We start from the raw sequence: 461,373 nt of genomic DNA, 5'->3' as shown, positions 1-461,373 counted from the left end.
GCGAGGGTGTCCCCGTACTGCATCAGGTCGAACCGGGTCGTCGGTTCGCCACCGAACCACTGGATGGCCACCTCGTCGTGGCCGGCGTTCGTCTCGAAGAGGTAGGTCAGGCCGTCGGAGATTTCTTGCTCGGTCATGTCCGGCTTGCCGGTGTTGGTTTCGACGAAGCAGTAGCTGCACTTCATGTTGCAGGCGTCGGTGAGGACGACGCGCAGGCCGCTGATCCGTACGGGGACGGGATCCAGGTCGAGTTGGTGGAGCCGGTTGCGGAGTGCTTCACGCTGATCAGCGCGAGGGCTGTCCTGCGTGAAGCCGAGCTCGGCGAGAGCTTTGTGGGTCGCGGTCGGGGGAACCGCGGAGAGGTCGGTGACCTCCCCGCGGTCGAGGTACACGCTGTCCAGCGTGACCGGGTCGAGGAGGGCGCCCTCGCCGTCCCGGACGTACTGGATGTACTTCCCCCACAGGAGCTGTGAGGTGACCACCTGTGTTACGCGGCTTCCTCTTCGAGGATGCCGCGCTCGGCCATCACCTTGCGGACGAGCTCCTCGCCGGCGGCCTGCAGCTGCGCTGAGGCCTCCGGTGAGCCGCCGTCGGCGAGGACGATCACGCCAGGGAGCGTCGGGTTCGGGGCGATGACCGTGATGCCGGCGGGGTCGGTGGTGACCACCATGATGGCGTTCTCGACCGGGACCCAGTCCGCCTGATCCTTCACCGCTTCCAGGATCTCGGCCTGCTTGGCCTGGAAGGCGTCACGCTCGCCCATCCAGACTCCGGCCTTCTGCTTGGAATCGACGACGTCGGCGTAGAGCAGGTGATCGTTCTTGTTTCGTCGTGGTGTCGGCATGGCACTCATCTCCTGTCGCTGGCGCGGCGCATTCGGATCTGACGTAGTGCTGTGCGGGCCTGGAGTTCGGGCCCTTGACGAGGGTGCTCCGGATTTGTGGGGCGAGCACATCTCAGGGGTGATATCACGGCGGTGATATTCGCGGGATCACGTGAGTACGCTAAGTTGCAATCCTTCGCCGCTGACACGCACTCCCCGCGCTCTATCCAGTCGTCCGGGGCGCCCGACCAGGTCCCTCACACGGGGTTTGCAAGGTACCGATGCCTGGCTCGGCGAGCCGTAAGACGGTGCCAACTGACAGACGGGCTTATCGACTATCTTCGCCGATCTCTTTTGAAACCTCGGGTACCGGGCGAAATAGTCAACTGCGCCACCTTCCGACGGGCGTGGCCACATAAGTGACCTAAAAGCCCTTCTTTCCTTCTGCGTGAACAGCATCATCTCGATGTTGCTGGGAGTGGTCTACCCGGCCGAGCGTCACGCTGGCCATTCCGCTTTCTTCCCTGTGAGTTATGGGCCGCACGGTCGGCCTTCCACTGCCGACGGTTGGAGCATGGGACCGGTGAGTTCCGCCGGAGTATTGAGTCCTGCAAGTAGTTCGACGATCTTGTCGATGTTGGTAAGTCTTCGTACCCCTGACTCCAGCATGGACAGGAAGGCTTGACTCAGACCCGTGAGCTCCGCCATGTCACTCTGGCGTAGTGAGCTGCCGATTCGCACAAGGTGACACACTCGGCCAAAATCACGGGCCCAGAGAGCTTCCCGGACGTCCACTCGCTTCCAAACCTCTGGTACCACCTGGGGCGGTGGCGAAGGGGTAGCTGATACGTGTCGCGAACAAGCGCCGCAGTACGGTTCGTTGTTGTATCGGCTCAGAGGTCGTCGACACCATCGACACAGGCGCCCATGCCGCTCAGCGGTGTCCGTGGCGGATGAAGGCGAAGGGCTGCTCTCCTGGCCCCTCGTCTCGACCGTCGTTGCGCCTGTGCGTATCGGGATCCTGTGGGTGTCCTCGTCAACTGCTAAGGCGAGCGGAAAACGATGGCCGGCATCATTCGACATCGGGGGCGCCAGTCTGTGACGGGAAGTCGAGCTCTGCCCACGCCGATATGCTGATACTGAAGGAGTCGTTCATCTTCCACCGGTCGGCCAGTGCGTCTATGAGCCTTAGCCGGGGATCTCTGTCTGGCTCCGAGGAACTTTCCGTCAACTGGCGGAATTCGTGGACTGTGTCCGACACCTCGATTCGCAGGCCACTTCGTACTCGCAGATACCGTGTCTCGATCTCTGCGCCCGGGTGCACATTACCGTGACGTATCGCGTCGGTTAAGATCTCCGAGAGAACGAGGACAGCTGAGTCCTCAATACTTGAGAGGCCCCAACCGCCAAGCACTTTACGGAGTTCGCGACGCGCAAGGCCGACGCAGCGCGGATGGCGACTCCAGCGGAGCACCACCGCACTGCTGCTCTTGGGACCGACGCCATCATCCGGCCGATAGATCACAGGCACTCCGATGCCTCCCCGTACAAGTGGCTTGGTCGCAACGACCGTAGGAGCCGATGGGGAGGCGGACCCGGAGGAATTTTCCGGGTCTGCCAACGAACCTCTTCTATAGCGCCGCTACCTGATGGCGCCGAGCCGCATGGCCAGGTCCTGGACATCCTGACGGCGGGATCGCTTGTGGAGCCGACGAGCTAGGTCCCGAGCGAACTCGTGTGCCTTGATCTGCTCGGGAGCGGTTCGGTAGGCGCGCTTGAGATGGTCTATCGCCTCATCTGTCCGCCCTGCCTCAGCATAGGCACGAGCAACATCCAGTCGCGCCCGCCCCCGTCGTTCTACCGGCAGTCCTGCCGCTCTGACTCTCGGCGCTACGTCCACGGCCAGTTGGACGTCCTCGAATTCCAGGGCGAGCGCCAGCCGGTGGATCTCTACGTTGCCGGGCCCGAAGGAGGTCCACATCGCGTTGGAGTCGCCGCCGAGCAGGTGCGCTGCTTCTTGGGCTTTACCCATCATGTGATCTGCCAGCGCCCGGTTCCGCATCCGGGCTGCTGCGACGGCTCCGTTGAGGAACAGGGTCCCGTACAGGGAGAGAGAAGCCGGTGTGGAGCGCCACCAACCGGGTTCGAGGTCGTCTGCCGCGTCGAGGGTGACGTTCACCGCCTCTGCCGGCATGCCGGCGCCGAGTTGAACATGCGCGACCCCTCGGCGCAGAGCGAGCATTGTGGCGGGGTCTTCGGACTCTGCGGCCGCCATGTCGCCTTGGTCTACAGCGGTCCAGGCCAGGTTGGTCTCACCCACCTTTCGTAGAAGAACCGCTGCCACGTGGCAGGTCAGTGCGAACAATCGGAGTGCTTCGACGTGTTCGGCGCCAGCCGTGCGCTCCTGTGTTGCCAGCCGGGCGTCCGCGAGTAGCCCGGGCAAGCACTCTCCAAGGCGCGCGAACTGGCAATCCTGAAAGAGCCGCCAGGCTTCGTCGACTGCGAACGAGAGACGTTCGAGGCGCACGGTTTCACGGCCGTCGTACAGCGAGCCCGCCAGCCGTCGCGACTGCATGAGCGCGGTGCGAATCGCCGGGATGCTGGCCGCGTGACGACCGCGGTCGTCCAAGAGCGTCGGCGTGCCCTGAAGGTCCTCAACGTGCACTCGCAGAGCGTGTGCCAGGTCCGCGAGCATCTTCACGTTATTCACCGGTATGCGTTCGGACTCGATCCGGTACACCCAGTCCTCAGAGCGTCCCAGAAGATCGCCGAGCTGCCTTTGGCTCAGACCTCGGCGTTTCCGGTAAAACCGGACTCGCTTGCCGAACGGAAGATGGTCGGTCATTCCCCGCATTGGCGTGCTCCCCTCAGCCTGCTCGATCGAGTTTCACACGGCGTGAGCGCGCGGGAACAGGAGAACCATCATCTGACGGCGCGTGTGATCTGGAACGTAGGCTGATCCCATCGGAGGGCAACGGCGGGGTGCAGGTCCTCGGCGAACATGGAGGGCGAGAGCAAGTGATCTCAACGCAGGCATGGGCGGATGCCCGGCGGCTGTGGGACTTCCAGCAGATGGGTCACGAGCTGCGACCTTGCTCCGTGGCGATCGGACTCGGCAGCCATGACCTCGGAGTGGCCGACACCACCGCAGACCTCTACCACCGTGGCATGGCGCCGCTCATCGTCTTCACCGGAGCGACCAGCCGTACGACGCGTGAGCGGATGCCCCGAGGTGAGGCCGAACACTATCGGGACCGTGCGGTGGCGCTCGGGGTGCCTGAGAGCGCCATCATCGTCGAGCCGAAGGCCCGGAACACGGGCCAGAACATCCGTTTCTCCCGCGCTCTGCTCGAAGCACAGCGTGTTCCCGTCTCGTCAGTCCTGCTGGTCAGCAAGCCGTACGAGGAGCGACGGGCCTACGCGACGGCGCGAAAGCTCTGGCCGGATGTCGAGTGGGTGAGCGCCTCCACGCCCATGGCGCTCTCCGAGTACGTCGATTCGATCCAGGATGCCCGTCTGGTCATCGACATGCTGGTGGGGGCCCAGCAGCGGCTCATGGTGTACCCGCAACAAGGGTTCATGATCGAGCAGGAGATTCCCGACGACGTGGCGGCGGCTTTCGAACGGTTGTGTAGCGACGGCTTCACGAGCCGACTCGTACCGGAAGAGGCGGAGCGGGCCTGAGTGTCGGTCCACCCCGCCTCAGATGGGTCCGCACCTGGCGGCAGGCTACGGTCGATCTATGTCTGTGGGCGCGAGAATTGCTGTTGTCGGTGGGGGCGCCTCTGGCCTGACCACAGGTGTTGCCCTCCTCGAAGCCGGGTTGTCCGTACGCCTGATGGCGGCGGAGGTCCCCGGCCCTACGTCCCTCGCTGCTGGGGCGATGTGGGGGCCGTACCTGGTCGAACCGTGGGCACGAGTACGCGAGTGGAGTCTCACCTCCCTCAGCGAATTCCGAAGCCTCGCAGGCGACCCCACGACCGGCGTGCGCATGGTCAGCGGGATCGAGGCGGCTCGCAATTCTACGCCGGCGCCTGAGTGGAGCACGATGCTGCCCGACTTCCGCATGTGCGAATCGGACGAGTTGCCCACCGGTTTCGCAAGCGGCTACCGGTTCACAGTGCCTCTCATCGATATGCCGGTTTACCTGGAGTACCTGCTCCGCCGCTTCAGGAGGGCAGGAGGGACGGTGCAGCACGCGACGGTCTGTTCACTGGACGAAGTCGAAGATGCTTCCGTGATCGTTAACTGTGCCGGTCTGCGAGGCGGGGATCTCGCTGGAGACCTCGATGTCCGACCGATCCGGGGTCAGCACGTGGTCGTGGAGAACCCCGGCATCACGGAGTTCTTCTCCGAAGACACGGGTCTGTCTTCCGATCTCCTCTGCATCTACCCGCACGGCGACATAGTGGTACTTGGCGGAACCGCGCTCGACGGTGAGGCGGGTCTTCAGGACGATCCCGAAGCTGCTCGAGCCATTGTGGACCGTTGTGCTTCGATCAGGCCGGAACTGGCGAAAGCACCCGTCATCGCCCACCGAGTGGGGGCCAGGCCGACTCGTCCTGCAGTGCGCGTCGAGGCAGAGAACCACGGAACAAGGATCACCGTGCTTCACAACTACGGACACGGCGGAAGCGGCGTCACGCTGTCGTGGGGCTGCGCACGCGAGATCGTCGGTATGGCGGCCACGATGAATGCGCCGTGAATTGGTGCCTGACCTTCGAGGGTTCTGTGCTCTTTCAGGCGGCACCCCATTGAGCTTGGGCATCCATGTTTCTGAGCGTCTCTATGCGATACGACAACTGCTGGGCAGCAGCAGTATCTCCTTGATCCGCACGTCGAATGAAGGACCCGAGTGTGTGAAGGTCTCGGATTTCACAGAGAACCGATAGACCCGACCAGTGCCGGATGTCGTAGCCGTACCGTTCGCTGAAATCATCCAGTTGTCCGACGCTTCGCCCGAAGCGGACTCCTTGGAACGTATTGGCCAAGTCGATCTCTCGCGGGCCGAATGCCGCCTCGTCCCAGTCTCCGAGCCTGACGTCCTCGCCATCCCAGAGCGTGTTGCCCGGATATGCGTCGCCGTGGATGTGCCCGTGCCCCAAGGGAAAATCCAGCTGTTCGTATGCGTGGAGGAGTTCCTGCCTGCGCTCCATGAGCCACGCCCGTTCGTTCGACGCCAGGTAGGTACTGGCTTCCACGGTGGTCTTGAGTGAGGCAAGCGGTTGGTGCCGCGGCAGTGACACCGGCGGTGACGGTAGGGAATGCAGCGTTCTCAGCAGATCGCCCAACCGCCCGGGCGGAGGTGCGCCGTGTTCAGGTTGCGGGTAGTGACACCAGAACGTGACGACATATGGGCCGTATGCCACAGGCTGGGGTACATCCACAGGCTCTGTCGCCGGGAAGTCGTTCGCGACGAGCCAGCGCGTCAGGGAGACAGCGGTCGCGAGGCGTTGCTGCTGTGAGGCGGGACTGACGCGCACCACAACGCCTTCCGTGGCAAGAAGGAACACGGAAGTGGCGTGGTGGTGAAGCGAGACGAGGGAGCGGTCTGTCAGACCTGACGCCTGGCAGGCCTTGCGGGCGGCGGACTCAGGAGAGACCGTCATTGTCATGAGGTGAGGGCCTTCGCTCTCGTGTCGATCACCTGATAGCCGCGAGTGGCGTCGGCGAGCTCGCGACCAACCCGGCTCCGGGCGAACCGTGGTTCTTCAAGAAGCCTAGCTACTCCCTGCACGGCGTCGCCGAGCTGTCGGATACGGCGGTCGACCGGCAGCTCCAGGATGGGCTGGAGTTGCTCGCCGGCTCCCTCGATCTCCCCGGCGGTGATGCGCGCTGTGACGATGTCGAGGCGTGCCAGTGCTTCGTCACCGTACGACCGCTGTTCCTTCGGGCCCGTCTCGTAAAGATCGATCGCGGCGGCAGCGTGCTGCTCGGCCCTCTCGTGTTCGCCGAGGAGAGCGTACGTTCCGCCGATGTAGTACTCCTGCTTGGCTTCCGGGAAAGTGAGCAACCCCCCGAATCTGGTGAGTCCGTTGGGGTCTGTCTGCTGCTCGCGGGCATGCTCAAGTTCCTTGAGCGCTGCCAGGGCCGTGTTCCGGTCTCCGACGCGTGCCGCGGCCCTGGCCCCGATCGCCGCGGTTCTGACCCGGGTCTCGCCGACGTGGGCGAACCGGATCGCCTGCTGTGTGTACTCGAGGGCGGTGTGCCGGTGTGTCGACCACTCTGCGATCAGCGCCGCTGTGCCCTTGACCCACGCCCGGAGATCGTCGTGGTCGGCATGCTCGGCGAGGGTCCCGGCCGTCTGGAGTTGGGCGACAGCGGAGTCCTGGTCGCCGAGATTCTGTGACGCGTGGGCGAGGAGCAGGCAACTCGTGCCGGCGAGGAGGTACAGCTCGCGGGTTTGGCGCGGGGGTTGGTGGCCGCTCAGCAGCGAGAAGAGTTGGTCTCTCGTCGTCAGCAGGTCGTGGAAGAGGGGGTACAGCGGAGCATGGACGTAGTCCGTCGCGATCCGGGTGATCCTGGATTCCAGCCCCTCAAGCTCGACGTCGCTCACGTTGCTCTTCGTGGTCACTTCCGCGAACTGCAGTGACTGGGCCGCAGCTTGTGTCGCGAGCTCGTGGAGGTCTGTTACCTGCTCGCCGGTTGCGAGCTGGAGATCGACGGCGGGTGTTCCCGCGTGCGGCAACGGCAGTGGCGTAAGGGCTGCGTGCTGCTCACGGAATGGTGGGGGGAGCAAGGCGTCGGGTGTCTCGATGCCGTTGAGGAACCTCGCGACCTTGTCGAGGTTCGTCAGCCGGCGGTCTCCTGCTTCGAGCATGGACAGGAAACCCTGGCTGAGCCCCGTCATGTGGGCCATGTCGCCCTGGCGGAGCTTTGCCCGCTCGCGGATGAGACGGCTTGCCCGCCCGAAGTCCCAGGCAGCGATGGCAGACTGGACTTCCGGATGCTGCCAGACGGCGTCTGGAACGCGGGGCTGAAGGCGGGTGTCGAGACGCCTGCCGCGTGCGCACGCGGAACACCGGTCCTCATCGTTGTACTGGCTTAAGCGGCATCCGCAGTCAGCGCATGCGCGAGCGTGCCTTGGCATCGCACCCCTGTTTCTCGTCTGCGCCCGACAGCGTAGGCGGGGTGCGCGCATGCCGGTATCACTCATGTAATAGGGGCAGTTGAGGCGCGCTGGCGGGCAGCCGCGATCAGGCGCGGCCGAGGGCCGTTCTGGCGATCGCGTCCAGGAGCCGTGGGACGTTTTCGAGACTGTCGAGGACCACGTCGGCTCCGGCTGTGGAGAGTTCGTCGGCGGTGGTCTTGCCGGACGCGACTCCAATCACAGGAGCGCCACCCTCAAGCCCAGTACGGACGTCTTCGAGGGAATCTCCGATGATGACCGTGTTGGAGTGGCTGAAGGCGGTGGTTCCGTACTTGGCCTGGGCTCGCTCCTGTGCGACGGAGACGAGAGCCGGGCGGTGGTCGTCGTCCGAGGAGTATCCGCCGATTTCCGTGTCAAGGAACTCGTCGAGGTGGAAGGCTTCGAGCTTCAGCAGCGCGTTGGGCTTGAGGTTTCCCGTGACGACGGTAGGAACGCAGCCCGGTAGTGCGTGCACGGCTTTGAGGGCGTCCACGGCGCCAGGCAGGAGGACGCCTTGCTCTCGCAGATCGTCGGTGTGTGCGGCGAGGCGCCGCGGCAGGAGTTCCACCATGCGCGGCACCAGGCCGGGGACGTCTGCCTCGGGGACGCCGTTGTCCAGGAGCAGGGATCGAATGGCTAGGGGCATGGTGACACCGGTGCCGCGGGCCGGAAGGCGTTCCGCGGGGCGGCCGACGATCTCGGCGAAGGTCTCCCGGTACACCTGCCGGTCGATGTCACCGACGTACAGCAGAGTGCGGTCGATGTCCCACAGAACGAGGATCTGCCTGGCGTCGGTCAAGTTCGGCTCCCTGCTGCCGTCACAGCGGCGCGTCGCTCCAGTACGTCCTGAGCGTACGGGCTGTGGGCGACGGGCTGGAGTTGTTGGATCATGCTCGTGACGTGGCTGTCGAACCGTGCCGACTGAAGCTTCTCGGCGAGGTCGAGGACCTCGTGTGCCGTGGCGCAGCCGGCCTCGATGTCGCCCTGCTCGACGTGGGCGGTTGCGGCGCGGGAGAGGAACAGGCCCCTGGTGCGGTGGTCCGCTGGGTTGAGTGCCTCCCGGGCCCTCGTGAAGCTGTCGACGGCATTGCGGGGGTCGCCGAGGTCGAGATAGCAGCTGCCTGCCTGTCCTTGGATCTCGCCCTCGTTGATCCAGTACAGCCACGGGGGATCGTGCTCTGAGCGTCCTTGAGCACAGAGCTCGGCGGCTCGTCCGAGTGCGGCGAGGGCCGCTTGCCGCTCGCCGAGTTTCGCGTGGCCGCGGGCCTGCCGGGTCAGCAGCATCGCTTCGAGGGCGGGTACGCCGAGATTCTTGACCTTCTCCCGGGCTCGTTGTGCTGCTGTGACGGCGTGATGCGGCGCTCCGGTGGAGTAGCCATGGATGGCGATGTAGGACAAGGCGCCGGCGCCGAGTCGGATGTCTCCCGAGGCCTTGGCTGCGCGGAGCGCGGCATACAGGTACCCGAGCGTCTGGTCATGTTGGCCGGAGTCGAAGACGAACCAACCCACCTGGGTGGCGGTGTCGGCGATGATCGCTGCGAGCTGCCGTCCACTCACCTCGTCGTACGAAGTTTGCTCCACGAGGTGCTGGAGGAACTGAAGGTGCTTATCGCCCAGCGCGGTGAGGGTGCCACTGCCATCGCTCGCGTCCATGGTCCGCAGGCTGTCCGTGGTCCGTTGGAGTCCGTTGAGCAGACTGGGAGAGAGACGGCTTCCCCCGGCCGCGCGGTAAAGAGGTTCGGCTTCGGCTGCGTCCCACTGATTCACGAAGGCCGTGAGCGCTATGCCGCTCGCGGTGAGGAATCGTCGACGGTCCATCGCGCTACCTCCTACCGCAGTCTCCAGTGCTGCCACCATACGGGCCGTGGTCCAGGGCAGGATCGGATCAGCGTCACCAGCGAACTGGGGCGGGGACGGTTGCGACGCTTGGGCTGTGGTCCGAGGAAGGGGGAGTGGGACGAGTTCAGGAGGCACGTCCAGGCCCGTCAGGAACTCGACGATTTTGTCGATGTTGGTGAGGCGGCGGCCGCCTGCCTCCAGCATGGACAGGAACGCCTGGCTCAGGCCGGTGAGTTGGGCCATGTCGTCTTGCCGGAGGCCGGCCTTCTCGCGGACGAGGCGGCTGGCTTGGCCGAAGTCCCATGCGGCGAGCGCGTTGCGGACGTCTGGGTCGAACCAAACGTATTCCGGCACAAGAGGGGTGTGTTGTTCTAGGACCCGATAGCGAGCGCATGCGAAGCAGAAGGTGTCGGTGTTGTAGCTGCTCAGCTGGCCGCCGCAACGGTCGCAGTTTCGCAGCGACTGCTGACGCACGTCATGCCTCCCCGTGGTGAGCGACTGCAGCCCCAATTACCCCTGGTAGAGCCGCGATCACGCAAGTGATATCACCCTGGGAATGTGTACGCGGGACGTTTTGCCGCCAGTGTGGGGGTCCCGCAGCGCGATGTAGAGACGAACCGACCAAGAGCGTGATCGTTTGGTCTACCTGATGCTCATCGCGCTACGGGGAACGTGAACCTGTCGTTGATCCCTCGGAGTCCACGTTGTCCTCCGCCACACGAACAGCGCTGTCCTCGAGCCCTCTGCTGTCCCCCCACGGTCGACCTCATGAGCCTTGCCTGGCAGGAACGCCCTGCCACTGGACGGTGTGCGGTGGCCATTAGCATCTCCGCCGTCGTGCTCCTGGGCATTCTCGTATTCATTTTCGTCAGGAAGAGTGGACTGAATGCAGCGCACGCCATCGTGTGCAGTCTGTTCGGATTCTTCCTGGCGAGTACGTCGATGGCCTCGAGTATCAGTCGTTTCGTCACTGGAATTGCCGAGATGATCAGCCAGATTAGATTTTGAGGTCGGCCCGTTCTGTGGTCGCGCATCGAATTTGCGTTGCGCTGAAGACTCAAACCCCTTCCATTGAGTGCCGTTCCTCCCTCATTCTCCCGAGGCTCTCTGATGACATTGACCCCTAACCGAAAACGCAGGTTGTATCGCGCTGCACGCGTCCTTGAGGCGAGTATTGGCGGCGGTTTCCGGTCTTCGAGGTGTGACCATTTGCGATTTGAGGGCTCTTGATGCCTCTTGTGTATCACCCGGCTGGTCACGACGATGCCCTGCGGGTGGCTCTGGAGGAACTTGAGGCGGGCCGCTGGCGAACGGCCAAGAAGCTGCTGCTGGACACGGGTACTCACTGGGCGCTGCGGACGTCGCGTACTCAAATGTTGGCCGTTGCTGCTGCTCGGTCGGACGTGGTCAGCGTGTGGTTGAGCGAAGAGCCCGGCAGCTACGACGCGCAACTGATGAGTGCCCGCGTGGCCGTGGAGCGCGCGTTGCGTGCACACCGCCAACAGCATTTGCATGCATGGGAGTTCGAGGCCAAGGCGAGACGTGAGTCACTGCTCGCCGCCAACCGTGCACCGTACGACCCCCTGCCTTGGGTGTGCCTCGTGACGTTGGCGCAGATCGACACCCGACAGGTCCGTTCCGAGCATCGCATCGTGCCGGCCGAGCCCATGCTGCCGCACGGTCCGTGGAGCTTGCTGTACGAGGTCAACCAGCGAGATCCGTACAACCGTGAGGCCTATCACCGGGTGCTGCAGTTTCTGCTCGACGTTGAAGGGCCCGGGGGTGCTTCCTTGGCCGCGGTTTTCGACTTCGCAAGATGGGTGGCGTCGCAGCGGCCAGTGGGATCGCCGCTGCTGCTTCTGCCCGCGTACGCGCAGATCGAGCAGCGACGTCGATCCCGGGCTGAACCGTTGTGGCGTCAGCAGTGGGCACAGGACTCGACGCTCGGCTACACAATGAGCGCCTTTTACGAGTGGTTCCGCAAGATTCCCGCTGAACTGTGTTCGGTCGCCGATCTGAGCTGTCTCGCATATGCGTTGTGGGCAGGGAGCCAGTATCTGGAGGCGGCCGAAGTGTTCGCAGCGATGGGCCCGTACGCGGCTCGGGAGCCGTGGGCCTCAGTACACGAGGGTGCCACCGGTCCGGACCCGGGAGAGGCTCTGCTGCTCCGAGCACGTGCCGAGTCCTTCTCTTACGCCCGCTCTCACGGGCAGCGTGCCGGGCCGCATCCCTGAGGGGTGCTCGTCCAACCCAGATTGGCATGAACCTGCCCTGCCTTGTTTTCACTGAATTTATGGAGGTGGTCCTGTGTCTCGTGTGGGCGCCAGTCATCGAGCGTCGTTTCGTAAGTCCGACGACGCGTACTTGCGGGAGCTTGGCTACGAGCCGGTACTGACCCGGCGGATGGGTCCGTTCGGGAATTTCGCGATCTCGTTCAGCGTGATCAGCGTTCTGTCCGGCTGCATGACCTTGTACGGCTTCGGCCTGAACACCGGCGGCCCGTCGGTGATGCTGTGGGGCTGGCTCGTCGTGGGGGCCATGGTGATGTTCATCGGTGCCGCCCTCGCCGAGGTGACCTCCGCCTATCCGACCTCCGGGGCCCTGTACTACCAGGCAGAGCAGCTCGGCGGGCGGAAATGGGGCTGGTACACGGGCTGGCTGAACCTGCTGGGCCTGCTCGGGGCGATCGCCGGCATCGACTACGGGGCCGCGCTGTTCACGGGCGCCCTGTTCAACCTGCAGTGGGGATTCGAGCCAACACCGGGCAAGATCATGGTGATCTTCCTGTGCATCCTCGTCCTGCACCTCGCCCTGAACCTGTTCGGGGTCCGGCTGGTCAGCATCCTCAACAGCATCAGCGTCTGGTGGCACCTCGGCGGCGTCACGGTGATCGTCGGCGCTCTGGCGATTGTCCCCTCCCACCACCAGTCCTCGGACTTCGTGTTCGGTGAGTTCGTCAACAACACCGGCTGGAGCCCCCTCTACGCGGCGGTGCTCGGTCTGCTGCTGGCCCAGTACACGTTCTGCGGTTACGACGCCTCCGCGCACCTGTCGGAGGAGACGACCGACGCCCAGGTGTCCGCATCCCGCGGGATCATCCACGCGATCGGCTGGTCGTGGCTGGCCGGGTTCGTCCTGCTGGCCGGGCTCACGTTCGCGATCCAGGACTACGCGGGCACCGTGGGCACGGCGACAGGAGTGCCGCCCGCGCAGATCTTCCTGGATGCCCTGGGTGTGGCGGGGGCGAAGGCACTGCTCCTGGTGGTGATCATCGCGCAGTTGTGCTGTGGCAATGCCGAGACCGCCGCGGCCAGCCGGATGGTGTTCGCGTTCTCGCGTGACGGGGCGTTGCCGGGCTCGCACCTGTGGCGGCAGGTCGACCGCCGTACCGGCACTCCGCGCATGGCCGTGGTGCTGGCGGTCGCGTGCGCCGCCGTGCTGGCCCTGCCGAGCCTGTACAGCCCGGTCGCGTACGCGGCGATCACCAGTATCAACGTGGTCGGCATCACCCCGGCGTACGCGATCCCGATCTACCTGCGCATCAAGAACCGGGACCGCTTCCGGCCCGGCCCCTGGAACCTCGGCAACTGGGGCGTGGCCGTCGGCACGATCGCCGTTGTCTGGGTGGTGTTCGTGACGGTGCTGTTCTGTCTACCGCAGACGCGCCCCGCCGGCGGCGGCCTGGTGTCCGTGGAGACCTTCAACTACGCGCCGATCGCTCTGCTCGTCGTCCTCGCGCTGGCATGGGCGTGGTGGCGGAAGCAGGGCAGCTCGTACGAAGTGCCGGCCCAGAACTTCGACCGCTCGGCGGCCACGTACGAAAACGAGGTCGTCTGATGACGAGAACCACGAGCGGCAACGGCACCGTGGCACGCCTGGCTGCCGCGTCCGTCCCCGAGCGGGGCGGGTGCTCCGAGAAGGCCTTCTCCCTGTCCGACCTGCGGAACCTCGTCAAGGCGGGCGCCATCGACACGGTGCTGCTCGCCGTCCCCGACCTGCAGGGGAGGCTGAAGGGGAAGCGTTACGACGCGAACCACTTCCTCAAGCGCGTCGCGCATCACGGCGCCGAGGTGTGCGCCTACGTCCTGGCCACCGACATCGACATGAGCCCGGCCGACGGTTTCGCCCTGACCTCGTGGGAGACCGGCTACCAGGACCTGTCCGTGCAACCGGCTCTGTCGACTCTGAGCGTCGTGCCGTGGCTGCCACGCACCGTTGTCGTACTCGGCGATGCCGTCCACCACGACGGAACGCCGATCGACATCGCACCCCGCCAAATCCTCCACCAGCAGCTGACCCGGCTGTCGCGGCACGGTCTGCACCCCAAGGCGGGGATCGAGACCGAGTTCGTCCTCTACAGGGGCACGTACGCGGACGCGGAACGGGCCAACTATCAGGGCCTGCGACCGTTGACGACGGAGAACCTGGACTACGCCCTCGATCACGACCCCGTATCCGACCGGTTCCTGCGCCGTCTTCAGCGGGCGCTCGCTGGCGCGGGGATGCCCATGGAAGCGATCAAGACCGAGGCCGGTCCTGGCCAGGTCGAGGTGACCTTCCCGTACGGGAGCGCGCTCAACGCCTGCGACCGGCACCCACTCTTCAAGCACGCCGTGCGCACCCTGGGTCTGCGCGCCGGTCTGGCACCCACGTTCATGGCAGCCCCGGAAACCGACCGAGCCAACGGCCTGCACCTGCACGTCTCGCTGTGGTCGAAGGCCATCAGCCAACTCAACGAGCCTGGCAGCGAGTACGGACTGTCCCAGATCGGTCAGCACGCCATCGCGGGTCTGCTCGCCGGCCTGCCCGAGTTGGGCCCGTTCTACGCACCCAACGTCAATTCCTACAAGCGGTTCACGCCCGGCTCGTTCGCGCCGACCACGTTCACCTGGGGCCGCGACAACCGCACCTGCGCGGTCCGCGTCGTCGGCCGCGGTGAAGGGCTGCACCTGGAGATCCGTGTGCCGGGCGCGGACGCCAACCCCTACCTGGCGCTGTCGGCGGTACTGGCGGCCATCGACCACGGTCTCGAGCGGAAGCTCACCCTTGGTCCCGAAGCGACCGGCAACGCCTATCGCGCAGGTGGGATCCCCGTGCCGCCCACCCTCGGACCGGCTCTGACCGCCTTCCAGAACAGTGCCCTCGCGCAGGAAGCCTTCGGCGCCGGGGTGGTCGAGCACTATGCCCGTCTCGCCCGCCTGGAACTCGCCCACGACGAGCGCCTCGTCACCGACACCGAGCGGCAGCGATGGCTGGCTCGCGCCTGACAAGCCCGCCTCACCGAAAGGACGCACAACCGTGAGTGCCCGCCCGACCCGCCCGCCCGCGACGCTTCCGCTGACACCCGCACAGCTTCGGATCGCCCAGAAGGTCGCGGAGGGCGAGAGCACCCACGCGATCGCCTCCGAGCTGTCCATCACCGTCGGCACGATCAACGTGCAGCTGAAGCACTGCGGACAGAAGCTCGGCGTGAGAGGCCGGGCCGCCGTCGTCCACGCCTGCTTCGTCACCGGGCAAATCCAGCGTCCCGAGACGGCCACCTCCCCGGAGGCCTTCTCGGAAACGGAGATCGAGACCTGGCGGATGGTCGCGACCGGTGCGACGTCACAGGAGTTCGCGGACCGGGCCCGCATCAGCCGTGACAGCGCGCTGGCGCGGGTCAGGGCCCTGCGGGAGCGCGTCAAGGCCGAGAACGACCCGCACCTCGTGACGCTCGGCTGGAGCTGTGAGGTGCTCGACGAGTCCCTGACCGAGATGGCCTCCGGGACCGTCCTCCGCGTTCCCACCCCCAGATGACCAGCTCAGGCCGCAATGTCAGTGCCCACTGGCAAGCTACCCACCCACAACAGGACACTGAGTGCATCCGACCCGTCACCCATCGTGGCGTGGTCGGATGGCTCGGCGAGCGGAAGGGCGCACCGTGACCGACATGCCCAGCGCACTCCACCACCTGGTGGAGTCGGTGACCGACACGTACACGGTGGTCGCCGAGCACCCCAGGCCCGGCGACATCCGGCCTTCCGTCTGGGAGGTCAACGGGCCTGACGGCGAGAGGTGGTTCGGGAAGCTCCACGCGGGCGCGAAGCTCCACCACCGCGAGGTGACCGCGTACCAGAAGTGGACCGTGGCCATGGGCGCGGACCGTGCACCCGAGCTGGTCGCCGCAGACACACAGACGCGCACCGTCCTGATCACCGCCGTGCCCGGAGGCGCTCTCGACACGCTACGCCTGCCGGCCGAGCAGGAACGGGCGGCCTACGAGCAGGCGGGCGAACTGCTCGCCCGGTTCCACACCGCGGCAGCCGACGAGCCGACCCCGGCAGCGACGGAGGAGGCGTGGGACGAGGCGGTCGCCCAACTGCTGGACCGTACGGCGGCGTACGTGCCGGAGTACGACCTCGCGATTGCGCGCACACTCGCCGGGCAAGTTCCTCCGAGCCTGCCCCAGGTATCCCAGCACGGCGACTACATGCCCAAGAACTGGATGTGGGACGAGACCGAGCAGCGGCTGCGGATCATCGACTTCGAACGGGCAGAGCTTCGGCCCGCCGCCTACCGGGACCTGAGCCGGCTGCGCTACCGGATCCTGCGCCACCGCCCCGACCTCAACGCCGCCTTCCACCACGGATACGGCCGGCCCCTCACCACGGAGGAACTCGTCGCATGCCGGGCGTACGGGGCACTGGATGCTCTGGACTCGCTGAACTGGGGGATCAAGCACCGCGACGGCGGCCTGGTCGACGAGGCGCACATCATGCTGGAGAACCTGCGCCTGGAGACCCGCAAGAGGGTGTGGGGCGGGTGGCGTACGTGAACGTCTTCGCTGGAACCGCTGCGGCTCCGCACCTGTTCGGCGTTCGGTGCTATGCCTCCGAACCGACCGCCGCCAACGCCCTCACCCCGTTCGTCGACAGGGGAGTGCTCACGGAGGACAACGCCTTCACCCTCCTCACGGCATGCCGTCCCTCCGCACGCGAAGGCCGGTGATCTGTATGGACGAAGCAGGCTGGGGCGAGACGTTGACCGCTGACGTGCTGGAAGACCGGTACGGGCTGGTCGCCGACATCGTCGAACCAGTGCACATGGGCACGGACACCATCAACCGGCGGGTCCTGACGGACGATGGGCTGCGGCTGTTCGTCAAGCAGTACCCCTCGATGGCCGACCTGGACAAGGCGCGCAACGCGTGGGACATGTCGGAATACTGCCGGGCCGCGAAGCTACCCGTTCCATGCGTGTGGCCCGACGCCAACGATAACCTGGTCACCATCGCGGGCGGCAGCGCATGGGCCGTGGTCGACGAGGCTCCCGGACGGGTGAACCCCTCGGCGATGACGGTCCCCCTCGCCGAGCACATCGGCGTCGTCATGGGACGCATGCACCGTGCGCTCGCCGCGTACCCGTTGCCCGGGCGCGTGCAGCAGACCCGCTGGCGGGCCGAGCCCGTCGAGGACGCTGTTGCGAAATGTGACACCGTGATGACCAGAGCCACGCGCCAAGGCCACGACGGTCTCGACCAACTGCGCGTCGACCTCGACCAGCGGCGTGAGGACCTGCGCGCCCACGTCCACCTGTTGCGGGAACACCTGCCCGCGACGCTGGTGGAACAGGCGCTGCATGCGGATCTCAGCCGCACCAACCTGATCACCCTCGCCGATGCCGTCACCGGCGTCATCGACTTCCGCTGCGCCAACGCTATGCCGGCCTGGGAGTTGGGGCGGGCGGCTTTCGACCCGCGCACCGTCGCCACCAGTACCGAGTGGGGGGCTTGCGCACTGGCGATGGCCAGGGCCTACCGCTCGGAGCACCCCAGTCTCCCGATGCGGGAGGTGCGGGCATGCGCCCGGATCGCGCTGCTGTACATGCTGTTCAGCTTGTACGGCGCCACCACCGCCGAGTACGACCTGCCGGGGGAGGCGGAGGCGGATCTGAAGCGGCACTGGCGCGAGCGTCAGATCGCCATCCGTCGCCTGCTCAGTGGTCTTGAGGACCTCGAAGACGAACTCACCGGCCTCGGGGCGAGCGGAGGCACGTCGTGACCATCCAGCACCTTCCGACTGCGCTGAACGAAACGGCTGGCGAGCGTCAGCCGCAACCACGAACGGCATATAGGGGGACGCCTTGGCGTATCAAACCGTGATCGGTCTGCACCTGGTACTCATCCGCGAACAGCGTGATCCGTTGGGATTCGGTACGACCTCCCTGGCCGGGCACCACGTGTCGGCGGAGGGCTGGAGCCGATGACGACCATCCCGAAGCCCACCGCGACAACCGCGCCGACCGGCGAGGCGGAGGTCTCGGATGAGGAACTGAAGTTCGTCATCCCCGGCGACCGCCGTATCGAGGCCGCCAACGCGATCACGACCCGTGCGATGGCCCGGCGTCTGCCCCAACTGATCCGCCGGTCCCTCGCACTGGGCTGGCAGGTCGACCGCGCCGCAGTCATCGCCCTGCTCGGCGTGCAGCTCCTCTCGGGGGTGCTGGAAGCGTTCGGGCTGATGGCCACCACCGGGGTGATCAAGCCGCTGATCACCTCGCAGCACATCAGCGGCGACCAGCTCCGCTCCGCCGTACCTTCCCTTGTCGTCCTGTCGGGGGCCATCGGTCTGCGTGCCCTGCTGGGTATCGCCTCCACCGCCCTGTCGTCACGGCTGGCCCCGCGTATCGCCCGGGAGGCCGAACTCGAGCTCCTCGACGCGGCGACCAAGGCGGAACTGGCCGCGTATGACAACCCCGGATACAACGACCGCTGGGACGCGGCCGACCGGGGAGTGGAAGTCTCCAGGGACCTCCTCACTCAAGCGCAGTACATCCTCGCCGCATCGGCATCGCTGATCGCCTCGGCGTTCGTCCTGACCGCCGTGCACCCGATCCTTCTGCCGCTGCTCCTCCTAGCGGCCTTGCCGAAGGGCGTGGCCAGCGTGCGTGCGGCGCGCATCAGCTACATCGCCTCGCTCGCCACGACCAAGGACCGGCGGCTGCTGGGCATGCTGCGCTGGTACCTGGTCGACAAGCAGATCGCCGACCAGGTCCGGTCCGGCACCATGGCGCCGTTCCTGCTCGACAAGTACCGCACGGCCGGGGCGCGGATCGACAGGACCACCGACCAGGCCACCTGGCGCTCGGCCAGGATCTCCCTTGTGGGCGGGGCAGCGGGAGGTCTCGCCCACGCGGTGGTGTGGGTGGCCCTGGCGCTGCTGGTGTCCGCCGGGCAGATCTCGGTCGCCGCCCTCGGCACCGCGTTCCTCGCATTGGGCCGCGTCAGCGCGGGACTGGACGGGGTCGTCGGCTACGGAGCCCAACTCTTCCGTACCGGAATGTACTTGGACGACTGGGCGGACTTCATCGACGAAGCCGGTGGGCATCGCATCGACCGTGGCTCTCAGGCGCCGGCCGCCCCCGCCGTCGTACGCGCCGAGAACATCACCTTTCAGTACCCGAGCGCCGACCGTCCCGCCCTCGAGGACGTCTCCTTGGAGGTCCGGCGCGGCGAAGTCGTCGCGCTGGTGGGCGAGAACGGCTCCGGTAAGACCACCCTCAGCAAGATCCTTTCGGCTCTGTACCTGCCCGATCAGGGAGCCGTCTCCTGGGACGGCATTGACACCAGGGGCCTGGACGCGCATGCCACCTGGGAGCGTGTCGCCGTCGTACCGCAGTCCTACGCGAACTGGCCCCTGTCAGCGATGGAGAACATCACCCTCGGCCAGGCCACCGAGGACGGAGACGCCGCAGTGCTCGCCGCGGCCCATGCCGCAGGCGCCGACGAGGTCATCGACGGGTTGCGCAGCGGGCTGAACACCCTGCTGGCCAAGGAATGGTGGGGTGGGCAGGAACTGTCCGGCGGACAGTGGCAGAGGATCGCGCTCGCCCGCGCATTCCATCGGCCGGCCGGACTGCTCGTCCTGGACGAGCCGACCGCCGCCCTCGACCCAAGGGCCGAGCACCGCATCTTCACCGGGCTGCGTCGGCTTGCCGCCGACCGCGCGGTCGTCCTGGTCACCCACAGACTCACCAACGTGACCATCGCCGACCGCATCGTCGTTCTGGACAAAGGCCGCGTCATCCAGCACGGCACCCCCGAGGAGCTGCTGGCCCAGAAGGAAGGCTTGTTCCGCGAACTGTGGGATCTGCAGAACGAGCGCACCGGGCGCGTACCCGCCCCGACCAACTCCGACCAGCACGTCGAGCCAAATCAGTCTGCCCTGTTCTGAGCAGGCGGTGCGGATAGGGAGTTCCGCGAGATCGGGTTGGCCGACGGCGGGCGCATACGTCTTCGAGCACACAGTGCCGCAGCGCCGTTGGCGGCCCGGACGAGAAGACAGTTGCAGTGAACTGTTCACTGAGATTTGCTAGGAGCATGGCGCAGTCAATCTCTCCCCAGGCCCTGGTACGCCAGCGACTGTTCAGGGACATGAGCGTGGAGGAGGTCGCTGCGGCCGTCGGTGTCACGTCACGTGCCGTGCGCCACTGGGAGACGGGAGCACGGGCCGTTGGCGATCGGGCTTTCGGACGGCTGCTGGAGGTGTTGCGCTGTGATGCTCGGGAGTTGACGGGCAACGAGCCAGGCACCGAGACCCTCGCGGACCTGCGCCGCGGCGCGGGCATCAGCACGGAAGAGGCCGCCTCAGTTCTGCGGCGCAAGCGGGGCGCACAGGGTCTGCATCTCAGCGCGGAGAAGATCCGGGACCTGGAACGCGGCCGGCACGTACGCGGCTGGATGTGGCGCTCTCCCGAAACCCTGGGGCAGGTGGCGCGCATGTTGGCCCAGGTCTACGGGGTTCCCGTCCGGGTGGTGATGGATGCCTGGCACCGCAGCCGCCCGGACGACCCCCTCCCGGTACTTCCCGCGCGGCAGGCACGAAGGCCGTCCGAGGAATCGATGACCGCCTGGCAGGGTCTCAACGACCGGCAGCGCACCTACCTGACCTGCATCTTCCATCAGGACCAAGAGGCCGAGGAGGAGCAGCGGCAGAACCGCTACGTGGGAGCACGGCGCCAGCCGGCAGTCGAGTGGCGGCGTATGACGCTTGCCCTCTCCGTCCCGTCCGACGTTGTCGGCTACACCCGCATTCAGGAGCGGCTGCGCGAGGCCGGGGTGCATGATCCGGGAGCCGGGTCTTCCGTGGCTGCTCTGGAGCGACGCGGCCTGATCCGCGTGTACCGGGACCGGGTGCATCTCGACGGACTAGGGGACGTGCCACGCACCAGGGTTGAGATGACCCGGCGTGGCAGGGCGGTGACCCGCGTGGCGCTCGGTGTCTCCCGCGAAGCGGGACCGCCCGCGCCGCTCCTGTCGCTGTGGTTGTGGAAGATCATGGTCCGTGTCGCACGCGCCGGGGTGCAGGGAGTGGACGGCAGTCTCGCCGGACGTGGACCGCACTACCTCGCGGTGGGGCAGAGCCCCGACGGGCGTACCCCGAGCAGGGGCTTCATCGTCCTTCGGCACCCGGACGGGGTGGCCCACGGGCCGTACCGGTGGCTTCTCACCGACTCCGGTCGGCGCCACATCACCGACCACCTCGACGCCTACCGTGCCCTGTATCCCGGTATCGACACCCAGGGGCTCGAAGATGTTTTCGATTAAGGTCTTCGGGGGAAGGGCCACTGTCAGTGCCCTGTCGTAGGGTTCCGGCTCGTGAAGCAAGCTGATGACACGACAGGCATTCAGCAGACACATGCCCTGCTGGAAATCGTCAAGGCGTTCGCCGTGTGTGAGCACGCGATGGCCAGCGAGGAGCTGGACGGCCCGAAGCGTCTGGACCGGCTCATCGAGGCCCACGGGATCCTGATGGCGGCGTGCGGCCCCGGGCATCTGATCCGCTTCGAGGAACTGCTGGGGAGGCTCACCGGTGACCGGGCAGGCTCCCTGGAGGGGCTGCTGCCTGACTGGATCGACACTCAGGCTCTCGCCGGCGTGCGGTTGATGGACAGTGAGGGGGTCGCCACCGAGGACGGGTTCGACTTCCGGCACGAAGCCCAGCGCGTCATGCGGGCCGCGCAGAAGGTCGGCAAGTTCAGCGGCCAGGTGACGAAACCCAAGCTGGATGACGAGTACAGCCAGGAAGCCGTCTTCAGCGCGATCAAAGGCCCCTTCTACGAGAGGCACCGCACCACGCTGGTGGAGAACCCGACGGTCCTGAAGGGCGGTCTCCCCGACCTCAAGCTGCCGTCCCGGGCGAACGACTTCTACAAGCCGATCTCCCAGTACGCGCAGTACAACGGTTGGTGGTGGCCTTGTCCCGCCTGCCAGTGGCCGATGAAGGTGGCAGCCACTCGTTCTGGTGCACGCATCCAGGGCAGGGTGCGGTGCCTGTATCCCTGGCACGAGGAGACCGGTGCGTCCTACGAGTTCGTCGTGACCGCTCGGAAGAAGTCGGCACCCACCCTGAGCCCGACGTTTGGGTGCAGAGTCCCGTCCGGACGCTTCGCGGCACTGTGGACCGGGGCCCTACCGCAGGTGCCGGAGGCCAAGCCCGTCGAGGAGTACGTGGCGTTGGTGCGGCCGGTGTGGCGCTACACCGTGGTCCCCGGCCTCCCCGAACTGGCTCTTCACCGGGCTGTCTCAGCGGACCTTGAGGGCACGGCTTGGACGTCACACCTGTGGCCCAACGGAGACCAGTGCGATCACTGGATCACCCACCCGAACAGCGGGAAGCCGGCGTTCCCCGCCGACTTCAAGGACTACACGTGGGTGAACCATCTGGTCAGCAAACTCCACATGGACGGTGGCGACCGAGGAGGAGCGGATTACCTGGTCGTGCCTGACCACCGCCAGGAGCAGGTGGCCCAACTCGACATGGTGTGCCGCACGTACGGGATGAAGGCGGCGATGACCGCCACCGACTACGTCGAGATGGTTATCACGGGAGTCAAGGAGGGCCGGGTGTGAGCGGGGAGATGACAGGGCGGGAAGCCGGTCTGGCGGGGGCACTCGCACTGGCGGCGCACTACTTTCCGCGTAAGGACGACGAGGGCCGGGTGCTGGCCGGTTTCGAAGAGGCTTCCTTCTTCGCCCACCGCAAGCCGCGGGCGTGGTCGGAATGGGCGGGCCTGCCGGTGGCCGAGAGGAACGTCATCCGTCAGGTGATGGTCCTGATGTCGCCGGAGTGGACGGACCCGAAGAAGCTCAAGTCGGCGGCCCTCGCGTTGCTCGGAGCCTTCGCTCCCGATCCCGACATGGCCGACAGGACAGGTGGTTCGCTGCGACTGCCGGCCAGAGAACCCGAAACGGCCGACGCCGTGATTCCCCGGGTGGGAGGGGACTGTCTCGGCTACGCCCAGCGCATCACCGGCCTTTTCTTCACCTTCGGCAAGCGCCCCAAGGCGCAGGCGTTCGCCGGGCCGGGAACGCACAGGACAAGAACCGCCTACCTGGGCAAGGAGCACGGCACGACCAGCCGTGACATCCATATCCAGGAAACCCCCGGCTTCCGGGAGGCGCCTGGCCACGAAGCTCTGCCACAGGTGAGGACCCGTCCACAGCGCGACCGTGTGGCGCCGACGGTGAAGGAGCTTCTGAAGGTCGCCAAGATCCTCAGCGGCCAGGACAAGAGCGTCGCCTACCTCCACAGGACCCTGAAGCGCTTCTTCAAGGGCATGAAGACCACCGACGGCGAGCTGACAGAACTCGATCTGACCTCGGGGGACCTCCAGGTCCTCAACGCCCCCACGGGAAGCGGCAAGACGGTCCTGGTGCGGGTCATGGCGTCCTGGGCGGCGCTCAACGACGTCCGTATCGCCTTGGCGGTCACCGACGTCCGCGCAACCCTCGACATGGCCTGGGACATCAACAACGACCTGGCCTACCTGCACAGGGAGAGACATCTCCCCGAGCCTGCTCACTGCACTCCTCTGATGTCGCCGACGAGCATGCACCGACGGGCCACGGACTACGCGGCCCTCAGCCCCTCCACCCAGATCGACCAGTGGGATCGTCGTGCCAGGACCGACATCGGGCTCCTGTCGGCCGGCTGCGCGCAGCGGGCCCTCATGGACCCACCGAGCCTGTACCCGTACGGCGAGGAGAACTGCACGTCGCTGACCTCCGCCGTCACCGGGTCCACCCGGCACACCTGCTCCTTCGCCCCGGTGTGCGGCAAGTTCCAGCAGTTCTACCGTGCCGCTGACGCGGCCGTGATCGTCACCAACCACGCGAACCTGCTGGAAGGCCGGACCCGCATCGGCGTCGTGCTGGACGGGCAGGAGTTCCGTGGCAAGGCGCGCGGTACGAGGGGCATGAGCGTGCTGGAGATGGCGCTGCGGGCCTGCGACGTGATGCTGATCGACGAGATCGACGCCTTCCAGACGGCAGCCGTCAGCCGCTGCACCTCGGAGATCACCCTGGCGTCCCGGAAGCGGACGACCGCGCTTCGGGAGATCGATCAGGACGCCAAGAACCTTCCCATCGTCCACGAGATGGACCTGGTGTCTCCGGTCAGCCACGCTCGGCTCATGGCCGAGATGCTGCTGTTGTGGCTCTGTTCCGGCAGCGGATTGAAGCTGAACCCGGGCAACGAGACGGACAGCCCCGACGGAGCCAGCCGTGACAACACCGGCTGGCGCCTGGCCCGTTCCCGGGACCGCGAAATCCTCCAGCTCCTCTTCCCCGACCAGACGGCCGGCGAGGACATCCCCCCGGACCTCTTCGCCCTTCTCGAAGAGGTCATGCCCGCCCACCGGCATGAGTCCGAGTTTTATGAGGAGAACGAACTCCCCGAGGGAGCCGACTGGGAGGCCGTCCAGACAGCCCTGACAGTGCTTACCGCCCAGCGGGGCCAAGACCATCTCACCGACACGCGCGAGGAGATGCGTAAGCTCCTGGCAGGCATCGTGCCGGATGCGTACAAGCGGTCAGCGGTGGTGAACCTACTGGTCACTCGTACTGTGCTCCGGGAACTCGACGCTGCGCTGGACAGTCTGCGCGAGCGGGCACAGACCCTGCGTTACCTGGACCTCGGGTCAGTCCGCAAGATCCTCGAAACCATGCGCAGCAGTACGGTCGCCACCCTCTACCCTCTGGCGATGCTGGGCCGGTCCATCCACGGCTACCAGGTGAAGGGAATGGACAACAAGGAGAAGGAGGCGGAACTCCTCTCCCGTTCCTTCGGTGGCGACCCGCACACCTTCGTCTCCGAACTCGGCGGCCTCACCGCCCTGCTGACCGCCGGAGTGCAGCGACCGGTCATGGGCCTGTCCGCCACCGCCTACCTCCCCCAGGCCGTGCAGGAGCACATCCACGCCCCCGTGCGCTGGTGGCTGCCCGACACCCGCCCCGAGTCCATCGTCACCGTCCCCACCCCGGTTCGAGGCCGCAACGGCGACGCCATGAGGATCGGAGGACTCCCGCCCGAGCTGAAACCCAACGCTCTCCGCGACCTCGGCAGGGGCCTGTACGAGCAGCAACTCGCCAAGCGCCTAGCCCGACTGGAGAAGCAGGAACCGGAACGGGCCCGCGTCATCCTCGCCGTCAACTCCTATGAGCAGGCCGCCTACCTCGCCTCGGGGGTGGCGCAGGCCGACGGCCTGAACCACCGGGTCTGCCTGCTGGTGAAGAAACCGGAGAAGCAGAACTACGAGGAGCATCTCCCCGCCCACGTGGAAAGGATGGTCCGGGAGGAGCTGAAGGAGTTCCCCCACCGCGGCGAGATCCTGATCGCCCCTCTCGCCGTCATCGGGCGAGGCCTGAACATCGTGGTCGGTACCCGTTCGGCGGTCCGCGACATCTACCTGTGCGTCCGCCCCGTCCTAAGCATCGAGGACACCGACTGGATGCATGCGAGCGTCAACGCCGCCGGAGTCAACACCCTTCCCGTAGACGGTAGCGATGAGCCCCTTCCAGTCCTGCGGAAGGCCAGCGAAGCCTCGTGGAAGCAGCTCTCCAAGATCCTTCGTTCGCCGGCCCGGTTCTCCAACATGGACCACGACCTCCGCAAGGAACTCGTGGCAGGCATGCTCGTGCTGCTCATCCAACTCGCCGGCCGAGCCCGCCGCGGCGAGACCGACATGACCCTCCACATCGTGGACCACTCCATCCATGACAAGAAGTTCAGTTCGGACCTGGCCACGATCATCAAACAGATCTACGCCGACTGGAATCCGGAGCAGCGCGAGATCATGAACGAGCTTTACGGTCAAGCGCTTCAGGCATTCCTGACCTATGCGGGACTCGACCGCGACATGATTTGAACCACCCACTGCCAGTCTCCGCCTTTTCGAGACGGAGTTGCGACCGCTTCCCTCTGCCCGGGGAGAAAGACCAGAAAGACGAGGTAACGCCCAATGGGGCGAAGCAACAACCAGCGGGATCTCACCGCGCGCACCACCTCGATCAGGTGCACCAGGGAACTCCTGGACGGCATGACTGCCATGGTCTGGGACTTCGGGGACTACCACTCGCCTACACGCAAGGCATGGAGGGAACTGAGGGGTACAGCCGCGCAGAACAGCAAATGGATCAAGAACGAACAGGAATCCGACCCGTTTCTCGTTCCGTACTCCATCGCCGTCACCGTTCTCCAGCAGATCACTGACGGCTACGTCTACCTGGACAAGAACCTGGCGTTCATGGTGACGCTCAACCCCGTGAAGCCCGAGATCCTCAGGGATGTCTTCGCCTACCTGGAAGGAGTCGTCCGCAAGGTTCCTGTGGACGAGATCCCTTTGAGGGATGTCCCCGACCTGGCCAAGCGCATCGCGGAGACCGCTCCCCAACGCCTGAGTCTCGCCGACAACATCCTGCCCAAGGACGACGGCAAGCCCGCCAGCCCCGACAGCTGGGCCTACGAGGCGGTGAGGTGGCACATCGCCAAGAAGCTGGCTTCCGTGTCGTTCCAGGACCGGGAGATGGAGCCGGTCCTTGAGGAGTACGAGGGGAAGAACGGTGAGACCAAGCACAGGACCGTCGACTGGCAGCCCTCAGGGAACGTCGCATCGTTGGACTACCGACCTGTCAGCAACGGTGACCTGATCGCCTGGGACAACCCCATCGGTCCGGTCTTCGCCGGTCTTGCCCACCCGGTGGACCTCGGTGATGCGGTCAAGGCCCGGCCTGAGAACCCCACCCGGGCACAGGTCCAGTACGCGCTCTCCCGCCTGTCGGTCAAGATGGCCACCTACACGGCCGAACCCAACCCCGTCCTGAACCTGAACGCGCACATCCGCCGTGTCAACAACACCGTGATCCACTCCAGCACCGTCCTGGTGGACCAGGGGAAGGACCGGCCGCTGCTCTCCCTGTCGTTGGACGGACGTGGCCTGCGTCAGACGAACAGGCACGCGTTGGAGATCCTGGCGAAGATGGACGCCGACAGGACCTCGCTCAACGCCATCGAGGAACGCGTCACCCACGAGCGAAGCCTGCTCAACGCCAGGGACGAGAACGGCAAAAGGATCGACATCCTGACGCCACCGCCCGGAACGATCCGGCCCACGATGCCGAAGACGGACTCCTTCGCCGTCGGCACCGGCGCAGGCACCCACCACCTGGCGCTGCTCCAGGAGCACATCGGTCGTGCTCTTGGTGACAAGGTGTCCGCCCTTGAGCTGAAGTCGAAGGGGAACATCTTCGGCAAGCGAGCCCATGAGCCGGCCACCTCCGCCGAGGGCAGGGACAAGACGCGGAAGAAGGAGAGCGGCGAGTACGTCGATCTCGTCGGCAAGCCCTCGCCCGAGAGCATCCGTCGCTCAATCGAGACGGCCGGGTACAAGACCCTGCGCATCCTGTGCTTGTGGTACCGGGACGAGACCCGGATGCGGATGATCCACGGCCTGGCCCACCCCTACGGCCTCGACCCGGACGAACTCGACCCCATCGAGGGTGAATCCGTCCCCCTCGCGCCTGGCATCGAGGCCGTCTTCTGCAACGCCGAGGAGCTTCTGGCACACGGTCCCGCTACCCAGCGGGCCTCGGACACAGAAAAGATCACCAGCCGGTTCGCGGAGCCCGGCGTTCTTCTCGCCGCCTGGTGCGAGACTGAGATCCCCGTGCGAGGCGAAGAGCACGAGGGAATGAAGCCTGCCGACGTGAAGAAGGCCCTTGAGGAAAGCGACGCCAAGCACCAGGTCGTGCGCGAACTGGCCAAGGTCACGGTGCCGTCCCAGTTCCTCGTCGGCCGCGTGTACGACCCCTTCACCAAGACCTTCAGCATCGTCAAGAGGCCCAAGAAGGCCTTTGAGGACCACCGCGTCTACATGGGCCTGCTGGATCTCTACCGGTCGTGCGGAGTCGTGGACGACCGCTTCGAGCGAGCCCTTTACCCTGACGACGACCCCTACCCGCTGCCCCGCATGGCGTTCGTCGGTATCCACATCCGCAAGCAGGCCACCGATCGCAGGTTCAAGGGAGAGCCAAAGAGGATCATCTGCGCCAGTGCGATCATCCCCTCCCGGGAACCCGGCGGCCCCTGGCGCATGCTCGGCTGGAGCAACATCCACCCGGAGTGGGAGCAGTACGCCTTGGCGCAGAGCAACTTCCACGCCGCCAACTACCCCCTTCACACGGAGGACGGGGACAGCGATTTCCAGCGCTGGGCACAGGCTGGCGAAGACGTCCAAGAGGCTCTCAAAAACCTTCACGACGAACTCGACGGACTCCCGTATGCCCTGATGATCGACGGCCACGCATGCCGCCGCGTATGGCCTGGCCTCCAGAACAAGAAGCAGGGCCTCAGTAAGGACACCGACGACCCTCGCCTGTGGCTTCCCGGAACCGGGCTTCCTCTTTCCTGGAACCCCGTCAGCATCCTTCGGATGAACTGCATGCAGGCAGAGATGCCGCGACTGGTCTCCGTCACCGAGAAACAGAAGAACGGCAAGACCGTCACCCTCAAGACCTCAAGCGACCTGTATTACCCGGAAGACCGGCCCGAAGGCCACCCCTGGTTCCTGTTCACCGTGCCCCGCAACTACGGCAAGAAGCGCCACGGACAGTGGAAGACCCGCTGGCGTGCCGACCCGGGCAAGGCGTCGAAGAACGCCGATGAGCGCAGGGAGAACGAGCTGAACTCGCCGTGGTACAGCATGACCACGCGCGAGATCACCCCCATGTACACGCGGAAAGGCTACGACCGGGAATTCCTGGCCGTCGCCGCGGCCCGGCTCAGCCACCAGGCCATCTCCTGGTCAGACCGGACCCGATACCCCGCTCCGCTCCACGCGGCGCTCCAGATGGACCTCGGCCACCCCCAGTACCGACGCTCGGCGCCGAAGGACCCCGAGAGCGTCGAGATTCTGAACGCAGCCAACGGCATCGACGCGTAGACGCCAGGCACGGCAGCCCGTGTCCCGCATCGGGGCACGGGCGCGCTCGTGCATGGTCGTGAAGGGACTCCGACCTGCAGGTGAGGAGATGGGTTGGAGCATGCGGCAGAACTAGGCGGCAGCTCTGGCGTTCCCCGGTTGGGAGGAGCTCACCTGCCCCATGGCCCGGTCGATCGTGATCTCGATGACCACGCGCTCCGGATCCGGAGAAGGCGTCCGCCCGTACCGCTTCCCGTAGCGCGCCACAGCATCCTCTACTGCGGCTGGGTGCGTGCGGACTTCGGCCGTGCCCTCCAGCGTTGCCCAGCGTCCTCCGTCCACTTGGCAGACGGCGACGCGTGCCTTGCCGGGGAGCGCTGCCTGAACGTTGGCGACTTTCCTGCTTGATTTGCGGGTGATAACCCGAGCGATACCGGCGTCGACGTCCACGGTGACTCCAACCGGCACGACGTGGGGGCGGCCATCAGGCCGGAGCGTCGTCATGGTGCACAGATGGTACTCGCTCCAGAACTCCACGTAGCCATTTTCCTGGCTCTGCATCTCGGTGCGCATGGCTGGAAGCGTAATCGCGAATCACGTCCCGACTGGCCGAAAGTGGCCATGGCCACAGCTCGTCGTCTGCTGCGTGGACTGGGGCTTTCACTGTCTTCCATTGCTAAATGGCCGATTTGTAAGCAGTAATAATATCTCGGATTGGTAACGAATCTGAGGCCTCCCGGTGCACTTGGCGTGGGCGCGTCATCCCTGAGAACTGCCAGTTCAAAAGCATGATCTACAGTCACGTGCGTTATTTTGGTGCGATTTGTTGGGTCGCAGTTGAGGGGTGCTTTTCAGTCAGGTCTTGGTGTGGGCTTCGCGTAGTCTCCGATGCTGTTCCCAAAGCCTGCTGCGGACGCTTTGCGATGTGTCATCGACTGTTCACGCTAGCGACGTTCGGCACCAGGTGAATCTTGGGCGCGCACTCGTGTGGTCCACGGATCGGGGTGTTCGCGGCAAGGGCCGCGTACTGCTCTCGCTCCCCGGAGCACCTCGGCTGCGTGGTGCAGCGGGGACTGGACATGGTCGAAACGGCGCGGCCGTCGCCCGGCTCCGTCTCGGAGTCATCCACGGCTGGTACGGAGGGATCACCGATGTGGCCTGGAAGAAGTGACCGCGACGCAGCTCAGCCCGAGACTCCTGCGGAGGACGGGGTGAGCCGCAGGCGGTTGGGACGGTGGCGTACCGCTCCGAAGCGAACGGTGGAGCGAGACCTGCACCGCCGACTACGGCGAGAGCTTCAGAGTCTCGGCATACAGCCGCCGCTGGACGTGAAGGAGTTGTGCCGGGCGCTCGGCGAGAGGCGTGGGCGCCCGATTGTCCTGCGCCCCTTCCCGCTGGAGAAGCCCGGGCCATCGGGTCTGTGGGTCGACATGCCGCAAATGGACGTGGTCCTCTACCAGCAGGAAACGACCCCCCTGCATCAGGACCACATCATCCTGCACGAGGCGTTCCACATCATCGTGGCCGAGGATGAGCCGGTCGAGGAGGGCCAGGAAGCTCCGGACGACTTCGTCGAAGGCTGGGCCACGATGATCCCGGTGCTTGACCCCGCCCTGATCCGGCGCGTGGCCCGCCGGTGTTCGTACGACGACGGGGAAGAGTGCGCTGTCGAGCTCGCGGCCACGATCATCCTGGAGTGGTCGTCGGTGCTTGATCACGTCACCCCGCTCTCCGAGGATCCCTCGGTTCGACGGGTTCAGGCGGCGCTGGGTGACCGGCGAGGGTGGCTGTGAACCGTGACCGAAGTGATCCTCCTGGGCCTCGCGGTCGCCGTTGTCTGGAAGTTGTACCAGTGGTCGCGAGCGCCTCATGACGCGCCGCTTCGTTCCGTCACGTTGTGCCTGCTGAGCGCGGCGCTGTCATATCCCCTGGCCATGCCTGGCGGTGCCTCGGGCGTCGACACCGTGGCCGGGCACGGCACCGCGAAGCTGGTGCAGAACGTGCTGCTTCTGCTGACGGTCTACTTCCTGATGTGCTTCTACCTGTACTCGGCTGACGGGCAGGCCGGTCGGCTCCGCGCCAGGCGGGAAGCCCTCCTCGTGGCAGCCGTGGCAGTGGCGATCACGGTCGCCGCGCTGTCGGTCCCGCACAACGTGTTCGCCGGCTCCTTCAGCACGGCGGACATGACGATCCCGCAGATCGCCTTCTTCTACGGCGGCGCTGGCCTGTACCTCATGTACGCCCTCGGCGCCGCCGGCCGCTGGACCCGACGCTATGCCCGCATGTCACGGCGACCGCACGCCACGGGTCTGTGGATGGTCGCAGTCGGCCTCAGCACGATGGCGGTGGCCTGCGCTGTCCGAGCGGTCTTCGTCGCCATCCGGTGGAGCGGCGGGACCGTGCCACAGTCGCTCATGGCAGGTGTCGCGTTCCTGCTCGTGGTGTCCATCCTGCTCTTCTTCGTGGGCGTCACCTATCCGGGGGCCCGCTCGAGGGTGACGTCGGCGCGGCTCTGGATGCGGCGCCGCCGTGACCACCGTCGGCTGGCTCCGCTGTGGCAGCTGCTCGCCGAGGCATATCCCGAGAACGTGCTGCGGCCCGCTTCGTCCGGGCTGTGGGACCGGTGGCGGGCGCGCGGCGTGCACCGCCGCTACCACCGACGGATAGTGGAGTGCCGTGACGGGCTGGTCGATGTCAGCCCGCACCTGGCCGACGCGTCGGAGGACATCGAAGTGCTCGATCTGCCCCCATCCGTGCTGGCGGACCACCTTCGGCACGCTGTGGACACGATCGGAAAGGGAGCCCTTGTGCCTCGTCCGGCGGTACCGCTGGCGGTGCCCAAGGAGGCCAACCGGGAAGCAGACGTCCGCCAACTGATCGCCGTGTCGGACGCACTGCGCCTGTCCGCCTGACCAACGAAGATCAAGGAGAGACCAGATGCTCATCACCGCAGGCCGAGTCCTCGTCGGCTCCGGGACGTACCTGGACGACGGTGCCATTCTCGTCGAGGGTGATTCGATCACGGCGGTGGGGCCTCGCGCGCAGGTCACTGAGCAGGCAGGTCAGGACGTGGTGCGCCTCGCGTTCCCCGAGGGCACGATCGTGCCCGGTCTTATCGACGCGCATGTCCACCTCGCGTTCGACGGAGGCGCGGACCCCGTGGCCACGCTCCACGAGTCCAGCGACGAGACCCTGCTGACGGACATGCGGCGCCGTGCGGAGCAGCTCCTGCACAGTGGGGTGACGACGGCCCGGGACCTCGGCGATCGCAACGGCCTCGCCCTCCGCCTGGACGAGGAGATCGCCCGCGGCATTACTCCGGGCCCGCGGATCGTCTCGGCGGGCACGCCCGCGACCCCACCCGGCGGGCACTGCCACTTCCTCGGGGGCGAGGTCTCCGGCGTCGCCGAGGTCCGCGACCTCGTACGGCGCAACGTCACGGCGGGTGCCGGAGTGATCAAGGCAATGGTCACAGGAGGTGGTCTGACCAAGGGCGGGCCGAAGAGCTGGCAGAGCCAGTTCACCCAGGAGGAACTCCAGGCCCTGGTGGACGAGGCCCACCAGGCCGGCCTGCCGGTTGCCGCACACGCGCACGGCACGGACGGCATCACCGCGGCCGTGGAAGCGGGCGTCGACACGATCGAGCACTGCACGTGGATGACGAACGACGGCTTCGACCTCCGTCAGGACGTCCTGAAGCAGATCATCGAGCGGGACATCGCAGTCTGCCCGGCTGTCAGCCCTCACTGGCAGATGCTCCCCCGCTTCTTCGGCGAGGAGCGGGCGGCTTCCATGTTCGACCTCGTACGGCAGATGGCGGAGGCCGGCGCCAAGCTCATCGCCGGAACCGACGCCGGAGTCCAGCGCGCAGGGTTCGACGGACTGGTGCCTGCCCTGTCGTTCTACGCGCACCTGGGTCTGCCGAACAGCAAGATCCTCGATATGGCGACCGCCGACGCAGCTGGCGCGCTGGGGCTGGGCGATACGACGGGGCGAATCGCTCCCGGGTTCCGGGCGGACCTGCTGGTGGTCAACGGAGATCCCCTTGAGGATCTCACCGCGTTGAAGGCGGTCCGGACGGTGGTGGCCGCAGGGCAGCGGCACGAGCCGCGCGAGGAGCAATAGTCAAAAGTTGTGGATGGGGCCTTCCGGCGCGGTGATCCCGGCGGCCGGCCGCGAGCCGGGCGTTTTCGCGCGCCTTCGAGGCGGTATTGGCGGACAACGGCAGGGCTGTAGCCCCCGGTGTGACAACATCAACGCATGGGCATCTTCGACTCCATCGCGCGTGGCCTCGGTAGCCTCCGCCCGCTGTCCGACGCGGAACTCGAAGACGAGCGCGAGGCGCTGCGACAGCGTTACGTATCAAGCGGGGATGACAACGAGTCGTCGAAGCTCTACGACGAGCTGCACCGCTACGACGAAGAGATGACGCGCCGTGCAAACGAGGCCTGTGCCCGCGAGAACCCGAACCCACCAGAGCCCAGGCATCGCGAGCACGGGTGGTACCTGCCGAACGACGACTAGGCGGGCGTCTTCAGGCGGCGAGTAGGCGCTTCTGCACCTTCGAGACTGTGTTCTCCGACCGGCGTGCGCCGGTAGACGACCGCACAGGCGTAGGTGACAGCACGTCCGGGGCTCATCGGAGTCCCGGACAAGGCGCTACTCGTTCGCCTCCGGTTCTCTCTGCTCCAGCTCCGTGACCAGGTCGTTGACGAATTCCATGACGTTCGCCGGCAATCCCTGGGAGCCCGTCCCCCGACCCCTGAACCGGCCCACGGCCCCGCTCCTCGACGCTGACAGGAGCCGGAGGCCCTCGTAGACCTGACGGGCCACGGCATCGTCCGGCTGGAAGTACATCGGGGACACACCGAAGAAGGCGGCCAGGCCCTCAAGAACGACGGGCGAAGCCGATTCCGCGACACCGGTCCGGAGATCCCGGACGCCCTCCCCGGTGATGACCTTCGACCCGGCATGAGCATTGACGGCGTCGGCGATCTCCGAGTCCGTCGGCGGCTCCTGCTGCCCGGGGTACGAGCGCTCCAGGATCAGAGTGATCTTCTCGCCCAGCGTGCCGGGTGGCCCCGAGGAGGCTGGGACGGTGCCGCCATCCTCGGCGGACTGGCCGGCTTGTGTCTCCTGGGCCTTGGCGATCGACCGGTCCTCTGCCCGCCGCAGCTCCTCCTCGCTCACCCGGTACGCCGACGCCAGGGCCGGGACGTACTTGTCCTTGAGTCGCCGCTCCCCGCGTTCGGCTCCCGCCACCGGACCGGCGCTCTTGGTTCCGATCAAAGATGCCGTTTCGTACTGGTAGTAGCCGGCATCGCACCGCAGGTCCGTCAGATCAGGCAGTCCGGTACGCGGAAAGAGGCCATCCAGCCCCCGGTTGAGGACACGGGCCAGCGCGGGCAACTTCTCCGCATCGGGGACCGCATCCCCGGATTCCCAGCCGGCGACCGTCGAGTCGGCCACGCCGAGGGCCGCAGCCACCTCGGCCTGCGAGATCTCGGCAGCTCGCCGCACCGTGCGCACACGGTGTCGGTCGAAGTGACGAGCAGACATCTCATCCTCGTTTTTCGTCAAATCGAAGGAACATCGGCGCGTTGACTTTTTTGTTGAGTCGGAATAGCTTCAGCCTAGCGAAAAACGGGGGGCTTCGCACGCTTACTCGATCTTCGCCTTCGGTCTCTCCGTGACGCCTCCGGATAAGGCTGGATCTTGGCGCGACCTGCGCATATGTTCGTCGTCGCTCGCCGGGCAGCCCGCCTGGCGGGCGACGGTAAGAAGGAGACACGTATACGAGACGGGCAGACCGACCGGGCCGGATAAGCCCGGAACTACACCGGCGGCCGGGAGCTACCAACTCCTGGACGCCGGGCGGGCACCCCGAGGGGCGCCGATTCACATCTCGCGGGCAGCGGGGCTTTTGCACGAGAACCGCCACACCGCGCTCCTACGAACAACGGAGTATCGCATGCTCGCCACGCCGAGCGACACCCTGGCGTGCCCGGACACGGCCCGCCAGCACCGCCTCGCGGCCCAGCTCGCCGACATGATCCCCGGGGCGGCCACCATCCGCGTCAGCCTCACCGCCCCCGCGCAGAAGTGGCCTCACCCGCACACCGTCGCCAAGGACGCGGGCGGGGCAACGGTCGAGCTGAGCCGGACGACCGCCAGGGTCGCGGCACGCTGGATCATGCGGGTCTGGTCGGACGTGAACTGGACCCGCCCTCACACCTTCGACCTCACCACCGCGACCCTCACCCGCAGCGATCTCGTCGGTCGAGGCCGCTGACATGGCACGGATCCGGACCATCAAGCCGGAGGCGTTCTTCTCCGAGTCGCTCGCCGAGGTGAGCGTCGAGGCGGAGAGGACGTTCTTCGGCCTCCTCACCCAGGCCGACGACCACGGCCGCCATCGCGACAACGCCGCGATCATCGCGGGGCTGCTCTGGCCCCTGCGGGCCGAGCACACGTCGGTCCACGTCGAGGACGACCTCCAGCAGCTTGCCAACGCGGGCCTGCTCTGCCGGTACACCGGCTGCGACGGCCGCCACTACGTCCATGTCGTGACCTGGTCCGAGCATCAGAAGATCGACAAGCCCAGCCAATCCCGACTGCCCTCCTGCCCGCAGCACCACGCGGCAGCCCGGTGCGGTCCTTGCAAGGGAACCTGCACTCGGCACCCCGAAGCGTCGCCCACCCCTGCCCGAGAGCTCGCCGAGACTTCGCCGAACGCTCCCCGAACCCTCGATCCGCCCGCGCAGCCCGCTCCGACGCCTCCCATTCCCCGAAGCGAGGCCCCGGCCGCCCGGCAGGACCCCTTGGTCGGCCTCACCGGCGCCCCTGATCGCAGTGACAAGAAAACTGCAGGTCGGGAGGCACTCGCCGAGGGCTCCCCGAAGCCTCCCCGAAGCCTCGAAGAGAGCTCGGCGCCTGGATCAAGGATCTTGGATCCTGGATCTTCATTCCCTACGGGGCGCACAGCGCCCGCCACCACCGTCTCTGCCAACGACCTGATCGGCGAGTACGTCGCCGCGTGCGACGAGCGTCCACCCAGCGACGTGATCGGACACCTCGGCCTCATCGCCAAGAAGCTCCTCGGCGAGGGGATCGCCCCGGAGCACGTCCGTGCCGGACTGAAGCGCTTCGCGGAGATCCAGGGCCACCCCAGCCGCCTGCCGAGCCTGGTCAACGACGCCATGAACGCACGAGCGGCCGGTTTGGCGCGGCCGGGAATCCGACCTAACGTGCCCGCTCACCAGGCGTGGACCAACCCGGTCGACGCTGCCGCCTACGCCGAGGAGCTGTGATGCGCACCCGTACCCGCGACCCGCAGACTCTCGGCGGTGCAGGCACCCTGGACCGGATGGCCCGGATCCTGGCCGCCCGCAACATCGACCCGGCAGCAGTCGCCGCTCTGGTCGACGAGCCCGAGTCCTTCTCCCCGCTGGATGCCCTGCTGGCCGCGATGCCCCCGCGCTACCAGGGTGCGGTCGCCGACCATCCGCAGGTCCTGGACTGGGTCCGGGACGTCGCCCGGCAGGCCGTCGCGCCCAGCCCGGGAGCCCGGCGGCAGGTCACCACCGGCCCGAGTCTGCTGATGGCCGGGGTGGTCGGCGCGGGCAAGACCCACCAGGCGTACGGGGCGGTCCGACAGCTGGTGCGGACCGGGGTGGGCGTGCGGTGGCGCGCGACCACGGCTGCCGACCTGTACGCCGACCTGCGCCCTCGGCCCGGGGCGGACAGCGAGCGGGAGCTGGCGGCCGTCAGCCGGTGCCCGCTGCTGATCATCGACGACCTCGGCGCGGCGAAGGCGTCCGAGTGGGTCGAGGAAGTGACGTACCGGCTGATCAACCGCCGGTATAACCACATGCTCCCGACGCTGATCACCACCAACCTGGCGATCAAGGACCTCCGGGCCTACCTGGGCGACCGCGTCACCTCCCGACTCGCGCAGATGACCACCCGGGTCGAGTTCGAGCCGGTCGACCGCAGACGCCACCGCCCCGCCGCCTGACCCACCGCCAGCCCGGCCGCCAGGCCGCGCCTCCAGCGCGCCGCCCCACGCACCTCCCGACCCAGCGCACTCCTCCGCCGACGCCCCTGCGCGCGGAGAGCGATCGGAGCAACCCGCATGACCACCACGACGATCAGCCCTGCCCGCCACCGCTCGCTCGGTGACCACACCTGGCAGGACCAGGCCGTCTGCCAAAGCGCCGAATACAACCCGGTGGACCCCGACATGTTCTTCCCCGAGCCCGACGAGACGATCAAAATCGCCGCCGCGAAGTCGCTGTGCGGCCAGTGCCCGGTCCGCCGCACCTGCCTGGACGCCGCCCTGGAAGGCGGCGACACCCACGGCATACGGGGTGGGATGACCGAGGAGGAGCGTGAGCCGCTGCACGAGAACATCGCCGGCCGCCTCGACTACAGCCGGGTTAACGCCACCGTCGCCGGGCGCGACGTCCACCTCACCAAGGCCGAGCGCCGCGCGGTCGTCCGTGCCGCCTACCGCCACGGCCTCACCGAACAGCGCCTGGCCTGGCTCCTGAAGATCAGCGAGGAGCACGCCCAGAAGCTGTACCGCGAAACCCGCCGAGCCCTGCGCAACCGAGACCTGGAGCAGACCACGCAGAACACCCCACCCCCTGAGACCGACAGCAAGCAGCTGGGCCGCGACGACTTCGGGACGGCGGCGTGAGTGTCGCGAGCGCGCCGAGCACGGCGCATGTCACCGGGTGGGACCGCGCGGTCGTCATCGCCCTTGGTGGGGCGGGATGCGCCCTGTCGTACGACGCCCTGCAGCAGATGGCCGTCGCCATCCACGTCCGGGGGCTGCTGACCTACCTCTTCCCCTTGGTGATCGACGGGTTCATCGCGTACGGCATCCGCGCGCTGCTGGTCCTGCGCGACGCACCGCTGCGCGCCCGGCTCTACGTCTGGACGCTCTTCGGCACGGCCACCGCCGCCAGCATCTGGGCCAACGCGTTGCACGCGGTCAGGCTCAACGAAGAGAACACCTCGGCCGCCGGGCTGCGGCTCGGGGACACGGTGGTCGCGGTGCTGTCCACCATCGCCCCGCTGGCCCTGGCCGGAGCGGTGCACCTGTACATCCTCATCGCCCGGGGGCCGGTCAAGGGCAGTGACCGAAGTGACCGCGATGGCCTCGGTCAGGCCGGTCACCCCGGTCAGCCCGGGCGCATCGCGGTCACTCGGACTGACCGGGCCGGCCGCCAGCAGCCGCCGGTCGGTCAGTTCAGTGCCGGACAGCCGGCCACCGCCCTGACCGACCGGCCCCGCCCGTCCCTGGACAAGCAGACCCCGGATGCCCGGACACTGGCCGGGGACAGCGCCCCGGCGGACAGCGGCAGCCCGGTCAGCAGCCAGCGTGACAGGGAGCCCAAGGCTGCTGACCTGGGCGGACAGCCGGACACCACCCCGGCGGTCCGTGACCGACAGACCGTCACCGAGCCGGTCAACGGCCACCCGGACGACCTCCCGCCGGTCAGTGACCGCGCCCCTCGGACCACCGGTGACCGGCGGCCTGACCCGGACACCGAGGAGCTGCTGGAGATCGCCCGGTCAGCGGTCAGGGCCGAGGACAAACTGACCCGCAAGGTGGTCGCCCAGGCGATCCGCGGTCAGCAGATCCCGCTCTCCAGCGACACGCTGACCGCCCTGATGGTCCAGCTGCGCCAGCAGCACGGCCAGTCGGTCACCACCTCCCGGAACTGACCGCACACCCCATGGGGCGGTGACCGAGCCGGATACCTCGGCCGGTCACCCGCCCCGGACGGCCCGCCCCACGACGTCCTCCCGTGAACCGGAGAGCACCGCCATGCGCACGAAGCCCGCGACACCCGCCGAGGTGGAGACCTGGCTGACCGTCCTGCACCAGCGCGGCCACATCCACCGCGCCGAGTCCGGTCCCGACAACACCTGGACCGTGCAACGGTGCCGACACAGCCGCCCCTGGACTTTGCACCACCCGGTCCTGGCCATGGACTGGATCGAGGACATCGTCCGCGACATCCGTCAGCAGGACGCGGAGGCGGGCCGGTGACCGCCAACGACCCGGCGGCCACCACGTCCGGACCGCACCGTGACCCCAACTCGGCTCCAGGCGGAGCAAGTTGTCGCATACGACGGTCCTACGGCCCGTCGTATGCACTTGCCCCCGCCCAGGGGAGCGGGGGAAGTCCGGCTGGTCCCCGAGCGAGGGCGCACGGGGACCAGCCGGACTCCCGGCACCAGGGGGCGCCGGTCGTGGGAGGAGAAGCAGACGACCGCGTCCCGCGCGCGCAGCAGAGCCCGAGCCAACCTGCGTTCCCCGACCGCAAGCCGCGCCGACGCACCCGCAACCCGAGCCAGCGCACCCACAAAACGACCACCCGCCTGTCCGACACCGAGAAGACCGAGATCACCGCCGCCGCCAAGCAGCGCGCCGTCACCGTCGCCCGTTTCCTTGCCGCCGCTGGCCTCGCTGTCGCCCGCGGATCGACCATCGTGCACACCAACGAACAGCTCGACGCCGCCATCGACGAGCTGGCCGCTCTGCGCACCGCCATCTCCCGTGTCGGCAACAACATCAACCAGATCGCCTTCGTCTACAACGCCGGAGGACAGCCCTTCCCCGGCGAACTCGACCGCGCCCTGACGACCGTGAACCGCGTCCTGACCCGCGTGGACGACGCGGCCGACACCCTGGTGAAGAAGCGCCTCTGATGGTCCCCAAGATCCGACGCGGCTCGCGCACCCACGGCCTGCTCGTCTACCTGTACGGCCCCGGCAAGCGCGACGAGCACACCGACCCCCACCTCGTCGGCAGTTGGGACGGCTTCGCCCCCGACCCCGGCCGCGACACCAGCGCCAACCCCGACCCCAAGGTCACCCTCGCCCGGCTCGCCGCCGCCCTGGACCTGCGGGTCAAACAGGCCAGCGACAAGGCCCCGGCCCAGCACGTCTGGCACTGCTCGGTCCGCACCGACCCCGGCGACCGGACCCTGACCGACGACGAGTGGAACACCGTCGCCCGCCGCCTGGTCCACGCCGTCAACCTCGCCCCCGAGGACGATCCCGACGGCTGCCGCTGGGTCGCGGTGCGCCACGCCGACGACCACATCCACATCCTCGCCACCATGGTCCGAGGCGACCTGCGCCGCCCGAGGATGAACTACGACTTCAAGAAGGCCCAGGCCGAATGCCGCCGCATCGAACAGGAGATGGGCCTGCGCCGGCTCAAGCCCGGCGACGGAACCGGAGCCAAGACGCCCACCAGCGCCGAACGCTTCAAAGCGGAGCGGATCGGTCGACCCGAGACACCACGCGAAACGCTTCGCGAAGCCGTCCGCCAGGCCGTCGCCGGAGCCGCCAGCGAAGCCGAGTTCTTCACCCGCCTTCGCGAGGCCGGCCTGCGCGTCAAGCTCCGGCACGCCCCCTCCGGCGACGTCCTCGGCTACACGGTCGCACTGCCCGGGGACCGCAACCGTGACCGCGAGCCGGTCTGGTTCGCGGGCTCGACCCTGGCCCCCGACCTTTCCTATCCGAAGATCCAGCGCCGTCTTGCCGACGGAACCGCCGACGCGATCACGGTGCCGGAAGCCGACACCACCGGCCGGTCGGACTGGTCGCCGTCGGCACGGGGACGACGCACCGCGGCCGGGATCGCCGAGCGCACCGCGATCTGCCTGGACAGCGACGACGACGATGCCGCAGCCCAACTCGTCGGAGTCGGCGAACTCCTGGACGCGGTCGCCCAGACCTCTCCCGCCGCCACCCGCGCCGAACTTGGTGCCGCCGCTCGCTCCTTCGAACGCGCCACCCGCAGCCACGTCCGAGCCGCCCGCGCCGACACCCGCGCGATCCGCTCAGCGGCCCGAGGCATCATCCAGGCCGGCAGCGCGCTCGGCCGAGGAGAAGACGGCGGCACCACCGCCATGCTCGTCTCCACCCTGGTCCTGGTGGCGCTGGCCGCAGCACGCTGGCACTCCGCACGCGGTCACGCCCAACAGGCCGAAGCCTCGCGTCAGACCGCCGAGCACCTTCGCGCCGCCTACCACCAGGCCGCCGCCGCACCCATGCAGGCCCTACGCGACCAAGGCCGTGCCCTGCCCGAAGCCCAGCGCCGCACCTACGAGACCACCGTCCGCGCAGCCCTGCCAGAGAACAGCACCCGAGCCGACTCGAACACGAAGATCGACGCCCTGGCAGCCACCCTGGCTCAGGCCGAGCAAGCAGGCCACGCCCCGAAGGCGCTTCTTCAGGAGGCCATCGCCATGCGCGAACTCGACACGGCCGAGGACATCAACGACGTCTTGGTCTGGCGACTGCGCCGCCTCGCCCAGCTCCCCGCGCACCCGGGCCAAGCCGCTCGACGCCCGCAGGCCGGCACCGGCCGCGCCGAGTCTGCGGTCAACCGGACCGGCGTTCGGACCGGACCTCCGGCAGCGACTCGGCTCGCCGTACCGGACCCGCGCAGCCGCCCGCCACGCCGCTGACCAGCAGTCCGGCACGCCCGCCACCGGCCTGCCGGACTACCGGACTGCTTGAAACCCCTGGACAACCGGCTCCACCGGCTGTTACGGATGAACAGAGAAGGCCCTCGACCGGGAGATGACGCTCGTGCTCAGAACGACCGACCACCACGTAGAGCCGCTCCCCGTCCTGCCCGCCGCCCCCGCCGGAAGCGATCCGCTGCTGCAACTCCAGTACGAGACGCGGCCGCCCAGCGGACCCGGAGCGACGCGCTGCCTCAGCCACCCGCCGGAGTTGTCCCTGCGCGGGATCCCCGTGGTGTGCTCGAGCTGCCGGGCTCGGCGCGACTGGCTGCTCATCAACCACGGCCGCAACGTCTGGGTCCGCTGCCGCTGCAGCAACCAGTGGCTCGAGCCCGAGATCAGCCGCACCGACTTCGACGCCATGATCGCCCTCCCGGACGGGACGACCTACCCCAGCGTCGAACAGGGCCTGATCGCACTCGGCTTCGACGGCGCCTTCGCCGGCACCTACCTGGAGTAGAGCAGCGTGATTCCGCTCCGTGCACCAGCAGCGAACACCGCTCGCGTAGCATGCTGTCGGCCCCCGGACGCATCTGGCGAGGCCGACAGGACGCGGTGAAAGGGCAGCAGTGCAGCGGATCGGCCTTTACTACCCGTACGTGCACTTCCGCAAGGAGCAGTGGATCAAGGCAGCAGCCCTCTACTGGCCGGGCCTTGCCCGAGTCGTCCCACGCGGATTTCCTGTCAGAGACCCGGAGCTGGTCAAGGCCCTGCGCGACGGGCTGGACAACTTCCTTACCGACGTGGACCCGAGGGAAGCAGCAGCCGCTGTCGCCCCCTCCTTCCTGAAAGCCGTCGAGGACCACGGCACCGAACTGAGGCAGCGCTTTCTGGCCACTGCCGACACCCGACCCTTCCACTCGCAACAGGGGAACCAGCCAGAGCCGTTGATGATGGGACAGCGCATCATCAATGCCGAGCCGACCTCGCCTAATGACCTGCGAACGCTTCCGCGTGACGAACGCCCCCTCGCCGGCCTCTACCCGCACGAGGTAGACCCTGGGCTTGCCGACGCCCTACGCGGTGCCGGACTCGCCGTGCCGGCCGTGCGGTCGCTCATCGCCAGATCCGCAGACGTGACGTGGCTGGCCATGGACCCTGGCCTGGCCTGGATCTACAAGTGTGTTCTCACCGAGGAGCTGGCCCGCCGTACGCGCTACGCGCCGATCACCGACCAGGTCGCGGCCCACAGTGCCGCGGACGGCTGGGACAGCGACCGAATCGCTGCCGCCATGTTGGGCGAGCGGCCCCGACCGGCAAGCTCCGACGAGACAACACGACTCGGGCTGATGGCCGTGCAGTGCATCCTCCCGGACGGCCTGCGCTCGGTGCCGGTGGCGAAGATCATCCAACTGCGGAACGACTACCGGGCAGAATTCAGTGCCTTCACCCAAGCAGTCGACAAGGCTGCGGCAGACCTGCGAGAGCAGGTGGGCGGCATCGAAGACCGCGCAGCCTTCGAACTCCACCTTCGGATGACATTCGACGAGAGCATCGCCCAGCCTCTTGAGGACCTGCGCAAGGCTATGAGCGGCCTCAACCTCAAAACCTTCTACAGCGCGCTGAACTACAAGTTCGAAGTGCCCGCCCTCGCCGCGGCGGCGAGCGGCTGGGCAGGCAATGTGCCGATCGCCGGAGGAAGTCTCGCGATCGCCGTCGCGACCCTGCGCCAGGCCACGGCGGAGGCACGCGACGCTCAGCTCGCTGGCTCTCCAGTCAGCTACCTGCTCAGGGTGGAACGGAACTTGAAGCCGACCACACTGGTGCGGCGTGTGGCGCGAACGCTTGGCCGAGCTGCTGGCTCTGGAATCTAACTCCGTACTTCCCGGGTCACTCTTTTGCACTCTCCGAGCTTGATCACGGTCCTCAGGTCATCGTGCTTCGGCGGGTTCTGCAGCTCGGACCGCTGCGCTGATCAGTGGCTGACCCGCTGCGATCAATTGATCTTCGAATGGGTGACCTGCGGAGAACGGGCTAGCGCCGGGCTGGGCACCGGCGCCCCGCTCGACCTTCCAACGGCATTGAGCACCGGGGCACCTGTCCACCAGTGGCACTACCCGCAGTAAGCCCTCACTCAGCAGTCGTATCGTAGCTCTTGAGCGTCTTCGAGGCACCGGTGGCCGACTTCAGGTAGTCGTTCTCCGACTTCAGGCTCTCGTTCTCCGCCGTCGACTCCGCCAACTGCACGACCAGTCCGGCAGCCATGGACTGGAGCCCCTTGTACTTCCAGGCCAGGACCCCGAGGGCGGCGGTGGCAGTAGTGGCCAGAACGCCAGCGCCGACCGTAACCACGACCCCGGCTTTGCCGAACTTACCTCCGGCCGGCCCGGCACCCTCCTTGCCGATGCAGACGTGGCCCGTCTGCTGCGAGTGCTGTTGAGCCCTCGCCGAGATGGTCGCTCTGAAACGAGCATGATCCGCATTGGTAATGGGTCATCAGTCGTTCCTCTCCCCCCAGGGAGATTAGCCTGCCACAGGTCACGTGCCTCCGGCGCCCACTTGGTCATCCGCGTACGCCCACCGACGCTGAGGGAACGACGCGCACCTACACGGGCGTGCGCGCCTCCAGGCTATGGGCTAGGCCGTCAACGCTCCCAGGATGGCCCATGGTCGCCGCGGGTAGCTCGCTCAGGTCTCTGACCAGCGAGGATGCTTCTGCTCCAGGCGACCGAGGAGGTCGAGGAGATGGACGCCGCCGCTGATAACGATGATGGGCGGGTCGGTGACGCCGACGACGCGCAGCCGCAGGCCGGAGAGATGATAGGGGATCATCCGGCCGGTGGGCCGGACCTGCTGGTTGCCGGGATAGAGCCCGGGCATCTTCTGGCCGCCTCCGAGGGCCCGGCGGACCTGGCGCTCGATCAGGCAGAACACGAACAGGGCCAGGGCAGATCACCGTCACCAGTGCGGCGACCCTCTTGTTGCCCTGCACGAAGACGTGAGTGAAGATCTAGCCGCGCTCATCCGCGGCTGGCGTGCCTGGGCAGCTCGCCCCGGAAGTCGCAGCCAGGGCACTCGTCCTCGCCCTGGACATGACCCTCGTACCAGCCGTGGACGGCTGCGTGGAGGATTGCCTCCTCCACCGAGGCTTCGCCGCTGCGGACCGACGCGACGGCGTTGCCGACAATCAGCCGGAGCACCGCGCTGTCGGGCGAGGGAAACGGCGGGGACGGCATCGGTGAGCCGGTCGTCATGGCCGCAGCCTAGGGGCGGGACTGACTGCCGTTCAGGCGGATGCGGTGCCGTCGTGACGGGCGGTGCCGTGCAGGTCGCTGCGGAACCCCTCGGCCGACCGGGCTGCCAGCCCTGCAAGGTGGCGGGCCTTCATCGCGGCCGGTCCGGCACCCTGGTGTCGTCGGGCTCCGGCAGAGTGCCCCGGCTCTTGCGGCTGCGGGCGGCCCGGACGCTGATGCCGACGTGGGCGGCGACCTCCGGAGACCCCAGAGCCGCTGGCCGTAGGCATCGTGTCCTCCTCGTTCGTCGGTAATGGTGAGTCAAATTCGAAAAGCCCCATCATCGATCAACTGGACGGCAGTCCCAATTTGTCGAAGAACGCTCGGTTCCGCTCGGTGGCCGTGTTAACGAGACGGTCGAAGCTCATCACTTCGATGTATACCTTGTACGCCTCGTTGAAGCCGAAGTAGCCCATACCGTCATGGGTGGGACGCAAGCCCGCGTACTTGCACCTGTTCTCCATCGTTGGCGTGAGATCGGCGACGACGTAGCAGAAAGCGGGCGGCTCCGGCGTCGCAGGGATTGGCCGCCCCGATGCGGTCTTCACGCCGCCAGCGCGCACGCGATTCACATACTCAAGGCACTGCTGAATCGGGTCCTTGCCCTCCGACGCGTCGTTACGCATCGGCCGTTTGATCTCGATCACGACGATGGACGGCAGCGGGAGCTTCTCGCCCTCCGCGGCCAGCACCGGGGTGTCGACGAGCCGCGTCGCGAACACGTCGGGCTCCGTCGTCGATTCGGATCCGGTAATGGGCATGCTCTTCAGAGTCTTGTCGGAGGCGAGGTAGTCGTGGAACGCAAGCCGCTCGTCGATGATCCAGAGGTTCGAAGCGTCGGTGCCGATCTCGTTCGAGTCGGTCCGCATCGGCATAAGCAGCGAGTGGATGGCATCCTCCCTGCTGTACTTGCCATGGCCGTCGGACCTGATCAGTTTGGTGAGGACGTCGAGCATCACTCGCCGGCGCGAGACGTAAGCGGCCAGATCGGACTGGTTGATGTCCTTCACCATGTCGAGATACTGGGCGAGCCGTTCGGCGTAGTCCTCCGGCGGTGCTGAGCCGACTTCGGCGAAGACGGCCTGGCCCTCGGCAACAGCGGTGGCTTCGAGCTTCTGGAGGTTGCCGTGCAACAACAACTCAAGCTCTTGGTCCTTAATGGACGGATCCACGGTCACACCGAGCGACTCGATCCGGGACAGAACAGGCCGGTACCTTGGGGCACGGTTGCTCACGAACTCGTTGACGCGCGCCTTTCCCTCCTCGCGTGCCGCGCTGAGCGGGACGGCAAGGATCGTCTCCACTTCCTTCAGTACTCTCTCGCGGATGTCGTTCAGCGACACGTCTTGGGTCAGCGTCGCGCCAGGTGCCTGCTCAGGGATGTCGAAGGCCGTGCGGTCGGCGCGGACGTGCTCGTCGAGGAAGCTGGAAGACAGGTAGCAAACGTATGTGAACTGGGCCGACGCCTCGTCTTTGAGCTTTCCGTAGAGTCCTGGCACCTTGCTCGTGAGGTTCTCCTCCACGACCACGCGGCTTGCGGCGCACCAGTACAGCCGTGGCGTGGAAATGCGTGTCGAGGACTTGAGGCAGAGGTTGACCATGTCGAACTGCTCGCCCTTGACGTCGATGCTGGACGTCGGCATCTCGGAGTACACAAAGTCGTTCATGAGGTCGTTGAGCGGGACAGTTTCGTCACCGTCGGTCACCGTAATGTCAGGAGCACCGCCTGGGCGGAGGAAGTACCAAATGCAGTGCTCGAACACTTCGCGAGCGATCGCCTCGACGCTCTTCACCGCGCTCTGCTGGAAGGGTTCCTTGAACCCGTCGAGACTCACGATCGTGCCGGCTTCGTCGAGACCGTCCTCTTCCATGCCCGGCTCGACCTCCCTCTCGATGGAGAAGCGGAACTGCCGTCCGCGGAAGCCTCCAGCTCCGTCGTCATAGGCGCTGCGGATTGAGACTCTGTCGAACGCCTTGAGCCAGAGCAGGCGTCCTACACCCCGGCAGCCGATGTCGGTCTTGTGGTCGCTGTCCAGCGTCTCGAACGAGGTCATGTTCTCCGGAGTGAAGCCCACCCCGTTGTCCTCAACGTTGAAGCCCACGATGGGCTTCAGCGCCACGCGCCCAGGGCCAGCGGGACCAAGGTCGAGTTCCTCCTGCGGGCTGCGCTGGATCCTGACGGTCAGACGGCCACGCTCGACGGCGTCGCTGAATCGGGCATCGATCGCCTGAATGCCATTAACGACAGCCTCAAGGAGCGGCAAGAGGGCATGGCTCTTCGGCAGGCTCGTGTTCCGGACCCGGCCAGCCAGCGACGTGGTCAGCGCCATGGTTTTCCTCCTCGCTCCGACGCCGCAAACCCTATCGGTGGGCGCGGCGGGGAGCGTGCTCGACGACGGAGATGCTCACGGAGTGGTCTCCACGTCGTCTTCGCCTTGTAGCCAGCAGCCAGCAGGGCTACCCCGGTATGCGCCAGGCGCGGCTGGGACGCATCAAGACAGTTCTCCGAGGGGGATGCCCTTGTGAATCGGCCAGTGCGCGGGCGGTGGCACGGCGAGGGGTACGGTGCGCTGCTCGGGCTGGGCGGCGCCTTCCTCGATGACGGTGCGGCGGGACGGTCGCCGAGCTCGACGCGATCGACCGCAGTCAGCCCGCCAGCCCGGTGCTGGAACGGCGGTAGCGCGCGGACAGCCCCGTACCCGCTCGACGAGGTCGTGCGGGAGCAGCTCCTGCGGTCGCAGAAGTACCGGCTCACCCGCAGCCGGATGATGACCCCACCGCGAGCCGAAGCGCCTTTCGTTCAGGGTGCGTTGAAATGGCCTGTGCGCACGGAGGGCCTGCTCGCAGCAGTTCGGGCACCGGCCTGGGCGGGCCATCGACACCGCCTCCACCACCAGAGTGCCGGAGGAGTCGTTCACCCCCTCCCACCCGCACATCGATCCCGGAAGCAGCACATCCTCAACCGTCCTGGGGATTCACGGAACTGCGGACAGCGCCCGTTCTCAACGAGCGTACGCAACTTCCGGATGGGCGGGCATACGGCAAGGCCGCCCCTGCCGGTCGGCGCGGGGCGGCCCTCTGCGGTTGCGGTCAGACTTCGGCGAGGCGGTTGGAGAGGTCCAGGGCGCTGGTCGCGACGGCGAGGGCGGCGCACAGGCCGGTCACCTCGTGGATGGTGGGGCGGACCAGGCGCGGCCAGCCGTCGGGGGCGGAGGGCCAGGAGGCGAGGAGGACCTCGGTGGTGGCCAGGCCGAGGTGGGCGGTGACGTCCCAGCCCGCGCGGGAGGCGGGCTCCCAGTGCAGGCGGATACGGCCGAGCGGGAGTTCAGGGGTGCACGCCGGGAGCCAGGAGACGTCGAGCGGTCCCTCCGGGAGGGCGGAGACGCGCTGGACCAGTGCGCCGCGCACTCCCGACGGCATGTGCCGCACGGCGAGGGCGTGCAGCGGGTGGGCGGTGGAAGGGTGGGGTCGCGGTGAGATCGGGGCCTCCTGGACAGGTTCGTACGGTGGGTCAGGCCCAGGCGAGGGCGTTGCGGACCGATGCCGGGAGGTAGCCCTCTTGGCCGTTTTCGGCGATGAACGCCATGCCGTCGCCCATGACGACGTCGGTGCCGAGGTAGTGGGCGAAGGGCCAGTCGGGGTTGACGGCCAGGCGGATCGGCAGGTCGGGGTCGAGGTTCTGAAGTTGGCGGAGCAGGTGGCCGACGGTCAGGCAGTGGGGCACGGGAGATCTCCGAGAGCGAGATAGAGGTGAAGCGGTGCGGCTGGTGGATGGTCACCAGGCGTCGGCGGAGCAGGTCGCCGTGCACATGCGCAACGGGTCTCCGCTGGTGGGGGGCTTGCTTGACGAGGTCAGAAGGTACGGAGTCGTCGCTTCTCTGCGTGCCGTTGTGCGCGGCGGCGCAGGACCTTCGCCTTCGATCCGGTGGTGGAGGGGTAGAGGTAGCAAGTGCAGCCTTTCCGTGCGTATCGGCAGGTCCGGCGGTAGTTGGGGCGTGTAGCGTCGAGCATGCGGGCCACGATGACTCCTTCGCGAAGTCGGGCCGGACGACAGTGCGGCGGTCTGGCCGTCGTTACTGAGAGGTCCGGGGAAGTGCGGCGATGAGCGCGGCGAGGAATCCGGCCACGGCCTCGGAGGGGGTGTCGGGGCCGAACTCCTGGATCCAGGGCTCGGCGTCGGAGGGGTGGACCCGGACCTGCCAGACGATGCCGCGCTTCCAGGCGGGGGTGTCCTCGGGGAGCCAGCCGACGTAGACGCGGCCGTCCGGGCTGGTGCAGTGCACGTTGGCCTCCGGGGTGTCGACGATCGCCCAGCCGAGCCCGCCGAGCAGTTCGAGTACCGGGCTCGCGCAGTGGTCGCTGGAGAGCCAGGCGCGTTCCTTCACGGCGGGGCGGACGATGGCTGGCAGGAGGGTGCTGGAGGCGTTCACGAGTGGGCTGTCCCTTCGTTGACCTGCGGGTTTTCCCGACGTCCGTACGTTGACATGCGGTGTGCCGAAGTACGTAGTCGTTTCCGGGAAGGTGAGGTCTGCCGTGGGCGAACTGGCCGGCGAGGTGGGAGGAGGCCAGCGGGCCGGGGAATGGATCCGCGCGACCGGTTGTCGTAACCCGGTTGCGGCGCAGGGCCGTACAGAGCAGAAGGGACAGGCCGTGGCGGAGTCGAGCAGACACTGGGACGGTGCCGGGCTGGAGCGCAAGATCCGCGGCGCCGGGCGGCCGTGGACGGTGGGCGACATAGCGATGGTGGCCGACGGGCAGTGGGTCGTGGGCATCCAGGCCCGGAGGCAGCGTGGCGGGGAAGCCGTGGTGGAGCGTCGGATCGCAGACGGGCGGCGCGTCGAGCTGACGTTGGTGGAGCTGGCCCGCGCGATGGACTCCCGGTTCGGTGCGGCCCATCGCGACGAAGGCTCCCGCTGACCAGTTACCGTCCGGGCCCGGTCGTGGCCACCGTGGGGCGGACAGCGGCCGACGGGGCGGGCTGGTCCGGTGGTTGGCCCAGGGCACGCGGCGCGTGCGCGGAGCGGGCGACAGCGGCCTGGGCCAGGCTGAGCGACGGTGCCCGGTCCGCGGTCACGGCGGCTTCGCGGGCCTCGATCACGTGGCTGATCGCCTGCAGGGCTATGCGGCTCTCGGCCTGCGCGACACGCAGGTCCACCGCCGAGCTTGTGATCCGCTCCAGGTCGTAGAAGGCTGGCACATGACCGGCCCTAGTGAGGGCATGCAGACGGTCCTGGAGGACGGCGACCGCGTTGTTCGAGACGACGAGGCTCGAACGGATATGCATCGCCGAGCGCAGGAGCGGATCCTCGACGGGGCGGCGCACCGCGAGGGTTTCCAGCTCGTCGATGGGGCGGCCCCAGGCTTTCTCGATCATCGCGTCGGCCTGGTCGAGGGTAGTGGCGTCGGACAAGGGTGGCTCCGGAGGGTGAGAAAGGGAACGGTGGTCAGCGGCTCTGCCCCGGGTGCGGGACCTGCGGAGCCGACGGCGGGCACGGTGCCGGGATGAACGGCCGCGCGCCGACAGGCGAGGGGGCCACGGTGGAGCGGGCGTTGGCAGCGTGGGCGCGGCGCACGTCCAGTGGCGTCGGTACCGGGGGCCTCACCGGGGTCGCGGTGGCTTGCGGGGGAAGGCGGCGTAGGTCGTCGCCGTAACGGATGACCGGTGCCGGATCAGTGAGGGCGGTGTTCATTGCGGCGACCAGGCCCTTTGGGGTGAAGGACGAGGCGGTGGCGTACCACTGGTTGCTGGGCGGTCCGGCCAGCATGAGCCAGCGCTCTTGATGGCCTGTCATCTCGGCGGCGTGGTCGAGCCGGTTGCGGCGTAGGTGGACCTTGGCCAGGCCGTCCGGGGATTCGAAGGAGACGTCGGTCGCGCCGTAGCGGTGGCTCCAGCCTGCTGCCGCAAGAGGTGTGGCGACGTCCAAGGCCGCCAGCTCGCTGTTGCCGTAGTAGAGGTAGGAGTCGGGGCCCTCAACGTAGGCGGCGGCGAGCGTGGTGGTGAAGTCCTGGACGATCTCGGTGGGGGTGCTGTCCTGGAAGGTGACGAGCCAGCGGGGCATCGCGAAAGGATCGGAGTACGCCGTGATCTTCCACAGCGCGTCGTTGTCGCCTTCGGGCAGGTAGCCCAGGCGGACCGTCTGGTCGGGTGCGTTGATGTAGGCGTTACCCATCTCGTCGTGATTCAGTTTCCAGCCCGCGTCGAGGAGGGGCTGGAGGGCGGGATCGCCGGTGAAGGTCGATCCCGCCAGGTATCGCGGGGTGACGTGGTACTCGCGCCACTGCTCGTTCGGGTCGTACGGCACGGCTCCTCCAAGGGCGTGGTCAGCGGCGGCGGGAGGAGCCAGGAGCGGGCACGCCGGCGGTGGCCGAGGCAACGGGCGGAGTCACTCCGGCCGGTTGTGGCTGCGGGGCGTGGCTGAACAGGGAGTTCGGCGCGGCGGTGCTGCGACGCAGGGCGGCTGCGGTCCGGATGCCGTCCGACCTCGGCGGGATACCCGTGCGGGTGCGCGTGGCCGCCGCGACCCGGACAGGGGCGGGAAGCGGTGCGGCGACGGGGTTGCTCCAGTGCTCGACGGCTGCGTAGACCGGGCCCAGCGCCCGTCCGGCAGCGGTCAGGACGTACGGATCGCCGTGGCGCGGTCCGGTGCGGGTGACCAGGCCGTCGAGCTGAAGCCGGATCAGGCGCTGTCGGGTGAAGCTGTTGTCCAGTCCTGTCTGTTCGGCGATGTGGACGAACCGCATGGGCCCTCCCGCGTCGAGGGCCTGGATCATGGCGGTCGAGTGGCGAAGGTGCAGCCGGCGCACGGCGTCCTCGACGCGCTCGGCACCGGCCACTTTGCCGAGCGACAGGTGCGCGTGGGACCAGTCGGACAGCGCCCGGTGTACCGGGGAGAGTGCGATGCCGAACCCACTGAGCTGGTACGGGGCACCGTGGCGATGACTGGCTCGGGTTACCAGCCCGTCATCGTGCATCTGGGCCAGCCGCTTGCCGACGAACTGTTCGCTGACGAAGGGGAGGTGGGCGGCGACGCCACGCACACGCATGGGGCCGCCCTGCTGGGCCAGGGTCTGTGCCGACCAGGTGGTCCACTTCGGCGCAATCAGGGACAGTGCCTCCTCGACGCGCCGGGCGTCGACGAAGCCGATCTGGGAGGTTGCGGGTTGTGCGGGGGCGGACATGGCGGTAACTCCGTTATGACGATGGGTGAATCGAACGGTGGGGTGCGGATCAGTGGAGGTCGTGCTCGGCGCGGAGACGCTGGAGCACCGTGCCGAGGCGGCGGTTGCTGACGTGGATGCCGCGAGCGCGCAGGCCCTGGCGCAGAGCTTCGCGGTTGAGCCGGGGCAGAAGGGCCGCGACCTCTCGGGCTACGCCTATGAGGTCCTCATCACCCGGCGCGGGGCCGGTTCGCCGGACGGTCGAAGGCCGACGGGCGGCAGGCTGGTCCAGGAGGAGGCGGACGTCCAGCAGGTCCCAGACTGCCTCGGCTTCCGACTGCTCGCGGCGTTCGAGGTCCACGACTTCGGCCGCGTACCGCAGCACGAGGTCGTCGAGGGCGTGTTGGCCGGAGCGGCAGCGTTGCCAGGCCGCGTCGAGATTGCGGCGGGCGGCACGGGCATGGGCGTTCGTCGTGGCCAGGCCGTCGAGCCGCCGCAGCACGATGGGCAGAACGGGATCTCCCGAACCGCCATGCGCGCTGTGGCGCTGGAGGTCCTCCAGCGGTCGGCCGTACCGGTGCTCGACCAGGTGGCGGGTGTAGATCACGGTGGACATGGGGGTCTTCCTCCTGAGGATTTCAGCGGGAGCGGGAGGGCTTGGCGGTCGGGCCGGCGGGGGAACGCGGGTCGCGGGGTGGATGGTCGTCGCTCAGCGCCAAGGGGCCTCGACGCAGAACTTCTCGGCGACCGGGTGCGCGCCGGGCCGCTTCGCCCTGTCGTGGGGGTTCATTCGGCAGCGTCCATCCGGGCGAGCAGGGAGCGCACCAGAGTGGGCAGGCTGTCGGGGCCCTCGCCGGTTCGGACGTGATCGGTTGCCTCGCCGAGGACGTACGCGGCGTCTTCGAGCAGGCCGCTGGAGATCTCCATGCAGGCGTCGGTGATCCGGGAGGCGGCGAGCAGGGACCGCGAGAGCACCTCGACGTAGTCGCCGGGGCTGAGGTCGGCAGCCTTGGCGGCTGTGCGGATGGCGGCCAACTCCAGCGTGCTGAACGCGAAGTCGAACTCGTCGTCCTGGTCCGTTGGCGAGGGCGCGACGAAGGCAGGGTCCGGCGGCTCGGCCGGGATGCCGACGCGCGTGCAGATCTGGTCCACGGCGGCGGTCAGCTCGGCGAGGGACTCGGTGAGCCAGCCGAGCGCGGAAGCGTAGGACGCCAGGGTGAACAGACCGGCGGGGGTGGAAGGCAGCGGCTCCTCGACGACGAACTCTTCGAGCCGGTCGTTCAGTTCGCGGACCACCTGGGGACCGGCGGACAGCGCGCCGAGGACGGGATGCAGGTAGGAGCGGCCGGCGGAGGTGGGGTACTCGGTTGTCAGGACCTCCGAGACGCTCCGCGCGGCGTCGGTGAGCAGCCCGGCCAGTTCGGTGCGGTCGAGGGATGCACGGTCGGCGGTCATCGCATGGAGGCCTTTCGGGCGGTGGCCGGGGCGGTGGGGCTGGCTGCCGCCGGTGCGGTGGCCGGGAGGGACGCGGTCGGGTCGATCGCGTGGGGGGATCGGGACCGGGCCGCCTGGACTCGGGTCTCGGCCGCCGCGTCGGTGTCGGCGGGCCGGTTGAGGCCGGTGCGGTTGGTGCGGAGTTGGGCCGTGCGGTAGACCGCGTAGTCCTCCCGGGCACCGGCCGCGACGAGGTAGATCTCGAGTTTGTGGGTCGAGGTGGGCGGGGCCGGGCGGAACTGGATGACCATCCGGTAGGAGACGGCCGGGTCGACGTAGACCTTGTGGAAGCCCGCGAGGCGGCCGGTCAGCGGCAGGCAGTCGTCGCTGCCGTGGACCAGGTTCTGCAGTTCCAGCAGTGCCAGGTCGCGGATGTCGTCGGGGAGTTGGCGCAGGTCCGTGATGGCGTCCGGGTGGGCGGCGAAGGCGAAGCGGGCGCGGCTCACATCGGCCTCCGGGGAGTCGGGCGCTGACCCGTTCCTGGCGACGGCGCGTTGCCCGTGTCGAGGCCGGCTTTCGGGATCGCGGAGGCACCCGCTGAACGGGTGAGGGCGGCGCGGGTCAGCCGGGCGGCGGCCTCACCTCGGTAGTCCGGAGGTTGCGGCAGCGGACTGCCGCGGTCTTCCAGCCAGTGGCGGGCGGCGGCCTCGTCGGCGAAGGCGCCCTCGCGCATCGTGTACGTGTGGGCGTCGGGGTTCCCCTCTTCGAGGAAGACGCGAATCGGTGCCTGAGCGGCGCTGGAGTCACGGGTCAACGTCCAGGTCTCGGACGGGGCGTAGTCCGAGGTCCAGCTGTCGAGGACCTTGTATCGAGAGCCTGACTCCCGGATCTGCCGCTCGACCCAGAGGGTGAGATCGTCGGCGGGCTTCAGGGAGTCCCCCTTGGCCTGGGCGATCCGCTCGGGCGGGCAGCCACGCTCGATCAGCCAGTTCTGGGCGAACGCCAGGCTGGCGTGGTTCGCGGTCTCGAAGGTGAACGTGCGCTCGCGCAGGTCCCGCGTGATCTTGATGGCAACGAGCGCCGGATCACCGGGGACGCCCCAGGTCATCGACCTGTCGTGGGCGACGAGGTAGCTGTGCGTCCCCTCCGGAGTGGTGTGGTGCTCGGCCAGCACGGTCAGGTCTCCGGCCCAGACGCTGCTCTCGGCGAGTTCGGAGGCGGCGTCGGCAGGCTCGAAGTCGGCGAGGCGGAAGTCGGGTTCGGCGATCACTGGGCGGCTCCCGTCAGCTCGGGCGCCGGGGTCGCCAGCACCCGGTGGTTGGGCCGGGTCGGGCTCGTCGTGCATGCGGCGAAGGGGCCGTCGGGGGCACGGAGATGAACCAGGGCCTGGTCGAGGTGGTCGCGGTGCCACGTCGAGGGACCGGACAGGCCGGCCTCGGCGTCGGTGAGCTGCTGCCACGCGAGCCAGAGCGCGTGCAGCCGGGCAACGGCCTCGGGGTGCTCGTGCCACTGGTCGCACCACGGTCGGGTAGTGCTGATCTCCCGTCCGTAGACGGGCAGGAACAGGTGGTTCACCCAGTCGCTGAGAGCGGCCAGTTCGACGGCGTACGCCTCGCCGCCCAGGGCGAGGATGAACACCGAGGCCGGGGCGGCGGCCTTGTCGGCGCCGGCAGCGCCTGCGGTGGAGGTGCCCGCGGTGGGCTGAGGGGTGGAGACGGGCTCGGAGCCGAGGCGGTCCAGGATGACGCCGTGCTGGCGTACCTCCGCCATGGTCTTGGCGAGGGTGCTGGCGAGATCGTCGAGGTCGCCGTCGGGAACGCGGAACGGCTCGGGCGCGGGGGTGGCCTTGCTGGGGTCGGACATGGCGGATCCAAGGGAGTGAGCGAGCAGGGCGGGGGCGAAGTGCGGCGCGCTCTTCTGGAGGTCACGGCGGTGCTCCCTTCGCAGGTCGGCATGGGTAGGAGGATGCGGAGATTCCGCGATTTGGCGCGGCCGGGGAAACCGGGTAATGGGGCGCTACGGCGCGGTGCAGCGGGGGCAGCCTGGGAAGAGCGGTGCCAGCAACTGCACGGCTCGGGCGGCCTGTTGGGGGACCACACCGTTGCCGAGTGCGGTGAGCTGAGCCGGTCGGCCGAGTCCCGGAGTGGCGGTCACCCAGCCGGGGGCCAGGCCCTGCATCCACTCCACGAAGTCGGCGCGCAGGCGTCCTGCGGCGTCGGTGGGTGGCGGCGCGGGACGGGTGAGGTTCTCCCATCGGGCGATGGCGGAGGCGTACGCTCCCCATCGCCCGTCGATCCCTCCGCTTCCGGGGCCGCCTCCGCCCACAGCGGCAGGACCACCGCCGACAGGGGCGGACGCCAGCCCTTGCCCGGACGGCGGCCCGGGGTGCCGGTGTCGCTCGCCCTCGGGGTGGGCAGCAGCGACGCTGCCGCGCTCGGCAGCGTCATGTCCCCGTTGCCGTGCCGCTGGTTCGGCGAGCCCTTGATCCCGTCCGACGCCTTCGGCGTGGGCAGCAGCCACTCCACCTCGTCGGCCAGGTTCGGGCCGTGGCCGCCGCTCTTCCTCTTCGACGGATGCTGGGAGCCGCCGTTCTTGCCGATGTTGCTCGTCGGGGTCTTGAGCAGCGTGCTCGGCGGGCCAGGCGGTGAGGAATGTCCGCTCGCGACGATGGGGGGCTCCGACGTCGGAGGCACGAAGTACGAGCCACCGCGCGTCGTACCGGAGATCGGCCAGGGATCCGAGAACGGCACCAAGTGCCCGCACAGGAGGCTGGGTTGGGTCGTCTCCCAGACACCACGGGCAGAATTCCACGTCGCCAGGGGAACCGGCGGGCGAGGTGAGGAGACCTCGGACATTCTCGATCACCACCAAGCAGGGGCGGAGGGCTTCGACCGCACGGGCGACGTGCAGCCACAGTCCAGAGCGGGTGTGGGGGTTGAGTCCGGCCCGGCGGCCGGCCACGGAGACGTCTTTGACAGGGGAAGCCGGCCGTCAGGACGCACACCTGAGGAACGTCGGCCCAGTTGACGGCGGCGATGTCCTGCAGATTGGGCACGCCGGGCCAGTGCCGGGCCAGGATGCGTGCGGCGTCGGGGTTGATCTCGGCGTGCCAGGCCACGGTGCCGCCGAGCGCGGTCTGGACCCCGAGGTCCAGACCGCCGTAACCCGAGCAGAGCGAGCCGATCAACGGCATTCGCGCGGTGGTGGTCTCCATGTCACCGGCCACGTGCGATTCGGTCCGAGGGGGCCGCCACTGCCGTGGTGACGTTGGGCGGCGGACGCCCCGGAGAATGCGCGGTGGTCGCGGACCGGCTGCGGGCGGCCTGGAGCCGTGCGGATGGGGGAGAGACCGTTGCCGATGCGGCGTGCAGGGAGTTGGCCCCGTCGTGCAGGGCCGCGTCGGCGGTGGCGAGTGCTTCCTCCATCACCCGTACTGCTGCCTCCCGGGCATCCCTGGCGTCGGGCTGGTCGCGCAGACTCTCGGTCTGGTTCAGGAAGGCGAGCTGGTGGGCCACCGCTCCCAGGGCGGAAGCCGCTTCGCCCGCGGGCTCGACGGCGGCGGCGAAGTTGGCGATCACGCGAGCGGTGTGGGGCGCCTGGTTCTGGTCGGCGGCACGGAAGAGGACCTCGTCGCCCAGTTCGGTGACCAGCTTTCCGAGCTCGGAGATCTGGCGTGCGACGGCGACGACGTCGGGTGAGCGGTGGGGGTCTCCCGGCACCGGCAGCTTGCCGCGCTGGGCGTCGAAGGCGAAGGCCGTGGCGCGCAGGGCCAGGGCGTCGGAGAGTGGGGTGTTGTCCACAGGGCGTTCCAAGGTGAGGACGGTCGGATGGGCTGGGTTGGTGGAGGGGTGAGGACGGCTCAGCCGGGGGTGCGCGAGGGCGGTCGTGCGGCTGATGATGTGGAGGCAGGACCTGGGCATTCCGAGGGCCGTGCGGCCGGTCGCGCCGTGCTGCGGGCGAGCGCGGCGTGGACCTGCGCCGTCGGGGGCCCGTCGGTCGGCGGCGTGGGGGACGGCGCCGGAGCTTGGTGGCCGTTCGCGGTCTGCCAGCGGGCGCGCACGTTGTCGAGCGGCCCGAGCGCGTGCAGGGCGTGGCTGATGAGCCGTCCGGGGGCCAGGGTCTCGTTCTCGGCCAGGGCGCGGATGGCGCGGGCGGAGGCGGCGGCCGTACGGGCGACGGAGGAGCGCATGATCTGTTCGCCGAGCCACTCGGCGCTGCTGGCGCCGGCGCCATCGCAGATGGCGGTGAGCTGTTCGGTGGTCAGAGTGCCGTCGGCGAGCAGACCGCGCCGCTGGGCTTCCCACAGCATGGTGATCCGGTCGATGGGTTCGCCGCGGTGGTGCAGCGCTCCCAGGCAGCGGTAGAGCTGGCCGTGGGCGGGGTCGGCGAAGTCGTCGGGTCGCAGCCAGCCGACGACTTCGTCCATCGCTTTCGGCTGCTCGACCAGGACCGCCAGCAGGAACTGCTCGTCCTCGGCGACCTGATCCGCTCGTACCGGCGGCGGCGCGACGGGAGCTGTGGGCGGCGGTGTGGCCGGGGCGACCGGGCGCGGTTCGGACCCCCAGCGGCGCGCGAGGTCTTCGAGCACCCCGGCCAGGACGTCCGCATGGTGCAGCGCTCCTTCCACCTCACCTTGGAGGGCTGCGGCGCGGGCTGCCTGGTGGAGGCGGATCGCGTGCGCGGTCACGCTGCGGTGGATCGCTCCCTCCAGCACCATCCGGCCGTACACCGGGGCGTGCTCAGGCCGTGGGCAGGCCGAGATCAGGATGTGGGGATACACGGCGGTCAGCCCTCGGACGTGGTGACTGGCCTCGGCGACGGCGTCCGTCACCCAGGACAGCGGCACGCGTTCTCCGGCCGCCACGGCGGGATGGCTCTCGGCCCGGAGCTTGCGCAAGGCGGCGAACAGCGCCTGGTGGATGGGCCGGTAGAAGTGATCGGGCGCGAGCCAGTCCAGGTGCGCGAGCTGGCCGGGGTCGAGCAGCACCGAGCCGAGCACCGCCTGCTCGGCACTCAAAAGCGGGTTCATCGCTGCCGCCCGGGGCGGGGAGACGGCGGGTCGTCCTGCCGCGAGCGGAGATCGGCGACGGCCTGGTCGGCGGCGGTCATCACGTCGGCGAAGCGGTCCAGCTCGCCGGTGAACGCCGGATCGGTGGCGAGGATCGATCCGGAACCGGTGACCAGCCACCACTGGCCACCGCGTCGGACGACCGGTGACCGGGCGAGGCGTTCGGAACGCGCCAGGGGAGGGGACGGAGTGCGCGAGGACACTAGGGGACTCCTGAGCAGGTAGAGGGGAGGGGCAGGCCGTGACGTCGACGTCGGCCTGGACGGGGGTGCCGGAGCGGCAGGACTAGGGCGAGCGACCGTCCGGCTCGCCGTTCTCCAGTTCGGCGTCCGCGAGCGCGTCGAAGATGTCGCCCTGACGTCCGGACCACTCGTGGGCGGTGACCCAGTCGATTGGCGCCTGGTCCAGAGGCCGGCGACTGCGACGCGGATACGCCTGGCCGAGCAGCGGCGTGCCCTCCTTCAGCGGCGACGGCCGCGGTCGAGAGCCGTCTGCGCGGACGCCGGGAGGGACGGCGTGGTGGGCGGTGGGGCCTGCGGTGTGGGGCGGTGGGGTGTCGTGGTGCGTGTGGTGGCGGCTCGGACTCGTGGGGAGGTGTCGTCGGTATGCTGGCAGGCGTTGGCGGTGTCGGTGAAGCGGCGCCAGGCGTAGTCGGAGCGGTCCGCGGTCCAGGCCGGGGCTCAGGCGACGAGGGCTTCGGCGAGGGCGGCGACGTCGTTCTCGGGTGCGGTGCCGCGGGCGAGGAGGGGGCCGGCGGGGGACCACAGGTCGATGCGCCATTCGTCGCCGAGCCGGACGGCGGTGACGTAGCCGTCGTCGGGTGCCGGTTGGTAGGTCCACATGTGGGCGTGGACTATCCAGCCGGGTCCGGCGAAGGGGGGTTGGACTGGCTCGGGCAGCGGTTCGGGTGTGCCAACCTCGAGCAGGTCGAGTAGCGGTCCGTCATTGAGAGCCGCGTCCATGAGCCGTAGCGCGTCGTCCGTGGAGACCTCCTGGCGCCCCTTGAGCGCGGCGAGGACGGTGCGCAGGGTGCTGAGGTGTTCCCGGGCGTCGCCGGGGTCGAGCCGGTCCTCGGCGGGCCTGTCCTGGCGTAGCCAGTACCGCACCGATGCCGCCTGGGACCGCAGCGATTCGATGTCCCTGGTGGAGAGCCGTTCCGGCAGGTGTTCGACGCGGTGGACCAACTGCCAGTAGGGCTTGAGGTGTTCGTTGACGACGTGGCGGGCGATGCGGTCGATCTGGGGGCGGAAGCCGGCCACGGCCCCGGCGCGGACCTGGTCGTCGTGGTGGCGTAGATCGGTGAGCAGGCGCATGTAGGCGTCGTGGGTGTCGATCCGGTCGCGGACGACGGACTCGTAGGCCCGGTTGAGGAGTTCCAGGTCCGACAGTTCCCGCGCTCCGGACTCGGGGTGGTGGGCTGCTTCGCGCCGGAGGGCGGCGACGCGTTCGGCGGCGGGGACGTCCCAGACCCCGCTCATGCCGCACGCCTGAAGCCGGAGTTGTTCGCCTTCGCGAGTGCGCGGTCGGTGATGGTGGCCGTGGCGGCGGCGGAGGCAGGCGCGATGGTCTTCGCCGACGACTCCTTGTACCAGGGCTTGAGGTCGAGCAGCGCGATGCGTAGGCCGGTGGTCAGGAGGAGTGCCTTGCCCTTGGGCAGCGCACGGATCGCGTCGGGGGCGAGGATCCGCTCGGTGCGCATGGACACGGAGGTCGACTTGCCGCTGTCGGAGTGGGAGACGGAGACGGTCCGTACCTCGTGCTCCCCGATCGCGCGGCTCAGCTTGTCGGCGAAGTCGATGTCGTCGATGCCGGAGCCGACGATCTTGACCGTGGCGGCGCTCCAGAGTGCGTCCATGCCGGCCTCGCCCCAGCACCGCTGGCCCTGCCGGTAGGACTGCAGGATCGTCATCGGGATCACGCCCCGTGAGCCCAGGTGGCTGTACAGGTCGGGGAGATCGGAGATCTTGCACACGTTGGCGGCCTCGTCGAGGACGCACAGGGCAGGTGGGTCGAGCCGCCCGCCGGAGCGCTCCGCGACGTCCACGGCCGCGCGCATCACCGCGTCGGCCGCCGCCGCGATGATCGCCGATGCCGAGCCGCCGCCGTCCTTGCTGAGCAGGTACAACGTGTCGCGGGAGGTGGCGAACGCGGAGGGCTTGAACTCGGGAAGGTGCTTGTCGGGTGTGACCCAGGCGGCGATGTCCGGGTCGAGCAGGCAGCTCGCGTACTGCCGCGCGGTCTCGTAGATGCCGTCCCGCGTTTCCGTGGCCCCGCTGACGGTGCCCTGGAGCTGGGCGGCGACCGCCTCGTGGCCGGCATCGGTGAGCAGGTCCACCGGAGTGCGGTCGGCGGGGGAGGCGAGCCAGGCCAGGACATCGGTGATCGGGCACCGATGGCTGGCGGCGGCCAGGAACAGCGCGCCCAGCGTGTTGCTCGCGGCGGTGGACCAGAAGTCGGCACCGCTGGACTCGTCCACGCTGGCGGCGACGAAGTGCCCGGCAAGACGTTTCGCCCCGGCCAGGTCGCGGGCGTCGGCCAGGATGTCCCACCACATCTCGCGCGGGTGATGGGCGATCTGCTGCGGGTCGAGCGTCCAGATCGTGCCGACCTCGGCGCGGGCGTCCACTGTCGCGGTGAAGGCGTCGTTCGCCGCCTTGTTCGAGGTCAGCAGTACCGGGCCTGGAGCGGCGAGGATCGCGGGGATCGCCAGCCCGGACGTCTTGCCGGAGCGCGGGGCCATGATCGCGACGATCACGTCCTCCCAGGAGGCGCGGACCTCGGCCCGGCCCGGGGAGTGCGTGCCGACGAGGATCCCGCGGTCGGCGGGAGCGACCTCCTTCGGTTTGAGGCCGGACAGGCTCGGCCGCAGGCTCTTCGCCTTGGCGGTGATCTCCTTGTTCATCAGAGGGGCGAGATCCCGCCTGCGGGCGAGCCCGTTCATCGCACCGCCGCGCAGCCGCAGCCACACAACCAGGCCGGTGACGGTGAGGCAGACGGAGAACAGCCCGGGGACGAGCCGCGCGCCCACCAGCAGAGCGGTGGGGCTCAGGTGCGGCCACAGCACGTCGGGGTGCAACAGCGAGTTGGTGGCCTCGAACGGCGCCCAGGGGCCGGTGCCGACGAGAGCGTTGGTGAGGTTGCCGGTCAGCCAGGCGAGGGAGCCGAAGGCGATGGCGGCGCCGAGGACGCCGAACAGGAGGTAGAGAAGCGCGTCGGAGCCGGTGGTGGCCGAGGGCGCGCTGGTACGCGGTGCGGGCATGGCGGGTCCAAGGAGGGAGAGTGGACAAGGCGAGGCGGGATGCGCGGCGCTCTTCTGGTGGTCATCGGGGCAGCTCCTGTCGGGGCAAGGGACGGCAGTTGGGGGTCAAGCCGAGGTCATTGGGTGCGTGGCGACCGGGGCGGGGAGGCGCTGGTGGGTGGTTCGGACGTCGCGCCGACGGAGGGCGCGGTCCGCTGAGTGCCAGCGTGTGGGGAAGAGGCGCGGGCGGCTCGGCGTCGGTCCGCTTCCGGGTTCCAGGTGGCGGGCGGCTCGCTGTTCGCGACCGCGTCGTTGCCGAGGACATCGCTGAGCGGCTCCCCGGTCCGCAGGGCAGGCACCTCGTCGCGGTACTTGGGGTCGCTGAGTTGCACAGGGCACGCGGCGATCATGTCCTCGACGACCTCCAGCTCCTCTTGGACGTCCCGCAGCATGCGGCTGGCGGCGGCCAGCCGTGTCCACGTCTCGAAGGTCGGGTTGTGGTGCGGGTTCTCGAAAGTCAGCCGGGCTCGGGTCCAGTCGGCCGCTGCGGCCACGAGTTCGGTCAGCTGGGGGAGGGCCCCGAGCGCTCCGTTGAACTCCTCGATAATTCCAGCGATCTCATGGGGAGTTGCTGTCTCCGTGATCCGGGCGATCATCCCCGGGACGGAGTACGGGTCGACCGACGGGTGCGGCAGGCGTCGGGCCTGCAGGGACGCGTCGGGGCCGGACGCCTTGCCGCCGTAGGCAAGCCGGATGTTGTGCTGCATCGCGGCGCCTACGGCCTCGCCGATGCTCGGGTAGAACTCGGGCACTGTTCCTCCTTGGGCGGGTGTTGGGTCGGTGCCGGGTGGGTTGGACAGATCCCTCGGACCTTGGCCGGTCTAACGGGTCCGAGGGCTTGTGACCTGCGGCGCACCTACGGCTGTACCGACCTCCGGAGACGGAGTTCCGAGCGCCGAAGACGCCTTGGCCCTGTCCGCCGCGGGTGACGTGGCGAGAGCCGCGTTTCGTGCGTCGGGCGGGGCTGGGGACTGCGTCTGTGCCCCGGTGTGGTCCTGGCGCGAGCCGCTGACACGGTGCAGTTCGCGTCCCGCTCCGACGAGTTCCGATTGCGCCGCGCTGACGAACTCCGCGGCGAAGCCGAACCGGTCGGCGAGCGCGTACAACTCGTCGTCGAGGTCGGTGATCTGTTCGCCTGCCGTCTCCAGAGCTTCCCGGAGGCGTTCCAGGACGCCGTGTTCGGGATGAAGGAGGTGACCGACCGCCTGGGCAAGGTCGGCACCGTTCTCGGCGGCCCTGATCTGGTCGGTCAGCTGGAGGACTTCGGCTCCGGCGGTGTAGAGCCCGAGAGGGTTGGCCGGGCTGGTCAACCGGCTCGTGTCGAGGTCGGGGTCCAGATCGACGCTGTACCGGGCGGCGCGGAGCATCTCGGCTGCGTGGGAGGCGATGGCGACGAGCTCAGCCTGCGGGGTGGTGGTCGTCAGGCGGTGGCGGCGGCCGTACCAGTCCTCGATCTGCTGGAAACCGGCGTGCTTGAGAAGCGTGGCGGACAGGTCGTCGCTGGCGCCCTTCGCGGAGACGCTGCCACTGGGCTCTGCGCTGATGGTGATGTTGTGGGCAGGCACGTGGGTCTCCTGGGCGCGGGGTGTTGGGTGTGGGGCTGGGGGCAGGTGGCCGAGTTCGGTGGCGATGCGGTGGCACTCGGTCTGGAGACGGAAGGCGTCGCGGTAGGTGTTGTGGAAGCTGCCGTCCTCGCGGGCGAGGGTGGCCACGACGTGCACCTGCCGTACGCGGTCAGGTCGGGGTGCCGGGGATCGGAGCGGACCGAGCAGAGCCACACCGGCCGCTCGGGCGCTCGGGTCCCGAGGCGCTCGACGGGTGCGTCGAGGGTGCGGGCCAGATATGCCAGCGCGTCGGGCTGGGCGAGCATCTCGATCGGGGCGCCATGGCCGTCCCCGGCGATCAGGCGGGGGCTGGTGTGGTTGCCGCGCTCGCCCGGCCCGTACAGATAAGTGAGCAGACCGGCGGTGTGGCTGGCGCGCTGCAGGTGGGCGATCACGGCGTCTACCTCGAAGGGGGAGTGGCGAACGGGAGCCCGGGTGGCCGGGCCGTCAGTGAGAGAGGATCCGAGGAATCCGCGATTTGGCCCGGCCGACGATGGGTGATAGACGCCCCAGGTCACCGCAGCTCGTCGAGGCCCTGGTCGTAGGCGAAGTCCGCGCAGGCGGAGCGCGCGAAGTACGCGTCGTTGTGCAGCTGGGCCCAGCAGCCGTCCTGGTGGATGACGGTGGTGACGATGACGAGATCGTCCGCGCCCAGCAGCATGGCCTTCTCCTGGTTGAAGTCCTTGGCTGCCTCGCGCAACAGGTCGCGGGTGAAACTGGCTTCCAGGTCTGAGTGGGCGGCGAAGTGACAGTCCAGGTCAGAGCGGTCGAGCATGGAGACCTTCACCGCCTTGCCATCGGCGAGCTTGTTGACGAAGGCCCGCTCGGACGTCGTCAGCGTGCACGGCACCACCAGCGTCCATTCCACCGGCTTGTGGGCCATGGCCCGGTTGAACGACTTCTTGATCGAAGTGCGGCGACCCTTAAGCGAACCGGGGAAGCCATCCGGGTGGTACTTCAGCTGGAAGATTCGCAAACCAACGTCAGTGGTGACCTAGACGTCGATGCCATCGTCGCCACCACGCCCATTGACCACGATCACCTTCCCGGTGTCATCGAACATCCGGTGCAGCAGCGCCTCGACATGCCGGTCAAAGGCCGACTGCCCGATACGGTCCCACTCGATTGCCACGTCACTCGCCTCCCTCAGCATCGTCACACGCCGGTACGACAATGTGGCGGAACGCGCTATGCGCGAGCTCCTGCTGGTGGATCCGCTTAATCCTGTGACAGACAGGGGCGGTTCGGGCAGCATCTGGCGTCATGGTTGCTCTTCGCTCCCGCCGTCTGGAGGGGCTCTTCGGGGTCCTGCTGGACGCGGTCTCGCACGCTCAGATCGCCGCTCTGAAGATGAACGCGGTCTCCGAGTCCTACGACCTGGAGTTCAAGGGGGAGCTCTACGGCGGCAACGACAAGGCCAAGCGGGACCTGGCCGGTGACGTGGCGGCCCTGGCCAACACCGCCGGCGGAGTCCTCCTGCTCGGAGTTGCCGAAGACGACCAGGCCCGGGCGACGGAACTCCCCGGGGTCGCGCTCAGCGACGCTGAGGTGCTGCGGATCCGCAACATCGTGGCCGACCAGGTCCACCCCCTGCCCACCTTCGACGTCAAGCAGATCGAGGACCCGGACAAACCCGGTCACGGGATTCTGATGATCGCGGTGCCCCGCAGCCCCTCCGCTCCGCACGGAGTCCTGGTCAACGAGGGCCTGCGCTACCCCCGCCGCAACGGCGCCAGCATCATCTACCTGACGGAGGCTGAAGTGGCCGCCGCCTACCAGGACCGCTTCGCACGTCGCCAGTCCCGCCACGACGAACTGCTCCGCTACGAACGCGACCTGATCGGCCGCCTGGACGTGAGCGACCAGACGTACGTCGTTGTCACCCTGGTCCCAGACCTCAGCGGGGACTTCACCCTCGACACCAAGGCCCTGCGCGCCTTCCAGCAAGAGACTCGGGACAAGGACCTGCTCGTCATCCCACGCGGGGCATACGTCCGCCACGTCACGGTAGGCAGCCGCCGTCTGCTGGCGCACGGTGGCTCCGAGCCCGCGATGGCCAAATGGATCGCGTGCGAGCTCCACCAGAGCGGCGCCGGCACCTTCGCCGCCCTCGCCGCCAACCGCACCGACCTCGCCCAGCCCGGCCAGGTGGACGAGAACACCACTGTCAGCCGGATCGAAGACGAGGACCTGGTCCTCGACATCTGGTCCGGACTCCGGCTCTTGGCTCGCCACGCACGGGACCGAGCTGCCGCAGGAGGCACCGCCACAGTCCGCGTGACCATCGTGCCCGTCAACACTGACCTTCCTGCCGAGCTGCGCCACCCGCGCGGACATGCCAACTTCGGCGGCAGCCTTGGCACCCACCAGGTGACCGAGTCACCCCAAGCGACGTCCGTCTTCGACATCGACGACCTCGCCGAAGACGGACCTGGCTTGATCGCGGCCGCCTCTATTCTCGCAGCTGGCCTGATCCAGCACTTCGGCTACCCGGAAACCCTCCAGATCACCACTGACGGCGTCATCCGGACCAAATACTGGAGTTCACAGCGCTACGGCCCTGGCGTGCAGCAGTGGGCCACCCAGGCCAACGTCGACATGACGGACGACACCGTCGATTGAACACCTCTGTCGCGAATCTTGAGGATGGCAGTTAATGATCGTGAAAGGTGATCGCCGTTTTCCTCCATGGTCAAAGCGCCGCAGCGATTCGGGAACGGTAGCGCCTGAAGCCTGACACACATCATTTGCCAGTGGCGCCTTTTGGATATTCTCTGAGAAAACTTCCTCGAAGGCGATCGGAAAATTTTAGTATTACTTCGTCACGGATGGGCGGGGGCCGGTGTCCAGTGCGTAGATAGACGCGTCATAATCTCTGCCGGAGTTGTAGTCTCTGGCGAAAACTACTCCATCAGCAATCATCACTGAGAAGATCCCGGTGTCGGTCTTGAATGCCCATAGCTTTTTTCCGCTAGCTGCATCCAGTGCGTACACATGCTTGTCCGTACTGCCAGCGTAAACGATTCCATCCGTCACCGCTGGGGTCCCCATCACGTCGCCTCCGGTAGCGAACATCCACCGTTTCTTCCCGGTCGAAGCGTCTATCGCATGTACATTGTGGTCGTCGCTCCCGAGATAAACTACTCCATTAACGATCGCGAGCCCACCGCTGATGTATTCGTTCGTGGGGATCCTGTACGTCCATCTTTTCGCGCCTGTTTCAGCGTCCAGCGCGAACACCGTCTCCTCCTGATTGACTACGTACATCTTCCCGTCGGCCACGACGAACGGCGGACTGTCGACTCTTGGGATCGGGAAGACCCACTTTTGGGCCCCGGTGTTGACATCCAGGGCGTACAGGCCCTGACCTCCTTTGCTGGCGACGTACAACAATCGGCCCGCCACTTGGGGCGAAGAGCGGATCTGGTCGCCTTTGCGCGTGCTCCACTTCTGCTTTCCGGTCGCGGCATCCACCGCGTATACGTTGCCCTTGGCGTCGCCGCAGTACAGAACACCGTTCACCACCGCAGGCGACGCGTCGATTGCCGACTCAACGGCAAGAGCCCACTTTCTCCTGCCGGTGGTGGCGTTCACTGCGTACACGTGAGGGCTCCCCGAAGATGTCCCGACGTACACCACTCCATCGACTACGACCGGCGCCGTAGAGACGGTTCCGACGTCCAGGGTCCATTTCTGCGTTCCCGTCGTGGCGTCTACTGCGTACAGCTGGGAGTATTTCCCGCCGAAGTACACCTTTCCGTTCGCCGCCGTGGGGGGTGAAATGGCGTAATCGTTATGTTTATAGACCCACTTCTGTGTGCCGGTGGCAACAGTGACCGCATACAGGTTGTAGTCGTCGTTACTGGTGTACAACACTCCGCCGACCACTGACGGTTCTGCAGTGGGGCCTCCTCCGGCGGTGAAACGCCAGCGCAGGCGCCACTGGTCGGGTCCAGGTTCATCGTCGCGGCTGAGGATGACGGCAGTGGTGATCCCTCCTGCGGCGGCTATCGCAGTCCCCACTTGCAGTACGCGTCGGCGGGTCATATTGGGAGCGTCACGTCGTCCGGTGTGGGACGAAATACGTGAGCGGCGTGCCTCGGCCCGGGCTGAAGGAATGGTGGGGGGAGGACCAATTTGCGCACGTGCAGGCAGAGGCGTCTCTGGCGTTTGGGGGGCTTCGGGCTGTGAAGGTGCGGTGGCGCGTGAGTTCAAGGGTGCATGCATCCGTGGTGGCTGGTGGGCACGGTTGTACACCCAGTCGTGTAGGACGACGCTGTTGTGTCCGAACTGTTGGGGTTCGGGACTGTTTTTCGTCCGCAGCCGACGGCGCACGAGGCGCCACATCCGGTCTGGACTCAGGGTCGGCCCGGCACCCTCGATCCCGTGATCCAGAATATCGATCATCTCGCCGGTGAACTCGGGATACCGGGCCCCCGGCGGTGCGAATGATCGCCCTGTCTTGGGTGCAGAGGTCAAGACGCAGCTACCGTAGCCGTCGGTCTCGTCATCTATGTCGTCGGAGTGATCCTGATCAAGCAGTTGTGCCAGATCCGGGCGGGCCAGGGTGCCGGCGCCCATGCCGCCAGCCAGGCCGCTGTAACAGCAGTCCAGCAAGGTGATCCGGCGCCGCGCTTTGTATCCGGCCCGGCCCACGACGAGGCGCAGTGATGAATAGCTGAGACTACCGATCTCTGGGTGGTCATCATCGGCGTCGGCCAACGCCAAGTAGAGCTGCTCACCACTGCGGTCGCGCAACCCGTGTCCGGCGAAGTACACCAACAGCGTGTCGGTGCATTCGCTTGCCGCGTCCCGAATGGCCCCGAGGATGGCGTCCCCGGATGCGTCTGACCCAAGCACGGTGACGTGCGTCGCTGGCAGCCCCCACACCGAGGGGTCACGCAGCAGCTGGGCCAGCCGCGTCACTCCTGCGGCGACTGGGGGGAGAGGCTCCAGCCGGGTGTACGCATGAACGCCGACTAGTACTGCCCGGCTCGCCTTCGGGTCAGGAACTGCCATGGTTGGCCCTATACCAGCGGGGTGGAGTCGCCCGTTTGCAGGGCCCGGGCGAGTTGGGCGACGGCCTCTGGTGATTCGCCTTCGATGGTCGCGCGCACCCCATTACGCTCGACAATCAGTCGCGTTGTGCCGCGGAGTCTGCTCGGCAGCGAGGCGCGGAAGGCCAGGTGCGCGTAGACCAGAGTGGCTACGGAGAAACCCGACGACGTCGCTAGCGCGATCCAGGCCACGGCGTCTCCGGACATCCCACCGTCACTCGACGGTGGACGGATCTTCCGAATGTCAGCATGCGCACCAACCGAACGGTCCTCGACCAACCAGTCCGCGAACTCCCTGGTCAACTCGGCCGCCGTTGCATCTTCGACATCGGCGCACTCCACCTTGATGCGAAATTCCATGCCCCCCACTTCCCAAAAAGGCAGCTCAAGTTGGTGTTCAGCCGCTCACTGTAGGACGGTACCCAGCGTCCTCGCAGCGTTTCCCCGGATGAGATCCCTGTGTGATCGTCGGACGCGATCGCCGTTCGCTGGGGATGGCGTCGGACCTCTTGGAAGCTGGCATCGGGGAGAGCCTCGCGCTCCTCTGTCCCAGGTTCGCGACCGAGCCGCGGACGTAGTAGCCCGCCAGCCTCTGACCGCGTCCTGGACGGGTGCACGGCCCTCGCGGTCCCCTTCTCTGAGTGCGGTCGCGGAATGGGCCGCCGACCGGCCGGACGCAGGGCTCGCCAGAGCCGAGATGCCCCGAGCCGCATCCCTGTCTCCCCTGCCAGCTACCGTCCCAGGCTACTTTCTGCCGAGCTCCTCAACGGCTGGGGCGCCCCCCTCGACACGGCCATCCGCGCTCATCTGCGCGACCGTGCCTGCCCGAAAGAAGAGGGTGGCCGTGGAACGAGCTGGCCGCCCCGTTGATGGAGATGGTGGCTGGCAAACCCTCTGCAGTGCGGTCTGCACCGACGACAGCTCCATTCCGCAAGGTGCGATAGCCGGGATTACCGGCAAACCATGAGGGATCATCCCAATTCCGCCTGCCAGCTTGGGCGGCTTGTGCGCTGGCGATGCCTGGCCCCCGTAGCCCCTTGCGTGCACCATCGGTCATTCCAGGAAGGCGGCGCTTCCCCAGTCGAAGATGGTGGGCTGCCTGAAGCCGTCCAAGGGCTCGGCTACCAGGGACCCGATACCACGGTCACCAAGCTGACCGGCCAACGTGGCCCAATCCTGTTGCAGATCGCGCAGAGCGTTGGCGAATGCCTCCGCGTAATCGCTTCCGTCAGCGAGTTCGATTGCGAGGAGCGCACCGAAAACGGTGGCGGCATCTCCGTCGACTGGCCACAAGTGGCCAATGACCGCTTGGTCGGGTCCGACTACGGAACGGGCGATTCCCCGGTCGTCATAAGGGCCTTGTGTGTCAGCGGCCGCGCTGTCACAGGTATTGAACACAACGAGTCGCCGGGTTGACGCTGGCGGCCGCGTCGCGCGGGCGAGGTCGTCGAGGAAGACGTATTCGCTGTCGCTGAGCACGACAGCAGATTGGTCGGGCGCGTAGGGAGGGTGCGACCCGTGCGCGACGACCCAGATGACGTCGTAGTCATCGCGCTGGAACTCGGCAAGGAATCGGTCGCGGGACAGGTCATCGCCAGTGATTGCGTCGACAGTTTTACCAGCGTAGGAAAAAACTCTCTCCACGATGGCGGCTTCCGTACGAGCTGACGGTGCATCACCACACCACAACTGCACTCGTTCCACAGGACGGTCCGGCAGCGGTGCTCGCAAACTGACGGCCAGCGGAAGGGCCGGTCCTTGCGCGCGGGCCAGCAGCGCTTGCACCGGGGTTAGGCTCGGCAGCAGTGAGATAAAGGCGGCGGCGTCCTCGCTAAAGGCGAATTCCACGAGATCCGCTACGTCGAGATGGGCGTGCAGGGCGTCGTGCAACTCCTCTGCCTGGGTCAGATCTTTGCGCCCGGTGGCAGGATGAGTTAGTGCGGTGTCGCCTTGGCCGCGGGTAACCAAGGCTTTCCCCAATGCCTTATTGAAGGCCGTGGTGAGACGGTTACCCGAGTCCGGGAGGTCAGGTGATGGGGCCGAACCTGGCCGGAACCAGACCTTACTTCCGGCGTTCGCCAGCGTAAGGCACCGGTCGTTGCGAGCCTGATCCGCTGGTACACCCCGCCAGATGCTCAGCAGTTGGGTCAGGTGCAGCGCGTCACCTGACTGGAGAAGCCGGTACTGAAGCTGGCCCAAAATGGAGAAAATGATGCCTCGATCGCGTGACACCTGCGCCGGATCGCTCTCGCTCTCCACTATGGCGATGACCTCCTCCACCTGCTGCAACAATTCAGGCAGGACGGCGTCACCCTCGTTCTTGGGCATCCCCAAGAATCGACTCACCTGAAGATTCAGGGCGGCGAAGGGATTCATGGAGACATGTTGTGCCGCCCACGCCGCGATTACAGTGGGGTCGCGATGGGTCACCGGGGGCCGTTCCCCGGCCAGAAAGGCAGCCATGGCCCCCGCGAGAGGGTGAGTAGGATTGGCCAGCAGGAGAAGCTCCAAGGCGTGTCCTAGGAGGCACGCCGGCCGGCGCAAGTCCTGCCAGACCAAATGTTTTGCCAGGTGAAGGGCAGCCTCCACCACATGCTTGTCCCCGGTCGGCAAGGCGCGGGCGCAGATGGAGAATACAGGTGCACGGAAGCCCTGAGCCAGGTGCTCGCCGGTACTGTGGTTATTGGCCAGATAGAACACCATCGGCGCCAGCAAGATGACGATTCGCTCCACGGACTTGGCCCAGTGCGGGTCTTTGAGGGCCCGGTCGACCGGCCCCAAGTCAATGTCGATCGATCCGCCCTCGTTGTCTGATGTAGCCACCGCCCGATGCAGCCACTCCCACATGGCTAAGGGTTGCGCACACTCGAACGCCAGCCGCGCGGGGGCCCAGCAGACGCCCAGTGCTAGAACAACACGCGCCCCTTCAGGAACCTGGGGAACGACAGCTGGAACACCTCGAATGTCGCTCAGGAGCGCTTTGGTGAACTGCTCCCACACGTGGGGAGTGTCCTGAAGGTGATCCTGTTGAAGTCGGATATGGGCAAGTAACTGCGCCACACTGGTCGGATCCGTGGGATCCACGTCCAAATTGGAAGGCACGTCGAGGTATCCGGCAGCGGAAGGAAACAACTCATCGGGTCGCACCTGCGTCAGACTCGCTCTCTGCCCTGCAGGGCGTTGCACTCCCACACCTGACTCGGCAGTTGGGCCGAGTGGGCTGGCGAAACGTCGGTCAGCCCGACACGTCCTACCCTATCGGCGTCTGTGGCTGCTGTTGTGGGCGTCTGCGCCCGCTCTAGCAGGCTGCGCTGGGGTGTTGACCAGCCGGTGACATGCGCCCATCGCTGGACGGCCAGCGCACGAAGACTGATCTGTGACGAACGCGGCACTGTATTCGAGATCGTCACCATTGCACTGAAAGCAACGACGTTGCCGAGGCCGTGGCCGAGCTTAGATTCACGAGCTGCGACCGTGATAGCACCGCGTGATCAGATGACCCAGGCACGCCCATCGTCCCAGGGCATTCCGCAACTTTTGATAGTGGAGCTTACCGGCAACTCCCAAAGGGGTGCTCCTTCTATTAGGGGCGTTACGGGATGAGGTGTATGGCCAAGCCGTAGGGTTTCGTCGGGGGTTAAGGATTTGCATGGACGGAATGGTCAGGTTGACTCGAGTAGATCTGGCGGTGTGTCAGTTGCTTGGGCTGCAGCCCGGCGAGATGCTGGATTTCCCAGGTCGGAGCGGCTTTGACCACCTATCGTCAGTCCGGTGAGCGACTTCAGCCCTGGTGCCCGCCTCTGCAAGATCCTGTTCGGTCGCGCGACGGGTTGCGCGTACCCCGACTGCTCAGAGCCTCTGATCGAGGAGCACCGTGGCCACCAGAGCCCGAACGTAGAGGTGGCGCACATCCGGGCCGAGAAGCCCGGCGGGGCTCGGTACGACCCGAACTTCACCAAGGCCAACGGCAAGCTCAACGGCGAGGAGAACCTGCTGCTTCTGTGCCTCAAGCACCACAGGTGGGTGGATGCCCATGAGGAGTCCTACCCGACCGAGGAGCTGATTGCGTGGAAGGCGCGGCAGGTTACGGAGAGCCACGGTGCCGGCCTGAGTGCAAAACAGTTGGATCAGGTCGTCAAGGCGTTCACCACACCGAAGGCCGAAGCGGAAGCGGTCGGTGCCAGCAGTGTTGGCATCGTCACCAAGATCGAGAATCTCAAGGACGTTAAGCCGGTCAACGTCGACTCCGTTGAGTTCTTACCCGGGGTGCGGATCTCGAACGTGGGGGCCATCGACTTCACTGTCGATGGCGTGGGCTTTGATCTCGACCTCGACGGACAACTTTCGGCCTACCTGTTCCCTCCGGCGCATCGCTTGCATCAGCCGGTGAGGCGACTGCAACCACAGTCGAACAGTGTTTGGATCGCAGACGCCGACGACCTCCGGAGACTAGCCAAAGAGATGATCAAGATGGCGCGGGTGCCCACTCGGTTCCGTGCCTTCGGGGATCTCGGATCAGGCAGTCGAGTCCACGGCCCGTGGGTGTCGTCCCTGCACCTACCGGTTTGGGAGGGCCACGTGACTCAGGAGTGGCTGGACGGGTTCGTCGACCTCGCCAAGCAGACGCGGGCGCAGTTGGGGCGGGACACCTGAAAATAGAACATGCATGCGCAGCAAACCGCTTCGAGCGGAGGCCCCTGAGATGCGGCCCCAGCCGCCCTCTCAGAGGCTGGGGCATGGAGCGACGTGTAGTCGTCTACCCGCCCGACGAGCGCGGGTGGCGCAAGGTTCGATATGACGGGCAGATCCTCGGGACCGCCTACCAGGCGGGTGACGTGGTCGAGTTCCTGCGGGAGGCCGGCCACCCGGACCCGGACGCCGTGGACCTCACGGACAAATACCGCCCATTCCGCCGGGAGTTGGGGACGGCGATTCACTCTCTTTCCCCTCTGTCTAGCTGCTAGAACGGCGGACCAGCGGCCCCGAAGTCCTCGCGGGTCTTGAGCCGATGGCACGGGCGGAAAAGCGGTTGAACGTTCCTGTCTGTGTCCGTCTCGCAGAGCTCCCCTCGGCGGTCGCTCGGGCTGGCATTCCGCAAGTTCTGATAGCCGGGATTACCAGCAACGGCTATGGGAACTGCTCCTTACGGGAGTTGGGTCAGCGGTTACGGGAGAACGCGATGCGCGGGTCCACCGGGCGGGCCGCCGGGCCGGAGGCGGCGGGCACGGCCACCGGCGCCTTACCCGGCAGGCCGGCGCGGGCGGGACTGGCGGCGAGCGCGGCGGCGCTCATGGGGAACTTGTGAGTGGTGAAGCCCTGATCGCGCTGGGGGCGCGCTGCCGTCGTAGGCGCGGGTGAGCGGCGCGCGGCTACGTCCTGGGCGAGGAGGGGCTCCACGGCCACCTGGAGGTTGGCACGATGCATCGCCAGCGTGGCAGTGGCGACCTTGTCGAGCGCCTCGCTGCGGTGCGTGGTGATGGGCAGCGTGTAGATGAGGCTCGGTTTGTGTCGCCAGCCGTGCTCTTCCAGGATGAGCGGGCCGTCGAGAGCGGAGGAACCGTCGGCGGTGGCGGCGACCACGCCGAGCTGCGGGTGTTCGGCGAACGCGACGTCCGGCTCGACGCGCGGGGGCCGGTCGGGGGCGGGCGCTGGTCCGGAGGTCGGCGAGGGGTCGAACGCGGTGTCCACGTCGACCCGGTAGCCGGCCTTGCGCAGTAGCGCGACGGCCCGGGTGGTGCGGCCCTGCCCGTCACGCTGCTGGTTGGCCAGTGCGTACAGGTTGGGGTGGTCGGGGACGGGGTGGAAGTCGAATCCCTTCAACATCCAGGTGCTTGCCGCCAGTTGCTTGGGGTTGGCGGCGACGATGCCGAGGTCGGGGTGGCGGCCGACCGCGATGTCGGGAAGCGGGTCGTGCTCGGGGGTGGGCATGGCGTGTCCATCCGATGGGCGCAGGGGGAGCGGGGCGGTCGAGGGCGGGGACGGTTCTGCTGGTGCGGGACATGGCGGGCTCCAAGCTGGGCAGCGGTCAGCGACCGGGCGCGGACGAGGGCCGGGCGGGTGGCAGGGAGGCAGGTGCGGCTGAAGCGGACGGCGGCGCGGCCGGGGTTGTGGGTGCGGTCGGCGAGACCGCGAGAGCGGCGGCGACCCGGGACGCCGCCGGTTCCTCCGGGGCGACTTGGTCCACCCGGGCCTGGAGCCTGCCGGGGTGGTCGGTGTGCCGGTCGGCCAGGACGCCGCGCATGGACCGAATGTCCAAGGCGTAGGAGTCGAGCTTCTGGGCGATGTAACGCAGCCGGTTCGCGTAGTGGGGATCGGCGGGTTCGCCCAGGCCTTCCCACCAGTCGGCCGTCGTGTTGAGGGACTCCACGACGCGTTGGAGAACGCCGTCACCGGGAGCGGTCAGCTCGCTCAGTGCGGCGACGACTTCGCCCGTGTGCGCCGCCGACTGGATGGACTGGGTCAGGTGGCCGAGCCGGTCGCCGAGGATGAGCCCCTGATGGTCAGGGGGCGGCAGGCTGGGGTCGAGGAGGCCGGGATCGCACGAGACGTCGAAGCCCTCGGCCTGAAGCATGTCGACGGCCCGGGTCACCATCTGTCGCTGCTCGACCGGGTCGGTCATGGCGGAGGGCAGCCGGTGGAAGCGCTCGCGGAACAGCACGACGGGGACGAAGCCCGCACGGTGGAGCACCGCGTCGGCGCCGCTCTCGTGGGCAGGTCGCCGTGGTTGCGGTCGGGGCGGCAGGCCGAGCTGGTCCAGGCGAGTGTCGATGGCGGCGAGTAGGCGGGGGATGCTGCCGCCGTGTCGGGCGTGGGGACCGTCGGGCTCCGAGTCGTAGATCACTTCGTGGTGCGTGGAGTCGTCGGGATGCCCGCGCGTTACCAACCAGCTCCCTGGATACCCGGGTGGGTGGTCGGTGGGCGGTTCCTGGGGTGGAGAGATGATCAGGGCGCTGCCGTCGGGAAGTTCGGCGTGGACGATGTGGTCGCTGAGGCCGTACTCGACGGTGCAGGACAGTCCGCGTTGCCGAAGCGGCGTGATCAGGTGGCTGTACGGGTGGTCATGCTCCGACGTGCCAGCGGCGGCTTCCTGGATGAAGGGTTCGCTGGTGCGCGCCGTGATGCGTGTGCCCTCCCGCTGGAGGGTGACCAGGGTCTGATCGGGGCGCATGTGGGCTTCTCCGTAGCCGGCCGTCCCCAGGGGTCGACGGCGGTGGGAAGCCGCAGCCGGGCGGGGGCCGGTAGGGGGTAGTGGCGTTCGTTGAGGATCCGGCGATCGTGCGGTTTGGCCTCGCCGGAAGTCGGTGCTAGAGGCGTCAGCGCGAGCGCCGCACGGCAGGGGGCTCTGACGCTGCCGAGGCGGACGGCGAAGCGGCAGAGGCATCGTGCCGACCGGAGGTGGATCGGGCCAGGGCCGCCTGGACGCGCCCCGTGTGCGCGGACTGGTTGACCCCGATCCGGTCGGTCAGGTGATCGGCAGCCCTGGCCAACGCCGCTCCGCTGTAGCTGAGTTCGTCGGCGTAGTGCCAGCCTTCGGAGTTGCGGATCTCGCGGGCTCGTTCCTCGTAGAGCTCCCGCGACCCGGGCATGGACCCCTCCATGAGCGCGATGACCTGATCCCACTCGCGGCGGATCTCGCCCGCTCGCTCCAGTACGGAGTCGATCCCGCGCAGGCGCAGCAGGTCGGCGCTGATCGGGCCGTCCATGTAGTCGGCCGGTTGCGTGGCGGCCCGAACACCGGCGAGGACTTCGGGGCCGTGGGCCAGGAAGGTCTCGACGTGCTCCCAGGCGGTAGCGTCCCGGGCCACCTTGCCGTCGGCGTAGCCGGTCTCATCGACGGGCCACCCGTCCTCGTCGCAGTACGAGTCGGAGACCGCGTCCCACTGGTCCGAAGCCTGCCTGATGCCGTCAGCGGCGGAGGCCAGGGCCTGGACACGCGCCCGCCATGCCGCCCGTTCGTCGGCATCTTGCGGCTGGCGATCGGGGGTGGCGGAGGAGCCGGGAGAGGTTGGCATGGTCGTTACTCGTTTCTGTACGGGTGCCTCACCGCGAACGCGGCAGCGAGCGCGTGACGGAAGGTGGGACAGGAGATGGAGCGTCGTTCCGCTGGCCGGGGGAAGTTCCCCGGGCCGACGCCGCTGGCGAGAGACGGGCTGCTACTGCCGCTTGGTGCGACCGGGAGCGGATCTCGTGGTCGACGTTCTCCGCGACGAGATGCAGCTCCTCGCCGAGGTCGGTCAACCGGGAGGCGATGGCGTCCAACTCGGACGCGCTGCTTCGGGCACCGTGGACGCGACACCACTCGGAGGCGGTCTCGAGCATCTGGTGCAGGCGGGCCACCGCGCCGAAGTCCTCCGTGACGGCCTCGCGGAACTGGTCGGTGAACTCCTCGGTCCGGGCAGCGGCGAGGCGGTCGTTCCCGTCAGTTGCTGGTGAGCCACCGTCCGGACTCGTGGCCGGGCCGGTCGTCGGGTGGCGCTGGAGCGGTGCAGCGTTCTCGACCGCACCGAGCCGGAGACCGGGGGCGGGCCCGGACCGGGAACCCGAGACCTCACGGGGGCTCACTGCCGCGCCTCCCTGATCGATCCAGGAACTGAGGACGCGTCAGGCGCGGTGAACTCTCGGGGGTCTGCATGCATCCGGGCGTCCGTGTCGAACAGTTCGCGCTCGGCCGGATGCAGGATGTGCTGGGTGATGAAGCTCCGACCTGCGACTTTCCACAGGCCCCGTCCCTTGGTCAGGGCGGACACGGCCTGGGTTTCGATACCGGTCAGGCCGAGCAGCGACGCGGCTGCGGCGAGCTGGTCGGGCTCCTGGCGGTAGATGATGCGGGTGGAACAGTCGGCGAGGAGGCCCTCGGCCAGCACCCGACCGCGCGAGCCGGCGTCGCCCGCGCTCAGCAGATCGCTGAGGCGGTGGATGACCATCAGGTTGGCGATACCGAGCCCTCGGCTGAGCTTCCACTGGCTCTGCATGCGCTCCAGCAGGCCGACGTGCCTCATCACGCGCCACGCCTCGTCGTAGATCACCCAGCGTCGGCCGCCGTCCGGGTCGGCGAGCGCGGACTCCATCCAGGCGCTCGCGCAGGTCATCGCGAGGACCAGCGCTGTGTCGTCGCCCGAGCCGCCCAGGCGGGAGAGGTCGATGGACAGCATCGGGGTTGTCGGGTCGAAGGCCACGGTCGAGGGCGCGTCGAACATGCCGCTCAAGTCGCCGTGAACCAGACGGCGCAGTGCATGCGCGAGGTCCTGCGCCGCGGCCCCCATGCGCCCGGCCTGGTCGCCGAGAGCCCGGTCAAGGTGCTCGGGTGAGCCGAGGGTGTGCGCGATCTTGCCGAGCAGGGGCACGGTGCCGCCTGCCTCGGCTTCCGTGACGACCAAGTCCAGCGCGAGATCGAGGGCCGTGTGTTCCATCGGCTGGAGATCGCGCTTCAGCACGGTGCGCGCGAGGCCAGCCAGGAGCAGGAGACGGCGCTTGCGGACCTCGGTCGACCAGTCGTCCTCGCTCACCGAGGCGGGCCGGGCCGGGGCATCCAGGGGGTTCAGCCTGCCCGGGAGCCCCGGCCCCAGCGCGATGCTGTAGCCGCCGAGAGCCTGCGCGATGGCCGTCCACTCGCCCTTGGGGTCGCAGGGCACGTAGACCCGGTAACCGTGGGCGATCGCCCGGGTGGCGATGGACTTGGCCAGCGCGGACTTGCCCATGCCGATGATCCCGGCCAGGACCGCGTTGGGGTTGGTGAAGCCCTCGACCCGGCCGCTGCTGTACAGCGAGAACGGGTCGTAGCAGAACGCGGTTTCCGCGTGGACGTCGCGGCCAATGAAGATGCCCTCCGCGCCCAGGCCGCCCTCGGCGAGGAAGGGATAGGCCCCGGACACGGTGGCGGTGGTCATCCGGTGGGCGGGCAGGCGGAGCTTGCCGCCGCGTGCCGAGGCCGGGCCGGGGCGTCCGGACGGCGGATAGGTCGGCCGCAGCTCCGGGTCGAAGGTCTCCTCGTCGCGGCGCCGGGGCGGGGCTCCGGCGAGGCGGGCCTGGCGCCGGGCCTCGGCGAAACCGGCGCGGGCGGCGCGCTGCTCTGCCCGCGACGCCTTGCGGGGGACGAACACGGGGGAGGCGCTGGCGCGGGTACGGGGCATGAACGATTCTCCAGACGAAAGGCAGGGTCAGTGGCGGACGAGACCGGTGAACGGAGCGTGGAGGTCGGCCGGGGTGGTACGGCGTCGGACCAGGTGCGCGGTGCGCTGGTGGCGCTGGCAGATGGTCAGCTCCGGTGCGCATTCCGGCAGGCCGGCCTGGCACGCCTCGCGGTCGGGGACCTCACCGGAGCCGGGCCGGGGGGCCGCGTGATAGGCGGCGTGGACGTGGTCGGCGGCCTGCCAGACCCGGGTGCGGGCGGCGCTGAGCTGGTCGCCCTCGATCGGCGTGAGCCGGCCCGTGCGGGCGGCGTGGGCATCGAGCAGGCCATGCAACGAGACGAGATGAGCGTGCAGGGCGTCCAGTTCCTCGCGGGTGGTGACGAGAGGACCGCCTGGCACGTTGAGCGCGCGGTGGAAGTCGAGCGCGGCGGTGGCGAAGGGCACGAAGTCCTGCGCGGTCGGGCTGGCGGTGCGGGACATGGCGGTGCTCTTTCGGAAGGGAGGAGGGCCGGCATCAGACGGCGAGGGCGAGCGGCACGGCGGCGGCGGTGAACGCTTCGGCCTGCTGCCAGGTGAGAGGCCGGAGGTCGAGCTGGGCGCCGACCGCCGCGGTCTCCACGACGGCACAGGCGGAACGAAGCTCTTCCTCGGAGTCGGCCGAGACGGTCAGCAGGCCGGTCAGGGCGACATCCGCGTGGCCCGCGATGAGCTGGCGCTCACGGGACTTGATGTCCTGGTACTCGATCGAGTCCGCTTCGGAGTCGACCTGACCACGCCGCGCCCGCTCGGCTGCGTCCGCGATCACACTGGCCTTCCTGCGCTGGACATCACGCAGGGCGGCGTCCAGCCCCTTCGGCTCGTACGACAGCGACAGGGTCCGCCGCACCCCGGCGGTGAACAGCAGCTGGTGCAGGAAGCCCGCCGACGTCTCGGTGCGGGGCCAGTTCTCCACCCAGTACGTGCAGTGGACGGCGGAGTCGGTCGCGATGTGGTCCGACTTCTCGACGACCACGACTGGGCCGGCAGCTGCGGGGTCGGCCTCGGGACGCCCGGAGGAGGACCAACGGTCCAGTGCGGCAAGGGCCTTGGGGTCGTACGCCGTTCGCACGACGGCCGCGATCTCGCGGGCGGTGAGCCAGCCGGTGGGGTTGAGCCCGGCGGTACGCGCGGCCTGGTCGAAGGTCGAGGTCAGCTGCGCCAGGACGCTGAAGGACCCGGTCAGACCGCCTCCGGCCTGGTTGATCAGGCGTCGCGCGGCCTTGGCGTCCAGCGAGATAGCGACGTACGCCTCGTGCGGCGCCGCGGCCGGGCCCGCGCTCTGGATCAGCTCGCTGTAGACCTGGCCGGCCACCGGGGCGTCGGGCTGGCCGTGTTCCTCCCAGTACCGGCGAAGAGCGTCGCCGGAGTCCGGGACGGTGCGCTCGATCACCTGGATGCGGGCGACCTGGCCGGTGCGGGCGAGCGCGGCGAGTGTGCGTCCCCAGCCGTTGACGTTGGCGTTCTGGGTGCCCGGGTCGAGCAGCGCGTAGGCGTGGGAGGACACCTTGACGACGGCGGTCAGAGTGTCGGTGTGGGGGTTGTGGATCGCGCCGTACCGGCGGTCGGGTGCAGTGACCACGCGCAGGCTGGCGGCGGTACCGGGCAGGTGGAGGAGTCCTTCGCGGACCGGCCGGCGGGAGGGGCGGACGAGCCAGATCAGCTGGCCCCGCATCCGGCGAAGCGCGTACCGGGTGACGATCGGAGCCCAGTCGGCCAGGGCCCGGCCTCGGTAGCGGACGAAGACGAGCAGGGCGATGGCGGCCCACAGCGGGATGAGTTCGAGAGCGCTGACCACGCCACGGGCGAGGATCACGGCGAGCAGGAGCAGGCCGGTGAGGCTCACGACGATCAGCTGCGGGGCGGTCAGGCCGAGCAGGATGCCGCGCCTGCTGCGATGCGGGAACTTCACGGTGGCCGTGGTGACTTCGGCTTGGCGGTTGTCAGACATGGCGGTTCCAGACAGTGGGAGCGGGCGGGACGAGGCGGAGGCGTGGCGCGCTTCTGGAGGTCATCGCAGGACTCCACCCGTGCGGTTGGGGCAGGGGGCGGGCTGGAGGGAAGCAGCCCGCCCCCGGTGGTGGTGGGTCAGGACCCCGACGGCGGCTGGTCGGGGTAGACCCAGCTCGTCGGAGTCGGGGAGCCGGTCGTCGACGGACCGGTGGAGGGCGGCGGTGGTGCGGCGGGACCGCCAGGCGGCGCGGCACCTACGCGAGTCAAGCTGCCGCCCGGAATCGACGCGCCAGCGGGCTGAGGAGCGGAGGGAGCCCCCTCGAAGCCTCCTGCTTCGCTGTCGGCAGGCCGTGTGATCAGCGCGGGGATGCCGGGGCGCTGGATCAGGGCGCGGCCCTTGTCACCGGAGGCGTTCGAGTCCTCGCCGTACCGGAAGCGGGTCTGCGGCTTCGGAGGTCCGGCGTCGATACCCTCCTTGCTCAGGTTTCCACCGGTGGGGTTGATGCCGGAAGCGACACCGTCGCTGCCCGCGCCGGGGACCTTGCTCGGCCCCTGCGGAGCGGGAGTGCCGGTGCTCGCCTGCATCGCGAGGCTGCCCGCGGTCTTCGCCGCACCTGCGGCGACCGCCATGCCGGCGACGCCGGTACGGTGCAGGTCGTCGTGTCCGCCGCCGTCACTCGCCCAGTGGACGAACTTGTAGGTGGCGTACGGGCAGAGCAGGACCAGGACCATCACGACGATGCCGGCCATCGCGTCGGAGAGGGCGGCCATGCCGTCCGTGGCATCGGACTTGCCCATGGCCGAGACGCCGATCAGGAAGACCACGGTCATCAGCAGTTTCGACACGACCAGGGTGGCAGTGGCCTCGATCCACCCCCTCCGCCAGCGCTTGGCGACCTCCCAGCCGCCACCGGCTCCGGCGAAGACGGCGAGGGCGACCATGATCAGGACTCCGACCTTGCGGGCGACCATCACGCCCCAGTACATGAACGCGCCGATCGCGCAGCCGAAGGCGACCAGGGCTGGGATGGCCCAGCCGAGGCCGTACATCGGCCCCAACTGGTTGACCTTGATGACGCGGCGGATCGCGTCGTCGACTGAGCTGTTGGCTGCTTGGAACAGGCCGTCGGACAGGGCGTCGACCACCGTGATGGCGACGGACGTGAAGGCGACGGCGCAGAAGGAGAAGAGAACGCCGGTCATCGTGCCGATCGCCGCTTGGGCGAGTGCGCGTTCGTCCCGCCGCCAGGCCGCGAGCATCAACTGGATGCAGAACGTGCCGACGGTCAGGGCGAGACCAATGGGCAACAGCAGCTCGTAGTTGTCCCGGAACCAACCGGCGTTGAGATCGATGGCGGTGGTCTCGTTGACGGCCGTGGCGGCGAGATCGGCCGCGCTGGCGGCCAGCTCACCCGCTGACTTCGCGATCCACGCCCCGATGCCGTCGGTGACGGTCCCGGAGGGGTTGGTGGCGAAGTCGACGGCACCGCAGACAGTGTCCATCAGCGGAAAGTCGCAGACTCCCATATCGATACCTCCCTTCAGAGGCGGGGGTCAGGGAGCGACGGCCGACAGGACACCGGCCAGGGCGCAGGGACGGGAGGGACGGCACTGAACCGCGAGGGTGGTGACTCGGTTCTCGGCGCCGCCGTGCGACGAGCCTTTCCAGGCGATCGACTGTTTGCCGGAGACCGTCACGGCGTAGACGTACGCAGTGGTGATCGCCCCGGGGTCCGCCTGCAGGGCCTGGGTGAACGAGTCGGGGAAGTGCGCCTCATTCACCTTGGCGGTGGCGAACTGGCCGTTGGCGGCCATCTCCTTCCACAGCACACGTGAGGGGACGAGCGCGTCGACCGAGGCGGTGTCGGCGTACTTCCTCTCGCTGGTCAGCCACCCGCGCAGGGCGGCCACTAGCTCGCGCTGGGAGTAGGCGCGGGCGTCGTACGACCACAGCGCCGCGGCTGCCGCCTTGCCGAAGGCGATCGGGTCGTGCGTGGACGGGGGAACGGGGAGTTCGCCGCGGCTGCCGTGCGGTCGTGACGAGGCGGAAGCAGAAGCGGTCGGGGAGGAGGGGGAAGTCGAACTCACCTGCGGTGCGGGAGCTTTGGAGGAGATCCTGCCGTCGCGGGTGACGTAGGCGGCCAGGCCGGCGAGGGCGACGAGCACCACCAGGACAGCGGTGCCGAGCAGCGCCCGGCGGCGCACGCGAGAAGCGCCGCCGGGGTTCGTGGAGCGGGAAGACATCAGCGGACCTGGCTCCCCAGCGTGCTGAAGAACGCCACCACGCCGTTTGCGGCGCCCAGCAGGAGGGCCGCGCCGGCGCTGACCAGCACGCCCTTCTTGCCGTTGGCCTCGGCCTGGTGGCCGCCGGAGTGGTGGCCCCAGGCCCACACGCCCGCACTGACGGCGAGCGCCCCGACCACGGCGATGATCCCGAAGAGGTTGATCGAGCCCATCACCTGCTTGAGGACCGACAGACCCGGCAGCCCGCCCTCGTTCGGCTTGATCCCGGGGTCGTAGGCGAGCTGGACGACCTTGTCGACTAGGTACATAGTTGTGAACTCCAGTTCGATTTAGTGCAGGCCAAAGCCCGAGGGGGCGAAGCGCCAGTGCAGGAGAGGGAGGGAGAGAAGCGCCGGTCAGACGACTCGGCGGGCCGCGAGAATCTGCGGCTTCCAGGACGCGAGGGTCGCGAGGCGGACCACGTCCCCGGTGCGCGGGGCGTGCACGATCAGGCCTTGGCCGACGACCATCCCGACGTGTTCCGGGACTTTGACAGTCCCTTCGGTGAAGACGAGGTCACCGGGCCGGAGAGCGTCCACCGATACCGGCTTGCCCTCCTTGACCTGCGTGTACGTCGTCCGCGTGAGGGTGACCCCGGCGGCCCTGTACGCCTGCTGCATCAACGAGGAGCAGTCGCAGCGGCCCATGGGGTCGCTCCCGTGGGAGTCGGTGCAGCTCCCGCCCCACTGGTACGGGGTGCCGAGCTGGCCGAGCGCCCAGCGGATCGCCGTCTGGACCTTGGGCGGAGCGTCTGCCGGGATCTTGTATCCGGTCGGCACCGCGCCGGGCGGGATGGTTCCGAAGTCGGTGCCGTCCCCGTCGGCCGTACAGCCGCCCGCGGTACTCGACGCAGCACTGGCCGTGCTGTCCGAGCCGGACGGCGAAGGGCTCGGCGACGTGCCGCCGGCCTTCGACAGCAGCGGCTCGATCGCCTGCTGCAAGGCGGTGGCAAGGGGCTCCCACTTCGCGTAAGCCTCGGGGAAGCCGGACCTCTGCACCGCCTGGGCGGCCTGGGTGACGGACAGGGACTGCCAGCCCGAGACCTTTTCCAACGCCTCGTAGAACTTCGTCGAGGCGTGCACCGGGTCGAGGATCTCGTTCGCGGTGCCCCACCCCTGCGACGGCCGCTGCTGGAACAAGCCCAGCGAGTCGCGGTCGCCGTAGGTCAGGTTCCGCAGGCCACTCTCCTGCAGGGCTGTCGCCAGAGCCACGATCTGGCCCCGGGCCGGGATGTTCATCGCGACGCCGGTGGCCTGGATGGTCTTGGCATTGGGAATCTGCTCGGCCGGGTCTCCTAGGCCCGGTACGGAGACCGTGCCCTTGCCGCCGTCCAGGATCGCCTTCACCTGAGCGGCAACGGCCGAGGTATCCACAGCCCGTGGACCACCGGTCGAGCAAGAGGCCGTAGCAGTCTCGGCCCCGACGGCGAGGACCGGAACGGCCAGCAGGAGCGGACCGGAGGCGAAGAGGCCGACGACCGCTCCGGTGGTTTTCTTCATCGCCGCCGCCGTTCGCCGGGGCGGACAGTCCGGCCGGGAAGCGGAGCTGGGTCAGAGCGTGGGCGTATCAGGGCGTGCTGCATCGCAGCGGCTCCTCGCGGTTCGTAGGAGGCGCGGTGTCGACTTCTCGTGCAAAGCCGTCGACACCGCGCCGATGTGAATCCCGCTTCTCAGGGCGGGCCCGGGGCAGGGGAGTTGGTAGCTCCCGGACGCCGGTTTCAGGTCATGCGCGGCAGCCAGCCGCGCTCGTAATCTCAGGCGGTGCACCGGGTCTCCTCACGGCTTCGAGAACAGGGAGTCAACGTGCCTTCCGGCCCGCATTCTTGGACGCGGAAACGCGGATCAACACAGGTCAGCAGGGGTGGAGCCAAACTCCGCCTCGGTGACGTGGCGAGACAGTAGACCGGGATTCCGGCCGCACCAAACGACTGGCGAACCGGGCCCGAACCACGGCACAGGCTCGTTAGGTGCGGCCGGAAATCGTGGCTAACCTCCGGCGCAACCCCGCTCCGACCGCATGCTGTTGACCGCATTCCGGAGCTGGTCCCAGTCCCGTCGTGCCCTGAAAGAGGCCCCGCACATGAGCTACACGCTGCACCGAGGCGACGCCCTCACCGTGCTGAAGACCCTCCCGGACGAGAGCGTCAACGCCGTCATCACCGATCCCCCGTACAACTCCGGCGGACGCACCAGCTCGGACCGCACCGGCCGCACCGCCCGCGCCAAGTACGTCACGGCCGGATCGGCGCACGACCTGCAGAACTTCCCCGGCGAGAACCGCGACCAGCGGAGCTATCGAAGCTGGCTGACCGCACTGCTCACCGAGGCGTACCGGGCCGCGACCGAGCACTCCGTCGCCATGGTCTTCTCCGACTGGCGCCAGGAACCCACCACGTCCGACGCCCTGCAGATGGCGGGCTGGACCTGGAGCGGAACGATCCCCTGGATCAAGCCCGCCAGCCGGCCCCGCAAGGGCGGGTTCAAGCAGTCGGCCGAGTTCATCGTCTGGGGCGTCAAGGGCAGCCTCGAAAAGGACCGGGACCTCTACCTGCCCGGCCACTTCATCGCCTCCCAGCCCCGCAAGGACCGTGTCCACATCACCCAGAAGCCGGTCGAGATCATGCAGCAGCTCGTGCAGATCTGCCCCGAAGGCGGCACCGTCCTCGATCCCTTCACCGGCAGCGGCTCAACGGGCGTTGCCGCCCTCCGCGAGGGCCGGCAGTTCGTCGGGGTCGAGCTCTCCTCGCACTACGCCGACGTCGCCAATGAGCGACTGCTGCAGGCAGCGCAACAGCACCTCACTCGTGAGGACTTCGTCTTGGCGGGGCCAGAGGAATAAAGACTAGGAACGGAGAACGGCTGGCCCGCAGATACAGAGCGAGTGGCTGGTGGCACGTGAAACCCGCGTCACCGGGGCTTTGAGAGAACCCCATCGCCGCAGGTGACCGAGGGTTCGTGGACCTGATCTGAAACGCTTGGCCCCGATCTGGAAGCGCTCAGCAGATCGCTGCAGGTCAGCAAGGGGTCCTTCCCGTCGCTTGAGCATCCGCTCTGACACTCAGCGCACCGCCCGCACAGCTGCCTCCACGGTGCCGGGGCTGGCCCCGCGGGCAACGGTGAACGCATGAGCATCGCTCTCACGGGAGTAGGTCGGACGTTGCTGATCGTTCTGCTGTCGCACGTCAGCAGAACGATCCTCCTTGAGCAGCTGCCCGATGGGACCGCCTGGCGCCCGCTGAGCGTTGACGTACCGTCACACCGCTCGTACGCGCGTTGTTCATCGCTGGCGGCAGCCCGGCATGCGCCACAGAGCCCGCCAACCGAAGTACTTGCCCGCTCCCGCTCCACGTCCCGGCGGTAATTGGCAGACCGACATCGCCTGTCTCCGGCGCCGTCAGCGGCCTCGGACCTGTTTGGCCACCCCAGTGGTGTTGTACCGGTACCGGGCCATCTCCTCGGTCACTCCGTAGTGCTCGGCGATCTGCGCCGGCCCCCACTGGCGGCGGACTGCGCCGAGCAGCAGGGGGCGGGGAAGCATGAGTGTTCCGCCAAAAGCAGTGGCTTGTTCTTCCTCGTCGGGGCGGCAGGTCCTGAAGGGCATGCCATTGACTTCGCGGATCTCGGTGAGGTCATGCTTCAGGACGAGGTGGGAGAGCTCGTGGGCCACGTCGCTGGCCCTGCGACCCGGGGTTCGGAGCGGGTTGGTGACGACGATGTTCCTGCCGGAGACCTGGAAGGTCGCGGCGGAGAACGCGTACGCCTGAACCCGTTCGAGTTCTTCGAGCCGGGTGTGGCTGACGAGCTTCTCGGCGCTGACGATCTTGACCTTGAGGTGGTCGGCGAGGTCGTCGACGTTCAGAGCATCGGTGTCGCTGAGATCGAGTTCGCGGCGCAGTCGGAGGGCTTCTCGTTCGGCGTTGGCCTTGAAGCCTCGGGGGAGGGTCACAGTTCGCCTGCTTCGACGAGTCGTTCGAGTTCGGTGTTCATGTCGGTGAGCAGGTCGGCGAGCCGCTGGGGGACGCCAGGACGCAGCACCGAGGCAGCCCGGAGGTGGCAGGCAAGGGCGGGTACGGCGGGGACCGCCTCCTTCGCGAGGGCGTCGTAGAGGTCGCGCAGAACAGAGCTGATCTTGTTCGCCGCGTCGTCGGTGAGCCGAGGGTCTGCGTGGAGGTGGGTGATGGCCTGGTCGAGGGGCGACACCTGGCGGGTGGCGGTCGGGGTGAAGAAGCGGCTCGGGGAGACGCCGAGCCAGGCGCAGAGGCGGGTGAATGTGGCGAGGTCGGGCTGGGCGCCGGCTTCGACCCGGGTGAGGGTGCTGAAGCTGACACCCGCTTCGGCGGCGGCCTGCCGGAGGGAGAGGGGGCCGCGGTGTTCCTTCAGGAGGCGTCCGAGTTCGGCGATGTCGAACTGTTCGACAGCGTCCGGTCCGGTCGTTTCGGGGTCCGGGAGGGGGAGCTGGCTCCGGTCGGGGCTCATACGGGCAGCGTAGCGCGCAGCAATACGGCGATGAAGCTTGACTGCATCGATCCTAGGTGATCACACTGGACTCACTGACACTTTGCTGAATCAGTAGGGTGCTCCTGTACCACCCCCGAACGCCTTAGGAGATCGGTATGCCCCAGCCCCACGAGATCAAGATCACGGTGACCTCCGCCCTCGCCGGGCACCCGTACCAGCGCGACTACGCCCCGCAGGTGACCGCCATGAGCGTCCTGTCCGACGCCCTCACCGCCTTCGGCTTCGCCAGCGACGGCACCACCCGCTACTACCTGTTCTTCGACGGGCACGAGGTCCCGCCCGAGGCGACGGTGGGCGAGCTGGCCGGGCACGCCAAGGCCCTGCACCTGAAGCTGCGCACCGAGACCACCAACGGCTAGAGCCGGGGAGTCAGTCGTGGATCTCGAGAGCCGTCTGCGGCTGGCGGGCGACGTCCCGGCGGTCGAGGAGTTCCTCTCCTCGACCGCCGGCCGCCTCCACCACCGCGACCAGGACCCCGACGGCTTGTACTGGGCCGAGGTGCAACCGAACAACGGTGAGCGCGCAGCGTTCATCGCCCGGATCGAGTGGACGGTCTACCCGGACCGGCCGCCCTCCCTTGTCTTCGTCGAGTCGATCGGCGTCTCCGGAGTCGGAGCGCCCAGTGCCTGGCCGGGAGCGGATGGCTACCGCTACGGCTCCAACGACGTGTGTAAGCCGTTCACCGCCGAAGGCCAGAGGCTCCACGCCGAGTGGAGCAGCGGGCCGCACTCCTGGCGGAGCACCGGCAATCCCTTCCTGTACGTGGTGGAGAACGTGCAGGACGACATCGATCGCGTTGACGGGAGGCGTGCCGGATGACCGCCGACATGAGAAAGCTGGTGCTGCCGGCCGGCGCGGTCGACCCGGTGCTCCAGGAGATTCGGTGCCACGGGCTGGCCGACCAGGAAACCGGCGCGCTGCTGCTGACCGGGCGGTCGGACATGCAGGTGCTGGTCGTGGCGGTGGCCGGGACGACGGGGATCGTGCGGGGTCCGGGGCTGTTCACGGTGAGCGCGGTCGCGTACGACCGGCTGTTCACCTTCGCCGAGGAACGGTCCTACCGGGTGCGGGCGATGATCCACTCGCACCCCGAGAGGGCTTTCCTGTCGCGGACCGACCGCGCGTACTCGTTGCGGGTGCCGGGGTTCGTCAGTGCTGTCGTCCCGACCTACGCGGCGCCGCCCGCCGACCCGGCGTCGTGGGGGTGGTGGCGTTTCGAGCAGGACTGGGTGCCCTGCACCGCTCCGGTTGTCGACCCGGCGCTGTCCCTGGTGCGCACGGTGGTGTTCGACGAGGAGGGTGTCCGTGAGTACTGACTACAGCCGCAGCGTACGCCTGGGCGGCCTGGCCGCCGGCGTGGAAGAGGCCACCCTGCGGGAGCGGATGGAGGGCATCCTCATCCACCTGACCGGGGACGCGCACCTGCCCGCGGCCGCCGAGACTCTAGAAGTACTGGTGGCGGACCTGCGCCGGTGGCCGGTCCGGCTGAGTCTGGACCCCGGCCGCGGACCGGGACGGCTCGACGACGAACTCATCCGCAGGCTGGTGGAAACGGCGACCGGGATCGATCCGGACCGGCCGCTTCGCATCGGCGAGACCCAGAGCAGGGCGCCGCTGCATCTGCATGTAGGAACCGCACCACCGCTGGGTACTGCGGTGGCCGGTGCGCCGGACGGGCACGGGGTCCGTCTGCGGCACACCGGTCATCCTTTCCCTCGGCTCAACGCGCCCGGCACCGGGCTGGGCGCGGTCCTCACTGCGGCGATGCTGGCCGGCGAGGCGTTCAAGGTCGTTGCCGGGCTGCAGGAGGGGAAGTTCCAGGTGACCCCGGTGGTGGACTTCTGCCCCGTCCTCCCCGGTGAGCAGCCCGGGATCGTCGTCGCCCCGCTGCCCGCGCTGGAGCAGGTGCTGCTGGGCGGGGGTGGTGCGATCGGCACCGGCATCGCCCTGGTCCTGGACCTGCTGCAGGTCTCCGGCGAGTTGACGGTGGTGGACAGGGAGGTCTTCGAGAAACCGAACGTCACCTCGTACAGCATCGGTACCCTGGCCGACGCGGCTGCGGGCCTGCCGAAGGTGCGGTTGATCGACGCACGCCTACGGCGGATCGAGGTGACCCCGTTCCACGGGACGATCCAGGCTTCCATCGAGGCCGTCGATACGGGCACCCTGCCGTGGCCCCGAATCGTCCTCGGCGGACTGGACAGCGTCGAGGCCCGGCACGACCTGCAGCGGCTGCAGGTCGATCTCACCCTGGACGGCAGCACCGGCGGCCCGGTCGGCACCACTGTCGCCCTGCACGAGGCACTGCCCACCGGCCCCTGCCTACGCTGCTACTTCAAGGCCAACCACACCGGGAAGAGCGCGGAGCAACGACTGCATGAACTGACCGGGCTCCCGCTATCCCGAATCGCCCGCGGGCAGGAGCCGCTGACCGAACAGGACCTGGAATGCCTGGACAATCAACAGCGAGCGCTTGTTGGCCAGTTCCTCGGACGGCCGGTGTGCGGACTGATCAACTCGGCTGAGCTGACCGGTAGAACGGACGACGGGTTCCGTCCTTCGGCCGCGTTCGTAGCCCAGCAGGCCGCCTGCCTAGTCGTCGGCGCCTGGATCGCACGCAGCACGGGCCTGGTCAGCGGACCTCCACGACGCATCGAGTACGACACCCGCTTCGGCCCCCGGCCCGACCAGATGATCGACCACCGGCTCCCCACCCCCGGGTGCGGGTGCCAGAAGGACGCTGCTCTCATCAACCGCATCCGAGAAGCCCGACGCACCCGCCGTTGACGCCCGGCTGGAGGTGGCGGCAGGGAGCGGAGTGCAGGGTGGTGCGGAACAGTTAAAACGGCCACTGCCGGAGCGCCGTCCCTTACGCGTTCCGCAAGGGCTGACCTAAAGAATCCTCAGGTCAGCAGGCTATCTGCCTGGCGCCGCCACTCAGCACCAACTATCCAAGACCTCACACGGACACCCATCCCGCGTCACCAGCCGTCGACGCTCGGTGAAGGAATGCCAGGAACCCGGCGCACTGGGACGCGTCGCCGTGTTGGGGCGGTTGTCGGTGCGGCTCCGTAAGCTGCCGACATGAACACCGTGCGCGCCAGGGTCTGGCAGTTCGAGATCGTTCCGGGGGCGGGCGGTGATCCCAGCGTTCACGCGAGGAAGCTTGGGGGGATGGCCCTACCTGTCCATCTCGCTCGTCTGGTTCACATCAACGCGTTGGCCTGCGACTTCCGGCGAGTCGTCGACTACCGCATCCGTGTGCACGAGGCCCGGTTGCTGACCAGCTATCTCGCCGCCCCAAGCGGTCTGGCTCTTCAGGTCGACTACTCGTCTCTGCTGGCTACATCGCTGCACGTCCGACGGTTCATCAGCGAGTGCGCTGGGCTCGGGGTGATGACAGCCGGGAGTGAGAAGTTGTTCTCCTGGAAGCCTGGGCGTGACACTCTCCATAGCTTCGATGTCCTCCCGCCCGGCCCGTTGCAGACCAAGTACGGGACATTCGGCGTCAGGCCGGACCTTCTGTTCCACCTGCCGAACGGGCCCGTCGCCGGAGAGGCGCGTGGACGTCATCGCGAGGCGAAAACGCTGTTCCCAAAGAGCCCAGATTCGAACCAAAAGGAGCGGCTCCTTCAACTCGCCGCCTGGTCGGCAGACTTGAAGGATCACCCGTACTTCATGAGCTGGGTATGGATCGGCGCGACCGGCGTGGGAGTTGACATCTTCATCCCCAAAGCCGGTTGGTGGGGCGGTGACGGCCTGCAACTCGGAGCGATCCAGGAGGAGTACGAGCCAGATTGGTGGATTGAGCCGCCGCGTCGGGTGCGGAGATCCGAGCTGGATGACGGTATGGACGGGCGACTCTCGGTCCCACGGCGCGGAAGGACGCGTACCAACGTGGTAGCCATCAGGGACCGCACGGACGAGAGAGTGGAAGGCGTCCTCGATACGCTCTACCGGACGGCCGGCCCGACTGTCGGAAGTTTCGCAGGCGTACCTGTACGAGGTTCCTGGGCACCAGCCGACGAACTGGGCACCGCCCGTCACGACGTCCTGATCGGCATCCTGGCCGAGTACCCATCAGGGCAGCGCCGTGCCCGCCGACGTCCCGAGGGCATCGAGTTGGCGGGGAAACGGGCGGATGTCCACTTGGAGGGCCGACTCCTCACCGTCGTCCGCGAGACCGGTGGCACATGGCCGAGTTGGGCGCAGCTTGAGGAAGAGCTCCTTGAGGTGTGAAATAGCAACGTCCCGCCGCAGCGGCCATCACGGTTCCCACCTCGAAGGTCAGGCTGCCTCGAACGCCCGCTGGATCAGCGGTCCCGCCTTCTCCAGGTCGGCTGCCGAAGCGATACGGACCTCCAGGTCGCCGGTCCCGAGGTGGCCGATACCGCGCATGTCACGCGAGAAGCCCTCCTCGAGCTTGACCGTGTCCGGGTCGACCTTGAGGTAGACCAGGATCGCCTCGTGCTTCGGACGGAAGATGACGGAGGCGACGTTCACCATCCGGCGGTAGGCGATGTAGTGCCGAAGCTGAGCCACCTCGACCTCGCCCCAGGCGGTGAGGGCCTCGTCCAGCTCGGCGTACAGGTCCTGCAGGCAGCCAGGAACCGCACCTGCGGTGGCAGTTGCCTGAGCGGATGTCCTCCCGCCTCCGCTGGCGGCACCAGCCGTGACCTCCCGCTCGCGGCTCTGGCGACGATCCGAGACCGGTCTCGTGGATCCGGGAGTGGACTCGATCAGCAGCAGGCTCAGCAGCCCACCCTCGAAGACGCGGTAGCGCACCAGGTCGACCCGCTCGCGCAGACGGTGCACCGCGACTCGGTCGTGGTGCGAGAAGCCAGCGGCGATACAGACCATCCGAGGGTTCCGCCAGTCGATCGACTCGGCGGCCTCGGAGCCTAGCTTCTCCTTGACCAGTGCCTCGAATTCGTGACGCGCGGAATCCAACCACGACAGGTAGGAGACCGCCTGCGACAGGACACCGCTGTCAGCGCCTTTCTTGTACTCGATCAGCGCAGGTGTGCCGTTCTCGTCCAAGCCGAGCGAGTCGATCCGGCCCCGGTGCCAAGGCCCCGTCGGGTACTCCGACGCCAGGAAGCGGATGCCGAGCATGGCCTCCATGCCTGCCTCGACCCGCCGCTGCAGCTCCACCTCCAGCGTCACCGTGGAGCCACGCAGCTCGACGTCCTGGCCGTCGGCATCCAGCCGGAACAGCTTCAGGTCGGTCACCGGCGTCCCCCTCTGCGAGATCTCTACAGGAGAAGCAATGGAAATCGGGCACGTGACTATTCCGGGCGGGTATTGAGCTGCTTCGTCCGCCGGACCTGTTCTCAGGACAGACACCCGCCGTCTGTTGGCGCTGCGACGCAACATGGACGGAGCGGGGCGACATTTTCTGCAGCCGTGGCCAGCTTTCGGACTAGATCCTGGGAGCTGGTCCCAGTCCGATGTGATCACTTTCTCCTGCGGGATGCAGATCAGTAGGCTGTAGCGGTCTTCGTCGGTGTCCATGCCCCTGGTGCTTCGCTTCTTCTACGGCGGAGCGGGGGCATGCCCCGAGCGAGGGTGTGCTTTCGCTGCGGGAGTCAGGGGGTGTGCGGTGAGCGGCGCGTCTATACCGTCGCGTATCGGGTCGTACCTCGTCGAGCGGCGGCTCGGCGCGGGCGGGATGGGGGAGGTATACCTCGCCTACTCGGTCGCGGGTGAACCGGTCGCCGTGAAGGTGATCCGGCCCGACCGCACGGATCCGCATACGCGCGCCCGATTCGAACGCGAGGCGGCGATGGCGCGCACGATCTCTGGTACGGGTCGTGTGGCCCGTTTCATTGAGGCAGACCCGTTCGCTGAGCAGCCCTGGCTGGCCATGGACTACGTTCCCGGCCGCCCGCTCTCCGATGTTGTGAAGGATCAAGGCCTGCTGTCCACGCCACTCGTGGCGAGTCTTGGCGCGCTGTTGGCCGAGGGGCTTGCCGCTGTGCACGCCGCGGGGCTGGTGCACCGTGACCTGAAGGCGCAGAACGTCGTCCTCGGTGACTTCGGTCCGGTGATCATCGACTTCGGTCTGGGCGCTTTCGTCGGGGCGTCCAAGGGGTCGCTCACGCAGGCCGGCGTGGTCATCGGCACCGTGCGTTGCATGCCGCCTGAGCAGGCTCTGGGTGAGCTGGAGGTGACTCAGGCGGCTGATGTGTACGGGCTGGGCACGGTGCTTCTGTACGCGGCGACTGGGCACTATCCGTACGACGGTGCCCGGTGGGAGGCGGTGGCCGCGCAGGTGGTCAACGCCGAGATCGGCCCTGACCTGTCCGGGCTGCCCGCCGAAGTGACGCCCGTCGTGTCGGCCATGCTGGCGCACAAGGCGGAGGACCGCCCCTCCCTGGAGGAGGTGACCCGGCAGTGTGCCGATCTGATGCGTCTGCTGGGCACGAGTCCGGCCCGGGCACGGCGCGCTCTGATCCAGGAGACGACGTCAAGGAACCATCCCACGATGATGCTGCCTCAGCCTGATACGCCCATGCTGGACCGGCTCGACTCGCTGGAGAGGCAGCTGCGCGAGGAGTCGGCGGCCCCGGCGGATAGCGTCCCCGCCTTGCCGTCCGATGGTGAATCCAGCCCAGACGCTCCGGCCCAGGGCGATGTCCAGAGCGACGTCGAAAGCTCGCTCGTGTCCGTGCAGGAATCCCCCAGCGGACGCCCGGCCGAACCCGCGCCGAAGAAGGGCCGTCCGCCCGCTTCCCGGCGGGTCGCCGACGAGCTGCGGAAGCGCTACGCGATGGGCCCGGCGCTCGCCTGGTCGAAGCGCTGAACCGCTCTTCCCTACCTTTCGCCGACGGGGCCCGTTCGGGGCGATACAAAGGGTGGGCAGCAGCACACCGCACATCACGAGTACACAGTCCAAGAGGAGCACCACGTGACTACGGCGATGCAGCCCGAGGTTCCTGAGGCGCGCGACGCCGATGCGGCGCGGTCGGCGTACCCGGCCGGTGCGAAGCCGACCTTCGCTCCCGGCGCCCAGGTGCGCATCCGCCACGAGCAGTGGCTCGTGAAGTCCGTCGACGAGTCCCGCGACGGACTGATGGTCGAGGTCAGCGGGGTGTCCTCGTTCGTCCGGGGCACGGACGCGGTGTTCTACTCCGGCCTTGACCAGATCGACGTACTCGATCCTCGCAAGACCAGGCTCGTGCCCGACGAGACCTCCAGGCACGCCAAGGCCCGCCTGTACCTGGAGGCGGTGATCCGCAAGACCGCGCTGCCCCAGATCGAGCACGGCATCGCGCTCGCCGACTCCTTCCTCATGGACCGGCAGGAGCACCAGCTGCGCCCCGCCGAGCTGGCGCTGTCCATGCGTAACCCGCAGCCCCGGCTGCTGATCGCTGACGTGGTTGGGCTGGGCAAGACGCTGGAGATCGGCATCACGCTTTCGGAGCTGATCCGGCGCGGGCGCGGCGAGCGCATTCTCGTAGTCACGCCTGCCCATGTGCTGGAGCAGTTCCAGCGCGAGCTGTGGACCCGCTTCGCTCTGCCGCTGGTGCGCCTGGACTCCACCGGCATCCAGCGCATTCAGCAGGAGATCCCCGCGGGCCGGAACCCGTTCGCCCACTTCAAGCGCGTCATTGTCTCCGTCGACACCCTCAAGTCGGCAACGTACGCCCATCACCTGGAGAACATCACCTGGGACGCGGTGGTCATCGACGAGTCGCACAACCTCGTGAACAAGGGCACCCGCAACAACCTCCTCGCCCGCCGTCTCGCCGAGCAGACCGATGCGCTGATCCTGGCCTCCGCCACTCCGCACAACGGCGACGCCGAATCCTTCGCCGAGCTGATCCGGATGCTCGACCCGGCGGCGATCGCCGACCCCAAGAACTACAAGGTCGCCGACCTCGACCACCTCTACATCAGGCGTACCAAGTCCGACCGCGAGGTACGCGACGGCCTCAAGGACAAGCCCTGGGCCGAACGCGGCGACTCCCTGCCGGTGCCGGCTCCGGCGACTCGGAGGGAGGTCGCCGTCCTGGAGAAGCTCGCGAACGAATGGACGCCGGGCGACCCGAACCGTTCGTCGGTCTGCGCCGATTCCCTGGTTGGCTACAACTTCCTGAAGGCGTTCCTCTCCTCCCACGTCGCCCTGCGTGAATCCCTGGCCAACCGGCGTGCCTACCTGGACAACCCGAAGAGCGTCACGGCGAAGGGCAAGGCCAAGACCGCGCCGGACACCCCCGAGCGGCGCGCCGCTCTCGCCGCCGAGAGCAAAGCCCTCGCGGAGCTGGAGGCGCTGGTCGCGGACTTTACCGACCAGGACTCCGCCAAGCTCGACGCACTCGTCCGCACGCTGAAGGACGACCTCGGTGTCGGCCCGCACTCCGAGCGCCGCGTCGTGATTTTCTCCGAGCGGGTCCACACCCTGGACTGGCTGGCCCAGGAGGTCCCTGCCCGGCTTGGCTTCAAGAAGAAGAACTTGGCCAAGCCCGACAAGATGCGTCCCTGGAAGGCGTACGACGGCGCCGTCGAGGTCATGCACGGCGACACCACGAACGACCAGCAACAGCGGGAGATCGTCGACCGCTTCGGCCGGCGCGAGGAGCCGGTGCGGCTGCTGTTCACCGGTGACATCGCCTCCGAGGGCGTCAACCTGCACCACCAGTGCCACGACCTCATCCACTACGACCTGCCCTGGTCCCTCATCCGTATCGAACAGCGCAACGGACGTATCGACCGTTACGGGCAGGCGGTCAGCCCCGAGTTCCGTGCGCTCACCCTCACCGCCGACGTGCCCTGGCGGCGCGACGAGGAGAGCGGCGAGATGCTCACGCTCGACGACCGGCTGGTCGGCACCCGTCTGCTGCGCCGCGAGGCCCAGGCGCACGAGATCGAGACCGGCGAGGGCAGCGCCGAGGCCGTCACCGGTCTCTACAACGACAAGAAGGAAGAGGACCGCCTCACCCGCGACCTCATCAAGGGCGGCACCGTCGAGCGTTCCATCAAGCAGTCCCAGCAGGAGTCCGGCGGGGTCCTCGCGGGGCTCCTCGCCGGCGCCAACGCCCGGCTCGCCGACCCGACGGCCGCTCCGGCCACTCTCGGCACGGCCGCGGTGCCCGAGGCCGACGTACCCCACGTCTTCGCCGACACCAAGGCGTACTTCCACACCGCCGTGGACCTCATCTACCCGCAGGCCGAGCGCGAGGCCCTCGACTGGAAGCCCGAGACGGCAGGCGGCCGCATCGAGTTCACCCCGCCCGACGACCTGCAGTACCGCTTCCGGGAGCTGCCGAAGTCGTACCTGGAGCAGGAGAAGATCCTCACGACACCCAAGTACGACGGCACGCTGCGCATCACCTTCGACAAGCAGTATGCCGCCGACCGGCTGGAGGCCGCCCGCAACGCCAAGCAGGGCAAGACCGACGAGCCCACGTCCCAGTGGCCCAATGTCTCCTACGTTTCCGACATCCACCCGGTGCTCGATTGGGTGACGGACAAGGCCCTCGCCAAGCTCAAGTACGACGAGGCGTTCGTCCTCGCCTACCAGCCGGACGCCGCCAAGGCCGAACGGATCGACGCCGCTCTGCCTTCGGCCCTGACCGGCCCGGTTTATCTCCTCCAGGGCGTCTACTCCAACGAGGCGGGCAAGCCGACGGTCGTGGAGTGGATGGCCGTCACCGGCCTCGCCGAGGCCACTCCTCGCGTGTGGCGCATGGACTCGGCGTTCCTCGCCGCTTGCGGCGTGGGCCCTGACATGCCCGGCCGCGCCCAGCCCGTCGACCGCGACCTCCTCCAGGAACTCGTCCCCGCGGCCGTCGATGCGGCCGAGACCCACCTGCGCGAGCGCCGCGCCGACTACGACAAGCAGGTCGACTCCTACCTGGCGCCGTACGAGGACCGGGTGCAGGTCTGGGAGCAAGGTGCCCTGATCGCCGTCGGCAACCAGGAGCGTCGCCGCAAGCAGGTGTACGACACAGCCAAGCGCCGCCGCGCCCTCGTACGCCGTCTGCGGACCGACGGCGACCCGATGCTGCGGGTCCTCGCCGTCCTCGAACCCCTCCACCCCACCACTGTCTCTACCGCACACGCCGAGGAGTCCGCACGATGAGCTACACCTACGACTCCTTCGCCAACCGCGGCGAGTATCTCTCCGCCCACTACTTCAGCGAGGAGCTGGAGAACACACTCAAGAAGAGCAAGGCGGGCGACGAGGGCCTATTCACCCTGTGGACCAGCCGCGAGACCGACCCTCACGACCCGCAGCCCACCCCGCGCGAACTCCTCCCTCGGCTCCGCGGTGAGTACCTGGCCACCGTGCGCCCCTTCCTGGCCTCCCGCGCCCAGCAGGAAGAACTCGGCAGCACCTACGACGACCCCACGGGCGAGTGGGCCGAGCACCTCACCACCTGGCACACCGCCGTCCTCAAGGCCCTCGGTTACTACGGTGACCGGCCCGAGCCGATCACTGTGCACAACGCGGGCAAGGAGTACGAACTCCAGGTCGCCTGGCACGGAGACGGCATCCTCGCGGTCGACTGCGGCTGGACCGCCAAGCTCGACGACGCCCTCGACCCCGACGAGGCCGGACAGCTCCTCCACCCCCTCAAGACCGCCGACGGCCTCCTCGAAGTCGGTGAGAAGCTGGCGGGCTGGCTCTTTCAGAGCGAACTGCACGAGCTGGGCGGCGATGCGCCCCGCTTTATCCTGCTGCTCTGCGGCGGCGTGCTCATCCTCGCCGACCGGGGAGCCTGGGCTGAAGGCCGCTATTTCACCGCCAGCCTGGACGCGGCCCTCGCCCGTAACGACACGGCGAAGGCCGGCGAACTCGCCCTCCTCGCTGCCCTCTTCTCCCATGACATGCTCGCGCCCCGCCCCGACGGCAAGGGCCGACGCCTCGACGACTTGCTCAAGGCCTCCCGTGACAACGCCGTCGGTGTCAACTCCGAGCTGCGCAAGGGACTCCAGCACTCGGTCGAGATCATCGCGAACGAGGTGCTCGCCCGCCTGCGCGAGGCGGAGGTCGAGCCGCGGGAGATTGAGGACCTCAAGAAGGGCCCGTTCGCCAAGCAACTCACCCGCGAATCGCTGCGCTATCTCTACCGCATCCTCTTCCTCCTCTACGCGGAGGCCCGCCCCGAGCTGGGCATCCTCCCTGCCGACGACTCGACGTACCAGACCGGGTACTCGATCGCCCGGCTGCGTGAACTGGTCGCACGGGAGCGGAAGCTGGTCGATGAGGACAGCCGCACCGGCCTCCACCTCTACTCCTCACTCGACGTCCTCTTCAACAAGGTCAACTACGGTCACCGCCCGCACGGCACCGAAGCCGACGACCACAAGCCGGTCGACGAACGCAGCGAGGGCCGCGGCCTGCGCTTCGAGGCGCTGCGCAGCGAGCTGTTCGACCCGAAGGCGATCAATCTCATCGGCCGGCGCATCCTCCACCCCCACTGGGACGAGGACGGCGACGAGCAGCCGCGCTGGCTGGACCTGCGGCTGCGCAACGAGGCCCTGCACCAGGTGCTGCGTCTGCTGACCATGAAAGAGGCCGGTCAGAAGGGCCGACAGGGCGGCTTCATCTCCTACCGCAACCTTGGTATCAACCAGCTCGGCGCCGTCTACGAGGGGCTGATGTCCTACACCGGCATCATCGCCGATGAGGAACTCGCCGAGGTCGCCAAGCCCGGCGCGAAGAAGGGCGACAAGCAGTACGGCGACCCCGAGAAGGGGTCTTGGCTCATCCCCGCCGACCGGCTGCGGGATTACCCGGAGAACACGCACGTCGTGTACTCGTCTCAGGACGCCGAACAGTACGGCCTGCGCGGCCCGAAGAAATACTCTGAGGGTACGTTCGTGTACCGCCTGGCGGGGCGGGACAGGGAGACGTCGGCGTCCTACTACACGCCGGAGTCGCTCACCAAGGTGACGGTCGAGCTGGCGCTCAAGCACCGCATCACCGACGAGACGCGGGCGAGCGAGCTGCTGCGCTACACGATCTGCGAACCAGCTCTGGGGTCGGGCGCGTTCCTCAACGAAGCGATCAACCAGGTCGCGGAGGAGTACCTCAAGCGCCGCCAGGCAGAACTCGGCGTCTCTCTGGACACGTCGAAGACGCTCGACGCCAAGCAGAAGGTGAAGGCGTACATCGCGCTCCACAACGCGTACGGGATCGACCTCAACGCGACGGGCGTGGAGCTGGCGGAGGTGTCACTGTGGCTCAACACCATGCACCCCGGCATGCGGGCACCGTGGTTCGGGCTGCATCTGCGACGCGGCAACTCCCTGATCGGAGCGCGCCGTTGGGTATACGACGCCGAGCGCATCAAGAAAGAGCGGACCATCGGCGCACAGACGCCAGCGAAGTTGCCGTTCCGGGACAAGGGCAGCGGCGTGGAGCAGCCGCTGCCGGACGGCGCCGTGCACCAGTTCCTGCTGCCGACACCCGGCTGGGGTGCAGTCGCGGGGGCGAGCGGTGACGCCAAGAAGCTTGCCGAGCAGCTTGCAGGGCCGCAGGTCGAGCAGCTGAAGGCGTGGAAGAACAGCATCAAGGCCAAACCCAGGACGACGGGCGGCAAGAGCAGCCAGCTGGCCCGACTTCAGGCTGCGGCCAGAAGAGTCGAGTTCCTGTGGCAGCTCGTCGCCAAGCGTATGGAACTGAGCGAGCGCGAGATCGCCCGCACCATCGACGTGTGGGGCACGGGCCGGGATGAGGACGCGGAGGAGTACGCGTTCCTGCGCCGTGACAAGGAGAGCGCAGGGGACAACGACCTGCCGCTGACCAAGGAACAGGTCTTCAAGGACCTGTTCGAGGCGGAGGGGTCGCCGTACTGGCGCCTCAAGCAGATCATGGACGCGTGGTGCGCGCTGTGGTTCTGGCCGCTGGACAAGGTCGGGCTGCTGGATGGCACGGACGCGGAGTACGAGACCGCGCCGATCGTGTCGATGGACGCTCTGCTGTCGGCGGGAGTCGTCGGCGAGGTCGGGACGTCACAGGAGGATCCCGAACCCGGACCGCGTTTCGTCGAGAACGGGCTGCTGTTCGCCCTCGAAGGTGACCAGCTGTCCTTCGGTGACGATTCAGGCGACGGCGACCTTGTCGAGAAGAGGGAGATCACGAAGAAGCGAGTGACCGAGGCCGGGGCGAAGAAGCGCGGGGGGCCGACCCGGCGCCGCGACATCGTGCCGCTGGCTGCCCTCGATGACTGGCTCGATTTTCTCGAGTCCATGCTCGGCACCAAGGACGTGAAGCAGGGTCACGTCCGCCGGAGTGGTGTATTGACGGCCACTCGGTGATCTCGTTTTGAGGCTATGCGGTCAGTTCGGTGGGCAGGACGGTGTCGTCGTTTTCTGACTCGATCGGGTGGAGGCGGGCCTTGGCGAGGAGTTCGATGCCCATGTAGCGGCGGGCCTCGGTCCATTCGTCGTTCTGCTCGGCCAGGACCGCGCCGACGAGCCGGATCACGGCGGTGCGGTCGGGGAAGATGCCGACCACGTCGGTGCGGCGGCGGATCTCCTTGTTCAGCCGTTCTTGCGGATTGTTCGACCAGATCTGCCGCCAGATCTCACGCGGGAAGGCAGTGAAGGCCAGCAGGTCGTGCTGGGCGGCGTCCAAGTGGGCTGCTGCTTTGGGGAACTTGGCTTCCAGAGCGTCCAGGACGTGCCGCATCTGGGCCTTCACGGCGTCGGTGTCGGGCTGTTCGAAGACCGTCCGCAGCAGGGTGGCCACCCACGGCTGGGCCGACTTGGGGACCTGGCTCAGCAAATTTCGGGCGTAATGGGTGCGGCATCGCTGCCAGGACGCGCCCGGCAGGACCGCGCCGATGGCGTTCACCAGGCCGGTGTGGGCGTCGGAGACGACCAGCTTGACACCGGACAGGCCGCGGGCGGTCAGCGAGCGCAGGAAGGCGAGCCAGCCGGCGCCGTCCTCGGCGGTGGCGACGTCGATGCCGAGGATCTCGCGGTGTCCGTCGGCGTTGACGCCGACCGCGATCAGCGCGTGGACGTTGATGATGCGGCCGCCTTCGCGGACCTTCTGGGTCAGGGCGTCGACCCAGACGAACGCATACGGGCCGGCGTCCAGGGGCCGGTTGCGGAACGCGGCGACCTGCTCGTCCAGGTGCTTGGCCATCGCGCTGACCTGGGACTTCGACAGCTGGGTGACGCCGAGGGACTCGGCGAGTTTCTCGACCCTGCGGGTGGAGACGCCGAGCAGGTAGGCGGTGGCGACGACCGAGATGAGGGCCTGTTCGGCCCGCCGGCGCCGTTCGAGGAGCCAGTGCGGGAAGTAGCTGCCCTGCCTCAGCTTGGGGACGGCGAGTTCGACGGTCCCTGCGCGGGTGTCCCACTCGCGTGGGCGGTAGCCGTTGCGGTGGTTGACGCGTTCGTCGCTGACCTGCCCGTATTCGGCGTTGCAGAGGGCATCGGCCTCCGCGGACATGAGGGCGTCGGCGAATGTCTTGACCATCGCGCGCAGCAGATCGGGACTCGCCGCGGCGAGGTTGTCTTCCGCGAGGGCGTGCAGGGGGAGACTGTCTGGTGCGGTCATCGTGCTGATCTCCTTCGAGGCTTCGACACTTCGAAGATCAGCCGGTGGCCGTTCATCTATGCGGGCACCATCCCGATGCCGGAGCAAACCCCCGGATCAGGTCGAACCCGTACACCACTTCCTTGGACGCAACCTGAAGCAGGGCACCATCGTGTCGTCCGTCGAGTCCCTTGAGAAGCTGAAGCAGCTTGAGGACCTGATCCAGACCCAGCCCGAGATGGACATGGACGATGCCCGAAAGGCGGTCGAGAGCCGCTATCCGTGGATGCGTGTCGTGCGTGACATCGCGAAGGAACAGGGTTTCCTGCACTGGGAGTTGGATTTCGCTGGAGTGTTCGCCGGTGAGGCGGGAGGCTTTGACCTTCAGGTGGGGAACCCGCCGTGGGTGCGGCCGCGCTGGAACGAGTCCCTGGTGCTGGCGGAACGCGAGCCATGGTTCGAGCTGGAAGAGCGGGTCTCCACGTCGGTGAAGGCGAAGCGCCGGGACGACCTGCTGAAGGCGCCAGCCGCGGCCACCTATGTGATGGGCGAGATCACGGACAACGCCGGACAGGTCGCGTTCTACGGGGCGCCGCAGGTGTATCCGTTGTTGGGAGGAACTCAGCCCGATCTCTACCGGGCCTTCATGTGCCAGGTGTGGGACCACGCGTCTGTGCGGGGCACTACCGGGTTCCTGCACTCGGACACACACTTCACCGGGGACAAGGAGCGTGCGCTGCGGGGTGCGGCGTATCGGCGGTTGCGGATCCACGGGGATTTTGTGAACGCCGGGCAACGGTTCTTCCCTCCCCCTGTGGGCCACCCCACACATTTCGGTGTGCATGTCTACGGTCACCCTCAGGAGATCGACTTCGACCACCTCTCCTGGCTGGTCTCCGCCGATGCCCTGCGCTTGTCGGCGAACCATGACGGTTCGGGAGAGGCCCCGGGAATCCGCTATCAGAACGGGGAGTTCGACGAGCGCCCACACCGGACGCGCGTGGTGCGCGTCAACAGGGAACTGCTCACGGTCTGGAAGCGGCTGTTCGGTGACACGGGTCCGGTGGAGGAGGCACGCCTGCTGTTTCCCGTGAGCACGGCCGAGGCGTCCGCTATTGAGGCCCTGGCGAATTATCCACTGCGTCTTTCAGCTTTCAAGCCGCAGATCACGCCCGGCTACCACGAGAGCGGGGCCAAGAAGGATCGCCTGATCGACTACAACCGGCCGGACCCGAAGACGGGCGAGCCGTACGAACCCGACCGGTGGCGCCACGTGATCCTCAAGGGCACGCAAATCAGTGTCGCCACACCAGTGTTCAAGCGGCATGACGCCAACTCCAACGCGCCCTTCGGCGCCGACCTGGTCTCGCTGCCTTCGGACTTCGTACCGGACACGGAGTACGTGAGGGTGCCGGGCCGTGCGCAGGAGTACCTCAAGGCTCAGGACCGCTGGATCGACCACCAGGCGCTCGAACGCCTTCGCGGGAATGACAAGGCTGTGGCCCGTGCGCGAGCTCAGGTGGCCGAGGCGATGGGAAACGCTCCCCAGGATGCCGATCCGGAAAGCGTTGACGTGCTACTCGTTGGACGGGCGCGGAGACGGTATACCGCGTTCTATAGGGTGGCTTGGCGGGAAATGATCGCTCCTGACACTGAGCGGAGCCTCTACCCCGTCGTGGTCCCCCCGGGGACCGCTCACACCAACGTGGTTCGCAGCGCAGCCTTGCGCAACAACCACCTGTCTGTGCTCACTTCGGGACTGTGGTCCTCCGTGCCGATCGACTACCTCCTACGCATCACGGGCACGGGCCATCTCGACGTCGGTCGTGCGGGTGCCCTTCCTGCACCCGCACCGGCTCACCCCCTCGCCCCCGCTCTCCTCCTCCGTACCCTCCGCCTCAACTGCCTCACCTCCGCTTACGCCGATCTCTGGCAGGACCTCTACGACCCCACCTGGTCGGCGTACGCACCCTGGGCCATCAACTGGCCAGGCATGAACACGGAACTTCACTCCGTGACCCCGACCTGGCAGTGGGATACCCCCCTCCGTACCGAGTACGCCCGTCGCGCCGCACTCGTCGAGATCGACGCCTTGGTCGCCGTCTGGCTCGGTATGGATGCGGACGCCCTGATCGCCGCGTACAAGGGGCGATTCCCCGTGCTCCAGAAGTACGAGGCGGCAAGTTGGTTCGACGCCGAGGGGTGGAAGCTGGCGAGCAATGCCCGAACCATCGGCCAACGTCAGACCAAGGAGACCTGGACCCAGTTCGAGGCCTACCGCGAGGCGGTCGGTGAGCCTTCTCCCGAAGGTGTGCTCCCGGCCGACCCCGAAGCCACACTCCCTGACGCCGCACTTCCCGACGGCTACACCGCCCCCTTCTACAAGGCGAACCGCGAACGCGAAATGCGCCGGGCCCACGCCTACTTCAAGCAGCGCCTCGACGAAGCCGTAGCCAAGGGTCTGTGGGACCCGGAGAAGATGGAGGTCCCGACCCCGTGAGGCCGACCCTCGAAGCACAGGGACTCAAGGAGAGCCTGCTCCAGTACCTGTCCACGACGTACGGCCTCGCGGACGAGGGCGCTCGAAAGGCCCTGAACGCCTTCCTCGGGGACGAGACGACGGGCATGTTCCGCGGACCGTACCTCCGTCTGCGTACGCCCTTCACCCCGGCGAACGACGGCTGGCAGCAGCACCTGGATTGGGTCCGTACTGACGGCTGGACGCCGTACGCCCACCAGGCCCGCGCCTTCGCCCGGCTCACCTCCAAGGACGGCCACACACCTCAGCCCACGCTCGTCACCACGGGCACGGGCTCCGGTAAGACCGAGTCGTTCCTGTACCCCGTCCTCGATCACTGCGCCCGCGAACGCGCGGCCGGGAACAACGGGGTCAAGGCGGTCTTCCTCTACCCGATGAACGCCCTGGCCACCGACCAGGCGGCCCGGATCAACGATCTGCTCACCGATTACGACGAGTTGAGCGGTGTCCGCGCCGGCCTATACATCGGGGAGAAGGCGGCGACGCACTACGACCGGGTCTACACCCGCCGCCAGGACATGCAGCTGTCCCCGCCGGACATCCTGATCACCAACTACAAGATGCTCGACCTGCTGCTCCAGCGGGCTGCCGACGCACCGCTGTGGGACGGCAGCGACATCCGTTACGTGGTCGTCGACGAGTTCCACACCTACGACGGCGCGCAGGGCACCGACGTCGCCATGCTGCTGCGCCGTCTCGCCATCGCCGTCGATGCCAACCGGCCTGGCATGCCGCTGGGCTCGATCACCCCCGTCGCCACGTCCGCAACCCTCGCCTCCGGCACTGATGAGGACGGGGTACGCCAACTCCTCTCCGTGGCCACCAACGTCTTCGGCGCGGAGTTCACCGAGGACGCGATCGTCGGTGAGGACCGGCTGACGGTCGACGAGTTCATCCTGGGCGAGGACGAGTCGATCCCGGACGCGCGATTCCTCCCCGGCCAGGCCACGCCCCCTGAGGCCCTCACCGCCCTGCCGGATCCGGCGTCCGGCCCCGAGGAACTCGCGGACCTCGCCGAGGCCGTCACCGGAAGCCGGATCATCGACCCGGTCGCCCTTGGCGCCGCGCTCAAGCGCAACCGGCTCACCTACGCTGTCCTGAACGCCTTCGACGGCACGGTGCGCACCTACGATGAGGTGCTTGACGTGATGCGCCGCAGTGGGGCGAAGAGCTGGGACGAGGCGATCACGACGCGGCCCCAGATCGCTGCGCTGGCACTCGCCCGCTTCGTCGCGCTGCTGTCCGTGGCGCGTGACCCTGACGCGCCGGCCGCGATCAGCCGCCCCTTCGTCCAGGTCGAGGTGCACCAGTGGGCGCGGTCCGTCACCCGCATGCTGCGGGGCGTACTGCCGTGGCCGAAGGCCGAGTTCGCGTGGGACACGGCCGGGGCGCAGAGCCAGTCGCGTACGACGCCGGAAACCACCACATCCCGCGACACCAAGATCTTTCTGCCCGCGGTGTACTGCCGCGAGTGCGGGCGTTCCGGCTGGTCGGTCCTCGCCCCCGAGTCGGACTTTGAGGAGCTGAACTTCGAGGCTCACAAGATCCGCCGGGCCACCGTCACCGCCGAGAAGGCCAAGGTGCGCACCCTGGTGGCGGCTACCGACAACGAGGCCCGAGAGGGCAACGGCCGTACCGCCATGGACCCGGCGGCGCAGAGGTCGCTGACCACCGGCGGCGCGGGCGTGCTCATGGTGCTCGACGGCCTGTCCCAGCGCCTGCGGCTGCCCGACCCCCAGGGCGACTACGACGACGAGGGCAACCCGGCGCCCGCCGGCCCCGACTCCGCCTTCGTCCTGGTCCAGCTCGGCGACACCGCGGAGCGCGCCGCCAAGGACGACTGGTGCCCCGCCTGCGGCACGCACAACGCGATCCGCTTCGTCGGTACGGGCGCTGCCGCTCTCGCCGCCGCCTCCGTCACCCAGCTGTTCACCGGCGGGGAGATGGACAAGAAGCAGCGTGAGACGAAGACGCTGATGTTCAACGACTCGGTGCAGGACGCCGCGCACCGGGCCGGTTTCGTCGCCTCCCGCTCGTACACCTTCTCCTTGCGGGCCTTGTTCACCAAGCACCTGAGCGAGCAGCGGCCGAGCGCGCTCAACGACCTTGTCGCCGACGTCGTAGCGGCTACCACCGACCGTGAGACACTCGCCGCCGTCGTCCCGCCGGACCTTCACGACGACACGGGCGTAGCGCGCCTGCTGTCCGGCCAAGGGCGCGGCGGGGACAAGAAAACCTGGGACCTGATCGGTGAACGATTCGCGTTCGAAGCCGTCATGGAGTTCGGCCACCGCTCCCGCAACGGCCGTACCCTCGAACTGACCCGTACCTCAGCCGCCTGGGTGGACATCCCCGATGAGCAGGCGGCCGTAGCGCTCGTGCGAGCCGCTCATGAGGAGGCAGCCCACCGTGGGTTGACACTTACCGAACACGACGATGCCCGCTATCTGGCCTTTCTGCGTGGCCTGTTGGAGCGACTGCGTACGCGTGGGGCGGTCGGGCACCGGTGGCTGGAGAAGTTCCTCGACGAGGCGGGCACCAGCCGCTACTTCATCTGGGGAGGGCGCCCGCGCGGTATGAAGGCCTTCCCCAAGGGGGTGTCCGCGCCGAGATTCCTGCTCGCGCGGCCCAAGCCGAGCAGCGAGTTCGACTTCGCCGCCGGACGTCTGTCCTGGTACCAGACCTGGGCCCAGCGCTGCCTCGACATGACCCGCGAACAGGCCGACGAGTTCTGGGTACGACTGCTGCCCCGGCTCACCGACGCCGGGCTGCTTGCAGCACGTACCCCGAGCGATACGGCCGCCCGTCTGTACGGCCTCCAGCCAGGGGCCATCCGGTTGCAGTTGCTGACCGACGCCCAGGTCAACGAGGCCTATGTGCGCTGCCCGAAGTGCTTCTGGGAGCAGACCGTCCACCCCTCGCTGCTGGACCAGTACCACGGGCAGCCCTGCCAGGCGTATCGCTGCACGACGGGGCGGCTGGTCGCCGGCGACCGGTGGCTGGAGACCGTGGACCGGCACGACCGGGACCGCGACTACCGTGACGACTACTACCGCAGCCTGTACCGGCGAGCGGGTACTTACCAGGTCATCACCGCCGAGCACACCGGTCTGCTTTCCCGAGGCAAGCGCGAACGTCTCGAGGACGCCTTCCGTAACGGCGAAGGATTCAACGACCCCAACGTGCTGTCCTGCACACCCACCCTGGAGATGGGCATCGACATCGGTGACCTGTCCGCCGTCGTCCTCGGAGCCCTGCCGCGCCGTCCGGCCAACTATGCCCAGCAGGCGGGTCGGGCGGGACGCCGTACTGGCAACGCCTTCCTGCTGACCATTCCCGACCGCAAGCGCCGCGACCTGTACTTCCTCGACCGGCCGCGGGACATGATCGACGGACGGATCGTGCCGCCGGGCTCGTATTTGTCGGCTATCGAGATCCTGCGCCGTCAGTACACCGCCCACCTCCTCGATCTCGCGGCGCGCGGCCGGCTGCTGCGCGAGGACGGCAGGCCGCTGGCCGCGCTGTCGCGCCGAGTCGACGAGCTCTTCGGCCCCTCCGGCTATCTCGCCGATTGCACCGACGCCGCCCTCGCCAACGGCGAGGAACTCGTTGCTGGCTTCCTCGCCCTGTTCCCGACCGGCGTGAGCGACACCGCCAAGGCGGAGCTGGAGAAGTACGCGGTCCGCGGCATCCGCAGCGCGATCGAGAAGGCCGAACGGGAGTGGGAGCGCGAGAACCAGAAGCTGCGCACCCGCATCCGTACGATCCGCTCCGCGATCGACGAGCTCAAAGACGGCGACGACGAACAGGCGAGCACAAAGGCGGAGTTGGAGGCCGAGCTCGGAGCCATCTCCAAGCAGGGCGCCACACGGCAGCGTCAGCCCGCCCAGACCGTGCTGTGCGACCTTGGCCTGCTGCCCAACTACGCCCTCATCGACGCCACGACCACCCTCGACGCCACCGTCTTCTGGCCCGAGGGCACCACACCCGAGGGCCGTCCCCGCTACAAGTCGAAGTCGTTCTCCTACGGGCGTCCGCGTGGCTTCGCCCTGTCCGAACTCGCCCCCGGGAACACGTTCTACGCAGAGGGCTACAAGCACCGGATCACCGGTATCGACATCGTCACCGGCCGGGACCAGGACTGGCGCCACTGGCGCTTCTGCCCCTCGTGCGGCTACGTCCGCACCGAGAACGCCGAAAACGACATCACGCCCTGCCCGCGCTGCGGGGAGGCGGGCATCGCCGACTCCGGCAGCTTGTGGCAGATCGTTCAGCCCAGCGTCGTGACGGCCCGCGACAAGCGGGAGGACGCCAGGATCGGCGACGAGAGCGACGACCGCGACCGCCGCTTCTACACCCTCGTCGACATGGTCGACATCGCCCCCAAGGACTTCGCGGTGGGCAAGTCCTGGCGGCACACCAAAGAGGTCTTCGGCGTCGACTACACCCGCCGTGCCGTCATCCGCCGTATCAACGCCGGACCGCTAAGCATCGGTGCCCAGGAGAACGAGCAGCTCGCCGGGAAGCCGGTGCGCATTGCCCCCTTCCATGTGTGCACTGCCTGCGGAGCCGCGAGCGCCGACGGCCGACCGGTCTTCGACGACGACCGGGACGCCGTCGACAACTCCGCCAACCGCCAGCGTGAACTCAAGCACCACACTCCCTGGTGCCCGCTGCGGCGCGGCAAGAAGGGCGTACCCCAGGAACCGGTCCTGCTCGCCCACGAGCTGGAGACCGAGGCCCTGCGCATCCTGCTGCCGGCCGCGACGGTCCTCGTCGAGGAGAAGGTCCACTCCTTCCAGGCGGCCCTGCGCCTGGGCGTGGACGGCGCCTTCGGCGGCGACCCGCAGCACCTCGCCACCACGCTCGCTACCATGCCGGACCGCGACACCGCGGAGACACGGCACTTCCTGGTCCTGTACGACCGTCTCCCGCACGGCACCGGCTACCTTGATCGGCTCACCGATCCCGCCGCCTTCCGTCAGGTGCTGGAGGGCGCCCGCCGGTTGCTCGTGGAGTGCCCCTGCAACGAGGAGGGCGGGCCGGCCTGCCACCGCTGTTTGTACCTCTACGCCGACGAGCAGTACATCGAGCGCGTCTCCCGTCAGGCTGCCTTGGAGATCCTCGACGAACTCCTGGGCACGGACACCGACGCCTGGGACACCAAGAAGGTCGGGAACACCGATCAGATCGGTCTGGACGGGCAGGTCGAGTCCGATCTGGAGGCACGCTTCCTCAAGGCCCTGCGTGGGTGGGCCGGACAGCGCGGCGACGCCGTGCTGGAGGAGAGCGGCGACAACAGCGCCTATCTGCGTCTGGACGAGATCGGCACCGTGCACGGCTGGCGTCTGACAGCGCAACGAAACGAGGGTTACACCCGTACCGACTTCACCTTCGAACGCGTCGACGGCCCCAAGCAGAAGATCACCGTCTACCTCGACGGACACCGCTTTCACGCCTCTCGCCGGAACAACCGGCTTGCTCGTGACGCCGACAAACGCAACCGGCTCCGGGCCGAGGGGAGAATCGTCTTCCAGCTCACTTGGCACGACCTCGACGCCTTCGAGCGGCAGACGAACACTGCGGAGTCCGGCGCGGGGCGCGAAGCGGCTGAGCCGGTATGGCCGCCGTACCCGCGCAGTGCCCAGGACCTCGCCAAGCAGCTCTACGCCGACCGTGGCGGCGACGACCTCGCGGCCACCGCCTTCACCGACCCGATGACCATGCTCCTCGCCTACCTGCGCAGCCCGGACCACGCGGCCTGGGGCAAGCGGGCATCAGCCATGGTCGGCGGGCTCCTCGGGACCGGCCAGGAGATCCTCGTCGGCAACGGCACGCCCGACCAGACGCGTCAGACGCTCAGCGGTCTCCTCGACGCCTGGGGCCGCACCGACGGCATCGACCCGGCGCCCGTGCAGGGCACTGGCACGCTCAACCTGTTCCAGACCAGCGACCAGTCGGGTCTCCCCGTCGCCTTCCTCGTCGATGCAGCCACCGGCCACTGGTCAGCACTGGCCTGCCTTGACGACACCGCACACGACCAGCTCGGCACGCCCGAACACAAGGCGCGCTGGCGCTCCTGGCTCCAGTGGTCCAACATCTTGCAGTTCCTCGCCCACGACGGCGGCGACGGCATTCAACTCACCACAGCCACCGCAGCCAGCTTCGACATCTCGGTCCTCAAGGCCTTCGGCGGCGTCGGTGAACTTGAATCCCTCGTTGTGCGCTACGGCACGGGAACACCCGCACCGCAGCCCGTACCCGCGGAAGCCTCCAACGAGACTCCTCTCGAAGCAGCGGTGCGGGATCTGCTGTGGGACCGGGAGATCCTCGAATACCTCGACGAGGACGATCCCGACTCCCCCCTCACCCGCCTAGCCCACGTGTTGGCCGACGGCGGCAAGAAGGCCCCCGCTTACGGCTACGAGCTCGGCGAACGAGGCTGGCTCGCCGACTTCGTCTGGGACCACGGCACTCCGCGGATCGCCGTCATGGCTGAGCCGTACGACCAGGAGGACAAGGAGAGCGACAAGACCTGGAGCGCCTACCGTGACGCCGGGTTCACCATCCGCTCGGCCGACGACTGGCTAGCCGATCTTGATGCTCTGCTCGGCATGCTCCCCGACGCCACTGCCCGTCCCGACTCCGAAGAACAGAGTGCCGCACGATGACCGCACGCCTGAGCCTCTACCAGAAGGCCGAGAACGAGCTCTACAAGATGGACTCGTCGGTCAAGACGAAGTTCTACGACTTCTGCCACCAGTTCCGTATCGACCCCGATCACCCCAGCCTCGACCTCAAGCCTCTCAAGGGCGACGGCCGGATCTTCCGCGCCAAGATCGACCGTTCGTACCGGGCGTTGCTGGCCCGGGCCGGGGTCGGCGCCGATGGCGTCCCACAGTGGCTGATCGTCGCCGTCCGCCACCGCAAGGACGTCTACGAAGAACTCACTGTCGCCATCAACCGGATCACCGGCGAGATCGAGTTCGTCGACCTTGGCGTCGTCGGTCAGAGCGTCCTCCAGCGCGCGGGACTTCAACTCACGCCGGCCCAGGACGAGCACACTGCACCGGCCGAGCCCACGCCCGCCCCCGTCGTGACACCACAACCGGCCGCCCCCGCCGAACCGCTCCTCATCGGCTGCGCCCCCGAGGACCTGCGCCGGCTCGGTGTCGCCGACGCCCTCATCGGCCCGGCCCTCGCCGTCACGACCGACGAGGAATTCGACCAACTCATCGCCGGCGCCCCGCGCCTGACCGCTGAGGTCCTCACGGGCCTCGGCTCCGGCATGTCCGTCGACGAAGTCGAACGCGAGATCACCCAGCCCGCCTCCACTGAGCTCGAACCGGGCTTCGAGAACGACATGGCGGCGGCCCTCACCCGTACTGCGGTCACCACGGTCGACGACGACATCCGCAACGTCCTGGCCGAGGGCGACTTCCGAGCCTGGAAGGTCTACCTCCACCCAACCCAACGCAAGATCGTCGAACGGAACTACAGCGGCCCCGGCCGGGTCAGCGGCGGCCCCGGCACCGGCAAGACCATCGTCGCCCTGCACCGGGTCGCCCGCCTTGCCGCAGCCCTGCCGCCCGGCCACGGCAAGCCGATCCTGCTGACCACGTACACCAAGAACCTTACCGCCGACCTGCGCTCCCGCCTCACCTCGCTCATGGACCCGGCGCTGCTCGGCCGCGTCGACATCAAGCACATCGACCAGCTCGCCCAGAGCGTCCTCAACGAGAACACCGCGCCCGGCGCACAGCGCAGCCTGATCACCGACGACCGGGCCCTGGACGTGCTGCGCGAGGTCCTCTTCGAACACGACGAGCAGCGCTGGGACGCCGAATTCCTCTTCGACGAATGGGAGCAGATCGTCCTGGGCCAGTCCCTCGGCACCCGCCAGGACTACTTCAAGGCCCGTCGCGCCGGCATGGGCCGCGCCCTCAACCGCCCCGAACGCGCAGTCGTCTGGAAACTGCTCGAACAGTTCGCCCTGCGCCTCAACGGCATGGGCCGGGAGACCTGGGCCCAGGCCGCCGAGCGCGCGGCGCGGTACGAGATGGAACGCGCCCGCAAGATCCAGACGCGGGCCGAGCGCAAGGCCGACATCGGCGGCGGCGACCTGGCCCACCTCGACGACAACAGCTCCGCGATGCGCTACCTGCGTCACCGCTACCGTCACATCGTCGTCGACGAGGCCCAGGACCTCAGCCCCGCCCACTGGAAAATGCTGCGCGCCATGGTCGCCTCCGGCCCTGGCGACCTGTTCATCGCCAGCGACACCCACCAGCGGATCTACGACCGGCAAGTCACCCTTTCCACCGTCGGCATCAACATCCGCGGTGGCCGCTCCTCGAAACTGACGCTGAGCTACCGCACCACCCAGGAGATCCTCGACCAGGCCGCCAAGGTCGTCCGCGGGGGCACCTACGACGACCTCGATGACGGCACGGACACCCTCGACGGCTACCATTCCCTGCTGCACGGCCCTGCCCCCGAGTACGTCGCCTGCGCAGACTGGACCGACGAGATCACTCAGCTAGCCGCAGCCCTCAAGCAGTGGCGCGCGGACATCACCCAGCCCACCGAGGACGGCACCGTACGCGACCCCAGCGGCACCATGGCCGTCTGCGTCGCCGACGGCGATATGGCCGGCCGCGTCGCAGCCGATTTGGAGACGAAGCATGGCATCACCACTGCGACCCTCACCAAGGAGGGGCCGCAAGGTGGCGGCGAGGTCCACATCGGAACGATGCACCGATTCAAGGGACTTGAGTACCAGAAGCTCGCGGTGATCGGCGCGAGCGACGGCATCCTCCCGCGCACTGCTGTCGTCGAGAAATACGAGGCGACTGACCCCAAACGGTACGAACGCGAACTCAAGAAGAGCCGCAACCAACTCTTCGTCGCCACCACCCGAGCCCGCGATGCGCTGCGCATCTCCTGGCACGGCAGGCCTAGTCCGTTCCTGCCGTTGTAGGCCGAGTCGGACTCTGTGCCGCTGCGACCACCGCCATGGGGCAGCGCCACTGTGACTGATCCGTGCACAACCCGGACAGGACACGGAGGGGAGTTCCAAATGCAGGCGAAGCCCGTGATAGCGCAGGCTGACGATGTAGTGGAGGACGGCGCCATGGTGACGGTGGGCGTTGATCTGGCCGGGCGCACCGGAACCACAGGCGTGTGCCGCATGACGTGGGGTCGGCGACCTACGGCTGAACTGCTTCCCGCGAAGCACGACGACGACCTGTTGGCAGCGATGCGGTCTGCGGACATGACGGGGCTGGACTCGCCCCTGGGCTGGCCGGTTGCCTTCACAGCCCTGCTCACTGCGCACCGGACCGGTGTCGAGCTACCTGCGCTCGCTAACCACGCAGCGTGCGCCGACGGTCGCCCCGGACTCGGCAATACCTTCACTCACCGGCTGACCGATGACGTGGCGTGGAAGCGCACTGGGGCGGGCAAGCAGCGTCCGCTGTCGGTGTCGGCCGACAAGCTCGGCATCGTCGCCATGCGCGCGGTCGGCCTGCTGGCTCGGCTGGCCGAGGGCGGTCCGGCGATACCGCGCGGCGGCTCGGGTCCAGTTGTCGAGGTCTACCCGGCGTTCGCGCTGATCCAGTGGGGACTCGCCCCGGAGGGGACCTATAAGGGCAAGGACGCCACGGCTGCGCGGTCCCGGATTCTTGCCGGTCTCGAGGCCGGCCTAGACCTGGACCTGTCCGACCGGGTTCGTGTCCGGTGTGTGGCCAGCGACCACGACCTGGACGCCCTGATCTCGGCGGTCGTCGCACGGGCCGCAGCGTGTGGGATGACCCATTCGCCGACCACTGAGGAGGAGCATGCCATGGCCGCGGTCGAGGGCTGGATGCATCTCCCTCGACGAGACCTTCCGCTCACCGTTGTGCGGGACGGAGTAGGTCTCTGACCCTCCTCGCCAATCCGGCGGGGGAATCTCACATCGTTGGGAAGCGGTGGCTCGACCTGGAAGCCAAGTCGGCTGCCCTGTCATGAAATTCCAGGTTTGATCTGCACAACCATGCGATGTCAGTGATAGTCCTTAACGGGCAGTTATGGCAGCGAGTACCGTGCTGTCACGCGGCTCCAGTGACGTGTGCCACTGGACTGGATCAGACGCAGGAGCCTGGATACCACGTGGACTTCGCAGCATATGAGGCCTGGCAGGAGGCCCTTGAGGAGGCATTTTTCAGTCCGGAATGGGATGGCCACCCGGTCGTGATGTACGTCGATGACGCGGAAGTCGCCTCCCTGCAGAAGCGGTTTGCCCTGGACGTCTCGCTCGTTGATGCGGTGAGTCGGGGAGTGGACCCAGGCGAGTCCCATCCCTATGCCGCTATCGAGAAGTACGAAGAGTCGAAGAGGTCCGCTGACGGCGCCCCCGCTGTTCTCCCCCTGCTTGCCTGCTCAGTGATCGCTGCGACCCGCATGGCGAACGACGGCCAGCGGCGTGCCAACAACTACCACGACCACCTTTCCCAGCTCCTGACTGGCCGGGATGGGGTGCTGACCTCGGCAAAGTACCTGCCGATCGCGTGGATGTGGCAGCGGCTCGCTTCCTGGCAGCTTCAGTGGGGTGCGTACCGAGGGCTGTGCACCATCCCTTCGCCTGAAGACCTCCCCCAGCATCAGGCACGCATCGGCTACGCCCTCTCGCAGGCCGTACTGCGCGGCACAGACCGCATGCTCCTCCCTAAGTTCTTCCACGTCATGAGCCAGCGGAACAGCACGGCCTGGCCCCTGCCCGGCGCTGTCCTCGTTCGGGGGGCCAAGCTCTGGGACCAGGGCGACAAGTTCTCTACCGGATTCCGGCGAGCAATCGACGACCCCGAGATCTGTCCCATCGCCGAGCGGCTCCTTGGGAACCTTGCGAACGTCTGGGACGGGTCGGAGGAATATGTCCAGCCCGGAACGCCCAGGGCGGAGTTGCTCGTGCGCTTCGAAAACCGGCGGCTCGGGTGGCTGGCACGGCTACCGCGGTTCGGCGAACGGGATTACCAGCTCTCTGGCGGAGTGCAGCTGCAGCAGTTGGGCGACACGAGCTATTACTCGGTCGGCGGGCTGAAGCTGCCCGAGGACCGCTCTCTTCGTGCAGGTTTCCAACTCATAGGCGAGGGGATCGTCGTCAGCCGTCCGGCGTCGTCGCTGGTCGTATTCCGACAGGACGACTCCCTCGACTGCCGGACGAGTGTCGACCGGTTCGTCCCCGGCGAGGAGCACATGATCATTGCGGCTCCGGAGGCGGCAGCCGATGTCGAGGCCGTACTCGACCGTGCTGCCTCCCCGGGACGGCGGAAGGAGGCTGGGCGGCTCTCGTGGATGCCGGAGGGATGGACCTTGTACAACGGGGTCGTCTTCGACGACCCCGTGACCCTCAAGCAAACCATCCGCAGCGTGCAAGGCGCCGTGCTCGCAGTGCAGCCGGCCCCGCAGTACAAGATGTACCTGCAGGGCGGGCTCCGGATCGCCCCCGACCTCGACCAGCGCCTGTACCTCGTCGGGGGCGAGCCGAACCTTGTCCTCCCGGACGGCGCTTCCGGAGAGGCCAAACTCGACGGTCAGGCGCAGGACCCACCCTTCAAGGCCCGAGGAGTCCCGATCCCTCTCTGGATCCGGGAGATGCCCGAGGGAAAGCACCGGATCGAGGCCGAGGAGTCGGTGGTCGAGTTCACCACCGCAGAGGACGCCCCGAGCCTCGCCACGCCGGACACCGTCGTCGGATTCCCCCTCGCCCGAGGTAAGGGCGCGGCCTACCCTGCTGCGCAGCGAGCGGGCGCGCCGGTAGTCACTGGTGCGCATTTTGGTGAGGCTGGAACGGGCGCCACACCGCGCGTCGTGCTGTGTCGACGCGGCGCGGAGACGACAATCTTCGTTTCCTCGGACGGCCGGGCCTGGGAGGTGGCCGTACCGGACTCGCCGTCCTGGTGGTCCCGCCTTCCTGTGAAACCGTCGGACTACCGCTTCGAGGTGGAGCTGCGCGGAATTGATGGCTGGATCTTGCAGAAGCGGCGCGGCAAGTGGACCGCGGAGGCCGCTTACCCCTCTGAACTGTCCTTCCACCCGACTGCCCGGCACAAGCCGTGGGCCCGCGCTGTCTTGGACGCCGCCGATGCCTGTGCTGACCCGCTCTGGCACTCCTACGTGAGCCTCGCCCAGGAGGTGGGACCGTGACCGGAATCGGGGACCTCCTCCTCCGTTGGACCAGCGAGGTCGGCGGAGGCAAAGTCGCGGACCTGCGCGCCGGGATCCTGAGCACCGCCCGCGGCCGCGGCCTCGCGCTGCGAGGAGGCGCAGAAGGCCGATGGGTACGAGATGTCTCAGCCCTCGGCCACCTCGATGTGGACTGGCGGCGCGGGCAGTGGTCCGCCGCTACCCCCGTACTCACCAGACTGCCCTTTTCCGACGGCCTGGCCCTGATCGCTGGACGCAGAACCGCTGCGTTCGACAGGGCCGTTGATGCGGCGGCCGGGGAATGGGCCGAAATCATCCGGGTCGAGAACGAGACCGCCGACGGGGACATCCCGGTGCCTGACTCGCTGCTCTTCCAGTACGACACCTTCGAAGACCTCCCGGAAGCTGCCGCCATGCTGGAGTGCGCTTTCACCCCGTGCGCCGCCCTCCAAGCATTCTCGCTCCTGCCCGAGCTCTTCGAGGGCCCCCTAGCGGCGCCGCCAGCCCCGGGCAACGCCCACACCGTCGAACGGTACAACCCCGCGCAAAGGCAGTATGAGCCCGCGGAGTCCTACAATCAGGATGGGCTGTACCGCTGGCGCGGGGCCGACTGGTCCCGTCTCGTTCAGGTGCGGCGCGGCGCCGAGTGGCGCAGTACAGAGCATGAGACCGGGGTCTACTTGGAGCTCGCCCGTCTCGGTGCAGGGGCGACGTGGTGGCAGCCGGAACCCGGGAGCGGGCGCAGTAGCGTTGGCCACCTCGCTGTCGCCTGGGGGGCGCCGCTGCCCCCACTCCATGCCCGGGCTGCCGTCCTGTGCACGGGCCTCCAGCCACGCTTTGATCAGCTGGCCGAGACCGTCCAGTACGACAACGTGCCGTACGCGGCGGCTGAGCAATTGGCCCGCTCTCTCCAGCAGACCCTCGAAATCGAACAGCCGAACCTGGCGTCCGAGAAGGTGAAGTGATGACGGACCCGAGCGGGTTGGCGCCGACCCAGATGAGCGCCGATATCCCCGGCATCTTCGATGAGCTGCGGCGTGCCCTGATGCGCTACTACGACACCCCGTTCGGCGTCGACGACGTCTCCATTATGAAGGAGCGTCGCTCGCTCCTGGACACGGACGGCGGCGCCTGGCGCCAGCCGCTGCTGGAGCTCCGGCCGCAATACGCCACGAGCGGTGTCTCCGTTGAGGAATCTTTCCGTGCGGCCTCAGCCCATCCCCAGGCTGCAGCGTTCGCCAAGTTCGCCCTTCCGGACGGGGTGGATAGCCTCTACTGGCACCAGCACGAGGCGCTGCTGGCTGCCTGCGGCGAAGGCCGCGACTTCGTTGTCACGGCGGGAACCGGTGCCGGCAAGACCGAGGCGTTCATACTCCCGGTCATCGCCGATCTCGTTGCCGAGTCCGCGCGCTGGACCGGGGGTGGGAGACCTGCTCCGACCTGGTGGCGGGGGAACGGCGAGTACATGCCGAGTCGAGAGTCTGAAATAGGGCACCGATCTGCGGTGCGCGCGCTCGTTCTCTACCCCACGAACGCACTCGCGGACGACCAGCTGGTCCGCCTGCGCCGGGCCCTCGACAGCGATCCCGCCCGTGCGTGGCTGGACCGGAACCGCGCGGGACACCGCTTCTACTTCGGCCGGTACACCGGGGCCACCCCCGTGCCAGGGAACAGGGACTCTTATCCCGCCCGGAGCCGGCTGCGCACATACATGCAGGCCCTCGACGCGCGTCAGCGGCGGGCCGGGGCAGACGCGCACGAATTCATCCCTCGCATCGGTGGCGCCGAGATGCACGCACGCTGGGACATGCAGGCCGCCGCGCCAGACATCCTGGTCACGAACTACTCGATGCTCAACATCATGCTCCTCCGCCCGCAGGAAGCACCGATCTTCGAGTCCACCAGGCGCTGGCTGCACAGCACTCCCGGTGCCCGTTTCACCCTGGTCCTCGACGAGCTCCACATGTACCGAGGAACTGCGGGCACCGAGGTCGCCTACCTGTTGCGGAACCTGCGCCATCGCCTGGGGCTTGACGACGCGCCGGAGAAGTTCCGCGTCCTAGCTGCGTCCGCGTCGCTGGTGGGAGGGCGCGACGACGACTTCCTCGAGTCGTTCTTCGCACTGCCTCGGGGGCGTCACAAGGTCATCCCCGGCAGCCTTGTCCTGCCCGCTGTCCGGCCTACGGACCTGACCACTCAGGCCCCAGCCCTCGCCCGTGCGGCTGAGTCGGCCCTGTCCGCTGGTGAGGCGGGCGCACTCCTTTCTGAGACTGGAGCTGCCGACGCGCTGGCTCTGGCGCTCGCACCCGACGGCAAGCCACGTGCCGTCGCCATGCCTGAGCTCGCCGCAGCGTTGTTTCCAAGGCTCACTGACGCAGATGCACAAGGGAAGGCCCTCCGCGGGGTCCTCCGGGCACTGGGCATGGCGGACAACCCTGCCCTGCCCAAGCTCAGGGCCCACATGTTCTTCCGCAACATCGATGGCATCTGGGCGTGCTCTGACCCGGAATGCCAGGATGTCCCCGGCGGCAGGGATCCCCGGCGGCGAGTCGGCCGACTGTTCCGTGAACCGGCTTCCCGGTGCACCTGCGGAGCACGAGTGCTTGAGCTCCTGCACTGCCAGAACTGCGGTGACTTGATGCTCGGCGGCTTCACCACCCCCTCGGCCACCGAGAAGAAGAGATTTCGCGGAGCCCTGCACACGGACTTCCCCGACTTCGACCTCCTGCCTGAAGAGATCAGCGGAACTGCGAATGCGGGTAACTACGTGGTCTATTGGCCCCGACAATCCGCACTTGGACTGAACAGCCGTGACTGGACCGCCTCGGAGTCCAACAATGGCCCGGGCGTCACTTTCGAGTTCCGGGAGAGCCGTTACCAACCGGGCACCGGCCGCCTCGCCAACGACAAGGCACACTACACCGGTTGGTCTTTCCACGTGGTCCCCAATATGAAGGACGGGAAGCCTGCTGTCGATCTCAGAGGCCTGAGACCGTTCCCGACCCGGTGTCCGGCCTGCGGTGACGACTGGGAGCTCAAAAGGACGCGGGACGGTAAGTGGATCGGCCTGGAGGACCCAGCCCGGCTCCGCATGGCCCCGGTGCGCCGCATGCGCACCGGTTTCTACAAGATCAACCAGGTGCTCACCACCGAGGTTCTCGGGCACATGCCAGACGGCGGACGAAAGATCATTGCGTTCTCGGATAGCCGCGACGACGCCTCCGAGCTCGCGAGTGGCCTCGCCCTGCGCCACTATCAGGACCTCCTGCGCCTCTTGACAGCTCAGGCGGTGACGGAGCAGGGAGACCCGTACGCCGACCTTCAGCTGGTCAAGGCGTTCTATGCCAGGGACGCGGTGGACCGTGACGAAGTCAAGGAGGCTGTGCGGCGGCTCCGGGGCCGTCACCCCCGGGAGTTCGCCGCACTCAAGGATATCCTGACCGACGACATCGCAGCAGAACCGGAGAAGCAGCCGGAACTCGAAGCAGTCATCGGCAACCTGCCGTCCCTGAAGGATCTTCAGTACGACATGCGAGGGCTCCTCCTCGATCACGGCACTAACCCGGGCGGTCCTGCAGCCTCGCTTCAGGAGCGAGGCGGTATCGCGTGGACGTCGCTGTTCAACTGGGCTGGCGATCGGACGATAAAGGCGGGTCTGACCCCGGAGCAGGATGAATTCCTCGCCCGTATCGAAGAGAACCTGGGTTGGGAGTTCCTCAACGGGCTCTTCTCCAGCGCGGGCCGTGACTTCGAGTCTCTCGGGCTCGGCTGGCTCAGCCTAGTCGGTGATCGTGGGCTGCTTGATCTGCCGACGGGATCCGACGAGGCGCGAGCGCGCTGTAGCCTGCGGATTCTCGGACACATGCGCCGTTTCTCCGGGGTTCGCGCCGCATCGGAGAAGCCGCCGGCCCCATTGTTTCGGTACTGGAAGCACATCGCCGACCGCGACGGTCTGGACGTCGATGTGATCGCAGACCGCGTACTGGCAGCTTGGGGCCCGGCCGTGGTCCAGTACACCATCGACCCGGCCAAGGTCGCGCTTCGTCCCGGCGATGGCCGGGTCTGGTCCTGCCGAAACTGCCGTCGGCCCCACCTCCACCCCGGCACGGGAATCTGCACGAAGTGCCGCACCGAACTCCCTGCGGAACCCGAGCGCTTTACCGGGGTGCTCAACGAGGACTACTACGCGTGGAAGGCCAGGAACCGAACCGGGAACTTCCCCCTGCGTACGGCTGAGCTGACCGGCCAGACCGACCGCCTCGACGCACAGTCGCGGCAGAGCCGCTTCCAGAACGTATTTCTCGGAGAGGATGACATCCGGGAAGCCGACGGCATCGAAGTGCTCTCGGTGACGACAACGATGGAGGCCGGAGTCGACGTCGGCTCCCTCAACACGGTGCTCCTCGCCGATATGCCGCCCACCCGCTTCAACTACCAACAGCGGGTCGGGCGGGCGGGCCGCCGCGACAGCCCGGCAGCCACCGCCCTCACTGTCTGCCGAGGGCGGAGCCACGACGAGCACTACTTCGCCCGCCCCGAGGAGATCACGAACGCTCCTACACCGCCCCCCTATCTTGCCCTGGGCATGCCTTCCATCTTCAAACGCGTGTTCCTCGGCGAAGTCTTGCGCCAGGCATTCGCCGCCCTGACCGCAGGGAGTACCGACGAGGAAGTCGACATGACGCGGAACATCCACGGCCAGTTCGGGCTGTCCGAGGACTGGTCCGCCCACCGTGCAGCGGTCTGCCAGTGGGTCGACACCCACCAGCAGAAAATAGAATCTGCAGCTCTGGCCCTGCAGGCTTCCACTCCCGAACCGGTCGCTTCGATCGACCCCATGACCTGTATCAAGGAGCTCCTGGACCAGGTAGACAAGGCCGCAGAAGGCAAAACCGGTCACCCGGACCTTAGCCAGCGCCTGGCGGAGTCTGGCCTTCTGCCCATGTTCGGCTTCCCCACCCGCGCCCGGCTCCTGTACACCGAGCTTCCCCAGCAGAACTTCCCCTGGCCGCCGCCCGGAGCCATCAACCGCGACCTGGCCGTGGCACTCTCCAGGTTCGCGCCCGGCGCCGAGACGCCGCGGGACGGCCGACTGCAGCAGTCGATTGGAGTCGTCTCCTTCACACCAGGCGGACGCAGTCCGAAGCCCGCTGAGGAGCCCTTCGGCCCGGAGCGCATGGTCGCTATGTGCCGCCGTTGTGCTCACATTGAGCCCCTGAACGAGGACGACGTGCCCACGGTGTGTCCTGCCTGCGGCGCCTCAGGCCGGAGCTACACCGCTTTTCCGTTCCGCGAGCCAGCCGGATTCAGGGCAGGCAAGGCCCGGGACTACGACGGCGTACGAGAGTGGGGCGGAGGCGGCTTGAGCACGCGCACAGCTGCCGACCTCGAGAAAGGCGCACCGCGAGTTGACCGTGACGCCGACGACTGGCTGGTGGTGCATTGCGGAAGCGGTGACCGCTACACGATCAACAACAACGGCGGTCGCATGTTCCGCTTCAAGAAGGCGGGCTCCCCGTGGAAGGGGTACTACGCTGTCGAGAATCCTCGGGCCGTGCCGGACCTCGAGACCGCTCTTGGTGCGACCGAGCACACCGACATGCTCTTCCTTGGTGCACGTGCTCCGCTCGACCCTGCACGCGGCCTGCGTTTCGACATGGCCAAATCAGACCAGCTGTACGGTTTCCCCGACGCCTACCACGGCCGCCGCGCAGCCTGGTACTCCTTGGCTGCCTTGCTCAGGCGGGCCGCCGCCCCCATGCTCGACGTCCAACCAGAGGAATTGCTCAGCGGTATCCACGGCTCGGCATCCTCCGCGGTCTCTCCGGTCCTGGCCTACCTCGCGGACAGCCTGGAGAATGGCGCTGGCTTCAGCACACACCTTGGATCAGCCGACCGGATTGGCGAGTTCCTCGGCGCCGTCGACGCATACCTGCATAGGCTCAGTGGCCAACACGCAGCGAACTGCAGCGGCTCGTGCTACCGCTGCCTCCGCGACTACTCCAACATGCGGCTCCATCCCCTGCTCGACTGGCGGCTCGCCCGCGACCTCGTCGGCACACTCCGAGGCAGAGAGCTGTCCGTCGACATCGCCCATCACGAGCTCCTGCTGCGGCGGTGGACCGAAGACCGGACAGAGATCCTTGTTGAAATCCGGCATACACCCGTAGGGCCCATGGCTCTTCTGGCCGAGTCCGAGGTCTCCGAAGAGCCTGTCGCGATCGTCGTCAAGCACCCGCTCGAGGCTGCCGCCCCTGACTGCATAGCACCTCGCCTGCAGAAATACGCGGACTTCGTTGAAGAGAACGGGTTGGCTGAGACTGTGGCCTTCGTGGATGCCTATTGCCTCGACCGCACCCCGGCCGCCGTTACGAGCGAGCTTGTTGAGTACTCGGAGGACTTGTGACAGGGGCGATGTTCTCCCATCCCACTGGAGCAGATCCAGACCCAGATCCAGATCCGGCCGCTCCGCCGACTCTGGAAGAGCTGCGCGAGCGTGAACGCCGACGCCGCGCTGCGCTGGCGGCGGCGCGCGAGCGGGGCGAGCTCGCCCCGCTGCGCCGTCCGGTGCAGGTAGGCGTTCCTGTCGGCGGAATGCCGGTGACCTCAGCGGACCGCCCGTCGAGCAGTGAACCCCGTGAGGCAGTGGCACCCCCGGCGGAGCTGCCAACGGGTTTCACTTCCACGGAGAGCTGGCGCGCCGCACTGGCGGCTGTTGAAGCCGTCGCGGCCTACTGCCGTGCTGAGGGGTACCCTGCCTCGGCGCTGGAAGGTGAGAGGGAAGGCATGTCCGCCGACGTGTTGGCCCGCGCCGTAGCCAGCACCATGCGCACGCTGCCTCCAGTCAGGGCGGTCGGCCTGCTCCGGCAGGTGCACGGCTCCGGGCTCTGCCTGCTCACGCCCCGGCTCACCGTGCGCGCGCAGGCGCTCTTGGACAAGAAGCCGAATCGGATTTCTGACATGGACGACTCCGACGCCGCACCGTCCGTGCTCGCTGCCGAAGAGGCGTGGTGGCTCTACCGGGACGCAGAGCGGGTCGAGTACAGCAAGATACCTGCCGAGCGGGAGCATGCCCTTGCGGTAGCGCTGCCCCTGCCCGTCGTCGACGATCTGATCGACCGCCGGCGTCTCGTCCACAGGCCGCTCCCAGGCTCTGGCCAGCGCGCGCTGTACATCCGGGCTCGCCTCGCACCGACGGATCTGGACCAGGAAGACCTCGAGGAACTCGGCTGGGAGGGCGAACTGGCCCGGCGACAGTTCCGCAGCCGATTGGCAGTCGGCGACAGCTCCGTACTCCAGGAGGACCTTCACAGCCTTCCTCCGACGGATCGCGAGCTGGCCGCAGCCCTTACGAAGGCCCGTCAGTCGGGACAGATACCGCCTGCCCTCCAGGACCAGAAGTGGCTGTGGGGTGCGCTTGAGAAACTCGTGCCCCAAGCCGCAGTCAACGTCCGACGCGACCGCACCTTCGGCCCCTGGCTCCTGGTGAGACGGCTGCAGCGCGCCGTTCGCATGGCACACCGGGCATCGCTGTACGGGGACAGCAAGAAGCACCAGGCATTGATGAGGACCGCTCTGAACGAAGCCTCGGTGCTCGCGACGGCATGGTCGGATGCCGGCTGGGAGGCGCTTAACATCCTTGCCTACGTGCAGGCTGTCGGTGGGCCGGACGGCCCCCGGTACACCGACGCCTTGGACACGCTCATGCCGCAGCCGGGCAAGGGGCCAAGGGAAGACCGCCTTGCTGGCGGCGCTCGCCGCCGACTCGACGAGAATCGGAATATCCTGCGGGCGTTGATCAGGCGCCCGGACAGTTCGCATCTGCTCAATCCGTACCTCGTCCTGGGCATCCCCGACGACGCCGAGGACTGGAAGGACCACTGGCGTCAGCTCCGCCGTTCCCTCAACGACGACGGAGAGGCACAGGTCAACGAGGCGAAAGACGCGATCGAGCGCTTCCAGCGCGGGCGCAGTGAGATCCCGCCTTTCTCAGTCCCCCTCGCCCCAGAGAAGTGGGCCTTGCCCGGAGCCGACGAGTCTGTCATCCGCCGCGGTGGGGCTCCTATGCCGAGGCAGACGCCTCAGCCGGACGCAGACGAGCAGGAATTCGCCAGGGCAGAGGCAGCCCGGGGCATCGTCTGCAACGCCTGCCACAATGTCGGTTTGCCTGCCGAGCCCGAAGACCCCGAACACTTTGTGCCAGAGAGCAGCCCCAGTGACCAGTAAGCCCAACGGCTCCCACGACCCGTCAGGAAAGAAGAGCAAGGCTTCCCCTCCGGGGAAGCACAACTTGCCCAAGAGAAAGAAGCCGAAGCCGACGGGTGCTACCGCCTCGAACAAGCGCTCTGGGGACGAGCCGTCGGTGGAGAAGCGTACGAAGCAGGACCACAGGGCTCTGTCCAAGGGCCCCTGGACTGCCGGGAGCGCCCACCCCCGCGTGGAGCCCGGCACCTTCGATGCCGCTGCCCTGCTGAAGTCCGTCCTGGCGGTGGTCGAGCCGACAATGCAGGAAGGCCTTCGTACGATCACGGAGTCGGCCCTCAGGCCGGGTGAAGACGGAGACAACAATAAGGACGGCCGCACGCAGGCGATCCGCGCCGCAAGCCGCCAGGTCGCTGAAGCCCTGCGGACCGCTGTTGTCGAGGGCATGCGGACCAGGCAGCTCCACCTTGCTCAGCTCGCTGTCATCGACCGAGCGGCCAGCCAGGCCGGGAGCCTCTCGGAGCTGAGGAACCGAATCGATACGGAGATCTCTAAGGCAGGGCTGCGGCGCATCTCGGATACCGACGACCTTGCGGCCTTCAACCTGGCTGACGACGGCGGTTCTGACACGGCCGTCGCCGGTTCCAGACCCCAGTACGAACTCCTTTCTCCGGCGTACAGCGATAGTGAGTCCGGTCGCATCGTCGAGCGAGGATGGGTCCGCACGCTCCCTGTGCAGGGGCTCTCATGGAACGGCGTCAATGTCCATGACCGCCGACGCCATGCCCATTCGGCTCTACCGCACGGCGTCAGTGCTGAGCCCGCCGAAGCGGACGATGGCACGGAGACCGATGCCATCGGAGGTACTGCCGCGTCGGATCCCTCCGTGCGGGATGTGTCCAGTCCCGGTTCGGACGCTCCGGCAGCGCCCGAAGTGCCGACGGTTACCAATGCCAGCCACGTGACCGTGGCCGTCCAAGCGGAGGAGGAACTGTCCGCGTCGCAGGAGAACGTGGACGAGCCGCAGGAGATCTCTCCGCAGGTTGCCGAAGAACCGTCAGCCGCGGGTACGCAGTCGCACGGTGGCTTCACCAAGATGATGCTCGCCAAAGTCGCGTACCGCGGCTACAAGCCGGTCGGGAGGAAGCAATGACCTACGGAATCGACTTCGGTACCAGCAACTCGGTCGTTGCCCGGTGGACCGGTGAGGAGACAGAGGTCCTGCCGATCGACGGCGAAAACCTCCCCGCCCAGTGGCGGGAGCCTGAATTCGAGGAGTTGTTCCCCTCCGTAATGTCGGTGCGTGACCTCCAGCGGACGCTCTGCTTTGGGTGGGCCGCCAAGACCACCACAGGGGAGCCCGTCGATGCTGTGAAGCGCATGCTCGGCACGCGCTCGGCGGGCGCTGAGCAGACCGAGTCCGGCACGCCTCACCTCGAAGAGCACCATGCCTGGATCGGTGGCGAGCCATTCCGCAGCACTACGGCCGCTGCTGCCCTCTTCTCACGGATGAAGAGCGCAGCGGACAACCACCTTCTGGACCTGTCCGAGGCTGTAGTGACAGTGCCGGCCAACGCCACCGGAGGCGCGCGCTACCGCACCCGTGCTGCGGCTCTGCTCGCAGGCATCAAGGTCAAGGCGCTCCTCAACGAGCCCACCGCTGCAGCGATCTCGTACGCCAATGGCAACGAGGGGGCGGGCCGTTTCCTCATATTCGACTGGGGCGGCGGCACGATCGATGTCACGGTCCTCGAACACGACGGTCGCAACTTCGACGAGCTGAGCTCCCGGGGTATCGCGGCCCTGGGCGGACTCGAGTTCGACGAGGCGCTTGCTCGTATCTTCCTTGCGAAGCTGGGAGAGGTCCCGGAGAAGCTAACGGTGAGGGAGCGCAACCGCTGGCGTCGGGACGTCGAGTTGACGAAGATTGCGCTATCGCGCCGCGATGTACGCGAAGTGCCCTTCGACCTGCCGGCACTCGGTAAGACTCTCACCGTGTCGCGTGAGGAGTACGCCGCAGCCGTCGCTCCGCTGATCAAACGCGCCATGCAGCCCATCGAGGAGTGCCTGAGCGACCTTGGGTTTGACGCGCAGGACATCGAAGCTGTCTTGATGATCGGCGGTACTTCGCAGATTCCGGAGGCTCGCGAGGCGGTCGGGACCATCCTCGGCGCAGACCGCATCGTTGACCCGAGACTCTGTCACCCGATGACGGCCGTGGCCCGCGGGGCGGCGATCTACTCCGCTGCCCTCGACAACCACCTTGAGCGCGACCGCTTCAGTCTCGTCACGAACTACGACCTCGGCACGGCCTTCGACGCCGGGCCTCGGAAGGGCTTTTTCCCCATCATTGAGCGAAACCGAACTCTCATCGCTCGGGGAGAGAAGACGTTTCCCCCGGCAGCGCCCGGTGCCACCAGTGTCACGGTCGAGGTCATCGAGGGCGAGAAGGGCTTCCCGGCAGATAGCGACCGGGCTTTCCCGCTGGCCCAACTGGAGGTGAAGCTCCCCAAGCCCGAGCAGGATCCGCAGCTTAACGCGATCACCATCCAGTTCCAGTACGACCACAGCGGCATCCTCAAGGTGAAGGCGGTGCATGAGCGCACGCAGAAGCTGCTGAGCGAGAAAGAGATCGATTCGTTCGGACCGGATGGGACTCCGCTCCAGAGCGGACTGGACGGCGAACTGCAGCGGCTTCTCGGGCACGTGGACACCCCCTTCATCGGGGGCGACCACGCTGTTGCTGAAGAAGGTTCTGCCCCCGGAATTCCGACGGCCGATGCCCCGCCACCGGCCCCAGGGCCCGATGCGGGCTTGTCGGTGAACGGGACTCCCCAGCATAGGTTGTAGGAGTGAGCCGCCCCACTGTACTTGGTCCGCAACTCAGATGAGAAGCACCACCAGTAGGTCAACGACGGGGAGGATGAGCAGCGCGATAACCCGATCGCCGCAGCGTTGAGCAGGCTGCTCGATGGTGTCTGGATGCGCGCGACCGAAATGGGGTGATCTGCTGTCGGCGTCGGATGAGTTCGGCTGCCGGATGGCAGGGGATAGATGTAATTCTGAGTCCAGAGCGACATGCTTGACCTGCAGCTTCGAACGTCGGCAGACGATGGCCGCCTGCCGTCCTCTATCACGAAGAGGCAGCTGCACCAAATCACTGATTCTCCGGAATCTGATCCTGCTCGCCAGTAGTTATCCGTGCGGCTTCGCCGCGCGGTGGGCGAGAGGACGGAAAGTCCGCTGCTTCGGCAGCGCTTACCCCGGAGACACGCTATGCGTAACCAGTCCAATCCTGCCGTTGAGGCTGCCTTCCTGAATGTTCAGGACGCTGCGAAATACATGGGCATCTCGGTGAACACCCTCTACGTCTGGCGGCACGGCCGGCAAGGGCCGCCCAGCTTCCGGATGGGGCCCGGCGGGAGGGTCATGTACCGCCGGGACTTGCTCGATGCGTGGCTCAGCGAACAACAGCAGGCGGACTCGCGGTCGAACCAGGCTCTCAACCCGCTGAACAAGGCCCCGCGGCAGCGCGAACGACGCCGGGCTGCCTGACCTGTGGAAACGGTTCTGAAGAAGTCAGCAGCACTCGGAATTTCATGCATACGGACATTGTCTGTGTGTCTGATCGCGACGGAGATCGCGCCGAGATAACCATGGCGAGGCTGAGGGCAAGACGAGTATGGCGGGTTACATCGAAGACCGGTGGCTCAAGAAGCGGTCGAACAAGGAGACGGGCAAGCACGAACGCACTGCGCGCTGTGGGGCAAGTGCACGCGCTATCGCGTCAAGGGGATACCGGGGGTCCGCGACCGGTCATTCGACACGGTTGCGGACGCCAAGGCGTGGCTGGCCGAGACGCAGACCGACACTCGGCGAGGAGATTTCGTCGACGCGCGCGATGGTGCGATCAGCCTTCGTGAGTACGTCGAGAAGCACTGGCGGCCCTCCCAGTTGCATCCCGCTCAGACGTTGGAAAGCATGAAATACCGAATCTGGGGGCAAGTGCTGCCGCAGCTCGGGGAGTTGGCGCTCAAGGACATCGGCGTCGCGGAGCTGCGCAAGTGGTCGGCCGATGTGCAGCGCGCGGTGGCATCGAGCACGGCCTACGTCGCATGGGTGTACCTGAAAGCGATCATGCAGGCCGCGATGGAGGACAAGCGGCTGTACCGCAACCCGTGCAAGGGCAGCAGCTCGATCAAGCCACCGAAGGAGCCGGAACGCAAGGCTCGCGCCTGGCAGCAGGATCGCGTCGACGCCGTACGGGAGACGCTGGCCGACCGGTACCAGATCACGGTCGACCTCGGGGTTGGGTGCGGACTCCGGCAGGGTGAGGTGTTCGGCTTCAGCCCAGACGATGTCCACGACGGCTTCGTGCACGTGGAGCGGCAGATCCTCATGTACAAGTCGCAGCTGTACTTCGGTCCGCCCAAAGGCGGCAAGGAACGCGACGCGCCTCTGCCCCAGGCGCTCGCGAAGCGTATCCTCACGCATCAGGAGCATTTCGAACCGATCGAAGTGACCCTGCCATGGCTGGATCCCGAGGAGCCCGACCTTGCACGCGAGGACCGGCGCAAGGTGACGGTCCGGCTACTCGTCTACACAGGGCGGCGTGGCGCGATCAACCGCACCACCTGGAACACCAAGGCATGGAAGCCCGCGCTCGCCGAGGCGGGAGTCATCCCGCCGCTGCCCAAGCGGCAGCCGGGCGAGAAGCCGTCGCGCGTCTGGGAGCCCAGCCGCAAGCACGGTTTCCACGTCTTGCGTCATACGTACGCCTCGGTGATGCTCGAAGCCGGTGAGTCGATCGTCTCGCTCGCGAAGTGGCTGGGGCACTCCGACCCGGCGTTCACGCTTCGGACGTACACGCACTTCATGCCGCAGGCCGGCGCGCGTGGGCTGTCAGCCATCGAGGCGTGGTTCACGGACTCGGCCGAAAGTCCCTGAGAAGTCCCAGAGGGCGAAACAGGCCGCCGGATCCCCGTAAACATGCAGGTCAGAGCGTGATGGCTCCCTGAGTGGGACTCTACCCGGCGTACAGCCTGATTCGTCTTCCGCTCTCTATTTTCGCAGGTCAGTGCCACGCTTACTCGCCGAACAAACTTCCCGGGGCGAATCCGGGGCGAATCGGGGCTGCAAGTACTGCCGTCCCTGCGCGCGACCTGCGGTACATATTCGGGCATTCCGTGTCAGATGTAGTCAGGCGTCGGTCTGCGGCGGATCTCGGCGGCTTGGATGAACCGAAAGTATTTGTCCGGCGTGCCTACACGTCGACCCGCTTTGGTATTGGTCGGGGTGGGTCTGTTTTAGAACGGCAAGGCCTATGCGACGTACCGGCGGCGGAGTTGCACCTGCGACCTCGGTGAGACGCGAGCTTGATCCGAAGCCGTCCGGTGGGCCGTCGTGGACCAATCGGATCACTCGCTACGGGAGAAGAGCGACGTCAGTCAGCATGACAGCCCAGGAGCTCCGCCGTGGTACCCGGGGACATCGTGCGCAGCGTGACGACCTTGTCGATACGCCTGGCCGGCCCGCCGAACCGGAAGTCCGCGCGACCTACCTCGGTGTGGTCCGCCGACTGAGAGCGCAGCGTGCAGTAGCCGGTGGCGCCCGCGTCCTTGCGTACCTCCAGATGGACCTTGACCGCGTCGTGCGTGGACTTGAAGGTGATGACCTCGCCGCTGATCTTGTCCTGTGCGACGTGATGGTATGCGAACCAGCCGACCGAGACGAGCAGCACCGTGCCCAGCACACTGCCGACGACCTTGAGCGTGCGGTCGGCGCTTTCGTCCGTGGAGCGGCCGAAGCGGCGCTCGGGCGGCCGCGTGCTCGTCGTACTCATGATCGTCCTCTCGGCAGGGGCCACATGGGCGAGACGGATGTCCCAAAAGGAGCATCCGGGGACCAGGCCGGGCATTTTTCTCCCCCGGTTCTTTCACTATAGAAGCCGCCCCATGCGCCCGAAGCGCATGGGACCGACTTGTCGGCTCTACTGAGGACCGAGTCGCAGCTGACCAACTGCGACTGATCGCCGCCCACGCCCACCCCGACGACGAGTCCAGCAACAGCCCGGTGTGCGATCAGCTGATGCAATGGTGGCGCTGCTCGCAGGCGGGGAACAGTTGGCGCGACATGCCCAGGCGTAGTTCGGTAAGAATGCCGATGCCCCGTGCGTGCAGGCGGAGGGTCTTCGGATCGACCTGTGTTGGCTCGGCTCGGACGCGTGCCCGTAGAGCAGGCGTGTCGGGGTGCCTTTCCAGGGGTGTTGTCAGCCCGTCGCGGCTGAGTCGACGGGCTGGAGCGGTCCGTGAACAGTGGCCGTGGAGAAGCCTGATGCAGGGAAGAGCGCTCTGGCTGCGGTTGACGATCTCAGGACTGGACTGTTGGCGTCTGGAGCCGAGTCGTCCTCTTGTTCGGATGGCGTCCCGCGTACCGTGGAGGATCCCGACAACTCCATCGGTCCCTGCGGGCCGCCCGTCCCGAGTTCCGCACGACACCACGCCTGTGGACTGCCTCATCGTCCGGGCACCCACCCGAGGCTCTGATCGTCGGTCTCGGGCGCGGGAGATGGCCCGCTGGGTCATGGAATCTGGGTGGTTCGCCGGATCGGCCGGAGCGGGGGAGAACGTCGGCTGCATGCGTGCGCGTACGGAGAGGGGCCGCGTGGACCGGGCAGCGCGTGAAAAGCAGTGTCAGGTGAGGCATGTCCAGCACTTGAACCTCGTAGCCAGCCAGTTGACATCGACATGCGGCTGACGGTTTCTCAAACAAGTCAGCCATGGGGGCCAGAGCTTGGGTATCGCTCGGTCTGGCTGTGCATCGGCCGAATGGCCGAGACGGCGATGAGGTGGGGTCCTGTCGGTGTGAGGCGCGTCTCGCCGGGGAGGCGGATGGCAGTCCCCGTGGCAGCCCCATTTCCAGGCGGTTTCTACCGGGCGTCATCCTCGGAGCTGACGCAACGGCATACCTGAGGCTGACGGAGCTGGCCCTGGCATCAGACCCAGGTGGTCAGTGTTTCGGCTGATCCGCAGGGCCTGTACGAACCGGACGATGGAGAAGTCCTCAGCGGGGTTGGGCCTCGACTTCCGCGTCCACGTGCCGTCTCTGGCTGTCTCTGGTCGTCTGTGCGGCCTGCGCCCCGTGCTGCCTCTGCCGTCGATCGGAGTAGTCCCCGTGACCACCGCCTCGCCCACCGCCCCCCGCACCGCCGTCCCCACCGTGGCCGCCCGCGCCACGGAGCTTTCCAAGGTCTATGGACAGGGTGAGACTCAGGTGGTGGCCCTCGATCAGGTCAGTGTCGGCTTCGGGCAGTCCCAGCTCACCGCGATCATGGGGCCCTCCGGGTCCGGCAAGTCCACGCTGATGCACTGCGTGGCAGGACTGGACAGCTTCACCTCCGGATCGGTCCGGATCGGTGACATCGAGCTGGGGTCCCTGACGGACCGGCAGCTCACCGCACTCCGCCGTGACAAGGTCGGCTTCATCTTCCAGGCGTTCAATCTGCTGCCGACGCTCACCGCGCTGGAGAACATCACGCTTCCCATGGACATCGCGGGCCGGACGCCGGACGAGCAGTGGCTGGAGACCATGATCCGGATGGTGGGCCTGTCCGGCCGGCTCAGCCACCGTCCCGCCCAGCTCTCCGGTGGTCAGCAGCAGCGTGTCGCCGTGGCCCGGGCCCTCGCGTCCAAGCCGGACATCGTCTTCGGGGACGAGCCGACGGGGAACCTGGACTCGCGTGCTGGTGCTGAGGTTCTCGGGTTTCTGCGTGACTCCGTAAGGGAGTTGGGACAGACCGTCGTCATGGTCACTCATGATCCGGTCGCCGCCTCCTACGCGGACCGGGTGATCTTCCTCGCCGACGGCCGGATCGTCGACGAGATGTACGAACCCACGGCGGACAGGGTCCTCGACCTCATGAAGGCCTTCGACACCAAGTTCCGAACGAGCTGAGCCGAACTGATCCGTACGAGCCGAGGTGCTCCCGAAGTCGCCACCGTCCCACGGCAGCCTCTGGGTCAGACCGAGAGTCACTGACGCAGACCGACTCCGGCCAGCTCGCCCCGCCCCCGCACTCACCTCACCAGGACGACACCACCATGTTCCGCACAGCGCTGCGCAACGTCCTTGCGCACAAGGCCAGACTGCTGATGACCGTGCTCGCCGTCATGCTCGGCGTCGCGTTTGTCTCCGGCACCCTGGTTTTCACCGACTCATACGCCAACGCCTACCGCAACCAGGATAGCAAGAGCTACGCCCATGTGGACGTCGAGGTCGCGGTGAACACCGACTACTCCGGCGAGTTCCCGGGCATCAATGGGAAGACGCTCGACGAGGTCTCCCGGCTCGACGGGGTCGCCGAGGCCGTCGGGCGGGTCTCCGGGACCGCCTTCGTCGCCGACAAGGACGGGGGGCTCATCGGCAGCGCCTCGTTCAGCGGGGGCGCCAACTTCGCGCCGGGGAAGGACGGCAAGGACGGGCTCTACGAGTTCACCGACGGCAGCGGGCCCAACGAGGCCGGCCAGGTCGCGCTGGACAAGGACTCGGCCGAGAAGGGCGGCTACCAGGTCGGCGACAGCGTTCCCGTCGCCCTCAAGGGCCCGGCGAAGACGTACGAGCTCTCCGGCATCTTCACCACCGAGAACACGTCGGTGGCCGCGGGCGGCAGCCTGGTGCTCTTCGACACGCCGGTCGCTCAGGGGCTCTTCCTCCGGTCGGGCGTCTATGAGTCCGTCACCGTCACCGCAGCCCCCGGCGTTTCGAACACCGAGCTTGCCATCGCCGTCGGCAAGGTGCTTCCGGATTACGCGGTGGCCCAGACCGGCCACGAACTGGCTGGCGAGGTGTCGGGAGACGCGTCGTTCGTCGCTGGGATCCTGCTCGCCTTCGCCGGTGTCGCGCTCTTCGTCAGCGTGTTCCTGATCGCCAACACCTTCACCATGCTGGCCGCCCAGCGCACCCGCGAACTCGCCCTGCTGCGCGCGGTCGGCGCCTCCCGCCGGCAGGTCACCCGGTCCGTACTGATCGAGGCGATGGTTGTCGGCGCGGTCGCCTCCGCCGCCGGGCTCGGGCTCGGCGCCGCCATGGCCGCCGTAGCGACTTCCACGATCGATCTCGGCGGTGGGAAGATCCCGGACGGGCCGCTGGTCGTCACGTCGACGACCGTCCTGGTCGCGGTCGTCATCGGGGTCCTGGTCACCATGGTGGCCGCCTGGCTGCCGGCCCGCCGCGCCGCGAAGATTCCACCCGTTGCGGCGATCGGCAGCGCACACCTGCCTGCCACCACCAGGTCCCTGCTGATACGGAACGTGCTTGGCGGCATCGTCACGCTCCTCGGCGCGGTGGTCGTCGTCGTGGGCGCCGGGACCGGTGGCTCCCATGGCGCGATGCTCGTCGGGTTCGGTGCTCTCCTCGCGGTGACCGGTGTCATCGTGCTGATCCCCTTGCTGTCCCGGCCTGCGATCGCGCTCGTCCGGCCACTGCTGCTACGCGGCTTCGGAGTCTCCGGCAAACTCGCGGGCCAGAACGCCGTACGCAGCCCGCGCCGCACCGGCGCCACCGCCTCTGGACTGGCCATCGGGCTCACGCTTGTCAGCGCTCTGACCGTGCTCCTTGTCACCCTCGGCCAGGCTGTCGACACGATGACCACTGACATCGTCAAGGCGGACTACATGGTCACCGACAGCGGCGGCGGACTGGACGCCTCGACGGTCGCCGCGCTGCGCAAGGCTCAGGGCGTTACGTCGGTGTCCCAGGAGCAGCAAGGGTGGGTGGAGATCGACGGCATTCAGGAGGATGTCTCCGCTGTCACCCCGGCGGACTTCGACAAGGCCTTCCACCTTCCGGTGGTTTCGGGCTCGCAGGACGCGCTTGCGAAGGGGCAGATCGCCGTCGCCGAGGACCTCGCGCGGTCGCAGGGCTGGAGGGTGGGGGACACCTTGCCCGTGGAGTACGAAGACTCCAAGAGCGGTAAGTTGACCGTCGGGGCCATTTTCGAGAGCAACATCGTGGTCCTGCCGGTCGTCGTCTCCACAGCCGTGACAGAACCGCACGCAGACAAGACGTTCATCTCGAAGATTTTCGTCAAGACGGACGGCAGCACGAACGAGAAGACACTCACCGCTGTCTTCGCCGGGAACCCAACGATCAAGATCGGCGACCGGCAGGACATCCGCGACGAGTTCAGCGGGTACCTCAACACCGGACTGAACATCATGTACGGGCTGCTCGCGATCTCCCTGGTCATCGCGGTGCTGGGAGTGGTGAACACCCTCGCGATGTCGGTCTTCGAACGGCAGCGCGAGGTCGGCATGCTGCGAGCCGTCGGACTCGACCGGCGGGGCGTGACCCGGATGATCCAGCTGGAGGCCGTGGTCATCTCCCTCTTCGGTGCGGTGATCGGCATCGGGCTCGGTGCCTTCCTGGGCTGGGCCGTCGGCGAGACCACGAAGGCGGACATCCCCGGATACGCGCTGGTGCTGCCGTGGGGCCGGCTCGCGCTCTTCCTGCTGCTGGCAGCGCTGGTCGGCCTGCTGGCCGCCCTGTGGCCTGCCCGCAGCGCGGCCCGGCTGAACATGCTCACCGCCATCAAGACAGAGTAGGGAGAGCAGGCTGCCGTACGCCGACAGGCAGACCGTGCCTGTCGGCGTACGACCGCGAGCAGGGGCTCAGCGGCCGATGGCGCTCGTGTCCAGCGTGTCCAGCACGCCGGTCTTGCCGGGCCGCACGGCGAGGTGGCTCCGGCGCGGCACGGACCAGCGTGCAGGTCGAACCACCGTAGCTGGGCTTCCTGGGCGAACAGATCGGCTTGCGCGCCGCGATGCTGGTGGTCCTCGCGTTTGCCGTCTTCGGAGCCTTCCTGGCGCCGGTGCTCGAACCCTGGCCGTTCTTCGTGGGGCAGCGCCCCGGCGTGATGGTGCGGCCGAGCGCACCCCTCAGCGGCGCCCCCTCCCTCGGGGAACGGCCCGTCCGAAGCGGCGTGCTCGGGCAGCCGGCAGTCACACACCGTCGCCATAGCTCACCTGCCGAGGCTCCCATTGCTGCTGGTCGGGCGTGAAGCGCTCTTTCCGAACGGTGCGGTCCGCGGATCCGCTGGGGCAGGACGGTACGTCGGCAGAGAAGGGCACACGCACATGCACTCGGTCTCCGATTCAGCCCCGCCGGACAGGACGAGGAACCGGTCCTCGGTGAGCCGCGTGATCGTCACGTCCGACTCGATCCCGCCGTGCTCGTTGAGCCACTGGGTGTATGTGATGCGGCCGGGTTCGGTGTACAGGTCGTTGACCGACACCCGCTGAAGCACCCGCACCGCGTCGTGGCCTTGGACCAGGAGCTTGCCGAACGATGAGGTGTCGATGACCCCGACGCCCTCCCGGACGGCACGATGCTCCGCTGCCGACTGCTCGAACCAGTTCGGCCGGTCGAAGGAGTACTCGTAGCGGCGCTCCATGGCGGAGGAGGGACAGTGCTCGTAGTCGCGGGCCAGGCGCCGGTGCGGTATCAGGATCCCGTAGGTCTGCTCGACCCTCCACCGCTTCGGCTGCGGCACGAACCTCTTGACCTGCGGGTCGCGTTCGACGATCTCAACGTCGATTCCCAGGCCGGCGCCGTGCGCGACGACCTGGCTCCTGAAGCCCTGGTCGACCAGGGCTTTGCGGACGCTTCCGCCGGAGTGCTCGGCGACCTGGTCCAGCAGGACGATGCCCGCGGCCTTGTCGTGGGTGTTCGCGGCGAGGACGACGACCGCGATGACCAGGCCGAGGACATCTGCGGCAGGACCCCGCTTGCGGCCGGGCACCCGCTTGGCCGATCATGACCGCTCGTGGAGGCGGGGACCCCGGCGGCCACGTGGACACTCTGGGTGTCCAGCACCACCAGGGTCGGGTCCTCTAATCGCCGGGCGCGCTTTCTGACCTGGCAGCGCAGGAGCTCATGGATGACTTGGTCCGTCCCATCGTCGCGCCACGCGGCGAAGTAGTAGTATGTCGCGCTCTTCTGCGGCAGATCGTGCGGGAGATAGACCCACTGGCAGCCGGCCCGCCCCTGATAGAGGATCGCTTTCACGATCTCCCGCATGTCATAGGCACCCTGATGGCCGCTGACCGAACGGTGCCGACCTTTCCACGCGGTGATCACCGGATCGATCAACGACCACTGCTCGTCCGATAAGTCACTCGGATACGGTTCATGTAGACTCACCCGGTCACATCACCAGATCACCAACTGCGGACCGGTAGATTCCGCCCCGTCGCCACACCATCAGGCGACAACAGATCCACTCAAATAATCACGAACCGCCCTCTCGGTGCGTTGTGCAAAGGGAGCCCCTGTCCTGGAACGGACCGCAGGCATGGCTCCTGAGAAGCCACGAAGGCCTGCGGTCGACGAGGTGCACGTGCCTCGTGCGCAAGGCGGGCGCCCTGGCCCCATGGAGACGACCAGGCGACGGCTGCCCGGTCGGCCGAGGTGGTAACGCTGGGCCGGACGAACTCGACGCGGGCGGTAAGTCCTGGCCGTCGCCGTGTGGGCCAGGGGCCGACGGTTACAGCCGGCGCGGTGCTGTGGCTCACCAGAGGTTGGTGGAGGACACAAGGGCGGGGCCGGGACGGTCGTGAAGTCCCGGCCCCGGCCATGGTTCACCTCGGTGGAGTCACCACCCGTGCGTGATCGGGTCCCATCCGTCGCTGCCGGCCAGGTACTTCTGGCTGGTGTACTCGGCGGCTTCGACGGCTGTCAGCTGCGGTGAGTTCGAGCCGAAGCCGGCTCCGGGGCCGAAGTTCTGGTACTCCGCGAAGCGGCCCCACAACCGCCAGGGCTGGTCGGGGAGCATGTCAGTCCAGGGTTGCGCGTCCTTGATGCCTGCCTGGATGTCGCAGCTACGCACGATCGCCTGGGGCCATGCTTCCTCCGTGTTGTTCCACGGCCGACCGAGGTGCATCGTGTCGTTCGGTACTCCGTTGGTGGTGATCGTGCAGCTGCTGATCAGGATCCCGTACTTCTTACTGTTGTCGGTGCTCGGCGCCAGTATCGTGCCGTTGGGCCACGAGAGACACTGGATCGTGGACAGGGCGATCACTGCGGTGGCGTTACCGAATATGAAGTCCACGTCACCCCGGATGTGACAGCCGACGAAGAACTGCCGGGCCTGGGTCGTGGGCGTCACCCCCTTGACGTACAGGGTGTCCTGATGGCTCCAGATCTCGACGTTGTCGTACACCTGTCGGTCGCCCATGGCGACGACCGCCACGGCCTGGGTCTCGTACGGGCTGATCTCCGGGTGCGCGTTGCGGTCGAAGGTGTTGACGATCCTGAGGTCTTTGACGACCAGGTTGGGCGGCCTGAAGGTGGCCACGGCGCTGCCCTGGGTGCCCCACTTCTGGCCGGTCGCAGGGTTGATCATCCCGTTGCACCGGGTGTTGTGGATGACCACATCCGATGCCTTGCCCGTGACACCCTGGATCCTCAGCCAGTTCTTGCTGCTCGGGACGCTGATGACCTCGTGATAGGTGCCCTTGCCGATGAAGATGGTTGTCTCGCCCGAGCCAGCGGCGTTGATCGCCTCCTGCACGGTCCAGTGGTCGCCCGTGCCGTCGGGCACCACGAGCATCGTGACACCGTCACCAAGGGTCCGCCTGCCCTTGGTGTGCTGGTCCGAGTGGTGAGCCAGCATGACCGCCTCCGCGAGGGCTGCCACGGTGGCGTAGACCATTCCGCCGATCTCGAGTTCGGGCGAGAGGGCGACGCCGACCGCGACGATCCCGGCCAGGAGGGCGACACTGATCACACCCCAGTTGTTGTGGTGGGCTATGTGCGTCGGATTGATCACGACTTCTTGACCGTAGCGGAAGGCGGCGACGGTATCAGCGGCTTGCCGCCGGAACCGGGAGCCTTCGGCGAATGCCACGATGATCTGAAGGAGCGACTGAGCCACGGGCCTGGTGTTGGTGCCGGTGATGTTGCCGGCGGCATCTCTGGTAACGGCGTTACGGAGCTGCAGTACGGCGTTGCTGAGGCTGCTGGTGCCGATGTGCAAGTTGTCGCGGGTGGCCCCCTGGCGCGCCAGGTCGTTGTAATTCGAGAGCCCCTCGAACCGGGTCTCCACGGTCCCGCCCTCACCCCGGATGCCTGTCGGCAGGTTCACGCCGGGCTCGAGGGTGAACCAGTTCCGGTCCCAGGTCACACTGCCGCTGTTGTCGGTGCCGGTCCTGAATGCCATGACGTAGGCGTCCGACCGGCGCATGAACACGCGGACGAAGTCGTTCCTGCCCTCGGCGTACAGGTCGATGGCGATGTACCCGGCCGTCCCGTCCTCATCGGTGACGCTGACGGGGAGGCCACCGTCCGGCCTCTCCCGGTGCGAGCTGACCGCGGCCCTGATCGCGTTGAGCGTTGCGGCGTAGGTCTTCATGGCACTGGTGTTTCCGGTACCGGTCTCATGGGTGATGTGCCAGGTGACGTGCGCGCCGGTCGCGGCGGCGGCGCGGGGTGCGGCGGCGACCACCGCGCCGCCGGCCAGCATGGTGCCGGCCGCCACAGTGATGGCACTGGTGAGAAATGACCTGCGGCCGAGGCGACCCTGTTGTTCGGTCGTCACTTGAGCTCCTTGATGCTCTGAGCACCCCATGGCATGGACTGCGATGTCGGGCGGTTGTCGATCGTGACGCCCGACCGCCATGTCGGTTCGGCGCTCGCGCACCGTTGGCGAGCCTTGGCCGACGGGCGCTGTCCGCATGCCGTGCGCGACGGCGCACGGAACCGACGACTGTCCTCGGTTCGGCGTGCTCCGTTGTGGTTGCGGTCGCCGACTGCCGTCGGCTTGGGGCAGGGGTGCACTCCTGAGCGCGGTTCTGAGGTCCGCGGCACAGGAGGGCGCGCCCTGTCGTGCGTCATGGAGAAAGGCTCGGCGCAGGGAATGCCCCGTGGCCATGGGTACTTCTACGGGGGTGGGCCCCGCCCCGGGTCCGGGTATTTCTACGGGGTTGTCCTAGGCTGTGGGTGCCTGGTTCCCTGTCCACCAGGACGCGATCCGGGCACGGGAGCCGAAGCCGAGCTTGGCCAGGATGTTCTCGACGTGGCCGTCGACCGTGCGTGGAGAGCGCCCGAGGGCCGAGGCGATCTGCCGGTTGCTCATGCCCTTGGCCACCAGCGCGGCCACGTCCCGCTCGCGGGGGGTCAGCGGGCTCGGGGCGGGGGACGTGGCGGCCGCGAGGGCAGGGGCGACCCGCTCGGGCCGGGGGCGCAGGGCGTAGGCGATGGCCTGGTCGGGGCCGCGGTGGCGCCCGCCCTCCGCGAGAACCTTCTCGTACGCCGCCGGCCCCAGGGCCCGTACGACGTCCTCCTCACACCAGGCGTGCTGCTCGACCATGTGCGGGCCGAACGTCGAGACGGGGGTGTCGATGTCCTGCCACAGGGCGCGCGCGGCACCCAGCAGTCGCCCCGCCTCCTCCCGGTCACCCTGTGCGGCGGTTGTCCAGGCGAGTTGCTCCAGCATCAGCCCCACCCTGACGTAGTCGTTGAAGCCCTGCTCCTTCTCCAGCGCGGTGCGCAGCAGATCCATGGCCTCCGTGAGGTCGCCGCGTATCCAGGCGTCGTATCCGAGCGTCCACAGCGCGTGCGCGTGGGCCAGACGCTCACCGTGCGCTTCGGCCAGGACCAGTGCCTGCCTGCAGGTCTGAGTGGTGCGCGGATCCCCGAGGTGGGACTGGGCGGTGGCCATCTGAATCAGCGCGTAGACCGCCCCGATGCCCTCGCCTGTCTCGGTGTGAGCGGCCGCCGCTTCCTCCAACAAGGACACGGCCTCCTGCAGCCTGCCGCTGAACAACGCCAACGTGCCACGCAGGCTCTGGATATGGGCGCACACCACGCGGTCGTCCAGCCGCTCGCCCAGTTCCGCCGCCTCGTCCACCCACCGGTACGCCGTGGCGTGATCGCGCTGCAGCGTCGCGACCCAGGCGGCGACCCACAACGCCCTGGCCCGGGCCGGACCGGGTTCGGGTGCGGCGGCGAGTGCTTGGTCGAGCCAGCGGCGACCCTCACCGAGGAATCCGCCCTCGCCCCAGAGGTAACGCAGCGCCGAAGCCAGCGCCAGGGCGGCCTGCGGGTCTCCACCCTGGTTCAGCGCCGCGCGCAGGTTGGCGTGCTCGGCACGCAGCCGGGCCAGGCTCTTCAGTTGGCCGGGGCCGTGCCAGCCGTCGGCAATGCGCTCGGCGAGGGCCAGGTAGAACGTGTGGTGCCGTTGCCGTATCAGCTTTTCCTCGCCGGACTCGGCGAGCCGCTCCCGCCCGTACTGGCGGATGGTTGACAGCAGCCGGTACCGCGGCAGCCCCTCACGCTCGCAGGCCAGGACGATGGACTGCACGACCAGCCGGTCGAGGAGATCCAGTACCTCGTCCCGGTCGATGCCGTCGCCCGCGCACACATCTTCGGCCGCGTCCAGGCCGAAGTCGTCGGCGAAGACCGACAGTCGGTGCCACAGCAGCTGCTCGGCAGGGGTGCACAGCTCGTGGCTCCAGTCGATCAGCGCGCGTAGCGTCCGCTGGTGCGGCCGGGCGACCCGGCTTCCGCTCGCGAGCAGCCCGAAGCGGTCCTCCAACCGGATGATCGTCTCCTCCACGGTCAGGGTCCGCAGCCGGGCCGCGGCCAGCTCGATGGCCAGCGGCAGCCCGTCCAGGTCATCGCACAGCCGCAGGACCTGGGCACGGTTGCCGTCGGTGACCTCGAACTCCGGGCGTACGGCGGTGGCCCGGTCCCGCAGCAGTTCCACCGCGTCGTTCGGCGCCAAGGGAGGCACGGCGAAGACGTGCTCGCCGTAGATTCCGAGCGCTGTGCGGCTCGTCGTCAGAATGCGCAGGCCGGAGGAGGCCGACAGCAGGGCATGCGCCAGCTCGGCACAGGCGTCGGCGAGGTGCTCGCAGTTGTCCAGCACGATCAGCGGAGCGCGGTAGGCCAGGAACGCGGCGAGCTGGTCGATAACCGGCCTGGTGCCCAGGTCCGGCACGCCCAGCGCGGACGCCACCGCGTTCGCCGCCAGCGACGGGTCCCGTACCGGCGCCAGATCCACCAGCCACACCCCGTCAGCGAAATCCGTCGCCGACGCCGCGGCCACCTCCAGCGCCAGCCGTGTCTTGCCCACCCCGCCCACACCGGTGAGCGTCAGCAGCCGCGCGGTTCCCAGACGGCTGCGGACTTCGGCCAGGTTCCGGCCCCTGCCCACGAACGTGGTCAGGGCGGCAGGCATATTTCCCACCTCTGCTATCTGGACGGTCAAGTTCCTTCTCGCCTTCAACGGCTCGCACGCGTCCTGGAACCTCAAGGACGACTGTCGGCGGTGGCAGCACGCTTCGTCGCGGGCATTCGGGGTGCAGTCCTGCCGCTGTGCCCAAACCCGGAGAGCCGAACGGGAACAGTCGCATTTATGCCACCGAAAAGTATCAAGTGGGCATAGGCTCCAGGGGCAGGCTGTGGCCGAGGTCTCACGACTATCCGACAGAGGCCAGCCTCTGTCGGACGACGGGCCTGTCGGCGCTTGGGCCAGGTGCTCCAGGCACTGCTCGTTCGTGGGCGAGCAGGTAACAGGGCGGAGATCGGGTGGCCTCGGTGTCAGTCGTCCCGGCAAGGCGCACGACGGTGACGTCACAGGGTTCCGGGCTTCAAGGCCGACGCCGAGGTGGCCCCGCACCCTCGGCGTGCTGGCGTTCCTCGCCTCCCTCGGCGGACTGACCTCGACCCTCGGTGTGCTGATCACCGGCATCAACTCCCAGGCCCGCCTGGTGTTCAACGCCGGACGCGAGGGGCTCCTCCCCTCCTCCTTCGGCTGTGTGCACCCCATCCGTCGCACATCCAACAAGGCGATCATCACCGTCACCGACATCGCTCCTCTGACAATAGGCGGCCGAGGCCTGGGCTACCTGCTGGGGTCCGCCGACGGCTCATTGAGGGACTCTGTCGGGAATCTTGAGGACGGCAGTTAACGATCGTGACGTTGCGTCAGGCTCGTTGGGATGTCCCGCGCTCGTTCCCCAGGAGCCCGATGGCTCCCTCCAACCTCACTCTGGAGCCGAGATCCCGTCGCTGACCGCCAGGGTTGCCCGCGCGGCCAATCCCAAGGGCACCACCGCGATGTGGATCCGCGACCGCCTCGACGGCCTCTGGAGTGACGAGGACTTCACCGCCTGGTACCCGCGTGACGGCCGCCCTGGGCTCTCACCCGCCCAGCTGCCACCGTCTGCGTGCTGCAGTACGCGATGAACCTCTCCGACCGCCAGGCCGCCTAGGCGGTGCGCTGCCGAATCGACTTCAAGTACGCCCTCGGACTGGACCTGGAGGATCCCGGCTTCCACCACAGCGTCCTGTCCGACTTCCGCGACCGGCTCGCCGAAGGCGACCGCGCCGACCGGCTACTGGGCCTCGCACTCACCCGGATCCGACGGGCCGGCCTGCTCAAGGGGCGCGTCACGCAGCGCACCGACTCCACCCACGTCCTGTCAGCAGCACGGGAGCTGACCCGCCTGGAGCTGGCGTGCGAGGCGGTCCGCGCCGTGCTGGAAGAGGTGGCCCGCGACGCGCCAGAGGTGCTGGATGAGCTGGTCACCGCCGAATGGGCCCAACGCTACGGCCGGCCGGTTCGCCTGTGCTCCCAGCCCAGCCACCCCGTCGCCCGACTGGAGCAGGTGGGCAACGACGCCCGCGAACTGCTTGGGCGTCTTGACGCCCGGTTCCCCGGCGGCGCTCCGGCGCAGGCGAAGGGGCTCCGAACGATCCTGCTGCAGCACTTCCTGGTGGATGCCAAGGGGCGGTTCAGGCCGCGCACGAAGCGCGACGGCCGGCCGCCCTCCCGGATTCAGATCGAGTCGCCGTATGAGACCGAGGCGCGCTGGACGCGCCGCGGCGACACCCGCTGGACCGGCTACCTCGTGCACGTGACCGAGACCTGCGACGAAAAGCGGATCAACGTCATCACCGACGTGGCCACCGTAGTCTCCAGCGCGGACAGCCAGGCGCTGCCCGGCATCCACGCCAGCCTCAGGCGGCTGCGCCTGCTGCCGGACCGGCACCTGGTCGACGGCGGCTACACCTCCGTGGCCGGCATGGACGCCGCCGCCTGCCTGCACCGCGTCGCTCTGATCGGGCCGCTTCCGCCCAGCACCACCCCGCAGCACCGGGCAGGCGACGGATTCGGCCGGGAGAACTTCATCATCGACTTCGACCAGCGCGAGGTAACCTGCCCCAACGGGCAGGCCAGCCGCAACTGGCAGGACCTGCCGGTGGCCGAGCCGACCAAGGTCACAGTCCGGTTCGACGCCCGCCAGTGCGGCCGCTGCCCCGAGCGGGCCATGTGCACTCCAGGCCCGTTTCGCAGCCTGTACTTTCCCACCCGCCGCCTGCACGAACTCCAGACCAAGAACCGCGCCGACCAGCAGGATGCGGACTGGCGCCGACTCTACGGGCGACGCTCGGGGGCCGAGGGCACCATCGAGGAGTTCACCAACGGCCACCGCGGACGCCGGTGCCGCTACCGCGGCCTGGCCAAGACGCACGTCCAGCACGTCCTGACCGCACTCGCGATCAACGTCGAGCGGCTGAGCCTTCAAGAACCCGCCGACGGCTCGTACCGGCCCCGCCCTCCCACAGCATTCCAGCAGTACCTCGACGCACGTGACTTACCCCGGCCGCTGTGGTGGCGCCAAGGGAAGTGACGCCCGTCCTCAAGATTCCCGACAGAGTCGCTCAATGAACGAATCACCCTGCGTGCCCCTGACGTGCTCGGGCAGCAGCGCCAAAAGATGAGGAAGGCTAGGGCGTTGACGAAGCCGACCATGACGCTGCGCGAACCGCCTTAACTCGGCCACGCTGAGCGCGCCGAGGATCATCTGGAAGGCGGGGCGAGGATGGCGGCGGTGATCAGCCCGTGCTCCCGGTCGAATGGGGCGGTGACCAGGACGATCGCGCCGGTCGCGGCGGAGATCATGACCTTGCGGCCGCTGATGACCGAGATGACGACGCCATGGTGAACGAGGCGGACAGGGCCGACCGCCGGGTCGACTGCCCGCGGTGATCGAGAAGGAGATCGCCTCTGAGGTCAGAGCCAGGGTGACGACCAGACTGGCCAGCACCTCGGTGCGCGGGACCTGCGGGGAGCCGAGCCAGTCGGGCTCGGGCAGGCGGAACTTGGGCTGCGGGCAGCAGCGAGGACATGCAACCGTTCTCGTTCAGGCGCACGGTCATCGGAAGGCACGCTTGCACGTGTCGTACATGACTCCACGCACACAAGAGGTGGGATAGCGGGCGGAGTGTGCATGTAGTCGACGAGTGCCACTCGCACGAGACGCCGACCGCTCGGCCGTCGTGGGCCACGCCCCGACGTTAGGACGCGGTTCTAGTACCAAACTCTCCTCGGCATCACCGGTGAAGGGCTCACCCCGATACAGGAGGCGCACCGGCGGCGAGGGGCCGTGCGCGCGTCCATCGGTCTTTCGGTTGAGGTCCCCGGCGATCGCCATCGTTTCCTGGCCGTTTGGCCGAGGCGGGGCGGTCGGGTGGGGAAGCAGAGTTCCTGTCATGCCTACCGCACACAAGGCCGCCCTCGTCGCGGCCGGACTGATCGTCAGCCTGTGCATTCCCACCGCCCAGGCGACAGCGGCCGAACCCGACCGTTCCCCGGCCCTCGACCGCTACTACGACCAGCGCCCCGCCTGGCACCGCTGCGGCTCCAAGGAGCAGTACCCCGCAGCCCTGCGGTGCGCGACCGTCGAGGTGCCGCTCGACTACATGCGGCCCGCCGGACCCACGCTGCGCATGGAGATCTCCCGGCTGCGCACGAGCGTGCCCGGCAAGCGCCGTGGTGTGCTGCTGTCCAACCCGGGAGGGCCGGGGGGTGAGAGTCTGGAGAATCCCGTGTCGTTGAAACAGGTCGTGCCCAAGAGCGTCCGGGACCGGTACGACCTCGTGGGCTTTGATCCGCGCGGTATGGGCGCCAGCAGTCCCCTGAGCTGTGGCCTCACCGAGAACGAGCTGAACTGGCCGCGTGCGTACACCACCAAGTCCTTCCGCAAGAACACCGCTCTTGCCCGCAGCTTCGCCTCGAAGTGTGTCGCCCGGGACCGCGCCCGGCTGCCGTACATCACCACCCGTAACACCGCACGGGACATGGACGTCATCCGCGCCGTCCTGGCTGAGAAGCGGATCTCGTACCTGGGCACGTCCTACGGCACCTACCTCGGTGCCGTCTACACCCAACTCTTCCCGGCCCGCAGCGACCGCATCGTCCTCGACAGCTCGACGGACCCGAACCGATTCGGCCGGGGCACTTACCAAGCCATGGCCGAGAGCGTCGAGCCCGCGTTCCGCGACTGGACCCGTCTGGTCGCCCGCCGGGACAGCACCTACCACCTCGGTGACACTCCCGCGAAGGTCCGCGCCGCGTTCTTCCGGCTGATCGCCCGCGCCGACCGCACACCGCTCAAGTACAACGGCAGCGACCTCGATTACGCAGACCGGGCCGTTACCGGTGCCGACGTTCGCGACTCCCTGCGGCTGATGTTCTTCTACGAGCCCTACCAGGCCGCACGCGACGTCGTCAGTCTCCGCAAGGCCCGCGCGACCCGCCCGGATCCGCAGCCGTCCGACGGCCCTGCGGACTCCTTCGAGGCCAACTTCGTGGCGCAACACTGGGCGATCATCTGCGCCGACAACTCCGCCTCATGGCCCCGCGACCCATCCCGCTACCGGCGCGACGCCATCCGCGACGGCCGGCGCCTCCCCCTCTACGGGGACTTCACCTCCAACATCACCCCCTGCGCCTTCTGGCCGCGCGGCGCCGAACCGGCCACGCGCGTCGACAACACGGTGGGCGCGCTCGTCCTGCAGAACCAGTGGGACTCCCAGACACCCGCGGCCAGCGGCCGGGCCATGCACCGCGCCCTGCGCGGCTCACGCCTCGTCATGGTCCAGGGCGGACGGGATCACGGCGTGTACGGAGTCCCCGGCACCCCCGCCTGCGCCACCAAGGCGGTCAACACCTACCTGGTCACGGGCCGCCTGCCCAGCAAGGACATCACCTGCCGTGCCTAGCGCGGTGTCGAACGGCGCGGACCGGTGGTGTTCCCCCATGTGTCGCCAAGGCCGTGAAGCGGGCCGGAGTCACCTCCGGCCCGCGTGGATCTGTCGCATCATGGTTGGCGTTGGGATGGAGCACGGTCCGGCTGGCCGGGAAGTGGCCAGCGGATGACGCCCCCAACCGGCAGTGGCTGTTCGCTGATCCTCCGAATCGGAGCAGTCTCCGGCCACGATCTCTCCCCCGCTCGGGGTGCGACAGCGGCGGAGACCGCCAGGGGTGCCAGCCATGGCTGGCACCCCTCAACGCGTTCCCGCAGCACTGGAGCTCGGATAACGAGGAGCTTGTCCACTGGCATAGCCCCAAGAGCACGCCCTGCTCAAGCCTTCGCTGCACGAGTGAAGTTCCCCCGAGATTCGGTGTGTGTTGACAGACAGTCAGATGGCTGTCACGAGAGGAAATTGACCATGGCCGCCCCTAGAAAGTACGGCGAAGACTGCGTACTTTCCGGCCTACGACCACGCTCTGATCTGCCCGGACTGCGCGGGCTTCATGATGTCGTCCTACCGCTGCTCGCGCTGCGCCCAAGAGGACAAGCGGCACGGCCGTCGGGCTCTGCACTCGCTGCACCCCTCGCCGACAAACTCGACGAACTCCTCGGGGTTGTGCCCCTTCTCGTGGTGTAGCCGATCAAGGTGGCGGATTCCCCAGGTCGCAGTCTGAGTTGCCTTCGCCGGAGGCACTGTCGGGGCTCACCGGGCCGGGACCGGCGGCGATCGCCAGACGGCCCGCGGCCGCATGCACCGGACGGCTCCGAAGCGGAGTCGGCAGACCGTGATCGGCTACACCACGACGAGGGACACGACCCTCCTCGGCGACGGCACCGGCCGCATCCGCTCCGGCGTTGTCCCGCTGGCAGCTGACGCGCGAGGCATTCCACACCCTCCAGCCCTGGCGTGCGGCCGCCCACCTTGTCGCCATCGCGGACCCCGAACACACCCAGACCGTTCGCCGGTTCGCGACCTGGGATGTCTTGCCCACACCGCGAGGCCGCTCAGACTGTGGCTACGCTGGCCGGCCGGGTGCGGGAGGGCCGACGGGCAGGCGCACCCGCACCTTGGACGGCGATGAACTGGCGGTCTCGGCGGCCTGCCCGGCGGTCAGAAAAAGCGTCATCAGCCGGCAGCGCCGGTCGGCGGCCAGGTGGATCTTGCTAGTCAGCTCGCCGCGGGACCGGCCGAGCAGAGCGACCTTCAGCCGAGCCTGCCGTCTCAGGCGGATCAGTCGGCGTTCGGCGCGGGCCGGATCGCTTTCGCCGTCCTGTCCGCCCGCCGTAGTCCCCGAGAGAACCGGGAGTTGCCGACTCAGTAGCTGTATCCGACCCATTCGATCAGGTAGGAGCGCTTCGCGGTGGGCCGTGACATGCCGCACCGCACCAGTGAGGAGCCGGGTGGCCGTGCGGCAGGTACGGGTCAGGATCGGCGCCCTGCCCCAGCCACCGTGGCCCTCCCGACTCGTCGTCGACCTGTCGTGCAGTGCGGTGATGAGGGCTTCGAGGACGTTCGTCAGACATTGACGAACGGGGCCCTCACGCTTGCGTTCGACGTGACTTCGGTCTTGCTCGTCAGTTCCGTCGGCCGTCGCTGACGCTGCACTGAGACCGCCCGTACCCACATTGGGAGCGGTGGGTGAGTACGGGCGGTGGTCACGGGGCTCAGCGGTGCGTGTTGTTGCTGACGTGGTCGCCCGCGAGCCAGGATTTGAGGTCGGCGTGTGCTGTCCGCCTGCGCTCCGCGTCGGACCTCTCGATGCCGGGGGCGTCCAGAGTGAACTCGAGCAGGAGGCCGTTCGGGTCGCTGGTGTAGAGGGAGCGACAGTATCCGTGCTCCAGGACGTAGGTCTCGTCGGGCTTCCAGCCGGCGTCGTCGAGGCGGAGGGCTATGTCGTTCTGGACTTCTTCACTGACCTTGAGCGCGATGTGCTGGAAGGGCGAGTGCGGCATGCGGGGGCCGAACTGTTCCTGGTCTGCGGGGTCGGCGAACTGGAAGAAGGCCAGGGCGCTGCCGTCCGCGAGGCCATAGAACGTGTGGCAGTACGTCCGTACGGATCCGAAGAGTTCGTCGGACTCCTTCCACGTCGCGATCAGCGGCAGACCGATGATGTCCTCGTAGAACGCCCGCGTCGCCTCCTGGTCCTGCGTCACGTATGCGTTGTGGTGGAGGCGCGTCGGCAGAGACGTGACGTCCGCGCTGTGGACGGCGGCTTCGGGCAGTGACTGGGTCATCGTTGACTCTCCTTCGTGATCTCCCGCTCACCGGCGCGACAGTATGGCTCCGGACACCTGTCCGTTAGGCGAGCAATGCCTCGACGATCGCGCGAGATGCACCCTTGGTCAAGGGGCGAGGAAGCAGCGGGATCAGCGCCTTGCGGAAAGTGGATGAAGCAGGCGGACACCGGACTCGCCGGGGCCGGACAGCGGCCTCGCTCATTCGCCTTGGCCGGCACCTCATGTCCGAGGTGCCCGCGCCGCGTGTGCCGCCTGCTCGACCAGGAGCGCCGTAAGACGGTCCGGCGCGGAGAAGAAGGGAGAGTGGTCGCAATCGATCTCGAAGCTCTCGGTCGCGCGTGCTGCGCACTCGCGCTGGGCCTCGACCCGCACGGTGCGGTCCCTGCGGCAGACGACGTACGTGCACGGCGCGGACATCCATGCCGGCTCGCTGACGGGTTCCTCGGGCACGCGGCTCCACATCGGTCGCCACCGCTCGCTCGCCAGGTGCGCCATATTGAGCGGCGAATCCGAGTAAAGCACCTCGCGGGCCTCGCCACGCAGGACCACGGCGCCGTCGGCGTCCGTGTCCCAGGCGGCACGGAACTCCGGATGACCCCAGCGTGGGGTGTGTGCCGAGGGCGACTGCCCGGGCAGCGGCATGCGTGCGGCCACGAAGACGAACCGGTCCGCCCCCTTTCCTCCGGCGGACACGGGAAGGCCGCCGTAGCTGTGGGCGACCAGAACGACGGGCCGTACGCGCGCTGCTTCGCGGACCGCCTCGCGGACGGTGGCGGTGTCGTCTTCGAAGGACGTCAGCGGCAGGTCGACCGCTCGGCCGGCGACGCCGGCGTGGTCCAGCCGTTCCAGGACCGGAGACCAGCACCATCCGTCGTGGTTGGCTCCGTGCACGAAGAGGATCAGAGGGTCCACTGCTTGCTTTCTCCTTGAGCGGACCGCCTCAGGCTCTCAGCGGCGCATCGTCGCGGAAGGAGACTCTCCGAAGCGGGCCCGGTATGCGGCCGCGAACCGGCCGGTGTGGGTGAAGCCGTGGCGTAGCGCCACATCGGTGACCTTCGTGCCTTCGGCAGGGTCGGAGCGCAACAATTCCTCGCGTGCTTGTTCGAGGCGGTGGCGGCGTACGTAGGACATTGGTGACGTGCCCAGCTGTCGGCGGAAGGCCGAGTGCAGGGAGCGTTCGCTCACCCCGGCGAACTCGGCCAGGTCGGCGACGGTGAAGGCGGCGTCGGGGGAGGAGTGGATGAGTTCCAGCACCCGCCGGACGACGCGAGGCGTCGGCAGCGGTTGCGGGGAGAAGATGCGGTCGGTGTAGTTGTGCCGCTGTCCGAGCAGTAGAGCGGTCAGGATGCCTTGCTCGATCTCCTTGGCGAGCACCGGTGGCGGGCCGGCTCTGCCGCATCGGGCGAGGGCCCGTCGGAGGGTTGCCGTCGCGGCCGTGATTCCCTCACCGCCGCGCTTGAGGTCCACGAGGGGCTCGAACCGCAGGGGGGCATTCAGCGGCTCGTTCAACAGGTTCCGCAGATGGCGGTCCAACAGGGGCTTGTCGATGGTCAGCATGAGTTGGCGCAGGCCGGGGGCCCACCGCATGCGGACATTCTCGGGGAAGCAGAAGACGCCGGCGTGATGTGGATCGGCGACGGCGGTGGGTTCGTCGGCCCTGCCGTCGTCGATGAGCATGGTGCCGCCGAAGACGAAGTTCACGGTCACGATGCTGATTGGGGGAGCGCAGGAGATCTCCACGCCGGGCCCGTAGCCCGAAGACATGAGGCCGATCCCGTTCAGCCTCTGGTATGCGACACGCGCCTCGAACGGAGCCCCGCGGTCGAGCACTCGCATGCTGTGCACGTTGCTGAGGAGCTCCTGGGTCCGGGCTTTCGCCTCGGAGGGGTCCCGCGTGCTGATCACTCGGCCGTGAGGAACGCCGGTGCCTTCGGGTATCTGCTCGTCGCCCATCGACACTGACGGAACGTGCATGACTGCCTCCACCATCGGACATCTGTCCGCATGACGTCCGACTCGCAGAATCCAGGGTTCCGGCCGGTAAGTCAACCGTCGTGCGGAAAGCGGCCCAAGTGTGCGGCATCCGGCTCGGCATCCGGCTCCTCGACTCCTACCTTCGGACGTCATCAGCACTGAAGCTGGAGGTAGTGCAGTGACGCAAATGACGACCTCTGAGGCCGGGCAGGGCGTGAGCGGCCCGCCGACCGAGGGTTTCCTCGAAGTTCCCGGAGGACGGGTCCATATGTTCCGCGGCGGAGCGGGCGCGCCGGTTCTCTTTCTCCATGCGGCCGGCGGCGCCGGACGGTGGCACGAGTTCCATGAACTGCTCTCGCGCCGATTCGAGGTCTTCGCTCCCGACCACCCGGGGTTCGGCGGGTCGGACGGCTTCCCCGAGCTGGAGGGCGTGGACGATCTGGTCTTCCACTACCTCGACGTCATCGAAGCGCTCGGGCTGGAGCGTCCGCACGTCGTGGGGGCGTCCTTCGGCGGTTGGGTCGCGGCGGAGCTCGCTGTGGCCCGTCCGGACGCGATCGGTTCCCTGACCCTGCTCGGCCCGGCCGGCCTGCGACTGCCGGAACATCCGGTCGCCGATCTGTTCCTGATGACGCCTGAGCAGGTGGTCGGAGCGCTGTTCAAGGACCCCGCCAGGGCCACGGCGCTCTTTCCGGGCGAGCCGGGCATCGACGATGTGCTCGCGGCCTACCGGGACATGACCGCTCTCGCCCGTTTCTCCTGGCACCCGTTCCTCAGCAACCCGAAGCTGGAACGCAGGCTGCACCGCATCACCGCCCGCACGCTCGTCGCATGTCCTGCCGATGACAGGGTCATTCCGGTGCGGCACGGCGCGCGGTACGCGGAACTCATCCCTCAGGCACGGTTCTCGCAGGTCGACGACTGCGGCCACGCGATGTACTTCGAGCGACCTGGGGATTTCGCCGCGGTCGTCACGGAATTCCTGGCCAAAGTCGAAGCCGGCACCCAGCAGAGCGGAGCGAGCCGATGAAGTTCGTGTTCTTCCACCTGATGCCCTACCCGTTCCTCCCGGACGACTTCGACGAGAGTTATCCGAGTCCTTCCCTGACCTTCCCGAGCAAGTACTTCGACCGTGAACTGGGCAACCGGCTCTACCACCGGTACCTCGACGAGTTGGAGAACGCCGAGAAGCTCGGCTTCGACGGCATCGCCGTCAACGAGCACCACCAGAGTGCCTACGGTCTGATGCCGTCGCCGAACATCATGGCCGCCGCCCTCGCTCGGCGCACGGAGCGGGCACAGATCATGGTCCTCGGAAACGCCATCGGCATCCGCGGCAACCCGCTGCGCGTGGCCGAGGAGATAGCCATGCTCGATCACCTCAGCAACGGGCGGGTGGTCTCCGGGTTCGTCCGCGGGATCGGCTGGGAGTACTTCGCGAGCGGTGTCAACCCGACTCGTTCGCGTGACCGCTTCAACGAGGCACACGACCTGATCATCAAGGCATGGACGGCCGACGAACCGTTCCAGTGGATCAGTTCCAACTACGAGTACCGGTACGTCAACCTCTGGCCACGCCCGGTACAGGAGCCGCATCCGCCCATCTACATCCCGGGCGCGGGCAGCACCGAGACGATGAAGTTCGTCGCCGAGCACGGCCACACCTATATGTCGGTCTACGCCCCCACGCCCTTGGTCCGCCGCTGGTTCGACGGACACCGCCAGGCGGTGGAGGAACTGGGCATCGACCACGACCCGGTCAAGTCGGCCTTCTCGGTGCCGATCTATGTCGCGGAGACCGACGAGAAGGCCCACAGGGAGGGGCGGCAGCACATCGAGTGGCTGTTCCATCGCGGTCTCAAGCAGAGCTTCCCGCAGGTCTATCCGCCGGGCTACATGTCGCCCGGCTCGATGCGCGGCATGCTGATGTCCGGTATGAAGCCGTACACCGAGACGTCGTACGAGGAACTCCTGGCGGGTGGATACGCCGTCGTCGGCAGTCCCGAGACGGTGACGGCCCGGCTGACCGAGCTCCAGGCGCAGCTCGGCTTCGGTCAGCTCATCGGTCTGTTCTCGATCGGTGACATCACCTCCGACGAGATGAACCGGAGCATGGAACTGTTCGCGAACCAGGTGATGCCGGCCCTGCGCCCGCTGGGAGTCGCGAACAGGGTGACGGCCGCCTCCTGATCCTGTCCTGCCCCGACAGCAGGAGAGCCGACACCCGAATGTCGCCCCCCAGGCCGGTTCAGCCGGCCCGGGGGGCGATCGTGGCGAGGGGACGGGCCTCCCACGCGGCCCAGTCGGCGCTGATGTCCCCGGCGGCGCGCAGCAGGGGAGGCAGATAGTCCTCGAGGAGATCGGTGACCGAGGTCTCAGCTGCGTGGGCGTTCACATTGACCGCTGCGACGGTCCGGCCCTGCCCGTTGCGGATGGGCGCGGCGACGGAACGGATGCCTAGGGCGAGTTCCTCGTCGGCCATGGCCCATCCCTTGGCCCGCACGTCACGCAGCATTCCGTCGAGTTCGTCGCGCTGAGGATGATGCCGAGGGCTGATCCCGGATCTGCCGGGCAGCGCGAGCACACGGTCCAGCTCGGGTCCGTCCAGGGCCGCCAGCAGGACTTTCCCGAGGGAAGTCTGCACAGCGGGGAAGCGGGTGCCGATCGTCACCGAGAACGTCACCAGTTTGGGCACGGCGACGCGGGAGACGTAGACGATGTCGGAGCCGTCCAACTGCGCGATCGAACACGACTCCTCGGTACGGGCGCTCAAGTTCCGTAGATGGGGCTCGGCCAGCTCCCAGATGTTCTGCGAGCCGATGTAGGCCATCCCGAGCTCCAGCACGCGGGGCGTGAGGGAGAAACCGGCCGCGTCACTGCGTACGTACCCCAGTGTCTGGAGCGTGATCAGGATGCGGCGCGTCGTGGGCCTGGCCAATTGCGCTTCGGCGGCGATCTCACTCAGCGTCATGTGCGGCCTGGCAGGCTGGAAGCTGCGCAGGACGTCGAGTCCCCTGGCGAGAGCCTCGATGAAATCCGGACCGGCGTCCCGACGCATCTTCGTCCCCTCCACGCCTGTGAGATGGGCGGACGTGCTGTCGGCCGCCCACCGGATGGTTGTCCGACACTGTAACGTCGCTTCCCGTGGCGGCCGCAAACCCGACCATGGCGTGAGGGTGGAGCAGCGTCTTCAGCTGCCCCACTTTCACGCCATCAGCCCTTCATGCATGGGTCGCGTCCAGCTCCCGCACCGTTTCCATCCGGGCGGTGGCGAAGTCGACGATCTGACGGCCGACGGTCTCCAGCTGGAACCGGGCCGACTCGTCCGCGCAAGCGCCCGTGGTCCTGTCGAAGAGTCCCGGCATCGAGGCATTGAGCGCCGCGCCCATCGGGGTCGGCCATCCCCGCAGAGCGTGTGCGCAGGTGCGGAGGGTCTGCAGGGTGGACACGCTCGCCTGCCAGCCGTAGGCGACGGCGATGCATCCGACGGGCAGGCCGGAAAGGTAGGAGCGGTCGTCGTTCCGCAGGTCCTCGACGTAGTCGAGGGCGTTCTTCACCATGCCGGAGACCGTGCCGTGATAGCCCGGGGACGAGATCAGCAGCGCGTCCGCCTCGCGCAGCGCGGCCACCAGCGCGACCGCCCGATCCGACCGATCCGGCTTCTCGGGGTCGTAGAGCGGAAGGACCAGATCCGCCGAAGTGATCAGCTCGACGGAAGCGCCGGCCTCGGTCGCCGCCGCGGCGGCGACCCGCAGGGCGCGCTCCGAGCTGGAGTTCTGCCGCGTCGTCCCACCGATGCCCAAGACCCGTATCCCCTGCGTGCCCATTACGTCCTCCACTGTGAATCTCCGTGCCTGCAACAACCGTTCCCCGCGTTGTTCTCACCAATGACGGTAGGAGGGGGTGTCCGGAGGGACGAGCCGCTTCCGGCAGGCTCAGGCCGTTTCCGGCAAGATGACCGGCCCTTGGTGGAGTCTCCAGTGGACAGACGTCCGCTCTACGGTCAGATTTGTTTCCTGGGGACCAGGGAGCGGAGATTCGATTGACCAGGACCCCGCATTTATTAATGTTTGTGCACGACCCGCAGAACGGGCGATCGTCCGATCGGTGGGCAAGTATGAAGGGGTGGTGTCGCTCGATGACCGACTCAAAAGGGGCCCTCGACGGGCTGCTGATCGCCGATTTCTCCCGCATCCTGGCCGGACCGTACGCCACCATGTTGCTCGGGGACATGGGTGCCGAGGTGATCAAGGTGGAGTCGCCGGCCGGTGACGACACGCGTACCTGGATGCCGCCTGTCCGGGAAGGGGTGTCCACCTATTACCTCGGCATCAACCGCAACAAGCGCTCCATCGCTTTGGACCTCAGGAAGCCCGAGGACCTGCGGCTGGCCAAGGAACTGGTGACGCGCGCCGACGTCATGATCGAGAATTTCAAGCCGGGCGGCCTGACCAGGTTCGGTCTTGACTACGAGACGACCAGCGCGGACAACCCGGGGCTCATCTACGCGTCGATCAGCGGGTTCGGCACGGCGGGCGGGGCGTCCCTGCCCGGCTACGACCTGCTGGTCCAGGCGGCCTCCGGACTCATGAGCCTGACCGGAGACGCCGACGGTCCGCCCTACCGGGCGGGCATCTCCGTGTTCGACGTCATGACCGGAACGCACGCCGCCCTCGGCATCCTCGCCGCTCTCAACCACCGCAACAGGACAGGGGCCGGGCAACATGTGGAGGTCAACCTGCTGTCCTCGGCGCTCTCCGGACTGGTGAACCACACCTCCGGCTATGTGGCCGGCGGTACCGTCCCGCACCGGATGGGCAACGCCCACCCCAGCCTCTTCCCCTACGAACCGCTGCCGACGGCGGACAAGGACCTCATCGTCATCGCGGGGAACAACCGCCAGTTCCGCAGGCTCTGTGCGGAACTCGGCCTCGACGACCTGCCGGACGACCCCCGGTTCGCGGGAAACGAGGCCCGTACCCGCAACCGCGAGCAGCTGCGTCCGCTCCTGGTCGCGAAGCTCAAGGAACGCCCGGCGGACGAGTGGTTCAAGAAGCTCTCCGCGGCGATGATCCCCTGCGGACCGATCAACCACGTCGACGGAGGCGTCGCCCTCGCGACGGAGCTGGGTCTCGACCCCGTGGTGACCGTCGGGACCGAGGCACATGCGGTGCCGATGATCCGCAACCCGATCACCCTCAGCGCCACCGAAACCCGGTATGTCCTGCCCCCACCCGACCACGATCAGCACGGCGCAGAGCTGCGGGCCTGGCTCGCGGCAGGAAAGGATGCAGATCAGTGACCAATGGACAGCCGCAGTACCCGACGGGGCTCGGCACCTCGGACGCCACCACCATCCGTCTGCTGGGACACGACCTGGCGGAAGAGCTCATGGGGCAGGTGGGATTCGGTGAACTCGCCTTCTGGCTCGCCGCCCAGCGGCGCCCCAACGCGGGCGAGGTGCGGCTCTTCGAGACCGTGCTGGTCGCACTCGCCGACCACGGATTCACTCCCACCGCCATCGCCGCCCGGCTGACTCTCCTGTCGGCACCGGAGTCCGTACAAGGGGCCATGGCCGCAGGGCTGCTCGGCGGAGGATCCCGCTTCCTCGGCGTCACTGAGGACACCGGCCGGTTCCTCGCGGAGGTGATCGCGGAAGCGGGTGACGCCGCCCGCGCTGCCACGGACGCCGAATGGGACGCGCTGGCTCGCAAAGCCCTGGCGGAGCGTAAGGCGGCCAAACGGCTGGTGCCCGGCCTCGGTCACCCGGTCCACAAGGAGCGCGACCCCCGGACCGCAGTGATCGTCCGGATCGCTCGCGAAGAGGGGGCGTACGGGCCTCACTTGGCCCTTTTCGAAGCGATGGGGCGGATGGCCCCCGAGGTCCTCGGCCGGGCACTGCCACTGAACGGGGCCGGAGTGTGCGGAGCGGCGCTCGCCGATCTCCGGCTGCCCCCTGAACTGCTGCGAGGCTTCGCGCTGCTCGCCCGCGCTGCGGGACTCCTCGGCCACCTCGCAGAGGAACTCCGCCGCCCCATAGCGGCCGACATCTATCACGCGGTTGACCGTAACGCCCAGTACGTCCCAGAAGACACTCTGTAGGTGTCATCGGCCGGAGGAGTCGCGCTGCTGCGGGATGCAGCCCTCGGCCGGTGGGCTGTGCAGAGCCGATGACAGCACAGCTCCGGACAGCAGGATGGGACGGTCAGTGCGGACCGTGTCGCCGGGGGCGAACTCGCAGTGTCGTCGACGGCGACCGTGACCGTGCAGTCAAGTGGTGCGGCGACACCTGACCGACCTGCAGACGGCCGTGCACAGGATGGAATACGACGCGGCCGACTCCACCCTCGCGATCACTGGAGGAACCGGGAAGTGGAGCCAGGCGCGGGGGAAATACGCCTGCACGCCCGTGACGCGAAGGGCAACGCGTACGACTGCACGTTCCGGGTGGACAATTGACCCACCGGGTCGCGCACACGGGGCCGCCGACCGCACCACGTCCGGCGGCCCTGCCGTCGTGTTCCGAATGGGTTTTTACCTCTACTCCTGGATGTCATGAAGGTGGGTGCGTAATGGGCGTAGCACTTGCCTGGCTTGTACGGCGTCAGGATCTGCGTCTGAAGGTGCTGGCGGGCCGCAGCAGTCTGGACCGGGAAGTGGTCTGGGCGCACAGCATCGAGCTCACCGACCCCGCACCGTGGTTGAACGGTGGGGAGCTGGTGCTCACTACCGGGCTCCGCCTGGTGCCCGACTCGGGTGCCTGCGAGGACTACGTCGGCCGTCTCGCGAAAGCCGGGGTGGCCGCGGTGGGCTTCGGGGTCGGTCTGACGCATGAGACAGTGCCCGAGGCGCTGGTCGACGCGGCCGACGGGGTCGGTCTGCCGCTGCTTGAGGTCCCGCTGCCCACGCCGTTCCTGGCCGTCACCAAGGCGGTGATGGAGCGTCTGGCCGAGCAGCAGTACGAGGGGGTCGTCCAGGCGTCGCGGATCCAGCCGAGGATGACGCGGGCCGCGTTGCGCGGTGGGGCCCAGGCGGTGGTGCGGGAGCTCGCCGTCTCCACCGGCACGTCGGTCGTCCTCCTGGACCCGGAGAGCAAGGTCCGTGCGGCCCATCCGCCGGTGCCGGAGCCCCCGAGGCCGCCCTGGTCGCCGACCTTGGTCCCCCCGAGCGGGCGGCGGCCGCGGTGAGCAGCGGCCAGGACGGTGGGCTGGCCGTGCAGCAGGTCCGCGTGGGGCCGCGGGTCCACGGCCGTCTGGGCCTGGTCGCTGATCGGGCCCTCACGCCGGTCGACCACCTCCTGGTCGGGCACGCCGCATCGCTGGTCGCCCTGGAAGCGGAGAAGCCCGTGCGGCTGCGCGACGAGCAGAACCGCGTCAACGGCCTGTTTCTGCGGATGCTGCTGGACGGCAGCATCGCGGCGTCGGCGGCTGATGGCCACCTGACCGAGGCGGGGTTCCCCGTCCGCGACGGTATCCGTGTCCTCGCCCTGCGCGGCGGCAGCCCGCGCCAAGCCCTTCAGGCCGTGGGGAAGGAGCTCGCCGAGCGGGGCCTGCCCCTGTTCGGCCGGGCTCACGGCGGCGGCGCGATGGCGGTGTTGCTGCCAGCCGGTCACGGGGGCACGGCGCAGACGGTGACGGACGCGGCGCGGGCCCGGCTGAACTCGCAGGTGTGGGCGGGCCTGAGTGCCGCCCACCAGCTGGCCGACGGGCCCGTGGCCCTGACCGAGGCGCTGAACGCCGCCTCGGTTGCCCGGACGCGGGGCAGCCGCGACGTGGTGGCCTTCGAATCGCTGGCCGGCCGGCTGCTCGCCGCCACCCCGGAGACGAGAACGATCCTCGCGGCGCTGGCCCAGGCGCAACTGGCTCCGCTCGCCCTGCACGACACCGAACACGGCACCGACCTGCTCGTCTCGCTGCGGGCCTTTCTGGAGCACAACGGGCAGTGGGAGGCGGCCTCGGCGGCGCTCGGCGTGCACCGGCACACCTTGCGCAGCCGGATGGAACGGGTGCGTGGCCTGGTCGGTGGGGACCTCGACTCGGCACATGTGCGCGCCGAACTCCTGCTGGCGCTGTCCGCATGGCAGGAGCCCGGCGATCACGGCGGAACCGACTGACCACGGTTACTGACGTTGTGGCCGTGGTGTCGTCAAGGTGAGGCCGGTTTCGGCGAGGCATCCGTCGATGAGGTTGCTGCGGTACTGGATCCGGCGGAGACCGTGCCGGAGCGTGCGCATGAGGTGGTCGGGGTCGGTGAAGGCGGTGTTGGCCTGGCTGCTGCGTCGCAGTAGTGACCAGATGCCCTCGACGGGGTTGAGGTCGGGTGCGTAGGCCGGCAGGAAGTAGCAGCTGATCCAGTCGTGGGTGTCGATGAACTGCCGCATTCGGCGGTCCTTGTGGACATTGAGGTTGTCCCACACAAGCACGATGGGTGCGCCGAGTTGCTGGTGGGCGTCGATGAGCAGGTCGCGGTAGTCGGTCCAGGTGAAGCTGCGTCTGCCGCCCCGTTTGTGATCGACGTGTCGCCTGGGCCGGTAGATCAGGCGTGTGCGTTCGCCGTGCTTGTAGCAGGCGAGCGCGGCGATGGAGATGCGGCGCTGGGAGCGTCCTCGCACCCGGATGACGGGTGTCTCTCCGCGCCTGGCCCAGGTTCGGGCGGTGGGCGGCGTCATCGAGAAGCCGGCCTCGTCTTCGAAGCATAGCCATGCCCCGAGCGCCGCCACGGTGCTTCCACCTGGGGCCATGTCTCCTTCACCCAGCCGGTGACGGCTTCCTCGTTGCGCTCCAGCGCGCGGCGGGCGGGGACCTGGTGGCTGAAGCCGTGCCGGTGCAGCATCTGCGCGATGGCCGACAGCGTCATGCTCTTGTGGAACCGGCGCCCGATCAGCGTCTTGATCCGCGACAGCGTCCAGGTCTGGTCCGGCCAGCCGTGCGCGACCGGCCCCTTGGCCAGTTCCTGTTCGAGTACGGCAAACAGTGCCTCACTCAACTTGGGCAGTGAGACCGGTCCGGCGGACCGCAGTCCCTCCACGCCGACGTCGTGCCAGGCCCGGCGCCAGCGCTGCACCGAGCGCACACTCACCCGTAAGTCCTTGGCGACCTCGACATTGCAGGCGCCGACCGCGAATCGCTCGGCCGCCTCCATTCGGATGCGCTCGCGAAACGCCTGCCGTTCAGGCGTCAGCCCACCACCTTGTGGATATCTCACACAACCGGCATACCGCGAAGTTCACGCATCGTCAGCCCCCGGCGACAACACGCCTCAAAGGTCAGTAGACGGCCCGGGCCATCTCCTTCTCAACGGCCTCGCCGAGGACGGACAGCCCCTCCTCCAGCAGGGTGTCGGAGATCGACAGCGGCGGAAGAAAACGCAGCACGTTGCCGTAGCTGCCGGCGGTCAGGACGAGCAGGCCGTCCGCGTGGCACCGTCGGGCGACCCGGGCTGCGAGGTCCGGAGCGGGCACCCGGTAACCGTCCGCTTCCACCATTTCGATCGCTGTCATGGCACCCCGGCCCCGGACATCGCCGACGATCGGGTACCGATCGCTCAGCCGACCGAAGAATTCGAGCATGGTGTCGCCGATCTCCCGGGCGCGCTCCAGCAAGTCGTGGGCCTGGATCTCCTCAAAGACGCCGAGTGCCGCCTCGCAGGCCACGGGATTGCCGCTGAAGGTGCCGCCGAGTCCCCCGGCGGGGACGGCGTCCATCAGCTCGGCCCGGCCGGTCACCGCGCCCAGCGGCAGGCCGCCGGCGAGCCCCTTGGCAGTAGTGATCAGATCGGGTCGGATCCCCTCGTGCTCGCAGGCGAACATCCGGCCGGTGCGGGCGATACCGGCCTGGATCTCGTCCACTATCAGCAGGATGCCCCTGGTCCGGCAGATGTCGGCGACCCTGCTCAGAAACCCGGGTGCCGGGACGACGAAGCCGCCCTCGCCCTGGATCGGCTCAACCAGGACCGCGGCCACGTTGTCGGCGCCCACCTGCCGGTCGAGCAGGTCGGCAAGGGCGTACGCGGCTTCCTCGGCACAGCGTTCCGGGCTTGTGGGCCACCGGTACGGGTACGCCATCGGCGCCCGGTGGACCTCCGGGGCAAAGGGGCCGAAGCCCTGCTTGTAGGGCTTGTTCTTGGCCGTGAGGCTCATGGTCAGCAGCGTGCGCCCGTGGAAGGCGTGGTCGAAGACGACGACGCCGGGACGGCCGGTGGCGGCCCGGGCGACCTTGACGGCGTTCTCCACGGCCTCGGCACCGGAGTTCACCAGGATCGTGCGCTTCTCGCCCGGGACGGGCGCGAGCTCGTTCAGCTTCTCGCACACGTCCAGGTACGACTCGTAGGGGTTGACAAAGAAGCAGGTGTGCGTGAACCGGCGCAACTGCGCCGCCGCCCGCTCCGCCACGGCCGGGGCGGAGTTGCCCACCGTGGTCACCGCGATGCCGCTGCCGAAGTCGATGAAGGAGTTACCGTCCGCGTCGACGATCACGCCGCCGCCGGCCGCCTCCACGAACACGGGCAGGGCCGCGCCGACGCCGGCCGGTACCAGGCCGCGCTGACGGGCCAGCAGTTCGCGGGAGCGCGGGCCGGGGATCTCGCTCACGATCCGCCGGACCTGCGCAAGGTCAGGGCCGCCGACCGGCCGGGAAGCACCGGGCATGGAAGGTCCTCCGGAATGTGCAGGGGCTGGGAGCGACGAGCAAAGCACCGTACGCGGTCTGCCGGCACTGGACGGATCGGAGCGCTTCCGTCGCGTGGTGCGGGACATTTTGTCGAGTGCGGTGCCGCAGGTCCGGTTCCGAGAATGACGGCCTGATAACCCGAGGCGCCGGCGTGGCGCGTACGGACGCATGATCCGTCCCCGACATACGGCGCATACCGACATACGCCCCGTCCCCACCCCACTCCGTACGACGTGTACGGACCGTTCGAAAGGAAGGCCGATGCGACAGAGCGCGGGAAACAGCGCGACGGCAGGCGGATTCAACCGGTCCGCCCGGTCCCTGCGTCACCTGGTCGCGGGACAGTGGCGAACCGGAGGCGGCGCCGATCTGCTCGATGTCAACCCCGCGTGGCCTCATGAGACCGTGGCCGTCGGGCAGCTCGCCGAGGACTGCGATCTGGACAGCGCCGTCGCCGCCGCCCAAGACGCCTTCCCCCGCTGGGCGGCGACCCCGCACCACGTCCGCGGCCCGATCCTGGACCGGGCCGCTGACATCCTCGACACACGGGCCGAGGAGTGGGGCACGGAACTGTCCTGGGAGGAGGGCAAGACCCGGGTCGAGGGCGTTGGCGAGGTGCGGCGCGCTGCCGAGATCCTCCGCTATTACGCGAGCGAGGCGTCGCGCCCGGTCGGCGAGGTCTTCGCCTCGCCACGGCCCGGCGAGCAGATCCAGGTGATCCACCGCCCGGTCGGCGTCGTCGCCGTTGTCACCCCCTTCAACTTTCCTGTCGCGATCCCGGCCTGGAAGATCGCTCCCGCTCTCAGCTACGGCAACACGGTGGTGTGGAAGCCCGCGAGCCTGGTCCCGCTGCTGGCCGTAAGGCTGGCCGAGGCTTTGGTCGAGGCCGGGCTGCCGGAAGGCGTGCTGTCACTACTGATCGGTAACGGAACCCTGGGCGGCCAGCTCGTCGAACACCCCGGGGTGGACGCCGTGACGTTCACCGGGTCGACCTCCGTCGGCCGGAGACTGATCGCGACCTGCGGCCATCTGGCCCGACCAGTCCAGACCGAGATGGGCGGAAAGAACGCGGCCGTCGTGCTCGCCGACGCCGACCTGGAACTGGCGGTGGGGGAGGTGCTCGCCGGGGCCTTGCGCTCCGCCGGGCAGAAGTGCACCGCCACCTCCCGGCTCGTAGTTCAGGAGTCGGTCGCCGACGAGTTCCTGGCTCTGCTCACCAAGCGGGCCGCGGCTCTGCGGGTCGGTGACCCGCTGGAGGAGGGAACCGAGATGGGGCCCGTGGTCTCGCTCCAGGCCCGGGACGAGATCCAGCGGTCGGTGGATGCAGCTAGGGAACGCCTTGGAGTGGAAATCCTCACGGGAGGGCGCCGGTACGACGACGACCGTATGACGGGCGCGTTTCTGCGGCCCACCGTGGTCGAACTGGCCGGAGACGACCCGCTGTGGCGGGAGGAGCTGTTCGGCCCCGTGCTGTCCGTTCGCCGGGCCCCCGATGTCCAGGAGGCGTTCCGGCTGGCCAACGACAGCGAGTTCGGGCTCTCCGCCGCAGTCTTCACCGACGACCTGCGGGCCATGGCCGCCGCCATGGAACACGTGGACGTAGGCGTCCTGCACATCAACTCCGAGACCGCGGGGGCCGATCCGCACGTGCCCTTCGGCGGGGCCAGGCAGAGCGCCTACGGACCCAAGGAACAGGGGCGTGCCGCTCGCGAGTTCTTCACGCGGACCAAGACCGTGTACGTGCGGCCCTCGGGAGCGCCCCGGTGACCCGGGGGCCCCTGTCCGGCCTGCTCGTCGCAGACTTCGGACGCGTCCTGGCCGCTCCGTACGCCACGATGCTCCTCGCGGATCTCGGCGCCGACGTCATCAAGGTCGAGCATCCGGACACCGGCGACGACACCCGGGCCTGGGGACCGCCTCACGCCCACGGCGAAGCCACGTACTACCTCTCGGTCAACCGCAACAAACGCTCCCTCACGCTCGACCTGCGCGACGAGCAGGACCTGCGCGCAGCGACGGAGCTGGTCCGCCGGGCCGATGTTCTCTTCGAGAACTTCCGGCCCGGGATCATGGGCAAGTACGGCCTCGGTTACGACCGGGCGCGCGAACTCAACCCCCGCCTCGTGTACTGCTCGATCACCGGGTTCGGCGCCGGTGCAGGCGCCGCCCTGCCCGGCTACGACCTGCTGATCCAGGCGGTCGGCGGCCTGATGAGCGTCACCGGGTCGGCCTCCGGGCAGCCGGTGAAGACGGGCGTGGCCCTCGTGGACGTGTTGACCGGACTGCATGCGGCGATCGGCGTGCTGGCCGCGCTGCGCCACCGTGAGGCCACCGGGGAAGGACAGCACGTCCAGGTCAATCTCCTCTCCTGCCTGCTGTCCAGCCTGGTCAACCAGGCCGGCGGCTACACCCTCGCCGGCAAGGTGCCGGGCATCCTGGGCAACCGGCATCCGTCGATCGCCCCGTACGAGGTCTTCCCGACCAAGGACCGTCCGCTGGCCGTCGCCGTCGGCAACGACCGGCAGTTCCGAGCCTTGTGCCAGGGACTGGACGAACCGGGGCTGGCCGACGACCCTCGCTTCGCGACCAACACCGACCGGGTGGCCCAGGTCGACGAACTCGCCGAGCGGCTGCGGGATCTGCTGTCGGCGCGGACCGCGCCGGAATGGTTCGACCGGCTCAGCCCGCTCGGTGTGCCCTGCGGACCGGTGAACGACCTCGCACAGGCCTTCGATCTGGCCGACACTCTCGGTCTGAGTCCCCGTGCCACGGCCACCGGGCCGGACGGCTCCGCTATGCAGCTGGTCGCCAACCCGATCGGCCTCTCCAGCACCCCGCCCCGCTACGAACGCCGCCCGCCGTGCCTCGGCGAGCACACGGACGACCTCAGGGCCTGGCTGGATTCCTGACTTGTCAGCCACCCCTCCACGACCCGATCACCATCCCCAGGAGCACATGATGAGCGCCGCCAAGCCGCTGAAGGACCCCCTCGACCTGCTCGACATCGCCTCCGTTTTGACCGACGAGGAGCGCGAGATCCAGGCCACTGTCGCCAAATTCCTTGCCGACCGGGTGCGCCCGCATCTCGGCGGGTGGTTCGAGAATGCCCACTTCGCCCGTGAACTCGCCCCCGAACTCGGCAAGTTGGGCGTACTTGGCATGCATCTGGAAGGGTACGGCTGTGCCGGAACCGACGCCGTCAGCTACGGCCTGGCGTGCATGGAACTGGAGGCCGCCGACTCCGGCTTCCGCAGCTTCGTCTCCGTGCAGGGCTCGCTGTCGATGTTCTCCATCTGGAAGTGGGGCTCGGAGGAGCAGAAGCTTCAGTGGCTTCCGCGGCTCGCTGCCGGTGAGGCGATCGGCTGCTTCGGCCTGACCGAGCCCGACTTCGGCAGCGATCCCGCGGGGATGCGCACCCGGGCTGTGCGCGACGGCGGCGACTGGATCCTGAACGGCTCCAAGATGTGGATCACCAACGGCGGCATCGCCGACGTGGCCACCGTATGGGCGCAGACCGAGGACGGTATCCGTGGATTCCTCCTGCCGCGTGGCACCCCCGGCTTCACCACGCAGGACATCAAGCAGAAGATGTCGCTGCGTGCCTCCATCACCTCGGAGCTGTCCTTCCACGACGTACGGCTGCCCGAGTCGGCGCGCCTGCCGCACGCGAAGGGACTGCGTGGCCCGCTGTCCTGCCTGAACGAGGCCCGCTTCGGCATTCTGTTCGGTGTCGTCGGCGCGGCCCGCGACAGCCTGCAGGCGGCCATCGACTACGCCGACTCACGGGTGCAGTTCGGTAAGCCGATCAGTGCCTTCCAGCTCACTCAGAAGAAGCTCGCCGACATGACCGTCTCCCTCGGCAGCGCCGCACTGCTCGCCATGCACCTGGGCCGCCTGAAGGACCAGGGGCGCATCCGCCCCGAGCAGATCAGCGTCGGCAAGCTCAACAACGTCCGGGAGGCGATCGCGATCGCCCGCGAATGCCGCACGGTCCTCGGCGCCAACGGCATCTCCCTGGAGTACTCGCCGCTACGCCACGCGAACAACCTGGAATCGGTGCTCACCTACGAAGGCACCAACGAGATGCACACCCTCGTCGTCGGTCAGGCGATCACCGGCTACCCGGCATTCCGCTGACTGCCGCCACACCCCGGTTCCGGACGCGGTGAGCGGCCTTCCCGCGTCCGAACCGGACCCATCCCAGTCCGCATCCTTGAGAGAGTGAGGCTCGATGGCCACACCGGTCGCACCACCGTTGCCCCGTCCACAGCCCGCCCTGAACGGCACCTGCGAGGACATCCTCCGCGTGGGTGTCGTCGGGGCGGGGCTCATGGGTAGCGGCATCACGGAAGTCTGCGCGCGTGCCGGCCTCGACGTCGTCGTCCGGGAGACATGTCCTGAATCCGTCGAGGCAGGACGCCGAAGAGTCCTCGCCTCCCTCGACCGCGGCCTGCGCAGCGACAAGCTCACCGAAGCCGACCGCGATGCCGCGCTCAGTCGTATGCACTTCACCACCGACCTCGGGGACCTGGCCGACCGCGACCTCGTGATCGAGGCTGTGGCGGAGGACGAGCAGACCAAGACCGAGGTGTTCACCGCCCTCGACAAGGTCGTTGTCCGTCCGAGCGCGATCCTCGCCTCCAACACCTCGTCCATCCCGATCATGAAACTCGGGACAGCCACCGATCGGCCGGGCCAGGTCATCGGCGTCCACTTCTTCAATCCGGTACCGGTCCTGGGCCTGGTGGAACTGGTGCCGTCTCTGCTTACCAGCGGCCAAACCCGCGCCCGCGCCGAGGACTTCGTCACCGGAGTGCTTGGCAAGCAGGTCGTCGGCTCCCAGGACCGGGCCGGATTCGTCGTCAACGCCCTCCTCGTGCCGTACCTGCTCTCCGCCGTCCGCATGCTTGAATCCGGCTTCGCCTCCGCCGGCGACATCGACAACGGCATGGTCCTCGGCTGCGCCCACCCCATGGGCCCCCTGCGCCTTGCCGACCTCATCGGCCTCGACACTCTCAAGGCCATCGCCGAGTCAATGTACGAGGAGTTCAAGGAGCCCCTGTACTCCCCGCCGCCCCTCCTGCTGCGCATGGTCGACGCCGGGCTGCTCGGCAAGAAGACCGGCCGTGGCTTCCACGACTACACGCCGGGGAAGAACGACTCTTGAATTCCTCCTCCTGAAAAAGGGAAATGCGCACGGCTCGCGCCAAGGGCTCTTCTGCTTCGTTTCCCAGTCGTGGGTCGTCCCGCAGTACCGGGCCGGTGGCCGGCGCGACCTCCGTCGCCTTGGTCAGGGTGCACACCATGGAGCCTTCGGGGAGGCCGAGGTCCTTGACGGCGTCGAGGATGACGGCGGTGCCGGCCCCGGATCAGCAGCGCGACGAGCGGGAGAATCAGGAAAGTCAGGGCCAGCGAGGGCAGGAGGAGAGGCAGCGGGACCGCAAGGGCCTGGCCGAAGTGCGCGGGTGGTGATGATGGGGTCGTCACCGAGCACGGGAGTGTGCGCGAGGGCCCGACGAAGTCCCCGCCATGTGCGGCGGCCGCGCCCCGTCGAGCGTGCGTTTCTGGCAGTCCGCGTCGGCGGTACCGCGTATCTGTGTTCGATGGTGGCGAACCACCTGCCGCTGCCAGAGGCCGGTGCTTGTCCTCGCCTTTGGCTGCGGTCAGTCTGCGCGCCGCTCGGCCAACTCCACGACGTTCTTCAGCAGCATGGCCCGCGTCATAGGGCCCACCCCGCCCGTCGCCCGTGTCCACTTGCCGGCCACTTGTTCGACGTCAGGATGGACATCCCCGAGGATGCCCTCGATGGTGCGGGTGATGCCGACCGACAGCACGGTCGCCCCCGGCCTGATCCAGGACGGCTTGACCAGGTGGGCGGCGCCGGCGGCGGCGATCACCACGTCGGCGACCCTGGTGTGCGCAGCCACGTCGATGGTGGCTTCGTGGCACAGAGTGACCGTCGCGTGTTCGGTGGGCCGGGTCAACATGAGCGCGAGTGGGCGCCCCACCGTCGTTCCACAACCGATCACACAGAACTGCGCTCCAGTGATGGGGACGTTTTCACGCCGGAGCAGTTCCAGGATTCCCCGGGGTGTGCAGGGCAGCGTGCCGGGGCGGCCGAGGATCAGACGGCCGAGATTCGCGGGGTGGAGGCCGTCGGCGTCCTTGTCGGGATCGATGGCCTGCAGCACCGCGTGCATGTCGATCTGGGCGGGAAGTGGCAGCTGCACGATGAAGCCGGAGCACTGCGGGTCTTCGTTGAGGCGTTCCACCTCGGTGAGCACCTCTCGCTGAGACGCGCTCGCCGGCAGCTCCACGCGCAGGGACCTGATCCCCACGTCCGCGCAGTCCCGATGCTTTCCGGCGACGTAGGAGCGGGAGGCCGGATCGTCACCGACCAGGATGGTGCCGAGACCGGGCGGCTCACCTGCTGTTGCCAGGCGTTCGACGCGGCTCCTCAGCTCCTCCTTGATCTCTTTTGCGGCGAGGTTGCCGTCGATGACGCCTTCTGTGCTGTTCACCGGCTCTTCCGCTTCCCGTCACTCGTCGACTGCGCACCAACCTGCGGGCTCGACTGTGCCCAAGGTGGGTGGGTGGCGGTACTACGCAATCGAACAACCGAAGGCGGTGTGTTTGGCCAACCGACACATGGCGGCCGGGAGCGGAGACATTCACATTGGGATCTTCGAATGGAGGGTGGTCATGGACGTGAAGTTGCCGAAACGGGCGCAGGTCGTCATCGTCGGCGGTGGAATCATTGGCGCGAGTACCGCCTACCACCTCGCGTGCCGTGGTTGGACCGATGTGGTCCTGCTGGAGAAGAACCAGCTGACATCGGGCACGACCTGGCACGCCGCAGGCCTGGTGACGCAGGCGCGAGGCACCCACGCAACCCGCGAGGTGGTGCAGCGCAGCCTTGCGATCTTCAAGTCTCTCGAGCGGGACACCGGCTTTTCCACCGGTTTCGTGCAGACCGGCACCATGAACCTGGCCACGTCGCCTGAAAGGCTGCAGGAACTGCGGCATCAGGCCAGTGTCGTTCGCGGAAACGGGATCGAGGCTCGACTCCTTGATGTCGAGCAGACGCTGGAGCTCCATCCGTTGCTGAACCCGGACGGACTGCACGGAAGCCTGCTCTTCCCCGGAGACGGCAGGGGAAGCGCGACCGACACGACCATCTCGTTGATCCGGGGCGCGCGGCAGCGCCGCGTGCAGGTGCTCGAGGGCGTCGAGGTTCTCGATGTGACCACTGCGCAAGGTCGGGTCACGGGCGTGCGTACCGCCCAGGGCGACATCGAGGCGGAGTATGTGGTCAACGCGACGGGAATGTGGGGCCGGGAATTCGGTGCGAAGGCGGGTGTCGACGTGCCCCTGCAGGCCCTGGCCCACTATTACGTCGTCACCGAGGCGATCGCGGGCCTCCCGCGTAACCTGCCCACGGTCAAGAGTGGCGACGAGTACGCCTACATCAAGGACGAAGCCGGAGCCTTGATGGTCGGCTTCTTCGAGCCCGGCAGTTATGTCTGGGGCTCGCGCGGGATCCCGGAGAACAAGGGTTTCGTGCAGCTCCCGGAGGACTGGGACCATCTCGGTCCCTTCTACGAGAAGATCATGCACCGGATGCCCGTGCTGGAGGATGCCCGCATCCGCCTGCACTTCTGTGGCCCCGAGAGCTTCACCCCCGATGGTCAGTACCACCTCGGGGAGGCCCCGCGCCTGCGCAACTACTTCGTCGCGGCGGGGTTCAACTCGGTGGGCTTCCTGTCGGGGCCGGGTGCGGGGTCGGTGCTGGCCGACTGGATCGTCGACGGACGCAGTCCCCTGGACATGCCCGAGACCGACCTTGGCCGGGTGCAGCGGCACGAGACGAACCGCAGGTTCCTCGAGCAGCGGGTGCTGGAGACGTTGGACGAGTCGTACGAGGTCCACTGGCCGTTCCAGCAGCGCACCAGCGCTCGGCCCTTCAGGATCAGCCCACTGCACCGCCGGACCGAGGAAGCGGGTGCGGTCTTCGGTGAACTGGCCGGCTGGGAGCGGGCGAACTGGTATGCCCCTTCCGGTGTGGAGCGCCGCTACGAGTACTCCTTCGACCGGCCGAACTGGTTCGAGCAGTCGGCAGCGGAGCATCGTGCCGTCCGGGAGGGCGTCGGGGTCATCGACACCTCATCGTTCGGCAAGCTCCTGGTCCAAGGCCGCGACGCGGTGCGGGTGCTTCAGCGGGTGTCGGTCAACGACCTGTACACCGAACCCGGCCGCATCACATACACCCAGTGGCTCAACGAGCACGGCGGGATCGAGTCGGACGTGACGATCACGCGGCTCGCCGAGGACCGGTTCCTCGTCCTGTCCGGCCCGGCGACGGTCAACCGCGATCTGGCGCACCTGGAGCGCGCGATCGGTGACGACGACTTCTGCACCGTCGCCGACGTGAGTGGCACCATGGCGATGCTCGCGGTCATGGGCCCTCACGCCCGTCGGCTCCTGCAGCCGCTCACGGACATGGACCTGTCCGCCGACGGGTTCCCCTTCGGTACCTCGGCCGAGATCGACCTCGGCCTCGGCTTCGTACGCGCCACCCGCGTGACCTATGTGGGCGAGCTCGGCTGGGAACTGCTGATCCCGGCCGACATCGCCCAGCACGTGTGGGACGTCCTCTTCGACGCCGGACAGGACCTCGGCATCAAGCCGGTCGGCTACCACGCGATGAACTCACTGCGCACGGAGAAGGCCTACCGAAGCTGGGGACACGACATCTCCGCCGGGGACAACCCACTGGAGGCCGGCCTGGGATTCACCGTCAAGTGGGACAAGCCGGGCGGATTCATCGGCAGGGATGCACTGCTCAAGGCAAAGGACGCCGGTATATCGCGCAGGCTCGTCCAGTTCCTGCTGAACGATCCCGGCCCCCTCCTCTTCCACGACGAGCCGATCTTCCGGGACGGAGAGCTGGTGGGGCGGGTCGCCTCCGCTCAGTACGGCCACACGCTCGGCGCAGCGGTTGCACTTGGCTGGGTCAGCGCTCCCGAGGCCGTCGACAGGCACTGGTTCCAAGAGGGTTCCTACGAGATCGAGGTCGCGGGCCGGCGGGTGTCGGCACACGCCTCCCTGCGCCCCCTGTACGACCCGAAGTCCGAAAGGCCGAAGTCCTGATGAACGAAATTGTCTTGACGCTGTCCTGTGCGGACCGACCGGGCATTGTCGCGGCGGTTGCCGGCTTCCTCGCCGAGCGCGGTTTCAGCATTCGCGAAAGCCAGCAGTTCGGTGACGAGGAGACCGGTCTGTTCTTCATGAGGGTCCACGCCGTCGCCGACCGCTCAGCGGACCTTTCAGAACTCCGCTCACAGTTCCAGCGCGTTGCGGAGCCGCTGGGCATGAACGCAGCGCTTCACGACCCGGGCCATCGGCACCGCCTGCTCGTCATGGTGTCGAAGCAAGGGCACTGCCTCAACGACCTGTTGCACAGAGTCCGCACCGGCTCGCTCCGTGCGGAGATCGTCGCGATCGTTTCCAACCACGACGATCTACGGGAGCTCGTCGAGTGGCACAGGATCCCTTTCCACCACGTGCCCGTCACCCCGGACACAAAGCCGTGGGCTGAGGACGAGCTGCGCAAACTCGTCACCGCCTACTCCGCGGAGACGGTCGTCCTGGCCCGCTACATGCAGATCCTGTCCGACCCTCTGTGCCGGGAACTGCACGGGCGAGCGATCAACATCCACCACAGTCTGCTCCCCAGCTTCAAGGGAGCCCGCCCCTACTTCCAGGCCCACGCCCGGGGCGTCAAGGTCGTGGGCGCCACCGCGCACTATGTGACCGGGGACCTCGACGAGGGGCCGATCATCGAACAGGACTTCGCCCGTGTCGATCACAGTCACTCCGCGACGGACCTGACCGAGATAGGCCGCGACCTGGAGGCGATGGCACTTGCGCGTGCGGTGACCGCGCACGCGGAGCACCGTGTCGTGATCAACGGCGGCAAGACAGTGGTCTTCCGCCGCTGAAGAGCCGTGATGCCGGTGGGCCGCAGTGCCGACGAAGTGGGCATCCCCGCTGGCTTGAGGTGACTGGTCTCGGGCTGCTGTGAGTCGCTGGTCGTGTGCTGGTGCTGGTCGGCGGCCTCGAGCACATGTCGAGAGGAAACACAGCAACATGACGAATGAGAAGGATGTTGTCGTCGTCGGTGCGGGGTACGCGGGAGTGACCGCAGCGCGCGACTTGAGGGATCGAGGCTTCTCGGTAACCCTTCTCGAGGCGCGCGACCGCGTGGGCGGCCGGACCTACTCGCGCAAGTTCAAGAACCGTGAGGAGCTCATGGAGTTCGGTGGCGCTTGGATCGCCACCGACTACATGCCGAACATCGCCCGCGAGGTGCGGCGGTACGACGTACCGCTCATGCAGAGCCCGGACCTGACCCACTACCGCTTCCTCATCGAGGACCGGCTCAGCATGTTCCCTGTCCCACCGGACGAGATCACCGCGCTCGAACGAGCGTGGCTGGCGATCGCCGGCGCTGCTGAACGGATCTCCGCTCATCTGCCGCTGCACATGCAGCCATTGGCAGACCTCGACGTGTCGTGGGCCGAGTTCCTCGGTCCGCTGGAACTGCCGCCGGCGACCTACGATTTCTACACTGCGGCACTGTCGACCTACGTCGGTGGGCACCCCCACGACTTCTCGGCCCTGCACACCCTCGGCTGCATCGCCACCCTCGGAAAGAGCCCCTACAACGCCTTTCACGGCGTGCTGGTGGACAAGTTCGCGAACGGGACGGAGGATCTGCTGCACCGGATGGTGGACGAGGCGGGGATCGACCTGCTTCTCTCCACGCCCGTCCATTCCGTGCGGCAGGACGACAATGGGGTCCTGGTCACCTCCGTCGAGGGTGACACCTTCTCGGCTCGAGTTTGTGTGGTGGCGGTTCCTACGAACACGATCCGACAGATCGATCTGTCACCGGTCCTGAGCGACGCAAAGGCCGCTGCCCTCGCGGCCAACCACCCGGGTCGCGGTTATCGCGTCAATTTCCTGGTGGAGGGGGCACCCGCGGGGTTCTTCGCTCTGGGTTGGCGTGCCGGACTGCAGATGGTGGTCACTGAGTACCAGGTCGACCGCAACCTGGCCCTGATGTCGGCGTTCGGCGCGGAAGGGCTGTATCCGCTCGACCCGACCGACCGCGAGCAGGTGCAGAAGGCGTTGGATCCTGTCCTGGACGGTGCCCGTGTGCTGGAGGTAGATGCGCACGACTTCAACGCCGATCCATTCAGCGACGGGACCTGGCGCATCAATCCGCCTGGTTGGGCGCGGCGGTTCGCGAAGACGATGAACGAACCTGAGGGGCGCGTCTTCTTCGCCGGTAGCGACGTCTCCTTCGCCATGTTGAACGGTTGGATGGAGGGCGCGGTCGACAGCGGCCATCTCGTCGCCGACGGAGTTGCCGCGTATCTCACGCATCGCTCAGCCTGACCGCTGCTGCGCCGACGTCCTGAGGGATCGAAGTGGCGAGCCTGGTCCCAGGTTGACCGATGCACGGGGTTGGTCAAGGAATCACTGAACGAGGAGATACACATGTCAGTCATTGCAGCAACGGAGTCTCGCAGTATCGGATGTTCGGTCGTGGTCGAGCTGATGGTGCGCGCGGTGACCGACTACCAGCTCCACGGCAATTCCGTTGGCTGTGCAAGGCATTCGGCCGGATGTCATGTCGCGTGACCACGAGGGAGAGCCCGTGCTCATCGACACATTTGACCGGATAGCGAGAGACCTTCGGGTGTCGCTTACAGACCGTTGCAACCTGCGGTGCACATATTGCATGCCGGAAGAAGGCCTGGACTGGCTCGCCAAGCCGGAGTTGCTCACGGCAGACGAGATCGTCCGGCTGATCCACATCGCGGTGACGCAGCTGGGAATCCGGGAGGTTCGCTTCACCGGTGGCGAACCACTGCTGCGACGCGACCTGCTGGAGGTGGTGGGACGCGTCGCGGCGTTGGAACCGCGGCCGCAGATGTCGTTGACCACCAATGGCATCGGGCTCGCGCGGCTTGCCGGACCACTGCGTGAAGCCGGCCTCGACCGGGTCAACGTTTCCCTGGACACGTTGAGATCCGAGACGTTTCGCGCACTCGCACGACGAGATCGGCTCGCGGATGTGGTCGCCGGGCTCGCCGCAGCCCACGAAGCAGGCATGCGGCCGGTCAAGGTGAACGCGGTTCTCATGCGAGGCGTCAATGACGACGAGGCGCCGGACCTGCTGCGCTGGTGCCTCGACCGAGAGTACGAGCTTCGGTTCATCGAGCAGATGCCATTGGACGCCCAGCACGGCTGGACGCGGGAGCGCATGGTCACCGCGACGGAGATCTTCAACCTGCTGGTACCGGTGTTCGACCTGAGCCAGGACGAGCGGCAGCGCGGGAGCGATCCAGCGGAGACCTGGGTGGTGGACGGAGGCCCGGGCCGGGTGGGCATCATCGCCGCGGTGACGCTGCCCTTCTGCGGTTCCTGTGACCGGACCCGGCTGACCGCGGACGGCCAGGTCCGCAACTGCTTGTTCGCGCGTGAAGAATCCGACCTCCGGGGACTCCTGCGTGCCGGGGCCAACGATGCCGAAATCGCAGCACGATGGAAGGCCGCGATGTGGGCGAAGAAGGCCGGCGCGGGCATCGACGCCCCTGACTTTCTCCAGCCGGCCAGGCCGATGTCGGCGATCGGAGGGTGACATGCGGATCGTGGTGATGTACTTCGGGGCGCTTCGGGAACGGCTCGCCGGCGTCCGCGAGGAGAAGGTGACCGTGGACGAGGGCACTACGGCCGAGGGCCTTGTCGATCGCCTGTGTGAGTCGTACCCCGGTTTGGCGCAGCATCGTGGTCATGCACGGGTGGCGGTGAACGAGGATTTCGCCGCGGCCAGCCGTGTCCTGTCCGATGGTGATGTGGTGGCCTTGATTCCGCCGGTGGCGGGCGGTTCGCAGACGTATTGCCGCTTGAGCGGTGAACCGTTGAGCGTGGATGAGGTACTGAACGCCGTCCGAGGGCCGGGACACGGTGGCACGGTGGTGTTCATCGGCACCGTGCGCGATCACAACCAGGGGCGTTCGGTGACGCGCTTGGAGTACGAGGCGTACCGGAGCATGGCCCTGAAGGTCCTGGCCGACATCATTCGACGGTGTGAGGCGATTGCTCCTGGTGTTCGTGTCGGGATCGCCCACCGCACGGGGCGGTTGGAAGTCGGTGAGACCGCCGTGATTCTCGCAGCAGCGGCTCCGCATCGTGCTGAGGCGTTCGAGGCCGCTCGTGCGTGTATAGAGCTACTCAAGGAGGAAGTGCCGATCTGGAAGAAGGAGGTCTCCCTTGACGGAGCCGAGTGGATTGGCATGGGGCCATGAGCCTTGATGCAAGTCGACACGAAGGGGGAGCCCGGGAACCGTGCCTTCTCCGGGCGTTGCTGAGCTGAACCTCCTGATGGACGGTGAGTTGGCCATGGACCGAAGCGGCTCCGCCACCGCCTCCCGCCCGCCGCTCGCATGACGCGCGGAGGCCGGCGTTACGGATCGCTGCCACCGGGGCTTTGCGCAACGACCTGGCAACCGCCTTCACCGTGCTGCAAGCCCTGCTCCGACGGTCACTTGAAACGGCGCGACGTCCCCGCCCACCCGTGAGCCGAGGACACTCGGAGAGGTCACCCGACGATCTTCACCGCGGACAGTCGCCCATGACCAGCCTGATCATGCCGACGAACGATCGCGCCGGCCTCCATGAGCGGGTCTACCCGCCGTTGAGCATCCGCATGGTCTGCAGGGCCAGGTAGAGCTCGGTCTGCCCTTGCAGACTATGCAACTTCCGACCGGTGAGCTCCTCGACCCGGTGCATCCGATAGGCCAGCGTCTGGCGGTGGATGCCCAGCCGGTCGGCACCCTCCTTCCAGGAGCGGTTGCTGTCCATGAACACCTCGAGCGAGTGCATGAGCTGGGAGTCGTTGTCGGCGTCGTAGGCGATGACCGGGCCGAGTATCCGGGCGACGACCGCCTCTCCTTCCGCCACGGTCCTCGGCAGGAACGCGGCTGACTGGTCTCCGTACATCACGACGCGGCGTCCCTCGCTGCGTGCCGCCTCCATAGCCCACCGGGCCTGGCGGGCGGCGTCTCCCATACCCTTGAGGCTGTGCACGGGGTGGCTGATGCCGACCCGGACCTCTGGCTCGCGTTCACTGCTGAAGAGTTCCTCGGCAGGCTGTGCGTCCGGCAGCAGAATCAGCAGTTCATCGCGGCGCTCCGCCACGAGATGACGGATTCTCTTGGCACTGAGCCAAGCCTGGACGTCTTCCACGGTGACTGAGGTGTCACCGCCGATGCAAACCAACCGCCAGGGCCGGTTTTCCAGACCCATCGCGGACAGGCGGGTCTCGGCAGCCTCCAGATCGATGGCGCCGTCCACCAACTGTCCCAGCAGGCGTGCGCCGCTCTCCCTGCGCCGGAGCGCGGACGCCGCTCGACGCTCCACCTCCATGTCGGCGATGGTGGCGACGTGCTGCAGTACCACCAGGTCAGGCGCAGCACCGGGTGCCAGTGGCTGGACGACGAGCACGGCGCGATGGCCTGCTGCCAGGGGAAGCGTCAGGAGGGACTCGTCGGCGATGGCCAGGCGCAGGAAGGTCGGCAATGGCCCGCCCCGCGCCTTGACCGTTTCGATCAGTGCCTGGCGAAATGGTGCGGGGAACGGGTGCCTGGTCGGCAGAAGGGGTTCCCCGGTGCTGACGCCGACGACGTACAGTCGGGCGCCGGCTTCGTCGCCGAGTTGGTCGAGCAGAGTGTCGCCGCGGAAATTGGACTGGTGCGCCCGGCGCAGGACGTCGTAGAGGCGAATGATCTTGGTGAGCCGTGTGCTGGCTTCCTGGCTGTTGCTGTCGGCCACTGTTCGGGCGACAGTGACGAACGGGACCGCGTACGCCGTCTCCAGCACGGGGAACTCCAGGGCGTCCGCCGCGGCCGCTGCTTCGGGCGCGAGAGCGGGCGCGTGCAGGCCCTCCGCGAACGCAATGCCGGAAAGGGCTGCCTGCGCCAAGTTCTCCAGGAATCGCACCTGCTGCTTGGCCTCAGCAGGAAAGCTGTACCCGTCGCACAGCAGCAGGTCCCCGGTTCCCAGCCAGTTCCACGGATCGGGTAGCTCGCACGTGTGCGCCCACTGCACCGCCCGGTCCTCTCCGGAGCGCCCGGCCAGGAAACGGGTCCGGAGAGAGGGAAGTGCAACCAGCTCCTTGATCGTGATGCTCATCAGGCACCTGGATTCTCATGCGGAGGAGGGGACCGCTGCCGACGTATCCCTGTGGGTGTTCAGGCTGGAGGCCGGGCCATCCGCGCCGTCGGCGTGAGCGGCCTGAGGCCAGCTGGTCGGGCAGGTCCGTGACCGTGTCCGCGCACGCTGAACTCAGTGGCCCAGCACTCGCCAGAAGTTTGTGGCGAGGCGGGAGGGGCGGCCCGAACGCTGTTCCGTGCGGTCGGCCACGGTGAAGGCCAGTGTACCGGCGTTCACTCCCAGCCAGCGCAGGGGTTCCGGTTCCCACTTCGGTGAGCGATGGCCGACCCAGGGAAGTGACCGGATGTCACTGTCCAGGTCGAGGATCTCGGCGGCCAGCGTACGGCCGGCGAGATTCGCGGTGGCGACTCCGTCCCCGACGTATCCGCTCGCCTGAGCGAGCCCTGTGCGGCGGTCGTACGTCACAGAGGGGACCCAGTCCCGGGGGATTCCGAGGTTGCCGCCCCAGGCATGGGTGAACCGCACCCCACGGACTGCTGGGAACAGCTCCACCAGAATGTGACGGAGCATGGCGTGGACGGCGGGATCATTGTCGAAAGTGCTTTCCACCCGTGAGGCGAAGTGGTAGGGAGCGCCGCGCCCACCGAAGGCGAGACGACCGTCCGCCGTGCGCTGCCCGTAGATGCGCAGGTGGCGCTTGTCGCTGAAGGTGGCGCGATCATGCAATCCGATCTCCTCCCAGACAGCGTCCGGCAGGGGCTCTGTCGCCACCATCAAGGAATACATCGGCACCACGTCGCGCCGCGCGCCCGGGAGTTGGGCGGTGTACCCCTCCGTGGCACGGACGACGACATCGGCCGTGATCCGGCCACGGTTGGTGTCGAGCGTGCGGGGGGCGATTCTGCGCACGTGGGTGTCTTCGTAGATTCGCACCCCGGCTGCTCGGACGGTGTCGGCCAGCCCGCGGGCCAGCTTGGCCGGCTGCAACGCCGCACAGTGTGGTGTGAAGGTTGCACCGAGGGCATCGGACATGCGCACCCGGTCCACCAACTCCTCGGTCTCCAGGAGCCGCATGTGATCGCTTCCGAAGCCCCAGTCCCGCCAGCCGGCCACCTCCCGTTGCGCCCGCACCCACTGGGCCGGGTTCCTCGCCACGCCCAGATAGCCGCCGGACTGGAAGTCGCAGTCGATGCCTTCCGCGACGACGACGTCCTGGATCTCTCGCACAGTGTCGTTCATGGTCCGCTGCATACGGACGGCCGCGTCACGGGAACTGACGCCCGCGACCTTCCGCAGGCTGGCGGGGAAAATGGCGGAGCACCATCCGCCGTTGCGGCCCGAGGCTCCGAAACCGACGAAGTGGCTTTCCAGCACCGCGATACGGAGCGAGGGGTCGGTCTTGGCGAGGTAGTAGGCCGTCCACAGCCCGGTGTATCCGCCGCCGACGATCGCCACATCGACGTGGTGGTCACGGTCCAGGACCTCCTTGGGGCCCCAGTCACCTCCCGCCTCATCGTGCCAGAGGGTCAGATCTGTGAGGGAAGGGCTGTAGTCGTGCATAAGAAGTCTTCTCTCTCGCTCGTCGGGCCACGGCTGTCCGACGCCGCCGGGCCGCCTCCAGGCAAGGCCGTCGGGGGACGACCAGGAGTCCTGCTCAGCGGAGGCGGGGCTCAGCCAACCGAAGCTCTGTGCTGCACTTGTGATCGTCGCTCCGCAGGGTCGGTTGACGGTGGTCACAGAATCGCCGCAGCCTCCAGTCAGCTCAATGCGCCGAGGAGCCAAACGGTCCGGCGTTCTTCGTGCGGGGACACAAGGCCTTGGCGCGCGAGGCGGGCAGAGGTTCACGATCGCTGTGATGCCGCAGATCACCGCACCGTCGAGTCAAGCGCCGGTGGGCTTTTCGATACCAACAGCCCCGGTGCTCGGCTAGATGAGCCTTCTCCACAGCAGACCGGTAGCGACCGGCTCGGGACCCGATTTGTGCGGATGCGTAAAGTCGGCTGATCCCTCTGCGGTATCGCACAACCCACCCGGCCTTGAGATACGGCATCGTTCAGCGGGGGCAGTCCGGCCGCCGGGCGGCCGGACTGCCAAGCAGACTCAGGGCACTCGCCACCAAGACGTGTGGTCATGTGCATTAGACCTAAGGACTTACCGTGAGCCGAATCCTGGTCATCGGCGCCAGTGGCAAGACTGGGCGACACGTCGTAGCAGGCCTGGTGTCCCGAGGCGCCACGGTACGGGCCGCCTCGCGCAACCCTGAGCAACTCGACGTGACGGGGGCCGATACCGAGCGGTTCGACTGGCATGACGAGTCGACGTGGGGCCCCGCGCTCGACGGCGTCGACGGTGTGTACCTCGTGAAGCCCGAGTCCGCGGATGTCGTCAAGGTGGTGGGCAGGTTCCTGGACGCCGTGAAGGCCGTCCGCGCCACCCGCCTCGTGTTCCTCTCCGAGTGCGCGGCCCAGACCCGGCCCGGCGACGTCACCGAGCGGCAGATGGAGCTGGCGGTGGAGTCCAGCGACTTGGAGTGGACGATCCTGCGCCCGAGCTGGTTCATGCAGGACATCGTCGATGAGTACTTCTTCGGCCCCATGGTCCGCGACGACCGGATCATCGTCATGACCACCGGTGGCTCTGCCACCGCGTGGATCGACGCCCGCGACATCGCGGAGGTCGCGGCGGAGGTGCTCGTCAACGGCGGGGCGGCTGGTCAGGCGCTCGACCTCACCGGTCCGGACGCACTGACCCTGGACCAGCTCGCCGAGCGCATCACCGCGGTCGCCGACAGCCCCGTCACGGGTGTCGAGGAGAGCCTCCGTGAGGCCGAGACGCGCATGCGCGCCGACGGGCTCGACGAAGGTTTCGTCGCCTACATGACCCGAATCGCCGAGAGCATCATCGCAGGGGAGACGGCCACCGTCACGGGTGAGGTCGAGCGGGTGACCGGTCGTCCGCCACGCGATATCGACGCGTTTCTGGCGGAGCAAGCAGGGCAGCTACGACCGTCCGGGAAAGCGCGGGCCGAGATGGACGCCGAGCAGACACTGCAGCGTGCGCGCGACAACGAGGCCCTCTTCCGGCGCCTGATCTCCGCATGGGCGCGCACCGACCTCGACGACCTGATCGACTGCTTCGCGGATGACATGGTCTATACGGACATGCCGTTCCCGGACGAGCCGGTGCGAGGCAAGGCGGCCTTCCGAGAGCACGTGAAGCGTTACAACGCCCTGTTCGCCGATGGTCAGGTCGAGGTGGAGTTCGTGACACTGGTCGCGACCAGCACCAACGTCGTCGGGGAGCTGTTGTGCAGGGCCCGGTACGTCGGACCCGGCGCGCCGGAGGGCGGCGTCCCAGTCAGGTGGTACGCCACGCTCGTGGACACGGTCATGGACGGCAGGGTCGTCTCCGAGCACGTCTACTTCGATCCCACCGCGTTCGACAAGGCAGTCGCGCAAGCAGCCTGAGCAAGAAGCCAGGGATCGCTAGACGCTGTGGCGATGTCGAGCGGGCGGCCCGTGCAGCTGCTGCGCATCCTTCGAGCACGCCGGCTGCCCTTCACCTGTCCGACCCGTCGGGTCGGGTTGTCTGAGACGAGTCGGAAGGACCCGTATGAGAATCGCTCTGCTGCAAGTAGCCAGCCCCGCGGAGGAGTCGCCGGATGACCGGCGCACACGGGTCGGCCGGATGGTCGCCGAGGCCCGCGGCGCGGACCTGGTCGTCCTCCCGGAACTGTGGGCCGCCGGCTACTTCGCCTTCGAGTCCTACGAGGAACGCGCCGAGTCCCTGGAAGGTCCAACCGTCGCTGCCGGTCGCAGATGGGCTCGGGACCTGGGCGCCCACGTGCATGTGGGCAGCATCGTGGAGCGCGGCCCTGACGGAAGCCTGTACAACACGGCTGTGCTCGTCGCCCCGGACGGGACGATCACCCACACCTACCGCAAGGTGCACGTCTTCGGCTACGCCTCTCGCGAGGCCGAGCTGCTCACCCCGGGCGATGCGCTCGAGGTGGCCCCCACGCCGTTCGGCCCGCTGGGCGCCACGACGTGCTACGACCTGCGCTTCCCGGAACTGTGGCGAGGGCTCGTCGATCTAGGGGCGAAGACGGTCGTGGTGCCCGCTGCCTGGCCTGCGGCCCGCCGCGAACACTGGCAGCTGTTCACGACCTGCCGGGCGGTGGAGGAGCAGGTCCTGGTGATCGCCTGCAATGCGGTGGGAATTCAGGAAGGAGGGGTCGTGCTGGGCGGTCACAGCCGCGTCGTCGATCCCTGGGGTAGGGTCCTCGCCGAGGCGGGAACCGAGGAGGGGCTCACGTTCTGCGAAGTCGACGCCGATGTGGTCGACACGGTCCGTTCGCAGTTCCCGGTTCTACGGGATCGTCGCTGGCCGGCCGTGGACGCACCTGGCGGAGTGCCCGCGCTCTGATCCCCGACGCCGCGCACCAGAGTCCTGGGCCTTCCGGCGGCGGTGCACTGGAGGAACTGACGCGGATCACGCCGTTTACCTGTAAGGGAACACGGGAGTGGCGGCCAGTCCGCCCGCTGCTCCTGCGGTCAGGCACGCGCGTTCCTCACCACGCTGACGGTAGAGGTCGGCGAGGGCCAGGCCGGCTTCCTGATGGGCGCTCGTTCTTGCCGTTCGGGCGCGCCGCGTCCGTCATCGCCCGGCTCGGGAACTTCGAGCGCGTGACGAACCCCATCGCTTCCCGCGGACCAGCCGCGCATCCCGCTCATGTACTCACCGAGGCCACCAAGGGCCCGGAAGCCAGACGACGGACGTACCCCGCGGACATGCCCCGGCACCGGACGCCGTACTGTCAAGGCGTGTACCGGTTTCTGCTGACACCCCGCTGGTGGGGTATCAACGTCTTCGTGCTGCTCGCCGTCCCGTTCTGCGTCTTCATGGGGTCGTGGCAGTTGAGCCGCTTCGAGGGGCGGGTGCACGACAGTCGCGTCGCGGCCGAACAAGCCGCCTCCGACAGGCACGAGACGGCACGCCCGCTGGACGGCATGCTGCCCGTCGACAGGAGTACAGCGGGACGCCGCCGGGTCACCGCGAGCGGCACGTACGGCAAGCAGTTTCTCGTGCCGGGCCGGGAACTGGACGGCAAGCACGGCTTTTACGTGCTCTCCCTGCTGCGCACCGGCTCCGGCAAGGCTCTTCCCGTGGTCCGGGGCTGGCTGCCAGGGAAGGCTGATGCGGCGAAGGCACCCGTCCCGCCCGCTGGTGAGGTCACCGTCACTGGCGTGCTGGAGGCACCCGAGACCCCGGGGGACAACGGGGTCAGCGCCCAGAGCGGGCTGCCTGCCGGGCAGACGCCGGCGATCAGCTCCGCCTCGCTGGTGAACCTCGTGCCGTACAAGCTGTACGACGCCTGGATCACCCTCGACAAGGCCGACTCGGGGATGAAAGCAGTGCCCGCGACCGCCCCGGCCAACACAGGCCTGGACCTGAAGGCGTTCCAGAATCTCGGCTACACCGGTGAGTGGTTCGTCTTCGCGGGCTTCGTGGTCTTCATGTGGTTCCGGATGCTGCGCCGTGAGCTGGAGTTCTCCCGGGAGACGGCGCCGGATCCGGTATCGCAGGGAGGTCAGGAGCGGGCGGCGGTCTGAGGTCTACGCCCCTGCGAGCACCCCGGCGTGGGACAACACCCCCGCGAGCAAGCGGATACGGCTGCCCTGGCAGCCAGCGAGCACCCGCATTCCGCGTGTCATGGTTGCCGTCGCAGCAGGGCCCCGGAAGGGTCCTCTGCAGTCGCCGTGGTTCCCAACAGGTTCGCCGATGCGCGGCGTACGGGCGTCATAAACGCCGTCGCCAGGGACCCGGCCAGGACGGTGTGGCGCGGGAGGTGCGGCCCCGCCGATCAGTGTCCGCATCAGCCGGCCGTCCTCGTCGGTCAGGGTGACCCCCGGTGTTTGGGAGCAGGGCGCGTAGGTCCCTTCAGCCTGCCGGTGCCAGGCAGCTCCGGGGAGGTGTTCGGCGAGATGCCCTGAACGACGCTCCCGTGGTCCGCGACCGCACCCTGACGTACCGTCGATGCGGCATCTTTACTGAACCTCATAAATCGCATCTTGAACTTTGGGGGAATCCGCAGATCCGGGCCCCAACGGTCATGAGCGATGCTGACGAATGACGCCCGGATTCCTTCGCCGGGCGGCATCTTCCGTCCGGCGAATGGAGCAGCCGTTCATGTCGAAGCCCAGTGCGATGTCGGCGCAGGCGACCACACCCTTGGAGACCTGGCAACCGGAGGGCGTGACGATCCGGTCCGGAGATCCCGCCGGCCGTGGATTCACTTTGTTCGAGGACTACAGCGACGGCGCCCGAGGCACCGGATTCTTCGAGTGTGACCCGGCTGTCACGGAGTACACGCTCGAATACAACGAGTTCATCTATGTCATTGAGGGAGAAGCGCGCATTGTCCTGGACGACGGGAGTGCCGTCGAAGTGGGGCCGGGGGACTGCGCCTTTCTGCCCAAGGGGCATCTCTCCACCTGGACCTTCAAGACCAAGTTCAAGGAATTCTGGGTGCTCTGCGACTGACTGCGCCGAGCGCACGATTCGCCGAATGCACCGGTGGACGGCATGAGGACGACGAGCCTACGCTTCGGGAGTGGCCCTGGAAGACAACCTGCGTAACCTGGCTGATGCCATAAGGGAGCGTCTTCCTGCCGTGGCTGACGCGATCCAGCACCGTCTGAGGGAAGAGGTGCCGGAGTACTACGCACACGACGACCCGCGCATTGCGGCTTCTGAGGCCGAGACGATCGTTTCGTCCCTTCGAAGCATTCTCGACGGGCTCACGGAGAACCGGGAGCCTCCCCTCCAGGCCTCCGATGTCACGCTGCGCGAGGCACGGCTTGCGGCGCAGGCCAACCTGGATCTCCACGCGCTGCTGCACACCTCCCGAGTGGCTCAGGCGTACCTCTGGGACGTGTTCCTGGAGGTCGCCAATGTGCAGATTCCGGACGACGAGGAGCGGCTCGCCGTGCTCCGGAGGGTCAGCAAGTTCCACTTCGACTGGAACGACCGGGTCGCCGCCTCGGTCATCGACGCTTATCAGAAGGAATACAGCGCCTTCTACCTTCAGGGGCGCGACCGTAAGCGCCGTGCCATGGTCCGCGACATCCTGGCCGGGCTTCCGGTCGAGACGGCGTCGCTCGGCTACCAGCTGCGGGGACGGCACCTCGCCCTCATCGCCTGGGGCAGTTCGCCGGAAGCCGCGGTGAAGCGGATCGCGACGGTGTTCGGCTGGCAGGTGCTCACTGTCGTGGGCTCCGACGACACGGTCCTGGGCTGGATCGGTCGCCCCGGCACCAAGCCCACTGGTGACGAGGACTTGTCCAGCGTGGACCTGGGTCCCGACACGTACGTGGCCTGCGGCCAGTACGCCAATGACGTCGAGGGTTTCCGGCTCAGTCATCGGCAGGCTCGGCAGGCGCACCGGGTCGCCCGGGTGCGCTCCCGGCAGGTGACCTGGTACCACGATGTCGCCCTGGAAGCCCTCGTGCTGCGTGATCTCACGGCAGCGCGCGACTTCGTCTTCCAGGAACTGGGCCCGTTGCACGCGACCGGTGAGCGGGCCCGGGTGCTGCGTACCACTCTGCGCGCCTATTTCGCCAGCGGTCAGAACGCGGCATCCACCGCCACGGTCATCGGCGTGCACGAGCGCACGGTTGCCTACCGACTGCGTTCCATCGAGAAATGGCTCGGCGTGTCGGTCTCCGCGCGTCGGGACGAGCTCTCCGTGGCGCTGCGGCTCTTCGAACTCCTGGAGTCCCAGAGCGACACAGACCCGGAAGCGCCCGCCGAAGCGCCCCTCCTCGGGCCTCTCCTGTAACAGCCCTCAGGAATCGGCACAACCGCATGCCGCTGTTGACGGAAAGCGAAGTTCCCCCGCCCCGCGACATGCCGCACCGTGGGCGAATCCACGCCCCGCTGAAAGCCGGGGCACCTACCTACACGCGTGGGGTGCGCGCCGCCCACACGCCTCGTACTCAGCCCCATTGGAGAGGCAACCGTGAAGCCACCACCGTTCGCATACGAGTCACCGGAGTCGCTCGACTCCGCCCTCGCCGTGCTCGCCGATGCGGGCGACGACGCCAAGCCACTGGCCGGAGGCCAGAGCCTCATACCGCTGTTGAACCTGCGCTTCGCTTCTCCTGCGATGCTCGTCGATCTGAATCGCCTGGTCGATCTGGAATACGTACGCGTCGACGGCGACACGTTGCGCATCGGGGCACTGACCCGCCACAGCACGGTGGAGCACAGCCCTGACGTCGCGGAGCACCACCCCCTCCTTGCCCAGGCCATGCGCTTCGTCGCGCACCCGCAGGTGCGCAATCGCGGAACCATCGGCGGCACCGTCGCGCACGCGGACCCCGCCGCCGAGGTACCCCTCGTCATGCTGCTCTCCGACGCGCGCTTCACGGCGTGCTCGATCCGTGGCGAGCGCGAGATCGCCGCCAGAGACTTCTTCCTGTCCATCTACACGACGACCCTGGAGCCGGACGAGATCATCACTGAGGTATCCCTACCGATCACTCCGCGGCGCCACGATCGGGCCCGGGCGAGCTCTTTCCGGGAGTTCGCACGGCGGCATGGCGACTACGCCATCGGGGGTGCGGCGGCCATCGTCGAACTGGACGCGGACGGTGTCTGCACCGACGTCCGGATCGGTCTGCTCGGTGCCGGGGGGACTCCTGTCGAGGCGGGCGCCGGGGCGCGTGCCGCCCTGGTCGGATCACCGGTCACCGCTGAGTCGGTCCGCGCTGCGGCACATGAGGCGACCGCGGACATCAGTCCCCCGCCCACGTTGCACGGGGACGTCGGTTACCGCACCACCGTGATCGCCGAGATGGCGATGCGTGCCCTGAGGGGCGCGACGAACACCGCGAAGGAGGCGCTGGCATGAGCAGGCACATCGAGGTCGAGGTCAACGGGCAGCGGTACGCGCGCAGCGTCGAGCCCAGGCTCTTGTTGTCCGACTTCATCCGTCACGACCTGCGGCTGACCGGGACCCACGTCGGCTGTGAGCACGGCGTGTGCGGCGCTTGTACCGTCCTCCTTGACGGTGAGCCGGTCCGAGCCTGCCTGATGCTGGCCGTCCAGGCCGACGGGCACAGCGTCCGCACGGTGGAGGACCTGGCTGAGGACGGGGAGCTCAACCCCCTCCAGGAGGCGTTCCGTGCCTGTCACGGCCTGCAGTGCGGCTTCTGCACACCCGGCTTCCTCATGACGCTCCAACCGGTGGTGGACGCAGGCGTCAAGCTCACGGACGACGAGGTGCGCGAGGTCATCTCCGGCAACCTCTGCCGGTGCACGGGTTACCAGCAGATCGTCGAGGCCGCACAGCTCGCCCTGGCCGGCGAGTCCGCCGGGGCTGACGGCGAAGCGGACCCCAGTCCGTATCCGTCGGGCGGCAAGGGCTGAGGCACGTGACGCATCCGCCTTTCCGCACTCCGACAAATCGGCGCCGCCTCTTGTACCGAGGTGCACTGTGGCACCGGCCCTGCAGACCGAAAACTGATCGCATCCCGCCCAAGGAATGGGACACCCCGCCCAAGGAGGAACGCTCGTGATCAGGCACGTTTTCATGTGGCAGGTAGCCGACGGCAACGACCCGGAAGAGGTCGTCGCCCTGCTGAACACGCTCAAGGGTCTGCCGAGCCTGCGGAGCTGGGAGCTGGGCAAGCACACCGGCGACCCGGGCGACAACGGCACCCCGTGGGACGGCGTGCTCATCAACGACTTCGACGACTGGCAGGGCCTGGAGGACTACTCCGTCGACCCGCTGCACGCCGAGGTGGTCGACAAGCTGCTGCCCAAGCTTGCCGAACGGGCCGTCGTCGACTTCGAGAAGGAGTCGGCCGCGTGACCACCACCCCTTCGCCGTCCCGCGCCGGAATCCGGGTCGCCTCAAGCCCCTGGGGCCCCGACGACCAGCTCGGTGCACTGAACCTGCTGTCGCCCTTGGCGCAGGCCGAGGTACTGGCCCGGGCGGACGGCCGCCACGTGTACGACCTCAGCGTCGACTACTTCGTGGGCATGCCGAGCTTCCAGGCCGCCGGCGACCCCGCCTACCAGATCTACATGAGTCACACGCCGGCCGGTACGGCGGTCGACAATCTCAACGGCGTCGGCGAGGAGACCAACCGCCACGTCTGCTACTCCGGCGACGTGGTGTTCATGTACACCCACACCGGAACACACATCGACGCGCTTAACCACTTTGGTGTGGACGGCAAGATCTACAACGGCTTCACCCCGGATGAGCATTTGGGGAGCCGGCACTGGACCAAGGGCGGCGCCGAGCAGATCCCGCCGATCATCACACGTGCCGTCCTCTTCGACGTGGCCGGGCTCAAGGGCGTGGAGTGTCTGCCCCCGTCCTATGCGATCACCGTGGATGACCTGCGCGCCTGCCTGGACTCGGCCGGTACCGAGCTCAAGCAGGGCGAGGTGGCTTTGATCCGCACAGGCCGGATGGCGTACTGGCCCGACAAGACCAAGGTTCTCGGCAACCCGCCCGGGCTCGGTCTGGAGGCCGCACGCTGGCTCACCGCTCAGGGGATCGCCGCAGTGGGCGCGGACCAGGAGTGTATCGAGGTCGGTCCCTCGGAGCACGAGGACAACTGGCTGCCCGGCCATTGCCACTTCCTCGCCGAGGCTGGTGTGCCGATGATCGAGCTGCTGAACCTTGAGGAGCTCTCGCGTGACGGTCACACCGAGCTCTGTCTGATCGCGGCGCCGATCCGTCTCCGCGGCGCCAGCGGAGCTCCCCTGCGCCCGCTGGCGCTGCCGCTGCGTCCCGTCTCCACAGCGGACGGCGGCACGTCATGAGAATCGCAGTCGTCGGAGGCTCTCTGGCGGGGCTGCACGCAGCGGCCCTGCTGCGCGAGGCCGACTTCGAGGTGGACGTGTACGAGCGGTCACCGGCCCCTTTGTCGGGCCTGGGCACCGGGATCGTCGTACAGCCCGAACTGGTGCGCTATCTGCTGGAGCGGACCCCCACCACCCTTGAGCAGATCAGCGTGTCGTCGGACGTGATGCGATACCGCCGGGCCGACAGTGGAGTGCTCCAGGGGGAAGTGCCGGCCGACTGGCGCTTCACCTCGTACAACTCCCTGTACCAGGGGCTGCTGTCGTCCTTCGGTCGGGAGCGCTACCACTGCGGCCGAACCTTGATCGGCCTCGACCAGAACGCCGACCGCGCCGAGCTGCGGTTCGCGTCCGGGGAACGGGTCGAAGCCGACCTCGTGGTGTGCGCCGACGGGGGCTTTTCCACGGCACGGCAGCGACTGCTGGGACTGCAGCCCGAGTACGCCGGCTATGTCACATGGCGCGGAGTGGCCGACCGGGACAAGGTGTCCGACGAGACGTGGGCCTACTTCGACGAGGCGTTCACCTACGGGCTGCTCGACGACGGGCATCTCATCGCCTACCCCATCCCGGTGACGGGTGCCGACGGCTCCGTGACCCGCGGACTCAACTTCCAGTGGTACTGGAACGTCGACGAGGGCCCGGCGCTCGACGAACTGATGACCGACGTCAATGGAATACGCCGGCCAGTCTCAGTCCACCACGCGGGCCTGCGATCGGAGGTCCTCGCCGAGTTCCGCCAGCGCGCGAAAGAAGAGCTGATCGACCCGTTCGCGGAACTGGTGCATGCCGCGGCGGAACCGTTCGTCACCGTGATCGCCGACGGCGACGTGCCCACCATGAGGGTCGGACGGTTCGTGCTGATCGGAGACGCGGCGATCACCCCCCGGCCGCATGCGGCGGCAGGAGCTGCCAAGGCGGCCGGGGACGCCTGGGACCTGGCGGCGGCGCTGACCCGATCAGCGGCCGACCCATGGGCCGGGCTGTCCGAGTGGGAGGAACGACGGCTTGTCGTCGGGCGGGCCTACCTGGAGAAAGTCCGCCGCATGGGCGGCGTACTGCAGAACGGGGATCTGTTCGCACCGGGTGACCCGGCCAACCGGTTCGGACTGGCCGACACCGGGCGCCCCTGACCGAACCGCGTCACAAGAAAGGACCAAGCCGTGCAGTTGAACAACGAATTCACAGTGCCTCTGCCCATCGAGGATGCCTGGAAGCTTCTCACTGATCTCGAACGTGTGGGGCCCTGCCTGCCCGGTGCCTCGATCACCGGCCGGGAGGGTGACGACTACCTCGGCCAGGCGAAGATCAAGGTGGGCCCCATCACCACCAACTACAAGGGCACGGCCCGCTTCACCGAGCTCGACGAAGTCGGCCACCGGGCGGTGCTGACCGCCTCGGGCCGCGAGGCGCGCGGCGGCGGTAACGCCTCGGCCACCGTCGTCGCGGTGCTCGTCGACAAGGGTGATGAGACCCAGGTCAACGTGAGTACGGAGCTGGCTCTGTCCGGCAAGGTCGCGCAGTTCGGCCGCGGTGTGATCACTGACGTCAGCGCGGCTCTGCTCAAGACGTTCACGGAGCGCCTGGCCGCGATGCTCGAAGCCGACAAGACGGCGCAGGAAACAGCGACCCCTCCCGTTGAGGGGGTGACAGCCGTGAGCGAGCGGGGCGCGACCGGAACCGCCACGGTGGCGAACAGCACGGCCCAACGTCAAACGCCGACAAGTGCCGCATCAGCCGAGGACGAGGTACTGGACGTCCTCGCACTCACCCGTGGCGCGGGAATTCTGCGGGTGCCGAAACCTGTCACCTACGCCGGTCTCGCCCTGCTCTGCCTGCTGATCGGCTGGCTGCTGGGACGCGGCGGCGCCTGACAGCACGTCGGTCGCGGCCGGTCTTCCGCCACCGCTCCACAGGACGGCACGAAGCCTTGCGGAATCGCACCCTGGTCCGTGGCGATGGACGGATCCGGAAGGCCACCGTGTCTTCATTCTCCCCAAGTTCGGACGAGCGTCGGTGCACGGCGCGGTCACCATTTGCCACGGAGGTCCAGCCATGAAACCCCCTGTGCTGGCCTATGCCGCGCCCACCAGCGTGGCGGAGGCCTGCGTCCTGTTGGCAGCAGACGAAGACGCGAAGGTCCTGGCCGGCGGCCAGAGCTTGCTGCCTCTGCTTGCCTTGCGGCTCGCCGCCCCGACCACGCTGGTGGACATCGGGCGGGTGCCCGGGCTGCGCGGCATCGAAGCGGAAGGTGACCGCCTGCGTATCGGCGCCCTGACCACACACGCGGACGTCGAGACGTCGGCACTGGTCGCGAGCAAGGCTCCGATGCTCTCCCAGGCCGCCGGTCTCATCGCCCACCCCCAGATCAGGGCGCGCGGCACGATGGCAGGCGCGGTCGCCCACGCGGATCCGGCGGCGGAGTGGCCGGCCGTGCTGCTCGCCCTGGGCGGCTCGGTCGAGGTGGCCGGCCCGGCCGGCACCCGCGTCGTCCCGGCGGACGGCTTCTTCGTCGGCCCGTTCATGACCGTGCTGGAACCGGACGACATCATCACCGCCATCCACGTACCGCTGGCGCCGAGAGGCTGGTGGTTCGGCGAGCACGCCCGCCGCGCCGGCGACTACGGACTCTCGATCGCCGCCTTGAGCTGCGATCTGTCCACCGGAGTCATGCGCGACGTCCGGATCGTCGTCGCCGGGGCGACCGGCACGGTGTCCCGGGCGACCGCGGCTGAAGAGCTCCTGGACGGCACCGAGCCGGGTGCCGCCACGGACCGGGCCGTCGCGGCGGCGGCCCAGGAACTCACCTTCAGCGCGGACATCCACGGCTCCGCCGGATACCGCAGAACGCTCACCACGAACCTGTTGCGCCGGGGCCTGCGCGAACTGGCCGAAAGGACAGGCTGAGATGACACAACCCACAGAGCAGGTCACGGTCGAGGTGACCGTCAACGGCAGCCGGTATCTCCGCTCCGTACCGGCCCGCCGCACACTGGCCGACTTCCTGCGCGACGACCTGTCCCTCACGGGTACCAAGCTGGGTTGTGAGCAGGGAGTGTGCGGTGCCTGCACCGTGCTGGTCGACGGGGAGGCCGTACGGGCCTGTCTGATGCTGGCGGCCCAGGCCACGGGCACCGAGGTGCGCACGGTGGAGAGCCTCTCCCAGGGGAGGGAGCTCAACCCACTCCAGGCGTGCTTCCAGAAGCACCACGGGCTGCAGTGCGGTTTCTGCACGGCGGGCTTCCTCATGTCGGCGACCGGGTTGCTCGAGCAGCGCCCCGACGCCGACCGCACGGACATCGCCGAAACCCTGTCGGGACACATCTGTCGGTGCACGGGATACGGGCCGATCGTCGATGCCGTGGACGAAGCGGCGAGGAAGGGGCGGGCATGACCACCTCGGACAAGAACTTCGCGCACACCGTGGCCCCCGTGGTCACGGCGCGCAACATCGGCGCACGCCTCCCGCGGGAAGAGGACCGCAAGCTGCTGACCGGTCGGGGAGAGTACCTGGCCGACGTACGACTGCCCGGGCAGGTCCATGCCGCGTTCGTCCGCAGCTCCCTCGCGCACGCCCGCATCACCGGCATCGACATCACCGAGGCCACCGCACTGCCCGGAGTCCTCGCCGTGTGGACTGGCGCCGACGCCGCTGCGCACTGTGAGGGTCTCGTCGGAGAACTCAGCGTCGCGGGTTGCGTGCCCACGACCATGCCCCTGCTGGCACAGGAGTACGTGCGGTTCGTGGGCGAGGCGATCGCGGTGGTCGTCGCCGAGGACCGTTACATCGCCGAGGACGCCTGCGACCTGATCGCGGTGGACTACGACGAACTGCCTCCCGTGCTCGACCCCCGCCCCGCCCTGGAGGGCGGCCCGGTCGCCAACGAAGGCCTCCCCGACAACGTGGCCCTGAAGGGCGGAGCGGTGTACGGCGACGCCGACAAGGCGTTCGAAAACGCCCACAAGGTGGTGTCAGCCACGTACCACACCGGTCGGCTCGCTGCTCTGCCCATGGAAACCCGGGGCTGTGCCGCCACCTACGACTGGACGACGCAGGAACTGCGGCTGTGGACTTCCACCCAGGTGCCGCACTACGTCAAGTACTGCCTGACCGCCTACCTGGGTTTTCCCGAGAACCACTGCGAGGTGATCACCCCCGACACCGGAGGCGGATTCGGGCAGAAGGCGCACCTTTTCTCCGAGGAGATGCTGATTCCGCTGCTGGCCCGCGAGGTGGACCGCCCGGTAGTGTGGGTCGAGGACCGTCGCGAGAACCTGATGACGGCCACCCACGCGCACGAGCAGTTCGTCGACATCGCCTACGCCGGCGACGAGAACGGCCGCCTTACCGCTGTACGCATCCGGGCTACGGGCGACGGAGGCGCCTACCACCAGCCGCCCTGGTCCATGGCCGTAGAACCCTGGTGCACCGCCATGGTCACCCCCTCCGGCGCCTACGACATCCCCGTCGCCGACCTGACCTACGAGGCGGCGGCCACCAACAAGTGCCCGATCGGGGCCTACCGCGGTGTCGGTTACATGGCGGGCACACTCGCCCGCGAGTGCCTGATGGACGAGGCCGCCCGCGCCTACGAGCTGTCCCCGTTCGACATCCGCCGCCGCAACGTCGTGCGGGAGTTCCCCTGGGTCAACGCGCAGGGCATCACCTACGACGAGGGCAGCTGGCTGCGCACGATCGACGAACTGGAACGAATGGTCGACTACGAGGCGTTCCGCCGGCGCCAGGCGGACCTGCGTGAGCAGGGCCGCTACATCGGCCTCGGGTTGAGTGTGTTCGTGGAGAGCAGCGGCGAGAGCACGGCCATGAGCCTGGCCCACGGCATGGGCGACATCTATCACGACACCGCGACGGTTCGTATGGAGCCCAACGGGACGGTCACCGTCTCCACCGGCCTGACCACCCAGGGACAGGGACACCGCACGACCATGGCGCAGGTTGCGGCCGACGTCCTGGGCATTCCGGTGCGGGACATCACCGTACGGTCTGGGGACTCGACCTCGTACGCATGGGGCAGCGGCACGGTCGGCAGCCGCAGCGCGGTCGTCGCGGGCGGCGCCGTACTGCGCGCGGCCGACGCGATCCGCTCCAAGCTCGTCAGCGTCGCGGCGGAGATGCTCAAGGCGGACGCCGCGGACATCGAGCTCGCCGACGGCAAGGCCGCGGTGAAGGGGGAGCCGGACTCTGCGGTGAACATCGCGGATGTGGCCGCGTCCATCTACTTCGATCAGTCGGTGTGGCCAGACGGGTTCGATCCGACGCTGGAGGTGACCCTCGCCTACGACCCGGCGCGGCCGGTCTTCTCCAACGGTGGACATGCCGTGATCGTCGAACTCGACCCGGAAACCGGCTTCGCACGTGTGGAGAAGGTGTTCTCTGTCGAAGACTGCGGAACTATGATCAATCCCGAGATCGTCGAGGGGCAGCTGCGCGGGGGCGTGGTCCAGGGGATCGGCGCGGCGCTGCTGGAACGGCTGGTCTACGACAGCGCCGGCCAGCTCACCACCACCACGCTGCTCGACTACCACGTGCCCACCCTCGACGTGGCCCCGCCGTTCGAGATCCACCACCTGGAAACCCCGTCCGCGCACACGCCCGCCGGTATCAAGGGCATGGGCGAGTCGGGCCTCATCGCCGCACCGGCGGCCGTTCTGAACGCGGTCAACGACGCCCTTTCCTGCTTCGGCACGTCCTTGTATGCGCTGCCGGCCACGCCCGAGCAAGTGCTCGGTGCGATGTCCCCTTCCGGCTCCGTCGGATGAGGCCGCGCGCATGAGATATCGGCGAGGGCCGTGGCAGTCGTACTGGATGCGTGAGGCTCTCGCCGATGAGCGGCCCGGGCCCAGCGAAACGCTGCGTGGCAGGCACGCTGTCGACGTGTGCGTCGTCGGTGGTGGCTATACGGGGTTGTGGACCGCCATCGAACTGAAGACCCGGGAGCCCGGCGTCGAGGTGGCGGTCATCGAGGGGCAGCTCTGTGGCAGCGGCGCCAGTGGTGCCAACGCCGGTTACCTCATGAATCTCTGGCCGAAGTACTCCTTCCTCGATGCCCTCGTCGGGCGGCAGGAGGCACTCCGGCTGGCACGGGCGTCCTCCGACGCTGTCGACGAGATCATCGAGTTCTGCCAGGCCAAGGGCATCGACGCCGGAATCCGCCGCGAAGGGTGGCTGTGGACGTCCACGTCACCGGCTCAGGACGGCGCCTGGACGGACACGCAGTCGGCCTTGGACGGCGTGGCCGAGTGCCCGCTCAGGGAGGTAGGTCCTGCAGAGGCTCTCCGTCTGGGAGGCATCGGCGCACGGGGAGGAGTGTTCGATCCGACCGCGGCCACTCTCCAGCCGGCCCTGCTCGCACGGGGTCTGCGCCGAGCAGCCCTCGACCTGGGTGTCCAGGTCTTCGAGGACACGCCCGTGCGCACGGTGTCCGAAAAACCCGGTTCTGCCGTGGTGCACACGGACACCGGAGAAGTCCGTGCGGACGGAGTGGTCCTGGCGATCAACGCGTGGATGGCAGGCTTCCCGTCCGTCCGCAAGCGAATGGTCGTCACAGCCAGCGACAACTTGGTCACCCGGGCGCTTCCCGGCGAGCTCCTCGAACAGGCCGGCCAGGACGGCATCGGAGTGTCCGACTCCACTCGTCTCCTCAACTACTGGCGCACCACCGGCGACGGCCGTCTGCTGTTTGGGAAGGGCGGCGTCGGCCTGGGCTTCGGTGCCTGCGGTGCTGACAGCATGTTCGGGCCGGCCTCGAAGCGGACGCCGCTGGGCCAGGAACTCAGACGCATCCTCCCCATGGCGACGCGTGCCGGGGTGCAGGACACCTGGCGGGCTCCCGTCGAGTATTCGTTGACCTCGCTGCCTTTCTTCGAGGCGCTTCCCGGGCATGAGCGAGTCTTCTACGGAGCCGGCTACTCGGGCGACGGAGTGGGACCCGCGCGGTTGGGCGGCAAGATACTCGCGAGCCTGGTTCTACGCGAACAGGATGAATGGAGTCAGTGCGGACTCGTGCGGCCACCCCAGGGCTGGCTCCCGCCGGAGCCGTTCCGGTTCCTGGGAGGTCAACTCGTCAAGTCCGCACTGCTGCGCATCGAAGCGGCCGAGAATGCAGGCCGCACGCCCCATCTGCTGGCCCGCACACTCGGTCGCCTCGACCCGACCAACTGGGTCTGAGCGTCCGCGGCCAGCATCTCCGCCACCAGCGATATCACTCTTGCGTCCGACGCCGCTCTGCGCTACCTCGTAGCCGACCTCCCCGACATGCTGATCCGCGACCGCCCCACGCGCACCGCCCCACGAAACGCCCGCACCTGAGTCACCAAACCCGCAGCCGACCGTGCCCATGGCGATGACGACGGCGACAAGGTTCTGATTGACGTGTGCAGTCCCAAGACTTGCTTGACGTGGGAGTTGCGGGACCTGCTTGACGGTCGCAGGAGATCTTTAACAGGCCGGGGACATTCTTGACTGCCGCTTCGTTGCGTTGAGCATGATCGAAATACCCGAGTCTCCCGGGGCAAGAGACGAAGACTGGACGATGGAGCATCGGTTCCGGGCCGTGTCTGAGGTGCTGGACGGGGCGCCGGTAGCCGAGGTCGCGCGCCGGTACGGCACGTCACGCCAGTCGTTGCACACCTGGTTGCGTCGGTTCCGCGAGGGCGGACGGGACGGCTTGAGGGACCGCTCGCGCCGGCCCCACACGTCGCCGTCGCGAGTGCCGGTCGAGGTCGAACTCGCCATCTGCCAGCTGCGGCAGACCTACCCGAAGTGGGGAGCGCGCCGCATCGCACACGAACTAGCGGTCCGCGGCATGCCGGACGCGCCGGGCCGGTCGACGGTGCACCGCGTCCTGGTCCGCAACGGCCTGGTCAACCACCAGATCCAGGTCCACCGACGCGTCTACAAGCGGTGGCAGCGGGACGCCCTGATGCAGTTGTGGCAGATGGACCTGATGGGCGGGGTCTTCCTCGCAGACGGACGGGAGTGCAAGCTCGTCACCGGGATCGACGACTGCTCGCGGTTCATCGTGATCGCCACAGTGGTGGTGCAGCCGACCGGGCGGGCCGTGTGCGAGGCGTTCATCGCGGCGATGCGCCGGTTCGGAGTCCCGTCGGAGATGCTGACCGACAACGGCAAGCAGTTCACCGGCCGTTACTCCAAACCGCTGCCCAACGAGGTGATGTTCGAGCGCGTGTGCCGCGAGAACGGCATCAACCAGCGCCTGACCAAGCCCAGGTCACCAACCACGACGGGCAAAATCGAACGATTCCACAAGACCTTGCGTCGCGAGATGCTGGACCACTCCGGGCCCTTCGCCGACCCGGCCGCCGCACAGACAGCGATCGATGTGTGGGTCCACGCCTACAACCACACCCGTCCTCATCAGTCGCTGGAGATGGCCACCCCGGCCCAGGTCTTCCGGCCCCACAGGCTCACGTCCGGCGCCTCGGCACCCTCGGCCACGGTGGCGGCAGAGCCCGCACCGGCGCCCTCCGAGCCCATGCGGCTCCCGGTGCTGCCTCCACCCAGATCGTCCGAGGAGAGCGCCCCGATTCAAGCGGTGGAGTTCGAGGCGGTGATCAGTCCCGGCCGCCATGTGACGCTGCCGCAGGGACAGAGCCTGAAGTTCAGCCCAACCCTGGTCGGCAGGACCGTCACGGTCTGGGTCAGCCACCGCACCGTCCACGTCCTGCTCGACGGACAGCTCATCCGGACCCGCTCGATGGCCTTCACCGACGCCGACCTTCAGTGGCTGATCATGCGGGGCGGTCGGCCCGGCGGGCCCGAGCCCCGGGGCGGCATCAGCGCGGACAAACCCCTGGCGCCCGCAACGGTGGTCGAGGTGGAACGCAAGGCGTCCAAGGACGGCATGGTCTCGCTCGGACAGACCCCCGTCGCCCTCGGCTCCGAACTGATCGGCAAGCGCGTCACCCTGCGCTTCGACGGCAGCATGATGTACGTCATCCACGCCGGACTCCTGGTCAAGACCCTGCCTGCCCCGATCCCGCACCAGCGACGTGCCAGACTCACCGGCGCCCGGGTCGCCACGACACCGCTGCCACCACCCCCGTCCCAGCCACGGCGGGCCATCCGGCGCGTCGGAGCCGACGGCACCTTCGTCGTCGCACGACAGAAACTCCGTCCCGGCATCGCACACGCCGGCAAGACCCTCACCGTGGTCATCGAGGAGACCTGCTTCCGTGTCCTCGACGGCGAGGTCGAGATCTCCACCCACCCCCGCAAGGGTGACCCAGTCACCCGCTACCGCGCAGACGCACTCTGACCCGTCAACCATCACCTGAAACCGTCAAGGATCACGCGAGACACCGTCAAGTAAGTCCCGAGACCAAACTGTCAAACATCTCCCCGGACATCACAAGTGCGTGGAACATCTGGCCGCCACCGGGGATTACAAATGGCCGTTGACAGTTCTGATGCCGTCGGGGAGTTCTTCGCCCGACGGCACCGGGTGCACGACAGCGCCGTGGGAGGCCGGGCCGCCGATCTACCGGCCGGGCCGGGGCGTCACTTGATAGGGCTGAAGAGCGCTATCGCGAGCACCAAGGTGAGCACATTCCTGGGAGTGAAGATTTGGAGTTTGTCCAGCATGCTCTTGTGCCGGCGCATGAGTTCCTGGGTGAGCTGGTCGTTCGGGTTGTTGACCTCACGGTTGGCGATCTCGGACATGGGGTCCCAGCTGTTCTCGAGGTCCAGGATGTGCCCCTCCGGAAGCGCCGCCTCGGTGGTGTAGGTGTTGCGGAACAGGTTTTCGATCGGGCGGAACCGGGCGGCCTCGGAGATCGCCTGGATGAGAATGATCAGGCCGCGGGCCTGCTGGGCTGCGCTGGACCCGCTCCTGGACAGGTCGCGGACCGCCTGCCGGGCCGAGTTGGGAGAGAGCGGGATGTTCGCGCGGTCGCCGGCCCGGCGCTCCAGATCGATGTAGCTGCCGTTGAAGGGGGTGTCGAGCGCAGTGACATCCGTACCGAGGGGGGGAGTGCCAGCCTCGAGCCGGTTGTAGATGTTCTCGTTCTGGTTGAGCCAGCCGACGACGAACAGGTCGCTGGCGCGGATGAGCACCCGGATTCGGTTCGGGGTGCTCGTTCCCTCGTCCTGCACGCTGATGTTGACGCTGAAGAATTCGTTGCGGGCCTCGGGACGCGTACGGTGCGTGTTGTCGTGCAGGAATGTGCTGTTCGACGCGCGCTGCCGTACGGCGTTGAGCATGCTGGTGTAGCGGGACGCGCCGGCGTTTCCGTTGCCGATGTCCCAGGCGACATCCTCGAGGAATTTGGTTTCACCTGGTGACGACGTGGCCTGGGGTGCCACATTGTCGTCGGCCGCACTGGCCCTCTCCTGGAACTGCGGGGCCACAAGGGCGGCGCCGCCCAGCAGCGTGGCGACGGCGAGGAAGATCACCAGGAACTTGCCTTTAAACCATCGGGAACCGCGCCTGTGCCCGCGGCTGCCCGCCCTCGGCGGCGGGGCTGAATCGGAGACCGAGTGCATGTGCGTGTGCCCTTTCTCTGCCGACGTACCGTCCTGCCCCAGCGGATCCGCGGACCGCCCCGTTCGGAAAGAGCGCTTGCGGGGTGCGCGCGGGCATGTCGTCCGTATGCCGCCCTGAATGCCCCAGGCAGGAGGGTTCTGGGCGTCTCAGCTTTCACTCGGGCAGCTGACGTCACCAGAGTCAGATGTCCCAACCAATGAGTAACGAGAAAAGTTCGAGATGCATGCATCGGTTCGGTTCGTCGAGCCCCGCACGTACTGTGCACCGGCGCCGGGCGTGGCACCGTGGCGCAAGGCTGCGCCTGGTAGATCAGTTCTGGTGCCTTGGAGCGCACGATGAATCCGGCGCCAGACAGACGGTTCCGCAACTCGGCGAATCCGTTTTCGATCTCCCGCCGGGCCGTGTCCCGCTTCGTGGTGTAAGCGACCTTGCTCGACGCGTTCCGGTAAGCCGCACGTCAGCTACCCCATGGGACACGGCTCCCGGTCGATCAGCGCCTGGCTTGCCGTCAGCGCCATGCGCGGCCCCGATCCTCACCGATGCGGCAGTGACGTGCGGATTCCCACGCTTTGATCCGCTACACCGGAGCCTCCCACAACTGCTTGAAGCACAGGGCACCACCATCTCGCCGGCCTCCACCCCACCGACCGCCCTGGCAGCCCTTCGAGCCAGAGTGGCCGCCCAGAGCAGCCCCAACAGCAAGATCAAGACGACAGGTTAATGATCGGCAGGCCCTTAGCTTGGCGTTTATCATCCGCGGTCGAACATGGCCTCGAACTTGCTGACGATGTCGGCCGAGTGCCTGACGTGAGAGCGGCCTTCGCCTGATCCTGTGCTCCGTCACAGAGGCACTTGACCAGTACGAAGGCCGTAGCGATGAGTCTGCTGCAGAGGGATGTCCCGCGGGATGCTTTTTCCGAACTGTCATGCTTCCGGACGGAGTTCTATGCCTGTCTGACCCAGAGGCCCGACGCCTTGTTCGAGCTGAGTGACGCCTTGCTGTGTGCGGACGGCCCGGTGAAGACGTTGGTCGAGCTGTCTCTGGCGCCTGAGCACCAGCGTGGGCATGGCGCGTTGTACGGCGGGTTGAACCGCGGACACCTGGAGCTGTCCCGGCTGCGCAGGGCGCTGGCGGGGCTGCCGCTTCCCCGGACGGCGGAGGGCCGGCTGGTCCTGGCGGTCGACGTCAGCAACTGGCTGCGGCCGGATGCGAATACGAGCCCGGACCGGCTGTTCTGTCACACGTATGGTCGGGGCAGGGGCTCGGCCCAGATGATCCCCGGGTGGCCCTACTCCTTCATTGCCGCTCTGGAGCCGGGGCGGACGTCGTGGACTGCCGTGCTGGACGTGGTCCGGTTGCGTCCGTGGAACGACGCGCTCGCCGTCACCGCCGCCCAGGTCCGGGAGGTGTTCCAGCGGCTGTATGTGGCAGGCCAGTGGCAGATCGGTGACCCGCCCGTCCTGATCGTCGTCGATGCCGGCTATGACGTGACCCGCCTGGCTTTCCTGTTAGCGGATCTGCCCGTTGAGCTGCTGGGACGGATGCGTTCGGACCGCGTCCTGTACTTCCCGCCCCCGCCGCAGCCGACAGGCAAAGTCGGGCGCAAGCCCAAGCGCGGGGCGGAGTTCGCGTTCGAGGTCGCGGCCACTTGGCCTGTCCCGTCCGTCACCACGGAGACCGACACCACCCACTACGGGAAGGCCGTCGCCACAGCTTGGGACCGGCTGCACCCGCTGCTGGTCCGACGCTTGGCCTGGGCCGACCACCCCGAAGGAGAGTTGCCGGTCATCGAAGGCACCGTCATCCGTCTTCAGGTCGACCACCTCCGCGGCGAGCGCAGTCCCAGGCCCATCTGGCTGTGGTGGTCGGCCACGGCTGCTTCTGCCCGGGATGTGGACCGGCTCTGGCAGGCGTTCCTGCGGAGATTCGATCTCGAGCACACCTTCAGGATGTTCAAGCAAACACTGGGGTGGACCACGCCCAAACTCCGCGAACCGGCCGCCGCCGACCGCTGGACCTGGCTCGTCATTGCCGCCCACACGCAACTTCGCCTTGCCCGGCCCCTCGCAGAAGATCTTCGTAAACCCTGGGAACGGCCCGCACGTCAAGGGCGCCTCACACCAGCACGTGTCCGCCGAGGATTTCGCCGCCTCCACGGGAAAACCCCTCAGCCGGCCAGAGCACCGAAACCCAGCACCGCAGGCCCCGGTCGGCCAACCGGCATGAAGAACAAGCACCGCGCACGCGAGCACCCCGTCGGTAAACAGGACAAACCAAGCCTCGCTGCAGCCATCACACGCAGCAGAGCTGCATAAACGCCAAGCTTAGGGCGCCTCGAAGATCCGTACCGCAAAGCCCGCGCAATGGTCACCTTCGGCAGCCCCTCACGGTCTGCCCATGGCCGACGCAACCACGGGGCGCCCGCTGATGCTCGCGCCTTGGGACCCAGGCTGATCCGCCGCCCACATGCCGAGGAGGGGCGCCCGGTGTGCTCTCCATTGTGTCGACAGCCACAAACCGATGGCCGGATCTATACGGATGGCGTAAATGCCATCGGGCCGGATGCCCCCGATATTTACCCGCATCACACATGTGGTGCGGGCAACAAGCGCACAAGCGTCCATCAGGAGAAATCATGGTAATGAACGAGGCGGAACCGGGATCGCCCGGAACCGCGCACCCGGAGACTCCGCAGGACGGGCTTGACGGCCTCAGGTCGGCCACCCTCACGATGAACCAAGCCCTCGGCCTCGCCGTGGTGGTCTTCAGCCCCGTTCTGACCGCGGCGACGGTCGGTGTCTTCATGGGGGGTGTCGCCGGCAGTTCGGGCTGGCTGTCCGCCGCAGCCGGAGCACTGGTGATGGTCTGCATCGGCGTGGCCATCGTGCCCTTCGCCCAGCGCCACGTGGTCTCCGGGGCTTTGTACTCCTACATCGGCCACGTATTCGGAGGCGGCGCCAAGTTCGTGGCGGGGGCGTCCCTGGCCGTCGGATACGTGGTCGGCCTGATGGTCATGCTGGGCGTTCTCGGACTCTACGTCGGAAGCATGCTCACCTCCGTGTTCGGAGTGTCCGGTGCCAACGGGTTCACCGGGCAGGTGATCATCTATGCGGTCGCCATCACAGCAGCGGGAATTCTCGCTTACCGGAGTCTCGACGCCTCGGCGAAGCTGAGCATCGGGTTGCTGTTCCTCTCGTGTCCGGTGGTCCTGGCCGTCCTGATCGGAAACCTCTTCTCCGACGGGTTCGACTTCGCGGGACAGTTCGCCTTCAGTGACTTCTCGTTCAGTGGATTTACCTTGGGCCTCGTCCTGAGCACGACGTTCCTTGTCGGTTTCGAGAGCAGCGCGGCGACCGCGCTGGAGACGAAGGATCCGATCCGCACGGTGCCTCGCATCATCATCCTGGTGCCCTTCATCGTCGGCGGGATAGCCGTACTCGGAACCCTGCTCACGGTTCCCTCCCTGGGTGCCATCGGAGACCAGCTTGCCGCCGGGGAGTCACCGATCGCCGCCATGGCCCGTCACTCGGGTCTCGGGTTCCTCGCTGAGGCCTCTGACATCGCCCTCGTCGTCACCTCGTTCTCCGTTCTCGTCGGTTTCATGAACTACGCCCCGCGGGTGTGGGCGACCATGGCCAACGACGGTCTCCTGCCCAAGGCCATCGGCCGCGTGGCGCCACGCACCCAGACCCCTGGTACAGCCATTGCCGTCATGTGCGTCCCGGCTCTGGCCTTTCCCGTCGCTCTGATCGCGATAACAGACGCCAGCCCGCTGGAGATGTACCAGTACCTGGCCACCCTCTTCCCCTACCTCTGGGTCATCCCCTACATCCTCATTTGCACCGGAGCGATCGTCGTCCTCCGGCGCAACGGCGAACTGACCGTGGTCAAGACGATCGCGTGTCTCATCGGGGCGGCGGCCACGGGCTGGCTCTACCTCAACTCGATCGTCAACCCCACGGGGACGACACTGGATGACATGACATGGGTAGCGCCTGTGTCGATCGTGGCCATGATGATCATCATGGGAGCGCGGCGTCTGGTGTCGCGCTCCGGCGAACAGGCCGAGGAGGGCCGATGACCTACGACACCATCGTCGTCGGAGGGGGCTTCGCTGGCCTCAGGTGTGCCCGGGACCTCACCGCAGCAGGCCAGTCGGTGCTTCTGCTGGAGGGTGGTGAGCGCCTGGGCGGCCGGGCGTACCGCCGACGCTCGGCCACGTCCCCCAGCCTGGACGTGGAGATCGGCGGCGCGTACATCCATCGTCATCACCACCCCCGGCTGGCGGCGGAACTCGACAAGTACCGTGTCAGGACGGAGCCTGCCCCCGAGGCGACGGTCTTCCGTAACCGCCTGGGTCCCGGCAGCCACGATTCGGCGTTCCCCATCCCCGTCGAGGAGGCTGCGGAGGCCGAGGCCGGTCTGTACCGCCTGCTGTCCGACGCGCACCGGATCGATGTCGAGGCAGGCCTTGACACGCAGGGGCTGGAGGACCTCGACGTCCCCCTCCTGACGTACATCGATTCCCTGAAGCTTCCTCCGGTCACGCGCCAGCTCGTGCTCTCGTGGGGCTGGAACATGATGGGTCAGCCGGTCACCGAGGCGTCGGCGCTCTGGGCCCTGCAGTTTGTCGCCGCACATGGGTACAGCGTGCTGGGTGTGGTTCTGTCCCTCGACGAGGTCATCAGCGACGGGACCACGGCGCTGGTCGAGGCGATGGCCGCCGAGGTGCCGGACATACGGATGCAAGCCGTGGTCGAATCCGTTCACCAAGGTGCCAGGAGTGCCGAGGTCGTCGTCCGCGGGGGCGAGGTTCTGGTCGCCCGCGACGTGGTCATAGCCACCCCTCTGAACACTTGGCGCACCATCCGATTCGATCCGCCGCTCCCGCCGGACCGGGCCTCGGTGGTGGCGGAGGGACACGGCTGTCGAGGACTGAAGATCCTCGTCCAGGTCACGGGTGCGCCAGAAGGCATCTCCTGCACCGGCGACGGCGTCTTCCCCACCCTTTACGACTACATGCCCGCCGAGGACGGGGGGCGCATCCTGGTCGCTTTCACGGATTGCAGTTCTTTCGACCCCACCGACCGGGAGGCGGTCGAGGCGGCCGTCCACCACTATCTGCCAGAGGTTACGGTCGTCGGCGTCGACTGCCACGACTGGTCGAGCGACCCGCTGTTCCTCGGGGCGTGGGTATCACCGAAGGTGGGTCAGTTCAGCAAGGTACACAAGGCCCTCGGTGAGTCCTACGGCTCCGTGCACTTCGCCGGCTCCGATGTCTCCCTGCGCTTCCCGGGCTATCTCGAGGGCGCGCTCGAAACCGCCGACCGGGTGGTGGAGGAGATCCTGCGGAAGCGGCAGGACCACTGACACTCCTTGACGTTCGAACGGAAAGCCGTTTGGCGAGGTCGCGTCACGCGACCTCGCCAAACGGCACCGGCGCCGCCTGTTAGGTCATATTGTTATGGAATGTGCTCCAATGTCGGATCCCCAACCGCACAGGATCCCTTCGGCATGGCTGCGGCGGCGACACTGGTCCTGGACGCAGAACGAAGAATCATCGGATGGAGTCCGGCGGCCGAGGAACTGTTCGGCTACAGGTCGGACGAGGCTCTGGGCCGCGATGTCGGAGTCCTCCTGGGCGACGGCATGCGGCTCGTCGGCGGTGAGGAGTCGCAGCAGACGCACGGGGTCCGGTGCGCGTCCCGTCGGGACGGTGAGGTTGTCCGCGTCGGCGTCACGCTCACTCCGATGGCCTCCAGCGCACAGGGACCCGCATGGCTGCTCGCCGCGGCGAAGACACCCCAGCTCAGTCAGTGGGCCACTGGGCAGGCGCTGCTGACCGGACTGACCGCCCAGTCACCCGTCATGATCGCCGTGTACGACCCTCAGGCGCGGGTGGCATGGTTCAACGCAGCTGTGGAGAAGCACTTCGGCTGGACTGTCGATGAAATCAGCGGACGGTACATCAGGGATCTGCTTCCGCAGGGCGAGGTCATCGACGAGGACGGGCAGCCAGTATCACCGCTGGAGAAGATCATTGAGCAGGTGCTGCGCACCGGGACGCCCGTAGCCGACGTCAGTTATCGCAGCTCCACTCGCATCGACCCCCATCACGAGCACATCTGGTCCTGCTCGTACTTCCGGATGCAGGACCCCGACGGCAAGATCCTCGGGGTGTGCGAGACGACCGTCGACGTCACCGACCGCTACGTGATGCGGCGGCGCCTTGCCATGCTGAGCCGCGCCGGAGGCACCATCGGACAGAGTCTGGACATCCTCCGTACGGCGAGTGACCTGGCCGATCTGGTCATCCCGGAGTTCGCTCACGCGGTCACAGTGGACTTGGCCGCACCGGTGCTCGCCGGCGGGGAACCTGGCAAGCGGAGCGGCACCGCAGCCTTCGACCTGCGACGTGTGGCAGAGCGGGCGCATGGCGACGGCAGAGCGGGGACCACCCTGCCGCGCCGGGTGGAGTATCCGCCGGACTCGCTGCAAGCCCGCTGCTTGAGCCAGGGCCGTCCAGTCGCGCGTGATCACGTGCTCGCCGTACCGATGCGAGCGCGCGGCGCCGTGCTCGGTCTGGTGATGTTCGAAAGGAGCCCATCGGAGGACCCGTTCGGTAACGACGAACTTGAGGTCGCCGATGAACTGGTGTCCCGTACGGCTGTCTGTGTGGACAATGGACGCCGCTATGCCCGTGAACACGATGCCGCTCTGACGCTCCAGCGCGCCCTTTTCCCGCTCAGCATCGCACAACCTCCGGCTGTAGCCATCGCCCACCGCTACCTGCCCGCGCCCGGGCAGATCGGGGTGGGTGGGGACTGGTACGACGTCATCCCACTCTCCGGGGCCCGTGTCGGACTGGTCGTGGGTGACGTGGTCGGGCACGGCATACACGCTGCGGCCACCATGGGACGTATACGGACCACGGTGGCGGCGCTCGCGGCTCTGGACCTATCCCCGGACGAGCTTCTCGCAAGGCTCGACGACCTGGTGGTTGCCCAGTCCCTGGGCGACGAGAAGGACCAGGCCGTGGCGACGACGTGTCTGTACGCCGTCTACGACCAGATCTCGGGGCGCTGCGCCGTCGCTCGTGCCGGCCATCTGCCACCGATAGTGGTGACACCCGACGGCCGGGCGGACATCGTCGACGTACCAGCAGGGCCGCCCCTGGGACTGGGAGGTCTGCCCTTCGAATGCTTCGAGTTCGACCTTGCCGAAGGCAGCCTCCTGGCCCTCTTCACCGACGGCCTGGTGGAGGCCTACGACCAGGACATCGACGTCGGTCTGCGCGGACTGCGCGATGCGCTCAGCGCATCTGCCCGCACGCTGGAGGAAACCTGCGACAGGGCGGTCTCTGCTGTGGTGCCGGGTTCCTCTCGGGACGACGCGGCCCTCCTGCTGGCCCACGTGCACCGGCTCAGCGACAGCCGGGTGGCCGGCTGGGACGTACTCGACGATCCCGCGAACGTTGCCCGGTGCCGGGCCCTGGCAATGGAGAAGGTGGCCGCATGGGACTTGGAGGAGACGGCGTTCGTCGTAGAACTGGTGGTGAGCGAGCTGGTGACCAACGCGCTCCGGTACGGCGGAGCTCCCGTGAGGCTGCGGCTCATCGTGGACCAGGCTCTGGGCCTGATCTGTGAAGTGTCGGACGGCAGCCATACCTCCCCCCACCTGAGGCGGGTCGGGTACGAGGAGGAGGGCGGACGCGGACTGTTCCTCGTCGCCCAGCTCACGGAACGCTGGGGAACCCGATACGGCCCGAGCGGGAAGACGATCTGGTGCGCGGTGCCGTTCGATGGGCCCAAGTCGCTCTAGGTCTTCTGAGCCGGACGTCGTTGTTCAGTCGACCTGCGGCCCGGCAGCGACGAGTCCCAGTACGTCGTCCGCCCAGCCCGGGTCGTAGCGCTCGAACCGTGGAAAACCGTGTCCCGGCCGCCCCGTCCAGTGGTAGTCGACCCCAGGATTGTGCGCGGAATACCGGTGTTGCACAAAGAGGTGGGGACTGCCTTGCACAGAAGGGCCTTGGGCGGTCCTCCAGTGCTCGAAAACGGCCCGCTGGCCCGCACCCTGCTTCAAGGCCCGTTCAAGCGCCGCAAGGTCGACAGAGGGACACCGGTCAGCCGCGGCCAGTATCTCGGCGTGGACGCTGATGCACCGGTTCTCCCGGTAGAACGCCTCGCGGAGCGCCGCGTCCAGTTCGTCGCTCGCGCGCAATCCTCCCACTCCGGGGTCTTTGGCCGCCTGGACCGCGGCCATGGCCGGGAGGGTGGTGACGGCATAGGCCGCCTCAGGCTCCTGCCACAGCCGCCAGCCGACTTCGGGGACGAGGCCCGCGATCGCGACGATCTCCATGTCGAGGACCGGTTTCGGTGTCGGGCGCTGGTTGAACAGCTCCAGTGGGAATGCGCGGTGGTCGATGAAGAGCGGCACGCCCACGTCGACCGCCCTGGAACGAAGCACATGCACAGCCAGCGAGGCCCAGGGACAGCCGATGTCGGACCAGACGGTGACCACCCTCGGGTCATGCGCCACCACGTCGGAGACGTCCCTCGGGAGGTCTCCTTCCCAGAGCCCCGGCACCTCGCCGTTCACCGCTCACCGGCTTCACGGCTGAGCTCGAACAGGTCCTGCGGGTGGACCGGGATGCGCCGCACGCGGAACTCGCCGCCCAGCGCGTCGTCGATGGCCCCGGCCACTGCGGCTCCCACCGCGATCAGCCCCACCTCTCCGAGACCCTTGGCGCCCAGCGGGTTGTCCGGAGTGGGGGCGTCCTCCGTGACGAAGAACTGCACGGACGGCACCTCTCCGGCTCCAGGCAGCAGGTAGTCCATGAACGAGGTCGACAGCGGCTGCCCCTGTTCGTCGTACTGGAACTCCTCGAACAGCGCGCCGCCGATGCCCTGAGCCGCAGCACCGATGATCTGCCCCTCAGTGGTGAGCGGATTGATCATCTTTCCCGCTTCGGTACTCACGAAGAACCGGCGAATGGTATGCCCACCGGTCGTCGGGTCGATCTCCAGCTGGACGAGGGTGATGCCGTACGGGTAATTCATGTGCTCGTCGAGGTAGACCGCCGAGGCATGCAAACCGGGTTCGTCTCCGACGGCGCGGGCACTCCAGCCGTCCCAGCGCTCTGCGATCTGGGCGAGCGTGAGGTACTGGTCCGGCTTGCCGACGACCTCGATCCTGCCGCTCGTCGCCTGAAGCTCCGTGGTGTCCACCTCCAACAGCCGGCCAGCCACGCGCACAGCCTTGGCCAGGGCTTTCTGGGCCGCGGCGCGAGCCGCGCCTCCGGCGAGGACCGTGGAACGGCTGGACCAGGAGCCGACCCCGTCGGGCACCAGATCCGTGTCGCCGTGCATGACGTCGATGTCCTGCGGGTCGACGCCGAGCTCGTCGGCCACGATCTGGGCCAGCACCGTCTCGATGCCCTGGCCCACCGAGGACGCTCCCGTCAGGACCCGGACCCGCCCCGTGCCGTCGACCTCCACGTCGGCGGTTTCGTACAGGCCGAGGCCCGCCTTGTCCATGAGGAGGCCGATCCCGTTGCCGACGATCCGTCCCTCCTCTCTGAGCCGACGGGCCTCCTCCCGCCACGCCCCGTAGTCAGCCGCGTCGAGCGCCTTGCGCATGTGGTCGAGGACATCCCCGGAGTTGAACAGATAGGGCTCGAAGGCGATCTCAAGCCCCGGTTCCCAGGGCAGGTCGGAGGCAGTGAGCACATTCCTCAACCGCAGTTCGACAGGGTCGATCCCGATCTCTTGTGCAGCCAGGTCGAACAGTCGCTCGCGCGCGAAAGTGCCCTCGTACCGTCCCGGCGCACGGTAGGCGGCCAGGGGTGTCTTGTTGGTGATCACGGCATGCAGTTCCGCCCGGTAGGCAGGGATGCGGTACGGACCCACGACCATGCCCGCGGTGATGTCACTGACCAGCGGCTCAGCCTGACGCAGAAAGGCGCCGTGGTTGTGCCAGATCTCGTCGCGCAGCGCCAGCAGGCGCCCTTCGGCGTCGAACGCGCCCTCCATCCGGTGCACCTGCTCGCGGGCATGTGCGATCGCCACCATGTGCTCGACGCGGTCCTCGATCCACTTCACAGGACGGCCCAGCTTGCGTGCGGCGTGGGCGACGAGAAGGTGCTCGGCAAAGACGCCACCGCGGACGCCGAAGTTGCCCCCGATGTCGGTGTGCCGCATCCGGATGCTCGTCAGCGGCATCCCGAGCATACGGGCCATGATGCGACGGCAGTCGTGCACGTGGACCGCCCCCCACACCCACAGCTGGTCACGCCCCGGCACGGGCTCGACGACAAACCCGCGCGTCTCCATCGGGATGCCGCTGTGCCGCCCGATCCGGAACTCACCGCGCACCACATGGGCCGCCTCGGCGAAGGCCCGCTCGACCTGCCCGTACTCCTTGACGAAGGAAGCCGGCTCGTTCCCCAGCGCATGGAGGGACGCACCACCGCTTACGGCTTCCACCGGGTCGAGCACCACGGGCAGCTCCTCGTAGTCGACCTCGACGAGCTCGGCCGCGTCCTCGGCCAGGTACGGGTCCTCGGCGATGACCGCGGCCACCGGCTGACCCACGTAGAGGACCCTGTCGGTGGGCAGGACCGGATGACTGTACTCCTCGAGGTGGGGGAACAGGTCGTGGTAGCCCAGCTCCTCCAGCCGCACCGGGCCCAGCTCCCGCACATCCTCCCCGGTGAGCACCAGGTGCACTCCGGGAAGGATGCGCGCTGCCGACGCGTCGATCGAGGTGATCCGGGCGTGCGCGACGGAGGCGCGCACGACCCGCATGAACAGCTGGCCCGTGATGTCGATGTCGTCCACGAACGCGCCTTGGCCCCGCAGCAGGCGCGAGTCCTCGCGGCGTGGTGTGCGGGCGCCGACATGACGCCGGGGCTGCGGATCCATGCTCGAGGTGTTCGACAGACTCATGGAAGGCGCTCCTCCTGCGATATGGGATGACTCGATTATCGGAAGTGACGGCGGAGTGGGCCTTTTCGGAATCCGGACAGCTCGCGGCCAAGTTGTCAGGCAATTGCAGGATCGCCCGTGACGACGCAGCTCTGATACTGGCGCAGCGCCGTGCCACCGACGAGCACGGTCTACACGGCCTGCACACCTGAGCCCCGCCTCGGGAGGCAGGCAGGCGGAAGGACACCCTCGTGGCAGAGCTTGTCACCAACCCCACGCCGGAACAGGAGATGCTCAACTGGGGGCGTCTTCTCCTCGACGGGATTCCGTACGCGGACCTGGTCGCAGCTCGCGACAGGAGCGGCGACGTGTCGTGGTTCGACCACTGGATGGCCACTGCCGACCGCTACGAGCAGCTGGCTGACGCCGCCCTCCTCGCGGGACATCGCCGCACGGCGGCCGAACTGCTCCTGACGGGATCGCTGGCCGCGCAGTACGGCCAGTTCCTGTGGTTCGACGAGCGGCGACAGCGCGGGCAGGAGCGGAAGGCGGAACTGTACCGCCGCGCGGCGCCCCTGCTGGACCCGCCGGCGGAGCGGTTCGACCTGCCCATCGACGACACGTCCATCCCCGGCTACATCCGTGTCCCTCGGGGCGCCGAATCCCCCCAGCCGTGCGTCGTGCTTCTCGGCGGACTGGAGTCGACGAAGGAGGAGAGTTTCCGCTTCGAGGAACTCCTGCTGGAGCGAGGCATGGCGATCGCGACCTTCGACGGTCCCGGCCAGGGCGAGATGTTCCCCGAGACTCCGCTGCGAGGCGACTACGAGCGGTACACCTCGAAGGTGGTGGACGCTCTCGTGGCCGACCCTCGGATCGACTCGACACGCATTGCCGTACTCGGCCGTAGCCTCGGAGGCTATTACGCGCTGCGCAGTGCCAGCCTGGATCCCCGTTTTGTCGCCTGCGTGTCCTGGGGCGGGTTCGTCGACATGGACGGGTGGGACACCGAGACACCGATGACCAAGGCAAGCTGGCAGTACGTGAGCGCGATGAAGACCATGGACGAGGCACGCGAGTTCGTGTGCAAGAACCTCGACTCCCGGCCGGTGCTGCACCAGCTGAAGGTTCCGACCTACGTGCTGCACGGCTCCCTCGACGAGATACCCGACTCCGAGATCGACGTGCTGGTCGAGCACGCCGTGAACGCCCAGTTGGAGATCGACATCGAGCCGGAAGGCGACCACTGCTGCCACAACCTCGGCCCGGAGCCGCGGCTGCGGATGGCCGACTGGCTGGCGGACCGTCTGGGCACCACCTGCTGACGATCGGCAGGATCCATCACTAGGTCCGTTGCGCCAACCTGCCGGGTTGCGGCGGGCGGGTACGAAACGAGGTGATTCCCATGCGGCACGTTCTGGAAGAGGCAGCCATCTGGCAGCGGGACGGTGTCCGTTTCGCGATGGCCAGCGTCGTAAACGCCTGGGGTTCCGCCCCGCATCCTGCCGGCTCCTCGATGCTCATCAGCGACAGCGGCCGGGTCGTGGGCAGCGTGTCCGGAGGATGCGTGGAGGCCGCCGTCTGCGAACTGGCACACGACGTGCTGGCGGGCGGCCCGCCCGCCCGGCAGCGCTACGGGGTCAGTGACGACGACGCTTTCTCGGTGGGACTGACGTGCGGAGGGACGATCGACGTCTTCGTGCGCGAGGCGTCCGGCGACGTGCCGGCGGCCAGAGTCGCGGCCGACGCGGCGGAAGGACTGCCCGTCGCGCTTGTCACCGTGCTCGACGGCGGTGTCCGGCCAGGCGCCGCCATGGCGGTCGGCCTGCGGGGAATCAGCGGAACACTGGGAGCGGCCGAGCTCGACCGTGCGGCCGTTCACGCGGCCGAGGGGCTGCTGGCCCGAGGAGCAAGCGGCAGCGTCCGTGTCGGTGGGGATCAGGAATCCGGTGATCCGCACTGTGCACCGGCGACCGAGCTTCTGGTGCAGTCGCTGGCCCCGCCGCCACGGATGCTGGTGTTCGGAGCCGCAGAGTTCGCCCGGCCCCTGGTCGCTTTCGGAGCGCTCCTCGGGTACCGGGTGACGGTGTGCGACGCACGCCCCGTCTTCGCCACGAAGGAGCGTTTTCCGGAAGCCCATGACGTCGTCGTGGACTGGCCTCACCGGTGGTTCGACAGCCAGGGCGAGCGTGTCGACGCGAGCACTGTGGTGTGCGTCCTCACACACGACGCCAAGTTCGACGTGCCGCTGCTCCGGACGGCTCTGCGCAGCCCAGCGGGCTACATCGGAGCGCTGGGTAGCCGCCGTACCCACGAGGACCGGCTCGTGCGCCTGCGCGAGGCGGGTGTGACGGAGGACGAGCTTGCCAGGCTGCGTTCGCCGATCGGCCTCGATCTGGGTGGCCGGGGGCCGGAGGAGGCCGCCTTGTCCATCGTCGCCGAGATCGTGGCGCTCCGCAGACGTGGCAGTGGACTGCCACTGACCAGCTTGGACGGTCCCGTGCATGCGGCGCGACGGCCCCTGGTCGGACGCTGAGACGAGCAGGAGGTGACGGCTGTCCGCGTAGCGCGCGTAGCGCTGACCAAGCTGGTACGGCGGCAGGAGCTACGCCGGTGGTCGGCGGTCGGCTTCGGGGTGGTCCTGTCGCACCGGAAAGCTTCCGACGCTGAGGCTACCGAGAGGCAGGGATGTCCCTGCCTCTCGCCGATCTCGGTGCGTGGACCCGTTCGCGGTGCCACCGCAGCTCGCGGACGGGACAGGCCGGCGCAAGCGCTGATCTTCCGGCGGGAACACGACCGCCGCCAGAATGCGCAAGAGGAGAGCGGGGCGCTCTCACAGGGGGAGACCGTTGAGAATACGCAGGCGTAGAGGATTGGACAGACCGCGGTTGGCGCCGGAGTTGGACGACGTTCCGCTCGGCAGGCTTCGTGCCCGACTCACGACGTCGAGGATGATAGGTCAACCTGACACGGACCTCCTCTCCGTGCAGCAATTGCTGCGGGAGACCGGTGAGGACTGGGACCGGCGGGCCCATCGACTCAGCGTTCTTTCCGGCCCGGCCTTCTCCGTGGCGCGTCACTGGCATGACCGGCGGCCTCGGGACCCCGATGCTCTGGTTCTACGGGCGTGGTCTCAGTGGACCTGGCTGCGCCGCGCTGCAGCCGACCCGAGCTGGTCTGCGGGTGCTTCGCTGATCGATGTGCGGGGAACATTGGACCTCTGCACTCTGGCAGCCGGTCTACGGCCGTACGACCCCATGCCGTGGGTGATCAGGCTCGGGCTGCTCCGCCTTGACGGGCAGCCGCGTTCTGCCCTGCTGCCGACATGGTCGGAGGTCAGGTCGCGTGACCCCTGGAATCGGGCCGCGTGCCTCGAGGCGCTCGGTTACCTCTCTCCGGCGGAGCAGGGATCGCTGACGGACCTCCTCGCGTTCGTGGACAGCATGAGAGCGGAGATGCCTTCGGATGCTCCGGCGATTTCCCTGCCACTCACGGCCGGTGTGCTGCTCTACCACCGGCGTCTCGGACAGGTCGGACTGGTGTCACAGTTGGAGGCCTCTCGCTACTGGTCCCAACCGGATGCGGTGCGGACTCTGGACCGATCGTTGGAGGAATTGCTGAGTCCGGGCTTCCTGGGCACTGCGGCCGCACTCGCCGACCTCAACTTGCTCGCGTACGCGCTCGCCAAGGCGGACCGCCTGCAGGATGCCGGACGTGTGTTCGTCAAGCTCGACGGCATCGTCACCTCGTGGCCCTGGGGCAGGGACGGCGATCCTGTGGAGGCCTTCACCCAATGGCAACGACGGGTTTTCCGATGACCTCAGCCAGTTCCAAAACACTTCCAAGTAGTGTCTTCGAGCTCGTTTTCCGGTTGTCGCGCGTAGCGGAAGACCGGCTGGGCGCGGCGTACGCGCCTTTCGGACTGTCTCTCGGTGACGTGGAGGTACTTGCCGCGCTGCGCTGTTCGGGCGCGCCGTACACACTCGCGCCCCGCCAGCTGTGCGCGGCCGTCAAGATGACGACCGGTGGTATGACGGGTCGGCTCGACAGGTTGGAACGGGCAGGCCTGCTGCGCCGTTCACCCGATCCGCATGACCGCCGGGCCCTCAGGGTGACAATGACCGACGAGGGCATGCGTGTGATTGACGAGGCGCTTGAGGCCGGCCTCGCGACGCAGGCAGGAATGCTGTCGGCTCTGAACGCAGAGGAGAGTCCGCAACTCGCCGAGTTGCTCCAAGTATTGGTTACGGCCATGGACGCTTGACGATGGAATCCGGGGCCTTGGGAAAACGACCAGGCGCCCCGTACCGGAGCACCTCTCGACGACGGCCGAACGCGGACCCTCTGACGGCGGATCAAAAGTGACCCACTTGGTGATCTTCGTCTGACTCTGGCCTTGGTGATCAAGGTCAGGAGGGAAGGTGATCCTCGTGGAGGACTGGGCAGAGATCCGCCGGCTGCACCGGGCCGAGCAGATGCCGATCAGGGCGATCGCACGGCATCTGGGCATTTCGAAGAACACCGTCAAGCGGGCCCTGGCCAGCGACCGGCCGCCGCAGTACCAGCGGCCGGCCAAGGGCTCGGCCGTCGACGCGGTCGAGGTGCAGATCCGGGAACTGCTGCGGGAGACCCCGACGATGCCCGCGACGGTGATCGCCGAGCGGATCGGCTGGGAGAGAGGCATGACCATCCTCAAAGACCGGATCCGCGAACTGCGGCCGGCCTACGTTCCGGTTGATCCGGTCTCGCGCACGGTCTATCGGCCAGGCGAGCTGGCCCAGTGCGATCTGTGGTTCCCCGAGGCGGACATCCCCCTTGGCTATGGGCAGAGCGGACGCCCGCCGGTGCTGGTGATGGTGTCCGGTTACTCCCGAGTGATCACCGCCCGGATGCTGCCCTCCCGCAGGACCGGCGACCTGATCGACGGGCACTGGCGGCTGCTGACCGAGTGGGGTGCCGTTCCCAGGACGCTGGTCTGGGACAACGAGGCGGGCGTCGGCCGAGGCCGCCCGACAAGCGAGTTCGCCGCGTTCGCGGGCCTGCTCGCCACGAAGATCTACTTGTGCCGCCCCAGGGATCCGGAGGCGAAAGGGCTGGTGGAACGGGCCAACGGCTATCTGGAGACCTCGTTCCTGCCCGGACGGCACTTCAGCGGACCGGACGATTTCAACACCCAGCTGCAGACCTGGCTGAAGGTCGCCAACCGGCGTCTCCACCGCACCCTCTCGGCCCGTCCGGCCGACCGGTGGGCAGCGGACCGAGCCCAGATGCTCACCCTGCCCGCGGTCGACCCGCCCACCTGGTGGCGGTTTTCTGCCCGGCTGGGCCGGGACCACTATGTCCGCGTCGACACATGCGACTACTCCGTCGACCCCGCCGCGATCGGTCACCAGGTCACCGTGCTGACCGACAACGAGCAGGTCGTTGTGCTCACCTCCGGCGGCGAGATCGTCGCCCAGCATGCCCGCTGCTGGGCCCGCCACCAGACCCTCACCGATCCCGAGCACGGCGAGGCCGGACAGGCGATGCGCCAGGAAGCACGTCGCCGGCCCACCGGTCAGATCCACGCCGTCGGCTCCGCCTCCAGCCCGCTCATCGAGGTCGAACAGCGCGAGCTGGGCTCTTACGACCGGCTGTTCACCGTCATCGACGGCGGCGAAGGCAAGGAGGCCGGCTGATGGCCCGCACCTCCACCACCACCGACGCTGCCGCACCCGCCGACACGGCAACAGGTCGCAGGACCGGACAGCAGACCGCCTCCGACCTGGCCTTCCTGGCCCGGGCCATGAAGGCCCCGGCTCTCCTAGCCGCCGCCGACCGGCTCGCTGAACGGGCCCGGAAGGAGTCCTGGACTCACGCCGAATACCTGGTCGCCTGCCTCCAGCGCGAGGTCTCCGCCCGCGAATCGCACGGCGGCGAGGCACGAGTACGCGCCGCCCGGTTCCCCGCGATCAAGACGGTTGAGGAGCTCGACGTCACCCATCTGCGCGGCATGACGCGCCAACAGCTGGCGCATCTGGGCACGTTGGACTTCATCGCGGGCAAGGAGAACGTCGTCTTCCTGGGCCCGCCCGGCACCGGCAAGACCCACCTTGCGATCGGCCTGGCAGTGCGGGCCTGCCAGGCCGGACACCGCGTCGCCTTCGCCACCGCCGCCGAATGGGTCGACAAGCTCGCCGCCGCCCACGAGACCGGCCGCCTGTCGGCCGAGCTCACCAGGCTCGGCCGCTATCCGCTGATCGTGGTCGACGAGGTCGGCTACATCCCCTTCGAAGCGGAGGCCGCCAACCTGTTCTTCCAGCTCATCTCGAACAGATATGAACGCGCATCCGTGATCGTCACCAGCAACAAACCCTTCGGACGCTGGGGAGAGGTTTTCGGCGACGAGACCGTGGCCGCCGCCATGATCGACCGCCTGGTCCACCACGCCGAGGTCCACTCCCTCAAAGGCGACTCCTACCGCATGCGAGGACGCGAACTCGGACGCGTCCCCACCGACACACCCGACAACGACTGAACCACCCACCGACACCAACCGGGTCAGATTTCAACCGCCCAAAGTGGGTCACGATTCAGCCGACGCCGACAGCACCCCTGGGCATGGCGCCCCTTGGGGCGCCGCCTTCCCGAAAGGATGCGTCATGACAGAACACCTTCAGATACCGTCGGCGTCAGGCACCTTCGACGCCATCGCGGCAGGACCCGCCGACGGCCGTCCCGTCCTGCTCCTGCACGGCTTTCCTCAGACGGCCATCGTCTGGGAGGAGCAGCTGGCCGCGCTGGGTGACCAGGGCTACCGCGCAGTCGCACCTGACACCCGCGGCTATTCGCCTGGTGTGCGGCCCATGCGTGCCGATGCGTACGGGGTGGGCGAACTGGTCGGGGACGTCCTGGCGGTGGCCGACGCACTCGCCTGGGACCTCTTTGACCTCGTCGGGCACGACTGGGGCGCTGCGATCGCCTGGTGGACCGCGGCCCGGCACGCCGATCGACTGCGCACGCTCACCGCCGTGTCGACGCCGCATCCCAGTGCGTTGGGCGAGGCGCAACGCGCCGACGACGACCAGTGCCGTCGCTTGCAGTACCAGCAGGACTGGCGGAGCCCCAGCACAGAGGCCCGCTTCCTGGCGGACGACGGCGCCCTCCTGCGTTCCCTCTACCAGGGCAAGGTTCCCGACCGTCACGTGGACACATATGTACAGCGCCTGTCCGAACCTGGTGCGCTGAGCGCGGCCCTCAACTACTACCGCACTGACCGGCCCGACGCCGCGGTCGGGAAGATCCAGGTCCCGACGCTCTACGTCTGGGGCACCGAGGACGTCGCACTCGGCTCCACTGCAGCTCACGCCACAAAGAGATGGGTGAGCGGCCCCTACTCGTTCCACGCCCTGCAAGGCATCAGTCACTGGGTCCCCGATGAAGCTCCCGAGGCCCTTACCAAACTGATCACCGACCACCTGAACGAGAATTAGAAGCCGCTGCTATACCGATCTTGGTGGGCGTGAGTTCGAGGTTGCAGTCTTCCGTGTCGGCGCCGATATCGTCCAACTCGGCTTCTCTGGAGTGTGATTGTCTCGCTCACCGGTTCGGGAACGCCGGGGACCGGCCGTACAGGCGGCCGAGGTGTTCGTCCGAGATGAGCGACGCGGAGTGGGCGGTCGCCCGCGACGCGTTGCCGGTCCCCGGCCAGCTGGAGGGCCGCAGCGGGCAACCGGAAGGGTAGTGCCACCGGCAGATGGTCGACGGTGCGCTACCTTGGACCCTTCATGCACTTCCGCACAGCCCAGCGCCTGACGTAATCATGGGGCCGATGCGGATGCCAGACGAGAGTGGGAAGCTGCGGCCGTCTTCTCCCTGGGGCCCAATGGCGCCGGATCGTCGCCCTCACGGACGCCTTCGGCTGGACGCCGTACGACGCTGCTCCGGATGCCCAGAGAGCAACCTGGGCGCAGAGCGGGACGCACGGCGGTAAGGGATCCTGCTCCGCCGACCAGATGATCGACGGAGCGAAGGACGTGTAGGACCCCGGAATTAATCAACAGCGTCGGAAGATCTTCCCTCGGGGTCCGCCGCGTGATTCGTAAGACGCGGTCTCAGGCGGGAGGCAGGCCCGGTAGCACCGTTCCTGTGTATGCGGCGAGCACGCTTCCCAGCGCACCGCTGACGACAGGCGAGTTGAGGATGCCGATGACCGAGGCTCCCCAGCGCTGGAGCCTTCCGGGGTCGGGAGATCCGTTGGCGGCCTCGGTTTCGATACGCGTGGCGAGCTGAGTGAACTCGATGGCGTCGTCCTCCGGCAGGTCCAGTACCGGTGCGGCCTGGCGCAGGGCACGGGCGAGCATGACCACCGCCGCGGGGTCGATCCCGTCCTTGTTGGTCGTGGCGTTCATGGTGAAGTCGCGACTGTTCGCGGCGATGTTGCCGGTGTTCTCGCCAATATGGAAGGTGATGTTGTCGCCGGGGCTCGGCTGATTGACGTGGTCTTGCACGCTTCCTCCTGCCAGGGCGCAGCTGACGCCTTAGGGTGTGATAGCGACCGTGGCGGGGTCGGTGTCGATGTGTTCGATCAGCTTGTGCTCTGCCAGGTAGGAGAGCGCTTGGTGCAGTTCGGTGGCGGAGATCTCGGCTCCGGCGAAGTACGAGCCGGGCGTCGCGAGGAACAGGGCCGGGTTGATGGGTGTCTGGTCACCTGCTGTGTCGTACAGCCACCGCAAGTAGGCGTCCATCGTGTGGCGAAGCCGGGCGGCGCGGTCCCTCTGGAGGTCCTTCAGATGTCGTACAGCGACGACTCCCTCGTCGGTGAGGTGAACGTCTGGGCTACCCGCGAGGTGGTTCCTGTTTCTGGTGCCAGAGCCACTTCAGCAGGGCCGTGCGGGACGCGCCGAGGTGCAGCACCGCATCAAGCGGCGGCGTGGGGGTCGGACGCCCGGCGAAGAGTTCCCTGTCGGCCTCCTGGAGGACTTGGTGCACCTGCCTGCAAGCCTCGCTCACATAGCCGAGCAGGTCGGTGGTGTGCTCGTAGCGCCTGACATCCCGTGGGACGTCCATCGTCCAGGTACCGTCCTGCTGCTTGCTGTACGAAGTGGACAGGAGTGGCTCGCGGGAGAAGTGCTCAGGGACCAGGCGGATGATGCGGGCACGCATGTGTGGGAACGCCCCCTGGAGGTCTCCGGAGGTGAGGGTGACCCGGGTAACCTCGTTCGGCGAACGCGGGGCGCTTCGCCACAGCGTGATCATGTGATGGAGCACCCGCAGGAAAGGATCCCCCAGGTCGCTCCGTGCCTCTTCCAGTGCCCAAGCCGCCGCGACCGTCAGCGCGATCCGGGTGTCCGCCGCAAGGATGCGGGGGACCGCCGTGGTGAAGCCGTAGGAAAGTCCCAGCGATCCGGAAGACCCAATACGCGGAAGCGAGTCGAGCACACCCCCGCGGGTCCTCCATTCCGAAAGACTTGGCCTTGTGGTCCACCCAGTCCCACATAGGCCACTGGCCGTCTGGATCGGCCGCCTGCTGCGTGCCGATCATGGCAAGCAGCGCGCATTGTTGCCGATCGAGTTGTGCTTCCGTCAGGTGGTGCACGGACATGTTGGCGGTGGCCCCCGATGTGGAGATGTGGTGACGCTAACGGACGAAATCGCGTCAGAGTAATTCGGCTTCGAGCTGAAGGCATCTCCGGCCTGGGCCAGTCCTTCCCGGGCCGCGATGGTGGTGGCCCATGCCGCGGCTTCGCGGCTGGCAAGGTCCAGCACCTGCGTGTGGTGGGTGGTGCCGCCGGTGACGACATGGACGCCGATCGGGTGCGCGCGGTCCTGGGCTGATCCCCGGAGGCCCGTGGCGTCTCATGAAGCCGAAGCCCATCCTTCGTCGGTCAGGGCCTTCGCGAACAGCGTTTCGGAGTCCAGTGAGCGGAGCAGGGGGCTGAGGAGCCTGCGGGTCACCGTGCCTGGAGCTTCACGCAGTTCGGCCAGGGTGGCGCCGGTGCTCTCCTCGTAAGTGTCGGCGCTGTACCTGTGGTTGCTGGGGAAGTGCGACTGTCCGGCGTACCTGCGACGGCCGCGGAGTCGGCTGGCTCCGACTGCCACCGCCCAGTTTCCGTGGTAGCCCACGTCTTCGGAGACGAGGCGGATCAGCTCCAGCAAGTGCCGGGTGAGGATGACGGCGCCGGCATCGAAGAGGACCTGCTCCGAGTCTTCTTCAGGCGCATACCGGTCGTGAAGGCTGTCGGAGAGACGGGTCATGAACAGCCGTAGTCCGCCATCCTCGAAGAGTTGAACCTCGATCGCGTGTTCATCGCCCCAGTTGCCACCTGCGGCGTAGGTGGCAGTCGGACTTGAGACTTGAGGAGCTGAGAGCCACTCCTCTGGCGCGTCGGTGTCCTTGGTGGGCGTGGCTGAGGTCGGGGCTGAAACCCTGGTCCGAGAGCGCCGCCCGGAGTTTCTGGTTTTCCTGGACGCGGTTGATCAGTGTGCGCAGGCGGAGGTTCCAGTCCTGGGCGCCGATGATGGGCAGGCACATGTCCCGTCGTCCGGCTGCGGGCTGGGCCACCAGGAAGAGGTGGGACTGGGCTCCGACGTCGCGCAGCGGGTCTTCGTTCATCTCCTTGCGCAGCAGGGCGAGGATGTCAGCTTCAGTGTTGCGTCGCCTTGTGTGCAGGGCGACGACCTCGGCGTTGCCCATCTGGTACTTCGTCTTGTCACCGCGGCTGAAGTACCTGTGGTCGACCATGTGCGGTGCGACGGGGCTGGCCGGGATGTGGACGATGAGGTAGCCGGTCCCGTCGTCGGCCGCCGCCTTGATCTCCTCGGTGAGAATGTTCAGTGGCGGGTCGGGGATGGTCCGGGCCACCTGCTCGATCTTCTCCGGCAGCCCGTTCAGGGGCTGGGGGGCGAGGTCGAAGGCGCGGCTCTCCTTGTTCTCCTGCACGCCGATGATCAGGGTGCCGCCGTCAACGGCGAACGAGGACAGGTCGCGCGCCAGTTCCTTGTTGTCGCCCTTGCTGTTCGGGGCCTTCTTCAGGTCCAGGTGATGGTTCTCCTCGAATAGGCCGCCGTCGACGGCGGCCTGTAGGTCGGCCTCGGTCTTCGGTGTCCACCGGGGGTTGTCGGATGAGAGGTAGATCGATGTCACTGTGCAGTCCTGCTTCTCGTGATCCAAGGCCCAGCACGGGCCGTAGCCCAAGCGGCTGAGCGCCAAGGGTACGGAGGGGGTCCGACAATCGGCCGTCCGCTTCGGTGCGGCAGGGGACAGCGCGTCTCGGTCTCCTGGTCGCTGGCCCACGCGGCGACTTCGGCGTCCGGCAGGTGCAGCACTCGCGTGGGGTGGACGGTGCCGTTCTGCACGACGTGGACGCGGCCCGGGTGCCTGCTGAACTTCGGGCGTGCAAGACGTAGGGGCGGGATCGCTCGATAGCATGCAGCACCCGCCCGGCCGATACGTGCCGCTGATCATGTCTGAGGAGCCTTTGTGTCCAGCCGTGTCCAGCCGGTGCACCCGGGCGATCCTCGTCGCATAGGCCCCTACCGCGTCGTCGGGAGGCTCGGGACAGGCGGCATGGGCTCCGTGTATGCCGCGCTCGACTCTTCAGGGCTGCAGGTAGCGGTTAAGGTCGTCCACCCCGCGCAGGCGGCAGACGAGGAGTTTCGGGCCCGTTTCCGCCGGGAGGTGCGACTCTCCCAGCGGGTGACAGGACCCTGTCTGGTGCCCGTGCACGATGCCGACACCGACGGCACCGTTCCGTGGCTGGCCACTCCGTTTGTGCCCGGCCCCACCCTCGACCAGCACCTGGCCGCGGGCGGTGCCCTGGACGGGGCCCATCTGTACGCGCTGGCAGCCGGAACCGCGGCCGCGCTCGCCGCAGTGCACGAGGCGGGCATCATCCACCGGGATGTGAAACCCCAGAACGTCATCCTCGCCCCGGTCGGCCCCCGGTTGCTGGACTTCGGCATCGCTCACCTCCTGGACGGCACCTCAGTGACCCGCACCGGGGTGATGACCGGCACCCCCGGCTGGATCAGTCCGGAGCACTACCGCACAGGTGAGGTAGGCCCCGCAGGGGACATATTCGCCTGGGGCGCCTTGATCGCCTACGCCGCCACCGGCCGCCTCCCCTTCGGCATCGGCGCCCCCGAAGCCGTGGCCTTCCGCGTTCTCTCCGCCGAGCCCGACCTTGAAGGCATCCCCGAGTCTCTGCTGCCGCTGGTGGTGCAGGCACTCGCCAAGGAAGCCGACGCCCGGCCGACCGCCGCCGAACTCCGCGACGCCTGTACGGCGCTGCTCGCCGCGCAGGCCACAGCCGCCACCCCGCGCGATCAGAAGCAGCCGACACTGGTTGCCGATCTGGTGAGCGCCCAGTGGGACCTGCCGCCCGAGGACGACGCCGCCTGGCCCACCGCTGGCCGGGGCCGCCGCGTCAAGCTACTGGCCGCGGTCGTTGCTGTCGCGGCTGTTGTGGGCGGTGTCGGCGGAGCAATCGCCGCATCATCAGCGTCCACACCCGAGCAGGGCCAGGAAACGGCGCTGCCCAGCAGCCAGAAGAAGGCCCGCAGCGCCCCGCCTGCGGCGCAGCCAGTCCGCAGCGGAGAGTCCCGCGACACTGCGTCGCCGACGCCCTCCCCAGCTACGCCCGCCGTCGCTTCCGAGGAAACCCACGCGCCGTCGCCGACGTTCCCCTCCCCGCTGCAGCCCCCGCCGTTTACTTACCTGCCGGACCAGCTCGACTGCGCGCCCCGGAAGGAAGCAGAAGCCGACGGGGCGTGGCAGTACGTCGCCCCCGGCGACGTCCGGGCCGGAGACGCAGTGGAACTCACCCTGCGCAACAAGTACGGCAACATCGAGCCCGTGCAGACCGAGATGCCCGTCCTGGCCCGCGTCTACATGCCCGACGGCACCTCACGCCTGGCACGCACCACCGTGCACTCCGACACTCCGGCCACCGTGGTCTGGCCCGGAGACTTTCCCGGAGCCGTCGCCCACTACCCACCAGGCACCTACACCGTGGCCTGGTCCGTCGGAGACGGCTCACAGCGCTACATCGCTTGTACCGGGTTCGCCGCGCAATGACCACCTGCTCCCCCAGCAGCAGCCGCGTCCTGGCGACCGCCGGCACCACCGCCTACCCACCACAACCGCGCTGATCATAGCCGCCTCGGGCTCACCCGTCGGGGCGGGTGAGCCCGAGGATGAGGGGAGCCTCGCCCAGCGGGCCGTCGGCGATCCAGAACCGATGGGCGGACAAGATCGTGCGCAACGCCTGGTTCATGGCAGCCTGCTGAGCATCGCGCAGCCCTACGGGCAGGTGGCGAGCGGCCGCCGGGTCCTGCTGCCACACCACCCTCAGCGCGCCGTGGCCCTCCGGCACCAGGGCCCCTCCGGTCTCCTCCCCGTCCGCGGCCGCCTCGATGCTGTACGGCAGCAAGCCAGCCACCAACACAGCTCCGAGGACTGCCCATGCCAGTTGCTCCTGCGCCTCGGTGAGTGCCACGCCGTCGATCACGGCCCTGGGCGCGAAGGGGCGTGCCTGCTGTCCGTAATTCCCGCCGCGTGGGTCCATGACGTTGCTCCCGCTTCTCGTCCGTCCGATGTGCGACCGAGTGGTCAGGTGCCAGAAGCGGTGATCTTGTACCGCTGCTCAGATGAGGACGAACCGTGTACTCACCGTCCGGAGACGGCCGGTGGGGCCCGTCCTCGGTCCCTCCCCGCGCCTCACCGCCTGATCCGCACCTTCCCTGCAGAGGGGCGCACGCTACTGAAGCCCCCCGACCTGATCCTTGGCCCACCACAGGAACGCGGCGGCGTGCTGCTGGTTGGCGAAGCCCTGGCCGACGAGGTCGTGCAGGAGGTCGTTGCTCCAGAGGATGAGCCAGCCGAGGGTCCAGTTCACCGACTCGGGTGCCGGCAGTTCCAATCCGTAGACCATTCGCGCGATCTCGCGCTTGCCGCCCGCCTCCGTCGTGTACTTGAGGATCGTCAGGAACCGGTCGGGGTACATCACGCAGAGAACCCTCGTGAGGAGGGCCTCCTTGAAACCGGTCATGGCGAACGGCTTGGTGCCGGACAGCAGGTGCTGGAGCCGGTCTTCGAGTGGCACGTCGTCAGGTTCGTGCAGGAGGTACTCGATCGTCTGGCGGGTCGACTCCACGGCCGCGGCGTCGCCCATGTCGTTCCACGCGGAGTTGAAGGTGGCTTGATTGCCGGGGCGGGCTCCGACCTCGGAGTTGGCGAAGTCCTTGAGGACTCTGGGATCGCATGCCCACAACCCGTCGGGGGAGAAGATCTGCTGGTACTTCGACCAGTAGGCCGCCACGTCGGGGTCGAAGTCCGGTTTGACGGCGAGGTACTGCTCCTTCAGCCGGGCCACGCGCTCCAACTGCTCGAGATCGACGTCCTCGGGTTTCGGGAAACGGGCCTTGAGGTCGTCGAAGGTGCGGAGCGGGCTCCTCTGCGGGACGGTGGGCTCCTTGTGCTCCCATTCGTAGCCGCACCGGTGCTTCACGAGACGACGTCCGCCGTCGAGCGTGCGGATCACCTCGATGTCCTCGTCGTCGCTGCACAGTGGACACATAACCAACGCCATGGCTACCCCCGTTCCAACAGTGCTCGTGCCCACCCAGAGCCGATGCACTTGTCCACCCAAGGGCCGCATTCTTGCATTCGGCAAAGGTGGGCGGGATGTGGGGCCATCCGGCGAGACTGGGGTCGGGGTCCTCCTGTCTGTCGGTTCCGCCTGTCCCCGGCTACGGCACGTCCTGGTCCTCGGCGCCCCATGGCAGCCTGGGCAGCGCGCCGCCCTTCCCTCGGACACGGATCCGAGCGGGGTATCTCTCACTACGAGAGCAGGAGCGCCGTGCGGGGCAAGGCTGGGCGTCCCGAGCAGCAGCTTCGTTGGTGCGCGAGGGAGGTCGAGATCGGGCGTTGGGAGCCAGACGATCCCGACGAAGAGTAAGAAGAACACAGCAGCGCGACGGGCAGCACCGTGATCAGTTGTGCCCTTCCCGCTGCACCTGACGCCGACGAGACTGTGGGAGAGAAGCCGCTGCCGCTTGCTGAGTGGGCCGAGACGCTGGTGGGAGCGGCGCTTGCGGGGACGACGATCGAGGTGACCAAGCGCTACGACTCCTGATCGGGTGTCCGGAGAGGACGTCGGGCAAGCTATTGCGACGACAGACGCGGCCCGACTCGCTGTGCACTTCACTGCAGCTCCCGCCGCCGCGGCCGGCCCATGAGGGGAAGGCCGCGGCACCGGCGCTGGCGCGCGTGCGCGACCCAGTTAATCTGGGGTTGTCCTAACGGAGGTTGGTGGACACGAACAGGGACAATCCCAACCGTCAGGTCCGGTTGAGCTTCCTCGGTTACTGACCTTTTCGGGTTGCCTTCGGGTGGTGACGTCGGGTGGCCCCTGCGGTATGCCGGTGTTATGCGGTATGCGGATGGTGGGGGCCTGGCTGCTGAGCGGCGGGCTGCACGCGAGGGGATTCGGCTGGAGGCCGGGCAGAGGTTCGCACGGGGTGACAGGACTTCGGATATCGCCAAGGACCTTCGGTTGAGCGAGCGTTCGGTGGAGCAGTGGCGCCGGGCCTGGCGTGAAGGCGGCATGGAGGGTCTGAAGCCGAAGAGACCCGCGAAACTGCCGAACCTGTCCGACGAACGCTTCGCCCTGCCCGGCTGATCTACCGGCCCCGCCCACACTTGGGTGCTTCGTTGACCAGGGGTCATGCCTCGTGCGTTTGCTCTCGAGGGCTGGAGCCGACGGTCTGATCGGTGGACGAGGGCGGATGTCGGGACGCTGATGGGACGCAGGGAATCGGAAGTGGCTGCCTTGGACCCATCCTGTCGACGCCGGCCGGTGTCGACCGAGGCCAGGCCTCCTCGGTGCTGAGGGGTGAGAATCACGAGCCGTGCCCCCGACGGCGTGCCAGGTGCCGCATGTCTGTCGGATGGGATGCCTACAAGACCAGTCCCAGGTCGTCCTCGCTGAGCCGCAGGATGTCGGCCAGGACGCACCGGCATGCCGGCCGGTCGCGGTAGACCAAGGGGCCACCAGCAGCGGTCGGGCGCCGGGGTCGATGCTGATGACGGCCCCCATGGAGAGACCGTCGGCAAGGATCCTCGGCTACTGCTGCGCCGCCCTTACAGACGGCTCCCTCGTGGGCAGTCCCCGCAGTGTTCCTCACCGTGGACGGAGCGGTGACGACGAGCGTCCGCAGTCGTTGGTGGTGGGTGCTGGCCTTGATTGTGCTCTTGCGGACCACCGAACGGCCTGGGCCGAAAGCGGCAGTCGCGACTCCCGCATGCGTCGACGGGGGGGGCGGCCTTGCGGTCCGCCCGTCCCTCATTGCGCTCTAGCTCTAGCTGCTCCAAACGACCACCAGGGTGAGAAGCGTGCGGTCTACGCGCCGAGGAGCCGGTCCCCTTGCCCCGACGGCGGGATGCCCTCGAGTTGCTCGGTGGTCGGGTGCGGACAGTGACGGTACGGAGGAGAGTCAAGGCCACTGGCTATGCCGTGGCCAAGCCTCACCGTCAGGCGTCGGCATGCCGGCCTTTGCGGGGCAAGGGCCGGCCGTCCGTGACGGTCGCCGCTTACCAGGCGGTGGAGGAGACCGCCGCCCGAGGTCAGTTGTAGACGTTGAACTCCGCGACTGACCACCAGCTACGCGCGACATTTCCGGTGTTGACGACCTTGATGTAGCGAGCTGTTTGCTTCGGGAAGGAGATCAGGTGGACTCGCTGGCCGTCCGCCACGGAAGAGACCTTGGTCCAGTCGGTTCCATCCGTGGACACGTGCACGTCCGCGCTCCGCGCGAAGTCGCTCACGCTGGCGCCGACGTCCAGCACGATCTTGTCGAAGGTCTGCGTCTGCCCCATGTCCACTTGGATCCACAGGCCGTCGTACTGCCCTGTCCCGGAGCTGTAGCGAGTGTCGGGATTTCCGTCGAGCATGTTTCCGGGTGCATCCCACTGGCTTGCGTCCGAGGCCGTTGCGGTCCAGCCTGTGCGCGGCAGCGCGGAGCCGGGGTCCATGACGTCGAACGACGATCCGCCCGCGTCCGCTCCGCTGGCTCCCTTCACGGAAACCCTGACCTTCCCCGCTGGCAGCCCCTTCGGAACGTAGGCGCTGATGCTCGTGTCCGACCAGGTGTCTATTTCGGCATAGCTTGATCCGAAATGCACCGTGCCCAGCCCCTGTGCATCGCCGAAACCAGAACCGCCAATCGTGAACTTGGAGCGCGGCATGCCTCGCTCCGGCTTCAGATCGCTGAAGGTCGGCGAGGGGAAGCTCGACAGCTTCTTGGTCGTGAACATCGCCGAGGTGCCGCCCGGCAACGTGTAGGTGTACGACCCGTCGGTGGACATCTTGAAGCTCTTGCGGTCGGTGGTCCCGTTGAAGACTACGGTGACCTGCTCCCCCTTCCTGCTGGTCCAGGTCTTCAGTTGGAGGCCGTTCGATACCGCTGTCGGAGCTGTGATCGAGCCGGTTCCACGAGAGGACCCGTACACCTCGATGTCGCCGATGGCCCACCAGAAGCCGGAGGCCGCAGTACTGACGATGCGAATGTGCTGTGCCGTCCGGGTCGGCAACGTGACGGCTATCTTGCCGATGCCCCCGCTGCCGCTCGCAATCGCGCTGCCCCAATCGACTCCGTCGTTCGAAACGTAGATCTGATACTTCGTGACGTAGTCGAACGAATTGTTCACGCCGGTGTCGAAGACGATCTTGTTGAAGCTCGTGGGGTTTCCCAGGTCGATCTGGAACCAGTCGCCGCTCGTCGGCCCGTGCCCGAGACTCCACTTCGTGTCGATGTCGCCGTCGATCGCGTTCGCGGCCACACCCCAGTCCGGCTGCGCGGAAGCCGTGGCGGTCCATTTGCTACGGCTCAGTGCCCTTCCTGTCGTCTGGACGGAAGCTCCGATCGGCAGGGAGTACGTGACCAGCTTGTTTCCGGTGCGGATGGAGTTCTGGTAGGGCAGCAGTGCCGGGTCGTACGTGACGGTGACCGGGCCGGATGCCGACTTGAAGGTGAAGTCGCGTGTCGGGTCCGAGACCTTGGTCGCTGCGGGGGCGCGGCCGCTCTGCGCGGGTCCGGAGTACGTGAAGGTGACGGCGTCGCCGGCGTTCAGGGTGTAGTCGAACGAGTGTGTCCCGTCCGCGACGCTGAAGGCTTTCGCCGCCTTTCCCGAGTTGTGCGCGATCAGGACCTTCGATCCGTCCGGGTTCTGGAACGCGACGTTCTCTATGCTGCCTTCCCCGAAGGTGTTCGAGTAGATCCGGCGCGCTCCGGGCTTGACGAACCTACTGGCGTGAGCAAGGGCGTGGTAGTCCACGTTGTAGGACACTCGCCCGTCGGCCGGATCGATGGTGAGCAAGCCCCGAAGCATGGGGATGCCGGCCGTGTCGCTGTTGAGGGGGCCCCGATCGGGGTCGAGTGCGATGTTCCACAGCATCACCCCGTTGGCCCAGTTGCGCGTGCCGTTGATGATCCACGTACCCAGTGCTTCGGTGAACGCCGTCTGGTCGCTGTCCTGCCAGACGCCTCCGGTGGCTTCCGTGATGAAGGTTTCCTTGCTCGGGTAGTCGTTGTGGACCAGCGTCTGGTAGGTCGGGTTGCCGCTGTAGATGTGCCATCCGGTTCCCGCGGTGTACTTGGAGGCTGCGGGGTCGCTGAAGATCGTCTCGGGGTACGAGGGCACGTCCCAGTTGTGGTCCCAGGCAAGGATCTTCGTGGAGATTCCGTTGGCTTCGAATGCCTTGCCGATCTTCTGGATCAGTTCGGCTTCCTGGTACGCGGACAGGAACATTCCGGGCCAGGTGGGGGTGCCCATGGGTTCGTTCTGCGGGGAGATGTAGGAGATGGGCACACCGGCTTCGCCGTAGGCTTCCACGAACTTGACGAAGTAGTTGGCGAGCGCGGAGACGTACTCGCTTTTGAGGGTGCCTCCGATCATGGAGTCGGAGGTCTTCATCCAGCCTGGTGGGCTCCACGGGTTGGCCATGACCTTGAGGGACGGGTTGAGTGACAGGGCCTGCCGCAGGGCCGGAATGATGTACGGCACGTCATGCTGGATGGAGAAGTTGGACAGCGTCGGGTCTGCCTGGCCGACGGGTATGTCGTTGTAGGAGTAGCTTCCGGACGCGTTGAAGTCCGTGGCGCCCATCGGGGAGCGGAGCAGGCTGAGGCCGATTCCCTTCGAGGGATCGAACAGCTTCTTCATCAGCTTGGTCCGCTCGGCAGGGGACAGCTTGTCGATGAGCCAAGCGGCGGAGTCGGTCATGGCCGCGCCGAAGCCGTGGACCTTCTGGTACTTGACGCTGTCGTCGATCTTGATCGTCAGCGGGTTGGCCGTTCTCCTCGCCTTGAACAGCACGTCGTCCTGGTCGGCGACCCACTTGTCGGCCGATACGTCCGTCAGCCACACACGGACGGAATTGCTGCGTGCGGTCTGCTTCAGTTGCGGGGCGGCGATGGCGTTCCCGGAAACCGAGGTCCAGGCGGCGGCGACACCGACGGCGGTGGCCAGGAACTGGCGTCGTCCGAGACCGTATGAGCTCATGGAAGATCCTCCTTCGGACCTGCTTGGTCAGTACTTGGGAGAGGGGGTGGGACGCATTGCCGAGGTGGGGGATCGACCGGTTGGAGTCGGTGCTACGGCGACGTCGGCGCCGACGTCGTGGCGCTGGTGCTCGGCTCCTTGATCACGAGCGGGTGCAGTTCCCAGGCGTCGACCGCGAAGCCGAGGCGCGTGCCCGGTGCGGTGCGGGCCTGCAGTAGCCACGGGCTCTGCCCTGTGGGGTAGAAGCGCAGGGTGAGGACCTGGCCGGTGGTGATCAGGAAGATTTCGGCGATGGAGTGGTCGACGACCACGCGCAGGTCGACGGGCCGGTCTGCCGGGCAGGGCATCCGGTGGGAGCCGCCGCGGGCTCTGCTGTCCAGTGAGGCGTGGTCACGGTCGACGACCAGTTCACCCCTGTCGGCGTCGAGACGGATGTCGAGGTACTCGGTGCCGTCCGGGGTGGTGACCAGCCGTAGGCCGGCGTTGGCGGTCGGCTCCAGACGGGCCGTCAGGTCGAAGGCGCGACCCACGGTGCCCAGGTCCACCGGCTGCGGGCCGTCCGTCGCGCCTACGGCGTGAAGGGCGTGCCGGCCGCGCAGGGCGAGCAGTTCGGTGGCGGGCTGCTGGCGCAGTGTGCCGTCGTCGTGGACATGGATCTCGCGGGGCAGGGTGAGGACGCCGGCCCATCCGTCCGCGACGGCCCAGGCTTCGTCGCGGGCTTCCCATGACCAGCCCCACAGCAGCCACCGGTTTCCAGGTGCGCGCAGCAGGGCGGGTGCGTAGCAGTCGGGGCCGTGGTCGGCAGGTACCGCGGGGCCGGCCTTGACCTGGCCGTCGTGCTCTTCGCCGATCAGGGCCGCGACCCTCTGCGGACCGGTGGGTTCGGTCCAGGTGCTGACGATGAGGGCGCCGGGTTTGTCGGCTGCCGGGAGGTATTGGGGGCATTCCCAGCCCTCGCCGGTGAACAGGTCGGTACCACCGATGGGCTCCGGGCGGCGGGCCGCGAAGGGCCCCCGGTAGGTCCAGTTCTCCAGGTCGGGTGAGTCGTAGAGAAGGGCGGCGGCGCGGCCGTCCGCGAGGGCGGCGCCGACCAGCATCCGCCAGCCGTCGCCGTCCTGCCAGACGTATGGGTCGCGGTACATGGTGCAGCCCTCGGGCAGCTCGGGGATGAGCAGTTCGCCCCGCGGGGTGAAGGTGCGGCCGCCGTCGCGAGAGACGGCGGCGGTGACCGGCTGGTGCTGGAAGGAGCGGTCCTCGCGGTGCGCGGAGTAGAAGGCGACCAGCCGGTCGCCGTCGGAGACGGCGTTGCCGGAGAAGCAGCCGTCGGCGTCCACGCCATCGGGGTTCGGGGACAGGGCGATCGGCAGCGGCTCCCAGGTCAGCAGGTCGGGGCTGCGGAAGTGGCCCCAGTGCATGTTCGCGTGGGTCGCTCCGGACGGGTTGTACTGGTAGCACACGTGGTAGTAGCCGTCGTGGAAGACCAGCCCGTTGGGGTCGTTGATCCAGTTGCGGGGCGGGCGCAGGTGCGCGACCGGGTGGTGCGGATCGCGGGGTGTGGTGGACACACGCGTGCCTTTCCGTATGTCAGAGCGGCCGGGTCGGATGGGTCCCGCCCCGCCGGCCCTCTGGTTTGCGGGGCGGCGGGCCGACGGGGCGGGGGTCTTCAGGCCCGGTTGAGGGCTTCAGGTCCGGATGCGGAATCCCGCGCTCAGCTGGTTCTCCCGCCGTGAGCTGGGGCCGACGCGGAGCATGAACTCACCTGCTTCGACCACGCGGCGGTTGTCGGCCGTGACGAGTGAGCACTGCGCGGCAGGGACGCTGAGGCGGACGTCCAGGCTTTCGCCGGGAGCGATGTCGACCTGGGTGAAACCCTTCAGCTCCTGCTCGGCCCAGGTGACGCTGGTGGTCAGGTCGCTGATGTACGCCTGGACCGTTTCCAGGGCCGGACGGCTGCCGCTGTTGGTGAGGCGCACCGTGGCGTCGACGGTGCCGTCGGCGGGGACGTCCGGGTCGTGCACGACGAGGTCGGAGTAGGTGACGGTGGTGTAGGTGAGGCCCTCGCCGAACGCGAACAAGGGGTCTTGGGTGAGGTCCGCGTAGCGCTCCCCGTGCTGGCCTCGCACCTGGTTGTAGAAGACCGGTTGCTGTCCGACGTGGCGGGCGAAGGAGACCGGGAGCCGGCCGCTGGGTTCGACGAGTCCGAGGAGGAGTTCGGCGATCGCGCGGCCACCGCGCATGCCCGGGTTGAACGCCTCGATGAGTGCTGCCGCGTTCAGTGCCGACTCCGGGAGGGTGCTCGGCTTCGATTGGACCAGTACGACGATCACAGGGGTGCCGGTGGCGGCGACCGCGTCCAGCAGAGCGATCTGGCTGCCTTGAAGGTCGAGCGTGGCCGTCGAGCGCGTCTCACCCGTGAGGGCGATGGTGTCCCCGACGACCACGACGGCGTAGTCGGCGGCCTCTGCTGCGGCGACAGCCTCCCGAAGCTGCGCCTGGTCGACCGGGGCGGGGGTGAAAACGGGCGGCAATGGCTGGCCGTCGGGCCCGGTGGACCACTCGGGGGCATGGGCGGGGCTTGCGATGTCGGCTCCGCGGGCGTGCGTGACGGTCCAGTCGGCGGGTGCGACGGCGCGAAGGCCGTCGAGCACCGTCTCCACCGTCTCGCGGGGATGGCCTTCGGGCATCCACGGGACCTGGCCGGTGGCGCCCGCCCAGTCGCCGAGCATGGCTTCCGGGCTGTCGGCGTTGGGGCCGATGACCGCGATCGTCCGCGGGGTGCCCTGGCCCCCGGCGCGGCCGGTTCCGTCCGAGGTCAGCCCGCCTTCGAGGGGCAGGACGCCCTCGTTGCGCAGCAACACCAGGGAACGGCGGGCTGTTTCGAGGTTGAGGTCGGCGTGGGTGCGGCAGCCGATCACCTGCGCCTGCCGTTCGGGGTCGGGGGTGCGGGGGTCCTCGAAGAGTCCCAGCTCGAACTTCAGCCGCAGAACCCGCCGCACCGCGTCATCGATCTGCTTCTCCTCGACCAGGCCGCGGGCGACCGCCTCCTGCGCGCCCTCGAAGAACGCCGGCGTGGCCATGATGAGGTCGTTCCCGGAGTTGACGGCGACCGCCGCCGCCTCGACGTGGTCGGCGCAGGTTCGCTGGTCGTAGACCATCCGGCCGACGTTGTCCCAGTCGGTCACCAGCGTCCCGGTGAAGCCCCACTCGCCCTTGAGCACATCGTTGATCAGCCACTGATTCGCGGTGATGGGCACGCCGTCGATCGACTGGTACCCGAGCATGAAGCCGCGGCAGCCGGCCCGGGCCGCCTGCTCGAACGGGGGCAGGAACCACGAGCGCAGCTTGCGCGGGCTGAGATCGGCTTCGCTCGCGTCGCGCCCGCCCATGGTTTCGGAGTAGCCCGCGAAGTGCTTGGCGTACGCCAGCACGGCGGTCGGGTCGCTGAGGCCCTCGCCCTGATAGCCGCGCACCATTGCCGCCCCGAGTTCACCGATCAGGAACGGGTCCTCGCCGAACGTCTCGTTGATCCGGCCCCAGCGCAGGTCCCGGGTGATGCACAGCACCGGGGAGAACGTCCCGTGGATTCCGGTCGCCGCGATCTCGGTCGCGGCCGCGCGTGCCACCCGGTGGAGCAAGGAGGGGTCCCACGTGCAGGCCATGGCCAGCTGTGTCGGGAAGATGGTGGCGCCCGGCCAGAACGAGTGGCCGTGGATGCCGTCGTCGGCTGTCAGCAACGGAATGCCGAGCCGTGTCCGCCCGGCCAGTTCCATGGCCTGCGGCATCAGGTCGGGAGACACGTGCAGGACCGATCCGGCGAGTTTGGCCGACACGATGTCGGCCAGGTCCCCGTGTTGTGCGTCGAGCATCAGCAGCTGCCCGACCTTCTCCGGCAGGGTCATCCGTGACAGCAGATCCTCGATCCTCGCTTCCACGGATGATTCCGGATCCAGGTACGCCGCAGAGCGGACCGGCTGTCCCACGTTGTTCTCCAAGAGATGAGTCGTCACAGGTCAGAGAGTTGGTTGGCGACTTCGAGCGCTTTGTCGCAAGGACGCTGCCGTCTGCCGTGGTGGAGCTCGGACCGGCGCGGCGGGGCTCGTGCGCTGCCTGCCCGCCGCCCCGGGCGGAACCGGTGCGGCAGGGGGCGGCGCGGTGGGAGCAGAGGTGTCACTTCAGGCCGGTGGTGGCGATGCCGGCGATGAACTGGCGCTGGAAGAGGAGGAAGACGATCATCACCGGCAGCAGGACGACCACGGCGCCGGCGAGCAGGATGCCGAAGCGGGTGAAGGACTGTCCGCTGCTGGCCAGGGCGAGGCCGACGGGGAGGGTGTACTGGCTCTCGTTCTGGGCCACGACCAGGGGCCACAGGAAGTTGTTCCAGGAGCCCAGGAAGGTGATGATCCCGAGGGTGGCGAGGGCCGGCTTGGTCAGCGGCAGGATGATCTTCGCGAAGATGACCAGTTCGCGGCAGCCGTCGACGCGGGCGGCGTCGATCAGCTCGTCGGGCAGGGTGGAGATGAACTGCCGCATCAGGAACACCCCGAACGGGCCGGCCAGGAACGGCAGGATCAGCCCGAGCATGGACCCGGTCAGCTGCATGTTGGACACCAGCACGTACAGGGGAACGAAGGTGACCAGGCCGGGGATCATGAGGGTCCCCATGACCAGCAGGAAAACGGCGCGCTGTCCGCGGAACTCCAGCTTGGCCAGGGCGTATCCGAGCATCGAGCAGAAGATGAGGTTCCCGGCGGTGACGGCGAGGGCCACGATCACGGAGTTGGCGAACATGCTCGTGAAGTCGAGCGTGCTGAACAGCTCACCGTAGTTGGCGGTCGTGGGCGCCGTGGGGAGCAGGACGGGCGGGACGCTGCGGATGTCGGCCTCGGGTTTGAAGGAGCCGGACAGCATCCACAGGAACGGCGCGATCATCAGCAGCAGGGCGCCCGCGAGCGGCAGATACAGCCAGGGCCGGCCCCAGGTCTGGCGGATGCGGCGACGCTTGAGGACGCGGTCCGTGCCCGGTTGTGCCGTGGGGAGGGTGGTGAGGGTGCTCATGGGTCGTCAGTCCTTGTCTCGCAGCACGCGGAACTGCAGCACGGTCAGCGCCACGATGAGGACGAAGATGACGTAGCTGGCGGCCGACGCCATCTCGTAATTGCCGTTGCCGAACTGTTTGTAGGCGTACAACGTGGCCGACAGGGTGGAGTCCAGCGGCCCGCCGTCGGTCATCACGAACGGTTCGTCGAAGAACTGCAGGTAGCCGATGCCGGTCGTGACGGCGGTGAGCAGCAGGGCGGGACGCAGGAGCGGGAAGGTGACGCGCCAGAACCGCTGCCAGGGCCCGGCGCCATCGAGTTCTGCCGCCTCCATCAGGGACTGGGGCACGGACTGCAGCCCGGCCAGCATGATGATCATGACGGTGCCCAGGTTGCGCCATACGGCCATCAGGATCATGACGGGCAGTGCGAAGCGGGTGTCCGCCAGCCAGGCCGGGCCGTCGATCCCGAACCAGCCCAGGACGAGGTTCACCAGTCCCGCGCGGGGTTCGAGGAGCGTCTTCCACACCACGGCGACGGCCACGATGCTGGTGATCACCGGGAGGTAGAAGCCGACCCGGAAGACGGCCCGGAAGCGGCGGATGCCCCGGTCGAGGGCGACCGCCGCGGCGAGCCCGGCGGCCAGGGTGAGGGGCAGGGCCACCAGGACGAACACGGCGGTGTTGCGCAGGGCCGTGAAGAACTGATCGTCCTGGAAGAGCCGCACGTAGTTGTCGAAGCCGACGAACGACACGTTCAAAGGGGTGCGCAGGTCGGCGCTCTGAGTGTCGGTCAAACTCATCAGCAGCGACCACACCACCGGCAGCAGCATGAAGGCCGCGAACAGCGCGAGGAAGGGCCCGGCGAGGAGCCAGGCGGCCCGGGCCTGCCTGCCGCGCGCCGGGCTCCGGAACGTGAGGCGTCGGCGATCGGCAGTCCGCTCCGGCCCCCCGGTGTGCTGCTTGCCGGTGTCGCCCCGCCCGGGGAGCGTATTCGTGGACATGGATGTCATCCGTCCCTACGAGGGGTGCTCATGGCGGTGGCGCTCAGCGGCCCGTGCCGATGCTGGTGGCCTTGGACTGCAGCGTCTTCTGCACCTCGGCGACGCTGGCCTTGCCGAGGATCAGCTTCTCCAGTTCGGAGTCGATGGCGTCGGCGATCTGCTGCCAGGTCGTGATGGCGGGCGGGGCCTTGCTGACCTCGAGCTGCTCGGCGAACGCCTTCATGTTCTCGTCCTCGGTCAGCTTGCCCTCCGTCCACGCCTGGGGCGCGGGGGGCAGGCTGCCGGTGGCCTTGGAATAGGCCGCGAGATTGGCGGGCTCGGTCAGGAACTGGGCGAACTTCCATGCCGCGTCGGGGTTCTTGGCGTCCTTGAACACCGCCAGGTCGCTGCCGCCGGCGAACCCGGAGGGCTGCTCGGAGTACGGCACCGGCATGGTCTTCCACTTGCCGTCCAGTTCCGGGGCGTCCTTGTGGAAGCTGCCGCCGGCCCACGCACCCTCCTGGTAAACGGCGATCAGCCCGTCCCTGAAGCCCTGCACGTTGTCCGCCCTGTCGGTCGGCGCCAGGCCCTGCTTCGGGACGCTCGCGTAGTACTCCAGCGCCTTGGCGACCTCGGGCGAGTCGAAGGTGAACTTCCCGGTCTTGGCGTCGTAGATGTCACCGCCCTGCTGCCACACCATCGGCACCCAGAAGATCCAGGAGTTGAAGCCCATCACCAGCCCGCTGGCGTGGCGCAGCTTGGGGTTCTCCTTGCCGGCGGTGGCCTGGATGGCCTCCAGGTCCTTCAGGTATCCGGCCCGGTCGCCGGCCAGGGCGCCCTTGATGCCGGCCTTCGTGGTGATGTCGGTCCGGTAGTAGATGGCTTGGGTGTCGGCGATGAACGGGACGCCGTAGGAGGTGTCCTTGTACTTGGTGGTGCCCCACTGGCCGGGGTAGAAGTCCGACGACTTGATCGACGCCGGGGTGGCCTGGAAGGCGTTCATGGCGGCCATCTCCGCCATCCAGGTGCTCCCGACCATGGACATGTCCGGGGTGTTGCCGCCGGCGACCGCGGTGGTCAGCTTGTCGTGGGCGGCGCTCCACGGGACCGCTGTGATCTTGACGGTCGCGTCCGGGTTCTCCTGCTCGAACTTCTTGGCCAGCTCCTTCAGGTCCTCGTCGGGGTCGCCCATGGACCACATGACCACCGTCCCCTTGGCCTTGCCCGCGGCTATCTCGGCGGGTGCGTCCTTGCCGGGGCCGGAATCCTCGCTCCGGCCGCAGCCGGTGGCCACCAGGGCGGCAGTGACGGTGACGCACAGGATCTGGACGGTTCTGACAGTGTGACGGGTGGTGATACGCATGATGCGGCTCCTTGCCGTTGAGCGATACAGGCGCGGGGGGCTAAGGGTGAGAGCGGGCGGACGCCCGGATGGGCCGGCGCACGGGTGGGGACCGTCTGCGGTGACAGCGGCATCGGCGGTCAGCCGCAGGACGAGGCTGGAGCATCCGACGCGGAGTGGGTAGGGGCCGGGCGGGGTGGGCCAGGCGCGCCGTTCGGTGTCCCGGATCGGGAACGCGCGACCGGAAAAGGTGCTGGTGGGCGGTGCCGTGTGAACGCGGACGCAGCCGCTACGGGGTGCGAGGAAGGCGAGGCCGAAGAGGTCCGCCGGGGTTTCGGGGAGACAGGGGCGGTGCGTCACTCACCGGCGACACACCGCCCGACCGCGAGGCGCCATCACGTGCGCATCGCGACGCCGTCGTGTCAGTTCGGGCTCGGCTGTAACGTCGAGCCACGGATCACGAGGCTGGTGGGAATGGTGCGCGAGGGGGCGGCCTCCGGCGATCTGCGCACGTGGTCGAGCAGCAGACGCGCCGCTGCCTCACCCATTTCCCGCATCGGCTGGCGGATGGTGGTCAAGGCCGGATAGGTGTACGACGCCAGCTCGACGTCATCGAAGCCCACCACGGCGACATCCTGCGGTATCCGAAGGCCGGCCTCATGCAAGGCCGCGAGCACGCCGGCCGCCGAGGGGTCGTTGTGCCCGAAGACCGCGTCGAACTCCACACCGTCCGCGAGAGCTTGCGCGACCGCGCTCCGGGCGGTCTCGAACAGGAAGTCACCGCCGATGATGCTGCGCGGGTCGAGCTCGATCCCGGCCTGCGCATAGACACCGACGAAGCCGTCCAGCCGTTCCCGAGTACAGCCGTACTCCTCGGGACCGGTCACCACCAGAGGTCGGCGGCGGCCAAGGTCCAGCAGGTGGCGCGCCGCCTGCTCACCGCCCTCCCGGTTGGTGGTGGCCACATAGGGGAATCCCGGCCGCTGGAAGCGGTCGTCGATCAGCACCACCGGCAGCCCCGCTTCGTGCAGCTCCGTGATGTATCCCAGGGCCCCCTCGGGCTCCACCACCAGCAGACCGTCGAACGACTTGGCGGCGACCTGCAGGCCCAGCCTGCGCAGTGACTCCTCACCGTGGTTCCAGGTCAGCATGCGCAGTCCGAAGCCCTCGGTCTCCAGCGTTTCGACGACCGCCTGCACGATGCCGGCCCAGGCCCAGGCCAGGTCAGGGACCAGCATGCCGATCATCTGGGTCGTGCCTCGTGCCAGCCCCACTGCACCGGCGCTCGGCACATAGCCGAGCTCCGAGATCGCCTTGCGGACCTTCACGACGGTGTTCTCGTTGATCTCGCCTTTGCCGTTCAGCACCCGCGAGACCGTCGTCTTGCTGACCCCGGCCCGCGCGGCCACGTCGGCGATAGTGACTCCCATGTCACCTCCCCTCCCTTCCTGCAGAGGCGGAAGACTTCCTCCCGCACCGAAGGGCGATCGTACAGACCCTCGTGAAACCGGTACCGGAAGCGGTCCCGGAACCGGTTTCGGAACCGGTTCCGGAAGTGAAGCACCGCGAGGCCCTACCGGTCAACACCCCGGAAACAACTCGTTAACGCGGCCGATCTCGGTCTCGCACGAGGCCGCGGAAGCCTGCCCGGTAGCCACCCAAGTCGCCGCTCTGACCTGCGCCGTTTCTGGCCCCAACCCACCATGGCCGAACTCTTTGGTGCAGTACGCGACCACCGACGACGCCCGACCGAACGCAGGCCCGTACCGGAGCAATCGCGCCCGCACCGTTGACGTACTGGCCGGATTGCCCTTCATAATCGGGCACTCGCTGTCATCGATGACATTCGTCGTCGCTGACACCCCAGTCGGCTGCGTGGACGTCGACGCCGCTGGGATGTCACTTTTCGGTCCGTCCGCGCCGGGGCCGCAGTCAGTGCTGCGCCGACGAGCCGCGGGACTAGGAGACACCATGAGCTCTGCACGCGTATCCCGGCATGCCCGCATACGGATGATGGCGGCGGTGGCGACCGTCTGCGCCCTGTCCGCAGCCCCGCTGGCTCCTTCAGCCGTCGCTGCCGACACCCCGCCGTACTCCGAGACCTATCGGCCCCAGTTCCACTTCACTCCGCAGAAGAACTGGATGAACGATCCCAACGGGCTCGTGTACTTCAAGGGCGAGTACCACCTCTTCTACCAGTACAACCCGAACGGCAACTCCTGGGGCGACATGTCCTGGGGGCACGCGGTGAGCAAGGACCTCGTGCACTGGGAGGAGTTGCCGCTCGCCCTGTCGCACGACGACGAGGAGATGGTGTTCTCCGGCAGTGCGGTCGTCGACCGGGACAACACCACCGGGTTCGGTACGAAGAAGAACCCGCCCATGGTGGCGATCTACACCAGCGCCTACAAGAACGGCGGCAAGCAGGCCCAGTCGCTCGCCTACAGCACCGACCGCGGCCGCACCTGGACCAAGTACCAGGGCAATCCCGTCCTCGACATCGGCTCCAAGGAGTTCCGCGACCCCAAGGTCCAGTGGTATGCGCCGACCAAGAGCTGGCTGATGACGGTGTCGCTGTCCACCGAACACAAGGTGCGCTTCTACTCGTCCAAGAACCTCAAGGACTGGGACCCGCTCAGCGAGTTCGGGCCGGCCGGGGCGACGGGCGGCGTGTGGGAGTGCCCCGACCTGTTCCCCCTCGCGGTCGACGGGAACAAGGACAACATCAAGTGGGTCCTGGTCGTCAACATCAATCCCGGTGGTATCGCGGGCGGTTCGGGCTCGCAGTACTTCATCGGTGACTTCGACGGCAAGAAGTTCACCGCCGATGACAAGGGCACCTACACCCCGCCCGCCGGCACGGTGGTGCAGGACTTCGAGGGCACCGACTTCGGTACGTGGACGACGACCGGAACCGCGTTCGGTCAGGGACCGGCAACCGGTGCGGTGGACTGGCAGGGGGCGGTCACCGGCTTCGACGGCAAGGGCCTCGCCAACAGCTTCCACGGCGGTGACGGCGCCACCGGCACCCTCACCTCACCTGAATTCACCGTGGACAGCCCTTACCTGAACTTCAAGGTCGGTGGCGGGCGGCATCCGCACGAGACCGGAACCGTCATGGACAGAACTCCGCCCGAGGGCACGGTCCTCGCCGACTTCGAAGGCGGCACCTACGGCGACTGGACGAAGACCGGAGACGCCTTCGGCACCGCGCCGGCCACCGGCACCCTCCCCGACCAGGGGCAGGTCTCAGGATTCCTGGGAGACGGGCTGGTCAACACCTTCCTGAACGGCGACTCCACCACCGGCACACTCACATCGCCCGAGTTCACCGTCGACAAGAAGTACATCAACTTCCTCATCGGCGGCGGCAACCACCCGGCCGACTCCGACAACCCCACCGCCGTCGAGCTCCTCGTGGACGGCCAGGTCGTCCGCAGCTCCACCGGAAAGGACGGCGAGGCACTCAACTGGGCCTCGTGGGACGTCGGCGAACTCGCCGGCAAGAAGGCGCAGATCAGAATCGTCGACAACAACAGCGGCGGCTGGGGCCACCTCAACGTCGACCACATCATGTTGTCCGACACCAAGGCCGCGCGCGTCTCCCAGGAGACGTCCGTCGACCTGCTCGTTGACGGCAAGGTCGTCCGCAGCGCGACCGGCGCCGACAGCGAGACCCTGGACTGGGCGTCCTTCGACATGCGCCCGTACGCCGGTAAGAAGGCGCAGATCCAGGTCGTCGACATGAACTCCGCCGGCTGGGGCCACGTCATGGCCGACCAGTTCACCACCGCTGACAAGCCCGCCAAGTCCGTCGTACAGCGCGCCGACTGGACCGACTACGGCAAGGACTACTACGCGGCGGTGTCCTGGGAGAACGCCCCGGGCGGCAAGCGCTACATGATCGGCTGGATGAACAACTGGGACTACGGTCAATCCATCCCCACCTCCCCCTGGCGCAGCGCGCAGAGCATTCCCCGGGACATGGCACTGCGCACGATCAACGGCCAGATCCGGCTGACCAGCAAGCCGGTGGGCAGCCTGGAGTCCCTTCGGAACAAGCGCCCTGTGACGGCGTCCGGCGTCGTCGTCAAGAACACCTCCAAGCCCCTGCGCAGCCGTACGGCCAAGGGCAAGGCACTCGACATCGAGGCGACCTTCTCTCTCAAGGACGCCGAACGCTTCGGCCTGAAGGTGGCCACCGGTGCGGGCGGCGAGGAGACCGTCATCGGCTACGACACCACGACCCAGGAGCTGTACGTCGACCGCTCCCGCTCCGGCGCCGTGGACTTCCACAACGCCTTCTCCACCGGCGTCCAGACCGCCCCCCTGAGGCCCAAGAACGGCAAGATCAAGCTACGCGTCCTCGTCGACTCGTCGTCCGTCGAGGTCTTCGGCGGCAACGGCGAGGCCGTGATCACCGACCAGATCTTCCCCGACCCGTCCAGCACCGGCGTCGAGGTCTTCGCCGAGGGTGGCACCGCCACCCTCGACCAGCTGCGGGCGTGGCAGCTGAGGTCCATCTGGAGGTGATGAGCCGTCAGGGTAGGGTGCCAGGCGGTTGAGCCGACAGCCGGGGTCACGCCACCTCGGCGACGTCCAAGTCCGCCTGGCCAGGGGCCGACGACCACCAGCACGTCATGGCCTGGAACGGGCTCGTCGAGGACGCCGAACTCAAGCCCGGCCGACGTTTTTCGTCAACGGCGCCAGCGGTGATGTGGACCAAGCCGTCGTACCGACCCGCCCGTATGCCCGGCGCCGATGTCGTAGGCACTTACGGCGCGGCCTCGATACCCGGGCGGCTGGCATGGGCATTGCCCTCGACGTGGTCTACGAGGGAAGGGCAATCCGCTGCGGACGGGTTCGGAATCCGCCTCCGAGCTGGCGTAATCGTCCGAGAGGCTGGTGTTCCTGGCCGTCCGGAGGCGAGGTTGGGACGCAGTCGGGACGCAAGGATAGGAACAGACCGACAAAGACGGAGGCGCGGAGACATGGCGCGCCCCGTCTGACCAGCAAAAACCTCACGAACGGGCGCTGATCGGCAATGCCCGCCAAGATCCTCGAAGGACTCATAATCCGTCGGCCGTGGGTTCGAGTCCCACCCGCCCCACGGATCTGGTAGGTGACGAGGGCGCTGTCGGCGAGCAGTTCGTGGTGCAGGCGGGTGACGCTCGTGCAGCCCGCGGCGAAGCGCCGCTCCAGATAGGGCTTGTAGGGGTCCAGCCTGGTGGGCCTGGGCCGGTTCTCACGCAAGGTGTCCTGCCAGTGCGCAGCGCGCGCGTATCGCAGCACAGTGTTGAGGCCCCAGCCCAGATTGCGGGCGATCGCCCGACGAGAGTGCCCCTGCGCGAGCAGCTCGTGGACCAAGGCGTGCGTGGCCTTTTCGCGCTGAGCCCGTCGGCCATCAGGATCTGGACCGACCCGCACCGAGTTGTCGCTCGACGAGTCAACGCCCTTGCATATGAGTGGTGTTGGAGTGGGCAGGCACTCGCGGTGGGCGGCGACGCAGGTCTCCACGGCCCGGCCGAGGCTCTGCCACAGAGTACTGGTGGGCCGTCGGCGAGGTGCCTGCTGAGCAGGTCCTTTTCCCACGGCCCCCAGCCCGAACGACGCATGCGACTTTCGCCGCACGTCGCTCTCCAGTGACTACTCCGTGAATACTGGGACAGGCTTCTTGCCGTGGATGGTCGCGTGGCAACTTCCGCAGACCACGAGGGTTTTGCGGTGCCGCGCGGCCATGAGATCTGCCCACGGCGGCCGGTCGCCCGGTCGTCCGAGGTCAGCGAGCTTGGCGACGTGGTGAACTTCCACCTCGTCGATCCGCCCGCATGCCTCGCACCGTCCGGCGAGGAGCCGGGTGACCAGCTCCTTCCGTTTGGTGTTGACCGGTGCCAGCAGCCGGTCGATGATGACCGTCTTTTTATCCCGTCTCAGCGGGATCCCTCCGAACCGTCCGACCAGCGGCTTCCTGCCGATGCGTTCGACGCGTGCCTCGAAGCACTTACGTGACCCGTCCGGTGTCTCGATGGTGGCCGCGTATTTGCGGGCCATCTTCGACACCGACGAGCGGTGCTTGTTGGCGAGCGTCATCAGCATCGAGGTCTCCATGACCCATTGCAGCCGGGCGAGTCGGAAAACGTCGCCGGCCAGCAGGTAGTACTGGACGATGCCGCGGTACTCCGACCCGTAGGTGCTGAGGATGACGTGATCGTCCTGGTTCAGCAGTTCGGGCCGACGCGCGGGTTTGCCACGCTTCATGTACTGGGCTTGCTTGGCAGATACCACCGAACGAGGGACGCGCAATCTGATGACCCCATTGACGGAGCGCCGTCCGCCGGAGATCTTGCGGTCGTTGTGGTGCACGGTGATGTCGTAGCCGAGGAACCTCGCCGCCTGGGTGCGGGCGTGCGTGATGAGCGTCTTCTCCGGCGACAGCTCCAACTTGAGTTCGTCACGGAGGAATTGCGCCAGCCGCTCCTTGATTTCCTCGGCTTCTGCCTTTGGTCCGGCGAATCCGAGCAGGGTGTCATCGCAATAGCGCACATACCGCAGCCGCCGGTAGTCAGGATCTTGAGTATCCATGCTGGGCATGCTGCGGAGTTGCTTGCGCAGCTCCCGTAACTGAATGCGGTCGCCACGCTTGCGGGTGCGTTGCATGGCCGCCCACACCCTGAAGAAGGCGCGGTTCGGATTCCTGATCCTGCCTCGGGTGTATTCCGGGATCAGAACGTTCTCGATGTACTCGTCCATCTTGTGCAGGTAGATGTTGGACAAGATCGGTGAAACAACCCCGCCTTGCGGACTTCCGCTGTGCGTAGCGTTCCAGACCCAGTCCTCCAAGTATCCGGCTTTGAGCATGTTATGCACGAGCCGAAGGAACCGGTTGTCGTGGATTTTCTCGCCCAGGATTCGGAGCATGACCGAATGGTCAAGCCGATCGAAGCACTGAGCGATGTCGCCCTCGACAAGCCAGACCGTGCCCGTCCAGGTATTGGCCACATCGCGCAGTGCGGTGTGGCAGCCCCGGCGGGGACGGAAACCGTGTGAGGAGTTGGAGAACGTCGGCTCGTAATACGCCTCAAGGAGCAGGCGGATCACCTCGCCGACGAGTTTGTCACTCCAGGGTGGCAGGCCGAGCGGGCGCAGTTTCGTGCTGCCCCGCCCTTTCGGGATGTAGACCCTGCGAGCCGGGCTCCATCGGTAGCGCTCGCGGCGCAGCGCGTCGATGACGTGCTCGATCTTGCCCAGCGACATGCCATCCACGGTCTCTCCAGTGACTCCGGGCGTCATCGCTCCCTTGTTGGAGTACAGACGTCCGTAAGCCGTGAGATACAACTGCGGATTGAAGAGCTGTCGATACAGTTCGTTGCACGGCAGGCCACGCCTGCCGCGCTCACGGAGGACACCCAGCACCGTTTCGGCACTCTGCATTTCGCATACCTCCCAAGTCTTGAGTGTCCGATCACCTGGCCCCCTTCGCCCGATGTGGACGGCTTTCCCGTCCTCCTTGGCCGGTCGTGACTCCGGCGACTACTACGGGGCCTCCGTCGCCATAGGAAGATCTCTTCCCTTAGGCGATCCCATGTTCGTCCTTGTCGTACGTTCTAGCGTGATGTAGGTGCCCCACTCATTCCCTTGAATGCCCTCGTTGGGCATCGCTCCGTGCTCCGGAGGTTGCGTCGACCATTCCACAAAGCCGTCGCAGAGCGCGGCGCCGGTTTCAGATATCTTTCCGACGGACTCGACCTTCAGTCTCCTGGGAATTAAGGTTCAGGCAATTCAGCTTTCACCGTGTCACGCGGGTCCCTCGATACCCCGTCTCTGATACCTGAGCCCGGTCATCGATTTCCTGGCATGCTCTGGTCCCCATCACCGTTTCCGGATCGGGTAAGCCATCAGACCCAAGAACCTCCCTCTGAGTTCATCCCGACTGAGTCGGGGATACGACAAGGCGCCTCATGGCGCACTGGAAGCGGTCGGCGACCTGGAGCGCGTCGGGGGCGCCGAGCCGGGCTCCCTCGGCGTAGGCGCCCGCCCGATCCCGACAGATGATCTCCACCCCCGGGTGAGCGGTCAGCCAAGCAGCCAGCGGCCCGGAGTCGCGCGTCGGAAGGACATCGACCACGCGATGGGTTTCTCCGCAAGTCAAGACAGTGGAGTAGGTCTGCCCCCGGCGGGTCGCGAAGTCGTCCACGCCCAGCACGCCCGGCGTGGTGGACTGCGGGTCAGGCAGTGCCATAACCCTGCGCAGCAAGGTCATGCGTCCCACGTGGAAACCCAGTTGGCCAGCCAGACGGGCACCGGCCCGGCCGGCGAGCGCCAGCCCGACGCGCTCCAGGACGTGACCGAGCCGCGAGGTGGAGCGAGCGTATGGAGCGGTCAGCTGCGCGAACGGCTCGGCGAACGTGCGACGCGGGCAGCTGTCCGTGCCGCAGATGAAACGCCGGACCGTCAGATGGATCACGACGCTTTGACCAGCGAGCGGCAGATCCTTCAGTCTGCGCTGATAGGAGTCGTGCACCCGCTTCGAGAAGCGGCAACAGTCCGGACATGCCGCGCCGGCCGCCCGGCCTCTGGCCGCGACGTCGACCGTGCCGAAGACGGCGGTCACCGCTTCGACCTCGAGGCCGTCGATCCCGTCGAACACGAGCGAATCCCAGAACGTTGTGTCGGCCTGCATGACCAGCACGGTCACCGGCCAACACGGCTCATGGCAGGACCAGACACATACCTGACGGAGCGTCACTCTCGCCCGTCCGGCGGTCGGGGCACGCGGTCTCACGCGACCCAAAGCCGCACAATCGAACACCGCGGTGACCCTCCGCTACCGCTCCCCAAGATCTGTGCCAGAGCCCAAAACTCGTGAACATCACCCGACCGTGGATCCGGGTGCCTCCCAAACCCGTGAGCAACGGGCTTCACAAGCCGTGAACAAGGCCACATAAAGACATGGAAGACCTCGCGCGACCCCGACTACGCCGCCAAGAAGGCCAGGGTCGAGCACCTCTACGCGATCGTCGACAGAGAGGTCATACCCGACGACGGCGAGCCCGAAGTCGTCTTCTGGACGAGTTCGGGCCGCTCAACCTCCAGCCCCACCCGGGGCGGCAGTGGGCTGAGCGCGGAGGGCAGTACAAGGACCCCGGCCGGGAGCCGAGGCCCCGCCGACTGGCGACCTACACCCGCCCGCACGGGGTCCGACACCTGTTCGCCGCCTACGACCTGGGCAAGGACAGGCTCTACGGGCATATCAAGCCGAGAAAGCACCGCACGAGGTTCCTGGAGTTCCGCCGCTACCTGCGCAGCCTCTACCCGCCTCAGGTCCGGATCGCGGTCGTGCTCGACAACTTCTCCCCGCACCTGGCCACGAAGAAGGACAGCCGGGTCGGCGACTGGGCCGCGGCGCACAACGTCGAGCTCGCCTACACGCCGACTCACAGCTCCTGGCTGAACCGCATCGAGGCCCAGTTCACCGCCCGGCGCTACTTCGCGCTGGACGGCACCGACCACACCAGCCACAAGGAGCAGGGCAGCATGATCCGCCGCTACATCATCTGGCGGAACAAGCACGCTGCCGACGAACGCCTCCGCGCGGTCGTCACCCGCGCGAACGTGGCCTGAGCCAGCGCAGCACCCTGTGGTTCACACCCGCGGCAGACAGGCTCCCGGGACTGCGGCTCCCAGATGACCAGGCGGTACTCCGCCGCGAGCTCCTTCCTGTTGCGGCACTGGCTGACCTGACGCTGTTCGATCGCGTGAAAAGGCTTCCCGTCGGCGGCATCCGGGCCGCTGGACGGGCACAGCACTGCCCCGAGGCGGCTGATCACCTAGGCGGACACATATGTGAGTGCCGGATACACCTCCGGGTCGCCCTCGACACCGGCCTCACGGAGGATCGGAATGAGGATCTCGGCGAAGCGGTTGAGGGCCTCCTCGGACTCCCAGACATCGACGACGCGGAAGGTGCTCTCGCCCTGTCCCGCGATGTGTGCGAGCAAACCTTCTACGGGCCAGTCGGCTGGAGATTCCATCCGGTTCTTGCCCCCCGTCAACTTGCGGTTGGTCTCCTCGTACTGCTCCTGTGTGAACTCGGGGGAGATGAGGACGATCGGCATTTGGGTCCTTCCAGATCGCGGAGACGCGGCATGGGGCTGCCACGTCTGGGCCGGAATCAGGCGACGGCGACGTCCGCCTGTTCACATAGCGATCCTGGGCCGCGTCGCATCATCGCGCATGACTTGCTGCTCCACACGAGACGGAGTCACGCCCGTCGAGAGGGCGAACGTTGCCTGATGCGGCGCTAGGTCGTCTCCTGTGGATCAGGCCGGACCGGCGCGAACTCGGACGGTTCAGGCACGGCTTGCGACGTCCGGGGGACTTCTGAAGCGACCTGACCGCCTGCCGGGGTTGCGCTACGACGTGATGGGGACCGCCAACCAGAATCCGAACATGGTGCAGAACCTCATTGCCGTGTTCAGCCTGCTCATCGGCCTGGGGGGCTTGTCAGTGACGTACGCAGCTCATCGGCACAAGGTTCGGCAGGAGAGTGAGGCTGCCGCGATCCGCGAACGGGGGTGGACATCCATGGCCCACGCCAAGGTAGATCTACTTCAGCACCCACTGACCAACGAATTCGCCCGGCGAGTCGAGATCGAGTACCAGGGCGCCCAGCCGATCATGGACGTGCGCGTGTCCTTCCGCGGCGAAGTGATCGGCGAATTCCCCTTTGTCATGTGCAACAGGCATGAGTACGCCCAACTGCCGCCCGCGGAGTCCAATGCGACCGACAGCGAGAGGCATATCACCCTGGAGTTCACGGATCCTGCCGGGATCCGCTGGAAGCGCGAGGCCTCCGGCTTCCTGCGACGCGCCCGCCAGGACGCCGAAGGCCTGGAGACCAGGGACCTATGGGGACCCCCGGAGCCCCCCAACGTTCAACGGTGGAATGCGCCGACGGGGCAGCCGGCCAGCACGCCGGGATCGCGACGTAGAGGGTTCCTCCGAGCAGCGGTTGTTCTGGTTTCCGTGCTGATCGTTGCAGGAGGTGTTTGGTGGCTCCTGCACCACTAGACCGTTCCCGGCGGTCATCTGATCGTTAAGGGCAATCCATCTAGATCAAACGCCCTCTGAGATCCCCACCAACTGGGGCCGCTCGAAGCCAATAGGCCGGAGCCACTGAACCAGCGTCACAGCCAACTCCCCACCTCAGTTGCACAGCCAGGGGACAGCCCCGCACTCCGGTGAACGTCATGTCGTGGCATCCGCGCTGTTTCGTGGAGCGTTTTCCTCGGGGTGCCGCTTCAGGACGCCTCTCCCACCCGGACGGTCCATCTCGCGCCACTCCGGCCGTAGTCCTGCCAGGTTCGTGGTGAGGAAGTACGCGGCCCCGCAGGCGAGCAGTACCGGCAAGAGGCCGACGGAGGCCACCGCCGCACCGGCGATCAGCCCACCGAGAGGGATACCTGCCCAGGCCAACGAGTCGCCGAGCGCGTTGACCCGGCCCAGCATCCGGCGGGGCACCCGTTCGAGGAGGACGGCCCCGATCACCGGGTTGAGGAAGCCCGCACCGAATCCACTGACGGCAAAGACGGCCAGTACCGCTCCCAGCGGGGCGTCGAAGGCGAGGATCAGAAATCTCGGGGCCCCGGCCAACAGGAACCCGGTGAAGAACACGACCCTGCGCCGCAGCCGGTGCGAGGCCACTGCGGCTATCAGGCTCCCCGCAACCGCAGCGGCCCCCATCACGCTGCCTGTGAGACCGATCGCGGTCGGCCCGCTGCCGGACTCCTTGGCCCAGACGGGCATGAGAACCGTCATGAACGCCGCGTCGAGCAGGTTGGTGATGCCCACCATGATGATGACGGTGAGCAGCAACGGCTCGGCGCGCAGGAAGGCGAAGCCTTCGCCGAAACGTTTCCAGTAGCCCGCTCGAGCCTCTCCGGCCTGCGACGAGGCGCCCCCGGCCGGCTCTCCCATGTGGCGAGGCAGAGCCAATGCGATGATCACCGATCCGAGAGCAAAGCAGCCCGCGTTCACGACAAGACCCGTCAAGGGGCCGAGCAACGCCACCAAGACGCCCCCGGCCGCCGGGCCGACGGTGGAAGCGAGCCGCTCGGTCACACCGGACAGGCCGGTGGCCCGCTCCAGCGGCACCCCACTGCGCTCAGCCGCTTCCGGGACCATGACTTCCTTGGCCAGGTCGCCGGGTCCGCGGGCGGCGCCGATCACCGCAACCAGGGCCAGCAGAAGAGGGAAAGACAGCAGGTGCAGGGCGTGGAACAGGGGGACTGCGGCGGCAGCGGCCGCGCTGGCGAGGTCCGTGGTCCAGGAAACGGCCCGTGGGCCGACCCGGTCCACCAGTGGTCCGGTGAGCGCCTTGACCACCACATAGGGGGCCATCTCGAAGAAGGCGACCAGCCCGGTCTGGGTGGCGCTGCCGGTCATGACCAGTACGAACCAGGGCAGCGCGACCGCCGCCACCCGCGTACCGGTCAGCGCCACTGCCATGGCCGCCAGCACCCCACCCAGAGGCCGTAAGGACCGCTTCCCGGACCTGCCGTCAGTCCCTGGAGCGTCCCCTGTCACGACGTCTCCGTCCCTGCCGCGGACTCAGTACCGGCGTGCACTTCCGACGGGGAGGGCGCATCCAGTTCGGGCAGGATGTGCGTGATGACGCCAACCCGCTCGGCTCCCTCGGGGGCACTGGCCGCTGCCTCGGGCGTATCTCTCCGGTACCGGGAGATGACAACCCTCAACTCCTCCCGCAAGGCGAGCGCCTCCTCGGGCGTGAGCCGCAAGGCCCAGTCGCTCATGTCGACGGTGTCCCGCCACGCGCGGGGCATCGTCTGCAACTCGTTCAGCGTCTGCTGAGTGCGCAAGGTGTAAGTGGTGACGACGGATTGCAGGAAGGCCAAGGTCGCCTCGGGCTCTCGAACAAGCAGCTCCCGGTCGTTGAGCTCCGTCATCTGATGTACGGAACGCCACCAGCGCTCTCGCGCGTTGCCACGCTCAGCGTCCTCCTCAACGAAACCAGCCGCGCCGAGCTGGCGCAGGTGATAGCTGGCCGTCCCGGAATTCACACCCAGCCGCTCCGCGAGGCGGGTAGCTGTCGATGGGCCGTACTTCCGCAGCAGCCCAACCAGCTGCACACGCACCGGATGCGCCATGGCACGCAGCCCCTTGGCATCCAGAACAACGGAGTCCTCTTCAACGTTCGGGCCCCCTGGCCTCTTCATCGCGTCAGTCACACCGCACAGACTAAACCGCAAAGAGTTCTTCGCAAAGAGTCCTTCGCGAAGAACTCTTTGCGGTTCGCTTCATGTGAGGGATCCCGCTGCTCATCTATCGACCGATTGACGAGCAAGATCGGGAAATGAGGGGTTCGTGGTCGGATCGGCGGCGGAGCTCGTCCGCGTCGGCCGGGCGAGTCCGAGGAGCAATGGCTCGAAGCGGAGGAGGGCGAGGGCGGCGGTAGCGGCCCTGGCCGGGGCGAACGTCGCGGCCCCGTCCCCAGTCCCGGATACGCTCCCCGTCTCCAGAGCCCAGAGCTGGCGTGACGGATTCTCAGGCGGTATCCGACGTCGCAGTATCCGTGACAGTGCAGGTCAGCGCGTTGGAGGCGATCAGATGCGGCTCGCGGGGTACATCCGCGTGTCCACCGGCGGTCAGCTGGACGGATTCGGGCTGGAGGACCAGGAGCGCATCGTGCGCCGCTGGACGCGCGAGCACGGACACCGCCTCGTGAAGCTGTTCGTGGAGAAGGCCGTGTCCGGCACGGTCGCAGGCGACGAGCGGCCCGAGCTGGCCACCGCCGCCAAGCTCCGCCGCGGCCGCCGATCAAAGGGGGAGAAGGGCCAGTACGCCTACGGCGCCCCGCCGTACGGCTGGCACACAAGAAGGAGCTGACCGAGGAGGAGATGGAGCAGGCCGGCCGCGCCCGCGCCCGCCAGCTCCGGCGCGAGGACGAGCACACCGCGTGATCCGGGGGAACGTGGCCGCTTCGCCGGACGCAGTATGACCGGCGTCGCTACGTTGAGCGGGTGACTGATTAACGAGGCCCCAGGCGTGAGGGCGAGCTGACCGACGAGCAGACTGCCCTGCTCCGGCTGCTCTCGGGCTGCTCTCGGGCTGGTCAACTCGTCGGCTTCGTAGTCGCTTGACCGAACCGAGTGCGGTGATCACGGATCTCGTCGTGATGGGTCGAGGCCCAGTCGATCAGGGAACCGACGATATCGAGGAGGCTGATGCCGAGGGGCGTGAGGGCGTACTCGACACGTGGCGGCACCTCGGCGTACGCGGTTCGGGTGATCAGGCCGTCCTGAACGAGCTGCCGCAGCGTGAGGGTGAGCATGCGCTGGGAGATCCCCGGAACGGTGTGCTGCAGATCGGAGTAGCGACGCACCCCGTGCTGCAGAGTGGCGATCACGAGCAGAGTCCACTTGTCGCCGACACGGTCGAGGATCTCGCGGACGAAGTCGGACTGCCCTGCCGGAATACGAGCACACGGCCCCGCCGGCGTCGTGTTCGCGGCTGCTCCAGCGGTGTCCATGACGCACACGCCCTTCCGATACGGACACGAGTGTGCCTTTTGTAGAGGCTCCCATACTGGCGCATGATGGCGCTGCGCACAAATGATAAGAATTGGAGGCGCCCTCATGACCTATCTCCTGCACATCGACTCCTCCTCGCTGGGCACCGACTCGGTGTCCCGGCAGGTCGCCGAGTCTTTTCGGGATTCCTGGCGGGGGCCGGTCATCCACCGTGACCTCGGAGCCGCACCGGTGCCTCACCTCACCGCCGCCGGCATCGCTTCGCGCAGTGCGGACGAGGCCGCGCGCACTCCGGAGCAGGCCGCCGCCGCGGCGATCCAGGAAGAACTGATCGAGGAGTTCCTCGGTGCGAGCACCTACCTGTTCACGGTGCCGATGTACAACTACTCGATACCCTCGGTGTTCAAGGCGTGGCTGGACCAGATCATGGTGGTGGGCGCAACGATGGCCCTCCCCGACGGTCCTCCGGCCGCCGGGCGCCCGGCCTTGGTGATATCCGCCCGTGGCGGCGGCTACGGCCCCGGCACCCCCAACCACGGCATGGACCATGTGGTCCCCACCCTGGAAACCGTCCTGGCGCACCCGCAGACGCTGGGCCTCGACGTGAGCGTCCTGACTCCCGAGCTCACCCTCGCCCCCGTCGTCCCCTACATGTCCGAACTCATACCGCTGCACGAGGCGTCCCTGGCGGACTCCCATGAGCAGGCCCGCAAGCTGGCCGAAGCTTTCCAGACCGCGTCGTAGAGTCCGGAACAGGCGCCCTTCGCTGCACACGCCCCGGCGGGGCCGTACTCGCCACCATCCCCAGTGCCGAGTTCCCCCGGCCCGTCCTGTCCCCTCTTTCGATGCACGGCTACGGAACCACGGCGCCGCCGGCTCGCCGATCCGCCGGGTGACCGTACGTCACCGCCCAGCCACCCCGCCGCGGCCGTCTCCGTGCCCACACCTTTCGGGAAAGACCCCCGCACAGGAATGAGGCTTCCATGTCCACTTCCACGTCGTCCGAGCCATCGACGCCGGACACCGACCACCCTCTGATCATCGAGCTGTGGACCGATCTGGGCTGCCCCTGGTGCTATATCGGCAAGCACCGGCTCGAACAAGCAATCGCCGCCGCGGTTCCGGTCGGCCAGGTGCAGCTCACCCTCCGGTCCTTCGAGCTGGACCCGGACATGTCCGCAACAGCGGTGTCGATCCCGGAAGTGTTCGACGAGATGGACCGGGTCGGCGGCCTCCCGTGCCTCGTACAGGATGCAGTCTTCCCACACGGGCCATCGCAGTAGCCCGATCTGGTCGCAGGCGGCTCGCAGCGCACAGCAACTGAGCTGCGGGTAGGCCGGATCTCGGGTAGGAGTGGGTGGTAATGGTCAGGTGAGGGTTGGTGGGGGCCGGACAGGGGCCGGGACGACGCCGACGGGTCCAGGCCGACGGTGTCTCGAGCCGATTCGTTGTCCCTTTTGGGGGTAGCGCGGCATGGGCTGCTGTCCCCAGCGCGGTGGTCGACTACCGAACCCGGGGCGGTTCAGACTGATCGGCTGCGCGTGCTGGGCCATCTCGCCCAGTGGACTGGCCGGGTTGGCGACCCTGTCGGCGCGGCGGCAGCTCTTGCCCAGTTGCTCGCCGATCAGTTGTGTGTGCTTGGGGCGCAGGACCCCCCAGTCCCGGGCTACGGAAGACGGACTTGCCTTCTGGAGTGTGGAAGTGGAGCGTGGGCATCGTACGTAGCCGGGCCCAACCCCAGCCCGTGCCTCGACTCCTTCGTGGACAGGCTCTCCGAGCGGGCCCTCGCATCGGACTCCAGCACTGCCCGGCCAAACGTGATGACGATTCATACCCTCGGGGCGTGTCGTCGAGCGCGGAGGTGACTGCGAGAACCGCAGCCACTCCCACTACACCCTGATTCAGGTCAGCCGGGCTGTCACCGCCTTTCAGGAGGAAGGTTGCGCGCTGGGCCGGCCTGGTGGACAAGATCAAGGGCTCGGTGCTGTCGAACCTCAAGGAGCTCCGCCCCGGCTCGGCAGGGGCCACGGAAGTGCGGTTGCTGTTCGTGTTCGACCCGGACCGCCAGGCCGTGATCCTGGTCGGCGGTGACAAGGCGGGCAACTGGTCCGGCTGGTACCGCGTCGCACTACCTCAGGCGGAGCAGGCATACGCGGAGCATCTGAAGCGAATCGATGGAGAGGACGGGGCACGATGACTGATCACCTCAAGGACCCGCAGGCCGTTTCCTGGGGAGGCCTGGCCGAGGATCTCGCCTTCACCGATGCCGAAAAGGATCAGATCCACCCGCACCGTGCCCTCGTCGTCACTTCCGGTGGCCAAGGTCTTGCCGTCCGGGCTGAACGCCACCGAGTGCACCACGCCAGGCCGGCTGGTCAGCGTGGCGCGGGTGCGGCCGGATGACACGTCCCAATTTTGAGTCGCTTCGAGCCCTCCGCCCCACCAGGCCGGTCGGCGAGCGCCCGTCTCCGGCCCGAACGACATCGGCGATGAGCCGCCAGCTAGACGACGCCGGTCGGCAGCCGCCGCGGCATAAGGGCGTACGGGCTCGGCGCCCTCCAACCCGCGCGCACAGGAAGGGGGCGCCCTTGACCGGCGACATGCCCTACGGCAAGCCCGCTTCCCCGCCGCGCCGAGCCCGATCGATCTGCAGAAGGCCCTGAAGGGCGACGACCGCCTGGCCGGTCGTGACGATCTCGCGTCCCCGGCCAGGAGCAACCGTGATGTGTTCCGTCACCCGCCCTATGCCTGTTCCAGCTTCTTGATCTGCTCTGCGACCAGCGCGTCCGGCACCTGGGCCGGAGAGTCCGTACCGCTCGCGGTGAAGAACAGGACGACCGTGGCTCCGCTGCGCACGATCACGAAGGCGTCCGCGGTGTGCCCCTCCGTCTGCAGGGAGAAGGCCACGGCGTCGTCGCCCGTATCGGGGGCGGCGCCGGCCGTCGCCGTCGTACGGGCGGGCACGCCGCCCTCGTAGGCGGTGCACCTCTTCAAGGCTGCGCGGACCCCGTCGAGGACGTCTTCGGCGTCGGCCCGGTCGTATGCCATGAGGCCGATGGTGGTGGCGGAGCCGCCCGCGGCGGCGGAGTCGGGGTAGGCGAGACGGCCGACCAGCGTCCTGGGTGCGGGGTCGGGGGCACCGGTGCGCATGTTCTCCAGCGGCTGGCAGGAGGGCGGCCGGGCGGTGGAATCGCCGTGGGGTTTCACGGGGTAGTCCGTGATGGTGAAGCCTTCCACGTCACCGCCCGACAGCGCGGCCGCCTCCACCTCGTCCGCGCCCAGCGCCACGGCGGGTTCCTCCGGCAGCCGCGCGGCCGCCGACGCCCCGTCCCGTCCCTTCGTATCGGAACCGCCGCCTGCGCTGCCTCCGCCCGCGCACCCGGTCGCCAGGACCGCTGCGAGAAGGACTGCCGCCGTCGTTCTGATCCGCACGTGCCAACTCCCTGTTCTCGGAATCAGCCGATTGGATCACCCCCGACAGGAGGACATGCCGGATATCGATGAGACTACGTCAATTGGTGCACGGCGGGATGTTTACACCGACGGGCGCGCCTCCCTCAAGGGCGCGCGGCATGGGCTTGCAGGTGATCAACGGTCGAGCGATAGCTCAACGGTGGCAATCGTCGAGACTTGTGGATGAGCTGAAGGAAAATCGGGTGCCATCCCCGCGTAGCAGGCCGAACGACTGCGGCTTGTGACGACTGCTGATGTGAAGCCGCTGTTCGATGCCCGCCCGGCCGGTCCATCGGAATCGGCGCGGGGTGATGAGGCTTCGTGAAAATCCCCACGGCCGATCTTCGCTTCAGTTCGTCCGCTGGCAAATCGAGTGGGGAGGGTGGGGAGCGAAGAGCGCGCCCTGCCGGTGCTGGAGCGGAAAAGCCGTTGCCCTGGGACCTGTTGGGGCTGATAGACAGGGGTGTGGACGACAAGGTCATGCCCCCGGTCGAGCGGATGCTCGCGGAACGCGCCTGCGAGCGCATCATTGTGGACTTCATTCACCGACTTGACCTCGGCGAGCCGAGTTCGGTGGCCGAGCTGTTCACGCCCGATGGTGTCTGGCACTGGCCTTTCGGGGACCGGCGCATTGAGGGGCGCGAGGCTCTGGGCGCCTACTTTGCCTCTCGCCCGGAGGACAGGCTGTCGCGCCGTCTGATGACGAACATCCTGGTCACGGTGGAGTCCGAGGCGACAGCGCGGGCCGTCTCGTATCTGACGACATACCGGGTCGATGGCTACTCAGGTGGAATGATCGAGCCCAGGCTCCCGGCGAACGTCGGCCACTACGAAGACATCTTCCGGAAGATCGACGGCGTCTGGTTCCTCGCCAGCCGCACTGTCTTCCTCCCCTTCGGCGGCGGAACGGAGCGGCTCCCCGTCGCGGATGCATCATCCGCTTGACGACACCGCTTTGCGGCCCGGCGACCGTCAGGTCGCCGGGCCCTGGTGATCGGTGAGGGTCGGCCGAAGCAGGCGCGAAGGACGTGGTCGATCTCGGGGACCAGGTCGCTGATAGTGATGTTGACGATCCAGCGATGTGGGATGTCGCTGGCTCAGCAGACGCTGTCGGCTGGTCCACGGTGGAGGAGAAGACGAAGGTGCGGGTGCCGTCGCTGTGGCTGCGGGTGACCAACTCGTCGACCTGCGCGAGCGTGAAGGGGTCGGTCATGGGGTCCGCCGCAGCGGGACGACGTCGGTGCGGTGGTGCGGCATCGTCGGACGGGCGGCCTCGGGGGTGGCCAGCAGGGCGACGATTGTGACGGGCTGCTGACAGTGGGGGCGGTTCCGGGTCGCGGTCGGCTCCAGTGGGTCACGGACGGCTGCGGGCTGCCGGGAGGCGGTGCGGACCGGTGGCGGCGCAGGGAGCTCGATCCGGGCCGGCAGCGCGGGTGGTGCCTGACCCAGGCGGCGGGCCCGTTTCTCGTCCAGGGCTCGGTCGCGGCGGTGCTCGGCTTCGCGGCGGCAGACGGCCGAGCAGTAGCGGGTGCGGACCGTCGTCCTGGCCTGGAAGGGGTTCTCGCAGACCGGGCAGGTTTCGGGTCTCCGTCTGGGCCTCGCGGGCGGCGGTGCGGCATTCGGGCGAGCAGAACATGCGCTTCGGGCTGAGGGTCGTGGTGAACTCCCGCTCGCACTGGGGGCAGGTCCGCTGTGTAAGCAGGTGCGAGCGGTCCTTCTCCCGGCAGGTCGGCGAGCAGTACTTGCGTCGGCTGGTCACGGAATCGACCCTGAACCCGGTCTGGCACTCGGGGCAGGTGCGGTCCAACTCGCCGCTGGTGGCGTCGAGTTCATGAGACACGGGCGTTCACTCCCTGGCGAAGGCTGTCGGCGCGGTTCTCGTGGTGGCGGAGCCGGTAGGAAGGGCTGTCGATGCCGACCACCGCGGCCCGGTGCAAGAGCCGGTCCAGCATCGCCGCGGCGACGGTGGCGTCCCCGAACGCCGAGGCCCAGTCCGCGATGCCGACGTTGGTGCTCAGGATCGTGCTCGACTTCAGATACCTCTGATTGATCACCTGGAACAGCGCCGACGCGCCATCCTCAGGCAGTGGCGGATAGCCGAGCTCATCAATGATCAAAAGCCTGGGACCTGCGAAGAAGCGCGTGCAGGTCTTCCAGCGGCCCTCAAGGGCTGCCTTGTGGCACTTGGCCGCCGACTCGGCCGCGGTGGTGAAGTAGACCCGGTGGCCGGCGTCGACCGCGGACGGCCTCGCCGGGGGTTACCGGTGAGCAGTGGGACCGGTTGACGGCTCGTCTGCCTCCCGGCAGCGTGCTCCAGCGTCCGCGGCAGGGGACGCGGACGGTACCGTCGCCGCCTTCGTCACACTGGCCGGGCCGCCGGACGGTGTCGGGACGGGGGCCGCGTCGACACGGTGATCGCCTAGTCCGGCCGCGCCGAACGGGGCCAGGGGAGGGGCTGCTGAGCGAACTACGGGCTCGTGGTCTTGTCATCGACCAGCCAACGAGCCGAACAGGCCCAGGACAGCGGGGTACGCGGTGTCCAGCTGAACGCCCGCCGCCCAAGTCGAAGGACAGCGGGCCGACTGCTGATGAATCGCGTCAGGGCTCCCGCCACCGCGTGAACGAACCCGGGTGCGAGAACAACAGATCGATTCTCTGCGGGGCCCTTAGGCAGGCCGTCGATCAGCTCACGAGGTGTGGACCTCCAGTGCGGCGCGGACCGCCGACTCCAGGGCGCCCTCGATCCAGGCCGGCTTGAGGGAGGTGTGGTCACCCGCGAAGTGCATCGGGCCTTCTGGCACGGGAATGGAGGGCAGCAACTCGGTGTGCTGGCCGGGCAGCAGTACGGACGCCTCTCCGTAGGCGTAAGGGTCGCGCAGCCAACTCTGGGTACGTCCGGCGCCGGTGTAGAAGACCTCTACGCGCTGGCCGTAGACCTGCTGCAGTCCGCACAGGGCGTGCGGGTAGCGGGCCTCGTCGTCCAGGGAGTCCCAGCGGAGTGCGTCGTCCGCCCAACTGTAGGAGGCCAGCACCACTCCGCCGGAGCTGCCGGGCACCGGGTGGGAGGGGTGGTACATGAACCGGTTGGCGCTGTCCGACACCGAGCCGCCGCCCACGACGTGTGTGGCCTGCGGCTGGTCGCGGGAGACGGCACGGTTGGCGGCGTAGTGGGTGCGTTGGCCCGGGGTGATGTGGCCGGTCGGCACGGAGGGATGAGCGCCGAGGAGGCTGCCGTCGGCGGGTGTGCGGCCGGTGCGATAGGCGTCGTACAGCTTCGGGTCGATCCGGCCCAGCTCGCGCTTCCAGTCGGCCTCCGTGAACTCCCACCAACGGCGACTGAACTCCAGTAGCACCTTTGTGGCGCTGTCATAGTGCAGTTCCGCGACCGCGCGGCGCTTGCGGTACGACATCAGGGGGCTGATCTGTACGTGCCGTAGTCCGGAGAAGGGCACGGTGACCACGGCGGCGTCCGCGGTGAACTGCTCGCGCACCACCGGGCTGCCGCGCCCCTCGGAGACCGTGTCCACCCACACCTGAGGGCCCTTGCGGCCGACGTGTGGGGTGTCGGAAGAAGGACGGTCGGGATCGTGGTACTCGACGCGGGTGACCCGGCGGTCGAACCGGACCGTGTCGCGCACCTGCGCCAGCAGCGCGTCCGGCAGCACCGCCGTTCCGCCCTCCAGCTCCCAGAAGGCGGTGTCGGGGCTGATGAGGGAGGAGCCGATGAAGCTGTGGATGAACGACAGGGGCAGGCGTGACGTGAGGTTCTCCAGGGTGCCGATCAGGTCGACAGTGCGCTCGTCCAGCCCGGCGTGCTCGGTCAGGAAGCGGAACATCGACCAGTCGCCGAATCGCTGGATGACCCTGGCCCAGCCCTGCACCCGTTCCGGCAGCGGCTTGTCGACCCGCTTGCCGCCGGCGTCCACGGTGCTGAACTCGTCACGCACCGGATCCAGCACCGACCGAAGGATGGCCGCGGCGGGAGTGTCCCAGCGGGCGCGCGGCACGCCGAACGACCGGTTGATGCGGCGGGGCGCGCGGGCGTAGTCCACACGCCGCGTCCGGATGCCGTTGACGTGAATCCAGGTGCGGTTGGCGGGCCTGCCGTCACCGTCGACGTCAACGTAGTGGAAACGCCGCTTCTTCAGGTTCAGTTGGTCGATCAGACCCATCACCAGCGGGTGGCTGGAGGGCAGGCGCATGGCGCCCGCCTCGGCGTACTGGCGGGGGTCGGCGAAGGGCTGAGCCGCCCGTTCGTGGCCGCCGCGGCGGAAGGTCTTGATGCGTCCGCCCGCCCGGTTGCCGTTCGCCTCGAGAACGGTCACGTGGTGGCCCGCCCGCTTCAGCAGCAACGCGGTCACCAGACCGGCCGGGCCGGCCCCGACGACAAGGACCTTCTTGGGCTTGGCCGTCCGCTGAGCGGGCAGTCCGTCCTTGAGTACCCGCTCGTAGCGTGGAACCAAGGGCCGGTCGTGTTCGTCCACGACCAGCAGGGCCCGGGCCACGGCCAGGCACCTGTCGAAGTCCGCGCCCCGGGTGGGCGTGGGTGCGGCCGGGGCGGCCTGTACGGGCATAGCCGCGGCAGGCGCGCCACTGGCCAGAGTCGTGGCCGCCGCAGCCGTTCCCGCTGCCGTTGTGAAGCTGCGCCTGGACAGGCCTGAACCTGCCACGACGGCTTCGTGATCTTCAGTCATGACGCACTTGTACCGGTCGGCCGACCCGCCCCGCCCAGCTGCGCTGCGGCGTTGCCTCGAACGAGCGATGCCGAGGGCAAACCGCTGACGTCCGATCGGAAGTCCGCGGAGCGGCGCAATTGGCGACGTCCCCGAAGGGATGAAAGGCAGACGGTGATCCGCGTGTCACGGCCGCCTCGTCGGCACACTCTGCGTGGCCGTGAGGGTCGGTGGGGGAGCAGCGGGGCAAACCGGTGCGGCATGGCTAGGGCTGCCGCCGCCGGAACTCGGCGGAACAGGGGGGGGGGGCAGGCATGGGACGAGGGGCCGAACTCAACGGCAGGGCACGCTACTGGTTCGACACCACCTTGGCACGCGGCACCTCCGCGCTCGTCGGCTGGCTGGCTCTGGGCTGCCTCATAGTCGTCCTCCCGGCGAGCGCCGTGCTGGTGTGGACGGACCCACATGCGCCCGTGTCCCGCTCGGAGAGACTGGCGGAGATCCGGCGTCTCACCGGTGAGACACTGCGGCTCGGCGGGGCGACAGGCCCGCTCCTGCACGTGCTGTTGTCGGTACTGCTCGCCCTGGTCGCCTTGGTCGCCCTGGTGTACGTCTCCACCCTCGTCGGTCTGATCACCACCGGACTCACTGAGCGGCTCACCGCACTGCGGCGGGGCGGCTCCACCGTCATCGAGCAGGGGCACTCGGTGGTGCCGTCACGCGGGACGACGACACCGCGCGGCTCAGCGACTGCTCGGGGCTGGTCGACGAGTCGGTGATGGCGCCCTGGCAGCCGGAGAACGCCCGGCCCGAACGGGTCCTGATCCTCGGCTGGAACCGGCGGGCCTCTCTCATAGTCGACCAGTTGGGCCGGTACGCCGCGCGCGGCTCGGTCATTGCCGCGGTGGCGGACCGGAAGGAGGTGACGGCCGAGCAGGTCCGGGACATCGGTGCACACTTCGTACCCTGGCTGACCATCACGTTCCGGCCTGGAGACGTCACCCGGCCCGAGACACTTCGGTGCCTGGAGATCGACTCGTACGACAGTGTCGTCGTGCTCGGCCCGGACCTCGTCCCTGGGCAGCAGCCCGACGAGGCCGACAACCGGACCCTCGTCACGCTCCTCGTTCTTGCAGCTACTTGAACAGGAGACCGGACGGGAGCTGCCGGTGGTCACCGAGATGACCGACGACCGCAACAGGACGCTCGCGCCCATCAGCCCCGGAGCCGACGTGATCATCAGTGGGAAGCTCATCGGCTTGCTGATGGCCCGATCTCACAGAACCCGCACCTGGCCGCCGTGTTCGAGGAGTTGTTCTCCCCCACCGGCAGTCAGGTCCACCTGCGACCGGCGACGTCGTACGTCCTGCCCGGCTGTGAGGCGTCCTTCGCCACGGTCGGCGCAGCGGCGCAGCGGCGCAGCAGCGGGGCGAGTGTGCCACCGGCTACCGCCGCCACGACCAGGCGACGGCCGTTCCCGACCACGGAGTGCGCATCAACCCCGACAAGTGCGCATCAACCCCGACAAGAACGAGCGACGGTGCTGGACCGATCGCGACGAGGTGGTCGTGATCGCGCAGGACTGACGCAGCCTCTTACGGCATGACATTTCGAATGCCGACCAACGGACCGGCGGCCAGGATCGATTCTCATCCAGCGTGCTGCCAAGCAGCAGCTCAAGAAGCTCGCCGCGGTCAAGAGCAACACCTCTGCCCGGCTCGCGCTCGCCTGGTTCCTACGTCGGCGTCGCCGACGTCGAGCTCATCGCGCCCACCTCAGGTACATCACGCAGATCCTTTCCCCAGGGCTCCGCAGGAAGCCGGTAACCGGCCGCCATGTTGTCCAATTTCGCCACCGACTGGCCCTCGAGCCACAACGCTCTTGATGGACCAGGAAGAGCTTCCTCGGCCAGGCGGTTGGACTGGAGAAGTCAGCGCACCGAGCGCGTGGCGAAGATCGTGGGAAAGAACGGCGAGTCGTCGCTCCAGAGGACGGACCCGCCCTTGCGCAGTCTGACGGCAACGCAAGAAAGCCCGAAATGAGTTCGTCGGTAATTTTTCCGTGAATGTGGCTGAGTGTACGGCGCATTTCTGTCTCCGGACTTCGGATCTCGGGGCAAATCTCACACCGTGGAGGCGGGGGCGGTGAGGTTCCAGGCCTGCACAGGACGCTCACAGATTAGGCATGATGGCGTCTCGCATTTCGAGACGAGTCTGCCGACGTGAATCCCCTGCCGCGCGCGTCGAGCCCGTGTGGGCTTACGCGTTGTGATCGACGGCCCCGTGCGTCGCCCGCGTCTCCCGTTGATTATTACCTACGGTAACAGAAATGTGTGATTCCGTTCCTCTTTCTTTGTCGAGTGGATTCTCCGCGTCCTTTCCAAGGGGTAGCCAGCAACCTGCCGGGTCAGCAGAATGGAGCGGCGGCACGGCCTTTCCAGGCCTCAAAGCATGTTTTCGGCCACCTCTCGACTCGTGTGCAAGGAGCACCATGCCCGTCTCCGAACAGCCCCTGGAGTCGCAGAAACTGGTGGCGGAAAGTGTCACCCCCCTCGACTTTCCCGACCTGGACGCGCGGTTCCGACTGAAGACCGCGACGGTCGTCACCTCGTGCATGCGGCTGAGCTATGAGGAGTTCGCCCGCGGCATCGACGTGGCCGCGGTGCGGGCCGACGGGGTCATCACCGTGATTTCCTCCGTCGACTTCAGGCGCAGTCCCCTGGCGCTCCCCGTGGCCGGCCCCCTGCACCACCGGGTGGAATTGAGCCACTGCGAATTGTCCGGCCACGGTCTGGGCTCGCGGCTCACCAGGCTCGGGTACGAATCGCTCCACACCTTCTCGGCACCCCCCGGTACCGGCGACGTACGCCGCTACCGGGAACTGGCGGACCCCGACCCCATGCCCTGCGCGAGCGCGCGCATCGTCTTCGCCATGCTGCGCCCGAAGGCGGCGCCGACCGCGCGGATGGTCTCCGAACCGCTCGAGGAACTGCGGCACCTGCCCGTCCAGCCGCTCAGTGAACCGCATCCCACCGCGGAGACACTGACCGCTGTGCCCGAGGACGCGGTCCGCACGGACGCCGAACGCGAAGGTGTCTTCGGGCTGCACCACACCGACGTCAACCAGTTCGTCTACACCGGCGAGTACGTCGCCCTGATGGAGAGTCACCAGACGCTGTTGCTGAGCGACGCGGGTATCGCCGCCGCCGACCACGTCACCGAGCGGGTCGCCGTGCTGTTCAAGGCCCCCTTCAGCGCCGGCGACGAGTACGTCGTCCGGTCCGCCCTCCACCGGTCGGGCGACCCGGACACCCCCTCCACCGTCGCGGTCATAGGTGTGCACCGCCGCACCCCCGAGGGCATCGACCCCCGCCCCGCGGTCCTCGGCCGCGTCGAGGGCCGTACGCCGCCGGCACAGCCGTAGGGCGCGCACCCGCGACCGTAGACCTTCCGCACCGGACCCGGACCGCGCCCCAGGGAGGCAGCTCCGTGACCGAACCGCGCACCATGTCGGACATACTGGCCGGGCTCGACAGCCCCGGCCGGGGTCTGACCTTTCTCGACTCCGGCCCCGAACCGCTCTCCTTCGCCGAACTGGCCCGCACCACCGAAAACTTGGCCCGTCGTTGGGCCGGGCTCGGGGTGCGGCCCGGTGACCGGGTGGTGCTGGCCGCCACGGACATCCGGGAGCTCGCCCTCGCCCTGCTCGCGGCGATGCGGGCCGGTGTGGTGCCCGTCCCCGCCTTCCCGCCGCTGGCGTTCGGCAAGGGCAGCGAACAGGTCAGGGCGCTGGCCCGGATCTGCCGGGCCGCGGGCGCCGAGGTGTGCCTGGTCGGTGACCACTCCGTGGCCGCGCTCCAGGACGCCGGGCTGTCCTGCCGCATCGGCACCTTGCAGGACCTGGTCGCCGCGGTGCCGGGGCCGCCGCCACCGGCGCCCGGCCCCGACGACTCCGCGCTCCTGCAGTTCACCAGCGGCAGTACCGCCGATCCCAAGGGCGTCGTCGTCACCCAGCGGGCGCTGGCCGTCCACACCCGCGCGCTCGCCACGGCCCTGGACATCGACTGCGAGCGGGACCGCGGGGTCAGCTGGCTGCCGATGTACCACGACATGGGACTCATCGGGAAACTCCTGGTGGCGGTGGTGACCCAGACCTCCACCTGGTACGTGTCCCCGCTGCAGTTCCTCAGGGACCCGATGGGCTTCCTGCGCCTGCTGTCCGAGGTGCGCGGCACCATCTCGTACGCCCCGAACTTCGCGTACGGGCTGCTCACCCGGCGGGTCCGGGACGGTGTGCCCGGCGATCTGGACCTGTCCGCCTGGCGGATCGCCGGCTGCGGGGCGGAGCCCGTCCGCGCGCAGACACTGCGCAGGTTCGCCGAGGTGTACGAGCCCGCCGGATTCCGCGCCGAAGCCTTCTTCCCCTGCTACGGCCTCGCGGAGGCCACCCTCGCCGTGTGTACCGCGACGCCGGGCAAGGGCATGACGACTCTGACCGTCGACGCGGACGGGTTGACCGGACAGGCCGTCGCACTGCCCACACCGGCGGGCACCGGACGCACCCTGGAGCTCGTGTCCAACGGCCGTGCGCTGCCCGGCACTTCCGTGGCCGTCGTGGACGAGGAGGGTCGCGCGCTGCCCGAGGACACGGTCGGCGAGATCGTCGTGTCCGGCGACCACCTGGCGAGCGGCTATCACGACGACCCCGAACTGACTGCGCGCACCTGGCGGAACGGGCGGCTGCACACCGGGGACACCGGCTTCCTGCACGACGGGGAGCTGTACGTGACCGGCCGGATCCGGGACCTGATCATCGTCAACGGCCGCAACCACCAGCCGCACGACATCGAGCGCATCGCCGAGCAGGTCGACGGCGTACGCCCGGGCAACGTGATCGCACTGGCCGCCGACCAGGGGGACAGCACAGCCGTACGCATCGTCCTGGAGCCGCGTTCGTTCCCGGCACCGGCCGACCTGCCGCGCCGCGTGACGCTGGCGGTACAGCGCGGTCTCGGCGTCCCGGTCGCCGACGTGGTCGTCATCCCCAAGGGCAGTCTGCCGAAGACCAGTTCGGGCAAGCCCCGCCGACGCCACACGGCGCAGCTGCTGGAGTCGGGCCGGCTCACACCGTCCGACCGAGAGAGCTGAGACATACGCAGGCCGAGAAACGCGCAAGCCGAGACATACGCAAGCCGAGACATACCAAGGGAGCGCACCGATGAGCACACCCCGGCCGGAGGTCGGCGGCCCGTACACGGTGCAGGAGGGGGACACGATCACCGAGATCGCCTTCCTGGCCTACGGCGACGCGCGCCGCTACGTGGACCTGGCCGAGCACAACAAGGACGTACCCGGATTCGCCCCGGCCCGGCTGCGGTCAGGCCTTGTGATCACCATTCCGGAACCCGACTACCTGCCCCGCCCCAGCGGCCTGGGCGGCATGCGAGGCGGCGCGGGACAGACGTTCGCGCTGCGGGACGGCCGCTCGGCGGACCGCTCGGCGGACGGAGGAGAGCGATGACCATCGAGACCCAGGACCCCATTTTCGACACGGTGTGCGGCGTCATCTCGCGGATCGCGAAGGTACCGCCCGAGACGGTGCGCGCCGACGCGCCCGTCAGCGGACTGCAGAACGTCGACTCGATCGTCCTGCTGGAAATCATCGTCACGGTCGAGAACGAGCTCGACATCGAGATCGACGAGGCCGAGCTCTTCGAGATCGACACCGTCGGAGAGTTCGTGGCCGCGTGCCGACGGCTCGTCGCCGCGCCCTGAGGAACGACCGGGAGGGATCAGCCAGCCATGCCGCGCTCCAAGAAACTCCTGCTCATATCGCCGCGGGCCACGTTCTTCGGACGGAACCCGAAACACCAGCAGTTCAAGCGGGAATCCCGCGAGTTCCAGTTCTTCGACTACACCTGGACCGGCTTCGCCACGGGGCTGATCATCGTCGGATCGCTCACTCCGCCCGAGTACGACATCCGGTACATCGACGAGAACATCGAGCCGGTCGACTTCGACGCCGAGGCGGACCTGGTGGCGGTCACCGGGATGACCGCCCAGGCCGACCGGATGTACGAGATCGCCGCGGCCTTCCGCGCCCGCGGCGTGCCCGTGGTGGCGGGCGGGCTGCACGCCAACCTGCTCCCCAAAGAGGTGGCGCGGCACGTCGACGCCGTGTGCGTGGGTGAGGCGGAGGCGCTGTGGCCCCAGGTGCTGCACGACTTCGAACAGGGTGAGCTGAAGCCGATGTACCGCCAGCGCGGCCGGGCCGACCTGACACAGGCGCCGCGACCCCGCTGGGAACTGGCCCAGGAGCGCTACTACCCGAGCGTGTGGGTGGAGACCTCGCGCGGCTGCCCGCACACCTGCCGGTTCTGCGCGGCCACCATCCGCTACCGCGACAAGCTCGGCTACAAGACCGTCGACCAGGTCGTCGCCGAGGTCGAACTCGTCCGGGAACGCTTCGACAACCCCTACGTCCTCTTCTCGGACGACAACTTCGTGGTCGACCGCAATCGCACCCGGGAACTGCTCAAGCGCCTGATCCCTCTCGGCATCAAGTGGAGCGGCCAGTCCGACGTGTCCTTCTACAAGGACCCCGAGATCCTCGAACTGATGCATGACAGCGGCTGCATGATGATGCTGATCGGCTTCGAGAGCGTCTCGATGGAGACCCTGAGCGGCATCGACGAGCGCAACTGGAAGCTGCGGGCGCTCAACACGTACGTGGAGGCGACGAAGGCCATCCAGGACCACGGGATCGGCGTGTACGGAGCCTTCACCCTCGGTCTGGACACCGACACCAAGGACTCCTTCGAGGAGACCACCGCCTTCATGAAGGAGAACTACCTGGCCGGTATCCAGGCCTCCTGCGTCACACCGTTCCCCGGTACGCCGCTGCGCGGCGACATGGAGCGGGAGGGCCGGATCCTCACCGACCGCCCCTGGTCGCACTACACCGTCTTCGACGCGGTCTACCAACCCAAGCACATGACCCCCGAGGAGCTGGAGGAAGGCACGATCGGCATCTACCGCAGCTTCTACAACCGGGAGTTCTCGCTGCGGAAGACCCGGCACTTCAAGTCCATCTACCGCAACCTCGTCCGCAAGAAGGCCGAGCGGGACGAGGCGCTGGCCACCACCGGCCGGAGCATGGTGTGAGGGCGGCCGTCATCGGCCCCGGCGGCATCGGGGCCGAGGTCGTGCGGGCACTGCGCTCCCGCGGGCACGAGGTGGTGGTGGGCTGCCACGGGTCCACGGAGGCGGCCGAACGCCTGGGTGTGCCGGGGGCGTCGGTCGACGCGACGGAACCCGAGTCGTGCCGTGAGTTCTTCGCGTGGGCGTGGCGCACCCAGGGCCCGTGCACGGCGGTGGTCAACTGCTTCGGCACCGTGGCGGAGGGACCGCTGCTGAAGGCGGACCCGAAGGTCGTGGACCAGCTGCTCGACACCAATCTGCTCGGCGTCATGAACGTCTGCCGTGCGGTGGCCTTCCGGATGATGAAGGCCGGCGGCGGTGCGGTCGTCAACATCGGCTCGGCCGCCTCGCGGGTCGGAGTGCCCGGCCTGTCGGGGTACGCGGCGGCCAAGGGCGCGCTGGCGAGTTTCGGGCGGGCCATGGCGGCCGAACTCGCCCCCTACCGGATCACCTGCAACACCGTGCTGCCCGGGTTCGTGGACTGTGGCACCACGGCCGAGCGGTCCGAGGAGTGGAAGGCCGCCGTGGCACGGCACGTCCCGCTCGGGAGGCTGGGCACGGCGGCGGACGTGGCCGCGCTCGCCGCCCATCTCGCCTCACCCGAGAGCAGCTACATCACCGGCCAGGAGTTCGTCGTGGACGGCGGCTGGACGCTGGGCAGTCCGGCCCTGGCCAGGGACCTGATGGAGGCCGGCAGTGGCTGATCCCGCGCAGGGTTCCCCCGGACGGGCCAGGCAGACGTTGTGCACCTTCTGCGGCGTCGTGGACCAGGTCACCGTCACCGAGGACCGCAAGGTGCGCGCCACCGGCAGTCTCGGGGTGTGCGTCAAGGGCGCGCACTACTTCCAGAAGCACCTCGGAGCGCACCCTGAGAAGGTCGCCCGGTTCACCAGCCCGATGCTCAGGTCCCCGTACGGCTGGGAGCGGGTCTCCTGGGACTACGCCATCGACATGGTCGCCGACACCATCCTCACCGACCGGCAGGACTTCGGGCGCGACGCCCTGGCGTTCTACGGCGTCGGCCAGATGACCATGGAAGCGCTGTGGGTCACCAAGAAGTTCTTCCAGGGGCATCTGGGCTCGAACAACATCTGCTCCAACGCCGAGCAGTGCCTGGCCAACAACGCGGGTGGACACGAGCTGGTGTTCGGCAACGAGGGGCCGTTCTCCTGCTACGACGACTACCGTTCGGCCGAGGCCATCTTCTTCTACGGCCACAATCCGGCCATCAACCATCCGACCGTGTTCCAGCGGTACGTCCGCCGCAACCGCGACGCCGTGAAGGTGGTCGTCGACCCGCGGCGCACCGACACCGTCACCCAGCTGCTGGCCGACAACCCGGACAACATCCATCTGCCGGTGCGCAGCGGCAGCGACGTCCTGCTGAACCTGATGTTCGCCCGTCGGCTCCTCGACACCGGGGCGTGGGACCGGGGTTACGTCGAGCGGCACGTCGATCAGGACAGCGCCGCGAGCTTCCTCGACCTCCTGCGGCAAGGGCCGTTCTCCGTCGACGAGGTGGTACCGCGCATCACCCCCGAGGGCATGGACCCGGCCGAGATGCGTGCCAGGGTCGAGCGGGCCTGCGACCTGTGGGCCCGGCGCCGTGTGGTGTCCACCAGCTCGGTGGGCATCAACCAGACCGTCGGCAGCGCCGGAGTGGCGTCCATCCTCAACCTGCACCTGCTGACCGGCGCGATCGGCGAGCCGGGGCGCGGTCACGTCCGGATGGCGGGCCAGTCCAACGCCTCCAGCGAACTGGCGCTCGGCTTCTCCGGCAGACTGCTGCCGTTCCGCGCGCGGGTCGACAACCCCGAACACCGGGCCGTCATGGCGGACAAATGGAATCTGCCGCCGTGGCGGATAAGCCCCCGACCGGGGCTCCCCGTGGCTTCCTTCGCCACCTCGGAACGGCTGCGCACCCTCTTCGTCTTCGGTACCAACCCGGCGCGGAACTTCCCCAACCTCCGGCGCTGGCGCGAGAAGATGATGGACCTGTGCATCGTGTACGCGGACTCCTACTACAACCCGGAGATCCTGGAGTACGCGGACATCATCCTGCCGTGCCGGACGAAGCACGAGACGTCGGGGATCTTCCTCAACGGCGAGCGCCGGCTGCAGTACATGGAGCCGGTGGAGGAGCCCCCGTTCGAGGCATGGGGCGACGTCCGCATCGTCTGCTCGGTCGCCCGGCGGATCGCCGATCGCCTCGGGGACCAGCAACCGCCCGCGACGGACGGTGAACCGTCCCAGGAGGACATCGAGTCGTGGGTCGCCGACGGCAACCTCGACCTGTCCGGCCCCGCGCTGGACGCCGCCTTCCGGTACCCGGCCGGGCCTGACGGCGAGCCCTCCGGCGAGGCGATCTGGCAGGAGATCCAGCAGGCCTCACGGGGCTTCTACAACGAGTTCATCGACGCGGACGGCGAGCCGATCACCCAGGACCGCATCCGCTCGGGGGAAGGCGTCCAGTGGCAGGGCGAGCGCCGCTATGTGCCGACCCCGGCCGACGGGGACGGGGGCGCCGGCGGTGACGGGGCATCCGGCGGCGACGGTTCGGCCCACGGTGACGGTTCGGCCGACGGTGAAGTCCCGCTGTTCTCCGGGGTGTTCCGCGCGGACCGGCGCCGGGCCCGCTTCCACCTGCCGGCCGCCGAACGGCTGGTGCCCTTCCAGGAGCGAGGCCGGGGCTTCGTACTGATCACCGGTCGTGGTGCGATGGGTACCGGCAACGCCGTGCGCCGCCAGAACACCGCGATGTTCAACTCCTCGACCGCGACCGGCGCCGACGACTGGCCCGAGCGCAACCACGTGTACGTCAACCCGGCAGACGCCGAGCGCGTCGGCCTCGCCCCGGGAGCCGAGGCGGTGCTGCGCAACGACCTGGGCGAGATCATCTGCCCCGTGGCGATCAGCGAGGACGTTCCGGCCGGACACGTGTACCTGACGTTCCACCCGGACCGGGCCGGAACCCATCCCAACATCCTGACCAGCTCCGACAACATCGACCCGCACACCTGGCAGCCCCTGCTCAAGGACACCCGCGTCGACGTTCTCCCCGTCGCCCCGGTCGCAGCGTCGATCCCGGCGGCCACCGCGCGGGTGGAGAGATGACCGGCCGTCCGGGCCCGCTCACGTACCCGGTGCGGACCTTCCGCCGACTGGCCGCGCCCGACCCCGGCGCGGACTTCGAACGCCCCGCCGACTACGGGCTGACGGCCGAGCCGTTCACCGCCGTCACCGACGACGGGCTGCGCATAGCCGGGTGGACGTTCGTACCGCCTCGTGCCTGGGGTTTGGTGATCGTCTGCCACTCCCGCAACACCGGCAAGTCCCGCACACTGAAGCAGACCAGACTGCTGTACGACCAAGGGCTGGCCGTCGTCGGATTCGACTTCCGGGGCTGCGGCGAGAGCGACGCCTCCCGCCGCAGGTTGCGCGGCAGTCTGTGGGACCCGCTGGCGGACCTGGAGGCCGTGTCGGCCCACGTACGGAGGCGCTTCGCGGACACCCCGCCGCTGGCCGAACGGGTGGCACTGCTCGGCTGCTCCTTCGGAGGCAACATGGCCCTCGCGTACCTGGGCAGGCCGTCCGGCGCGGCACGCCACCCCGCCCTGATTCTCGACTCCACTCCGCTGGTGCGCTGGAAGGACATGCTCGGCGAGCAGCTGCGCCGGGAGCGCCAGGGCGCCCGGTGGCGGGCACCGCGCGCGCTGGCCGACCGGGCGATGGCGTCCGCCGTGTCTGCCTGGACGAGGTCACCTGCGCTGTACCGGCACGCGCGCCGGTCGGCCCGGCAACAGTCCGGGGTGGCACTGCTGTACATCGTGGGCGAGCGGGAGACGCTGTTCGACGCGCGGGTCAGCCGTCGATTCGTCGAGGACCACTGGGCCGGCCCCGCGGAGATCTGGCGCGTGTCGAGGGGCCGGCATCTGGCCAACCATGTGGTGGCACCGCAGGAATACGCCCGACGCGTGAGTGAATTCCTGGCGAAGGCCTACGGCGTCCCGCTGACCCGCGGGGAGCAGGCCGAGGCGGGGCGCCACGGGGCCTGACCTGAGTGCCCTTTCGGCATGCTGAAGGAGGCGACGCCGTGGGGAGATCGAGGGCATTGACCTCACCCTCACGTTCCTGCGCCAAGAGCGCGAAGAGAGCCAGCGACTCGCCCGCATCGCGCCGGTCGAACTTGAGGCTTTTCACCACGCGTACGTCGGGTAGCCCTGCTGAATCTCCTCGGCGAGGCTGCTGCCCGGATACAGGGGCACCGATGTGAAGCCGACGGAGTCGAATCAGCGCACCCGCGAATGGTTTCCCCTCCTACCGGTGCTGATCGACACCGTCGACCGCAGGCGACGCGCCGCAGCCGAACTACTGGCTGCCGCCGAGCACACCCGGCCCGGGGATCTGATCCCCGACCCCGCCGGAGCCTTGCGCAGAGCCGTCGCGCCCAAGGCCGCCGGGCATTTGACCTGGGCCGCCGCGCAGGAAGGCAGGCCTTCTCCCGGCACGGCCACGGGTGCGGGGTGACCGCCGCGCGGCGGTGTCGTTGAGCACGGCAACGCGTGCATGACCATCCGACCCCCGCGGATACGCGAGTGAGCCCCGGACCACATCGGACCAGGTGTGACTGAGCGCCGTACTTGGCCGGTCTGGCCAAGTACGGCGCTCTGTGAGGTGTGTCAGCAGCGAGCCAGGTCGTCGGGAGCGGCCGACGGGGTCACTGCCCGGTCGTTCCAAGGGTTTGGTCCGCCGTTGCGAAGCGGTGCTCCGTCGGCTTCAGCACTTCGTAGAGGTAGCCGAAGTACTCCGTTTCCGCCGTTCCGGTGAGCACCGCCAGTAGGAAGGTGAGGCACCCCATGTCGTGGTGCTCCCATAGGGGGCCGCGCCCCTCGTTGTAGAGCACGGTCCAGTCGTCGGGGTGCTGACCGGGCCGCGCCAGCCAGTACAGGAACGCTCCCGTGCCCTCCTCGAATGCCCACGGCAGGACCCTCGCCCCCGCCTCCTGTAGGCCAGCGGGCTTGTCCTCGAACTCCCACAGGTCGGCCAGGATCTCGTGCCGTTCCGTCGTCTGCGCGTGCAGGTCGCAGTCGTCGTAGGCGGAGTCGGGGACGAGCAGCCAGATCGTCTCGTCGAAGATGCCGTCGCCGTATGTCTCGACGAGCTGCTTGTAGTCGGCGGGCAGAGCCAGACCGAGGGTGTGCTCGGCTTGCGTCCAGTCCACCGCGGGTGGCGGATTGGCGGGCGGAGGGCAGAGTCGGACGAGCGCATCGAGGGCGATCATGGAACGGACGCTACCGGGGCACCAGCCGGGACCCGTGGGAGGGTCGACAGGCCGGGCGGAGACCGGCAGCGGAACCCGGCCCAGGTGCGGCTCGCCGGGGTGAAGACCTCGGCACGTCGGGATCTGCGTCTGTCGGTTGGTCGATGAGCGCGCACTTGGCCGGTCGGGCTACCTACAGCACCCAGTCACAGTGTGGTCGGGCAGCCGGATCACAGGAGGGGCGCATACCGTCGCGTTCGCCGGCTGGTTGTGCGATTGACTGGGGCCGGCATGACCGAACGATGCGAGCTTCATGGGGGCCACGCAGTGACGAGCAACGATATTCCGCTGATACCGGACGCGGTGTGGCTGGAGGAACGGCTGGGCGAAGGCTCGCTCTGGCGACCGGACGAGGCCGCTCTGCCGGCCGAACTGACGCATGCGGGGTCGAGGGAGTTCCTGCTCACGGTCGGCTTTCCCGCCATCGACCTCGACGTCGCGGGGATCGACACGACGCACTTGCGGGACGAGGACTGGATGGAACCGTTCGACGCCGACGAAATCTACGGAGAGCGCTACCCCGACGACGACTCCCCGCCCACGAACTTCTGCTTCACCGTGGCCACCTGGGGCGACCAGCACCTGATGCTCGACGCGGCGAACGGCGGCATCACCCACTACGACCCCAACGGATGGGACCACGGGGCCGGATGGAAGGGCCCGGCCGCCGATGACCTCCCCATGCTGGCCGTGCTCCTCGGGCTGATCGCCGAGTCCAGCAACGCCCTGGAAACGGCCGACGACGCCGCACGCGCGGCCGCCGTCACCGAGCTGCGCAAGCGCATGATCGAACATGAACCGTATGTGGACGACTCTGCGTTCTGGGACGAGATATTCGAGTGCCTGGGCTGAGAACGCGCCGACGAGGACGGGCGTCGCCGGGCGGCCGGTCTCGGCAACAGACCACATGGCCGTGCGCAACCCGCAGGCCTAGGTTGAAGGCATAACCAGAGTGCAGGCAGGGACCGTGGCCGCCCTGCCTGACTCGGCCAGTCGGCGAGTGATCCCCGCGCCGATTCCGATGGACCGGCCGACGCCGGTCACCAACGCGACCGGCCTGACGGCATCGAACAGTGGCTTCACATCAGCAGTCGTCACAAGCCGCAATCGTTCGGCCTGCTACGCGGGGATGGCAACCCGATTTTCCTTCAGCTCATCCACAAGTCTTGGCCATTGCTCCCGTCGGCCGTCGCCGTACCCTCGGCCGATCTACGCGAATAACCCGATGGCCGCCGCACGCTACCGCGACAGGCACAGCGACTCCCGCAAGCAGTCCGACCACCTAGACGCCACGGTGCTCGCGACGAGCATCCTGCGCACCGACGCCGCCGCCCACCGCGCGCTCCCCGCGGACAGTGAACTCGCCCAGGCCGTCGCCGTCCTTGCCAGAGCCCAGCCGGACGCTGCCTGGGATCGCACCCAGGCCGGCAACAAGCTCACTTCGCGTACCTGCGCGAGTACTTCCCCGGTTTCCTCGGTGCGGTCGGCGTATGACGCGAAGGCGTGTGCCACCCCATCGCCCGCGTCCCGCTGACCGCCGTGCCCACCCCCGAGCGCACCTCCCGGCTGACTACGACCGTCGCAAGGGCGCTGAGATGCGCACTGCCTCGGTCGGCCGCATGCTGAGATATAGCCGGTTATAGCCGCGCTCTCGAGCCGTTCATCCCTCGCTCCAGCGGTTGACCGCGCTATTCATTTGTCCCGCCACTCGTGCGGGCCACGCACATACCACGAGAAAGGTGATCGAATCATGACCAGGCCACTGATCCGAGAAGCAGGCAACGCGACACCGGAAGACACGAAAGCGCAAGTCCGTGAAAGCCTCGCACAATCCGGCCTCGACTCCTTCGACGCGATTGTCGAGCGATTGGCAGAATCCGTTCCCCGCACCCTGAATGAAGTTCCCGCGACGCTCGTCGGAAATCTGGACGGTGGCGTCAGCACGCCGCCCAACCACCAGACCCCCGAAATGATGGTGGTGATCGACGGCGAGACCCACGAGCCCGAAGTGATCAAGCAATTCGATGGCCAGGCACTGTATTCCACACCTGGTCTTGACTCCAAGCGAAACGAGGTCCTTTACTGCTTCACTTCGCTGGAGGGTCTCAACGACCATGCGGTCCAGGAGACTTCAGTCCGTCACGACATCGGAACGACGAACCCCGACTCACTCCCAGAGTACTCGTCCTATTTCGAGCACGATGACGCAGGCGGAGACCGGTTGGACAACAGGCCCGGATATGGCTGGAGGAACCTGCGGCGTGTCCCACGCGGGATCCTGGGCCTCGGCGACTGGAACGACATCATTTCGTCGGTCAACTGGTGCCGCTGGCACATAACGCTTTGGGACCGCCCTGACTTTGGGGGCAATCGCCTCGAACTCTACGCCGGACGGACGTACTACCACCTCAGCCAGTATGGATGGGGCGACTGCGTTTCCGCGACAATGAACTGGGGGAGACGCTTCTGACGCCGGACGGTCTGCGCCGGAGGCTCGCCAGCGGTCACTGTGCCTCCCGGCAGAGAGCTTCAAGAAAGGCGTGTTCAGCGGTCAGGCGGTTGGTGGTGAGGGGTTTCCGTCGGTGATCGCCGATGTGTTCCACTGCCTGGAACACATCGGCGACGCCCACAGGCTGCTGGAGTCCGCCCAGTACAGCGGCAAGATCGTTGTGTCCTCATCGCCCAGAGTTCGCCCAGGAGCCGTCAGGCCGCTTGTGCGGAGGGGCGCGGTGCCGGGGAGTGGGGGTAGGCGGCTGTCCGGTGCTGGAAGGAGAGGATCTTCGGGTTCCGGACGACGCCGTCGCGGATCTCGATGGCGTTCCTGACCGTGGCGTCGCTCTCCCATGCCGGGGGGCCGCTCATGACCTTGCGCAGGTAGGGAAGGAGCGCCTCGCTGATTTCCCACGTGGCCGAGTTCCACAGGTGGGACGGGCTGTGGTCGACCGCGTAGTAATGGCAGCCCGACCCGACTGTGGGCATCGGCTCGCCGAAGGACGTCGGGCGGGCCCATGCAAAACCCATGCCCTCGTCACAGGCGACATCGATGAAGAAGCTCCCCGGCCGGAACAAGGCGAGTTCCTCTTCGGTGACGAACACCAGCGGCGCGTCGGTGTCCTGCCGGATGCAGTTGACGATGATGTCGAACCCGGCCAGATACTCCGCGAGCGGCACGGGACCGGCCGAGGTGAGTGCCCGCAGGCGCGACGGATCGCCGTCCTGCTCCTCGAAGTGGCCCATCACGACCGACGGCATCGGCGAAGCCACCGCCGCCGCGGCGCGCTGGGTGAGCACCGTGACGTCGGAGACGCCCATGGCACCCAGACCCGTGACCGCTCCGCGCGCCGTGGCGCCGAAACTGATGACCACCGCGCGCAGGCGGCGTCCGTAGCTGCCGGTCAGCCCGCCGAGCTGCAGGGCGTGCAGCACCGAGCAGTAGCCGGCGAGCTCGTTGTTCTTGTGGAACACATGGACGCTGAAGGCGCCCGCGGAGGTCCAGTGGTTCATGGCCTCCCAGGCGATGAGGGTCAGGCGTCGGTCGATGCCGAGCTGGGTCATCCGCTCGTCCTGCACACAGTGCGGCCAACCCCACAGCACTTGGCCCTCGCGCAGCCCGGCGACGTCCTCGTGCATCGGTTTGGGCAGCAACAACACGTCACATTCGGCGACGAGTTGCTCGCGGGAGCGCAGGCCGGCCACGAGCGGCCGCAGCGCGTCGTCGGCGACGCCGAACCGTTGACCGTAACCCTGTTCGAGAAAGATCCTCTCGCGTACGTCCGGGGCGATCCGGTCGAGGTGGCCGGGGTGCAACGGCAGGCGGAACTCGTTCTCCTTGCGGGAGGAGGCGAGTACTCCGAGACTCATAAGGCTCATGCGCTTCCTCGTCATTCCATGCGTATCGTGCGTGTCGTGCTGGTTGTGGCTGCCGGGAGTTAGTCCGGGTCAGGAGCGGTCGGCCTGGTGCCTGCGCAGCCGCTCGGCCATCGGGAGGGGCGTCTCGTCCAGACCGGTGACCGACCCGCTCGCCATCCGTGCGCACGTCCCGTGGCAGGCGAGCTGTTGCTTGTCGTCACGGTGGGAAACCACCACCGCTTCCGCGTCCGGTGCGCTCCGGTAGTCAGTGCCGCAGATGAGACAGGCCAGCCCGGAGATCATCTCGGCGGTCGGTTCGGGGCGGCCGCGGCGGCGGCCGGAGATCGCGTCCTGTGAATACATATGTCCTGCGTCCTCTTGGTCGGTCCAGGGCAATGCGCGAGGTGCCCGAATGCTGGGGAACACCTCGGGAATCAGGAGATTTCCGCTACCGCGGAGCGCGGAACGGGACAGGGAAGCCGGCGCGAGGGTACGCGTCAGGAGGCATGGTGCGGCTCTTTTCTGGCCGGATCCGATGTGGTCCGGCCATTGCCGTTCCCCGAGGGCGACGCCGAAACGGATGACGGCATGCGAGGTGCGCTCGATACCGCCACCGTACTCCCCTCCGACCCCGGAGCGAGCCGAACGCCGCAGCTGAGCAGCCAGGCGTCACCGGCCTCTTCCCCGCCCAGGCAGCCACCTGCCGGGCGCGGGGAACGATCCCGGCGACCCGGACGTTGAGTCAGTGGTTGTAGTTGAAGTTTGCGATCGTGGAAGCGCCCGCGGAGTTCCGGCAGCGGGCCTTTCGTCGTTCCAGAGGGGTTTTCTTCGACGGCGGACGACCAGCAGCCCGGGATCCCGCGAGCAGCGCGCATACCGCCCTGCTAGTCACCTCGAAGGACACCAGATTGCTCACGGAACCGTGAAGAAGTAGTTCAATCCGGCCGAAGGTTTCGCCTTCATCGCCCCAGATGACGGCGGCGGTGAGATCTTCGTTCCACCACTCGGCAATCGGCACGGGTGGTTTCCGCTCCCTGGAGGAGAAGCAGCGGGTGGAGTTCAGCGTCGGCCAGGGGCCCAAAGTCATGCAGGCCGATCAGGTCCGCGCGCGCTGAGAACACCCTCTGCCGAGGCAGGCACGCACCGCGGGCCTGCCCGCGCGCTGTTTCCATACGGGTTTCCGAATCCCGGCCCTCTGTTCCCGCGCCGTGGGCACCGGTCCGCGCGCACCCCGAGAGGAAAAGTGTGACCACCGACATCATCGACCGGGGCGCCGATCCGGCGGACCACGCCGAGACCACGAAACCCCCGCCCGGCGGCCGGGGCAGCGACTACGCCGCGTTGTCCCGCGAGGTGAAGCGGAGCGGGCTGCTGAAGCGGCGACCCGGCTACTACTCCGTCAAGATCGGGGCGAACCTGCTCCTGCTGGCCGCGGGCTGGACCGCGTTCGCCATGCTCGGGCAGTCGTGGTGGCAGCTGCTGACCGCCGCCTTCCTCGCCGTGATGTTCACCCAGACGGGATTCATCGGGCACGACGCCGGCCACCACCAGATCGCCGCCTCCAAGCGCGTCAACAACCTGCTCGGCCGTGTGCACGCCGACCTGCTGATCGGCCTCAGCTACGGCTGGTGGATCTCCAAGCACACCCGGCATCACTCCCACCCCAACCACGTCGACCGCGACCCCGACATCGCCGACGGCGCGATCGCCTTCACCCAGGACCACGCCCGCGTCCGCAGCGGACCGTACGCCTGGCTGGCCCGACATCAGGCCTGGCTGTTCTTCCCCATGCTGCTTCTGGAAGGACTCGCCCTGCACGTCGCCGGCGTACGGGCTCTGCTCGACCGCAGCGGCACGCATGTCGGGCGGGCAACCAAGCTGGGCGAGGCAGCCCTGTTGACGGCGCATCTCGGCGGCTATCTCGGCGCCGTGTTCTGGGTACTGTCGCCGCTCCAAGCCGTGTGCTTCCTCCTCGTGCACCAAGGGCTGTTCGGGCTTTACATGGGGTGCTCCTTCGCCCCCAACCACAAGGGCATGCCCATCTTCGCCAAGAACGACAAGATCGATTTCCTGCGCCGGCAGGTACTGACCTCACGCAACATCCGAGGCCGCCGGTTCACCGACTTCGCGCTGGGCGGGCTGAACTACCAGATCGAACACCACCTGTTCCCCTCGATGCCGCGGCCCAACCTGCGTCATGCCCAGGAACTCGTGCGCACCTTCTGTGCTCGGCACGGCATCGCCTACTACGAGACGGGACTGTTCAACTCCTACGCCCAAGTGCTGCGGCACCTCCACACGGTCGGCGGCCCCCTGCGCCCCGAACTGGAGTACTGATCACCTTCCGGCCCACCCCAGGGCACAGCATCATCGACGCTCTCGGCGAGACCGGACTCAACTGCCGGGCGGCCAAGCGCCACCAAGGCTCAGACGGCACGCTCCGCCTCCCTCGACTGCGTCCGGTCGGACAGTCTTTCCGCCGCTCAACAGGCCGTCGCGCCCGGTTGTGGGCCGACGAACGGGACGGCCCCGCGAGCGCGATGACGTGCTCGCGGGCAGCGGGCCTTGGGAGGGCTGCCGCTGTGTTTCTTGCGGTCGGCAGGAACGCCGGGGCAAGGTTCGGGGCGTGGCCACTTTGCTGATCGTCCATCACACGCCGTCGCCCAACTGTCAGGCGATGTTCGAAGCCGTCGTCTCGGGCGCGAAGGCGCCGGAGATCGAGAACGTCCGGATCGTGCGGCGGCCGGCGCTGTCCGCCACGGTGTCCGACGTGCTCGCCGCCGACGGGTATGTGCTCGGTACCCCCGCGAATCTCGGCTACATGTCCGGCGCCCTCAAGCACTTCTTCGACCAGGTCTACTACCCCTGTCTGGATGCTGCGCGAGGTCGGCCCTTCGGCTACTACGTGCACGGCGGTAGTGACGTCACCGGGGCGGTACGGGGAATCGAGTCGATCACAACAGGCCTTGGCTGGCGACGTCAGGCCGAGGCCGTCATCGTGACAGGAGAGCCGAGCAAGGCCGACGTCGAGGCGTGCTGGGAATTGGGAGCGACGGTCGCGGCCCAACTGATGTGCTGACCAGCCGTCAGCCGACCCCTGCCGATCCTGGCATGCCCACGCCCATGCCAATGCCCACGCCCACTCCCAGCACCGGCCGCCGGGCGCCCGACCGACGGGGCGGGCCGTCTTCGCAGCGACATCGAACGCATGCGTGCTCACTCGCCCGAACGGATGGTCCGCATCTCGGTCCGACAGGCGCGGACGCAGTGCGCGCGGCGAGAAGCGTGAGAACGCGAGAAGCGGCGGGTGAGTGGGCTCTGCCTCGCCGCGCTCGCAGTGATCGTGCGGTCCGGGTAGCTGAGCCGCCGGCTGAACCAGCGGCCCGACCGGCGCGTCCCGGCCGCCGAGGAACAGGGAGGCGGCGCTCAGAGCCCGGTGACCTTGGCGCTCGCCGACAGCTCGTAGACCAGGGTGACCGTGCGACGGCCGTCGGGCGGGAGAGCGACGTCCCAGCGGGCGATGCCCTCGGCGTCGACCACGTCGGGCGGCGGGGAGCATGAATCCTTGTGCAGGCGTATCTCGACCGCCGAGACCTCGGAGACCGGGATCCGCTCCCGAAGGACGACGAGCCGCTCGCCGTGCTCCCCGGGGGCGGAGAACCGGGACAGGTGCAACCGGACCGTGCGGGTGACCACGGTCCGCTGGGTGATTCCGGCGGAGTCGCGGGACTCCTCGGTATGCCGGGCCACCCTGTAGTCGTCGCAGCTGCCGAAAGCCAGCTCGACGGGCGCACCGGGGGCGGTGAAGTCCAGCGTGCCGCGGCCGCTGAATCCGCTGCCGCGGACCAGATCCACGGGCCCGGCGAGCAGCGCGTGGCCGGACAGATTGTCGAACCGCACCACCCGGGTGACCAGCGGTGACACCTCGGGTGAGCAGGCGTACTCGCTGCTCGCGGCCGTGGTGAACACGGAGAGCGGCACCCGGTGGGCGCGGCCGTCTGAGGGCACGGAGACCGGCGCGGGGGATCTCAGCACCCGCGCCTCGCCGCCGTCGTCCACCCCGGGCAGGCCGAGCACCGGGGCCGGGCCGAGGTCCCCGATCTCCTCCTCGCGCAGCTCGACGTCGACCGTGCGGCGCTCCGCAGGGGAGCGGTCCTCGAGCGTCAGCCGGTCCTCGCCCAGCCGTGGCGGCTCGCCGGCCAGCGCCGAGCGGGCCGTCGACAAGGTCAGCCGTACGTCCGACCAGTCCTCGCCGGTGCGCTGCCAGACCATCGCATCGGTCTCCAGCGTCAGTGAGTCCCCGTCGAGCACGGCACGGTAGGCGGGCCGCCACAGCGCGCACGGCGTGAGGTGGCTCAGGCGCAGCCCGACCGGCCCGGCGGCCGCGGACTCCACGGTCAACTCGACAAGGCCGACCAGCTCGGCGGGCTCCTCCTCGGAGAGGTCCAGGGCCCGCTGGGCTTCGTCGAGTTCGGCAGCGAGCGCGGCCAGCCGCGCCTCCACGGTGCGGAGCTGCTCGCCGTGCGCGTCGCGCTCGTCGTCCACCCGGTCCAGTTCGCGGGCCCAGCGGGACCGTTCGCTCTCCCCGGAGCCGGCGCCTTCGCCGATCTCCCGCAGCAGATCGGCGGCGAGACGGCCGAGCAGGTCGAGGCGGGCATGCAGACGGTCGCGTCGCTGCCCGAGAGCCAGCCGCTCCTCTTCTAGGGCGTGTGTACGACGGCGCAGGGCGGAGTCGTCGTCGGTGGACGGCAGCGGCCCGCGCGGCGTCCAGCTGCGGGCGATCCGCACGTCGAGCACGGTCGCGGGATGATCGGCGCTGAGCTCGGCATGGAGGGTACGGTCGACGGCCAGTGCACTGACCGGCCCGAGACGCAGCCGCTGGACCCCCGCCTCCAGGTCGAGCACGGTGGCGCGCTCGACGTGGGCGCGATCCTCGAGGCACGTGACGGCGGTGACGGGGAGGGCGATCGGCTTCGGGACCGTGGACATGGCGTGTGTCAGCTCCTGCGGTTGCCGCCGGCCAGGGCCTTGCCGGTCGGGATGCGGATCTCGTAGCCGCCGTCGAGGGCGGCGGTGGCGCCAGCGGGCAGGTCCAGTCGCCAGACGCGGGTGCCCGGCGCGTGGCGATCGGGCCCCGTGCCTTCCTCGGGTGTCGCCCAGTCGGCTCGTTCATCGATCCGGACGCCCGGTTCCGAGGTGACCGGCACCCGCTCGCGGACCTCGACGGTGACGGGCCTCGCGAGCCGGTTGGCCAGCTCCACGTGGACGCGGTGGTCGAGCACGGTGGTGTTGTTGCGCAGGCCCGAGGTCGACTCGTGCAGGTTCGTACGACGGGTGACCCGGATGCCCTCGGCCGGCCCGAGCCCCACCCGGCGGACACCGCCGGGGGCGAGCGTGGGCAGTGCGGCCGTCAGCAGGAAGTCGTCGTCGACGGTGACCTCCACCGGCCCGGCCAGCAGTGCCTGGTCGGTCGCGTTGGAGAGCACCAACGTCGCGTACACGGTCTGCTCCACGGCCGGCACACAGAGGTACTCGGTGCGCAGGCCGACCGGGATCTCGCCGACGGTGACGGTGTGCCAGGTGCCGTCCGACGGAATGTCGGCGCGGGCGGTGGCATCGAAGCGGTGGTCGAAGGAACCCGCCGACTCGCGGGGCCGCACGGCCTGTCCGGGCAGCGGCAGCGCGGCCACCGCTTCGGCGCGACGGCGGTACTCGGCCGCCACCGGGTCGAAGGGGGAGCCGGGAAACAGCCGGCCTCTGCGACCGTCCTGTTCGTCGGGGCCGCACAGGACGAGGGTGGCGTAGTCGAGCTCGGCGCCGCTCGGCTGCGGTGGACCGGCCACCGGTGCCGGAGGGGGTGGCGGTGCGGCCCGGCCCGGAGCCGCGGGCGCCATGGGGGCGGGGGCACCCGCGAAGGAGCTGCCGCCGGTCCGCGGCAGGCCTGCCGGTCGCGAGGGGGCCGGTTGCGCGAGGTCGGCCATCTCGCCGCCGAACGACTTCGGGGAGGGGCCGTACGCGCCGCCGGGCACCGGGACCGCGGCCGGTGGACCGCCGTAGGCCTGCGGTGCCGGCGGCGGGGGAGGTGGCGGTGGCGGAACGGGACCGGACGCGGAGCCGGCCGCGAAGGCCACGGGCGCGAAGACGCCTGTGGCACCCACGGACGCGGAGCCGACCACGACCGCCGCGGGTGCGGTGGTCGTGGCAGGGCGGGGGCCGGCTGCCTCGTACCCGGTGAACAGGTCGGCGAGCCCGGCCGGAGGCTCGCGCCAGCCGGAGGGCGCGGGGGCGGGCTGACGGCGTCCGAGCCGGATCGAGCGGAGCCTCGGCAGGTCGGTGCGGCGCCGAAGATCGGCGGTGGCCAGGGCGATACGCACGCCGGTCCAGTCCTCGCCGGTCCGCTGGGCGACCGAGGCACGCAGCACCAGACGGCCGGTGCCGTCGCCCTGACGGTGCGTGAGACGGTAGGTCGGTACCCAGACGGCGCCCGGCACCCCGTACTCCAGCTCCACTTCCGGCTCGGCGTCGCCGGCGCCGTCGAGGGTCAGGACCGCGCAGACCGTGGTCTCCACATGCGCTGACGGTACGTCGGTGGAGGCTCGGGCGAGCCTGTCGGTGGCGACGGTGAGCTCGTGCTCGACGTTGCGCAGCGCCTCCTCCAGCTCGACGAGGCGGCTGTGCAGACCCGTCAGGCGCTCGTCGACGAAGTCGGCGAGTTCCAGCCAGGCGTCGACCGGGGTGCGGCGGTGCGGGTCCTCGCGCCTGCGGGGAGGCGGGACCGGGTGGAGAGCCCTGACCTCCTCGATCAGGCTCAGCTGCCGGTCCCGGCGTCCCCGCGCCGCCGCGTACTCGTCGCCCAGGCGCTCGACCTCGCGCCGCAACTCGTTGGACGTGCCCGTGCCGAGCGGCTCGGCCTCGACGTCCACCCGGGCCTCGGTGACACGCACCCCGGGGGCGCCCAGGACACGGGCCCGCAGCGAGCCCGGGTCCAGCGAGCGGGGCAGTCCCGTCACCCGTACCCGGCCGTCGGGCGGCACGATGCCACGGGCCAGGCGGCGGCAGACCGCGCCCCGCGCGTACACCACGACCGAATCGAGGGTCGACCCCCACCTCTGTGTTGACTCAGCCGTCATGTGCTCCGCCCCCGCCGTGTCCATGCTGACCGAAGCCTACGCCCGGGCGGTCTGCGCGTCCGCGTCGACTCAGGAGTACAGCTGCTCCGGCCGCAACGGCCGCGACGTGTCCGGATCCGCATGGTCGACAGCTCCTGCACGAGTCGCGCACATGCGCAGCGAGAGGGACGCCGTGCCGGTCGACTCGCCCGGCCGCGCACCGGACGCGTCACGCCCAGCAGTCGTTCCCGGCAGAACCCGAAGATCGCGACAGACTCGACGGCGCCCCACTACGCTGACGCCACGTCAAGTGCACGACCGAAGCAAGACGGAGTGACCATGGGCGGTCTCACCAAAGCGAACCTGAAGAGTCTGTCCGGGGTTCGTTCATTCGAGCGCGGGCTCGGATACCTCGACGCGGTGTCCGGGGTCGAGATCGGCGACGGCTGGGTCACCGCCACCGTCCACGGCACGGAGCGGTACGAGGTCGAGCTGACGCTGGACGGGCCTGGCGGGCTGTCCGGCGAGTGCGACTGCCCCTACGGGCAGGAAGGCCACTTCTGCAAGCACCTGGTCGCCGTCGGCCTGACCGTGCTCGCCCAGCGGGAGAACCTGCCGCGACAGCGGAAGTCGGCCCGGGACCGTGCACACGGTCTCGACGCCTGGCTGTCCACCCTGACCAAGGACGAGTTGCTCGCCCTGGTGCGGGAACAGATCGGTGAGGACCGGCAGTTGCGGCGCCGTATGGAGCTGCGGGCCGCGAGTGCCCGCGGCGACCTCGCCGGGGTCCGGGCCCGCATCCGCGAGCTGTTCGACATCGGCCCGTTCGCGCAGTACGGGTACGTCGAGTACTCCGACGCCCGTGCCTACGCAGACCAGGCGCGGCAGGCGGTGTCCGCGATCGGCGCGCTCACCGGCTCGGGCCGGGCCGCAGACGCGATCACCCTGGCGCGGGAGGCGATGAAGCTGCTGGCCGAGGCCGGCGAGAGTGTCGACGACTCCGACGGATGGCTCGGACAGATCGGTTCCGCCCTCGCCGACGCCCATCTCGACGCCTGCCGCGCGGAGCGCCCCGACCCGGAGGAGCTCAGCCAGTGGCTGGTCGGCCACATGCTCGGCGACCTCGACGACCTCACCGGCATCGATCCACTCGACTACGAGGACGTCCTCGGCGAACGGGGGATGGCCGTCCTGCGGGAGCTGGCGATCGAGGCATGGCGGGGCAATCGCACTGGCTGGGCCGAGAAATACCTGATGGAACGTCTGGCCAAGGCAGGCGGCGACATCGACACGGTCGTTGCCGTGCACGCGGCCGACCTCGCCCCCAACGGCCACACGCACCTGGTCATCGCCCGCGAACTGGACACCGCCCGACGCCCCGACGAAGCTCTGCGCTGGGCGGAGCGCGGAATCCGGGAAACCGGGGACCTCGCCGCCGTCGACACGGCCCTCGTCGACTATCTGTGCGAGCGCCATGCCCAGGCGGACCGGCTGTCCGATGCCGTCGCCGTGCGCCGTGACCACTTCGCTGCCCGCCGCTCCCTGCTCACGTACCGGCAGCTGCGTGCCGCCGCGCATGCCGCCGACCGCTGGTCGACAGAGCGGGAAGGGGCACTGGCCCTGCTGCGTGCCGACGCCGAGCGGCGGCAAGTGGGCGGGTACGGCGGCGGCCCGGTCCTGGTCGACGCCCTGCTCGACGACAAGGATGTCGACGCCGCGTGGCAGGCGGCCACGGAAACCGGCGCCCACGACGGACAGTGGCTCACCCTGGCCGACCTGGCGCGTGCCTCCCGCCCAGCCGATTCGCTCGGCGTCTACCTGCGCCTGGCCGAGCCACTGACCCGGCAGACCGGCGAGACGGTCTACGTGCGGCTGGTAGGCCTGCTGCAGAGCATGCGCGACTGCCACCACCGTCTGGGCACACCCGATGAGTTCACGGCGTACGTCACCGCTCTGCGCACCACCCAGAAACGCAAGCGGAACCTGCTGCGCCGCATGGACGAACACGGTCTATGAAGAGAACAACCCGCCCGGTACCACGCGACGCCGATGCGCGGCGCCCTACCGGCCGGTGAGCAGGTCGAGTACGAGCGCCGCTCGTCGCGACCGTCGATCTCGCGGCACACGGTGAGGCACCGACCCGGCCGGAACGCGAACTCGTCGGCCAGGCGGTCGGGGACCTCCAGGGTGAGGGCCGAGGCATCGGCGCACAGCGGTTCCACGGCGGCCACGCGCAGCGCGTGGAACGCCGGACGGTGGCGGGACCGAACGGGGGACGGGGTGGGGGAAACGGTCGTGGCAGGTCCTTGACGTGGGGGAACGGCTCCAGACAGGTGCGGCAGCGCGGGAGCGCCGTGCAGGCGGTGGCGGCGAAGTGCGAGATCTCCTCCGTGTCGACGGAGGCGCAGAGAGGGCAGGGAACGTCGGTCGACGTGGTTGTCAGGCTCAGCCATGTGCGGCCCGCTGCGGGGCCCGGCGCGCGTCGTGGGCCCGGCGGCGCGACGCCGTGCTCCGCCAGTTCGCGGCGGCCTTCGTCGGTGATCCGGTCGGTGGTCCACGGCGGTTCGAGCACCGTGACCACCCGTACGTCGGCGGAGCCGGCGGCCCGCAGCCGGGTGGCCACCTCGGCACGTATCTCGGCCACGGCGGGGCAGCCCGAGTACGTCGGGGTGAGCCGGGCGACGACGGTTCCGTCCGGCGTCACCTCGACACCGTGCAGCACCCCGAGGTCGGCGAGCGTCAGCATCGGCAGCTCGGGGTCGCGGACCTCGGCGGCGATCCGCCACGCCCGTTCCGACCGTTCCGCCCGTTCTTCGTGGTGCCCGGCTCGCTCAGCTGCGCTGTCACCACGACGCGTCCGGGTGGGCGCGGGCGACGCTCTGCAGTTCGGCGAGGAGCGGTGCCAGATGCGAGGTGTGTTCGCCGTCCCTGCCGGAGCCGGGGACCGAGGACGTCGGTGCGTCGAGCGGGGTCAGGTCGTCGGACGGGTTGAGCCCGGCATCGGTCAGCACGTGGAACAGCTCCAGCCGGGTCCGCGTGGCCACGGCGGCCGGATCCCCGCCGAGGAGCTCCGCCGTCCGGTCCGTCAGCAACTCGCCCAGCCAGGGGGCGAGGGTGGCCCACGCGGCCCGCACCCGTCCGGCGGACTCGGCGGTGCCGTCACCGAGCCGTACCGTCCACTCGGCGGCGTAACGGCGGTGGTAGGCCAGCTCCTTGGCGCTCTTCGCGGCGATCGCGGACAGCACCGGGTCGGGGGCCGCGGTGAGCGCCTCGCACACGGCCAGCCGCCAGACGGACAGCACCAACAGGCGGGCGACGGTGAACGCGAAGTCACCGCCCGGCAGTTCGGCGAGGCGTACGTTGCGGAAGTCCTCCGGGGCACGGAAGTAGGCGTACGCGTCCTCGCCGCGGCCCGTGCCGTCGGCCCGGCCGGCCCTGGCGTACAGCAGGCGGGCCTGGCCGAGGAGGTCGAGGCCGATGTTGGCCAGCGCCAGCTCCTCCTCCAACTCCGGTGCGCGGGTGCACCATTCGGCCAGCCGCTGCGCGGACACCAGGGCGTCGTCACCGAGCGCCAGACAGCAGGCGGCCAGGCCTTCCGCGTCGACACCCTCGGGAACCGACTGGTCGACACCGTGCAGCGGGTCGGTGAACCCGGTGCCGAACGCCCAGCGCGCGCTGTCGCCGTCGACGTACAGCTCCTCGTCGGTCATGCGCTGCTCCTCAATGTCCCTGGAGGTTCTGGATGTGAGGGACGTCGTCGGGGACGTCGTAGAAGGTGGGATGCCGGTGGACCTTGTCGCCGCTGGGCGCGAAGAAGGGGTCCTTCTCGTCGGGTGCGGAGGCGGCGATGGTGTCCGAGCGCACGGCCCAGATGCTCACCCCCTCGTTGCGCCGGGTGTAGAGGTCGCGGGCGTGGCGGAGGGCCATGTCGTCGTCGGCGGCGCGCAGGGAGCCGACATGGACGTGGTTGAGGCCGCGCTTGCCGCGGACGAACACCTCGTACAGCAGCCAGTCGCCTCTGCTCGTCGCGCTCATGCCGCCGCTCCTTCCCGTGCGCGGACGGCCTGCTTGGCGGCGTACGCGGCAGCGGCCTCCCGTACCCAGGCGCCCTCCTCGTGGGCGGCGCGACGGCGGGCGATCCGCTCGGTGTTGCACGGCCCGTCACCGGAGACGACCCGCTTCAGCTCCTCCCAGTCGGGGGTGCCGAAGTCGTGGTGGCCGCGCTCCTCGTTCCAGCGCAGCTCGGGGTCGGGCAGGGTGACGCCCAGTTTCTCGGCCTGTGGGACGGTCATGTCGACGAAGCGCTGCCGCAGCTGGTCGTTGCTGTGCCGCTTGATCCCCCAGGCCATGGACCGCGCCGAGTTGGGGGAGTCGTCGTCGGGCGGACCGAACATCATCAGGGACGGCCACCACCAGCGGTCGACGGCGTCCTGCACCATGGCCCGCTGCTCGTCGGTGCCGCGCATCATCGTCAGCAGCAGTTCGTAGCCCTGCCGCTGGTGGAAGGACTCCTCCTTGCAGACGCGGACCATTGCTCGTCCGTACGGGCCGTACGAGGTGCGGCACAGCGGGACCTGGTTGCAGATCGCCGCGCCGTCCACGAACCAGCCGATGACGCCCACGTCGGCGAAGGTGCGGGTGGGGTAGTTGAAGATGGACGAGTACTTCTGGCGGCCGTCGATCAGCCGTCGGGTCAGGTCCGCGCGGTCGGCGCCGAGCGTCTCGGCCGCGGAGTAGAGGTAGAGCCCGTGCCCGGCCTCGTCCTGGACCTTGGCGAAGAGGATCGCCTTGCGGCGCAGGGAGGGCGCGCGGGTGATCCACTCGCCTTCCGGCTGCATGCCGATGATCTCCGAGTGCGCGTGCTGCGCGATCTGCCGGACGAGCGTGGCGCGGTAGGCGTCGGGCATCCAGTCCCTGGGCTCGATGCGCTGGTCCCGGGCGATGGTCTCCTCGAAGGCGGCCTCGGGGTCGTACGGTCCCGAGGCCGCCGGGGGCGCTGAAGCGGGGTTGTCCATGACGTTCATGACGGCGGCGGTGTCCTGTCGTGGTCGGTTCGGGATCGGTGGGCGGATGGGCGGGCTGGACGGCGGGGCGGACCGGTCAGTGACCGCGGAAGACCGGGGTACGGCGTGACAGGAAGGCCCGGACGGCCTCGTGGTGGTCGCCGGTGGTGCCGAGCCGGCGTTGCACGACGGCCTCGCGTTCCAGAGCGGCCGGCAGCGTCGAGGCGGACGCGGACCGCAGCAGCGCCTTGGTCTCCCGGTACGCGGCGGTGGGGCCGTCGGCGAGACGACGGGCGAGGGCGAGCCCTTCGGCGCCGGCCCGGCCGTCCGGTACGACGCGGTGCACCAGCCCCCAGTCCGCGGCGTCCTGCGCCGAGAACCGGTCGCCCAGCAGCATGAGTCCGCCGGTCCGAGACGAGCCGAGTTGCCGGACCAGGGCGCGGGCGACCCCGGAGTCGGAGGCCAGCCCGAGGCCGCCGAAGGCGGTCGCGAACCGGGCTCCCTCGGCGGCGACCCGCACGTCGGCGCAGAGCGCGATGCCCAGCCCGGCCCCGACACAGGCGCCCTCGACGGCCACGACGAGCGGCACGGGCAGCGCGCTGAGCTCCTTCACCAGCGGGTTGTAGTCGTTGGGGATGTTCGCGAAGGCCTTCGCCGGCGCGTCGGCGAGCAACCGGGCGTGCTCCTGGAGGTCCTGCCCGACGCAGAAGTGCTTGCCGCGCGCGGTGAGCAGGGCCGCCCGGACACCGCGCGCGGTGTCCGTGGTCAGGCGCCGCGCGGCCAGCAGGAGCGCGCCGCGCACGTGCGCGTCGAGCGCGTTGCCGCTCGCGGAACCGCACAGTTCGAGGACCGCGACGCCGTCGGTGACCTCGTACGTCACCCCGTGCGAGCGGTCCGCCGCCGGGGTCGAGCCGCCGTCGTTCACCATCGGTAGAACCCCTGACCGGTCTTGCGGCCCAGCTCACCGCGGGCGACCTTCTCTCGCAGCAGCCTTGGCGGCGCGAAGCGTTCGCCGAGTGTCGAGTGCAGGTGGTCGGCGATGGCGAGCCGTACGTCGAGTCCCACGACGTCGGTCAGCCGCAGCGGGCCCATCGGGTGCCGATAGCCGAGGCACATGGCCTTGTCGATGGCCTCCGGCTCGGCGACCCCTTCCTCGACCATGCGGATCGCCTCAAGGCCGAGGGCGAGGCCGAGGCGGCTGCTGGCGAACCCGGGGGAGTCCTTCACGACGACGTCCTCTTTGCCGAGGGCGTGGGTCCAGCGGACCGCCGAGTCGAGGGCCGTCGCGCCGGTGTCGGGGGCCAGGACCAGTTCCACGAGGGCGGAGACGGGCACGGGGTTGAAGAAGTGCATCCCCAGGAATCGCCCGGGATGCCGCAGAGCCGCGGCGAGTTCGGTGACGGACAGGGAGCTGGTGTTGCTGGCCAGCACACATCCGTCGTGCACGACACCCTCGGCGGCGGCGAGCACCTCGGCCTTGAGCCCGGCGTTCTCGGGGACCGCCTCGACGACGAGATCCGCTTCGTGGGGCAGTTCGGCGACCGACGACACGGCGATCACCCGGTCCGGCACGTCGAGGTCCGACGTCCCGGCGAGCGTCCCGCGCTCGGCCGCCCGCCGAAGCCCCGTGGCGATCCGCTCCAGAGCGGCGGACGCCGTCGAACCGTCGCGCTCCACGACGACCACGCGCGCCCCGGCGGCCGCGAACGACTGGGCGATCCCGGCGCCCATGCGTCCACCGCCGATCACCCCCACCACGGAGGGCGCTGTTGCTGCCGAGCTCATGCCCGGCCTCCCTTCTTCTCCAGGAACCGCGTCATGCGCTCCTCCTTGTCCGGGCTCTCGAAGAGCACCGCCTGGGCGAGGTCGTCGGCCACGGGATGGGCCCCCGAGGCGTCGGTGACGAGCTTGGTGAGCCGCAGGGCGAGCGCCGAGGAACGGGACATCCGGTCGAGCACCGCGTGCGCCTCGGCGACCAGCCGGTCCGTCGGTACGACGTCCATGACCAGGCCGCAGGCGAGCGCGGCCCCGGCGTCGAGGTTCCGTCCGGCGAGCAGGACCTGCTTGGCCACCGACTCGCCCACCAGTTCCCGCAGCCGCCAGCACGCCCCGGCGGCGGCGAGGATGCCCAGCCCCGGTTCGGGGTTGCCGAAGACCGCGTCCGGCCCGGCGATCCTGAGGTCGCAGGCGTACGCCAGCTCTGCCCCGCCGCCCAGCGCCCAGCCGGGCACGGCGGCGATCGTGGGCAGGGGCAGCCTCCGCACCCGCTCGAACAGGCGGCTGTTGATCCCCTCCAGTGCCTCGTTCCGGCCGCGCCGGCGCAGTTCCGCGATGTCGGCGCCACCGGCGAAGACCCCGCCGTGCCCGGTGAGCAGCAGCAGTCTCGGGGTGCGCTCCAAGTCCTCGCACACGCGGTGCAGTTCGGCGATCATCAGGCCGTTGATGGCGTTGCGGGCGGCGGGCCGGCGCAGGGTGACCACCACCCGGTCGGCGTGGTCCTCGACCGACAGCGTCTCGTACACGCGCTCGCGCTCCTCGACCGACGGCGTCCCGTACGGGTGGTCCGCGGCTGTCTCGTTCATACGCGCTCCACGAGCATGGCCACGCCCTGTCCGACCCCGACGCAGAGGGTGGCCAGGCCCCGTCGGCCGCCCTCGCGCTCCAGGCGGCCCAGCAGGGTGAGCAGGACGCGGGTGCCGGAGCAGCCCAGGGGGTGGCCCAGGGCGATGGCGCCGCCGTCGGCGTTGACGCGGTCCGGGTCGAGCTTCAGCCGGCGTATGACCGCCAGGGCCTGGACGGCGAAGGCCTCGTTGAGTTCGACCGCGTCGAGGTCGTCGACCGTCCAGCCCGCCCGGTCCAGGGCCTTGGCGGTGGCCGGCACCGGGCCGAGCCCCATCAGGTGCGGCTCGACCCCGGCCGAGGCGGCGGTGACGACACGGGCCCGGGGCGTCAGCCCGAACCGCTCCACCGCCGCCCCGCTCGCCACCACCAGGGCGGCGGCCCCGTCGGACAGCGGCGAGGAGTTGCCCGCGGTGACGACGCCGCCCGGGCGGAACGCGGTGCGCAGGCTGCTGAGCCGCTCCAACGTGGTGGTCGGGCGCGGCCCTTCGTCCTGGGTCACCTCACCGTCCGCCACGGGCACCGGGACGATCTCCGCCGTGAACCGGCCCGCCGACTGCGCGGCCACCGCGCGACGGTGGCTGCGCAGCGCGAAGGAGTCGGCCTCCAGGCGGGTGATGCCGTCCAGGGCGGCGACCTCCTCCGCGGTATCGCCCATCGACACGGTGGTCGTCGCCGGGAAGCGAGGATTGGTGAAGCGCCAGCCCAGCGAGGAGTCGTGGATCTCGCCGGGCCGGGCCCAGGGCGTGCCGGGCTTGGCCATCACCCACGGCGCACGGGTCATCGACTCGACGCCGCCGGCCACGACCACCTCGGCCTCACCCGCCCGTACCGTCTGCGCGGCCGACGCGACGGCCGTGAGCCCCGAGGCGCACAGCCGGTTGACGGTGTATCCGGGCACGGTGTGCGGAAGTCCGGCCAACAGTGCGGCCATCCGCGCGACGTCACGGTTGTCCTCGCCGGCCTGGTTCGCGGCTCCGAGGATCACCTCGTCCACGGAGTCGGCCGGGATCCCGGCGCGGCGCACGGCCTCGCCGACGACGAGGGCGGCCAGGTCGTCGGGGCGTACGGACGCCAGGGCACCGCCGTAGCGGCCCTGCGGGGTGCGGGCCCCGTCGATCAGATAGACCTCATCGGACATCGGAGTGCTCCTCGTGCTCCTCGGTGGGGGCGTGGCGGCGGGACTGGAGGACGGCGAAGCGGCCGGTGACGAACGCCGGGTCGGTCAGCGTCGCGTTGGCGGCCGGGTTGGCCGAGGTGCCGTGGAAGTCGCTGAAGGCGGCGGACTGGTTGGGGAACACGTCGGCGGTCAGGTTCTCCGACAGGTGCACGCCGGCCTCCAGGGCCGTCTCCCGCGCGGCCGTCAGGACGTCCTCGCCGGTCGCGTACACGCAGGCGGTGAGCGCGCCGTGGCGTCGTACGGTGTCGTGCAGGACGCGCAGGGAGTGCGCGGTGTCGTCGGTGGCGATGACGAAGGAGACCGGCCCGAACCACTCGCTCGTATAGGTCTTCTCGTCGGCCTCGGCGTCGAGCAGGGCCACCAGCGGGGTGCGGACGACCGCGTCCGGGTGGTCGGGGTGCGTCACGGCACGGGAGGGACGGGCGGTACGGCCCAGGGCGGCCGCCTCCTCCACACGTGCGAGGACGCCGCCGTTCACGATCGCGCCGAGGGTGGCGGTGGCGCGGGCCGGGTCGCCGAGCAGGTCGTCCAGCGCGGAGCCCAGATCGGCGGCGAACTCGTCCGCCGTACGCGGCCCTTGATCGGTGGGGAACCCGTCCCGGGGCACCAGGAGGTTCTGCGGGGTGGTGCACATCTGGCCGCTGTAGAGCGACAGGGAGAACGCGAGGTTGCGCAGCAGTCCGGCGTAGTCGTCCGTGGAGTCCACGACGACGGTGTTCAGACCCGCCTTCTCCGTGTGTACGACGGCCTGGCGGGCGTTGTCCTCCAGCCAGTCGCCGAACTCGCTGGAACCGGTGAAGTCCACGATCCGCACGTCGGGATGGGTGGCGAGGGCGGGAGCGGTGCGCTCATCGGGGCGGGAGGCGGCCAGCAGCACCACGTTCGGGTCGAAACCGGCCTCGGCCAGCACCTCGCGGGCGATCCGTACGGTGATCGCCAGCGGCAGCACGGCCCGCCGGTGCGGCTTGACGATCACCGGGTTGCCCGTGACCAGGCTCGCGAAGAATCCCGGATAGCCGTTCCAGGTCGGGAAGGTGTTGCAGGCGATGAGCACGGACACACCACGGCCCACCGGGGTGTAGGTCTTGTCCATGACGAGGGGGCCGCCCCGTCGGCGGGGCTTGCTCCAGCGGGCGGTGGCCGGGTGGCGCCGCTGCGCCTCCCAGGCGTACGCCACCGCTTCCAGCCCGCGGTCCTGGGCGTGCGGCCCGCCCGCCTGGAAGGCCATCACGAAGGGCTGGCCGGTGGTGTGCTGGACGGCGTGCGCGATCTCGAAGCTCGCCGCGTTCAGCCGGGCCAGGATCTCCGCCGCCACTCCGGCCCGGACGTCGGGGCTAGTGGAACGCCAGGCGGAGGCGGCCGACTTGGCCGTCGCAATGGCGGCCTCGGGCGCCAGGTGCGGGTAGCTGACGCCGAGGGGGAAGCCGTACGGCGACACCTCCGTGGCGGGGACGGTGCCGGTGGTGGGGTGCCCGTCGAGCGGGAAGGGGCGGTCGAGGAGGGCACGGAAGGCCGCCTCGCCCGCGGCGGGCGCTCCGGCTCCGTACGCGGAGGTGCTCGGGGCCTCCGGGTAGGGCGTCCAGTAGCCGCGGTCGGCCGTGCGGGCCACCGCCTGGTCGAGCAGGTCCGCGTGGCGGGCGTAGAAGTCGGGATGCGGGTCGGGGGACATGAAGACTCCAGGCCGAACGTTCGGTAGGTGGATGGGTGCAGTGCGCCCAGTTACGGGGCACAGCGAGAAGGCGGGTCGGGTCAGACGTCGGCGAGGAGGATCGCCGGGCGTTCCACGCAGTCGGCCACGAAGCGCAGGAAGCCGCCGGCCACTCCGCCGTCGCAGACGCGGTGGTCGAAGCTGAGCGACAGCTGCGTGACCTTCCGGACGGTGAGCGCGCCGTCCACCACCCAGGGTTTGTCGACGATGCGGCCCACGCCGAGGAGCGCCGCCTCCGGATGGTTGATGATGGGCGTGGAGCCGTCGACGCCGAACACGCCGTAGTTGTTGAGGGTGAACGTGCCGCCGGTCAGCCGGTCGGGCGGAAGGCTTCCGGTCCGGGCCAGCTCGGTCAACCTGGCGAGTTCCGCGGCCAGTTGGACAGTCGTCAGCCGATGGGCGTCGCGGACGACGGGGACGACCAGACCGCGTTCGGTCTGGGCGGCGAAGCCCAGGTGAACCTCGTCGTAGCGCAGGATCTCCCGGCGTTCGGTGTCGACGGCCGAGTTCAGCTCGGGGTAGCGGCGCAGACCGGCGACACAGATCCTGGCGAACAGGGCCAACAGCCCGACGCGGCGGCCGGGTTCGGCGGCCTCCAGCGCCTTCTTGGCCTGGAGCAGTCCGGTGGCGTCCACGTCGACCCAGGTCGTGGCGTCGGGGATCTCGGTCCGGCTGCGGGAGAGCTTGTCCGCGACGGCCTTGCGGACGCCTCGCAGGGGGATGCGGACGGGGCCGTCGGAGGCGGGCTCGGGTCGGGACATGGGTGTGGGCTCCGGCCGGGGGACCGGTGCGGGTTCCGTCGTGGCCGGTGCGTGCTGGGCGACGGCCCGCTCCACGTCCCGGCGCAGGACGACCCCGGCGGGACCCGACGGCGCCAGCGCGGTGAGGTCGATCCCGTGGTCCCGGGCCATCCTGCGCACGAGGGGCGAGATGACCCGGGGAGCGCGCGGCTCGATCGCCGGCGCCACCTCGATCGCCGGCGCCGCCTCGACCAACGGCACGGGGATCGCCGTGGCGGCCCCCGCGCGTCGGCGGCGACGGCGCGGTGCCGGTTCGTGCCCGGTGCCGTAGCCGATCAGCACGTTGCCCGATCCGGCCCGCTCCTCCTCGCGGTAGCGCTCGGCGGAGGCGTCGGGGGTGGCGTCGGGGGCGTCGGCGGGTCCCGGCGCGGGCACCCCCGCCCCCACCGTGATCAGCGGTTCCCCCACGCCCAGCGCCGTACCCGCCTCCGCGTGCAGCCGCAGCACCGTGCCCGCGTACGGCACCGGCACCTCGACCGCGGCCTTGGCGGTCTCCACCTCGACCACGATCTGGTCGATCGTCACGGTGTCGCCGACGGCGACCTTCCACTCGACGATCTCCGCGTCGGTCAGGCCCTCGCCGAGGTCGGGGAGCTTGAACAGCTGCTCGTGCTGCGTCGCGGTGGTCATGCGACCGCTCCCTTCAGCAGGTGCCGGGTGTCGGGCTCGTCCGTGAACTGCAGACGGTCGACGGCGTCGAGGATCCGGTCGACGCCGGGCAGATGCGCGTGCTCCAGCTTCGGCGGCGGATACGGGATGTCGAAGCCGGCCACCCGCAGCACGGGCGCGGCCAGCGAGTGGAAGCAGCGCTCCTGCACCCGGGCGGCGATCTCCGCACCGACCCCGGCGAAGCCCTGGGCCTCCTGAACGACCACGCAGCGCCCGGTCCTGCGCACCGACTCGGTGACGGTCTCGTCGTCGAAGGGCACCAGCGTGCGCAGGTCGACGACCTCCAGCTCGATCCCGTCCTCGGCGGCTGCCTCGGCCGCGGCCAGGGCCACCGGGACCGACGGGCCGTAGGCGACGACGGTGGCGTCCCGCCCCGCCCGCCGGATCGCCGCCCGCCCGAACGGCAGCGCCCCGCGGGTCCGAAGGTCGGTGTCCTCCCGCGACCAGTACAGCTTCTTCGGCTCCAGGAAGACCACCGGGTCGGGGTCGGCGATCGCGTCCCGCAGCAGCCAGTACGCGTCCTCGGCCGTGGCCGGCGTGACGACCTTCAGGCCGGGCGTGTGCGCGTAGTACGCCTCGCTGGAGTCGCAGTGGTGCTCGACCCCGCCGATCCCGCCGGCGTAGGGGACGCGGATCACCATCGGCAGGTTGATCCGCCCACGGGTGCGGTTGCGCAGCTTGGCGACATGCGAGGCGATCTGCTCGAACGCCGGATACGCGAAGGCGTCGAACTGCATCTCCACCACGGGCCGGAAGCCGCCCATCGCCATGCCGACCGCGAGCCCGACGATGCCGGCCTCCGCGAGCGGGGTGTCGAAGCAGCGCTGCTCGCCGAAGTCGCGGGTCAGCCCGTCGGTGATGCGGAACACGCCGCCGAGCGGGCCGACGTCCTCCCCGAAGACGAGGACCCGTTCGTCCTCGCTGAGCGCGTCGCGCAGGGCGGTGTTGAGCGCCTGCGCCATCGTGACCTTGGCCATGGTCGTCAGTCCTCCTGGGCCTGGGTGGTTTCGGCGAGCTCGGCCGCCAACTGGGCACGCTGCTCGCGCAGTTGCGGGGTCGGCTCGGCGTAGACGTGGTCGAACAGCTCCAGCGGATCCAGCACGGAGTCCGCGTTCATGCCGGCACGCACCCGCGCCGCCAGCTCCTCGGCCTCCTCCCGCAGCGCCGCCACGTCCTCGTCGGTGAGCGCGCCGCGGGAGCGCAGATACGTCTCCAGCCGGTCGACCGGGTCGGCGGACCGCCACTGCTCGACCTCGTCGTCCTCCCGGTAGCGGGTGGCGTCGTCGGCGTTGGTGTGCGCGTCCATGCGGTACGTGTGCGCCTCGACCAGGACCGGGCCGTTCCCGGCGCGGGCGTGCTCGACGGCCGCGGTCAGCACCGCCAGCACCGCGACCAGGTCGTTGCCGTCGACCTGCTCGGAGCGCACTCCGTAGCCGATGCCCTTGTAGGCGAGGGCGGGCGCCGCGGTCTGCCGGGCCAGCGGCACGGAGATCGCGTACTTGTTGTTCTGCACGAAGAAGACCACCGGCGCGCGGAACACGGCGGCGAAGTTCAGCGCCTCGTGGAAGTCGCCCTCGCTGGTCGCCCCGTCCCCGACGAGCGCCATCGCCACGCCGTCCTCGCCCTTGCGGCGCAGGGACTCGGCCATGCCGGTCGCGTGCAGGACCTGGGTGGCCAGCGGGGTGCACTGGGGGGCGACCCGGGTGGCGGCGGGGTCGTAGCCGCAGTGCCAGTCGCCGCGCAGCAGGGTCAGTACCTCGACCGGGTCGATGTCGCGGGTCACCAGGGCGACGGAGTCGCGGTAGGTCGGGAACAGCCAGTCGTCCGGGCGCAGCGCGAGGACGGCGCCGATCTGGCAGGCCTCCTGACCACGGCTGGACGGGTAGACCGCGAGGCGGCCCTGCTTGGTGAGGGCGGTCGCCTGGGTGTCGAACCGGCGGCCCAGCACCATTCGCCGCCAGGCCTCCCGCAGGGTCTCGACCGGGGGCTCGGTGTAGTCGGCCGGCTGCTTGACGACCGGTGTACCGTCCTCGGCCACGAACCGCACCGGCATCAGGGACGGCAGGAGGCCCTGCACCGTCTGGCGGAGGCTCTTCACAGACATGGAGGGCACTCACTTTCTCTGGACACTTGACAGGAGAATGGTGGCCATAGCGGAATATGTGTTCAATAGTTCGGCTGAAACGGCGACGAACTGCCGAATTGAAAGACCTGGGAGGACAAAGTGTCCGAGGAAATCTCATCGCCGGGGGTGGCGGCCGGACGAACTGCCGTCCCGCTCGACGACATCGACCGGCAGATCCTGACCCGACTCCTCCAGGACGGCCGGATCTCGGTCCGCGCCCTCGCCGAGCAGGTCCACATCTCCCGGGCCAACGCCTACACACGCATCGGCCGACTCGTGGCCGAGGACGTCATCACGGGCTTCACCGCGCAGCTCAACGCCCAGCGGGCCGGCCTCGGCACAAGCGCATACGTGACGATGAGCATCGACCAGAACGCCTGGCGCGACATCTCCCGCGAACTGCGCGCCATCCCGTACGTGGAGCATGTCGTCCTCCTCACGGGCGACTTCGACGTGCTGGTGCTCGTGCGCGCGCCGGACAACCTGGCGCTGCGCAAGGTGGTGCTGGAGAGCATCCAGGCGGTGCCGGGTGTGCGCTCGACCCGCACCTGGCTCGTCTTCGACGAGGTGCGGGGGCGCGGCGCCACCTGGACGGACTGAGGACCGGCGCCGGTCATACGTCGAGCAGCTCGGCGGTGGCGGCGGAGCTCCGCGCGGCGACCGCCGGCCGGGCCGGTGCCGGGACGGGAGCCGCCGCCGGTGCGTGCCGCCGCGAGCGCACCACGCGGAACCGCCCGGTGATGAAGTGGGCGCCGGCGCCCGGCAGGTCGGCGCGAGCCGAGGACGGGTCGGTGGGCAGGTCGTCGAGGTTCTCCACGAGATGCACCCCGGCGTCCAGCGCCGCCGTCTCGGCCGCCGCCAGCACCAGCGGGTCGGTGGAGTGCACCGAGGCGTAGAGCGCGCTGTGCCGCGCCACGGTGCTGCGCAGGAGAGCGAGGCTGTGCGAGGTCGAGTCGGTGCCCACCAGGAAGGAGACGAGTCCCGGCCACTCGCGCGTGTAGATCCGCTCGTCGGAGGCGTTCAGCCGCACCAGCAGCGGGCTGCGCAGATCGGCCTGCGCGTGCTCGGTATGGGTCACGGGGCCGGAGGCGTGCAGTATGGGGCCGCACCGCGCGGCCTCCGTCAGAGCGCCGCGCACCTCGTCGGCGGTGACCGCGCCCAACACCCTGGCCACGCGGGCGGGATGCCCGAGCAGCCGGTCCACGGCGTCACCGATGTCGGCCCCGAGGTCCCGCAGCGTCTTGTGCCCCTCGTCGGTGTCGAAGCCACGCTCCGGTACCAGGATGTTCTGCGGCGTGGTGCGCACCGTGCCGTTGCACCGGCACGAGGAGAGGGCGAGACCCCGTACCAGGCCCCGGTAGTCGTCGGTCGAGTCGATGACCACGGTGTTCAGCCCGGTCCGGTTGGCGAACACGACGGCCTGGCGGGCGTGTTGCTCCAGCCAGTCGGCGAAGCGCGCGGAGCCGGTGAAGTCGACGATGCGCACCGCCGGGTCCGTGGCCAGCCGCCGGTGCACCTGCCGTTCCGGATCCGCCACCGCCAGTGTCACGAGGTCCGGGGAGTGACCGGCCTCAGCGAGCACCTGCCGGGCGACCCGCACCGTGATCGCCAGCGGCAGCACCGAGCGCGGATGGGGGGCCACGACAACCGGGTTGCCGGTCACCAGGCTGGCGAACAGGCCCGGATACCCGTTCCAGAGGGGGAAGTCGGGACAGCCGACGAGCAGCGACACCCCGCGGGGCACCAAGGTGCAGGTGCCCCGCAGCGCGCGCGGCTGCCCACCGCGTTCGGTGCTCTCCCAGCGCAGATCGGCCGGGACACGTTCCGACTCGGCGAAGGCCTGCGCCACCGCCTCCAGGGCACGGTCCTGGGCGTGCGGCCCGGCGGCGCGGAAGGCAGCCTGGAGGGGCTGGCCGGTGGTGTGGTGGACCGCGAGGGCCAGTTCGTGGCTGCGGGTGTTGAGTCGGCGCAGGATCTCCACGGCGAGCACGGCGCGCTCGTACGGCCCGGCCGCCCGCCATCCGGCCGCCGCCCGCCCGGCCGCCGCGACCAGCTCCGCGGGGTCGCAGCGCGCGTAGGCGACGGCCGGACCGACGCCGTACGGCGACGACTCCGTGCACACGAGGCCGAGCCCGCCGGGCTGCCCCAGCCCCAGGTCGAAGGACCGTCCCAGCAGCGAGCGGAACACCTTGCCCGCGGTGCGGGTCGACCTCATGCCCGCGTCGGCCGCGTCCTGGCCGGTCGCCTCGGTGAAGGGGCGGCGGCACTCACCGGCGGCGATCGCGCGAACGACACTCTGGAGCAGCTCGCGGTGCTGTTCGTAGGGACCGGGGCGCATGGCCGTCAGCCTCTCCAGCTCGCAGCCAGCGCGAGCAGGGCGTCGTTCTCCTCCGGCAGCCCGATCGTCACCCGGACGCCCTCGCCCGGGAACGGGCGGACCACGACCTTCCCGTCCAGGCAGTGCAGGGCGAAGTCCCCGCTGTCGCCGCCGAGCGGCAGCCAGACGAAGTTGGACCGGGAGTCGGGCACGTCGTGCCCCAGCGCGCGCAGCCGCGCGGTGACCCGGTCGCGTTCGGCGACCGTGAGGGCGGCCCGCCGGGCGACCTCCGCGCCTTCGCCGAGGGCGACGACGGCGGCCCGCTGGGCGAGGGCGCTGACGCTGAACGGCACCTGCGTGCGGCGCACGTGCGCGGCGATCCCGGGCGGCGCGACGCAGTAGCCGACGCGCAGCCCCGCCAGTCCGTACGCCTTCGAGAAGGTGCGCAGCACCGCCACGTTCGGCCGGTCGCCGAGGAGGGCGAGGCCGTCGGGGACCCGGTCGGGATCGGCGTACTCGCGGTAGGCCTCGTCGACGACGATCAGCACGTCCCGCGGCACCCGGTTCGCGAAGTCGGTCAGGGCCCGCGCGCCGACCGCCGTGGAGGTCGGGTTGTTGGGGTTGCACACGAAGACCAGCCTGGTGCGGGAGGTGATCGCCGCGGCCATGGCGTCGAGGTCGAGGGCGTGGTCGCGCAGCGGCACCCGTACGGCCGTACCGCCCGCGACGGCGGTGAGGATCGGGTACGCCTCGAACGACCGCCAACCGAAGACCACCTCGTCACCGGGCCCGACGACCGTGTGCAGCAACTGCCCGCACACCTCGGAGGACCCGGCGCCCACCGCGATCCGGTCCGGCTCGACCCCGTGGTGCGCGGCCAGGGCCTCGACGAGGGAGGCGGCCTGCAGATCGGGGTACCGCGACACGCCGTAGGCGGCCTCCGTGAGGGTTCCGGCCACCCCCGGCAGCAATCCGTAAGGGGACTCGTTGCTGGCCAGCACGATCGCCCCGGGCAGTTTGCGGCCCGGGACGTAGGCGGGCAACTGGGACAGGGACGCACGGACACGCACCATGCTGGACTCGCTTCTGCAGCGCTGGGGCCCGAGGGCTGGCCGTCGGGCACTTGACAGGGAAATCGTGATGAGAGGACGACAAGCGCTCAACTGTTTGGCGAATTCAGCTACAAATCGCCGATATCGAAGCAGTTGATCGGCAAACCGTCTTCCAGCCGGCACTGCGGGGCCTTTGGTACGAGACGGACGGCGCACCCGCTGTCGGACACCGGGTCTCCTTCTTGATCACGGGACGGACACAGCGTGCTTTCGGCGCCCCCACCGCGGGCGAGGTCCCAGCAGACTGCTCGCCGCCCGGGCCGCGTGATGTCCGCGGCCCGCCCCGTTCCGATCGAGGGAGATCATGCACAGCATCCAGACCCGCCTCCGCCACGGAGCCCTGACGGCGTGCGCGGCGGCTCTCGCGCTGCTCGCGGCCGGCTGCTCGCAGGCGTCCGCGGGCGCGCAGGCCGGCGGCTGCCGCGACAACGGCCACTGGTCGGAGCGGGAGCAGGCCGCGTGGCTGCGGACGGCGGTGGCCTTCCGCGGGACGGCCGACGGGGCCGACCCGTCCCACGAGAAGGCATCGGTCGTCGTCCGTGCACGGCACAACGGCGATGTCCGCGTGCTGTGCCGACCGCTCGCCGTGCAGGTGGAGTTCTGGACCCTCACGGCCACGACGACGGGGACGCAGACGTCGTTCGTCATGCGCTACCGGCTGTCCACGAACGGAAGCAGGACCCGTACCGTCGGTTTCCCCGCCGGCCTTCCCACCGGACAGGACGGCACCTGCGCCCGGGTCCTCGTGGCGGCGTACGCGGGCGCGCCCCCGGCCGAAGTGGAACTGCCGACGACCACACGGGACTTGGCCGCGTCCGGGGACGCGGACGTGCGGTTCGGGACGGAGCGGGTCGGTGCGTACCGGCTGCTCCCGCCGCAGGATTCCGCACAGTGCGACCCGGACCGGCCGACCACCAGCCCCTCACCCAGCGGGTCGACGACCTGGAACATCGACCATCCGTGACGCGGTAACGGTCGCGACCGGACGGCCGTCGCGCTCGCGTGGTCGATTTCCGCGTTCTGGTCGCCCGCCCGGGTCCGGCTGGTCGCGAGCGGTGGCGAATCCCGCCGGTCTGCTGCGGTCCGCAGGGCCGCCCGGTCCGTCGTGACCCGGGGCCGTGGCGGAACGATCTCCCGCACGGCCGGGCCCGTCGGCTCCGGCGCCCTGGCCGTGCGGGGCTCTCCCTTTGCTCAAGCGTCGTAGGTGTGGAAGCCGCGGCCGCTCTTGCGGCCGAGGTGGCCTGCGGCGACCATGCGGCGCAGCAGGGCGGGCGGTGCGTACAGCGGTTCCTTGAACTCCTCGTACATCGACTCGGCCACCGCTTGGGCGGTGTCGAGACCGATGAGGTCGAGCAGGCGCAGAGGTCCCATGGGGTGGGCGCAGCCGAGCTCCATGCCCTGGTCGATGTCGTCCGGGCGTGCGGCGCCCGACTCCACCATCCGTACCGCGCTGAGCAGGTAGGGCACGAGGAGGGCGTTGACGACGAAGCCGGAGCGGTCGGGAGCCTGGATGGCCTGTTTGTCCAGCTGCCGGGCGAAGTCGCGGGTGCGCTTCACGGTTTCCTGGCTGGTGGTCAGGGCGGGGATGAGCTCGACCAGTTGCTGCACGGGCACGGGGTTGAAGAAGTGCATGCCGATGAGTTGCCCGGGTCGCTCGGTGGCGATGGCGAGGTCGACGATGGGGATCGAGGAGGTGTTGGTGGCCAGAATCGCGGCGGGGTCCTCGACCGCCTTGTCCAGGGCGCGCAGGACGTCGGTCTTGATGTCACGGTTCTCGGCGACGGCCTCGATGACGAACTGGCGGTCGGCCATGTCGCTGAGGTCGTGGGTGAAGGAGAGTCGGGTGAGGGCCTGGTCCCGCTGTTCCTCGCCGAGCTTGCCACGCCGTACGCCCCGGTCGAGGGAGGCGGTGATACGGCGTCGGCCGGCCTCGACGGCGTCGTGGGTGGCTTCGGCGACACGGACGTCGATGCCTCTGAGGGCGGCGACTTCGGCGATGCCGGAGCCCATGAGGCCACAGCCGACGACGCCGAGACGGGTGACGGGATCCATCTGAGGTCCTATCCGATGAGGGGCTGCACGGGGGTTTCCGGGGCAGGGTTCAGACATTGCGGCGGTACTGGCCGCCGACCTCGAAGAAGGCCTCGGTGATCTGCTGGAGCGAGCAGACCCGGGCGGCGTCCATGAGCACGGCGAAGACGTTGCGGTCGCCGACCGCCGCGTCCTTGAGGGCGGTCAGGGCGGTGTGGGCCTGGCCCTGGTGGCGGGCCTGGTGGTCCCGTACGCGGTCCAGCTGGGACTGCTTCTCCTCTTCGGTGGCGCGGGCCAGCTCGATGACGCCGGGTTCGGCGGTGTCGGCGTGGGGGTTGCGGAAGGTGTTGACGCCGATGAGGGGCAGGGTGCCGTCGTGCTTGCGCTGTTCGTAGAGCATCGACTCGTCCTGGATGCGGCCGCGCTGGTAGCCGGTCTCCATCGCGCCGAGGACGCCGCCGCGTTCGCTGATGCGCTCGAACTCCTGGAGTACCGCCTCTTCGACGAGGTCCGTGAGTTCGTCGATGACGAACGAACCCTGGAGGGGGTTCTCGTTCATGGCCAGGCCCCATTCCCGGTTGATGATCAGCTGGATGGCCAGGGCCCGGCGTACGGATTCCTCGGTGGGGGTGGTGACCGCCTCGTCGTAGGCGTTGGTGTGCAGGCTGTTGCAGTTGTCGTAGATGGCGATGAGTGCCTGCAGCGTGGTGCGGATGTCGTTGAAGTCCATCTCCTGGGCGTGCAGGGAGCGGCCGGAGGTCTGGACGTGGTACTTCAGCTTCTGGCTGCGCTCGTTCGCGCCGTACTTCTCCTTCATCGCCACGGCCCAGATACGGCGGGCCACCCGGCCCAGCACCGTGTACTCCGGATCCATGCCGTTGGAGAAGAAGAACGAGAGGTTCGGGGCGAAGTCGTCGATGCGCATGCCCCGGGCCAGGTAGGCCTCGACGTAGGTGAAGCCGTTGGCCAGGGTGAAGGCCAGCTGGCTGATGGGGTTGGCCCCGGCTTCGGCGATGTGGTAGCCGGAGATGGACACCGAGTAGAAGTTGCGGACCTTGTGGGCGATGAACCACTCCTGGATGTCGGCCATCATCCGCAGGGAGAACTCCGTGGAGAACAGGCAGGTGTTCTGGCCCTGGTCCTCCTTCAGGATGTCGGCCTGCACCGTGCCGCGCACGTTCGCCAGCGCGTGCGCACACAGTTCGGCCGTCTCCTCGGGCGACGGGTCGCGGCCCTCGGCGGCGCGGAAGCCCTCGACCCGCTGGTCGATGACGGTGTTGAGGAAGAACGCCAGGATGGTCGGTGCGGGCCCGTTGATCGTCATGGAGACCGAGGTCGTCGGCGCGACCAGGTCGAAGCCGTCGTAGAGCGCCTTCATGTCTCCCAGAGTCGCCACCGACACTCCCGAGGTGCCGACCTTCCCGTAGACGTCGGGACGCTCGTCCGGGTCGCGGCCGTAGAGGGTGACCGAGTCGAACGCGGTGGACAGGCGGGTGGCCGGCTGGCCTTCGGAGAGCAGCTTGAAGCGACGGTTGGTGCGGAACGGGTCGCCCTCGCCCGCGAACATCCGTGCCGGGTCCTCGCCGTCGCGCTTGAAGGGGAACACCCCGGCGGTGAAGGGGAAGTGGCCGGGCAGGTTCTCGCGACGCCAGAACCGCACCAGCTCTCCGTGGTCGGTGAAACGGGGCAGCGCTACGCGGGGGATCTTGTTGCCCGAGAGGGACTCGCGCGTCAGCCTGGTGCGGATCTCCCTGTCCCGGACCCTCACCACCTGCTCGTCGCCGGAGTAGGAGGCGATGACGGCGGGCCAGTTCTCGATCTGCTCCGTGATGTCGCGCGGGAGGCGCCTGCGGGCGTCGTCCAGCAGGGACTCCACATTCCCGGCGTCGGAGCCGGTCTCGACGAGTTCGCCCCGGACCAGGTCCAGGCGCTGCACCCGCCGGGCCGCCTCGGCGAGCCGATCCGTCTCGGCGTGGTACGCGCGGATCGTCTCGGTGACCTCGGCGAGGTAGCGAACCCGGTCCGGGGGAACCACCTGGCGGATGCCGGAGGAGTGGCGGACGTCGACCGGCGCCAGCGTGCCCTCGGACAGCGCAAGCCCCTTCTCGGCCAGGGTGGTCCTCAGATGCTGGTAGAGCGCGGTGACGCCGTCGTCGTTGAAGGTGGCCGCGGAGGTGCCGTACACCGGCATGTCCTCGGGCCGCATGCCGAACGCCTCGCGGTTGCGGACCAGTTGGCGGCCGACGTCGCGCAGCGCGTCCTTGGCGCCGCGCCGTTCGAACTTGTTGATCGCCGCGACGTCGGCGAAGTCGAGCATGTCGATCTTCTCCAACTGCGAGGCGGCACCGAACTCCGGCGTCATCACGTACAGCGAGGTGTCGACGAACGGCACGATCGCCGCGTCGCCCTGCCCGATGCCCGGCGTCTCCACGATCACCAGGTCGAACCCGGCCGCTTTGACCACGTCGATCACGTCGGACAGGTGCTCGGGCAGCTCACGGCTGCCGCGGGTGGCCAGGCTCCGGAAGAACACCCGGTTCCCGTCGAGGGCGTTCATACGGATCCGGTCACCGAGCAGCGCGCCTCCGCCCCGGCGGCGGGTCGGGTCGACCGCGATCACCGCGATCCGCAGCTTGTCCTGCTGGTCGACGCGGAAGCGGCGCACCAGTTCGTCGGTCAGTGAGGACTTCCCCGAGCCGCCGGTGCCGGTGATGCCGAGCACCGGCGCGACCCGTGCCGCCGCCGCGGCACGCAACTGTCCCAGGAGATCCGGGGGCAGTTTGCCGAGCTCCGCACCTGTGATGGCGCGGGCGATCGCGAACCGGTCGCCCGCGAGTACGGCGGCCGCGTCAACCGGCCCGCAGTCCCAGAGATCGAAGTCGCAGTCCTTCACCACCGAGTTGACCATCCCGGCCAGGCCCATCCGCTGGCCGTCCTCCGGGGAGAAGATGGTCACCCCGCTCCCGCGCAGCCGGGCGATCTCCTCGGGCACGATGACGCCGCCTCCGCCGCCCACCACGCGGACGTGTTCCGCTCCCCGCTCGCGCAGCGACTCGACGAGGTACTCGAAGTACTCGACGTGCCCGCCCTGGTAGGACGAGACCGCCACGCCGTGCGCGTCCTCCTCCAGCGCCGCGTCCACGACCTCGCGCACCGACCGGTTGTGCCCGAGGTGGATCACCTCGGCGCCCTGGGACTGGAAGATCCGTCGCATGATGTTGATCGACGCGTCGTGTCCGTCGAACAGGGCCGAAGCGGTCACCAGGCGGACAGGGTGCACGGGTTGGTGCAGATCACTCATGGGGGCCTTCCTGGGCAGGGCGGGGTAACACCTACTGGAAAGATACTAGGACGTCCTAGTAAATTGCCGAAGGTGGCGGCGACGATGTGAGCAGCGGCACAGGGACGGTGCGAAAGGCCCCACTGCTCACAGGTCGAGGACCAGACGAGGCCCGCACGAGCGGGAGACGCAGATGAGCATGGTGTCGCCGGCTGCCCGCTCCTCCTCGGTCAGCAGGGAGTCGCGATGGTCGGGCCGGCCGACGAGCACGTCGGTCTCGCAGGTGCCGCACGTGCCCTCCCGGCAGGAGAAGTCCACCGCGACGCCGGCCTCCTCCACGGCCTCGAGCACCGAGCGGTCCGGCGGCACGGTGAGGGTGAGCCCGGAACGGGCGAGCTCCACCTCGAAGGCCTCGGCCGGGCCGGCTCCGGCGGCCTCGACCGGGGCGAACCGCTCGACGCCCAGAGTGCCCGGGGGCCAGCCCGCGGACTGCTCCTGCACGGCCCTCAGCAGGGGTTCGGGACCACAGGCGTGCACCAGGGTGTCCGGCTCGGCCGGGCCGAGGAAGGCGGCGAGGTCCAGCAGGCCGTACTCGTCCTGAGGGCGAATCAGGACGCGGTCCCCGTACGGGGCGAGACGGTCCAGAAACGCCATGGAGGTACGGGTGCGGCCGCCGTACAGCAGGCGCCAGTCGGCCCCCGCGGCCTCGGCGGCCTCGACCATGGGAAGGATCGGCGTGATGCCGACGCCACCCGCGACGAACAGATGGCGTGCGGCGGGCCGCAGCGGGAAGTTGTTCCGTGGTCCGCGGACCCGGACGGTGCTGCCTTCGCGCACGTGGTCGTGGACGTACGCGGAGCCGCCGCGGCTTCTCGGCTCGCGCAGCACGGCGATCTGCCAGGCCTCGTGTTCCTCAGGGTGCCCGCACAGGGAGTACTGACGGATCAGGCCACCGCCGTCGCCTTCCAGCAGTACGTCGATGTGGGCACCCGGGGTCCAGGAGGGGAGTGCCTCGCCGTCCGGGCGGCGCAGGGTGAGGGAGACGACACCGTCGGCGGCGGGGGCGCGGGTCGCCACGGTGAGGATCGTCTCGGCCAGGGGCGGATGGTCGTTCATGGTGCGTCAGCTCCGGGTTCAGGCCTGTACAGGCACGTGCAGCAGCAGCGCGTCGCCCTGGCCGCCGCCCCCGCACAGGGCCGCCGCTCCGCTGCCTCCTCCGCGTCGCCGCAGCTCCGCCGCGAGGGTCAGCACCAGGCGGGCGCCGGTCATGCCGACCGGGTGGCCGAGGGCGATGGCGCCGCCGTTGACGTTCACCTTCTCCAAGGGGATGTCCAGTTCTCGTACGGAGGCGAGGGCCACTCCGGCGAACGCCTCGTTGATCTCGAACAGATCCAGATCGGCGGCCTTGAACCGGCCGTCCCGGGACAGGGCGTCGCGGATCGCGCCGGCCGGCTGGACCAGGAGAGAGGGGTCGGGGCCCGCGACCGTGCCGTAGGCACCGATCCCGGCGAGCGGGGGCAGACCCTCCCGCCGGGCCCGTTCCGCGCTCATCACGACGACGGCCGCGGCGCCGTCGGAGAGCTGTGAGGAGTTGCCCGCGGTGATGGTGCCCCCGCCGGAGAAGGCGGGTCTCAGGCGTCCCAGGCTCTCGGCGGTGCTTGCCGGCCGTACGCCCTCGTCGGTGTCCACCACCGTCTCGCCGCGCCGTCCCGTCACCGTGAACGGGACGATCTCGTCGGCCAACGCGCCGGACTCCTGGGCGCGGGCGGCCCGTCGGTGGGAGAGCGCGCTGTACTCGTCCTGCTCCTCGCGGGTCAGCGCGAACGGCTGCTGGTACCGCTCGGTGGCCGCGCCCATGGAGACGCCGTCGAAGGCGCAGACGAGCGCGTCGCGGTCGAGAGCGTCCTCGACGGCGGACGCACCGTACTTCCAGCCGGCGCGTGCCCCGCGCAACAGGTGCGGGGCGCCCGACATGGACTCCATGCCGCCGGCGACGACCACCTCGTGCCGGCCGGAGGCGATCATGAGGTCGGCCAGGGCGATGGCGTGCAGCCCCGACAGACAGAGCTTGTTGACGGTGCTCGCGGGGACGGAGAACGGGACTCCGGCGCGGATCGCGGCCTGCCGTGCCGGATTGGGGCCGGCCCCGGCCTGGACGACATGGCCCATGACGACGGCTTCCACGGCGGCCGGGTCCAGGTGCACGGCGGCCAGCGCCGCGCCGATGGCGTGGGCGCCGAGGTCGACGGCGGACGCGCTGCTCAGGGTGCCCATCAGTTTGCCGATGGGCGTTCTTGCTCCGGCGACGATGACGGATCCGGGCATGGCCGGAACCTCCTGGGGGAGTGGGGTGGGTCGGGCCTGGCGGCGGGGGCGGGGTCAGGCGACCGCGTCGACGGCACGCTCGGCGATCATGTGGGCCGTCTCGTTCACCGAGTGCGGGACGATCCGGCCGCCCGGCAACCGCCGCACCCGGCAGACCGAGGTGTAGCCGGGGTGGAACCAGAACATCGTGGTCAGCCCGAGCACCGTCGCCAGATACGTGTTGGTGATGCCGCCGTGGCACACGACCGCGACCCGCCCGCCGGGATGGGCGTCGAGGATGGTGTCCATGGCCCGTACGGCACGCGCGCGGAAGGCGTCCCAGTCGAGATCGGGCACGAAGTCCTCGTACCGGCCTTCGGCAAGGGCCGCCGCCCGGGGATCGTCCGTGCCGATCTGCTCCGGTGGCGTGTAGGGGTGCGAGACGTCCGTGTCCCACTCGCGCAGGTCGTCCAGCACGGTCGCGGTCATGCCGGTGAGCCGCTCCAGGGGCGCCACCGTCTCGCGGGCACGCCGGAACGGGCTGGTGTACAGGGCGTCGACGTCCTCGTGCACCAGCCAGGCGGCGAGGCGCTCCGACTGGGCGGTGCCCTCCGGCGACAGCCCCGGGTCGTACACGCCCGCCAGGGGGAGGCCGTGCCGGATGAGGAGGAGTTCGGTCATGAGTGATCCTTCGTACGAGGGGTCGGCCGTTGTCGGCGGTCGTCGGTTCGGCTCAGCCCGCGATGGTCCGCTCGGAGTGCCAGAAGGGGCGGCGCATCGCGCGTTTGTCGAGCTTGCCCATCGCGTTGCGTACGAGTTCCGGCACGAACTCGTACGCCTTCGGGCACTTGTAGGCGGCCAGCCGGTCGCGGCAGAAACTGTCCAGCTCCGCGGTCTGCGGCTCGTCCGCGGTCGCCACGACCAGCGCCCGCAGCGACTCGCCGAAGTCCGGGTCGGGCACGCCGATGACCGCGACCTCGGCGACCGCCGGGTGCTGCCGCAGCACCGCCTCGCTCTCGGCCGGGTACAGGTTGACACCGCCGGAGACCACGACGTCCGCGGCTCGGTCGGTGATGAAGATGTAGCCGTCCACATCGACGTAGCCGATGTCGCCGAGGGTGAAGACGCCGGGGGAGAGATAGGCGGCCTTCGTCTTGTCCGGGTCCGCGTGGTAGCGCACGCCCCGGTCCTCGGGTGCGCGAAAGGCGAGCAGTCCGCGTTCGCCGGGCGGCAGCGGACGGCCGTCGTCATCGGTGACCAGGACCTCGAACGGGGGTTGGACGCGCCCGACCGAGCCGGGGTGTTCGAGCCACTCGGTGCTGGTGATGCGGGCCACCGTGCCCGCCTCGCTGGCGCCGTACGACTCGGTCAGCACCGGACCGAACCACTCGATCATGGCCCGTTTCACGTCCGGCGGGCACGCGGATCCGGTGTGGGACACCTGGGCGAGGCTGGAGACGTCGTACCGGGCGCGCAACTCTTCCGGCAGGGCGAGCAGTCGTTGGAAGTGGGTGGGCACCATGACCGTGGAAGTGACCCGCCACTTCGCGACACGGCTCAGGAATATCGCCGGGTCGTATCTGCCGAGTACGACCACCTGCTGACCGGCCGCGAGGTGCCGCAGTGACGTCAGCGGCGCGTTGTGCTGCAGCGGGCCGCACACCAGGTGCGGGCCCGGCGGGAATCCGGGCCGGGCGGCCATCGCGGCCAGATACGCGGCACTGCCGGTGACCGGACCGCTCACCCAGCGCACCTCGGTGCCGCGTGCCCGGCCCGTGGTGCCCGAGGTGTAGACGAGGGGAGGCCGGGCGGGCCGGTCCGTCGGGACGGGGCGTTCGGTGCGCGCCGCCGCCAGCCACAGGTCCCAGTCGAAGGCGTGCCCGATCGCGGGGGCTCCGTGCATCACCAGCGGCAGGCCCAGTTCCCTGGCCGCGTCCAGGGCGGCGCCCGCCCCGGAGGGGCCGGCGATGATCCCGGTCGCGCCCGCGTCGATGATCTGGTCCACGAGCTCGCCCGGCGTCAGATGCCGGGACGCGGCCACGGTCCCCACACCGGCGCGCAGTCCGGCCAGATGGGCCACCACTGTCGGTATGGCGTTGTCGCCCAGCACGACGACCCGGTCGTGAGGGCCAGGGGCGATCTCCAGCAGTCGAGCCGCCGCCCGAGCCACCTGGTCGGCGAGCCCGGACCAGGACAGCACTTCCCAGTCGTCGACCAAAGCGGGTTCGTCTGGTGTCTCCCGGGCGCGACGGTCGAGTGGCAGCAGCGACATGGCTCCTCCGGCGGCTCTCGGTCCCCTCCCGGCTGACGGGAGAGTCGAATGCCGAGACTGTAGCGTTTATCAAGAAAGTGCGGAACACTCTGACTCAAGATGAAGGCTGTGCCGCTTGTTCAATGAGTGATGAGGCCTTCTCGTCCTCGTTCGTTACTCAAGCCTGCATCTGGTAAGTACTCCCGAGGAGGTCTCGTGTCGCAGCACGATCTGGACACATGGCGCACGCAGGCCCGGCAGTGGCTGGCCACCGTGCTCGAACCACGCCGGGCAACGGCGTCCGCGGAGGAGGCCACCGACCTCGCCGTGTTCCACAACCTCCCCGAAGACGAGGAACTCCTGCTGCTCGATCGCTGCCGCGCCTACCAACGGGCCCGCTTCGACGCCGGGTACCAGGCCCTGACGCTGCCCCCGGACAAGGGCGGGGCGGGCCTGACCGCCGCGCACGTGGCGGCTTTCGCCGAGGAGGAGTCCGCCTTCGAGGTACCGCCCTCGACCGAACTGATCAGCGTCACGGTGCGCCTGGTCGCGATGGCCGTCTCCCTGTTCGGGACACCCGAGCAACGCCACGACCACGCACGCGCGTTCCTGCGTACGGACCTGCTCGCCTGCCAGCTCTTCAGCGAACCCGGCGCCGGCTCCGACCTCGCCGCTCTGCGCACCCGTGCCCGGCGGGACGGCGAGGACTGGGTGATCGACGGGCAGAAGGTGTGGACCTCGGGAGCGCAGTTCGCCGACCACGGCCTGCTGCTCGCCCGCACCGATCCCGACGTCGTCAAACAGGCGGGTATCACCGCCTTCCTGGTCCCGATGGACGCTCCCGGCGTGGAGGTGCGCCCCATCCGCCAGATGAGCGGTGGTGCCTCCTTCAACGAGGTCTTCCTCAGCGGTGTACGCGTCCCGGACCGGCTCCGGATCGGGCACCCGGGTCAGGGCTGGGAGGTCGCCACCACCACCCTCGGCTTCGAACGGACCGCCTCCGGCAGTGGCAACCGGCGCAAGGGCGGCACCTTCACGGACGTTCTCGCCCTCGCACGCTCGCTCGGCCGCACCGACGACCCGCTGGTCCGTCAGCGCCTCGCCGACCTGTACGTCCGCACCGCGCTGCGCGCCGCCACCGTGGACCGCGTCGCCCGAGCGAGCGCCTCCGGCGGCCGGCCCGGCCCCGAGGCGTCGCTGACCAAGCTGATGGCCTCCGACCTGCTCACCCGCACCGGACAGGTCGCCGCCGAACTCATGGGCGCCCGGATCTGCGCCGACACGGGAGAGCCGGGCACGTTCGCCTGGACCGAGCACGTGCTCGGTGCCCCGGGCTACCGCCTGGCCGGAGGCACCGACCAGATCCAGCGCAACCTGATCGGCGAGCGCGTACTGAAGCTGCCGCCGGAGCCGCGCGCGGACCGGGTGCCGTTCTCGCAGCTCTCCGGCAACTGAGGAACGACGAACCCCAGGGCCTCGGGGCCCGTTCCCCGCGGTCACCCGGGCGGGTTCCCGCAATCACCCCGGGCGCGTTCCCCGCAGTCACCCCGGGCCCGTTCCGCCAATCACCCCGGGCCCGTTCCGCAACCACTCGGGGTTCGTTCCGCAATCACGAAGGAGTGACATCGATGGATCTTGGACTGACAGGCGCGAAGGCGCTGGTGACCGGCGCGAGCCGGGGCATCGGCCGGGCGATCGCCGCCACCCTGGCGGCCGAGGGCTGCGAGCTGGCGCTGTGCGCCCGGGGCGAGGAGGCGCTCGCCAAGGCCGCGGCCGAACTGCGCGGCGAGGGGGCGACGGTGTTCGCCGAGCCGGTCGACGTCACCGACCCGGCCGCGCTCGCGGGCTTCGTGGAGCGGGCGGCCGGTGAACTCGGCGGCCTGGACCTGCTGGTGTCCAACGTGTCGGCGGGCAACGTCAAAGGCCCGGAGTCGTGGGAGGCCAGCCTGCGCGGCGACCTGATCCCGTTCGCGGGACTCGTCGAGGCGGCCCTGCCCCACCTCGAGGCCTCCGACCGGGCCGCCGTCGTCGCCATCGGCACCACCAACGCCTCCGACACCGCCCGCCCCGCCGGCGCCAACTCCTACTCCGCCATGAAGGCCGCCGTCGTCCAGCACGCCTCGGCCCTCGCGCACGCCCTCGCGCCGAAGGGCATCCGCGTCAACACCGTCTCGCCCGGCCCGATCGACTTCCCCGGCGGCGCCTGGGAGACCATCCGCACCAGCCGTCCAGAGGTGTACGAGGAGGTCCTCGCCAAGCTGCCGATCGGCCGCTACGGCACCGCCGAGGACGTGGCGGCCGCCGTGGCGTTCCTGCTCGGCCGCACCGGCTCCTTCTGCGTCGGGGTCAACCTCGTGGTGGACGGCGGGCTGCTGACCCGCGTCCAGTACTGAGCCGTGGCGGGCCCGGCCGGCCGCCTGGACGCCGTACTCGTCTGCGGCGGGCGGTGGCACGACTTCGACTACGCGCGGCTCCGACTGCTGGAACTGATCGGTGAGCATCCGCGGGTGCGGACGACGGTCTTCCAGGACTACGACTGTGCCGCCGCGCTGGAGGGGGCCGACCTGTTGGTCACCTATACCTGCGACGTCCGGCCCCGGCCGGCCGAGCGGGCCGCGCTGGCACGGTTCGTCGAACGGGGCGGGCGCTGGTTGGCCCTGCACGGCACCAACTCGGTGATCGAGCCGCCGGCTCCCGGCGGACCGCGGGTGTTCACCACCCCGCGGCTCCTCGGCGAGGTGGCGGCCGTGCTCGGCAGCCAGTTCCTGGGCCACCCGCCGATCGAGCCGTACGAGGTGCGGGTGACCCGGCCCGGCCATCCGCTGGTCGCCGGGATCGAACCGTTCACGGTCACCGACGAGCTGTACGTGTGCGAGCTGCACGGGGAGTTGGAGGTGCTGCTGCACGCCGAGTACACGGGTCCGTGCCGTGGTTTCGCCGAGAGCGACACGGCGGCTGTCGACGACGCGCCCCGGCCGGTGCTGTATCTCAAGCGGCACGGCCTCGGCGAGGTCTGCTACTTCACCCTCGGCCACTGCCGGGGCCGCTACGACACGCAGGACCTCGGCGTGGCGGACACCGGGCGGGTGGACCGGGGGCCGTGGGAGACACCGGAGTTCCTGACGGTGCTGCGGCGCTGTGTGGCGCGGACGGTGGGTGGGCGGGGCCCGGAGGGGGTCCCGGCGCATCGCTGAGTGCGCTGAGTGCCGGGGGCAGCGGCCGGAGGGATTTCGCCCCCGCCGCCCCAACCCGTCCCATCACGAGCAGGCTGCGCCCCCTGACCCCCAGGCCGGTTTGTCGAGTGTGGGTGCCTCGTGGTCGCGCGCGAAGTTCCCCGCGCCCTTCAGGGGCGCGGGGAACTTCGCGCGCGGGGTCTGGGGGCGGAGCCCCGACCGGGCCCGCGCGCCCCCGCTCAGCCGTGCGGCAGCACCACCGCCCGGCCGTTGATGTCCCCGGCGTGCAGGCGCTCGTAGGCCACTGGCGCCTCCTCGATCGAGAAGGTCTCGACATGGGAGGAGACAAGCCCCTGCCGCGCCAGCTCGACGACCTCCATGAGCTCCACTCGGCTGCCCCAGTAGGGGAACGTGGCGGACACCTCGAACGGCAGACCGCCGCCGAAGCCGACCGCCAGGGTGCCCCCGCCGATGCCGACGATCGTCACATCGCCCTCCACCGCCACCGACGCGGCGGCGACGGCCAACGTGGCCTGGGCTCCCACGAAGTCCAGTACCACCTCCGCTCCCCTCCCACCGGTGAGTTCCCGGATCCGCCCGGCCGCCGCGTCGTCGGAGAGCAGCGCCTCATGGGCGCCGACGGTCCTAGCCAGCTCCAGCTTCCCCTCGCTCACGTCGAGGGCGACCACCCGGGCCGGCGTCAGCACGCGCAGCAGCTGCACGGCGAGATGGCCGAGCCCCCCGACGCCCATCACCACCGCGGTGCTGCCCGGCACCAGCTTGGCCAGCGACTTCACGATCGCGTGATACGGCGTCAGCCCGGCGTCGGTGAGCGGTGCCGCCTGCACCGGGTCGAGTCCGTTCAACGGAACCAGATGGCGGGGCGAGTCCACCAGCATGTACTCGGCCAGGGCGCCGGGCGAGCCGAGCCCGGGCGGCAGGATGCCGAGCCCCGCGGCGTGCGGACAGCAGTTCTCCTTTCCTTCGGCGCACTTGTGGCAGCGCCCACAGCCCCACGGGCCGTACACCGCCACCGCGTCGCCTTCGGCCGGCCACTCGACGCCGCTGCCCACGGCCGCGACCGTGCCGACCCCCTCGTGGCCGAGCGTCATCGGCAGCGGGTACGGAAACCGCTCCTCGGGCCAGCCCATGACCGCCAGGTCGGAGTGGCACAGCCCGGCCGCCGTCACCTTCAACAGCACCTGACCCGGGCCGGGTTCGGGTACGGGAACCTCGACCACCTCGGGGGCATGTCCCACCCTCCGGTACTGCACAGCCTTCATCCTCTGCTCTCCTCACCGGTGGCCGGCACGGCGGAGCCCTCCGTGGGAGTCTCGGGCCCGCCATCGGACGAGTGCCCCCTCCGGCGGCGCAGGACGGCGGGCAGGGTGATCCGGCCACCCGTCAGGACCAGCGCGACGATGAGGACCGAGCCGGTGAACAGGCTCGCGGCCCACGGGGCGCTGGTGGCGAGCCCGAGCCCCGTGACGCCGGTGCCGAGCAGCAGGACCGCGAGCACCGTGCCCCAGGCGTTGAAGCGGCCGGCGCGCAGCTGGGTCGCCCCGACGAAGGCCGCGGCGTAGGCCGACAGCAGATACGGCGTGCCCGCGGTCGGCGATCCCGATCCGACCGAGGACGCGAAGACGATTCCGGCGAAACCGGCCAGCAGCGCGGAGGTCACCAGGGTCAGGAAGCGCAGCCGGTCGGTGCGCACCCCTTGCAGCCGTGCCGCGTCGGCGTTGAAGCCGGTCGCGTACAACCGGCGCCCGGTGGCGGTGTGCTCCAGCAGGAACCAGATGGCCACCGCGGCGAGCAGCAGGTACAGCACCGGCAGCGTGATACCGCCCGCGTCCAGCTGGGCGATGTTCGCGAACGGCTCGGCCAGCAGCTGCACGCCAGTGATGGAGCTGTCGTTGGTGACCATGGTGATCAGGGACTGGATCAGCGCACCGGTCGCCAGGGTGGCGATGAACGAGTCGACGCGCAGCACCACCACCACGATGCCGTTGACGACCCCGATCAGCAGCGCGGCGGTCATCGCCAGGGCGATCGCGGCGGAAGGCCCCAGCCCGGTGGAGACCAGGAAGTAGGCGGTCAGCACGCTGGTCAGCGACATGGTGTAGGCGACCGAGAGGTCGAAGACACGCGCGGCCAGCGGCGGTACGACGCTGAGTGCCACCAGCCCGGCCACGGCGTTGCCGTTGAGTATCTGCTTGACCGTGGTGGCGGTCGGAAACGTCTCCGGTGCCCAGACGGAGAAGAGCACGGCGATGACCAGCCACACGTACACGGCGCCGATGTTCCGGAACGACAGGGCGGCCGCCGCCCGCCGGACCGGTGCGGCCGGGACGAGCGCCGCGGGCCGGTCCGGCGCGGACGGCCTGAGCACCGCCGACCGGGTCGGGGTGGATGTCATGTCAGTCGGTTCCTTCCAGGGCGCATGTCACTCGGTTCCTTCCATGGCGTGCACGAGCGCGGGCTCGGTGATGTCGCGACCGCTGAGCTCCCGTACGATCCGGCCGTCCCGTACCACCAGGACACGGGTGCACAGGGCGAGCAGGTCCTGGGTGTCGGAGGAGGAGAGGATGACGCCCATGCCCTCGTCCGCCTGACGCTCTATCAGGTCGTACAGCTGCAGACGGGTGGCGATGTCGACGCCCGCAGTGGGTTCGCACAGCGCCAGCACCGGCGGACGCTGGGCCAGACAGCGGGCCATGACGACCTTCTGCTGGTTGCCGCCGCTCAGTGTGGTGATGCGGGCTCCGCGGCCCGCCGTGCGGACCCCGACCCGCTGGATCCAGTCCTCGGCGAGGGAGGACTCGCGGCGCCGGTGCAGCCGTCCGCCCCGGGCGCGGAGCCGGTGCAGAAGAGGAAGGGTGAGGTTCTCGCCGACCGAGAAGTCACCGATCACTCCCTCGCCCGGCCGGTCGGCGGGGACCAGGGGGAGGCCCAGCCCGCCGGCGTGGCGCGCGTCGGTCCAGCGCTCGGAGCGCTCCGGCAGCCGCAGCCTGCCGCTCACCCGCCCGGAGTGGGCGCCGCACACCGCGTACGGCACGATCTCGTGGCCGGAGCCGACCAGCCCGGTGATGCCCAGACGCTCGCCCCCGGCGAGATCGAAGCCGATTCCCCGCAGGGGCCCGGCCCACAGGTCGCGGACCTCCAGTACGGTCCCGTCGGTGCCGGAACGAGGAGCCGGGCGGTGGTCGGTCTCCGTCTCCTCTCCCGCCATCAGCTCCGCCAGCGAGCGCGGGGTGAGTTCGGCGACCGGGCGCGTGGCGATGCGGTGTCCGCCGCGGATCACGGTGACCCGGTCGGCGAGCGCGAAGATCTCGTCCATCCGGTGCGAGACGTACAGCACGCCGGCGCCGGCGTCGCGGACCTCCCGCACGATGTCGAAGAGCCGGGCCACCTCACCGGGCGGCAGTACGGCGGTGGGCTCGTCGAGCACCAGGACACCGCGGCGGCCCTCCCAGCCCTGCAGCGCGGCGGCGATGGCCACCACCGCGCGCTGGACGGGGGTCGCCGTCGTCAGGGGCCGGCGCACGTCGATGCCGAGACCGAACCGTTCGACCAGTGCGGTCGTCCGTCTCTCCATCTCCGGCCAGCGGATGTTGCCGAGGGCCGTACGGGCGAAGCCGCGGCTGAGCGCGAGGTTGTCGACGGCGCTCAACTCGCCCACCAGCCCCAGCTCCTGGTGGACGAAGCGGAGCCGGTCGTGCCGGGAGGCGGTGACCTGGCCGAGGTCGAACGGTTCGCCGTCGAGTTCGGCGACCGCTCCCGGCTCCGCGTGGTGGTATCCGGCGAGGATCTTGATGAGGGTGGACTTGCCGGAGCCGTTGGGGCCGATCAGAGCGTGGATCTCGCCCTGTGCGACCTCCAGGTCGATCTCCTTCAGCGCCTGGGTTCCGCCGAACCTCTTCGACAGCCCGGCCACCCGCAGCACCGGCCGGGTCAACTCAGCCCCCACAGCGCCTTGAACTGTGCCTGATAGTCCTCGACGATCGGGAAGTCGCCGTCGGCGGAGGGCAGGTTGCCCTTGGTGACCAGCATGTTCGGCAGCTCCGCCCGCTGGTCCACGTCCATGGACTGGCCGGTGAAGTGCCGCGCCAGCGCGTCGACCTGGATCCATGCCGTCTCATGGGAGTTCAGCGCCATCGCGCCGTCGCTGAGACCGCTCTGGATGTACTGGTAGTTCTGTGCGTCACCGACGTTGACCACGAGGTGCTTGCCGGTGACGCCGGCGGTCTTCAGCGCGGCCGGGACGCCCACGTTGAGCAGGCCCAGGGAGAAGACGACGTGGGTCACCTTCGGGTGCGAGCGCAGGTACGACACCACCCGGTCCGGCATGTCCTTGCCGACCGCGGTGATCGGCACGTCGACGTTGTCCAGCGCACAGCCGGCGCACCATTCCCTGTACTTGGCCGCGAAGGAGTCCTTGACGGGCTTGAGGATCGAGTAGGCCGGCAGATCGAAGTACACGGTGTTCGCCTCGGCGCCGCTGTCCGACACCACCCACGAGGCGAGCATCTCGCCCTGGACGCCGACGTCCTTCGGCCCGTTCTTCAGCAGGGAGACGCCGTCGCCCACCACGTCGTCGGCGTTCGACTGGATGACGGGGATGTCGGCCGCCTTCAGCCGTGCCAGTTGCTTGGCGTAGACGGCACGCGGGAAACCGGAGGCGACGACGGCGTCCGGCTTGTCGCGCAGGACCTGCTCATAGGCGGCCTGGACGGACTCCGGGGTTCCCTGGGTCGCGATCTGCTTCACCTTCCAGCCGAGTTCCTCGGCGCCCTCGGTGAAGAAGTCGGCAAGGTCCTTGCAGGACTGGACGCCGCACAGAATGAAGTCGATCTCCTTGCCCTTGGGGATCTTCTTGCCGACGGGCTGGGTGACGGAGATCGAGGCCGGGCGTTCGGAGTACTTCTGCAGCGCCGCGCGGGCCGCCGTCAGACCGGGCGAGCCGGGTGCCGCCGCCTGCGACGTCCCGGCGGCCGGAGTGGAGTCGGAACCGCATGCCGTCAGGGTGAGCAGGGCGGTGACGGGCACGATCGCGGTGAGGGCGCGGCGGACCGCGCGACCGGGTGTGGAACTCATCGTTGAGTACTCCCGTGGTGTGGCGCCTGCGCTGCCGCGACCCGCGTCGCTCCCGCGTCCGCGGCGGTCGGCTCCGTGCAGGCGGATCCTGTGCCGCCCGGGACGGGACGGCACTCATGGGGTGCTGAGGGGAAGCGGGCTGCGTCGATCGCCGACGTGGGGCACGGCGCGGGCCGCCGGGGTGACCCCGCGGCGCTGGGCCCGGGACGGGCAGACGCCGACCCGGAACAAGAAACTTATGAGGCACTACAGCCTCAAGTGCGTCGGAGTGTGACACGCCCCGGCGAGCTTGGGGAGAGGGGTGTCGCAAAAAATTCCAGGCCGGGCGACGGTATTCGTGATGACCTCGGGCGATGTGGCTCCGTCCGCCGTCGCGAGTGTTGCTCCCGACGGTGGCAGCTAACTACACTCACTCTAAAGTTTCTGCCGGAGGAGAGATGATGGACGAAACGTCGGAGACGGTCACCGCACGGTGCCCCGGGCCAAGCGTCCAGGACTACCTCGACCAGGACAGCCGGCCCGTTCCCGCCGCCCTGAGGTACGAGAGGAACGACTACCTCGGCAGCGAGGACATCGACGCCACACGTTTCACCTCCCGCGAGTGGGCCGAACGCGAGATGCGGCAGGTGTGGCGGCGCGTCTGGCAGTTCGCCTGCCTGGAGAGCGAGATCCCCGAGGTCGGAGACCACGAGATCTACGAGATCGGCGACGACTCGCTCATCGTCGTGCGCACGGCCCCCGACGAGATCCGCGCCTTCGTCAACGTGTGCCTGCACCGTGGCCGGAAGCTCCGCACCAGCGGCGGCAACGTCGGCGAGTTCCGCTGCCCGTTCCACGGTTTCGCCTGGAACCTCGACGGCACCATGCGGACCCCGCCGTGCGCCTGGGACTTCCCGCACGTCGCTCCGGAGAAGTTCGCGCTGCCCGAGGCCCGGGTGGCCACCTGGCGCGGCTTCGTCTTCATCAACATGGACCCGTACGCGGAGTCCTTCGACAGCTACCGCGGCACCTTCGACGAGTACTACATCTGGCCGCTGGAGAACCGCTACAAGTCGCTGCACATCGCCAAGGTGCTGCCCTGCAACTGGAAGATCGCGCAGGACGCGTTCATCGAGTCCTTCCATGTGATCGCCACCCACCCGCAGATGCTGCCGTGGCTCGCCGACGCCAACTCGCAGTACGACGTGATGGCGGACCAGCCGAACTGGAACCGCATGATCAACATCCAGGGTGCTCCCAGTCCGCACGTGGCGGACTCCGTCACGGAGGAGGACGTCCTGGAGACCTTCTACGACTCGCGTGCGTTCTACTCGGCGGCCCAGGGCCGCGACCTGGTGATGGGGGAGGGCGACGAACTGCCCGCGATCCCGCCGGGCGGCACCGCCCGCCAGGTCCTCGCCCAGCGGATGCGCGAGCAACTGGCGTCCACCTCGCAGCAGGACTTCTCGCAAACCCCGGACGCCGAACTGCTGGACGCCATCAACTACCTGCTGTTCCCCAACTTCAACCCGTGGGGCGGCGCCAAGTCCAACATCATCTACCGGTTCCGGCCCAACGGGCTCGACCCCGACTCGTGCACCGCCGAGATCATCTTCATGTCGGCCCCGAAGCAGCCCGGCGAGATGCCGCCTCCCGCGAAGATCCGCTGGGTGCCGGAGGACATGCTCTTCGCGGACATCCCCGAACTCGGCGTACTCGGGCCCGTCTTCGACCAGGACTGCGAGAACCTGCCCTACGTCCAGCAGGGCCTGAAGGCGATGCGCAAGCCGGGCATCACCCTGGCCAACTACCAGGAGAGCCGCATCCGGCACTTCAACCGGACGCTCGACCACTGGATGAACAAGTGACCCACCGCGTGGCGGTCCGGCCCTCGGACGTCGAGATCGAAGTCCTCGACGGCGAGGACCTGTTCAGCGCCGCCGGGCGGCTCGGCTACCGCTGGCCGACCGTCTGCGGCGGCAGGGGCACCTGCCGCACCTGCTTCGTCCGGATCGAGGAAGGTGCCGAGAACTGTTCCCCCGTGGACCCGCTGGAACGCGAGGGCATCGAGGCCCTGCGCAAGCCGGTGGACGGCCTGACCCGGCTCGCCTGCCGGCTCCGGGTCGAGGGCCCGGTGACCGTGACCAAGCGCGGCGTACGCCGCCGAGTGCAGGAGTGAGGGCCCCATGACCAAACAAGTGATCCACCCGCTGACCGGGCATGTGTACCGGCTCACCGAGGACGGCCTCGTCGAGGTGACCGACCCGAGGACCGGCGCGCAGGGCGTCTTCGACTTCCAGGCCCGGTGGCAGTCGGGCGAACTGCGCCACGCCGATCTGCAGATGGCCGGCTGGGTGGGCCGGCTCGCCCGGCGGCGCGGCGTCCCGCAGCCGGGGGAGTGACCCTGTGACACCCCGGACCACTCGGGTGGTCTGTCTGGTGCGCCGGCCCGACGGGGAACCGGTGCCCGGTGACTTCGCCGTTGAGGAACGCCCACTGCCGCCCCTCGGCGAGGGACAACTGCTCGTCCGTAACCTCTACATGAGCGTCGACCCGTCCATGCGCGGACGGCTGGAGAGCACCGAGAAGCACTACACGCACAACTTCACCCCCGGCTCGCCGCTCGACGGCCGGGCTCTCGGAGTCGTGGAGGAGAGCCGCTGCTCCTCGGTGCCGGCCGGTGCCTTCGTACGACACCAGTCGGGCTGGCGGGAGCGGGCCGTCCTGGAGGCCGCGGAGACCGACGGCGCGGGTCGCATAGACCCGCGACTCGCCCCGCTGCCCACCTGGTTGGGGCTGCTCGGCCAAACCGGTTTCACCGCATACGTCGGCCTGACCCGGATCGCCGAACTCCGCCCCGGCGACACCGTCTTCGTGTCGGCGGCGGCCGGGGCCGTCGGTACTGCCGCCGGGCAGTTCGCGCGCCTGCTGGGCGCGGGGCGGGTCATCGGAACCGCCGGAGGGCCGGACAAGTGCGCCCTGCTGGTGAAGGAGTTCGGCTATGACGCCGCCGCGGACTACCGCGCCGAGCCCGTGCGCGAGGCGCTGGCGCGGCTGGCACCCGACGGCGTCGACGTCTACTTCGACAATGTCGGCGGTGAGCAACTGGCCGCCGCCCTGCACGCTTTGCGCACCGGTGGCCGGGTCGCCCTGTGCGGCATGATGTCGCAGTTCGGCGGCGAGCGACGGCCGGTGGACATCAACCAGCTGATCCAGGCGGTCCTCAAACGGCTGACGCTGCGCGGTTTCATCGTCCGCGACCACGACGACCTGCGGCCGGAGTTCGAGCAGCGGGTCGCACACTGGCTCGCCGAGGGCCGTATCACCGCGCGCGAGACGGTCGTGGACGGCCTGGAGAACGCCGCGGGGGCGCTGCTGTCCCTGCTCGGCGGCGGCAACGTCGGCAAGATGCTGGTCCGGCTGGACGATGCCCACTGACCGGGCTGGACGACTCCCAGCGAAACGGCGCCCCCGGCAGGGGCGCCGTTTCAACGCATGGGGTGTGACGCGGCGAGCGTGTGGGCCGTCAGACCGACCCCGACCCGGGTCAGCCCCGCCACTGCCGCCCGGAAGTCCTTGATGTGCGCGGTGGTGAAGTGCTCGTCGAGGGCCTGCCGGGAGGTCCAGTGCTCGAAGACCCGGATACGCCGCGCGTCGGTGGGGTCGGCGGTCATGGCGTAGTCCAGGCAGCCGGGTTCCCGCTCACGGGTGTGCCGGCCCAGCTCGACGAGGGCTTTGAGCATGGTGTCGCGGTCACCGGGTTCGTAGTCCATCCAGCCGGCGACGATGACTTCCTCGGTCACGGGGGTTTCCTTTCGCGGTCATGCCCTCGGGCCCGCCGCCCCGGTGCGGGGGCGGCGGGCCCGAGGTGCTTCAGACGCCGAGCGGCGCCGGGACGCCGTCCACGGTGACCGTGCCCCGGTTGCCGTCGACCGTGATCACCATGCCGTCCCGCAACCGTCGCGTTCCGCCTTCGACGGAGATGACGGCCGGGATGCCCAGCTCCCGGCAGACCACGACGGCGTGGCTGTTGATTGCGCCGACGTCCACCACGGCCGCTCCGGCGACCAGGAACAGTGGGGTCCAGGCCGCGTCCGTGATCGGCGCGACCAACACCTCACCCGGCTCCAGCGCCTCGCACGAGGCCGGATCCGTGACCACCCGCACCCGGCCGGTGTACATGCCGTGGCTGCCACCCACGCCGCTGAGCACATCGCCCTCGACCGCGGCCTCGGTGCGCTCCTCGGCGCGCCGCGGCCAGGTGTCGATCTCGGTCCGCGCGTCGTCCGCGACGAAGAACGGCGGTTCCAGCTCATGCAGCCCCGCGTACTCCTGAAGCCGTCGCGCGATGACGGGGCCGAAGGACTCCGGGTCGGCGACATAGTCGTCGAGTTCGGTGTCCAGCAGCATCATCACGTCCTCGGGCTTGGCGAAGCGCCCCGCCTCGACCCCGCGGCGGCCGAGCTCGCGCAGTGCCATCCGGATCTCGTTGACGACGGTCACACAGTTGGCCTTGGTGCGCTCGCGGGCCGGGATCCACACCTGGGAGGCGTGCATGCCGGCGTCGAACATCGGCCGCGCGTCCTCGGCCAGCACGGCCCGGATCTCCTGCGCGGTCCGCTCGCGCCGCTCGGTCAGGCGAGCCCGTCGGGCGGCCGGGGAGTCGTCGTCGGAGCTGTGTCGGATCCGGTCGACCAGCGCCAGTGCCTGCACCGGAGCCGCCTCCCAGGACAGTGCGTGGATGTCCCACTCGTTGGGGCCGCGGTCACCGGACTCGGCCAGGAACTCCTCGAAGGCGTCACGGAACGCCTTCACGTCCCCGCTCGCGCCGTCGAGCGCATGCTCCACCGCCGCCGGACCCTGGTCGAACAGAGCGGTCAGCTCGGCCGAGGCCGCCACCTGGCGGGACAGTGTCCACAGCCCGTCCGAGGGGGAGGCCGAGTCGACGTCACCGAGACCGCCGATGAGGTCCAGCATGGCGCCGGGGCGGTCCACGCTCGCGCACAGCGGCCCGAGGATCGCGGGGCCGACGGACGCGGGCAGCGACGACTCGACGTGCCGTTGGAAGGTCGTCTCCACCTCGTCCAGCAACGACCGTGCGTGCGCCACCAGCGCGGCGTCCGACAGTCCGGTCGGGTCCGGTCGCTCGCGGCGCAGGCGGCGCAGCCGTTCCCGGTCGGCGTCGGCCTCCGGGAAATTGGCCTGCCCCAGCATCCGCTGGAGCGTGCCGCCGGCCTTGGCGGTCAGTTCGGCGTCCTGGTCGTCGGGGTGCGCCACGTACACCGGGGTGTCCGAGCGCTGGCCGACGAAGGCGGCGTCGATCTGGTCCGCCGTCTGGCCCATACGGATGCCGAACAGCCGCATGTGCGACAGGTTGAGGTAGAAGTAGCCGCCGAACATCCCGACGAACGGCGGTCGAGGGCCGGCCACCTCCTCCTCGTGGTAGATGCCGAAGCCGACGAAGCCCTTGCGCCAGCCGTGCAGACCGCGCCCCCAGACCAGGGTCCAGCCCAGGGGGCTGGCCGGCTCCGGCAGGGTCTCGCCCGCGTTGGCCCGCGTGTAGTGCGGCAGCCGCTCACTGCGCTGCCAGTCCGTGATCCAGCTCTTCATGGCCGAAGATCTCCTGCCGTCCGTCCCGGTGCCTACCACTGCGCCGTACCGCCGTCGACGCTGATCAGCGTGCCCGTGATGCCGGCACCGGCGTCGCTCGCCAGCAGCGAGGCGACGGCCGCGATCTGTTCCACGGTGGTGATCTGCTTGGTGGCCGCGTGCTCCGCGAAGCGGCCCAGCCACTCCTCGTACGAGATGCCCTCGGCCTCCGCCGCGGCCGGGCCCGCCGCCCGCATCAGGTCGGTGTCGACGGCGCCGGGGCAGATGGCGTTGCAGGTGATGCCCTGGGTGCCGTACTCGAAGGCGGTGGCCTTGGTCAGGCCGTGGATGGCGTGCTTGTTGGTGATGTAGTGGCTGATCGCGGGCTTGTTGGCCTGCTTGCCCTCGACCGAGGAGATGTTGATGATCCGGCCCCAGCCGCCCGCCAGCATCTTCGGCAGCGCGCGCCGGGTGCCGTAGAAGTAGGCGTTGAGGTTCAGCCTGAGGGCGTCGTGCCAGGCCTCGTCGCTCAGCTCGTGGACCGGGGCGAAGCCCGAGGTGCCGCCGGCGTTGTTGACCCAGATGTCGAGCCGGCCGAAGCGCTCGGCGGCGAAGTCGGCGAGGTTCTCGATGTCTTCCTGGCTGTTGGCGTCGCAGGGGTGGAAGACGGCCCGGTCGCCGGCGCCGATCTCCTCCAGGGCCTGCTTGCCCTTGAGCTCGCTACGGCCGCTGATGACGACCGTGGCGCCGTCGGCCAGGAATTTTTCGGCGATGGCGCGGCCGATGCTGCGCGTGCTGCCCGTGATCACCGCGACACGTCCGTCGAGGCTGCCCGTAGCCACCATGGTGTTCTCCCGCGAGTCTTGTTGGTTCGTCACCTGGCGGCTCTGGGGGCTGCTTCGTCCAGGTGCTGGTGAATGGTGCGGTGGAAGTGCTGGAGTCCGGGCTCGTTGCGTCCGAAGACGAAGTCGGTCCCGTTGAGGGCGGCGAGGCCCTGCTGGACTCCGTAGGTGGTCGCGTAGTCCTCGTCGCGGACCACCTCGTGGAACCACTCGCCGAACCGGTCGGCGGCCTGGCGCTCCTCCTCGGTGACCGGCGGTTCCCGCAGCAGGATGATCTGCTGGGTCACCGACTCGGTGGCCGTCCGGGGGAGCACCAGGGAGACGGCGATCTTCTGCCGCCAGCCGCCGGCGATCGCCAGGCCGGGGAAGAGCCAGTAGATGGGGCCGACGCAGTCTCCCGGGTCGCGCTGGTCCGGGGACAGCTCGACCGCCTGCGCGATCGGACGCAGGGCCGGTGCGATGCGCTGGTGGGGGCCCCAGGTGTCGTGGGCCATCATGTTGGAGAGGTTCGTCTCGAACACCGTCTTCGGGTGCAGCGAGGCGAAGTGGTACGTCTCCAGATACCCGTCGAGGGTGACCTTCCAGTTGGGGCTGGTCAGCTCGCCGGTGGAGTAGTGGTGGCACTCGGCCAGCCGGAGGCCCTCCAGGAGTGGCTGGAGGTCGCCCAGCCAGGCGTCCAGGTCGGGTTCCGCGGCCGGGTCCAGCGAGACGAAGACGATCCCCGCCCGCTCCCCGGCCGGAAGCCTGACGAGGCCGCGGCCCTCCCGCGGAACCTCTCCGAAGGTCTTCTCGGCGTATACGCCGCGCAGCTCACCGGCCAGGTCGTAGGACCAGGAGTGGTACGGGCAGGTGAGCCGCCTCGACACTCCGCAGCCGGGTTCCAGGAGCTTGGCCCCCCGGTGCCGACAGGCGTTGATCATCGCGTGCACGGCGCCCTGGCGGTCCCGGGTGATCAGCACCGGTACACCCAGCACGTCCAGCGCCTTGTAGGTGTTCGGTCCGGGCAGCTCGCAGGACATGGCGAGCGGCAGCGGAACGCTCCGGTGGACGGCTTCCGTCTCCCGTCGCCAGCGGTCGGCGTCGAGGTAGTTGGCGACAGGTTCCGTCCACTGGCCGTCCGCCTCGTGCGTCGTGTTGTCGCGGTAGTGCGCCACCACGCGTTCGACGAGTTCGGCGGCCTCCCGCCGCATCGTCACGGACGCGGCGTCGGTGGACCGGTCCTGGCTGATCCACGAGGAGTATTCGGGGGCCGAGGGCGGCTCGCGCCCGGCGTCAGTCTCCCGAATCTCCGGCGAACTGGTCTGGACCACGATGTCCTCACAATCCTCCCAGCCGCGAGCCGGTGACCGGCTTCGGAATGCGACAGCTGGGCTGTGTCCGAAACGACAACAGGACTTAGTGTGGTGTGTCAATAGAAAGTGACGAAGTCGCTGCGCGGCGTCCTGTGGGGGTGGGTGCGATGGTCATGACCCGGCCGTTCGAGGTGGGCGTGGTGGTGCGGGACTTGGAGCCGATGGAGCGCTTCTACTGCGACCTGCTCGGTTGTCGCGCCGTGCACCGCTCGCGCGTACCGGAGTCCGTCGGGGGTCCGGCCGGCCTCGGTGGAGAGCTGGTCGTGGTCTGGCTCCAGGTGCCCTCCGGGGGGTGCGTCAAGCTGCTCCTTCCCTCGTCGCCCGCGGCGTCGGCGCATGAGGCGCTCCCGCTCGTAGGGTGCACCGGGCTGTCGTATCTGACCTTCCACCTCGACGACCTGGACCCGGTGGTGGCGGCGCTGGCGGCCGCGGGTGCCCGGCCCCTTTCGGAGCCGGTCGTGGTCCTGGCGCGAGGGCGGCGCGTCAGCTTCTGGTCGGATCCGGAGGGCAATGCCGTCGAGCTGGTGGACGCGCGGGGTGAAGACTCGGGTCCGGGGCGTAGTAATTAGAGATGCTGTTCAGTAAGGTGCCCCGTGCTGGTTACTGTAGACCGGTACAAGTAAGTCAGATTGCTTGGCAACCTCCCTCGGGCGAAGGGGCGGACGATGGCTCAACGAGCGTCGACGGCGTCAAAAGAATCCGCGCAGGTCATCAAGGATCTGCACGAGCGCATGGTGCGTATCCGACTGTTCGAGACCGAGGCGGGCAAGCTCATGGAGGCAGGCAAACTGCCCGGCTTCCTGCACCTCTACGTCGGCCAGGAAGCCGTGGCCGCCGGCGTGATGGCCGCCCTGCGCGACGACGACCAGATCACCTCCACCCACCGCGGACACGGGCACGCCGTGGCCAAGGGCGTCGGCTTCCGGGAGATGTACGCCGAGCTGTACGGCCGCGCCACCGGCGCCTGTCTCGGCCGCGGCGGAAGCATGCACATCAACGACGTCACCCGCGGCATGCTCGGCGCCAACGGCATCGTCGGAGCGGGCGTCCCGATCGCGGTGGGCGCCGCCTTCGCCGCCCGGTACAAGGGCGAGGACAGCGTCGCGGTGACCTTCTTCGGCGACGGCGCCACGAACATCGGAGCCTTCCACGAGGGAGCCAACATGGCCGCCATCCTCGGCCTGCCCGTCGTCTTCGTCTGCGAGAACAACGGCTACGCCGAATTCACGCCACAGTCGAAGCACATGCTGATCACCGACGTCGCCGAGCGGGCCGCCGCCTACGGCATGCCCAGCGTGATCGTCGACGGCATGGACGCGGTCGCGGTCCACCGCGCCGCCGCCGAAGCCGTCGATCGGGCCCGGTCAGGCGAGGGCCCGATGATGATCGAGGCCAAGACCTACCGCTACTTCGACCACCAGGGCGTCAAGGGTCTGCGCCACCCCTACCGCTCCGACGAGGAGGTCGCCGAGTGGAAGGCCCGCGACCCCATCGACCTGCTCGAGGCCCGCGCCGTCGCCGACGGCACCGCCACCCGCGCGGAGCTGGACGACGCCTGGCAGCGCACCCGCGACGAGATCGCCGAGGCCATCGCGTACGCCGAGGCGAGCCCTCTGCCCGACACCGCCGACCTGCTGCTCAACGTCTACTCGGGATGACCGCCATGACCACGCTCACCGAAACACAGGCCGTCGCCCCGAACCGCACGGCCCGCAAACTGTCCTACGTCAAGGCCTTCAACGAAGGCCTCGCCCAGGCCATGCGCGAGGACGAGAACGTCTTCGTCGCCGGCGAGGACGTGGCCGGCTACGGCGGCGTCTTCCGTATGTTCGACAACCTGCTCGACGAGTTCGGCCCCCGTCGCATGATCGACACCCCGATCTCCGAAGCCGCCCTGGTCGGCCTCGGGGTGGGTGCCGCCGCTCGCGGGCTGCGCCCTGTCGTCGACCTGATGTTCATGGACTTCATCGGTGTCTGCCTCGACCAGATCGTCAACCAGGCCGCCAAGATGAAGTACATGTTCGGCGGCTCGGTGTCCGTGCCGCTCACCATCACCACCGCTTCCGGGGCGGGCCTCGGCGCCGCGGCCCAGCACAGTCAGAGCCTGGAGGCCTGGCTGGCCCATGTGCCCGGCCTCAAGGTGGTGATGCCGTGCGACGCGTACACCGCCAAGGGCCTGACCGTCTCGGCGATCCGGGACGACAACCCGGTCGTCGTCATGCTCAACAAGGTTCTGCTCGGCAGCACCTGCGAGGTGCCGGAGGAGATCTACGGCATCCCGCTGGGCCAGGCGCACATCGCCCGGCAGGGCTCCGACGTCACCGTGATCGCCCTGGGCCGGATGGTGGGGGAGGCCCTCGCAGCGGCCGACGAACTCGCCACCGAGGGCGTGGAGGTCGAGGTGATCGACCCCCGCACGGTGCAGCCGCTGGACACCGAGACGATGTTCGCCTCCGTCCGCCGCACCAACCGGGTGCTCGTGGTGCACGAGGCCGTCACGTTCGGCGGGCTCGGCGCGGAGATCGCCGCGCAGATCCAGGACACGGTCTTCGACCATCTGGACGCGCCGGTCCTGCGCATCGGCGCCCCCTTCTCTCCGGTGCCCTTCTCCCCGGTCCTGGAGAAGGCGTACGTGCCCGATCGCGCCCGCATCGTCCAGGGCTGCCGACGCCTCCTCGAAAGGTCGTGACCGACGTGGCGGTCGAGGTTCTGCTGCCGAAGATCGGCCTGACCATGCAGGAAGGCACGATCGACGAATGGCTCGTGGCCACCGGCGCCGCCGTCGAGGAGGGCGACGCACTGCTGCGGCTGGCCACCGACAAGGTCGACGTGGATGTCGAGGCGGAGGCCGGGGGACTCTTCCACCCGGTGGTCCCGGCGGGAGCCACCCTCCCGGCCGGGGCCCTCATCGGCTGGCTGCTGGCCGAGGGCGAGCAGCCACCGGACCCGGTGGGTACGCCGATGCCCGCCGGGTCCGGGACCAGCGGTACGGCCGCCGCGCCGGCGGTTTCGGGCGCCGCATCCGCTCCCACGGCGTCGGTTGCGCCGTCCCTCAACGGCAGCTCCGCCACCGGCGGCACCGGGAACCGACTCCTGGTCTCACCGAACGCCCGACGGGTTGCGTCCGAGGGCGGCGTCGATCTCACGCTCGTCCGCGGCACCGGGCCCGGAGGCCGGATCGTCTCGGAGGACGTGGAGGAGTTCCTCGCCGACGCCGAGGCTTCCCCGGCGGCCCAGGCATCGCCCGCGGTCCTGCCGGCCGACCCCGTCCTCCCTGTCTCGCCGCTGGTCCGCCGACTGGCGAAGGAGCGAGGCATCGAACTCTCGCAGGTGAACGGCACCGGGCCCGGCGGCCGGATCCGCAGGTCCGACCTCGACTCCGTCACCCCGGCGCCCGCACCGGCGCCCGTCCGCCGGAACACCGCACCTCGGCCGGGAGACGTCCTCCCCCTCACCGGGATGCGCGGCACCATCGCCCGCCGGATGCACGCCAGCCTCCAGGAGATGGCCCAGCTGACGCACGGTTACGAGGTGCGGATGGACGCCGTGGTGGCCCTGCGGAACCGGCTCAAGGAGGAATGGGCCGACAGCGAACTGCCCGTGCCCAGCCTCAACGACTTCCTGCTGAAGGCCGCCGCATCGGCCCTGCGCGAACACCCGCTGCTCAACGCGACGGTGCGCGAGGACGGCGTCCATCTGCTCGACGACATCCACCTGGGGTTCGCCGTGGCCGTTCCGGGCGGCCTGATGGTCCCTGTGATCGAGGACGCGGTGGCTCTGCCACTGCCCGAGATCGCCCGCCGGTCGAGGGCCCTGGCCCAGGCCGCGCGCGAGGGGCGGGTCTCCCCGGCCCAGCTGGAAGGCGCCACCTTCACCGTCACCTCGCTGGGCGGATACGGCGTCGACTTCTTCACACCAGTGATCAACCCCGGCAACGTCGCGATCCTCGGGGTGGGCAGACTCAGGGACGGCGTCGAGTGGAGGGACGACCGACCGCTGCGGACGCGGGTGCTCACTCTGAGCCTCACCTTCGACCACCGCGCCGTCGACGGAGCACCAGCGGCCGAGTATCTGCGCACGGTCGGAGAGCTGCTGCGAAAACCACTCCGTCTGCTGATGTGATCCACCGGCCGGCAGGCCCGGCTCACTCGGCCGTCGGGTCGGCGATCCGCTCGGCAAGGTGGCTGACCTCGCGGACGAAGGAGCGGTGCCCGAGCGACCGGTACAGGTCGTCACCCCGGACCTGCGAGATCGCCGCGGTCTCCAGCAGCGCCAGCAGGCCCAGGCCGATCACCGCCGCCTCCGCGTCGGAGACCGACTCCCGGGCCTTGTGGATCAAGCGCACCAGTCCGGCCAGCAGCTTCGTACGGCTCTCCTGGCGCAGCGCCTCGGCCTCCTGGCTCATACCGGCCGACGACACGAAGAACACGGTGGCCGCGGACCGGTGTTCGCCCAGCCAGGCCACCAGCGTGGTGATCGCGGGTCCGATGTCCGAGTCGGGCCCGTGAGCCTCCGTGATCGCCTCCAGCTGCTCGCACAGCGCGGCGGCGAACACCCGCATACCTTCCACCAGGACCTGGTCCTTGGAGGAGAAGTGGTAGTACACCGCTGCCGAGGTCATCTCCGCACGAGCGGCGATGTCGGCCACCGTCACCTCGTCCGGCGGCTGGGTGGCGAACAGCTCCGTGGCTGCTTCGATCACCCACTGCTTGCGCGACGGACGGTGAGCGGCGCGGGTCCCGGATGTCGTCATGATGTCAAGTATGCAGGGACCTCGGTGTCCCTGAGGCACACGCGTAGCAGGAATTACACCGTCGGCCGGTGGGAGTTACTGGATAGCATGGTCAGTACACAGGGCCCACGCACGCGGGTCCACGGCAGTCGCCAGGGGAGCATGATGGCCACCACGAAGAACGGCAAGCAGCCCGCTCACCGACCCTCGCGGCGGCAGCACATCATCAACGCCGCCGTGCGGGTGTTCGGCCGCAACGGATTCGCGGAGACCAGCATCCAGGACATCGCGGACGAGGCACAGGTGGTGCCCACGGCCGTCTACTACCACTTCGACGGCAAGGAGGAACTGCTCGAACTCGCCATGCGACGGGTCTTCGACCAGCTGAACGCGGTCGTGGAGGCGGCCCGGCCGGAGTCCGAGCCGGGCGATGCGGAGGGGCTGCTGCGCGTCATCGACGCCGTGTGGGACTGGGTGGAGCAGAACCCGGACGAGGCCCGCCTGTACCAGGTCCAGATCGCCTCCGCGAACGGCAGCGTCAAGGCGCTGCGGGACGAGTTCGAGCAGCGGCACATCCAGCGCGGCTACGACTATCTGCCCGAGGGCACCTCCCGCGGCCCCCGGGCGGCCAAGGCCAGGCACGCGGCGCAGGCGCTCGCGGTCCGCACCCTGATCAGTACGACCATGCTCGTCATGGCACTGCGGGCGGAGGGAGGGCCACTGTCCCAGATGCCCTCGCGATCCGTACTGGAGGCGGTCAGGGCGCTGGCGCTGCGCATCGTCGCCGCTGATCGGAAGTCGGCCGGGACACGGGCCTGAGACCCCCCGCTCAGGACCGGCCACCGTCTGCCGGGGCGGGCGGTTCACCGGAAAAGCGGCTCGCGGCCGGCGAACAGCCCACCCGTCGTCCCGTGGTGAGCAGAGCGGTTCTGCCGTTGCCGTGCCGCATGGCGAGCTGCCGCCTTTCACACCGTGAGGACCGAGCAGGCGCTGATCCCGGGCGCCCCGTACACGTGGGTGAAGCCCACCCGGGGAGCCCCCGGTACCTGCACGCCCGGCGCCCGGCCCTGCAACTGCCGTACGACCTCGTGGAACTGCCGCAGCCCCGAAGCGCCGACGGGCTCCCCGCCGGCCAGACAGCCGCCGTCGGTGTTGACCGGTATCCGGCCCGAGGGATCGGTGTCCCCGCCGGCCAGCAGCTCTTCCTGCTCGCCGTGCCCGCACAGCCCGGTCTCCGCCAGGTGGATCAGCTCCGAGCCGCTGTCGGTGTCCTGCAACTGGGCGACCCGGACGTCCGCGGGCCCCACACCGGCCGTGCGGAAGGCCGCCTCCGCGGCATCGACGCTGGGGCTGCGGTGCGGTCCCGGCGGCAGCCAGGGTGCGAACACCTCGAACGAACCGAACCGCCGGGTACGGAAGGCCAACGACGCCAGCCTGACCGGTCGTTCGCACAGGTCGAAGGCGCGGTCGCCGCGCGCCAGCACCAGCGCCGCCGCGCCCTGTCCCGGTGAGCAGAACATGTACTGGGTGAGCGGAGGACTGACTTCGGCGGAGTCCAGGATCTCCTGCTCGGTCAGCGGTTCGCGCCGCCACGCCAGCGGGTGGTGCGAGCCGTTGCGGAAGGCCCGCGCGGCGACCATCGCCAGCGCCCGTTGCGAGATTCCGTGCTCGTGCAGGTACCGCTGTGTCTTCAGGGCGAAGAACTGGGTGGTCAGCATCAGGCCGGTCTCGGCGTACCAGTCGCCCAGGCCGTAGCGGGCCGCGGAGACGTTGAACGCGCCCCGTTCGTGTTTGTCGAACCCCACCGCCAGCCCCAGGGAGGCCTCGCCCGCGCGCAGCGCGCTCGCCACAGCGAGCACCGTGGAGGCACCGGTGGCGCAGCCGTTCTGCACGTTGACGAACGGCACACCGGTCAGACCCAGGCGGCCCACCAGCGTGTCGGGCTTGCCGGACACGTCGGAGCCGCCGGCCGCGTAGCCGATGTCCTCCCAGGAGACCCCGGCGTCGGCCAGTGCCTCGCGCACCGCCCGCTCGGCCATGTCCATCCCCGTGACGTTCTCGTCGCGGCCGAAGGGACGCATCCCGCATCCGACCACGTAGACGTCGTCGGTCCGGCTCATCGCTCCCCTTCCCGGTCCGGGCGGAACGCGAAGGTCAGTACCTCGGTTCCGTCCTCGTCGTGGTACGCGGGCACCATGGTGAGCCGGACCGGCAGCCCGATCCTCATCTCCGCGCGGGGAACCGCCAGCTGCGCCTCGACCAGCACCTCACCGAGGTCCACATAACCCACGTGGTACGGCCGGTAGCCGTCGGCCGGCGGCCGGTACGGCGGCTTGGGCGGGAACGCCTGGAGCGTCCACGACCACACGCGCCCGCTCACCGGCAGCACGTGACCGGACATGGGCCCGTCCGAACACCTGGGGCACGAGTGCTGACGGGGGAAGACGACGGTGCCGCACCCGGAGCAGCGCGCGCCCGAGAGACGCGGTGGGATCCCACCGTCGAACAGCGAGTCATCAATGAGTCTGGTGGTCATACCGGTTCCGTCCTCCATGTCACCAGCCCAGCAGCCCGGCCAGCCGTTCCCGGTGGTGTGCGGCGCCGCCCAGCAGTACGGCGTCGGACTGGGCCCGCCGGAAGTACAGGTGGGCGTCGTGCTCCCAGGTGAAGCCCATGCCGCCGTGCAGCTGCACGCACTCGGCGGCGACGGACACGAAGGCCTCGCAGCACCATGCCTGTGCCACCGCCGCCGCTTCGGCCAGCGCCTCGGGAGAGTCGGCCGCACGGACCGCGCGCACCACCGCCGACCGGGCGCCCTCGACCTGGAGCAGCATGTCGGCACAGGCGTGCTTGACCGCCTGGAAGCCGCCGATCGCCCTGCCGAACTGGGTACGGTCCCGCACATGGGCCACCGTCATGTCCAACGCGGCCTGCGCACCGCCGAGTTGCTCGGCGGCCAGAGCGACCAGGGCCACGTCCAGAGCCCGGGAGACGACATTCGCCCCCTCGCCCCCGGCGGTCAGCGCCCGGGCCCGGGCGCCGGAGAAGGTGACCACCGCCTGGCCCCGGCTGAGGTCCAGGGTGGGCACCCGGCGAACCGTGACCCCCGGCCCGCCCGGGTCGGCGACGAAGAGGTCCACGCCGTCGGCCCCGGTGGCGGCCACGACCAGCGCTTCGGCGTCGGCGCCGTCGAGTACGAACGGCACGGTGCCGTCGAGGACCGGGACACCGCCCTGCCAGGAGACGGCCACCGGCACGGCGTCGGACCGCCACGCTCCGTCGGGAGCCGCCACCGCCAGGGCGTGCACCGTACCTTCGGCCAGCTCGGCCAGCGCTTTGTCGGTCGCACCGCAGCCGGCCAGCACCTGCCCGGCCAGCACGGTGGAGGACAGCAGCGGTACCGGTGTCAGCGTCCTGCCCAGTTCCTCGCAGACCACGGCGATCTCGGCGAGGCCGCCGATGCCTCCGGCCGACTCGGGCAGCCCGAGGGCCGCGAGGCCGACCTGCCGGCCGAGGGTGTGCCACAACTCGGCGTCGATGCCGGGGGAGCGCTCGGGCAGCCGCCGCACCGCGGCCGTGCCTCCGGCGTCCGCGCACACCGACCGTACGGTCTCTCGCAGGTCGTCCAGTTCGGCGTCCGACAGGGCCGTGCCGTCGGTCACGGTGCTCGTCATCGTGCGCTCCCGCTCTCGTCACGCCGCTCGCGCAGGGCACTGTGCGCGGCCGCCATCCGGGCCACCGGCACGCGGTGCGCGGAACAGGAGACGTAGTCGAGGCCGAGGTCGTCGCAGAACGCGATCGACTCAGGATCCCCGCCGTGCTCCCCGCACACGCCCAGCTTGATACCGGGCCGTACCTTCCGTGCCCGCTCGGCTGCCAGAGCGATCAGGGCGCCCACCCCGTGCGGGTCGAGCCGCGCGAAGGGGCTGGCGGTCAGGAAGCCGCGCTCCTGATAGTTGGCGAGCACCTGGCGCTCGACGTCGTCCCGGGAGAATCCGTAGGTCAGCTGGGTGAGGTCGTTGGTGCCGAAGGAGAAGAACTCGGCGTGTTCGGCGAGTTCGCCGGCCAGCAGCGCGGCCCGCGGGGTCTCGATCATCGTGCCGAGCCGGTACGGGACCTCCACCCCGGTGCGGGCGGCGACCGCCTCGGCGGCTCCGCGCACGTACGAGGCCGCGGCGGCCAGTTCCTCCGGCAGGCTGACGAGCGGGATCATCACCTCCAGCTCGGGCCGGACTCCGGTGGCGGCGACGTCCGCCCAGGCGGCGAAGAGCGCCTCGGCCTGCGCCGGGTAGAGCCGCTCGTGCAGCAGCGCCAGCCGCACTCCGCGCAGCCCGAGCATCGGATTCGCCTCACGCAGCGCGGCGGCCCGCTGCTCCTCGGCCGCGTCCGGGGCGTGGCCGGGAGCGGGCAGGAACTCGTGCAGCGGGGCGTCCAGCAGGCGCACGGTCACCGGGCGGTTCCCGACCGCGGCCAGCAGAGCCTTGAAGTCCTCGTGCTGAGCGTGTTCCAGCGCCACCAGCGCCTCGTCGCGGGCGGCCGGGTCGGCGGCCAGGATCACCCGGCGGATCAGGGGCAGCCGCTCGCCGAGGAACTGGTGCTCCGTACGGCACAGCCCGACACCCTCCGCCCCCAGGGCGACGGCGGTGCCGACCTCGGTGGCGGTGTCGGCGTTGACCCGCACGCCCAGCCGACGCATGCCGTCCGCCCATGCGAGCAGGGTGGACAGTTCGGGCGGCGGTCCGGCGACACTGACGCTCAGCGTCCCCGCGTAGACGGCGCCGGTACGGCCGTCCAGCGAGACGGGGTCGCCCTCGCGCAGCACCCGGCCCCCGATCCGCGCTGTCCCGGCGGTCCGGTCCACGCGCAGCCCCTCCGCCCCGCACACCGCGGGCTTGCCGGCGCCCCGCGCCACCACCGCGGCGTGCGAGGCGATACCGCCGCTGCCGGTCAGTACGGCGGCGGAGGCCAGCATCCCGGGGACGTCCGCCGGGGTCGTCTCATGGGACACGAGCACGACATGGGTGCCGTCCGCGCTCAGTTCGAGGGCCCGTTCGCTGGACAGGACGATCACGCCGGTCGCCGCGCCCGGGGAGGCCGGCAGCCCCTTCACCAGGAGCTCCTCGCCGCCGGTGAGCCGGAGTTGGGGGTGCAGCAGTTCCTGCACCTGCGCGGGGCTGATCCGCAGTACGGCCTCCTCGGGGCCGAGCGCCCCGTCCCGTGCCAGGTCGGCGGCGAGGCACACCGAGGCCCGCAGCGGCGGCCGTTGCTGTGTGGACGCGGCGAGCAGGGAGATCTCGTCGTCGCGCACCTCGAAGTCGACCGAGACGGGCGCGTGCAGATGACGTTCGAGGGTGAGCAGGGAATGCTCCAGCAGAGCCGTACCACCCGCGAGCCGGTCCAGCGGTTCACTGGTGTGCGGGGGTGGGGCGCTGCGGCGCACCCCCCGGAAGAACGAGCCCTGGGGGGAGAGACGGCCCGTCTCGGGATGGCGGCTGACCGCCGTACCGTAGCCCGAGTGGTCCGCCGGGCCGATGCGCAGCGCCTGCACGTGCAGGGCGATACCGAGATCGGCGGGGAGCCGCTGGGCCTTGCGGGATCTCCTCGCGCGTGGTGAGTCCCACCGTCCGAGGAGGGCGCGGGCGGCCAGCGCGAGCTGCTGTGCCGGGTCGCCGGGGAAGGGCTGGGAGCCGTGCCGCGCGACCAGGGACAGCAGCGCGTCGACCCGTGCCCGCGGCTCGGGAGTGTCGAGGAGGGCGTCGTCGAGCACCGCGCCGGGCACGTCGAGGGCGTACTCGGCGATCATCCGCACGGTGGCAGCCCACACCTCGCACAGTGCCTCCTCGCGTCCGATGACGGCGCACAGATCGTCGGCGGTGGCGGGTGTGACGCCGAGACAGGCCAGGTCGGGGGGCAACCCGGCGATCTCGCTCGGCGCGCTTGCCGACAGGCGCAGCAGCAGCGGCCGGCCCGCGTCGCCGATCCGGCGCCCCGAGAGCTGTTCGATCAGGTCGACGGCGGCTCGGGCGGTACCGGGTTCACACAGCGACGCGGAGGCATCGACGGGCACGGTGAGCCCTGGCACGACCGGCAGCCCGAGGGCCACCAGCCGGTCCATCGCCGTGCCGTGGGCGCCCAGCTCGTCGGCGTCGAGCCCCCGGATCCGTCCCTGCCCGTAGGGCACCAGGACCCGGCCCGGGGCCTCGGGCGGCGCCGGCGGAGCCTCGGATCGTCCGAGGGGGCCCGCCTCGCGGTCGGTGACGCTCAACCCCGACTCCTCGTGACCAGTTCCTCTTCACGGGCCTCGTCCTCGGCCCGGCTGATCCCCAGCACGAGCAGCAGTTCCTGGTGCAGTCGCATCCACACGGTGTGGTACGAGTCGCACAGCGGCGAGGCCAGCCACTGGGACTCGCCGTCGTCGAAGCGGTCGAGGGCTTCCTCCAGGGCCGTGAGGTACCGTCCGCTGCCTTCGAGCACCCGCTCCAGCCTGCGCAGCACGGGCTGGATGGCTTCGTGCACGTCTTCCAGCGACTCGCGCACCCCGGCGTCGTAGACGCTGTCCGAGTGGTCGTTGGCGGTGCCGTCGGGGCGGCACTGCCATGCCGTGCACACCTCGCGGATCCTCCTGTTGACCGGCAGGAAGGCCTCGTACGCCGCGGTGATCCGCTCCTCCTGAGCCGATCCCGCGGAGATCCGCAGGATTCGCGAGGCGGCGGCCTTGGCACGCTCGGTCGGCAGCACCATCGGGCCCTTCACCATCGCCAGCCCGGCGTCGACCAGGGGACGGTGCTCGGCCTCGGGCCTGCCGCGCCACATGCCACGCAGAACGAGGTCGACGACGGTTTCGGTGAGCGTCTCGTCGAGAGCGTCCGAAAGGTCCACGGCAGGAGGTTGCATCGCCACACCTTTTCCCCGGTTCTGTGGTGACCGGTTCCTCGGTTCTGTGTTGCCCGGAGGTTACGCTCCGGCGGCCCTGTTAGTGAAGAGGGATTCAAGAAACACTTTCCGGTTCCCTGGGTCGGGTCCGGCTGTCGCCCGCCCGGGCGCGGTCCCGGGCGGCGAGGAACGACGCCATGCGGTCCTGTGCCTCCCGCCCATCCGCCAGGGCGGCGATCTGCCGTGCCTCCTCGGCGAGGTGGCGGCCCAGTCCGTGCCCGGCACGGCCGCGCAGCAGGCCCTTCGCGGCGCGCAGCGCGTCACCGGAGCCGGCGGCCAGTCCGGCGGCGGTCCGGTGCGCCTCCAGGTCCAGCTCCTCGTCGTCCACGGACCGGGTGACCAGGCCCCACCGTTCGGCGTCTTCCCCGGTCAGGACCCGGTTGGTCAGGATCAGGTCCGCCGCCAGCCGGGGGCCGACCAGGCGGGGCAGGAACCAGGAGGCCCCGCAGTCCGGCGTGAGCCCGACATCCGTGTACGCCAGCCGGAAGCGTGCGGACCGGGCCGCCAGGACGATGTCACCCACGAGGGCGAGGCCGACCCCGCCGCCCGCGGCCGCGCCACGCACGGCGGTCACCACCGGCACCGGCAGTTCGTGCAGCGCCAGTATCGCGGCGTGCGCGGCGGTCGCCACGGCATGCACATAGGTGCCCGTCCCCTCGCCGCGACCGGTGAAGGCGCGCAGGTCACCGCCCACGCAGAAGGTGCCGCCCGCCGCCCGCAGGAGGACCGCGCCGCCCGGGTCGGCGGCCATCTCGGCGGTCGCGTCCCGCAGTGCCTCGGCCGTTGCCAGGTCCAGGGCGTTGCCCCGCCCGGGATCGTCCAGCCTCAGCTCGACGACTCCGTCGAGGTGGCGGACGACCCGGACCGGCTGGATGTTCACAGGATGGTTCATGGGACGTCTCTCCTGTCGTCTTCCCGTCACCGGGTCTCTCTCGGCAAGATACTGAAGACGCTATACAGTTTCTAGGACGCGGCGGGACCCGATGCCCGTGCGCCCGTCGGCGGGAGGTCCCGTGCCCATCCAGTTCGATGTCGATCCGACTGTTGCCCAACTCGCGGAGGCCACTTCCGCGTTCGTGCGCGAAGTGGTGATCCCGGCCGAGCGCGCCTGCGGCGGGTCCGTGCACGACGCTCCCGAGACCCTGCGGGAAACCCTGCAGAAAGGCGCCCATGATGCGGGCGTGTTCGCTCCGCACGTGCCGACGAGGTGGGGCGGGCACGGACTCGACCTGCGCGGGCAGGCGGTGGTGTTCGAAGCCGCGGGCTACTCGCTGCTCGGACCCCTGGCACTGAACTGCGCGGCCCCGGACGAGGGCAACATGCACCTGCTGGAGATGGTGGCCACCGAGGACCAGAAGGAACGCTATCTGCGCCCGCTCGCCGCCGGCGAGGTGCGGTCCTGCTTCGCCATGACCGAACCGGCACCGGGAGCCGGTGCCGATCCCCGCTCCCTGCGGACCACCGCGATACGGGTTCCCGGCGGGTGGCGCATCGACGGGCGCAAGTGGTTCATCAGCGGGGCCAACGGCGCCGGCTTCGCCATCGTCATGGCCCGCACCTCCGGCAGCCCCGGGGACCCGGGCGGCGCCACCATGTTCCTGGTCGACGCCGGTACTGCCGGCATGAGCATCGTCCGGGACATCGAGACCCTGGACGAAGGGCTCTTCGCCGGGCACAGCGAGATCGTCTTCGACGCGTGCGTGGTGGGGGACGACCAGGTGCTCGGCGAGGTCGGCCACGGCTTCGCGGGCGCCCAGGTCCGGCTCGGCCCCGCCCGTATGACGCACTGCATGCGCTGGCTGGGAGCCGCGCGGCGCGCCCAGGACGTCGCACTGGAACGGGCGGGCAGCCGCATGGCGTTCGGCTCCGTCCTGGGGGATCTCGGCATGGTGCAGCAGATGCTGGCCGACTCCGAGATCGACATCGAGGCGAGCCGCGCCCTTATCCTGCGTACCGCCTGGGAGTTGGACACCGGCTCCGCCGCCGCGCAGCTCACCTCCGTGTCCAAGACCTTCGTGGCGGAGGCCGTGAACCGGGTGGTCGACCGGGCGGTGCAGATCTGCGGAGCACTCGGCATCTCGGCCGCCGACGCCCCGCTGGCCCGCCTGCTCAGGGAAGTGCGACCGTTCCGGATCTACGACGGGCCGTCGGAGACGCACCGTTTCGCCATCGCGCGCCGTGCCGTGCGGCCCTACCGGCGGCCGGGTGAGGGTGGCGCCGACGCATGACGGCGCCGTCAGGCCAACTGCCCGGCCGACGCACGAGGTTGGAAAGGGCTCATTGAGTCCGGGCCACCGTTGCTACGTGATGGCCGACGTGCTCGTGTACCAAGCCTCATCGAGGCAATCCGATCCGAGTGGTGCGATCGACTTTCCTCGGCTGTGAAATGGGCGTAATTGAGCGGCAGCGCCGACTGGCGTACTGATCCGGCGCTGCCGCGAGGCCGAGGCTTTACGGCACGGGTGAAAGTGGTGCGGATGTGTGTGCCGTGCTAAACTGGTCAGTAGTTGCAGTTGTGGTTCCCGAAACTTCAAGTGCCTCGACGACTGTACGTCGTCGGGCATTTTTTGTATCTCCGGTGCTGTCCGGACGGGGTTCATTTGTGGCAACGCTAGGGTTCACACGGAGTGGGCCCGCGGGCACTGCCCCCAAAGGAGATGTGACATGGCTACTGGCACCGTCAAGTGGTTCAACGCGGAAAAGGGCTTCGGCTTCATCGAGCAGGACGGCGGCGGCCCTGACGTCTTCGCCCACTACTCGAACATCGCCGCCCAGGGCTTCCGTGAGCTCCAGGAGGGCCAGAAGGTGAACTTCGACATCACGCAGGGCCAGAAGGGCCCGCAGGCGGAGAACATTACTCCCGCCTGACGTCGAAGTATATGAGACAGCTGGGGCCCCGCCTTACGGCGGGGCCCCAGCTTGCTGTTTTTTCTGTTCCAATGAATTCTTTTGGTCTCACATTCGGCTCGTTCTTGCAATTCATCCGGCTCATTCCTGTCGGGAATTCCTCGATGCGCGCCCTGCCGAGGAAGGTTCTCCATGAGCCGTTCAGCTCGCACGAACGACCGTTTCCGGCCACAGGGCCAGGGGCGCCCCGGCGCCGGTCCAGGCGACACCGGGCGCCGTCCCTCCGCGCCACAGGGGGAGTTCGCGCTGCCGGTCACCGTCACCCCGGCCCTCCCCCCGGCTGCGACCTTCGGTGAACTGGACATGCCCGTCGAGTTGTTGAAGATGCTCACCGGTCTCGGCCTGAACGAGCCGTTCCCGATCCAGGCCGCCACGTTGCCGAACTCCCTCGCGGGGCGCGACGTCCTGGGCCGCGGGCGCACCGGATCGGGGAAGACGCTCGCCTTCGGTCTGGCGCTGCTCGTGCGCACGGCCGGGCAGCGTGCCGAGTCGCGGAAGCCGCTGGCCCTGATCCTTGTCCCCACGCGCGAACTGGCCCAGCAGGTCACCGATGCGCTCGCCCCGTACGCCCGATTGCTGAAGCTGCGCCTGGCCACTGTGGTCGGCGGCATGTCGATCGGCAGGCAGGCCGGCGCGCTGCGTGCCGGGGCCGAGGTGGTCGTCGCGACTCCCGGCCGCCTCGCGGATCTCGTCGAGCGCAAGGACTGCCGCCTGGACCGGGTGAACATCACCGTCCTGGACGAGGCCGACCAGATGGCGGACATGGGCTTCATGCCCCAGGTCACCGAGTTGCTGGACCAGGTACGCCCCGACGGTCAGCGCATGCTGTTCTCGGCCACGCTGGACCGCAACATCGACCTGCTGGTCCGTCGTTACCTCCATGACCCGGTGGTCCACTCGGTCGACCCGTCGGCGGGCGCGGTCACCACGATGGAGCATCACGTGCTGCAGGTGCACGGTGCCGACAAGATCGCCACCGCCACCGAGATCGCTGCCCGTGACGGGCGCGTGATCATGTTCCTGGACACCAAGCATGCTGTCGACCAGTTCACCAGGCACCTGCTGAGCAGTGGCGTGAAGGCCGCGGCGCTGCACGGCGGCAAGTCGCAGCCGCAGCGCACCCGCACTCTGGCACAGTTCATGAGCGGTGACGTCACGACGCTCGTGGCCACCAATGTCGCGGCTCGGGGCATCCACGTCGACGACCTCGAACTCGTCGTCAACGTCGACCCGCCGAACGACCACAAGGACTACCTGCACCGCGGTGGCCGTACTGCCCGCGCCGGCGAATCCGGCAGTGTCGTCACGCTGGTCCTCCCCAGCCAGCGCCGGGACATGGCCCGTCTCATGTCCGACGCAGGCATCAGGCCGCAGATCACGCAGGTCCGCTCCGGCGAGGCCGAGCTGAGCCGTATCACCGGCGCTCAGGCTCCCTCCGGTGTCCCGGTCAGCGGCAGCGGGCCGATCGCGGAGCGCCCGAAGCGCGGCGGTGCCCCCTTCCGCGGTCTGGGTACCCGCCCGGGGCGGGTCGGCGGCGGCGAGTCCCGCCGGTCTGCTGAGGCCCGCCAGATCGCCGAGGCCCGTAAGGCCGCCCGGGTCCGTCGCGGCGCATAGCCGCCAACGGCGCCCCCATACAACCGCGAGCTCCGGCCGTCGCGTCGGCGGTTGTCACCGATGGATGGGAGTCGTCCCTCCGGATGCCAGTGGTCGAGGTGTGTGGGCCCTGGCGCCAGTGCTCCGCCGGGCCGCCACCACGAACTCGGAGGCGTCCGACGCGGGGTCCGGCGCCCGCTCGGGAGTCGCGAGCGCGTTGTGACTTCTCCCACCTGCTCTTGCCGGGGCGAGGAACGCTTACCTACGTTCGGTCGCATGTCCCCCGATGGTCGCGCCCTTCCTGGTGAACCGGACGAATCCGCCGCAGAGAGCAACTGTGCGGCGGATCGGCCCGACGCTCTTCCGCTGGTCGACTTCGCCGTCGACCTGAGCTCGCACGAGATGCTCCGGCGTGCTCATGTCCTGGCCGCTCTCGGCTCCGACTGGGACCCCGGCGCGGCACTGCGCGGCGAGGAAGCGGCGTACGAGCTGCTCTATTCCGGCCTCAGCGCGGAGCAGCAGCGCGTGTACGACGAGCTCGTCTCGGCCGGAGTGCTTCCGCGAGGAGGGGGTGGCCATGCTGCCGCTTGATCCGCAGGCCGACGTCGGGCGTCGCGCCTGGGTGGCCTGCCCGAACTGCGCCGACCACCGCGGGTGTGCCACCTGTGAACAGGGGCGTACCTGCTCCGAGCACTGGCGCTACCTGCTCTCCAACGTCGGCAGCCTGCTCCACCTGCAGTGCCGCTCGTGCACCCACATCTGGACCCACGAGACGCACTTCGGTGCCACCCGCACCCCGTGGGAGCGCATCACCAGCGGCCTGCGCCGATGGTGATCATGCACTGCGGCTGACTGCTCGGCGAGCCGGGCCGCCGCGGGCGATTGCCGGTGACGCCGGACGGCGGATCGGCACGCGCTTTCGGATGACCTTGCCGTCTGTCGTCGGGGGACGGCGGACCGCCGTGGCGGAGGATCTCGGTCGGCGGTCATTCCTGCCTGCCGTTCGTCCGCCCGGAGGCAGCCGTGCACATCCTGCTCCTAGCCACCGCGTTCAACAGCCTCACCCAGCGCGCTCACGCCGAGCTGCGCGACCGCGGCCACAGTGTGGCGGTGGAACTCGCCCTCCCGGGCGGCTCGTTGCCGGACGCCGTGCGGCGGCACGCACCCCAGCTCATCGTGGCGCCGATGCTGAAGACGGTGATTCCCGAGGAGGTGTGGGCGGCGCACACATGCCTCGTCGTCCATCCGGGGCCCGTGGGCGACCGCGGACCGTCCTCCCTGGACTGGGCGATCCACGAGGGCGTCGACGAGTGGGGCGTCACCGTTCTGCAGGCCGACGGGGAGATGGACGCCGGTGACGTGTGGGCCTGTGTACCGTGCCGGATTCCCGAGGTGTCCAAGAGCGAGCTGTACCGGGGCGAGATCGCCGACGCCGCGATCGAGGCCGTCCTGCTCGCGGTGGAGCGTTTCGCCGGGGGGACCCACGTACCGCGCAGGCAGGACGCGGCAGGCACGGCCGACGCCCGTCCGCGTCCGTACCTCGACCAGAGTGTCCGGCGGATCGACTGGGACGAGGACTCCACGCGGACCGTCCTGCGCAAGCTGAGGGCGGCGGACTCGCAGCCCGGTGTGCTGGACACGCTGCTCGGCGGTGAGTGGTATCTGCACGGCGGTCATCCCGAGAGCGTGTTGCGTGGCCGGCCCGGCGAGCTCCTGGCCACCCGGGCGGGGGCGATCTGCCGGGCCACCAAGGACGGCGCCGTGTGGATCCCCGAGCTACGGCCCCGGCGTGTGCCCGGCCGGCCGCCCACGTTCAAACTGCCCGCCGTGTCGGCCCTGGGCGACCGGCTGCCGCCGCTGCCCGAGGACGACCTGCCCCGGTTGCCCGAGGTGCGGCACCCTACCTGGGCGGACATCCGCTACCGGGAGGACGGGAACGTGGGGTTCCTGTCGTTCTCCTTCCCCGGCGGCGCCATGAGCACCGAGCAGTGCCGACGTCTGCTGTCCGCCTACCGGGAAGCATGCGCGCGGCCCACGACCGTGCTGGTGCTGGGCGGCGAACGGGACTTCTTCTCCAACGGCATCCACCTCAACGTCATCGAGGCCGCCGACGACCCCGCCGCCGAGTCCTGGGCGAACATCGACGCCATCGACGATCTGGTCGAGGCCGTCCTGACGACGACGGACCGGCTGGTGGTCTCGGCGGTCGCGGGCAACGCCGCGGCGGGCGGAGTGATGCTCGCCCTGGCGGCCGACGAGGTGTGGTGCCGTTCGGGCGCCGTGCTCAACCCTCACTACCGTCTGATGGGCCTGTACGGCTCGGAGTACTGGACGCACACCCTGCCGCGCAGGGTGGGCCACGCGACGGCCGAACGGCTCATGGGTGAGGCTCTGCCGGTGAGCTCGGCGAACGCACTGCGCCTCGGGCTCGTCGACCGGGTGGTCGACTGCGGTCCTGACCAGTTCGCACGGCAGGTCGGCGGCCTGGCGGCGCGTCTGGCGTCCCTGCCGGCGACGGCGTCACGGATCACCGCGAAGAAGACGGAACTGGACCGGCTGGAGAGCACGACCCCGCTGGCCGGCTTCCGTGCGCGGGAGCTGGCCCGGATGCGCCGCACCTTCGACGACCCGGGCGCCCCGTATCACGCCCTGCGTCGCTCCTTCGTCCACAAGCAGCGGCCACCGTGCACCCCGCCGCACCTCGCCACCGCCCCGGTTGCGCAAACCGGTTTGCCCCCCTCTGCCGCCGCTGTCACCGGAACGGCCCTCGATGACATCTCGTCACGACCGGTCGGCTGATACGAAGTAGGTCGACGGTCGAAATGTAGGTCTTCATCCCTTACCTCCCCAGGAGGCGGTCCCATGACTCAGGCGACGCCGGGCACGGTCGATGCCGCGGACGCAGGCGGCGTACCCGCCGACGAGACACCCACGATCCACATTCTCTGGATCAACGCGGGGCTGAGCTGTGACGGCGACTCGGTCGCGTTGACGGCGGCCATGCAGCCCAGCATCGAGGAGATCGTGCTCGGTGCGCTGCCGGGGCTTCCGAAGATCGCCGTCCACTGGCCGCTCATCGACTTCGAGTGCGGTCCGGTCGGTGGCTCGGACACGTTCATCGAGTGGTTCTTCAAGGGGGAGCGGGGCGAGATCGACCCGTTCGTCCTGGTCGTCGAGGGCTCCATCCCGAACGAGGCGATCAAGCGCGAGGGCTACTGGTGCGGCTTCGGCGACAACCCGGAGACCGGCCAGCCGATCACCACCAGCGAGTGGATCGACCGGCTCGCCCCGAAGGCGCTGGCGGTCGTCGCCATCGGCACCTGCGCCACCTACGGCGGCATCCACGCCATGGCGGGCAACCCCACCGGCGCGATGGGCGTACCGGACTACCTCGGCTGGAACTGGAAGTCCCACGCCGGCATCCCCATCGTGTGCGTCCCGGGCTGTCCGATCCAGCCCGACAACTTCTCCGAGACGCTCACCTACCTGCTCTACCAGGCGGCCGGCGCCGCCCCGATGATCCCGCTGGACGACAAGCTGCGTCCCACCTGGCTGTTCGGGGCCACCGTGCACGAGGGCTGCGACCGCGCCGGCTATTACGAACAGGGCCAGTTCGCCATGTCGTACGACTCACCGACGTGCCTGGTCAAGCTCGGCTGCTGGGGACCGGTCGTCAAGTGCAACGTGCCCAAGCGCGGCTGGATGAACGGGATCGGCGGCTGCCCCAATGTCGGCGGCATCTGCATCGCCTGCACCATGCCCGGCTTCCCCGACAAGTTCATGCCGTTCATGGACGAGCCTCCCGGCGCCAAGGTGTCGAGCGGCGCCAGCGGAGCGTACGGCGCCGTGATCCGCAAGCTCCGGTCGATCACGGCCAGGACGGTGGACAAGGAGCCCAAGTGGCGCAGCACCGGAGACAAGATCACCACCGGCTACCGACCCCCGTGGTGAACCCCTGCCGACAGTGACCCGCTCCCCGCACGCTTCGTGCAACACCCCCACACGATCCGACCGCAACGAAGGGCACGGCACAGACGATGGCACCGACGACGAAGGCGGCCGGCGAAGGCAGCGGCCTGGTGGAGATGGCCTGGGACCCGATCACGCGGATCGTGGGCAGCCTGGGCATCCACACGAAGATCGACTTCAAGCAGAAGCGGGTCGCGGAGTGCTACAGCACGTCGTCGGTCTTCCGCGGCTACAGCGTCTTCATGCGCGGCAAGGACCCCCGCGACGCCCACTTCATCACCAGCCGCATCTGCGGGATCTGCGGCGACAACCACGCCACCTGCTCGGTGTACACGCAGAACATGGCGTACGGCGTGAAGCCCCCGCACCTCGGTGAGTGGATCATCAACCTCGGCGAGTCCGCGGAGTACATGTTCGACCACAACATCTTCCAGGAGAACCTGGTCGGGGTCGACTACTGCGAGAAGATGGTCAAGGAGACCAACCCCGGCGTCCTCGAACTCGCCGAACGCACCGAGGCACCGCACGCCGCGGAGCACGGCTACCGCACGATCGCCGACATCATGCGCTCGCTCAACCCCCTCGAGGGCGAGTTCTACCGCGAGGCCCTCCAGGTCAGCCGCTACACACGCGAGATGTTCTGCCTGATGGAGGGCCGCCATGTGCACCCCTCCACGCTCTACCCGGGCGGCGTCGGAACCATCGCCTCGGTACAGCTCTTCACGGACTACATGAGCCGCCTCATGCGGTACGTCGAGTTCATGAAGCGCGTCGTGCCCCTGCACGACGACCTGTTCGACTTCTTCTACGAGGCGCTGCCCGGGTACGAGGAGGTCGGCCGCCGCCGGGTCATGCTCGGCTGCTGGGGCGCGCTCAACGACCCCGAACACTGCGACTTCACCTACGCCAACATGACCGACTGGGGTCGGCGCATGTTCGTCACGCCCGGCATCATCGTCGACGGCAAGCTCGTCACCAACGACCTCACCGAGATCAACCTCGGCATCCGCATCCTGCTGGGCAGCTCCTACTACGAGGACTGGCAGGGCCAGGAGCAGTTCGTCACCCACGACCCGCTCGGCAACCCGGTGGACCCGCGCCACCCGTGGAACCAGCACACCATCCCCGCCCCGCAGAAGCGGAACTTCGACGACAAGTACAGCTGGGTCATGTCCCCGCGCTGGTTCGACGGCAAGGACCACCTCGCCCTGGACACCGGCGGCGGCCCCATCGCCCGCCTGTGGTCCACCGCCCTGTCCGGCCTCGTCGACATCGGGTACGTCAAGGCCACCGGCCACAGCGTGGTCATCAACCTGCCCCGCACCATGACCAAGCCGGAGACCACCTTCGAGTGGAAGATCCCGCAGTGGTCCAACGCCCTGGAGCGCAACCGCGCCCGCACCTACTTCCAGGCGTACGCCGCCGCCGTCGCCCTGCACTGCGCGGAGCAGGGCCTGGCGGAGGTCCGCGCCGGACGCACCCAGACCTGGGAGAAGTTCGAAGTCCCGGACGAGAGCATCGGCGTCGGCTTCACCGAGGCGGTCCGCGGTGTGCTCTCCCACCACATGGTGATCCGCGACGGCAAGATCGCCAACTACCACCCGTACCCGCCCACCCCCTGGAACGCCAGCACCAGGGACACCTTCGGCACGCCGGGTCCGTACGAGGACGCGGTGCAGAACACCCCCATCTTCGAGGAGAACACCCCGGATAACTTCAAGGGCATCGACATCATGCGCGCCGTCCGCAGCTTCGACCCCTGTCTGCCCTGCGGCGTCCACATGTACGTCGGCGGCGGCAAGACCGTGAAGTCGATGCACGTGCCCACCGGCCTGAGCGGACTGGGCGGATGAGCGCGCCGACGGTGGCGGCGCCGGTCGACGCGGAGCAGGCCGGACGCCGGGTCGAGGAGGTGCTGGACCGACTGGGCGCGAGCGGCGACCCGGCCGCCGCCACGGCGGCGGAGGAACTCGTCCGCACCCTCATGGACTTCTACGGTGCCGGCCTGGCCCGCATCCTCCACCTGCTGTCCTCCGCACCCGGCGAACCGTCGGCGGGACTGCTGGGCGACGAACTGGTCGCGAGCCTGCTCGTCCTGCACGACCTGCACCCCGAGGACCGCGACACCCGCATCGCCCGAGCCCTCGACAGCGTCCGGGAACACGCACTGGACGTCATGACCTTCGACGAGGAGAGCGGCACGCTGAGGGTGCGCGCCCGGGCGGGCGGTGGGTGCGGTTGCGGCTCCGGCGCGGATGCCCGGCAGGCCGCGGAGGCGGCTCTCGCCTGCTTCGCACCCGAGGTCAGGGCCGTCGACGTGGAGACGGCCCCGGTGGGGCCCCCGCTCCTCCAGATCGGTACGGCTCCGACGGGGACCCGATGAGCGCGACCACCGCCACCACCGCCGGGCTGCGGAGGTTCCTCACCGAGCGTCCGCCGCAGCCGGAGCGGTGCGAACTGTGCGCGGTGGTGGTGCCCGAGGAGCACCGCCATCTGGTCGACACCGAGCAACGCGCCCTCGTCTGCGCCTGCGCCCCGTGCGCGCTGCTGATGGAACAGCCGGGCGCCGCGGCGGGCCGCTTCCGCACGGTCCCGGCCCGCTACCTCACCGACCCCGGACACCGCCTCGACGACAGCGCGTGGGAGGCGCTGCAGATCCCGGTCGGCGTCGCCTTCCTGTTCCGCAACGCGGCGCTCGACCGGCTGGTCGCCCTCTACCCGAGCCCGGCCGGAGCCACCGAGAGCGAACTGGAACCGGCCACCTGGACGGCGGTGCTCGGCGGCAGCCGCCTCGCCGAAATGCTCGAACCCGACGTGGAGGCACTGCTACTGCGCCGCACCGACGGCCGCTTCGAGTGCCACCTCGTACCGGTCGACATCTGCTACGAACTCGTCGGCCGTATGCGCCTGTTGTGGCAGGGCTTCGACGGCGGGGCCGAGGCCCGCGCCGCGCTGGACGCGTTCTTCGCGGACGTCGCGCGACGCGTCCGGCCCGTGAACGAGTCCGGGCACCCGTTGGACGAGTCGCGGCACCCGTCCGACGAGGCGGTGCGCCCGTGACGGAGTTCTCCTTCGCCTGCACCGGCGTCCGCGCCGACCGGTACGCCGCCGGGCCGACCCTCGTCTTCCGGCTGCGCGTGACCGCCGCCGACAACGCACGCGTGCACGCCGTCGCGCTGCGCTGCCAGATCCGCATCGAACCCGCCCGCCGCGGCTACGAGCCCGCAGAGGCCGACGGGCTGGCGGACCTCTTCGGTGAGCGCTCACGTTGGGGCAGCACGCTCCAGCCCGTGCAGTTCGCCCAGGTCCCGCTCATGGTCCCGAGCTTCACCGGAGAGATCGAAGCCGACCTCGTCGTGCCCTGTACCTACGACATGGACATCGCCGCCACCCGCTACCTCACCGCCCTCACCGACGGCGAGGTCCCCCTGCTGATGCTCTTCTCCGGTACGGCGTTCACGGGAGCCGGCGGTTTCCGGGTGGAGCCGGTCCCGTGGGACCGGGAGGCGGCCTTCCGGATGCCGGTCGCCACCTGGCGGGAGATGATCGAGCAGCACTTCCCCGGCTGCGGCTGGATCCGGCTCCCGCGCGACACCATGGACGCCCTCCTCGCCTACCGCTCCCGCCACGCACTGCCCTCCTGGGACGCGACCCTCAAGGCCCTGCTCGACGACAGCACCGCCGCCGACCCGCCGGTGAGCGACCCGTTCCGCGCGCTCACCGGCACCACGGGAAGGACCGAACCGTGACTGTCACCGCGTTCGCTCCCGAGACCGAGGAGCGGTTCGCCCACGCCCGGCAGGTGGCCGACGCCGTCCTCTTCGAGGGCTATGTGCTCTATCCGTACCGCGCCTCCGCGGCCAAGAACCGGCTGCGCTGGCAGTTCGGGGTGCTCGTGCCGCCCGGCTGGGGCACAGCGTGGGAGGAACACGACTTCCAGCACACCGAATGCCTGATGGAACCGAAGCCGGGCGCGACCCTCTCGGTCGAGGTGCGCTTCCTGCACGCCCGACGCCGCACGGTGCAGCGGGCCCGCCCGGACGGCGGCTACGAGACGGTCGGCGAGCTCCGCCTCGACGACCGGGTGCTGGTGCCCTGGGACGAGGGGGCCGAGGAGCGCGTCGAGGTGGTCGCGTCGGTGGACGATCTCCTCGGTGACGGCGTCACCCATCCCTTCCGGCGCCCCGCCCGCGAGGACACCGCACCGGTCCTGGACGCGGCCGGCCGTACCGTCGGCCGGCTGGTCCGGCGGTGCGAGGAGATCAGCGGGACGATCCGGCTGTCCGCCCGTGAACTCGACGGCCCCTATCGGGTCCTGCGGCTGACCGCCGTCGTCGACAACACCAGCGACTGGACACCGCCCGAGGGCCACGGCGCCGACCGGGACGCGGCGCTGCCGCACTCCCTGGTGGCCACCCACCTCCTCATGGCCCTCAGCGCCGGATCGTTCCTGTCGATGACCGATCCCCCCGAGTGGGCGAAGGGCGCGGTCGCCGCCTGCCGCAACCTGCACACCTGGCCCGTACTCGCCGGTGAACCCGGCCGCGCCGACCTGGTGCTGTCCTCGCCGATCATCCTGGAGGACCATCCGGCCATCGCCCCGGAGAGCCCCGGCGCGCTCTACGACGCCACCGAGATCGACGAGATCCTCGCGCTGCGCACCGCGGCCCTCACCGACGAGGAGAAACGTGAGGCCCGGGGCACCGACGAGCGGGCGGCCGCCGTGATCGAACTCGCGGACTCGATGCCGGCCGAGGTTCTGGAGCGGCTGCACGGGGCGGTGCGGAGTCTGCGCGAGGTGACGGGTCCGGGTCCCGCCGCGCCGGACGGCGGCTTCCCCGACGAGTACGGGGTGCCGCGGCCCGACACGCCCTGGTGGGACCCCGCGAGCGACGCCGGCTTCGACCCGGCGCGGGACCGTGTGGTCGTGGACGGCCGGCAGGTGGGCAAGGGCACCCGCGTCGAGTTGCACCCGGGCCTGCGGCGCACCGACGCGCAGGACATCTTCCTGCGGGGCCGCACCGCGAAGGTCGAGGCCGTGCTGCACGACGTCGACGGCGGAGTGCACCTGGCGGTCACGGTCGAGGGTGACCCGGGCGCCGACATCCGCCGCGAGCAGGGACGGTTCCTGTACTTCCAGCCCGACGAGGTCACACCGCTGGAGGACGACGCGTGAACCTTCCCCCGCAGTCGGCCCCCAGGACCCTCGTCGCCGGCATCGGCAACATCTTCCTCGGCGACGACGGCTTCGGTGTGGAGACCGCGCGCAGGTTCGCCGAACGCGACCTGCCCGGACACGTCGAGGTCGAGGACATCGGGGTGCGCGGGGTACACCTCGCCTATCAGCTGCTGGACGGCTACGACACCCTCGTCCTCGTGGACGCCACGGCACGCGGCGAAGCCCCCGGCACGCTGTACGTGATCGAGCACGACGTCGGCGGCGGGAGCGCTGCGCCAGGCACCCCCGCGCTGGACGGCCACCGGATGACCCCCGACACCGTACTGGCGCTGCTGGGCACCCTCTGCGCCGGGACCGGCGCGGAGCCACCACGCCGCGTCATGGTCGTCGGATGCGAACCGGCCTCGGTGGACGAGGGCATCGGTCTCAGTGCGCCGGTGTCCGACGCCGTACCGGAGGCGGTCCGGCTGATCGAAGAATTGCTGCGGAACGGCGAACCGTCCGTGGCGCAGGCCTCAACCGCTGAGGCTTCTACATGAGGAGAGACGGGATGAAGAAAATCGTCATCGGAGGAGCGGCCGTCGCCGCCATGGCCGTCGTCGTCGCCGAGGTGCTTCCCGACCTCAGGCGCTACCTGCGGATCCGACGGATGTGAACCGGGGGCGCCACCCCGTGGTGCCGCGCGGTTGCGGCGAACGGCGTACCTGCCGACCGGTGACGGCGTGCCGGGCCGTGCGAACGGGGTGCGCACGCCTCTAATGAACCCCGGTGGGAGGCAGGCAGCGGAAGGACAAGGACCCATGCACGAGATGTCCGTCGCGCTGGCCGTCGTCGACCAGGTGGCAGAGGCCGCCGGCCGGGCCGGAGGTGTCACGGCGGTGCGATCGGTACGACTCCAGGTGGGCGAACTCGCCGGTGTCGTACCGGATGCGCTCGCCTTCTCCTTCGAACTGGCCTGCGCCGGAACCCTGCTGGAAGGTGCCGAACTGGTCACCGAGGCGGTGCCGGCGTGGGCCCGCTGCACGCCCTGCGCACACGAATGGGCCGCCGGCATGCCGCCCCGGCTGACCTGCCCCGCATGCGGCGGGACGCGGACCGACCTGCTCGCGGGCCGGGAACTGCAGATCGTCGACGTGCACTGGGAGGACGGCGGCCCCGCGCACCCGCCCACCCGCGAACCGATCTCCGAGGAGCGCTGAACCATGTGCCGTGTCGTCGACCTGCGGCAGGCCGTACTCGCGAAGAACGACGAGAGCGCCCACGAACTGCGCGCACACCTCACGGCCCGAGGCACCGCGGTCGTCAACCTGCTGTCCAGTCCGGGCAGCGGCAAGACCGCGCTGCTGGAGCAGGAACTGCTGCGGGCACGGGAGCGGTCCGTTCCCGTAGCGGCGCTGAGCGCCGATCTCGCGACCGAGAACGACGCGGTCCGCCTGGCGCGTTCGGGTGCCCCCGTGAAGCAGGTGCTCACCGACGGACTGTGCCACCTGGAGGCGGGGATGCTCGCCGGGCACCTGGACGGGTGGCTGCCCGAGGACACCCGGCTGCTGTTCGTGGAGAACGTCGGCAACCTGGTCTGCCCTGCCTCCTACGACCTGGGGGAGACGCTGAGGGTCACCCTCGCCTCCGTGACGGAGGGCGAGGACAAGCCGCTCAAGTACCCCACCGCCTTCGGCCTCGCCCACCTGGTCGTGGTCACCAAGACCGACATCGCGGAGGCCGTCGAGTTCGACGAGACCGCGTTCCGCGCGCACGTGGAGCAGGTCAACCCCGGCGTCGAGGTGGTCCTGACCTCGGCACGCCGGGGGCAGGGAGTCGGCGTACTGCTCGACAGGGCGCTGGCGGTCGCCGACGGCGCACCCGTCCACTCGCCGGTCATGGCCCGTCGGCCCCACCACCACGGTCACACCCACGCGCATCCGGAGGCCACCGACGCCATGGCCCACAGCCACCCATGACCGGTCCGCAGGCCCCGGCCGCCGTCGCCGAGGACACTCCGCTACGCCGCCGGGTCACCGTCCGGGGAGTGGTGCAGGGAGTGGGCTTCCGCCCCTACCTCTACGGTCTCGCCACCGAACTGGCCCTGGCCGGACACGTGACCAACACTCCGGAGGGCGTCGTCGTGGAGGTCGAGGGCACGGCGTCGGCCGTGGCCGGGTTCTGTGACCGGATCGCCCTCCAGGCACCCCCGCTGGCCCGCGTCGATTCCGTCGACCACAGGGAGATGCCTCCCGTCGGCGGCACCGCGTTCACCATCCTCGCCTCCCGTGCCGACGGACCGGCCCGCACCCTGGTCTCCCCGGACTCCGCCACCTGCGCCGACTGCCTCGCCGAGCTGGCCGACCCGGCGGACCGGCGGTACCGCCATCCGTTCGTCAACTGCACCCACTGCGGCCCGCGCTTCACGATCGTCACCGACGTGCCGTACGACCGGGCCAACACCACCATGGCCGGCTTCGCCATGTGCTCCGACTGCGCCCGGGAGTACGCGGATCCGGCCGACCGGCGGTTCCACGCGCAGCCGGTCGCCTGCCCGGCCTGCGGGCCACGACTGCGACTCGTCGTCGCCGAGCGGCCAGGGCTCAGGAGTGTCGACGGGGCGGACCCGGTCACCGAGGCGCGCGCACTGCTGACGCGGGGCGCGATCGTCGCGGTGAAGGGCCTGGGCGGCTATCACCTGGCCTGCGATGCCACGAACCAGGCGGCCGTTGGCCTGCTGCGACGAAGGAAGGCGCGCGGGGACAAGCCGTTCGCCGTCATGGCGAGGAACGCGGACGACGTGCGGCACCTCGTCAGGCTGAGCCCCGAGGAGCGGAGCCTGCTCGAGAACCGGGCCAGGCCGGTCGTACTGCTCAGGTGCCATCCGCACGTTCTCGGGGATCCGGGGCCCGCCGAGGCCGTCGCGCCCCGCAGCCCGGACCTCGGCGTGATGCTGCCGTACACGCCCCTGCATCACCTGCTGCTCGGCCTGCCCGGCGACCCGGACGGCCCCCGGCTGCTCGTCATGACCAGCGGCAACGTGTCCGGTGAGCCGATCGTCACCGACGACACCGAGGCGCTGGAGCGGCTCGCGCACCTGGCCGACGCCTGGCTCACGCACGACCGGCCGATCCACGTCCCGTGCGACGACTCCGTGGTCCGCGTCTGCGACGGGGAGCCGCTGGTGATCCGCCGCTCGCGGGGCTACGCCCCGTTGCCGCTCTCCCTCCCGCTGCCCGTGCGGCCGGTCCTTGCCGTCGGCGGAGACCTGAAGAACGCCTTCTGCCTGGGGTCAGGTCGCCGCGCCTGGCTGTCGGCGCACATCGGTGACATGGACGACGTCGGCACCCAGCGGGCCTTCGAGCGCGCGGCGGCGCAGCTGGAGTCCATCACGGGGGTGCGGCCGGAGACCCTGGTGTCCGACCGGCATCCCGGCTACCGCTCCGCCCGGTGGGCCGACCGGAACGCGGCGCACCGGCCCGTCGTGCGTGTCCAGCACCATCACGCGCACGTGGCCGCCGCGATGGCCGAGCACGGGCTGGACGGCACCCGGGCGGTGATCGGCGTCGCCTTCGACGGCACGGGCCACGGCGACGACGGCGCCGTGTGGGGCGGGGAGTTCCTGCTGGCCGACTACGACCTCTTCACCCGGTTCGGGCACCTCGCGTACGTGCCGCTGCCCGGTGGCGACGCGGCGGTGCGCCGGCCGTACCGCATGGCACTGGCCCATCTGAGGACGGCCGGGATCGACTGGTCCGACGACCTCGCCTGTACGGCCGCCTGCCCGCCCGACGAACTCCGGCTTCTGGGAAGGCAGTTGGAGCGCAACCTGAACTGTGTCCCCACGTCCAGCATGGGCCGGCTCTTCGACGCCGTGTCCTCTCTGGCCGGAGTGTGCCACCGAGCCGGATACGAGGCACAGGCCGCCGTCGAGCTGGAGGGCGCGGCTCTGCAAGCGCCCGCCGAGGACACCACGGCGTACTCCTTCGCCCTTGACGTGTCGGAGGGGGACGGCGGCGGTGTCGTACGGGCCGATCCGGCACCCGTGCTCACGGCGATCGTCGGCGATCTGCGCGCGGGTGTCGGGCCGGCCCTGGTCGCTGCTCGTTTCCACCGGGGGGTGGCCGGTCTGGTGCGCGGGATGTGTGTGCGGGCGCGGGAGCGGCACGGGTTGGACACGGTCGCCCTGACGGGAGGGGTGTTCGCGAACACGCTGCTCTCGTCGGCCTGCGCCGCCGGCCTGCGCGAGGACGGCTTCACGGTCCTGCGGCACCGCCTGGTGCCGCCCAACGACGGCGGTCTGGCGCTGGGCCAGCTGATGGTGGCCGCCCGGGCCACTTCCACTCCCACCGACTGAGCGACGCGTGACCCACAGCGAGGAGAGGCTCATGTGCCTGGCGGTACCCGGCAGAGTGCTGGACATCGAGGAACGGGACGGCACCCGGATGGCCACCGTCGACTTCGGCGGCGTGGTCAAGGAGGTGTGCCTGGAGTATCTGCCCGACCTCCAGGTCGGCGAGTACGCCATCGTCCACGTCGGATTCGCCCTGCAACGGCTGGACGAGGAGTCGGCGCGCCAGACGCTCGAACTCTTCGCCGAACTCGGCGTGTTGCAGGAGGAGTTCGGCGACCCCTGGGAGATGGCGGCGGTCGAGGCGGGCGTGGACCCGGTGGAAGAGGTGCGCAACCAGTGAAGTACATCGACGAGTTCCAGGACCCGGAGCTGGCACGTCGGCTCCTCGACGACATCCACGCCACGGTGACCAGACCGTGGGCGCTGATGGAGGTGTGCGGAGGGCAGACGCACAGCATCATCCGCCATGGCATCGATCAACTCCTCCCGGATCAGGTCGAGTTGATCCACGGTCCCGGGTGTCCGGTGTGCGTGACCCCGCTGGAGGTCATCGACAAGGCGCTGGAGATCGCCTCCCGGCCGGAGGTGATCTTCTGCTCCTTCGGGGACATGCTGCGGGTGCCGGGCACGGGACGGGACCTGTTCCAGGTCCGGGGCGAAGGCGGTGACGTGCGTGTCGTCTACTCACCCCTCGACGCGCTGCGCATCGCGCAGCAGAACCCGGACCGCGAGGTGGTGTTCTTCGGCATCGGCTTCGAGACGACGGCTCCCCCCAACGCCATGACGGTCCATCAGGCCCGAAAGCTGGGCATCGGGAACTTCAGCATGCTGGTGTCGCATGTCCGCGTGCCTCCGGCCATCGAGGCGATCATGTCCTCGCCGAGCTGTCGGGTGCAGGGCTTCCTCGCGGCCGGGCATGTCTGCAGCGTGATGGGTGTGGGGGAGTACCCGGAACTGGCGGAGCGCTTCCGCGTCCCGATCGTCGTGACGGGCTTCGAGCCACTGGACATCCTCGAAGGCGTGCGCCGGGCCGTCCGCCTGCTGGAACGCGGTGAGCACACCGTCGACAACGCCTACGCCCGTGCCGTTCGGCCGGAGGGCAACCCGGCCGCCCGGGCCATGCTGGAGGACGTCTTCGAGGTCACCGACCGTGCCTGGCGCGGCATCGGGGTGATCCCCGACAGCGGCTGGCGGCTGTCGTCGAAGTACCGCGACCACGACGCCGAGCACCGCTTCGCGGTCGGCGACATCCGGACGGCCGAACCCGCCGAGTGCCGCAGCGGAGAGGTTCTGCAGGGGCTGCTCAAGCCGCACGAGTGCGAGGCCTTCGGCACCTTGTGCACCCCGCGCACGCCGCTGGGCGCCACGATGGTCTCCAGCGAGGGGGCCTGCGCGGCGTACTACCTCTACCGGCGGTTGGACATGCCCGCCACCACGACGGTTCGGGAGGCGAGCCCCGTTGTCTGACACCACCGATCTCCCCGTTCTCGACGTCGAGGGGTGGACATGCCCGGCGCCCGTGCGTGACCGCCCCCGGGTCGTCATGGGCCACGGCGGCGGCGGAGTCCTCTCCGCCGAACTGGTCCAGCAGATCTTCGCCCCCTCGTTCGGGGGCGAGGTGCTCGCCCAGATGGGTGATGCCGCCGTCCTCTCCCTGGGCGGAGCCAGGCTCGCCTTCTCCACCGACTCGTACGTGGTGCGGCCGCTGTTCTTCCCCGGCGGCAGCATCGGCGACCTCGCGGTCAACGGAACCGTCAACGACCTCGCCATGAGCGGCGCCCGCGCCGCCTACCTCTCCTGCGGATTCATCCTGGAGGAGGGCGTCGAGCTGGACGTGGTGACACGGGTGTCCCAGGCGCTGGGTGCGGCCGCTCGCACCGCCGGTGTGGAGGTGGCCACGGGTGACACCAAGGTGGTGGAGGCCGGCCACGGCGACGGGATCTTCATCAACACGGCGGGCATCGGTCTCGTCCCGGCGGGTGTCGATCTGCGTCCCCAGCGGGTCGTCCCCGGCGACGTCGTGATCGTCAGCGGTGCCATCGGTGTCCACGGGGTGGCGATCATGAGCGTGCGCGAGGGCCTGGAATTCGGCGTGGAGATCAAGAGCGACTGCGCGGCACTCGGCGGCCTCGTCGACGCCATGCTCGCCGTCACCCCTGATCTGCACGTACTGCGCGACCCCACCCGAGGCGGCCTGGCGGCCGCGCTCAACGAGATCGCGGTCGCCTCCGGGACCGGCGTCGTCATCCGCGAACGCGACGTCCCGGTCCCGGCGACCGTGGCCAATGCCTGCGCCATCCTCGGCCTGGACCCCATGTACATCGCCAACGAGGGCAAGCTGGTGGCCTTCGTCCCGCGCGAGCACGCCGACGCCGTCCTGGAGGCGATGCGAGCCCACCCTCTGGGCGCGGACTCCGTGATCATCGGCGAGGCCGTCGAGGAGCATCCCGGCATGGTCGTGGCCCGGACCGGGCTGGGGGGAACGCGGGTGGTCGATCTGCCGATCGGCGAGCAACTGCCGCGGATCTGCTGATACGGCTTCTCGCGCGGCGAGAAGCCGTATCCGCGCCGAACGGAACGCCGGGGTCTGTCCGAACGGCAGGTCCTAACCCCGTCGGCGCCCGGACGGCGGCGGGTCCTGCGGGTCCACGCCGGTCTTGGCAGAAGCGTCCTTGGCGCCGCTGGGACGCTGGGAGCGGCCCCTGCGTCCGGTGTCGCGCCTGCCCTTCTCGTCCGCGTCGCCGTACTCCTCGCCGCGTGCACCGCCACTCTCGACCGTGTCACCCGGAACGGACTTCGTCTCCTCCGCGGACTTCGTGCGGCCCCGGCCCTTTTCGCCGGCGTGCTCAGCCGCATGGAAGGAGCGGTGAGCGCTCGGGTTGTCCTGCTGACGTGTCTCATCCACATCGGGCGACCAGCCGTGCTGGCTGGTGCCCTGGTGACGGCTCGGGCCCTTTCCGTGCGGTGGCTCGGACGAAGGTGTTTTCTTCGACATGGTCCGACCTGCCTGTTCATGGTCATTGGGGACGACGGCCATGCGTCGCCACGATGGGTAAATCATCCCCTCTTATGGCATTTCAAGCATGTTGAGACCATTTCCGGCCCGTCGAGCCGGGGACGTCACCGCCCCGGGGCCGGGACCGGCCGTCGAGGGGAACGGCCCGTGACCGCTTCGGTGAACGGGTCGTACCCGCGGGTGTCGTGGAGCTTGTGGTGACCTGCCGCGACGGCGAGAAGGGGACGGCGAGTGTGGCGAGATCCCGCTGTAACGCTCGCGATAATGAGCGGCCATGGTTTAGAGCAACGTAAGAGCGGGCACCGGCGGCCCCGCGGCCGTGTCAGCGTTCGGGTGCTTCCAGGGGAACGGGTGTGGCGGTCCGAAAAGGGCTTGATACACACACCCGGTGTGGCGTGAAATTATTCCGAACTATCGAGAAATGTGGGCGGAGCACCGGTTGTTTGCAATGGCTTTCGGGCAAATTTTGCTTGGGTTCCGTGGAACAGTCCGGCCGGTCTTGTTAAGCTTCTGACTATGCGGCTGGGCTCATTTATGCCTGCCGTGGAAGCGCTTACTTATCCCCCTTCGGACAACCGGTCGAAGGGGGATTCGAAGGGGGGGCTGGAATGCGTGTCCTTGTGGTCGAGGGCCGGGACGAGGAAGCGAAGCCGCTGATAGACGGCCTCCGGCGGCACGGTCATGACATCGTCGCCGTCGGATCCGGAGCGGAAGCGCTGGCCGAGCATATGAGTGTCGATTTGATACTGCTCGACCTGAGTCTGCCTGATATCGATGGGCTCGAAGTGTGCCGACGTATACGATCCGCGAGTGAGACGCCCATCATATCCTTTGTCGACCAGGCAACCGAAGTCGATAGGATCCTAGGGCTTCAAGCGGGCTCCGACGACTGTCTCGACCGCCCTTATGTCTTTCGGGAGCTGATGGCTCGAATCGATGCCGTCATGCGAAGGAGTAAAACGCAGCGGATGACCGCCGTTGCCCGTGGCGGGCTATTGATCGACAGCGAGTCACGGGAAGTCAGACTTCACGGGAAACTTATCGAGGCGACCCGTAAGGAATTCGACCTGCTGCACTATCTCGCGAGCCGGCCCGATGTGGTGGTCTCCAGACAACGGCTGATGATCGACGTGTGGGGCCATCCGTCCCAGGCCGTACTGAGCGCGCAGGCGAGCCGGACGATCGACACGCATGTCAGCTCGCTGCGCGGCAAGTTGCGTGACCCCGACTGGATCATCACGGTGCGAGGCGTGGGCTTCCGGTTCGGGCGGAACTGAACCGCACCGACAGCCCGTACCGGCCTCGAGTGCTCGGCCGGCGATGCCTTCAGACACGTGGTGGGCTCTCCAGCAGACCGTCCAGGACAACGGGGTCCTGGACGGCGGAGACCGGCGGTCCTCCGTCGACGACGAGGGTGGGCACGCCCCGGATCCCGCGCTCGACGGCACTGCGCTCGTCGGCGCGTACGTTCCGGGCGAACGTGTCCTCGGCCAGCGTCTGGCGCACCTCGTCCGGATCGAGGCCCGCCGAGGCGCCGAGCGCCACGAGGACATCGGGGGCGGCGATGTCGAGGCCTTCGGTGTGATAGCCGTGCAGCAGCGCTTCGAGCGACTGGTCGGCCAGACCGTGGGAGGCGGCCAGATGGACCAGACGATGGGCGTCGAAGGAATTGACCGGCCGCGCCTTGTGGAGGTTCAGTTCCAGACCCTCCGCCGCACCGAGAGCCTGGATGTGCTGCACGCGGGCGGCTGCCCGCTGAGGGCTGCTCTGGTACTGGGCGATCACTTCCGCCGCCGTCGGACCTGCCACCGGGCTGCCCTCGGGGTCGAGTTCCAGACTGCGCCAGACGACCTCGGCGTCGCTCCGGTTCGCGAGGGCGGTGGTCAGTCGTCGCTTCCCGATGTAGCACCAGGGGCACAGGATGTCGAAGTACACCTCGACTCGCATGAGGAGCCGTTCCTTTCAGTCGGTGACCGGTGTGGGTGCCGCTGCCTGATCGGTCCGGTCGGCCTCCTCCGGCTGGTTGCGGCGGCGGAGCGTCAGTGTCAGCAGCGCCAGGGCCACGAGGAGCGGGATCAGGATGAAGCCGTGCACATGGACGCTGTGGGTGAACGCGTCACGCGCGGTCTCGGCCAGCGAGGTCCCTCGCGTGCCGGGAAGCTGACGGGCGGCCTCAAGCGCCCCGGCAAGCGTCTCGCGGGCGGATCCGGCGAGGTCGGGCGGCGTTCCTTCGGGCATGTGGTCGGCCATGTAGCCGCCGTAGACGGCGGTGGCGACACTGCCCAGGATCGCGATGCCCAGGGCGCCGCCGAGTTCCCCGCCCGTCTCGGATATGGCCGATGCGGCCCCGGCGCGCTCCGGAGGTGCCGCGCCCACGACCAGGCCGGTGCCGAGGGCCATGAACGGCGTCAGACCGGCGAACAGCAGCACTGATCCGGCCACCAGGAAGCCCGGACTCCGGTTCGCCTGGGTGAGCATGACCGGCCCCAGGACGGCGAAGGCCGCTCCCGCGCTCATGAGCACCGCCGGATGGAACCGGGCGGCCAGACCGGACACCCACAGCGCCACGACGGTCCCGGTCACCGCGCTGGGCAACTGCCACAGGCCTGCCTTCAAGGGGCTGAGACCGACCACCAGTTGGAGGTACTGCGAGGTGAGGAGGCTCGTGCCGAAGAGCAGTATGCCGACGACCACCATGCCTCCGGCCGAGACGGCGAAGGAGGGGATGCGGAAGAGGGCCAGATCGAGCAGCGGCGAGGCGAGCCGCCGCTGGCGCCGCACGAACGCCGCGCCGATCACCAGCCCGGCGGCGATGAAGCCCAGGGAGGTCAGCCCGAAACCGTCGACGGCCAGGCTCTTGATCCCGTATACGATCGCGAGCGGTGTCAGCAGGGACATCGCCACACTGACCAGGTCCAGCCGCCCGGAGTCCGCGGAGCGGAACTCGGGCATGAGGAACGGGCCCGTGGCGAGCAGCAGCGCCATGGTGGGTACGGCGACCAGGAACACCGCGCCCCACCAGAAGAACTGGAGCAGGGCACCGCCGACGAGGGGACCGAGCGCCCCGCCGCCCATGAAGCTCATCATCCAGATCGTGATGGCGAGCGTGCGCTGTCCCGGATCCCGGAACATGTTCCGGATGACCGAGAGCGAGGACGGCGCCATGGACGCGGCGGCGACGCCCTGGACGGCGCGCGCCGCGATGAGCATGCCGGCGCTGGTGGAGTACGCGGCGAACACCGAGGCGGCGGTGAAGGCCACGGCACCGATCAGCAGGACCCGCCGATGTCCGAGGCGGTCGCCCAGCGTGCCCATGGTGATCAGGGAGCCGGCGACCATGAACCCGTAGATGTCGGTGATCCACAGGAGTTGGGAAGCGCTGGGGTCCAGATCGGCGCTGAGGGTCGGCAGCGCCAGATAGAGCACCGACATGTTCATCATGACCAGGACGGCCGGAACGCCCAGCACGGCGAGCGCGATCCACTCACGGGCGCCGGCTCTCTCCGGAGCCTGGGGAGCCAGGGAACTCATCGGGCGCCGCCGTCCCTGCCGTCGGGGACGAGCAGCGTCTTGCCGACGGTGGAGCGGTTCTCGATCGCCGCGTGGGCCGCGGCGGCTTCGGAGAGCGGGAAGGTTTGACCCACGATCGGCCGCAGTTTCCCGTCCGCCGCGAGCTGCAGCGCCTCTCCGATCAGGGCGTGGGTCTCGGCGGGGCTCGGCGCCGAGAACAGCCCGAGCACACGGATCGACCGCTCGCCCAGCTTCTCCATGTCGAGTTCGGCGTCCGAGCCGCTGGCCATCCCGTACACGCTGATCCGACCGCCGGAACCCAGTGCCCCGGCGGCGTCGGTGCCGATCACACCGCCGACCCCGTCGAATACGACATCGAGATCGCCACCGCCGGCCGAGTCCCCGACCTGCTCGAGCCAGTCGGACTCGGAGTAGTCCACGAAGGCGGCGCCCAGTGAGGTGATCAGCTCGGCCTTGTTCGCCCCTCGGGCCGCGCCGATCACTCGTGCCCCCGCGCCCGCCGCCAGCTGGACGAGGAGACTGCCGACGCCGCCGGCGGCCGCCTCGACCAGGACACGCTCACCCGGCTTGATCTCCGCCTGCTTGAACAGCAGCAGTGCGGTGCGTCCGTCGGCCAGCAGCGCGACCGCGTCCTCGAGGGCCAGGCCCGGGGGGACCGGCACCGTCTCATCGGCCCGTGCCAGGGCGAGTTCGGCGTATCCGCCCACTCCGCCCGTGGTGGTGACCACGACCGTGCCCGTCAGGGCCGGGTCCGCACCGGGGCCGACGGCGAGGACACGGCCGCCCACGCCATTGCCCGGTACCCGGGGTAACGAAGGCCTGCCGAAAGGACCGTTGCCGGAACGGACCTGGGTCTCGACGAACGTGACACTCGCGTACGCCACCTCGACGAGTACCTGCCCGGGGCCGGGGACGGGATCCTCCACCTGCCTGACGCGCAGGACTTCAGGTCCTCCGAACTCCTCCATCACCACGGACAGCACGGCTCCTCCAAACGGATAGTTTCACTTCGTTTGGAGCGTATAACGGAGTGATTTGCTTCGCAAGCGGCTAGGGTGGGCGCATGGCTCGAAAAGCTCCCCGGCACGCAGAAGCCGAACGCAATGACCGCGCCCTGCTGGAGGCCGCCAAGAAGGTCCTCGCCAGGGACGGCGCCCACGCCTCGGTGGCGGCGATCGCCGCTCGTGCGGGAGTGGGTATCGCCAGCCTCTACCGGCGTTACCGCACTAAGGAGGAGCTCTTCCAGCACCTGTGCGCGCTGTCGCTCGGGCGGTGGATCGAGGCGGCGGAGCGCGGACTGAAACATGACGACGCCTGGGAAGGGCTCGTCCACTACGTCACCGCGACCATCGAGTTCGGCGGCGGCGCGCTCGGGCCGCTGGCCGGCACGATCTCCGTCACCGACGAGATGGCGGAGAAGTTCACCAGGTCCGATCAGTTGATGCAGGCGCTCGTGGCCCGCGCTCACGAAGCCGGTGTGCTCCGGGCGGACGCCATGGCGGTGGACATCTCGCTCCTCATCGAGCAGCTCGGCAGGTCCTCACTGGTGGAGCATTTCGAGGAGCGGGGGTCCGAGGATCTCGCCGTCGAAGCCGTGAACGCCCGCAACCGCACCATCGCCATCGCCCTCGACGGACTGCGGGCGGGGCACCCGCCGCTGCCGGGGCGCGTGCCGGACGCCGACCTGCTCGCCGAGCGCTGGGAGCACGACCCCGGGCGGTGAGCCCCCCGCCCCGGGCCGATGCTCAGGCGGAGCGGGACTCGCGGTCGCCCAATGCCCGTACGACGTCGGCCTCGTGATAGCGCGTACGGCCGCCATGGCTTCGACGCCGCCAGGCGCGCTGACTGGCGAGCCGGTAGACGCTACCGGGCGGAACACCCCACAGCCGGGTGATGTCGGAGGCCGTGAGCCATACGGCCGAGGCCGCCTGTGCGTCGGGCGTCTCGCCCGGGGCGGGTGGTGCCGACGGGTCGGGTGCCGCGGTGTGAGTCGGGCGCATTCGACGCTTGAGCAGGATCAGTTCGTGCCCCGCCCACCGATGAGCCGACTCGGTCCGGCACCGCACCTCCAGCAGGGGTTCATCGGCGTCCGGACGGACCGAGGCCTGAAGCGCCCCCGCGCATCCGGGTTCCGGGCACAGACCGACAGTGATCAGACGCCGGTCTGCCGGGTCGGACACCTGGGCGGCCCGGCGGGTCAACCGCTCGACCTCGCGCGAGGCGTCCCCTGCCGCACTGCAGGCGGTGAGCCAGCCCGCGTGCCGCAGCAGAAAGGCCGCCAGGGTCTCCACCGTGCGCGGCGGAGGCGGCAGCCGGCGGCCCTCGGCGACCATTCCGGCCCATGAACCGAGCAGCGCGAGGATCTCCGAACGCACCTCGGACGCGGCGGTGTTGAAGGGGATGCCGGGTGATGACCCCCCTGAGGTGCGCGCGAGCGGCCCGCTCACGGCCCTGCTGCCGTCGAGGGCCTGACCGCAGGCCCGGTACAGCGAGGGAAGTCGGCGGAGGTTGGCGAGAAGCTCGTTGCGGCAGTCCCGGCAGAGGGCGGATCCTTCCGTGGCTCTTCTCCCGTGCCCGGGTGCTGTGGCCTGTCCCCGCCGGCACCCGGCGCCCGCGCATGGGCGAAGTACCCGGGTTGTGCGACCCCCGCCGAAATTCATGTCCGTTTGCCTCCCGCAGTGGATTCCGCTCATCCGGCTTTACCGGCGCAGGAAGCCTAAAAGGCGGTGGTGGTGAGGGCAAGAGGGTTTTGTCGTGGGCCGTCGGTCGTCCCCTTATTAACGCAATTCTGTCGACTTTACGTTTAATTGACACTCTCTTGTAGGTAACTTTAAGGTGATTGCTTGACGTTGGGGCGGTGTGGCGAAGAAGCTGTTGGCTACGTTCCACAGGAATGTGCCCAGCCCCCGGCCGCTCAGCGAGCCGGTGCGGGCGGCATGAGGCGTAGGCCTCTCAGTTCCGGCGTCTTCCCATTTCAGAAGGTCAGTGCCGCGCCTCTGGCAGGGCGCGGGCGCAGTGCGAGGACGCTCGCCGAGGGGAAGCGGGCCGGGGAAAGCGGCCCCATCCGAACCCATGAAAGGACGAATATGCCTTCCGAAACCGAGATCTTCGACGTGGGTGACCTGAGGAGAATTCTGCGAGAAGGGGCCGGTGCGGACGAAAACGTCGACCTCGAAGGTGACATACTCGATGTCGACTTCGAGGCGCTTGGCTATGACTCGCTCGCGAGGCTGGAGACCGGCGGACGTATAGAGCGCGAGTTCAGAATTAAGCTCGCGGACGAGACTCTTACCGAGGTCGCCACACCGCGCGAGCTGATCGACGCTGTGAACGCCCAGTTGCGTTCCACGCCGGCCGGCTGAGTGGCGTCGGTGCCCCCGAGGCGGTGCGCCCTCACCGCGGGTGTGCGGCGCTGCGGCCGCCCCGCCCACCCGCGCTGCCGTCGTGGTGGGACGATGCCCCACCCGGCCGTGCCAGGTGATGCCTCATGACCCGGACGCGCCTGGAGGTGTGGCTCGTACGACCACGGGTGCCGCGGCCTGATGACGCGCCGTTCGCCCTCGCGGAGCTGGATCACGCGGAGCGGCGGCAGGCGGACCGGTTCGTTCATCCGGGCGACCGGCTCCGCTATGTCTCGGCCCGCATCGCGCTCAGGCGTGTCCTCGCGCGCCACACCGGAACCGCCCCCGGCCGCCTTCGGTTCAGGCGTGCGTCGTGCACCCGCTGCGGCGGACCTCATGGCAGGCCCGAACTCGCGAGCTATCCGCCGCCTGTCCGTTTCTCCCTCTCGCACAGCCACGGGCTGGTCGTCATCGCTGTCGCCGCCACCGCTGTGGGTGCCGACGTCCGGCGCTCGCCCGGCGGCGGCACCGTCGAGGCCTGTCTGCCCGCGCTTCACCCCACCGAACGGGCGGAGCTCGAGGGGCTTCCCGAGAGTGCGCGGCCCAACGCGTTCGTACGCCTGTGGACGCGCAAGGAGGCTTATCTCAAGGGGACCGGCGCGGGTCTCGTCCACGGGGCGGCCGCCGACTACCTCGGCGCCGGCGCCCCCGGACGGCCCCCGGGATGGACCGTCATCGATCTGGACCTGGCGGGAGACAGGGCGTACGCGGCCGCGGTCGCGGTCCGCTCCGAAAAGATCGGTTCGGTGGAACTGCGCGAGTGTTCCGCGTCCTTCCTGAGCGAAGAGGCCCCCGCCGAGTGACCGGCGCGAACCCGCGGAGCAGCCGAGCCGCCGACACAGCGGCCTGGTCGGCGTCTTCACCGCGGATCTCGCGCGGAGAACGGCTTGGAGCCGGATAGCGACGAGCCGCCCCACCCACGCGACGGGCACCGGCCGGGAAACCGTCCGTGCCCGGCGGGCACGCCGTCCTCCGGCGGACGGGGGAAAAGGGCGTCCGACGCCGACCGGAGGACGCGCCCGCCCGGCCGCCGAGCACCCCGATCGCCGAGAACAAGGAGTTGAGCATGACCTCGCACACCAGCGCGGCGACCTCCCACGAGATCACCGTGCTCGCCACGGCCGAGCGGCTCTACGACCTGATCGCCGATGTGGGCAACTGGGCCTCGGTCTTCCCGCCGTCCGTCCACGTCGACCATGTGGAGCGTGGCGGGACCGAGGAGCGCATCCGCATCTGGGCCACGGTCGACGGACAGGTCAAACACTGGACGTCCCGGCGCACACTCGACCGTGGAGCACTGCGCGTCGACTTCCGTCAAGAGGTCCCCAGCCCGCCGTTCGCGGCGATGGGCGGTGCCTGGATCATCGACCCCACCGGGCCCCAGGAGTGCACGGTGCGACTCCTGCACGACTTCGAAGCTGTCGGCGACGACCCCGAGACCCTGCGCTGGATCGAGCGCGCCGTGGACGCCAACAGCCGTGCGGAACTCGCGGCTCTCAAGCGCCATGCCGAACTCGGCACCGCGACCGCGGACACCTTCCTCACCTTCGAGGACACCGTGCGCGTCGACGGTGCGGCGAAGGACGTCTACGACTTCATCAACGAAGCCCAGCACTGGGCCGACCGGCTGCCGCACGTCACCGCGGTGTCCCTGAAGGACGTCGGCCCCGGGGTACAGATCCTGGCCATGGACACGCTCACCAAGGACGGCCGCCCCCACACCACGGAGTCGGTGCGCATCTGCTTCCCGTACCAGCGGATCGTCTACAAACAGACCACCCTGCCGCCGCTCATGTCCCTGCACACCGGTGAGTGGCGTTTCGAGGAGGACGGGACCGGAACCACCGTCGTCACCTCACGGCACACAGCCGAGGTCGAGACACGCAACATCTCCCGGGTACTCGGAGAAGGCGCGGGCCTCCCCGAGGCGCGCCGCTTCCTGCGCGAGGCCCTGGGCGGCAACAGCCTGGCCACCCTGAGCCACGCCCGAGAGTACGCCGCAGCACGGCGCTGACGTCCCCTGAGGGAGGACGGCAGGCAATCCCGTATCGGTACTTCAGAAGGAGCACTATGACCACCCACGTCTGGGACTACCTCCCGGAGTACGAGGAAGAGCGCGAGGACATCCTCGACGCGGTGGAGACCGTCTTCCGCTCCGGTCGGCTGGTCCTCGGGGCGTCCGTCCGCGGCTTCGAGGAGGAGTTCGCCGGATACCACGGGCTCGCCCACTGCACGGGCGTCGACAACGGCACCAACGCGGTGAAACTCGCCCTCCAGGCGGTTGGGGTCGGCCCCGGCGACGAGGTCATCACCGTGTCCAACACCGCCGCACCCACCGTCGTGGCGATCGACGGAGCCGGCGCGACCCCCGTCCTCGTGGACATCCGCGAGGAGGACTTCCTCATGGACACCGGCCAGGTGGCAGCCGCGATCACCCCACGGACCAAGGCCCTGCTGCCGGTGCACCTGTACGGGCAGTGCGTCGACATGGCCCCGTTGCGGGGTCTCGCCGAGCAGCACGGGCTGAAGATCGTCGAAGACTGCGCCCAGTCCCACGGCGCCCGGCACCACGGCCGGACGGCGGGCACCATGGGGGATGCCGCCGCCTTCTCGTTCTACCCGACCAAGGTCCTGGGCGCGTACGGCGACGGCGGCGCGGTCATCACCGGCGACGCCGACATCGACGCGCATCTGCGGCGGCTCCGCTACTACGGCATGGAGAAGGTCTACTACGTCGTCCGGACGCCCGGGCACAACTCCCGGCTCGACGAGGTGCAGGCCGAGATCCTCCGCCGTAAACTCCGGCGGCTCGACGCCTACATCGCCCGTCGACGCGCCGTGGCCCGGCGCTACGAAGAGGGGTTGGGGGACCTCGTCGGACCCGGCGGCCTCCGTCTGCCGTCCGTCAACGAGGGCAACGAGCACGTCTACTACGTCTACGTCGTGCGGCATCCGCGCCGCGACGAGATCATCGAGCGGCTCAAGGCCTATGGCATCGAACTGAACATCAGCTACCCGTGGCCGGTGCACACGATGACCGGATTCCGGCACCTGGGATACGGCGAGGGTTCGCTGCCCGTGACCGAGAGGCTGGCCGGGGAGATCTTCTCCCTGCCGATGTATCCCTCGCTCCCTCCGGACCTCCAGGACAAGGTGATCTCCGCCTTGAGGGACGTCCTCGCCACGGTCTGACGCCCACGAGCCGCGCACCGATGTGAGAGAGGACTCCGCATGAAGGCTCTGGTTCTGGCCGGCGGGGCAGGTACCCGCCTGCGCCCCTTCAGCTACTCCATGCCCAAGCAACTGATCCCGATCGCCAACAAACCCGTACTCGAACACGTCCTGGAGAACATCCGCGATGTGGGTGTCACCGATGTCGGCGTCATCGTCGGCGACTGGGCCCAGGAGATCTCCGAGGCCATCGGCGACGGTTCGCGCTTCGGTCTGCGCATCACACTGATCCCGCAGGAGAAACCGCTCGGCCTCGCCCACTGCGTGGCCATCGCGCAGCCCTTCCTGGGAGACGACGACTTCGTCATGTACCTCGGTGACAACATGCTTCCCGGCGGTGTCGCCGACATCGCGGCCGACTTCACCGCCCGGCGTCCCGAGGCCCACATCGTCGTGCACAAGGTCAGCGACCCGCGGGCCTTCGGGGTGGCCGAGCTGGCACCCGACGGCGCCGTGCGGCGGTTGGTGGAGAAACCCCAGCAGCCGCAGAGCGATCTCGCCCTCATCGGGGTGTACTTCTTCACCGCGGCCATCCACCGCGCCGTCGCCGCCATCGAGCCCGGGGCCCGCGGCGAGCTGGAGATCACCGACGCGGTCCAGTGGCTCGTCACCCACGAGGCCAGGGTCACGGCCAGTGAGTACGACGGCTACTGGAGGGACACCGGACGCGCCGAGGAAGTCCTGGACTGCAACCGGCAGTTGCTGGGCTCCCTGAGCGCCCGGGCCGACGGAGAGGTCGACGGGGCGAGCGAGCTGACGGGCCGGGTCGTGGTCGAGGCCGGCGCACGCGTCGTGCGCTCCCGCATCGACGGGCCCGCTGTCATAGGAGCCGGAACGCTCGTCGAGGACAGCGCCATCGGCCCCGGCACCTCCATCGGCCGTGGCTGCGCCCTGCGCCGCACCACACTGCTGGACTCCATCGTGATGGACGGCGCCTCCATCACCGCCGTCACCGGGCTGCGCGGCTCCCTCATCGGCCGCAACGCCGTCGTCGACACCGGAGCCGAGGGCGAAGGCCACCGGCTCGTGGTCGGCGACCACACCCGTGTCGAGGTGGCGGCATGAGAGTGCTGGTGACCGGCGGAGCCGGATTCATCGGGGCGCACTATGTGCGCTCGCTGCTGGCGGGCCGCTACCCCGGTTTCGAGGACGCGCGGGTCACCGTTGTCGACAAGCTCAGCTACGCGGGCAACCGCGACAACCTCCCGGCGGACCATCCGCGCCTCGAGTTCGTACACGGCGACATCTGCGATCTCCCGCTGCTGCTCGACGTGTTCCCGGGACACGACGCCCTCGTCCACTTCGCCGCCGAGTCGCATGTGGACCGCTCGGTGGAGTCCGCCGCCGAGTTCGTCCGTACGAACGTGGGCGGCACCCAGACCGTCCTCGACGCCTGTGTGGAGACGGGCGTCAGCAGGGCCGTGCATGTCTCGACCGACGAGGTCTACGGCTCCATCGACGTGGGCTCCTGGACGGAGGACTGGCCGCTGCAGCCCAACTCCCCGTATGCGGCGTCGAAGGCGGGCGCCGATCTGGTGGCCCGCTCGTACTGGCGGACCCACCGGCTCGATCTGTCCATCACCCGATGCTCGAACAACTACGGCGCCCATCAGCACCCTGAGAAGCTTGTCCCGCTGTTCGTCACCAACCTGCTGGAGGGAATCCCCCTTCCGCTGTACGGGGACGGCCGGAACATCCGTGAGTGGCTGCATGTCGACGACCACTGCCGGGCCGTACAGATGGTGCTCACCGGCGGCGGCGCCGGCGAGACCTACAACGTCGGAGGCGGGAACGAGATCACCAATCTCTCGCTCACGCACCGGATTCTGGAACTGTGCGGAGCCGACGAGTCGATGATCCGTCCTGTGGCCGACCGCAAGGGACACGATCTGCGCTACGCCCTGGACGACACCAAGATCCGGGAACAGCTCGGGTACGAGCCCCTGGTCCCCTTCGACCGGGGCCTGGCCGAGACCGTCGCCTGGTATCGCGAGAACCCCCAGTGGTGGAAGCCGGTCAAGCACCGTTCGCAGTCCGGTCCGGGCCGGGCGGTGGCCACGTGAGCGTACGCACGGACAAGGCCCGGGTCTCGGCTGCCGACACCGCCCTGCGCCGTCGCGCGGACGCCGGCCTGCCCCAGCGCCTGGCCCGGTCCGCGGCCGCCCGGGAGGGCGCCCAGCTGCGTACGGCGGAGGTCCCCGACTGGCTCGCCGCCCGTCGGCGGGCGCACAGCTTCCGCGTGGACAGGATCCCCTTCGCCGACCTGGACGGCTGGTCCTTCGAGCGGCGAACCGGGAACCTCGTCCACCGCAGCGGCCGCTTCTTCACGGTCGAGGGTCTGCGGGTCGCCGTCGACCACGGTCCCTTCCGGCAGTGGCAGCAGCCGATCATCCACCAGAGCGAGGTCGGCATCCTGGGCATCCTGGCCAAGGAGATCGACGGCGTCCTGCACTTTCTGATGCAGGCCAAGATGGAGCCGGGAAACCGGAATCTCCTCCAGCTGTCACCGACCGTCCAGGCCACCCGCAGCAACTACACCAAGGTGCACAAGGGCGCGGACGTGCGGTACCTGCGGTACTTCACCGAGGCGCGCCCCGGGGATGTGCTCGCCGACGTACTCCAGTCCGAACACGGCTCCTGGTTCCTGCGCAAGGCCAACCGGAACATGCTGGTGGAGACGGACGAGGAGGTGCAGCCGCACGACGACTTCCGCTGGCTGACCCTCGGACAGATCGGCGAGCTGCTGCGCGTGGAGAACGTCGTCAACATGGACGCGCGCACGGTTCTGGCGGGCCTGCCGACACCGCACTCCGACGACTCCCGGGCCCCGGCGCTGCACACGGACCTCGAACTGCTGTCCTGGATCACCGCCCAGCGCGCCCGGCACGACGTGCGCGTCGAGCGGATGCCGCTCGACGAGGTCCGGGACTGGCACCGTGGCCCCTGGGCCGTCGAACGGGAGGACGGCCGCTACTTCCGGGTCGTGGCCGTCGCGGTCGAGGCCGGGAGCCGCGAGGTCACGGGCTGGACCCAACCGCTGATCGAGCCGACGGGCCGAGGCGTGACCGCCTTTCTCACCCGGAGGATCGGCGGAGTTCCCCATCTGCTGGTCCACGCACGGGTGGAGGCCGGCCTGCTCGACGTCCTGGAGCTCGCTCCGACCGTCCAGTACACACCGGAGAACTACACCCATCTCGACGGCGCGGACCGTCCGTTGTTCCTCGACGAGATTCTGGCCGCCGACCCGGAGCGCACGCGCTACGCGGCGGTCCACTCCGAGGAGGGAGGCCGCTTCCTCAACGCCGAGAGCCGCTATCTGATCGTCGAGGCCGATCCGGAGAGCCCACCGACGGCCCCCGAGGGCTATCTCTGGATCACGCCGGGCCAACTGGGCGCCCTGGCCCGCCATGCGCGCTATGTCAACGTCCAGGCCCGCACCTTGCTGGCCTGCCTCAACGCGGGCGCGGTCCCCGGCCTGTGACCGGCGAGCCCAGCCCTGCTGCCGTTGCCCGCAAGCCCTCTCCACGCCCCCTTCGCGAAGGACAACCATGTACGGGAACGACTCGTCCGAGGTGTACGAACTCCTGCACCGAGCCCGCGGCAAGGACTTCGGAGCCGAGGCCGCCGAGGTCGCACAGCTGATCGACGACCGGCTGCCCGGCGCCTCCTCCCTGCTCGACATCGCCTGCGGCACGGGAGCGCATCTCGCCTCCTTCCGTGAGCGGTACGACCACGTCGAGGGTCTGGAGCTGTCCGATGCCATGCTCTCCCTCGCCCGGTCGCGGCTGCCCTCCGTCCCCTTCACACAGGGCGACATGCGCGACTTCGACCTGGGACGCCGATTCGACTCCGCCGTCTGCCTGTTCGGCTCCATCGGATACGTGGACTCGGCCGACGAACTCGATGCCACCCTGCACTGCTTCGCCCGTCATCTGACACCCGGCGGCGTCCTCGTCGTGGAACCGTGGTGGACCCCGGAGGCCTTCACCCCCGGGCATGTCGCAGGAGACGTGTTCACCATCGACGGCACCACCATCGCGCGCGTCTCGCACGCCTCGCTCGCCTCCCCTTCCCAAGAGGCCTCGCGCATGCAGGTCCACTATGTCGTCGCGCACCCCGACAAGGGGGTGCGCCACTTCTCCGAGGACCATGTGTGCCGGCTGTTCGGCCAGGACCAGTACGAGGCGGCCTTCATCCGTGCGGGCTTCGACATGGAACGGGTGGACAGTTCCCTGTCGGCCCGCGGCTTTCTCGTCGGAGTACGCAAGTGACGCCCGTCCCGCCGGGGGAGGGCGGGCGTGCCGGGGTCGTCGTGCTGGGCGGCACCGGCTTCGTGGGGCGCAGGGTCTGCGCAGACTTCCACGCGGCGGGCTGGGCCGTCACGGCGGTGGCGCGGCACGCGCCGAAAGATCTGGACGGGACGCGGTTCTTGTCCCTGGACCTGGCCGAGACCCCCTCCGGGGCACTCGCCGAGATGCTGGAAGCACAGCGCCCCGATGTGGTCGTCAACGCCACCGGGAGTATCTGGAGCCGGGAAGACGCCGCGATGGAACGGATCTGCACACTTCCCGCCCTGCGGCTCCTCGAGGCATTGGGCTCGATGAGCCGCAGGCCCCGGCTCGTCCACCTCGGGTCCGTACTGGAGTACGGTCCGGTCCCGCCAGGCGCCGCCGTGGGCGCCGAGCGGACCCCGGAGCCGACGACCGCCTACGGCAAGGCGAAACTGGCCGCCTCCCGCGCCGTTCTTCAGGCCGCGGCGAGAGGCGCCGTCCACGGGCTCGTCCTGCGCGTCGCCAATGTGGCGGGCGTCGGTACCCCGGACGTGAGCCTGCTGGGCAAGGTCGCCGCGTGTCTGCTGGAAGGTGCCGCCGGGGCGGAGCCGGTGACCGTGCGGCTCGCGCCCTTGCGGGCCCACCGCGACTACGTCGACGTACGCGATGTGTCCGAGGCCGTCCTCGCCGCGGCCCGGTCGCGGGCGAGTGGCGCTGCCGTCGACATCGGCCGCGGCGAGGCGGTGCCCGTGCGGCGCCTCGTGGACCTGCTCGTCGAGGTGAGCGGGGTGCCGGCGCGCATCGTGGAGCGGCCGCGGGAGCCCGGTGTCCGAGCGGAAACCGACTGGATCCAGGTGGACCTCGGCCCCGCTCGCGACCTTCTGGGGTGGCGGCCGAAGCGGAGCCTGGAGGAATCGGTCAGGTCGTACTGGACGGACGTACACGCCCGTGCCGCGTGAGCGCGCCCCTGGCGTCACCACCTTCTCGGACCACCTGGAGTGCATGTGCGTATCGCGGTGACAGGATCCATCGCCACCGACCACTTGCTGACGTTCCCCGGCAAGTTCAGGGATCAGCTCATCGAGGGGGAACTGGACAAGGTCTCCCTCTCCTTCCTCGCGGACGAACTGGAGGTACGCAGAGGCGGCGTGGCGGCGAACATCGCCTTCGGGCTCGGCGTTCTCGGCCTGAGCCCCGTCCTGGTGGGGGCCGTGGGGCGGGACTTCGCCGAGTACGGGCACTGGCTGAACGCACATGGCGTCGACACCGGCTCCGTACGCGTCAGCGAGACCCTGCACACCGCCCGGTTCATCTGCACGACCGACGACGACCTCAACCAGATCGGCACCTTCTACGCCGGTGCCATGAGCGAGGCCCGGCACATAGCCCTGCGCCAGGTGCTTTCCAGGGCCGGGGGAGTGGACCTGCTCCTGGTGTCACCGAACGATCCGGAGGCGATGCTGCGGCACACCCGCGAGGCGGTCGCACTCGGCGTGCCGTTCTGCGCCGACCCCTCCCAGCAACTGGCCCGGATGGGCCGGGACGACGTCCGTTCCCTGCTGCGGGGGCCGCGGTATCTGTTCACCAACGAGTACGAGGCCCACCTCGTCCAGGAGAAGACGGGATGGACCGAGGACCAAGTGCTGGAACGCGTGGGAACCTGGGTGATCACCCGAGGAGCGCGGGGAGCGCGGATCGTGTCCGAGGACGGAGCCACCCTCGACGTGGCGGCCGTTCCCGCCACCGGCCCCGTGGAACCGACCGGAGCCGGGGACGCCTTCCGCGCCGGGTTCCTCGCCGCCATGGCCGGGACGGGTGACCGGGAGCACGCGGCGCGCCTCGGAGCCACGCTGGCCACCAGCGCACTGGAGTCCGTGGGCCCGCACTACCGGGTGACCGGCGAACGGCTCCTCGCCCGGCTTCGCGACACCTACGGGGCCGACGCGGCGGCAGCCCTGGCCCCGGGGCTCGAAGCCGTACGGCCCACCGCGCCCCTCTCGGCGGTCAGCCCCTGAGCGGACGCCGGCCCGGGATGCCCACCCGGGCCGGCGCCCCGGTCACGCCGGGGTGCGGAAGTCCCTTCGGTACCAGAACAGCGGAGCCGTGCTGCCGTTGACACAGACTTCCGTCGGCCGACCGACCAGCAGATCGTGATCGCCGACCCGGATCCGGTCGGCCGCCTCGCAGTGGAACGCGGCGTGCGCGTCCGCGACGAACGGCAGCCGGGACCCGGGCCAGACGGCGAAGTCCTGGCCGTCGAACCGGTCGATGCTGCTGGCGGCGAACCTTCGGGCGAGCCCCCGGTGCTGCTCGGCCAGCACATTGATGACGAACTCGGGTGCCTCGGCGAACGCCGCGGCGCAACTGGAGGTGCGGGCGATGGCGACGATGATCAACGGCGGGGTGAGCGAGGCGGAGGTGACCGAGCTGGCGGTGAGCCCCCACCGGCGTCCGTCCTCGTCCTGTGTCGTCACGACCGTCAGCGGCGCCGCGAGCATCGACAGCGCGTTCTTGAACGTCTGGTCGTCGAGTACGGGCCTGATGGCTGCCGGTCCGATCACGTTGTGCCCTCTCGTCGGGTCGTGCGTGGAACCATCGGCCGCCTCATCCCGCGCTGCCGGGACCGGCGGCCGCCTCGAGCGCCTCGAGAACCGCGACGTGCCTGCGGTCGCGCTCCCGCGCCAGCTCCGCGTAGCTCTTCGCGCCGAAGAGCCGTTCGGCCTCACCACCGAGCGAGGCGATGGTCTCCTCCGTCATCCGCGGACGGCCGAGCTCGGCCCAGCTCGTCTCCAGACCGACGCCGAGATGGCTCAGCCACTTCAGCAGACCTCCCTCGCCGCCACCGAGGTGGAAGGAGTGGAAGGGACCGATCGTGGACCAGCGCAGACCGATCGACTGGGTGACGACGGTGTCCAGTTCCTCCATCGTCACCACGCCCTCACGGACCAGATGAATGCTCTCCTGGAGCAGCGCCGACTGAAGGCGGTTGGCGACGAAACGAGCGATCGGCTTGCGCAGTACGACGGGCACCTTGCCCACCGAGCGGTAGAACTCGACGGCCTCGCTCACGGCGTCGGCGGCCGTCCCCTCATCGCCGACCACTTCCACCAGCGGGACGAGGTGCGGGGAGTTGAAGGGATGCCCGACCACCAGCCTGCCCGCATCGGCCATCCTGGCCCCCATCGCCTCGGGGAGCAGCGTGGAGGTGGACGACAGCAGCAGGGCCTTGTCGGGAGCGGACGCCCCGATGATCTCGAACAACCTCTGCTTGAGCGCCAGGTCTTCCGGCGCGTTCTCCTGAACGATGTCGGCGTCCTCGACCGCGCGCGCCACGTCGGGTTCGAACGTGACGCGCTCCAGGAGCTCCTCCGGGTCCCTGGGGCCACCGAGGAGCGTGGGGGCGAACGTCCGCAGGCCCTCGGCCACCACGCTCCGCGCGTCGGGAGCACGACTGTTGACCCGCACGTTCAGCCCGTGCCCCAGGAACAAGGTGATCCACCCGAGGCCGATGGTCCCCGCGCCGATCACGACCACGGTGGGCCGGCCGGTTCCACTCATCGCTCTCGTTCTCCCGTTCTCGTGTTCCTTCGAGGGGTCCCGCATGCGGGCATGCTGCGCCGTCGTGCTCGGCGGGTGGTCGATCCGCACTCGAGGCGCACTCGACCGGTCGTGAACGTCCAGGTCGTCATCGCGCCCTCGCGCCCACGGCATCGTCCATGCCGTTCACAGCCTCTTGATCCACGCAAAGACAGGACGAAAGACGCTCAGTGACATCAATCCGCTTTTTCGGAAAACGAGACGCCGAGGTCAAACCGTGAAATTCAATCTGCTCGGCCCTTTTGAAATCAGCACGGAAGACGGTCGGTCCTACACTCCGCCCACTCCGAAGGTGTGCCAGGTCCTCGCGCTGCTGCTGACCCGCCCGAAGGAAATAGTTCCGGTGGACTCCTTCATCGAGGAGCTGTGGGCAGACAATCCGCCGCGCAGTGCCCTGACCACCTTGCAGACGTACATCTATCACGCCCGGAAAATACTTGTCTCCGAGGCTCTCGCCGACCCCGGGGAGAAGATCCTTATCACCCGGAGTCCGGGCTATCTCATCGACCTGACGGGCCATCGGCTGGACACTCGGGAGTTCGAGGAGCTGGTGAAAGCCGGACGGAGGGCGGCGGACCAGGGATCCCTGGAGGCCGCCGCCCGCACCCTGGGTGACGCCCTGGACATGTGGTGCGGACCCGCCCTGGCCAATATCTCGACGGGCAGGGTTCTCGCCGGTCACAGGACCTATCTGGAGGAGCTGCGGGTCCGCGCCGTGGAAAGGCGCATCGAGACGCTCAAGCTGCTCGGGAACGAGCGTGACCTCATCCCCGAACTGCGCGCGCTCGTCCAGCAGTACCCGCTCAACGAGTGGTTCCACGCCCAGCTCATCGAGTCCCTCAACAGCTGCGGCCGCCGTGCCGAGGCGCTCAAGGCCTACCGGGAACTGTGGCGCTCGCTCGCCGACGAACTGGGCATCGAGCCGTCCCCCGAGGTGCAGCGGCTGCACTACGAGGTGCTCAACCCGGTCGTGCGATCCGGACGGGCCGCCTGACCGGCGGCCGTCCATCGCCGGACCGCCCGGCCGGCCACCGGGCCGACCATCGGCCGACCTTCCAAAGGAGAGAAAATGTTGAACACCCAGTCCGCGAGTGATCTCTACGCCAGGGTGCAACAGTTCCACGCCGAACAGATGCAGGCGCTCGACAGCGGTGAGTTCGACGCGTACGCCGACACCTTCACCGAGGACGGAGAATTCCGGCACTCGCCCGGCCGGCCCGCCGCACACACACGTGCCGGCATAGCCAAGGAACTGAAGGAATTCCACCGGGAACGTTTCGCGGGCGAATCAGTCCAGCGAAGGCACTGGTTCAACATGCTCAACGTCCAGGAACAGGCCGACGGCACCATCCATGCCACCTTCTATGTGCTGGCAATTCTGAGCCGCCCCGGAGAGCGCGTGCCCGAGATCGCGCCGAGCTGTCTGGTCCGCGATGTCCTGGTCATCGAGAACGGCCGCCTGCTCACCCGGTCGCGCCGGGTCGACCACGATCACCTGCCGCCGTCGTGAGCCCGGCCGACCGTCACTCGCCCCTTGTCCCAGCCCCATCGTCGGCGGAGGAATGCCATGCGTGCTGTCCGAATCCATGAGTACGGCAGGCCGGACGTACTGCGTACCGAAGAAGTACCGATACCGGAACCGGGGCGCGGCCAGGTGCTGATCGCCGTCGAGGCGGTCTCGGTGGGCTTCGCCCAGACCCAGATGAGACGGAACATCTTCCCTGCCCCGATGTGGCGCCCCGAATTCCCGATCACGCTCGGTGGCGACGTCATCGGCGAGGTCGTCGCCCTGGGCCCGGGGACGACCGGTGTCAGGACCGGCGACCGGGTCGGGGCGTTCACCCTCCACGGTGCCTACGCGGAATACGTCGTCGTGGACGCGGACACCCTGCTGCCCGTGCCCGCCGGACTCGACGCGGCCCAGGCGACGGCGCTGCCCGCCCCCGGACCGATCGCCATGGGGACGATGGGCACGGCCGCGCTCGCGGAGGGTGAGAGCGTCCTGATCCACGCCGGAGCAGGCGGTATCGGCCATCTCGCCGTCCAACTGGCCCGGCTGGCCGGAGCGGGACAGGTGATCGCCACGGCCGGCACGGCCGAGAAGTGCGCCTACGTACGCTCCCTCGGCGCGGACGTGGTCGTCGACTACAGCCGGGCCGACTGGTCGCAGACCGTGCGGGAAGCGACCGGCGGCCGCGGCGTCGACGTGATACTCGACGGCGTCGGAGGTGAGGTACTGCGGCAGGGAGTGGGCCTGCTCGCCCCGCTCGGCAGGCTGGTGTTCTACGGTTCGGCCGGCGGCGGCCTGGGCATCCCCTCCGTGTCTCCCATGGACCTCATCGGTCTGAAGTTCGTCACCGGCTTCGCCCTGTCCGCCTGGCGGGCCGCACGGCCCGAGCGGTACCGCTCGGACCACGAGACTCTGACCGCTCATCTGCTCGCCGGTTCCGTCCGGCACACCGTGCACATGACGTTGCCTCTGGAGGACGTCGCCAAGTCGCACGAGATCGTGGAGAGCCGAGCGCACATCGGGCGTCTCGTCCTGCTCACCGGCCGCACGTCCCGAGCTGTCGGGGAGGGGGCATGAAGGTGCTGTTCGTCGCCGGGCCGAGCCCGGCGACCGTCTTCGGACTCGCCTCACTGGCGAGCGCTCTGCGCAACGCGGGACACCACGTGATCATGGCGGCGACCGAGGAACTGTCGTCGCATGTCACCGGCATCGGTCTGCCGACAGTGGTGGTCACCGACCGCACCTGGCAGAGCCTGATCACCACGGACCGCGCCGGACGGCCGGTGCCGCGGATGACCAGAGGCGTGGACAGTGAACGCCGGCACCACGGCGGCTGGTTTGGCCGGCTGGCCGCGGAGAGCCTGCCCTCGCTGCTGGAGGTCTCCGCGAACTGGCGCCCGGACCTGGTGGTCGGCGGCAGCATGTCCTACGCGGCACCGTTGCTCGCCGCGCATCTCGGCGTCCCCCATGTGCGCCAGGCCTGGGACACGTACGACACGCGTGGGGTGGACGCGTACGCGGCGCGGGAACTGGCCCCGGAGCTGGACCGTCTGGGGATGTCGGAGCTGCCCGAACCGGAGCTGTTCATCGACGTCTGCCCGCCGAGCCTGCGGCTGCCCGACGCCGCTCCGGCGCAGTCGATGCGGTGGATCCCGGGCAACCGCCAAGAGCCGCTCGAACCATGGATGTACACCCGTGATGACCGGCCCCGGGTGTGCGTGACCTCGGGCAGCCGGGAGACGGCGGCCAACCAGGACTTCTTGTACCGGCTGGTCGAGGACCTGGCCACCTTCGACGCGGAGATCCTGGTCGCGGCACCGGAGGAGGCCGTGTCCCGGCTGCGCGGCGTCACCGGTCGGGTGCGCGCCGGGTGGATGCCGCTCGACGTGGTGGCTCCCACCTGCGATCTCGTCGTCCACCACGGCGGTGGCGTCACGGGCCTGACCGCGATGAACGCGGGGGTGGCTCAACTGCTCCTTCCCCGCTGGGACATCTTCGCCGCGTCGATGCGCCGGACGGCCCAGTACGGTGCCGCCCGCGTCCTCTTCCCCGAGGACGCCGACCGCGAGGCCCTCCCCAAGGCCTGTCACGAGCTGCTCGAGGACCCCGTGCACCGGGAGTCGGCCCGTGCGCTCGCGGCGGAGATCGCCTCGCTGCCCGGGCCCGCGGAGGTGGCCGACGTCCTGGAGTCACTTGTCGCCGGCTGAGAGGCGGGCACGACAACGGCCGCGGCGGCCACGGGAGTTCCCGTGGCCGCCCCGGCTCTTCTTCTGTGCGGGCCCGGCTGGATCAGCCGACGGCCGTCGTGCTGAAGACCACGGGCTTCGCCGGGTCGGCGTAGCACTGGAACGGGTCCCACTGGTCGTTCGCCGGGTGCAGACGGTTCCAGCCGAAGGACCGCTTCTCGAAGCTCGACCCACCGGGGCCGGTGGTGACGGCACCCTGGCTGGGGGCGCGCAGCGTGACGACCAGGCTGGGCAGGTCGAACTCCACCCCGCCGGGGATGCTGTCGGGCGAGGTGACGACGAACTCGGCGCCGCGGCGCTCTACATGGAAGGCGGCACTGCCCAGGTTCTTGCCCCCGACCAGCTTGTAGCCGAGGACCTGGGCTTCGGGGGACACCTTGTAGGCGACCTCGATGTCGGTGAGTTCCTTGTTGTACTCGCCGAGCGCGACGATGGGGGCCGGGTCGAACGCCACGTTGAAGCCGGCGCCGGGAGAGACCTTCGACGGGGCGGTGGTGGAGAAGCCCCGGGAGTACCCGTTGATCGGGAACCAGCTGCCGTCGAAGCGGCTCTGGCACACATAGCCGACGGTCGACGAGGTGACCGCGCCGGCTTCGCCGGCGCTCGCCGGGGCCGCGAAGGCCAGGAGCGCGGCGGCGGCCGACATGCTCGCGGCGGCGGCCGTCGCGGCGGTGGCCTTCTTCTTCGTCTTCTTCACTCTTCGTACTGCCTCTCTCGCTGCGGTCCGTGACGCCCTTGCTCCGCAACAGGGAGCAGGGAGACCGGTGTTACCGATGTGACTGAAAGCATCGCCATGTCGCTCGAGCCGTCTTCGACGCCAGGTCGGGTGGAACTCGAACCTCCGCTCGGCCCGTGCGGCCCCAGCCGCCCTCGAGCGAACCTCGATCGCTGTTCGAGGCCAAGGAGCGACGGTCGGCCGAGTCCGTGCAGAGATCACACTCTTGGAGGCTCCATGACTGAGGCGACCGGCCGCGTGGCCGTGGTCACCGGCGCGACGAGCGGCATCGGACGCGAGATCGCCGGCCGTCTCGCGGAAACCGGCCACCGTGTCTACCTCTGTGCCCGCTCGGCGGACGGCCTAGCGGAGACGGTGAAGGAGTTCCAGGAACGCGGCCTGGACGTCGACGGCAGTACCTGCGACGTCTCCGACCCCGACCAGATCATCGCGTTCGTGGCCGCCGCCGTGGCCCGCTACGGGCCGGTCGACATCCTGGTCAACAACGCGGGACGCAGCGGCGGCGGCATCACCGCCGAAGTCACCGACGACCTCTGGCTCGACGTCGTCAACACCAACCTCACCAGCGTCTTCCGGATGACCAAGGCCGTCCTCACCACCGGTGGCATGGGGGAGAAGAAGCGCGGGCGCATCGTCAACATCGCCTCCACCGGCGGCAAGCAGGGAGTACTGCACGGCGCTCCCTACTCCGCGTCCAAACACGGCGTCGTCGGCCTCACCAAGGCATGGGGCCTGGAGTTGGCGAAGACCGGCATCACCGTCAACGCGGTCTGCCCCGGATTCGTCGAGACGCCCATGGCGGAGAAGGTCCGCGCCCACTACGCGGGCATCTGGGGAACCACCGAACAGGAGGCGTTCGAGCGGGTGACCGCCCGCGTGCCCATCGGCCGCTATGTCGAGCCCTCCGAGGTCGCGGCGATGGTCGAGTACCTCCTCGGCGACGGAGCCGCGGCGGTCACCGCCCAGGCCCTCAACGTCTGCGGCGGCCTCGGCAACTACTGACCGGCCGCCACCCGCCTCACCAGGATCGTAGGGAGCCCCGATGCCATCCACCCACCTGACATCCCTGTCCTCGGACGCCGTGCGCGAGGCCGTCGCCTCGGCCGCCAAGCACGCGGCCGAGGCCGAGGCCGGCCGGCGGCTGTCGCCGGCCGTCGTCGACCTGGTCGTGGAGGCCGGCTTCGCCCGGCACTTCGTACCGGCTCGATGGGGCGGCTGCGCGGGCACGTTCGGCGCGCTGCTGCCCGCGGTGGCGCTGCTGGGCGAGAGCTGCGCCTCCACGGCCTGGTACGCCTCGCTCGCCGCCGGCGTCGGCCGCCTCGCCGCCTATCTGCCGCAGGAGGGACAGCACGACATCTGGCGGGACGGCCCCGACACCCTGATCGTGGGAGCCCTCGCGGCCTCCGGCACCGCCGAGCGCGTGCCCGACGGCTGGCGGGTACGCGGACAGTGGCCGTACGTCAGCGGGGTCGGCTCCTCCGCCTGGGCCCTGGTCTGCGCCCGCGCGACGGACGGCGACCGGCAGGGACCACGCTTCTTCGCCGTGCCGCGCGACACGTACGGCGTCACGGACTCCTGGTTCAACGTCGGGCTGCGCGCCACCGGAAGCAACACCCTGACCCTGGACGAGATCACCGTGCCGGACACCCACTCCGTCGCCCTCGCGGACCTCCTCGCCGGTGACGCCCCCGAGGCCGAGGCCGCCTGCCACCGCGTACCCATGAAGGCGGCCAACGGACTGACCCTCGCCGCCCCGCTCCTCGGCGCCGCGCGCGGTGCCCTGCGCCAGTGGTCCACCCTGGTCCGCGCGAAGCTCCAGGGACCCGGCGCCGCCATCACCGGCGCGGCGGACAGGACACCGTACGAACTGACGCTCGCCCGCTCGGACGGGGAGATCGACGCGGCGGCACTCCTCCTGGAGCGGGTGGCGGCTGTCGTCGACCGGGGTCCGGTGGACCCGAGGCTGACAGCCCGCAACGGCAGGGACTGCGCGCTGGCCGTGGAGACGCTCGCGGGCGCCGTCGACCGTCTGTTGCGCTCCTCCGGCAGCCGTGGTCAGTCCGATTCGGAGGACCTCCAGCGCTTCTGGCGGGACGTCAACGCCGGAGCGGGCCACAGCGGCCTGCAGTTCCCGTCCGCCGCGACCGCTCTCGTCCGTGAGTCGCGTGCCATCGACGCCCCATGAACGAGCCCGTACGAAGAACGAGGAAGGAAACGCACCCCATGCCGTGCACCCACCGTACGTCGGTCACCCCCCTGGGCCGTGCCCGGTCTCCGCACGCGGCGGGAGGCCCGCGATGACCCGCCGTGTAGCGATCACGGGGCTGGGAGTGCGGGCCCCGGGCGGCTCGGGAACGGACGCGCTCTGGGACCTGCTCAGCTCCGGCCGAACCGCCACCCGCAACATCACCTTCTTCGACGCCTCCGCGTACCGGTCACAGGTGGCCGGCGAGATCGACTTCGATCCCGTGGCCGAGGGCCTGACGCCCCGCGAGATACGCCGTATGGACCGGGCCGCGCAGTTCGCCGTGGTCTGCGCGCGAGACGCGGTGGCCGACAGCGGTCTGTCCGTCGAGGACCTGCGCCCCGAGCGCGTCGGCGTCAGCGTCGGCAGCGCCGTCGCCGCCGCGATGTCCCTGGAGAAGGAGTACCTGGTCCTTTCCGACCGGGGACGCGAGTGGGAGGTCGACCCCTCCTATCTGAGCCCTCACATGTACGACCACATGGTCCCCAGCGTCCTGGCGGCGGAAGTCGCCTGGACCGTCGGCGCCGAAGGGCCGGTGTCGATGATCTCCGACGGCTGCACCTCCGGCCTGGACTCCGTCGGCTACGCCTGCCGGCTGATCCAGGAGGGCACCGTCGACGTCATGTTGACCGGAGCCACCGACACCCCCCTGACGCCGATCGTCGCGGCCTGCTTCGACGCCATCAAGGCGACCACGCCCCGCAACGACGACGCCGCGCACGCCTCCCGGCCCTTCGACCTCACCCGGAACGGATTCGTCCTCGCCGAGGGCGCGGCCATGTTCGTCCTGGAGGAGTACGAGAGCGCCGTCCGCAGAGGGGCGCCGATCTACGCCGAGGTGACCGGGTACGCCACACGCCTGAACGCGTACCACATGACCGGGCTCAAGACCGACGGCAGGGAAATGGCCGAGGCGATCCGGGTCGCCCTGGACGACTCCAGGATCGACCCGAGCGGCATCGACTACGTGAACGCCCATGGCTCGGGCACCAGACAGAACGACCGCCACGAGACGGCGGCGTTCAAGCGCAGCCTCGGCGATCACGCGTACAAGGTGCCCGTCAGCTCCATCAAGTCGATGGTGGGCCACTCGCTCGGCGCCATCGGCTCGATCGAGATAGCCGCGAGCGTACTGGCCCTCAAGCACCAGGTGATCCCGCCCACGGCGAATCTGCACACCTCGGACCCCGAATGCGATCTGGACTACGTGCCGCTGACCGCCCGCGAGGCGCGGCTGCGCAGCGTGCTGACCGTGGGGAGCGGCTTCGGAGGATTCCAGAGCGCGATGGTGCTTCGACGACCGCAGGAGGCAGTGGCATGAGCCGCAGAGTGCTGATCACCGGCATCGGCGTGGCGGCCCCCAACGGGCTCGGCGTCAAGGAGTACTGGAACGCCACCCTGGAGGGGCGCGGCGGTATCGCGCCGCTCACCAGGTTCGACTCCTCCCGCTACCCCTCGAACCTGGCCGGGCAGATCCTGGACTTCGACCCGGCGGAGCATCTGCCCAACAGACTGCTCCCGCAGACCGACGTCTCCACCCGGCTGGCGCTGGCGGCCGCCGACTGGGCCCTGGCCGACGGCGGGGTGGACCCGGCCGACATGGTCGACTACGACATCGGCGTGATCACCTCCAACGCGGCAGGCGGTTTCGCCTTCACCCACCAGGAGTTCGCGAACCTCTGGTCCAAGGGGCCGGAATTCGTGAGTGTCTACGAGTCCTTCGCCTGGTTCTACGCGGTGAGCACCGGACAGGTGTCGATCCGGCACAAGTTGCGGGGTCCGGGCGCGGCGCTGGTGGCGGAGCAGGCCGGGGGTCTGGACGCGCTCGGACACGCCCGCCGGACCGTCCGCCTCGGCACACCCCTGGTGGTGGCCGGAGGAGTCGACTCGGCCTTCGACCCCTGGGGCTGGGCGGCGCACCTGTCCAGCGGTCTGACCAGCGACAGCGACGACCCGGACCGGGCCTACCTGCCCTTCGACGGCGAGGCCGGGGGCCATGTGCCCGGCGAGGGCGGCGCGTTCCTGGTCATGGAGGACGAACAGGCGTACCTGAGCCGGGGAGTGGACAGTGCCTACGGTGAACTCGCCGGGTACGCCGCGACCTTCGACCCACCGCCCGGCTCGGGCCGCCCCCCGGGGTTGCGCCGTGCCGCCGAACTGGCGCTCGCGGACGCGGGGCTCACCCCGTCGGACATCGGAGTCGTTTTCGCCGACGCCGCCGGTACGCCGGCCCTGGACCGGGCGGAGGCGGCGGCCATCACCGGGATCTTCGGCCCCCACGGGGTGCCGGTCTCGGCCCCCAAGGCGCTGACCGGCCGTCTGCTGGCGGGTGGCGGGCCGCTGGACGTGGTGTCGGCGTTGCTCGCCCTGCGCGACGGTCTCGTCCCGGCCGTCCCGTACACCGGGGAGACCCCTGCGGAGTACGGCCTCGACCTGGTGCGCGGGGTGCCCAGGGAGACGGCGGCGCGCGCTGCCCTGGTGCTCGCACGGGGCCGCTGGGGCTTCAACTCCGCCGTGGTCGTCAAGGCGGCCGGACATGGCTGATCCCGCCGTGGTCGCCGCCCAGGGCGTGGGAGCACCGCGGCTGGAGGAGGTCGCCGACGGTGTGCACGCGTACATCCAGCCCGACGGAGGCTGGTGCCTGAACAACGCGGGCGTGATCCGCGCGGGGGGCTCGGTGGTCGTGGTCGACACGGCGGCCACCGAGCGGCGGGCACTGCGGCTGAAGGAGGCCGTCGACTCCCTCGCCGCCGGCCCCGTGAGGACCGTGGTCAACACCCACTTCCACGGGGACCACACCTTCGGCAACGCCGTCTTCGGGCCTGCCGCCACCGTGGTGAGCCATGCCGGCACGCGCACCGAGATGGCGGAGACCGGACTGGGGCTCACGGATCTGTGGCCCGAGGTGGAGTGGGGAGACGTGCGGGTCGTCCTTCCCGATGTCACGTACTCCGGCGCCATGACCCTGCACACGGGCAGTCGGCGTGTGGAGCTGCTCCACTTCGGCCCCGCACACACCCGCAGCGACACAGTGGTGTGGCTCCCGGACGAGAGGGTCCTGTTCACCGGCGACATCGTGATGCCCGGATGCACACCGTTCGTGCTGATGGGGACGGTCGAGGGTTCGCTGGCCACCCTGGAACGGCTTCGCGGACTGGGAGCCGCCACGGTCGTGGGCGGGCATGGACCGCTCGCCGGTCCGGAGGCCTTCGACGCCACCGAGGAGTATCTGCGCTGGCTCCAGCGGCTGGCCGCCGACGGGGCGAAACACGGACTCACCCCGTTGGAGACGGCCAGGGAGTGCGACCTCGGACCGTACGCGGGACTGCTCGACCCGGAGCGGCTCGTCGGCAACCTGCATCGCGCCTGGCTGGAGCTGGACGAGAACGAACTCGCCTGTCCCCTGGACGTCGGCGGCGTCTTCCGCGAGATGGTCGAGTACCACGGCGGACTTCCGGCCTGCCACGCCTGAGCGCGACCGGCCCCTTCCCTGCTTCGGGCGGTCGGGGCCGGGCCCGATTCAGTCGAGAACGGCTGCTTCGGGAGCCGGGGGTTTGCGGAGCAGGAGCAGCGCCGCGTCGTCGTGCAGTCGGCCTCCCACATGCGCCAGCAGTTCGTTGTGGAGCCCTGTGAGGGTATGTGCCGGCTCGTCGGACAGATGGCGAGCCAGCCGCTCGGCGAGGGGATAGAACTCCCGGCCGTGGTCGCGGGCCTCCGTGACCCCGTCCGTGTAGAGCAGCAGCTGATCCCCGTCGGCGAAGGGCAGTACCTGGAGGCTGGGGGTCTCGCCCGTCAGGGCGCGCAGCCCGAGGGGCGGAGCCGGACGATCGGGTTCCACCGGTACGACCCCGGATCCGCGCACCAGCAGGGGAGGTGTGTGTCCGCAGTTGACCACCTCCAGCAGGCCCGGCCGGGGGTGGCCGGCGACCACGGCCGTGACGAAGTCGTCGCAGCCGAGGTTGCGCGCCAGGCTCCGCTCGATCCTGTCGACGACGGCGAGGAGATCGGGCTCCTCGTAGGCCGCCTCACGGAAGACCCCGACCACCAGCGCGGCGATGCGCACCGCCGGCAGCCCCTTGCCGCGCACATCGCCGACGATCAGCCGAACCCCGTACGGCGTCGGCACGAGGGCGTAGAGATCCCCGCCGATCCGGGCCTCCGCGGCGGCGGCGCTGTAGTGGACGGCCACCTGGAACGGGCCGACGGTCGCCGGTACCGGCTGGAGCAGCGCGTGCTGTGCGGCCTCGGCGACCGAGCGGACGGCCGCGAGCACCCGCTCCCGGCGCCCGCGCAACGCGCTGGCCAGGGCACTCGCCAGGGTGACTGCGGCCAGGGCGGACAGTACGGCGGCCAGCTCGCGACCCGGCGCACCGTCACGGATGCCGAGCGGCGCGCCCAGCGCCCCGGCGAGGAGACCGACACAGAGGACTCCGCGCGGTCCGCTGGTGGTCGCGGCCAGCGCGGGCCCGGCGGCGAGCAGCGGCAGCCAGGTCAGCCCGGCCCCGCCGAGGAGGTCGACGGCCACGACGACGGAGACGATCAGCACGGGCAGTACGGGCGTGGCGGCGGCCAATTGCGCGGTGACGCGTTTCCCGTGGTCGCCGGCGTGGTCTCGGGGGTGACTCATGTTGTGCCCGCAGTCCTCACCTGTGCGTGGAGCATGTGCTCCGGAAATGTCTGTTTGATCCAGGAAAGAGGATGTGGGTCGGGCGCCACAAGGACATGATTTTCAGATAGTGAGCGAGAGGCCCCTGGTCACGCGGCCGGCGGTCGGGAGCAGCCGTGTCCGGATCTCCTGGAGTCGGGAGAGCCGGTCCGCCCGCAGTGAGACGCCGAGCGAGCCGAGCGTGTCCCCGCTGTACACGGGCACCGCGATACAGACCGTGCCGAGGGCGTACTCCTCCAGATCCGTCACGGCCGGCGCCACGGGCGAGGAGTCGAGTCTCCGGAGCAGCTCCGGAGCGTCGGTGATGGTCCGCGGTGTGAGATCGGTCAGGTGGTGCCGGGAGAGATAGTCCCTGCGGGACTCCTCGTCCAGCTCGCGCAGCACGGACTTGCCGAGCGCGGTGGCGTGGCCGGCGTCCTCGAAGCCCACCCAGAGGTCGACCCGGGGCGTGCGGGGGCTGTCCACGATCTCGGCGACCCGGATCTCGCCGTCCTCGTAGAAGGTGAGGTAGGCGGCGGTCGCCAGCTCGTCCCGCAGTGCGGCGAGCGTCGGGCGGACCCGGCTGAGGAGTGCCTGCCCGCGGCCGGTGGTGTGGAGCGCCTGCACCTTGTCGCCCAGGACGAACCCGCCGTCGTCCAGCTTCCGCAGATAGCCGTCGTGGACCAGGGTCCGCAGCAGGTGATAGGCGGTGGCCAGGGGCAGCTCCGTCTCCCGCGCCAGTTGCTTCGCGGGCGCGCCGTTCTCGTGCGCGCTCACCGCCTCCATCAGACGGAAGGCCCGCTGCACGGAGGTGATGAGCGTGGGGCCGGGACTGTCGTGACCAGCCATACGACCAGCGTGCGCCGGGTGCGCGGCACAGGCAAGGTCCGCCGGGCTCACGCCCATCTCCGCACGGTCCAGTCTGTGCGGAACCTTGCCTACCGTGACTCGTGTTCCTTCTGCCCGTATCCTCGTCAATGCCAGATATTTCCGAAAAGCGGATTGTCGAAGGTGTGAGTGAGGCGAGCGTGGTTCGGTCCGACGGCGAGCCGATCCGCACGGAGCGTATGGCAGGCGGCACAGGGCCTGCCCGCTTCCGTGAGCGGTTTCTGCAGGGTGAGCAGCTGGACACGGGCGTGCGCACCTCGATCCTGAGCTCCTGGCGACGCTGCCGGTCCCTCGGCCTGTCGCCGGACCAGTCCGACCTTCCCTACCGGGAGGACTGGGATCAGGACGACCGGATCGTCCGCGCCGCCGCGCCGGTGCTCGACCGGCTGCAGTCCCGGTTCGCCGGCAGTGCGATGAACATCTCCGTCGCCGATGCGAGCGGGACGGTTCTGCTGCGCCGGTTCGGCGAGACGTCCATGGCCAGAAGCCTCCCGGCGATCCAGACCGTCCCGGGCTTCGTGTTCGCCGAGCGGGTCGCCGGAACCAACGGCATCGGTCTCGCCCTCGCGGAGCGGCAGCTCATCCGGGTCTACGGCGCCGAGCACTTCGCCGAACGCTCCCAGGGCAGCGCCTGCCGGGCGCTTCCCGTCCGCGACCCGCTCAGCGGCCGTATCGAGGGCGTCCTGTGCTTGGGGTACCCCCGCAGCGCGGAGGACCCGGCGTTGACCTCCGTGATACGCCAGGCCGCCGAGGCCATCGAGCGGCGCCTGCTGGGGCAGAGTTCCGCACGCGAACGCTCCCTGCTGCGGGCCTACCTGGACGCCGGAGCCGAAGTCGGCGCAGCCCCCCACCACAGCGTCGGGGTGGACGAGCTGGCCCTCGGGCTGCGCCCGGGCGACCGCGCCACCCTCATGGAGAAGGCGGCCGAACTGATCTCTCGCGCGCAGCGGGCCGCCGTCGACGTACCCCTCCTCGACGGCCGTCGGGTCACGCTCGTGAGCCGTCCGATGACCAGCGTCTCGGGAGTGGAGGGGTTCGCCGTCGAGGCCATCCTCCCCGGCGTCTCGCGGCGCGAGCTCCTCGCCGTCCCGAACCGCTTCGACGAGCCGACGGGCGCCACCGCCGCGTCATCCGCCGTCCTGCGGTTCGAGGGCGTTCCCGTGGGCGCGGGTTCCGGACGGCTGCCCGCGGCTCTGGAGCCCGGTCGACTCGGCAGAACCGCTGTCGGCGTCGAGGGCCTCGCGGCAATGGGGTCCATGGACGCGGACGGCGTCACTCCGGCCGGCATCGACTCCGCCAACGCCTTCGATGTCGAGGGTGCCGACGGTCACCTCGGCTCCCGGACTCCCGCGCGAGGGCTCCTGATGGTCGGCGAACCGCACGTGGGGACCTACGCCCTGGCCGCCCGCCGCCGTCTGGAACTGCTGTCCGAGGCCAGCGCCCGAATAGGCACCACCCTGGACGTGCGCCGCACCGCCCGGGAACTCGCCGAGACGGTCGTGCCGCGCCTCGCCGACTTCGTCACCATCGACCTCGCCGAGCCCGTACTGCGCGGCGAGGAGGCCGCCGATCCCCGCAGCGACCTGCGCCGAACGGTGGTCCACGGCATCCGCGACGACCTCCCCTTCAGCCCGGTCGGCAAGCAGGTCGACTATGGACCGACCGCGCCCCAGCTGCGATGTCTGACCGACGGGCGGGCCGTGCTGGAACCGGACCTGAAGACGGCCGCGGGCTGGCTCGCACAGGACCCCGAGCACACCGACGAGCTGCTGGGCCACGTCCACTCCCTCATCGCGGTGCCTCTGGTCGCCCGCGGTGTCGTCCTCGGCGTCGCCGCCTTCTACCGGGCGCAGGACCCCGCCCCCTTCGGCGACGACGACCGTTCACTGGCCCAGGAACTCGCCACCCGCGCCGCACTGTCCATCGACAACGCCCGCCGCTACACCCGCGAGCGCACCATGGTCCTGGCCCTGCAGCGCAGCCTCCTCCCGCACGGCCTGCCCGACCAGGACACCGTCGAGGTCGCCCATCGCTATCTGCCCGCCGAGTCCGACGTCGGCGGGGACTGGTACGACGTCATCTCGCTCTCCGGCGCCCGGATCGGCCTCTTCGTCGGTGACGTAGTCGGCCACGGCATCCTCTCCGCCGCGACCATGGGCCGGGTGCGCACCGCCGCCCGCAGCTTCGCCGAACTCGACTTCCCCCCGGACGAGGTCCTCACCCACCTCGACAACCTCATGGGACGGCTGGACCGCGAGGACCCCGACTCCGACGGCGCCGGCATCATCGGAGCGACCTGCCTGTACGCCGTCTACGACCCGACCACGCAGCGCTGCACCATGGCCCGCGCCGGTCACCCGCCGCCCGCCCTGGTCCTCCCCGACGGCACCGTCTCCTTCCCCGACCTGCCGGCCGGGCCCCCGCTCGGCCTCGGTGGCCTGCCCTTCGAAGCAGTCGAGACAGACCTCCCCGAGGGCAGTCAGCTGGTGCTCTACACCGACGGACTCATCGAGGACCGCAGCCGCGACGTCGATGTGGTCCTCGATGAACTGCGCGTGGCCCTGGCCCACCCCGAGCGCGCACCCGAGGAGACCTGCCGGGTGGTCCTGGACACCGTGGCGCCCGCCCGTCCGGCCGACGACATCGCCCTCCTCGTCGCCCGCACCCATGCCTTCGACCCCAGTCGGATCGCCACCTGGGACCTGCCCGCCGACCCTGCCCGCGTCAGCGAGGTCCGCGTCTCCGCCGTCCGGCAACTGGCCGACTGGGGGCTCGAAGAGGCCTCCTTCGCCGCGGAACTGATGCTCAGCGAGCTGGTCACCAACGCCGTCCGCCACGGCGCCGGGCCCATCCGGGTACGGCTGCTGCACGACCGCAACCTGATCTGTGAGGTCTCCGACACCAGCAGCACCGCCCCGCATCTGCGTCGGGCGGCCACCGACGACGAGGGCGGCCGCGGACTGTTCCTCGTCGCACAACTGGCCCGGAGCTGGGGCACCCGCTACACCCCGGAGGGGAAGGTCATCTGGGCCGAATGCGGGCTCGACGGCGTCTGACGCGCTCAGCACCCGGGCGTCGGGGGATCACCGAGCCGTTCATCCATTGGGGTCACAGAGGTGGCTGAATGTCTGAAATGCTCTGATATGCACGGCTAGTATCGCTGACGCGAGTCGGGACGAACTCGCCAGGCCGACCCCCGGAGAGGTCCGTGCACGACGCCCACGACACCTCTGCGCAGGCGCTCCCGCCCAGCGGGACGCGGCCACCGCTGGTCCGTGTACGCGGGCTCGCCAAGCGGTTCGGCGGGACCCTCGCGCTGGCCGGAGTCGACCTCGACGTCCACGCCGGCAGCGTGCTCGCGCTGCTCGGCCCCAACGGAGCCGGGAAATCCACCCTCATCAAGGTGCTCGCCGGCGTCCACCGCGCCGACTCGGGACGGATCACGGTGGACGGACACCCGCTCGGCAGCCACGCCGCCACCCACCGCATGTCCTTCATCCACCAGGATCTCGGCCTCGTCGAGTGGATGACGGTCGCCGAGAACATCGCCCTGAGCACCGGATACGCACGCCGCGCCGGACTGATCTCCTGGCCGCGCACCCGGGAGCGCTGCACGGAGGCTTTGCGGCTCGTCGGCGGACACCTCGACCCCGGCACAACCGTGGCCCAGCTCGCCCCGGCCGAGCGTTCCCTCGTCGCCATCGCGCGAGCCCTGGCGGCACGGGCGAGGCTCATCGTCCTCGACGAGCCGACCGCCCGCCTCCCGACCGCCGACTGCGCCCGGCTGTTCCGCGTCCTGCACGCCCTGCGCGACCGCGGCCACGGCATCCTCTACGTCAGCCACCGCCTGGACGAGGTCTACGAGGTCGCCGACACCTTCGCCGTACTGCGCGACGGCCGCCTCGTCAGCCACGGCCCGCTGGCCGGCCACAGCCCCGCCCGACTCGTGCACGACATCACCGGCGAGGAGCCCTCCGGCCACCGCCCCGCCACGGCCGCGAAAGGCCGAAGCGCCACCACCGCCCCGGCCGTCCTGACCCTCGACGCCGTACGGACCCCCGGCGCCGGACCGGTCGACCTGGAACTCCGGGCCGGGGAAGCCCTGGGCCTCGTCGGCCTCTCGGGCGCCGGACACATGGACCTCGGCCGAGCCCTCGCGGGCGCCCGGCCCCTCCTCGGCGGACGGGCGCTGCTCGACGGCCGACCGTACCGCCCCCGTACGGTCGCCGAAGCCGTCGGACGCGGTGTCGCCCTCGTGCCCGGCGACCGGCAGCGGGAGGGCTGCCTCGCCGAGCTGACCGTACGGGAGAACCTCCTGGCCAACCCCGGCGCGGGAGACCGACCGGCGCCGCGCTGGATCGGCCCCCGCCGCGAACGCGCCGAGGCGGCCGCACTGATCGAACGGTTCTCGGTGCGTCCCCGCGACGGCGAGGCGGCCATCGCCACCCTCTCCGGTGGCAACCAGCAGAAGGTCATGATCGGCCGCTGGCTGCGGACGGGCCTGCGCCTGCTGATCCTGGAGGAGCCGACGGCGAGCGTGGACATCGGCGCCAAGGCCGCGATCCACCGTCTGCTCGACGAGGCACTCGCCGACGGCCTCGCGGTCCTGCTCATCTCCACCGACTTCGAGGAGGTCGCGGGGGTGTGCGGCCGCGCCCTGGTCTTCGTCCGGGGCTCCGTGACCGCCGAACCGAGCGGTCCGGCCCTCACGGCCGCGGGCCTCACCCGGGCGGCATCGGCCACGCCCCTTCCCGGAAGCACGACCAACCGGTGACCGCCGTACCGCCCTCGCCCCGGCCGCGCCGCCCGGGCCCACGGAGCCGACTCGGCCCCCACGGCGGCCAGGCCGGGCACCTCGTCGGCGCCTACGGTCTCCTGGCCCTCACCGTCCTGCTCTGCCTGATCTTCTCCCTCACCCTGCCGAGCACCTTCCCCACCTCGGACACCGTCGACTCGATCCTCTCCACCCAGTCCATCCCGGCCGTCCTCGCGCTCGCCGCCATGGTCCCCATCGTGACCGGCGCGTTCGACCTGTCCATCGGGTACGGCCTCGGCCTGGCGCACGTCATGGTGCTGTACCTCGTCGTCGACGGGGAGTGGCCCTGGCCGCTCGCCTGTCTGGCGGTGACCGCAGGAGGGCTGGTCGTGGGTGTCCTCAACGGCGTCATCGTCGAGTTCGGCCGGATCGACTCCTTCATCGCCACGCTCGGGACCGGCAGCATGATGTACGCGGTGACCGGCTGGATCACCGACGGAGGCCGGATCGTCCCCGGCCCACAGGGCCTCCCCGCCGCGTTCACGGACCTCTACAACTCCACCTTCCTCGGCCTGCCGGTCCCCGCCTTCTACGTGCTCGCGCTCGCCGTCGCCCTCTGGCTGGTGCTGGAACGCCTGCCGCTCGGCCGGTACCTCTACGTCGTCGGGTCGAATCCGCGCGCCGCCGACCTCGTCGGCATCTCCGTCCGCAAGTACACCGTCTGCGCCTTCGCCGCGTCGGGGCTGATCGTCGGCTTCGCCGGAGTGCTGCTCGCGGCCCAGCAGCAGATCGGCAATCCGAGCGTCGGCCTCGACTACCTGCTGCCCGCCTTCGTCGGCGCCCTCCTCGGCTCCACCGCGATCAAACCCGGCCGCCCCAACGCCCTGGGCACCCTCGTCGCCGTCGCCGTCCTCGCCGTGGGCCTCACCGGCATCGCCCAGATGGGCGCCGAGTTCTGGACCGTCCCCCTCTTCTACGGCGGCACCCTGCTCCTCGCCGTCGGCCTGGCCGGGTACTCCGCCCGCCGCCGGGTGCGCACCGGAGTCTTCGCCGCCCGCGACGCGTCGGCCGGGACGTCGTCGGAGCCCCCGTCCGCCCCGACGCGGGACGGCGACTCGGCGGGCGGCGCTCCATGACCCGGCCCGTGGGCACCACCACCGCTCCCAGGCCGCTCGTCCCTCCGCGAGGAGTCCCTGTGCACCGCACCCGCAAGGCCATGCCCGGCGTTCGCAACGCCCGGTCCGCGATCGCCACGCTGCTGGCCGTGGCCACCGTCCTCCTGTCCGGTTGTGATCGCGGCTCGTCGAACGACGAGGGGGACACCGCCTCGGGCCGGAGCGGCTGCCCCGCCGTCCAGGCAAAGGCCCAGGCCGCCGTCAGCCGGGCGGATCGTACCGACGTCCCCTGGGGCGGACCGACCAGCGGCCCGAAGGCGGTGACCGGCAGAACGCTCGTCTATGTCGCCCAGACCATGACCAACCCCGGAGTCGCGGGCGCCGCCGACGGCGTCCGGGAAGCCGCGAAGGTCATCGGCTGGAACGTCCGCGTCATCGACGGCGGCGGCACCCCCGCCGGTATCCAGGCGGCGATGAGCGAGGCCGTGGCGCTCAGGCCCTCGGGCATCGTCATCGGGGGCTTCGACCCCAACGCGACCTCGCAGCAGGTCGCGCGGGCCGACGAGGCGGGTATCCCGCTCATCGGCTGGCACGCGGTCGCCTCCCCGGGCCCCAGCACACGCCCCCGGCTCTTCACCAACATCACCACCCAGGTCGAGGACGTGGCCAGGATCAGCGCGCAGTGGGTCATCGAGAACTCCGACGGCAACGCCGGGGTCGTCATCTTCACCGACGCCTCGATCCCCTTCGCCAGGAACAAGTCCGAGCTGATCAGGAAGGAACTCGCCACCTGCGCGGGCGTGGACCTGCTGGCGTACGAGAACATCCCGATCCCGGACGCGAGCAGCCGCACACCCCGCGAGATCTCCTCGCTCCTGTCCCGCTTCCGGAATCGGTGGACGCACTCCGTCGCCATCAACGACCTGTACTTCGCCGACGCCGCCCCGGCGTTCCGCGCGGCAGGCAAGGAGGGCGCAGGACCGCCCTTCAACATCGGCGCGGGTGACGGCGACCCCTCCGCCTTCCAGCGCATCGACAACGAGCAGTACCAGGCGGCCACCGTGCCCGAACCGCTCACGCTGCAGGGCTGGCAGATCGTCGACGAGTTCAACCGCGCCTTCGCAGGCCGCCCCGCCAGCGGCTATGTGGCCCCCGTCCACATCTCCACGGCCGACAACAGCGACGGCGCCACGACCTGGAACCCGTCGGGCTACCAGGAGGCCTACCGCGAGATCTGGGACAGGTGACGGCACCCGGCGGTACCCGTTCCGCGTCCGAGGTGCCGGGCGCCGTTCGCCGGGTACCCGGAAGCCGGCGGCGGTGAGGGACACCGCCGGGTGCCGGGTGAGGGAGCGTCGTACATGGCTCGGTCCAACGACGAGATCGCCGAGCTGTTCCAGGAATACGCGGATCTGATCTCGATCACGGGAGGAGACGCGTTCCGGGTACGCGTCTACGAGAAGGCCGCCCGCTCGATCGGCGGCCACCACGCCGATGTGTCCACGCTCGACGTCAAGGGCCTCACGGAGATCCCCAACGTCGGCAGATCGACCGCGGAGAAGATCGTCGAGTACCTCCGCAGCGGCCAGGTGTCCGCGATCGAGGAACTGCGGGCAAGGATCCCGGCCGGCGTCCGACGACTGACGGCCATCCCCACACTCGGCCCGAAGAAGGCGCTGACACTCTACGAGGAGCTGGGCATCTCCTCGGTCGACGAACTCACCGACGCCATCCACGAGGAGCGGCTGCGCGACCTCAAGGGCTTCGGGCCGAAGACGGAGGAGAACATCCTCCACGGCATCGGTCTGCTGAAGTCCGCCGGCGACCGTGTCCGGCTCGACACCGCCATGGACCTCGCCGAGGACATCGTCGCCGAGCTGTCCCGGGTGACCGGCTGCCGCCGCTGCGCGTACGCCGGATCGCTGCGCCGCCTCCGCGAGACGATCGGGGACATCGACATCCTCGTCGCGGCGAAGAGGTCCGCGCCCTTCATGCGGGCGTTCACCGAACTGCCGTACGTCACCGAGGTCATCGCGCACGGCGAGACCAAGACATCGGTGCGCACCGGCAACGGCCTGGCCGTCGACCTGCGCGTCGTACCGCCCGATTCCTGGGGCGCGGGCCTGCTGTACTTCACCGGTGCGAAAGCACACAACATCCGGATCCGGGACATGGCCGTACGCCAGGGGCTCAAGCTCTCCGAGTACGGACTGTTCGACGTCGAGAGCGGCGAGAAGATTGTCTCCGCGACCGAGGAGGACGTGTACGCGCGGCTCGGTCTGCCGTGGATCCCTCCGACGCTGCGCGAGGACCGCGGCGAGATCGAGGCCGGGCTGCGCGACGAGCTGCCCGACCTGATCACGGAGACGGACATCCGGGGCGATCTGCACACCCACACCGACCTCACCGACGGCCTCGCCCCGCTGGAGGAGATGGCCGCCGCGGCCGCCGAGCGCGGCTACGCCTACTACGCGATCACCGACCACGGCCCGAACCTGTACATGCAGCAGATGACCGACGAGCGGATGCTGGCCCAGCGCGCACGCGTACGAGAACTCGACGGCGCCCTCCGGGCGCGCGGCGGTCGGCGTGGGATGCGGCTGCTGCACGGCGCGGAACTGAACATCGACCCCGACGGCGACGTGGACTGGCCGGAGGAGTTCCTCGCCGGGTTCGACCTGTGCGTGGCCTCGGTGCACTCGCACTTCAACCAGGGACGCGAGGCACTGACCCGTCGGCTGGTCCGGGCCTGCGAGAACCCGTATGTGAACATCATCGGCCACCCCACCACCCGCCTCATCGGCAGACGGCCGGGCATCGACGCCGACCTCGACGAGGTCTTCGCCGCCTGTGCCCGGACCGGCACGGCCCTGGAGATCAACGCCCACCCGGACCGGCTCGACCTGTCCGACGAGCACATCCTGCGGGCCGGCAGGCACGGGGTGCGGTTCGCCGTCGACACCGACGCCCACTCGGTGCTCCACCTGGCCAACCTGCGCTACGGCGTCGGCACGGCCCAGCGCGGCTGGCTGACCAAGGGCGACGTGATCAACACCTGGCCGGAGACCCGGCTGCGGCGCTTCCTGCGCAAAGGCCGGCCCGGCTGATCGGGCCCTCTCCACCGGCGTGTCGGGAGGACGAGCCGGTCGGCCTCGGCCCCCGTCACCGGGCTGCCCCGCCCGCGGTGGGTGCGGGCGGGGCCGTGCTCGTCATCCGGTGTCCGTCAGCCGCCGATCCTGGCCGCGATGATCGGGGCCAGGCGGTCGGCGACGACCCGGTGGCCCTGGTCGTTGGGGTGGACCGAGTCCGTGAGGTCGCCGGAACCCAGCCAGCCCGTGGTGTCGACGAAGGAGACCCGGGAGTCGCCGCCGCTCACCGCCGCTTGGACGGCCGCCTCGGTCTGCGGGACGTACCGTCCCCGGAAGGTCTCCAGAGCGAAGATCCAGGCCTGCGGATGGGCGGCACGGACCTTGCGCAGCAAGCTGCTGTAGGCCGCCTGGAACTGGGCCGAACTCACGCCGTGGCCCACGTCGTTGGTGCCGAGGTTGATGACGACCGCGTCGGCCCGGTAGCGGGTCGGGTCCCAGTCGGGGGTCGCCGCGTTGGGGTTGAGCTTGGTGAACTGCCGTTCCAGGCCCACGCAGCCGTCCGCCGCGGCGACGAGACAGGCGCCGCCCTGCGCGATCTGGGTGTGCTCGGTGCCGAGCCGTTCGCCGATCAGCCAGCCGTAGGCGGTACGGGCGTTCTGCGAGGTCGTCGTGCCCACGGTGATCGAGTCGCCGACGAACTCGATCAGCTTGGACGGCGCGGGCGGGGCGAAGGTCGTCGCACCGCTGTCGAGGACCAGCCCCTGGAAGACGGCGTCGCCACGGTAGGAGCCCGCGACCACCTGGTAGTTGACCTGGAGGGTGTGGCGGCCGGCCGCCAGCGCGGCCGGCGTCAGGTTCACCGTGCCCTTGACGTCGTCGTAGAACTTCACGGGCCCGTCGTCGATCCGGGCCCAGAAGTCGATGGTGCCGCGCTGCTTCAGCTGGACGGTCCGGCCGGTGAAGCCGACGCGGTAGTACGCGCCCGCCCAGTACGGCGTGTACGCGGTGGTGGAGCCGGCGGTGTCCCAGCGTCCGACGAACCTGATGTTCGGGTCGCCGGGCTGCCCGGGAGCCGCGGCCTTCACAGCGGCACCGGCCAGGGCCGTGCTGACGACGGGAGCCAGCCGGTTCGCGAACTTGGTGTGTCCCGCCTCGTTGGGGTGACCGTTGCCGTCCTCGTAGTCGGTGCCGTCGGTGAGCCAGCCGCTCGTGTCGACGTAACGGACCTTGGTGTCACCGGCGTTCGTGCGGGCCGTGACGGCGGCCCTGGTCTCGGTGACATAGCGCTTCTTGAGGGTCTGGACGGCGAAGAGGACCGCGTTCGGGTACTTGGCGCGGATGTCGCGCAGGAACGTGGTGTACGCCGACTGGAAGGCCGCGCCGGACACCCCGTGCCCGATGTCGTTGGTGCCGAGGTTGATGACGACGGCGCTCGCCCGGTAGCGGGAGAAGTCCCAGTCCGTGCCACCCGTGCCGGCCGACTTGAAGAACTGGCAGCTCAGCCCGGTGCATCCGGACTGGGCGACGAGGCAGTACCCGGCGCGGGCGACCTGGGTGTGCCGCATCCCCAGCCGCTCGCCGGTCTTCCAGGCGTACGAGTCGAGCGCCAGCCGGTCGGTGAGGGCGCCGGCGGTGATGGAGTCGCCGACGAACTCGATCAGCCCGGACGGGGTGTCGGGTGCGATCGTGCGGGCGCCGGAGTCCAGGACCAGTCCCTGGAAGACGGTGTCGCCGGAACGGTAGGTGATCCGCAGGGTGTGGGTGCCCGCGGGCAGGGGCTGGGGGGTGAGGTTCACCGTGCCGCGTACGCCCGCGTGGAAGACGTCGGGGCCGCCGTCGACGCTCACATAGAAGTTGACCGCGTCTCTGGCCTTCACCTTGACCGTGGTGCCGGTGAACGCCGTCTGCAGGTACGCGCCGGTCCAGTTGGCCACGGCCGTCGTCCCCGAACTCGTGTCCCAGCGGCCGACGTAGGCGATGTGGGGGTCGGACACCGAGCCGTCTCCGGGGGCGGCGTTGGCCCGGGTGACGCCGGTCAGGGACAGCAGACAGGCGACCAGGACGGCTGTGAGGGCGGTTGCGAGGCCTCGTCCGGACGCGTGAGAGCGGGCCGGGTGGGGGGAGGTCTGCATGGGTTTCCTTTCGCACCGATGGTGGGAGCGCTCCCATGAGCAGCCTTCAAGAAAGCAGTGAAACGATTTCGAGGTCAAGGGGTCGTGCGCATACGTCACTTGGTCGCCTTGCGCGGTCCGTCGGCCCATACGAATCGCCGCGGTCCGGCAGGGGCCGGACCGCGGCGAGGAAGCGTGTGCGGCAGGGGTCAGCTGCCGGTGAGGCTGATGGCCAGGTCGGTGATGTTCAGGGGGAACTGTTTGATGAAGCTCGCCTCGCCGGTGAAGACATTGATGCTGTACAGCGAAGGATTGCCGGCACCGTACGGGGTGAGGGAGGCGAAGGCGGCGTTGTCGACCGTCTTGCCGCCGCTCAGGGTGCTGTAGATGTCCATGCCGGCCTTGAGCTGGGCGTCGATGCCGAGGCTCCCGGTCGGGGCGAGCGTGCCGTTGTTGGCCGGGGACTGGATGACGACCTGGTCGCTGTTGGTGTTGATGTCGAACAGCGTGGTCGCTGTGGCCCCGTTGAGGTCGTTGTTCGTGTAAGCGGCGGCGGTGACGCCCTTGGTCGTGCCCTCGGTCGGCGGGGTGGTGAGGTTCAGGTCCTGGATGGTCGAGTGGTCGTTGAGGTTGTGTCGCAGGTTCTGGCCGTTGTCGCTGATCACGCGCAGCCGGTCGGCCGCCGGATTGAAGTCGACGCCGAACTGCGTGCCGGTCAGCGCGTACTGGAGCTGGGACACCTTGGTGACCACGACGTCCTGGGTGGCCGGCGGGGTCTTGATGGTGTAGATGCCGCCCTTGTTGCCGACGCCGTACAGCAGACCGTCCTGCACCCGGAAGTCGATGCCGACCAGGGCCGTGTCGCCGCTGAGATTGGTGATGGTCCTGACCCAGTTGAGCACGTCCGGCCGGTCGGTCGTGAACGTGGCCATCAGGGTGCCGTCACCGCTGATCCCGAACGCGCGCAGGCTGGGGGTGGCGGCGGGGGCGGCCGAACCGGTGCCCGGTGTGCTCAGCATGAGCGCCGTCGAGGTGGCCATGACCGCCAGAGCCGCCGCGATTCTCTTTCTTGTGCCTGCCTTCATCGGTGTTTCCCTCCCGTGTGAACAAACGCCGACGCATGGCGCGCCGATGAGAAATTCCTGTACCCCGTATCCGCGCCCGTTGCCCGTACCGAATTTCCGGCAACACGTGTTCATTCGGGCCGAATGCTCGGCGCGGTTCCCCCATGAGTGTGTAAGCGGTTCCCATTAAGCCCACTTCACAGGACCCCCACAAGCGGAACACGTGGCGAGAACGCCCCGATCCGGGAATTTTGCGCACTGTGACAAAAGCGCCACAGATACACTTGTCGTCGATTTATGAGAGGTGATAAACGCCGTCCGGTTTTCGTCTGTCGACCTGTTCGAGCGGAATGGCATGCTCATCCTCCATGGGGAGCCTCTTCGCCGAACTGGCCCGGCAGGCGTCGACCAACGCCCGCCGGGAGGTCGATACTTACGTACGCGAGATTCCGGAGTTCGCATTCCTGGACAGCAACCCTCGGGCGAGGGACGAGACACTCGAGTACGCGGTGTGGTTCCGCCGCCGCACGGTCGAACTGTCACCGGACAACAGTGAGTTGACCGAGGGCGATCTCGACTACGTCTCGTCGATCGGCGAGTTACGGGCCGGGGCGGGAATATCGCTCGACGCACGCCAGCGGATCCTGCGCGTGCACACCGCACTCATGCTGCGCGAGATCAACGAGGCGACCGACGCCCAGCGCGGCGGCGGTGTCGACGAACTCATGCGGATGATGAGCTGGTTCGCCCCGCAGGGAGAGCGCGGCATCGGCGCCTACACCCAGGGATTCGTGACGGTACTGCGGCGTCGGCTGCCGTACGTCGAGCAGGTCGCCCTGCTGGCCCGGTCCTTGCTGACCGGGGACTCCATGGCGGCGGAACTCGCCCTGGTCGTGGGCATGGAACTGCCCGAGTGCTGCGCGGTGACGGTGATCCGCGTGCCGGACCGCCCCGCCGGCGACCGTGCCCTGGACGGCGAGATCGAAGCACTGGTGAAGAGTCATCAGGTGCCGGTCGCCTGGTGCCCGGAGGGCGGCGGCCGCGGTGGTGAACTGATCGCCCTGGTCCCCGTGCGGCCCGGCGCCGAGGAGACCGTACCGCCGCACACCGGGCCCGATCCCGTTTCCGATCTCGTACGGGACTTCGCCCGGGCGCTCGGCCGCCCCTGCGCCGCCGGCACGGCCATCGCGCCGAGGTCCGACCTCGCCGACGCCCTCGACCGGGCCCGGCGGATCAGCCGGGCGGCTCCGCTGCGCCGGGCCTCCGCACGATTACGCCCGTACACCGTGGCGGACGTGTTCGTGGAGCTCGCCGTCGCGGACCTGCCGTTCGTCGACGCATGGCTGCGCGCCGTGGCCCGGAGCCTGGAACCCGGCCCCGACCTCCTCGTCACGCTCGATGTGTACTACCGCCACGACATGCACCGCGGTGCCACGGCGGCCGCCCTCAACGTCCACACCCGCACCCTGGACTACCGCCTGCGCCGGGTGCGGGAACTCACCGGCCTCGACCCGGGCTCGACCCACGGCGTACGGGCCCTCAGCGCGGTCGTGACCCGGAGCCTGTCGGAGGCGTGGCGCTGAGCGTGGACCGGGGGAGCGTGGACGGGGGGCCAGGTGGGGAGGGAGCCGGATGATCGGTCCGCGCCGCCGATAGGGCAGGCTGGGACCGTGAGCAACTCCAGTGACTCCCTCTTCATCAAGATCTGCGGCCTGAAGAACGAGCAGGACGTCGACACGGCCGTCGAGGCGGGCGCCGACGCCATCGGCTTCGTCTTCTCGACCAGTCCGCGCCGCATCGACGCCGCCACGGCCGCCCGGCTGTGCCGCCGGGTGCCGGAGCACGTCCTGACGGTCGGCGTCTTCCGCGCCGAACCCCTCGACCACGTGCGAGCCGTGGCCACCGAGGCCGGAATCGGGGCCGTCCAGCTGCACGGCCCCGAGGACCGCGGCTACTACGACGACCTGGCCACGGGCGGCTGGACGCTGATCCGCGCCGCCGCGTTCGGTGACTCCGTGCCGCGCTGCGGTGAGATGGGCGAGGACATGCTGCTCCTCGACGCCCCCGTGCCGGGCTCCGGCATCGCCTGGGACTGGTCGAGGAAGTCGCTGGCGGGCGCGGGCGAGAGGTGGCTCCTCGCCGGCGGCCTCACCCCGGAGAACGTACGCAAGGCCGTCGAAGCCACCCGCCCATGGGGTGTCGACGTCTCCAGCGGGGTGGAGCAGAGCCGAGGCGTCAAGGACCGCGCCCTGATCAGGGCGTTCGTCGAGGCCGCCCGCGCGGCGCGCTGAGCCGCGCCGGCCTGGCCCGCCGTGTGGACACGGACCCGGGCCGTTTCCTGTCGATGGCCGAAACCTGACGTGGGCTTTGCCGCCCTGAGGTTGTAGCTGCAAATACCTTGCAGAAACCTTGGCGGCGCGGCTGAAAACAGTCGCTCGCCGAGAAGTGAGGCCCACGTCCCCATGACGGCCACATGGCAACGTATCCGCACGTCGATGACCCGCAAGGAGTGGGCGAGCCTCGGCGGGATGGCCGCGTTCGTCCTGGCGCTGCATGTCATCGGCTGGTTCACGCTGGTGGTGATCGTCGCGCCGGAGCACTACAGCCTGGGCGCCAGGACCTTCGGGATCGGCATCGGCGTCACCGCCTACACCCTTGGCATGCGGCACGCCTTCGACGCCGATCACATCGCGGCCATCGACAACACCACCCGCAAGCTGATGAGCGAGGGGCAGCGACCGCTGTCGGTCGGCTTCTGGTTCTCGCTAGGCCACTCGTCCGTGGTCTTCGCCCTCACCTTCCTGCTCTCCCTCGGCGTCAAGGCGCTGGCCGGACCGGTCGCCAACGACGACTCCGCGCTGCACGACATCACCGGCTGGATCGGTACGACCGTCTCCGGGACCTTCCTCTACGCCATCGCGATCATCAACCTCGTGATCATGGCGGGCATCTGGAAGGTCTTCCGTCGGATGCGCACCGGCCACTTCGACGAGGCCGCGCTGGAGGAGCAGTTGAACAAGCGCGGGTTCATGAACCGCCTCCTCGGCCGCCTGATGAAGTCGATCACCAAGCCGTGGCAGATGTACCCCCTGGGCCTGCTCTTCGGCCTCGGCTTCGACACCGCGACCGAGGTCGCCCTGCTCGTCCTGGCCGGCTCGGGCGCGGCCTCCGGGCTGCCCTGGTACGCGATCCTGTGCCTGCCCGTACTCTTCGCGGCCGGCATGTCGCTGCTCGACACGATCGACGGCTCGTTCATGAACTTCGCGTACGGCTGGGCCTTCTCCAAGCCCGTCCGCAAGGTCTACTACAACCTCACCGTCACGGGACTGTCGGCGGCCGTCGCGCTGATCATCGGCACGGTCGAACTCCTCGGCCTGATCGCCGAGAAGGCCGACCTCCACGGGCCGTTCTGGGACCGGGTCTCCGGCCTCGACCTGAACACCATGGGGTACGTCGTCGTCGGCCTGTTCGTCGTGACCTGGGTGGTGGCCCTGGTGGTGTGGAAGGCGGGCCGCATCGAGGAGAAGTGGACGGCGGACCTCGCCGGTGTGAACACGCCAGAGCGGCGATCCGTACCTCGTGCCACACGACCCCGGTGCCCCGAAGCCGTCAGGGGCTGCGGCACCGGCCGCTGAGGACAGGAGCTACCGCCATGGCCGAGAAGTACTTCACGGTGCCCGGGATGAACTGCGGCCACTGCGCGGTCGGCGTCACCGAAGAGGTGGTGCGGACAGCCGGCGTCACAGAGGTCGACGTGGACGTACGGTCGGGTCTCGTCATCGTGGGCGGGGAGTCGGTCGACGACGAGGCCGTCCGGGCGGCGATCGTCGCGGCGGGCCACGAGGTCGCGGAGATCGTGCGGCAGGCCGCCGCCTGATCGGAGTTGAAGCCAGGTCAGAACGGGCCCGTCTCGCCGTCGTTCGGGTGAGGCGGGCCCGTCTCGCCGATACGGATGTGCGGCGTGAGGTAACCCCATTTGACCCATATATTAATGATTGTGCGATTGTCCTTTTTTGGATTGCGCTAGAATCCTTTACCGAGGGCTTACGCTCTGTTGAGCACTCATTGGCTCAGTCGTTGGGGGGGCGTGGCATGGGGCGAGTCGTCCACGTGCGCGTCGACAACGCCGCTCGCGACCGCGTTCCGGATACGGACGGCACGACGGACCCGGACGAACGCACCGCGCGCTGACGCGACGTTTCGTCGGAATTCCCGCGCCACGGCGTGCGGTTGACCGCCCCATGAGGGGCACCCGCGTGCCTGTGGAGCACCGACCCGCCCGACCGGCGCGCGCCGGCCCGGCTGCCCGTACCCGCGACAGGCACAGACGCCGCCACCGCACTCGGCAACGGAGGACAGACGCCCGTGCACGACACCACCGCCATGCTCATCGAACTCGGGGCGATCATCCTCGCCCTGGGCCTGCTGGGACGCCTCGCCGGACGAGTGGGCTTCTCGCCCATACCCCTCTATCTGCTCGCCGGGCTCGCCTTCGGCCACGGCGGCATGCTGCCGCTGCGGGCCAGCGAGGAGTTCGTCGCCACCGGTGCCGAGATAGGCGTCATCCTCCTGCTGCTCCTGCTCGGCCTCGAATACAGCGCCTCCGAACTCGTCACCAACCTCAAGACCCAATACCCCTCCGGCGCCGTCGACTTCGTCCTCAACGCCGCTCCCGGCGCCGCGACGGCCCTGCTGCTCGGCTGGGGCCCGGTCGCCGCGGTCGCCCTGGCCGGCGTCACCTGGATCTCCTCCTCCGGCGTCATCGCCAAGGTCCTCGGCGACCTGCGCCGGCTCGGCAATCGCGAAACCCCGGTCGTGCTCAGCATCCTGGTCCTCGAGGACCTCTCCATGGCCGTCTACCTGCCGATCCTCACCGCCCTGCTCGCCGGGGTGAGCCTCGCGGGCGGCGCCGTCACCCTGCTGATCGCCCTGGGCACCGTGGGCGCCGTCCTGTACGTCGCCCTGCGCCACGGCCGGGTGATCAGCCGCGCGGTCTCCTCCGACAACGCCGAGATGCTCCTCCTGGTCGTCCTCGGCCTCACCCTCCTCGTCGCCGGGATCGCCCAGCACCTCCAGGTCTCGGCGGCCGTGGGCGCCTTCCTTGTCGGCATCGCGCTGTCCGGCGAGGTCGCCGAGGGCGCCAGCAACCTCCTCATGCCGCTCCGGGACCTGTTCGCCGCCGTGTTCTTCGTCTTCTTCGGCCTGAGCACCGACCCCGCCGACATTCCGCCGGTCCTTCTCCCGGCGCTCGCCCTGGCCGCCGTCACGGCCCTGACGAAGGTCGCCACCGGCTACTGGGCGGCGCGCCGGGCCGGCATCTCCGTCAAGGGCCGCTGGCGGGCGGGCGGAACGCTGGTCGCGCGCGGCGAGTTCTCCATCGTCATCGCCGGGCTCGCCGTCGGAGTGGAACCCCGCATCGGGCCACTGGCGACGGCGTACGTCCTCATCCTGGTCGTCCTCGGCCCGCCGGCGGCCCGCTGGACCGAACCCCTGGCCCGCAGGCTGACCCCCCGCCGACGGCGGCCCGGGACCCCGGACACGACCACGCCGGAGACCGAGCCGGCCGAGGCCGTGCACGTCTGAGGGCGGGAGAGCGGTGTCGGGCGGCGGTGGGATCACTCCCGCCCGAGGATCGCCGCCGCCGACTCCACGCCCTCGCGGGTGCCGATCACGATGAGCGTGTCGCCGCCCACGAGGCGGAAGTCCGGGGCGGGGGAGGGGATCGCCTCCGAGCGGCGCAGTACGGCCACGATCGACGCCCCCGTCTCGGTCCGCATCCGCGTGTCGCCCAGCAGCCGTCCGTTCCAGTGGGACGTGGACGCCAGCTCGATCCGCTCGGCCACCAGCCCGAGTTCGGTCGTGGACAGCAGGTTCGGGCTGTGGTGATCCGGCGTCAGCGCGTCGGAGAGGGCGGTCGCCTCGCCCGCGCTCAGCCGAACGGACAGCGCGCAGGCGTCGGGATCGTCCTCGCGGTACGCGCTCAACGTCCGCCCGCCGTCACGATGGGCCACCACCGAAATGCGGCGCCGTTCCCGTGTGGTGAGGTCGTAACGGACACCGATCCCCGGCAACGGCGTACTGCTCAGGCGCGGAGCACCCACGACTGTCCCCCTGTCTCATTCGGATATTCCTTCGGACAACCGTCGATGTCACCCTAGCGAGCACTCGAAATCCGGCCGATGGGGGCGCGGTCGAGGGTCCGGGGGAAAATTCCCGCGTACGGGCCCGCGCCGACGGGGCGACCCCCCCCACCTCTCATCGGCACCGGGCGGACCGGAAGGAAATTCCAGCATGATCCAGTGGGTGTACCTCGGCATCGGTGCCCGCCCCGTCCCACAGCCCGTCGCCACACCCCTGGTGTGGGCCTCGGCCTTCGGTGGCGCCATGGCGCTGGTGGCCCTCCTCAACGCCCTGGTCGGCACGGACCGTCCCGGCCTCGCCCTGGCCGCCCTGTCCCTGTTGGCCGCCCTCCTCGGTCTGCACGCCCGCTTCACCGCCGCCCCCGGTACGGCCGCCCTGTGCTGGCTCTTCCTCAACGGTTTCGCCATCCCGCCCGCCGGCACCCTCACCTGGGCCCACCAACGGGACATGCTCTGGCTGGGCTGTCTCCTCACCGCCGCCGTCGTCGGCACCACCCTCGCCCGCCTCGTCCAGGCCCGCGCCGCCTACCGTCGCCTCACCGCGGGCACGACGGCCACGGCCGACCCCACCGACTGGCCGCCGACCGACCTCTGACGGCACTCGGGCGGGGAACGGCGTGAGGCCGCCACGCCGTCCTCAAGGACACCGTCCCCGGTACAGCCCCTGGGGGACGACAGCCCGGCCGCCCGCGACGTACGAACGACAACGGCTCGGTGTCGGCGACCGTGACCCTCGGAACCCGGCGTTCACCCTCAAGTGACCCTGGGGTAGGGTCCCCACGGTTCCGGCTACCGGCTGAAGGTGTACCGGTACGGGGAGTGTCGAAGGGGCGGCGACATGGCGATGGAAGCGCACTGGGGCGAGGGCGGGCCCGTGGGGCTGGACGACACGCGGTTGGAGGATCTGTCTCCCGAACCGCTGTTGACCCGGGACTACGAGACACGTCCCTCGCTCGTGTACGAGCGGCTGCGGCAGCGGCACGGCGCGGTCGCCCCGGTCGATCTGCTGGGCGTGCCCGCCTGGCTGGTCCTCGGCTACCGCGAGTCGCTCGACGTGCTCCAGGACGACGCCGGCTGGCCGAAGGGGCTGGAGAACTGGCGGGCCCGTACGGAGGGCCGGGTGCCGTCCGACTGGCCGCTCGGCCCGTCGCTCGAGGTCAACCACGTGCTGATCCAGGGCGGTCCGGGCTACCGGCCGTTGCGTACGGCGTGGGACGCGGCCCTCAAGCCGTTCCAGGACCCGCGCCACCCACAGGCGAAGCGGCTGAAGGCCGCCGTCACCGTCTACGCCGACGAGCTGATCAGCCTGGTCGGGGAGGCCGGCGGCACCGGACTCGCGGACCTGTCCGCGCAGTTCTCCCGGCCGCTGCCGCTGATGGTGGCCAGCCACCTGCTCGGCTTCCCCGGCTCCCAGGGCGACGACGCGCTGATGGACATGTGGCGGGTACTGGACGCGGGCCCGGACGCGGAACCCGCCCTGGAGCGGCTGCTCGCGGCGCTCGCCGAACTCGCGGCGGTGAAGCTGAAGACCCCGGGTGACGACTTCCCCTCGTACCTGCTGGCCGCCCACCCCGGCCTCTCGCTCGACGAACTCGCCCGTGAGCTGTTCATGCTGCTGGGCATGACCTCGGATCATGTCGGCATCCTCATCTCCAACACGGTCGTCGAGGTCCTCTCGGGCGAGGGCAGCGTGCGCGCCACCCTGTCCGCCGGGATGGTCCGGGAGGCGATGAACCGGGTGGTCATGCGCAAGCCGCCGCTGGTGAACTTCGTCCCGCGCTTCGCGGCCAGGGACACCCCGCTCGGCAAGTACACGATCCGCGCGGGCGACCCGGTGTGGGTCTCCTCCGCCGCGGCGCACGCCGACCCGCTCTTCGCCAAGCACGTGGCGTCGAGCACCACGGTCAGCACCCGGGCCCATCTGTCGTGGGGCGCGGGCCGCCGCCAGTGCCCGGCACGCGAACTCGCCTCGACGGTCGCGGCGGTCGGTGTGGGCCGGCTCTTCGAGCGGTTCGCCCATCTGGAGCTGGCGCTCCCCGTCGACCAACTGCCGTGGCGCTCCTCACCGTTCATGCGGGGCCTGCGCTCACTGCCCGTACGGTACGAACTCGTCCCGATGCCCGTGCGGCCGACGGTCGCCGGCCCGGCGTCGTCGCCGGGGGCGGAGCTGGTGCCCGTCGAGACGGTGGTGCCGGACCCGTCCGCCCGCCAGCGCTCCTCGCTGTGGCGCTATCTGACGGGGCTGATCCGCTCCGGCCGCTGACCTCGTACCGCCACCGGCCTGACGGCTTCGGGCCGGCCGTCAGGCTGTGAAGGCCCTGTGGCGGTACGGGAGTTACCGTTGGTACGTTGCGTGCGCACGACAATCCTGTGGTCCGGGTTCCAGGGCCTGGACTCCGTCCTGTGGAACGCCACCGCTCGAAAAAGCGGCCCGCGTTCCGGCCCCACCAGGAGGAACGCTTGCCGCGCACCAGACGTGCGGCGGGTTGCCTCGTCCTGCTCACGCTCACTCTGAGCATGCTTCCGGGACAGGCCCCGTCCGCAGCGACATCCGCATCTCCCGCTCCCTCTTCATGGCAGCCGGGCTCCGGCCCCGCCCCGCAGAGCGCCCGCACGGTCACCCTGTTGACCGGTGACCGGGTCGCCCTCGCCGGCGACGACGTCACCATCACCCCCGGCGAGGGCCGCCGCGACATCGCCTTCACACGCTACGAGGACTCCGGCCACCAGTACGTCGTCCCCGACGACGCCCTCGCCCTCGTCGCCTCGGGCGCCCTCGACCGCCGTCTGTTCGACGTGACGGGGCTGGCGGACGCCGGGTACGACAGCGCGTACGGCGTCCCGCTCATCGTCAAGTACCGGGCTCGGAAAGGCAGTTCGCAGCGGCTGCGGGCCGGTGTGCGGGAGGCGGGCGCCCGGCTGGCCCGTACCGTCCCCGGGCTGCGCCTGGCCGCCGTACGGGCCGCCCGTGGCGGTGCCGCCCCGCTGTGGTCGGAGCTGACCGAGCGGGCCCCGGACGGCGCGGGACCACGGCTCGCCGCCGGGGTGTCCCGGATCTGGCTGGACGCGAAGGTGAAGGTCAGCGACGACGTCAGCGTGCCGCAGATCGGCGCCCCCACGGCATGGGCGGCCGGGTACACCGGCACCGGTGTGAAGGTCGCCGTCCTGGACACCGGGGTCGACGACACCCACCAGGACCTCGCCTCCCGCATCGTCGAGAAGCAGAACTTCACCACCGCGCCCGACACCACCGACCTCGTCGGCCACGGCACCCATGTGGCGTCGATCGTCGCGGGCGACGGCGCGGCGTCCGGCGGCAGGTACACGGGCGTCGCCCCCGACGCCTCCCTGCTCGTCGGCAAGGTCTGTGTGGACCGCGACTGCGAGGAGTCGGCGATCCTGGCCGGCATGGAATGGGCCGCGCCGCGTGCCCGCGTGGTCAACATGAGCCTCAGCGGCACCGACTTCCCGGGCATCGACCCGCTCGAGGAGGCCGTCGACACGCTGAGCGCCAAGTACGGCACGCTCTTCGCCGTCGCGGCCGGGAACACCGGCCGGACCCAGGACGTCGGCAGCCCCGCCACCGCCGACGCGGCGCTCGCCGTCGGCGCGGTCGACGCCCACGAGGCGCTCGCGGACTTCTCCAGCCAAGGGCCGCGCGTCGGCGACGGGGCCACCAAGCCCGACATCACCGCGCCGGGCGTCGCGATCGTGGCCGCCCGCTCCAAGGACAGCGCGCTCGAACCCGCCGGCGACGACAAGGCGTACGCCGCGCTGTCCGGCACCTCCATGGCCACCCCGCATGTCGCGGGCGCCGCCGCGCTCCTCGCCCAGCAGCACCCCGACTGGACCGGCGAGCGGCTCAAGGACGCGCTGATGGGCTCGGCGAAGCCCAATCCCGCCCTGGGGCTCCACCAACAGGGCGCCGGTCGCGTGGACGTCGCCCGTGCCGTCGGTCAGAACGTCACCGTCGGCCCACCCAGCCTGTCGCTGGGCACCACCTCCTGGCCGCACGGCGACGACGAGCCGCTCACCAGGGCCCTCACCTACCGCAATCCCGGGTCCTCGGACGTGACCCTCGACCTCACCACGACGGCCACAGGACCGGACGGCGCCACGGCACCCGACGGCCTGTTCACGGTCAGCCCGGCCCGGCTGACCGTCCCCGCCGGGGGCAGCGCCGAGGCCGTCCTCACCGCCGACACCCGCGTGGGCAGCGCCACCGGACTCTTCACGGGCGCCGTGGTCGCGGGCTCCGGCTCCACCACGCTCCGTACGGTCTTCTCCGTCACCAAGGAACACGAGACCCAGCCGCTCACCGTCAAGGTCCTGGACCGCGACGGCCGGCCCGCCGCCGCCAGCTTCGTGACGGTTCTCGACATCGACCGCGGCGAGGGACGTTTCGTCTACGCCCCGAGCGGCACCGGGACGATATCCGTGCGCCCCGGCCGCTACCACCTCGACGTCCATGTGGCGACCGCCGCCGCAGACGGCGGCTACGACCACACCGTGCTGGTCCAGCCACTGACCCGGGTCACCGGCGCGAAGACCGTGGAACTGGACGCCCGCAGGGGAACACCCGTCAGCGTGGCCCCGCCCCGCAAGGGGGCGACCAGCGCACTTGCCGCTGTCAGCGTCCTGCGGACCGCCCCGTCCGGCGTGAGCGTCTCGTCCCTGGCGACCGCCGGCTCCTTCGCGCGGCTCCGGACCGCCGACCTCGGCACGGGAGCGCTGCCCGCCGACGCGGGCACCCTCACCTCCGTGGTGCGCAGCTCCTGGGCCCGGCTCGGCGAGGACGGCACCTTCACCGACACCCCGTACGACTACGAGCTGGCCTGGGTGGTGCGCGAGCGCTTCCCCACCGACTTCCGGGCGCGGGCGAAGCGCGGCGACCTGACCAAGGTCACGCACCACCTCTACAACGACCGCGAAGACGTACGCACCGCGTACTTGCGGACGTACGCGTTCCCACCGGAGGGCGGCAGCGCGGCCGGCCCGGGCATCGGGTTCAGCGCGACGGGCAGACGCACCGTCTACTACTCGGCGCGCGGCGTGCAGTGGCACCTGGCGTTCAACCGGGTCAACGAGAAGGGCCAGGGCGAGTTCCAGCAGTGGGGCGCACCCGTGACCCTGAAGCCGGGCGCCGAGTCGGAGATGCGCTGGGGCAACGGCCCGCTCGGCCCGAGCTTCGCCGACCAGCGGGGGCGGACGTTCGGGAGCGTGCGCCGTCGCGGGGACACGCTGATGTTCCACACCCCGCCCTTCGCCGACCAGGACCCGAGCCACACCGGCTTCTCCCTCGGCGACTTCGGCCGCACCCGCCTCTGGCGCGACGGCCGACTGCTCGCCGACGTGCCGTACCCGTTCTACGACGCGCAGGGCCCGGTACCGGCGAAGGAGGACTCCTACCGGCTGGAGACCTCCGTGGACCGCGGCGGCTCGGGATATGTCACCTCGACCTCCGTACGCGCGGCATGGACCTTCCGCTCCGGGCACGTCGACACCGCCGACTGGACGTCCCTGCCGGTGACGGCGATCCGCTTCACGCCCGCACTGCGCCTGGACAACTCGGCACGGGCCGGTCACCGTCTGCGGCTGCCCGTCGTTCTGCAACGTCAGCCCGGCGCACCGGAGTCGAGAGTGCGCGAGCTGACCGTCGACGTGTCCTACGACGACGGCACCACCTGGACCGCGGTCGACGTACGCCGCACGGGCGACCCGGCCCGGTGGCGGGCGGACCTGCTGAACCCGCGTGGCAAGGGCTTCGCCTCCCTGCGGGCGAAGCTGACCGACGCCGACGGCGACACCGCCGAGTACACGGTGATCCGCGCGTACCGGCTGCGCTGAACAACCGGCGCTGTCCGCCTGCCTCTCGTGCGGCCGAGGGGCAGGCGGTGCCCGTTCGGGAAGCTCTCTCACCAGCGCGGCGACCTGCTCCACCTCGATCGGGAAACCGTCGTGGCCGCCCGGGCGACGCGAGCCGCACGCCCGGGAGTTCACCACCCGCCCCTCCAGGGACAGCGGCTTCTCCCGGGCGCACGACTGGCGCCGCCCGGGCGGGTCCCCCTCCCGCCAGGCCCCGGAGGCCGACGGGAGAGGACCTCCGACGGGATCAGGACGATGTTCGGGACGCGCCCTCGGCCGCCTGCTCAACCGTGCCCTCGGCCGCGCGGAAGTCGGCCTCCGGATCCGCCTTCAGGCCGCGGCGAGGTTCTCGATGCCGACGGACAGCCGCACCGGGCCGGGGGAGGTGCCGGTGGCCGCCGACTGCTCCTCGTCCTGCTGACTGTGGGTGGTGGACGCCGAGTGGATGATGAGGCTGGGGACGTCACCGATGTCGGTGAGACGGCTGAATCCGTGTCGCCGGACCCCTCCCGAGCAGTCCGGCGCCGGCGCCATCAGCCCTGCCCGGTCAGCAGCCGCCGGGGATTGGCGATGCGGAAGGCGTACGCGGCGGCTCCGCCCAGCCCGAAGCCGGGATGGTGCGGCGGCTCCGCGTACGGCCGGTCCGAGCCCTGGACGACGGCGTGCACCCCGAGGGCGCGGACGACCGCGTCGACGGAGACCGGGCCGTACGACGACGTCTCGACGAAGACACCGGGGTCCGCCCCGACGCCGGTCCCGTCGCCCCGGGCGGCGAACCGCTCCCCGTGCAGCGGGGCCAGCCCGGCCAGCAGCGCGAAGCACACCCGCAGCCGTGGATGGCGAGGCCGGCCGAAGGCACGGAAGGCGAACCAGGCGGCGTGCATCTGCTGCACGTACGGAACCATCGCGGGCCACCAGCCCGGCCCCTCCGCCCCGCCCGGCGCGGGCCCCGGATGGACGAACAGGGGCAGGTCGCGCTCTTCGAGCAGATCGAGGAGCGGGGCACAGCGCGTGTAGCCGGCCGCGTCGGCGAGCGCGTTCGCCGGGAGCTGGAGTCCGGCGAAGCCCTGGTCGAGGTCCTTGGCGGTCGCGTCCGCGTCGATGTCCCGTACACAGGCGGCGGCCCAGGCCCCGAACGGCTCGGGGAGTGCGGCCGAGCCCTCGTGGTAGGCGTCGAGCAGGGGCCGGGCCTCAGCCGCGGGCAGCCACTCCACGCCGATCGGGGCGGACATCGACACGAGCGCCCGGCCCAGACCGTCGGCGGCGGCGAGGTCCGCGCGCCGGGCGATGTCGTGGTCGGCGGGCGGGATGTCATAGGGCGGCTCACCGTCCAGGAACAGCGTCCAGCCGTCCAGGTACGGCGGTTCGCGGCGGGACCGCAGGGCCGCCACCAGCGAGGGGGTCCACAGATGCTGGTGCACGTCGACATTGGTCATGACGCTCCTTCGGCCACTGTTCCCCCGGGCGAGGATCCTTCGGGCGAGGTTCCTTCGGCCGAGGACGCTTCTCCCGCCAGGGCACACAGGGTGCTCCGGACGCCATCGGCCCCCAGGATGTCGTGGCTCACCGCCTCCACGTCCACCCCGCACGGCCGGTCGTCGTCCGGACGGGCCGGATCGCGTGCCGCCTGCGCGAGCGGAGCCACATCGCCGCGCCGGACGTCGCAGTGGCCGTCGAACGCGAGGTCGGGCACGAGAACCGGTTGCATGGCGTGTCTCCCCACGTCTGAGCTGGCCATTCTGAACGGCACATCAGCCGCAGAACACGGACATCTCGGTCATCTCCGGCCGGTTTCTTGTGAACGTAACGTGCCGTTCACGGAAGGCCATTGACTGTCATTCAGTCACCGATAACTCTGCATGACCATATGCAGTCGGGTAAGGGGCAGCTTTGATCAGATTCGACGCGGTGAGCAAAAAATATCCAAACGGCACGACAGCAGTGGACGATTTGTCCCTGGAACTGGCCGAGGGTGGCATCACGGTCCTGGTCGGCCCCTCCGGCTGCGGCAAGACCACCACCCTCCGCATGATCAACCGCATGGTGGAGCCGACCTCCGGCACGGTGAGCCTGCACGGCCGGGACATCCGCGAGGTGAACGCCCCCGAGCTGCGCCGCGGCATCGGGTACGTGATCCAGCACGCCGGGCTGTTCCCGCACCGCACCATCCTCGACAACATAGCCACCGTTCCGCTGCTGCTCGGCTGGGGCAGGAAGAAGGCACGGGCCCGGGCCGCCGAACTGCTGGAACTGGTCGGGCTGCCCGCCGAGATGGCCAAGCGGTACCCGAACCAGCTCTCCGGCGGGCAGCAGCAGCGCGTCGGCGTGGCCAGGGCGCTGGGCGCGGACCCGCCGGTGCTGCTGATGGACGAGCCGTTCAGCGCGGTCGACCCGATCGTCCGGGCGGAGCTCCAGGCGGAGTTCATCCGGCTGCAGAAGGAACTGCACAAGACGATCGTCTTCGTCACCCATGACATCGACGAGGCGATCAAACTCGGGGACAACATCGCCGTGTTCCGAACCGGCGGCAAGCTCGCCCAGTTCGACACCCCCGAACGGCTCCTCGCCCACCCCGCCGACGACTTCGTGGCCGACTTCGTCGGACAGGACCGGGGCATCCGCCGGCTGTCCTTCGTCAGTGCGGCCGATGTACCGCTGCGCGACGGGCCGGTGCTGTCGGCGACCTCGACCGTGGCGCGGGCCCGCACGGCGGACGAGCCCTGGGTGCTCGTCGTCGACGCCGAGCGGCGCCCGCTCGGCTGGACCGCCGTCGCCGAACTCCCGGAGAGCGGCACGCTCGCGGACGCGCCCCTGACCCCGCTCGGCCACACCTTCAGCCTCGTCGGCGACTCGGCACGGGCCGCCCTCGACTCGGCGCTCCTGTCACCCGCCCGGCTCGCGGTGGGCGTGGACGCGGACGGGGCGGTGGTGGGAGTCGCGGACGCGTACGAGCTGTCGGCGGCCGCCTCCGAGGGGACGGAAGCCGGCGAAGCCGTCGGGACGGCCGCGGCTGCCGAGCCGGGCGTGGCCACAGCCAAGGCCGACGTCGACAAGACCGCCGCCGCCGACGGCCCGGCCGGTGGTGACCGATGAGCGACGGTGAACCGCTGGTCCGCTGGGGCTGGATCGCCGACCACGCGGGTGAGCTGGCCGACTACACCGGTGTCCACCTCAGACTCGGCCTGCTGCCGGTGCTGTTCGGGCTGATCGTCTCGGTCCCCCTCGGGATTTTGTGCCACCGCTGGCGCTGGCTGTACGCGCCGGTGCTGACCGTGGCCAACATCCTGTACTCGATCCCGTCCCTGGCCCTGTTCATGATCTTCGTCCGGTACACGGGGCTGACCGAGCGGACGGTGATGATCCCGCTGACCCTCTACACCCTGTCGGTCCTGGTGCCCAACGTCGTGGACGGCCTCGCCTCGGTTCCCGAACCCGTCCGGCTCGCCGCCACCGCGATGGGCTTCGGCACGGCACGCCGGGTCGTCCAGGTCGAACTGCCCATCGCCGTACCCGTCGTCATCGCCGGTGTCCGGGTCGCCGCCGTCTCCTCCATCAGTCTCGTCGCCGTGGGCCAGCTGATCGGACAGGGCGGTCTCGGCTACTACATCACCCGGGGCCTCCAGCTCGACTTCCCGACCCCGATCGTCACCGCGATCGCCCTGATCATGCTGCTCGCGCTCGCCACGGACGCCCTGCTGGTGCTGGCACAGCGGCTGCTCACCCCGTGGTCCCGGAACAAGGTGAGGGTGGCATGAACGACTTCCTGAACCAGATCCGGCTCGTGGGCGACTGGCTCACCTCCTCCCAGCAGTGGCACGGCGACGAGGGAATCCCCCGAAGACTCCTCGAACACCTCACCTACAGCGGTCTGTCGCTGCTGTTCGCCGCCCTGATCGGGCTGACGCTCGGCCTGCTCGTCGGCCACACCGGCCGGGGCGCGTTCGCCGTGGCCAGCGTGGTCAACCTCGCCCGGGCGATCCCCACCTTCGGCCTGGTGGTCCTCGTCGTCACCCTCGCCGGGCTCAGCACCACACCCGTACTGGTCGCCCTGATCGCGCTCGCGGTCCCGCCGATCCTCATCAACACCTTCGAGGGCGTACGGGGGGTGGATCCCGCCACCCGGGACGCGGCGCGCGGCGTCGGCATGACCGAGTGGGAGGTCCTGGTCCGGGTGGAGGTGCCCATGGCGCTGCCGCTGATCCTCCTCGGCCTGCGGGTCGCCGCGATCCAGGTCGTGGCCACCGCCACCGTCGCGGCCTATCCCGGTCTCGGCGGCCTCGGCCGCTTCATCGTCGACGGACTCTCCCGCAACGACTACGAGCTGGTCATCGGTGGCTCAGCCGTGGTGGTCGCCCTCGCACTCATCGTCCAGGTCGCCTTCACCGCGCTGCGCCGCCTCATCGTCTCGCCGGGCCTACGGGTCTCGGCGGCGAAGTCCTGACTCCTGCAAGCCCTGAGTCCTCCGAACCCTGAGTCGTCCCAAGCCCTGAGTCTTCCCAAGCCCTGAGTCTCTCGTGAAAGGAATCACCCATGCGAGGCATGTACCGAGGCGCCGCGTTCGCCCTGCTCGCCGCACTGTCGCTGACCGCCTGCGGCGGCGGTGACAGCGACGACAACCCGCTGTCGGGCGACAGCGGCGACAGCGACGGCAAGTCACTCGTCGTCGGCTCGGCCAACTTCCCCGAGAACCAGCTGCTCGCCGAGATCTACTCGCAGGCCCTGGAGTCCAAGGGCCTGAAGGTGACCCGCAAGTTCGACATCGGCGCCCGCGAGGTCTACTACGACCAGGTGGTCAAGGGCGGCATCGACGTCTTCCCCGAGTACAACGGCGCCCTGCTCGCGGTGGCCGTCGACAAGAACAGCACCGCGACCACCACCGAGGACATCAACGCCGAACTGAAGGAGAAACTCCCGAAGTCGGTCGAGATACTCGACTCGGCCGCGGCCGAGGACAAGGACTCCGTCACCGTCACCTCCGAGACCGCCGCCAAGTACGACCTGAAGACCCTCGCCGACCTCAAGCCGGTCGCGAAGGACTTCACGATCGGCGCCGGCTCGGAGTTCAAGACCCGCACCCAGGGCGGCGTCGGCCTCAAGAAGGTGTACGGCGTCGAGTTCGGGAAGTTCCAGCCGCTCGACGCGGGTGCCCAGACCACCCTGGTGAAGCTGCTGAAGGACAACAAGGTGCAGGCCGCCAACCTCTACACCACCGACCCCGCCATCGTCGCGGACAAGCTGGTGGTGCTGGAGGACCCGAAGAACCTGTTCTCCTCGCAGAACGTCACGCCCCTGGTCTACAAGGACGCGGTGAACGACAAGGCCAAGGAGGCGCTGGACGGCGTCTCCGCCAAGCTCACCACCCAGGACCTGCTGGACATGATGAAGAAGCTCGTCGACGACAAGGAGGACGCGAGCGCGGTCGCCAAGGAGTGGCTGACGTCGGCAGGCCTGGTGAGCTGAGCGCTCGGCCCCGGTGAGCTGAGCGCCGGGGCCGCTCCGAAGGCCTCCACTCCGGTACTCCGGCCCGGCACACCGCCGGGCCGGAGCCCGGGTACCGAATCACGGCGACCCGCTGGAGGAACGATCCGATGACCGAAGCTGTCGGCGCCGACGGACCCGGCGCGTCCGCACGGCTGCACCAGCTCTTCGAGGGCCGCCGGCTCACCCCCACACAGCGCCGCATCGCCCACTTCCTGGTCCGGCAGGCGGCGGCCGTGCCCTTCCTGTCGAGCATGGAACTGGCCCGCATGACCGGGGTGAGCCAGCCCTCCGTGACCCGTTTCGCGATCGCCCTCGGCTTCGACGGATATGCCGGACTGCGCGCCCACGTACGGGACATCGCCCCCGTGGCCACCCCGACGGACGGGCCCCCGCACAACCCGTACCAGCAGGCCGTGCAGACCGAGATCGACAACCTGCGGCAGCTCGCGTCCCTGCTCGCCGACCCCGCTCCCGTGGAACACGCGGGCCGGCTGCTCGCCGCCTCCCGCCCGCTGCCGGTGCTCGGGCTGCGTGCCTCCGCCGCCCCGGCACGCGGCTTCGCCTACTTCACCGAGAAGGTCCACCCCGACGTACGCCTGCTCGACGAGGGCGGCTCGCTGCTCGTCGACCGCATCGACGCGGCCAGGCACGCCGGGGCGAGCGCGCTCCTGTGCTTCGCGCTGCCGCGCCATCCGCGCGAGGTCCTAGACGCGCTCGCCCACGCCCGCGCCACGGGGCTGACGGTGGTGACGATCGCCGACGGCACGTTCGCCCCGGTGGCCGCCCACAGCGATCTGCTGCTTCCGGCCGCCGTGGGCACCGGCCTCGTGTTCGACACCGTCGGCGCACCGACGCTGCTGGGCCAGGTCCTCCTGGAAGCGATGTGCGACGCCCTGCCGGACGCCCAGGCCCGCTTGGAGGAGTTCGACGCGCGGGCGGCGGCCCGGCAGTTGTTCGTCGACTGAGGCCGAGTCACGCCGACGACGGGGCACCATCACACCCATGGGCATCCTCGAAGGAAACCGAGCAGGACTTCTCGCGGGAAAGACCGCGCTGATAACCGGGGCGGGCACCGGCATCGGTCGCGAAACGGCGCTGTTGCTGGCCGCCGAGGGCGCGACCGTGGTCCTCGTAGGACGGCGGCAGCACGTCCTCGACGAGGTCGCCACGGTCGTGGCGGACGCCGGCGGCACGGCCCTCACCCGCTCCGCACATGTCGAGAACGCCGAAGAGGTCCGCGAACTCGTCGCGTGGACGAGCAAGTCGGCAGGCCCTGTAGACCTCCTCGTCAACAACGCGGGCGGCGCGAGCAAGGTCGGCGACGTCCGCCGGCTCGACGAGGCCGAGTGGAACGCCGTCATCGGCGTCAACCTCACCGGGGTCTATCTGCTCACCCAGGCCGTCCTCCCGGACATGGTGGCGAACGGCGGCGGCACGATCGTCACCATCTCCTCGCTCGCCGCGCTCCGGCCCACCCTTCTGGGCGGAGCCCCGTACGGCGCGGCCAAGGCGGGCGTACGCAACTTCATGGCCTACCTGCGCAACACCTTCCGCGACGACCTGATCCGCGCCACCTGCATCCTCCCCGGCGAGGTGAACACCCCGATCCTGGACAGCCGCGCCGCCCCGCCGAGCGCGGACGCCCGAGCGGCCATGGTCCAGCCGGAGGACGTGGCACAGGCCGTCCTGCTCTGCGCCACGCTGCCGCAGCGCACGCTCGTCGAGGAACTCGTGATCGCCCCCACCCGGCAGCGGGACAGAACCGCCGAGACCGAGAAGAGCCGCTGGACCGGCACCGCGTGAGCCACGGGGACGATCGGTACTTCTTCTACGACTCCTTCCAGGCCCCCGGCGACGCCGACCGGACCCGGGGCGTCCACAACGTCGAACCCGGCTGCCGCGACCGCCGAGGCGCTCCGGCTCCTCACCGACCGGACGGCGGACGTCAGTCGATGAAGTCGTCGGTCAGGACGCAGCCGTCGACCTCGGCGGGAGCGGTGGACACGTCACCGGTCGCCTCGAAGTTCGGGTTGCAGTTGAGGACGAGCAGATGCGACGAGGACAGGTCGCGCAGCGTGTCGGAGCCGGGCGCGATCACGGCGAAGTTCCGCCCGATGCCGAAACCGCCGTCGATACCGGCACTCGGCGAGGTCTTGACCCGTTCGGCGATGTCGTCGCGGTACGCCTCCTGGAACTGCTTCATGCCCTCGTCCGTGCCCGTCCAGAAGACCCGGATGTAGCCATTGCCCCCGTCGCCGCAGGTGCCGCGGAAGCGGACGCCCCAGCTCTCGTCGAACTCCTCGTCCATGGGGTAGTAGCGGGTGTCGGCCGGGTCGATGCTGTACCGCTCGCAGGTCGTGAACCGCTGCAGATACTCACCGGCAGCCATGACCGAATCCGACTCCGGGAGGTTGTCCAGCATCAGCTTCTGGCGTGTGGTGAGCTGACCGGGCAGTCCACCGCCGGTGGTCCCGCCGTTGCGTCCGATCTCGACACCGGTGTCACTCCCACTGCCCTGAGCGTCGTCCTTGTCCTCGCATCCGGCCAGCGACACCACCGCCGCACCGGCGACCAACACGGCCGCCAAGCCCCGTATTCCACGCATTCCGTCACCCCGTCGACCCGTTTTCGCCCGACCCTAGGACATGGACATGTCGGTGATCAAAAATGGTGCCGGCGCAGGCGGTTCCGCTTCCCCCGGTACGGGTCGCACCCGGTGTCACAGTGCTGGGCTATTGTCTCGCTTCATCCTCGGTCGGACGTTCTGGCCGGGGCCGCGCGCTGGGGGTACGGCACATGGGGCCCGCAAGTATGGAACTGCCCGGTTACGAGATCCAGGAGGTCCTGGGCCAGGGCGGATTCGCCACGGTGTACCGGGCCCAGCAGTTGGCCGTCGGCCGGGAGGTCGCGCTGAAGGTGGACAGCAGGGTGCTGGCCACACCGCGCGACCGGCAGCGTTTTCTGCGCGAGGTCACGGCGGCCGGGCAACTGTCCGGGCACCCGCATGTGGTGCCGGTGTACGACGCCGGGGTGCTCGCCGACAACCGCCCGTACATGGTGCTGGAGTTGTGCCCCGGAGGCTCGCTCGGCGATCGGCTGTACCGGGACGGGCCGCTGTCGCCGAAGGAGGCCCGCGACATCGGGGTGGGCCTCGCGGACGCCGTGGCGGCGGCCCACGCCTCCGGGGTCCTGCACCGCGACATCAAACCCGGCAACGTCATGGTCAACCGGTACGGCGGCGTGGCCCTCACCGACTTCGGCCTCGCCGCCATGCCCCAGCCGGGACGGGAACTGTCCGTGACCCGGGAGGCGCTGACCCCCGCGTACGCGCCGCCGGAGGCCTTCCACATGGCCGACCCCACCCCGGCCGGCGACGTCTACTCCCTGGCGGCCACCGTCTACGCCCTGCTGCGGGGCCGCCCGCCGCACTACCCGGACGACGGGACCCAGCTCAGCCTCGCCGAACTCATCGTCCGCCACACCTGGCCGTACCCCGATCTGCCCGGCGTCCCCGCCGCCCTCAACTCGGCCCTCCGGCACGCACTGGCCCCGAACCCGGATCACCGGCTGTCCGACGCGGGCGCCTTTCGGGACGCCCTCGCCGCCGTCGACCTCGACACCCTCGACCTGAGCGGCGGCGGCTTCGGCCCGCCGCCCAGCATGATGACCGTCCCGGCGTACCGGGACACACCTCCCACGTCGTATCCGCAGGCGTACGACACGACGGCGCCACCCACGTACGACACGACGGGCCCGCAGGCCTACGACACGACGGCTCCGTACGGGCGTGGCTCCGGGCCGGTGCCGGACGCGAACTCCACGACGGTGACGCCCGGCCGCCCGGGTGGAGCGGGCGGTACGACGGTGGTCCCCGGGCCGGGCGGCGACGGTGACGGCGGCGGGAAGAAGGGAACAACGCGACGCCGTCCCCTGGTGATCGGCGTCCTGGCGGCCGTGGCCGTCTCCGTGAGCGTGTCGGTCTCCGTGGTCGTGTACCGGGGCGGACAGCAGGACGACGCCGGCGGGGGCTCCTCCTCGGCTGCCCCGTCCGCCTCCTCCGACGGCACCGCCGAGGACAAGGGCACGTCCGGCTTCGGCGTGGCGACGACGACGGAGAACTGCGCGGCGACGAGCGTCGACGGTGTGGGCGGCCGGTGCGTCGCGACCCCCGAGTGCTGGAGCGGGATCACCGATGTCTCCGGGATCATCACCGTCAGCCGCGCGGACTGCCAGACCCGGCATGTGTGGGAGACCTTCGCCATCGCCCCGCTGCCGAAGGACGGCGTGACGAACAACGCGCGGGACCTGGTCAAGCACCCGGACGTCAAGGCGCTGTGCTCGCAGAAGGTCATGGCCGCGTCGATGCTGCCCGCCGGCCGGGAGGTCGCGAAGGAGTGGAACGTCGACATCATTCCGCCGACGGAGGTGGAGTGGGACAAGGGGCTGCGGGTCTTCCGCTGTGTGGCCGCGGCGGTGTCGGACGACGGGCAGAAGACGGGCAGCCAGTTCGCCGTTCAGGAGTGAACGAGGGCCTGTCGTAGGACAGTTGAGCCGGACAAGGGGCGCCCGGGTGTGCCCGGGCGCCCGACACGGTGACGCTCGGCGGAGCCCGGACATGGCCCACCTCTGCCCTGACCCGCCGGTCCACGTCCCCTGGACGGTCACCCGCCCTGCGTGGTGACCTCGCCGTTGTCGAGGACCTTGGTCGGCGGTGGTGCTGGGAACCGTCGCTGTCTGTCGCTACCGCTTGTCGGTCTCGCCGGGGGTGGCCGAGGTCGGTGCGCGCTTGGAGGCGTCGGCAGACGGAGTCGGGGTCACCGAGGGGGCGGGGTCGTCGGCATCGTCCGAGGCGGTGGGGGCTGGCGTCCCGGAGGACGCGGACGGGCTGGGGACCGGGGTCGGGCTCGCCGGACCACTCGCCGGCGGTGGCGCGAGCGGGACCGAGGGGGACGTGGACGACTCGTCGGTCGCGAACCGCAGTGGTAGTGCGACGAGGGCGGCGACGGCGCAGGTCACACCGACTCCGGCCGCGGCACGCAGCAGTCGGCGGCGCCCGGCGGCGCGGCGGATCGTCTCGAAGTGGCCGGGCGGCGGCCCGAGACGGTCGGAGGGCGGTCGCAGAATGACGGCGAGCGGGTCGTCGGGCTCGAACTCCGGTCCCTCGTCAGAGTATGTGATCAAGGCTTCTCCTCAGGTGGGCGCGGAGCAGTTCGCGGGCCGCGTGAAGATCGGCCTTGATGGTTCCCTCCTTGCGTCCGGTCAGTACGGACACCTCCCGTATCGGCATGTCAGCGTAGTAGTGCAGCAGGACGGGAACGCGCAGTCGTTCCGGCAGTGACTGCACGAGCAAGCGGACCGAGGGGTCGGTGTCTTCCGTCTGCGGGCGCACGGAGGCCTCGACGGTGGCCCGGTGCACGGCTCTTCGCTCGCGCTCCAGCTTGCGCCAGTGGTCCCGGACGAGGTTCGCCGCGGTGACGTACAGGAAACCCTGGGGCTCCCCGACGGACGTCCACCGGGCCCAGAGCCGGGTGAACGCCTCCGAGGCGACCTCATGGGCCGTCTCGTCGTCGTCGACCAGCCGACGGCACCAGCCGGCGAGGCGTGGATAGAGGGCGGCGAACAACTCGGACGCTGCCTTCTCGCGGGACCGTTTCAACGCTCTCCATGGTCGTGACGTGGTGGGCCGACAGGCCGGTGGGCCGGTGCGGGCTCGTGGGAGAGGAGCCCGGGCCGCGACGTACGGTTCCGTCGGCGGCCCGGGGTCCGGGCGGATGGGCGGTGCTCGGCACCTTCTGACACGAGCGTGGCGAAGACGATCACGTTGTCGGGGTACTCGTCACCGGTACGACGGCCGCCGCAGGTGATCAGCCGCAGCTCGGGGCGGTCGACGTCGCCGTAGACCGCGTCCACCGGGAAGTCGGCCTTGGCGACGGTCCGTACGGATTCCACGGCGAACACCGCCGTGGTGCCGTTCTCCAGGCGCGCCTCGATCCGCTCGCCCGGCCGCAGCCGCGCGAGGTGCCGGAACACCCCGTCTCCGTAGTCACCGACCGTGACATGACCGAGGATCACCGACGGCCCGGTCTGCCCCGGTGTCGGCGAATGCCGGTACCAGCCCGCCCGGTCGTGCGCCGTGATCGGCGGCACCTGCACGGTGCCGTCCGAGGCCAGCCCCAGTCGGATGACAGGGGTGTCGACACCGATCGCCGGGACCCGAAGCCGCACGGGCACCGAACGACCGAGGGGCCGGGGGGAGTCGGCGTCACCCCGCTCGGACGGGAGCGGCGCCGGGCTCACGGCAGGTGACGCGGTCGTCCGGCGCGTTGCGGCCCGGTGTCCACCACCGCAGCCCACGAGCAGCGCAGCCGCCGCGGTGGCGAAGGCACGCCTGGAGAGCGAGGTCACGCCCCGTTCGCCCGCCGCCGCCGTACGAGGAGGACTCCCGCCCCGCCGACCGCCAGCACGGCGACGGCGCTCCCCGCGACGACCCCGCCCCCGGACTCCTCCGGCGCCACCCCGGTGTCCGGCGCACCGCTGGGCACGGCGGAGACCTGGCCGGGGGTCGCCTCCCGGGGCGGTTCGGCACTGGGAACCGCGGTCGCGTCGGCGGAGTCGGGCGTCTTGGTCGCCTCGGCGGGCGACGGGACCGCTGTCGGGGCCTGGGACGCCGCGCGGCTCGTGGGTGCCGGGCTCGCATCGTCGGCGAACGCGGGCACCGCACCCGCCAACACGGCGGTACAGGCGAGTGCCGCGGCACTGAGGACGGTTCGGCGCATCAGTCTCTCTCTCGTCGGTCCGCCCGCCAGATGAAGCGGGGGACTGCGTGATGGATCGAGCGGAGAGACGAGGCAGGGGCGGAACCAGTTGTAAAGAGATGGCAAAGTCGCCGAGAAGGTGGGTGGCCGCGCAGATGGGCGGGGCACCTGTCGGCCCGGCAGCGGTGGACGGTGGTTGCTGAGGATGGCTCAGTGTGGGGTGGTGCCGCGCCCTCCAGGGCGTCGGCGGCGCCCGCGGAAGGACGTCGCCCGTTGATCGAGTGGTGAGGGGCAGGGCACCGGCGTACGGTCGAACGGTGGACCCAGCAGTGGACGCACTCGTTCGCTGACCCCTCCGGAGGGCTCGACCTCCGAGAGTGCGAGACGCCATGAGCAGCAGACCGCAGCAGACTTCCGCGCCCCAGGACGCCACCGGGAAACCCGGCGGCGGCGGGAACGCGATGGCGCTGCTGGTCATCGCCTCGTGTCAGCTGATGGTGGTGCTGGACATCACCATCGTGAACATCGCCCTGCCGGACATCCAGCGGTCCCTGGACTTCTCCACCACCAGCCTGTCCTGGGTCGTCAACGCCTACACCCTGACCTTCGGCGGTCTGCTGCTGCTCGGCGGCCGGACCGGCGACATCCTCGGCAGACGGCGGGTCTTCATCTTCGGCATCCTGCTCTTCGTGCTGGCCTCCCTGCTCGGCGGGCTCGCCCAGAACGAGGCCCAACTCCTCGGCGCCCGCGCCCTCCAGGGCGTCGGCGGCGCCATCGCCTCCCCGACCGCCCTCGCCCTGATCAGCACGACCTTCAGCGAAGGCCCCGAACGCAACCGGGCGTTCGGGGTGTTCGCCGGAGTCTCGGCGGGCGGCGGCGCCATCGGACTGCTCGCGGGCGGCATCCTCGTCGAGTGGCTGAACTGGCGATGGGTGCTGTTCGTGAATGTGCCGATCGGGCTCCTCATCGCCCTGGCCACACCCCGCTGGATCAAGGAGTCCGAGCGGCACGCGGGCCACTTCGACATCGCCGGCGCACTGACCTCCACCGTGGGCATGGTCCTGCTGGTGTACGGGTTCATCAGGGCCGCCCAGGACGGCTGGCGAGACGCGCTCACGCTGGCCTCGTTCGCGGCGGCCGTCGTCGTCCTCGCCGTGTTCATCCTGGTCGAGAGGCGGTCCAGCCAGCCGATCACGCCCCTGCACATGTTCGCCGACCGTAACCGCGCGGGCACCTACGGCATGATGCTGAGCCTCGCCGCCGCGATCTTCGGCATGTTCTTCTTCCTCACGCTCTTCACCCAGAACGTGCTCGACTTCAGCCCGCTCGCCACCGGCTTCGCCTTCCTGCCGGTGAGTGCGGTCATCGCGGTCGGCGCCGGGCTGGCCTCACGGTTCCTGCCCGTGTTCGGCCCCAAGCCCTTCATGGTGGTGGGCGGGATCCTCGCGGCGGCGGGCCTCGCCTGGCTCACCCTGACCGACGTCCACTCCACCTACGCGGGCAGCGTCCTCGGCCCGATTCTCGTCTTCAGCCTCGGCATGGGCATGGAGTTCGTCTCGCTCACCCTGATGGCGCTCTCCAACGTCTCGAACGAGGAGACCGGCGCGGCCTCCGGGCTCCTCAACGCCACCCAGCAGGTCGGCGGCTCCCTCGGACTGTCCATTCTGGTCACGATGTTCGGTACGGCCAGCGCGAACGAGGCGGAGAAGCAGATTCCACAGTTCCTGGCGCAGGCGACCCCGGTCGAGCGCCTGCGCTTCCAGCGCACGGGGGAACTGCCGCCGCCCTGGGCCGACGAGGTCCTCACCGCGGGCGTCTCGGCCGCCTTCATCATGGCCGCGATCTTCGCGTTGATCGCCGCGCTCATCGCCGTGGTCGTCATCCAGGTCCGCCCCTCCGACCTGGAACGCCTCAAGGGCGGTATGGGCCCCGGCGGCCCGGTCTGACGTCCGGAGCCACACCGTCTCCAGCCACAATCGCGTCCGGGACGGACTCGGGCCGTACATCGGCGGCGACGACATGCCGTCGGCGATCTGCACGTCGAAGAGAGCCCGGCGGATCAGCCCCGTGACCCGCCGGCCCCTGCGTACGGCAGACGATCAGACCCGGTCGGCCACGATCATCAGGTACTGGAAGCTGCCGTTCGCGTAGGCGGACAGGAACGTGTCCTCGATGCCCGTGACCAGGTGATCGGCCTGCTTGCGCAGCTCCCAGTACGGGACGGTCGCGGCCGTGAGGTCCACCACGCGCACCGGTACGAGGCGGTTGCGGGCCATCGCCCTGAAGTACTCCGAGCGCGGGTGGATGTCGCAGATGTAGTGGGCGTTGATCAGGGACACCTCCCGGGACGCCCGCCCGTAGGTGTCGTTGTAGCAGCCGGTGATCGTCACATAGCGGCCGCCGCGGCGCAGCAGCCGGGCGTGCTCGGCGAACAGCAGCTCCAACTCGACGTACATCGTGGACTCGTTGTTCCACGACGCCGCGTACGCCCCGGACCGGAAACCGGTGTCGAGCATGTTGCGGTGGTGGTAGCGCACCTTGTCGTCGATGTCCCGCTTGCGGGCCTGCTCATTGGCGAACTCGGCCTGCTTGCGGGAGATCGTGACCCCGTCGGCGTGGCAGCCGTACCGCAGATGGGCCACGACACTGCCGCCGCCGCGCCCGCACCCGGCGTCGAAGACCCGGTCGGTGGGGGAGAGGGGGCCGAGGTGGCGGGCGAGCAGCTCGGCCTGGGCCTGTTCCAGGCGGTGCAGTTCGGCCGTGACACGGTCCCGGCGGCGCGCCGGTTCCGGGTCGTCGTCGAGCACGGACCAGTCGACGTCACCGACGCCGTAGTGATGGTGGTACAGGTCGTCGATCTTCCCGAGTTCCAGATTGACCGGGTTCTCCTCGGCGTTCCAGTACTCCGCGACGCGGGTCTGGTACGTGGACTGGGTGGGCCCGGGCGTGGTGGTGGCGGTCGTGGGGGCGGCGTCGATGATGGTCAACGAAGACTCCTCGTCAGGTCGTGGGGATGAGGTGGCCGGAACGCGTCACCAGTAGTCGGGCAGGCTGTAGCGGGCCGTGTTGGTGGCGTGCCACTCGTGGTTGCCGGCCACCCACGCGGCGAGTCCCTGCGCGTAGCGCTCGATCAGGGGCGAGCCGGCCGACAGGGCCGCGGACTCCTCCTCGAACGCCTCCATGATCCGGTTGTGGATCTCGACCGCCTTCAGATAGCCGGCCTTGAGCCCGCACCGCTCGTTGGCGGCGACGACCCTCGGCAGATTGAGGTGGTCCGGGTCGCTGGTCAGTTCCTTGGTGAAGGAGTACAGGTCGTTGACGATCGTGGACGCGTTCCCGGCCAGCGCGGTGATCCGCTGGACCTCGGGCCGGGCGTAGAGCGCCTCCGGCAGCTCCCAGCCGTCCACCGCGTCCACCACCGCCAGACAGGGCCGGAAGTTGTTGAACTGCCGCATCACCAGGTACTCCCACACCGTCGGCATGTGCCCGGTCTCGGCCCAGGCGGCCTCACCGAGATACCCCAGGTGCAGCCGGGCCAGATCATGGACGACCCGGTCGGTCTGGCTGGGCGTGGCGAGGACGGCGTAGTCCCGCAGCGCGTGGTGGTACGAGCGCAGCGGACCGTCGGCCCGTACACCCTGCCCCCACTCCTCCTCCATCCCGGGGGTGGCGTGCAGCGGGTCGAGCGCCGACTGGGCCATGACCAGCCGGCCGCCGAGGCCGCGCGGTGATCCGCCCTTGCCCTCGTCGACCTCGCAGTACACGTTGTCGACGAGGTGCTCGGCGAGCAGCAACTTGCCCGCCGCGGTGAGGTGTTCGAGTCCGGCCGCGCCCGGATGGGCGAGCACCACCGCCCGGCCCATCCCGAACTTCGCGAACTGCCCCTGCCACGCCGGAGGGAACAGGTCCAGCTTCTCGGCCCAGGCCGCCAGCCTGCGCTCGACCTCGGCGACCGTCGCCGGGTCGGCGGGCACCGCGGGCCGGTACCGCAGCCCGGGGATCGCCCCGCCGCTGCGGGCCCGCCGGGCACGGGCGGGACTCGGCGGCCCCGGCAGCCGGGTCGCGGACGCTGACGGCAGGCTCATTCCGGCACCCACCCGACCTGGACGTTCTCCAGGATTCCGGCGGCGTCGGGCACCAGGATGGCCAGCGAGTAGTAGGCCGTGACCAGGTAGTTCATGATCGCGGTGGTGTCGATGTTCATGAACCGCACGTTCAGGGAGGGCTCGTACTCCTCCGGGATGCCCGTCTGGTGCAGACCGACGACACCCTGGTCCTTCTCGCCGGTGCGGATCGCGATGATGCTGCTGGTGTGCTGCTGAGTGACCGGGATCTTGCCGCAGGGGAAGATCGGCACACCGCGCCACGCCGGCACCTCGTGCCCGTCGACGTTCGCCGTGCCGGGTACCAGACCGCGCCGGTTGCACTGCCGGAAGAAGGCGGCGATCGCCTTCGGATGGGCCAGGAACAGCTTGGTCCTGCGGCGCATCGACAGCAGTTCGTCCATGTCGTCCGGGGTGGGCGGCCCGGAGAAGGTGCTGATGCGCTGGCCGTAGTCGATGTTGTGCAGCAGCCCGAACTCGCGGTTGTTGACCAGCTCCCACTCCTGGCGTTCGCGGATCTCCTCGATGGTCAGCCGGAGTTGCTGTTCCGTCTGGTCCATCGGGTTGTTGTAGAGATCCGCGACCCGGGTGTGGACGCGCAGCACGGTCTGGGTGAGGGAGAGTTCGTACTCGCGCGGCGCGAGGTCGTAGTCGACGAAGCCGCCGGAGAGGGTCTGCTCGCCCACATGCCCGGCCTGTACGGGGACGTCGGCCTCGCCCCTGCGGTTCATGGGCCGGTTCTGCTGCTCCACGAAGGAGGCGAACTGGGCGGCGAGGGACGGGGTGCGGTCCACGAACGCCATCAGCGTGTCCCAGTTCAGGGCGAGGACCACACCCGCGGTCTCCGCCCGTACCGAACTGAGCCACAGTGGGTCGGCCTGGCCGATGGCCTCGTCGCCCATGCCGTCGCCGTCGGTGATGACGCCGAGGAGTTCCTGCTCGCCGTACTTGCCGACGGTGTACCGGGTGAAGCGGCCGTGCACGACGAGATACGCCTCGTTCACCGGTTGCCCGGCGTCGACCAGCACCTGCCCGGCGCGCACCTCCCGGACGCGGAACTTCGCGGAGATCTCCCTGAGGGCCGCCGTGTCGGTGTAGCCGCGCAGTGCCGGCAGTTCGGTGAGCGTCTCGGGGATGACCTTGATGTCGTCGGCGCCGTTCTGGTCGAACGTCACCCGGCCCCGGCCGACGCGGAGTTGGAGCCGGCGGTTGACCCGGTAGGTGCCGCCCTTGACGTCCACCCACGGCAGGTTCTTCAGCAGCCATCGCGAGGTGATGGCCTGCATCTGTGGTTCGGATTTGGTGGTGGTGGCGAGCTGTCGCGCCGCCCGGGTGCTGAGACTGGTGAACTGCGGCCCGTCGTCGACGATTCCGGAAGCGGGCTCTTCGGCGCTTTCGGAGGAGCTTCCGGCGGGGTTTACAGGGGCAGACACATTCCCTCCCGATAGGTGAGCGGACGTGCTGAAGTGCTGCGAACCGGCGTGTATCGAGGCGCACTTGGGCGCGAGCGGCACGTGTACGACGTGGTGGTGAACGGATCTCGTACGACGTGGCCGTGGACGGATCTCGTACGACTCGGTCGTGGACGGATTTCCGGGGCGATGGGGGCCGGGACGGCAGCGTGGTGGCGACGCGTGCTGTGGGCAGTGGTGCGTCGCAGGTAAAGCCAAACAGGCCCGGGTGGTGGTCGGGCACCGCGTGAAGGGGGCGTCTTCGCGTCGGGGAGGTGCGGAAACCACCAGGCGAGGCACATCCCCGGCCGGTGCACACTCCCGCGCCCGGGTGTCCGCCCCTGTGGTACCGGCGCGGAGGGAGCGCGAGTGCGTCAGACGGTGAAGGGCCGCCCCGGGAAAGGACGGCCCTCAGCGGGAAACCCCTCAGCTCACCAGCGCGGAAGCCGCCGCTCGTACCCCGGCTGGATCCGGCGCATATAGCCGGTGTCGTCGCGGTCGCGCATCCCCGAGTCGACGTACAGCCGGTGCAGTCGTTCGAGCACGTCGTGGTTCAGCTCGACCCCGAGGCCGGGCCCGGTCGGCACGCCGACCTCGCCGTCCCGCAGCTCCAGCGCGCCGGGGACGATCACGTCGTCCGCCGAGTTCCACGGGTAGTGCGTGTCGCAGGAGTGGTCGAGGTTGGGGATGGCCGCGGCCACATGGGTCATGGCGGCGAGGCTGATGCCCAGATGCGAGTTGGAGTGCATCGACAGGGTGAGCCCGAACGCCTCGCACACGGCGGCCAGTTCACGGGTGCGGCGCAGCCCGCCCCAGTAGTGGTGGTCGGTGAGCAGCACCTGGATCGCGTTCACCTCGACGGCGGGCCGCAGATGCTCCCAGGCGATCACGCACATGTTGGTGGCGAGCGGCATCGGCGAGTCCCCGGCGACCTCGGCCATCCCGGCGATGCCCTTGGTCGGGTCCTCCAGATACTCCAGCGCGCCGTCCAGCTCACGGGCGACGTACCGCGAAGTCTCCACCGTCCAGGCCGTGTTGGGGTCGAGCCGCAGCGGCTGCCCCGGGAAGGCCTCGGCGAGCGCCTTGATCGCGGCGATCTCCTCGTCCGGCGGGAAGACCCCGCCCTTGAGCTTGAACGAGCGGAACCCGTACCGCTCCTGCATCAGCCGGGCCTGCGCCACGATCCCGTCCGGGTCCAGGGCCTCGCCCCACTCGTCCCGTACGGCGGGGCGGCCGTCGAGCGCCGGGTGCTCGGCCCACTTGTAGAACAGGTACGCGGCGAACGGCACGGAGTCGCGGACCGCGCCGCCGAGCAGATCGACGACCGGGCGCCCGAGCAGCTTGCCCTGCGCGTCGAGGCAGGCCACCTCCACGGCCGAGGTGGTCCAGCCGCGCTCGTGCGAACTGGGCACGGTCGGCAGCAGGGCACTGTCGATCGCCGCGGCGACGGCGGTCGTGTCGAAGACGTCCATGCCGACGACGACCTTCGCGGCGGCCTGCAGCCGGTCGAGGCGCGCGGTGCCGCCCGGCGACTCCCCGAGGCCCACCGTGCCGTCCTCGAGGACCAGTTGGAGCACGATCCGCAGCGCGAGGGGTTCGTGGACGCCGTTGGAGTTGAGCAGCGGCGGGTCGTGGAAGGCGATCGGGGTGATGATCAGCTCCCGGACGCGGGTGTCGGACGTGCTCATGCCCGGACCACCTCCAGCCCGTGGTCGATCAGCTTCGACAGCCGGGCGATGTGCTCCGGGGTGGGGTCGACGAGCGGGGCCCGTACGCCGCCCACGTCGAGGCCGCGCAGGGCCACCCCGGCCTTGATCAGCGACACGGCGTATCCGGGGACCTCGTCGCGGAGTTCGACGAGCGGGCCGTAGAACTCGTCGAGGAGCGTGGCGACCAGGGCGTCGTCGCCCGCCCCGAGGGCCCGGTGGAAGGCGAGGGCGATCTCCGGGGCGAAGGCGAACACGGCGGAGGAGTACAGGCCGACGCCGATGCCCTGGTACGCGGGCGCGGTCATCTCGGCGGTGGGCAGCCCGTTGAAGAACTGGAAGTTCTCGGTGCCGGGCACCGCCCGTACGGCGCGCACGACGCGGTGCATCCGCTCGATGTCGCCGATGCCGTCCTTGAGGCCGACGACCCCGGGTAGGGCGGCGATCTCGGCGGCGGTGGCCGGGGAGAGCCGGGCGGTGCCGCGCTGGTAGAAGACGACGGGCAGGCCGGTGGCCTCCGTGACCTCTTGGACGTAGCGGACCAGCCCCTGCTGCGGGGCGCTCACCAGATACGGCGGCAGCAGCAGGACGCCGTCGGCGCCCGCGCGTTCGACCCGGGCCGCATGGTCCCGGGCGACCGGCGGCGGGCCCCCGGCGGCGGCCAGCACGGGCACCCGGCCGGCCGTCACCGTGACCGCGACCCGGGTGGCCCGCTCGATCTCGTCGGGGGTCAGGGCGTGGAACTCACCGGTGCCGCAGGCGACGAACACGCCCCCGGCACCGGCCGCGACGCCGGCCTCGATGTGCTGTGCGAGCCGTTCCTCGTCCAGCGAACCGTCCGATGCGAACGGCGTGACCGGGAAGAACAGCACTCCTTGGAACTTCATGTCTCCCTCAAACGTGGGGGGTCGGTCAGCCCTTGGTGGCGCCGGCGGCGATGCCGGTGACCAGCGAGCGCTGGAGGAGCAGATAGACGACAAGGCTGGGCAGGAGCGCGATGACCGCGCCGGCGAGGACGACTCCCGAGCCGACCTCGGGGTCGGTGCGCAGGATGGAGAGGGCCACGGTGACCGTGTAGTCGGTCGGGTCCTTGGCTGCGATCAGCGGCAGCAGGTACTGGTCCCAGATCATGATGAAGCCGAGGACACCGGCCACGCCGAGCGCGGGCCTGCACAGCGGCAGGACGACCTGCCACAGCATCCGCAGCTCGCCGACGCCGTCGAGCCGGGCCGCCTCCTCGATCTCGCTGGGGATGTCCTTCATGAACTCGGTCAGCAGCATCACCGAGAAGCCCCAGGCACCGAGCGGCAGGATGACGCCCCACACAGTGCCCTTCAGGTCGATGCCGACCACCGGGACATGCCCGAGGACCAGGGACAGCGGGATGGCGATGACCTCCTCGGGGAGCATCATCGTCAGCATGAACAGGGTCATGATCAGCGCCTGACCGCGGAACCTGTGCCGGGCCAGCGCGTAGGCGGCGAGCACGCACACCACGAGTTGGAGGAGCAGTCCGCCGCCCGCTATGACGAGCGAGTTGGTGAAGTAGTCCCAGATGCCGCGCTCCCCGGCCACCCGGAAGTTCAGCAACGTGCTGTCGTGCGGGAGGAAGGACAGCGACGAGCCGCTGGGGTGGGTGCTGAGGGCGCCGGAGAGGATGGTCAGGAAGGGCGCCGCGAAGACGCCGAGCGCGAGCGCGCACAGCAGGATCCGCAGGGCCCAGGAGACGCCGGGCCGGTCGTTCCAGCCGAGCGCGGTGTCGAAACGGGCGGGCGTCGTACGGGCCGGTTTGCCGGACCGCCTGGACGCGGTGGCGGAGACCTCTTCGGACGTGGCCTGGACGGGGTCGAGGGCGGGTGCGCTCATCGCACGTCTCCCCTCTTGCGGAAGTAGTTGACGCAGACGGTGAGCAGCAGCGTCACCGCGAGCAGGACGACGGAGGCCGCCGACGCGCCGCCGATGTCGTTGCGGGTGAAGCCGAGGGTGTAGGCGCGGGTCATCCAGACCTCGGTGGACCCGGCCGGGCCGCCGCCGGTGAGGACGTACACCTCCGTGAACACGCGCAGCCCACGGATGGCGGCCAGCGTGAGGACGATGCCGATGGCCGGGCGGATCGCGGGCAGGGTGATGTGGCGAAGCCGCTGCCACAAGGACACCCCGTCCATCGCGGCCGCCTCGTACAACGTGCGGTCCACGCCAGCGAGTCCGGCCAGGATGATCACCATGTTGTACGGGGCGACCATCCAGATGCCCATGGCCATCGTCGCCCAGAGCGCGGTGTCCGGGTTGTCGAGGAACGGCGTCGGGCCGAGGCCGAGGAAGCCGAGGGCGCTGTTCACGAGGCCGTCGGAGGTCGGGTAGTACATCAGTCGCCACAGCTCGCCGACCACGGCGGTCGCGGTGACGACCGGCAGGAAGACGGCCGTGCGGATGATCTTCAGTGAGCGGGCCTGGCCCTCAAGGAGCACCGCGAGGACGAAGCCGACGACGATCGCGCCGAGCGACTGGCCGATGCCGAGGACGAGCGTGTGGCCCACCGCGTCCTGGAAGCGGTGGTCCGTCAGGACCCGGGTGTAGTTGTCGAGGCCGACCCACTTGTCACCGAGGAACGGCCGTACGTCGAAGAAGCTGAGCCAGATGCCCTTGCCCATCGGCACGAACTTGAAGACGAGGGCGAGCAGCAGGCCGGGGGCGAGGAACAGCCAGGGGAGGACGGCCCTCCTGGCGAGGACCCGCTTGGCGAGCGCTCTGCGCCGGTCCGGCGCGATGGTGGTCGCGGTCATTTCAACAGGTCCTGGTCCGTGAGGTCACCGGCGAGGGTGTCGTTGAGTTCCTTCAGGGAGGAGCGGACGTCGCTGCCGCAGTACGTGAAGACCGCGTTGAGGGCGTCGGCGGTGTCCTGCTTGATCGGCGCGAAGTCGGGCGCGTTGGGGAACTGCTCGGAGGCGTTCTCGTACGCCTTCTGCACGACGCTCCAGCGCGGGTCGTCGCGCACCTGGGCCGCGTCGAGCGTGGAGTTGACGGGGATGCGGACCACGGGCTGGTTCTTGCCCGTCATGGCGAGCCGTTGGCCCTCGGGGGAGATCAGGAACGCGGCGAGGGCCCGCTCCTGCTTCGCCTTGCCGGTCCTGGCGCCGAAGTAGACGTTCTCGCCGTCGGCCAGCACGGTGGACCCGGCGGGGCCCGCCGGGAACGGGACGACCTCGAACTTGTCCTTGCCGGGCGTCGTGTCGTAGGTGGCGATGTTGTACGGGCCGGTGAGGTACATCCCGGCGTTGCCGTCCTGGAAGTTGGTGGCCGTGCCGGTGACGGCGCTGATGGCGCCGGGCTGGATGACACCGTTGTCACCGCAGAAGAGGTTGTCCTTCATCCAGGTGACGGTGCGCACGGCGGCGGTCGAGTCCATGGCGGGGCGGTAGCCCCTGCCGTCCGGCTCGATGATCTTCGCGCCCCCGGACCAGAGGAAGCTGGAGCCCCACCAGGCGGCGTAGCCGTTCTGGGCGCTGCCGGGGACGACCATGCCGTAGGTGTCCTTCTTGCCGTCGCCGTCCGGGTCACGGTCGGCGAAGGCCTTCGCGACGCGGAGCATCTCCTGCCAGGTCGTGGGCGCTTCGAGGCCGAGCTTCTTCAGCCAGTCCTTGCGGATCATCAGGGTCTGGGCCTGACGGGAGTACGGGATGCCGTAGTGCTCGCCGTCGAGGCCCACGGTGGAGGACCAGCTCTTGTCGGTGATCTGGTCGTGGCCCTCGATGGTGTCGGGGTCGATGGGCTTGAGCAGGCCCTGGCTCTGGTAACTGCCCATCAGCGCCGTGTCGTTGATCATCACGTCTGGGAGGTCCTTGGTGGAGGCCCGGCTCTGGAGCTGCTGGTCGAAGTTGATGACCGGCTGGTAGTCGATCTTGATTCCGGTCTTCTCGGTGAAGGCGGCGAACACCCGCTCGTACGTGGCGGCCGGGTCCGGATTGCTCCGGGTCCAGACCTCCAGCGTGTTCGGGTCGTCGCTCCCGGCGCTGTCGGACCCCGACCCGCAGGCCGCCGCTCCGAATGCGAGCCCCGAGACGGTGATCATGGCGGCCAGGCGGCGACTTCGTCGGCGAACGCCCATGGGCACACTCCGTTGTTCATCCGGGCCGTACACCCGGCTGTTCATATCCGTGAACGCATTTCACGGATCTAAATGATCGGTCAAGCTACGGATCGTTTCCTCGGCATGTCAAGACATGGGTCGGAGTTTTCACCGGCGCCACACACGGGCGTGCGGGATGCTGGTGGGCGGCTGTGGCATGGGATCTGGAGGTGTGCCCCGTGGCCGATCGCACGGCACCCGGTGCCCTGGCGGCGCGACTCACCGGCCGCCTCGCGACGGGCGAACGCCGCCTGTCCGGGACGCTCGCCGAAGTCACCCTCGACGACGGCCGAGTGGTCGTCGTCAAGCTCGGCGACGGCCCTCGCGCGGCCCAGGCGGAGGTGGCGGGGCTGCGCTGGCTGGCCGAGGCGGGCGCGGTCCACGTCCCGACGGCGTACGGCCACGACGGGGGCCGGCTGGTGATCGACCGGGTGACGCAGGGGGCACCGAGTGCCGCGGCGGCGGTCCGTTTCGGCGGCGCCCTGGCCGTCCTGCACGCCGCCGGTGCGCCCGCCTTCGGCGCTCCGCCGCCGGGCGGCCCGAGGGAGGCGTACATCGGGCGGGCCCCGATGCGGAACGTCTCCGGCGCCGACTGGCCCGGCTGGTACGCCGAGCACCGCGTGCTGCCCTATCTGCGCCGCGCGGTCGACGACGGCACGATCCGCCCGGCCGAGGCGGCTCTGGTCGACCGCGTCTGTGAGCGTCTGCCCGAGCTGGCGGGCCCCGCGGAGCCGCCCGCCCGGCTGCACGGCGACCTGTGGAACGGCAACGTGCTCTGGGGCGCCGACGGCCGGGCCTGGCTGATCGACCCCGCGGCACACGGCGGCCACCGCGAGACCGACCTGGCGATGCTCGCCCTCTTCGGCTGCCCCCACCTGGACCACGTCCTGGACGGCTACCGGCGGACGGCACCCCTCGCCGCAGGCTGGGCCGACCGCGTCGGACTGCACCAGCTCTTCCCGCTGCTCGTGCACGCGGCGCTGTTCGGGCGGGGATACGCGGAGCAGGCGCTCGCGGTGGCACGGGCGACCCTCGCGCGGTGAGGCGATATGCCATGGGTCGGGCCCGTACATATGACACCGGGAGGCGCCGTGTGGCGCCTCCCGGTGGAAGTCGAGGGCGAGGAGAGCGAAGGTGCTGGATTCATTTGGAGTGAAGTGAGAAGGAAGCCCCTTCATGGCCTCGCCACGGGCCACGTTAGCAGTCAGCCCGGGATCAGGTCGCGCAGATTTTCGAGGGTGATGATCCGGGAGTCCGGGTGCAGCCCCTCGGGCCGTTCGAGACCGATGTAGGTGACCGGCTCGTCCGGAACCGGCGCCCCGTCCCACAGCTCCACGTCCGTCGCGTCGCCGGACATCAGGTCGACGAGGTACGACACCGTCAGCTGCTCGCGCTCCACGATGCCGCGCACGACCGTCGCCGTCGACACCTGGTTCTCCTCGACCCGGTTGCCCGAGGAGATCCCCCGCAGATACAGATGCAGCCACTTCGCACGCCACCGGCCGTCGTCCCCGCGCCGGAACACCAGCGGCAGCGCGACCCGGCCCGGCCCGCGCAGCTCCGACTTCATGCGCACCGTACGCGGCTCGAACGGACGGCCCTTCTGCTCGCCGTCCCGCACCATGAACCCGAAGAACGACTCCTCGACCTGCTCGAAGCCCTCCCCGGCGTAGATGTTGACCTGCGGAACGATGAACGTGCCCCGCACGCGGGCCAGATTCAGGTTGATGAACTCCGAGGCCCCGTCCGGTGCCTCGGTGATGTCACCCGAGTGCTTGCCCCCGACGTTCGTGAGCTCGGTGTAGGAGAGCCAGGCGTCCGTGCGGTAGTCATCGTGGAGCATCAGCGCCGACAGGTCGTAGTCGGTCCGGTACTGGGCCTGCTTCCAGTACGTGAAGAAGCGCAGCAGCTCACCGTCGACCACGGACACGGAGCCCCGGGGAAGCACGCCGAGCCCGGCCGCCGTCGCCCTGCCGCTGAGCGGCAGCGCCACGTCCAGGACGTCCGGGTCGACCAGCAGCCGGCCCGGCGCCGGAAGACGGCGTCGTATCTCGGCGTCGAGGACGGCGATCAGACGCTCGCGGTCCTCGGCCGGTACGGCCGGCCGGTGGTCGGGGGTGGCCCAGGCGCGGCCCTGGCGGTTGACGAACATCCGCTGCTCACCGGTCTCCCGGTCACGGTTGTGGAGGTGCTCGCGGACCGCCAGGACGACCCGGCCGGACACCCGGGGAGCGAACTCCTCCACGGCGGCCACCACCGCGTCCCGCTGCTCCTGGTCGGCGGCGATGCGCAGCAGATGGTCCAGGGCGCGGAACAGCTTGCCCGGAGAGGCCTTGAGCAGTGCCAGCCCACCGGGGACGTCGAACTCGGCGAGCCGTTCCTGGACCCGGCCGTCGAAGGACCGCGCCTGCTTCTCGCCGCGCGCGACGGCGAACACCTCGACGGCGTGCGGCAGCCGGGCACGGAACTCGTGCGGGTGCAGCCGCTCGCCGAGCCGCTTGAACGCCTCGCGATGCGCGTGCACATCACTGAGCTTGGCGGGGGAGCCGGCCACCACCGACTCCAGGCCCGTCATCAGCGCACGCCGGACCGGACGCGACAGCTTCCGGAACCGGGTCGGCTCCTGCAGGGTCACATCACCGTCCGACAGCGCGCACGCCAGCCGCAGGACATCGGTGACGGTGTCCAGCAGCAGGTCCGCGCCGACGCCGAGACGGGCCGCGTTGACCTGGGCGCGGTTCTCCCGGACCGGGATCTCCTCCGGCTGCGGGCCGTGCGCACAGTGCTCGGCGAGGGTTCCCAGGTCACTGAGGTGCTCCTCGCCCAGCGGGGTCTTGCTGCCCGCCAGCGCCAGGTACAGGGCGGTGACCTCGTCCTCCGGGGGGCCGCCCGCGTGCAGCACCGTCAGCCGGTCGCCCGCCGAGGCGATCAGCTCGTCCTGCACCGCGAGCATCTCCTCGTAGGTGTGCTGGTACCTGCCGTACGTCGGCAGGCTCAGCAGGTTCAGCACCCCGCGCGCCAGCTGGGAGAGCACGTTGCCGCGCGACTTGCTGTCGCGGAGCGCCTCGGCGACGCAGCGCGCCCAGAACTCCTCGGTGGCCGGCACCTTCGCCGGGAAGTCGATGAAGTAGGAGTTGTGCCGGACGTGGTCGCCGACCATCTCGCGCACGGTGCCCAGCGTCCGCCTGGCGATGCCGAGGACCGCCTTCTCGGACAGCCCCGACAGGCGCTCCAGCAACTCCGCCGACAGCTTGAACCCCACGGACATCAGCACGGCGTCGAACTGCCGTGCCGCGACGCCGCCCCGCCCGGCCGGTCCCTCGGGGAGGGGGAGGCGATGGGTGTGGCGAATGATCAGAGGTTCGATGACCAGGGATTCGATGCTGTGGGTCATCTGCGGATGATCGCAGAGCCGGACGAGCAGACGCACGGGACTTTTCGCCGCTCCCCGAGCCTCTGCCTAAAACTCTCGATGGATTGCCTAAGGCTTTTAGGCAACTCCATAATGGGTTTCAGCGAAAGAGGGGAAGGCCATGGTGCGCGTAGGACTGACCACGGAACGCCTGGTCCAGGCAGGCGCCGAGCTGGCCGACGAGGTCGGGTTCGAGCAGGTGACCGTCTCGGCTCTCGCCCGGCGGTTCGACGTCAAGGTCGCGAGCCTGTACGCGCATGTGAAGAACTCCCACGACCTCAAGACCCGGATCGCCCTGCTGGCCCTGGAGGAACTCGCCGACCGGGGCGCCGTAGCGCTGGCCGGCCGCGCGGGCAAGGACGCCCTGGCCGCGCTGGCGAACGTCTACCGCGACTACGCCCACGAGCACCCCGGCCGCGCCACCGCCGCCCGGCTGCGGCTCGACCCCGAGACGGCCGCCGCCGGCGCGGGCGTCCGGCACGCCCGGATGACCCGGGCGATCCTGCGCGGCTACGACCTGAGCGAACCGGACCAGACGCACGCGGTCCGGCTGCTGGGCAGCTTCTTCCACGGCTACGTCAGCCTCGAACTCGGCGGCGGCTTCAGCCACAGCCTCCCCGAATCCGAGGAGACCTGGACCCGGATGCTGGACGCCCTCGACGCGCTGCTGCGCAACTGGCCGCCCCCTCCCGTCCCTCTGCCGTGACCGCCCCGCCCCTCCCACTCCATGACCCACAGGTGAGACATGCAGACGAACCCCCACTGGATCACCACCCCCATCACGGCCGACCTCCTGCGCGGCGCCCTCGACCTGGAGCGCACCGAGCACGGCCTACTGCCGCACCGGCTGCCCGCCCGTGCCCGCGCCCAGTGCGCCGACCCCCAGCTCGCCATGGCCGAGACCCAGCCCTCCGGCGTACGGCTGGCCTTCCGCACCTCGGCCACCGCCGTCGAACTGGACACGCTGCCCACCAAACGGAACTACACAGGGGCCCCGCCCCGCCCGGACGGCGTGTACGAGCTGCTCGTCGACGGACGCCCGGCCGGGCAGGGCACGGTCACGGGCGGAAACGTCATGACCATCGACATGACCGCCGGGACGGCCGAGCACCGGCCCGGCCCGCCCGGCACCCTCCGCTTCACCGGCCTGCCCGACGGCGTCAAGAACATCGAGATCTGGCTGCCGCACAACGAGAACACCGAACTCGTCGCCCTGCGCACCGACGCCCCCGTCGAGCCCGCCCCGGACAGCGGCCGCCGGGTGTGGCTGCACCACGGCAGCTCGATCAGCCACGGCTCTGAGGCCGCGACCCCCACGACCACCTGGCCCGCGCTCGCCGCCGCCCTCGGCGGGGTGGAGCTGATCAACCTGGGGTTCAGCGGCAGCGCCCTGCTCGACCCGTTCACCGCCCGCACCGTGCGGGACACCCCCGCCGACCTGATCAGCCTCAAGCTCGGCATCAACGTGGTCAACCACGACGTGATGCGGCTGCGCGCCTTCGGCCCCGCCGTCCACGGCTTCCTCGACACCATCCGCGAAGGCCACCCGACCACACCGCTGCTGGTCGTCTCGCCCCTCCTGTGCCCCATCCACGAGGACACGCCCGGCCCCTGCGCCCCGGACTTCAGCAACATCAGCAAGGGAGAGTTCAAGTTCCGGGCCCTGGGCGACCCGGCGGAACGCGCGAGCGGCAAGCTCACCCTGCGTGTCATCCGGGACGAGCTGGCCCGGATCGTGGCCCAGCGGCAGGCCGAGGACCCGCACCTGCACCACCTCGACGGCCGCGACCTCTACGGCGAGGCCGACTCCGCCGAACTGCCGCTGCCGGACGACCTGCACCCGGACGCCGCCACCCATCGCCGTATCGGCGAACGCTTCGCCGAGCGGGTCTTCGGCGCCAAGGGCGTCTTCGCGGACGGCAAGCCCTGACCTGGGCGGGCCGCGCCGCCCCAAGAGGGGGGCGCGGCCCGTGGCCGGACCCTAGACCTGCGCGTACGCCTCCAACCTCCGCCGCGCGTGCGCCAGGAACCCCTCCAGCGCCAGGTCGAAGGCGCTGTCCGCGCGCTCGTCGCCCGCCGCGTCCAGAGCCTCCGCCAGATGCGGGGTGGCGGAGGCGTCCTCGATCTCCCACATGGCCACAGGGGCGGTGAGATCCAGGGCCGAGCCCAGGACCAGGTTCTCCAGCGCGACGAGCGTCGGCATGACGTCCGGCAGCGGGAAACCCGCGTCGAGGAGCAGTGTGACCGCCCGCTCGTACTGTTCGAGAACGTGCGAGGCCCGTACCGGAGACGTCATCAGCAGCGGAATCGTCCGCGGATGGGCCGCGAACGCGGCGCGGTAGGAGCGCGCCCAGGTCGCCAGGGCCGTGTCCCAGGGGCGCAGATCCAGGGCGGTCACGTCGATGCCCTCCGTGACCCGCTCCCGCAGCAGCTCGACGATGCCGTCCCGGCCGTCCACGTGGTGATACACCGAACCGGTCTGCACCCCGAGCCGCCGCGCGATCTGCGGAACGCTGAACTCGCCCTGCGCGTCGACGAGTTCCAGCGCGGTCGTGGTGATGCGCTCCCGGTCGAGCAGAGGCGTGCGCGGCCGTCCCATGGTGTCCGTCCCCTTCAGGTTCTTCCCGGCAGTCCGAGTCGGGGTCTTCCCAGCAGTCCCGGGTGAAGGCTACATTGCGAAAACCGAAAGCCTTTAGGTTTACGGGCTCAGGTCACCCCCGCACGCCCCGGTACCCTCGTCCCCGCAAGCAGCCAGAAGGGCTTTCCCTCATGACTGTCACCCCCTCCGCGCCCAGCGCGGGCCCGGCCGAGACCACCACGGCCGCCGCCACCTCCCTCCGCTCAGGTTCCCTCGGCACCACCGACATCGCCTTCTTCGTCGTCTCCGCCGCGGCCCCGCTCACCGTGATGGCCGGCGTCGCCCCGCTCGCGATCCTGATGGGCGGCATAGGCGCCCCCGTCGGCTATCTCCTCGCCGGGCTCACCCTCGCCGTCTTCGCCGTCGGCTTCACCACCATGAGCCGCCACGTCCGCAGCGCCGGCGCCTTCTACGCCTACATCACCCGGGGCCTCGGCCGCCGGGTCGGCATCGGCGCCGCGCTCCTCGCGCTGATCGGCTACAACGGCATGGAGATCGGCGTCTACGGCCTCCTCGGCACCGCCACCCGGGACACCGTCCACTCCCTGTTCGGCGCGAACATCCCCTGGCTGCCCGTCTCCCTGGTGGGCCTGCTGGTCATCGGCTACGGCGGCTACCGCTCCATCGATTTCGGCGCCAAGGTCCTCGGCGTCCTGCTCGTCGCCGAGACCGGCATCCTCGTCCTGCTCGCCGGGGGAGTGCTGATCAAGGGCGGCGCCCACGGACTCTCCCTCGCCGCCTTCTCGCCGGGCAACGTGTTCGTGCCGGGCATGGTGGCCGTCCTGGCCTTCGCGTTCGCCGCGTTCACCGGCTTCGAGTCGACCGTCATCTACCGCCGCGAGGCCCGCGACCCGTCCCGCACGGTGCCACGCGCCACCTACCTCGCCATCGGCTTCCTCGGCCTGTTCTACGCGTTCATCGTGTGGATCGCGATCCAGGCCTTCGGCGACGCCCAGGTCATCGCCGCGGCCGGCGCCGACCCGGCGGGCCTGTTCTTCTCCGCCATCACGACGTTCGTCGGCCCCTGGGCGGCCGACCTGATGCGCGTCCTCATCGTCACCAGCGTTCTCGCCTCCCTCCTCGCCTTCCACAACGCCATCAACCGCTACGGCCTCGCCCTCGCCGAGGAGGGAATCCTCCCCAAGGCCGTGGCCCGCATCCACCCGCGCCACCGCTCCCCGTACGTGGCGGGCCTCGCCCAGACCGTCCTGGGCGCGATCGTCGTCGTCGCCTTCGCCGCGGCCGGCGCCGACCCGTACATGCAACTGCTGCTGTGGGTGAACACCCCCGGCATGCTGGCCCTGATGCTGCTGCAACTGCTCGCCGCGCTCGCCGTCCCCTTCTACTTCCGGCGCATCATCCACGGCGAGGGCGCCCTGCGCACGGTCGTCGCCCCCGTCGCCGCGGCGGTGCTCCTCACCGGCGCCATCTGGCTGGTGGTCTCCCACCTCGACCAGTTCACCGGCGCCTCCACGGCGGTCAACACCCTCCTCGCGGCCATCGTCCCGGCCGTCCTCGCCATCGGCCTCGTCCTCGCATGGTGGCTGCGCCGCGCCCGCCCCGCGGTCTACGCGAACTTCGCCGCCGAACCACCGGCCGAAGCCGACGCGTGACATCCGACGCCCAGCCGGCCGCCGCACCACCCCACCGCTCCGAGGAGACTCCCGCATGCCCACCGCCGACCTCGTCATCACCGGCGCCCACGTCCGTACCCTCGACCCGGAGCGGCCGTACGCCTCCGCGGTCGCCGTACGCGGCGGACTGATCGCCGCCGTCGGTGAGGCGGCGGACGCACGGGACTGGCGCGGACCCGGCACCGAGGTCGTGGACCTGGGCGGCGGCCACCTGGTGCCGGGCCTGGTGGACAGTCACAGCCACCCCGTGTGGGGGCTGGACATGGCCACCGGGCTCGACCTCGCCGCCGTACGCGACCTCGACGGACTACGGGCCGCGCTCACCTCGGCGGAACGTGTCGACGGCTGGGTCACCGGCTACGGCCTGGACCACAACGTCTTCGGGGGGCGGCCCGTCGACCGGGCCCTCGTCGAGGACGTACTGGACGGGGCACCCGCCTTCCTGCGCTTGTACGACGGCCACTCCGCACTCGCCACCGGGGCCGCCCTGAAGGCCGCAGGCATCACCGGGCCGCGTGCCTTCGCCCAGCGCTCGCACCTCGCCGTCGACACCGACGGACGGCTGACCGGACACCTCGTCGAACATGCCGCGATGGACCTCGTCACGCCGGTGCTGCCCCGGCCGTCGTACGCCGAACGCCGCGCCCGGCTGGTCGAGCTGCTGGCCGCCATGGCGGCCACCGGGCTCACCGGGGCCCATGTCATGGACCTCGGCGATCCCGACCTGGTGGGCGCGGTCGCCGAGGAGTCGGTGCTGCCGCTGCGGCTGCGCTTCGCGCCCTGGTGCATGCCCGGCGCCGACGAGGAGGCACTGGACGAACTCGTCGCGCTCCAGGGCCGGGGCGGGCGGCACTGGCGGATCGGCGGGGTGAAGTTCTTCATGGACGGCACCGTCGAGGGCGGCACCGCCTGGCTGGACCACCCCGACTGTCACGGCCAGGGCACCGACGCCTTCTGGCCCGACCCGGCCGAGTACAGCGCCGCCGTACGCCGACTGCACCGCGCCGGCGTACGGACGGCGACCCATGCGATCGGCGACGCCGCCGTGCGCCACGTCCTCGACACCGTCGCCTCCCTCGGCCCCGGTGGGCGCCTCGCCCACCGCGTGGAGCACATCGAGTCGGTCCCCGACGACCTCGTGGCCCGCTTCGCCGAGGTCGGCGTCATCGCCTCCATGCAGCCCCCGCACTCCGACTACACCCGGGCCGACCTCTCCGACGAGTGGTCCGTACGGCTCGGCGAGGAGCGCGCCGCACGGGCCTGGCGGCTGCGGGACCTGTGGGACGCGGGCGCGGTCGTCGCGCTCGGCTCGGACTGGCCCATCGCCCACCACGACGTCCGGGCCGTCCTCGCCACCGCCCGTACGCCGAGGGGCGCGGCGTCCTCCCGGGCCGGGCTGACGGGGATCCAGGCGCTGGAGGGCTGCACCAGCCATGCGGCGCTCGCCGCGGGTGAGGCGACTGCCTCCGGCCGTATTGCCGAAGGGTTCAGGGCGGACCTCACCGCGCTGGGCGTCGACCCGGTGGACGCGGGGGCGGACGAGGTTCGTGAAGCGCCGGTGTTGCTTACCGTGACGGGGGGACATGTTGCGCACCGGGGGCTCTGAGAGACCTCCTGGGGCCAAGGCATCAGGCGCCGGACCTCCGTAGGTCCTTGACCCCTGAGCTTGCAGACCGACCGTTCCAGGGACTCCGGGGCGACCACGGCCACCTCCACAGTGATGCCCACACCGTCCTTGACGGCCTGGGCGATCACCGAGGTGGCCGCCGCCCGCTGCTCGGGACCGGCGCCCGGTCGTGCCTCGACGGGGACCGTCATGTGGTCGATACGCCCTCGTCGCGTCAGCTGGATCTGGTCGCGTCAGCTGATCTAAGAGTGCGGGGCGACACCGGGCGTACGCAGCACGATCATCGAGAACTCTCCCTCGTCGTCGCCGGGGTCGCGAGTGCCCCGGGGGTCCGGCGCGCCGACGGTGAGACGTCAGCCGAACCACCCGGGAGGTCTGTGGGCCTCGTAAGCCGTCCCAGACGCCTGCTCCATGACCTTGTGAGCCGACCGAACATTCGGTCAGTGTGCGGCACGGCACAGTAATCCAGTCGTTCCGCCCCCTGTCAAGGGGTGGTTCGCGTCGAGGATTCCCCATGTCCGACGAGGCCGCCAGGTGTGCCGGGGTCCCGGGCTGCGCCGCCGCCGACGCCCGTGGCCGCAGTTCTGGCCCAGCTTTCAGGCCTCGGTCCGGTCCTCTGGCCTCGCCCTCTGTCACATGCGTGGGACGGACCTGATCGCCGTCCCGGTCGAAGGATCCGCGCCAGAGGTCTTGCCCGGTCGAGCCAAACGCGCCACACTGGTACCGAACGAATGGTCGGTAGGGAAGCTGGTATCGATGACCACGACACACTCCGCCGAGGCCGGGCCGGAGGCCGAGGACGCGCTGTCGGCGCACTTCGACGCGACGATCGCCCGTGACCAGCGGATCGAGCCGCGCGACTGGATGCCGGACGGCTACCGCAAGACGTTGATCCGGCAGATCGCGCAGCACGCGCACTCGGAGATCATCGGCATGCAGCCGGAGGGCGAGTGGATCACCAAGGCGCCTTCGCTGCGCCGCAAGGCGATCCTCTTCGCCAAGGTCCAGGACGAGGCCGGTCACGGGCTGTACCTGTACTCGGCCGCCGAGACCCTCGGCGCCGACCGCGCGGACCTCACCGAGCGGCTGATCGAGGGCCGCCAGAAGTACTCGTCGATCTTCAACTACCCGACGCCGAGCTTCGCCGACGTCGGCGTGATCGGCTGGTTCGTGGACGGCGCCGCGATCTGCAACCAGGTGCCGCTGTGCAGGTCGTCCTACGGGCCGTACGCGCGGGCGATGGTGCGGATCTGCAAGGAGGAATCCTTCCATCAGCGGCAGGGCTTCGAGCTGCTGATGACGATGATGCGCGGCACCGACGAGCAGCGGGCGATGGTCCAGGACGCGGTGGACCGCTGGTGGTGGCCGTCGCTGATGATGTTCGGCCCGCCCGACGACGCCTCGCCCAACTCGGCGCAGTCCATGGCCTGGAAGATCAAGCGGCACAGCAACGACGAACTGCGCCAGCGCTTCGTCGACATGACCGTCCCACAGGCCGAGAAGCTCGGCGTCACCCTGCCCGACCCGGACCTGCGCTGGAACGAACAGCGCGGCCATCACGACTTCGGCACCCCCGACTGGGACGAACTGAAGCGCGTGATCACGGGCGACGGACCGTGCAACGACCAACGGACGGAACGGCGCAGGACCGCCCACGAGGAGGGCGCCTGGGTGCGCGAGGCGGCCACCGCCCACGCGGCCAAGCAGAGCGAGCGAGCCCGGAAGGGGACGGCGGCATGAGCGGCACGAACAAGGGCGACTGGCCGCTGTACGAGGTGTTCGTGCGCGGCAAGCGCGGGCTCAACCACGTCCACGTGGGCTCGCTGCACGCCGCCGACGACCGGATGGCGCTCACCCACGCCCGTGACCTGTACACCCGGCGCAACGAGGGCGTCTCGATCTGGGTGGTGCGCAGCGAGCACATCGCCGCCTCCACCCGCGACGAGAAGGACCCCTTCTTCGCGCCCAGCGCCGACAAGGTGTACCGCCACCCGACCTTCTACGACATCCCCGACGATGTCCCGCACATCTGAGGAGCAGGGCATGAGTGACGACCACGTCTACCTGACCCTCGCCGAGGGACATGAGGACGACGCCCGCTGGGCCTACGGCACCGGCTTCGAGGACCCCCTGCACGGCGTGGACACCACCGTGCCCGAGGGCGTCGACACCGGCCGGCTCGCCGCGGACTGCGTGGCCCTCGCCGACGACGCCCTGGTCTCCGCCCAGCGGCTCGCCGAGTGGACGACTCGCGCCCCCGAACTGGAGGAGGAGGTGGCCCTCGCCAACATCGGCCTTGACCTCCTCGGCCAGGCCCGGCTCCTGTACTCCCGCGCCGGTCAGGTCGACGGCACCGGCCGCGACGAGGACGCGTACGCCTACTTCCGCGACGCCGACGACTTCCGCAACGTACGCCTGGCCGAACTCCCCAATGGTGACTTCGCGTTCTCCGTCGTCCGGCTGCTGATTCTCGCCAGCTGGCGACTCGCCCACTTCGAGCGGCTCGCCGGCCACACCGACCCGGTCCTGTCGGCGATCGCCGCGAAGGGCGTCAAGGAACTGACGTACCACCGGCAGTACGCGGCCGAGTGGGCCGTACGCCTCGGTGACGGCACCGAGGAGTCGCACCGGCGGATGCGGAAGGCACTGGAACAGGTCGCCCCGTACGTCGGCGAGTTGTTCACGGCGTACGACGTACGGGACGACGTGGTCGCTGTGCTGCGCCAGGTCACCGAGGCCGCCGGACTGCCGATGCCCGTGTACCGGCCGGCGTCGGGCGCGGGACGTGCGGGCGACCACACCGGGCATCTCGTCCCGCTGCTCGCCGAGCTGCAGAGCGTCGCCCGCGCCCACCCGGAGGCGACATGGTGACCACCACACCGCTCGACGCCCGGCGCGCCCGGCACATCGCCGAGCAGGTGCCCGACCCCGAGCTGCCGATGCTCACCCTCGCCGACCTCGGCGTCCTGCGTGGGGTCGAGGTCACCGACGACGGCACGGTAGTCGCGAGCCTCACGCCCACGTACTCGGGCTGCCCGGCCATGGCCGAGATGCGCGCCGACGTGGCTGCGCGGCTCGGCGCGGCCGGGTACGACCGGGTGGAGATCCGCACGGTCCTGCACCCGCCCTGGACCAGCGACTGGATCACCCCGGCAGGCCGCCGCAAGCTCTCCGAGCACGGCATCGCCCCGCCCGGAGCGGCCCCGCGCGGCCCCGTCACGCTCACGCTCTCACCCATCCGGCGCACGGTCCCGTGCCCCCGCTGCGGCTCGGCGGACACCGAGGAGACCTCCCGCTTCGCCGCCACGTCCTGCAAGGCCCTGTGGCGCTGCCGCGCCTGCCGCGAGCCGTTCGAGTACGTCAAGGAGATCTGATGGAAGGCCTCAAGGAAGAGTCGACGGGAGGCCTGCGGGAGGAGTCGGCGGGCGGCGTGAGGGAAGCGCCGAGAGCCGAGCCGACGGCCGTGTCCGCTCCCGCTGCTCGCCCCCGTACCCGTCGCCGCCCCTCCTTCCACCCCCTCCGCGTGGCCGCCGTGCAGCCGCTGTGCGGTGACGCGGCGGCCGTCAGCTTCACGATCCCGGACGAGCTGGCCGAGGAGTTCGACTTCGCGCCCGGCCAGTCGCTCACCCTGCGCCGCGAGATCGACGGGCGGGACGAGCGCCGCTCCTACTCGATCTGCTCACCCGCCGGTTCCGTGCCGCGCATCGGCGTACGGGTCGTGCCGGGAGGCCTGTTCTCGGAGTGGCTGGTCAAGGGCGTGCGCCCCGGCGAGACCGTCGAGGTGATGGCCCCGACCGGCGCCTTCACCCCCGACCTCACCACCCCCGGCGACCACGTCCTGATCGCGGCCGGCTCCGGCATCACCCCCATGCTGTCCATCGCCGAGTCCGTCCTCGCCGCCGACGACCGCTCGACCGTCACCCTCTTCTACGGCAACCGGCGCACCGACACGGTGATGTTCGCCGACGAGCTCGCCGACCTGAAGGACCTGTACCCGACCCGGTTCCAGCTCGCCCATGTGCTGTCCCGGGAACCCCGCGAGGCCGAGCTGCTCTCCGGGCGCCTCGACGCCGGGCGACTCTCGGCGCTGATCGGCTCCCTCGTCGACGTCACGGCCGCCGACCACTGGTGGCTGTGCGGCCCCCACGGCATGGTCCGCGACGCCCAGCAGGTCCTCACCGGCCTCGGCGTGCCCGCCGACCGCGTCCACCAGGAGCTGTTCTACGCCGACGACGAACCCGTACGCGAAGTCCGCCACGACGAGGCCGCCGTCGAGGGACCCGTCAGTGAGGTCACCATCACCCTCGACGGCCGCTCCACGACCTCCGCGCTCTCCCGCGACCGGTCCATCCTCGACGGGGCCCAGCGCACCCGCCCCGACCTGCCCTTCGCCTGCAAGGGCGGCGTCTGCGGCACCTGCCGCGCCCTCGTCACCGACGGCAAGGCCGACATGCGCCGCAACTTCGCCCTGGAGAAGAGCGAGGTCGACGCGGGCTACGTCCTGACCTGCCAGTCGTACCCGGTCTCCGAGACGCTCACGGTCGACTTCGACAGCTGAGGCACTGCTCGGGCGCCTACGCGGGCCGGACCAGCCCCACGTCGAACGCCTCGCCGCGGGCCCCGGCCATCGCGGTCGCACCTCGTGCTCGCGCTGGGTGAGACCGGCGAGCCGGGGTTCCTGCTCGGGTGCGCGGCCGGGGAGGTGGCTGGTGAAGGCGTCGATGAGCGTGCGCGTCCGGCCGGGGAAGACGACGGCGTCCCCGGTGGCTACCGCGCGGATGCCGGCGACGAGTTCACCCGGCAGGGCCTCCTTCAGCAGGAACCCGACGCGGTGGCGATCCAGTCGTACGCCGACCGGGCCGTGAACTCGCTCTGGCCGCCCCGCAGCAGCAGCCCGGCGGTCGCGAAAGCCGGAAGGCCGGCGTGGGCGGGGACGTACGGGATCGCGACGCAGCGCATCCCGGCCGCGTGGGCGGCGGCCGCGCCCGGAGCCGCGTCCTCCAGGACCACACAGTCGCCCGGGGCCGCCCCCAGCCGGCGGGCGGCCTCCAGGAAGATGTCGGGGGCGGGCTTGCCGCGCTCGACCTCGTCGGCCGACACGACGGTCCGCAGATACGCGTCCAGACCCGTGCCGGAGAGGATCGCCTCGATGGCCGGGCGCGACGACCCCGAGGCCACGGCCATCGCCACCTCCTCGGCCGCCAGCAGCTCCACGAACCCCCGCATCTCCGGGAAGACGCGGGTGGAGACGCGGGCCAGCTCCAGATAGCGGCGGTCCAGCTCGTCGAGGAGTGCGGCGCGCGGCGCCCGGATCCCGTACCGCTCCTTCCAGAGCCCGAGCGTCTCCCAGGTGCCGATGCCCACGTATTCCTCGTTGTCCTGCCAGCTGTACTCGCGTACGCCATGAGCGGCGAGCAGCTCGCGCGACGCTTCGAAGTAGTTCGGCTCACTGTCCACGAGCGTTCCGTCGAGATCGAAGATGACCGAAGTGCCGTCGAGAGTGCTCATGGGATCCAGGATCCCAGCCTGCCGGGGCTCAATTCCTCGCCGCCCTGCCCACCGCCTCCACCAACGGCAGCAGCCGGTGCGGCACCCGCTCCCGCAGCGCCACTTCTGTACGGGTGCGGACCACACCCGGCAGGCTGATCAGCACCTGGATCACATCCTCCAGATGCGCGTTGTCCCGGGCCACGACCCGCGTCAGCAGATCGCCGCCACCGGTGATCGAGAACGCCTCGACGATCTCCGGTACGGCCGCCAGCGCGTCCCCCACATCATCGAGATGCCCCTGGGTCACCTCGATGTGTACGAAGGCGAGCACCGGGTGGCCGAGCGCGGCGGGGGAGAGCGAAGGGCTCGAACCGGTGATCACACCATCGCGCTCCAGCCGGTCGAGCCGCGCCTGGAGCGTCCCGCGGGCGACGCCGAGGATCCGGGCGTACTCACGCACGCTGGTGCGCGGCTGTTCCAGCAGCAGCCGGAGGATGCGGGTGTCGAGCTCGTCCACGGCCATGGTCCGTCGGCCTCCCTGCGCTATGGGGTGATCGCGAAGGAATGTACCAATGGCCCGGTGGGTCGGGCTCGCGTCGTCAGTCGGGGTGAATGAGGCGGCTCTGGCGGGCGAAGACCACGGCCTGTACGCGGTCGCGAGGTTCGAGCTTCTGAAGGATTCGCCCAGGTGGGACTCCACGGTCGCCTCCGCGAGGTACGGCGTGGCCGCGATCTCCGCGTTGGACGGACCGCGGCCCACCTGGACGAGTACCTGACGCTCACGGGCGGTGAGCAGGTCCTCGGGCCGGACGTTCTTCAGCGGGAAGCCGGGTGAACACTTCGGTCAGCGCCCACCGCCGCCGATCGCGGCTCCGGCGGCGATCAGCGCCGTCGACACGGTCCCGTCCACCCCTGCCCCCCGCTTGTCGCCTCAGGCGCCCAGCGCCGCGAACACCACGGACCTGGCCTCCTCCTGGATCCGGCGCAGATGGTCCGGGCCGAGGAAGGACTCCGCGTAGATCTTGTAGACGTCCTCGGTGCCCGAAGGGCGGGCCGCGAACCAGGCGTTGGCGGTGGCCACCTTGATCCCGCCGAGGGCGGCGCCGTTGCCGGGGGCCTCGGTGAGGACCGTGGTGACCGGCTCGCCGGCGAGGGTGTCGGCGGTGATCTGGCGCGGGGACAGCTTGGCGAGCAGTGCCTTCTCCTCGCGGGAGGCGGGGGCGTCGACGCGCGCGTAGGCGGGGGCGCCGAAGCGGTCGGTGAGCTGGGTGTAGTGCTGCGACGGCGTCTTGCCCGTGACCGCCGTGATCTCGGAGGCGAGCAGGGCCAGGATGATGCCGTCCTTGTCGGTGGTCCACACCGAGCCGTCCCGGCGCAGGAAGGACGCGCCCGCCGACTCCTCGCCGCCGAAGCCGAGCGAGCCGTCGGACAGGCCGTCCACGAACCACTTGAAGCCGACGGGGACTTCGACCAACTGCCGGCCGACGTCCGCCGCGACCCGGTCGATCATGCTGGAGGACACCAGGGTCTTGCCGATCCCGGCGCCCGCGGGCCACTGCTCCCGGTGCGAGAACAGGTACGAGATCGCCACGGCCAGATAGTGGTTGGGGTTCATCAGGCCCCCGTCCGGTGTGACGATGCCGTGCCGGTCGGCGTCGGCGTCGTTGCCGGTGGCGATGTCGAACTGGTCGCGCCGCTCGATGAGCGAGGCCATGGCGTACGGCGAGGAGCAGTCCATGCGGATCTTGCCGTCCCAGTCCAGCGTCATGAAGCGCCAGGTGGGGTCGGTGAGCGGGTTGACCACCGTCAGGTCGAGCCGGTGCTGTTCGGCGATCCGGCCCCAGTAGGCGACCGAGGCGCCGCCCAGCGGATCGGCGCCGATGCGCACACCGGCGGCCCGGATCGCGTCCAGGTCCAGCACGTTCGGCAGGTCGGCCACGTAGGTGCCGAGGAAGTCGTAACGGCCGGTGCCGGGTGCGGCCAGGGCGCGGGCGTAGGGGACGCGCCGTACGTCCTTCAGGCCGCCGGTGATGATCTCGTTGGCGCGGTCCTGGATCCAGGAGGTCGCCTCGGAACCGGCGGGGCCGCCGCTCGGCGGGTTGTACTTGAAGCCGCCGTCGGCGGGCGGGTTGTGCGAGGGGGTGACCACGACGCCGTCGGCGAGGCCGGCGGTGCGGTTGCGGTTGTGGGCGAGGATGGCGTGCGAGACCGCAGGGGTGGGCGTGTAGCCGTCGGCCTGGTCGATGAGGACGGTCACGTCGTTGGCGGCGAACACCTCCAGTGCCGTGATCCGCGCCGGCTCGGACAGGGCGTGGGTGTCGGCGCCGAGGAAGAGGGGGCCGTCGGTGCCCTGGGCGGCGCGGTACTCGCAGATGGCCTGGCTGGTGGCCGCGATGTGGTCCTCGTTGAACGCCGCGGCGAGGGCCGAACCGCGGTGTCCCGAGGTGCCGAACGCCACCCGTTGCCCGGGCTCGGCCGGGTCGGGGTGCAGCGCGTAGTACGCCGTGACCAGGCGGGCCACATCGATGAGGTCCTCGGGCCCGGCGACCTGCCCCGCTCGCGCGTCCTGCATTTTCCCGCTCCTCTGCAAGGGTCGACCGTTGGGTACGGCCCTCATTCTCCCCTGCCCGGCCCGCCGGGACGCGCATCGGGCGGCCGTTGTGGCACGCGTCCGGCGGGTGCGACGGTGCGGCCGGCGAGCGAAGGGACATCGACGCGAGGCACGAGGACCAACCACCGCCCGCCGCGCGGACGCTGGACGTGGGCAGCGGCACCGGGCGGCCCGTCGCAGCCGCGCTCATCGAGGCGGGGCAGGTGTTCAGGCGGTGTGAACTACCCGACCCCGTAGGACGGCGGAGGTGCGGTCGAGCCGCGGACGACGAGTTCGACCGGCGGCTCGCCCGCAGGCGGCAGATCGGTCTCCGGCTCCTCGATGGCGTGCACGAGCAGCCTGATTCCCTCCCGTGCCGCGGCGTCGAAGGGCTGACGCGCGGTGGTCAGCGGTGGAGTGACGTACGCGAAGACGGGGTTGCCGTCGAAACCGACCACGCTGATGTCCTCCGGCACACGGCGTCCGGCCTCCCGCAGGGCGTGGATCAGGCCGACGGCCATTTCGTCACCCGCCACGAACACCGCGGTCACGGAGCTGTCCGCAGCCAGCTCGCGGCCCGCCGCGTAGCCGGAGGCGGGCGACCAGTCGCCCTCGACCACCGGCTGTTCGGGCGCGCCCCGTGCCGCCAACGCCGCCCGCCATCCCTCGATACGGTCCTTGGAGGCGTACCAGCGCCGGGGACCGGCGACGTGATGGACGGTCGTGTGTCCCAGATCCAGCAGGTGATCGGTGGCCGCCCGCGCCAGCGCGTGGGCGCCCACGCCCACGCTGAGGGTCCGGGCAGCGGTGAAGGCCGGTGGCGCGCCCAGGAAGAGCACCGGCACATCGACCCTGAGGGAGACCTCGCCCTCCACAACGGGTTCGGAGACGACGACGCCGTCAACTCCCTGTTCGAGGAGAGACATCACGGCGCCGGAGATGCCTTCGGGGTCCCCGTCCTCGGTGTTGACCACACGCAGTGCGTAGCCTGCGTCCCGTACGGCCTTCTCGATGCCCACGAGGAGCGAGGCGGTGCCGTATCCGGCCGTCCCCAGGGCGACGACGCCGATGGAGCGGTTCCGCCCCGAGGCCAGCGCCCTGGCGGCGTGGTTCAGCCGGTACCCGAGTTCCACGGCGGCATCGAGGACGCGTCGGCGGAGCTCGTCGGACACGTACGGCTCGTTGTTCAGGACCCGCGACACCGTCTTGCGGGAGACCCCCGCCGCGCGGGCCACGTCCGCGCTGCGCGGCGCGGAAGAGGCCGCGATCCGCCCCACCACTCGTGTCATGAGAGCTCCCGACGGTCGTGTCCACCGAACCAGGCCAACAGTATGACCGCGCGGTCACTGACCACGCGTCATGTCTATGCAGTCATGAGGTCGTACGTCAAGAGCGCGGATGCCTCTTTCGAACCGTGGCAGCTGAGAAGCGTTCCGCGTGCGACATGCTCGCCGCCTGATCCGTTGGCCTACCAACAGTCGACTCTCCAGGTCCCTGGCTGAGCCAATGGATCAGTCGAGTCATCAGCTGTTGAGCCATTGGAGCAAGCGTGCTTATCTTTGCCGTATCCATGTACTCGGCGCCGCGCGCCGGACGGCGACGAGGCCGGACCGGAGCGCGGCGCTTTCGCTGTGCCGTTGTGTCTGACACCCCAGACCGCCGCGCGCACGGCGTGCACCACAGCAAGGGGCGGCCCACTGCCATGAAGAGGATGTTCATAGCTCCAGATCCGGGCCGCCTGCGACTGCGGAATTCGGCCCGCGCCGTGATCGGCGTCGGAGCCGCGGTGGCTGCCTCCGAACTCTGTGGCTTCTCCCTCTCCGCGTCGATCACCGGCGGCCTCGCCGCGCTCCTCGCCCTTTTCACCGTCACCGATCCGACCGTCGGTGCCCAGCGGATCACCACTGCCCTTCTGCCCGCGGCTGGATTTCCGGTTCTGGCACTCGCCACCGCGTTGCACGGTGTCACCACCGTCAGGGACGTCGCGTTCGTGGCCACAGTCTTCTGTGGCGTCTATGCCCGTAGATGGGGGGCACGTGGTCAGGCGCTCGGGATCTTCGCTTTCATGAGCTTCTTCGTGACGCAGTTCCTGCACGCCGTCCCCGCACAACTGCCCGAGTTGTACGCCGCGATGGTCCTCGCACTGTTGGTGGCCGCCACGGTGCGCTTTCTGCTCTGGCCCATCGAACGCGGTGGCTCGCCCGTTTTCGTTCCCGCCGAATTGCCCGGCACGGGTCTGTCGCGGACAACCACTCGGCAGGCTGTCCAAGCCGCGGTTGCCTGCTCCCTCGCACTCCTCATCGGCCAGGCATTCTCCGAAGACCGCTGGTACTGGGCCGTTGGTACCGCCTGGTGGATATTCGTCAATACGGCGTCCCGAGGCGAGACCCTTGTTCGCGGTTTTCGCCGCGTCCTGGGAACCGTGATCGGTGTCGCTGTCGGCCTTCTTGTCGCCGTTCCACTGAATGGGGCGCCTACGCCGTCGGTCGGGCTGGTCGCGTTCTGCGTCTTCGGCATCTTCTATACGGCAGCGGTCTCGTACTCCTGGATGATTCTGGCGGTGACCGTCATGGCCAGCCTCCTCTACGGATTGTTGGGCGTGCTGGATGCCGACCTGCTCGTACTCCGTCTCGTGGAGACAGGCGTGGGCGCGGTGTGCGCCATGCTCGCCGTGGTCCTCGTGCTTCCGGTCACGACACACGCGACGAACGACGCCTGGATCCAGCGGGCCCTGCACTGCGTACATGCCGCCACAACCGCCACGGCTGCTCGGCTCGAAGGCGACCCCGAGGCCGACCCGGCCCCGCACGCCGCGGAGTTGGAGCTGTTGTTCGGCCGAGCAAGGGTGGCACTGGCTCCGCTGGTACACCCTCTCAACCCGTTCCGCGCCCGCAAGGAGCGCGCTCGTCAGACGATTCAGTTGCTCGACGACTGCGTGAACGAGGTACGAGCCCTGGGTTCCGCCACCGCCGACCCGGCCAGGCTGCACGAGGCCTCCTTGGTCGCTGCCTGCTGGCGTGTGAAGTCCGCAGTGGAAGCCTTGACCGCGCGCCGCCCGGGACGAGTAGAAGCTGCCGCCCAGGAGACGGCCCATCAGGCGGAGGCGGGGCCGGCCCACGTGCATCTGCACAAGCTGGAGAAGGCACTGTCGGAGCTGGCGATGCCGCTCGGATCGTCTCCGGGTTCTCGGCTGACGGGTTCGTGAGCGAGAGTCGCTAGCGCTACCGAACCTCGCTCCACACACGCGGGAGGGGCTGAACGTGCGCCCCGCAAGGGGCGCGGGGAACTGCGCGACCAGCCACGACGAACCCGCAGCCGAAACCGGGGGACTTGGGGGCGCAGCCCCCAGTGGACGGGAATGGGTACGGGCGGCGGGGGCGAAGAAAACCCCCGCGGCAGAAACCCTCACGCACCCGACACCCACTGGTCTAGACCTACTGCTACTGTCCCCCGAACACCACACCACCGGGAGGGGACCACAGTGGCGGCACCGACACCGAACGACAAGCGCCGACGACGGGCCTACATCGGCTCCTACACGTCGGCCGGAGGCCCGGGCATCCTCCTGGCCTCCGTGAACGCCGAAACCGGCGCCCTGACCGTCCTGAGCACCACGGACGACTTCCCCGACCCCTCGTACCTCACCCTCTCCCCGGACGGGACCACCCTCTACGCGGCCGGCGAGACGACCGAGGGTGCGATCGCCGCGTACCGCGTGACAGGCGACAAGCCCGAACCGGCAGGTTCCCCGGTACCGGTCGGCAGCGGCCCCACCCACCTCACCCTCTTCGCCGACCATGTCCTGACCGCCGACCACGGCTCCGGAAGCGTCACCGCCGTCCCCCTCCGCCTCGACGCCACCCTCACGCACACCGCGTCGGGCACCCTCCGCCACACCGGCTCGGGCCCGCACCCCGAGCACCAGCGAACCCCGCACGCCCACCAGGTCCTCCCCGCCCCCGGCGGCCGCTGGTTCGTCTCGGTCGACCTCGGCACGGACTCGGTGCGAGTGTGCGCCTTGCGGGACGGCACACCCGTGGTTCACCGCGAGACCCGCCTACGCCCTGGCTCCGGGCCGCGCCACCTCACCTTCCACCCGGCCGGCTCGTACGCCTATGTGCTGAACGAACTCGCCCCCACCGTCACCGTCTGCCGCTGGAACGCCGCCGACGGGCTCCTGGAGCCGCTCGGCGAGACCCCGGTGCTCCCGGGCGCCCCCGACGGCGACGCGTACCCCTCCGAAGTCGTCGTCTCGCCCGACGGCCGTTTCGTGTGGACGGCGACCCGAGGCCCGGACCTGCTGTCGGTGTTCGCGGTCGAGGAGGCGGGCGCGGCGCTGCGCCTCGTGACGACCGTGCCCTGTGGCGGCCACTGGCCGCGCGACGTCACGTTCCACGAGGGATGGCTGTACGTCGCCAACGAACGCCCCGGGGACGTCACATGGTTCGCAGTCGACCCGGACACCGGAGTGCCCCGCCGCCGTGGCTCGATCGAGACGCCCGCGGCCTCGTGCGTGCTCCTCGACGGCTGACACCCCGAGAACGGCCGAGGGCCCGCTCCTGTGACGGGGAGCGGGCCCTTCGGCGTGTACCAGGGGTACGAGGTGTACCCACCGGGTACGGCCGGCCTCAGCGGACCGGCATGCCCTGCGGCTGCTGCGGAGCGATGCCGAGCGCCGTCGTGTACTTGCCGAGCGCCAGCTTGCCGATCGCCGGGTACGGACCGAGCGCCTCGGCGGCGGAGCAGCCCGCCTCCTGAGCGGCCGCCAGGACCAGCTCCGCGTCGATCTCCGGCCCTATCAGATACGGCGCGAGGGCGAGCTGCTGGGAGCCCGAGGAGCGCAGCTGCTCGGCCACGGACTGGATCGAGCCCTCCTGGTCGAGCGCGGCGGCCATCACCGGCACGGCGAGCCGCGCGGCAAGCAGCATGCCCGTGATCCCGGCGGCCTGCACGGCCTCCTCGCCGCCCACAGAGGCGAGGATGATGCCGTCGGCTGCGGTCGCCACGGTGAAGAGGCGGGCGCGGTCGGCGCGGGCCAGGCCGGCCTCGGAGAGACGCACGTGCAGCGCCTCGGCGAGCAGCGGGTGCGGGCCGAGGACATCGGTCAGGTCGGCCGCGACACGGCTCTCCATGACGGCCTGGCGGACCTGGCGCAGCGTCGCGCTGTCCGGACCGGCCAACAGCGGCACGACGACGGAGACGGGGCCGTCCGGCTCCTTGACGTCCAGGCCCGCGGCACGGGCCTGCTCGAAGCGGGCGGTGCGCTCCTCGGCGGCGTGCGTGAGCACGGACTGCAGGGTGGGGAACTCCGCGCCGTCCCCGTCGACGTACCCGATCCGGGCGTCGAGGCCGGGGAGCTCGGAGCGCGCGATGCTCACGACCTCCTCGGCGAGGCTGCGCGTGGCGGCGCTGGGCGTGCCCGGCACCGCGAGGACGAGCGCGGGCGCGCCCTCGGGAGCCGCCAGGGGCTCGGGGCGACGGTGTCGCCCCGGCTGGCGGGGTCGCGGCATTCGTACAGGCAGGCCGGATGCGGGCCCAGTGGGGGAGCTCATGGCGCCGCATGCTACTGGCTTCCTGGGCTCCCCTGTTCGGGGAGGGTGCAGGTGAGCGGTATCCGTCCGGATTTGTCTGATGAGTTACGTGGCGATCAGGGCCGATCGGTACCGCATTCAACTGCCGCGTACCGTCTGTGGTTGTGCATGGCGGTGCTTGTCCGACAGGCGGGTTTGATACCTATTTCGGGTGCTGCTTTTCGGCCACCACGTATAACATCTGCTCGTCGTACGGCAACCGGAGTCCGCCAACGGCAAGATCGGTCGCGATACGCACGGAACCGGCCAGCGGATCGCCTTCGGCCGGCACCCGCCGCGCATACGGCAGCCGCTCGGCCAACTCGGCCTCCAGGGGGACGAGGAGGGGGTCGCCGAGCTTGAACAGGCCGCCCGTGAGGGCGATTCGGGGCTCGCCCGAGGCGGGGCACACCGCGGCGGCGGAGTCGGCCATGTGGCGGGCCGCCGCGCGCAGGATGTCCGCCGCCACCGGGTCGTCCCCGGCCTGGGCGGCCGCTTCGGCGACCTCGGGGGCGAACGACGCGAGAACCGCCGGACGGTCGGGCCGCGGATAGAGCCGCCCGGGCAGCCCGGCCACCGGGCCGAACAGCTCCTCGGCACGGGTGAGCAGCCGCGCCGAACCGCCGGGCCGCCCGTCGTGCGCCCGCAGCGCCGCCTCCAGCCCCGCTCGCCCGATCCACGCCCCGCCGCCGCAGTCCCCGAGCAGATGACCCCAGCCGTCCGCCCGCCGCCAGCGCTCCAGGTCGGTGCCGATCGCGATGAGCCCCGTCCCGGCGGCGATCACCACGCCGGGCGAGGGGCCGAGGGCCCCGGTGTAGGCGCTCACGGCGTCAGCGACGAGCGCGACCCGCCGCACCCCCAGTTCACGCCCGAGAGCGGACGGCAACTCGGCCCGCATCCGCTCCCCGAGCGTCGCGAACCCGGCGGCCCCCACGGCCACCGCCGCGAGCGCCCCGACCCCGGCATCCTCGACCAACCCCCTTGCCACGGGCAGCAGTTGCGCCAACAAATGCCCGGCGTCGATCCCCCGCACCCCGGTCCGCACCGGCTCCTTCGACACCACCGGCCCCCCGACGACCCGACCCCCCACGGCCAACACCACACGCATGCCCGAGCCGCCGGAGTCGACGGCGAGAACGACAGGGGCCTCGGCGCCGAGCGAGTCCGGCCCAGACGTGAGAGCGGCCCCAGGACCACGCGAACCCACGGACAGAACACCGCCCGTCACGAGGCCAACGAGACCCTCGACCGAGTCACGACGCGGTGCCGCCCCATCGCCGGTCCGGGCCGCGTCGCATCGCGGTCCGGGGCCGCTGGTGAGTCCGGCGTCGTCAGGCGCCTTGGAACAGCCGAGGCTCTCGGCGGTCTCGGCGCGCGCCGGTGCCGTCCCGCCGGCAGCCCGGGGCGTCCCGCCGGCAGCCCGGGCCACGACGTGATGCGGTGCGGGAGTGAGGGTGAGTCCGACGGTGTCGTTGAGTGCGCCGGAATCGCGGGGTCTTCCGGCTGTCTCGGTGTGCGCTGGTGCCGCTCGACCCGCAGTCCGGGCCGGGACGTGATGCGGCCCGGAAACGGAGGAGAGTCCAGCCGCGTCGTCAGGTACCCCGGAGTCGCCGGGCCGCGTGACCAACTCGGTGCTCGCCGTTGCCGACCCACCCGCGCCCCTGGCCGTGAAGCCGCCCCGCTCGGAAGCCCCGGTATGCCCAGCCGCGGCCTCACATGCCCGCTCAGTGGCCGTGACAGCCCTGCCGGCCTCCGCGCCGTGTGCCCCGAGAGGGGTGGCGCAGTTGCTCCCAGAGCCGGACAGCGGCTTCGAGGCCCCAGCCCCGGTCGATGTGCCGTGAGGCGGCACGGAGCCGCCCTCCGG

Annotated in this window: 381 protein-coding genes and 16 pseudogenes (1 of these 397 running past the window's edge); 218 read left to right on the top strand and 179 right to left on the bottom strand. The window is 69.3% G+C overall.

The features are described from left to right. From SGFS_RS09445 to SGFS_RS09430, 4 genes are all read right to left on the bottom strand, one after another. Nucleotides 1–482, bottom strand: the 5' portion of a protein-coding gene (locus SGFS_RS09445) for a radical SAM protein (RefSeq protein ID WP_286249349.1). The gene continues 820 nt to the left of window position 1, outside the view; only the first 482 of its 1,302 coding nucleotides appear in the window; its start codon is at nucleotides 480–482; its stop codon lies off the left edge, out of view. Between the two features lie 5 nt (nucleotides 483–487). Beyond that, the gene (locus SGFS_RS09440) at nucleotides 488–844 is read right to left on the bottom strand and encodes a hypothetical protein (protein WP_286249348.1); all 357 of its coding nucleotides are present in this window, start codon (nucleotides 842–844) and stop codon (nucleotides 488–490) included. A 510-nt stretch (nucleotides 845–1,354) separates the two neighbouring features. Beyond that, nucleotides 1,355–1,906, bottom strand: coding sequence for a helix-turn-helix domain-containing protein (locus SGFS_RS09435; RefSeq protein ID WP_286249347.1), 552 nt, complete (start codon nucleotides 1,904–1,906; stop codon nucleotides 1,355–1,357). 559 nt (nucleotides 1,907–2,465) lie between these two features. Next, the gene (locus tag SGFS_RS09430) at nucleotides 2,466–3,668 is read right to left on the bottom strand and encodes a helix-turn-helix domain-containing protein (RefSeq protein WP_286249346.1); all 1,203 of its coding nucleotides are present in this window, start codon (nucleotides 3,666–3,668) and stop codon (nucleotides 2,466–2,468) included. Nucleotides 3,669–3,841: 173 nt separating this feature from the next. Between SGFS_RS09430 and SGFS_RS09425 the strand changes: the two genes are divergently transcribed. Together SGFS_RS09425 and SGFS_RS09420 are read left to right on the top strand one after the other, a co-directional pair. Further along, a complete protein-coding gene (locus SGFS_RS09425; protein ID WP_286249345.1) occupies nucleotides 3,842–4,507 on the top strand; it encodes a YdcF family protein in 666 nt (221 codons plus the stop codon). 58 nt (nucleotides 4,508–4,565) lie between these two features. Beyond that, on the top strand, nucleotides 4,566–5,528 hold the full coding sequence (locus SGFS_RS09420) for an FAD-dependent oxidoreductase (RefSeq protein WP_286249344.1): 963 nt from the start codon (nucleotides 4,566–4,568) through the stop codon (nucleotides 5,526–5,528). 34 nt (nucleotides 5,529–5,562) lie between these two features. On the opposite strand, the gene SGFS_RS09415 is transcribed toward SGFS_RS09420, so the two are convergent. The 4 genes from SGFS_RS09415 to SGFS_RS09400 all read right to left on the bottom strand — a co-directional run bounded on the left by SGFS_RS09415 (nucleotide 5,563) and on the right by SGFS_RS09400 (nucleotide 10,145). Continuing rightward, entirely contained in the window at nucleotides 5,563–6,438 is an 876-nt protein-coding gene (locus SGFS_RS09415; protein WP_286249343.1) for a phosphotransferase family protein, read from the bottom strand. After that, entirely contained in the window at nucleotides 6,435–7,913 is a 1,479-nt protein-coding gene (locus SGFS_RS09410; RefSeq protein ID WP_286249342.1) for a helix-turn-helix domain-containing protein, read from the bottom strand. The genes SGFS_RS09415 and SGFS_RS09410 overlap by 4 nt, the downstream gene beginning before the upstream one ends. A 106-nt stretch (nucleotides 7,914–8,019) precedes the next feature. Beyond that, nucleotides 8,020–8,751, bottom strand: coding sequence for an HAD family hydrolase (locus SGFS_RS09405; RefSeq protein WP_286249341.1), 732 nt, complete (start codon nucleotides 8,749–8,751; stop codon nucleotides 8,020–8,022). Continuing rightward, nucleotides 8,748–10,145, bottom strand: a complete 1,398-nt coding sequence (locus SGFS_RS09400) for a helix-turn-helix domain-containing protein (RefSeq protein WP_286249340.1) — start codon at nucleotides 10,143–10,145, stop codon at nucleotides 8,748–8,750. Before SGFS_RS09400 ends, SGFS_RS09405 begins: the two co-directional genes overlap by 4 nt. A 920-nt stretch (nucleotides 10,146–11,065) precedes the next feature. Between SGFS_RS09400 and SGFS_RS09390 the strand changes: the two genes are divergently transcribed. The 12 genes from SGFS_RS09390 to SGFS_RS09335 all read left to right on the top strand — a co-directional run bounded on the left by SGFS_RS09390 (nucleotide 11,066) and on the right by SGFS_RS09335 (nucleotide 29,048). Continuing rightward, a complete protein-coding gene (locus SGFS_RS09390) occupies nucleotides 11,066–12,025 on the top strand; it encodes a hypothetical protein (RefSeq protein WP_286249339.1) in 960 nt (319 codons plus the stop codon). A 73-nt stretch (nucleotides 12,026–12,098) separates the two neighbouring features. Continuing rightward, nucleotides 12,099–13,628 (top strand): amino acid permease, encoded by a 1,530-nt coding sequence (locus tag SGFS_RS09385; RefSeq protein WP_286249338.1) that lies wholly within the window; start codon nucleotides 12,099–12,101, stop codon nucleotides 13,626–13,628. Further along, entirely contained in the window at nucleotides 13,628–15,058 is a 1,431-nt protein-coding gene (locus SGFS_RS09380) for a glutamine synthetase family protein (RefSeq protein ID WP_286249337.1), read from the top strand. Before SGFS_RS09385 ends, SGFS_RS09380 begins: the two co-directional genes overlap by 1 nt. Before the next feature lie 31 nt (nucleotides 15,059–15,089). Further along, nucleotides 15,090–15,587: a LuxR C-terminal-related transcriptional regulator gene (locus SGFS_RS09375; RefSeq protein WP_193380654.1), complete on the top strand. Its 498-nt coding sequence runs from the start codon at nucleotides 15,090–15,092 to the stop codon at nucleotides 15,585–15,587. A gap of 133 nt (nucleotides 15,588–15,720) precedes the next feature. Next, the gene (locus SGFS_RS09370; RefSeq protein ID WP_286249336.1) at nucleotides 15,721–16,605 is read left to right on the top strand and encodes a phosphotransferase enzyme family protein; all 885 of its coding nucleotides are present in this window, start codon (nucleotides 15,721–15,723) and stop codon (nucleotides 16,603–16,605) included. After that, on the top strand, nucleotides 16,602–16,778 hold the full coding sequence (locus SGFS_RS09365) for a hypothetical protein (RefSeq protein WP_286249335.1): 177 nt from the start codon (nucleotides 16,602–16,604) through the stop codon (nucleotides 16,776–16,778). The genes SGFS_RS09370 and SGFS_RS09365 overlap by 4 nt, the downstream gene beginning before the upstream one ends. A 5-nt stretch (nucleotides 16,779–16,783) precedes the next feature. Continuing rightward, complete coding sequence (locus SGFS_RS09360) at nucleotides 16,784–17,830, top strand: phosphotransferase enzyme family protein (protein WP_286249334.1); 1,047 nt, start codon at nucleotides 16,784–16,786, stop codon at nucleotides 17,828–17,830. Between the two features lie 201 nt (nucleotides 17,831–18,031). Then, entirely contained in the window at nucleotides 18,032–20,002 is a 1,971-nt protein-coding gene (locus tag SGFS_RS09355; protein WP_286249333.1) for an ATP-binding cassette domain-containing protein, read from the top strand. 146 nt (nucleotides 20,003–20,148) lie between these two features. Then, complete coding sequence (locus tag SGFS_RS09350; protein ID WP_286249332.1) at nucleotides 20,149–21,375, top strand: XRE family transcriptional regulator; 1,227 nt, start codon at nucleotides 20,149–20,151, stop codon at nucleotides 21,373–21,375. Nucleotides 21,376–21,426: 51 nt separating this feature from the next. Continuing rightward, nucleotides 21,427–22,680 (top strand): restriction endonuclease-related protein, encoded by a 1,254-nt coding sequence (locus tag SGFS_RS09345; protein ID WP_233443424.1) that lies wholly within the window; start codon nucleotides 21,427–21,429, stop codon nucleotides 22,678–22,680. Then, on the top strand, nucleotides 22,677–25,976 hold the full coding sequence (locus tag SGFS_RS09340) for a hypothetical protein (protein WP_286249331.1): 3,300 nt from the start codon (nucleotides 22,677–22,679) through the stop codon (nucleotides 25,974–25,976). The genes SGFS_RS09345 and SGFS_RS09340 overlap by 4 nt, the downstream gene beginning before the upstream one ends. A 93-nt stretch (nucleotides 25,977–26,069) precedes the next feature. Then, the gene (locus tag SGFS_RS09335) at nucleotides 26,070–29,048 is read left to right on the top strand and encodes an RNaseH domain-containing protein (protein WP_286249330.1); all 2,979 of its coding nucleotides are present in this window, start codon (nucleotides 26,070–26,072) and stop codon (nucleotides 29,046–29,048) included. 111 nt (nucleotides 29,049–29,159) lie between these two features. Here SGFS_RS09335 and SGFS_RS09330 read toward each other — a convergent pair whose 3' ends face one another. Further along, nucleotides 29,160–29,600, bottom strand: a complete 441-nt coding sequence (locus SGFS_RS09330) for a pyridoxamine 5'-phosphate oxidase family protein (protein ID WP_286249329.1) — start codon at nucleotides 29,598–29,600, stop codon at nucleotides 29,160–29,162. Between the two features lie 866 nt (nucleotides 29,601–30,466). Here SGFS_RS09330 and SGFS_RS09325 point away from each other — a divergent pair. From SGFS_RS09325 to SGFS_RS09310, 4 genes are all read left to right on the top strand, one after another. Continuing rightward, nucleotides 30,467–30,820: a hypothetical protein gene (locus tag SGFS_RS09325; RefSeq protein WP_286249328.1), complete on the top strand. Its 354-nt coding sequence runs from the start codon at nucleotides 30,467–30,469 to the stop codon at nucleotides 30,818–30,820. 3 nt (nucleotides 30,821–30,823) lie between these two features. Beyond that, nucleotides 30,824–31,939, top strand: coding sequence for an MAB_1171c family putative transporter (locus SGFS_RS09320; protein ID WP_286249327.1), 1,116 nt, complete (start codon nucleotides 30,824–30,826; stop codon nucleotides 31,937–31,939). Nucleotides 31,940–31,964: 25 nt separating this feature from the next. Continuing rightward, nucleotides 31,965–33,152, top strand: coding sequence for an amidohydrolase family protein (locus SGFS_RS09315; RefSeq protein WP_286249326.1), 1,188 nt, complete (start codon nucleotides 31,965–31,967; stop codon nucleotides 33,150–33,152). Between the two features lie 135 nt (nucleotides 33,153–33,287). Next, a complete protein-coding gene (locus SGFS_RS09310; RefSeq protein WP_286249325.1) occupies nucleotides 33,288–33,551 on the top strand; it encodes a hypothetical protein in 264 nt (87 codons plus the stop codon). Between the two features lie 135 nt (nucleotides 33,552–33,686). On the opposite strand, the gene SGFS_RS09305 is transcribed toward SGFS_RS09310, so the two are convergent. Further along, complete coding sequence (locus SGFS_RS09305) at nucleotides 33,687–34,586, bottom strand: helix-turn-helix transcriptional regulator (protein WP_286249324.1); 900 nt, start codon at nucleotides 34,584–34,586, stop codon at nucleotides 33,687–33,689. Between the two features lie 412 nt (nucleotides 34,587–34,998). Between SGFS_RS09305 and SGFS_RS09300 the strand changes: the two genes are divergently transcribed. The 10 genes from SGFS_RS09300 to SGFS_RS09255 all read left to right on the top strand — a co-directional run bounded on the left by SGFS_RS09300 (nucleotide 34,999) and on the right by SGFS_RS09255 (nucleotide 43,398). Further along, a complete protein-coding gene (locus tag SGFS_RS09300) occupies nucleotides 34,999–35,319 on the top strand; it encodes a transcriptional regulator (protein ID WP_286249323.1) in 321 nt (106 codons plus the stop codon). A gap of 1 nt (nucleotide 35,320) precedes the next feature. Beyond that, nucleotides 35,321–36,337 (top strand): hypothetical protein, encoded by a 1,017-nt coding sequence (locus tag SGFS_RS09295; RefSeq protein ID WP_286249322.1) that lies wholly within the window; start codon nucleotides 35,321–35,323, stop codon nucleotides 36,335–36,337. Next, nucleotides 36,337–37,044, top strand: a complete 708-nt coding sequence (locus SGFS_RS09290) for an ATP-binding protein (RefSeq protein WP_286249321.1) — start codon at nucleotides 36,337–36,339, stop codon at nucleotides 37,042–37,044. Before SGFS_RS09295 ends, SGFS_RS09290 begins: the two co-directional genes overlap by 1 nt. 117 nt (nucleotides 37,045–37,161) lie before the next feature. Further along, a complete protein-coding gene (locus SGFS_RS09285) occupies nucleotides 37,162–37,728 on the top strand; it encodes a WhiB family transcriptional regulator (protein ID WP_286249320.1) in 567 nt (188 codons plus the stop codon). Then, nucleotides 37,725–38,762, top strand: coding sequence for a DUF2637 domain-containing protein (locus tag SGFS_RS09280; RefSeq protein ID WP_286249319.1), 1,038 nt, complete (start codon nucleotides 37,725–37,727; stop codon nucleotides 38,760–38,762). Before SGFS_RS09285 ends, SGFS_RS09280 begins: the two co-directional genes overlap by 4 nt. A 19-nt stretch (nucleotides 38,763–38,781) precedes the next feature. Continuing rightward, nucleotides 38,782–39,090, top strand: a complete 309-nt coding sequence (locus tag SGFS_RS09275; RefSeq protein ID WP_286249318.1) for a hypothetical protein — start codon at nucleotides 38,782–38,784, stop codon at nucleotides 39,088–39,090. Between the two features lie 203 nt (nucleotides 39,091–39,293). After that, complete coding sequence (locus SGFS_RS09270; RefSeq protein ID WP_286249317.1) at nucleotides 39,294–39,752, top strand: plasmid mobilization protein; 459 nt, start codon at nucleotides 39,294–39,296, stop codon at nucleotides 39,750–39,752. Beyond that, on the top strand, nucleotides 39,752–41,524 hold the full coding sequence (locus SGFS_RS09265) for a relaxase/mobilization nuclease domain-containing protein (protein WP_286249316.1): 1,773 nt from the start codon (nucleotides 39,752–39,754) through the stop codon (nucleotides 41,522–41,524). The genes SGFS_RS09270 and SGFS_RS09265 overlap by 1 nt, the downstream gene beginning before the upstream one ends. A gap of 115 nt (nucleotides 41,525–41,639) precedes the next feature. After that, on the top strand, nucleotides 41,640–42,044 hold the full coding sequence (locus tag SGFS_RS09260; protein ID WP_286249315.1) for a hypothetical protein: 405 nt from the start codon (nucleotides 41,640–41,642) through the stop codon (nucleotides 42,042–42,044). A gap of 109 nt (nucleotides 42,045–42,153) precedes the next feature. After that, the gene (locus SGFS_RS09255) at nucleotides 42,154–43,398 is read left to right on the top strand and encodes a DUF6236 family protein (RefSeq protein ID WP_286249314.1); all 1,245 of its coding nucleotides are present in this window, start codon (nucleotides 42,154–42,156) and stop codon (nucleotides 43,396–43,398) included. Between the two features lie 256 nt (nucleotides 43,399–43,654). On the opposite strand, the gene SGFS_RS09250 is transcribed toward SGFS_RS09255, so the two are convergent. The 7 genes from SGFS_RS09250 to SGFS_RS09220 all read right to left on the bottom strand — a co-directional run bounded on the left by SGFS_RS09250 (nucleotide 43,655) and on the right by SGFS_RS09220 (nucleotide 49,247). Then, on the bottom strand, nucleotides 43,655–43,876 hold the full coding sequence (locus SGFS_RS09250; protein ID WP_286249313.1) for a hypothetical protein: 222 nt from the start codon (nucleotides 43,874–43,876) through the stop codon (nucleotides 43,655–43,657). Between the two features lie 336 nt (nucleotides 43,877–44,212). Continuing rightward, complete coding sequence (locus SGFS_RS09245; protein WP_286249312.1) at nucleotides 44,213–44,458, bottom strand: hypothetical protein; 246 nt, start codon at nucleotides 44,456–44,458, stop codon at nucleotides 44,213–44,215. Between the two features lie 86 nt (nucleotides 44,459–44,544). Further along, entirely contained in the window at nucleotides 44,545–44,778 is a 234-nt protein-coding gene (locus SGFS_RS09240; RefSeq protein ID WP_286249311.1) for a hypothetical protein, read from the bottom strand. Nucleotides 44,779–45,104: 326 nt separating this feature from the next. Continuing rightward, complete coding sequence (locus SGFS_RS09235) at nucleotides 45,105–47,147, bottom strand: ATP-binding protein (protein ID WP_286249310.1); 2,043 nt, start codon at nucleotides 47,145–47,147, stop codon at nucleotides 45,105–45,107. A 760-nt stretch (nucleotides 47,148–47,907) separates the two neighbouring features. Continuing rightward, entirely contained in the window at nucleotides 47,908–48,237 is a 330-nt protein-coding gene (locus SGFS_RS09230) for an esterase (protein WP_286249309.1), read from the bottom strand. Nucleotides 48,238–48,328: 91 nt separating this feature from the next. Beyond that, a complete protein-coding gene (locus tag SGFS_RS09225) occupies nucleotides 48,329–48,541 on the bottom strand; it encodes a hypothetical protein (protein WP_286249308.1) in 213 nt (70 codons plus the stop codon). A gap of 349 nt (nucleotides 48,542–48,890) precedes the next feature. Next, nucleotides 48,891–49,247 (bottom strand): SPDY domain-containing protein, encoded by a 357-nt coding sequence (locus SGFS_RS09220; RefSeq protein ID WP_286249307.1) that lies wholly within the window; start codon nucleotides 49,245–49,247, stop codon nucleotides 48,891–48,893. 103 nt (nucleotides 49,248–49,350) lie between these two features. Here SGFS_RS09220 and SGFS_RS09215 point away from each other — a divergent pair, with 103 nt between their 5' ends. Continuing rightward, complete coding sequence (locus SGFS_RS09215) at nucleotides 49,351–49,734, top strand: hypothetical protein (protein ID WP_286249306.1); 384 nt, start codon at nucleotides 49,351–49,353, stop codon at nucleotides 49,732–49,734. Between the two features lie 4 nt (nucleotides 49,735–49,738). Here the strand turns inward: SGFS_RS09215 and SGFS_RS09210 are convergent, their stop codons facing one another. The 19 genes and pseudogenes from SGFS_RS09210 to SGFS_RS09115 form a co-directional block, all read right to left on the bottom strand. After that, on the bottom strand, nucleotides 49,739–50,227 hold the full coding sequence (locus SGFS_RS09210) for a hypothetical protein (RefSeq protein ID WP_286249305.1): 489 nt from the start codon (nucleotides 50,225–50,227) through the stop codon (nucleotides 49,739–49,741). Nucleotides 50,228–50,261: 34 nt separating this feature from the next. Continuing rightward, nucleotides 50,262–51,119, bottom strand: a complete 858-nt coding sequence (locus SGFS_RS09205) for an SPDY domain-containing protein (RefSeq protein ID WP_286249304.1) — start codon at nucleotides 51,117–51,119, stop codon at nucleotides 50,262–50,264. A 19-nt stretch (nucleotides 51,120–51,138) separates the two neighbouring features. Next, nucleotides 51,139–51,996 carry a winged helix-turn-helix transcriptional regulator gene (locus SGFS_RS09200; protein ID WP_286249303.1) on the bottom strand — a complete coding sequence of 286 codons (858 nt, stop codon included), beginning with the start codon at nucleotides 51,994–51,996 and terminating at the stop codon, nucleotides 51,139–51,141. 49 nt (nucleotides 51,997–52,045) lie between these two features. Continuing rightward, nucleotides 52,046–52,591, bottom strand: coding sequence for a hypothetical protein (locus SGFS_RS09195; RefSeq protein ID WP_286249302.1), 546 nt, complete (start codon nucleotides 52,589–52,591; stop codon nucleotides 52,046–52,048). 170 nt (nucleotides 52,592–52,761) lie between these two features. After that, nucleotides 52,762–53,430: a hypothetical protein gene (locus tag SGFS_RS09190; protein ID WP_286249301.1), complete on the bottom strand. Its 669-nt coding sequence runs from the start codon at nucleotides 53,428–53,430 to the stop codon at nucleotides 52,762–52,764. Beyond that, nucleotides 53,427–53,915, bottom strand: a complete 489-nt coding sequence (locus SGFS_RS09185) for a hypothetical protein (RefSeq protein ID WP_286249300.1) — start codon at nucleotides 53,913–53,915, stop codon at nucleotides 53,427–53,429. The genes SGFS_RS09190 and SGFS_RS09185 overlap by 4 nt, the downstream gene beginning before the upstream one ends. After that, on the bottom strand, nucleotides 53,912–54,679 hold the full coding sequence (locus SGFS_RS09180) for a glycosyl hydrolase (RefSeq protein ID WP_286249299.1): 768 nt from the start codon (nucleotides 54,677–54,679) through the stop codon (nucleotides 53,912–53,914). The genes SGFS_RS09185 and SGFS_RS09180 overlap by 4 nt, the downstream gene beginning before the upstream one ends. Further along, nucleotides 54,676–55,272 carry a DUF4913 domain-containing protein gene (locus SGFS_RS09175; RefSeq protein ID WP_286249298.1) on the bottom strand — a complete coding sequence of 199 codons (597 nt, stop codon included), beginning with the start codon at nucleotides 55,270–55,272 and terminating at the stop codon, nucleotides 54,676–54,678. Before SGFS_RS09175 ends, SGFS_RS09180 begins: the two co-directional genes overlap by 4 nt. A gap of 153 nt (nucleotides 55,273–55,425) precedes the next feature. Further along, on the bottom strand, nucleotides 55,426–56,370 hold the full coding sequence (locus SGFS_RS51795) for a DNA cytosine methyltransferase (protein ID WP_434026620.1): 945 nt from the start codon (nucleotides 56,368–56,370) through the stop codon (nucleotides 55,426–55,428). 79 nt (nucleotides 56,371–56,449) lie between these two features. Beyond that, nucleotides 56,450–56,602 (bottom strand): annotated as a pseudogene (locus tag SGFS_RS09160) (DNA cytosine methyltransferase); the annotation flags it as partial. A 22-nt stretch (nucleotides 56,603–56,624) separates the two neighbouring features. After that, nucleotides 56,625–57,221, bottom strand: a complete 597-nt coding sequence (locus SGFS_RS09155; protein ID WP_286249296.1) for a hypothetical protein — start codon at nucleotides 57,219–57,221, stop codon at nucleotides 56,625–56,627. A 47-nt stretch (nucleotides 57,222–57,268) separates the two neighbouring features. After that, complete coding sequence (locus SGFS_RS09150; RefSeq protein WP_286249295.1) at nucleotides 57,269–58,438, bottom strand: DnaB-like helicase N-terminal domain-containing protein; 1,170 nt, start codon at nucleotides 58,436–58,438, stop codon at nucleotides 57,269–57,271. Further along, entirely contained in the window at nucleotides 58,435–58,680 is a 246-nt protein-coding gene (locus tag SGFS_RS09145) for a hypothetical protein (protein ID WP_286249294.1), read from the bottom strand. Before SGFS_RS09145 ends, SGFS_RS09150 begins: the two co-directional genes overlap by 4 nt. Nucleotides 58,681–59,157: 477 nt before the next feature. After that, complete coding sequence (locus tag SGFS_RS09140; RefSeq protein WP_286249293.1) at nucleotides 59,158–59,955, bottom strand: hypothetical protein; 798 nt, start codon at nucleotides 59,953–59,955, stop codon at nucleotides 59,158–59,160. Continuing rightward, nucleotides 59,952–61,736, bottom strand: a complete 1,785-nt coding sequence (locus tag SGFS_RS09135) for a type IV secretory system conjugative DNA transfer family protein (RefSeq protein ID WP_286249292.1) — start codon at nucleotides 61,734–61,736, stop codon at nucleotides 59,952–59,954. Before SGFS_RS09135 ends, SGFS_RS09140 begins: the two co-directional genes overlap by 4 nt. Nucleotides 61,737–61,852: 116 nt before the next feature. Beyond that, nucleotides 61,853–62,527: a hypothetical protein gene (locus tag SGFS_RS09130; RefSeq protein ID WP_286249291.1), complete on the bottom strand. Its 675-nt coding sequence runs from the start codon at nucleotides 62,525–62,527 to the stop codon at nucleotides 61,853–61,855. Nucleotides 62,528–62,596: 69 nt separating this feature from the next. Then, a complete protein-coding gene (locus tag SGFS_RS09125; protein WP_286249290.1) occupies nucleotides 62,597–63,487 on the bottom strand; it encodes a hypothetical protein in 891 nt (296 codons plus the stop codon). Nucleotides 63,488–63,893: 406 nt separating this feature from the next. Then, nucleotides 63,894–64,262 carry a hypothetical protein gene (locus SGFS_RS09120; RefSeq protein WP_286249289.1) on the bottom strand — a complete coding sequence of 123 codons (369 nt, stop codon included), beginning with the start codon at nucleotides 64,260–64,262 and terminating at the stop codon, nucleotides 63,894–63,896. 111 nt (nucleotides 64,263–64,373) lie between these two features. Continuing rightward, entirely contained in the window at nucleotides 64,374–64,511 is a 138-nt protein-coding gene (locus SGFS_RS09115) for a hypothetical protein (protein WP_286249288.1), read from the bottom strand. A gap of 131 nt (nucleotides 64,512–64,642) precedes the next feature. Between SGFS_RS09115 and SGFS_RS09110 the strand changes: the two genes are divergently transcribed. Then, entirely contained in the window at nucleotides 64,643–66,001 is a 1,359-nt protein-coding gene (locus tag SGFS_RS09110; protein ID WP_286249287.1) for an AlbA family DNA-binding domain-containing protein, read from the top strand. Nucleotides 66,002–66,193: 192 nt separating this feature from the next. Here the strand turns inward: SGFS_RS09110 and SGFS_RS09105 are convergent, their stop codons facing one another. The 3 genes from SGFS_RS09105 to SGFS_RS09095 all read right to left on the bottom strand — a co-directional run bounded on the left by SGFS_RS09105 (nucleotide 66,194) and on the right by SGFS_RS09095 (nucleotide 71,520). After that, the gene (locus SGFS_RS09105) at nucleotides 66,194–68,398 is read right to left on the bottom strand and encodes a caspase, EACC1-associated type (RefSeq protein ID WP_286249286.1); all 2,205 of its coding nucleotides are present in this window, start codon (nucleotides 68,396–68,398) and stop codon (nucleotides 66,194–66,196) included. An 8-nt stretch (nucleotides 68,399–68,406) separates the two neighbouring features. Continuing rightward, nucleotides 68,407–68,796: an effector-associated constant component EACC1 gene (locus SGFS_RS09100; RefSeq protein ID WP_286249285.1), complete on the bottom strand. Its 390-nt coding sequence runs from the start codon at nucleotides 68,794–68,796 to the stop codon at nucleotides 68,407–68,409. A 693-nt stretch (nucleotides 68,797–69,489) separates the two neighbouring features. Continuing rightward, nucleotides 69,490–71,520, bottom strand: a complete 2,031-nt coding sequence (locus SGFS_RS09095; RefSeq protein WP_286249284.1) for a CHAT domain-containing protein — start codon at nucleotides 71,518–71,520, stop codon at nucleotides 69,490–69,492. A gap of 687 nt (nucleotides 71,521–72,207) precedes the next feature. On the opposite strand from SGFS_RS09095, the gene SGFS_RS09090 reads away from it, so the two are divergent. Then, nucleotides 72,208–73,089: an HNH endonuclease gene (locus tag SGFS_RS09090; RefSeq protein WP_286249283.1), complete on the top strand. Its 882-nt coding sequence runs from the start codon at nucleotides 72,208–72,210 to the stop codon at nucleotides 73,087–73,089. 83 nt (nucleotides 73,090–73,172) lie between these two features. Then, nucleotides 73,173–73,400 (top strand): hypothetical protein, encoded by a 228-nt coding sequence (locus SGFS_RS09085; RefSeq protein ID WP_286249282.1) that lies wholly within the window; start codon nucleotides 73,173–73,175, stop codon nucleotides 73,398–73,400. 193 nt (nucleotides 73,401–73,593) lie between these two features. On the opposite strand, the gene SGFS_RS09080 is transcribed toward SGFS_RS09085, so the two are convergent. From SGFS_RS09080 to SGFS_RS09030, 11 genes are all read right to left on the bottom strand, one after another. Next, nucleotides 73,594–74,364, bottom strand: a complete 771-nt coding sequence (locus tag SGFS_RS09080) for a hypothetical protein (protein ID WP_286249281.1) — start codon at nucleotides 74,362–74,364, stop codon at nucleotides 73,594–73,596. A gap of 97 nt (nucleotides 74,365–74,461) precedes the next feature. Beyond that, nucleotides 74,462–75,604: a hypothetical protein gene (locus SGFS_RS09075; RefSeq protein WP_286249280.1), complete on the bottom strand. Its 1,143-nt coding sequence runs from the start codon at nucleotides 75,602–75,604 to the stop codon at nucleotides 74,462–74,464. Between the two features lie 145 nt (nucleotides 75,605–75,749). Further along, nucleotides 75,750–76,448 (bottom strand): hypothetical protein, encoded by a 699-nt coding sequence (locus tag SGFS_RS09070; protein ID WP_286249279.1) that lies wholly within the window; start codon nucleotides 76,446–76,448, stop codon nucleotides 75,750–75,752. 28 nt (nucleotides 76,449–76,476) lie between these two features. After that, nucleotides 76,477–76,998, bottom strand: a complete 522-nt coding sequence (locus tag SGFS_RS09065; protein ID WP_286249278.1) for a hypothetical protein — start codon at nucleotides 76,996–76,998, stop codon at nucleotides 76,477–76,479. Then, on the bottom strand, nucleotides 76,995–78,566 hold the full coding sequence (locus SGFS_RS09060) for an ATP-binding protein (protein WP_286249277.1): 1,572 nt from the start codon (nucleotides 78,564–78,566) through the stop codon (nucleotides 76,995–76,997). The genes SGFS_RS09065 and SGFS_RS09060 overlap by 4 nt, the downstream gene beginning before the upstream one ends. A 27-nt stretch (nucleotides 78,567–78,593) precedes the next feature. After that, nucleotides 78,594–79,046 carry a DUF6238 family protein gene (locus SGFS_RS09055; RefSeq protein WP_286249276.1) on the bottom strand — a complete coding sequence of 151 codons (453 nt, stop codon included), beginning with the start codon at nucleotides 79,044–79,046 and terminating at the stop codon, nucleotides 78,594–78,596. A gap of 34 nt (nucleotides 79,047–79,080) precedes the next feature. Next, nucleotides 79,081–80,553: an SCO6880 family protein gene (locus SGFS_RS09050; RefSeq protein WP_286249275.1), complete on the bottom strand. Its 1,473-nt coding sequence runs from the start codon at nucleotides 80,551–80,553 to the stop codon at nucleotides 79,081–79,083. Nucleotides 80,554–80,690: 137 nt separating this feature from the next. After that, complete coding sequence (locus tag SGFS_RS09045) at nucleotides 80,691–82,082, bottom strand: SCO6881 family protein (protein WP_286249274.1); 1,392 nt, start codon at nucleotides 82,080–82,082, stop codon at nucleotides 80,691–80,693. Nucleotides 82,083–82,109: 27 nt separating this feature from the next. Beyond that, the gene (locus SGFS_RS09040) at nucleotides 82,110–82,799 is read right to left on the bottom strand and encodes a hypothetical protein (RefSeq protein WP_286249273.1); all 690 of its coding nucleotides are present in this window, start codon (nucleotides 82,797–82,799) and stop codon (nucleotides 82,110–82,112) included. Continuing rightward, on the bottom strand, nucleotides 82,799–83,107 hold the full coding sequence (locus SGFS_RS09035; protein WP_046913952.1) for a DUF6112 family protein: 309 nt from the start codon (nucleotides 83,105–83,107) through the stop codon (nucleotides 82,799–82,801). The genes SGFS_RS09040 and SGFS_RS09035 overlap by 1 nt, the downstream gene beginning before the upstream one ends. An 87-nt stretch (nucleotides 83,108–83,194) precedes the next feature. Beyond that, the gene (locus tag SGFS_RS09030) at nucleotides 83,195–84,337 is read right to left on the bottom strand and encodes a C40 family peptidase (protein WP_286249271.1); all 1,143 of its coding nucleotides are present in this window, start codon (nucleotides 84,335–84,337) and stop codon (nucleotides 83,195–83,197) included. Between the two features lie 580 nt (nucleotides 84,338–84,917). On the opposite strand from SGFS_RS09030, the gene SGFS_RS09025 reads away from it, so the two are divergent. After that, a complete protein-coding gene (locus SGFS_RS09025) occupies nucleotides 84,918–85,676 on the top strand; it encodes a DNA-methyltransferase (protein ID WP_097250330.1) in 759 nt (252 codons plus the stop codon). A 555-nt stretch (nucleotides 85,677–86,231) separates the two neighbouring features. On the opposite strand, the gene SGFS_RS09020 is transcribed toward SGFS_RS09025, so the two are convergent. Together SGFS_RS09020 and SGFS_RS09015 are read right to left on the bottom strand one after the other, a co-directional pair. Continuing rightward, on the bottom strand, nucleotides 86,232–86,783 hold the full coding sequence (locus tag SGFS_RS09020) for an ImmA/IrrE family metallo-endopeptidase (RefSeq protein ID WP_159083194.1): 552 nt from the start codon (nucleotides 86,781–86,783) through the stop codon (nucleotides 86,232–86,234). Further along, the gene (locus SGFS_RS09015; RefSeq protein WP_107443189.1) at nucleotides 86,780–87,313 is read right to left on the bottom strand and encodes a helix-turn-helix domain-containing protein; all 534 of its coding nucleotides are present in this window, start codon (nucleotides 87,311–87,313) and stop codon (nucleotides 86,780–86,782) included. The genes SGFS_RS09020 and SGFS_RS09015 overlap by 4 nt, the downstream gene beginning before the upstream one ends. A 137-nt stretch (nucleotides 87,314–87,450) precedes the next feature. Here SGFS_RS09015 and SGFS_RS09010 point away from each other — a divergent pair, with 137 nt between their 5' ends. The 5 genes from SGFS_RS09010 to SGFS_RS08990 all read left to right on the top strand — a co-directional run bounded on the left by SGFS_RS09010 (nucleotide 87,451) and on the right by SGFS_RS08990 (nucleotide 91,594). Then, on the top strand, nucleotides 87,451–87,714 hold the full coding sequence (locus tag SGFS_RS09010) for a hypothetical protein (RefSeq protein WP_286249258.1): 264 nt from the start codon (nucleotides 87,451–87,453) through the stop codon (nucleotides 87,712–87,714). Between the two features lie 16 nt (nucleotides 87,715–87,730). Beyond that, nucleotides 87,731–88,174 carry a hypothetical protein gene (locus tag SGFS_RS09005; RefSeq protein ID WP_046913958.1) on the top strand — a complete coding sequence of 148 codons (444 nt, stop codon included), beginning with the start codon at nucleotides 87,731–87,733 and terminating at the stop codon, nucleotides 88,172–88,174. Further along, nucleotides 88,171–88,671: a hypothetical protein gene (locus SGFS_RS09000; RefSeq protein ID WP_286249255.1), complete on the top strand. Its 501-nt coding sequence runs from the start codon at nucleotides 88,171–88,173 to the stop codon at nucleotides 88,669–88,671. The genes SGFS_RS09005 and SGFS_RS09000 overlap by 4 nt, the downstream gene beginning before the upstream one ends. Beyond that, complete coding sequence (locus SGFS_RS08995; RefSeq protein WP_286249253.1) at nucleotides 88,661–90,142, top strand: ThiF family adenylyltransferase; 1,482 nt, start codon at nucleotides 88,661–88,663, stop codon at nucleotides 90,140–90,142. Before SGFS_RS09000 ends, SGFS_RS08995 begins: the two co-directional genes overlap by 11 nt. Before the next feature lie 297 nt (nucleotides 90,143–90,439). Beyond that, complete coding sequence (locus SGFS_RS08990) at nucleotides 90,440–91,594, top strand: hypothetical protein (RefSeq protein WP_046913961.1); 1,155 nt, start codon at nucleotides 90,440–90,442, stop codon at nucleotides 91,592–91,594. A gap of 48 nt (nucleotides 91,595–91,642) precedes the next feature. Here SGFS_RS08990 and SGFS_RS08985 read toward each other — a convergent pair whose 3' ends face one another. Next, entirely contained in the window at nucleotides 91,643–92,587 is a 945-nt protein-coding gene (locus tag SGFS_RS08985; protein ID WP_286249247.1) for a DUF5655 domain-containing protein, read from the bottom strand. Between the two features lie 370 nt (nucleotides 92,588–92,957). Here SGFS_RS08985 and SGFS_RS08980 point away from each other — a divergent pair, with 370 nt between their 5' ends. The 3 genes from SGFS_RS08980 to SGFS_RS08970 all read left to right on the top strand — a co-directional run bounded on the left by SGFS_RS08980 (nucleotide 92,958) and on the right by SGFS_RS08970 (nucleotide 100,627). Beyond that, a complete protein-coding gene (locus tag SGFS_RS08980) occupies nucleotides 92,958–94,160 on the top strand; it encodes a serine/threonine-protein kinase (RefSeq protein ID WP_286249245.1) in 1,203 nt (400 codons plus the stop codon). Nucleotides 94,161–94,265: 105 nt separating this feature from the next. Further along, nucleotides 94,266–97,442: a DEAD/DEAH box helicase gene (locus SGFS_RS08975; RefSeq protein ID WP_286249243.1), complete on the top strand. Its 3,177-nt coding sequence runs from the start codon at nucleotides 94,266–94,268 to the stop codon at nucleotides 97,440–97,442. After that, nucleotides 97,439–100,627, top strand: coding sequence for a hypothetical protein (locus SGFS_RS08970; RefSeq protein WP_286249240.1), 3,189 nt, complete (start codon nucleotides 97,439–97,441; stop codon nucleotides 100,625–100,627). Before SGFS_RS08975 ends, SGFS_RS08970 begins: the two co-directional genes overlap by 4 nt. A 13-nt stretch (nucleotides 100,628–100,640) precedes the next feature. Here SGFS_RS08970 and SGFS_RS08965 read toward each other — a convergent pair whose 3' ends face one another. After that, nucleotides 100,641–101,879: an IS256 family transposase gene (locus tag SGFS_RS08965; protein WP_286249238.1), complete on the bottom strand. Its 1,239-nt coding sequence runs from the start codon at nucleotides 101,877–101,879 to the stop codon at nucleotides 100,641–100,643. A 1-nt stretch (nucleotide 101,880) separates the two neighbouring features. Here SGFS_RS08965 and SGFS_RS08960 point away from each other — a divergent pair, with 1 nt between their 5' ends. The 13 genes and pseudogenes from SGFS_RS08960 (at nucleotide 101,881) to SGFS_RS08905 (ending at nucleotide 129,732) form a co-directional block, all read left to right on the top strand. Then, the gene (locus SGFS_RS08960; RefSeq protein WP_286249236.1) at nucleotides 101,881–104,358 is read left to right on the top strand and encodes a hypothetical protein; all 2,478 of its coding nucleotides are present in this window, start codon (nucleotides 101,881–101,883) and stop codon (nucleotides 104,356–104,358) included. Nucleotides 104,359–104,483: 125 nt separating this feature from the next. After that, nucleotides 104,484–105,164: pseudogene (locus SGFS_RS51790) on the top strand (DEAD/DEAH box helicase); the annotation flags it as partial. A 381-nt stretch (nucleotides 105,165–105,545) separates the two neighbouring features. Continuing rightward, on the top strand, nucleotides 105,546–111,068 hold the full coding sequence (locus tag SGFS_RS08955; protein ID WP_434028190.1) for a DUF1998 domain-containing protein: 5,523 nt from the start codon (nucleotides 105,546–105,548) through the stop codon (nucleotides 111,066–111,068). After that, complete coding sequence (locus SGFS_RS08950) at nucleotides 111,065–113,377, top strand: UvrD-helicase domain-containing protein (protein ID WP_286249232.1); 2,313 nt, start codon at nucleotides 111,065–111,067, stop codon at nucleotides 113,375–113,377. The genes SGFS_RS08955 and SGFS_RS08950 overlap by 4 nt, the downstream gene beginning before the upstream one ends. 99 nt (nucleotides 113,378–113,476) lie before the next feature. Then, nucleotides 113,477–114,322 (top strand): DUF429 domain-containing protein, encoded by an 846-nt coding sequence (locus SGFS_RS08945; RefSeq protein ID WP_286249231.1) that lies wholly within the window; start codon nucleotides 113,477–113,479, stop codon nucleotides 114,320–114,322. Between the two features lie 227 nt (nucleotides 114,323–114,549). Then, on the top strand, nucleotides 114,550–116,583 hold the full coding sequence (locus SGFS_RS08940; protein ID WP_286249230.1) for a hypothetical protein: 2,034 nt from the start codon (nucleotides 114,550–114,552) through the stop codon (nucleotides 116,581–116,583). Further along, nucleotides 116,580–117,548, top strand: coding sequence for a hypothetical protein (locus tag SGFS_RS08935; RefSeq protein WP_286249229.1), 969 nt, complete (start codon nucleotides 116,580–116,582; stop codon nucleotides 117,546–117,548). The genes SGFS_RS08940 and SGFS_RS08935 overlap by 4 nt, the downstream gene beginning before the upstream one ends. Next, a complete protein-coding gene (locus SGFS_RS08930; protein WP_286249227.1) occupies nucleotides 117,548–122,989 on the top strand; it encodes a DEAD/DEAH box helicase in 5,442 nt (1,813 codons plus the stop codon). Before SGFS_RS08935 ends, SGFS_RS08930 begins: the two co-directional genes overlap by 1 nt. A 380-nt stretch (nucleotides 122,990–123,369) precedes the next feature. Then, nucleotides 123,370–124,809 carry a hypothetical protein gene (locus SGFS_RS08925; protein WP_286249225.1) on the top strand — a complete coding sequence of 480 codons (1,440 nt, stop codon included), beginning with the start codon at nucleotides 123,370–123,372 and terminating at the stop codon, nucleotides 124,807–124,809. Nucleotides 124,810–125,020: 211 nt separating this feature from the next. After that, nucleotides 125,021–125,938, top strand: coding sequence for a hypothetical protein (locus tag SGFS_RS08920; protein ID WP_286249223.1), 918 nt, complete (start codon nucleotides 125,021–125,023; stop codon nucleotides 125,936–125,938). Continuing rightward, nucleotides 125,935–127,635: an Hsp70 family protein gene (locus SGFS_RS08915; RefSeq protein WP_050398459.1), complete on the top strand. Its 1,701-nt coding sequence runs from the start codon at nucleotides 125,935–125,937 to the stop codon at nucleotides 127,633–127,635. Before SGFS_RS08920 ends, SGFS_RS08915 begins: the two co-directional genes overlap by 4 nt. 426 nt (nucleotides 127,636–128,061) lie before the next feature. Next, complete coding sequence (locus tag SGFS_RS08910) at nucleotides 128,062–128,340, top strand: helix-turn-helix domain-containing protein (protein WP_286249215.1); 279 nt, start codon at nucleotides 128,062–128,064, stop codon at nucleotides 128,338–128,340. Nucleotides 128,341–128,490: 150 nt separating this feature from the next. Continuing rightward, entirely contained in the window at nucleotides 128,491–129,732 is a 1,242-nt protein-coding gene (locus SGFS_RS08905) for a tyrosine-type recombinase/integrase (RefSeq protein ID WP_286249213.1), read from the top strand. Nucleotides 129,733–130,228: 496 nt separating this feature from the next. Here SGFS_RS08905 and SGFS_RS08900 read toward each other — a convergent pair whose 3' ends face one another. Further along, a complete protein-coding gene (locus SGFS_RS08900; RefSeq protein ID WP_286249210.1) occupies nucleotides 130,229–130,627 on the bottom strand; it encodes a DUF4307 domain-containing protein in 399 nt (132 codons plus the stop codon). Nucleotides 130,628–131,835: 1,208 nt separating this feature from the next. Here SGFS_RS08900 and SGFS_RS08895 point away from each other — a divergent pair. After that, a complete protein-coding gene (locus SGFS_RS08895; RefSeq protein WP_434026596.1) occupies nucleotides 131,836–132,738 on the top strand; it encodes an ABC transporter ATP-binding protein in 903 nt (300 codons plus the stop codon). 146 nt (nucleotides 132,739–132,884) lie between these two features. Then, nucleotides 132,885–135,386 (top strand): ABC transporter permease, encoded by a 2,502-nt coding sequence (locus tag SGFS_RS08890; RefSeq protein ID WP_286249208.1) that lies wholly within the window; start codon nucleotides 132,885–132,887, stop codon nucleotides 135,384–135,386. A gap of 416 nt (nucleotides 135,387–135,802) precedes the next feature. Here the strand turns inward: SGFS_RS08890 and SGFS_RS08885 are convergent, their stop codons facing one another. The 4 genes and pseudogenes from SGFS_RS08885 to SGFS_RS08870 all read right to left on the bottom strand — a co-directional run bounded on the left by SGFS_RS08885 (nucleotide 135,803) and on the right by SGFS_RS08870 (nucleotide 142,021). Then, nucleotides 135,803–136,234, bottom strand: coding sequence for a hypothetical protein (locus SGFS_RS08885; RefSeq protein WP_286259860.1), 432 nt, complete (start codon nucleotides 136,232–136,234; stop codon nucleotides 135,803–135,805). Further along, a pseudogene (locus SGFS_RS08880) lies at nucleotides 136,220–136,983 on the bottom strand (IS5 family transposase); the annotation flags it as partial. The gene SGFS_RS08885 and the pseudogene SGFS_RS08880, both read right to left, overlap by 15 nt. Before the next feature lie 451 nt (nucleotides 136,984–137,434). Beyond that, nucleotides 137,435–139,378: a pectinesterase family protein gene (locus SGFS_RS08875; protein ID WP_286249206.1), complete on the bottom strand. Its 1,944-nt coding sequence runs from the start codon at nucleotides 139,376–139,378 to the stop codon at nucleotides 137,435–137,437. Nucleotides 139,379–139,768: 390 nt separating this feature from the next. After that, nucleotides 139,769–142,021: a LuxR C-terminal-related transcriptional regulator gene (locus SGFS_RS08870; protein ID WP_286249204.1), complete on the bottom strand. Its 2,253-nt coding sequence runs from the start codon at nucleotides 142,019–142,021 to the stop codon at nucleotides 139,769–139,771. Between the two features lie 448 nt (nucleotides 142,022–142,469). Between SGFS_RS08870 and SGFS_RS08865 the strand changes: the two genes are divergently transcribed. Next, nucleotides 142,470–142,754 carry a hypothetical protein gene (locus tag SGFS_RS08865; RefSeq protein ID WP_286249202.1) on the top strand — a complete coding sequence of 95 codons (285 nt, stop codon included), beginning with the start codon at nucleotides 142,470–142,472 and terminating at the stop codon, nucleotides 142,752–142,754. 306 nt (nucleotides 142,755–143,060) lie between these two features. Further along, the gene (locus SGFS_RS08860; RefSeq protein WP_286249200.1) at nucleotides 143,061–144,479 is read left to right on the top strand and encodes a transposase; all 1,419 of its coding nucleotides are present in this window, start codon (nucleotides 143,061–143,063) and stop codon (nucleotides 144,477–144,479) included. Between the two features lie 68 nt (nucleotides 144,480–144,547). On the opposite strand, the pseudogene SGFS_RS08855 reads toward SGFS_RS08860, so the two are convergent. After that, nucleotides 144,548–144,944: pseudogene (locus SGFS_RS08855) on the bottom strand (SulP family inorganic anion transporter); the annotation flags it as partial. A gap of 397 nt (nucleotides 144,945–145,341) precedes the next feature. Here SGFS_RS08855 and SGFS_RS08850 point away from each other — a divergent pair. Further along, nucleotides 145,342–146,853 carry an alpha/beta hydrolase gene (locus tag SGFS_RS08850; protein ID WP_286249197.1) on the top strand — a complete coding sequence of 504 codons (1,512 nt, stop codon included), beginning with the start codon at nucleotides 145,342–145,344 and terminating at the stop codon, nucleotides 146,851–146,853. A gap of 1,046 nt (nucleotides 146,854–147,899) precedes the next feature. Here SGFS_RS08850 and SGFS_RS08845 read toward each other — a convergent pair. The 4 genes and pseudogenes from SGFS_RS08845 to SGFS_RS08830 form a co-directional block, all read right to left on the bottom strand. After that, nucleotides 147,900–148,132: pseudogene (locus SGFS_RS08845) on the bottom strand (hypothetical protein); the annotation flags it as partial. A gap of 418 nt (nucleotides 148,133–148,550) precedes the next feature. Continuing rightward, nucleotides 148,551–149,120: a VOC family protein gene (locus SGFS_RS08840; protein ID WP_286249195.1), complete on the bottom strand. Its 570-nt coding sequence runs from the start codon at nucleotides 149,118–149,120 to the stop codon at nucleotides 148,551–148,553. A gap of 222 nt (nucleotides 149,121–149,342) precedes the next feature. Beyond that, a complete protein-coding gene (locus SGFS_RS08835) occupies nucleotides 149,343–150,035 on the bottom strand; it encodes an alpha/beta fold hydrolase (RefSeq protein ID WP_286249193.1) in 693 nt (230 codons plus the stop codon). 36 nt (nucleotides 150,036–150,071) lie between these two features. Further along, nucleotides 150,072–151,097 (bottom strand): AraC family transcriptional regulator, encoded by a 1,026-nt coding sequence (locus SGFS_RS08830; RefSeq protein ID WP_286249191.1) that lies wholly within the window; start codon nucleotides 151,095–151,097, stop codon nucleotides 150,072–150,074. Nucleotides 151,098–151,284: 187 nt separating this feature from the next. On the opposite strand from SGFS_RS08830, the gene SGFS_RS08825 reads away from it, so the two are divergent. Further along, nucleotides 151,285–152,127 (top strand): alpha/beta fold hydrolase, encoded by an 843-nt coding sequence (locus SGFS_RS08825; RefSeq protein WP_286249189.1) that lies wholly within the window; start codon nucleotides 151,285–151,287, stop codon nucleotides 152,125–152,127. Continuing rightward, entirely contained in the window at nucleotides 152,124–153,287 is a 1,164-nt protein-coding gene (locus SGFS_RS08820) for an LLM class flavin-dependent oxidoreductase (protein WP_286249187.1), read from the top strand. The genes SGFS_RS08825 and SGFS_RS08820 overlap by 4 nt, the downstream gene beginning before the upstream one ends. 58 nt (nucleotides 153,288–153,345) lie before the next feature. On the opposite strand, the gene SGFS_RS08815 is transcribed toward SGFS_RS08820, so the two are convergent. Continuing rightward, nucleotides 153,346–154,155, bottom strand: coding sequence for an IclR family transcriptional regulator domain-containing protein (locus SGFS_RS08815; RefSeq protein ID WP_286249186.1), 810 nt, complete (start codon nucleotides 154,153–154,155; stop codon nucleotides 153,346–153,348). 163 nt (nucleotides 154,156–154,318) lie between these two features. After that, the gene (locus tag SGFS_RS08810) at nucleotides 154,319–154,924 is read right to left on the bottom strand and encodes an NADPH-dependent FMN reductase (protein ID WP_286249184.1); all 606 of its coding nucleotides are present in this window, start codon (nucleotides 154,922–154,924) and stop codon (nucleotides 154,319–154,321) included. 311 nt (nucleotides 154,925–155,235) lie between these two features. Between SGFS_RS08810 and SGFS_RS08805 the strand changes: the two genes are divergently transcribed. The 4 genes from SGFS_RS08805 to SGFS_RS08790 all read left to right on the top strand — a co-directional run bounded on the left by SGFS_RS08805 (nucleotide 155,236) and on the right by SGFS_RS08790 (nucleotide 159,210). After that, complete coding sequence (locus tag SGFS_RS08805; protein ID WP_286249182.1) at nucleotides 155,236–156,399, top strand: CaiB/BaiF CoA transferase family protein; 1,164 nt, start codon at nucleotides 155,236–155,238, stop codon at nucleotides 156,397–156,399. Further along, on the top strand, nucleotides 156,396–157,199 hold the full coding sequence (locus SGFS_RS08800; protein WP_286249180.1) for a citryl-CoA lyase: 804 nt from the start codon (nucleotides 156,396–156,398) through the stop codon (nucleotides 157,197–157,199). Before SGFS_RS08805 ends, SGFS_RS08800 begins: the two co-directional genes overlap by 4 nt. A 470-nt stretch (nucleotides 157,200–157,669) precedes the next feature. Further along, complete coding sequence (locus SGFS_RS08795) at nucleotides 157,670–158,284, top strand: PucR family transcriptional regulator ligand-binding domain-containing protein (RefSeq protein ID WP_286249179.1); 615 nt, start codon at nucleotides 157,670–157,672, stop codon at nucleotides 158,282–158,284. Beyond that, nucleotides 158,281–159,210, top strand: a complete 930-nt coding sequence (locus tag SGFS_RS08790) for a PucR family transcriptional regulator (protein WP_286249177.1) — start codon at nucleotides 158,281–158,283, stop codon at nucleotides 159,208–159,210. The genes SGFS_RS08795 and SGFS_RS08790 overlap by 4 nt, the downstream gene beginning before the upstream one ends. A 6-nt stretch (nucleotides 159,211–159,216) precedes the next feature. Here SGFS_RS08790 and SGFS_RS51785 read toward each other — a convergent pair. Both SGFS_RS51785 and gabT read right to left on the bottom strand, forming a co-directional pair. Continuing rightward, nucleotides 159,217–160,301 (bottom strand): IS630 family transposase gene (locus SGFS_RS51785; protein WP_434026585.1). Its coding sequence is split into 2 segments (ribosomal slippage): nucleotides 159,217–159,840 and nucleotides 159,843–160,301, totalling 1,083 coding nucleotides; the frame shifts between segments, so codons are not numbered across the junction. Between the two features lie 61 nt (nucleotides 160,302–160,362). Further along, nucleotides 160,363–161,742 carry a 4-aminobutyrate--2-oxoglutarate transaminase gene (gabT, locus tag SGFS_RS08775; RefSeq protein WP_286249171.1) on the bottom strand — a complete coding sequence of 460 codons (1,380 nt, stop codon included), beginning with the start codon at nucleotides 161,740–161,742 and terminating at the stop codon, nucleotides 160,363–160,365. Nucleotides 161,743–162,025: 283 nt separating this feature from the next. Between gabT and SGFS_RS08770 the strand changes: the two genes are divergently transcribed. The 4 genes from SGFS_RS08770 to SGFS_RS08755 all read left to right on the top strand — a co-directional run bounded on the left by SGFS_RS08770 (nucleotide 162,026) and on the right by SGFS_RS08755 (nucleotide 166,931). Beyond that, nucleotides 162,026–163,531 (top strand): aldehyde dehydrogenase family protein, encoded by a 1,506-nt coding sequence (locus tag SGFS_RS08770; protein ID WP_286249169.1) that lies wholly within the window; start codon nucleotides 162,026–162,028, stop codon nucleotides 163,529–163,531. Further along, nucleotides 163,528–164,673: a CaiB/BaiF CoA transferase family protein gene (locus SGFS_RS08765; protein ID WP_286249167.1), complete on the top strand. Its 1,146-nt coding sequence runs from the start codon at nucleotides 163,528–163,530 to the stop codon at nucleotides 164,671–164,673. Before SGFS_RS08770 ends, SGFS_RS08765 begins: the two co-directional genes overlap by 4 nt. Nucleotides 164,674–164,722: 49 nt before the next feature. Next, complete coding sequence (locus tag SGFS_RS08760; protein WP_286249165.1) at nucleotides 164,723–165,901, top strand: acyl-CoA dehydrogenase family protein; 1,179 nt, start codon at nucleotides 164,723–164,725, stop codon at nucleotides 165,899–165,901. Nucleotides 165,902–165,995: 94 nt separating this feature from the next. Further along, entirely contained in the window at nucleotides 165,996–166,931 is a 936-nt protein-coding gene (locus tag SGFS_RS08755) for a 3-hydroxybutyryl-CoA dehydrogenase (protein WP_286249164.1), read from the top strand. 496 nt (nucleotides 166,932–167,427) lie between these two features. Here SGFS_RS08755 and SGFS_RS08745 read toward each other — a convergent pair whose 3' ends face one another. Beyond that, a complete protein-coding gene (locus tag SGFS_RS08745) occupies nucleotides 167,428–168,285 on the bottom strand; it encodes a bifunctional methylenetetrahydrofolate dehydrogenase/methenyltetrahydrofolate cyclohydrolase (RefSeq protein WP_286249161.1) in 858 nt (285 codons plus the stop codon). A 181-nt stretch (nucleotides 168,286–168,466) separates the two neighbouring features. Between SGFS_RS08745 and SGFS_RS08740 the strand changes: the two genes are divergently transcribed. The 5 genes from SGFS_RS08740 (at nucleotide 168,467) to moaD (ending at nucleotide 175,143) form a co-directional block, all read left to right on the top strand. Then, nucleotides 168,467–170,914: a GcvT family protein gene (locus tag SGFS_RS08740; protein ID WP_286249158.1), complete on the top strand. Its 2,448-nt coding sequence runs from the start codon at nucleotides 168,467–168,469 to the stop codon at nucleotides 170,912–170,914. Then, entirely contained in the window at nucleotides 170,914–171,765 is an 852-nt protein-coding gene (purU, locus tag SGFS_RS08735) for a formyltetrahydrofolate deformylase (RefSeq protein ID WP_286249156.1), read from the top strand. The genes SGFS_RS08740 and purU overlap by 1 nt, the downstream gene beginning before the upstream one ends. Before the next feature lie 148 nt (nucleotides 171,766–171,913). Next, nucleotides 171,914–173,227, top strand: coding sequence for a flavin monoamine oxidase family protein (locus tag SGFS_RS08730; RefSeq protein WP_350283988.1), 1,314 nt, complete (start codon nucleotides 171,914–171,916; stop codon nucleotides 173,225–173,227). A gap of 235 nt (nucleotides 173,228–173,462) precedes the next feature. After that, nucleotides 173,463–174,476: a GTP 3',8-cyclase MoaA gene (moaA, locus tag SGFS_RS08725; RefSeq protein WP_286259858.1), complete on the top strand. Its 1,014-nt coding sequence runs from the start codon at nucleotides 173,463–173,465 to the stop codon at nucleotides 174,474–174,476. Between the two features lies 1 nt (nucleotide 174,477). Beyond that, nucleotides 174,478–175,143 carry a molybdopterin converting factor subunit 1 gene (gene moaD, locus SGFS_RS08720; RefSeq protein ID WP_286249152.1) on the top strand — a complete coding sequence of 222 codons (666 nt, stop codon included), beginning with the start codon at nucleotides 174,478–174,480 and terminating at the stop codon, nucleotides 175,141–175,143. Nucleotides 175,144–175,522: 379 nt separating this feature from the next. On the opposite strand, the gene SGFS_RS08715 is transcribed toward moaD, so the two are convergent. Both SGFS_RS08715 and SGFS_RS08710 read right to left on the bottom strand, forming a co-directional pair. Beyond that, entirely contained in the window at nucleotides 175,523–177,028 is a 1,506-nt protein-coding gene (locus tag SGFS_RS08715; RefSeq protein ID WP_286249150.1) for a PucR family transcriptional regulator, read from the bottom strand. A gap of 153 nt (nucleotides 177,029–177,181) precedes the next feature. Next, complete coding sequence (locus SGFS_RS08710; protein WP_286249148.1) at nucleotides 177,182–178,570, bottom strand: NAD(P)/FAD-dependent oxidoreductase; 1,389 nt, start codon at nucleotides 178,568–178,570, stop codon at nucleotides 177,182–177,184. A gap of 596 nt (nucleotides 178,571–179,166) precedes the next feature. Here SGFS_RS08710 and SGFS_RS08705 point away from each other — a divergent pair. From SGFS_RS08705 to SGFS_RS08630, 16 genes are all read left to right on the top strand, one after another. Then, nucleotides 179,167–180,477, top strand: coding sequence for an NAD(P)H-binding protein (locus SGFS_RS08705; RefSeq protein WP_286249146.1), 1,311 nt, complete (start codon nucleotides 179,167–179,169; stop codon nucleotides 180,475–180,477). A 145-nt stretch (nucleotides 180,478–180,622) separates the two neighbouring features. After that, entirely contained in the window at nucleotides 180,623–181,435 is an 813-nt protein-coding gene (locus SGFS_RS08700; RefSeq protein WP_286249144.1) for a carbon-nitrogen family hydrolase, read from the top strand. Between the two features lie 398 nt (nucleotides 181,436–181,833). Next, a complete protein-coding gene (locus SGFS_RS08695) occupies nucleotides 181,834–182,622 on the top strand; it encodes an SURF1 family protein (protein WP_286249142.1) in 789 nt (262 codons plus the stop codon). 562 nt (nucleotides 182,623–183,184) lie between these two features. Continuing rightward, on the top strand, nucleotides 183,185–183,553 hold the full coding sequence (locus SGFS_RS08690; protein ID WP_286249139.1) for a cupin domain-containing protein: 369 nt from the start codon (nucleotides 183,185–183,187) through the stop codon (nucleotides 183,551–183,553). A gap of 130 nt (nucleotides 183,554–183,683) precedes the next feature. Next, the gene (locus SGFS_RS08685) at nucleotides 183,684–184,850 is read left to right on the top strand and encodes a PucR family transcriptional regulator (protein WP_286249137.1); all 1,167 of its coding nucleotides are present in this window, start codon (nucleotides 183,684–183,686) and stop codon (nucleotides 184,848–184,850) included. A gap of 180 nt (nucleotides 184,851–185,030) precedes the next feature. Next, nucleotides 185,031–185,924, top strand: coding sequence for an FAD binding domain-containing protein (locus SGFS_RS08680; protein ID WP_286249136.1), 894 nt, complete (start codon nucleotides 185,031–185,033; stop codon nucleotides 185,922–185,924). Beyond that, entirely contained in the window at nucleotides 185,921–186,442 is a 522-nt protein-coding gene (locus SGFS_RS08675) for a (2Fe-2S)-binding protein (protein ID WP_286249135.1), read from the top strand. The genes SGFS_RS08680 and SGFS_RS08675 overlap by 4 nt, the downstream gene beginning before the upstream one ends. A 145-nt stretch (nucleotides 186,443–186,587) precedes the next feature. Then, the gene (locus SGFS_RS08670; RefSeq protein WP_286249134.1) at nucleotides 186,588–186,887 is read left to right on the top strand and encodes a Dabb family protein; all 300 of its coding nucleotides are present in this window, start codon (nucleotides 186,588–186,590) and stop codon (nucleotides 186,885–186,887) included. After that, complete coding sequence (locus SGFS_RS08665) at nucleotides 186,884–187,852, top strand: cyclase family protein (RefSeq protein ID WP_286249133.1); 969 nt, start codon at nucleotides 186,884–186,886, stop codon at nucleotides 187,850–187,852. The genes SGFS_RS08670 and SGFS_RS08665 overlap by 4 nt, the downstream gene beginning before the upstream one ends. Continuing rightward, entirely contained in the window at nucleotides 187,849–189,024 is a 1,176-nt protein-coding gene (locus SGFS_RS08660; RefSeq protein ID WP_286249132.1) for an FAD binding domain-containing protein, read from the top strand. Before SGFS_RS08665 ends, SGFS_RS08660 begins: the two co-directional genes overlap by 4 nt. 30 nt (nucleotides 189,025–189,054) lie before the next feature. After that, nucleotides 189,055–189,765, top strand: a complete 711-nt coding sequence (locus SGFS_RS08655) for an SRPBCC family protein (RefSeq protein WP_286249131.1) — start codon at nucleotides 189,055–189,057, stop codon at nucleotides 189,763–189,765. A 181-nt stretch (nucleotides 189,766–189,946) separates the two neighbouring features. Then, nucleotides 189,947–190,798 (top strand): FAD binding domain-containing protein, encoded by an 852-nt coding sequence (locus SGFS_RS08650; protein ID WP_286249130.1) that lies wholly within the window; start codon nucleotides 189,947–189,949, stop codon nucleotides 190,796–190,798. A gap of 1 nt (nucleotide 190,799) precedes the next feature. Then, nucleotides 190,800–191,285 carry a (2Fe-2S)-binding protein gene (locus SGFS_RS08645; RefSeq protein ID WP_286249129.1) on the top strand — a complete coding sequence of 162 codons (486 nt, stop codon included), beginning with the start codon at nucleotides 190,800–190,802 and terminating at the stop codon, nucleotides 191,283–191,285. Then, nucleotides 191,282–193,672 carry a xanthine dehydrogenase family protein molybdopterin-binding subunit gene (locus SGFS_RS08640; RefSeq protein ID WP_286249127.1) on the top strand — a complete coding sequence of 797 codons (2,391 nt, stop codon included), beginning with the start codon at nucleotides 191,282–191,284 and terminating at the stop codon, nucleotides 193,670–193,672. Before SGFS_RS08645 ends, SGFS_RS08640 begins: the two co-directional genes overlap by 4 nt. Nucleotides 193,673–193,682: 10 nt before the next feature. Next, nucleotides 193,683–195,080: an NAD(P)/FAD-dependent oxidoreductase gene (locus tag SGFS_RS08635; protein WP_286249125.1), complete on the top strand. Its 1,398-nt coding sequence runs from the start codon at nucleotides 193,683–193,685 to the stop codon at nucleotides 195,078–195,080. Nucleotides 195,081–195,396: 316 nt separating this feature from the next. Next, nucleotides 195,397–197,190, top strand: a complete 1,794-nt coding sequence (locus SGFS_RS08630) for an IS481 family transposase (protein WP_286249120.1) — start codon at nucleotides 195,397–195,399, stop codon at nucleotides 197,188–197,190. A gap of 242 nt (nucleotides 197,191–197,432) precedes the next feature. Here SGFS_RS08630 and SGFS_RS08625 read toward each other — a convergent pair whose 3' ends face one another. Beyond that, entirely contained in the window at nucleotides 197,433–198,326 is an 894-nt protein-coding gene (locus SGFS_RS08625; protein WP_286249117.1) for a ribosome-inactivating family protein, read from the bottom strand. 967 nt (nucleotides 198,327–199,293) lie between these two features. Here SGFS_RS08625 and SGFS_RS08620 point away from each other — a divergent pair. The 4 genes from SGFS_RS08620 to SGFS_RS08605 all read left to right on the top strand — a co-directional run bounded on the left by SGFS_RS08620 (nucleotide 199,294) and on the right by SGFS_RS08605 (nucleotide 206,239). Further along, the gene (locus tag SGFS_RS08620; RefSeq protein WP_286249115.1) at nucleotides 199,294–200,733 is read left to right on the top strand and encodes an NF041680 family putative transposase; all 1,440 of its coding nucleotides are present in this window, start codon (nucleotides 199,294–199,296) and stop codon (nucleotides 200,731–200,733) included. Nucleotides 200,734–201,008: 275 nt separating this feature from the next. After that, nucleotides 201,009–202,499: an APC family permease gene (locus SGFS_RS08615; RefSeq protein WP_286249113.1), complete on the top strand. Its 1,491-nt coding sequence runs from the start codon at nucleotides 201,009–201,011 to the stop codon at nucleotides 202,497–202,499. After that, entirely contained in the window at nucleotides 202,496–203,788 is a 1,293-nt protein-coding gene (locus tag SGFS_RS08610; protein ID WP_286249111.1) for a flavin monoamine oxidase family protein, read from the top strand. The genes SGFS_RS08615 and SGFS_RS08610 overlap by 4 nt, the downstream gene beginning before the upstream one ends. A gap of 144 nt (nucleotides 203,789–203,932) precedes the next feature. Further along, nucleotides 203,933–206,239 (top strand): SpoIIE family protein phosphatase, encoded by a 2,307-nt coding sequence (locus tag SGFS_RS08605; protein WP_286249109.1) that lies wholly within the window; start codon nucleotides 203,933–203,935, stop codon nucleotides 206,237–206,239. A gap of 24 nt (nucleotides 206,240–206,263) precedes the next feature. Here the strand turns inward: SGFS_RS08605 and SGFS_RS08600 are convergent, their stop codons facing one another. Further along, nucleotides 206,264–207,016 carry a DsbA family oxidoreductase gene (locus tag SGFS_RS08600; RefSeq protein WP_286249107.1) on the bottom strand — a complete coding sequence of 251 codons (753 nt, stop codon included), beginning with the start codon at nucleotides 207,014–207,016 and terminating at the stop codon, nucleotides 206,264–206,266. Further along, the gene (locus SGFS_RS08595) at nucleotides 207,013–209,364 is read right to left on the bottom strand and encodes a xanthine dehydrogenase family protein molybdopterin-binding subunit (protein ID WP_286249105.1); all 2,352 of its coding nucleotides are present in this window, start codon (nucleotides 209,362–209,364) and stop codon (nucleotides 207,013–207,015) included. Before SGFS_RS08595 ends, SGFS_RS08600 begins: the two co-directional genes overlap by 4 nt. A 230-nt stretch (nucleotides 209,365–209,594) precedes the next feature. Here SGFS_RS08595 and SGFS_RS08590 point away from each other — a divergent pair, with 230 nt between their 5' ends. The 7 genes from SGFS_RS08590 (at nucleotide 209,595) to SGFS_RS08560 (ending at nucleotide 216,812) form a co-directional block, all read left to right on the top strand. Beyond that, nucleotides 209,595–210,665, top strand: a complete 1,071-nt coding sequence (locus SGFS_RS08590; protein ID WP_286249102.1) for an alpha/beta hydrolase family protein — start codon at nucleotides 209,595–209,597, stop codon at nucleotides 210,663–210,665. A gap of 80 nt (nucleotides 210,666–210,745) precedes the next feature. Next, nucleotides 210,746–211,876, top strand: coding sequence for an XdhC family protein (locus SGFS_RS08585; RefSeq protein WP_286249100.1), 1,131 nt, complete (start codon nucleotides 210,746–210,748; stop codon nucleotides 211,874–211,876). A 448-nt stretch (nucleotides 211,877–212,324) separates the two neighbouring features. Continuing rightward, nucleotides 212,325–213,158 carry a hypothetical protein gene (locus tag SGFS_RS08580; RefSeq protein ID WP_286249098.1) on the top strand — a complete coding sequence of 278 codons (834 nt, stop codon included), beginning with the start codon at nucleotides 212,325–212,327 and terminating at the stop codon, nucleotides 213,156–213,158. Continuing rightward, a complete protein-coding gene (locus tag SGFS_RS08575; RefSeq protein WP_286249097.1) occupies nucleotides 213,134–213,604 on the top strand; it encodes a MarR family winged helix-turn-helix transcriptional regulator in 471 nt (156 codons plus the stop codon). Before SGFS_RS08580 ends, SGFS_RS08575 begins: the two co-directional genes overlap by 25 nt. A gap of 157 nt (nucleotides 213,605–213,761) precedes the next feature. Continuing rightward, nucleotides 213,762–215,018: an IS21 family transposase gene (gene istA / locus SGFS_RS08570; RefSeq protein ID WP_286249095.1), complete on the top strand. Its 1,257-nt coding sequence runs from the start codon at nucleotides 213,762–213,764 to the stop codon at nucleotides 215,016–215,018. Beyond that, nucleotides 215,018–215,857 carry an IS21-like element helper ATPase IstB gene (gene istB, locus SGFS_RS08565; RefSeq protein ID WP_286249093.1) on the top strand — a complete coding sequence of 280 codons (840 nt, stop codon included), beginning with the start codon at nucleotides 215,018–215,020 and terminating at the stop codon, nucleotides 215,855–215,857. Before istA ends, istB begins: the two co-directional genes overlap by 1 nt. Before the next feature lie 124 nt (nucleotides 215,858–215,981). After that, the gene (locus SGFS_RS08560; protein ID WP_286249091.1) at nucleotides 215,982–216,812 is read left to right on the top strand and encodes an alpha/beta fold hydrolase; all 831 of its coding nucleotides are present in this window, start codon (nucleotides 215,982–215,984) and stop codon (nucleotides 216,810–216,812) included. Nucleotides 216,813–217,433: 621 nt separating this feature from the next. Here the strand turns inward: SGFS_RS08560 and SGFS_RS08555 are convergent. The 5 genes from SGFS_RS08555 to SGFS_RS08535 form a co-directional block, all read right to left on the bottom strand. Continuing rightward, the gene (locus SGFS_RS08555) at nucleotides 217,434–217,829 is read right to left on the bottom strand and encodes a hypothetical protein (RefSeq protein WP_286249090.1); all 396 of its coding nucleotides are present in this window, start codon (nucleotides 217,827–217,829) and stop codon (nucleotides 217,434–217,436) included. A gap of 30 nt (nucleotides 217,830–217,859) precedes the next feature. Further along, nucleotides 217,860–218,066 (bottom strand): hypothetical protein, encoded by a 207-nt coding sequence (locus tag SGFS_RS08550; RefSeq protein WP_286249088.1) that lies wholly within the window; start codon nucleotides 218,064–218,066, stop codon nucleotides 217,860–217,862. 91 nt (nucleotides 218,067–218,157) lie between these two features. Then, a complete protein-coding gene (locus SGFS_RS08545; RefSeq protein ID WP_286249087.1) occupies nucleotides 218,158–218,760 on the bottom strand; it encodes a hypothetical protein in 603 nt (200 codons plus the stop codon). Nucleotides 218,761–219,177: 417 nt separating this feature from the next. Next, the gene (locus SGFS_RS08540) at nucleotides 219,178–219,576 is read right to left on the bottom strand and encodes a hypothetical protein (RefSeq protein ID WP_286249086.1); all 399 of its coding nucleotides are present in this window, start codon (nucleotides 219,574–219,576) and stop codon (nucleotides 219,178–219,180) included. A gap of 49 nt (nucleotides 219,577–219,625) precedes the next feature. Further along, complete coding sequence (locus tag SGFS_RS08535) at nucleotides 219,626–220,465, bottom strand: AlbA family DNA-binding domain-containing protein (protein WP_286249085.1); 840 nt, start codon at nucleotides 220,463–220,465, stop codon at nucleotides 219,626–219,628. A gap of 336 nt (nucleotides 220,466–220,801) precedes the next feature. Between SGFS_RS08535 and SGFS_RS08530 the strand changes: the two genes are divergently transcribed. Beyond that, a complete protein-coding gene (locus SGFS_RS08530) occupies nucleotides 220,802–222,397 on the top strand; it encodes a protein kinase domain-containing protein (RefSeq protein ID WP_286249083.1) in 1,596 nt (531 codons plus the stop codon). A gap of 91 nt (nucleotides 222,398–222,488) precedes the next feature. Here SGFS_RS08530 and SGFS_RS08525 read toward each other — a convergent pair whose 3' ends face one another. Beyond that, nucleotides 222,489–222,887 (bottom strand): hypothetical protein, encoded by a 399-nt coding sequence (locus tag SGFS_RS08525; protein ID WP_286249081.1) that lies wholly within the window; start codon nucleotides 222,885–222,887, stop codon nucleotides 222,489–222,491. A 192-nt stretch (nucleotides 222,888–223,079) separates the two neighbouring features. Further along, on the bottom strand, nucleotides 223,080–223,910 hold the full coding sequence (locus SGFS_RS08520) for a hypothetical protein (RefSeq protein WP_286249078.1): 831 nt from the start codon (nucleotides 223,908–223,910) through the stop codon (nucleotides 223,080–223,082). 840 nt (nucleotides 223,911–224,750) lie between these two features. Between SGFS_RS08520 and SGFS_RS08515 the strand changes: the two are divergent. After that, a pseudogene (locus SGFS_RS08515) lies at nucleotides 224,751–224,990 on the top strand (helix-turn-helix domain-containing protein); the annotation flags it as partial. A 956-nt stretch (nucleotides 224,991–225,946) separates the two neighbouring features. Here the strand turns inward: SGFS_RS08515 and SGFS_RS08510 are convergent. The 7 genes from SGFS_RS08510 to SGFS_RS08480 form a co-directional block, all read right to left on the bottom strand. Beyond that, complete coding sequence (locus tag SGFS_RS08510; protein WP_286249074.1) at nucleotides 225,947–228,883, bottom strand: discoidin domain-containing protein; 2,937 nt, start codon at nucleotides 228,881–228,883, stop codon at nucleotides 225,947–225,949. A 92-nt stretch (nucleotides 228,884–228,975) separates the two neighbouring features. Next, nucleotides 228,976–230,448: a glycoside hydrolase family 32 protein gene (locus SGFS_RS08505; RefSeq protein ID WP_286249071.1), complete on the bottom strand. Its 1,473-nt coding sequence runs from the start codon at nucleotides 230,446–230,448 to the stop codon at nucleotides 228,976–228,978. Between the two features lie 117 nt (nucleotides 230,449–230,565). Further along, nucleotides 230,566–232,863, bottom strand: a complete 2,298-nt coding sequence (locus SGFS_RS08500; protein ID WP_286259856.1) for a glycoside hydrolase family 3 N-terminal domain-containing protein — start codon at nucleotides 232,861–232,863, stop codon at nucleotides 230,566–230,568. Between the two features lie 187 nt (nucleotides 232,864–233,050). Next, complete coding sequence (locus tag SGFS_RS08495) at nucleotides 233,051–233,938, bottom strand: carbohydrate ABC transporter permease (RefSeq protein WP_286249070.1); 888 nt, start codon at nucleotides 233,936–233,938, stop codon at nucleotides 233,051–233,053. Nucleotides 233,939–233,944: 6 nt separating this feature from the next. Then, entirely contained in the window at nucleotides 233,945–234,931 is a 987-nt protein-coding gene (locus tag SGFS_RS08490) for a carbohydrate ABC transporter permease (protein ID WP_434026559.1), read from the bottom strand. 34 nt (nucleotides 234,932–234,965) lie between these two features. Beyond that, nucleotides 234,966–236,264, bottom strand: a complete 1,299-nt coding sequence (locus SGFS_RS08485; protein WP_286249067.1) for an extracellular solute-binding protein — start codon at nucleotides 236,262–236,264, stop codon at nucleotides 234,966–234,968. A gap of 401 nt (nucleotides 236,265–236,665) precedes the next feature. Continuing rightward, nucleotides 236,666–237,673 carry a LacI family DNA-binding transcriptional regulator gene (locus SGFS_RS08480; protein WP_286249064.1) on the bottom strand — a complete coding sequence of 336 codons (1,008 nt, stop codon included), beginning with the start codon at nucleotides 237,671–237,673 and terminating at the stop codon, nucleotides 236,666–236,668. A gap of 541 nt (nucleotides 237,674–238,214) precedes the next feature. On the opposite strand from SGFS_RS08480, the gene SGFS_RS08475 reads away from it, so the two are divergent. Beyond that, nucleotides 238,215–240,776: a GH32 C-terminal domain-containing protein gene (locus SGFS_RS08475; RefSeq protein ID WP_286249062.1), complete on the top strand. Its 2,562-nt coding sequence runs from the start codon at nucleotides 238,215–238,217 to the stop codon at nucleotides 240,774–240,776. Nucleotides 240,777–241,889: 1,113 nt separating this feature from the next. Here SGFS_RS08475 and SGFS_RS08470 read toward each other — a convergent pair. Together SGFS_RS08470 and SGFS_RS08465 are read right to left on the bottom strand one after the other, a co-directional pair. Continuing rightward, nucleotides 241,890–243,674: a reverse transcriptase/maturase family protein gene (locus SGFS_RS08470; protein WP_286249061.1), complete on the bottom strand. Its 1,785-nt coding sequence runs from the start codon at nucleotides 243,672–243,674 to the stop codon at nucleotides 241,890–241,892. Between the two features lie 490 nt (nucleotides 243,675–244,164). Next, on the bottom strand, nucleotides 244,165–244,938 hold the full coding sequence (locus tag SGFS_RS08465; RefSeq protein WP_286249059.1) for an ISL3 family transposase: 774 nt from the start codon (nucleotides 244,936–244,938) through the stop codon (nucleotides 244,165–244,167). 246 nt (nucleotides 244,939–245,184) lie between these two features. On the opposite strand from SGFS_RS08465, the pseudogene SGFS_RS08460 reads away from it, so the two are divergent. Further along, a pseudogene (locus SGFS_RS08460) lies at nucleotides 245,185–245,864 on the top strand (transposase); the annotation flags it as partial. Nucleotides 245,865–246,070: 206 nt separating this feature from the next. Here the strand turns inward: SGFS_RS08460 and SGFS_RS08455 are convergent. Beyond that, nucleotides 246,071–246,358: a hypothetical protein gene (locus SGFS_RS08455; RefSeq protein ID WP_067010458.1), complete on the bottom strand. Its 288-nt coding sequence runs from the start codon at nucleotides 246,356–246,358 to the stop codon at nucleotides 246,071–246,073. Between the two features lie 334 nt (nucleotides 246,359–246,692). On the opposite strand from SGFS_RS08455, the gene SGFS_RS08450 reads away from it, so the two are divergent. Further along, nucleotides 246,693–247,313, top strand: a complete 621-nt coding sequence (locus tag SGFS_RS08450) for a hypothetical protein (RefSeq protein ID WP_286249049.1) — start codon at nucleotides 246,693–246,695, stop codon at nucleotides 247,311–247,313. Nucleotides 247,314–247,490: 177 nt separating this feature from the next. Here the strand turns inward: SGFS_RS08450 and SGFS_RS08445 are convergent, their stop codons facing one another. Next, complete coding sequence (locus SGFS_RS08445) at nucleotides 247,491–248,750, bottom strand: MFS transporter (protein WP_286249047.1); 1,260 nt, start codon at nucleotides 248,748–248,750, stop codon at nucleotides 247,491–247,493. Between the two features lie 74 nt (nucleotides 248,751–248,824). Beyond that, the gene (locus tag SGFS_RS08440; protein ID WP_286249045.1) at nucleotides 248,825–249,490 is read right to left on the bottom strand and encodes an ArsR/SmtB family transcription factor; all 666 of its coding nucleotides are present in this window, start codon (nucleotides 249,488–249,490) and stop codon (nucleotides 248,825–248,827) included. 379 nt (nucleotides 249,491–249,869) lie between these two features. Here SGFS_RS08440 and SGFS_RS08435 point away from each other — a divergent pair, with 379 nt between their 5' ends. Next, complete coding sequence (locus tag SGFS_RS08435) at nucleotides 249,870–250,148, top strand: recombinase family protein (RefSeq protein WP_286249044.1); 279 nt, start codon at nucleotides 249,870–249,872, stop codon at nucleotides 250,146–250,148. Between the two features lie 226 nt (nucleotides 250,149–250,374). On the opposite strand, the gene SGFS_RS08430 is transcribed toward SGFS_RS08435, so the two are convergent. Further along, nucleotides 250,375–250,791 carry a winged helix-turn-helix transcriptional regulator gene (locus tag SGFS_RS08430; protein WP_286249043.1) on the bottom strand — a complete coding sequence of 139 codons (417 nt, stop codon included), beginning with the start codon at nucleotides 250,789–250,791 and terminating at the stop codon, nucleotides 250,375–250,377. A gap of 106 nt (nucleotides 250,792–250,897) precedes the next feature. On the opposite strand from SGFS_RS08430, the gene SGFS_RS08425 reads away from it, so the two are divergent. The 3 genes from SGFS_RS08425 to SGFS_RS08415 all read left to right on the top strand — a co-directional run bounded on the left by SGFS_RS08425 (nucleotide 250,898) and on the right by SGFS_RS08415 (nucleotide 252,989). Continuing rightward, on the top strand, nucleotides 250,898–251,536 hold the full coding sequence (locus SGFS_RS08425) for an FMN-dependent NADH-azoreductase (RefSeq protein WP_286249042.1): 639 nt from the start codon (nucleotides 250,898–250,900) through the stop codon (nucleotides 251,534–251,536). A 239-nt stretch (nucleotides 251,537–251,775) separates the two neighbouring features. Beyond that, on the top strand, nucleotides 251,776–252,075 hold the full coding sequence (locus SGFS_RS08420) for a DsbA family protein (protein WP_286249040.1): 300 nt from the start codon (nucleotides 251,776–251,778) through the stop codon (nucleotides 252,073–252,075). A 677-nt stretch (nucleotides 252,076–252,752) separates the two neighbouring features. Further along, nucleotides 252,753–252,989 (top strand): type II toxin-antitoxin system RelE/ParE family toxin, encoded by a 237-nt coding sequence (locus tag SGFS_RS08415; RefSeq protein WP_350283987.1) that lies wholly within the window; start codon nucleotides 252,753–252,755, stop codon nucleotides 252,987–252,989. A gap of 545 nt (nucleotides 252,990–253,534) precedes the next feature. Here SGFS_RS08415 and SGFS_RS08410 read toward each other — a convergent pair. Beyond that, nucleotides 253,535–254,224, bottom strand: a complete 690-nt coding sequence (locus SGFS_RS08410; RefSeq protein WP_286249038.1) for a hypothetical protein — start codon at nucleotides 254,222–254,224, stop codon at nucleotides 253,535–253,537. A gap of 501 nt (nucleotides 254,225–254,725) precedes the next feature. On the opposite strand from SGFS_RS08410, the gene SGFS_RS08405 reads away from it, so the two are divergent. Beyond that, on the top strand, nucleotides 254,726–255,190 hold the full coding sequence (locus SGFS_RS08405; RefSeq protein WP_434028189.1) for a nuclear transport factor 2 family protein: 465 nt from the start codon (nucleotides 254,726–254,728) through the stop codon (nucleotides 255,188–255,190). Between the two features lie 884 nt (nucleotides 255,191–256,074). Here the strand turns inward: SGFS_RS08405 and SGFS_RS08400 are convergent. The 3 genes and pseudogenes from SGFS_RS08400 to SGFS_RS08390 form a co-directional block, all read right to left on the bottom strand. After that, a pseudogene (locus SGFS_RS08400) lies at nucleotides 256,075–256,476 on the bottom strand (ATP-binding protein); the annotation flags it as partial. Between the two features lie 16 nt (nucleotides 256,477–256,492). After that, nucleotides 256,493–256,603, bottom strand: a pseudogene (locus SGFS_RS08395) (IS5/IS1182 family transposase); the annotation flags it as partial. Nucleotides 256,604–256,932: 329 nt separating this feature from the next. Next, the gene (locus SGFS_RS08390; RefSeq protein WP_286249033.1) at nucleotides 256,933–258,939 is read right to left on the bottom strand and encodes a flavin monoamine oxidase family protein; all 2,007 of its coding nucleotides are present in this window, start codon (nucleotides 258,937–258,939) and stop codon (nucleotides 256,933–256,935) included. Between the two features lie 293 nt (nucleotides 258,940–259,232). Here SGFS_RS08390 and SGFS_RS08385 point away from each other — a divergent pair, with 293 nt between their 5' ends. Together SGFS_RS08385 and SGFS_RS08380 are read left to right on the top strand one after the other, a co-directional pair. Next, nucleotides 259,233–259,697 (top strand): hypothetical protein, encoded by a 465-nt coding sequence (locus tag SGFS_RS08385; RefSeq protein ID WP_286249030.1) that lies wholly within the window; start codon nucleotides 259,233–259,235, stop codon nucleotides 259,695–259,697. Further along, entirely contained in the window at nucleotides 259,697–260,062 is a 366-nt protein-coding gene (locus tag SGFS_RS08380) for an NAD-binding protein (RefSeq protein WP_286249028.1), read from the top strand. The genes SGFS_RS08385 and SGFS_RS08380 overlap by 1 nt, the downstream gene beginning before the upstream one ends. A 188-nt stretch (nucleotides 260,063–260,250) precedes the next feature. On the opposite strand, the gene SGFS_RS08375 is transcribed toward SGFS_RS08380, so the two are convergent. Continuing rightward, entirely contained in the window at nucleotides 260,251–260,403 is a 153-nt protein-coding gene (locus SGFS_RS08375) for a hypothetical protein (RefSeq protein ID WP_286249027.1), read from the bottom strand. Between the two features lie 1,005 nt (nucleotides 260,404–261,408). On the opposite strand from SGFS_RS08375, the gene SGFS_RS08370 reads away from it, so the two are divergent. The 9 genes from SGFS_RS08370 to SGFS_RS08330 all read left to right on the top strand — a co-directional run bounded on the left by SGFS_RS08370 (nucleotide 261,409) and on the right by SGFS_RS08330 (nucleotide 270,644). After that, the gene (locus tag SGFS_RS08370) at nucleotides 261,409–262,341 is read left to right on the top strand and encodes a hypothetical protein (RefSeq protein WP_286249026.1); all 933 of its coding nucleotides are present in this window, start codon (nucleotides 261,409–261,411) and stop codon (nucleotides 262,339–262,341) included. A 65-nt stretch (nucleotides 262,342–262,406) separates the two neighbouring features. Beyond that, complete coding sequence (locus tag SGFS_RS08365; RefSeq protein WP_286249025.1) at nucleotides 262,407–264,065, top strand: fatty acyl-AMP ligase; 1,659 nt, start codon at nucleotides 262,407–262,409, stop codon at nucleotides 264,063–264,065. A gap of 70 nt (nucleotides 264,066–264,135) precedes the next feature. After that, on the top strand, nucleotides 264,136–264,438 hold the full coding sequence (locus tag SGFS_RS08360) for a LysM peptidoglycan-binding domain-containing protein (RefSeq protein ID WP_286249024.1): 303 nt from the start codon (nucleotides 264,136–264,138) through the stop codon (nucleotides 264,436–264,438). Continuing rightward, a complete protein-coding gene (locus SGFS_RS08355; RefSeq protein WP_286249023.1) occupies nucleotides 264,435–264,692 on the top strand; it encodes an acyl carrier protein in 258 nt (85 codons plus the stop codon). Before SGFS_RS08360 ends, SGFS_RS08355 begins: the two co-directional genes overlap by 4 nt. A 27-nt stretch (nucleotides 264,693–264,719) precedes the next feature. Beyond that, on the top strand, nucleotides 264,720–266,081 hold the full coding sequence (locus SGFS_RS08350) for a B12-binding domain-containing radical SAM protein (protein WP_286249021.1): 1,362 nt from the start codon (nucleotides 264,720–264,722) through the stop codon (nucleotides 266,079–266,081). Continuing rightward, nucleotides 266,078–266,821 carry an SDR family NAD(P)-dependent oxidoreductase gene (locus SGFS_RS08345; RefSeq protein ID WP_286249020.1) on the top strand — a complete coding sequence of 248 codons (744 nt, stop codon included), beginning with the start codon at nucleotides 266,078–266,080 and terminating at the stop codon, nucleotides 266,819–266,821. Before SGFS_RS08350 ends, SGFS_RS08345 begins: the two co-directional genes overlap by 4 nt. Continuing rightward, a complete protein-coding gene (locus SGFS_RS08340; protein WP_286249018.1) occupies nucleotides 266,814–269,231 on the top strand; it encodes a molybdopterin oxidoreductase family protein in 2,418 nt (805 codons plus the stop codon). Before SGFS_RS08345 ends, SGFS_RS08340 begins: the two co-directional genes overlap by 8 nt. Then, on the top strand, nucleotides 269,228–270,172 hold the full coding sequence (locus tag SGFS_RS08335) for an alpha/beta hydrolase (protein WP_286249016.1): 945 nt from the start codon (nucleotides 269,228–269,230) through the stop codon (nucleotides 270,170–270,172). The genes SGFS_RS08340 and SGFS_RS08335 overlap by 4 nt, the downstream gene beginning before the upstream one ends. Nucleotides 270,173–270,440: 268 nt before the next feature. Next, nucleotides 270,441–270,644 (top strand): hypothetical protein, encoded by a 204-nt coding sequence (locus tag SGFS_RS08330; RefSeq protein ID WP_286249015.1) that lies wholly within the window; start codon nucleotides 270,441–270,443, stop codon nucleotides 270,642–270,644. A 190-nt stretch (nucleotides 270,645–270,834) separates the two neighbouring features. Here SGFS_RS08330 and SGFS_RS08325 read toward each other — a convergent pair whose 3' ends face one another. Beyond that, entirely contained in the window at nucleotides 270,835–271,398 is a 564-nt protein-coding gene (locus SGFS_RS08325) for an SMI1/KNR4 family protein (protein ID WP_286249012.1), read from the bottom strand. Nucleotides 271,399–271,704: 306 nt separating this feature from the next. Here SGFS_RS08325 and SGFS_RS08320 point away from each other — a divergent pair, with 306 nt between their 5' ends. The 3 genes and pseudogenes from SGFS_RS08320 to SGFS_RS08310 all read left to right on the top strand — a co-directional run bounded on the left by SGFS_RS08320 (nucleotide 271,705) and on the right by SGFS_RS08310 (nucleotide 273,907). After that, on the top strand, nucleotides 271,705–272,289 hold the full coding sequence (locus SGFS_RS08320; protein ID WP_286249008.1) for an SUKH-4 family immunity protein: 585 nt from the start codon (nucleotides 271,705–271,707) through the stop codon (nucleotides 272,287–272,289). Nucleotides 272,290–272,638: 349 nt separating this feature from the next. Next, nucleotides 272,639–273,030, top strand: a pseudogene (locus SGFS_RS08315) (IS110 family transposase); the annotation flags it as partial. Between the two features lie 157 nt (nucleotides 273,031–273,187). Next, a complete protein-coding gene (locus SGFS_RS08310; protein WP_286249006.1) occupies nucleotides 273,188–273,907 on the top strand; it encodes a hypothetical protein in 720 nt (239 codons plus the stop codon). A 233-nt stretch (nucleotides 273,908–274,140) separates the two neighbouring features. Here SGFS_RS08310 and SGFS_RS08305 read toward each other — a convergent pair whose 3' ends face one another. The 3 genes from SGFS_RS08305 to SGFS_RS51780 all read right to left on the bottom strand — a co-directional run bounded on the left by SGFS_RS08305 (nucleotide 274,141) and on the right by SGFS_RS51780 (nucleotide 276,304). Then, nucleotides 274,141–275,307, bottom strand: a complete 1,167-nt coding sequence (locus SGFS_RS08305) for a N(5)-(carboxyethyl)ornithine synthase (RefSeq protein ID WP_286249005.1) — start codon at nucleotides 275,305–275,307, stop codon at nucleotides 274,141–274,143. A 69-nt stretch (nucleotides 275,308–275,376) separates the two neighbouring features. Continuing rightward, the gene (locus SGFS_RS08300; protein WP_286249003.1) at nucleotides 275,377–275,649 is read right to left on the bottom strand and encodes a hypothetical protein; all 273 of its coding nucleotides are present in this window, start codon (nucleotides 275,647–275,649) and stop codon (nucleotides 275,377–275,379) included. Between the two features lie 379 nt (nucleotides 275,650–276,028). Then, nucleotides 276,029–276,304 (bottom strand): hypothetical protein, encoded by a 276-nt coding sequence (locus tag SGFS_RS51780; RefSeq protein WP_434028253.1) that lies wholly within the window; start codon nucleotides 276,302–276,304, stop codon nucleotides 276,029–276,031. Between SGFS_RS51780 and SGFS_RS08295 the strand changes: the two genes are divergently transcribed. From SGFS_RS08295 to SGFS_RS08280, 3 genes are all read left to right on the top strand, one after another. Further along, entirely contained in the window at nucleotides 276,258–276,401 is a 144-nt protein-coding gene (locus SGFS_RS08295) for a cold-shock protein (protein ID WP_434026542.1), read from the top strand. The two genes, SGFS_RS51780 and SGFS_RS08295, sit on opposite strands and share 47 nt — an antisense overlap. A 130-nt stretch (nucleotides 276,402–276,531) precedes the next feature. Further along, nucleotides 276,532–277,623 carry a fatty acid desaturase family protein gene (locus SGFS_RS08290; RefSeq protein WP_286249002.1) on the top strand — a complete coding sequence of 364 codons (1,092 nt, stop codon included), beginning with the start codon at nucleotides 276,532–276,534 and terminating at the stop codon, nucleotides 277,621–277,623. Between the two features lie 289 nt (nucleotides 277,624–277,912). Beyond that, on the top strand, nucleotides 277,913–278,365 hold the full coding sequence (locus SGFS_RS08280) for a flavodoxin family protein (protein ID WP_286249000.1): 453 nt from the start codon (nucleotides 277,913–277,915) through the stop codon (nucleotides 278,363–278,365). A 347-nt stretch (nucleotides 278,366–278,712) separates the two neighbouring features. On the opposite strand, the gene SGFS_RS08275 is transcribed toward SGFS_RS08280, so the two are convergent. Together SGFS_RS08275 and SGFS_RS08270 are read right to left on the bottom strand one after the other, a co-directional pair. After that, nucleotides 278,713–280,275: a DUF4139 domain-containing protein gene (locus SGFS_RS08275; protein WP_286248998.1), complete on the bottom strand. Its 1,563-nt coding sequence runs from the start codon at nucleotides 280,273–280,275 to the stop codon at nucleotides 278,713–278,715. A gap of 8 nt (nucleotides 280,276–280,283) precedes the next feature. Further along, a complete protein-coding gene (locus tag SGFS_RS08270) occupies nucleotides 280,284–282,416 on the bottom strand; it encodes a DUF4139 domain-containing protein (protein WP_286248996.1) in 2,133 nt (710 codons plus the stop codon). Between the two features lie 318 nt (nucleotides 282,417–282,734). On the opposite strand from SGFS_RS08270, the gene SGFS_RS08265 reads away from it, so the two are divergent. Further along, nucleotides 282,735–284,411 carry an SWIM zinc finger family protein gene (locus SGFS_RS08265; RefSeq protein WP_286248994.1) on the top strand — a complete coding sequence of 559 codons (1,677 nt, stop codon included), beginning with the start codon at nucleotides 282,735–282,737 and terminating at the stop codon, nucleotides 284,409–284,411. Here the strand turns inward: SGFS_RS08265 and SGFS_RS08260 are convergent. The 13 genes and pseudogenes from SGFS_RS08260 to pdhA all read right to left on the bottom strand — a co-directional run. Next, nucleotides 284,409–284,728 (bottom strand): annotated as a pseudogene (locus SGFS_RS08260) (phenylacetic acid degradation protein); the annotation flags it as partial. The gene SGFS_RS08265 and the pseudogene SGFS_RS08260 overlap by 3 nt on opposite strands. Further along, a pseudogene (gene paaD, locus SGFS_RS08255) lies at nucleotides 284,695–285,174 on the bottom strand (1,2-phenylacetyl-CoA epoxidase subunit PaaD); the annotation flags it as partial. The pseudogenes paaD (SGFS_RS08255) and SGFS_RS08260, both read right to left, overlap by 34 nt. 64 nt (nucleotides 285,175–285,238) lie before the next feature. After that, nucleotides 285,239–286,105, bottom strand: coding sequence for a 1,2-phenylacetyl-CoA epoxidase subunit PaaC (paaC, locus tag SGFS_RS08250; RefSeq protein WP_286248992.1), 867 nt, complete (start codon nucleotides 286,103–286,105; stop codon nucleotides 285,239–285,241). A 10-nt stretch (nucleotides 286,106–286,115) separates the two neighbouring features. After that, entirely contained in the window at nucleotides 286,116–286,430 is a 315-nt protein-coding gene (paaB, locus tag SGFS_RS08245; protein ID WP_286248991.1) for a 1,2-phenylacetyl-CoA epoxidase subunit PaaB, read from the bottom strand. Next, nucleotides 286,427–287,410, bottom strand: coding sequence for a 1,2-phenylacetyl-CoA epoxidase subunit PaaA (paaA, locus tag SGFS_RS08240; protein ID WP_286259854.1), 984 nt, complete (start codon nucleotides 287,408–287,410; stop codon nucleotides 286,427–286,429). Before paaA (SGFS_RS08240) ends, paaB (SGFS_RS08245) begins: the two co-directional genes overlap by 4 nt. 85 nt (nucleotides 287,411–287,495) lie before the next feature. Further along, on the bottom strand, nucleotides 287,496–288,326 hold the full coding sequence (locus tag SGFS_RS08235) for an enoyl-CoA hydratase/isomerase family protein (RefSeq protein WP_286248989.1): 831 nt from the start codon (nucleotides 288,324–288,326) through the stop codon (nucleotides 287,496–287,498). Further along, entirely contained in the window at nucleotides 288,320–289,183 is an 864-nt protein-coding gene (locus SGFS_RS08230) for a 3-hydroxyacyl-CoA dehydrogenase family protein (protein ID WP_286248987.1), read from the bottom strand. Before SGFS_RS08230 ends, SGFS_RS08235 begins: the two co-directional genes overlap by 7 nt. After that, nucleotides 289,180–289,980: an enoyl-CoA hydratase/isomerase family protein gene (locus SGFS_RS08225; protein ID WP_286248985.1), complete on the bottom strand. Its 801-nt coding sequence runs from the start codon at nucleotides 289,978–289,980 to the stop codon at nucleotides 289,180–289,182. The genes SGFS_RS08230 and SGFS_RS08225 overlap by 4 nt, the downstream gene beginning before the upstream one ends. Further along, complete coding sequence (locus SGFS_RS08220; protein WP_286248983.1) at nucleotides 289,977–291,158, bottom strand: thiolase family protein; 1,182 nt, start codon at nucleotides 291,156–291,158, stop codon at nucleotides 289,977–289,979. The genes SGFS_RS08225 and SGFS_RS08220 overlap by 4 nt, the downstream gene beginning before the upstream one ends. After that, nucleotides 291,148–292,866 (bottom strand): phenylacetic acid degradation protein PaaN, encoded by a 1,719-nt coding sequence (gene paaN, locus SGFS_RS08215; protein WP_286248981.1) that lies wholly within the window; start codon nucleotides 292,864–292,866, stop codon nucleotides 291,148–291,150. Before paaN ends, SGFS_RS08220 begins: the two co-directional genes overlap by 11 nt. A gap of 80 nt (nucleotides 292,867–292,946) precedes the next feature. Further along, nucleotides 292,947–294,335 (bottom strand): dihydrolipoamide acetyltransferase family protein, encoded by a 1,389-nt coding sequence (locus tag SGFS_RS08210; protein WP_286248979.1) that lies wholly within the window; start codon nucleotides 294,333–294,335, stop codon nucleotides 292,947–292,949. Further along, nucleotides 294,332–295,351 (bottom strand): alpha-ketoacid dehydrogenase subunit beta, encoded by a 1,020-nt coding sequence (locus tag SGFS_RS08205; RefSeq protein WP_286248977.1) that lies wholly within the window; start codon nucleotides 295,349–295,351, stop codon nucleotides 294,332–294,334. Before SGFS_RS08205 ends, SGFS_RS08210 begins: the two co-directional genes overlap by 4 nt. A 5-nt stretch (nucleotides 295,352–295,356) precedes the next feature. Then, the gene (gene pdhA, locus SGFS_RS08200) at nucleotides 295,357–296,478 is read right to left on the bottom strand and encodes a pyruvate dehydrogenase (acetyl-transferring) E1 component subunit alpha (protein WP_286248975.1); all 1,122 of its coding nucleotides are present in this window, start codon (nucleotides 296,476–296,478) and stop codon (nucleotides 295,357–295,359) included. Nucleotides 296,479–296,598: 120 nt separating this feature from the next. Here pdhA and SGFS_RS08195 point away from each other — a divergent pair, with 120 nt between their 5' ends. After that, the gene (locus tag SGFS_RS08195) at nucleotides 296,599–297,099 is read left to right on the top strand and encodes an Lrp/AsnC family transcriptional regulator (protein WP_286248973.1); all 501 of its coding nucleotides are present in this window, start codon (nucleotides 296,599–296,601) and stop codon (nucleotides 297,097–297,099) included. 13 nt (nucleotides 297,100–297,112) lie between these two features. Here SGFS_RS08195 and SGFS_RS08190 read toward each other — a convergent pair whose 3' ends face one another. Then, nucleotides 297,113–298,837, bottom strand: a complete 1,725-nt coding sequence (locus SGFS_RS08190; RefSeq protein WP_286248972.1) for an aldehyde dehydrogenase family protein — start codon at nucleotides 298,835–298,837, stop codon at nucleotides 297,113–297,115. Between the two features lie 5 nt (nucleotides 298,838–298,842). Next, nucleotides 298,843–299,889 carry a histidinol-phosphate transaminase gene (locus SGFS_RS08185; protein WP_286248970.1) on the bottom strand — a complete coding sequence of 349 codons (1,047 nt, stop codon included), beginning with the start codon at nucleotides 299,887–299,889 and terminating at the stop codon, nucleotides 298,843–298,845. Nucleotides 299,890–300,232: 343 nt separating this feature from the next. On the opposite strand from SGFS_RS08185, the gene SGFS_RS08180 reads away from it, so the two are divergent. Continuing rightward, nucleotides 300,233–300,892: a hypothetical protein gene (locus SGFS_RS08180; protein ID WP_286248952.1), complete on the top strand. Its 660-nt coding sequence runs from the start codon at nucleotides 300,233–300,235 to the stop codon at nucleotides 300,890–300,892. Nucleotides 300,893–301,119: 227 nt separating this feature from the next. Here the strand turns inward: SGFS_RS08180 and SGFS_RS08175 are convergent, their stop codons facing one another. From SGFS_RS08175 to SGFS_RS08150, 6 genes are all read right to left on the bottom strand, one after another. Continuing rightward, complete coding sequence (locus tag SGFS_RS08175; RefSeq protein WP_286248950.1) at nucleotides 301,120–301,980, bottom strand: 3-hydroxybutyryl-CoA dehydrogenase; 861 nt, start codon at nucleotides 301,978–301,980, stop codon at nucleotides 301,120–301,122. 49 nt (nucleotides 301,981–302,029) lie between these two features. After that, nucleotides 302,030–305,260 (bottom strand): fused isobutyryl-CoA mutase/GTPase IcmF, encoded by a 3,231-nt coding sequence (icmF, locus tag SGFS_RS08170; RefSeq protein ID WP_286248948.1) that lies wholly within the window; start codon nucleotides 305,258–305,260, stop codon nucleotides 302,030–302,032. Nucleotides 305,261–305,386: 126 nt separating this feature from the next. Next, on the bottom strand, nucleotides 305,387–306,355 hold the full coding sequence (locus tag SGFS_RS08165; protein ID WP_286248946.1) for a PDR/VanB family oxidoreductase: 969 nt from the start codon (nucleotides 306,353–306,355) through the stop codon (nucleotides 305,387–305,389). Nucleotides 306,356–306,373: 18 nt separating this feature from the next. Then, entirely contained in the window at nucleotides 306,374–307,564 is a 1,191-nt protein-coding gene (locus SGFS_RS08160; protein WP_286248944.1) for an acetyl-CoA C-acyltransferase, read from the bottom strand. 54 nt (nucleotides 307,565–307,618) lie between these two features. Further along, entirely contained in the window at nucleotides 307,619–308,224 is a 606-nt protein-coding gene (locus tag SGFS_RS08155) for a histidine phosphatase family protein (RefSeq protein ID WP_286248943.1), read from the bottom strand. A 52-nt stretch (nucleotides 308,225–308,276) separates the two neighbouring features. Further along, complete coding sequence (locus tag SGFS_RS08150; protein WP_286248942.1) at nucleotides 308,277–309,815, bottom strand: AMP-binding protein; 1,539 nt, start codon at nucleotides 309,813–309,815, stop codon at nucleotides 308,277–308,279. Between the two features lie 195 nt (nucleotides 309,816–310,010). On the opposite strand from SGFS_RS08150, the gene SGFS_RS08145 reads away from it, so the two are divergent. The 3 genes from SGFS_RS08145 (at nucleotide 310,011) to SGFS_RS08135 (ending at nucleotide 312,988) form a co-directional block, all read left to right on the top strand. Beyond that, a complete protein-coding gene (locus SGFS_RS08145; RefSeq protein WP_286248941.1) occupies nucleotides 310,011–311,249 on the top strand; it encodes an acyl-CoA dehydrogenase family protein in 1,239 nt (412 codons plus the stop codon). A 173-nt stretch (nucleotides 311,250–311,422) separates the two neighbouring features. After that, a complete protein-coding gene (locus tag SGFS_RS08140) occupies nucleotides 311,423–312,187 on the top strand; it encodes an SDR family NAD(P)-dependent oxidoreductase (protein ID WP_286248940.1) in 765 nt (254 codons plus the stop codon). Nucleotides 312,188–312,190: 3 nt separating this feature from the next. After that, nucleotides 312,191–312,988, top strand: a complete 798-nt coding sequence (locus tag SGFS_RS08135; RefSeq protein WP_286248939.1) for a ThuA domain-containing protein — start codon at nucleotides 312,191–312,193, stop codon at nucleotides 312,986–312,988. Between the two features lie 218 nt (nucleotides 312,989–313,206). Here the strand turns inward: SGFS_RS08135 and SGFS_RS08130 are convergent, their stop codons facing one another. The 4 genes from SGFS_RS08130 to SGFS_RS08115 are packed head-to-tail and all read right to left on the bottom strand — an operon-like array spanning nucleotide 313,207 to nucleotide 318,061. Then, a complete protein-coding gene (locus SGFS_RS08130; RefSeq protein ID WP_286248938.1) occupies nucleotides 313,207–314,250 on the bottom strand; it encodes an NAD(P)-dependent alcohol dehydrogenase in 1,044 nt (347 codons plus the stop codon). Beyond that, entirely contained in the window at nucleotides 314,247–315,383 is a 1,137-nt protein-coding gene (locus SGFS_RS08125; protein ID WP_286248936.1) for an ABC transporter permease, read from the bottom strand. Before SGFS_RS08125 ends, SGFS_RS08130 begins: the two co-directional genes overlap by 4 nt. A gap of 27 nt (nucleotides 315,384–315,410) precedes the next feature. Continuing rightward, the gene (locus tag SGFS_RS08120) at nucleotides 315,411–316,934 is read right to left on the bottom strand and encodes a sugar ABC transporter ATP-binding protein (protein ID WP_286248934.1); all 1,524 of its coding nucleotides are present in this window, start codon (nucleotides 316,932–316,934) and stop codon (nucleotides 315,411–315,413) included. Continuing rightward, nucleotides 316,919–318,061 (bottom strand): sugar ABC transporter substrate-binding protein, encoded by a 1,143-nt coding sequence (locus SGFS_RS08115; protein ID WP_286248932.1) that lies wholly within the window; start codon nucleotides 318,059–318,061, stop codon nucleotides 316,919–316,921. The genes SGFS_RS08120 and SGFS_RS08115 overlap by 16 nt, the downstream gene beginning before the upstream one ends. A gap of 437 nt (nucleotides 318,062–318,498) precedes the next feature. Between SGFS_RS08115 and SGFS_RS08110 the strand changes: the two genes are divergently transcribed. The 4 genes from SGFS_RS08110 to SGFS_RS08095 are packed head-to-tail and all read left to right on the top strand — an operon-like array spanning nucleotide 318,499 to nucleotide 321,478. Continuing rightward, entirely contained in the window at nucleotides 318,499–319,908 is a 1,410-nt protein-coding gene (locus SGFS_RS08110; protein WP_286248930.1) for an aromatic ring-hydroxylating oxygenase subunit alpha, read from the top strand. Next, on the top strand, nucleotides 319,905–320,219 hold the full coding sequence (locus tag SGFS_RS08105) for a 2Fe-2S iron-sulfur cluster-binding protein (protein WP_286248927.1): 315 nt from the start codon (nucleotides 319,905–319,907) through the stop codon (nucleotides 320,217–320,219). Before SGFS_RS08110 ends, SGFS_RS08105 begins: the two co-directional genes overlap by 4 nt. A 7-nt stretch (nucleotides 320,220–320,226) precedes the next feature. Continuing rightward, nucleotides 320,227–320,442 (top strand): transposase, encoded by a 216-nt coding sequence (locus SGFS_RS08100; protein ID WP_286248924.1) that lies wholly within the window; start codon nucleotides 320,227–320,229, stop codon nucleotides 320,440–320,442. A gap of 4 nt (nucleotides 320,443–320,446) precedes the next feature. Next, on the top strand, nucleotides 320,447–321,478 hold the full coding sequence (locus SGFS_RS08095) for an NADP-dependent oxidoreductase (RefSeq protein WP_286248922.1): 1,032 nt from the start codon (nucleotides 320,447–320,449) through the stop codon (nucleotides 321,476–321,478). A gap of 50 nt (nucleotides 321,479–321,528) precedes the next feature. Here SGFS_RS08095 and SGFS_RS08090 read toward each other — a convergent pair whose 3' ends face one another. From SGFS_RS08090 to SGFS_RS08075, 4 genes are all read right to left on the bottom strand, one after another. Beyond that, a complete protein-coding gene (locus tag SGFS_RS08090) occupies nucleotides 321,529–321,843 on the bottom strand; it encodes a putative quinol monooxygenase (RefSeq protein WP_286248919.1) in 315 nt (104 codons plus the stop codon). 70 nt (nucleotides 321,844–321,913) lie between these two features. Beyond that, complete coding sequence (locus tag SGFS_RS08085) at nucleotides 321,914–323,650, bottom strand: PEP-utilizing enzyme (RefSeq protein WP_286248918.1); 1,737 nt, start codon at nucleotides 323,648–323,650, stop codon at nucleotides 321,914–321,916. A 32-nt stretch (nucleotides 323,651–323,682) separates the two neighbouring features. Beyond that, nucleotides 323,683–324,507 carry an SDR family NAD(P)-dependent oxidoreductase gene (locus SGFS_RS08080; RefSeq protein ID WP_286248915.1) on the bottom strand — a complete coding sequence of 275 codons (825 nt, stop codon included), beginning with the start codon at nucleotides 324,505–324,507 and terminating at the stop codon, nucleotides 323,683–323,685. After that, entirely contained in the window at nucleotides 324,504–325,781 is a 1,278-nt protein-coding gene (locus SGFS_RS08075; protein ID WP_286248914.1) for an aromatic ring-hydroxylating oxygenase subunit alpha, read from the bottom strand. The genes SGFS_RS08080 and SGFS_RS08075 overlap by 4 nt, the downstream gene beginning before the upstream one ends. Nucleotides 325,782–325,936: 155 nt before the next feature. Between SGFS_RS08075 and SGFS_RS08070 the strand changes: the two genes are divergently transcribed. From SGFS_RS08070 to SGFS_RS08055, 4 genes are all read left to right on the top strand, one after another. Then, nucleotides 325,937–326,392, top strand: coding sequence for a VOC family protein (locus tag SGFS_RS08070; protein WP_286248912.1), 456 nt, complete (start codon nucleotides 325,937–325,939; stop codon nucleotides 326,390–326,392). A gap of 96 nt (nucleotides 326,393–326,488) precedes the next feature. Beyond that, the gene (locus SGFS_RS08065) at nucleotides 326,489–327,481 is read left to right on the top strand and encodes a thiamine pyrophosphate-dependent dehydrogenase E1 component subunit alpha (RefSeq protein ID WP_286248910.1); all 993 of its coding nucleotides are present in this window, start codon (nucleotides 326,489–326,491) and stop codon (nucleotides 327,479–327,481) included. 5 nt (nucleotides 327,482–327,486) lie between these two features. Next, entirely contained in the window at nucleotides 327,487–328,512 is a 1,026-nt protein-coding gene (locus SGFS_RS08060; protein WP_286248909.1) for an alpha-ketoacid dehydrogenase subunit beta, read from the top strand. Continuing rightward, a complete protein-coding gene (locus SGFS_RS08055) occupies nucleotides 328,509–329,945 on the top strand; it encodes a 2-oxo acid dehydrogenase subunit E2 (protein WP_286248907.1) in 1,437 nt (478 codons plus the stop codon). Before SGFS_RS08060 ends, SGFS_RS08055 begins: the two co-directional genes overlap by 4 nt. A gap of 22 nt (nucleotides 329,946–329,967) precedes the next feature. Here the strand turns inward: SGFS_RS08055 and SGFS_RS08050 are convergent, their stop codons facing one another. Beyond that, on the bottom strand, nucleotides 329,968–330,576 hold the full coding sequence (locus SGFS_RS08050; protein ID WP_286248906.1) for a TetR/AcrR family transcriptional regulator: 609 nt from the start codon (nucleotides 330,574–330,576) through the stop codon (nucleotides 329,968–329,970). 141 nt (nucleotides 330,577–330,717) lie between these two features. On the opposite strand from SGFS_RS08050, the gene SGFS_RS08045 reads away from it, so the two are divergent. Beyond that, a complete protein-coding gene (locus tag SGFS_RS08045; protein ID WP_286248904.1) occupies nucleotides 330,718–331,374 on the top strand; it encodes a TetR/AcrR family transcriptional regulator in 657 nt (218 codons plus the stop codon). A gap of 146 nt (nucleotides 331,375–331,520) precedes the next feature. Here the strand turns inward: SGFS_RS08045 and SGFS_RS08040 are convergent, their stop codons facing one another. From SGFS_RS08040 to SGFS_RS08010, 7 genes and pseudogenes are all read right to left on the bottom strand, one after another. After that, a complete protein-coding gene (locus tag SGFS_RS08040) occupies nucleotides 331,521–332,675 on the bottom strand; it encodes a thiolase family protein (RefSeq protein WP_286248902.1) in 1,155 nt (384 codons plus the stop codon). After that, nucleotides 332,672–332,956, bottom strand: a complete 285-nt coding sequence (locus SGFS_RS08035; protein ID WP_286259853.1) for an OB-fold domain-containing protein — start codon at nucleotides 332,954–332,956, stop codon at nucleotides 332,672–332,674. Before SGFS_RS08035 ends, SGFS_RS08040 begins: the two co-directional genes overlap by 4 nt. Nucleotides 332,957–332,974: 18 nt before the next feature. Beyond that, a pseudogene (locus SGFS_RS08030) lies at nucleotides 332,975–333,091 on the bottom strand (zinc ribbon domain-containing protein); the annotation flags it as partial. Between the two features lie 19 nt (nucleotides 333,092–333,110). After that, the gene (locus SGFS_RS08025) at nucleotides 333,111–334,229 is read right to left on the bottom strand and encodes an acyl-CoA dehydrogenase family protein (protein WP_286248900.1); all 1,119 of its coding nucleotides are present in this window, start codon (nucleotides 334,227–334,229) and stop codon (nucleotides 333,111–333,113) included. Continuing rightward, entirely contained in the window at nucleotides 334,226–336,820 is a 2,595-nt protein-coding gene (locus SGFS_RS08020; RefSeq protein ID WP_286248898.1) for a putative PEP-binding protein, read from the bottom strand. The genes SGFS_RS08025 and SGFS_RS08020 overlap by 4 nt, the downstream gene beginning before the upstream one ends. Next, nucleotides 336,817–337,434, bottom strand: a complete 618-nt coding sequence (locus SGFS_RS08015; RefSeq protein ID WP_286248897.1) for a hypothetical protein — start codon at nucleotides 337,432–337,434, stop codon at nucleotides 336,817–336,819. Before SGFS_RS08015 ends, SGFS_RS08020 begins: the two co-directional genes overlap by 4 nt. Nucleotides 337,435–337,543: 109 nt before the next feature. Beyond that, the gene (locus tag SGFS_RS08010; RefSeq protein ID WP_286248895.1) at nucleotides 337,544–338,380 is read right to left on the bottom strand and encodes an enoyl-CoA hydratase/isomerase family protein; all 837 of its coding nucleotides are present in this window, start codon (nucleotides 338,378–338,380) and stop codon (nucleotides 337,544–337,546) included. Nucleotides 338,381–338,501: 121 nt separating this feature from the next. Between SGFS_RS08010 and SGFS_RS08005 the strand changes: the two genes are divergently transcribed. From SGFS_RS08005 to hypE, 20 genes are all read left to right on the top strand, one after another. Next, a complete protein-coding gene (locus tag SGFS_RS08005; RefSeq protein ID WP_286248892.1) occupies nucleotides 338,502–339,716 on the top strand; it encodes an acyl-CoA dehydrogenase family protein in 1,215 nt (404 codons plus the stop codon). Nucleotides 339,717–340,152: 436 nt separating this feature from the next. Further along, entirely contained in the window at nucleotides 340,153–340,356 is a 204-nt protein-coding gene (locus tag SGFS_RS08000) for a cold-shock protein (protein WP_126388790.1), read from the top strand. 171 nt (nucleotides 340,357–340,527) lie between these two features. Beyond that, nucleotides 340,528–342,009 carry a DEAD/DEAH box helicase gene (locus SGFS_RS07995; RefSeq protein WP_286248886.1) on the top strand — a complete coding sequence of 494 codons (1,482 nt, stop codon included), beginning with the start codon at nucleotides 340,528–340,530 and terminating at the stop codon, nucleotides 342,007–342,009. 255 nt (nucleotides 342,010–342,264) lie between these two features. Next, the gene (locus SGFS_RS07990) at nucleotides 342,265–342,579 is read left to right on the top strand and encodes a DUF6400 family protein (protein ID WP_286248884.1); all 315 of its coding nucleotides are present in this window, start codon (nucleotides 342,265–342,267) and stop codon (nucleotides 342,577–342,579) included. Then, complete coding sequence (locus SGFS_RS07985; protein WP_286248883.1) at nucleotides 342,566–342,823, top strand: hypothetical protein; 258 nt, start codon at nucleotides 342,566–342,568, stop codon at nucleotides 342,821–342,823. The genes SGFS_RS07990 and SGFS_RS07985 overlap by 14 nt, the downstream gene beginning before the upstream one ends. Before the next feature lie 188 nt (nucleotides 342,824–343,011). Next, on the top strand, nucleotides 343,012–344,787 hold the full coding sequence (locus SGFS_RS07980; RefSeq protein WP_286248881.1) for a hydrogenase maturation protein: 1,776 nt from the start codon (nucleotides 343,012–343,014) through the stop codon (nucleotides 344,785–344,787). A gap of 63 nt (nucleotides 344,788–344,850) precedes the next feature. Next, nucleotides 344,851–345,939: an NADH-quinone oxidoreductase subunit B family protein gene (locus tag SGFS_RS07975; protein WP_286248878.1), complete on the top strand. Its 1,089-nt coding sequence runs from the start codon at nucleotides 344,851–344,853 to the stop codon at nucleotides 345,937–345,939. A gap of 86 nt (nucleotides 345,940–346,025) precedes the next feature. Then, nucleotides 346,026–347,810, top strand: a complete 1,785-nt coding sequence (locus SGFS_RS07970; RefSeq protein WP_286248876.1) for a nickel-dependent hydrogenase large subunit — start codon at nucleotides 346,026–346,028, stop codon at nucleotides 347,808–347,810. Continuing rightward, a complete protein-coding gene (locus SGFS_RS07965) occupies nucleotides 347,807–348,340 on the top strand; it encodes a hypothetical protein (protein WP_286248873.1) in 534 nt (177 codons plus the stop codon). Before SGFS_RS07970 ends, SGFS_RS07965 begins: the two co-directional genes overlap by 4 nt. Next, nucleotides 348,337–349,017 (top strand): DUF5947 family protein, encoded by a 681-nt coding sequence (locus SGFS_RS07960; protein WP_286248871.1) that lies wholly within the window; start codon nucleotides 348,337–348,339, stop codon nucleotides 349,015–349,017. The genes SGFS_RS07965 and SGFS_RS07960 overlap by 4 nt, the downstream gene beginning before the upstream one ends. Beyond that, entirely contained in the window at nucleotides 349,014–349,706 is a 693-nt protein-coding gene (locus SGFS_RS07955) for a DUF6084 family protein (protein WP_286248870.1), read from the top strand. Before SGFS_RS07960 ends, SGFS_RS07955 begins: the two co-directional genes overlap by 4 nt. After that, the gene (locus SGFS_RS07950; protein WP_286248868.1) at nucleotides 349,703–351,133 is read left to right on the top strand and encodes a hypothetical protein; all 1,431 of its coding nucleotides are present in this window, start codon (nucleotides 349,703–349,705) and stop codon (nucleotides 351,131–351,133) included. The genes SGFS_RS07955 and SGFS_RS07950 overlap by 4 nt, the downstream gene beginning before the upstream one ends. Beyond that, nucleotides 351,130–351,675 (top strand): hydrogenase maturation protease, encoded by a 546-nt coding sequence (locus SGFS_RS07945; RefSeq protein ID WP_286248866.1) that lies wholly within the window; start codon nucleotides 351,130–351,132, stop codon nucleotides 351,673–351,675. The genes SGFS_RS07950 and SGFS_RS07945 overlap by 4 nt, the downstream gene beginning before the upstream one ends. An 11-nt stretch (nucleotides 351,676–351,686) precedes the next feature. Further along, nucleotides 351,687–351,791, top strand: coding sequence for a DUF6893 family small protein (locus tag SGFS_RS51775; protein ID WP_434026509.1), 105 nt, complete (start codon nucleotides 351,687–351,689; stop codon nucleotides 351,789–351,791). Nucleotides 351,792–351,936: 145 nt separating this feature from the next. Beyond that, nucleotides 351,937–352,335, top strand: coding sequence for a hydrogenase maturation nickel metallochaperone HypA/HybF (locus SGFS_RS07940; RefSeq protein WP_286248864.1), 399 nt, complete (start codon nucleotides 351,937–351,939; stop codon nucleotides 352,333–352,335). 3 nt (nucleotides 352,336–352,338) lie between these two features. Then, a complete protein-coding gene (hypB, locus tag SGFS_RS07935; protein WP_286248862.1) occupies nucleotides 352,339–353,094 on the top strand; it encodes a hydrogenase nickel incorporation protein HypB in 756 nt (251 codons plus the stop codon). Continuing rightward, complete coding sequence (gene hypF / locus SGFS_RS07930; protein WP_286248860.1) at nucleotides 353,091–355,472, top strand: carbamoyltransferase HypF; 2,382 nt, start codon at nucleotides 353,091–353,093, stop codon at nucleotides 355,470–355,472. The genes hypB and hypF overlap by 4 nt, the downstream gene beginning before the upstream one ends. A 31-nt stretch (nucleotides 355,473–355,503) precedes the next feature. Then, nucleotides 355,504–355,809 carry a HypC/HybG/HupF family hydrogenase formation chaperone gene (locus tag SGFS_RS07925; RefSeq protein ID WP_286248857.1) on the top strand — a complete coding sequence of 102 codons (306 nt, stop codon included), beginning with the start codon at nucleotides 355,504–355,506 and terminating at the stop codon, nucleotides 355,807–355,809. Beyond that, nucleotides 355,806–356,936, top strand: a complete 1,131-nt coding sequence (hypD, locus tag SGFS_RS07920; protein ID WP_286248855.1) for a hydrogenase formation protein HypD — start codon at nucleotides 355,806–355,808, stop codon at nucleotides 356,934–356,936. Before SGFS_RS07925 ends, hypD begins: the two co-directional genes overlap by 4 nt. Further along, nucleotides 356,929–358,002: a hydrogenase expression/formation protein HypE gene (gene hypE, locus SGFS_RS07915; protein WP_286248851.1), complete on the top strand. Its 1,074-nt coding sequence runs from the start codon at nucleotides 356,929–356,931 to the stop codon at nucleotides 358,000–358,002. The genes hypD and hypE overlap by 8 nt, the downstream gene beginning before the upstream one ends. 72 nt (nucleotides 358,003–358,074) lie before the next feature. Here the strand turns inward: hypE and SGFS_RS07910 are convergent, their stop codons facing one another. Then, nucleotides 358,075–358,464 carry a hypothetical protein gene (locus tag SGFS_RS07910; protein WP_286248848.1) on the bottom strand — a complete coding sequence of 130 codons (390 nt, stop codon included), beginning with the start codon at nucleotides 358,462–358,464 and terminating at the stop codon, nucleotides 358,075–358,077. Between the two features lie 629 nt (nucleotides 358,465–359,093). Here SGFS_RS07910 and SGFS_RS07905 point away from each other — a divergent pair. Continuing rightward, entirely contained in the window at nucleotides 359,094–359,762 is a 669-nt protein-coding gene (locus SGFS_RS07905) for a response regulator transcription factor (RefSeq protein ID WP_286248846.1), read from the top strand. A 49-nt stretch (nucleotides 359,763–359,811) separates the two neighbouring features. Here SGFS_RS07905 and SGFS_RS07900 read toward each other — a convergent pair whose 3' ends face one another. From SGFS_RS07900 to SGFS_RS07890, 3 genes are read right to left on the bottom strand one after another with little or no spacing between them, the layout of a single operon-like run. Then, nucleotides 359,812–360,432 (bottom strand): DsbA family oxidoreductase, encoded by a 621-nt coding sequence (locus SGFS_RS07900; protein WP_286248845.1) that lies wholly within the window; start codon nucleotides 360,430–360,432, stop codon nucleotides 359,812–359,814. A 15-nt stretch (nucleotides 360,433–360,447) separates the two neighbouring features. Continuing rightward, nucleotides 360,448–362,016: an MFS transporter gene (locus SGFS_RS07895; RefSeq protein ID WP_286248843.1), complete on the bottom strand. Its 1,569-nt coding sequence runs from the start codon at nucleotides 362,014–362,016 to the stop codon at nucleotides 360,448–360,450. Beyond that, nucleotides 362,013–362,999, bottom strand: coding sequence for a zinc-binding dehydrogenase (locus SGFS_RS07890; RefSeq protein WP_286248842.1), 987 nt, complete (start codon nucleotides 362,997–362,999; stop codon nucleotides 362,013–362,015). Before SGFS_RS07890 ends, SGFS_RS07895 begins: the two co-directional genes overlap by 4 nt. A gap of 80 nt (nucleotides 363,000–363,079) precedes the next feature. On the opposite strand from SGFS_RS07890, the gene SGFS_RS07885 reads away from it, so the two are divergent. After that, a complete protein-coding gene (locus tag SGFS_RS07885) occupies nucleotides 363,080–363,739 on the top strand; it encodes a TetR/AcrR family transcriptional regulator (RefSeq protein WP_286248840.1) in 660 nt (219 codons plus the stop codon). A gap of 22 nt (nucleotides 363,740–363,761) precedes the next feature. On the opposite strand, the gene SGFS_RS07880 is transcribed toward SGFS_RS07885, so the two are convergent. Next, complete coding sequence (locus tag SGFS_RS07880; protein ID WP_286248838.1) at nucleotides 363,762–364,463, bottom strand: helix-turn-helix domain-containing protein; 702 nt, start codon at nucleotides 364,461–364,463, stop codon at nucleotides 363,762–363,764. 639 nt (nucleotides 364,464–365,102) lie between these two features. Here SGFS_RS07880 and SGFS_RS07875 point away from each other — a divergent pair. The 10 genes from SGFS_RS07875 to SGFS_RS07830 all read left to right on the top strand — a co-directional run bounded on the left by SGFS_RS07875 (nucleotide 365,103) and on the right by SGFS_RS07830 (nucleotide 374,934). After that, the gene (locus tag SGFS_RS07875; protein WP_286248836.1) at nucleotides 365,103–365,378 is read left to right on the top strand and encodes an acyl carrier protein; all 276 of its coding nucleotides are present in this window, start codon (nucleotides 365,103–365,105) and stop codon (nucleotides 365,376–365,378) included. 125 nt (nucleotides 365,379–365,503) lie between these two features. Beyond that, nucleotides 365,504–366,220, top strand: a complete 717-nt coding sequence (locus tag SGFS_RS07870) for a 4'-phosphopantetheinyl transferase family protein (protein ID WP_286248834.1) — start codon at nucleotides 365,504–365,506, stop codon at nucleotides 366,218–366,220. A gap of 263 nt (nucleotides 366,221–366,483) precedes the next feature. After that, complete coding sequence (locus SGFS_RS07865) at nucleotides 366,484–367,431, top strand: aromatase/cyclase (RefSeq protein WP_286248832.1); 948 nt, start codon at nucleotides 366,484–366,486, stop codon at nucleotides 367,429–367,431. A gap of 56 nt (nucleotides 367,432–367,487) precedes the next feature. Further along, nucleotides 367,488–368,609 (top strand): DegT/DnrJ/EryC1/StrS family aminotransferase, encoded by a 1,122-nt coding sequence (locus SGFS_RS07860; protein WP_286248830.1) that lies wholly within the window; start codon nucleotides 367,488–367,490, stop codon nucleotides 368,607–368,609. Between the two features lie 39 nt (nucleotides 368,610–368,648). Further along, nucleotides 368,649–369,713 (top strand): glucose-1-phosphate thymidylyltransferase, encoded by a 1,065-nt coding sequence (locus SGFS_RS07855; protein WP_286248827.1) that lies wholly within the window; start codon nucleotides 368,649–368,651, stop codon nucleotides 369,711–369,713. Next, nucleotides 369,710–370,711, top strand: coding sequence for a dTDP-glucose 4,6-dehydratase (rfbB, locus tag SGFS_RS07850; RefSeq protein ID WP_286248825.1), 1,002 nt, complete (start codon nucleotides 369,710–369,712; stop codon nucleotides 370,709–370,711). The genes SGFS_RS07855 and rfbB overlap by 4 nt, the downstream gene beginning before the upstream one ends. Further along, nucleotides 370,708–372,129 carry an NDP-hexose 2,3-dehydratase family protein gene (locus SGFS_RS07845; protein WP_434026497.1) on the top strand — a complete coding sequence of 474 codons (1,422 nt, stop codon included), beginning with the start codon at nucleotides 370,708–370,710 and terminating at the stop codon, nucleotides 372,127–372,129. Before rfbB ends, SGFS_RS07845 begins: the two co-directional genes overlap by 4 nt. A 67-nt stretch (nucleotides 372,130–372,196) precedes the next feature. Continuing rightward, entirely contained in the window at nucleotides 372,197–372,919 is a 723-nt protein-coding gene (locus SGFS_RS07840) for a class I SAM-dependent methyltransferase (protein ID WP_286248823.1), read from the top strand. Next, the gene (locus SGFS_RS07835) at nucleotides 372,916–373,878 is read left to right on the top strand and encodes an NAD-dependent epimerase/dehydratase family protein (RefSeq protein ID WP_286248822.1); all 963 of its coding nucleotides are present in this window, start codon (nucleotides 372,916–372,918) and stop codon (nucleotides 373,876–373,878) included. The genes SGFS_RS07840 and SGFS_RS07835 overlap by 4 nt, the downstream gene beginning before the upstream one ends. 45 nt (nucleotides 373,879–373,923) lie before the next feature. Beyond that, a complete protein-coding gene (locus SGFS_RS07830) occupies nucleotides 373,924–374,934 on the top strand; it encodes a carbohydrate kinase family protein (RefSeq protein WP_286248820.1) in 1,011 nt (336 codons plus the stop codon). Between the two features lie 42 nt (nucleotides 374,935–374,976). Here the strand turns inward: SGFS_RS07830 and SGFS_RS07825 are convergent, their stop codons facing one another. Both SGFS_RS07825 and SGFS_RS07820 read right to left on the bottom strand, forming a co-directional pair. Then, complete coding sequence (locus SGFS_RS07825) at nucleotides 374,977–375,480, bottom strand: flavin reductase family protein (protein ID WP_286248818.1); 504 nt, start codon at nucleotides 375,478–375,480, stop codon at nucleotides 374,977–374,979. A gap of 43 nt (nucleotides 375,481–375,523) precedes the next feature. Further along, on the bottom strand, nucleotides 375,524–376,477 hold the full coding sequence (locus SGFS_RS07820; protein WP_286248817.1) for a 3-hydroxyacyl-CoA dehydrogenase NAD-binding domain-containing protein: 954 nt from the start codon (nucleotides 376,475–376,477) through the stop codon (nucleotides 375,524–375,526). A gap of 331 nt (nucleotides 376,478–376,808) precedes the next feature. On the opposite strand from SGFS_RS07820, the gene SGFS_RS07815 reads away from it, so the two are divergent. The 4 genes from SGFS_RS07815 (at nucleotide 376,809) to SGFS_RS07800 (ending at nucleotide 380,233) form a co-directional block, all read left to right on the top strand. Continuing rightward, nucleotides 376,809–377,510: an AfsR/SARP family transcriptional regulator gene (locus SGFS_RS07815; protein WP_350283986.1), complete on the top strand. Its 702-nt coding sequence runs from the start codon at nucleotides 376,809–376,811 to the stop codon at nucleotides 377,508–377,510. Between the two features lie 75 nt (nucleotides 377,511–377,585). After that, nucleotides 377,586–378,026, top strand: coding sequence for a nuclear transport factor 2 family protein (locus SGFS_RS07810; protein WP_286248815.1), 441 nt, complete (start codon nucleotides 377,586–377,588; stop codon nucleotides 378,024–378,026). Between the two features lie 57 nt (nucleotides 378,027–378,083). Continuing rightward, nucleotides 378,084–379,103 carry a quinone oxidoreductase family protein gene (locus SGFS_RS07805; RefSeq protein ID WP_286248814.1) on the top strand — a complete coding sequence of 340 codons (1,020 nt, stop codon included), beginning with the start codon at nucleotides 378,084–378,086 and terminating at the stop codon, nucleotides 379,101–379,103. Continuing rightward, complete coding sequence (locus SGFS_RS07800) at nucleotides 379,100–380,233, top strand: nucleotide disphospho-sugar-binding domain-containing protein (RefSeq protein ID WP_286248812.1); 1,134 nt, start codon at nucleotides 379,100–379,102, stop codon at nucleotides 380,231–380,233. The genes SGFS_RS07805 and SGFS_RS07800 overlap by 4 nt, the downstream gene beginning before the upstream one ends. A gap of 82 nt (nucleotides 380,234–380,315) precedes the next feature. On the opposite strand, the gene SGFS_RS07795 is transcribed toward SGFS_RS07800, so the two are convergent. Continuing rightward, nucleotides 380,316–380,969, bottom strand: coding sequence for a hypothetical protein (locus SGFS_RS07795; RefSeq protein WP_286248809.1), 654 nt, complete (start codon nucleotides 380,967–380,969; stop codon nucleotides 380,316–380,318). Nucleotides 380,970–381,224: 255 nt separating this feature from the next. Between SGFS_RS07795 and SGFS_RS07790 the strand changes: the two genes are divergently transcribed. From SGFS_RS07790 to SGFS_RS07770, 5 genes are all read left to right on the top strand, one after another. Then, a complete protein-coding gene (locus tag SGFS_RS07790; RefSeq protein ID WP_286248808.1) occupies nucleotides 381,225–382,010 on the top strand; it encodes an SDR family NAD(P)-dependent oxidoreductase in 786 nt (261 codons plus the stop codon). A gap of 40 nt (nucleotides 382,011–382,050) precedes the next feature. Next, nucleotides 382,051–383,193, top strand: a complete 1,143-nt coding sequence (locus tag SGFS_RS07785; protein ID WP_286248807.1) for an acyl-CoA dehydrogenase family protein — start codon at nucleotides 382,051–382,053, stop codon at nucleotides 383,191–383,193. A 112-nt stretch (nucleotides 383,194–383,305) separates the two neighbouring features. Next, the gene (locus SGFS_RS07780; RefSeq protein WP_286248806.1) at nucleotides 383,306–384,574 is read left to right on the top strand and encodes a beta-ketoacyl-[acyl-carrier-protein] synthase family protein; all 1,269 of its coding nucleotides are present in this window, start codon (nucleotides 383,306–383,308) and stop codon (nucleotides 384,572–384,574) included. After that, nucleotides 384,571–385,797, top strand: a complete 1,227-nt coding sequence (locus SGFS_RS07775) for a ketosynthase chain-length factor (RefSeq protein WP_286248805.1) — start codon at nucleotides 384,571–384,573, stop codon at nucleotides 385,795–385,797. The genes SGFS_RS07780 and SGFS_RS07775 overlap by 4 nt, the downstream gene beginning before the upstream one ends. Further along, on the top strand, nucleotides 385,790–386,725 hold the full coding sequence (locus tag SGFS_RS07770; RefSeq protein WP_286248803.1) for an MBL fold metallo-hydrolase: 936 nt from the start codon (nucleotides 385,790–385,792) through the stop codon (nucleotides 386,723–386,725). Before SGFS_RS07775 ends, SGFS_RS07770 begins: the two co-directional genes overlap by 8 nt. A 48-nt stretch (nucleotides 386,726–386,773) precedes the next feature. Here the strand turns inward: SGFS_RS07770 and SGFS_RS07765 are convergent, their stop codons facing one another. After that, nucleotides 386,774–387,880: a PP2C family protein-serine/threonine phosphatase gene (locus SGFS_RS07765; protein ID WP_286248801.1), complete on the bottom strand. Its 1,107-nt coding sequence runs from the start codon at nucleotides 387,878–387,880 to the stop codon at nucleotides 386,774–386,776. A gap of 102 nt (nucleotides 387,881–387,982) precedes the next feature. Then, nucleotides 387,983–388,747 (bottom strand): IclR family transcriptional regulator, encoded by a 765-nt coding sequence (locus SGFS_RS07760; protein ID WP_286248799.1) that lies wholly within the window; start codon nucleotides 388,745–388,747, stop codon nucleotides 387,983–387,985. Nucleotides 388,748–388,926: 179 nt separating this feature from the next. Between SGFS_RS07760 and SGFS_RS07755 the strand changes: the two genes are divergently transcribed. The 5 genes from SGFS_RS07755 (at nucleotide 388,927) to polX (ending at nucleotide 397,764) form a co-directional block, all read left to right on the top strand. Continuing rightward, a complete protein-coding gene (locus SGFS_RS07755; RefSeq protein ID WP_286259851.1) occupies nucleotides 388,927–391,842 on the top strand; it encodes a SpoIIE family protein phosphatase in 2,916 nt (971 codons plus the stop codon). A gap of 152 nt (nucleotides 391,843–391,994) precedes the next feature. Then, complete coding sequence (locus tag SGFS_RS07750) at nucleotides 391,995–393,560, top strand: sugar ABC transporter ATP-binding protein (RefSeq protein ID WP_286248798.1); 1,566 nt, start codon at nucleotides 391,995–391,997, stop codon at nucleotides 393,558–393,560. After that, nucleotides 393,557–394,678: an ABC transporter permease gene (locus SGFS_RS07745; RefSeq protein WP_286248797.1), complete on the top strand. Its 1,122-nt coding sequence runs from the start codon at nucleotides 393,557–393,559 to the stop codon at nucleotides 394,676–394,678. Before SGFS_RS07750 ends, SGFS_RS07745 begins: the two co-directional genes overlap by 4 nt. An 80-nt stretch (nucleotides 394,679–394,758) precedes the next feature. Continuing rightward, nucleotides 394,759–395,904, top strand: coding sequence for a substrate-binding domain-containing protein (locus SGFS_RS07740; RefSeq protein ID WP_434028188.1), 1,146 nt, complete (start codon nucleotides 394,759–394,761; stop codon nucleotides 395,902–395,904). 114 nt (nucleotides 395,905–396,018) lie between these two features. After that, complete coding sequence (gene polX / locus SGFS_RS07735) at nucleotides 396,019–397,764, top strand: DNA polymerase/3'-5' exonuclease PolX (protein ID WP_286248794.1); 1,746 nt, start codon at nucleotides 396,019–396,021, stop codon at nucleotides 397,762–397,764. 116 nt (nucleotides 397,765–397,880) lie between these two features. On the opposite strand, the gene SGFS_RS07730 is transcribed toward polX, so the two are convergent. Together SGFS_RS07730 and SGFS_RS07725 are read right to left on the bottom strand one after the other, a co-directional pair. Continuing rightward, entirely contained in the window at nucleotides 397,881–399,878 is a 1,998-nt protein-coding gene (locus SGFS_RS07730; RefSeq protein ID WP_286248792.1) for a GDSL-type esterase/lipase family protein, read from the bottom strand. Nucleotides 399,879–400,066: 188 nt separating this feature from the next. Continuing rightward, nucleotides 400,067–400,942 (bottom strand): DUF4394 domain-containing protein, encoded by an 876-nt coding sequence (locus SGFS_RS07725; protein ID WP_286248791.1) that lies wholly within the window; start codon nucleotides 400,940–400,942, stop codon nucleotides 400,067–400,069. 347 nt (nucleotides 400,943–401,289) lie between these two features. On the opposite strand from SGFS_RS07725, the gene SGFS_RS07720 reads away from it, so the two are divergent. From SGFS_RS07720 to SGFS_RS07700, 5 genes are all read left to right on the top strand, one after another. Continuing rightward, a complete protein-coding gene (locus SGFS_RS07720) occupies nucleotides 401,290–402,504 on the top strand; it encodes a PucR family transcriptional regulator (protein ID WP_286248789.1) in 1,215 nt (404 codons plus the stop codon). An 87-nt stretch (nucleotides 402,505–402,591) separates the two neighbouring features. After that, complete coding sequence (locus SGFS_RS07715) at nucleotides 402,592–403,212, top strand: phosphoribosylanthranilate isomerase (protein ID WP_286248786.1); 621 nt, start codon at nucleotides 402,592–402,594, stop codon at nucleotides 403,210–403,212. Between the two features lie 204 nt (nucleotides 403,213–403,416). Then, complete coding sequence (nicT, locus tag SGFS_RS07710; protein WP_350283985.1) at nucleotides 403,417–404,556, top strand: Nickel transporter NicT; 1,140 nt, start codon at nucleotides 403,417–403,419, stop codon at nucleotides 404,554–404,556. 17 nt (nucleotides 404,557–404,573) lie between these two features. Beyond that, entirely contained in the window at nucleotides 404,574–404,798 is a 225-nt protein-coding gene (locus SGFS_RS07705) for a heavy-metal-associated domain-containing protein (protein ID WP_286248783.1), read from the top strand. Nucleotides 404,799–405,286: 488 nt separating this feature from the next. Continuing rightward, the gene (locus SGFS_RS07700; protein ID WP_286248781.1) at nucleotides 405,287–406,504 is read left to right on the top strand and encodes a cation:proton antiporter; all 1,218 of its coding nucleotides are present in this window, start codon (nucleotides 405,287–405,289) and stop codon (nucleotides 406,502–406,504) included. 32 nt (nucleotides 406,505–406,536) lie between these two features. Here SGFS_RS07700 and SGFS_RS07695 read toward each other — a convergent pair whose 3' ends face one another. Further along, the gene (locus tag SGFS_RS07695; protein WP_286248778.1) at nucleotides 406,537–407,022 is read right to left on the bottom strand and encodes a cation:proton antiporter regulatory subunit; all 486 of its coding nucleotides are present in this window, start codon (nucleotides 407,020–407,022) and stop codon (nucleotides 406,537–406,539) included. 190 nt (nucleotides 407,023–407,212) lie between these two features. Between SGFS_RS07695 and SGFS_RS07690 the strand changes: the two genes are divergently transcribed. From SGFS_RS07690 to SGFS_RS07680, 3 genes are all read left to right on the top strand, one after another. Beyond that, on the top strand, nucleotides 407,213–407,656 hold the full coding sequence (locus SGFS_RS07690; protein ID WP_286248776.1) for a hypothetical protein: 444 nt from the start codon (nucleotides 407,213–407,215) through the stop codon (nucleotides 407,654–407,656). Between the two features lie 249 nt (nucleotides 407,657–407,905). After that, on the top strand, nucleotides 407,906–409,324 hold the full coding sequence (locus tag SGFS_RS07685) for a cytochrome P450 (RefSeq protein WP_286259849.1): 1,419 nt from the start codon (nucleotides 407,906–407,908) through the stop codon (nucleotides 409,322–409,324). A 362-nt stretch (nucleotides 409,325–409,686) separates the two neighbouring features. After that, entirely contained in the window at nucleotides 409,687–412,908 is a 3,222-nt protein-coding gene (locus SGFS_RS07680) for a S8 family serine peptidase (RefSeq protein ID WP_286248774.1), read from the top strand. Nucleotides 412,909–413,173: 265 nt separating this feature from the next. On the opposite strand, the pseudogene SGFS_RS07675 reads toward SGFS_RS07680, so the two are convergent. Both SGFS_RS07675 and SGFS_RS07670 read right to left on the bottom strand, forming a co-directional pair. Further along, a pseudogene (locus SGFS_RS07675) lies at nucleotides 413,174–413,415 on the bottom strand (PLP-dependent transferase); the annotation flags it as partial. Between the two features lie 44 nt (nucleotides 413,416–413,459). Further along, the gene (locus tag SGFS_RS07670; protein ID WP_286248772.1) at nucleotides 413,460–414,362 is read right to left on the bottom strand and encodes an amidohydrolase family protein; all 903 of its coding nucleotides are present in this window, start codon (nucleotides 414,360–414,362) and stop codon (nucleotides 413,460–413,462) included. 122 nt (nucleotides 414,363–414,484) lie between these two features. On the opposite strand from SGFS_RS07670, the gene SGFS_RS07665 reads away from it, so the two are divergent. From SGFS_RS07665 to SGFS_RS07635, 7 genes are all read left to right on the top strand, one after another. Then, nucleotides 414,485–414,655 carry a hypothetical protein gene (locus tag SGFS_RS07665; RefSeq protein ID WP_286248770.1) on the top strand — a complete coding sequence of 57 codons (171 nt, stop codon included), beginning with the start codon at nucleotides 414,485–414,487 and terminating at the stop codon, nucleotides 414,653–414,655. Between the two features lie 161 nt (nucleotides 414,656–414,816). After that, on the top strand, nucleotides 414,817–416,019 hold the full coding sequence (locus SGFS_RS07660; RefSeq protein WP_286248768.1) for an ABC transporter ATP-binding protein: 1,203 nt from the start codon (nucleotides 414,817–414,819) through the stop codon (nucleotides 416,017–416,019). Continuing rightward, on the top strand, nucleotides 416,016–416,681 hold the full coding sequence (locus SGFS_RS07655; protein WP_286248765.1) for an ABC transporter permease: 666 nt from the start codon (nucleotides 416,016–416,018) through the stop codon (nucleotides 416,679–416,681). Before SGFS_RS07660 ends, SGFS_RS07655 begins: the two co-directional genes overlap by 4 nt. Continuing rightward, entirely contained in the window at nucleotides 416,678–417,367 is a 690-nt protein-coding gene (locus SGFS_RS07650) for an ABC transporter permease (protein WP_286248764.1), read from the top strand. Before SGFS_RS07655 ends, SGFS_RS07650 begins: the two co-directional genes overlap by 4 nt. Nucleotides 417,368–417,465: 98 nt before the next feature. Continuing rightward, nucleotides 417,466–418,386 carry an ABC transporter substrate-binding protein gene (locus SGFS_RS07645; RefSeq protein ID WP_286259847.1) on the top strand — a complete coding sequence of 307 codons (921 nt, stop codon included), beginning with the start codon at nucleotides 417,466–417,468 and terminating at the stop codon, nucleotides 418,384–418,386. A gap of 128 nt (nucleotides 418,387–418,514) precedes the next feature. Further along, nucleotides 418,515–419,372 (top strand): MurR/RpiR family transcriptional regulator, encoded by an 858-nt coding sequence (locus tag SGFS_RS07640; RefSeq protein WP_286248763.1) that lies wholly within the window; start codon nucleotides 418,515–418,517, stop codon nucleotides 419,370–419,372. A 37-nt stretch (nucleotides 419,373–419,409) separates the two neighbouring features. Further along, nucleotides 419,410–420,210: an SDR family oxidoreductase gene (locus SGFS_RS07635; protein ID WP_286248762.1), complete on the top strand. Its 801-nt coding sequence runs from the start codon at nucleotides 419,410–419,412 to the stop codon at nucleotides 420,208–420,210. Between the two features lie 142 nt (nucleotides 420,211–420,352). Here the strand turns inward: SGFS_RS07635 and SGFS_RS07630 are convergent, their stop codons facing one another. Next, complete coding sequence (locus SGFS_RS07630; RefSeq protein WP_286248761.1) at nucleotides 420,353–420,994, bottom strand: hypothetical protein; 642 nt, start codon at nucleotides 420,992–420,994, stop codon at nucleotides 420,353–420,355. A gap of 209 nt (nucleotides 420,995–421,203) precedes the next feature. Between SGFS_RS07630 and SGFS_RS07625 the strand changes: the two genes are divergently transcribed. Further along, nucleotides 421,204–422,931, top strand: coding sequence for a serine/threonine-protein kinase (locus SGFS_RS07625; protein WP_286248760.1), 1,728 nt, complete (start codon nucleotides 421,204–421,206; stop codon nucleotides 422,929–422,931). 216 nt (nucleotides 422,932–423,147) lie between these two features. On the opposite strand, the gene SGFS_RS07620 is transcribed toward SGFS_RS07625, so the two are convergent. From SGFS_RS07620 to SGFS_RS07605, 4 genes and pseudogenes are all read right to left on the bottom strand, one after another. Beyond that, nucleotides 423,148–423,588 (bottom strand): hypothetical protein, encoded by a 441-nt coding sequence (locus tag SGFS_RS07620; RefSeq protein WP_286248759.1) that lies wholly within the window; start codon nucleotides 423,586–423,588, stop codon nucleotides 423,148–423,150. Then, nucleotides 423,572–424,063 (bottom strand): RNA polymerase sigma factor, encoded by a 492-nt coding sequence (locus tag SGFS_RS07615; RefSeq protein WP_286248756.1) that lies wholly within the window; start codon nucleotides 424,061–424,063, stop codon nucleotides 423,572–423,574. Before SGFS_RS07615 ends, SGFS_RS07620 begins: the two co-directional genes overlap by 17 nt. Before the next feature lie 143 nt (nucleotides 424,064–424,206). Next, nucleotides 424,207–424,812 (bottom strand): annotated as a pseudogene (locus SGFS_RS07610) (class F sortase); the annotation flags it as partial. Beyond that, nucleotides 424,809–425,183 carry a sortase-dependent protein gene (locus SGFS_RS07605; protein ID WP_286248754.1) on the bottom strand — a complete coding sequence of 125 codons (375 nt, stop codon included), beginning with the start codon at nucleotides 425,181–425,183 and terminating at the stop codon, nucleotides 424,809–424,811. The gene SGFS_RS07605 and the pseudogene SGFS_RS07610, both read right to left, overlap by 4 nt. A 440-nt stretch (nucleotides 425,184–425,623) precedes the next feature. On the opposite strand from SGFS_RS07605, the gene SGFS_RS07600 reads away from it, so the two are divergent. After that, nucleotides 425,624–427,108 (top strand): MFS transporter, encoded by a 1,485-nt coding sequence (locus SGFS_RS07600; protein ID WP_286259845.1) that lies wholly within the window; start codon nucleotides 425,624–425,626, stop codon nucleotides 427,106–427,108. Nucleotides 427,109–427,261: 153 nt separating this feature from the next. On the opposite strand, the gene SGFS_RS07595 is transcribed toward SGFS_RS07600, so the two are convergent. From SGFS_RS07595 to SGFS_RS07560, 8 genes are all read right to left on the bottom strand, one after another. Next, a complete protein-coding gene (locus SGFS_RS07595; RefSeq protein WP_434028187.1) occupies nucleotides 427,262–428,140 on the bottom strand; it encodes a geranyl diphosphate 2-C-methyltransferase in 879 nt (292 codons plus the stop codon). A gap of 54 nt (nucleotides 428,141–428,194) precedes the next feature. Next, nucleotides 428,195–429,247 carry a family 2 encapsulin nanocompartment cargo protein terpene cyclase gene (locus SGFS_RS07590; RefSeq protein WP_286248750.1) on the bottom strand — a complete coding sequence of 351 codons (1,053 nt, stop codon included), beginning with the start codon at nucleotides 429,245–429,247 and terminating at the stop codon, nucleotides 428,195–428,197. Then, nucleotides 429,244–430,698, bottom strand: coding sequence for a family 2B encapsulin nanocompartment shell protein (locus SGFS_RS07585; RefSeq protein ID WP_286248748.1), 1,455 nt, complete (start codon nucleotides 430,696–430,698; stop codon nucleotides 429,244–429,246). Before SGFS_RS07585 ends, SGFS_RS07590 begins: the two co-directional genes overlap by 4 nt. A 449-nt stretch (nucleotides 430,699–431,147) precedes the next feature. Further along, on the bottom strand, nucleotides 431,148–432,404 hold the full coding sequence (locus SGFS_RS07580) for a glucarate dehydratase family protein (RefSeq protein ID WP_286248745.1): 1,257 nt from the start codon (nucleotides 432,402–432,404) through the stop codon (nucleotides 431,148–431,150). After that, nucleotides 432,401–433,309 (bottom strand): 5-dehydro-4-deoxyglucarate dehydratase, encoded by a 909-nt coding sequence (locus SGFS_RS07575; RefSeq protein ID WP_286248744.1) that lies wholly within the window; start codon nucleotides 433,307–433,309, stop codon nucleotides 432,401–432,403. Before SGFS_RS07575 ends, SGFS_RS07580 begins: the two co-directional genes overlap by 4 nt. 25 nt (nucleotides 433,310–433,334) lie before the next feature. Next, the gene (locus SGFS_RS07570; protein ID WP_286248742.1) at nucleotides 433,335–434,288 is read right to left on the bottom strand and encodes a carbohydrate ABC transporter permease; all 954 of its coding nucleotides are present in this window, start codon (nucleotides 434,286–434,288) and stop codon (nucleotides 433,335–433,337) included. After that, entirely contained in the window at nucleotides 434,285–435,205 is a 921-nt protein-coding gene (locus tag SGFS_RS07565; protein ID WP_286248740.1) for a carbohydrate ABC transporter permease, read from the bottom strand. Before SGFS_RS07565 ends, SGFS_RS07570 begins: the two co-directional genes overlap by 4 nt. Next, complete coding sequence (locus SGFS_RS07560) at nucleotides 435,202–436,527, bottom strand: sugar ABC transporter substrate-binding protein (RefSeq protein ID WP_286248738.1); 1,326 nt, start codon at nucleotides 436,525–436,527, stop codon at nucleotides 435,202–435,204. The genes SGFS_RS07565 and SGFS_RS07560 overlap by 4 nt, the downstream gene beginning before the upstream one ends. A gap of 200 nt (nucleotides 436,528–436,727) precedes the next feature. Between SGFS_RS07560 and SGFS_RS07555 the strand changes: the two genes are divergently transcribed. Then, nucleotides 436,728–437,591 (top strand): fructosamine kinase family protein, encoded by an 864-nt coding sequence (locus SGFS_RS07555; RefSeq protein ID WP_286248720.1) that lies wholly within the window; start codon nucleotides 436,728–436,730, stop codon nucleotides 437,589–437,591. Nucleotides 437,592–437,752: 161 nt separating this feature from the next. On the opposite strand, the gene SGFS_RS07550 is transcribed toward SGFS_RS07555, so the two are convergent. Further along, nucleotides 437,753–439,942 (bottom strand): TerD family protein, encoded by a 2,190-nt coding sequence (locus SGFS_RS07550; RefSeq protein WP_286248718.1) that lies wholly within the window; start codon nucleotides 439,940–439,942, stop codon nucleotides 437,753–437,755. Nucleotides 439,943–440,081: 139 nt separating this feature from the next. Here SGFS_RS07550 and SGFS_RS07545 point away from each other — a divergent pair, with 139 nt between their 5' ends. Together SGFS_RS07545 and SGFS_RS07540 are read left to right on the top strand one after the other, a co-directional pair. After that, a complete protein-coding gene (locus SGFS_RS07545) occupies nucleotides 440,082–440,666 on the top strand; it encodes a TetR/AcrR family transcriptional regulator (RefSeq protein WP_286248717.1) in 585 nt (194 codons plus the stop codon). Nucleotides 440,667–440,705: 39 nt separating this feature from the next. Further along, nucleotides 440,706–441,890, top strand: coding sequence for a GDSL-type esterase/lipase family protein (locus SGFS_RS07540; protein WP_286248715.1), 1,185 nt, complete (start codon nucleotides 440,706–440,708; stop codon nucleotides 441,888–441,890). A gap of 51 nt (nucleotides 441,891–441,941) precedes the next feature. On the opposite strand, the gene SGFS_RS07535 is transcribed toward SGFS_RS07540, so the two are convergent. After that, a complete protein-coding gene (locus SGFS_RS07535) occupies nucleotides 441,942–442,559 on the bottom strand; it encodes a TetR/AcrR family transcriptional regulator (protein WP_286248714.1) in 618 nt (205 codons plus the stop codon). Nucleotides 442,560–442,729: 170 nt separating this feature from the next. Here SGFS_RS07535 and SGFS_RS07530 point away from each other — a divergent pair, with 170 nt between their 5' ends. Both SGFS_RS07530 and SGFS_RS07525 read left to right on the top strand, forming a co-directional pair. Beyond that, nucleotides 442,730–444,211, top strand: a complete 1,482-nt coding sequence (locus tag SGFS_RS07530; protein ID WP_286248712.1) for an APC family permease — start codon at nucleotides 442,730–442,732, stop codon at nucleotides 444,209–444,211. 55 nt (nucleotides 444,212–444,266) lie between these two features. Further along, a complete protein-coding gene (locus SGFS_RS07525; protein WP_286248710.1) occupies nucleotides 444,267–445,838 on the top strand; it encodes an amidohydrolase in 1,572 nt (523 codons plus the stop codon). Nucleotides 445,839–445,860: 22 nt separating this feature from the next. Here SGFS_RS07525 and SGFS_RS07520 read toward each other — a convergent pair. Further along, nucleotides 445,861–446,140 (bottom strand): annotated as a pseudogene (locus SGFS_RS07520) (phenylacetate--CoA ligase); the annotation flags it as partial. A gap of 475 nt (nucleotides 446,141–446,615) precedes the next feature. Here SGFS_RS07520 and paaA (SGFS_RS07515) point away from each other — a divergent pair. From paaA (SGFS_RS07515) to paaE, 5 genes are read left to right on the top strand one after another with little or no spacing between them, the layout of a single operon-like run. Continuing rightward, a complete protein-coding gene (paaA, locus tag SGFS_RS07515) occupies nucleotides 446,616–447,599 on the top strand; it encodes a 1,2-phenylacetyl-CoA epoxidase subunit PaaA (protein ID WP_286248708.1) in 984 nt (327 codons plus the stop codon). Next, nucleotides 447,596–447,892, top strand: coding sequence for a 1,2-phenylacetyl-CoA epoxidase subunit PaaB (paaB, locus tag SGFS_RS07510; RefSeq protein ID WP_286248705.1), 297 nt, complete (start codon nucleotides 447,596–447,598; stop codon nucleotides 447,890–447,892). Before paaA (SGFS_RS07515) ends, paaB (SGFS_RS07510) begins: the two co-directional genes overlap by 4 nt. 10 nt (nucleotides 447,893–447,902) lie before the next feature. Then, a complete protein-coding gene (gene paaC / locus SGFS_RS07505) occupies nucleotides 447,903–448,730 on the top strand; it encodes a 1,2-phenylacetyl-CoA epoxidase subunit PaaC (RefSeq protein ID WP_286248702.1) in 828 nt (275 codons plus the stop codon). Continuing rightward, on the top strand, nucleotides 448,724–449,233 hold the full coding sequence (paaD, locus tag SGFS_RS07500) for a 1,2-phenylacetyl-CoA epoxidase subunit PaaD (protein ID WP_286248698.1): 510 nt from the start codon (nucleotides 448,724–448,726) through the stop codon (nucleotides 449,231–449,233). Before paaC (SGFS_RS07505) ends, paaD (SGFS_RS07500) begins: the two co-directional genes overlap by 7 nt. Beyond that, nucleotides 449,233–450,417 (top strand): 1,2-phenylacetyl-CoA epoxidase subunit PaaE, encoded by a 1,185-nt coding sequence (paaE, locus tag SGFS_RS07495; protein ID WP_286248696.1) that lies wholly within the window; start codon nucleotides 449,233–449,235, stop codon nucleotides 450,415–450,417. Before paaD (SGFS_RS07500) ends, paaE begins: the two co-directional genes overlap by 1 nt. A 254-nt stretch (nucleotides 450,418–450,671) precedes the next feature. Here the strand turns inward: paaE and SGFS_RS07485 are convergent, their stop codons facing one another. The 4 genes from SGFS_RS07485 to SGFS_RS07470 all read right to left on the bottom strand — a co-directional run bounded on the left by SGFS_RS07485 (nucleotide 450,672) and on the right by SGFS_RS07470 (nucleotide 455,228). Next, entirely contained in the window at nucleotides 450,672–451,367 is a 696-nt protein-coding gene (locus SGFS_RS07485; RefSeq protein ID WP_286248694.1) for an HAD family hydrolase, read from the bottom strand. 28 nt (nucleotides 451,368–451,395) lie between these two features. Continuing rightward, nucleotides 451,396–451,872 (bottom strand): Lrp/AsnC family transcriptional regulator, encoded by a 477-nt coding sequence (locus SGFS_RS07480; RefSeq protein WP_286259843.1) that lies wholly within the window; start codon nucleotides 451,870–451,872, stop codon nucleotides 451,396–451,398. A 408-nt stretch (nucleotides 451,873–452,280) separates the two neighbouring features. Next, nucleotides 452,281–453,921 carry a phosphoglucomutase (alpha-D-glucose-1,6-bisphosphate-dependent) gene (gene pgm, locus SGFS_RS07475; RefSeq protein ID WP_286248692.1) on the bottom strand — a complete coding sequence of 547 codons (1,641 nt, stop codon included), beginning with the start codon at nucleotides 453,919–453,921 and terminating at the stop codon, nucleotides 452,281–452,283. 260 nt (nucleotides 453,922–454,181) lie between these two features. Next, nucleotides 454,182–455,228, bottom strand: a complete 1,047-nt coding sequence (locus tag SGFS_RS07470; RefSeq protein ID WP_286248691.1) for a LacI family DNA-binding transcriptional regulator — start codon at nucleotides 455,226–455,228, stop codon at nucleotides 454,182–454,184. Between the two features lie 422 nt (nucleotides 455,229–455,650). Between SGFS_RS07470 and SGFS_RS07465 the strand changes: the two genes are divergently transcribed. After that, nucleotides 455,651–457,144 (top strand): FUSC family protein, encoded by a 1,494-nt coding sequence (locus SGFS_RS07465; RefSeq protein WP_286259841.1) that lies wholly within the window; start codon nucleotides 455,651–455,653, stop codon nucleotides 457,142–457,144. 276 nt (nucleotides 457,145–457,420) lie between these two features. Beyond that, nucleotides 457,421–458,470 (top strand): lactonase family protein, encoded by a 1,050-nt coding sequence (locus tag SGFS_RS07460; RefSeq protein ID WP_286248689.1) that lies wholly within the window; start codon nucleotides 457,421–457,423, stop codon nucleotides 458,468–458,470. A gap of 97 nt (nucleotides 458,471–458,567) precedes the next feature. Here the strand turns inward: SGFS_RS07460 and SGFS_RS07455 are convergent, their stop codons facing one another. Together SGFS_RS07455 and SGFS_RS07450 are read right to left on the bottom strand one after the other, a co-directional pair. Then, nucleotides 458,568–459,491, bottom strand: a complete 924-nt coding sequence (locus SGFS_RS07455; RefSeq protein ID WP_286248687.1) for a sirohydrochlorin chelatase — start codon at nucleotides 459,489–459,491, stop codon at nucleotides 458,568–458,570. Nucleotides 459,492–459,672: 181 nt separating this feature from the next. Beyond that, nucleotides 459,673–460,716: an N-acetylglucosamine kinase gene (locus tag SGFS_RS07450; RefSeq protein WP_286259839.1), complete on the bottom strand. Its 1,044-nt coding sequence runs from the start codon at nucleotides 460,714–460,716 to the stop codon at nucleotides 459,673–459,675. Nucleotides 460,717–461,373: the final 657 nt, after the last annotated feature.

The sequence above is a fragment of the Streptomyces graminofaciens genome, from assembly GCF_030294945.1.
GTDB classification, from domain to species: domain Bacteria; phylum Actinomycetota; class Actinomycetes; order Streptomycetales; family Streptomycetaceae; genus Streptomyces; species Streptomyces graminofaciens.
Note: the sequence above shows the minus strand (reverse complement) of the source record. Positions and strands in the feature narration are given on the sequence as shown.

Bases quoted from the DNA above. Each gene is read 5' to 3' on its own strand.
- SGFS_RS09440 (WP_286249348.1), bottom strand. From the start codon at position 844: ATGCCGACACCACGACGAAACAAGAACGATCACCTGCTCTACGCCGAC.
- SGFS_RS09435 (WP_286249347.1), bottom strand. From the start codon at position 1,906: ATGTCGAATGATGCCGGCCATCGTTTTCCGCTCGCCTTAGCAGTTGAC.
- SGFS_RS09430 (WP_286249346.1), bottom strand. From the start codon at position 3,668: ATGACCGACCATCTTCCGTTCGGCAAGCGAGTCCGGTTTTACCGGAAA.
- SGFS_RS09420 (WP_286249344.1), top strand. From the start codon at position 4,566: ATGTCTGTGGGCGCGAGAATTGCTGTTGTCGGTGGGGGCGCCTCTGGC.
- SGFS_RS09415 (WP_286249343.1), bottom strand. From the start codon at position 6,438: ATGACAATGACGGTCTCTCCTGAGTCCGCCGCCCGCAAGGCCTGCCAG.
- SGFS_RS09410 (WP_286249342.1), bottom strand. From the start codon at position 7,913: ATGCCAAGGCACGCTCGCGCATGCGCTGACTGCGGATGCCGCTTAAGC.
- SGFS_RS09380 (WP_286249337.1), top strand. From the start codon at position 13,628: ATGACGAGAACCACGAGCGGCAACGGCACCGTGGCACGCCTGGCTGCC.
- SGFS_RS09370 (WP_286249336.1), top strand. From the start codon at position 15,721: ATGCCCAGCGCACTCCACCACCTGGTGGAGTCGGTGACCGACACGTAC.
- SGFS_RS09360 (WP_286249334.1), top strand. From the start codon at position 16,784: ATGGACGAAGCAGGCTGGGGCGAGACGTTGACCGCTGACGTGCTGGAA.
- SGFS_RS09355 (WP_286249333.1), top strand. From the start codon at position 18,032: ATGACGACCATCCCGAAGCCCACCGCGACAACCGCGCCGACCGGCGAG.
- SGFS_RS09350 (WP_286249332.1), top strand. From the start codon at position 20,149: ATGGCGCAGTCAATCTCTCCCCAGGCCCTGGTACGCCAGCGACTGTTC.
- SGFS_RS09335 (WP_286249330.1), top strand. From the start codon at position 26,070: ATGGGGCGAAGCAACAACCAGCGGGATCTCACCGCGCGCACCACCTCG.
- SGFS_RS09330 (WP_286249329.1), bottom strand. From the start codon at position 29,600: ATGCGCACCGAGATGCAGAGCCAGGAAAATGGCTACGTGGAGTTCTGG.
- SGFS_RS09325 (WP_286249328.1), top strand. From the start codon at position 30,467: ATGGACGTGGTCCTCTACCAGCAGGAAACGACCCCCCTGCATCAGGAC.
- SGFS_RS09315 (WP_286249326.1), top strand. From the start codon at position 31,965: ATGCTCATCACCGCAGGCCGAGTCCTCGTCGGCTCCGGGACGTACCTG.
- SGFS_RS09310 (WP_286249325.1), top strand. From the start codon at position 33,288: ATGGGCATCTTCGACTCCATCGCGCGTGGCCTCGGTAGCCTCCGCCCG.
- SGFS_RS09305 (WP_286249324.1), bottom strand. From the start codon at position 34,586: ATGTCTGCTCGTCACTTCGACCGACACCGTGTGCGCACGGTGCGGCGA.
- SGFS_RS09300 (WP_286249323.1), top strand. From the start codon at position 34,999: ATGCTCGCCACGCCGAGCGACACCCTGGCGTGCCCGGACACGGCCCGC.
- SGFS_RS09295 (WP_286249322.1), top strand. From the start codon at position 35,321: ATGGCACGGATCCGGACCATCAAGCCGGAGGCGTTCTTCTCCGAGTCG.
- SGFS_RS09290 (WP_286249321.1), top strand. From the start codon at position 36,337: ATGCGCACCCGTACCCGCGACCCGCAGACTCTCGGCGGTGCAGGCACC.
- SGFS_RS09285 (WP_286249320.1), top strand. From the start codon at position 37,162: ATGACCACCACGACGATCAGCCCTGCCCGCCACCGCTCGCTCGGTGAC.
- SGFS_RS09265 (WP_286249316.1), top strand. From the start codon at position 39,752: ATGGTCCCCAAGATCCGACGCGGCTCGCGCACCCACGGCCTGCTCGTC.
- SGFS_RS09260 (WP_286249315.1), top strand. From the start codon at position 41,640: ATGACGCTCGTGCTCAGAACGACCGACCACCACGTAGAGCCGCTCCCC.
- SGFS_RS09240 (WP_286249311.1), bottom strand. From the start codon at position 44,778: ATGACGACCGGCTCACCGATGCCGTCCCCGCCGTTTCCCTCGCCCGAC.
- SGFS_RS09235 (WP_286249310.1), bottom strand. From the start codon at position 47,147: ATGGCGCTGACCACGTCGCTGGCTGGCCGGGTCCGGAACACGAGCCTG.
- SGFS_RS09230 (WP_286249309.1), bottom strand. From the start codon at position 48,237: ATGCCGTCGGGAGTGCGCGGCGCACTGGTCCAGCGCGTCTCCGCCCTC.
- SGFS_RS09200 (WP_286249303.1), bottom strand. From the start codon at position 51,996: ATGTCCGCCCCCGCACAACCCGCAACCTCCCAGATCGGCTTCGTCGAC.
- SGFS_RS09195 (WP_286249302.1), bottom strand. From the start codon at position 52,591: ATGTCCACCGTGATCTACACCCGCCACCTGGTCGAGCACCGGTACGGC.
- SGFS_RS09190 (WP_286249301.1), bottom strand. From the start codon at position 53,430: ATGACCGCCGACCGTGCATCCCTCGACCGCACCGAACTGGCCGGGCTG.
- SGFS_RS09175 (WP_286249298.1), bottom strand. From the start codon at position 55,272: ATGTCCGACCCCAGCAAGGCCACCCCCGCGCCCGAGCCGTTCCGCGTT.
- SGFS_RS09150 (WP_286249295.1), bottom strand. From the start codon at position 58,438: ATGAACCCGCTTTTGAGTGCCGAGCAGGCGGTGCTCGGCTCGGTGCTG.
- SGFS_RS09140 (WP_286249293.1), bottom strand. From the start codon at position 59,955: ATGAGCGGGGTCTGGGACGTCCCCGCCGCCGAACGCGTCGCCGCCCTC.
- SGFS_RS09135 (WP_286249292.1), bottom strand. From the start codon at position 61,736: ATGCCCGCACCGCGTACCAGCGCGCCCTCGGCCACCACCGGCTCCGAC.
- SGFS_RS09120 (WP_286249289.1), bottom strand. From the start codon at position 64,262: ATGGCCCACAAGCCGGTGGAATGGACGCTGGTGGTGCCGTGCACGCTG.
- SGFS_RS09110 (WP_286249287.1), top strand. From the start codon at position 64,643: ATGGTTGCTCTTCGCTCCCGCCGTCTGGAGGGGCTCTTCGGGGTCCTG.
- SGFS_RS09105 (WP_286249286.1), bottom strand. From the start codon at position 68,398: ATGGCAGTTCCTGACCCGAAGGCGAGCCGGGCAGTACTAGTCGGCGTT.
- SGFS_RS09100 (WP_286249285.1), bottom strand. From the start codon at position 68,796: ATGGAATTTCGCATCAAGGTGGAGTGCGCCGATGTCGAAGATGCAACG.
- SGFS_RS09085 (WP_286249282.1), top strand. From the start codon at position 73,173: ATGGAGCGACGTGTAGTCGTCTACCCGCCCGACGAGCGCGGGTGGCGC.
- SGFS_RS09080 (WP_286249281.1), bottom strand. From the start codon at position 74,364: ATGCCCACCCCCGAGCACGACCCGCTTCCCGACATCGCGGTCGGCCGC.
- SGFS_RS09075 (WP_286249280.1), bottom strand. From the start codon at position 75,604: ATGCGCCCCGATCAGACCCTGGTCACCCTCCAGCGGGAGGGCACACGC.
- SGFS_RS09070 (WP_286249279.1), bottom strand. From the start codon at position 76,448: ATGCCAACCTCTCCCGGCTCCTCCGCCACCCCCGATCGCCAGCCGCAA.
- SGFS_RS09060 (WP_286249277.1), bottom strand. From the start codon at position 78,566: ATGCCCCGTACCCGCGCCAGCGCCTCCCCCGTGTTCGTCCCCCGCAAG.
- SGFS_RS09055 (WP_286249276.1), bottom strand. From the start codon at position 79,046: ATGTCCCGCACCGCCAGCCCGACCGCGCAGGACTTCGTGCCCTTCGCC.
- SGFS_RS09050 (WP_286249275.1), bottom strand. From the start codon at position 80,553: ATGTCTGACAACCGCCAAGCCGAAGTCACCACGGCCACCGTGAAGTTC.
- SGFS_RS09045 (WP_286249274.1), bottom strand. From the start codon at position 82,082: ATGGGAGTCTGCGACTTTCCGCTGATGGACACTGTCTGCGGTGCCGTC.
- SGFS_RS09040 (WP_286249273.1), bottom strand. From the start codon at position 82,799: ATGTCTTCCCGCTCCACGAACCCCGGCGGCGCTTCTCGCGTGCGCCGC.
- SGFS_RS09035 (WP_046913952.1), bottom strand. From the start codon at position 83,107: ATGTACCTAGTCGACAAGGTCGTCCAGCTCGCCTACGACCCCGGGATC.
- SGFS_RS09030 (WP_286249271.1), bottom strand. From the start codon at position 84,337: ATGAAGAAAACCACCGGAGCGGTCGTCGGCCTCTTCGCCTCCGGTCCG.
- SGFS_RS09025 (WP_097250330.1), top strand. From the start codon at position 84,918: ATGAGCTACACGCTGCACCGAGGCGACGCCCTCACCGTGCTGAAGACC.
- SGFS_RS09015 (WP_107443189.1), bottom strand. From the start codon at position 87,313: ATGAGCCCCGACCGGAGCCAGCTCCCCCTCCCGGACCCCGAAACGACC.
- SGFS_RS09010 (WP_286249258.1), top strand. From the start codon at position 87,451: ATGCCCCAGCCCCACGAGATCAAGATCACGGTGACCTCCGCCCTCGCC.
- SGFS_RS09000 (WP_286249255.1), top strand. From the start codon at position 88,171: ATGACCGCCGACATGAGAAAGCTGGTGCTGCCGGCCGGCGCGGTCGAC.
- SGFS_RS08990 (WP_046913961.1), top strand. From the start codon at position 90,440: ATGAACACCGTGCGCGCCAGGGTCTGGCAGTTCGAGATCGTTCCGGGG.
- SGFS_RS08970 (WP_286249240.1), top strand. From the start codon at position 97,439: ATGAGCTACACCTACGACTCCTTCGCCAACCGCGGCGAGTATCTCTCC.
- SGFS_RS08965 (WP_286249238.1), bottom strand. From the start codon at position 101,879: ATGACCGCACCAGACAGTCTCCCCCTGCACGCCCTCGCGGAAGACAAC.
- SGFS_RS08955 (WP_434028190.1), top strand. From the start codon at position 105,546: ATGCGCCGCAGTGGGGCGAAGAGCTGGGACGAGGCGATCACGACGCGG.
- SGFS_RS08950 (WP_286249232.1), top strand. From the start codon at position 111,065: ATGACCGCACGCCTGAGCCTCTACCAGAAGGCCGAGAACGAGCTCTAC.
- SGFS_RS08945 (WP_286249231.1), top strand. From the start codon at position 113,477: ATGCAGGCGAAGCCCGTGATAGCGCAGGCTGACGATGTAGTGGAGGAC.
- SGFS_RS08930 (WP_286249227.1), top strand. From the start codon at position 117,548: ATGACGGACCCGAGCGGGTTGGCGCCGACCCAGATGAGCGCCGATATC.
- SGFS_RS08925 (WP_286249225.1), top strand. From the start codon at position 123,370: ATGTCCGCCGACGTGTTGGCCCGCGCCGTAGCCAGCACCATGCGCACG.
- SGFS_RS08915 (WP_050398459.1), top strand. From the start codon at position 125,935: ATGACCTACGGAATCGACTTCGGTACCAGCAACTCGGTCGTTGCCCGG.
- SGFS_RS08910 (WP_286249215.1), top strand. From the start codon at position 128,062: ATGCGTAACCAGTCCAATCCTGCCGTTGAGGCTGCCTTCCTGAATGTT.
- SGFS_RS08900 (WP_286249210.1), bottom strand. From the start codon at position 130,627: ATGAGTACGACGAGCACGCGGCCGCCCGAGCGCCGCTTCGGCCGCTCC.
- SGFS_RS08895 (WP_434026596.1), top strand. From the start codon at position 131,836: ATGGAGAAGTCCTCAGCGGGGTTGGGCCTCGACTTCCGCGTCCACGTG.
- SGFS_RS08890 (WP_286249208.1), top strand. From the start codon at position 132,885: ATGTTCCGCACAGCGCTGCGCAACGTCCTTGCGCACAAGGCCAGACTG.
- SGFS_RS08885 (WP_286259860.1), bottom strand. From the start codon at position 136,234: ATGGAGCGCCGCTACGAGTACTCCTTCGACCGGCCGAACTGGTTCGAG.
- SGFS_RS08870 (WP_286249204.1), bottom strand. From the start codon at position 142,021: ATGCCTGCCGCCCTGACCACGTTCGTGGGCAGGGGCCGGAACCTGGCC.
- SGFS_RS08850 (WP_286249197.1), top strand. From the start codon at position 145,342: ATGCCTACCGCACACAAGGCCGCCCTCGTCGCGGCCGGACTGATCGTC.
- SGFS_RS08840 (WP_286249195.1), bottom strand. From the start codon at position 149,120: ATGACCCAGTCACTGCCCGAAGCCGCCGTCCACAGCGCGGACGTCACG.
- SGFS_RS08830 (WP_286249191.1), bottom strand. From the start codon at position 151,097: ATGCACGTTCCGTCAGTGTCGATGGGCGACGAGCAGATACCCGAAGGC.
- SGFS_RS08825 (WP_286249189.1), top strand. From the start codon at position 151,285: ATGACGACCTCTGAGGCCGGGCAGGGCGTGAGCGGCCCGCCGACCGAG.
- SGFS_RS08820 (WP_286249187.1), top strand. From the start codon at position 152,124: ATGAAGTTCGTGTTCTTCCACCTGATGCCCTACCCGTTCCTCCCGGAC.
- SGFS_RS08815 (WP_286249186.1), bottom strand. From the start codon at position 154,155: ATGCGTCGGGACGCCGGTCCGGATTTCATCGAGGCTCTCGCCAGGGGA.
- SGFS_RS08810 (WP_286249184.1), bottom strand. From the start codon at position 154,924: ATGGGCACGCAGGGGATACGGGTCTTGGGCATCGGTGGGACGACGCGG.
- SGFS_RS08805 (WP_286249182.1), top strand. From the start codon at position 155,236: ATGACCGACTCAAAAGGGGCCCTCGACGGGCTGCTGATCGCCGATTTC.
- SGFS_RS08795 (WP_286249179.1), top strand. From the start codon at position 157,670: ATGGGCGTAGCACTTGCCTGGCTTGTACGGCGTCAGGATCTGCGTCTG.
- gabT (WP_286249171.1), bottom strand. From the start codon at position 161,742: ATGCCCGGTGCTTCCCGGCCGGTCGGCGGCCCTGACCTTGCGCAGGTC.
- SGFS_RS08770 (WP_286249169.1), top strand. From the start codon at position 162,026: ATGCGACAGAGCGCGGGAAACAGCGCGACGGCAGGCGGATTCAACCGG.
- SGFS_RS08760 (WP_286249165.1), top strand. From the start codon at position 164,723: ATGAGCGCCGCCAAGCCGCTGAAGGACCCCCTCGACCTGCTCGACATC.
- SGFS_RS08755 (WP_286249164.1), top strand. From the start codon at position 165,996: ATGGCCACACCGGTCGCACCACCGTTGCCCCGTCCACAGCCCGCCCTG.
- SGFS_RS08740 (WP_286249158.1), top strand. From the start codon at position 168,467: ATGGACGTGAAGTTGCCGAAACGGGCGCAGGTCGTCATCGTCGGCGGT.
- purU (WP_286249156.1), top strand. From the start codon at position 170,914: ATGAACGAAATTGTCTTGACGCTGTCCTGTGCGGACCGACCGGGCATT.
- SGFS_RS08730 (WP_350283988.1), top strand. From the start codon at position 171,914: ATGACGAATGAGAAGGATGTTGTCGTCGTCGGTGCGGGGTACGCGGGA.
- moaA (WP_286259858.1), top strand. From the start codon at position 173,463: ATGTCGCGTGACCACGAGGGAGAGCCCGTGCTCATCGACACATTTGAC.
- moaD (WP_286249152.1), top strand. From the start codon at position 174,478: ATGCGGATCGTGGTGATGTACTTCGGGGCGCTTCGGGAACGGCTCGCC.
- SGFS_RS08715 (WP_286249150.1), bottom strand. From the start codon at position 177,028: ATGAGCATCACGATCAAGGAGCTGGTTGCACTTCCCTCTCTCCGGACC.
- SGFS_RS08710 (WP_286249148.1), bottom strand. From the start codon at position 178,570: ATGCACGACTACAGCCCTTCCCTCACAGATCTGACCCTCTGGCACGAT.
- SGFS_RS08700 (WP_286249144.1), top strand. From the start codon at position 180,623: ATGAGAATCGCTCTGCTGCAAGTAGCCAGCCCCGCGGAGGAGTCGCCG.
- SGFS_RS08690 (WP_286249139.1), top strand. From the start codon at position 183,185: ATGGAGCAGCCGTTCATGTCGAAGCCCAGTGCGATGTCGGCGCAGGCG.
- SGFS_RS08675 (WP_286249135.1), top strand. From the start codon at position 185,921: ATGAGCAGGCACATCGAGGTCGAGGTCAACGGGCAGCGGTACGCGCGC.
- SGFS_RS08660 (WP_286249132.1), top strand. From the start codon at position 187,849: ATGAGAATCGCAGTCGTCGGAGGCTCTCTGGCGGGGCTGCACGCAGCG.
- SGFS_RS08650 (WP_286249130.1), top strand. From the start codon at position 189,947: ATGAAACCCCCTGTGCTGGCCTATGCCGCGCCCACCAGCGTGGCGGAG.
- SGFS_RS08645 (WP_286249129.1), top strand. From the start codon at position 190,800: ATGACACAACCCACAGAGCAGGTCACGGTCGAGGTGACCGTCAACGGC.
- SGFS_RS08640 (WP_286249127.1), top strand. From the start codon at position 191,282: ATGACCACCTCGGACAAGAACTTCGCGCACACCGTGGCCCCCGTGGTC.
- SGFS_RS08635 (WP_286249125.1), top strand. From the start codon at position 193,683: ATGAGATATCGGCGAGGGCCGTGGCAGTCGTACTGGATGCGTGAGGCT.
- SGFS_RS08630 (WP_286249120.1), top strand. From the start codon at position 195,397: ATGATCGAAATACCCGAGTCTCCCGGGGCAAGAGACGAAGACTGGACG.
- SGFS_RS08620 (WP_286249115.1), top strand. From the start codon at position 199,294: ATGAGTCTGCTGCAGAGGGATGTCCCGCGGGATGCTTTTTCCGAACTG.
- SGFS_RS08615 (WP_286249113.1), top strand. From the start codon at position 201,009: ATGTGGTGCGGGCAACAAGCGCACAAGCGTCCATCAGGAGAAATCATG.
- SGFS_RS08610 (WP_286249111.1), top strand. From the start codon at position 202,496: ATGACCTACGACACCATCGTCGTCGGAGGGGGCTTCGCTGGCCTCAGG.
- SGFS_RS08605 (WP_286249109.1), top strand. From the start codon at position 203,933: ATGGCTGCGGCGGCGACACTGGTCCTGGACGCAGAACGAAGAATCATC.
- SGFS_RS08595 (WP_286249105.1), bottom strand. From the start codon at position 209,364: ATGAGTCTGTCGAACACCTCGAGCATGGATCCGCAGCCCCGGCGTCAT.
- SGFS_RS08585 (WP_286249100.1), top strand. From the start codon at position 210,746: ATGCGGCACGTTCTGGAAGAGGCAGCCATCTGGCAGCGGGACGGTGTC.
- SGFS_RS08575 (WP_286249097.1), top strand. From the start codon at position 213,134: ATGGCAACGACGGGTTTTCCGATGACCTCAGCCAGTTCCAAAACACTT.
- istB (WP_286249093.1), top strand. From the start codon at position 215,018: ATGGCCCGCACCTCCACCACCACCGACGCTGCCGCACCCGCCGACACG.
- SGFS_RS08560 (WP_286249091.1), top strand. From the start codon at position 215,982: ATGACAGAACACCTTCAGATACCGTCGGCGTCAGGCACCTTCGACGCC.
- SGFS_RS08550 (WP_286249088.1), bottom strand. From the start codon at position 218,066: ATGGACGCCTACTTGCGGTGGCTGTACGACACAGCAGGTGACCAGACA.
- SGFS_RS08540 (WP_286249086.1), bottom strand. From the start codon at position 219,576: ATGACCCGTCTCTCCGACAGCCTTCACGACCGGTATGCGCCTGAAGAA.
- SGFS_RS08525 (WP_286249081.1), bottom strand. From the start codon at position 222,887: ATGGACCCACGCGGCGGGAATTACGGACAGCAGGCACGCCCCTTCGCG.
- SGFS_RS08520 (WP_286249078.1), bottom strand. From the start codon at position 223,910: ATGGCGTTGGTTATGTGTCCACTGTGCAGCGACGACGAGGACATCGAG.
- SGFS_RS08510 (WP_286249074.1), bottom strand. From the start codon at position 228,883: ATGAGCTCATACGGTCTCGGACGACGCCAGTTCCTGGCCACCGCCGTC.
- SGFS_RS08495 (WP_286249070.1), bottom strand. From the start codon at position 233,938: ATGAGCACCCTCACCACCCTCCCCACGGCACAACCGGGCACGGACCGC.
- SGFS_RS08490 (WP_434026559.1), bottom strand. From the start codon at position 234,931: ATGACATCCATGTCCACGAATACGCTCCCCGGGCGGGGCGACACCGGC.
- SGFS_RS08485 (WP_286249067.1), bottom strand. From the start codon at position 236,264: ATGCGTATCACCACCCGTCACACTGTCAGAACCGTCCAGATCCTGTGC.
- SGFS_RS08480 (WP_286249064.1), bottom strand. From the start codon at position 237,673: ATGGGAGTCACTATCGCCGACGTGGCCGCGCGGGCCGGGGTCAGCAAG.
- SGFS_RS08475 (WP_286249062.1), top strand. From the start codon at position 238,215: ATGAGCTCTGCACGCGTATCCCGGCATGCCCGCATACGGATGATGGCG.
- SGFS_RS08470 (WP_286249061.1), bottom strand. From the start codon at position 243,674: ATGCAGAGTGCCGAAACGGTGCTGGGTGTCCTCCGTGAGCGCGGCAGG.
- SGFS_RS08455 (WP_067010458.1), bottom strand. From the start codon at position 246,358: ATGCCGATCGTCCTCATCTCCCCCGAGTTCACACAGGAGCAGTACGAG.
- SGFS_RS08450 (WP_286249049.1), top strand. From the start codon at position 246,693: ATGGTGCAGAACCTCATTGCCGTGTTCAGCCTGCTCATCGGCCTGGGG.
- SGFS_RS08445 (WP_286249047.1), bottom strand. From the start codon at position 248,750: ATGGCAGTGGCGCTGACCGGTACGCGGGTGGCGGCGGTCGCGCTGCCC.
- SGFS_RS08435 (WP_286249044.1), top strand. From the start codon at position 249,870: ATGCGGCTCGCGGGGTACATCCGCGTGTCCACCGGCGGTCAGCTGGAC.
- SGFS_RS08430 (WP_286249043.1), bottom strand. From the start codon at position 250,791: ATGGACACCGCTGGAGCAGCCGCGAACACGACGCCGGCGGGGCCGTGT.
- SGFS_RS08425 (WP_286249042.1), top strand. From the start codon at position 250,898: ATGACCTATCTCCTGCACATCGACTCCTCCTCGCTGGGCACCGACTCG.
- SGFS_RS08420 (WP_286249040.1), top strand. From the start codon at position 251,776: ATGTCCACTTCCACGTCGTCCGAGCCATCGACGCCGGACACCGACCAC.
- SGFS_RS08405 (WP_434028189.1), top strand. From the start codon at position 254,726: ATGCCCCCGGTCGAGCGGATGCTCGCGGAACGCGCCTGCGAGCGCATC.
- SGFS_RS08390 (WP_286249033.1), bottom strand. From the start codon at position 258,939: ATGACTGAAGATCACGAAGCCGTCGTGGCAGGTTCAGGCCTGTCCAGG.
- SGFS_RS08385 (WP_286249030.1), top strand. From the start codon at position 259,233: ATGGGACGAGGGGCCGAACTCAACGGCAGGGCACGCTACTGGTTCGAC.
- SGFS_RS08380 (WP_286249028.1), top strand. From the start codon at position 259,697: ATGGCGCCCTGGCAGCCGGAGAACGCCCGGCCCGAACGGGTCCTGATC.
- SGFS_RS08370 (WP_286249026.1), top strand. From the start codon at position 261,409: ATGCCCGTCTCCGAACAGCCCCTGGAGTCGCAGAAACTGGTGGCGGAA.
- SGFS_RS08360 (WP_286249024.1), top strand. From the start codon at position 264,136: ATGAGCACACCCCGGCCGGAGGTCGGCGGCCCGTACACGGTGCAGGAG.
- SGFS_RS08355 (WP_286249023.1), top strand. From the start codon at position 264,435: ATGACCATCGAGACCCAGGACCCCATTTTCGACACGGTGTGCGGCGTC.
- SGFS_RS08350 (WP_286249021.1), top strand. From the start codon at position 264,720: ATGCCGCGCTCCAAGAAACTCCTGCTCATATCGCCGCGGGCCACGTTC.
- SGFS_RS08335 (WP_286249016.1), top strand. From the start codon at position 269,228: ATGACCGGCCGTCCGGGCCCGCTCACGTACCCGGTGCGGACCTTCCGC.
- SGFS_RS08325 (WP_286249012.1), bottom strand. From the start codon at position 271,398: ATGATCGCCCTCGATGCGCTCGTCCGACTCTGCCCTCCGCCCGCCAAT.
- SGFS_RS08310 (WP_286249006.1), top strand. From the start codon at position 273,188: ATGACCAGGCCACTGATCCGAGAAGCAGGCAACGCGACACCGGAAGAC.
- SGFS_RS08305 (WP_286249005.1), bottom strand. From the start codon at position 275,307: ATGAGCCTTATGAGTCTCGGAGTACTCGCCTCCTCCCGCAAGGAGAAC.
- SGFS_RS08300 (WP_286249003.1), bottom strand. From the start codon at position 275,649: ATGTATTCACAGGACGCGATCTCCGGCCGCCGCCGCGGCCGCCCCGAA.
- SGFS_RS08295 (WP_434026542.1), top strand. From the start codon at position 276,258: ATGACGGCGGCGGTGAGATCTTCGTTCCACCACTCGGCAATCGGCACG.
- SGFS_RS08275 (WP_286248998.1), bottom strand. From the start codon at position 280,275: ATGTCCACGGTCCCGAAGCCGATCGCCCTCCCCGTCACCGCCGTCACG.
- SGFS_RS08270 (WP_286248996.1), bottom strand. From the start codon at position 282,416: ATGACGGCTGAGTCAACACAGAGGTGGGGGTCGACCCTCGATTCGGTC.
- SGFS_RS08265 (WP_286248994.1), top strand. From the start codon at position 282,735: ATGGGCGGTCTCACCAAAGCGAACCTGAAGAGTCTGTCCGGGGTTCGT.
- paaC (WP_286248992.1), bottom strand. From the start codon at position 286,105: ATGACCGACGAGGAGCTGTACGTCGACGGCGACAGCGCGCGCTGGGCG.
- paaB (WP_286248991.1), bottom strand. From the start codon at position 286,430: ATGAGCGCGACGAGCAGAGGCGACTGGCTGCTGTACGAGGTGTTCGTC.
- paaA (WP_286259854.1), bottom strand. From the start codon at position 287,410: ATGGACAACCCCGCTTCAGCGCCCCCGGCGGCCTCGGGACCGTACGAC.
- SGFS_RS08235 (WP_286248989.1), bottom strand. From the start codon at position 288,326: ATGGTGAACGACGGCGGCTCGACCCCGGCGGCGGACCGCTCGCACGGG.
- SGFS_RS08230 (WP_286248987.1), bottom strand. From the start codon at position 289,183: ATGAGCTCGGCAGCAACAGCGCCCTCCGTGGTGGGGGTGATCGGCGGT.
- SGFS_RS08225 (WP_286248985.1), bottom strand. From the start codon at position 289,980: ATGAACGAGACAGCCGCGGACCACCCGTACGGGACGCCGTCGGTCGAG.
- SGFS_RS08220 (WP_286248983.1), bottom strand. From the start codon at position 291,158: ATGTCCGATGAGGTCTATCTGATCGACGGGGCCCGCACCCCGCAGGGC.
- paaN (WP_286248981.1), bottom strand. From the start codon at position 292,866: ATGTCCCCCGACCCGCATCCCGACTTCTACGCCCGCCACGCGGACCTG.
- SGFS_RS08210 (WP_286248979.1), bottom strand. From the start codon at position 294,335: ATGACCACCGCGACGCAGCACGAGCAGCTGTTCAAGCTCCCCGACCTC.
- SGFS_RS08205 (WP_286248977.1), bottom strand. From the start codon at position 295,351: ATGGCCAAGGTCACGATGGCGCAGGCGCTCAACACCGCCCTGCGCGAC.
- pdhA (WP_286248975.1), bottom strand. From the start codon at position 296,478: ATGTCTGTGAAGAGCCTCCGCCAGACGGTGCAGGGCCTCCTGCCGTCC.
- SGFS_RS08190 (WP_286248972.1), bottom strand. From the start codon at position 298,837: ATGCGCCCCGGTCCCTACGAACAGCACCGCGAGCTGCTCCAGAGTGTC.
- SGFS_RS08185 (WP_286248970.1), bottom strand. From the start codon at position 299,889: ATGGTGCGTGTCCGTGCGTCCCTGTCCCAGTTGCCCGCCTACGTCCCG.
- SGFS_RS08180 (WP_286248952.1), top strand. From the start codon at position 300,233: ATGCACAGCATCCAGACCCGCCTCCGCCACGGAGCCCTGACGGCGTGC.
- SGFS_RS08175 (WP_286248950.1), bottom strand. From the start codon at position 301,980: ATGGATCCCGTCACCCGTCTCGGCGTCGTCGGCTGTGGCCTCATGGGC.
- icmF (WP_286248948.1), bottom strand. From the start codon at position 305,260: ATGAGTGATCTGCACCAACCCGTGCACCCTGTCCGCCTGGTGACCGCT.
- SGFS_RS08165 (WP_286248946.1), bottom strand. From the start codon at position 306,355: ATGAACGACCATCCGCCCCTGGCCGAGACGATCCTCACCGTGGCGACC.
- SGFS_RS08160 (WP_286248944.1), bottom strand. From the start codon at position 307,564: ATGCCCGGATCCGTCATCGTCGCCGGAGCAAGAACGCCCATCGGCAAA.
- SGFS_RS08155 (WP_286248943.1), bottom strand. From the start codon at position 308,224: ATGACCGAACTCCTCCTCATCCGGCACGGCCTCCCCCTGGCGGGCGTG.
- SGFS_RS08150 (WP_286248942.1), bottom strand. From the start codon at position 309,815: ATGTCGCTGCTGCCACTCGACCGTCGCGCCCGGGAGACACCAGACGAA.
- SGFS_RS08140 (WP_286248940.1), top strand. From the start codon at position 311,423: ATGGATCTTGGACTGACAGGCGCGAAGGCGCTGGTGACCGGCGCGAGC.
- SGFS_RS08130 (WP_286248938.1), bottom strand. From the start codon at position 314,250: ATGAAGGCTGTGCAGTACCGGAGGGTGGGACATGCCCCCGAGGTGGTC.
- SGFS_RS08125 (WP_286248936.1), bottom strand. From the start codon at position 315,383: ATGACATCCACCCCGACCCGGTCGGCGGTGCTCAGGCCGTCCGCGCCG.
- SGFS_RS08115 (WP_286248932.1), bottom strand. From the start codon at position 318,061: ATGAGTTCCACACCCGGTCGCGCGGTCCGCCGCGCCCTCACCGCGATC.
- SGFS_RS08110 (WP_286248930.1), top strand. From the start codon at position 318,499: ATGATGGACGAAACGTCGGAGACGGTCACCGCACGGTGCCCCGGGCCA.
- SGFS_RS08100 (WP_286248924.1), top strand. From the start codon at position 320,227: ATGACCAAACAAGTGATCCACCCGCTGACCGGGCATGTGTACCGGCTC.
- SGFS_RS08085 (WP_286248918.1), bottom strand. From the start codon at position 323,650: ATGAAGAGCTGGATCACGGACTGGCAGCGCAGTGAGCGGCTGCCGCAC.
- SGFS_RS08070 (WP_286248912.1), top strand. From the start codon at position 325,937: ATGACCCGGCCGTTCGAGGTGGGCGTGGTGGTGCGGGACTTGGAGCCG.
- SGFS_RS08065 (WP_286248910.1), top strand. From the start codon at position 326,489: ATGGCTCAACGAGCGTCGACGGCGTCAAAAGAATCCGCGCAGGTCATC.
- SGFS_RS08060 (WP_286248909.1), top strand. From the start codon at position 327,487: ATGACCACGCTCACCGAAACACAGGCCGTCGCCCCGAACCGCACGGCC.
- SGFS_RS08050 (WP_286248906.1), bottom strand. From the start codon at position 330,576: ATGACGACATCCGGGACCCGCGCCGCTCACCGTCCGTCGCGCAAGCAG.
- SGFS_RS08045 (WP_286248904.1), top strand. From the start codon at position 330,718: ATGATGGCCACCACGAAGAACGGCAAGCAGCCCGCTCACCGACCCTCG.
- SGFS_RS08040 (WP_286248902.1), bottom strand. From the start codon at position 332,675: ATGAGCCGGACCGACGACGTCTACGTGGTCGGATGCGGGATGCGTCCC.
- SGFS_RS08035 (WP_286259853.1), bottom strand. From the start codon at position 332,956: ATGTCCGGTCACGTGCTGCCGGTGAGCGGGCGCGTGTGGTCGTGGACG.
- SGFS_RS08025 (WP_286248900.1), bottom strand. From the start codon at position 334,229: ATGACGAGCACCGTGACCGACGGCACGGCCCTGTCGGACGCCGAACTG.
- SGFS_RS08010 (WP_286248895.1), bottom strand. From the start codon at position 338,380: ATGAACCATCCTGTGAACATCCAGCCGGTCCGGGTCGTCCGCCACCTC.
- SGFS_RS08000 (WP_126388790.1), top strand. From the start codon at position 340,153: ATGGCTACTGGCACCGTCAAGTGGTTCAACGCGGAAAAGGGCTTCGGC.
- SGFS_RS07995 (WP_286248886.1), top strand. From the start codon at position 340,528: ATGAGCCGTTCAGCTCGCACGAACGACCGTTTCCGGCCACAGGGCCAG.
- SGFS_RS07990 (WP_286248884.1), top strand. From the start codon at position 342,265: ATGTCCCCCGATGGTCGCGCCCTTCCTGGTGAACCGGACGAATCCGCC.
- SGFS_RS07985 (WP_286248883.1), top strand. From the start codon at position 342,566: ATGCTGCCGCTTGATCCGCAGGCCGACGTCGGGCGTCGCGCCTGGGTG.
- SGFS_RS07975 (WP_286248878.1), top strand. From the start codon at position 344,851: ATGACTCAGGCGACGCCGGGCACGGTCGATGCCGCGGACGCAGGCGGC.
- SGFS_RS07970 (WP_286248876.1), top strand. From the start codon at position 346,026: ATGGCACCGACGACGAAGGCGGCCGGCGAAGGCAGCGGCCTGGTGGAG.
- SGFS_RS07965 (WP_286248873.1), top strand. From the start codon at position 347,807: ATGAGCGCGCCGACGGTGGCGGCGCCGGTCGACGCGGAGCAGGCCGGA.
- SGFS_RS07960 (WP_286248871.1), top strand. From the start codon at position 348,337: ATGAGCGCGACCACCGCCACCACCGCCGGGCTGCGGAGGTTCCTCACC.
- SGFS_RS51775 (WP_434026509.1), top strand. From the start codon at position 351,687: ATGAAGAAAATCGTCATCGGAGGAGCGGCCGTCGCCGCCATGGCCGTC.
- SGFS_RS07940 (WP_286248864.1), top strand. From the start codon at position 351,937: ATGCACGAGATGTCCGTCGCGCTGGCCGTCGTCGACCAGGTGGCAGAG.
- hypB (WP_286248862.1), top strand. From the start codon at position 352,339: ATGTGCCGTGTCGTCGACCTGCGGCAGGCCGTACTCGCGAAGAACGAC.
- hypF (WP_286248860.1), top strand. From the start codon at position 353,091: ATGACCGGTCCGCAGGCCCCGGCCGCCGTCGCCGAGGACACTCCGCTA.
- SGFS_RS07925 (WP_286248857.1), top strand. From the start codon at position 355,504: ATGTGCCTGGCGGTACCCGGCAGAGTGCTGGACATCGAGGAACGGGAC.
- SGFS_RS07910 (WP_286248848.1), bottom strand. From the start codon at position 358,464: ATGTCGAAGAAAACACCTTCGTCCGAGCCACCGCACGGAAAGGGCCCG.
- SGFS_RS07905 (WP_286248846.1), top strand. From the start codon at position 359,094: ATGCGTGTCCTTGTGGTCGAGGGCCGGGACGAGGAAGCGAAGCCGCTG.
- SGFS_RS07900 (WP_286248845.1), bottom strand. From the start codon at position 360,432: ATGCGAGTCGAGGTGTACTTCGACATCCTGTGCCCCTGGTGCTACATC.
- SGFS_RS07895 (WP_286248843.1), bottom strand. From the start codon at position 362,016: ATGAGTTCCCTGGCTCCCCAGGCTCCGGAGAGAGCCGGCGCCCGTGAG.
- SGFS_RS07885 (WP_286248840.1), top strand. From the start codon at position 363,080: ATGGCTCGAAAAGCTCCCCGGCACGCAGAAGCCGAACGCAATGACCGC.
- SGFS_RS07875 (WP_286248836.1), top strand. From the start codon at position 365,103: ATGCCTTCCGAAACCGAGATCTTCGACGTGGGTGACCTGAGGAGAATT.
- SGFS_RS07870 (WP_286248834.1), top strand. From the start codon at position 365,504: ATGACCCGGACGCGCCTGGAGGTGTGGCTCGTACGACCACGGGTGCCG.
- SGFS_RS07865 (WP_286248832.1), top strand. From the start codon at position 366,484: ATGACCTCGCACACCAGCGCGGCGACCTCCCACGAGATCACCGTGCTC.
- SGFS_RS07860 (WP_286248830.1), top strand. From the start codon at position 367,488: ATGACCACCCACGTCTGGGACTACCTCCCGGAGTACGAGGAAGAGCGC.
- SGFS_RS07855 (WP_286248827.1), top strand. From the start codon at position 368,649: ATGAAGGCTCTGGTTCTGGCCGGCGGGGCAGGTACCCGCCTGCGCCCC.
- rfbB (WP_286248825.1), top strand. From the start codon at position 369,710: ATGAGAGTGCTGGTGACCGGCGGAGCCGGATTCATCGGGGCGCACTAT.
- SGFS_RS07840 (WP_286248823.1), top strand. From the start codon at position 372,197: ATGTACGGGAACGACTCGTCCGAGGTGTACGAACTCCTGCACCGAGCC.
- SGFS_RS07820 (WP_286248817.1), bottom strand. From the start codon at position 376,477: ATGAGTGGAACCGGCCGGCCCACCGTGGTCGTGATCGGCGCGGGGACC.
- SGFS_RS07810 (WP_286248815.1), top strand. From the start codon at position 377,586: ATGTTGAACACCCAGTCCGCGAGTGATCTCTACGCCAGGGTGCAACAG.
- SGFS_RS07805 (WP_286248814.1), top strand. From the start codon at position 378,084: ATGCGTGCTGTCCGAATCCATGAGTACGGCAGGCCGGACGTACTGCGT.
- SGFS_RS07800 (WP_286248812.1), top strand. From the start codon at position 379,100: ATGAAGGTGCTGTTCGTCGCCGGGCCGAGCCCGGCGACCGTCTTCGGA.
- SGFS_RS07790 (WP_286248808.1), top strand. From the start codon at position 381,225: ATGACTGAGGCGACCGGCCGCGTGGCCGTGGTCACCGGCGCGACGAGC.
- SGFS_RS07785 (WP_286248807.1), top strand. From the start codon at position 382,051: ATGCCATCCACCCACCTGACATCCCTGTCCTCGGACGCCGTGCGCGAG.
- SGFS_RS07780 (WP_286248806.1), top strand. From the start codon at position 383,306: ATGACCCGCCGTGTAGCGATCACGGGGCTGGGAGTGCGGGCCCCGGGC.
- SGFS_RS07775 (WP_286248805.1), top strand. From the start codon at position 384,571: ATGAGCCGCAGAGTGCTGATCACCGGCATCGGCGTGGCGGCCCCCAAC.
- SGFS_RS07770 (WP_286248803.1), top strand. From the start codon at position 385,790: ATGGCTGATCCCGCCGTGGTCGCCGCCCAGGGCGTGGGAGCACCGCGG.
- SGFS_RS07765 (WP_286248801.1), bottom strand. From the start codon at position 387,880: ATGAGTCACCCCCGAGACCACGCCGGCGACCACGGGAAACGCGTCACC.
- SGFS_RS07760 (WP_286248799.1), bottom strand. From the start codon at position 388,747: ATGGCTGGTCACGACAGTCCCGGCCCCACGCTCATCACCTCCGTGCAG.
- SGFS_RS07740 (WP_434028188.1), top strand. From the start codon at position 394,759: ATGCCCGGCGTTCGCAACGCCCGGTCCGCGATCGCCACGCTGCTGGCC.
- polX (WP_286248794.1), top strand. From the start codon at position 396,019: ATGGCTCGGTCCAACGACGAGATCGCCGAGCTGTTCCAGGAATACGCG.
- SGFS_RS07730 (WP_286248792.1), bottom strand. From the start codon at position 399,878: ATGCAGACCTCCCCCCACCCGGCCCGCTCTCACGCGTCCGGACGAGGC.
- SGFS_RS07725 (WP_286248791.1), bottom strand. From the start codon at position 400,942: ATGAAGGCAGGCACAAGAAAGAGAATCGCGGCGGCTCTGGCGGTCATG.
- SGFS_RS07720 (WP_286248789.1), top strand. From the start codon at position 401,290: ATGGGGAGCCTCTTCGCCGAACTGGCCCGGCAGGCGTCGACCAACGCC.
- nicT (WP_350283985.1), top strand. From the start codon at position 403,417: ATGACCCGCAAGGAGTGGGCGAGCCTCGGCGGGATGGCCGCGTTCGTC.
- SGFS_RS07705 (WP_286248783.1), top strand. From the start codon at position 404,574: ATGGCCGAGAAGTACTTCACGGTGCCCGGGATGAACTGCGGCCACTGC.
- SGFS_RS07690 (WP_286248776.1), top strand. From the start codon at position 407,213: ATGATCCAGTGGGTGTACCTCGGCATCGGTGCCCGCCCCGTCCCACAG.
- SGFS_RS07685 (WP_286259849.1), top strand. From the start codon at position 407,906: ATGGAAGCGCACTGGGGCGAGGGCGGGCCCGTGGGGCTGGACGACACG.
- SGFS_RS07670 (WP_286248772.1), bottom strand. From the start codon at position 414,362: ATGACCAATGTCGACGTGCACCAGCATCTGTGGACCCCCTCGCTGGTG.
- SGFS_RS07655 (WP_286248765.1), top strand. From the start codon at position 416,016: ATGAGCGACGGTGAACCGCTGGTCCGCTGGGGCTGGATCGCCGACCAC.
- SGFS_RS07650 (WP_286248764.1), top strand. From the start codon at position 416,678: ATGAACGACTTCCTGAACCAGATCCGGCTCGTGGGCGACTGGCTCACC.
- SGFS_RS07645 (WP_286259847.1), top strand. From the start codon at position 417,466: ATGTACCGAGGCGCCGCGTTCGCCCTGCTCGCCGCACTGTCGCTGACC.
- SGFS_RS07640 (WP_286248763.1), top strand. From the start codon at position 418,515: ATGACCGAAGCTGTCGGCGCCGACGGACCCGGCGCGTCCGCACGGCTG.
- SGFS_RS07635 (WP_286248762.1), top strand. From the start codon at position 419,410: ATGGGCATCCTCGAAGGAAACCGAGCAGGACTTCTCGCGGGAAAGACC.
- SGFS_RS07625 (WP_286248760.1), top strand. From the start codon at position 421,204: ATGGGGCCCGCAAGTATGGAACTGCCCGGTTACGAGATCCAGGAGGTC.
- SGFS_RS07605 (WP_286248754.1), bottom strand. From the start codon at position 425,183: ATGCGCCGAACCGTCCTCAGTGCCGCGGCACTCGCCTGTACCGCCGTG.
- SGFS_RS07600 (WP_286259845.1), top strand. From the start codon at position 425,624: ATGGCGCTGCTGGTCATCGCCTCGTGTCAGCTGATGGTGGTGCTGGAC.
- SGFS_RS07590 (WP_286248750.1), bottom strand. From the start codon at position 429,247: ATGAGCCTGCCGTCAGCGTCCGCGACCCGGCTGCCGGGGCCGCCGAGT.
- SGFS_RS07580 (WP_286248745.1), bottom strand. From the start codon at position 432,404: ATGAGCACGTCCGACACCCGCGTCCGGGAGCTGATCATCACCCCGATC.
- SGFS_RS07575 (WP_286248744.1), bottom strand. From the start codon at position 433,309: ATGAAGTTCCAAGGAGTGCTGTTCTTCCCGGTCACGCCGTTCGCATCG.
- SGFS_RS07570 (WP_286248742.1), bottom strand. From the start codon at position 434,288: ATGAGCGCACCCGCCCTCGACCCCGTCCAGGCCACGTCCGAAGAGGTC.
- SGFS_RS07565 (WP_286248740.1), bottom strand. From the start codon at position 435,205: ATGACCGCGACCACCATCGCGCCGGACCGGCGCAGAGCGCTCGCCAAG.
- SGFS_RS07560 (WP_286248738.1), bottom strand. From the start codon at position 436,527: ATGGGCGTTCGCCGACGAAGTCGCCGCCTGGCCGCCATGATCACCGTC.
- SGFS_RS07550 (WP_286248718.1), bottom strand. From the start codon at position 439,942: ATGACCCACAGCATCGAATCCCTGGTCATCGAACCTCTGATCATTCGC.
- SGFS_RS07545 (WP_286248717.1), top strand. From the start codon at position 440,082: ATGGTGCGCGTAGGACTGACCACGGAACGCCTGGTCCAGGCAGGCGCC.
- SGFS_RS07540 (WP_286248715.1), top strand. From the start codon at position 440,706: ATGCAGACGAACCCCCACTGGATCACCACCCCCATCACGGCCGACCTC.
- SGFS_RS07535 (WP_286248714.1), bottom strand. From the start codon at position 442,559: ATGGGACGGCCGCGCACGCCTCTGCTCGACCGGGAGCGCATCACCACG.
- SGFS_RS07530 (WP_286248712.1), top strand. From the start codon at position 442,730: ATGACTGTCACCCCCTCCGCGCCCAGCGCGGGCCCGGCCGAGACCACC.
- SGFS_RS07525 (WP_286248710.1), top strand. From the start codon at position 444,267: ATGCCCACCGCCGACCTCGTCATCACCGGCGCCCACGTCCGTACCCTC.
- paaA (WP_286248708.1), top strand. From the start codon at position 446,616: ATGACCACGACACACTCCGCCGAGGCCGGGCCGGAGGCCGAGGACGCG.
- paaB (WP_286248705.1), top strand. From the start codon at position 447,596: ATGAGCGGCACGAACAAGGGCGACTGGCCGCTGTACGAGGTGTTCGTG.
- paaC (WP_286248702.1), top strand. From the start codon at position 447,903: ATGAGTGACGACCACGTCTACCTGACCCTCGCCGAGGGACATGAGGAC.
- paaD (WP_286248698.1), top strand. From the start codon at position 448,724: ATGGTGACCACCACACCGCTCGACGCCCGGCGCGCCCGGCACATCGCC.
- paaE (WP_286248696.1), top strand. From the start codon at position 449,233: ATGGAAGGCCTCAAGGAAGAGTCGACGGGAGGCCTGCGGGAGGAGTCG.
- SGFS_RS07485 (WP_286248694.1), bottom strand. From the start codon at position 451,367: ATGAGCACTCTCGACGGCACTTCGGTCATCTTCGATCTCGACGGAACG.
- SGFS_RS07480 (WP_286259843.1), bottom strand. From the start codon at position 451,872: ATGGCCGTGGACGAGCTCGACACCCGCATCCTCCGGCTGCTGCTGGAA.
- pgm (WP_286248692.1), bottom strand. From the start codon at position 453,921: ATGCAGGACGCGCGAGCGGGGCAGGTCGCCGGGCCCGAGGACCTCATC.
- SGFS_RS07470 (WP_286248691.1), bottom strand. From the start codon at position 455,228: ATGACACGAGTGGTGGGGCGGATCGCGGCCTCTTCCGCGCCGCGCAGC.
- SGFS_RS07465 (WP_286259841.1), top strand. From the start codon at position 455,651: ATGTTCATAGCTCCAGATCCGGGCCGCCTGCGACTGCGGAATTCGGCC.
- SGFS_RS07455 (WP_286248687.1), bottom strand. From the start codon at position 459,491: ATGAGCTCCCCCACTGGGCCCGCATCCGGCCTGCCTGTACGAATGCCG.